Source organism: Streptomyces gilvus (assembly GCF_022513565.1).
Lineage (GTDB): Bacteria > Actinomycetota > Actinomycetes > Streptomycetales > Streptomycetaceae > Streptomyces > Streptomyces gilvus.
Window position 1 is genome coordinate 57,672 of sequence record NZ_JAKWBE010000003.1, and the last position, 356,625, is coordinate 414,296.

The 356,625-nt window shown below is 70.7% G+C and carries 304 protein-coding genes, 6 tRNA genes, 1 other RNA gene and 2 pseudogenes (1 of these 313 cut by a window edge); 147 read left to right on the plus strand and 166 right to left on the minus strand.

Translation table 11 applies throughout. The features are described from left to right. The 4 genes in view from iolD to iolC are tightly spaced (at most 7 nt apart) and all read right to left on the minus strand, a layout consistent with a single transcriptional unit that may run on beyond the window. Positions 1-1,124, minus strand: partial view of a 3D-(3,5/4)-trihydroxycyclohexane-1,2-dione acylhydrolase (decyclizing) gene (gene iolD / locus MKW14_RS06745; protein ID WP_240859764.1) — the 5' portion only. The gene continues 754 nt to the left of window position 1, outside the view; the window shows 1,124 of its 1,878 coding nt (coding positions 1-1,124); the start codon lies at positions 1,122-1,124; the stop codon falls past the left edge of the window. Continuing rightward, the gene (gene iolB / locus MKW14_RS06750) at positions 1,121-1,936 is read right to left on the minus strand and encodes a 5-deoxy-glucuronate isomerase (protein WP_240859766.1); all 816 of its coding nucleotides are present in this window, start codon (positions 1,934-1,936) and stop codon (positions 1,121-1,123) included. The genes iolD and iolB overlap by 4 nt, the downstream gene beginning before the upstream one ends. 7 nt (positions 1,937-1,943) lie before the next feature. Continuing rightward, a complete protein-coding gene (locus MKW14_RS06755) occupies positions 1,944-2,825 on the minus strand; it encodes a Cgl0159 family (beta/alpha)8-fold protein (RefSeq protein WP_240859768.1) in 882 nt (293 codons plus the stop codon). Beyond that, positions 2,822-3,772, minus strand: a complete 951-nt coding sequence (iolC, locus tag MKW14_RS06760; protein WP_240859769.1) for a 5-dehydro-2-deoxygluconokinase — start codon at positions 3,770-3,772, stop codon at positions 2,822-2,824. Before iolC ends, MKW14_RS06755 begins: the two co-directional genes overlap by 4 nt. A 124-nt stretch (positions 3,773-3,896) precedes the next feature. Between iolC and MKW14_RS06765 the strand changes: the two genes are divergently transcribed. The 3 genes from MKW14_RS06765 (at position 3,897) to MKW14_RS06775 (ending at position 6,521) form a co-directional block, all read left to right on the plus strand. Then, the gene (locus MKW14_RS06765) at positions 3,897-4,814 is read left to right on the plus strand and encodes a sugar phosphate isomerase/epimerase family protein (RefSeq protein ID WP_240859770.1); all 918 of its coding nucleotides are present in this window, start codon (positions 3,897-3,899) and stop codon (positions 4,812-4,814) included. A 261-nt stretch (positions 4,815-5,075) separates the two neighbouring features. Further along, the gene (locus tag MKW14_RS06770) at positions 5,076-5,924 is read left to right on the plus strand and encodes a helix-turn-helix domain-containing protein (RefSeq protein ID WP_240860441.1); all 849 of its coding nucleotides are present in this window, start codon (positions 5,076-5,078) and stop codon (positions 5,922-5,924) included. A gap of 396 nt (positions 5,925-6,320) precedes the next feature. Beyond that, the gene (locus MKW14_RS06775; protein WP_208784039.1) at positions 6,321-6,521 is read left to right on the plus strand and encodes a helix-turn-helix transcriptional regulator; all 201 of its coding nucleotides are present in this window, start codon (positions 6,321-6,323) and stop codon (positions 6,519-6,521) included. Between the two features lie 88 nt (positions 6,522-6,609). Here MKW14_RS06775 and MKW14_RS06780 read toward each other — a convergent pair whose 3' ends face one another. Continuing rightward, complete coding sequence (locus MKW14_RS06780) at positions 6,610-7,653, minus strand: zinc-dependent alcohol dehydrogenase family protein (protein ID WP_240859771.1); 1,044 nt, start codon at positions 7,651-7,653, stop codon at positions 6,610-6,612. Next, entirely contained in the window at positions 7,622-9,898 is a 2,277-nt protein-coding gene (locus tag MKW14_RS06785) for an MMPL family transporter (protein ID WP_240859773.1), read from the minus strand. Before MKW14_RS06785 ends, MKW14_RS06780 begins: the two co-directional genes overlap by 32 nt. Before the next feature lie 131 nt (positions 9,899-10,029). Between MKW14_RS06785 and MKW14_RS06790 the strand changes: the two genes are divergently transcribed. The 3 genes from MKW14_RS06790 to MKW14_RS06800 all read left to right on the plus strand — a co-directional run bounded on the left by MKW14_RS06790 (position 10,030) and on the right by MKW14_RS06800 (position 13,360). After that, positions 10,030-10,698, plus strand: coding sequence for a TetR/AcrR family transcriptional regulator (locus MKW14_RS06790; protein WP_240859775.1), 669 nt, complete (start codon positions 10,030-10,032; stop codon positions 10,696-10,698). A gap of 72 nt (positions 10,699-10,770) precedes the next feature. Continuing rightward, positions 10,771-11,010, plus strand: a complete 240-nt coding sequence (locus MKW14_RS06795; RefSeq protein WP_240859777.1) for a heavy-metal-associated domain-containing protein — start codon at positions 10,771-10,773, stop codon at positions 11,008-11,010. A gap of 94 nt (positions 11,011-11,104) precedes the next feature. After that, the gene (locus MKW14_RS06800) at positions 11,105-13,360 is read left to right on the plus strand and encodes a heavy metal translocating P-type ATPase (protein ID WP_240859780.1); all 2,256 of its coding nucleotides are present in this window, start codon (positions 11,105-11,107) and stop codon (positions 13,358-13,360) included. 723 nt (positions 13,361-14,083) lie between these two features. Here MKW14_RS06800 and MKW14_RS06805 read toward each other — a convergent pair. The 7 genes from MKW14_RS06805 to MKW14_RS06835 all read right to left on the minus strand — a co-directional run bounded on the left by MKW14_RS06805 (position 14,084) and on the right by MKW14_RS06835 (position 21,806). Further along, positions 14,084-15,373: a citrate synthase gene (locus tag MKW14_RS06805; protein ID WP_240859782.1), complete on the minus strand. Its 1,290-nt coding sequence runs from the start codon at positions 15,371-15,373 to the stop codon at positions 14,084-14,086. A 179-nt stretch (positions 15,374-15,552) separates the two neighbouring features. Continuing rightward, positions 15,553-17,823 (minus strand): SF1B family DNA helicase RecD2, encoded by a 2,271-nt coding sequence (gene recD2 / locus MKW14_RS06810; protein ID WP_240859784.1) that lies wholly within the window; start codon positions 17,821-17,823, stop codon positions 15,553-15,555. Further along, entirely contained in the window at positions 17,792-18,796 is a 1,005-nt protein-coding gene (locus MKW14_RS06815) for a sugar kinase (RefSeq protein ID WP_240859786.1), read from the minus strand. Before MKW14_RS06815 ends, recD2 begins: the two co-directional genes overlap by 32 nt. After that, complete coding sequence (locus tag MKW14_RS06820; protein WP_240860444.1) at positions 18,793-19,563, minus strand: amino acid ABC transporter ATP-binding protein; 771 nt, start codon at positions 19,561-19,563, stop codon at positions 18,793-18,795. Before MKW14_RS06820 ends, MKW14_RS06815 begins: the two co-directional genes overlap by 4 nt. Beyond that, positions 19,563-20,213 carry an amino acid ABC transporter permease gene (locus MKW14_RS06825; RefSeq protein ID WP_240859790.1) on the minus strand — a complete coding sequence of 217 codons (651 nt, stop codon included), beginning with the start codon at positions 20,211-20,213 and terminating at the stop codon, positions 19,563-19,565. The genes MKW14_RS06820 and MKW14_RS06825 overlap by 1 nt, the downstream gene beginning before the upstream one ends. 1 nt (position 20,214) lies before the next feature. Further along, the gene (locus tag MKW14_RS06830) at positions 20,215-20,958 is read right to left on the minus strand and encodes an amino acid ABC transporter permease (RefSeq protein ID WP_240859791.1); all 744 of its coding nucleotides are present in this window, start codon (positions 20,956-20,958) and stop codon (positions 20,215-20,217) included. Positions 20,959-21,008: 50 nt separating this feature from the next. After that, positions 21,009-21,806, minus strand: a complete 798-nt coding sequence (locus tag MKW14_RS06835) for an ABC transporter substrate-binding protein (RefSeq protein ID WP_240859792.1) — start codon at positions 21,804-21,806, stop codon at positions 21,009-21,011. A gap of 249 nt (positions 21,807-22,055) precedes the next feature. Between MKW14_RS06835 and MKW14_RS06840 the strand changes: the two genes are divergently transcribed. After that, the gene (locus tag MKW14_RS06840) at positions 22,056-22,871 is read left to right on the plus strand and encodes an IclR family transcriptional regulator (protein ID WP_240859793.1); all 816 of its coding nucleotides are present in this window, start codon (positions 22,056-22,058) and stop codon (positions 22,869-22,871) included. Positions 22,872-22,877: 6 nt separating this feature from the next. On the opposite strand, the gene MKW14_RS06845 is transcribed toward MKW14_RS06840, so the two are convergent. From MKW14_RS06845 to MKW14_RS06860, 4 genes are all read right to left on the minus strand, one after another. Further along, the gene (locus MKW14_RS06845) at positions 22,878-23,093 is read right to left on the minus strand and encodes a DUF397 domain-containing protein (protein WP_276618699.1); all 216 of its coding nucleotides are present in this window, start codon (positions 23,091-23,093) and stop codon (positions 22,878-22,880) included. 73 nt (positions 23,094-23,166) lie between these two features. After that, positions 23,167-23,367, minus strand: coding sequence for a DUF397 domain-containing protein (locus tag MKW14_RS06850; RefSeq protein ID WP_240859798.1), 201 nt, complete (start codon positions 23,365-23,367; stop codon positions 23,167-23,169). A gap of 124 nt (positions 23,368-23,491) precedes the next feature. Further along, positions 23,492-23,683 (minus strand): DUF397 domain-containing protein, encoded by a 192-nt coding sequence (locus MKW14_RS06855; protein ID WP_240859800.1) that lies wholly within the window; start codon positions 23,681-23,683, stop codon positions 23,492-23,494. Positions 23,684-23,691: 8 nt separating this feature from the next. Continuing rightward, positions 23,692-24,528: a helix-turn-helix domain-containing protein gene (locus tag MKW14_RS06860; protein ID WP_240859801.1), complete on the minus strand. Its 837-nt coding sequence runs from the start codon at positions 24,526-24,528 to the stop codon at positions 23,692-23,694. A 201-nt stretch (positions 24,529-24,729) separates the two neighbouring features. Between MKW14_RS06860 and MKW14_RS06865 the strand changes: the two genes are divergently transcribed. From MKW14_RS06865 to rbsD, 8 genes are all read left to right on the plus strand, one after another. Then, positions 24,730-25,167 carry an ATP-binding protein gene (locus tag MKW14_RS06865; protein WP_240859803.1) on the plus strand — a complete coding sequence of 146 codons (438 nt, stop codon included), beginning with the start codon at positions 24,730-24,732 and terminating at the stop codon, positions 25,165-25,167. 495 nt (positions 25,168-25,662) lie between these two features. Next, entirely contained in the window at positions 25,663-27,486 is a 1,824-nt protein-coding gene (locus MKW14_RS06870) for a reverse transcriptase/maturase family protein (protein ID WP_240859805.1), read from the plus strand. Between the two features lie 127 nt (positions 27,487-27,613). After that, positions 27,614-28,528 (plus strand): hypothetical protein, encoded by a 915-nt coding sequence (locus MKW14_RS06875; protein ID WP_240859807.1) that lies wholly within the window; start codon positions 27,614-27,616, stop codon positions 28,526-28,528. A gap of 226 nt (positions 28,529-28,754) precedes the next feature. Next, positions 28,755-29,783 (plus strand): LacI family DNA-binding transcriptional regulator, encoded by a 1,029-nt coding sequence (locus MKW14_RS06880; protein WP_240859810.1) that lies wholly within the window; start codon positions 28,755-28,757, stop codon positions 29,781-29,783. Then, on the plus strand, positions 29,780-31,300 hold the full coding sequence (locus MKW14_RS06885) for a sugar ABC transporter ATP-binding protein (protein WP_240859813.1): 1,521 nt from the start codon (positions 29,780-29,782) through the stop codon (positions 31,298-31,300). The genes MKW14_RS06880 and MKW14_RS06885 overlap by 4 nt, the downstream gene beginning before the upstream one ends. Then, positions 31,290-33,239, plus strand: coding sequence for an ABC transporter permease/substrate-binding protein (locus MKW14_RS06890; protein ID WP_240859814.1), 1,950 nt, complete (start codon positions 31,290-31,292; stop codon positions 33,237-33,239). Before MKW14_RS06885 ends, MKW14_RS06890 begins: the two co-directional genes overlap by 11 nt. 94 nt (positions 33,240-33,333) lie before the next feature. After that, positions 33,334-34,236, plus strand: coding sequence for a ribokinase (locus MKW14_RS06895; RefSeq protein ID WP_240859815.1), 903 nt, complete (start codon positions 33,334-33,336; stop codon positions 34,234-34,236). Next, positions 34,233-34,622, plus strand: coding sequence for a D-ribose pyranase (rbsD, locus tag MKW14_RS06900; RefSeq protein WP_240859816.1), 390 nt, complete (start codon positions 34,233-34,235; stop codon positions 34,620-34,622). The genes MKW14_RS06895 and rbsD overlap by 4 nt, the downstream gene beginning before the upstream one ends. A 320-nt stretch (positions 34,623-34,942) precedes the next feature. On the opposite strand, the gene MKW14_RS06905 is transcribed toward rbsD, so the two are convergent. From MKW14_RS06905 to MKW14_RS06915, 3 genes are read right to left on the minus strand one after another with little or no spacing between them, the layout of a single operon-like run. Then, positions 34,943-35,773, minus strand: a complete 831-nt coding sequence (locus MKW14_RS06905) for a sugar phosphate isomerase/epimerase family protein (RefSeq protein WP_240859817.1) — start codon at positions 35,771-35,773, stop codon at positions 34,943-34,945. Then, the gene (locus MKW14_RS06910) at positions 35,770-36,921 is read right to left on the minus strand and encodes a dihydrodipicolinate synthase family protein (RefSeq protein ID WP_240859818.1); all 1,152 of its coding nucleotides are present in this window, start codon (positions 36,919-36,921) and stop codon (positions 35,770-35,772) included. Before MKW14_RS06910 ends, MKW14_RS06905 begins: the two co-directional genes overlap by 4 nt. Continuing rightward, positions 36,918-38,069, minus strand: coding sequence for a Gfo/Idh/MocA family protein (locus MKW14_RS06915; protein ID WP_240859819.1), 1,152 nt, complete (start codon positions 38,067-38,069; stop codon positions 36,918-36,920). The genes MKW14_RS06910 and MKW14_RS06915 overlap by 4 nt, the downstream gene beginning before the upstream one ends. A 268-nt stretch (positions 38,070-38,337) precedes the next feature. On the opposite strand from MKW14_RS06915, the gene MKW14_RS06920 reads away from it, so the two are divergent. Next, entirely contained in the window at positions 38,338-39,384 is a 1,047-nt protein-coding gene (locus MKW14_RS06920; RefSeq protein WP_240859820.1) for a LacI family DNA-binding transcriptional regulator, read from the plus strand. A 246-nt stretch (positions 39,385-39,630) separates the two neighbouring features. Here the strand turns inward: MKW14_RS06920 and MKW14_RS06925 are convergent, their stop codons facing one another. After that, complete coding sequence (locus tag MKW14_RS06925) at positions 39,631-40,830, minus strand: serine/threonine-protein kinase (RefSeq protein WP_240859822.1); 1,200 nt, start codon at positions 40,828-40,830, stop codon at positions 39,631-39,633. Next, entirely contained in the window at positions 40,794-42,542 is a 1,749-nt protein-coding gene (locus tag MKW14_RS06930; RefSeq protein ID WP_240859824.1) for a hypothetical protein, read from the minus strand. The genes MKW14_RS06925 and MKW14_RS06930 overlap by 37 nt, the downstream gene beginning before the upstream one ends. A gap of 152 nt (positions 42,543-42,694) precedes the next feature. Between MKW14_RS06930 and MKW14_RS06935 the strand changes: the two genes are divergently transcribed. Beyond that, complete coding sequence (locus MKW14_RS06935) at positions 42,695-44,578, plus strand: P-loop ATPase, Sll1717 family (protein ID WP_240859826.1); 1,884 nt, start codon at positions 42,695-42,697, stop codon at positions 44,576-44,578. A gap of 87 nt (positions 44,579-44,665) precedes the next feature. Here the strand turns inward: MKW14_RS06935 and MKW14_RS41225 are convergent, their stop codons facing one another. Together MKW14_RS41225 and MKW14_RS06945 are read right to left on the minus strand one after the other, a co-directional pair. Then, entirely contained in the window at positions 44,666-46,171 is a 1,506-nt protein-coding gene (locus tag MKW14_RS41225) for a serine/threonine-protein kinase (RefSeq protein WP_240859828.1), read from the minus strand. Positions 46,172-46,174: 3 nt separating this feature from the next. Beyond that, entirely contained in the window at positions 46,175-46,372 is a 198-nt protein-coding gene (locus MKW14_RS06945; protein WP_240859832.1) for a type II toxin-antitoxin system prevent-host-death family antitoxin, read from the minus strand. A 324-nt stretch (positions 46,373-46,696) separates the two neighbouring features. On the opposite strand from MKW14_RS06945, the gene MKW14_RS06950 reads away from it, so the two are divergent. From MKW14_RS06950 to MKW14_RS06960, 3 genes are all read left to right on the plus strand, one after another. Beyond that, a complete protein-coding gene (locus MKW14_RS06950; RefSeq protein WP_240859834.1) occupies positions 46,697-47,104 on the plus strand; it encodes a transposase domain-containing protein in 408 nt (135 codons plus the stop codon). Between the two features lie 254 nt (positions 47,105-47,358). Continuing rightward, positions 47,359-48,159, plus strand: coding sequence for a sugar phosphate isomerase/epimerase family protein (locus MKW14_RS06955; RefSeq protein WP_240859836.1), 801 nt, complete (start codon positions 47,359-47,361; stop codon positions 48,157-48,159). A 128-nt stretch (positions 48,160-48,287) separates the two neighbouring features. Further along, entirely contained in the window at positions 48,288-49,529 is a 1,242-nt protein-coding gene (locus tag MKW14_RS06960) for an MFS transporter (protein WP_240860445.1), read from the plus strand. On the opposite strand, the gene MKW14_RS06965 is transcribed toward MKW14_RS06960, so the two are convergent. From MKW14_RS06965 to aroA, 3 genes are all read right to left on the minus strand, one after another. Then, a complete protein-coding gene (locus MKW14_RS06965) occupies positions 49,510-50,091 on the minus strand; it encodes an RBBP9/YdeN family alpha/beta hydrolase (RefSeq protein WP_240859837.1) in 582 nt (193 codons plus the stop codon). The genes MKW14_RS06960 and MKW14_RS06965 overlap by 20 nt on opposite strands. Before the next feature lie 491 nt (positions 50,092-50,582). Next, a complete protein-coding gene (locus tag MKW14_RS06970) occupies positions 50,583-51,224 on the minus strand; it encodes a GNAT family N-acetyltransferase (RefSeq protein WP_240859838.1) in 642 nt (213 codons plus the stop codon). A gap of 72 nt (positions 51,225-51,296) precedes the next feature. Further along, the gene (gene aroA / locus MKW14_RS06975) at positions 51,297-52,541 is read right to left on the minus strand and encodes a 3-phosphoshikimate 1-carboxyvinyltransferase (protein WP_240859839.1); all 1,245 of its coding nucleotides are present in this window, start codon (positions 52,539-52,541) and stop codon (positions 51,297-51,299) included. A gap of 588 nt (positions 52,542-53,129) precedes the next feature. Between aroA and MKW14_RS06980 the strand changes: the two genes are divergently transcribed. After that, positions 53,130-53,765 carry a hypothetical protein gene (locus MKW14_RS06980; RefSeq protein ID WP_240859840.1) on the plus strand — a complete coding sequence of 212 codons (636 nt, stop codon included), beginning with the start codon at positions 53,130-53,132 and terminating at the stop codon, positions 53,763-53,765. Between the two features lie 25 nt (positions 53,766-53,790). Here MKW14_RS06980 and MKW14_RS06985 read toward each other — a convergent pair whose 3' ends face one another. The 5 genes from MKW14_RS06985 to MKW14_RS07005 form a co-directional block, all read right to left on the minus strand. Next, positions 53,791-55,254: a S28 family serine protease gene (locus MKW14_RS06985; RefSeq protein WP_240859841.1), complete on the minus strand. Its 1,464-nt coding sequence runs from the start codon at positions 55,252-55,254 to the stop codon at positions 53,791-53,793. Positions 55,255-55,353: 99 nt separating this feature from the next. Beyond that, positions 55,354-55,743, minus strand: a complete 390-nt coding sequence (locus MKW14_RS06990) for a hypothetical protein (RefSeq protein ID WP_240859842.1) — start codon at positions 55,741-55,743, stop codon at positions 55,354-55,356. A gap of 122 nt (positions 55,744-55,865) precedes the next feature. Continuing rightward, positions 55,866-59,585, minus strand: a complete 3,720-nt coding sequence (locus MKW14_RS06995; RefSeq protein ID WP_240859849.1) for an ABC transporter ATP-binding protein — start codon at positions 59,583-59,585, stop codon at positions 55,866-55,868. An 87-nt stretch (positions 59,586-59,672) separates the two neighbouring features. Then, positions 59,673-60,698 carry an esterase-like activity of phytase family protein gene (locus MKW14_RS07000; RefSeq protein ID WP_240859851.1) on the minus strand — a complete coding sequence of 342 codons (1,026 nt, stop codon included), beginning with the start codon at positions 60,696-60,698 and terminating at the stop codon, positions 59,673-59,675. Between the two features lie 48 nt (positions 60,699-60,746). Continuing rightward, positions 60,747-61,607: a serine hydrolase gene (locus MKW14_RS07005; protein WP_240859852.1), complete on the minus strand. Its 861-nt coding sequence runs from the start codon at positions 61,605-61,607 to the stop codon at positions 60,747-60,749. 154 nt (positions 61,608-61,761) lie between these two features. Between MKW14_RS07005 and MKW14_RS07010 the strand changes: the two genes are divergently transcribed. Together MKW14_RS07010 and MKW14_RS07015 are read left to right on the plus strand one after the other, a co-directional pair. After that, entirely contained in the window at positions 61,762-64,029 is a 2,268-nt protein-coding gene (locus tag MKW14_RS07010; RefSeq protein WP_240859853.1) for an ArnT family glycosyltransferase, read from the plus strand. Between the two features lie 150 nt (positions 64,030-64,179). Next, a complete protein-coding gene (locus MKW14_RS07015; RefSeq protein ID WP_240859857.1) occupies positions 64,180-64,986 on the plus strand; it encodes an endonuclease I family protein in 807 nt (268 codons plus the stop codon). Positions 64,987-65,040: 54 nt separating this feature from the next. On the opposite strand, the gene MKW14_RS41230 is transcribed toward MKW14_RS07015, so the two are convergent. From MKW14_RS41230 to MKW14_RS07070, 11 genes are all read right to left on the minus strand, one after another. Further along, positions 65,041-65,226: a YgjP-like metallopeptidase domain-containing protein gene (locus tag MKW14_RS41230; protein WP_308314586.1), complete on the minus strand. Its 186-nt coding sequence runs from the start codon at positions 65,224-65,226 to the stop codon at positions 65,041-65,043. Further along, positions 65,153-65,863, minus strand: coding sequence for a hypothetical protein (locus tag MKW14_RS07025; RefSeq protein ID WP_240859859.1), 711 nt, complete (start codon positions 65,861-65,863; stop codon positions 65,153-65,155). The genes MKW14_RS41230 and MKW14_RS07025 overlap by 74 nt, the downstream gene beginning before the upstream one ends. Beyond that, complete coding sequence (locus MKW14_RS07030) at positions 65,860-66,366, minus strand: SUKH-3 domain-containing protein (RefSeq protein WP_240859864.1); 507 nt, start codon at positions 66,364-66,366, stop codon at positions 65,860-65,862. The genes MKW14_RS07025 and MKW14_RS07030 overlap by 4 nt, the downstream gene beginning before the upstream one ends. Before the next feature lie 133 nt (positions 66,367-66,499). Further along, entirely contained in the window at positions 66,500-66,796 is a 297-nt protein-coding gene (locus MKW14_RS07035) for a S1 RNA-binding domain-containing protein (protein ID WP_240859865.1), read from the minus strand. Between the two features lie 21 nt (positions 66,797-66,817). Continuing rightward, on the minus strand, positions 66,818-67,114 hold the full coding sequence (locus MKW14_RS07040; protein WP_240859866.1) for a DUF3349 domain-containing protein: 297 nt from the start codon (positions 67,112-67,114) through the stop codon (positions 66,818-66,820). Between the two features lie 90 nt (positions 67,115-67,204). Continuing rightward, the gene (locus MKW14_RS07045; protein ID WP_240859867.1) at positions 67,205-67,450 is read right to left on the minus strand and encodes a hypothetical protein; all 246 of its coding nucleotides are present in this window, start codon (positions 67,448-67,450) and stop codon (positions 67,205-67,207) included. Positions 67,451-67,518: 68 nt separating this feature from the next. Further along, the gene (locus tag MKW14_RS07050) at positions 67,519-73,893 is read right to left on the minus strand and encodes an RHS repeat domain-containing protein (protein ID WP_240859870.1); all 6,375 of its coding nucleotides are present in this window, start codon (positions 73,891-73,893) and stop codon (positions 67,519-67,521) included. Positions 73,894-73,980: 87 nt separating this feature from the next. Further along, complete coding sequence (locus MKW14_RS07055; protein ID WP_240859873.1) at positions 73,981-76,866, minus strand: LamG-like jellyroll fold domain-containing protein; 2,886 nt, start codon at positions 76,864-76,866, stop codon at positions 73,981-73,983. Between the two features lie 123 nt (positions 76,867-76,989). After that, the gene (locus tag MKW14_RS07060; RefSeq protein ID WP_240859875.1) at positions 76,990-78,672 is read right to left on the minus strand and encodes a thiamine pyrophosphate-binding protein; all 1,683 of its coding nucleotides are present in this window, start codon (positions 78,670-78,672) and stop codon (positions 76,990-76,992) included. Continuing rightward, the gene (gene speB / locus MKW14_RS07065; RefSeq protein ID WP_240859877.1) at positions 78,669-79,637 is read right to left on the minus strand and encodes an agmatinase; all 969 of its coding nucleotides are present in this window, start codon (positions 79,635-79,637) and stop codon (positions 78,669-78,671) included. The genes MKW14_RS07060 and speB overlap by 4 nt, the downstream gene beginning before the upstream one ends. 244 nt (positions 79,638-79,881) lie before the next feature. After that, the gene (locus MKW14_RS07070) at positions 79,882-80,034 is read right to left on the minus strand and encodes a YlcI/YnfO family protein (protein ID WP_240859878.1); all 153 of its coding nucleotides are present in this window, start codon (positions 80,032-80,034) and stop codon (positions 79,882-79,884) included. 43 nt (positions 80,035-80,077) lie between these two features. Here MKW14_RS07070 and MKW14_RS07075 point away from each other — a divergent pair, with 43 nt between their 5' ends. Next, a complete protein-coding gene (locus MKW14_RS07075) occupies positions 80,078-80,191 on the plus strand; it encodes a helix-turn-helix domain-containing protein (protein ID WP_276618813.1) in 114 nt (37 codons plus the stop codon). A 177-nt stretch (positions 80,192-80,368) separates the two neighbouring features. Next, positions 80,369-81,157 (plus strand): phosphatase, encoded by a 789-nt coding sequence (locus tag MKW14_RS07080; protein WP_240859879.1) that lies wholly within the window; start codon positions 80,369-80,371, stop codon positions 81,155-81,157. Between the two features lie 16 nt (positions 81,158-81,173). Here the strand turns inward: MKW14_RS07080 and MKW14_RS07085 are convergent, their stop codons facing one another. The 4 genes from MKW14_RS07085 to MKW14_RS07100 all read right to left on the minus strand — a co-directional run bounded on the left by MKW14_RS07085 (position 81,174) and on the right by MKW14_RS07100 (position 84,356). Next, positions 81,174-82,040, minus strand: coding sequence for an acyl-CoA thioesterase (locus tag MKW14_RS07085; protein WP_240859880.1), 867 nt, complete (start codon positions 82,038-82,040; stop codon positions 81,174-81,176). 35 nt (positions 82,041-82,075) lie between these two features. Then, complete coding sequence (locus tag MKW14_RS07090) at positions 82,076-83,233, minus strand: acyl-CoA dehydrogenase family protein (protein ID WP_240860455.1); 1,158 nt, start codon at positions 83,231-83,233, stop codon at positions 82,076-82,078. Positions 83,234-83,342: 109 nt separating this feature from the next. Next, on the minus strand, positions 83,343-83,669 hold the full coding sequence (locus MKW14_RS07095) for an SCO4225 family membrane protein (protein ID WP_240859881.1): 327 nt from the start codon (positions 83,667-83,669) through the stop codon (positions 83,343-83,345). A 90-nt stretch (positions 83,670-83,759) separates the two neighbouring features. After that, complete coding sequence (locus MKW14_RS07100; RefSeq protein ID WP_240859884.1) at positions 83,760-84,356, minus strand: SACE_7040 family transcriptional regulator; 597 nt, start codon at positions 84,354-84,356, stop codon at positions 83,760-83,762. Positions 84,357-84,452: 96 nt separating this feature from the next. Between MKW14_RS07100 and MKW14_RS07105 the strand changes: the two genes are divergently transcribed. From MKW14_RS07105 to MKW14_RS07155, 11 genes are all read left to right on the plus strand, one after another. Then, positions 84,453-86,069 (plus strand): carboxyl transferase domain-containing protein, encoded by a 1,617-nt coding sequence (locus tag MKW14_RS07105; protein WP_240859886.1) that lies wholly within the window; start codon positions 84,453-84,455, stop codon positions 86,067-86,069. Between the two features lie 14 nt (positions 86,070-86,083). Beyond that, a complete protein-coding gene (locus MKW14_RS07110) occupies positions 86,084-88,042 on the plus strand; it encodes an acetyl/propionyl/methylcrotonyl-CoA carboxylase subunit alpha (protein ID WP_240859888.1) in 1,959 nt (652 codons plus the stop codon). Continuing rightward, a complete protein-coding gene (locus tag MKW14_RS07115; protein WP_240859889.1) occupies positions 88,039-88,971 on the plus strand; it encodes a hydroxymethylglutaryl-CoA lyase in 933 nt (310 codons plus the stop codon). The genes MKW14_RS07110 and MKW14_RS07115 overlap by 4 nt, the downstream gene beginning before the upstream one ends. An 8-nt stretch (positions 88,972-88,979) precedes the next feature. Further along, entirely contained in the window at positions 88,980-90,140 is a 1,161-nt protein-coding gene (locus MKW14_RS07120) for an acyl-CoA dehydrogenase family protein (RefSeq protein WP_240859891.1), read from the plus strand. 112 nt (positions 90,141-90,252) lie between these two features. Further along, positions 90,253-91,302: an ABC transporter substrate-binding protein gene (locus MKW14_RS07125; RefSeq protein WP_240859893.1), complete on the plus strand. Its 1,050-nt coding sequence runs from the start codon at positions 90,253-90,255 to the stop codon at positions 91,300-91,302. A 1-nt stretch (position 91,303) separates the two neighbouring features. Beyond that, the gene (locus MKW14_RS07130; RefSeq protein ID WP_240859896.1) at positions 91,304-92,170 is read left to right on the plus strand and encodes a siderophore-interacting protein; all 867 of its coding nucleotides are present in this window, start codon (positions 91,304-91,306) and stop codon (positions 92,168-92,170) included. A 130-nt stretch (positions 92,171-92,300) separates the two neighbouring features. After that, a complete protein-coding gene (gene desA / locus MKW14_RS07135; RefSeq protein ID WP_240859907.1) occupies positions 92,301-93,743 on the plus strand; it encodes a lysine decarboxylase DesA in 1,443 nt (480 codons plus the stop codon). Continuing rightward, the gene (locus tag MKW14_RS07140; protein WP_240859908.1) at positions 93,727-95,004 is read left to right on the plus strand and encodes a lysine N(6)-hydroxylase/L-ornithine N(5)-oxygenase family protein; all 1,278 of its coding nucleotides are present in this window, start codon (positions 93,727-93,729) and stop codon (positions 95,002-95,004) included. The genes desA and MKW14_RS07140 overlap by 17 nt, the downstream gene beginning before the upstream one ends. Next, positions 95,001-95,543: a GNAT family N-acetyltransferase gene (locus MKW14_RS07145; RefSeq protein WP_240859910.1), complete on the plus strand. Its 543-nt coding sequence runs from the start codon at positions 95,001-95,003 to the stop codon at positions 95,541-95,543. Before MKW14_RS07140 ends, MKW14_RS07145 begins: the two co-directional genes overlap by 4 nt. Continuing rightward, on the plus strand, positions 95,540-97,309 hold the full coding sequence (locus MKW14_RS07150) for an IucA/IucC family protein (RefSeq protein ID WP_240859913.1): 1,770 nt from the start codon (positions 95,540-95,542) through the stop codon (positions 97,307-97,309). The genes MKW14_RS07145 and MKW14_RS07150 overlap by 4 nt, the downstream gene beginning before the upstream one ends. A 334-nt stretch (positions 97,310-97,643) precedes the next feature. Continuing rightward, the gene (locus tag MKW14_RS07155; RefSeq protein ID WP_240859915.1) at positions 97,644-98,525 is read left to right on the plus strand and encodes a DUF4429 domain-containing protein; all 882 of its coding nucleotides are present in this window, start codon (positions 97,644-97,646) and stop codon (positions 98,523-98,525) included. 68 nt (positions 98,526-98,593) lie between these two features. Here the strand turns inward: MKW14_RS07155 and MKW14_RS07160 are convergent, their stop codons facing one another. Continuing rightward, the gene (locus tag MKW14_RS07160; protein ID WP_240859917.1) at positions 98,594-100,156 is read right to left on the minus strand and encodes a purple acid phosphatase family protein; all 1,563 of its coding nucleotides are present in this window, start codon (positions 100,154-100,156) and stop codon (positions 98,594-98,596) included. A gap of 175 nt (positions 100,157-100,331) precedes the next feature. On the opposite strand from MKW14_RS07160, the gene MKW14_RS07165 reads away from it, so the two are divergent. Both MKW14_RS07165 and glmS read left to right on the plus strand, forming a co-directional pair. Next, entirely contained in the window at positions 100,332-100,589 is a 258-nt protein-coding gene (locus tag MKW14_RS07165; RefSeq protein ID WP_133040768.1) for a hypothetical protein, read from the plus strand. 13 nt (positions 100,590-100,602) lie between these two features. Continuing rightward, positions 100,603-102,420: a glutamine--fructose-6-phosphate transaminase (isomerizing) gene (glmS, locus tag MKW14_RS07170; protein ID WP_240859919.1), complete on the plus strand. Its 1,818-nt coding sequence runs from the start codon at positions 100,603-100,605 to the stop codon at positions 102,418-102,420. 174 nt (positions 102,421-102,594) lie between these two features. Here the strand turns inward: glmS and MKW14_RS07175 are convergent, their stop codons facing one another. Together MKW14_RS07175 and MKW14_RS07180 are read right to left on the minus strand one after the other, a co-directional pair. Further along, positions 102,595-103,161 (minus strand): GPR1/FUN34/YaaH family transporter, encoded by a 567-nt coding sequence (locus MKW14_RS07175; protein ID WP_240859920.1) that lies wholly within the window; start codon positions 103,159-103,161, stop codon positions 102,595-102,597. A gap of 151 nt (positions 103,162-103,312) precedes the next feature. After that, a complete protein-coding gene (locus MKW14_RS07180; protein ID WP_240859923.1) occupies positions 103,313-103,840 on the minus strand; it encodes a universal stress protein in 528 nt (175 codons plus the stop codon). Between the two features lie 309 nt (positions 103,841-104,149). Between MKW14_RS07180 and MKW14_RS07185 the strand changes: the two genes are divergently transcribed. The 10 genes from MKW14_RS07185 to MKW14_RS07230 all read left to right on the plus strand — a co-directional run bounded on the left by MKW14_RS07185 (position 104,150) and on the right by MKW14_RS07230 (position 113,415). Then, positions 104,150-104,482, plus strand: coding sequence for a hypothetical protein (locus MKW14_RS07185; RefSeq protein ID WP_240859924.1), 333 nt, complete (start codon positions 104,150-104,152; stop codon positions 104,480-104,482). A 378-nt stretch (positions 104,483-104,860) separates the two neighbouring features. Beyond that, positions 104,861-106,099: a helix-turn-helix domain-containing protein gene (locus MKW14_RS07190; protein ID WP_240859927.1), complete on the plus strand. Its 1,239-nt coding sequence runs from the start codon at positions 104,861-104,863 to the stop codon at positions 106,097-106,099. Positions 106,100-106,220: 121 nt separating this feature from the next. After that, complete coding sequence (gene orn, locus MKW14_RS07195; protein WP_240859928.1) at positions 106,221-106,823, plus strand: oligoribonuclease; 603 nt, start codon at positions 106,221-106,223, stop codon at positions 106,821-106,823. A 116-nt stretch (positions 106,824-106,939) separates the two neighbouring features. Next, a tRNA-His gene (locus tag MKW14_RS07200) sits at positions 106,940-107,015 on the plus strand. Between the two features lie 387 nt (positions 107,016-107,402). Then, positions 107,403-108,734, plus strand: a complete 1,332-nt coding sequence (gene glnT, locus MKW14_RS07205; RefSeq protein WP_240859930.1) for a type III glutamate--ammonia ligase — start codon at positions 107,403-107,405, stop codon at positions 108,732-108,734. An 81-nt stretch (positions 108,735-108,815) separates the two neighbouring features. After that, positions 108,816-109,727: a class II glutamine amidotransferase domain-containing protein gene (locus MKW14_RS07210; protein ID WP_240859932.1), complete on the plus strand. Its 912-nt coding sequence runs from the start codon at positions 108,816-108,818 to the stop codon at positions 109,725-109,727. Beyond that, the gene (locus MKW14_RS07215) at positions 109,724-110,416 is read left to right on the plus strand and encodes a glutamate synthase (RefSeq protein ID WP_240859934.1); all 693 of its coding nucleotides are present in this window, start codon (positions 109,724-109,726) and stop codon (positions 110,414-110,416) included. Before MKW14_RS07210 ends, MKW14_RS07215 begins: the two co-directional genes overlap by 4 nt. Positions 110,417-110,427: 11 nt before the next feature. Further along, entirely contained in the window at positions 110,428-111,771 is a 1,344-nt protein-coding gene (locus tag MKW14_RS07220) for an FMN-binding glutamate synthase family protein (protein ID WP_240859935.1), read from the plus strand. Further along, a complete protein-coding gene (locus MKW14_RS07225) occupies positions 111,771-112,949 on the plus strand; it encodes an NAD(P)/FAD-dependent oxidoreductase (protein WP_240859938.1) in 1,179 nt (392 codons plus the stop codon). The genes MKW14_RS07220 and MKW14_RS07225 overlap by 1 nt, the downstream gene beginning before the upstream one ends. A gap of 1 nt (position 112,950) precedes the next feature. Further along, a complete protein-coding gene (locus MKW14_RS07230) occupies positions 112,951-113,415 on the plus strand; it encodes a HutD/Ves family protein (RefSeq protein WP_240859939.1) in 465 nt (154 codons plus the stop codon). A 140-nt stretch (positions 113,416-113,555) separates the two neighbouring features. Here the strand turns inward: MKW14_RS07230 and MKW14_RS07235 are convergent, their stop codons facing one another. After that, positions 113,556-114,206 (minus strand): helix-turn-helix domain-containing protein, encoded by a 651-nt coding sequence (locus tag MKW14_RS07235; protein WP_240859941.1) that lies wholly within the window; start codon positions 114,204-114,206, stop codon positions 113,556-113,558. Positions 114,207-114,515: 309 nt separating this feature from the next. Here MKW14_RS07235 and MKW14_RS07240 point away from each other — a divergent pair, with 309 nt between their 5' ends. Continuing rightward, on the plus strand, positions 114,516-115,817 hold the full coding sequence (locus MKW14_RS07240; RefSeq protein WP_240859943.1) for an ammonium transporter: 1,302 nt from the start codon (positions 114,516-114,518) through the stop codon (positions 115,815-115,817). A 33-nt stretch (positions 115,818-115,850) separates the two neighbouring features. Here MKW14_RS07240 and MKW14_RS07245 read toward each other — a convergent pair whose 3' ends face one another. From MKW14_RS07245 to MKW14_RS07255, 3 genes are all read right to left on the minus strand, one after another. Continuing rightward, positions 115,851-116,519 carry a GntR family transcriptional regulator gene (locus tag MKW14_RS07245; RefSeq protein ID WP_240859945.1) on the minus strand — a complete coding sequence of 223 codons (669 nt, stop codon included), beginning with the start codon at positions 116,517-116,519 and terminating at the stop codon, positions 115,851-115,853. A 98-nt stretch (positions 116,520-116,617) separates the two neighbouring features. After that, positions 116,618-117,121 carry a flavin reductase family protein gene (locus MKW14_RS07250; protein WP_240859947.1) on the minus strand — a complete coding sequence of 168 codons (504 nt, stop codon included), beginning with the start codon at positions 117,119-117,121 and terminating at the stop codon, positions 116,618-116,620. A 26-nt stretch (positions 117,122-117,147) separates the two neighbouring features. After that, the gene (locus MKW14_RS07255; RefSeq protein ID WP_240859949.1) at positions 117,148-117,573 is read right to left on the minus strand and encodes an ester cyclase; all 426 of its coding nucleotides are present in this window, start codon (positions 117,571-117,573) and stop codon (positions 117,148-117,150) included. A gap of 206 nt (positions 117,574-117,779) precedes the next feature. Here MKW14_RS07255 and MKW14_RS07260 point away from each other — a divergent pair, with 206 nt between their 5' ends. The 8 genes from MKW14_RS07260 to MKW14_RS07295 all read left to right on the plus strand — a co-directional run bounded on the left by MKW14_RS07260 (position 117,780) and on the right by MKW14_RS07295 (position 124,919). After that, positions 117,780-118,589, plus strand: a complete 810-nt coding sequence (locus MKW14_RS07260) for an amino acid synthesis family protein (protein ID WP_240859950.1) — start codon at positions 117,780-117,782, stop codon at positions 118,587-118,589. Next, entirely contained in the window at positions 118,586-119,137 is a 552-nt protein-coding gene (locus MKW14_RS07265) for an amino acid synthesis family protein (RefSeq protein WP_240859952.1), read from the plus strand. Before MKW14_RS07260 ends, MKW14_RS07265 begins: the two co-directional genes overlap by 4 nt. Positions 119,138-119,143: 6 nt before the next feature. Next, a complete protein-coding gene (locus MKW14_RS07270) occupies positions 119,144-119,875 on the plus strand; it encodes an alpha/beta fold hydrolase (RefSeq protein ID WP_240859954.1) in 732 nt (243 codons plus the stop codon). Continuing rightward, a complete protein-coding gene (locus tag MKW14_RS07275) occupies positions 119,868-121,355 on the plus strand; it encodes an aldehyde dehydrogenase (RefSeq protein WP_240859955.1) in 1,488 nt (495 codons plus the stop codon). Before MKW14_RS07270 ends, MKW14_RS07275 begins: the two co-directional genes overlap by 8 nt. 1 nt (position 121,356) lies before the next feature. Next, on the plus strand, positions 121,357-121,575 hold the full coding sequence (locus MKW14_RS07280; RefSeq protein ID WP_240859957.1) for a tautomerase family protein: 219 nt from the start codon (positions 121,357-121,359) through the stop codon (positions 121,573-121,575). Continuing rightward, a complete protein-coding gene (locus MKW14_RS07285; protein WP_240859959.1) occupies positions 121,572-122,615 on the plus strand; it encodes an LLM class flavin-dependent oxidoreductase in 1,044 nt (347 codons plus the stop codon). Before MKW14_RS07280 ends, MKW14_RS07285 begins: the two co-directional genes overlap by 4 nt. 224 nt (positions 122,616-122,839) lie before the next feature. After that, the gene (locus tag MKW14_RS07290) at positions 122,840-124,267 is read left to right on the plus strand and encodes a purine-cytosine permease family protein (protein WP_240859960.1); all 1,428 of its coding nucleotides are present in this window, start codon (positions 122,840-122,842) and stop codon (positions 124,265-124,267) included. A gap of 130 nt (positions 124,268-124,397) precedes the next feature. Beyond that, positions 124,398-124,919 carry a GNAT family N-acetyltransferase gene (locus MKW14_RS07295; protein WP_240859962.1) on the plus strand — a complete coding sequence of 174 codons (522 nt, stop codon included), beginning with the start codon at positions 124,398-124,400 and terminating at the stop codon, positions 124,917-124,919. A gap of 15 nt (positions 124,920-124,934) precedes the next feature. Here MKW14_RS07295 and MKW14_RS07300 read toward each other — a convergent pair whose 3' ends face one another. After that, positions 124,935-125,993: a LacI family DNA-binding transcriptional regulator gene (locus tag MKW14_RS07300; protein ID WP_240859964.1), complete on the minus strand. Its 1,059-nt coding sequence runs from the start codon at positions 125,991-125,993 to the stop codon at positions 124,935-124,937. Between the two features lie 341 nt (positions 125,994-126,334). Here MKW14_RS07300 and MKW14_RS07305 point away from each other — a divergent pair, with 341 nt between their 5' ends. The 5 genes from MKW14_RS07305 to MKW14_RS07325 all read left to right on the plus strand — a co-directional run bounded on the left by MKW14_RS07305 (position 126,335) and on the right by MKW14_RS07325 (position 132,023). Further along, a complete protein-coding gene (locus MKW14_RS07305; protein WP_240859966.1) occupies positions 126,335-127,660 on the plus strand; it encodes an ABC transporter substrate-binding protein in 1,326 nt (441 codons plus the stop codon). 5 nt (positions 127,661-127,665) lie between these two features. Further along, entirely contained in the window at positions 127,666-128,676 is a 1,011-nt protein-coding gene (locus tag MKW14_RS07310) for a carbohydrate ABC transporter permease (RefSeq protein ID WP_240859968.1), read from the plus strand. An 11-nt stretch (positions 128,677-128,687) separates the two neighbouring features. Beyond that, entirely contained in the window at positions 128,688-129,593 is a 906-nt protein-coding gene (locus MKW14_RS07315) for a carbohydrate ABC transporter permease (RefSeq protein ID WP_240859969.1), read from the plus strand. Positions 129,594-129,699: 106 nt separating this feature from the next. Next, positions 129,700-131,139: a GH1 family beta-glucosidase gene (locus MKW14_RS07320; RefSeq protein ID WP_240859971.1), complete on the plus strand. Its 1,440-nt coding sequence runs from the start codon at positions 129,700-129,702 to the stop codon at positions 131,137-131,139. A 164-nt stretch (positions 131,140-131,303) separates the two neighbouring features. After that, complete coding sequence (locus MKW14_RS07325) at positions 131,304-132,023, plus strand: hypothetical protein (protein ID WP_240859973.1); 720 nt, start codon at positions 131,304-131,306, stop codon at positions 132,021-132,023. Positions 132,024-132,173: 150 nt separating this feature from the next. Here the strand turns inward: MKW14_RS07325 and MKW14_RS07330 are convergent, their stop codons facing one another. The 3 genes from MKW14_RS07330 to MKW14_RS07340 form a co-directional block, all read right to left on the minus strand. After that, positions 132,174-133,640: a glycoside hydrolase family 18 protein gene (locus MKW14_RS07330; protein ID WP_240859975.1), complete on the minus strand. Its 1,467-nt coding sequence runs from the start codon at positions 133,638-133,640 to the stop codon at positions 132,174-132,176. A gap of 109 nt (positions 133,641-133,749) precedes the next feature. After that, positions 133,750-135,156: a sensor histidine kinase gene (locus MKW14_RS07335; RefSeq protein WP_240859977.1), complete on the minus strand. Its 1,407-nt coding sequence runs from the start codon at positions 135,154-135,156 to the stop codon at positions 133,750-133,752. Continuing rightward, a complete protein-coding gene (locus MKW14_RS07340) occupies positions 135,153-135,857 on the minus strand; it encodes a response regulator transcription factor (protein WP_240859979.1) in 705 nt (234 codons plus the stop codon). The genes MKW14_RS07335 and MKW14_RS07340 overlap by 4 nt, the downstream gene beginning before the upstream one ends. A gap of 98 nt (positions 135,858-135,955) precedes the next feature. Between MKW14_RS07340 and MKW14_RS07345 the strand changes: the two genes are divergently transcribed. Beyond that, positions 135,956-136,474 (plus strand): hypothetical protein, encoded by a 519-nt coding sequence (locus tag MKW14_RS07345; protein ID WP_240859981.1) that lies wholly within the window; start codon positions 135,956-135,958, stop codon positions 136,472-136,474. 21 nt (positions 136,475-136,495) lie between these two features. Here the strand turns inward: MKW14_RS07345 and MKW14_RS07350 are convergent, their stop codons facing one another. Further along, positions 136,496-137,365, minus strand: a complete 870-nt coding sequence (locus MKW14_RS07350) for a spermidine synthase (protein ID WP_240859983.1) — start codon at positions 137,363-137,365, stop codon at positions 136,496-136,498. Positions 137,366-137,443: 78 nt separating this feature from the next. Continuing rightward, on the minus strand, positions 137,444-137,848 hold the full coding sequence (locus tag MKW14_RS07355) for a hypothetical protein (protein WP_374116546.1): 405 nt from the start codon (positions 137,846-137,848) through the stop codon (positions 137,444-137,446). 299 nt (positions 137,849-138,147) lie between these two features. Here MKW14_RS07355 and MKW14_RS07360 point away from each other — a divergent pair, with 299 nt between their 5' ends. Next, positions 138,148-139,593, plus strand: a complete 1,446-nt coding sequence (locus MKW14_RS07360; protein ID WP_240859986.1) for an NsdA family TPR-like regulatory protein — start codon at positions 138,148-138,150, stop codon at positions 139,591-139,593. A 243-nt stretch (positions 139,594-139,836) separates the two neighbouring features. Here MKW14_RS07360 and MKW14_RS07365 read toward each other — a convergent pair whose 3' ends face one another. Continuing rightward, the gene (locus tag MKW14_RS07365; protein WP_240859988.1) at positions 139,837-140,433 is read right to left on the minus strand and encodes a histidine phosphatase family protein; all 597 of its coding nucleotides are present in this window, start codon (positions 140,431-140,433) and stop codon (positions 139,837-139,839) included. A 195-nt stretch (positions 140,434-140,628) separates the two neighbouring features. On the opposite strand from MKW14_RS07365, the gene MKW14_RS07370 reads away from it, so the two are divergent. From MKW14_RS07370 to MKW14_RS07400, 7 genes are all read left to right on the plus strand, one after another. Continuing rightward, entirely contained in the window at positions 140,629-141,576 is a 948-nt protein-coding gene (locus MKW14_RS07370; protein WP_240859990.1) for a phosphatase PAP2 family protein, read from the plus strand. Further along, a complete protein-coding gene (locus tag MKW14_RS07375; protein WP_240859992.1) occupies positions 141,527-142,678 on the plus strand; it encodes a hypothetical protein in 1,152 nt (383 codons plus the stop codon). The genes MKW14_RS07370 and MKW14_RS07375 overlap by 50 nt, the downstream gene beginning before the upstream one ends. Then, positions 142,669-144,270: an amino acid adenylation domain-containing protein gene (locus MKW14_RS07380; protein WP_240859994.1), complete on the plus strand. Its 1,602-nt coding sequence runs from the start codon at positions 142,669-142,671 to the stop codon at positions 144,268-144,270. The genes MKW14_RS07375 and MKW14_RS07380 overlap by 10 nt, the downstream gene beginning before the upstream one ends. Then, positions 144,267-145,601: an AAA family ATPase gene (locus MKW14_RS07385; protein ID WP_240859997.1), complete on the plus strand. Its 1,335-nt coding sequence runs from the start codon at positions 144,267-144,269 to the stop codon at positions 145,599-145,601. The genes MKW14_RS07380 and MKW14_RS07385 overlap by 4 nt, the downstream gene beginning before the upstream one ends. A gap of 330 nt (positions 145,602-145,931) precedes the next feature. Next, the gene (locus MKW14_RS07390) at positions 145,932-146,297 is read left to right on the plus strand and encodes a DUF8844 domain-containing protein (protein ID WP_240859999.1); all 366 of its coding nucleotides are present in this window, start codon (positions 145,932-145,934) and stop codon (positions 146,295-146,297) included. A gap of 145 nt (positions 146,298-146,442) precedes the next feature. Continuing rightward, complete coding sequence (locus MKW14_RS07395; protein WP_240860001.1) at positions 146,443-147,030, plus strand: bifunctional DNA primase/polymerase; 588 nt, start codon at positions 146,443-146,445, stop codon at positions 147,028-147,030. Next, positions 147,021-147,094, plus strand: a tRNA-Lys gene (locus tag MKW14_RS07400). Before MKW14_RS07395 ends, MKW14_RS07400 begins: the two co-directional genes overlap by 10 nt. 100 nt (positions 147,095-147,194) lie before the next feature. Here MKW14_RS07400 and MKW14_RS07405 read toward each other — a convergent pair. After that, the gene (locus tag MKW14_RS07405; RefSeq protein ID WP_240860003.1) at positions 147,195-148,532 is read right to left on the minus strand and encodes a M6 family metalloprotease domain-containing protein; all 1,338 of its coding nucleotides are present in this window, start codon (positions 148,530-148,532) and stop codon (positions 147,195-147,197) included. A 283-nt stretch (positions 148,533-148,815) separates the two neighbouring features. Here MKW14_RS07405 and MKW14_RS07410 point away from each other — a divergent pair, with 283 nt between their 5' ends. Beyond that, positions 148,816-150,621 (plus strand): putative bifunctional diguanylate cyclase/phosphodiesterase, encoded by a 1,806-nt coding sequence (locus MKW14_RS07410; protein ID WP_240860005.1) that lies wholly within the window; start codon positions 148,816-148,818, stop codon positions 150,619-150,621. On the opposite strand, the gene MKW14_RS07415 is transcribed toward MKW14_RS07410, so the two are convergent. The 3 genes from MKW14_RS07415 to MKW14_RS07425 all read right to left on the minus strand — a co-directional run bounded on the left by MKW14_RS07415 (position 150,594) and on the right by MKW14_RS07425 (position 153,520). Continuing rightward, the gene (locus MKW14_RS07415; protein WP_240860009.1) at positions 150,594-151,688 is read right to left on the minus strand and encodes an LLM class flavin-dependent oxidoreductase; all 1,095 of its coding nucleotides are present in this window, start codon (positions 151,686-151,688) and stop codon (positions 150,594-150,596) included. The two genes, MKW14_RS07410 and MKW14_RS07415, sit on opposite strands and share 28 nt — an antisense overlap. Positions 151,689-151,994: 306 nt before the next feature. After that, entirely contained in the window at positions 151,995-152,726 is a 732-nt protein-coding gene (locus MKW14_RS07420) for a maleate cis-trans isomerase family protein (RefSeq protein WP_240860011.1), read from the minus strand. Continuing rightward, the gene (locus MKW14_RS07425) at positions 152,723-153,520 is read right to left on the minus strand and encodes a maleate cis-trans isomerase family protein (protein WP_240860457.1); all 798 of its coding nucleotides are present in this window, start codon (positions 153,518-153,520) and stop codon (positions 152,723-152,725) included. Before MKW14_RS07425 ends, MKW14_RS07420 begins: the two co-directional genes overlap by 4 nt. Before the next feature lie 142 nt (positions 153,521-153,662). Here MKW14_RS07425 and MKW14_RS07430 point away from each other — a divergent pair, with 142 nt between their 5' ends. Continuing rightward, on the plus strand, positions 153,663-154,610 hold the full coding sequence (locus MKW14_RS07430; protein WP_240860013.1) for a D-2-hydroxyacid dehydrogenase: 948 nt from the start codon (positions 153,663-153,665) through the stop codon (positions 154,608-154,610). A gap of 22 nt (positions 154,611-154,632) precedes the next feature. Next, a complete protein-coding gene (locus MKW14_RS07435) occupies positions 154,633-156,015 on the plus strand; it encodes an amidase (protein WP_240860015.1) in 1,383 nt (460 codons plus the stop codon). On the opposite strand, the gene MKW14_RS07440 is transcribed toward MKW14_RS07435, so the two are convergent. Beyond that, the gene (locus tag MKW14_RS07440; RefSeq protein WP_165954980.1) at positions 155,996-156,490 is read right to left on the minus strand and encodes a DUF3830 family protein; all 495 of its coding nucleotides are present in this window, start codon (positions 156,488-156,490) and stop codon (positions 155,996-155,998) included. The two genes, MKW14_RS07435 and MKW14_RS07440, sit on opposite strands and share 20 nt — an antisense overlap. A 47-nt stretch (positions 156,491-156,537) precedes the next feature. Between MKW14_RS07440 and ehuB the strand changes: the two genes are divergently transcribed. From ehuB to MKW14_RS07470, 6 genes are all read left to right on the plus strand, one after another. Beyond that, complete coding sequence (gene ehuB / locus MKW14_RS07445) at positions 156,538-157,461, plus strand: ectoine/hydroxyectoine ABC transporter substrate-binding protein EhuB (RefSeq protein WP_240860017.1); 924 nt, start codon at positions 156,538-156,540, stop codon at positions 157,459-157,461. Continuing rightward, positions 157,458-158,183 carry an ectoine/hydroxyectoine ABC transporter permease subunit EhuC gene (ehuC, locus tag MKW14_RS07450; RefSeq protein ID WP_240860024.1) on the plus strand — a complete coding sequence of 242 codons (726 nt, stop codon included), beginning with the start codon at positions 157,458-157,460 and terminating at the stop codon, positions 158,181-158,183. The genes ehuB and ehuC overlap by 4 nt, the downstream gene beginning before the upstream one ends. After that, positions 158,180-158,830, plus strand: a complete 651-nt coding sequence (ehuD, locus tag MKW14_RS07455) for an ectoine/hydroxyectoine ABC transporter permease subunit EhuD (protein WP_240860030.1) — start codon at positions 158,180-158,182, stop codon at positions 158,828-158,830. The genes ehuC and ehuD overlap by 4 nt, the downstream gene beginning before the upstream one ends. Before the next feature lie 10 nt (positions 158,831-158,840). Continuing rightward, positions 158,841-159,617, plus strand: a complete 777-nt coding sequence (gene ehuA, locus MKW14_RS07460; RefSeq protein WP_240860040.1) for an ectoine/hydroxyectoine ABC transporter ATP-binding protein EhuA — start codon at positions 158,841-158,843, stop codon at positions 159,615-159,617. Positions 159,618-159,827: 210 nt separating this feature from the next. After that, a complete protein-coding gene (locus MKW14_RS07465) occupies positions 159,828-160,586 on the plus strand; it encodes an IclR family transcriptional regulator (RefSeq protein ID WP_240860042.1) in 759 nt (252 codons plus the stop codon). Between the two features lie 87 nt (positions 160,587-160,673). Continuing rightward, positions 160,674-160,747 (plus strand) — tRNA-Lys (locus MKW14_RS07470). Between the two features lie 105 nt (positions 160,748-160,852). On the opposite strand, the gene MKW14_RS07475 is transcribed toward MKW14_RS07470, so the two are convergent. The 5 genes from MKW14_RS07475 to MKW14_RS07495 form a co-directional block, all read right to left on the minus strand. Continuing rightward, positions 160,853-162,472, minus strand: a complete 1,620-nt coding sequence (locus MKW14_RS07475; RefSeq protein WP_240860043.1) for an AMP-binding protein — start codon at positions 162,470-162,472, stop codon at positions 160,853-160,855. 40 nt (positions 162,473-162,512) lie between these two features. After that, positions 162,513-162,974, minus strand: a complete 462-nt coding sequence (locus tag MKW14_RS07480; RefSeq protein WP_240860046.1) for a DUF3592 domain-containing protein — start codon at positions 162,972-162,974, stop codon at positions 162,513-162,515. Between the two features lie 88 nt (positions 162,975-163,062). Further along, the gene (locus MKW14_RS07485; RefSeq protein ID WP_240860052.1) at positions 163,063-163,668 is read right to left on the minus strand and encodes a lytic polysaccharide monooxygenase auxiliary activity family 9 protein; all 606 of its coding nucleotides are present in this window, start codon (positions 163,666-163,668) and stop codon (positions 163,063-163,065) included. A gap of 132 nt (positions 163,669-163,800) precedes the next feature. Beyond that, positions 163,801-164,913, minus strand: coding sequence for an SPFH domain-containing protein (locus tag MKW14_RS07490; protein ID WP_240860060.1), 1,113 nt, complete (start codon positions 164,911-164,913; stop codon positions 163,801-163,803). 80 nt (positions 164,914-164,993) lie between these two features. After that, positions 164,994-166,385: a peptidoglycan-binding protein gene (locus MKW14_RS07495; protein ID WP_240860067.1), complete on the minus strand. Its 1,392-nt coding sequence runs from the start codon at positions 166,383-166,385 to the stop codon at positions 164,994-164,996. Positions 166,386-166,571: 186 nt separating this feature from the next. Between MKW14_RS07495 and MKW14_RS07500 the strand changes: the two genes are divergently transcribed. From MKW14_RS07500 to glxA, 3 genes are all read left to right on the plus strand, one after another. Beyond that, positions 166,572-166,645, plus strand: a tRNA-Lys gene (locus tag MKW14_RS07500). Between the two features lie 636 nt (positions 166,646-167,281). Continuing rightward, the gene (locus tag MKW14_RS07505) at positions 167,282-169,252 is read left to right on the plus strand and encodes a glycosyltransferase family 2 protein (RefSeq protein WP_240860069.1); all 1,971 of its coding nucleotides are present in this window, start codon (positions 167,282-167,284) and stop codon (positions 169,250-169,252) included. Next, positions 169,249-171,186, plus strand: a complete 1,938-nt coding sequence (glxA, locus tag MKW14_RS07510) for a radical copper oxidase GlxA (RefSeq protein ID WP_240860071.1) — start codon at positions 169,249-169,251, stop codon at positions 171,184-171,186. The genes MKW14_RS07505 and glxA overlap by 4 nt, the downstream gene beginning before the upstream one ends. A 6-nt stretch (positions 171,187-171,192) precedes the next feature. Here the strand turns inward: glxA and MKW14_RS07515 are convergent, their stop codons facing one another. The 7 genes from MKW14_RS07515 to MKW14_RS07545 all read right to left on the minus strand — a co-directional run bounded on the left by MKW14_RS07515 (position 171,193) and on the right by MKW14_RS07545 (position 178,404). Then, positions 171,193-172,191 (minus strand): glycoside hydrolase family 6 protein, encoded by a 999-nt coding sequence (locus MKW14_RS07515; protein WP_240860073.1) that lies wholly within the window; start codon positions 172,189-172,191, stop codon positions 171,193-171,195. A 401-nt stretch (positions 172,192-172,592) separates the two neighbouring features. Then, positions 172,593-174,161 carry an LPXTG cell wall anchor domain-containing protein gene (locus MKW14_RS07520; protein WP_240860075.1) on the minus strand — a complete coding sequence of 523 codons (1,569 nt, stop codon included), beginning with the start codon at positions 174,159-174,161 and terminating at the stop codon, positions 172,593-172,595. Positions 174,162-174,260: 99 nt separating this feature from the next. Then, a complete protein-coding gene (locus MKW14_RS07525; RefSeq protein ID WP_240860077.1) occupies positions 174,261-174,926 on the minus strand; it encodes a class F sortase in 666 nt (221 codons plus the stop codon). Between the two features lie 2 nt (positions 174,927-174,928). Then, complete coding sequence (locus tag MKW14_RS07530; protein WP_240860079.1) at positions 174,929-175,468, minus strand: hypothetical protein; 540 nt, start codon at positions 175,466-175,468, stop codon at positions 174,929-174,931. Between the two features lie 93 nt (positions 175,469-175,561). Then, entirely contained in the window at positions 175,562-176,341 is a 780-nt protein-coding gene (locus MKW14_RS07535) for an HAD-IIA family hydrolase (RefSeq protein ID WP_240860081.1), read from the minus strand. Between the two features lie 86 nt (positions 176,342-176,427). Then, entirely contained in the window at positions 176,428-177,183 is a 756-nt protein-coding gene (locus tag MKW14_RS07540) for a hypothetical protein (protein ID WP_240860082.1), read from the minus strand. Between the two features lie 132 nt (positions 177,184-177,315). Continuing rightward, on the minus strand, positions 177,316-178,404 hold the full coding sequence (locus MKW14_RS07545) for an ROK family transcriptional regulator (protein ID WP_240860084.1): 1,089 nt from the start codon (positions 178,402-178,404) through the stop codon (positions 177,316-177,318). Positions 178,405-178,460: 56 nt separating this feature from the next. Between MKW14_RS07545 and MKW14_RS07550 the strand changes: the two genes are divergently transcribed. Together MKW14_RS07550 and MKW14_RS07555 are read left to right on the plus strand one after the other, a co-directional pair. Beyond that, a complete protein-coding gene (locus MKW14_RS07550) occupies positions 178,461-179,537 on the plus strand; it encodes a Gfo/Idh/MocA family protein (protein ID WP_240860091.1) in 1,077 nt (358 codons plus the stop codon). After that, a complete protein-coding gene (locus MKW14_RS07555; protein ID WP_240860093.1) occupies positions 179,534-180,037 on the plus strand; it encodes a heme-degrading domain-containing protein in 504 nt (167 codons plus the stop codon). The genes MKW14_RS07550 and MKW14_RS07555 overlap by 4 nt, the downstream gene beginning before the upstream one ends. A gap of 203 nt (positions 180,038-180,240) precedes the next feature. Here the strand turns inward: MKW14_RS07555 and MKW14_RS07560 are convergent, their stop codons facing one another. Further along, positions 180,241-181,098 carry a fumarylacetoacetate hydrolase family protein gene (locus MKW14_RS07560; protein ID WP_240860095.1) on the minus strand — a complete coding sequence of 286 codons (858 nt, stop codon included), beginning with the start codon at positions 181,096-181,098 and terminating at the stop codon, positions 180,241-180,243. Between the two features lie 322 nt (positions 181,099-181,420). Continuing rightward, positions 181,421-182,230, minus strand: a complete 810-nt coding sequence (locus tag MKW14_RS07565; protein WP_240860097.1) for a class E sortase — start codon at positions 182,228-182,230, stop codon at positions 181,421-181,423. A 268-nt stretch (positions 182,231-182,498) separates the two neighbouring features. Between MKW14_RS07565 and MKW14_RS07570 the strand changes: the two genes are divergently transcribed. The 3 genes from MKW14_RS07570 (at position 182,499) to MKW14_RS07580 (ending at position 186,402) form a co-directional block, all read left to right on the plus strand. Continuing rightward, positions 182,499-183,971 (plus strand): glycoside hydrolase, encoded by a 1,473-nt coding sequence (locus MKW14_RS07570; protein WP_240860098.1) that lies wholly within the window; start codon positions 182,499-182,501, stop codon positions 183,969-183,971. A 144-nt stretch (positions 183,972-184,115) separates the two neighbouring features. Then, the gene (locus MKW14_RS07575; RefSeq protein WP_240860100.1) at positions 184,116-185,264 is read left to right on the plus strand and encodes an MFS transporter; all 1,149 of its coding nucleotides are present in this window, start codon (positions 184,116-184,118) and stop codon (positions 185,262-185,264) included. A 127-nt stretch (positions 185,265-185,391) separates the two neighbouring features. Then, a complete protein-coding gene (locus tag MKW14_RS07580; RefSeq protein ID WP_240860102.1) occupies positions 185,392-186,402 on the plus strand; it encodes an SEC-C metal-binding domain-containing protein in 1,011 nt (336 codons plus the stop codon). A 37-nt stretch (positions 186,403-186,439) separates the two neighbouring features. On the opposite strand, the gene MKW14_RS07585 is transcribed toward MKW14_RS07580, so the two are convergent. Continuing rightward, positions 186,440-187,594, minus strand: coding sequence for an HNH endonuclease signature motif containing protein (locus MKW14_RS07585; protein WP_240860460.1), 1,155 nt, complete (start codon positions 187,592-187,594; stop codon positions 186,440-186,442). An 843-nt stretch (positions 187,595-188,437) separates the two neighbouring features. On the opposite strand from MKW14_RS07585, the gene MKW14_RS07590 reads away from it, so the two are divergent. Further along, positions 188,438-191,578: a DEAD/DEAH box helicase gene (locus MKW14_RS07590; RefSeq protein ID WP_240860104.1), complete on the plus strand. Its 3,141-nt coding sequence runs from the start codon at positions 188,438-188,440 to the stop codon at positions 191,576-191,578. Between the two features lie 60 nt (positions 191,579-191,638). Here MKW14_RS07590 and MKW14_RS07595 read toward each other — a convergent pair whose 3' ends face one another. Beyond that, the gene (locus MKW14_RS07595) at positions 191,639-192,256 is read right to left on the minus strand and encodes a HEPN domain-containing protein (RefSeq protein ID WP_240860106.1); all 618 of its coding nucleotides are present in this window, start codon (positions 192,254-192,256) and stop codon (positions 191,639-191,641) included. A gap of 9 nt (positions 192,257-192,265) precedes the next feature. Beyond that, on the minus strand, positions 192,266-193,477 hold the full coding sequence (locus tag MKW14_RS07600; RefSeq protein ID WP_240860108.1) for a DUF262 domain-containing protein: 1,212 nt from the start codon (positions 193,475-193,477) through the stop codon (positions 192,266-192,268). Between the two features lie 294 nt (positions 193,478-193,771). Between MKW14_RS07600 and MKW14_RS07605 the strand changes: the two genes are divergently transcribed. After that, complete coding sequence (locus MKW14_RS07605; protein WP_240860110.1) at positions 193,772-194,434, plus strand: HAD family hydrolase; 663 nt, start codon at positions 193,772-193,774, stop codon at positions 194,432-194,434. Here the strand turns inward: MKW14_RS07605 and MKW14_RS07610 are convergent. Continuing rightward, the gene (locus tag MKW14_RS07610) at positions 194,415-195,689 is read right to left on the minus strand and encodes an NsdA family TPR-like regulatory protein (RefSeq protein ID WP_240860117.1); all 1,275 of its coding nucleotides are present in this window, start codon (positions 195,687-195,689) and stop codon (positions 194,415-194,417) included. The genes MKW14_RS07605 and MKW14_RS07610 overlap by 20 nt on opposite strands. Before the next feature lie 187 nt (positions 195,690-195,876). Here MKW14_RS07610 and MKW14_RS07615 point away from each other — a divergent pair, with 187 nt between their 5' ends. From MKW14_RS07615 to MKW14_RS07635, 5 genes are all read left to right on the plus strand, one after another. After that, positions 195,877-196,413, plus strand: coding sequence for a hypothetical protein (locus MKW14_RS07615; protein WP_240860120.1), 537 nt, complete (start codon positions 195,877-195,879; stop codon positions 196,411-196,413). A 114-nt stretch (positions 196,414-196,527) separates the two neighbouring features. Next, positions 196,528-196,752 (plus strand): DUF397 domain-containing protein, encoded by a 225-nt coding sequence (locus MKW14_RS07620; RefSeq protein ID WP_240860122.1) that lies wholly within the window; start codon positions 196,528-196,530, stop codon positions 196,750-196,752. 88 nt (positions 196,753-196,840) lie between these two features. After that, positions 196,841-197,308, plus strand: coding sequence for a hypothetical protein (locus tag MKW14_RS07625; RefSeq protein ID WP_240860124.1), 468 nt, complete (start codon positions 196,841-196,843; stop codon positions 197,306-197,308). Between the two features lie 56 nt (positions 197,309-197,364). Further along, complete coding sequence (locus MKW14_RS07630; protein ID WP_240860127.1) at positions 197,365-197,676, plus strand: DUF6247 family protein; 312 nt, start codon at positions 197,365-197,367, stop codon at positions 197,674-197,676. Positions 197,677-197,954: 278 nt separating this feature from the next. Continuing rightward, positions 197,955-198,566, plus strand: coding sequence for a hypothetical protein (locus tag MKW14_RS07635; RefSeq protein ID WP_240860130.1), 612 nt, complete (start codon positions 197,955-197,957; stop codon positions 198,564-198,566). A gap of 52 nt (positions 198,567-198,618) precedes the next feature. Here the strand turns inward: MKW14_RS07635 and MKW14_RS07640 are convergent, their stop codons facing one another. Further along, complete coding sequence (locus tag MKW14_RS07640) at positions 198,619-199,221, minus strand: nitroreductase family protein (RefSeq protein ID WP_240860133.1); 603 nt, start codon at positions 199,219-199,221, stop codon at positions 198,619-198,621. A gap of 67 nt (positions 199,222-199,288) precedes the next feature. Then, positions 199,289-199,720 carry a MarR family winged helix-turn-helix transcriptional regulator gene (locus tag MKW14_RS07645; RefSeq protein WP_240860135.1) on the minus strand — a complete coding sequence of 144 codons (432 nt, stop codon included), beginning with the start codon at positions 199,718-199,720 and terminating at the stop codon, positions 199,289-199,291. 63 nt (positions 199,721-199,783) lie between these two features. Between MKW14_RS07645 and MKW14_RS07650 the strand changes: the two genes are divergently transcribed. Further along, complete coding sequence (locus tag MKW14_RS07650; RefSeq protein WP_240860139.1) at positions 199,784-200,599, plus strand: alpha/beta fold hydrolase; 816 nt, start codon at positions 199,784-199,786, stop codon at positions 200,597-200,599. 25 nt (positions 200,600-200,624) lie between these two features. On the opposite strand, the gene MKW14_RS07655 is transcribed toward MKW14_RS07650, so the two are convergent. Together MKW14_RS07655 and MKW14_RS07660 are read right to left on the minus strand one after the other, a co-directional pair. Continuing rightward, positions 200,625-201,074 (minus strand): DUF2267 domain-containing protein, encoded by a 450-nt coding sequence (locus MKW14_RS07655; protein WP_240860141.1) that lies wholly within the window; start codon positions 201,072-201,074, stop codon positions 200,625-200,627. 134 nt (positions 201,075-201,208) lie between these two features. Continuing rightward, positions 201,209-201,631, minus strand: coding sequence for an Hsp20/alpha crystallin family protein (locus MKW14_RS07660; RefSeq protein ID WP_240860462.1), 423 nt, complete (start codon positions 201,629-201,631; stop codon positions 201,209-201,211). Positions 201,632-201,800: 169 nt separating this feature from the next. On the opposite strand from MKW14_RS07660, the gene MKW14_RS07665 reads away from it, so the two are divergent. Both MKW14_RS07665 and MKW14_RS07670 read left to right on the plus strand, forming a co-directional pair. Further along, the gene (locus MKW14_RS07665) at positions 201,801-202,103 is read left to right on the plus strand and encodes a hypothetical protein (protein ID WP_240860143.1); all 303 of its coding nucleotides are present in this window, start codon (positions 201,801-201,803) and stop codon (positions 202,101-202,103) included. A gap of 52 nt (positions 202,104-202,155) precedes the next feature. Continuing rightward, positions 202,156-203,604: an alginate lyase family protein gene (locus MKW14_RS07670; RefSeq protein ID WP_240860145.1), complete on the plus strand. Its 1,449-nt coding sequence runs from the start codon at positions 202,156-202,158 to the stop codon at positions 203,602-203,604. 176 nt (positions 203,605-203,780) lie between these two features. On the opposite strand, the gene MKW14_RS07675 is transcribed toward MKW14_RS07670, so the two are convergent. Continuing rightward, the gene (locus MKW14_RS07675; protein ID WP_240860146.1) at positions 203,781-205,295 is read right to left on the minus strand and encodes an MFS transporter; all 1,515 of its coding nucleotides are present in this window, start codon (positions 205,293-205,295) and stop codon (positions 203,781-203,783) included. Between the two features lie 219 nt (positions 205,296-205,514). Beyond that, positions 205,515-206,984 (minus strand): DUF445 domain-containing protein, encoded by a 1,470-nt coding sequence (locus MKW14_RS07680; RefSeq protein WP_240860148.1) that lies wholly within the window; start codon positions 206,982-206,984, stop codon positions 205,515-205,517. A gap of 145 nt (positions 206,985-207,129) precedes the next feature. Between MKW14_RS07680 and MKW14_RS07685 the strand changes: the two genes are divergently transcribed. Beyond that, positions 207,130-208,464 (plus strand): SGNH/GDSL hydrolase family protein, encoded by a 1,335-nt coding sequence (locus MKW14_RS07685; RefSeq protein ID WP_240860150.1) that lies wholly within the window; start codon positions 207,130-207,132, stop codon positions 208,462-208,464. A 4-nt stretch (positions 208,465-208,468) separates the two neighbouring features. Here MKW14_RS07685 and MKW14_RS07690 read toward each other — a convergent pair whose 3' ends face one another. From MKW14_RS07690 to MKW14_RS07705, 4 genes are all read right to left on the minus strand, one after another. Continuing rightward, positions 208,469-209,302, minus strand: coding sequence for a DUF1707 SHOCT-like domain-containing protein (locus MKW14_RS07690; RefSeq protein ID WP_240860152.1), 834 nt, complete (start codon positions 209,300-209,302; stop codon positions 208,469-208,471). A gap of 118 nt (positions 209,303-209,420) precedes the next feature. Then, the gene (locus tag MKW14_RS07695) at positions 209,421-210,392 is read right to left on the minus strand and encodes an ABC transporter ATP-binding protein (RefSeq protein WP_240860464.1); all 972 of its coding nucleotides are present in this window, start codon (positions 210,390-210,392) and stop codon (positions 209,421-209,423) included. A gap of 130 nt (positions 210,393-210,522) precedes the next feature. Then, complete coding sequence (locus MKW14_RS07700) at positions 210,523-211,323, minus strand: ABC transporter permease (RefSeq protein ID WP_240860466.1); 801 nt, start codon at positions 211,321-211,323, stop codon at positions 210,523-210,525. 28 nt (positions 211,324-211,351) lie between these two features. Then, positions 211,352-212,152, minus strand: coding sequence for an ABC transporter permease (locus MKW14_RS07705; protein WP_240860160.1), 801 nt, complete (start codon positions 212,150-212,152; stop codon positions 211,352-211,354). 992 nt (positions 212,153-213,144) lie between these two features. Here MKW14_RS07705 and MKW14_RS07710 point away from each other — a divergent pair. Further along, positions 213,145-215,727, plus strand: a complete 2,583-nt coding sequence (locus tag MKW14_RS07710) for a transglycosylase domain-containing protein (protein WP_374116547.1) — start codon at positions 213,145-213,147, stop codon at positions 215,725-215,727. 106 nt (positions 215,728-215,833) lie between these two features. On the opposite strand, the gene MKW14_RS07715 is transcribed toward MKW14_RS07710, so the two are convergent. Further along, positions 215,834-216,136, minus strand: coding sequence for a GroES family chaperonin (locus tag MKW14_RS07715; RefSeq protein WP_244373722.1), 303 nt, complete (start codon positions 216,134-216,136; stop codon positions 215,834-215,836). A gap of 73 nt (positions 216,137-216,209) precedes the next feature. Beyond that, a complete protein-coding gene (locus MKW14_RS07720) occupies positions 216,210-216,539 on the minus strand; it encodes a DUF3618 domain-containing protein (protein WP_133046336.1) in 330 nt (109 codons plus the stop codon). 105 nt (positions 216,540-216,644) lie between these two features. Here MKW14_RS07720 and bcp point away from each other — a divergent pair, with 105 nt between their 5' ends. The 3 genes from bcp (at position 216,645) to MKW14_RS07735 (ending at position 218,391) form a co-directional block, all read left to right on the plus strand. Beyond that, on the plus strand, positions 216,645-217,112 hold the full coding sequence (gene bcp / locus MKW14_RS07725; protein ID WP_240860170.1) for a thioredoxin-dependent thiol peroxidase: 468 nt from the start codon (positions 216,645-216,647) through the stop codon (positions 217,110-217,112). A gap of 267 nt (positions 217,113-217,379) precedes the next feature. Then, positions 217,380-218,252, plus strand: a complete 873-nt coding sequence (locus MKW14_RS07730) for an HNH endonuclease signature motif containing protein (protein ID WP_240860173.1) — start codon at positions 217,380-217,382, stop codon at positions 218,250-218,252. Between the two features lie 54 nt (positions 218,253-218,306). Further along, positions 218,307-218,391, plus strand: a tRNA-Leu gene (locus MKW14_RS07735). A 45-nt stretch (positions 218,392-218,436) separates the two neighbouring features. On the opposite strand, the gene rdgB is transcribed toward MKW14_RS07735, so the two are convergent. From rdgB to MKW14_RS07755, 4 genes are all read right to left on the minus strand, one after another. Continuing rightward, complete coding sequence (rdgB, locus tag MKW14_RS07740; protein WP_240860181.1) at positions 218,437-219,039, minus strand: RdgB/HAM1 family non-canonical purine NTP pyrophosphatase; 603 nt, start codon at positions 219,037-219,039, stop codon at positions 218,437-218,439. A gap of 34 nt (positions 219,040-219,073) precedes the next feature. Further along, entirely contained in the window at positions 219,074-219,481 is a 408-nt protein-coding gene (locus MKW14_RS07745) for a hypothetical protein (RefSeq protein WP_240860183.1), read from the minus strand. Between the two features lie 142 nt (positions 219,482-219,623). Further along, entirely contained in the window at positions 219,624-220,361 is a 738-nt protein-coding gene (gene rph, locus MKW14_RS07750; RefSeq protein ID WP_240860184.1) for a ribonuclease PH, read from the minus strand. A gap of 72 nt (positions 220,362-220,433) precedes the next feature. Next, on the minus strand, positions 220,434-220,667 hold the full coding sequence (locus MKW14_RS07755; protein WP_109498534.1) for a PTS sugar transporter subunit IIB: 234 nt from the start codon (positions 220,665-220,667) through the stop codon (positions 220,434-220,436). Between the two features lie 215 nt (positions 220,668-220,882). On the opposite strand from MKW14_RS07755, the gene MKW14_RS07760 reads away from it, so the two are divergent. Next, positions 220,883-222,136 (plus strand): PTS transporter subunit EIIC, encoded by a 1,254-nt coding sequence (locus MKW14_RS07760; RefSeq protein WP_240860186.1) that lies wholly within the window; start codon positions 220,883-220,885, stop codon positions 222,134-222,136. Positions 222,137-222,205: 69 nt separating this feature from the next. Here MKW14_RS07760 and MKW14_RS07765 read toward each other — a convergent pair whose 3' ends face one another. Then, positions 222,206-222,958 (minus strand): MBL fold metallo-hydrolase, encoded by a 753-nt coding sequence (locus MKW14_RS07765; protein WP_240860188.1) that lies wholly within the window; start codon positions 222,956-222,958, stop codon positions 222,206-222,208. Positions 222,959-223,170: 212 nt separating this feature from the next. Here MKW14_RS07765 and MKW14_RS07770 point away from each other — a divergent pair, with 212 nt between their 5' ends. Then, positions 223,171-223,623, plus strand: coding sequence for a type II toxin-antitoxin system PemK/MazF family toxin (locus tag MKW14_RS07770; RefSeq protein WP_240860190.1), 453 nt, complete (start codon positions 223,171-223,173; stop codon positions 223,621-223,623). Between the two features lie 7 nt (positions 223,624-223,630). Here MKW14_RS07770 and MKW14_RS07775 read toward each other — a convergent pair whose 3' ends face one another. From MKW14_RS07775 to clpS, 7 genes are all read right to left on the minus strand, one after another. After that, a complete protein-coding gene (locus tag MKW14_RS07775) occupies positions 223,631-224,581 on the minus strand; it encodes a PLP-dependent cysteine synthase family protein (RefSeq protein ID WP_240860192.1) in 951 nt (316 codons plus the stop codon). Between the two features lie 6 nt (positions 224,582-224,587). Beyond that, positions 224,588-224,866 (minus strand): MoaD/ThiS family protein, encoded by a 279-nt coding sequence (locus tag MKW14_RS07780; RefSeq protein ID WP_240860194.1) that lies wholly within the window; start codon positions 224,864-224,866, stop codon positions 224,588-224,590. A 109-nt stretch (positions 224,867-224,975) separates the two neighbouring features. Beyond that, positions 224,976-225,071 carry a putative leader peptide gene (locus tag MKW14_RS41510; RefSeq protein WP_374116544.1) on the minus strand — a complete coding sequence of 32 codons (96 nt, stop codon included), beginning with the start codon at positions 225,069-225,071 and terminating at the stop codon, positions 224,976-224,978. A 97-nt stretch (positions 225,072-225,168) separates the two neighbouring features. Next, entirely contained in the window at positions 225,169-225,591 is a 423-nt protein-coding gene (locus MKW14_RS07785; protein WP_240860196.1) for a M67 family metallopeptidase, read from the minus strand. Between the two features lie 70 nt (positions 225,592-225,661). After that, positions 225,662-227,089 (minus strand): amino acid permease, encoded by a 1,428-nt coding sequence (locus tag MKW14_RS07790; RefSeq protein ID WP_240860198.1) that lies wholly within the window; start codon positions 227,087-227,089, stop codon positions 225,662-225,664. Positions 227,090-227,424: 335 nt separating this feature from the next. Further along, the gene (locus tag MKW14_RS07795) at positions 227,425-228,027 is read right to left on the minus strand and encodes a DUF2017 domain-containing protein (protein WP_240860200.1); all 603 of its coding nucleotides are present in this window, start codon (positions 228,025-228,027) and stop codon (positions 227,425-227,427) included. Positions 228,028-228,068: 41 nt separating this feature from the next. Next, positions 228,069-228,386 carry an ATP-dependent Clp protease adapter ClpS gene (gene clpS / locus MKW14_RS07800; RefSeq protein WP_240860202.1) on the minus strand — a complete coding sequence of 106 codons (318 nt, stop codon included), beginning with the start codon at positions 228,384-228,386 and terminating at the stop codon, positions 228,069-228,071. A 139-nt stretch (positions 228,387-228,525) separates the two neighbouring features. Between clpS and MKW14_RS07805 the strand changes: the two genes are divergently transcribed. Both MKW14_RS07805 and MKW14_RS07810 read left to right on the plus strand, forming a co-directional pair. Further along, positions 228,526-229,872 (plus strand): nicotinate phosphoribosyltransferase, encoded by a 1,347-nt coding sequence (locus MKW14_RS07805; RefSeq protein WP_240860211.1) that lies wholly within the window; start codon positions 228,526-228,528, stop codon positions 229,870-229,872. Between the two features lie 73 nt (positions 229,873-229,945). Beyond that, positions 229,946-230,536, plus strand: coding sequence for an isochorismatase family protein (locus MKW14_RS07810; RefSeq protein ID WP_240860213.1), 591 nt, complete (start codon positions 229,946-229,948; stop codon positions 230,534-230,536). Positions 230,537-230,566: 30 nt separating this feature from the next. Here MKW14_RS07810 and MKW14_RS07815 read toward each other — a convergent pair whose 3' ends face one another. After that, positions 230,567-230,896: a hypothetical protein gene (locus MKW14_RS07815; RefSeq protein WP_240860215.1), complete on the minus strand. Its 330-nt coding sequence runs from the start codon at positions 230,894-230,896 to the stop codon at positions 230,567-230,569. Positions 230,897-231,030: 134 nt separating this feature from the next. Next, entirely contained in the window at positions 231,031-233,385 is a 2,355-nt protein-coding gene (locus MKW14_RS07820) for an immune inhibitor A domain-containing protein (protein WP_240860217.1), read from the minus strand. A 424-nt stretch (positions 233,386-233,809) separates the two neighbouring features. On the opposite strand from MKW14_RS07820, the gene MKW14_RS07825 reads away from it, so the two are divergent. Continuing rightward, positions 233,810-234,070: a hypothetical protein gene (locus MKW14_RS07825; RefSeq protein ID WP_240860219.1), complete on the plus strand. Its 261-nt coding sequence runs from the start codon at positions 233,810-233,812 to the stop codon at positions 234,068-234,070. 55 nt (positions 234,071-234,125) lie between these two features. On the opposite strand, the gene MKW14_RS07830 is transcribed toward MKW14_RS07825, so the two are convergent. Next, positions 234,126-234,824 (minus strand): RDD family protein, encoded by a 699-nt coding sequence (locus MKW14_RS07830; protein WP_240860220.1) that lies wholly within the window; start codon positions 234,822-234,824, stop codon positions 234,126-234,128. Positions 234,825-234,913: 89 nt separating this feature from the next. After that, positions 234,914-236,686: an RDD family protein gene (locus tag MKW14_RS07835; protein ID WP_240860222.1), complete on the minus strand. Its 1,773-nt coding sequence runs from the start codon at positions 236,684-236,686 to the stop codon at positions 234,914-234,916. Between the two features lie 304 nt (positions 236,687-236,990). On the opposite strand from MKW14_RS07835, the gene MKW14_RS07840 reads away from it, so the two are divergent. Continuing rightward, positions 236,991-237,404, plus strand: a complete 414-nt coding sequence (locus MKW14_RS07840) for an SsgA family sporulation/cell division regulator (RefSeq protein WP_240860224.1) — start codon at positions 236,991-236,993, stop codon at positions 237,402-237,404. A 17-nt stretch (positions 237,405-237,421) separates the two neighbouring features. Here MKW14_RS07840 and MKW14_RS07845 read toward each other — a convergent pair whose 3' ends face one another. Beyond that, positions 237,422-238,828: an FAD-binding oxidoreductase gene (locus MKW14_RS07845; RefSeq protein WP_240860228.1), complete on the minus strand. Its 1,407-nt coding sequence runs from the start codon at positions 238,826-238,828 to the stop codon at positions 237,422-237,424. Between the two features lie 92 nt (positions 238,829-238,920). Here MKW14_RS07845 and MKW14_RS07850 point away from each other — a divergent pair, with 92 nt between their 5' ends. Next, positions 238,921-240,342: a tetratricopeptide repeat protein gene (locus MKW14_RS07850; protein WP_240860229.1), complete on the plus strand. Its 1,422-nt coding sequence runs from the start codon at positions 238,921-238,923 to the stop codon at positions 240,340-240,342. Here MKW14_RS07850 and MKW14_RS07855 read toward each other — a convergent pair. Further along, entirely contained in the window at positions 240,339-241,208 is an 870-nt protein-coding gene (locus MKW14_RS07855) for a phage baseplate protein (RefSeq protein WP_240860231.1), read from the minus strand. The two genes, MKW14_RS07850 and MKW14_RS07855, sit on opposite strands and share 4 nt — an antisense overlap. A gap of 89 nt (positions 241,209-241,297) precedes the next feature. Continuing rightward, positions 241,298-242,443: a 4-hydroxyphenylpyruvate dioxygenase gene (hppD, locus tag MKW14_RS07860; RefSeq protein ID WP_240860233.1), complete on the minus strand. Its 1,146-nt coding sequence runs from the start codon at positions 242,441-242,443 to the stop codon at positions 241,298-241,300. Positions 242,444-242,569: 126 nt separating this feature from the next. On the opposite strand from hppD, the gene MKW14_RS07865 reads away from it, so the two are divergent. From MKW14_RS07865 to MKW14_RS07875, 3 genes are all read left to right on the plus strand, one after another. Further along, the gene (locus MKW14_RS07865; protein WP_240860235.1) at positions 242,570-243,049 is read left to right on the plus strand and encodes an Lrp/AsnC family transcriptional regulator; all 480 of its coding nucleotides are present in this window, start codon (positions 242,570-242,572) and stop codon (positions 243,047-243,049) included. 113 nt (positions 243,050-243,162) lie between these two features. After that, positions 243,163-243,750, plus strand: coding sequence for an ArsR/SmtB family transcription factor (locus tag MKW14_RS07870; RefSeq protein ID WP_240860237.1), 588 nt, complete (start codon positions 243,163-243,165; stop codon positions 243,748-243,750). Between the two features lie 14 nt (positions 243,751-243,764). Continuing rightward, positions 243,765-243,950: a hypothetical protein gene (locus tag MKW14_RS07875; protein WP_240860240.1), complete on the plus strand. Its 186-nt coding sequence runs from the start codon at positions 243,765-243,767 to the stop codon at positions 243,948-243,950. Positions 243,951-243,965: 15 nt separating this feature from the next. On the opposite strand, the gene MKW14_RS07880 is transcribed toward MKW14_RS07875, so the two are convergent. The 3 genes from MKW14_RS07880 to MKW14_RS07890 are packed head-to-tail and all read right to left on the minus strand — an operon-like array spanning position 243,966 to position 246,699. Beyond that, a complete protein-coding gene (locus MKW14_RS07880; RefSeq protein ID WP_240860243.1) occupies positions 243,966-244,757 on the minus strand; it encodes a YlbL family protein in 792 nt (263 codons plus the stop codon). A 53-nt stretch (positions 244,758-244,810) separates the two neighbouring features. Further along, the gene (gene menC, locus MKW14_RS07885) at positions 244,811-245,920 is read right to left on the minus strand and encodes an o-succinylbenzoate synthase (protein ID WP_240860245.1); all 1,110 of its coding nucleotides are present in this window, start codon (positions 245,918-245,920) and stop codon (positions 244,811-244,813) included. Next, entirely contained in the window at positions 245,917-246,699 is a 783-nt protein-coding gene (locus MKW14_RS07890) for a chorismate synthase (protein WP_240860247.1), read from the minus strand. Before MKW14_RS07890 ends, menC begins: the two co-directional genes overlap by 4 nt. Before the next feature lie 119 nt (positions 246,700-246,818). Here MKW14_RS07890 and MKW14_RS07895 point away from each other — a divergent pair, with 119 nt between their 5' ends. Next, on the plus strand, positions 246,819-248,363 hold the full coding sequence (locus MKW14_RS07895; RefSeq protein ID WP_240860250.1) for a PucR family transcriptional regulator: 1,545 nt from the start codon (positions 246,819-246,821) through the stop codon (positions 248,361-248,363). Positions 248,364-248,563: 200 nt separating this feature from the next. Here the strand turns inward: MKW14_RS07895 and MKW14_RS07900 are convergent, their stop codons facing one another. The 3 genes from MKW14_RS07900 to MKW14_RS07910 form a co-directional block, all read right to left on the minus strand. Further along, positions 248,564-249,205 (minus strand): IclR family transcriptional regulator, encoded by a 642-nt coding sequence (locus MKW14_RS07900; RefSeq protein ID WP_133046296.1) that lies wholly within the window; start codon positions 249,203-249,205, stop codon positions 248,564-248,566. 303 nt (positions 249,206-249,508) lie between these two features. Beyond that, positions 249,509-251,299 carry a DEAD/DEAH box helicase gene (locus tag MKW14_RS07905; protein WP_240860252.1) on the minus strand — a complete coding sequence of 597 codons (1,791 nt, stop codon included), beginning with the start codon at positions 251,297-251,299 and terminating at the stop codon, positions 249,509-249,511. A 181-nt stretch (positions 251,300-251,480) separates the two neighbouring features. Further along, the gene (locus MKW14_RS07910) at positions 251,481-252,932 is read right to left on the minus strand and encodes an MFS transporter (RefSeq protein ID WP_240860254.1); all 1,452 of its coding nucleotides are present in this window, start codon (positions 252,930-252,932) and stop codon (positions 251,481-251,483) included. A 171-nt stretch (positions 252,933-253,103) separates the two neighbouring features. On the opposite strand from MKW14_RS07910, the gene MKW14_RS07915 reads away from it, so the two are divergent. Further along, positions 253,104-253,175: transfer RNA gene (locus tag MKW14_RS07915), tRNA-Cys, on the plus strand. Between the two features lie 17 nt (positions 253,176-253,192). On the opposite strand, the gene MKW14_RS07920 is transcribed toward MKW14_RS07915, so the two are convergent. From MKW14_RS07920 to MKW14_RS07955, 8 genes are all read right to left on the minus strand, one after another. Continuing rightward, a complete protein-coding gene (locus MKW14_RS07920) occupies positions 253,193-254,362 on the minus strand; it encodes an SUKH-4 family immunity protein (RefSeq protein ID WP_240860256.1) in 1,170 nt (389 codons plus the stop codon). Between the two features lie 168 nt (positions 254,363-254,530). Then, positions 254,531-255,058 (minus strand): AAA family ATPase, encoded by a 528-nt coding sequence (locus MKW14_RS07925; protein ID WP_240860258.1) that lies wholly within the window; start codon positions 255,056-255,058, stop codon positions 254,531-254,533. A gap of 11 nt (positions 255,059-255,069) precedes the next feature. Beyond that, positions 255,070-257,379, minus strand: a complete 2,310-nt coding sequence (locus MKW14_RS07930) for a xanthine dehydrogenase family protein molybdopterin-binding subunit (RefSeq protein WP_240860267.1) — start codon at positions 257,377-257,379, stop codon at positions 255,070-255,072. After that, on the minus strand, positions 257,376-259,412 hold the full coding sequence (locus MKW14_RS07935; protein WP_240860269.1) for a 2Fe-2S iron-sulfur cluster-binding protein: 2,037 nt from the start codon (positions 259,410-259,412) through the stop codon (positions 257,376-257,378). Before MKW14_RS07935 ends, MKW14_RS07930 begins: the two co-directional genes overlap by 4 nt. Continuing rightward, positions 259,409-260,302: an FAD binding domain-containing protein gene (locus MKW14_RS07940; RefSeq protein WP_240860271.1), complete on the minus strand. Its 894-nt coding sequence runs from the start codon at positions 260,300-260,302 to the stop codon at positions 259,409-259,411. The genes MKW14_RS07935 and MKW14_RS07940 overlap by 4 nt, the downstream gene beginning before the upstream one ends. 260 nt (positions 260,303-260,562) lie before the next feature. Next, positions 260,563-262,188 carry a beta-N-acetylhexosaminidase gene (locus tag MKW14_RS07945; protein WP_240860273.1) on the minus strand — a complete coding sequence of 542 codons (1,626 nt, stop codon included), beginning with the start codon at positions 262,186-262,188 and terminating at the stop codon, positions 260,563-260,565. Positions 262,189-262,418: 230 nt separating this feature from the next. After that, on the minus strand, positions 262,419-262,700 hold the full coding sequence (locus MKW14_RS07950) for a DUF3039 domain-containing protein (protein WP_133046286.1): 282 nt from the start codon (positions 262,698-262,700) through the stop codon (positions 262,419-262,421). A 29-nt stretch (positions 262,701-262,729) separates the two neighbouring features. After that, positions 262,730-263,302, minus strand: coding sequence for a YqgE/AlgH family protein (locus MKW14_RS07955; RefSeq protein ID WP_240860274.1), 573 nt, complete (start codon positions 263,300-263,302; stop codon positions 262,730-262,732). A 310-nt stretch (positions 263,303-263,612) separates the two neighbouring features. Between MKW14_RS07955 and murA the strand changes: the two genes are divergently transcribed. Beyond that, positions 263,613-264,953 carry a UDP-N-acetylglucosamine 1-carboxyvinyltransferase gene (gene murA / locus MKW14_RS07960; RefSeq protein WP_240860275.1) on the plus strand — a complete coding sequence of 447 codons (1,341 nt, stop codon included), beginning with the start codon at positions 263,613-263,615 and terminating at the stop codon, positions 264,951-264,953. A 207-nt stretch (positions 264,954-265,160) separates the two neighbouring features. On the opposite strand, the gene MKW14_RS07965 is transcribed toward murA, so the two are convergent. The 6 genes from MKW14_RS07965 to MKW14_RS07990 all read right to left on the minus strand — a co-directional run bounded on the left by MKW14_RS07965 (position 265,161) and on the right by MKW14_RS07990 (position 272,744). Continuing rightward, complete coding sequence (locus MKW14_RS07965) at positions 265,161-265,442, minus strand: HU family DNA-binding protein (protein ID WP_006139383.1); 282 nt, start codon at positions 265,440-265,442, stop codon at positions 265,161-265,163. 371 nt (positions 265,443-265,813) lie between these two features. Then, on the minus strand, positions 265,814-267,229 hold the full coding sequence (locus MKW14_RS07970) for an NAD-dependent malic enzyme (RefSeq protein WP_240860277.1): 1,416 nt from the start codon (positions 267,227-267,229) through the stop codon (positions 265,814-265,816). A gap of 297 nt (positions 267,230-267,526) precedes the next feature. After that, entirely contained in the window at positions 267,527-270,379 is a 2,853-nt protein-coding gene (locus tag MKW14_RS07975; RefSeq protein WP_240860279.1) for a HelD family protein, read from the minus strand. Between the two features lie 104 nt (positions 270,380-270,483). Beyond that, positions 270,484-271,248 (minus strand): anti-sigma factor family protein, encoded by a 765-nt coding sequence (locus MKW14_RS07980; protein ID WP_240860281.1) that lies wholly within the window; start codon positions 271,246-271,248, stop codon positions 270,484-270,486. Positions 271,249-271,295: 47 nt separating this feature from the next. Next, entirely contained in the window at positions 271,296-271,817 is a 522-nt protein-coding gene (locus MKW14_RS07985) for a sigma-70 family RNA polymerase sigma factor (RefSeq protein ID WP_010039908.1), read from the minus strand. 330 nt (positions 271,818-272,147) lie between these two features. Next, positions 272,148-272,744 carry a CGNR zinc finger domain-containing protein gene (locus tag MKW14_RS07990; RefSeq protein ID WP_240860283.1) on the minus strand — a complete coding sequence of 199 codons (597 nt, stop codon included), beginning with the start codon at positions 272,742-272,744 and terminating at the stop codon, positions 272,148-272,150. A 94-nt stretch (positions 272,745-272,838) separates the two neighbouring features. Here MKW14_RS07990 and MKW14_RS07995 point away from each other — a divergent pair, with 94 nt between their 5' ends. Beyond that, a complete protein-coding gene (locus MKW14_RS07995; protein WP_240860292.1) occupies positions 272,839-273,234 on the plus strand; it encodes an anthrone oxygenase family protein in 396 nt (131 codons plus the stop codon). On the opposite strand, the gene MKW14_RS08000 is transcribed toward MKW14_RS07995, so the two are convergent. The 7 genes from MKW14_RS08000 to MKW14_RS08030 form a co-directional block, all read right to left on the minus strand. Further along, the gene (locus tag MKW14_RS08000) at positions 273,173-274,333 is read right to left on the minus strand and encodes a uroporphyrinogen-III synthase (protein WP_240860293.1); all 1,161 of its coding nucleotides are present in this window, start codon (positions 274,331-274,333) and stop codon (positions 273,173-273,175) included. The genes MKW14_RS07995 and MKW14_RS08000 overlap by 62 nt on opposite strands. A 116-nt stretch (positions 274,334-274,449) precedes the next feature. After that, complete coding sequence (locus MKW14_RS08005) at positions 274,450-275,826, minus strand: nitrate/nitrite transporter (protein ID WP_240860295.1); 1,377 nt, start codon at positions 275,824-275,826, stop codon at positions 274,450-274,452. A 165-nt stretch (positions 275,827-275,991) separates the two neighbouring features. Beyond that, positions 275,992-276,615 carry a Uma2 family endonuclease gene (locus tag MKW14_RS08010; RefSeq protein WP_240860297.1) on the minus strand — a complete coding sequence of 208 codons (624 nt, stop codon included), beginning with the start codon at positions 276,613-276,615 and terminating at the stop codon, positions 275,992-275,994. A gap of 70 nt (positions 276,616-276,685) precedes the next feature. After that, complete coding sequence (locus MKW14_RS08015; protein WP_240860299.1) at positions 276,686-277,897, minus strand: acyltransferase family protein; 1,212 nt, start codon at positions 277,895-277,897, stop codon at positions 276,686-276,688. Further along, complete coding sequence (locus MKW14_RS08020; RefSeq protein WP_240860301.1) at positions 277,894-280,110, minus strand: bifunctional polysaccharide deacetylase/glycosyltransferase family 2 protein; 2,217 nt, start codon at positions 280,108-280,110, stop codon at positions 277,894-277,896. Before MKW14_RS08020 ends, MKW14_RS08015 begins: the two co-directional genes overlap by 4 nt. Beyond that, complete coding sequence (locus MKW14_RS08025) at positions 280,110-280,928, minus strand: hypothetical protein (protein ID WP_240860302.1); 819 nt, start codon at positions 280,926-280,928, stop codon at positions 280,110-280,112. Before MKW14_RS08025 ends, MKW14_RS08020 begins: the two co-directional genes overlap by 1 nt. A gap of 288 nt (positions 280,929-281,216) precedes the next feature. Next, positions 281,217-282,188 carry a LysR family transcriptional regulator gene (locus tag MKW14_RS08030; RefSeq protein ID WP_240860305.1) on the minus strand — a complete coding sequence of 324 codons (972 nt, stop codon included), beginning with the start codon at positions 282,186-282,188 and terminating at the stop codon, positions 281,217-281,219. A gap of 84 nt (positions 282,189-282,272) precedes the next feature. Between MKW14_RS08030 and MKW14_RS08035 the strand changes: the two genes are divergently transcribed. The 7 genes from MKW14_RS08035 (at position 282,273) to MKW14_RS08065 (ending at position 292,965) form a co-directional block, all read left to right on the plus strand. Further along, positions 282,273-283,562 (plus strand): MFS transporter, encoded by a 1,290-nt coding sequence (locus MKW14_RS08035; protein ID WP_240860306.1) that lies wholly within the window; start codon positions 282,273-282,275, stop codon positions 283,560-283,562. Between the two features lie 101 nt (positions 283,563-283,663). After that, positions 283,664-284,959, plus strand: coding sequence for an ABC transporter substrate-binding protein (locus MKW14_RS08040; protein WP_240860308.1), 1,296 nt, complete (start codon positions 283,664-283,666; stop codon positions 284,957-284,959). Next, on the plus strand, positions 284,956-285,915 hold the full coding sequence (locus MKW14_RS08045; protein ID WP_240860311.1) for a carbohydrate ABC transporter permease: 960 nt from the start codon (positions 284,956-284,958) through the stop codon (positions 285,913-285,915). Before MKW14_RS08040 ends, MKW14_RS08045 begins: the two co-directional genes overlap by 4 nt. After that, entirely contained in the window at positions 285,912-286,736 is an 825-nt protein-coding gene (locus MKW14_RS08050) for a carbohydrate ABC transporter permease (RefSeq protein WP_240860313.1), read from the plus strand. Before MKW14_RS08045 ends, MKW14_RS08050 begins: the two co-directional genes overlap by 4 nt. A 10-nt stretch (positions 286,737-286,746) precedes the next feature. Beyond that, positions 286,747-288,996 carry an alpha-xylosidase gene (gene yicI / locus MKW14_RS08055; RefSeq protein ID WP_374116545.1) on the plus strand — a complete coding sequence of 750 codons (2,250 nt, stop codon included), beginning with the start codon at positions 286,747-286,749 and terminating at the stop codon, positions 288,994-288,996. After that, complete coding sequence (locus tag MKW14_RS08060; protein WP_240860315.1) at positions 288,996-290,003, plus strand: LacI family DNA-binding transcriptional regulator; 1,008 nt, start codon at positions 288,996-288,998, stop codon at positions 290,001-290,003. Before yicI ends, MKW14_RS08060 begins: the two co-directional genes overlap by 1 nt. Before the next feature lie 52 nt (positions 290,004-290,055). Then, positions 290,056-292,965, plus strand: a complete 2,910-nt coding sequence (locus MKW14_RS08065; RefSeq protein WP_240860323.1) for a glycoside hydrolase family 3 protein — start codon at positions 290,056-290,058, stop codon at positions 292,963-292,965. A 55-nt stretch (positions 292,966-293,020) separates the two neighbouring features. Here MKW14_RS08065 and ssrA read toward each other — a convergent pair. The 5 genes from ssrA to ftsE form a co-directional block, all read right to left on the minus strand. Continuing rightward, positions 293,021-293,415: a transfer-messenger RNA gene (gene ssrA / locus MKW14_RS08070) on the minus strand. 103 nt (positions 293,416-293,518) lie between these two features. After that, complete coding sequence (gene smpB, locus MKW14_RS08075) at positions 293,519-294,061, minus strand: SsrA-binding protein SmpB (protein ID WP_240860475.1); 543 nt, start codon at positions 294,059-294,061, stop codon at positions 293,519-293,521. 104 nt (positions 294,062-294,165) lie between these two features. Further along, positions 294,166-295,353, minus strand: a complete 1,188-nt coding sequence (locus tag MKW14_RS08080) for a S41 family peptidase (protein ID WP_240860324.1) — start codon at positions 295,351-295,353, stop codon at positions 294,166-294,168. 68 nt (positions 295,354-295,421) lie between these two features. Continuing rightward, positions 295,422-296,339 carry a permease-like cell division protein FtsX gene (gene ftsX / locus MKW14_RS08085; RefSeq protein WP_240860333.1) on the minus strand — a complete coding sequence of 306 codons (918 nt, stop codon included), beginning with the start codon at positions 296,337-296,339 and terminating at the stop codon, positions 295,422-295,424. A gap of 36 nt (positions 296,340-296,375) precedes the next feature. After that, a complete protein-coding gene (gene ftsE, locus MKW14_RS08090) occupies positions 296,376-297,065 on the minus strand; it encodes a cell division ATP-binding protein FtsE (protein WP_030943440.1) in 690 nt (229 codons plus the stop codon). A 235-nt stretch (positions 297,066-297,300) separates the two neighbouring features. Between ftsE and MKW14_RS08095 the strand changes: the two genes are divergently transcribed. Continuing rightward, positions 297,301-297,492 carry a hypothetical protein gene (locus MKW14_RS08095; protein WP_208781413.1) on the plus strand — a complete coding sequence of 64 codons (192 nt, stop codon included), beginning with the start codon at positions 297,301-297,303 and terminating at the stop codon, positions 297,490-297,492. Positions 297,493-297,587: 95 nt separating this feature from the next. Here MKW14_RS08095 and MKW14_RS08100 read toward each other — a convergent pair whose 3' ends face one another. The 4 genes from MKW14_RS08100 to MKW14_RS08115 all read right to left on the minus strand — a co-directional run bounded on the left by MKW14_RS08100 (position 297,588) and on the right by MKW14_RS08115 (position 302,716). Then, the gene (locus MKW14_RS08100; protein ID WP_240860335.1) at positions 297,588-298,208 is read right to left on the minus strand and encodes a hypothetical protein; all 621 of its coding nucleotides are present in this window, start codon (positions 298,206-298,208) and stop codon (positions 297,588-297,590) included. Positions 298,209-298,500: 292 nt separating this feature from the next. Further along, positions 298,501-299,607 carry a peptide chain release factor 2 gene (gene prfB, locus MKW14_RS08105; protein ID WP_240860337.1) on the minus strand — a complete coding sequence of 369 codons (1,107 nt, stop codon included), beginning with the start codon at positions 299,605-299,607 and terminating at the stop codon, positions 298,501-298,503. 76 nt (positions 299,608-299,683) lie between these two features. Beyond that, positions 299,684-300,919 carry a serine/threonine-protein kinase gene (locus MKW14_RS08110; RefSeq protein ID WP_276618727.1) on the minus strand — a complete coding sequence of 412 codons (1,236 nt, stop codon included), beginning with the start codon at positions 300,917-300,919 and terminating at the stop codon, positions 299,684-299,686. 120 nt (positions 300,920-301,039) lie between these two features. Further along, positions 301,040-302,716: a serine/threonine-protein kinase gene (locus MKW14_RS08115; RefSeq protein ID WP_240860339.1), complete on the minus strand. Its 1,677-nt coding sequence runs from the start codon at positions 302,714-302,716 to the stop codon at positions 301,040-301,042. 432 nt (positions 302,717-303,148) lie between these two features. Between MKW14_RS08115 and MKW14_RS08120 the strand changes: the two genes are divergently transcribed. From MKW14_RS08120 to MKW14_RS08150, 7 genes are all read left to right on the plus strand, one after another. Next, positions 303,149-307,378 carry an FHA domain-containing protein gene (locus tag MKW14_RS08120; protein ID WP_240860353.1) on the plus strand — a complete coding sequence of 1,410 codons (4,230 nt, stop codon included), beginning with the start codon at positions 303,149-303,151 and terminating at the stop codon, positions 307,376-307,378. A gap of 176 nt (positions 307,379-307,554) precedes the next feature. Then, complete coding sequence (locus MKW14_RS08125; RefSeq protein WP_240860355.1) at positions 307,555-308,937, plus strand: ABC transporter substrate-binding protein; 1,383 nt, start codon at positions 307,555-307,557, stop codon at positions 308,935-308,937. A gap of 10 nt (positions 308,938-308,947) precedes the next feature. Next, positions 308,948-310,300 carry a carbohydrate ABC transporter permease gene (locus MKW14_RS08130; RefSeq protein ID WP_240860357.1) on the plus strand — a complete coding sequence of 451 codons (1,353 nt, stop codon included), beginning with the start codon at positions 308,948-308,950 and terminating at the stop codon, positions 310,298-310,300. Further along, positions 310,297-311,178, plus strand: coding sequence for a carbohydrate ABC transporter permease (locus MKW14_RS08135; RefSeq protein ID WP_240860359.1), 882 nt, complete (start codon positions 310,297-310,299; stop codon positions 311,176-311,178). The genes MKW14_RS08130 and MKW14_RS08135 overlap by 4 nt, the downstream gene beginning before the upstream one ends. 145 nt (positions 311,179-311,323) lie before the next feature. Continuing rightward, complete coding sequence (locus MKW14_RS08140; RefSeq protein WP_240860361.1) at positions 311,324-313,507, plus strand: bifunctional glycosyltransferase/CDP-glycerol:glycerophosphate glycerophosphotransferase; 2,184 nt, start codon at positions 311,324-311,326, stop codon at positions 313,505-313,507. A gap of 134 nt (positions 313,508-313,641) precedes the next feature. Further along, positions 313,642-315,840, plus strand: a complete 2,199-nt coding sequence (locus MKW14_RS08145; protein WP_240860362.1) for a bifunctional glycosyltransferase/CDP-glycerol:glycerophosphate glycerophosphotransferase — start codon at positions 313,642-313,644, stop codon at positions 315,838-315,840. A 5-nt stretch (positions 315,841-315,845) separates the two neighbouring features. Then, positions 315,846-318,077, plus strand: a complete 2,232-nt coding sequence (locus tag MKW14_RS08150) for a bifunctional glycosyltransferase/CDP-glycerol:glycerophosphate glycerophosphotransferase (protein WP_240860364.1) — start codon at positions 315,846-315,848, stop codon at positions 318,075-318,077. A 79-nt stretch (positions 318,078-318,156) separates the two neighbouring features. Here the strand turns inward: MKW14_RS08150 and MKW14_RS08155 are convergent, their stop codons facing one another. Then, positions 318,157-318,570, minus strand: coding sequence for an organic hydroperoxide resistance protein (locus MKW14_RS08155; protein WP_133046253.1), 414 nt, complete (start codon positions 318,568-318,570; stop codon positions 318,157-318,159). Between the two features lie 125 nt (positions 318,571-318,695). On the opposite strand from MKW14_RS08155, the gene MKW14_RS08160 reads away from it, so the two are divergent. Beyond that, positions 318,696-319,169, plus strand: a complete 474-nt coding sequence (locus MKW14_RS08160) for a MarR family winged helix-turn-helix transcriptional regulator (protein WP_240860366.1) — start codon at positions 318,696-318,698, stop codon at positions 319,167-319,169. A gap of 1,178 nt (positions 319,170-320,347) precedes the next feature. Here the strand turns inward: MKW14_RS08160 and MKW14_RS41235 are convergent. After that, a pseudogene (locus MKW14_RS41235) lies at positions 320,348-320,926 on the minus strand (glycosyltransferase family 39 protein); the annotation flags it as partial. A 164-nt stretch (positions 320,927-321,090) separates the two neighbouring features. On the opposite strand from MKW14_RS41235, the gene MKW14_RS08170 reads away from it, so the two are divergent. The 3 genes from MKW14_RS08170 to MKW14_RS08180 all read left to right on the plus strand — a co-directional run bounded on the left by MKW14_RS08170 (position 321,091) and on the right by MKW14_RS08180 (position 324,393). Next, a complete protein-coding gene (locus MKW14_RS08170) occupies positions 321,091-322,359 on the plus strand; it encodes a glycosyltransferase 87 family protein (RefSeq protein ID WP_240860367.1) in 1,269 nt (422 codons plus the stop codon). 90 nt (positions 322,360-322,449) lie between these two features. Then, positions 322,450-323,430, plus strand: a complete 981-nt coding sequence (gene galE / locus MKW14_RS08175; protein WP_240860369.1) for a UDP-glucose 4-epimerase GalE — start codon at positions 322,450-322,452, stop codon at positions 323,428-323,430. Between the two features lie 9 nt (positions 323,431-323,439). After that, positions 323,440-324,393 (plus strand): ADP-ribosylglycohydrolase family protein, encoded by a 954-nt coding sequence (locus MKW14_RS08180; RefSeq protein WP_240860370.1) that lies wholly within the window; start codon positions 323,440-323,442, stop codon positions 324,391-324,393. Here the strand turns inward: MKW14_RS08180 and MKW14_RS08185 are convergent. Together MKW14_RS08185 and MKW14_RS08190 are read right to left on the minus strand one after the other, a co-directional pair. After that, positions 324,390-325,033 (minus strand): annotated as a pseudogene (locus tag MKW14_RS08185) (response regulator). The gene MKW14_RS08180 and the pseudogene MKW14_RS08185 sit on opposite strands and share 4 nt — an antisense overlap. 84 nt (positions 325,034-325,117) lie before the next feature. Further along, the gene (locus MKW14_RS08190) at positions 325,118-325,756 is read right to left on the minus strand and encodes a TetR/AcrR family transcriptional regulator (protein ID WP_240860372.1); all 639 of its coding nucleotides are present in this window, start codon (positions 325,754-325,756) and stop codon (positions 325,118-325,120) included. A gap of 460 nt (positions 325,757-326,216) precedes the next feature. On the opposite strand from MKW14_RS08190, the gene MKW14_RS08195 reads away from it, so the two are divergent. Both MKW14_RS08195 and MKW14_RS08200 read left to right on the plus strand, forming a co-directional pair. Next, the gene (locus tag MKW14_RS08195) at positions 326,217-327,131 is read left to right on the plus strand and encodes an ABC transporter permease (protein WP_240860479.1); all 915 of its coding nucleotides are present in this window, start codon (positions 326,217-326,219) and stop codon (positions 327,129-327,131) included. Further along, complete coding sequence (locus MKW14_RS08200; protein ID WP_240860373.1) at positions 327,124-327,930, plus strand: ABC transporter ATP-binding protein; 807 nt, start codon at positions 327,124-327,126, stop codon at positions 327,928-327,930. The genes MKW14_RS08195 and MKW14_RS08200 overlap by 8 nt, the downstream gene beginning before the upstream one ends. 95 nt (positions 327,931-328,025) lie before the next feature. Here the strand turns inward: MKW14_RS08200 and MKW14_RS08205 are convergent, their stop codons facing one another. After that, positions 328,026-332,981, minus strand: coding sequence for an NAD-glutamate dehydrogenase (locus tag MKW14_RS08205; RefSeq protein WP_240860375.1), 4,956 nt, complete (start codon positions 332,979-332,981; stop codon positions 328,026-328,028). Between the two features lie 484 nt (positions 332,982-333,465). On the opposite strand from MKW14_RS08205, the gene MKW14_RS08210 reads away from it, so the two are divergent. Then, positions 333,466-334,032, plus strand: a complete 567-nt coding sequence (locus tag MKW14_RS08210; RefSeq protein ID WP_240860377.1) for a DJ-1/PfpI family protein — start codon at positions 333,466-333,468, stop codon at positions 334,030-334,032. A 27-nt stretch (positions 334,033-334,059) separates the two neighbouring features. Here the strand turns inward: MKW14_RS08210 and MKW14_RS08215 are convergent, their stop codons facing one another. Then, positions 334,060-334,725 carry an HAD family hydrolase gene (locus MKW14_RS08215; protein WP_240860379.1) on the minus strand — a complete coding sequence of 222 codons (666 nt, stop codon included), beginning with the start codon at positions 334,723-334,725 and terminating at the stop codon, positions 334,060-334,062. A 588-nt stretch (positions 334,726-335,313) separates the two neighbouring features. Further along, complete coding sequence (locus MKW14_RS08220; protein ID WP_240860381.1) at positions 335,314-335,829, minus strand: DUF6912 family protein; 516 nt, start codon at positions 335,827-335,829, stop codon at positions 335,314-335,316. Positions 335,830-336,147: 318 nt separating this feature from the next. Between MKW14_RS08220 and MKW14_RS08225 the strand changes: the two genes are divergently transcribed. After that, a complete protein-coding gene (locus MKW14_RS08225; RefSeq protein ID WP_240860481.1) occupies positions 336,148-336,912 on the plus strand; it encodes an Rv3235 family protein in 765 nt (254 codons plus the stop codon). Between the two features lie 84 nt (positions 336,913-336,996). On the opposite strand, the gene secA is transcribed toward MKW14_RS08225, so the two are convergent. Beyond that, the gene (gene secA / locus MKW14_RS08230) at positions 336,997-339,810 is read right to left on the minus strand and encodes a preprotein translocase subunit SecA (protein ID WP_240860389.1); all 2,814 of its coding nucleotides are present in this window, start codon (positions 339,808-339,810) and stop codon (positions 336,997-336,999) included. Positions 339,811-340,113: 303 nt separating this feature from the next. Here secA and MKW14_RS08235 point away from each other — a divergent pair, with 303 nt between their 5' ends. Together MKW14_RS08235 and MKW14_RS08240 are read left to right on the plus strand one after the other, a co-directional pair. Beyond that, positions 340,114-340,695 carry a GNAT family N-acetyltransferase gene (locus tag MKW14_RS08235; RefSeq protein ID WP_240860391.1) on the plus strand — a complete coding sequence of 194 codons (582 nt, stop codon included), beginning with the start codon at positions 340,114-340,116 and terminating at the stop codon, positions 340,693-340,695. 85 nt (positions 340,696-340,780) lie between these two features. Further along, positions 340,781-341,980: a winged helix-turn-helix domain-containing protein gene (locus tag MKW14_RS08240; RefSeq protein ID WP_240860393.1), complete on the plus strand. Its 1,200-nt coding sequence runs from the start codon at positions 340,781-340,783 to the stop codon at positions 341,978-341,980. A gap of 19 nt (positions 341,981-341,999) precedes the next feature. Here the strand turns inward: MKW14_RS08240 and MKW14_RS08245 are convergent, their stop codons facing one another. From MKW14_RS08245 to mtnA, 7 genes are all read right to left on the minus strand, one after another. Then, the gene (locus MKW14_RS08245; RefSeq protein ID WP_240860394.1) at positions 342,000-342,746 is read right to left on the minus strand and encodes a response regulator; all 747 of its coding nucleotides are present in this window, start codon (positions 342,744-342,746) and stop codon (positions 342,000-342,002) included. A gap of 206 nt (positions 342,747-342,952) precedes the next feature. Next, positions 342,953-343,645: a ribosome hibernation-promoting factor, HPF/YfiA family gene (gene hpf / locus MKW14_RS08250; RefSeq protein ID WP_240860396.1), complete on the minus strand. Its 693-nt coding sequence runs from the start codon at positions 343,643-343,645 to the stop codon at positions 342,953-342,955. A 311-nt stretch (positions 343,646-343,956) separates the two neighbouring features. Then, on the minus strand, positions 343,957-344,814 hold the full coding sequence (locus MKW14_RS08255; RefSeq protein ID WP_240860397.1) for a ComF family protein: 858 nt from the start codon (positions 344,812-344,814) through the stop codon (positions 343,957-343,959). Positions 344,815-344,924: 110 nt separating this feature from the next. Then, positions 344,925-346,733: an LpqB family beta-propeller domain-containing protein gene (locus MKW14_RS08260; RefSeq protein ID WP_240860399.1), complete on the minus strand. Its 1,809-nt coding sequence runs from the start codon at positions 346,731-346,733 to the stop codon at positions 344,925-344,927. Beyond that, positions 346,723-348,786 (minus strand): MtrAB system histidine kinase MtrB, encoded by a 2,064-nt coding sequence (mtrB, locus tag MKW14_RS08265; RefSeq protein WP_240860409.1) that lies wholly within the window; start codon positions 348,784-348,786, stop codon positions 346,723-346,725. The genes MKW14_RS08260 and mtrB overlap by 11 nt, the downstream gene beginning before the upstream one ends. A gap of 1 nt (position 348,787) precedes the next feature. Further along, positions 348,788-349,477 (minus strand): two-component system response regulator MtrA, encoded by a 690-nt coding sequence (gene mtrA, locus MKW14_RS08270; protein WP_187283109.1) that lies wholly within the window; start codon positions 349,475-349,477, stop codon positions 348,788-348,790. A 202-nt stretch (positions 349,478-349,679) separates the two neighbouring features. After that, complete coding sequence (gene mtnA / locus MKW14_RS08275; protein ID WP_240860411.1) at positions 349,680-350,828, minus strand: S-methyl-5-thioribose-1-phosphate isomerase; 1,149 nt, start codon at positions 350,826-350,828, stop codon at positions 349,680-349,682. A 140-nt stretch (positions 350,829-350,968) separates the two neighbouring features. Here mtnA and MKW14_RS08280 point away from each other — a divergent pair, with 140 nt between their 5' ends. Genes MKW14_RS08280 through MKW14_RS08300 form a run of 5 tightly spaced genes read left to right on the plus strand, consistent with a single transcriptional unit; the run spans position 350,969 to position 356,582 of the window. Continuing rightward, on the plus strand, positions 350,969-352,303 hold the full coding sequence (locus MKW14_RS08280) for a DUF7847 domain-containing protein (protein ID WP_240860413.1): 1,335 nt from the start codon (positions 350,969-350,971) through the stop codon (positions 352,301-352,303). A gap of 4 nt (positions 352,304-352,307) precedes the next feature. After that, entirely contained in the window at positions 352,308-353,090 is a 783-nt protein-coding gene (locus MKW14_RS08285) for a DUF4129 domain-containing protein (RefSeq protein ID WP_240860422.1), read from the plus strand. Beyond that, on the plus strand, positions 353,087-354,283 hold the full coding sequence (locus tag MKW14_RS08290) for a DUF4350 domain-containing protein (protein ID WP_240860424.1): 1,197 nt from the start codon (positions 353,087-353,089) through the stop codon (positions 354,281-354,283). The genes MKW14_RS08285 and MKW14_RS08290 overlap by 4 nt, the downstream gene beginning before the upstream one ends. Beyond that, positions 354,283-355,272 (plus strand): AAA family ATPase, encoded by a 990-nt coding sequence (locus MKW14_RS08295; protein WP_240860483.1) that lies wholly within the window; start codon positions 354,283-354,285, stop codon positions 355,270-355,272. The genes MKW14_RS08290 and MKW14_RS08295 overlap by 1 nt, the downstream gene beginning before the upstream one ends. Then, positions 355,272-356,582, plus strand: a complete 1,311-nt coding sequence (locus MKW14_RS08300; protein ID WP_240860426.1) for a DUF58 domain-containing protein — start codon at positions 355,272-355,274, stop codon at positions 356,580-356,582. The genes MKW14_RS08295 and MKW14_RS08300 overlap by 1 nt, the downstream gene beginning before the upstream one ends. The last annotated feature ends 43 nt before the right edge of the window (positions 356,583-356,625 follow it).

Sequence of the window (356,625 nt, forward strand, 5' to 3'; positions counted from 1 at the left end):
TTGTCCTCGGTGTACTCGGCGACGTAGGAGGCGGCGACCCGGTGGTCGTGGATCTCCAGGGCCTGGGTCAGCTCCTCCAGGCCGCTGCGGGCGTCCGCGACCAGCGGCAGTCCGGCGAGCTTGTGGCCGTCGAAGGGCGCGATGTTGAGGTTGAGGAAGCGGACGCCCTCGCCGCCGAAGAGGGTGCCGGAGGCGGTGGTGAAGTCGGTGTAGCGGGTGCCGACGCCGATCACCAGGTCGGCGGTGCGGGCGAGTTCGTTGGCGGTGGCCGTGCCCGTGTGGCCGATCCCGCCCACGTCCTGGGGACGGTCGTACCGCAGGGAGCCCTTGCCGGCCTGGGTGGAGGCGACCGGTATGCCGGTGCTCTCCGCGAACTCCGCGAGCGCTTCCTCGGCCCGGCTGTGGTGGACACCGCCGCCGGCCACGACGAGGGGCCGGCGCGCGGACCTGATCGCCCGGACCGCTTCGGCGAGTTCGGTCGGATCGGCACCGGGACGTCGTACGGCCCAGGTCCGCTCGGCGAAGAACTCCTCGGGCCAGTCGTGGGCCTCGGCCTGGACGTCCTGCGGGAGGGCGAGGGTGACGGCGCCGGTCTCGACGGGGTCGCTGAGCACCCGCATGGCGTTGAGGGCCGACGGGATCAGGGCTTCCGGCCGGGTGATCCGGTCGAAGTACCTCGACACCGGGCGCAGGCTGTCGTTGACCGACACATCGCCCGCGTACGGCACTTCGAGCTGCTGGAGGACCGGGTCGGCGGGGCGGGTGGCGAAGACGTCGCCCGGCAGCAGCAGGACCGGGAGGTGGTTGATCGTCGCGAGGGCGGCGCCGGTGACGAGGTTGGTGGCGCCGGGGCCGATGGACGTCGTCACCGCGTGGGTGGACAGCCGGCCCGATTGACGCGCGTAGCCCACGGCCGCGTGCACCATGGCCTGTTCGTTGCGGCCCTGGTGGTACGGCATCTCGTCGCGGTGTTCGAGGAGCGCCTGGCCGATGCCCGCCACGTTGCCGTGGCCGAAGATGCCCCAGGTGGCGCCGATCAACCGCCGTCGCTCGCCGTCGCGTTCGGTGTACTGGGCGGACAGGAAGCGGACCAGCGCCTGTGCCACGGTCAGCCGGATCGTCATCGGTACCCCTCCGTGTGGTCCGGGTGGAAGCAGATCCGCCACTCCCGTGTCTCACCCGGTCCCGCCATGACGTTGAGGTAGTACATGTCGTGGCCGGGCTGGGCGATGGACGGGCCGTGCCATCCGTCGGGGACGAGGACGGCGTCGCCGGAGCGGAGCTCGGCGAGGACGTCGGATCCGCCCTCACGGGAGGGAGATACGCGCTGATAGCCGAAACCGTTCGGGCCGGCGATCTCGAAGTAGTAGATCTCCTCCAACTCCGCTTCCACGCCGGGCCGGTGCTCGTCGTGCTTGTGCGGTGGGTACGAGGACCAGTTGCCGCCGGGAGTGATCACCTCGACGGCGATGAGCTTGTCGCAGTCGAAGGCGTCGGCTGAGGCGAAGTTGCGGACGTGCCGCAACTGCGTGCCGCTGCCGCGCTCTTCGACGGGGACCTCCGGCGCGGGGCCGTAGCGGGCGGGGAGTCGTCGCTCGCACTTCGCTCCTGCCAGGGCGAAGCGGCCTCCCGCGCCGGAGGCGATCTGGACCCGGGCGTCACGGGGAACGTAGGCGAAGTCGCTGGCCGACTCGAAAACGCTTGCCCTGCCCAGGAGTTGGAACTGCTCATCCGCCGTTTGCACCGTACATCCGCCTTCCAGCGGAAGCACGATCCACTCGCTGTCACCGGTGGTGAACGTGTGTGTACCGCCCGGCGCCAGCTCCACGATCCGCAGGCTGCAGTACTCCCAGCCGGCACGCTTGGGATCGACGTCGAACGCGTAGTCGGCGTCGCCGGTGGCGCCCCGCGGAATGTACAGCCCGTCGCTGCTCATACGGCCCTCACAGCAGTCCTACGGCGGTGTCCACGGCGGCGGCCACATCGCCGTCCGCGGGGTACAGCAGCGAACGGCCGACCACCAGCCCCCGTACGGTGGGCAGTTGGAGGGCGCCGCGCCACTTCTCGTACGCCCCGTCCTGGTCGTCGCCGACCTCGCCGCCCAGCAGCACGGCGGGCAGCGTGGACGTCTGCATGACCTCGGCCATGTCGTCGGGGTTCTCGGTGACCGGCAGCTTCAGCCAGGTGTAGGCGGAGGTCCCGCCGAGGCCGGAGGCGATGGCGATGGACCTGGTGACGGCCTCGGCGGACAGGTCGTTGCGCAGCCGGCCCTCGTCGGTGCGGCGGCTGATGAACGGCTCGACGAACACGGGGAGCCGGCGGGCCGCCATGGCGTCGATGGCGCGGGCGGTGGACTCCAGTGTGGTCAGGGAGCCGGGGTCGTCGTAGTCGATGCGCAGGAGCAGCTTGCCCGCGTCGAAGTTCAGCCGCTCGATGTCCTCGGGGCGATGGCCGGTGAAGCGGTCGTCGAGCTCGAAGCCGGCGCCCTGCAGGCCGCCGCGGTTCATCGAGCCCATGACGACCTTGCCCTCCAGCGCGCCGAGCAGCAGCAGGTCGTCCAGGATGTCGGCGGTCGCGAGGACTCCGTCCACGCCGGGCCGGGAGAGCGCCAGGCACAGACGTTCGAGGAGGTCGGCGCGGTTGGCCATGGCGAACCTGCGCTCCCCCACCCCGAGCGCGCCCCGGGCCGGGTGGTCGGCGGCCACGATCATCAGACGGCCGCTCTCCCCCACCAGCCCCCTCCGGGTACGGCGGGCGGCGGCCTCGGCGATCGCCTCGGGGCGGTGGGTGCGCAGACGGACCAGCTCCGTCACGTCGACGGTCACAGGACGGCTCCCGCGGTGAGCGCGGCCTCGATCTCGGCCGGGGTCGGCATGGCGGAGGAGCACTCCAGACGGGAGGCGACGATCGCGCCGGCCGCGTTGGCGTGCCGCATGATCGTCTCCAGGTCCCAGCCCTCCAGCAGCCCGTTGCAGAGCGAGCCGCCGAACGCGTCACCGGCGCCGAGTCCGTTGAGGACCGTGACCGGGAGGGGCGGGACCTCGGCGGACTCGCCCTTGCTGTTGACGGCGAGGACGCCCTTGGGGCCCTGCTTGACGACCGCCAGCTCCACACCGGCGTCCAGCAGCGCCTGCGCGGCGGCCCGCGGTTCGCGCACGCCGGTCGCGACCTCCACCTCGTCCAGGTTGCCGACCGCGACGGTGGTGTGACGCAGGGCCTCCTGGTAGAAGGGGCGCGCGGAGGCGGGGTCCGTCCAGAACATGGGGCGCCAGTCGAGGTCGAAGACCGTCGTACCGGCCTTGGCCCGGTGGGCAAGCGCCGCGAGCGTCGCCGTACGGCTGGGCTCCTCGCTCAGGCCCGTGCCGGTCACCCAGAAGACGCGCGCCTCGTGGATGGCGTCGAGGTCCAGCTCATGGGCGTCGATCTCGAGGTCGGGCGCCTTGGGCTGCCGGTAGAAGTACAGCGGGAAGTCGTCCGGCGGGAAGATCTCGCAGAACGTGACCGGCGTGGGCAGGCCCGGGACCGGGGTGACCCAGCGGTCGTCGACGCCGAAGCCCTGAAGGGCCTCGTGCAGATAGGTACCGAACGGGTCGTCGCCGGTGCGGGTGATCACCGCGGTGTTCCGGCCCAGGCGGGCGGCGGCCACCGCGACGTTCGTCGCCGAGCCGCCGAGGAACTTGCCGAAGCTCGTCACCTGCGGCAGCGGTACGCCGGTCTGGAGCGGATACAGGTCCACACCGATCCGCCCCATGGTGATCAGGTCGTACGCCATCGGCTTCCCTTCGTTGCGGCTCTCTCCGCGTTTGTAGCCCCGGACGAGGAGCCCTGTCAACATTTTGTCCAGACATACGGACGAGACCTTGACAGCGCTTACCGGTCCCCGGAAGCTGACCGGCATGAGTTCCCTGTCACCCCAGTCCTCACTGTCCCGCATCCGGATCGGATCGGCGCCCGACTCCTGGGGCGTCTGGTTCCCGGACGACCCCAAGCAGGTTCCGTGGCAGCGGTTCCTCGACGAGGTGGCGGACTCCGGCTACGAGTGGATCGAGCTGGGCCCGTACGGGTACCTGCCGACCGACCCCGCGGTCCTCACCGAGGAGACCGCACGGCGTGGCCTGAAGGTGTCCGCCGGAACCGTGTTCACGGGCCTGCACCACGGCGAGTCGGTGTGGGACAAGACCTGGGCGCACGTCGCGGACAACGCGGTGCTCGCGCAGGCCATGGGGGCGTCCCACCTGGTGGTCATCCCGTCCTTCTGGCGGGACGACAAGACCGGCGAGGTGCTGGAGTCCGACACGCTGACGGCCGAGCAGTGGCGCAATCTGACCACGCTGACCGAGCGGCTGGGCCGTGAGGTGCGGGAGCGGTACGGGCTGCAGATCGTGGTGCACCCCCATGCCGACACGCACATCGACAGCGAGGAGAACGTGGAGCGGTTCCTGTACGGGACCGACTCCTCGCTGGTCTCGCTGTGCCTGGACACCGGGCACTACGCGTACTGCGGCGGCGACAGCGTGAAGCTGATCGAGACGTACGGGGAGCGGATCGGGTACCTGCATCTGAAGCAGGTGGATCCGGAGATCCTGGCGGACGTACGGGCGAAGGGGACGCCGTTCGGGCCGGCCGTGGCGCAGGGCGTCATGTGCGAACCGCCTGCCGGTGTGCCTGCGTTGGGGCCGGTGCTGGAGGCTGCGCAGAAGCTGGACGTCGACCTGTTCGCGATCGTCGAGCAGGACATGTACCCGTGCGATCCGGACAAGCCGCTGCCGATCGCTCAGCGGACCCGGGCGTTTTTGAGGTCTTGCGGGGCGTAAGGGTACGTAGGGGCGCCTACTCGTCTGCCGGGAACGCTTCGTGAGCGGGTGCGGCTTCGTTGTGGCTTGTCGCGCCCACGCGGCGGAGCCGCACATTGATACTGTTCCGCGCCCCTTGGGGGGTTGCAGCATGGTGGGATGACGAGTGCCGTGCAATCTCGGTCCGGACGCGGGCCCGGGGGAACCTGGGAGACCGTGCTGGCTCGGCCGCATCCGGCGTTGCGGCCCGGGGTGATCAGTTATCGCGGGCTGAAGCTGGCCCTGGACCGGCCTCGGCGGCGGCTGGAGGTGCCGATCGGGGCCGCGACCCTGTTGCTCGGGTTCGACGCGTCCGTGCGGATCACCCGGGCCGGGCGGCCGACGTCCACGCTCGTGTCGGTGTACTGCGGGCCCACGACCACGCCGGCCGTCGGCGAGCACGGCGGGCGGTTGTCGGGGATCGAGGTGCTGCTGACGCCCTGGGCGGCGTTCACGCTGTTCGGGACCCCGCAGTACGAGCTGACGGACCGTACCGTCGATCCCGACGAGCTGCCGCATGTGCTGGGCACGCGCGCGGTGGGCGACCGGCGCAACACCGTCGGTGAACTGGCCGCCGCACTGGCCTCGTTGCCGACCTGGGAGGCCCGGTTCCGGCTGCTGGACGACGTCTTCGTCCGCTGGTCGCGGGCGGGGACGCCGAGTTCGGCGCGGGTGGTGCGGGCCTGGTCGGAGCTGGTGCGGACGGGCGGTGCGATGCCGGTACGGGACCTGGCCGACGACGTGGGCTGGAGCGTACGGCAGTTGGAGAACCGTTTCCGGGAGCAGATCGGGCTCGGGCCCAAGGTCGCGGCGCGGGTGCTGCGCCTGCAGCGGGCGCGGCGGCTGCTGGCGCAGGGGCGCGGGCAGGCGGAGACGGCGGCGATCTGCGGGTTCTACGACCAGGCCCATCTCAGCGGCGAGTTCAGGGCGATGACCGGGTGCACACCGCGTGAGTTCACGACGGCCCGGGCACTGCCGCCGGTGTCGCAGCCCGGGGTGCCGACGGCCGACCGGATGACCGGCGAGGCGACGAGTCTGTTGCTGACGTCGGCCCGCAGTTCGGTTTTTTCCAAGACCGGCAGGGTCCGCTGACTGCACGCTGATCGTCCGGCGGCCGGTCCTCGGGGGGAGATCACCGCCGACGGCACCCGCACAGGGGAAGCGGGGGAGCCGGTGGGCCGGGCCCGGCGCAGCGGACCCGGCCCACCCTGCGCCGACCGCTCGCACGCGGCATGGAAAACCCCGTGAAGTCAACGCGCCGCGCCCGTGAGGCCGCGTATGCCTTTGCGGCACTCGTGTCACAAACACCCCCCTCGTGTCACACATGTCACGGGTTCGCGGGTCCCGCGTCACACCCCGAGCACAGGCCCTGACCCGTCCCGAGCCGTGTCGTTCACGGGTCACAGGTTTGTGATCGCCAGCGCAGCGCCCGGCTCCCCCGACGGCCGCCCCCGGCCGCTCCGTGGTGCGCGCAGGGAGGTGCACCTCATGACCGACCGACGGCTCTGGTCGTACAAGGAGATCGCGGCGCACATCAAGGTGCAGCCGGACACCGTGCGTTCGTACCGCAAGCACGGGCTGCTGCCCCCGCCGGACCACGTCGAGGGCGGCAAGCCCTTCTGGTACGCCGACACGGTCCGCGCCTGGGTCGCCTCCCGCCCCGGCAACCGGGGCCGCAAGGAAGCCTGACCACCCCTTGGGCACCACGCGGGCACCACCCGGGCCCCGCCACCCCCCGTGCGGCACACCGTGCTTCCCGGCCGGCAAGGAGCCGCGCTCAGCTCCACGGTTCGATGACCGTCACCCCCGCTCCCGGTGCCGTCCCCATCGCCGTCAGGGCGGCCGGGGTCGCGTCCAGGCCGATGGTGGAGGTGACCAGGAGGTCGGGCCGAAGGACGCCCGCGCGGACCAGTTCCAGCATCGGCGGGTAGGTGTGCGCGGCCATGCCGTGGCTGCCGAGGAGTTCCAGTTCCAGGGCGATGGCGCGGGCCATGGGGACCGGGGTCGTGCCGTCCGGGGAGGGCAGCAGGCCCACCTGGACGTGGCGTCCGCGGCGGCGCAGGCCGTTCACCGACGCCGCGCAGGTCGCCGGCGAGCCGAGGGCGTCCAGGGAGAGGTGTGCGCCGCCGCCGGTCAGGTCGCGGATCGCCGCCGCCGTGTCCGGCACGCGCGTGGCGTCCACCACGTCCGCCGCCCCGAACTTCCGCGCCAGGTCCAGCGCCGCCGGTGACACGTCGACGGCGACCACCCGGGCGCCGGATGCCGCCGCGATCATCACCGCGGACAGCCCCACGCCACCGCAGCCGTGCACCGCGACCCACTCCCCCGCGGCGACCCGGCCCTGCTGCACCACCGCCCGGAACGCCGTCGCGAACCGGCAGCCGAGCGCTGCCGCCGTGGCGAACGACAGCTCCCGCGGCACGGCCACCAGGTTCACGTCCGCGTGGTCCAGCGCCACGTACTGGGCGAAGGAGCCCCAGTGCGTGAAGCCGGGCTGGGTCTGCCGCTCGCAGACCTGCTGGTCGCCCGCCGCGCATGCGCCGCAGGTTCCGCAGGCGCACACGAAGGGGACGGTGACACGGTCGCCGGGGCGCCAGTTGCTCACGCGGGCGCCGACGGACTCGACGACGCCGGCGAGTTCATGGCCCGGGACGTGCGGGAGGGTGATGTCCGGGTCGTGGCCCTGCCAGCCGTGCCAGTCGCTGCGGCAGAGGCCGGTGGCTTCCACGCGGACGGTCACTCCGTGGGGCGCCGGGTGGGGGTCGGGGACTTCACGCACCTCCGGGGGTTCACCGTATTGCTCGAAGACCACCGCTCGCATCTGCCATCCCCTCGCCGTCGTTCTCTGCGGGTCCATCGTGGCTGGTCGCACCGTTACCCGCGCCCCTGGGGGGCGCGCTCGGAGCACCCTCGCTCAGGCCGAACCGTGCGTGGAGCCTCCGCAGTGGCTTCGGCGCCCACCAAGTGGCGGCCCCCGTCAGTCTCATCACCGCCGGTACCAGCAGGCTGCGGACGATCATCGCGTCCATCAGGACCGCCAGTGCGATGCCGAGGCCGAGCATCTTGGTGTTGGTGACGCGGGAGGTGCCGATGGCCACCATCACCACGGCCAGGATCACCGCCGCCGCCGTGATCAAGCCGCCGGTGCGCTGCAGGCCGTGGCGGACCGCCGCGTTGTGGTCGCCCGTTCTGTCGTACTCCTCCTTGATGCGGGAGAGCAGGAAGACGCCGTAGTCCATGGAGAGGCCGAAGGCCACGCAGAACATCAGGACCGGGAGGGTCGTCTCGATGGAGCCGGGGCTGGTGAAGCCGAGCAGGCCCGAGAGGTGGCCGTCCTGGAAGACCCAGACCACCGCGCCGAACATCGCCGTCAGGCTGAGCGCGTTGAGCAGCACGGCCTGGACGGGTATCAGCACGCTGCCGGTCAGGAGGAAGACCAGGAGCAGGGTGACGACCGCGATGACGGCGGCGGCCCATGGCAGGCGCTCGGCTATGGCGTGCTTGGAGTCGACCAGTACGGCCGCCGTGCCGGTCACCTTGGTGGCGAACGGGGCGTCCGCGGCACGTACCTGACCGACCAGACGCTGGGCCGTGTCGTCCACGGCCTCGCCCTTCGGCAGCACCGTGAAGTACGCGGAGTCGCCCCTCACCAGCGGGCCGTCCACCCGCAGCACACCGGGAAGACCGGCGATCCGGTCCTTGTACGCGGCGTACTGCGCTTTCGTCGCCCTGCCTTCCGCGAGCACTTCCAGGCCGCCTCCGGGGTTGCCGGGGAAGCCGTCGCGGATGTGCTGCTGGACGATGTGCGACTCGGCGGTCGAGGGGAGCTGGCGGTCGTCCGCGGTGCCGAACTTCACGCCGAGGAAGGGCAGTCCGAGCAGGACCAGCACGGCCGTCGTCGCCAGGGCGAAGAACGGCGCCCGGCGCATCACCAGGGCCGCCGTGCGCGCCCAGGCGGTGCCCTCCTCGCCGGAGGTCCTGGCCGGGCGTCCGCGCCGGAACACCGTGCGCAGGTCGAGGGAGTTGACGCGGTGGCCGAGCAGCAGGAGGGCCGCCGGGAGCAGGATCAGGGCGGCCGCAGCGGCCAGCAGGACCACCGCCATCCCGGCGTAGGCGAAGGACCGCAGGAAGTACTGCGGGAAGACCAGCATCGCGGCGAGGGAGACGGCGACCGTGAGGGCCGAGAAGAGGACCGTGCGGCCGGCGGTGCGCAGGGTGGTGGCGACGGCCGTGGGCGGCTCGGCCCCGGTGGACAGTTCCTCCCGGAAGCGGCGGACGATGAACAGGGCGTAGTCGATGGCGAGGCCCAGGCCGAGGGCCGTGGTGAGGTTCAGGGCGAAGACGGAGACGTCCGTGAACTCCGTCAGGCCGCGCAGCACCGCGTTCGTGCCGAGGATCGCCACGATGCCGATGCCCAGCGGCAGCAGCGCCGCGATCGCCGAGCCGAAGACCATCACCAGCAGCACGAGCGTGACCGGCAGGGCGATCATCTCGGCGCGGGCGAGGTCCTCCTTGATGATCGTCTGCATCTCGCCGCGCACCGCGACCATGCCGCCGACCTTGACCTGGACCGGGCCGTGCGTGCCGCGGTAGTGGGGCGCCATGCGCTCCAGGGTGTCGCTCGCCGTCTTCTCGTCGCCGCTGATGTGCGCGGCGATCAGCGCCTCGTGACCGTCCTCGGATCGCAGCGCGGGTGACTTGGTCTGCCAGTACGAGCCGACGCCGATGACGCCCTTCTCGGCGGCGAGGCGGGTGGCGAGGCGCTGTGCCTCGGCGGCGACGGCGGGGGCGTCCACCGAGGCGCCGCCCGAGTCGACAAGGAGCAGGAGGTTGGGCTGGGAGTCCGGGAACTCGCGCTCCAGGGCCTTGGTCGCATAGGTCGACTGGGCGGCCGGGTCCTCCCAGCCGCCGCTGCCCAGCCGGTCGGCGACCCCGCTGCCGGCGAGCACGGCGAGGGCGGTGATCACCAACGCGACCAGCAGTGACAGCCGCGGTCGGGCGGTCACGAACCGGGTCCACCCGCCGGGCCGGGGTGGACTGCTGGGTTCGTTGTCGACTTCGGTCATGGTGCGGTGTCCCCTTCACCGTGGAAACCGTAAACTGACAAACACGAGAGATCGCTCGCATTTGATCCACCCCCAGAATGCGAGCGACCGCTCGTGTTTGTCAATCGTGTTCGGAGAGCTGGGGATAACGCGTGCCCGACAACCAGCAGAAGGAGCAGCCGCGCCGCCGTCAGGCCCGCGGGGAGCGCCGGGTGGCCCAGCTCCTCGAAGCGGCTGCGACCGTGTTCGTCACGACCGGCTACACGGCGGCCAGCACCAACGCCATCGCCCGCGAGGCCGGCGTCTCGCCCGGCACGCTCTACCAGTTCTTCCCGAACAAGGAAGCGATCGCGATCGAGCTGGGCGACCGGCTGATGCACGAGATGCGGGAGACCTACGGCGAGGCGCTCGCCCCGATAGACCCGGCGACCCCACTGGAGCAGGCGGTCGGCGCCGCCGTCGACCGGTTCATCGCGTTCAACTGCGACCACCCGGTCTTCTTCGCGCTGATGCACGGCCCGGACGTGCCCGGCCGGATCGCCGAGGAGCACGACGTGCTGCACGCGACCCTGCTCGGACGGATCGAGGGACTGCTCGGCAGCTTCCTGCCCGACGCCCCCGCCGCCGATCTCACCCGCACCGCGCAGGTCTGCTTCGGGATGTACAAGGCGGGGCTCGAGCTGGTCCTGGCCCACGAGGGCGCCGAGCGCGACGCGTACACCCGGGAGATCAAGAACGTCCTGATCCGCTATCTCGAGCCACTGGTGGGCGACCGGCTGGGCCGAACCGCGGGCGGCTCCTCGTCGATTCATACCCCCTAGGGGTATAGTGTGAGTGGTAGGGGCCCCACCGTGGGTCCCGCAGGCCCCACACGCCTCGACGAGGAGAACGACATGACCGCACAGTCCGACACCCAGGGTTCCGTCACCACCGTCTACAAGGTGAGCGGGATGAGCTGCGGACACTGCGAGGGCTCCGTCTCCAGCGAGATCTCGGAGCTCCCCGGTGTCACCTCGGTCAAGGCCGTCGCCTCGGCCGGCGAGGTCACCGTCGTCTCCGCGGCCCCGCTCGACGAGGCCGCGGTGCGCGCCGCGGTGGACGAGGCCGGTTTCGAGCTCGTCGGCCAGGCCTGAGCGGCCGCCCCTTACCGTTCTGTTCTCCGACCGGGCCGCGCCGACCAGCTGATACTGGCTCCGCGTGGTCCGGTCCGATGTCTGGAGTCCGGACATGACCAGTACGCCCACCGAGACACCCCCGGCCGACGCGGCGGAGGTCGAGCTGCTGATCGGCGGCATGACCTGCGCCTCCTGCGCGGCCCGCGTCGAGAAGAAGCTCAACCGCATGGACGGGGTCACCGCCACGGTGAACTTCGCGACGGAGAAGGCCAAGGTCAGCTATCCCGCCGGCATCCAGGTCGCCGACCTGATCGCCACCGTCGTCAAGACCGGCTACACCGCCGAGGAGCCCGCGCCGCCGCAGCCCGTCGAGCCCGTCGAGCCAGTCGAGGGGGAGCCGCAGGCCGCCGAGGACGATCCCGAACTCGCCTCCCTGCGTCAGCGCCTCACCGTCTCCGCCCTGCTCGCGGCCCCTGTCGTCGCGCTGTCGATGATCCCCGCCCTGCAGTTCGACAACTGGCAGTGGCTGGCGCTCACCCTCGCCGCCCCCGTCGTCGTCTGGGGCGGTCTGCCCTTCCACCGGGCCGCCTGGACGAACCTCCGGCACGGCGCCGCGACCATGGACACGCTGGTCGCGGTGGGCACGCTGGCGGCGTTCGGCTGGTCCCTGTGGGCGCTGTTCTTCGACGACGCGGGCATGACCGGCATGCACGACGAGTTCCGGTTCAGCGTCTCGCGCACCGACGGAGCCTCCACGATCTACCTGGAGGTGGCCGCCGGAGTCGTCGCGCTCATCCTGCTGGGCCGCTATCTGGAGGCCCGCGCCAAGCGGCGCTCGGGGGCCGCGCTCAGGGCGCTGATGGAACTGGGCGCCAAGGACGTGTCCGTGCTGCGCGACGGGCGCGAGGTGCGCGTCCCGGTGTCCCGGCTGGCCGTGGGGGATCGTTTCGTCGTACGCCCCGGGGAGAAGATCGCGACCGACGGCACCGTCGTCGAGGGCGCCTCCGCGGTGGACGCGTCCATGCTGACCGGAGAATCCGTGCCGGTGGACGTCGGCGTCGGCGACACGGTCACCGGGGCCACGGTCAACGCCGGCGGACGGCTGGTCGTCGAGGCCACGCGCGTGGGCGCGGACACCCAGCTCGCGCGGATGGCGCGGCTGGTGGAGGACGCGCAGAACGGCAAGGCTCAGGTGCAGCGGCTCGCCGACCGGATCTCGGCGGTCTTCGTGCCAGCCGTCATCCTCATCGCCCTCGTCACCTTCGGGACCTGGCTCGGCGTCACCGGCGACACCGCCGCCGCGTTCACGGCGGCCGTCGCGGTCCTGATCATCGCCTGCCCGTGCGCGCTGGGCCTGGCCACTCCGACCGCGCTGATGGTCGGCACGGGGCGTGGCGCCCAGCTCGGCATCCTGATCAAGGGCCCCGAGGTGCTGGAGTCCACGCGCCGCGTCGACACGGTCGTGCTCGACAAGACCGGCACGGTCACCACGGGCCGGATGACCCTCCAGGAGGTGTACGCCGCCGACGGCACCGACGAGAAGGAGGTGCTGCGACTGGCGGGCGCCGTCGAGCACGCCTCCGAGCACCCGGTCGCCCGCGCCGTCGCCACGGGCGCCGAGGAGCGGCTCGGACGGCTGCCGGAGGTCGACGGCTTCGAGAACGTGCCGGGCCGGGGCGTCCGCGGCCGTGTGGACGGCCGTGACGTGGCCGTGGGGCGCCTCCACGACGCCCTGCCGCCGGAGCTGGCCCGCGCCCGGGACGAGGCCGAGAGGGGCGGTCGTACGGCCGTCGTGGTCGGCTGGGACGGGGTGGCACGTGGTGTCGTGGCCGTCGCCGACGCGGTGAAGCCGACCAGCGCCGAGGCGGTGCGCGGGCTGCGCGCGCTGGGCCTGACGCCGGTGCTGCTGACCGGGGACAACCGGACGGTGGCCGAGGCGGTGGCCCGGGAGGTCGGGATCGAGCAGGTGATCGCGGAGGTCCTGCCCGAGGACAAGGTGGCCGCCGTACACCGGCTGCAGGACGAGGGACGGGTCGTCGCGATGGTCGGCGACGGCGTCAACGACGCGGCCGCGCTCGCCGCCGCCGATCTGGGCCTGGCGATGGGCACCGGGACGGACGCGGCGATCGAGGCGGGCGACCTGACGCTGGTGCGCGGTGATCTGCGGGTGGCCGCGGACGCGATCCGGCTGTCGCGCAGGACGCTGTCCACGATCAAGGGAAACCTCGTATGGGCGTTCGGGTACAACGTCGCCGCGCTGCCGCTGGCCGCCGCGGGGCTGCTGAACCCGATGATCGCCGGGGCCGCGATGGCCTTCTCATCCGTCTTCGTGGTCACCAACAGTCTCAGATTGCGGACGTTCCACTGAACTCCGGCCAAGTTACTGCCGGTTACGGGCACCTGAAGTAAGAGCACCCCTAGAGTCCGGCGCTGGGCTCACATAAGCTCTTCACAAGGCTCGCGCATCATCCTTACGCTGGGGTCCCGATCAACGCGTCGGGGCTCTTGCGTATCAAACGGACAAATGCAAGAGACGCAGATCACAGTGATGTGAACGTAACCATCGAAGGGGTTCGAAGGTCTAAGTTGGCGATGTCGGAGAGCGTCTTGGGGGGCGCGAACCGGCATCTGGAGTCGTCTTGGGGGACTTCTCCAGAGATGCGTTGCCGGGGCACGTACTTCGGGAAGCTTTGAGCGGCCCTCCCGAGCGTGCGTTGTCCCGGCAGACCGCACACATCACCCATGAGTACGACGAGTTTTGCTCGTTCTGCTCAACCGCAGTACCAGCAGTACCGAAAGAACAGCGAATTCAGGCGCTGGTCTCTCAGGCGCCCGGCCGGATCCCGTGGGGGGAATCCGCACCGGGACATGGGAAGGCGCCCTGGTCGTCGGCCCGTGGGGGGACCGCCGCCAGGGCGCCTTCCGCTTTTTGCTTCACCTACTGAGGTACGCCCGGTGCAACAGCCCAGGGGCGCGGGACTGTATCGATGTGCGACTCCGCCGCGTGGGCGGCGACCGACCACAGCCGGCCCGCAGCCGCCCACGCTCCTTCAGTACCGAGCTCCTGGGCGATCGGCGCCCGCCGGAGGCGTCAGCGCTCCTCGACCGGGACGAAGTCCCGCTCGACGACACCCGTGTAGATCTGCCGCGGACGCCCGATACGCGAACCCGGCTCCTTGATCATCTCGTGCCACTGGGCGATCCAGCCCGGCAGCCGGCCGAGGGCGAACAGGACCGTGAACATCTCGGTCGGGAAGCCCATCGCCCGGTAGATCAGACCGGTGTAGAAGTCCACGTTCGGGTAGAGGCTGCGCGAGACGAAGTAGTCGTCGGAGAGCGCGTGCTCCTCCAGCTTCAGCGCGATGTCCAGCAGCTCGTCGGACTTGCCGAGGGCCGAGAGGACGTCGTGCGCGGCGGCCTTGATGATCTTCGCGCGCGGGTCGAAGTTCTTGTAGACCCGGTGGCCGAAGCCCATCAGACGGACGCCGTCCTCCTTGTTCTTCACCTTGCGGATGAAGGAGTCCACATCGCCGCCGCCCGCCTGGATGCCCTCGAGCATCTCCAGCACCGACTGGTTGGCGCCGCCGTGCAGCGGGCCCCACAGGGCGTTGATGCCGGCCGAGATGGAGGCGAACATGTTGGCCTGCGAGGAGCCGACCAGCCGGACCGTGGAGGTCGAACAGTTCTGCTCGTGGTCCGCGTGCAGGATCAGCAGCTTGTCGAGGGCCGAGACCACGACCGGGTCGAGGTCGTACTCCTGCGCCGGCACCGAGAAGGTCATCCGCAGGAAGTTCTCGACGTAGCCGAGGTCGTTGCGCGGGTAGACGAACGGGTGACCGATCGACTTCTTGTAGGCGTACGCGGCGATCGTCGGAAGCTTGGCGAGCAGGCGGATCGTCGAGAGGTTGCGCTGCTTCTCGTCGAAGGGGTTGTGGCTGTCCTGGTAGAACGTGGACAGCGCGGACACCACCGAGGACAGCATCGCCATCGGGTGGGCGTCGCGCGGGAAGCCCCGGTAGAAGTTCTTGACGTCCTCGTGCAGCAGCGTGTGCTGGGTGATCTCGTTCTTGAACGAGGTGAGCTCGTCGACGGTGGGCAGCTCGCCGTTGATCAGCAGGTAGGCGACCTCCAGGAAGGTGGAGCGCTCGGCCAGCTGCTCGATCGGGTAGCCGCGGTACCGCAGGATGCCCGCCTCGCCGTCGAGGTAGGTGACGGCGGATTTATAGGCGGCGGTGTTGCCGTAGCCGCTGTCCAGGGTGACCAGCCCGGTCTGGGCGCGGAGCTTCCCGATGTCGAAGCCCTTGTCGCCGACGGTGCTGTCGATCACCGGGTAGGTGTACTCGCCGTCGCCGTACCGCAGTACTACAGAGTTGTCGCTCACGTCTTCCCTCACCGACGTAGTGCCTCATCTTCGAGGTTGCCCTGACTGTCTCTACCTTCCCCCAATTGGCTCAGGAGAGTGCACTCGGGGTCGACCATCGGGCCTATCGACGGCACTGAGTGCCGCCAACTTGCCCATCCTGCCCCCTGTCTTCCCGATCCGGAAGTGCTCTGTGACCTTCACGACTCATTTGATCGATCATTTTTCGAGATGAGCCTGAAGTCCAGCGCCGTACAGCGCCGGCCCGCCGACACCGTGCGCACCGCCTGACCGATCGCCTTGCGCGAACCGACCAGCACCACCAGCTTCTTGGCCCGGGTGACCGCCGTGTAGAGCAGGTTCCGCTGGAGCATCATCCAGGCTCCGGTGGTGACCGGGATCACCACGGCGGGGTATTCACTCCCCTGCGAGCGGTGAATGGTCACCGCGTACGCGTGGGCCAGCTCGTCCAGCTCGTCGAACTCGTACGGCACCTCCTCGTCCTCGTCCGTGAGCACCGTCAGGCGCTGGTCGACCGGGTCGAGCGAGGTGACCACGCCCACGGTGCCGTTGAAGACACCGTTCTCCCCCTTCTCGTAATTGTTGCGAATCTGGGTGACCTTGTCGCCGACCCGGAAGACCCGGCCGCCGAACCTCTTCTCCGGCAGGTCCGGCCGGCCCGGGGTGATGGCCTGCTGGAGCAGTCCGTTGAGCGTGCCGGCGCCGGCCGGCCCGCGGTGCATCGGCGCGAGGACCTGCACGTCCCGGCGCGGGTCCAGCCCGAACCTGGCCGGGATGCGGCGCGCGGCCACGTCCACGGTGAGCCGGCCGGCCTCCTCCGTGTCGTCCTCGACGAAGAGGAAGAAGTCCTTCATGCCGTCGGTGACCGGATGCTGCCCGGAGTTGATCCGGTGCGCGTTGGTCACCACGCCGGACTGCTGGGCCTGCCGGAACACGCGCGTGAGGCGCACGGCGGGGATCGGGCTGTCCTCGGCGAGCAGGTCCCGCAGCACCTCGCCGGCGCCGACGCTGGGCAGCTGGTCGACGTCCCCGACGAAGAGCAGATGGGCGCCGGGCGGTACGGCCTTGACCAGCTTGTTGGCGAGCAGCAGGTCCAGCATCGACGCCTCGTCGACCACCACCAGGTCGGCCTGGAGCGGCCGGTCCTTGTCGTAGGCCGCGTCGCCGCCGGGCTTGAGCTCCAGCAGGCGGTGCACGGTGGACGCCTCGGCGCCGGTCAGCTCGGCCAGGCGCTTGGCGGCGCGTCCGGTGGGGGCGGCCAGGACGACCCTCGCCTTCTTCGCGCGCGCCAGCTCCACGACCGAGCGGACCGTGAAGGACTTTCCGCAGCCGGGGCCGCCGGTCAGCACGGCGACCTTCTCGGTCAGCGCCAGCTTGACGGCCGCCTCCTGCTCGGGCGCGAGATCGGCTCCCGTGCGGCCCTTCAGCCAGGCCAGCGCCTTGTCCCAGGCCACGTCCCGGAAGCCGGGCATCCGGTCCTCGTCGGTGCGCAGGAGCCGCAACAGCTGGGCGGACAGGGAGAGTTCGGCGCGGTGGAAGGGGACGAGGTAGATCGCGGTGACCTTCTCGCCGTGCTCCCCGGGCACCTTCTCCCGTACGACACCGGGGTCCCCGCCGTCCTCGGGCACCTCCGCCAGTTCCGCGAGGCACTCGATGACGAGCCCGGTGTCGACCTGCAGCAGCTTCACCGCGTCGGCGATCAGCCGCTCCTCGGGGAGGTAGCAGTTGCCCTGGTCGGTGGCCTGCGAGAGCGCGTACTGCAGGCCGGCCTTGACCCGCTCCGGGCTGTCGTGCGGTATGCCGACGGACTGGGCGATCTTGTCGGCGGTCAGGAAGCCGATGCCCCAGACGTCGGCCGCGAGGCGGTAGGGCTGGTTCTTGACCACGGAGATCGAGGCGTCGCCGTACTTCTTGTAGATGCGCACGGCGATGGACGTGGACACCTCCACCGTCTGCAGGAAGAGCATGACCTCCTTGATCGCCTTCTGCTCCTCCCAGGCATCGGCGATCTTCTTCGTGCGCTTGGGGCCGAGGCCCGGGACCTCGATCAGCCGCTTGGGCTCCTCCTCGATGATCTTCAGGGTGTCCAGCCCGAAGTGCTGGGTGATGCGGTCGGCGAAGACCGGTCCGATGCCCTTGACCAGGCCGGATCCGAGATAGCGCCGGATGCCCTGGACGGTGGCCGGCAGCAGTGTCGTGTAGTTCTCGACGGTGAACTGCTTGCCGTATTGAGGGTGCGAGCCCCAGCGTCCCTCCATTCGCAGGGACTCCCCCACCTGGGCGCCGAGCAGCGCGCCGACGACCGTCAGGAGGTCGCCGGCGCCTCTGCCGGTGTCGACCCGGGCGACCGTGTAGCCGTTCTCCTCGTTGGCGTACGTGATCCGCTCCAGCACGCCTTCGAGCACGGCGAGCCGCCGTTCACCCGTGGGGTTCTCCGCCTGTTGAGCCATGATCCGACGGTACCGGTGCGGTCCGACACCCGGGAGTGAGAAGGACGGCCGGGACGTCCTCCCGGGTGGCCAGGGCCGCCGCCGCGGCCAGGTGGCCCAGGCGCAGGCCGGCCTCGGGGGTGCGGCCTTCGAGGAGGGCCGCCAGATAACCGGCGGCGAAGGCGTCACCGGCGCCCACGCGTTCGACGATCCGGGCGGCCGGGGCGGGGACGAAGGCCTCGGTGCCGTCGGCGCCGTACGCCGTCGCGCCGTACCCGGCGTCCTTGACCACGAGGGTCCCGCCGGGGCCGAGCAGGTCGCGGACGGCCGCGGGGGTGCGGGTACCCCACAGCGACTCGGCCTCGTCGCGGCCGACGAACACCAGGTCGGCGGCGCGGGCCAGTCCGAGGAGCACGGGGGCCGCGTCCTGCGGGCGGTCCCGCCACAGGGACGGGCGGTGGTTGACGTCGAAGGAGACGAGCGGGCCGGGGACGGCCCTGCGGACGACGAGACGGTCGACCAGTTCGGCGCAGCTGTCCGAGAGGGCGGCGGTGATGCCGGAGAGGTGCAGGACCCGGGCCCGGTGCAGGAACGGCTGGGCGGCCAGGGTGGGGTCCATGGCGGAGGCCGCCGAGCCGCGGCGGTAGTAGTGGACGCCGGTTCCGTCGGGGCGGGGGTCCTTGAAGTAGACGCCGGTCGGCCGCTCGGGGTCGGTCCGGGCGGCGGAGACGTCCACGCCCCGGTCGGCCAGTTCGTCGAGGACGCGCCGGCCGAGCGGATCGTCGCCGACCCTGCCGAGCCAGGCCGCCCGGTGCCCGAGGGCGGTCAGCGCGCAGGCCACGTTGGACTCGGCGCCGCCGACGGAGAGGGCGAGGGTGGTCTGGTGGGCGAGGGGGCGGGCGGCGTCGGCGGGACCGAGGACGGCCATGGTCTCGCCGATGCAGACGACCTCGGTGGCGGATCCCGTGGGGGCCGGCGTGTCAGCGCCCCTCACGTGTCCAGGACCCGGTGCAGGAACTGCTGGGTGCGCTGCTCGGCCGGGTTGCCGAACACCTGCTCCGGCGGCCCCTGTTCGAGGACCACACCGCCGTCCATGAAGACGACGCGGTCGGCGGTGTCCTTGGCGAAGCGCATCTCGTGGGTGACGACCACCATGGTCATGCCGTCCTCGGCGAGGGAGCGCATGACTCCGGTGACCTCGCCGACAAGTTCGGGGTCGAGGGCGGAGGTCGGCTCGTCGAAGAACATGATCGCGGGGTCCATGGCGAGCGCGCGGGCGATGGCGACGCGCTGCTGCTGACCGCCGGAGAGCTGGGCGGGATAGGCGTCGGCCTTCTCGGACAGCCCGACCCGCTTCAGCGCCGCGTGGCCGCGCTCCTCGGCCTCCGCACGCGACAGCTTGCGCACCTTCAGCAGGGCGAGGGTGACGTTGCCGAGGGCCGTCTTGTGCGGGAAGAGGTTGAACTGCTGGAAGACCATGCCCACATGGCCGAAGATCTCGGGGGCGCGCTTGCGGTCGTGCAGCGGTACGCCGTTCACCCACACGTCGCCGCTGTCGGCGCGCTCCAGGTCGCACATGATGCGCAGCAGGGTGGACTTGCCGGAGCCACTGGCGCCGATGAGGACGACGACCTCGCCGGGTTCCACGTCGACGTCGACGCCCTTGAGGACCTCCAGGTCGCCGAAGCGCTTGTGCACACCGGACAGGGCGATGCGGGCTGGGGCCACCGCCTGCTGCTGCGCGGCGGGATCGGTGATCATCATGCGGTGACGGCCTTTCGTTCCATGTGCCGCACGAGCCGCGACAGCGGGTAGCAGATGACGAAGTAGAGGACGGCGACGGCGATGTAGGAGGTCGCCGGGTCGCCCACGCGGTCGATGACGGCCTGGCCCTGGCGGACCAGTTCGACGTAGCCGATGACGACGGCGATGGAGGTGTCCTTGATCAGCGAGAGGTACTGGCCGACCAGCGGCGGCAGCACGATCGCGCGGGTCTGGGGCAGTACGACGCTCAGGAACGTCCGCCCCCGGCCGAGGCCCAGCACCCGCGCCGCCTCCCACTGGCCGCGCGGCACCGCCTCGATGCCGGCCCGGAAGATCTCGGCGATGTAGGCGCCCTGGTAGAGGGTGAGGGCGAGCAGGGCGGCCCCGAAGATGGTGATGCCGAAGCCGCTCAGGTAGGCGGCGCCGAAGTAGATGAACAGCATCTGGATGAGCAGCGGGGTGCCGCGGAAGACCTCCAGATAGCCGCGGGCGAGCTGGGCCAGCACCGGAACACGGCTGGTGCGGATCGCGGCGACGACCAGGCCGAGGAGCGTGCCGGTGGCGATCGCGGCGAGCGAGAGCTGCACGGTGGACCACAGCCCGGAGAGGTACAGCTCGCGGTTGGACCAGATCAGGGACCAGTCCATCTCAGGCCTCCTTGGGGGCGGGCCGTACGGCACGGGCGGGCAGCAGACGTCGTACGGCGCTCAGCGGACGCGGCCGGGCGGCGGGCCGCAGCGGCGGCTTGAACGCGACGCGCCCGATGAGCCCCGCCACCAGGACCACCGCGTTGGTGAGGACCAGGTAGAGGATCGCGGCGATGCCGAAGACCTGGACGGTCAGCAGGGTGCGGGAGTTGATGACCATGGAGGTGCCGGTCAGTTCGGGCACCGAGATGGCGGACAGCAGGGACGAGCCGAGGATGATCTGCACCAGCTGGTTGACGACGGCCGGGTAGACGTTGCGCAGCGCCTGCGGGAGCACGACGTGCGCGAAGGTGCGGACCGGGCTCAGGGCGAGCACCCGGGCGGCCTCGCGCTGGCCGCGCGGGACGGCCTGGATGCCGGCGCGGAAGATCTCGGTGAGGTACGCGCCGACGTTCACGCCGAGGGCGAGCACGCCCGCCTGCACCGGGCTCAGCCGGAGCCCCGCCGAGGGAAGCGCGAAGTAGGCGACGAACATCTGAAGCAGCACAGGAGTGTTGCGGATGACCTCGACATACACGGCGGCGGGCGCGCGCAGCACGACGAGACGGGAACCTCGGGCGAGCGCGCCGAGCAGACCGAGGGCGAAGGCGAGTACGAAGGCTTCCAGCGACAGCCGCAGGGACAGCCAGGCGGCGTCCAGATAGGTGGGCCAGTCCCGGAGGGCGTAGCTCCAGTCGACGAACATGGGACTCCTCCCGGGGTGGCGGGGACAACCCCCCGCCACCCCGCCGGGACTCAGTAGGACGGGTTGAGCGGGTAGGGGCGGCTGACGCCGAACCACTTCTTGTAGAGGTCGGCGGCCTGCCCGGAGGTGTTGAACTCCCGCAGCCAGGTGTTGACCCACTGCAGCCAGGTGGCGTCGCCGAGCGGGACGCCGATGCCGTTGTACTCCAGCGGTACGACGGACTCCTTGGTGACCTTCAGCGAGGGGTCCTGCTTGGCCTGGTAGTTGAGGAAGTTGGAGTCCTCGACCATCGCGTCGGCCTGGCCCTGCTTCACCGCGAGGACGGCGGCGGAGGAGGTGTCGTACTCCTGGATCTTCGCCTTGGGGTTGCCTGCCTTGACCGCGTCGCCGTTGGTGGAGCCCTTGGTGACGGCGACCGTCTTGCCGGTGAGGTCCTTGAGGGTGTCGATGCCGCTGGACTTCTTCACCAGCAGCACCTCGCCCGCGACGATGTACGGGTCGCTGAAGGCGACCTGCTTCGCCCGCTCGGCGGTGGTCGTGAAGTTGCAGACCACCGCGTCGACCTTCTTGGTCTGCAGGTTCGGGATGCGGTTGGCGGAGGTGGTGTCGACGATGTGCACCTTGACGCCGAGCGCGGTGGCCATCGCGGTGGCCACGTCCACGTCGAAGCCCTGCGGCTTGTTGTTCTTGTCCGTCGAGCCGAACGGCGGGAACGTCAGGCAGCTGGCGACGTTGAGGGTGCCGCGCTTGATGACGTCCTGGAGCGTCGAGGACTGCGAGCCGGAGGCCGAGCCGCCGGTGCCTGCGGAGGCGGAGGTGCAGGCGGAGAGGGATGCGACGGCAGTCACACCGATACAAATCGCCATCAGGTTGCGGGTACCGTGACGAAATCTCATCACATGCGTTCCCTTCCGGGAGGGTGCGAGGGGAGGCGGAGGGCGGGGGCTGGGGAGCCGAAAGCTGAAGAGTGTCCTGCAATGCAAAACGGCGTTTCGCATTGCGTTGGCGAGAAGTTAGCCCGGACCCTCGGGGCCGTCAACGGTGGATTTCAATATGTAACATTCAGTTTTGCAATGCAGTACGGTAAGGTGCGCCGCGTGACCCCAGACGACACCCCGGACACCACTCCCGAACCCCGCCGCAACTCCTCGTCCTCCCTGCGGCGGGCGCTGAGCATCCTGATGTACCTGGCCGAGGACGACGGCCATCCCCACGGCACGTCCCTCACGGACCTCGCGACCGGCCTCCAGCTGAGCAAGAGCACGGTGTTGCGGTTGTTGGCCCCCCTGCGGGACACCCGCCTGGTCGACCAGGACCCGGAGAACGGCCACTACCGCCTCGGCCCGCAGAACGCCCTGCTCGGCCAGGTGTACCTGGAGCGGCTGGACATCCGGCGCACGGCGTCACCCCTGCTGCACCGGCTCGCCCAGGACGCGCGCGAGGCCGTGCACCTGGTCAGCTTCGACCCGCCGGAGATCGTCTACATCGACAAGGTGGAGAGCCCGCAGGCGGTACGCATGCACTCCCGCGTGGGCGGACGCCAGCCGGCGTACTGCACGGCGACCGGCAAGGCGTTCCTCGCCCACGCGGCCGACGAGGTCCTGGACACGGTGATCGCGGCCGGCCTTCCCGCCCGCACGCCGGCCACCATCACGACCCCGGAGGACCTCCGCGCCGACCTCGCCCTGATCCGCGAGCGCGGCTACGCCATCGACGACGTGGAGAACGAACTCGACATCCGCTGCGTGGCCGCGCCGGCCTTCAACCACGCGGGCGCGGTCGTCACCGCGATCAGCATCTCGGGCCCCGCGTCCCGGGTGACCCACGAACGGCTCCCGGAGATCGGACACCGGGTGACGGAGACGGCGCGCGAGCTGACGGAACTGCTGGGCGGGGTCGCCCCGGCGTCCTGACTCCCGTCAGGGGCAGGGGGGTTGGCGCTTCTTCAGGGCGTCGAGGAAGGTGGCGAAGGCGGGGGTGGGGAAGGCGAGGGTGGCTCGGGCGGGGGTTTTGGAGTCTCGGACGGCGGTGTGGGTGGGGGTGGTGGCTATCTCCACGCACTCGTTGCCGTCGCCGGGGCCCGAGTAGGACGACTTCCGCCAGTTTTCGGGGGTGGTCACGGGGTGCCTCACCATTCCTTGCCCAGACTGTGGATGAAGTCGCGAGCTTACGGAGCTGCTGGGGCGCGCTCCGGCGTCCTGACTCCCGTCAGGGACAGGGGTGTTGGCGCTTCTTCACGGCGTCGAGGAAGGCGGTGAAGGTGGGGGTTGGGAATGTGAGGGTGGCTCGGGCGGGGGTTTTGGAGTCTCGGACGGCGGTGTGGGTGGGGGTGGTGGCTATCTCCACGCAGTTGTTGCCGTCGCCGCCGCCGGAGTAGGACGACTTCCGCCAGTTTTCGGGGGTGGTCACGGGGTGCCTCACCATTCCTTGCCCAGACTGTGGATGAAGTCGCGGGATCGCTCGGGGTCGAGGGACGCCGCTTGGCACGCGAGCTTACGGAGCTGCTGGGGGGGCTCCGACGTCTTGACGCCCGTCAGGGGCAGGGGGGTTGGCGCTTCTTCAGGGCGTCGAGGAAGGTGGCGAAGGCGGGGGTGGGGAAGGTGAGGGTGGCTCGGGCGGGGGTTTTGGAGTCTCGGACGGCGGTGTGGGTCGCGGAGTTCGCTATCTCCACGCATGCGTTGCCGTCGTCGGGGCCCGAGTAGGACGACTTCCGCCAGTTGTCCATGGGATGCCTCACAGCTCTTTCGCCAGCCGGTGGATGAAGTCACGCGACCGCTCGGAGTCGAGTGACACAGCCTCCACTTTACGGAAGCGCGTTCGAAAGGCGCCAAGCTGTGCCTCTGAGTCGATGAAGGCCGAGCCATGGGGCACGTCACGGACGACAGTGTCGAGTTTGGGCAGGGGGCCACCGACGTGCGTCATGGTGCTGGCCGCCCTGCCGAAACCGTCCAGGTCGAACGGGATGACGCGCACGGTGATGTGGTCGGCTTCGGAGAGTTCCGCGAGTTTCATGAGTTGGGCTCGGCTGGCGGCCCGGTCGCTGACCCTGATGCGCAAGGCACACTCGTGGATCACCAACTCGTACGGGATGGTGAACTGCTGACGTCGCAGCCGATGCCGTAGGCGCAACTCAAGCTCATCGCCGGTGAGTTCCGGAACTCTGGCGGAGAAGACACCACGTGCGTAGCCCTCCGTCTGGAGGAGGCCCGGCACGTACAGGATCGCCACCTCGCGCATGAATGCGGCGTGGTGCTCCAACTCGGCGAGATCCAGAAACGACGTGGGCAGCAGGCCTCGGTACTCCTCCCACCAACCGCGTGTCCGGTCAGTGGCCATCGCGACCAAGGCGTCAATGAACTCGTCATCCGTGCAGGCGTAGTGGGACGCCAGACGCCGCAGCCGCTGCTCACTCACGCCAGACAGTCCCGCCTCGATCTGACTGATCTGGACATTGCTCACGCCGAGTAGCTTGGCGGCCTCTCGGGCAGTCAGGCCGGCCGCATCGCGGAGCCTTCGCAGCTCCGTTGCCAGGCGCAGCTGGCGTGCCGTCGGTTCGCGCCTGGTGCTCATGGCCGCTCCTTGCTCCAACACGCCTGTCGGCGCGACTCGTTCGGGGTCAGATTACGCGACCGGCTTGCTCAACCGAAACTTTCAGGTCTACCGTCAGTGACGCAACGCACACACTGCGGAAGTGCACCGCTCCGCCTTGCCATGTCCTGACGGTCGCGGCGATGCCACCGCCAACCCCCACCTACGTACCGGAGTTGACGCATGCCCGAAAACGCGCCGGAGCCCTGGGAGTACTGCCTCTCCATCCCCAACGACCCCCGCGCCGTCACCGTCAGTCGCCGCACCCTCCGGCTCATCCTCACCGCGCACGGGCTGATCGGCCTCGTCGACGTCGCCGAACTGCTCGCCACCGAGCTGATCACCAACGCCGTACGGCACACGAAGGGGCCGGCCGCGTTGCGCGTGCGCTGGGCGCCGCCGGGCACGCTGCGGATCGGCGCGTGGGACGCGGATCCCGAACCGCCGGAGCCGCCGGTGCCGTTGGCGCGGCTGGATGAGGCGGAGGCGGGGCGAGGACTGGTGCTGGTCCGGGCCTGCGCGGACGTATGGGGCTGGCATCCGCTGTCGCGGCACGGCAACCGGGGCAAGTACGTGTGGTGCCAGTGCGCCCTGGAGGCGTCTGAATGTATCCCCGGCTGAGTCGGGAGGGATTTGGAGGATATCCCTGGGTCCAATGACTTACCCGAAGTCGAAAGGCGGAGGGGACCGTAGCATGTCAGGAAAGCGGTGACCGGGTCCAGGTATCAGGGACGGTGCGTCGCGAGACCCGCGCGACATGGCGAAAGCTGGATTGCCTGAACCCCAATCTCCAGTCGACTAAAAGACAGGTCCGCCGGAAAGATACCTGATGCCGGCGCCGCTCTCTGTACGGGCTACTTTGCACGGCCCGTGCAACTCCAGGGGGCGGAGCGATTCCCAGTGAGGGAATTCAAGGAGATGAGTGGGGCGCCTAAATCGCGCTAGAACGTACATTCAGATGAAACAGGGGATCACCTAAAGGGCGCGAGCCCCATGGTGACGGAGTGCCCGTAGTAGTCGCAGGAGTAACGACCTGCCAAGGGGTCCGGGAAAACCGGAAACAGGGCGAAGGGGCACAGGTGATATTGGGATCAAAGAGACCGGGAGGTATGCGAAATGCAGAACGCCGAAGCGGTGCTTGAGATCCTCCGTGAACGCGGCAGGCGAAACCTGCCATGCAATGAGCTGTATCGACAGATGTTCAACCCGCAGTTGTATCTGATGGCCCACGGACGCATCTACTCCAACCAGGGGGCGATGACGCCCGGGGCCTCAGGGGAAACCGCAGACGGCATGTCGCTGGACAAGATCGAACGCATCATCGATGCGCTACGTCACGAGCGTTTTCGATTCGAGCCGGTGCAGCGGACCTACATCCCGAAAAAGAACGGGAAGAGGAGACCGCTGGGCCTGCCGTCATGGACGGACAAACTGGTCGGCGAGGTGATGCGCCTCCTGCTGGAGGCGTACTACGAGCCGCAGTTCTCCGATCGCTCCCACGGCTTCCGTCCCGACCGAGGCTGCCACTCGGCACTACGCGAAGTGGCAGTGGTGTGGACAGGGACAACCTGGTTCATCGAGGGGGACATCTCCCGGTGTTTCGACTCGCTTGACCATCAGGTGATGCTCGGAATCCTGGGTGAAAGAATCCACGACAACCGGTTCCTGCGACTCGTGCAGAACATGCTCCGAGCCGGATACCTAGAAGACTGGACGTGGAACGCCACACTCAGTGGCGCACCGCAAGGTGGGGTTCTCTCACCCATCCTGTCCAATATCTATCTGCACAAGCTGGACACCTTCGTCGAAACAGTCCTCATGCCGGAATACACCCGTGGAAAGCTCAGGGCGAGGAACCCTGAGTACCGCGAGGTCGAAGCGGCTATCCAGCGGGCACGCAGGCGCGGAGACCGTGCCGAAGTGCGCGCTCTGCGCAAGCGGCTGCACAGCCTCCCGAGTCAGGACATGCACGACCCGGGATATCGCCGCCTGCGCTATGTGAGATACGCCGACGACACCCTCATCGGGTTCACCGGACCGAAGGCCGAAGCCGAGGAAATCAAACAGCGCCTGACTCAGTTCCTGCGAGACGATCTCAAGCTGGAACTGTCACAGGAGAAAACACTGATCACCCACGCCGGAACCGGCAGGGCAAGATTCCTCGGATACGAAATCGCGATCCACAAGAACGACAGCAGGGCAGAACGGAGATCAGGCCGCAGGCGCCAACGCCGGTCGGTCAACGGCACCGTTGAACTGCGCGTTCCGAAGGACGTGATCAAGGCCAAATGCGCCCCGTACCTGAAACGCGGAAAACCCGCGCGGCAGACCTCGATGCTCAACTACGACGACTACACCATCGTCAGCATCTACGGCGCCAGGTACCGCGGAATCGTTCAGTACTACCTGCTCGCCGGTGACGTCTTCCGACTGAGCCGGTTGCACTGGGTCATGCAGTCCTCGCTGCTGTGCTCCCTGGCGAACAAGCATCGCTCGACCATGTCGAAGATGGCCCGCAAGTACAAGGTCACCATCGACACCCCGGCCGGGCCTCGCAAGTGTCTCCAGGCCAGCATCACCCGCGCCCCGAGCAGGAAACCGCTGATCGCACAGTTCGGTGGCATTCCCCTCAAACGGCAGAAGTCCGCAGTCCTGAAGGACCGCGACCCTGCCCACAGTCCCCCTCGTCGGCGCGAGTTGACCAGGCGGCTGCTGGCAGGCTTCTGCGAACTCTGCGGACAGACCGAGAAAATCCAGGTCCACCAGATCCGCAAGCTCGCAGACCTCGACCGGCTCGGGCAGGAACAACCCAACTGGGCAGCCCTCATGGCCAGGAAACGACGCAAGACACTCGTGGTCTGCTCAACCTGCCACGACGGCATCCACGTTGGACGCGAAGCCGCAGCTCACGGCAGTCACTGGAGAGCCCGTTGCGATTAACGTCGCACGACGGGTTCGGGAGGAGGCCGCTGGGAAAAGGGGCAGCTCCGCTGCCTCCTCGCCCGGCGGCCCACCTCACACTTGCGGCGGCCTAGCTCGTTGATCACCGCGATGGAAAGGAGAGCTGATGGTCGGCTCGTCGCATGAGGCGCTGCACCGGATCTTCCAGAAGGATCCGACGCTCCTGACGAAGGCATTACAGAAGGTGCTGCACGTACCGTTCCCGGAGCCGCGGGAGATCGCCGCGCTGAACGTGGACCTCACCGAGATCGAACCGGTCGAGCGCCGCGTGGACACCCTGCTGCGGGCGGAGACGGACGAGGGCACGTACCTGCTGGTGGTCGAGTCGCAGGGGAAGGTGGACGAGCGCAAACGGGGCAGTTGGCCGTACTACCTCAGTTACCTGTACGAGAAGTACCGCTGCGAGCCCGTGCTCATCGTCACCACGCAGAGCAGTACGACGGCCAAGTGGGCGTCCAGGCCGATCCGGTTCGGCTTCCGTGGCTGGCACTCGATGACGGTACGGCCCCTGGTGCTGGGCCCGGACAACGTGCCGTTGATCACGAACGGACGACAGGCCGAGAAGGACGTACCCCTTGCGGTGCTCTCGGCGATGACACACGGCCGTGGCCCGCAGGCTCCGGCCATACTGGAATCCCTGGCCGCTGCGCTGCGGACCATCGACCCGGACAGTGCCGCAGTTTTCGTGCAGTTCGTCGACTCGTGCCTGGCCGACCCCCAGGCAAAGCTGATGTGGAGGGACCTGATGACGGCGATCCAGTACTTCTGGCGACACCCGCTGGCGGAGCAGGTGCGTGAGGAAGGGCGGGAACAAGGCCGCGAAGAAGGCCTGGAACAGGGCCGGGCTGAAACCAGGGCCCAGATGGTCCTCCGGATCCTGGAATGGCGCGAGCTCCCCGTGTCCGATGACGTACGCCGGCGCGTCGAATCCTGCACCGACCCGAAGCAGCTGGAGACCTGGGCGAAGCGAGCCCTGCATGTCAAGAACCCGTCGGAGCTGTTCGCGCCGAGTAGCGAGTAGCCGCCCTGGGGGACGGCGGTCAGGCTCGAGTACGCGTGGTCGTGTGCTCGATCTCGGCCGCCCCCCTCCCCCGGTCCCCATGCCGTCACCTCTCCCAGACTCCATCACGATCCGGTCTCGGGGGCTTGCGCCCCTGGCGTGTAATCGATTCCAATCCTCCTTGCACGCAGTCGTGTAATCGATTCCATGCATCCACGAGGAGCGTCCACAAGGAGGTGGAGCGGCGATGGCGAGCATCAAGGACGTCGCTGCCGAGGCGGGGGTGTCCGTCGCCACGGTCTCGCGCGTCCTGAACGACCATCCGTCGGTCAGTGCCGACGCACGCGCACGCGTGCTGGCCGCCGTCGAGGCGCTGGGCTACCGCCCGAACGCCGTCGCCCGTTCCCTGCGCACCGACCAGACCCACACGCTCGGCCTGGTCATCAGCGACGTGATGAACCCCTACTTCACCGAACTGGCCCGCGCCGTCGAGGAGGAGGCCCGCGCGCTCGGCTACAGCGTGATCATCGGCAACGCCGACGAGCGGCCCGAGCTGCAGGATCATCATGTGCGGACCCTGCTCGACCGGCGGATCGACGGGCTGCTCGTCTCCCCCACCGACGGCGGGTCCCCGCTCATGCTGGAGGCCGCGCGCGCGGGGACGCCGATGGTGTTCGTCGACCGGTGGATCCCGGGCGTCGACGTGCCGGTGGTGCGCTCCGACGGCCGGGCGGCGGTGCGGGACCTCGTGGCGCATCTGCACGGGATCGGGCACCGGCGGCTCGCGATCATCGCGGGTCCGGCGGCCACCACCACCGGCCGGGAGCGCGTGGAGGCCTTCCGGGAGGCGCTCGCCGAGTACGGTCTCGGGCTGCCGGAGGCCTACATCGGACAGGGCGACTTCCAGGCCGACAGCGGGCGGCGGGTCACCGAGGGCTTCCTGGACCTGCCCGAGCCTCCGCAGGTCGTCTTCGCGGCCGACAACCTGATGGCGCTCGGCGCCCTGGACGCCGTACGCGCGCGTGGGCTGCGCGTTCCGGACGACCTCGCACTGGCCGCGTTCGACGACATCCCCTGGTTCGTCCACACCGCCCCGCCCGTCACCGCGATCGCCCAGCCGACCGGTGAGCTGGGCCGGGCCGCCGTCCGCGCGCTCGTGGACCGCATCGAGGGGCGGCCCCCGCGGTCCGTCACCCTCGCCGCCCGTCTCGTCGTACGCCGCTCGTGCGGCGAGAACCCCGACGGGAATCCCGCAACGAACAGGAGCCAGACGTGAGCAACCCGGACGAGTTGCTGCGCATCGAGGGCATACGGAAGACCTTCCCCGGCGTGGTCGCGCTCGACGGCGTCGACTTCGACCTGCGCCGGGGCGAGGTCCACGTACTGCTCGGCGAGAACGGCGCCGGCAAGAGCACGCTCATCAAGATGCTGTCGGGCGCCTACCACCCGGACGAGGGCCGCGTCCTGGTGGACGGCGAGGAGGTGCACATCCGCGGGGCGCAGGACGCCGAGCGGCTGGGCATCGCCACCATCTACCAGGAGTTCAACCTGGTCCCCGACCTCACGGTCGCCGAGAACATCTTCCTGGGGCGGCAGCCGCGCCGGCTCGGGATGATCGACCGGAAGCGGATGGAAGCCGACGCCGAGGTGCTGCTGCGGCGCGTCGGAGTGAACGTCTCGCCACGCGCGCGCGTGCGTGAACTCGGCATCGCGCGGCTGCAGATGGTCGAGATCGCGAAGGCGCTGAGCCTGAACGCGCGCGTGCTGATCATGGACGAGCCGACCGCCGTGCTCACCTCGGAGGAGGTCGAGAAGCTCTTCGCGATCGTGCGCACCCTGCGCGAGGACGGCGTCGGGATCGTCTTCATCACCCACCACCTGGAGGAGATCGCCGCGCTGGGCGACCGGGTGACCGTCATCCGCGACGGGAAGTCGGTCGGCCAGGTCCCCGCCACCACCCCCGAGGACGAGCTCGTACGGCTCATGGTGGGCCGTTCCATCGAGCAGCAGTACCCGCGTGAAGTGCCCGAGCAGGGTGCCGCGTTGCTCACCGTCGAGGGGCTGACCCGGGACGGCGTCTTCCACGACGTCACCTTCGAGGTGCACGCCGGTGAGGTCGTCGGCATCGCGGGGCTCGTGGGAGCCGGCCGTACGGAGGTCGTACGGGCCGTGTTCGGGGCCGATCCCTACGACGAGGGGGCCGTGAAGGTCTCCGGGGCCGCCGTGAAGAGGCATGACGTCAACGCGGCCATGGCGGCCGGGATCGGGCTCGTGCCGGAGGACCGCAAGGGGCAGGGGCTCGTCCTGGACGCCTCCGTCGAGGAGAACCTGGGCCTGGTGACGATGCGGACCGCCACGCGCGCGGGGCTCGTCGACCTCAGGGGGCAGCACGCGGCGGCCGAGCGGATCGCCGGGCAGCTGGGCGTGCGGATGGCCGGACTCGGGCAGCACGTACGGACGTTGTCCGGCGGCAACCAGCAGAAGGTCGTCATCGGCAAGTGGCTGCTCGCCGACACCAGGGTGCTGATCCTCGACGAGCCGACGCGCGGCATCGACGTCGGCGCCAAGGTCGAGATCTACCAGCTGATCAACGAACTGACGGCCGCCGGGGCCGCCGTACTGATGATCTCCAGCGACCTCCCGGAGGTGCTCGGCATGAGCGACCGGGTGCTGGTGATGGCCCAGGGCCGGATCGCGGGCGAGCTCGCGCGCGGCGAGGCCACGCAGGACGCCGTGATGGCGCTCGCCGTATCCACTCCCACCACCGAAACGGAGGCCAGCCGTGGCCACTGACACGCTCAAGAGCCGTGCGGGCGCCGGTGGCGCCACGGGCGGGCTGCGCCGGCTGCTGCTCGACAACGGCGCGCTGACCGCGCTGATCGTCCTCGTCATCGCCCTGTCGGCGCTCTCCGGGGACTTCCTGACCACCGACAACCTGCTGAACGTGGGCGTCCAGGCGGCCGTGACGGCCGTCCTCGCCTTCGGCGTCACCTTCGTGATCGTCTCGGCGGGCATCGACCTGTCGGTCGGCTCGGTGGCCGCCCTCTCCGCCACCGTCCTCGCCTGGAGCGCCACCTCGCACGGGGTGCCGGTCGCCTTGGCGGTCGTGCTGTCGGTCGCCACCGGCATCGTCGCGGGCCTGGTCAACGGCTTCCTGACCGCGTACGGCAAGCTGCCGCCGTTCATCGCGACGCTCGCCATGCTGTCGGTGGCCCGCGGTCTGTCGCTGGTGATCTCCGAGGGCTCCCCGATCCCCTTCCCGGGCTCGGTCTCGCACCTCGGCGACACGCTCGGCGGCTGGCTGCCGGTGCCCGTGCTGGTCATGGTGGTGATGGGGCTGATCGCGGCCTTCGTGCTGGGACGGACGTACATCGGCCGCTCCATGTACGCGATCGGCGGCAACGAGGAGGCGGCCCGGCTGTCCGGTCTGCGGGTGAAGCGGCAGAAGCTCGCGATCTACGCGTTCTCCGGGCTGTTCGCGGCCGTCGCGGGCATCGTGCTCGCCGCCCGGCTGTCCTCCGCGCAGCCGCAGGCCGCCGACGGCTACGAGCTGGACGCGATCGCCGCGGTCGTCATCGGCGGCGCCTCGCTCGCGGGCGGCACCGGCAAGGCGTCCGGCACGCTGATCGGCGCGCTGATCCTGGCGGTGCTCAGGAACGGCCTGAACCTGCTCAACGTCTCCGCGTTCTGGCAGCAGGTCGTCATCGGCGTCGTGATCGCGCTGGCGGTGCTCCTGGACACGCTGCGGCGCAAGGCGGGTGCGACCCCGGTGGCCGCCGGTGCGGGCGGCAACAAGGCGAAGCAGGCGGGGACTTACGCGCTCGCGGCGGTCGTCACCGTGGCGCTGGTCGGCGCGACCTCCTTCCTGCACGGCGGCGGATCGTCCTCCGCCACCCCGAAGATGGGCCTGTCCCTGTCCACCCTCAACAACCCCTTCTTCGTGCAGATCCGCTCCGGCGCCCAGGCCGAGGCGAAGCGGCTGGGCGTGGACCTGACCGTCACCGACGCGCAGAACGACGCCTCCCAGCAGGCCAACCAGCTGCAGAACTTCACCAGTTCGAACCTCGGGGCGATCATCGTCAACCCGGTGGACTCCGACGCCGCGAGCAACTCCGTGAAGGCCGCCGACAAGGCGAGGATCCCGGTCATCGCGGTCGACCGCGGGGTCAACAAGGCGGCCGTGGACGCCCTCGTGGCCTCCGACAACGTCAAGGGCGGCGAGCTGGCCGCGCGGACCATCGCCGAGAAGCTGGGCGGCACGGGGAAGATCGTGATCCTGCAGGGGCAGGCGGGCACGTCGGCGGCCCGGGAGCGCGCGGCGGGCTTCGCCGCCGGGCTCAAGGCCTACCCCGGCATCCAGGTCGTCGCCCAGCAGCCCGCCGACTTCGACCGCACCAAGGGCCTCGACGTGATGTCGAACCTGCTGCAGGCCCACCCCGACGTGCAGGGCGTCATCGCCGCCAACGACGAGATGGCCCTCGGCGCGATCAAGGCGCTGGGCGCCAAGGCCGGGAAGTCGGTCCAGGTCGTCGGATTCGACGGCACCCCGGACGGCCTGAAGGCGGTCCAGGGGGGCACGCTGTACGCGTCCGTGGCGCAGCAGCCCTCACAACTTGGCAGGATCGCCGTGGACAACGCGCTGAAGGCGCTGCAGGGCAAGAAGGTCGAGGAGACGGTGAAGGTGCCGGTGAAGGTGGTCACCCAGCAGAACGTGGCCGGCTTCAGCGGCTGACGGCCGCCGGCGGCCGGCACAGGGGAACGGCGGGCGGTCAGGGGCCCCCGCCCCGGGGCACTCATCTGGGTCACTCATCTGGGGAGTTCTATTCATGTACGACTACGACCTGCTGGTCGTGGGTTCGGCCAACGCCGACCTCGTGATCGGCGTCGAACGGCGGCCGGGGGCGGGCGAGACGGTGCTCGGCTCCGACCTGGCCGTCCATCCGGGAGGCAAGGGCGCCAACCAGGCCGTCGCGGCGGCCCGGCTCGGCGCGCGCACGGCGCTGCTGGCCCGGGTCGGGGACGACGCCCACGGCCGGCTGCTGCTGGACTCGCAGCGGGCGGCCGGCGTGGACACCGTGGGGGTGCTGGTGGGCGGGGCGCCGACGGGGGTCGCGCTGATCACCGTCGACCCGTCCGGGGACAACAGCATCGTGGTGTCGCCGGGGGCGAACGGGAAGCTCGTGCCGGGGGACGTCAAGGCCGCCGCGTGTCTCTTCCAGGCCTCGCGGGTGGTCTCGGCGCAGTTGGAGATCCCGCTGGAGACGGTCGTGGAGGTCGTGCGCGGTCTGACTCCCGAGAACCGTTTTGTGCTGAACCCGTCGCCGCCGCGGCCGCTGCCGGCCGAGGTGATGGCGGCCTGCGATCCGCTGATCGTCAACGAGCACGAGGCGCGGGTGATCCTCGGCGAGGCGTGCGTGTCCGACCGGCCGGAGGACTGGGCGCGGCTGCTGCTCGCCAAGGGGCCCCGGTCGGTGGTGGTCACCCTGGGCGCGGAAGGAGCCCTGGTCGCGTCCTCGGCGGGGGTCGCCCGGGTGCCGTCGGTGAAGGTCGACGCGGTGGACACGACGGGTGCGGGCGACGCGTTCACGGCGGCGCTGGCGTTCCGGCTCGGGTCGGGCGCGTCGCTCGCGGAGGCCGCCGAGTACGCGGCCCGGGTCGGGGCGGCCGCTGTCACCAAGGAGGGCGCGCAGGTGTCCTTCCCCACCGCCGAGGAGGTCGACGCGCTGTGAAGAAGGCAGGGATCCTGAACCGGCATCTCTCCGGTGCGATCGCCGAGCTGGGGCACGGGGACGGGGTGCTGGTGTGCGACGCGGGCATGCCGATACCGAGGGGGCCGCAGGTCGTCGACCTGGCCTTCCGCGCCGGGGTGCCGTCCTTCGCGGTGGTGCTGGACGGGCTGCTGGCGGAGCTGGTGGTGGAGGGCGCCACGGCGGCGAAGGAGGTCCAGGGCGCCAATCCGGCGGTGTCGGCGCTGCTGGAGGGCGAGTTCCCGGAGCTGGAACTGGTCCCGCACGAGCGGCTGAAGGAACTGTCGGCGCAGGCCCGCCTGGTGGTCCGCACGGGCGAGGCACGGCCGTACGCGAACGTGCTGCTGAGGTGCGGGGTGTTCTTCTAGCCGCCCGGCCGCCGCGGCGGACAAATTCGAGGGGGCCCGATCCGTCGACCGGGCCCCCTCGGCTTTTCCCCTCCTGCATCAGAACCCCCGCGATCCCCCCAGATCCCCCTCCAGCGGTCCTGACACCAAGTACGACCCGCGAGGTCAGGGAAGGGTTGTACGGTCCGCGGGAGTTTTTTTCCGCGGACCGTTCGCGGAGGGCCGGATCACATTCTGAGCGAACCTCTGTACGACGCGACCGCCCGCGCCGCCCGGACATGACATGGCTCCGCCCCGCAACCGATCGACGCTCGGTGCGGGGCGGAGGCGTGCGCCGGGGGTCAGGCGGTGTGTTCCACGAAGCGGCGGGCGGTCTCGGCGAGCACCTCGCGGCCGTCGCGGGCCCACAGGTCGTCGTTGAAGAGCTCGACCTCGATGGGGCCGGTGTACCCGGCCGCCTCCACGTACCCCTGCCACTGACGCATGTCGATCGAGCCGTCCCCGATCTGACCGCGGCCGTTGAGGACGCCGGCCGGCAGCGGGGTGGTCCAGTCGGCGAGCTGGAAGGTGTGGATACGGCCGCCCGCGCCGGCCCGGGCGATCTGCGCGGGCGCGTTGTCGTCCCACCAGATGTGGTAGGTGTCCACCGTGACGCCCACCTGGTGCGCCGGGAAGCGCTCCGCGATGTCGAGCGCCTGGGCGAGGGTGGAGACGACGCAGCGGTCGGAGGCGTACATCGGGTGCAGCGGTTCGATGGCCAGCCGGACCCCATGCTGCTCGGCGTACGGCCCCAGTTCCCCGAGCGCGTCGGCGATGCGCTCGCGGGCGCCGTGCAGGTCCTTGGAGCCGGCCGGCAGACCGCCCGACACCAGGACCAGCACCTCGGTGCCGAGTGTGGCCGCCTCGTCGATCGCCCGCCGGTTGTCGGCGAGGGCGGCGGCCCGTTCGGCCGGGTCGATCGCGGTGAAGAAGCCGCCGCGGCACAGCGTGGTGACGGTCAGACCCGCGTCGCGGACCAGCTTGGCCGTCGCCTCGACGCCGTACGACTGGACGGGTTCGCGCCACAGGCCCACGCCCGGGACGCCCAACTCCCGGCAGGCGTCGACCAGTTCCGGCATCGACAGCTGCTTGACCGTCATCTGGTTGATGGAGAAGCGCGTCAGGTCGGTCACCGGTCCACCCCGTACAGCGACAGCAGGTTCCGCATCCGCTCCTCCGCCAGCTTCGGGTCCGGGAACAGGCCCAGACCGTCGGCGAGTTCGTAGGCGCGGGCGAAGTGCGGGAGAGAGCGCGCCGACTGGAGGCCGCCCACCATGGTGAAGTGGGACTGGTGGCCCGCCAGCCAGGCCAGGAAGACCACTCCCGTCTTGTAGAAACGGGTCGGCGTCTGGAACAGATGGCGGGACAACTCGACCGTGGGATCGAGGAGTTCACGGAAGCCGACAACGTTGCCGGTGTCCAGCACCCGTACCGCCTCGGCCGCCAGCGGACCCAGTGGGTCGAAGATGCCGAGCAGCGCGTGGCTGAAGCCCTGCTCGTCGCCGGCGATCAGCTCGGGGTAGTTGAAGTCGTCGCCCGTGTAGCAGCGGACCCCGTCGGGGAGGCGGCGGCGCAGCTCCACCTCGCGCCGCGCGTCCAGCAGCGAGACCTTGATGCCGTCGACCTTGTCGGGGTGGGCGGCGATGACCTCGAGGAAGGTGTCGGTGGCCGCGTCCAGGTCGGACGAGCCCCAGTAGCCCTCCAGCGCCGGGTCGAACATGGGGCCCAGCCAGTGCAGCACCACCGGCTCGGCGGCCTGGCGCAGCAGATGGCCGTAGACCTCCAGATAGTCCTCGGGGCCGGACGCGGCGGCGGCGAGGGCGCGGGAGGCCATCAGGATCGCCTGCGCGCCGGACTCCTCCACGAGGGCCAGCTGCTCCTCGTAGGCCGCCCGGACCTCCACGAGAGACCCGGCGGTGATCTGGTCGGTGCCGACGCCGCAGGCGATCCGGCCGCCGACCGCCTTGGCCTCGGCGGCGCTGCGGCGGATCAGCTCTGCCGCGCCCGCCCAGTCCAGGCCCATCCCGCGCTGGGCGGTGTCCATCGCCTCGGCGACACCGAGCCCGTGCGACCACAGGTGCCGGCGGAAGGCGAGGGTGGCGTCCCAGTCGACGGCGGCCGGGGAGTCGGGGGTGACGTCGGCGTAGGGGTCGGCCACGACGTGCGCGGCCGAGAAGACCGTACGCGAGGCGAGGGGGGCGCCCGGGGTGAGGGCGAGGGGTTCGGTGCGGGGCTCGTAGGCCCGCAACCCGCCCTGGGCGTCGGGGAGATGGATGGTCACAGCGTGATCTCCGGTACGTCCAGACGGGCGCCCTCGGCCGAGGACCTCAGGCCCAGCTCGGCGAGCTGGACGCCGCGGGCGCCGGCGAGGAGGTCCCAGTGGTAGTCGGCGCCGGTGTAGACGTGCTTGAGGAACAGCTCCCACTGGGCCTTGAAGCCGTTGTCGAAGTCCTCGTTGTCGGGCACTTCCTGCCACTGGTCGCGGAAGGAGTAGGTGGCCGGGATGTCGGGGTTCCACACCGGCTTGGGGGTCAGACTGCGGTGCTGGACGCGGCAGTTGCGCAGGCCGGCGACCGCCGAGCCCTCGGTGCCGTCGACCTGGAACTCGACCAGTTCGTCGCGGTTGACGCGGACGGCCCAGGAGGAGTTGATCTGCGCGATCGCGCCGCCGTCGAGCTCGAAGATGCCGTACGCGGCGTCGTCGGCCGTCGCGTCGTAGGGCTTGCCGTTCTCGTCCCAGCGCTGCGGGACGTGGGTGGCGGTGAGGGCCTGGACGGACTTCACCCGGCCGAACAGCTCGTGCAGCACGTACTCCCAGTGCGGGAACATGTCGACGACGATGCCGCCGCCGTCCTCCGCGCGGTAGTTCCAGGAGGGGCGCTGGGCGGTCTGCCAGTCGCCCTCGAAGACCCAGTAGCCGAACTCGCCGCGCACGGACAGGATCCGGCCGAAGAAGCCGCCGTCGATCAGGCGCTTGAGCTTGAGCAGGCCGGGGAGGAAGAGCTTGTCCTGGACCACGCCGTGCTTGATGCCCGCGTCCTTGGCCAGGCGGGCCAGCTCCAGGGCGCCCTCCAGACCGGTCGCCGTCGGCTTCTCGGTGTAGATGTGCTTGCCCGCGGCGATCGCCTTCCTGATCGCCTCCTCGCGGGCGGAGGTCACCTGCGCGTCGAAGTAGATGTCGACCGTCGGGTCGGCGAGGACCTCGTCGACGTCCGTGGAGACGTGCTCGAGGCCGTGCTGCTCGGCGAGCGCGCGCAGGGCGTGCTCGCGGCGGCCGACCAGGATCGGTTCCGGCCACAGCACGGTGCCGTCGCCGAGGTCGAGGCCGCCCTGTTCGCGGATGGCCAGGATGGAGCGGACCAGGTGCTGGCGGTAGCCCATGCGTCCGGTCACGCCGTTCATGGCGATGCGCACCGTCTTGCGTGTCACGTCATTCCCTTCGTACGCGGGGTCTGCGCCGCGTACGCCCTGTCTCCTACTGGTGAGCGTCACAGCAAGCGCTTTCTATACGGTAAAACGCTAGCCTCTGATCGTGGTCTGGACAAGACCGTGACGCAGTCGAGTTGTTCGAGGGGGCGAACAACTCGGAGCCTGACCCGTAAGGTCTGCTCGAAAACATTCGGAACCATGGCCGCCCGTGGCCTGTCTACGAGCACGTATGTGGACGTACGAAGATGCGCGACCGGAGGACGACGAGATGACGGTGACCCTGGCGGACGTGGCGGCGCGCGCGCAGGTCTCGCCCGCGACGGTGTCGCGCGTGCTGAACGGGAACTATCCCGTGGCGGCATCGACCCGCGAGCGGGTGCTGAAGGCGGTCGACGAGCTGGACTACGTACTCAACGGTCCGGCGAGCGCGCTCGCGGCGGCCACCTCCGACCTGGTCGGCATCCTGGTCAACGACATCGCGGACCCGTTCTTCGGGATCATGGCGAGCGCGATCCAGTCGGAGATCGGCGGGCCGGGGGGCCGGGCGGGCGGTGAGCGGCTGGCCGTGGTCTGCAACACCGGGGGGTCGCCGGAGCGGGAGCTGACGTATCTGACGCTGCTGCAGCGGCAGCGGGCGGCGGCCGTGGTGCTGACCGGTGGGGCCGTGGAGAACGAGCCGCACGCGGCGGCGGTGGCGGCGAAGCTGACGAAGCTGACGGACGCGGGGACGCGGGTGGTGCTGTGCGGGCGGCCGCCGGCGCCGGACACCGGGGCGATCGCGCTGACCTTCGACAACCGCGGGGGCGGGCAGCGGCTGACCGAGCATCTGATCGGGCTCGGGCACCGGCGGCTCGGCTACATCGCGGGTCCGGAGGAGCGGACGACGACCCGGCACCGGCTGGAGGGCCACCGGGCCGCGCTGGCCGCCGCCGGGATCGAGGAGGACCCGCGCTGGACGGTGTGGGGCCGCTACGACCGGCAGGCCGGTTACGAGGCGACGCTGGAGCTGCTGCGGCGCGATCCGTCGCTTACGGCGGTGGTCGCCGCGAACGACTCCGTCGCGCTGGGGGCGTGTGCGGCGCTGCGGGAGTCGGGGCTGCGGATCCCGGAGGACGTCTCGGTCGCCGGCTTCGACGACCTGCCGTTCAGCGTGGACGCCGTGCCCGCCCTGACGACGGTCCGCCTGCCGCTGGCGGAGGCGGGCGCGCGGGCGGGGCGCATCGCGATGGGCCGCGAGGAGCCGCCGCCCGGGGGGATCGCGACGGTTGGGGGGGAGCTGATGGTGCGGGGGTCTTCTGGGGGGCCTCGGGGATGACCATGACCTTGCGTACACGCAAGAGCTCGCACAGATAGGCGGTGCGGGGAGCCCGGCAGGGGCACCGGTGTCCGTGATCACGGAGACCTGTCCCGCCTTCCTGCCGGGGCTCCCCGCACCGCCTATCTGCGCGAGCTACAAGTCACTGGCGTCACCGCGGCCGTCGGTCCGGAATCGCCCGGCCGAAACAGCGTTCGCGGGTACTCACCCAGCCTTCGACCGCGTCAATAGGAGACCCCCACCCGGTCACGACGGCGATGCGATCCACCGGGCCATGGCATCGAAGGCATCCAGGGCTCGAGGATCGCCAGGGCCGAAGTAGCGCTTGCAGTCTTCTCCGAGATTTTCGAAGCGGTCGGCCGCGCCGCGGGAGTCCCCCGACCTGCCCGTCAGTTCCGCGAGCTCGAAGCGCGCTTCGACCACGGAGGGGTGACTCTCCGGATTCCGGAGCCGCAACTCCCGAATACGCCGCTCCAACTCCTGGATCCGCTCGACGTAGTCCGTGTTGACATGGAACGCGTCGGCTGGCACCAACGGTCCCGAACCGTCGGCACCGGCGACGGGGGTGTGTTCGACTTGCCGGATACGGCGGATCACGGCGCGTGCGTGCTGCGGCCTGTGCTCAGGCTTCTTCGCCAGCAGGTTCATGACGAGTTCGCTGAGCTTCTCAGGGACGCCCCGGCGGACCTTGGGCGGCGGTACGGGCATGCGGCGCAGATGCATCGCGCCGATGGACAGGATGTCACCGTCACGGCTGCTGAACGGCGGGTTCCCGGTCAGCATCTCGTACATGACACAGCCGAGTGAGTAGAGGTCACTGAGGTGGTCGCCGGGCTGGTTGTCCCACCGTTCGGGAGCCGCGTACTGCCAGGTGGCACCCGCACCGGCACCGCGGGTCTCGGACATGTCGAGGAGCCGGGCCAGCCCGAAGTCGACGATCTTCGCGTTGCCCCGCTCGTTGATCATGATGTTGGCGGGCTTGATGTCCCTGTGCACGACCTCGACGTCGCTCGCGTCCGCGAGCCCCTCGCAGACCTGTACCGACCATCGCACGGTCTGTTCCAGCGTCAAGGAAACCCCCTCTCCCATGTACGTGGCCAGAGAGTTTCCATCGACGTAGTCCATCACCAGGTAGACCTGCCCCGCGTCCTCGCCTCGGTCCCGGATCGCGACGACATAAGGGCTGTCGATCCGCGCCATCGACTGCCACTCCTTCTCGAATCGAGCATGCATGTCTTCGGTCAGCGCCGGTCTGCGGTTGCGCTGCCGTATGCGGTGCATGTCGAGTAGCTTGATCGCGACGGGCTTGTCGAGAGTCCTGTCCAGAGCGAGCCAGACGTGTCCCATACCACCGTTGCCCAAACAACGGTCCAGGACGTAACGGCCGTCTCCGAGAACGCGCCCGCTTCTCATGACTCGACCTCCCTGTCCCGGTTGGGGCGCCACTCGGTCAGGGTCTGAGCCGACGCCAGTCCGTGCCGCCAGTCCGCCAGCAGGTCCTCCAGCTCGTGCGCGGCCTGTTGGAGCACGTACCAGGCGTGGGCCTGCTGCTTGTCACCAGCCGTGCGCCGGTTGTGCTTGCGCAACGGTACGTGCGCCACTCCGCCCAGGGCCATGGTCGTGAACAGCACCGCCAGTACCAGGAACAGCACGGATGTGCTGTCGCTCGGATACCACACGTTGGCGGCCATGCACCCCAGGGCGAGAGCGGCGGATGCCATGGTGAGCGTCCAGGACGGCACGATCGACTCGATCTGCTCACGGGTCTGCTGTTCCACATGCCGTGCCAGCTCGTCCGCAGCCCCGGCCGCGTCGAAGGTCGCGGCGGAAGCCGTGGAGTACTCGCAGGTCCAGTCCCCGTACGAAAGGGTCACCACGGCCGGCAACAGCGACCGGGACGTCTGGGCCATCGAGGCAGCGGTCGCGCGCACGCTTTCCCAGACGCAGTCCAGGGCCAGTCTTCGTGCGGGCACTCCGAGCTGGAGCAGCTCCGGCTGGAACACGGCGCGCTCCAGCAACGTGGCGAAATCGAGCCGCTCGATGTCCTGCTGGGACTCGTCGGCCGCAGCCGCGGCGGCCTCCACGTCTCCTCCGTGCTTGATCAGCGCCCGTAACCGCGCCATGCGTTCCTGGAGTTCCGCCTCGTCCGGTTCGAGCTGGTCGATCAGGTGGTCCAGCGCGCTGTCCGCGTAGCGGCCCTGGCGAGCGGGAGTGTCGTCGACCGTGGGGAAGGATTCAAGAAAATTTAGGGTGCCCTTAAGCGCGGTGGCGGTCCGCCAGCCCGTCTCCAGTGCGGGCCACTCCATCCCCGTCAGCTCTTGGAGGGCAGCAAATCGACGGCCGCCGGAGGAGTCCCGGCCGAACTCCATCAGGCGAGCCGCCCACGGGGCCAGGTGAGGACTCGGCGCTGGCGCGGGCACCGTCTGGAACGCTGTGCCGTCCTCGCGGAACCAGCGCGCCATGGCTTCACGGGCGTAGGTGTATGCGTCGTATCCGAGTTCGGCGTTGGCTATGGCTTCGAGCACCACCGTGAACTCGGGCCCGAGGTCGTCACGATTGAGGGAGTTGAGATAGCGGTCCATCCAGCCCGCTGCCTCGCTCAGTTCGCCCAGGCGCGAACAGGTCAGGGCGAAGAACAGTTTGGCCTTGGCCGAGTCGAGCCATACCGCGTGTGCGGTCGCCCGGGAAGCCTGTGTCGATTCGCCGTTGTGCCGGGCGGCCACCGACATTATCGCCGGAGCGAGCCAGTACGCCGTTTCGAGAAGGAACTGCTCCCTGACGCAGGCTTCGATCGTGTCCCGGTCGATCAGCCCGCTGGTCACCGCCTGGGCTGTCAAGGTGTGCGTGAGACCACGGGCCAGGCTGCGGACCCGCTCGCGCTGAGCGAAGTCCGCCTTCCACTCAACGGTCAGCTGAGTCAGCTCTGCCTGTGCGTTGACGACGAGCTGGTCCCTGCCATAGCGCTCGACGAAGTCGTCCAGCACCTCGTGGCTCGCCGTCACCGTGTCCTTCACCGCCTGCACCGCGGAGCCCACCTGAGCGAGCGTTGCCGCCATGTGGTCGTGCATCTGGCGCAGTACCTGCAACTCGACGTGCAGCGTCGTCATGTCCGTACGCAGCGGCTCCAGTAACTCGTCGAGATCCGGCTGTTCGCTCATGGCGCCCCCGAAGTCATACGGATCACAGAAGGCCGTTCTCAAGACAGTTCACCACCAACCTCCCTACCCTTCCTGACAAGTTGGCAATTCATGCACCGTCGAGTTCACGCGCTGTCGAGGGGGAGGGCGTCATGCCGCAAGGAGCAAGTCCGGTGAGCCGTCTGTTCTTCGGCCGGGACGATGCCGAGCACGACATGGCTGACGGCTTGTTGGGTGGAGTCTTTCTGCACACCTACGCCTACCGGGAGGCACTCTCCGGCCGCAAATCCCTGATCATCGGCCGTAAGGGGGCGGGCAAGAGCGCGATCTGTCGGCAACTGGGGGCCGCCGACGGCCATCCAGGCATCGCGGTTCTGATCACCCCTGACGACACCGCCGGCGACGAGATCCGACGGTTCGAACTCCAGGGAGTCTCGGGTGACACCGCCAAGTCCCTGATCTGGCGGTACGTCTTCGCCGTACATGCGGCGCGGCATCTGTGCGACCACGCGCGCGCGGCGCACGGCTGGCGTGCACGCTCATCCGTGAAGGCGCTGCGCGATTTCCTGGAGGCGAACGACGAGGCGGGCGAGGAGCGTCTCTACGACCGGCTCCGTCGTGGAGCCCGCGGACTGCAGTCGGCGAACCTCTCGCTCAAGGCGTTCGGCTTTGAGGCCGGGCTGGGTCTGAACGGGGCATCGGAAGGCGCTCGCGCCAGTCGTCAGCTGGAGGTCCTGGAGAGTGGTGTGGCAGCTGCCTTCCATGAGTTGGGATGCACAGCGTCACATCCTCCCCTGCTCCTGCTGGTCGACCAGATCGAGCAGGTCTGGACCATGGATCCGGACAGCCACGCCCTGGTCACCGGGCTGCTGTTGGCGAGCAAACAGGTCACGAGTCAGTACGGCGGCGCCGCACGCTGCACGCTCTTCCTCCGAGCGGACATCTACGACACGCTCAACTTCGGCGACGCCGACAAGTTCCACAGCGACGAGCTGCGCATCTCCTGGAGCCGGGAGGAACTGGCCCGACTTGCCCTGAGCAGGGCGGCGGCCTCTCTCCAGGTGCCGGAACTCTCCCCAGAGCATCTCTGGGGAGAGGTGTTCCCGGCGATGGTGTCCGGCGAAGAGATGCCCGGCTACCTGTTCGAGCGAGCGCTTCCGCGCCCGCGGGACGTGATCCAATTCCTCAACGCGTGCCGAGACGCCGCCGACCAGCGTGGCAGCGAGTACATCACCGAGCAGGACGTCCACAGCGCCACCAAGCAGTTCTCCGACTGGAAACTCACGGATCTGGCAAGGGAGTACGCGGTCACCCATCCCTTCCTGAGCCAACTCTTCCTGCTGTTCGACAACCACGGCTACGTGACGATGCGACCGGCACTCGCATCACGGTTCGAGCCCCACCGGGAACGACTGCAGCAGGAGTTCGCCGACTACGCCGACGGCCTCACCGCCCAGGGAGTGGCGGAGGTCCTCTTCTCGATCGGCTTCCTGGGCGTCAGGAGAGGTCACAAGGTCGTGTACTCCCACGGCTCGCAGATGCCCCCGCAGCCCGGCGAGGACGAGTTCCACGTGCACCCGTGTTTCCGGCCCGCGCTGGGCGGTCTCGGAGCGGTGGAGATGGCCGGATACAGCCCGAATCGGATCAGCGGCGGAAACCACCAGCGTCAGATTGGGCAGGGGCGGGATGTATCACTGGGCGTCAGCCGCGATGTGCGGTTGCTGGACGATGTCAGCCGGGCCTGCGAGCGGCTGCTTCGCCAGCTGATGCGGGCAGGTTTGCAGGACGACATACACAATGAGGTGCGGGCTCAGCTCGGCCATGTCCTGGACGACGCCCGCCGAACCCGGGAGATCATGCGCGGCGGCATCACCGTCGACGTGACACAACACGTCCTCGCCGCCTCCAGCTTTTTCGGCCGCCTGGCCATGGAACTCGGCGAGCAGGGCATGCGAGAGGAACCGATCACCCGTCGTCTGGAGGACGAAGCCCGCGCGCTGATCCGGGCCGCTGGGGGCGCCACGGGCGGAGGCGGCGGATCGGACTCCTCACCCTGACCTGCTCGGGCCTGGGAGGTCCGGGTTCATTGGACGAGGGCCGATCCTGTCATCAAACGTTCGTTTACCGACAGGCGGTAAGAAGGGTCACCAGGCTCCTTTTGTTTCCAGCGAGTGTCTGGTGTGGGCTGCGATCACGTTCTTAAGATCTACTCGGCGGGGTCCAGGCAGGGGACCCAGCAAGCAGATGGGTACCCAGTCCTCTCGTTTGGGCGGTTCCGGCCCGCGGCAGACGTCCGGCAGAGCAGCTTGGATTGGCCATCCGGCTGGACGGTACAGGGCCACAGGCGTCTTGGGCTTCGGATTGTGCAGACGAATGTGGAGGGCATCCAGATGGTGTTCGTATACGGTCTGGTCAGTGCGTCTGACGGCGACCTGCGCGACCGCGCTCCACGGGATGTGCTGACGGCCGGAAGCATCGGTGGCAGTGATGCCCTCTGTGTCAACACGCAGTGTTCGGGCGCGCAGCCGCCTCCTCAGTAGCCAGCGCACGCCAATGCCGTCGCCTTCGTCTACGGCCCCCGTGACCATCAGGAAGGTGAGGCCGAGCATCACATTCTGCGCGGTGCCGTGCGAGCGCAGGCCGACGAAACCGAAGATGAAAATCAGCGCGACCCACACGAGCAGCGGGCCGACTCTTTCCTCGTGCTCGCTGAACTCCTGTGGATGCTCATCTCCAGTCCAGGACTCTTCGAAGGTCGGTGCTGGCCGCTCTTCCGCTTCGGTCGGTGGCTGTGGCGGTGGGATCTGCTTCTTTCGAGTCTTCCGCTTGTTCTTACCGGTGCGTACTGAGTCGAGGAGAGCAAGAGCCTCGGTGACTGTGGGGCGGTCTTTGGGGTCTTTGGCGAGCAGCCCACGCAGCAGGGGTGCCAGTCGTTTTGCGTGACGGGGCGGCGGGGGCGCGTCGTGGGCGACAGCCGCCATGGTGGCGGGGTAGGAGTTGCGCCGGAAGGGGGAGACGCCTTCGACCGCGTGGTACAGGGTCGCACCGAGAGAGAACAGGTCGCCGACCGGGGTGCCCGGGTCCCCCTTGAGGCGTTCGGGGGCCATGTACTCCAGAGAGCCGACGACTGACCCGTCCGTGGTGAGGCGGGTGTCGGCGGCGTGTGTGGCGATGCCGAAGTCGGTCAGCATGATCTGGCCGTCGGTAGCGAGCATGACGTTCGCGGGCTTGACATCGCGGTGTACGACGCCGGCTTGGTGCGCTGCGTCCAGGGCCTTGAGGAGGGCGTCGGCGAGTTCGACCGTTTCTGAAACCGGCAGCCGACCTTTACGCAGCCGCTCTTCCAGGGAGCTGCCCTTGATCAGCTGCATGACGATCCAGGGTCTGCCGTCCTCGGTGGCAACGTCATAGACGGGGACGATGCCGGGATGGTGGCGCAGCCGGGCGGCGTTACGTGCTTCCCGTTCCGCGTAGGTGAGGCGTTTTGCCTGTTCGATGGGGTCCGCAGTGGTGGGAAGGCGAACTTCCTTGACGACTACGTCAGCGCGAAGGACGTCGTCGCGAGCTTCCCATACCCGGCCGAAGCCCCCTTCGGCGAGCGGTCGGATGAGCCGGTAACGGCCTGCGATGAGGGGTTGTGTACTCGGCACGCTTCAGTCCTGTCCTGCGACCATGTGTCCGGCAGCGTCACGGATGACCCCCTCGGGCCCCGTTTGACCCGACAATGGCATAAGAGCGGCAATGGCCCTGCCGTGATCGGTAAGGATGAGCGGCTCACGGGTGGCGGCTACACGCCGGGCGAGATCGCCAAGAATGGGCCGTGCACGGGTGATCGAGAACTCCTCAGTCATACAGCTAGTTTGATGAAGTGTCACTCCGATCGGAAGAGGCGGAACGCCTTCCGGTAGGTGGTCTCGGGCTGAGGTGAGGCGTCTGTTCAGCTCGACGCGCGCTGTACCGGTGCCCGACTCAGTCCTCGCGGCCGTCGTCTTCCACGTCTAGTGCCAAGTCCGTGAAGTTATGGATCGGGTGGGGTTGTCCAGGGGTCTTGAGGTGCGGTTTCGGCGGACGTGGGGAGCGGAGCCCCGGTAGAACTGGCAGTCGACCAAGACAAGCCGTTCACAGGACCGGAGGCTCCGCTGTCCGAACAGTGTGCCATCACGCGTACCGTCACGGTGGCCGGAGGCCGGTTTGCGCCCGGTCACCTCGGTGAACTCACCCAGCTGGTGCCCTTCGAGATGGTCGATGCGGCGCTGAGTGCGACCAGGACGGTGCAGTCGCGGCTGCGGGATCTGCCCTCCCGGGTCGTGGTGTACCTGGTCCTGGCCGGGTGCCTGTTCCCGGAGGCCGGCTGTCCGGGAGTGTGGCGCAAGCTCACGGGAGCCCTGGCCGGGCTGCCGGTGGTCTCGCCGTCGGCGAGTGCGCTGGCCCAGGCCCGCCGCCGCGTCGGCAGCAGACCGCTGCGGCGGCTGTTCGACCTGCTGCGGGGCCCGGCCGCGACCGCGCACGGGCCAGGGATCCGCTGGCACGGCCTGCTGGTGGCCGCACTCGAGGGGTGGCGGAGCCGGGCGGGAGCAGGGTAGCTGCCGGGCCTCGGGAGTGCCGGAGCCGGGTAGTCGTCGGGCCTCGGGAGTGGCGGGGGCCGGGTAGCTGTGGGGCGGCCTCAGGAGTGCGTGGGGGCTCGAGCGCGCGGGGCGGTGGCTGGGGCTGTGCGGGGTGGGGGTGGTCGGTGGGAGTGGTCGGTGGGGGTGAGAGGTGCGGGCCGGTGGGTAGGTGGGCGGCAGGGGTCGGGCACGGTGCCTGGACCTTTAACGCACATCGAGTGACAGTAGGGATCATGCGACTGGCGTTCTCCACCCTCGGCGTCCCCGGCCTGCCCATCCCGGACGTGGTCCGGCTCGCGGCCACCCACGGCTACCACGGCGTCGAACTGCGCGCCCATCCGGAGGAGCCGGTCCATCCCGGCATCGGCCCCGACGAACGGGCCGACGTGGCCGCCGAGTTCAAGGCGGGCGGCATCGAGATCCTGGGGCTCGCGGGCTACGCGCGGGTCGCCGCGCCCGGCGACGACGGACCCGTGATCGAGGAGGTGCGCCGCCTCCTCGACCTCGCCCACGACGTCGGCGCCCCCTACGTCCGCGTCTTCCCGGGCGCCGACCCCGAGCAGACCCACGAGCGCGCCGACGCCATCGCCGCCCGGCGGCTCGGTACGGCCGCGGAGCACGCCGCTGACCTCGGCGTCCGCATCCTGCTGGAGACGCACGACTCGCACCGCACCGGCGCCGACGCGATCCGCGTCCTCGGTCTGGTCGGCCACCGGTACGTCGGCTCCCTCTGGGACGTCATGCACACCTGGCTCGGCGGTGAGCAGCCCTCGGAGACGTACGCCGCCCTCTCCCCCTACCTCGGCTACGTCCAGGTCAAGGACATCGCCTCCGCCGAGGACAAGACCCCGCTCGGGCTCGGCGCGGGCGTCCTGCCGCTCACCGAGTGCGTGGACGTCCTGTCCCGGCACGGCTGGGACGGCTGGCTGTGCTGGGAGTACGAGAAGCGGTGGTACGACGAGGCCGCGCCGCTCGAGGACCTGTTGGGCGCCGGCCGCGAGCACCTGGCCCGGCTGCTCAACGAATCGGCGTGAGCGCAACCGCCTGACGCCCGCCTGACGCCCGCCGGGCGCCCGCGTAATTCGCTGGCCGCGGCCGGGGGCCGCTGGCTAGGGTCCCCGCCGTGCCCCAGCCCGCCCCCGCGCGACCCCGTCATGCCCTCCTGAGCATCGGCCGTACGTTCCTCGACGTCCGGCCGTTGCGGACCTCCCCTGCCTTCCGACGGCTGCTGCTCGGGCGCACGGTGTCCTCGTTGGGCGGGTTCATGACCGTCGTGACCGTCATGTACCAGGTGTGGGACATGACCCACAGCTCGGTGTGGACCGGCGCGGTGGGGCTGGCGCAGGCGGTGCCGCTCGTCACGGTCGGGCTGCTCGCGGGGGCGTGGGTGGACCGGGCCGACCGGCGCCGGGTGTTCCTGCTGAGCACGGTCGGCTCGGCGGTCTGCGCCGTGCTGCTGGCCGTGCAGGGCTTCACCGGGCACGTTCCGGCGGCCGTGGTGCTCGCGCTGGTGGCGGTGCAGACGTCGTTCGCGGCGGTCGGCGCCCCCGCCTCGGGCGTGTTCCTGCCGCGGCTGCTGCCCAGGGACCAGGTGGGCGCCGGGCTCGCCCTCCAGCAGGTCACCGGCCAGTCGATGATGCTGCTCGGGCCGGCCGTGGCGGGCGTCGTCCTCGGCTGGTGGGGTGTGGGCGTCTGCTATCTGCTCGACGCGCTCAGCTTCGGCATGGCCTTCTACGGCGCCTACGGCCTCCCCGCGCTGCCGCCCGAGGGCGGGAAGTCCCGGCCCGGACTGCACGGCGTCCTCGACGGGCTGCGTTTCCTCACCGGCCACCGGGTGGTGCGCGGCGCGCTGCTGACGGACCTCGCGGCGACCGTCCTGTCCATGCCGGTGAGCCTGTTCCCGCTGGTCGACGCGGAGCGTTTCGGCGGCAACCCGCGCACCCTCGGCCTGTTCCTGTCCGCGCTCGCGGTGGGCGGGGTCACCGCGACCGCCCTGTCCGGCCCGGTGACCCGGCTGGCCCGTCCCGGTCCGGTGATGCTGTGCGCCTCCGGCACCTGGGGCGCGGCGCTCGCGCTGTTCGGTCTGACCACCAGCGCCTGGGCGGGGCTCGGGACGCTGGTGCTCGCGGGGGCGGCGGACGCGGTGGCCGTGCTCTCCCGCGCCACGATCGTGCAGACCCGTACGCCGGACGCGCTGCTGGGCCGGGTCACGGCGGCCGAGACGATCGTCGGTCAGGCGGGGCCCCAGATCGGCAACCTCCGCGCGGGTCTCGTGGCCGCCCGCACCTCGGCCACGACCGCCCTGTTCACCGGTGGCCTGATGTGCGTGCTGGCCGTGCTGGCGGTGGCCGTGAGAACACCCGAGTTGCGGGACGGCGGCGCGGTCACACCGGACGGACGGTGAACTTCGCCGTCGGGTCCAGGCACCACTCCAGTACGGCCGGCCAGGAACCGTATCCCGCGTCCAGGTCCAGGTGGGCGGCGCCCGGCAGGAGGTCCGTCGGGATGCCGAGCGGGTCGCCGTACGCCTCCCGCGCCCCTTCGGGGCAGTACGGGTCGTCGTCCCCGGCGACCAGACGGGTGGGGGTGGGAAGGGCGCAGTCCAGGGCGGGCGGGGTGAATTCGGCGACCTCGGGATACCGGGCGAGGACGGACGCGGACGGCGGCGCCACCAGCAGCACCCGGTCGGCGGCGCCGTCCGTCACGATCCCGCGCGCGACGGCGTGCAGCCACAGCACGGCGGAGGCGCTGTGGGCGAGCACGACCCTGTCCTCGCCGTCCATCTCGCCCAGATACCGGCCCAGTTCCGACAGCCACACCTCCAGGCTCGGGTCGTCGGGATCCGGGAGCTGGGGGTAGGTGACACGGTGCCCGAGCCCGTCGAGCCGGTCGGCGAGCCAGTGCTGCCAGTGGGCGGCCGGCCGGTGGTTCTGCCAGCCGTGGAGGATCAGGAAGTGCGAGGTCATGGAGATCATGCTGACCGAGGACCGGGGCAGGGGTCCAGCGAGACCCCGGAGCCGGCCTGCCGAGCGAGGAGTGGGGCAGGGGGCCCGAGGCCCGGGGCCGGGTAGCTAACCGAGGACGGGCAGGGACCCGAGGCCCGGGGCCGGGTAGCTGACCGACGACCAGGGCGGGAATCCCGCCAGACCGCGGGACCAGCTCGCTGACCGGCGACCAGGGCAAGAGCCCAGCCACACCCCGAGACCGGCCCACTGACCGACGACCAGGGCAAGAGCCCAGCCACACCCCGGGACCAGCCCACTGACCGACGACCAGGGCAAGAGCCCAGCCACACCCCGGAACCAGCCCACTGACCGACGACCAGGGCAAGAGCCCAGCCACACCCCGGAACCAGCCCACTGACCGACGACCAGGGCAGGAATCCCGCCACACCCCCGAATCGCCTAGCTCGCCGACGGCCGGGGGCACGGGCCCACCCCAGGTCCAGTGCCGGCTATCAAGCGCCCCCGACGGTCCGGGTCACGAAGCGGGCGACCCGCGTTTCCAGGCGGTCGCGGCATTCCGGCCACTCCGGTGCGGTGATCGAGAAGATCGCGGAGTCGCGCAGACGTCCCTCCTCGCCCGGGGCCCAGGAGCGCGACCAGTTGCGCAGGACGCCCTCGAAACGTGCCCCGACGCTCTGGATCGCGGCGCGGGAGCGCTCGTTGCGGGCGTCGGTCTTGAGGTCGACCCGGGACACGCCCCACTCCTCGAAGGCGTGCCGGAACAGCAGGAGTTTGGCCTCGGCGTTGACGCCGGTGCCCTGCGCGCCCGCGCCGAGCCAGGTGAACCCGACCTCCACGGCGTCGAGCCGGTCCTCCGCCCGCCAGCAGCGCGGCTCCCAGTACGACGTGGCGCCCACCGCGCGCCCCGTGGCCAGGGAGATCTGCGCGTACGGCGCCAGCCGTCCCGTGGCCGCCCGCGCCAGTTGGGCGTCGATGTAGTCCCCCACCTCGTGGGCCCGGGGCACCCAGGTGAAGTCGTAGGTGCCGCGCTCCTCCTCGACGGCCACCGCGAGATCGGCCGCGTGCCGGTGCTCCAACGGCTCCAGACGCACCAACGCGCCCTCCAGCACCGGCCCTTCCAACAGGTAACCCACTCGGTGACATCCCTTCAGAGCAGACAGCCGATCAGCACGGTCGGAACAGGTGCGCGTGACCGAGTCCGAACCTCACCGCTCATCCCCCAGCACGCTCCTCAACTCCGCGAACGCCTCGTGGAAGCCGGGGAAAGTCTTCCGTACGCAGGCCGGGTCGTCGAACGAAATACCCGGCGTGCGCAGGGCGGTCACCGCGAAGGACATCACGATGCGGTGGTCGCCGTACGTCCTGATCTCAGCCCCCGTGGGCGTGCCGGGGCGGATCTCGATCCAGTCCGGGCCCGTCTCGACGGCGATCCCGAGCCGCCGCAGGTTCTCCGCGCAGGCCTCCAGCCGGTCGCACTCCTTCACCCGGGTGTTCGCCACGTCCTCGATGCGGACCGGGCCGGAGGCGAAGGGGGCGATGGCGGCCAGGGTCGGCATGGTGTCGGAGATGTCGCGCATGTTCACCGTCAGGCCGCGCAGTTCGCCCGTGCCCCGGACGGTCGTGGCGTCCGCCCCCACCGACACCTCCGCGCCCATCCGCCGCAGGACCTCGACGAACCCCAGGTCGCCCTGGAGCGCGCCCCGTCCCAGCCCCGGCGCGGTCACCTCCGCGCCCGGGGTCACCGCGGCCGCCGCGAAGAAGTAGCTCGCGGTGGAGGCGTCGGGCTCGATCGCGTAGGTCGTGGCGCGGTAGCCGCCCGGCGGGACGACGAAGACGTTCCCCTCCCGGCCCACCTCCGCCCCGAACGCCCGCATCATCGCGATCGTGATGTCCACGTACGGCGCGGAGACCAGGTCGGTCACGTGGATGCGCAGGCCCTTGCGGGTCAGCGGGCCGAGCAGGAGGAGCGCGGTCAGGTACTGCGAGGACTGGCCGGCGTCCAGGGTGACGTCCCCGCCCTCGACCCCGGCCGCCCGTACGGTCAGCGGGTGGTGGCCCTCCGCCTCCTCGTGCCGCAGGTCCACGCCGAGGTCGCGCAGGGCGCGGGTGAGCGGGAGCAGGGGGCGGCGGCGCATCTGGGGGGAGGCGTCGAAGCGGTAGGTGCCCCGGCCCGCCGCGGCCAGCGTCGGCAGGAAGCGGGCGGTGGTCGCGCCGTCCCGGCAGTACACGTCCGCCTCGCTCACCGCCGGGCCCTGCGGGCGGCCGTCCACCTGCCAGGCGTCGGGTGTGCGGCCGACGCGGTGGCCGAGCCGTACCAGGCCCTCGGCGAAGCCCTCGGTGTCGTCCGAGCGGAGCGGGCGCACGAGGGTGGTGACACCGTCGGCCGCCGCCGCGAGGAAGAGGGCGCGGGCGGTGATGGACTTGGAACCGGGGATGGTGACTACGGGCATGACTCATGATCGACCGCACGGGGGCCGCTGCGCCCGCACGTCCACGGGATGGACCACTTCCCGTCGCCCGCCGGTCACCGACGGCACGGGGCGAGCGGCCCGTCGTCCGGCGGTCGCAGGGGCCGTACGTCTTTGGCAGGAGCGGCCGCCCGGGGTGACGGCTCACCGGTCCCGCCGGCCCCACCGGCACCGACTTCCGGGAATCGCCGGGAAGGGGGGAACCCCGCCCGAATACGGTTCGTCCAACCCGCAAGTTGCCGGATGAGTCTCCGCCGTGCGGTGTCGGCCCTCGCTGCTGGCTGCGATCGCTGACCTACCCTCTCCGCCGTACTGCGGCCGGCAGCACAGCCGCCATCGGCGCGCCCCCCTCCAACAGCGCCGATGGCGGCCCCTTTCCGGAGAACCCTTTCGGCAGCAGCTGTACCCCGTCGGTCACGGACTGACGTACTAGAAGGGGCGTAGAGCGCATACGACGCACAACAGGCGTACACCCCCCAACAGGACCAATACCTCCCGCGCGTCTGGCGTGACCAGCCTGTGAGGGTCACGCTGGACGGGGGTGCGTGGGGAGGCGCCCGGGGGGACGCGATGGGTGAGAGATGGTCGGTGGGGGTGGTCTGTGCTCCGCTGGTGCTGGTCGCCGCGCTGCTGACCGGCTGCCAGGCGCTGTCGTCCGCGTCCGGTGAGGACGCCGGGCCCGGTGTCACACCGGCGGCGGCCTCGACGCGGCCCTCCGGATACGGGGCGGTGTTCCTCGGGGTCGACGAGTGCAGTTCCTTCGGCACGACGAGCTTCACCGAGGTGCCGTGCACCAGTGAGCGGGCGGCGGCGCGGGTGGTCGCGCGCCACGACGGCACGGTGGCCGACGGTCCGCTGTGCCCGGCGACCACGGACTTCGTGCTGCACATCAGCGCGCAGAGCCCGTCGTCCGACGAGGACGGCGACGGTTCGGTGCCACAGGGCTACGCCTGTATGCGCAACCTGGAGCCCCCGCACCCCGGTGATCCGGGCGGCGGGGGCGGACCGCGCACCATCGTCGGCGACTGCGTCTACGGCTCCGGCAGCGGGCAGGTCCGGGAAACCAGGTGCGACGGCGGCGGCGCGAACAAGCCGCAGTACAAGGTGGTGAGGGCGGTCGCCAGGCGGGCGTCGTGTCCCGCGTCGACGGCGCTCTACGTCCACCTCGACGGCCGTGAACCGGTGGGCTGCGCCCGGCGCGTCTGACCGACGGCCGGGCGCGGCGCGGGAGTCACGGACGCAGCGCGGGCTCGCGCTCCACGTCCCGCACGTCCAGCTTCCGGTCGAACCGGGCCAGCGGCTCGGCGGCCGGCGTCTCGTCCGCCACCCCCGCCCAGTCCAGGATCCGCTCCGTCGCCAGGGCCTTCTGGTCCGGGACCAGACCGGCGACGTTCGCCCCGTGGTTGAGGCCCGGCGCGGTGAGGACGTACGCGTCCTTCGCGCCCTTGCCGACGCGGAAGCGCTCCGCTCCCCACGGGTCGTTCTGGCCGTACACGAAGAGCATGTGGTGGGCGTGGTGGCGCACCCAGGTGTCGACGTCCCGCATGGCCCCCGGCTGGAAACGCATCGGGATCGACCGCGGCACGAAGTTCCGCGGGGGCTGGTAGCCGTAGCGGACGTACTTCTTCTCGATGTACGGGAAGTGGATCGTCGGCGCGCCCAGCTGGGTGCCGGCCTGGTAGTAGTACGGCGTGTACGGCTCCAGGCCCTGGTCGGTGTAGAAGGAGAACCCGGAGATGGTGTCGACGGAGTCCCAGATGGCCTGGTCGGTGGCGTGTGCGGCGTCCGCCGGGATCGTGGCGCAGTCGGAGAGCAGGCTGTACTGCCAGAAGCCCCAGACGTAGTCGAGGACGACGGCCTCGTAGGCGCGGTCCAGGCTGCCGATGGTCTTGAACGTGTAGCCGTTCTCGGCCGCGTACGCCGCGTACTTCTTCTCCAGCGGCTCCCGGCGCACCAGCGCCTCGCGCTGCACGGCGTTCAGCCGGTCGCGGCACTCCTTGGTGCCGACGCCCGCGAAGAAGCGGTCGTAGGCGGAGTCCTCGTCGTTGACGACGTCGTTCGGGGCGACGTAGGCCACCACGCCGTCCATGTCGCGCGGATAGAAGCGCTCGTAGTAGGTGGCGGTCATGCCGCCCTTCGAACCGCCCGTGGAGATCCACCTCTTGGGGTAGACCGACTTCAGGGCCCCGAAGACGCGGTGCTGGTCGCTCGCCGCCTGCCAGATGTCCAGCTTGGACCAGTCGGCCGGGTTCGGCCGGGACGGGGTGAAGAAGCGGTACTCCATGGAGACCTGGTTGCCGTCCACGATCTGGGTCGGCTCGCGGCGGCTCGGGGTGGTGGAGACGTTGTAGCCGCCGGTGTAGAAGACGGTCGGGCGGTCGACTCCCTTGTGCAGCACGGTGATTCGCTGCTGGAAGGTGCCCTTGGACGGATGCCGGTGGTCGACCGGCTGGGTGTAGTCGAGGACGAAGAAGCGGTAGCCGGGGTACGGCTTCTCCTCGATCAGGCTCATGCCCGGGATGGCTAGCAGCCGGTCCTCGATGTCGGTCGCCGCTGTCGTCCCGTTGGCCGTCGGCGATGGGGGTCCCCCCGCTCGAGCGAAGTCGAGAGTGGGGGAGGCGGTGGCCGCTCCCGTCGTGCTCAACGTGCCTATGAGCACGGCGAACGCGAGCAGCCATCTGAGCGCCTTGCGCATGCACCCTCCCCTGTGAGTACAGATGTCCGCCGGACGCTAGCGGCGCAACGGGCGGACGCACCAGGGGAGTTCAAGAAATACTTGTGAGTTTCCCGTGACTCAGCAAAGGATCCAGCCGGAGCTCACGGAGCCGCCCTCCACCGAGCCCTTGATCCGCACGCACCGGTGTCCGGCGTGCACGGTGACCGGTCCGGCGTGGTGGCTGTACTGACCGCTGTCGACGACCGGGCGGTTGCCGCGGGCCTGCACACTGACCGACATGGAGCGCTTGACGGTGGAGGCGTGCTTCGGGAACGTCACGGCGCAGACGTAGCCGTTGGCCTTGTAGACGTGCACGACACCGGTGGAGAACGTCAGGTCCCGCACCTTGCGCCCGGAGCAGTACGGGTCGGCGTGCGCGTTGCCCGACGCGGCGAGCGCGAGCGCCCCGGACGCGGTCAACGCGGCCATGCCGAGCGCGATCCGGCGCCGTATCGCACCAGAGTCCACTGTCGTCCCTCCCCTACGACCGACTATGAGCGTACGGGTGTACGGACGCCGAACGTATGTCGGATGGTTGCACGACCGTCAGGGAACCGACAGCGAACCAACAGCGAACAGACAGCGCGGCCTCACCGCGTGACCCCGACCGCCTCCCCCGCGTCCGGCTCCCCGACAAAGGTCCGCCACAACTCGGCGTACCGCCCGTCCCGCGCCAGCAACTCCTCGTGCGTACCGTCCTCCAGGACCTGACCGCGATCCATCACGACCACCCGGTCCGCTCGGGCTGCCGTGGTGAGGCGGTGGGCTACGACGAGGGTGGTGCGGCGGCCGGCGAGGCGGTCGGTGGCTCGGTTGACCTGGGCCTCCGTGGCCAGGTCGAGTGCGGCGGTGGCCTCGTCGAGGAGCAGGATGTCGGGGTCGACGAGTTCCGCGCGGGCCAGCGCGATCAACTGCCGTTGGCCGGCGGAGAGGTTGCGGCCGCGCTCGGCGACCTCGTGGAGGTAGCCGCCGTCGAGGGTGGCGATCATCTCGTGCGCGCCGACCGCCCGCGCCGCCGCCTCGACCTCGGCGTCCGTCGCCTCGGGGCGGCCGTAGGCGATGGCGTCGCGGACGGTGCCCTGGAAGAGGTACGCCTCCTGCGGGACGACACCGAGCCGGTGGCGGTAGGAGGTGATGTCCAGGGCCCGCAGGTCGGTGCCGTCGACCGTCACCCGGCCGCCGGTGGGGTCGTAGAACCGCGCCACCAGCTTCACCAGGGTCGACTTGCCGGCGCCGGTCTCGCCGACGAACGCGACCGTCTGGCCCTCCGGAATCGTCAACTCGACGCCGGACAGGGCCTCTTCGTCGTCCCCGTAGGCGAAGTGCACGTCCTCGAAGGCGATGTCGCCGCGCAGGGAGAGGACTTCGAGGGGTTCGTCGGCGGCCTGGGTGGAGGTCGGCTCGCGCAGCAGCTCCTGGATGCGGCCGAGCGAGACCGTGGCCTGCTGGTAGCCGTCGAAGACCTGGGAGAGCTGCTGGACCGGCGCGAAGAACAGGTCGATGTAGAGCAGGTAGGCGACCAGCGCCCCGGTGGTGAGGGTGGCGTCGTCGATCCGGCCCGCACCCGCGATCAGCACCGCGGCCGCGGCCACCGACGACAGCAGCTGCACGAACGGGAAGTAGATCGAGATCAGCCACTGCCCCCGCACCCTCGCCCTGCGGTAGCTGTCGCTGAGCTCCGTGAACCGCGCCCCGCCGTCCCGCTCGCGCGAGAAGGCCTGCACGATCCGCAGCCCGGAGACCGACTCCTGGAGGTCTGCGTTCACCAACGACACACGCTCACGGGCGAGTTCGTACGCCTTCACGCTCGCCCGGCGGAAGAAGTACGTGGCGACGACCAGCGGCGGCAGGGTGGCGAAGACGACCAGCGCGAGCTGGACGTCGATCACCAGCAGGACGACCAGGATGCCGAAGAAGGTGACGACGGAGACGAACGCGGTGACCAGCCCGGTCTGCAGGAACGTGGACAGCGCGTCCACGTCGGTCGTCATCCGGGTCATGATCCGGCCGGTCAGCTCCCGCTCGTAGTAGTCGAGGCCGAGCCGCTGCAGCTGGGCGAAGATCTTCAGCCGCAGCGAGTACAGGACCCGTTCGCCGGTGCGGCCGGTCATCCGGGTCTCCCCGACCTGCGCCGCCCACTGCGCGACGACCGCGAGCAGCCCGAGCAGCGAGGCCGACCAGACCGCGCCGAGGGCCAGGGCGTTGACGCCCTTGTCGATGCCGTGCCGGATCAGCACCGGCAGCAGCAGGCCCATCCCGGCGTCGACGGCGACGAGCCCGAGGCTGATCAGCAGGGGCGCTCCGAAGCCACGCAGCAGCCTGCGCAGTCCGTAGGAGTCCTCGGGCATGACCGCCCGCGCCTCGTCGATGTCCGGGGTGTCGGTCGCCGGGGGCAGCGCCTCGACCTGGGCGAGGAGTTCCGGGGTGGCCGGCATCCCGGACAGCGCGTGGTCCTTGGGCTCCCGGTCGCCGGTCCACAGCCGCGGGGTCACCCCGCGCTCGGCGTCGAACTCGGCGTCCAGCTCGTCGCGCACGGAGGTGTCCTCGGCGGGCTGGGCGGGCCGGCTGTGGCCGGGCGAGACACCGCCGAGCTCGTCGGGGTCGGTGAGCAGCCGGCGGTAGAGCGCGGACCGCTCCTGCAGCTCCTCGTGCGTGCCGAGGTCGGCGAGGCGTCCGCCGTCGAGGACGGCGATGCGGTCGGCGAGGTTGAGGGTGGAGCGGCGGTGCGCGATGAGCAGGGTCGTACGGCCCCGCATGACGTGCTTGAGCGCTTCGTGGATCTCGTGCTCGACGCGGGCGTCCACGGCGGAGGTGGCGTCGTCGAGGACGAGGAGCCGTGGGTCGGTGAGGATCGCGCGGGCGAGGGCGACGCGCTGGCGCTGGCCGCCGGAGAGGGTCAGGCCGTGCTCGCCGACCTTGGTGCCGTAGCCCTCGGGCAGCTCCCTGATGAAACGGTCCGCCTGGGCGGCGCGGGCGGCGGCCTCGACCTCCTCGTCGGTGGCGTCCGGACGGCCGTAGGCGATGTTGTCGCGGACGGTGTCGGAGAAGAGGAAGGAGTCCTCGGGGACCAGCCCGATCGCGGCCCTGAGCGAGTCGAAGGTCAGCTCGCGGACGTCGTGCCCGCCGATCAGGACGGCGCCGTGCGTGACGTCGTAGAAGCGCGGCAGGAGCAGGGAGACGGTGGACTTGCCGGAGCCGGAGGAGCCGACGACCGCGAGGGTCTCCCCCGGGCGGATCTCGAAGCTCAGCCCTTCCAGGACGGGCCGCTCGTGGTCGTAGCCGAAGGAGACGTCGTCGAACTCGACGGTCGCGGGCGCGTCGGCGGGCAGCTCCTTCGTGCCCTCCGTCATGGTCGGCCGGGTGTCAATCAGCTCCAGGACGCGCTCGGTGCCGGCGCGGGCCTGCTGTCCGACGGTGAGGACGAAGGCCAGCATGCGGACCGGGCCGACGAGCTGGGCGAGGTAGGTGGAGAAGGCGACGAAGGTACCGAGGGTGATGTGGCCGCGCACGGCGAGCCAGCCGCCGAGCGCCAGCATGGCGACCTGGCCGAGGGCGGGGACGGCCTGGAGGGCGGGGGTGTACGTGCTGTTCAGCCGTACGGTCCGCAGCCGCCCGGCGAACAGCCGCCGCCCGACCTCCCTGAGCTTCCCGGTCTCCTGCTCCTCCTGCCCGAACCCCTTCACCACGCGTACGCCGCTGACGGCTCCGTCGACCACGCCGGCCACGGCGGCGGCCTGGGCCTGCGCGTACCAGGTGGCGGGGTGCAGCTTGGAGCGGCTGCGCTTGGCGATCCACCACAGGGCCGGGGCGACGGCGAGCGCGACGAGGGTGAGCGGCAGCGACAGCCAGGCCATGATGACCAGGGAGATCACGAAGAGCAGGACGTTCCCGATGGTCATGGGGAGCATGAAGAGCAGGCCCTGGATGAGCTGGAGGTCGCTGGTGGCCCGCCCCACGACCTGCCCGGTGGACAGCTCGTCCTGCCTTCGCCCGTCGAGCCGGGTGATCGTCTCGAACATCTCGGTCCGCAGGTCGTGCTGCACGTCGAGGGCGAGACGGCCGCCGTAGTAGCGGCGGACGTAGGTGGCGACGTAGACGAGGACGGCGGCACCGACCAGCGCCCCGGCCCAGGGGGCCATGCCCCGGCTGTGATCGCCGATCACGTCGTCGATGATCACCTTGGTGACGAGGGGGACGAGCGCGGTGACGGCCATGCCCGCCAGGGAGGACCCCAGGGCCAGCACGACGTCCTTCGGATACCGCCACGCGTATCCGGCCAGTCGCCGTGCCCATCCCCGTTGCTCGCTCACGCGGGTGCCCTCCGATCGTCCTGATCTGCCGGAAGGCACCAACACGTGAGGAAGCGGATTTCATCCCTCCGTAACAGAAGGGTGAGGTCAGACGCGCACCCTCAGGTAGTAGAACCGCGTGACCTGCGCCGCGTTCTGGTTGTCGTCGCTGACCAGCAGCACCTTCAGGCGATCACCCGCACGGCCGGTCACGGCCATCCCCTCGATGTTGTCGAGGAGCGGGTTCGGCTGGGGCTGCTTCGCGGTGGCGCCGAGGGACGGGCAGTCGGCGATGTCGGCGAGGAGGGTCTTCCCGATCAGCCGCACCCCCTTCTGCCCCGTGAGGTTCTCGATGCCGCTGGTGTCCGTCGCGTGGCGGGGGTCGGCCAGGTAGAGGCGGACGGTGTTGCCGACGCCGGCGGTGAAGCCGCGCTCCAGGACGAGGAGCCGGCCGTCGGGGGTGGCCTGGACCTCGGGGACGCCCAGGCCCGCGTCGATGCGGTAGGCGTACTGGGCGGCGAGACGGAAGTGGTCGCCCTTGCTCCGGGTCCAGGTCTGGAAGCGGACGATGTCGGTGGAGTCGCCGGAGATCGCGTTCTCCATGGAGGCGAGCAGGGTGCGGCCGCCGGGCAGGAGGGTCAGGCCCTCGAAGGTCTGGTTGGCCGTGGCGCGGCCGGCGGGGGCGACGAGGAGAAAGGACGGGACCGGGAGCCGGTCGAGGATCCTGCCGTCCACGCTGTAGCGGCGGATCGACGGCTCGGTCTCCGAGGTGATCAGGCGGGTGCCGTCCCGGTCGACGACGAGGCCCTCGCTGTCCAGCGCGGCCCCTTTCTCATCGGCGAGCCGGACGACCCGCTGCGGGGCGAGCGTCCTCGCGTCCAGGTCGAAGAGGGAGGAGCGGTCCTCCAGGGCGGCGATCGAGCCGTCCTTGTCCACCACGAGCGCGGAGAAGTTGCCGACGAACGTGCCGTCGTACGTCGTCTTGTCCAGCGCGTCGGAGAAGCGGTCGACGGAGACGGACGGTGAACAGGCGTTGCCGGCCCGCGGGGTGGCCGGGGCGGGCCCGGCGGCGGTCAGCGTGGTGGCCGCCGCCAGGGCCGCGGTGACGGTCGCGAGTACGGTTCTCAGGCGCATGCGCGCCACCGTAGGCGCATCCGGTGACGCGCGGGAGACGCGCGGGCGTCAACTCGCCGCCAGGTCCTTGTGGATGACCTTGGCGACGCCCTGGATGGTGGAGATGCCGTAGTTCATGGTGCTGTTGCCCCAGGTGAGCACCGTGATCATGTAGTCGTGGCCGCGGCCGTTGAAGGTGCCGACGCTGTGCACCCGCCAGCCGTGCGTGGAGCGCTGCAGCCAGCCGTTCTTGACGTGCCAGGAGACGCCGGACGGGAGGCCGTAGGGCGTGCCCCAGCGCTGCGAGGAGATGACCTGGCCCATCAGCTTCAGGATGTACGCACGGGAGTTGTCGCTGAGCACGGCGTTCTTCGCGGTGATCAGCTTGAGCAGCTTCTGCTCGTCGGTGACGTTGATCTGGGTCAGACCCCAGTAGCCGTTGGCGCCGGGGACGGTCTTCGTCATGCCGGCGGCGCTCAGGAAGCCCTTGATCTTCGTCAGGCCCAGCTGCTTCCACAGCTTGCTGGTCGCGTTGTTGTCCGACTTGGTGATCATGGCCTTGGCCAACGAGGTCTCGGTGTCGGTGAGATACCGGTTGTGCTTCTTCGCGTCCCACAGCAGCGTGGCGAGGACGGTCACCTTGACGACACTGGCGGAGTCGTAGGAGGAGGTGGCCCGCAGCGAGCACGTGGTGTTGGTGGAGCGGTCGTAGAGCCCGACCGCGACGGTGCCCCGACGCCCGGCGAGCGCGGTGGTGATGTCCTTCTGGAGCTTGGTGGCCAGGCCCGCCCTGCCGGACGTGCAGCTGACGGTGGGTGTCGTGGCGGCCGCGGCGGGCGAGGCGGCGGCCACGCCGGGTATGAGCACACCGAGCCCGAGGGCCCCCGTGGCGAGCGCTCTCGCGCGTCTGGTGGATCTCCCATGATTCATGCCCCTGTTGACGCTCGAAAACGTCCGAAAGGTTGTACGCGGCTGCCCCGTTGGGCAAAGACTGCCCAAGGCGTTACCGCCCCCTTGGCCGATTCACAGCCCGCGGCCAGCTTCGGCACAGCCCGCACCCACGCCCCCTCTGCACGATGCCCGGGTGACATCTGCCACCGATCCGCACCCCCACACCGAGCCCGTGTCCGCCGACTGGCCGCCGCCCGCCCCGCCGGCGGCGCCCCCGGACCGGGCACCGCGCTGGTCGCTGCCCGCCCTGATCGCGATCCTGGTCCTGGCGGCGGTCCTTTACGCCTGGAACCTGTCCGGGTCCAGCATGAACACCTTCTACAGCGGTGCCATCTGGGCCGGCACGAAGAGCTGGAAGGCCTGGTTCTTCGGCTCGCTGGACCCCGGCAACTTCCTGACCGTCGACAAACCGCCGTTCGCGACGATGGTCATGAGCCTGTCCTGCCGCCTCTTCGGCTTCGGCACCTGGCAGATGATGGCGCCTCAGATCCTGGCGGCCCTGGCCACGATCTGGATCCTGCACTCCACCGTGAAGCGGGTGTGGGGCCACGGCGCGGCGACCGTCGCCGCGCTGGTGCTGGCGCTGACCCCGATCACCGTCGCCATCAACCGCGACAACAACCCCGACACCCTCCTGGTGTTCCTCATGGTCGCGGGCGCGGCCCTCGCCTTCCGCGCCACCCGTGACGACAGGCTGCTGCCGCTGCTCGGCGCGGCGGCCTGCTTCGGTCTCGCCTTCAACACCAAGCTGCTCGCGGGCTGGATCGCCCTCCCCGCCGTCTTCGCGCTCTACCTGTACGCGTCGAGGGCGCGCTGGGCGAAGCGGATCGTCAACCTGCTGCTCGCGGCGGTCGTCCTGGCCGTCTCCAGCTTCTGGTGGGCCCTCGCGGTGTCCCTGGTCCCGGCCTCCGACCGGCCCTACATCGGCGGCTCCACGGACGGCTCCGCCTGGGACCTGATCATGGGCTACGACGGTCTCGGCCGGATCTTCGGCGGCGAGGGCAACGGCGGGGGCGGCGGGGGCGGGGGCGGCGGCTTCTCCGGCTCCTCGGGCCTCGGCCGGATGTTCAACGACATCCTCGGCGGCCAGATCTCCTGGCTGCTGCCGTTCTCCGCGATCGCCCTGGTCGGCGGGCTGGTGCTGTGCGGGCGCGCCCCGCGCACCGACCTCAGGCGGATGGCGCTGGTGCTGTGGGGCGGCTGGACGCTGCTGCACTACGTGATCTTCGCGACCGCCCAGGGCACCATGCACCCCTACTACACCACCGCGCTCGCCCCGGGCATCGCGGCGCTGTGCGGCGGCGGTGGCGTGATGCTGCTGGACGCCTTCCGCCGCGACCGGCGCTGGGTGTGGGTCCTCCCGGCCGCCTTCGGCGTCACCGGCGTCTGGGCCATCGTGCTGCTGCGCCGCGCCTCCGGCTGGAACACCTGGCTGTGGCCGACGATCGGCGTCCTGACGGTGGCCGGCGTCGTGGGCATGCTGGTCTTCCGCTCCGGCAACCGGACCCGGCTGCTCGTGGCCTCGCTGGCGGCAGCTGTGGTCGCGGCACTGGCGGGCCCGACGGCGTACGCCGCGTCGCCTGCCTTCGGCTCCTCGGGCGGCATGATGGGCGGCACGAACCCGACGGCCGGCCCCTCCACGGGCGGTGGCATGGGCGGCCCCGGCGGCATGCGCGGCGGGAGCGGCTTCCCGGGCGGCGGCGAGATGCCGGGCGGCGGCAACCAGGCCGGCGGTGACGCGCAGGGCGGCTTCCCGGGCGGACAGCGGGGCCAGAACGGTGAGGTGCCAGGCGGCGGGCAGATGACGCCGGGCGGCGGAAACGGCGAACTGCCCCAGGCGGGCGGCACGGGCCAGGCACCGGGCGGCAGCGGTACGGCGGACGGTACGGCACCTGGGGGTACGGCTTCGGGCGGCACGGCTTCGGGCGGCACCGGCGAGAGCGGCGGTACGGCGGGCCAGCGTGGCGGCTTCGGCGGCGGCTCGGGCGGCGGGCCCGGTGGTATGGGCGGCGCGGACAGCGAGCTGATCTCGTACCTGAAGAAGCACCAGGACGGCGCCAAGTGGCTGCTCGCGGTCTCCAACTCGCAGAGCGCCGCGCAGATCGAGCTCAGCGCCCGGGAACCGGTCATCTCCATGTGGGGCTTCACCGGCTCCGACAACGCGATGACGGTGGCCAAGCTGAAGGAACTGGTGAAGAAGGGCGAGCTGCACTACATCCAGATCGGCAGCGGCGGCATGGGCGGCCCCGGCGGCGGCAACACCCTCAGCACGCAGGTGTCCACCTGGGTGAAGCAGCACGGCACGGCGGTGAAGGCGAGCGCGTACAGCAAGAGTTCGGCCTCCACGTCGAGCTCGAGCACCGCGTCGCTCTACCGCCTGGATCCGTCCGACGTCAGCTGACGCAGACCAGCCCCGAACGGCTCCCGACCCCATGGTCGGGAGCCGTTTTTTACTTCCCCTTTTAACGTCCCGTTCATCGACAAGACCTCATGTTCATGTCACCCTCCCTCTTGCCGCCTCCATTCAACCCGCGTAGATGGGACAACCTTTATGCCGGTGACACGCGTACGGCGATGGAAGTCGGTGGCGTTGGCCACCGCCGCCGTGATGGTGGGCCTCGCGGCCCCGGCGCTGACGGCCACCCCGGCCGCCGCCACGACGACCGCGTACGACTCGACGTACTACAAGAACGCGATCGGCAAGACGGGCACGAGTCTGAAGTCGTCCCTGCACACGATCATCAGCTCGGGCGTGACGAAGCTGTCGTACTCGGCGCTGTGGGACGCCCTGAAGAAGACCGACCAGGACCCGAACAACAGCAGCAACGTGATCCTGCTGTACTCGGGCATCTCCCGCAGCAAGTCCCTCAACGGCGGTGACAGCGGCGACTGGAACCGCGAGCACGTGTGGGCGGTCTCGCACGGCGACCTCACCACCTCGACCGGCCCCGGCACCGATCTGCACCACATCCGCCCGGAGGACGTGGCGGTCAACGGCAAGCGCGGCAACCTCGACTTCGACGAGGGCGGCTCCACGTTCACCAACAGCGGTGGCAGCAAGGTCGACTCGGACTCCTTCGAGCCGCGCGACGCCGTCAAGGGCGACGTGGCCCGCATGATCCTCTACATGGCCGTCCGCTACGAGGGCGACGACGGCTTCGCCAACCTGGAGCCCGACGACAAGGTGGGCAACGGCTCCACCCCCTACATCGGCAAGCTCTCGGTCCTCAAGCAGTGGAACGACGAGGACCCGCCGAGCGCCTTCGAGGAGAACCGCAACCAGGTCATCTACGACACCTACCAGCACAACCGGAACCCGTTCATCGACCACCCGGAGTGGGTCGACGCGATCTGGTAGGCGTTGCCGCCGCCGCACTCCCCTTGTTCTCATGGGGAGTGCAGCCCGACCGGCCTACCGAATCTCGCCCATCCAGAAGTCCTCTCGGTGTCCTGCCAACTTCACGTGGGCCAGTTCGTGAGCGATGACGTAGTCGATCAGATGCATGGGCAGTTGGTCCGGGCCGTCAGACCAGGGGTGGGCGGTCGGGGTCGTACAAATCCGCGCCCGAGGCGAACAACACCCCCAGCCCCTCGGCATGGACGACTGTCCGTTCCGAGGGATAAACGGGATGGGCGCCGACGATCTCGATGAGTTCCCCGGCATCCGCGCCCTGATCGGCCACATCAATCGGGTCCGCGAGGTCCAGCCCGGGTGCAGGCAGGTCCAGCACCAGGCTGCTGAGGCGGGAGGGCGGCACGTACGGCCTCTTGTAGCCGATCACCATTCCCGGGTCGAACGGGCACAGACCCCGCAACGCGGCCACGGTGAGGGCCGGCACCTTCGCCCATCGCGGATCGGCCGACCGCATCGTGATACAGAGCTCGCGGACCGGCGCCTGCCCCTTCGCCCGCCGGAACGGTGACAGGCCGTAGGTGAAACCGGTCACGAACCCGCGCTCGGGCACGCACGAGCACACCAGGGCGAAGACGCGCCCGTCACCGGGCACACGCGGTGGAACCTCCTCGACTTCCGGCTCCGCGTCGAACCTCGTCTTCAACCGCTCCATGAAACGCCCGAGCCGCTCGGGGCCGTCTGGGGGCACCACCTGGCCCTCACCTCTCCTCATGCGAACCGAGCACCAGCAGCACTCCGGGAAGGACTCCGGCTCTCGTCGGCGCTGCACGAGGCTCCCCACCAGGCCCATCTCGACCTCGGTCACCTCACCGTCGGTCACTGTTCCATCGCTCTCACTGCGCCGTCAGTCCAGCCGCTCAGGACGGACTCTGTCGACCAGATGCACCAACGCTTCCTCCGGGCTCCCACCATAGAGGGCGAGAAACGCATCGTAGGCGCCGTACGTCCGGCCCCCCCCTCGGCGACGAGGAGCACAAGAGGACCGGAAGCCGCCGTGCCCACGGGCGTCAGCTTCTCTCCCGTTCGCTGCTCATATCTCCTCAGCTTTTCGCCGTTGACGATGCGACTCGCGCGCTCGGCGTTCAGTTCGCAGCTGTGCGTCCCCGGATCGAGCGGATGGCGCGGGTAGTCGAAGCGAGTTCCGTTGAATTCCTCGACGAAACGCAGTGCCGTCGGCGAGCAGTGAATTCCCAGCTCATCCCATACATCCATGACATGTCGAATGTCCGCTTCGGAGGCCACCCACCGGGCGTCCTCCGCCAGGATGCCCGACAGCTTCTCCGGCAGTCCTGCCTCGCGAGGGCCATCCGGCCGATCCGCCACCCGTGCCGCCCCCTCCCTGAATTTTCCTCCACCGGCCGCACGACGGGAACGGCGGATTCGAGCTACCACTGACACGGCAATCGCCGGGGAGCTCGTCGTACATGCTCCCCGGCGATCGCCGTTGTCCGGAAGGTCAGGAGGAGAGACCTCGCTGCTCCTCGAGCCTGCGCAGGCGTTCCGCGACCGGTACCTGCCCCGGGGGCCTCAGGATGAACTTGTTCTTCATCTCGTCGAAGACACTCAGATAGCAGGACACACGGTCTCCCACCTCGTAGTTGTCGTCGTCGTCGATGTAGAGGACATCGATGAGGCCGTCCCGTGACAGGCCCAGGTCCACGATGACGCCCCAGCGGAAGACGGCCACGACCTCGCCTTCGACGAGGTGACCCATGAGACGCAGGTCGGCCGCTTTCACTTCGGAGTCGGTCATGGTCTCGGGCTCCTCAAACTCTCAGCTCTCGTCGTCTTCCAGGTACCAGCCGCGCTCGACCATGCGCTGCTTCAGTTGCTCGACCTGCCGAGCAGACGGTTGCCGGATGGACAGGGCTGCCGCGGCCTGGTTGCGCACCACATGCCGGTCGAGGCCGAAGGCCGCCTCCACCACCACGCCGAGGTTCCGCTCGCACAACAGGTCGGAGAGGATCACGAGCAAGGGACCGTAGTCCGCGTCGCCCTCCGGGATGCCGGCGGGGAACACCAGCCGCAACTGGTCGACCACTTCGGCGAGATGAGGTTCCATGTCTGGCATTTCGCTGATCATTTTCACAGAGGCCGGCTGGGCGGGATGCAGCCCGGGGCCCTCCCCGACTTCCGGGAAGGGCCCCGGTCCCCGCCGGCACTACTCGAGACGCACGATGTCCTCGGGCAGCGCGTAGCGGTAGCCGCCGGTCAGTACGTCGTGCTCGAAGACCAGGACGTACTCCTTGTCCTCGTCCAGCCCGCACCTGTCGCAGGGCTCCTGGTAGCCGATGACCTCCACCAGCTCTTTGCCCGGCGTTCCCTTGTCATTGCCTCCCCACCTCATGCGTTCGCCGATGCGGTAGGTGTCCAGGTCGGCGTTGCCGAAGTGGAACTGAAGCGTCATGGGCCCCTCGTTGCCGCATTGTGGACACGGGTGCAGCCGCGGCACGACGGCCAGGTTGTACAGACCCACTAGTACCTCTCGTTCGGATAGCCAAGCCGCTCGATCTTCTTGTAGAACTGCTGGTCGTTGGTCATCAGTGGTATCCCGTCCTGCATGGCCGAGTCGAGAACCTCCGCGTCACCCGGTTTGATCTTCATCGGGTTCTTCTTGGTTCCGAACGAGGCCACCGTGTCCTGGATGTTCTTGACCCCCTCCGAGGTGTGAGCCGGTCCGATACGGCCGCCTCGCTCGCCCAGCCACTGCATCACCTCGGCGTGCGGGATCGACTTGATCTCGGAGAGCGACATGGGCGAGATCACCGGAGCCCGACCGGCGAGTGCCACGTCGACGTCTGCCTTCTTGCCCTGCTTCAGCGCGCTGATCACGACGTTGGTGTCCACTGCCACCTCGGCCTTCTTGATCTTCTTCGTGCCCGCGCTCGTGTCCGCCTTGGTGGCGTCACCCGAGTCGGACTTCTTCTCCGCACCGTCGCCCTTCTTGCCCCCGGACTCCCCCTTCTTGGCGTCGGGAGCGTCCTTGGCCTTGGCCGGCGGAGCGGGTTCGGGCTTGGGCTTCGGCTTGGGAGTCGTGGGCGGAGTGACGTTGTCGACCGACTTCGCGGCGTCCTTGACCTTGTCCGCGGCCTTCACGGTGTCTGTGGCGGTGTCGACGGCATCGACAGCCTTGTTGACGTACTTCGCGCCCTTGGCCACGCTCGCGCCATAGCCCACGATCGGGATCGCGGAGGCGTAGGACAGGCCTGCGTCGACGTAGTTGCCCTCGGCCGTGTACCAGAGGCCGTTGAGCAGGTCGGCGGGCTCACCGAAGCCAGGCACCAGGCCCGCGACGTCCAGCGCGCCGTGACCGATCGGGCTGATCCAGGACTCGCCCCACCACAGACCGGTCGGGTCAGGGAAGGACAGCGGATTGTTGCGACCGTACGTGTAGGCGTTCAGATGTTGCGGATCGGAGAGGTCCAGCAACGGGTCCACCGACACGAAGCGGCCACCGACCGGGTCGTACTCGCGGGCGCCGAGATGGATCAGCCCCGTGCTCGCGTCCGCGGTACCTCCGACGAACGACTTGTCGCCCGGCCATGCGCCCGCAGCTGGCTTGGTGCCACGCACCTCACCGAAGGGCAGGGTGCGTCGCTGGACCATTGCCGAGTCGGAGGCCCTGACGGCGAGTTCGGCCGTGCCGTTCTGACCGCCGATCAGCCAGGTGACACCCGCCGCCGTCCGCACCGCGACACGCTGGCCGCCGTGGGAGTAGTAGCGGGTCCCGGCCAGGGTGTTCTTCGCGGTGTCGAGCCGGATCTCCTGAGCACCGAGGTAGAGGGTGACGGCGCCCTTTTCCTTGCGGAGCAGTCGGTCACCGTTCGCGTCGTAGACGAAGGACGTCCGGTCGGAGTCGGCGAGCGTGCCGTTGACGTACGGCGTGACAGCCGTGAGGTGGTCCTCGTCGTCCCAGTCCAGCTTCTGGTCGAGTCCTGGCGAGAACGCCGTCGCCTGCTTGGTGCGACGGGTGGTGTTGCCCACCTCGTCGTACTCGTAGGACTGGGTGGCCGTGTCCTGCGAGCCGGAAGCGATCGTCTCGGCGGACTTCAGGGCGTGGGTGTGTGCCGCGCCCGTGCCACCCGGGGTGTACGTCGTGGTCTGCGCGACGGCGGCCGCGCCCGTCGTGCCGGTTGCATGACGGGTCTCACCTGTACGGTTGCCCGCCGTGTCGTACTCGTAGGAGTGCCAGTACGCTGCCGGACCGCCGATCGTCGCCTCCCCTGCGCTCGCGGCGCAGGTGGTCGCGGTCTGCGTCCACGCTTCGGTCAGCCGGCGCAGGTAGTCGTACGTGAAGCACTGGACGTCGGCCGGTTTCCCTTCCGGAGTGTCCGCGATTTTCTTGATGTTGCCGGCTGCGTCGTACCCGTAGGAGATGTCCGAGTCGGGGGTCTTGACGATCTCCCGGTCGATGCGGGCGTGCTCCAGGCGCCGGGTGCCCTCCTCGTAGGTGTTGGTGAGCCACGTGTACTTGTCGGAACTGGCGGTACCGAGCGTGAGCTGGAGGAGTTCGCCGTAGTTGGAGTATCGGGTCTCGCGGGCGTAGTCGGTGGTGTCGCCCAGAGTGAAGGACGGCAGGCCGGTGGCCGTGTAGCCCGTGGTGACGGTCTCCGCGGGCAGGTCACCGGCGGCCGGCAGGTCGACGGCGTCGACCGCGCCGTCCGGCTTGTAGGAGGCTGTGGTGGTGTAGGTGCCGGCCAGCTTCCCCTCGACGGCGGGGATGGTCACCGATGTCTTCGTCGGCCGCCCGGCCGCGTCATATGCGTCGACCGACGAGGTGTAGCCGTTGCCGCCTGCCCACTTGGTGGCAGAGGCCAGTCGACCCTTGCCGTTGGGAACGGTGGCACTGTCGTACTCCCAGGTCGTCAGCTTGGTGTCGCCGCTGTAGAGCGAGCGCTGGCGGCCGAGCTTGTCGTAGTTGTAGGAAAGGGTGATACCTCGGTCGTTCCTCACCGTCTTGAGCTGGTCGAGGTCGTTGTACGTCATGTGGGAGGTGCCGGAGTCCGGGTCCTTGGCCAGGATCTGGCGGCCGCGGACGTCGTACTCGTATGACCAGACGTTGCCGGCCTCGTCTTTCACCTCCGTCATGCGGCCGGCCCGGTCGTAGGAGTAGCGCGTGGTGTCCGCGTCACCGGTGGGCGAGTCCGCTTTGAACTGCAGGAACTTGGTGGTCTGTCCCTGCGCGTTGGTGTACGTCGCGGAGGCGGTGTCACCGGCCGGCGGGTCGACCCTGGTGTGGTCTCCGTGGTAGGTGACCTTCGTGCGCGACTTCTCGGTGCCCGCGACCCTGAGAACGGCGTCCGTGGGCCGCCCCGCCCCGTCGTACACGGTCTCCGTCTCCCGAGGCGTCCCCTCGGAAGCGTCCGCCACTCCCACGAACGTCGTGCCCACGGCCGCCGAGTTGTAGAACGGGCCGATCTCCTTGACGGCCAGGCCACGGGAGTCGTACTCGGTGGTGGTCACGACACGGCCGGAGTTGGCGGCCGGGGTCTGGGACTGGCGCTCACGCAGCAGGCCGTCGCTCAGCTGATGGCTCGTGGCCACCGAGCCGTTCGGCAACAGGGACTTGGTGGTGGTGACGACCGGGCCGTTGTTGCGGACCAGGTAGGCGTACTCCAGGCTCGGGGTGTCCGAGGCCTTCGCGCGGCCCGGGAGCCAGACCTTCAGCAGTCGGCCGAGGGCGTCGTACTGCAGGTCGGTGCGCTGCTTGTTGGCGTCGACCGTGGCGGTGACCAGACCCCAGCGGGGGTCGACCATGGACGTCGTCGAGTTGCCTGCCGGGTCGGTGACCTTCATGCCGGTCACCGGGCCGCCGGTCGTCGGCGTGTACGCCGTCTTCGTCGGGTTGCCCTGCTGGTCGGCGGACTCGGTCACCCGGCCGTGGATGTCGTACTTCGCGGTCGAGGTGGTGACGTACTGCGGGGTGCCGTCCGTCGCGTAACCCTTGACCTTCTCGCTGCGGACCACGTCGCCCTTGGTGGGCGTGGTGCCGTAGGTGTCGGGGTCGTCGTACCAGGTACGGACGTCGCTGATCGCCTCGCCCTTGAAGGACGGCGGACCGTCGTCGCACGCCACCGGCACGACCGTCACCCGCTTCAGCAGCGTCAGCAGGTTCGCGTCGGTGTTGCGGTTGTACGTGTTCGTCGTGCAGGTGTCGTCGTCCGGGTCGGACAGGTCACCCGAGTCCGAGGAGCGCTCCAGCATGCCGTAGGAGTCGTAGAAGTGCTCGATGGCGGCGCGGCGGACCTTGCCGTCGTCCAGGGCGGTGCGGGTCTTCGTCGACTTCACGGCCGCGTACGTCGCCTCGTCGGCGCCCTCCGTCGCCGTCGGGGCCGACTTCCAGGGCGTGCTGACCGTCCCGGAGATCTCGTCGGCGCCGTTGAACGTGCGCTGTTCCAGCTGGAAGCCCTGGTGGCGGGCGTCGTCGCGGACCTTGGTGCCGTCGGAGGCAGTGACCGAGACCGACCTGGTGCCGCCGGACTCCTTCTCCCGGTCGCCGTCCATGCCCTGGAGGTAGGTGGTCTCGGTGCGCAGCTGCTTGCTGTCCGCGTCACCCGTCTTCACGGTCACCTTGCGGAAGCCGCGCCACTGGTTCCAGGTCTTCTTCTTGGTCTTGACGAGCTCGCTGTCGTCGAAGGCCCAGGCGGCGCCCGAGTAGTCGTAGGACGTGACCTTGTTGGGACCGGTGACCGTCACCTCGTCCTCGACGACCGTGTCGACGACGAACTTGTGGAACCAGTCCTCCTTCTCCCCGACCGTGCCCTCCTTCGACCAGAAGGACGGCATGCAGCGCTTGGTGTTGGTCTCGGGGGTGGGGAGGTTGGACGGCGTGCAGTCGGTCGGCTTGTAGTTGACCGAGATGGTGCCGCCGGTCTCCGACTGGATTGCGCGGATGCGCCACTTGTACATCGGCAGGCGGTCATCGGCGCCCGTGTCCACGCGGTTGGCGTCCTGGCGCTCGTAGAAGGTGACCTTCGGGAGCTTGTTCGCGCCGTCCTTGCCGGAGTGCGTGATGGACTCCAGCCAGAGGGACGGGGAGTGGGTGGTGTCGGCGCTCTGGTACTTGTGCGCCAGCTCCCACTCGTCCACGTCCGTGTAGGTCTTGCCGTCGGAGCCCAGAACCTGGGTGGTGACCTTCGTCAGGCGCTTGCGGGTGAAGAAGGTCGGGGACCACTGGTTCTTGCACTCGGTGTCGGAGGTGCAGATCTGCTCGAACGGCACGTCCGGCCAGCGCTTGGCGGTGGACTCCTTCAGGTCGCCGGGCTCGCAGTCGGCGGCCGCGCCGGTGCAGCGCTCGGCGGTGGTGAAGACGACCTGGGCGGGCGCGGCTGTGGCGTTCTCCTTGCCTTCCTGCTCGCCGTACTCGACGCGCTTGAGGTAGCCGCCGCGGTCGTAGGAGACGACCTTGTCGCCGCGCACGGTGTCGTACTTGTTGGTCTCGGTGCCGTAGTAGTACGTCATCGTGTTGCCGTGCACGTCGACGACGTAGTCGAGGTTCCAGCGCCAGGACTGCTGGCAGCGGGACTCCTTGAAGGTGTCCTTGTGGCAGGGCTCGTCCTTGTCGTCGCCGAAGACCGGGACCTCCCAGGAGGAGCCCGTGTACTCGGTGTCGGCGGCCTCGCGCTTGCCCTTGCCGAAGTAGTAGCGGGTGCCGTCGGTGGTGGTGACGACCCAGTATTCGCCGTTGTCGTCGGCGTTGAAGCCGCCGGTCCTGCGCTCGATCGTGGTGCCGTCGTCCTGCTTCAGACGCCACTCGTTCGCCGACTTCTTGACCAGCTCACCCGCCCGGCCGCCGAAGTTCATGGTGGCGTTGTCGGAGTGCCAGCACAGGTCGTACTTCTGCGAGCCGGCCTCGTCGTGGCCGTCCTCGGTGCAGGAGCGGTAGGACCGCTCGATGTACCCGGCGCTGAGGTCGAAGCCCTCGCCGACCCAGGACGTCTGGTTGTTGCTGGAGGCCGTACGGCCGTCCGTGGACGCCGAGTTGTAGGCCAGGCCCAGCTGCGGCGACGGGCCCGCGATCGCGGGCGGGACCCGCAGCGGGTACTGCCAGGTGAACGCACCCGTCTGGGCCGCCACCTGCCAGGACGCCGAGGGCGCGAGGGAGGTCGCGGTGTAGGAGCCGGAGCCGCCGGAGGGGGCGGCGGAGACCGCGAGCAGCGGGGCCGCAGCGCCGATGCCGGCGGGGACGTTGGCGGTGAGTTTCCGGGCGCGGACGTCGTTGCTGGTGCTGAGGGGGGTGACGCCCTGACAGGCGGCCGCCTTCGGTGTGGTCCGCGCGCAGGCGGGCAGCTGGACCAGCCGCAGCCGCTGCGCCCAGTCACCGCCGTAGGCCTGGGCGAAGGAGGCGTAGTCGACCTGTACTGCCACCTTGCCGGGCGCTGCGGTCTTGCGGCCGTCCGCGCGCGTGACCTTCAGGAGCAGGCCGTCGATGCCCGCCTTGCGGGCGGCGGCGTGACCGAGCAGGTCGACCTTGGCCCGGGTCGGGGAAGTCGCCTTCGCCGAGCGGGAGTTGGGGGCGGCCAGGCGGACGGGCAGACCGCCCGCGCGGATGCCGCTACGCGCGCCGGATCCGTCGAGGGCGACGGTGGCGCTGCCCGGCTTCGGCCAGGACGCCTTCGGGGCACGTGAACTGCCGTACCCCGCAAGGTGCTTGAGCGGGGTGACCTGGCCGCCCTCCTCCACCACGGGGGTGGAGGGCACGTCCTGGGTCTTGGGGCGGCGCTGCTCGCGGGCGTCGTCGTCGCCGAGTGCGGGGGCCGCCTGGAGCAGGGTCAGGGTCAGGGCCGCGGACACCGCCGCGGCCAGGTGTTTCGCCCACTTATGGGCGTGATGTCTCCGTGTCGAGCGCATACGCGCTCCCCTCCCGTGTGATGTGGGGTGCCCGGGCGTGGGTGGATGTCCGACGCCCGGGGCGAAGCAGGCCGTGGTCAGCGGCCGCTAGTCGTTCGCCAGCCGGTAGATCTCCGCGCCGGACAGCAGCCCGGGCACCAGCCGTACGTCGTCGATGTCGCCGGCGAAGAAGTCGTGCCACTCGCCGTCGTAGAGGGCGCGTCCGACGTTGAGGCCCTTGGTGGCGTTCCAGACGTCGGTGACGGTGGCGGCGCCCTGTTCCTCGCCGTCGACGTAGAGCGTGAACTTCCGGGCCGCGGGGTCGTACGTCCCCGCCAGGTGGGTCCACTTGCCCACGACCGGTGGCCGCTCGCTGCTCGCCATGGCGCGGACCAGGTCGGTGGAGCCCGCCGTGTCGGAGACGTGCCGGCCGAAGATCCAGCGCTTGTAGTACGTCGAGTAGTAGAGCGCGAACCCGTTGCCGTGGGCGCCTGCCTGGCTGACCACCGCGATGTTGGTGTTCAGCGAGGTCGGCCGCACCCACGCCGAGACGGTGAACGCCTGTCCCGTGTGGACGGCGGAGGCGGCGGTGGCGTAGTCGCTGCTGCCGTTGAAGCGCAGGGCCTTGTCGCCGGGCTCGGTGGCGGAGTGGTTGCCCGCGACCCAGTCGGCGCCCTTGACGGTGAGGTCGCGGTCGTGGCCGGAGGTGTCGGGGGCGGTGGCGCCGGAGGTCTGGTCGAGGCCGTAGACGGCGGCGGCGCAGGTGTCGGCGAGGGCGTCGGGGCAGGCACGGTCCGCGGTGAACACGTACTTCTCCAACGGGCCGCGGTTGCCCGCCTGGTCGACGCTGCGGACGTAGAGGACGTTCGGCCCGAAGGTGGAGGTCGGCACCTCGATGCTCGCGTCACCGCCGAGGCTCGCGGGTGTGGCCTTGCGGCCGGGGGTGTCGCTGCCGAGGTCCCACTCGTAGTACTCGACGTCGTTCTTGAAGACCGGGTCGGAGTTGCCGTTCGCGGAGAGGGTGAAGTGCCGCCTGGCGCCCACCGGGAGGTCGGCCTCGCCGTCCGCCGGTTTCGCCAGCGGCTTGGTGTCGGGCCGTTCGGTGTCCACCACGAACTCGCACCAGTCGGACCAGTCCGAGTAGCCGGAGTCCTTCAGCTTGCCGGTGGAGCCGTCGTAGAGCTGGGCGTGCCACTTGTAGCCGTGGCCGTGGGTGAGCTCCCTGACGGGGATGTTCTTCTCGAAGACGCCCTCGTTCTGCGGACCGTCCTTGCCCTCGTAGACCATGGGCCGGCCGTCGACCTGGTCCCAGACGCGGAAGGTGGCGGTGAGGTTCTGGCCGGTGCCGTCGCTGTAGGAGTCGGCGTCGGTGCCGTTGACCGCCATGGTCGGGGTGTCGTCACGGATCCACGGGCGCTTGGTGTTGTCCGTGGTGCAGGTCTTCTCCTCCGGGTTGGTCAGCCGCTCGTTGTACGGCTTGCCCGGGGTGGTGTTGTACGTGACCACGAGCTTGGCGTTGTCGCCGCGGAACCGCTTCCAGGAGTTGGCGTCGTCCTCGTCGGCGGCCCGCAGCGAGAAGGCGATGGGGTCCTCGGCCTTGGCCTTCTTGCGGACGGTGGCGGTGAGGTTCTCGTTGCTCTCGTCCGGGTTGTCCTGGAAGTCGACCCAGCTGGGCGGCGCGTCGGGGCTGCAGCTGTCGCCGCGGCCGTAGGCCACCGTGCGGTCGACCATCAGGTCGCCGTCCTTGGGCTTGTTGTTCCAGTTGGTGGCGGAGTCGACCCCGCCCTCGGCCACCGCGTGCAGGTTGACGGTGCTCTTCTGGCAGGAGAAGGAGAAGGTCTCGTAGACCTCGAAGACCGCCTTGGAGATCGTGCGGTTCTTCCACCCGGAGGTGTCGAACTGGAAGTACATGCGGTTGGTGTAGGGCGAGGAACTGCACACGTAGTACGTGCCGCCGATCGACGCGTACGAACAGCGCCCGACGCCCTCGTCCTTCTTGAACTTGTGGAACTCGGTGCTCGGGTGGGCGCTGGAGACGTACAGCCACTCGCTCTTGGACATGCCGGCCTCCGGGTCGAGGTAGACCGGGAAGTCGGTGTCGGCGGCGGCCAGGACGGAAGCGTCGGGCTCGACGGTGACGGCGGACGCGGTCACGTCCAGGCCCATGTCGGCGACCTTCGCGGCGGCGTCGGGCGCGGCCTCGACCGGGGCGCCGGAGCCGGAGGCCGGCACGGCGTCCGCCGGGACCTCCTCGGCGGCGGTGGCCGAGTCCCACATCTTGGGCGCCTGCCCGCCGAAGAGCCGCTCACCGGAGGCGTCGACGGCCTGCAGCCCGCCGGCCGGACCGGCGGTCAGATCGAGGCCCTCGGACCGTACGGGCAGCCGCAGCCTGGCCAGCTCCGGATTGTGCGCGGCCTCCGGCGTCTTCACCTTCAGGACGTACGAGTACCCGGTCACCGTGGCGCTCGCCAGCAGGTCGACGCCCGGCAGCACCTCGCGGTACTCGGCGGTGTCACCGTCCAGGACCGGCTCCGGCAACGGCCTGGGCCAGCGCAGGGTGAACGACCTGCCCTCGTCGCCCAGGGTGATCAGATCGGTCGAACCGCCGCCCGCGAAGGCCAGGTCGACGACCGCGGCCTTCGGGCCCACGGTGCCGTCGGCCCGCCGCTCCAGCGTGGCGTCGGCCTTCTCCCAGCCGCCGTCGGCGCGCCGCACCCGCTGCGGCTGGACACTGGTCTCACTGGTGAAGCTGCCGTCCGGGTTGGCGAAGACGAGCTCGTCCTCGGTACGGCGCTGAACGATCTCCACCGGTTCCCCGGTGTCGGCGGCCAGCTCGAACGCGGCCGCCTCGGCCGAAGCCGACGCCGGCGGCGTGCTGCCGGCCGCACCGGCCGGACTGGTGACGGCGGGCAACGCGCCCAGGACCACGGCGCCGCCGAGCAGCACGCCGAGCGTCCGGGCAGCACGAAGCCGCCGGAACCAAGGGTTGGTCATGCCCTTGTCTCCCCCCGGGCTCTCCCCAGAGCCCGCTATGAAATTGATGTGCCCATGCTGTGCAGCAGGGACGGGGGAAACCTATGGGACTTCCTTTACCGAATCAAGGGCGTTTCAGGAGAATTACAGATGCGTCGCCGCGAACATCCGCAGCACCGCCGGGAGTACGACCACCGACGGGCCCGGTGCCCCGAGGGCCTTCGTCAGGTCGGATTCGAGGGTCTCCGGGGTCGTGCGGATGCCCGGGACGCCGAAGGACTCGGCGAGGGAGACGTAGTCGGGGCGGGTCAGTTCCGTCGCCGTCGCCTGGCCGAAGGCGTCCGTCATGTACTCGCGGAGGATGCCGTAGCCGCCGTCGTCGACGATCAGCCAGGTGACGTTCAGGTCGTACTGGCGGGCGGTCGCCAGCTCGGCGACGGAGTACAGGGCTCCGCCGTCGCCGGAGACCGCGAGGACCGGGGTCGTCGGATCGGCGGCCGCCGCGCCCAGGGCAGCGGGGAAGCCGTAGCCGAGGCCGCCGGCGCCCTGCGCTGAGTGCATGCGGTTGGGCCCCTTGGCGTCGAAGGCCGACCAGGCCCAGTACGCCAGGATCGTCATGTCCCAGAAGGACGGGGAGTCGGCGGGGAGCGCCCTGCGGATCGACGCCAACACGTCCTGCTCCAGGGTGAGTTCCTGGGCCGCGATACGGTCGGCGACCTGCGCCAGGACCGCGCGGACCCGCTCGGGCGCCCCGGTGTCCTCCCTCGGGGACACCGTCTCCAGCAACGCCTGCAGCGCGAGGCGCGCGTCCGCGTGGATGCCCAGCGCCGGGTGGTTGGACTCGAGCTTGCCGAGGTCCGCCTCGATCTGGATCAGCCGGCCACGGGGCTTGAACGTGTGGTAGTTGGAGGAGAGTTCACCGAGGCCGGACCCGACCACCAGCACGACGTCGGCGTCCTCCAGGAAGTCCGTGGTGTGCCGGTCCTCGATCCAGGACTGGAGGGACAGGGGGTGCGTCCACGGGAACGCGCCCTTGCCGCCGGGAGTCGTGACGACCGGCGCCTGAAGCGTCTCGGCGAGCCGCCTGAGCTTGCCGGAGGCGTCCGCGCGGACGACTCCCCCGCCCGCGATGATCGCCGGGCGCAGCGCGTTGGACAGCAAGTCGGCCGCCACGGCGGTGAGTTCGGGGCGCGGGGGCAGGTCGTCCGGGGTCGCGTCCACCGCCGTGACCACCGGGACGGGCGTCTCGGCCAGCAGCACGTCCTGCGGGATCTCCACCCACACCGGGCCGTGCGGGGCCGTCAGCGCCGACTTCCAGGCCGCCGCGATCGCGGACGGGATCTGGGACTGGGTGCGCACGGTGTGGACGGACTTGACCACGCCCCGGAACGAGGCCGCCTGGTCCGGGAGTTCGTGCAGGTAGCCATGGCGGCCGCCGCCGAGCCCCGCCGTCGGGACCTGGCTGCTGATCGCCAGTACGGGCGCCGAGGCCGCGGCCGCCTCCTGGAGCGCGGCGAGGGAGGTCAGCGCGCCCGGTCCCGTCGACAGCAGCAGCGGGGCCGCCTCGCCGGTGATCCGGCCGTACGCGTCCGCCGCGAACCCCGCGTTGTTCTCCACCCGCAGACCGATGTACCGCAGGTCGGAGCGGCGCAGCGCGTCGAACATGCCGAGCGCGTGCTGGCCGGGCAGCCCGAAGACGGTCGTCGCGCCGAGCCCGGCCAGCGTCTCCACGACCAGGTCCCCGCCGTTGCGGCCGGGGGGAGGGTTGAGCGCGGCCTCCGTCTGGGCGGGCGTCGGGCGGAGTTCCAGGTCGTGGTCGTGGGTCACTTCGCGCGGGCCTCGGCAATCTGGCGGGTCATGATCGTGGTCAGTTCGTACGCCGTGTGGGACGCGGCCACCGACGTGATCTCCGCGTGATCGTACGCCGGGGCCACCTCGACGACGTCGGCGGAGACCAGCCGGCAGGAGGCCAGGCCGCGCAGGATCTCCAGCAGCTCGCGGGAGGTCATGCCGCCCGCCTCGGGGGTGCCGGTGCCGGGCGCGTGGGCCGGGTCCAGGCAGTCGATGTCGATGGAGACGTAGAGGGGGCGGTCGCCGATGCGCTGCCGCAGCTGGTCGGCGACCTCGTCGGCGCCACGGCGGTAGACGTCCGCCGAGGTGACGATGCCGAAGCCCATCTTCTCGTCGTCGGTGAGGTCCTGCTTGCCGTACAGCGGGCCGCGGATGCCGACGTGGGAGAGCGCCGAGGTGTCGAGGATGCCCTCCTCCACCGCCCGGCGGAACGGCGTGCCGTGCGTGTACTCGGCGCCGAAGTACGTGTCCCAGGTGTCGAGATGGGCGTCGAAGTGCAGCAGCGCGACCGGGCCGTGCTGCTTCGCGACGGACCTCAGCAGCGGCAGCGCGATGGTGTGGTCGCCGCCGAGGGTCATCAACCGGGCGCCGGTGCCGAGGAGTTCGTCGGCGGCGGCCTCGATCGTCTCGACGGCCTCGTTGATGTTGAACGGGTTCACCGCGATGTCCCCGCCGTCCGCGACCTGGGCGAGGGCGAACGGGGACGCGTCCTGCGCCGGGTTGTAGGGCCGCAGCAGCCGGGACGCCTCGCGGATCGCGTTGCCGCCGAAGCGGGCGCCCGGCCGGTAGGAGACACCCGAGTCGAACGGCACCCCGACCACGGCGACATCGGTACGCCCGACCTCGTCGAGGCGGGGCAGCCGGGCGAAGGTGGCGGGCCCGGCGTACCGCGGAACACGGGAGGAGTCGACGGGGCCGCGGGGCGTCTCGTTGCTGCTCATGGGGTAATGCCTTCTTTCCTACGCTTCATCGCGTATGTACGACTCTACTGGGACCCCGGGCTAGTTCGAATAAAGATTCGATGTCTCGGCGGTCGCGTCCACCGCATCCGCCCGCACCGCAAACAGCCGGCCCCTGTGAAAGTAGACAGACGGAAAGCGGCCGAGAATTAGACGTTTTGTACAGCACGGCGCGACAGAGTGAAGGAAACGTCCACGACGCCTGGCACACCCAGGGGTGCCTGAATCACCGCTGAGCGCCATTCGGCTCCTCGTCGGCCTGGACGGCGCGTCGCACAACGGCGACCAGCCAGGAGTTCAGGGAACGGTCGTCCGCTTCGGCCGCATCCCGAGCCTTTTCGTGGAGATCGTCAGGGAGTCTGAGATTCACATGCTTCATGGTCCCATTCTTGAGCTAGATTGGGACCATGTCCAGGTTCCGCATGTACCCGACGTCGCAGCAGGAGCAGCAAATGCTCACGCACTGCACGCACGCCCGGTATGTGTGGAATCTCGCCGTCGAGCAGCACTCTCACCAGCCGTTCGAGCGCCCGTGAACCTCAACCCACGTGGGTTGGAATCCCTCTTTTTTGAAAGAGAGGGAGGATGTCAATGGGCGCACACCTCGGATAAGTGGATAGGTACGACGGCTCACCGACCCTGAGTACGTGACCCATGTCCCAGCGTGCGGGACACCAGGGACCGGCGCGGGCGGCTGCCTCACAATGGGACACATGCCGATACCCGGGACTCCCAGCCGCGCCGAGCTCGTCGACCACCTCGTCAGGACCCGTATCGCGGGCGACGTCGCGACGCCCCGCGAGAACAATCTCAGCCACTACCGCAGGCTGGCGAACGGCGACCGCCACTACTGGCTCGGTCTGGAGCTCGGCGACCGCTGGAGCGACGAGCAGGACGTGCTCGCGGTGATGGCGGAGCGGGTCGGCGTGAACGACGACCCCGAGTACCGGTACGGCCAGGACACCATCGACCCCGAGCTGACGGTGGCCGCGCTGGAGCGGCTGGCGGGGCGGCTGCGCAAGGCGGCCGAGGGGCAGCAGCGGGTTCTGTTCGCCACCGGCCACCCGGGCGGCCTGCTCGACGTGCACCGCGCCACGGCCAACGCCCTGCGCACCGCCGGCTGCGAGATCGTCGTCATCCCGGAGGGGCTGCAGACGGACGAGGGGTACGTCATGCAGTTCGCGGACGTGGCGGTGCTGGAGCACGGCGCCTCGCTGTGGCACACGCACTCGCCGGAACCGATGAAGGCGATCCTCACGGCGCTGGAGCGGGAGGGCCGCCCGCTGCCCGACCTGGTGGTCGCCGACCACGGCTGGGCGGGGTACGCGGGACAGCACGGGGTCGACTCGGTCGGCTACGCCGACTCCAACGACCCCGCCCTCTTCCTCGGCGAGTCGGAGGGAACCCTGCAGGTCACGGTCCCCCTCGACGACCACGTGGTCAGCCCCCGGCACTACGACCCGATGACCGCCTACCTGCTGGCGGAGGCGGGCCTGGTCTGACGGCCCGCCGTCGTCGTCATCGGGGGACCCGGACCACGCCCTCCTGGATCACCGAGATCGCCAGCCGCCCGTCCTGGGTGTAGATGCGGGCCTGCCCGAGGCCCCGGCCGCCGTACGACGAGGAGGACTCCTGGTCGTACAGGAGCCACTCGTCGGCGCGGAACGGGCGGTGGAACCACATGGCGTGGTCAAGGGAGGCCCCCACCACGTCACCCACCCCCCAGCCGCCGCGGCCGTGCGCGAGCAGGACCGAGTCGAGCAGGGTCATGTCGGAGACATAGGTGGCGAGGACGACATGGAGGAGCGGGTCGTCGTCGAGCTTGCCGTTGGTGCGGAACCAGACCTGGGAGTGCGGCTCGCGCGGCTCGCCGTACTTCCCGTACGGCGGCTCCTCGACGTAGCGCAGGTCGATGGCCTCCCGCGCCTCGATGAACTTCTCCACGACGCCCGGGTCGAGGTGGTCGTAGCCGCGCAGCCGCTCCTGCGACGTGGGCAGGGTGACCGGGTCGGGCGCGGACGGCATCGGGGCCTGGTGGTCGAGGCCGTCCTCGTACGTCTGGAAGGACGCCGACAGGGAGAAGATCGGCCGGCCGTGCTGGACAGCGACCACCCGGCGGGTGGTGAAGGAGCGGCCGTCGCGGATGCGCTCGACGGTGTAGACGATGGGCGCGCCCGGGTCGCCGGCCCGCAGGAAGTACGCGTGCAGGGAGTGGGCGTGCCGGTCCGCGGGGACCGTGCGCCCACAGGCGACCAGCGCCTGGGCCGCGACCTGCCCGCCGAAGACGCGCGGGACGACGGCGGACCGGGACTGGCCGCGGAAGATGTCCTCCTCGATCTGCTCGAGGTCGAGCAGATCGAGGAGGTCCTGGAGTGCCTCGTTCATGGCACCTTTTCTACGGGCCGGTAATTGCGGGGGCCTTACAGGCCCATGTCCTTCGCGATGATCGTCTTCATGATCTCGCTGGTACCGCCGTAGATGCGGTTGACGCGGTTGTCCGCGTACAGGCGGGCGATCGGGTACTCGTTCATGAAGCCGTAGCCGCCGTGCAGCTGGAGGCAGCGGTCGATGACGCGGTGCGCGACCTCGGTGCAGAACAGCTTGGCGCTGGCGGCCTCGGCCGGGGTGAGCTCACCGGCGTCGAGGGCCTCCAGGGCACGGTCGACGACGGCCTCGGCGGCGTCCACCTCGGCCTGGCAGGCGGCCAGTTCGAACTTGGTGTTCTGGAAGGAGGCGACCGGCTTGCCGAAGACGGTGCGCTCCTGGACGTACTGCTTGGCGAACCGGACGGCGGCCTTGGCCTGCGCGTAGGCGCCGAAGGCGATGCCCCAGCGCTCGGAGGCGAGGTTGTGGCCGAGGTAGTAGAAGCCCTTGTTCTCCTCGCCAAGCAGGTCCTCGACCGGGACCTTGACGTCGACGAACGCCAGCTCGGCGGTGTCGGAGGTCTTCAGGCCGAGCTTGTCGAGCTTGCGGCCGACGGAGTAGCCCTCGGACTTGGTGTCGACGGCGAACAGGGAGATGCCGAAGCGGCGGTCCTCGGCGGTGGGCGCCGAGGTGCGGGCGCAGACGATGACGCGGTCGGCGTGCACGCCACCGGTGATGAAGGTCTTGGCGCCGTTGAGGACGTAGTGCGTGCCGTCCTCGGAGAGCTTGGCGGTGGTCTTCATGCCCGCGAGGTCGGAGCCGGTGCCCGGCTCGGTCATCGCGAGGGCCCACATCTCCTCGCCGGTGACGAACTTCGGCAGGTAGCGCTTCTTCTGCTCGTCGGTGGCGAGCATCTTGATGTACGGCAGGCCGAGCAGCACGTGCACGCCGGAGCCGCCGAACTGGACGCCCGCGCGCGCGGTCTCCTCGTACATCACGGCCTCGAACTTGTACGAGTCGATGCCGGCGCCGCCGTACTCCTCGTCGACGCGGATGCCGAAGACGCCGAGCTCGGCGAGCTGGTAGTAGAAGTCGCGCGGCGCCTGGCCGGCCGCGAACCACTCGTCGTAGACCGGGACGACCTCGGCCTCGATGAAGGCCCGGAGGGTCTCCCGGAACGCCTCGTGATCCTCGTTGAACACCGTACGGCGCACCGCCGCCACCTCCAGCTGGCTCAAGGGTCCATGTCTAAGCGCTTGCTCAGACCATAAAGGTACCGGCGAGTACGTTCACCCGTCCAGGGGAGTCGGACCGTAACGCTCGTCACGCCGTCGCGGAGGAACGGAGGCGGCGCACCAGGGCGCCCAGGAAGGCGGCGTTCGCGAGGGCGGAGACGGCGACGACCGCCACGTAGGCCGCGCCGAAGGCCCAGCCGTCCACGCCCTCCGGGGTCAGCAGGAGCACCAGGCTCTCCGGCGCGGTCAGGATCATGGGCACGACGGCGGACATCGAGGCGTCCGCATGGGACACGAACAGGGTGTCGACGCCGACGAAGACCAGCGTGACGGCCACGACGGCCAGGTAGGTCCGGGAGATCCAGTTGTCCAGGGAGTGGCGGAACAGGTCCATGGGAGAGCCCTTCGCAGTCATGGTCGGGTCGACTGCTCCACGATCACCCGCCGGCGGGTCGCCCGGCATGAGTACGACGACTCATCCGCCCCTGGGGACGCGGACGCACCGTCACTGGGTACCGGCCGCCGCGAACGCCCCCCGCGCCATCCGGTGCAGCAGCCGCGCGGTCGCGCCCCGGCCCGGCAGGGAGCCCGGGCGGCCCAGGTGCGGGGTGGAGTTGAGCAGCCCGAAGACCGAGTGCACGGCCGAGCGGGCGGCCGGCTCCGCGAGCCCCGGGTAGACCTCGCGCAGCACCTCCACCCACAGCTCCACGTACTGCCGCTGGAGCTGGCGGACCAGCTTGCGGTCGCTGTCCCGGAGGCGGTCCAGCTCGCGGTCGTGCAGGGTGATCAGGGGGCGGTCGTCGAGCGCGAAGTCGATGTGCCCCTCGATGAGCGAGTCGAGGACCGCCTCCGAGGCCACCCCGTCGGCCTCTTGCAGCCGCCGTTTCGCCCCCGTCAGGAGCTGTCCGCTGATGCCGACAAGCAGCTCGGCGAGCATCGCGTCCTTGCCCGCGAAGTGACGGTAGAGGCCGGGGCCGCTGATGCCGACGGCGGCGCCTATCTCGTCGACCCCGACCCCGTGGAAACCGCGCTCGGCGAACAGCCGCGCGGCCTCCTTGAGGATCTGCTCGCGGCGGGTGGGGGCGTCGGTTCTGGTGGCCATGGAGGCAATTCTAGACAGGGAAGTTAGCGGTCGTTAACCTGGAGGAAATGGTTAACGCTCATTAACAGTCGATCACTGGGTGAGGGGACCGCAAGGATGCACGAGGCACCGGAGCTCCACAGCGCGGCCGACCCCGCGTCGGAGGCCTGGCGGGCCAACGAGGAGGCGCACCGGGCGCTCGCCGAGGAGCTGCGCGGCAAGCTGGCCGCGGCCCGGCTCGGCGGCGGCGAGAAGGCGCGGGCGCGGCACACCGCGCGCGGCAAGCTGCTGCCGCGCGACCGGGTGGACACGCTCCTCGATGCGGGTTCGCCGTTCCTGGAGCTGGCTCCCCTGGCCGCCGACGGGATGTACGAGGGGGCGGCCCCGGCGGCCGGTGTGATCGCGGGGATCGGGCGGGTGAGCGGGCGCGCGTGCGTGGTCGTCGCCAATGACGCCACCGTCAAGGGCGGCACGTACTACCCGATGACGGTGAAGAAGCATCTGCGCGCCCAGGAGGTGGCCCTGGAGAACCGGCTGCCGTGCGTGTACCTGGTCGACTCCGGGGGCGCCTTCCTGCCGATGCAGGACGAGGTGTTCCCGGACCGTGAGCACTTCGGGCGGATCTTCTACAACCAGGCGCGGATGTCCGGCGCCGGGATCCCGCAGATCGCGGCGGTCCTCGGCTCGTGCACGGCGGGCGGGGCGTACGTCCCGGCGATGAGCGACGAGGCCGTGATCGTGCGCGACCAGGGCACCATCTTCCTGGGCGGCCCGCCCCTGGTGAAGGCGGCCACCGGCGAGGTCGTCACGGCGGAGGAGCTGGGCGGCGGCGAGGTCCACTCCCGCATCTCCGGTGTGACGGACCACCTGGCCGAGGACGACGCGCACGCGCTGCGGATCGTCCGGAACATCGTCGCGACGCTCCCCGCGCGCGGGCCCCTGCCCTGGGAGGTCGTGCCGTCCGTCGAGCCCAAGGTCGACCCCTACGGCCTCTACGGCGCCGTCCCCGTGGATCCCCGCACCCCGTACGACGTCCGCGAGATCATCGCGCGCGTGGTCGACGGTTCGCGGTTCGCGGAGTTCAAGGCGGAGTTCGGGCAGACCCTGGTGACCGGCTTCGCCCGGATCCACGGCCACCCGGTCGGGATCGTCGCCAACAACGGCATCCTGTTCTCCGAGTCCGCGCAGAAGGGCGCCCACTTCATCGAGCTGTGCGACCAGCGGGGCATCCCGCTGCTGTTCCTGCAGAACATCTCCGGCTTCATGGTCGGCAGGGACTACGAGGCGGGCGGCATCGCCAAGCACGGCGCCAAGATGGTGACGGCGGTGGCCTGCACGCGCGTGCCGAAGCTGACGGTCGTCGTCGGCGGCTCGTACGGCGCGGGCAACTACTCGATGTGCGGCCGGGCCTACTCCCCCCGCTTCCTGTGGATGTGGCCCGGCGCCAAGATCTCCGTCATGGGCGGCGAACAGGCCTCCTCCGTCCTCGCCACGGTCAAGCGGGACCAGCTGGAGGCGCGCGGCGAGGAGTGGCCGGCGGAGGAGGAAGAGGCGTTCAAGGCGCCGATCCGGCAGCAGTACGAGCGTCAGGGCAACGCCTACTACGCCACCGCCCGCCTCTGGGACGACGGCGTGATCGACCCGCTGGAGACCCGGCAGGTGCTGGGCCTCGCGCTGACCGCCTGTGCCAACGCGCCCCTGGGTGACCCCCAGTTCGGCGTCTTCCGGATGTGACGGGGAGGGAACCCATGTTCGACACGGTGCTGGTGGCCAACCGGGGCGAGATCGCCGTCCGGGTGATCCGGACGCTCCGCTCGCTGGGCGTGCGCTCGGTGGCCGTCTTCTCCGACGCGGACGCCGACGCACGGCACGTCCGGGAGGCCGACACGGCGGTACGGCTCGGCCCGGCGCCGGCCGCCGAGAGCTATCTGTCCGTCGAGCGCCTGCTGGAGGCCGCCGCCCGCGGCGGCGCGCAGGCGGTGCATCCGGGATACGGCTTCCTCGCGGAGAACGCGGCCTTCGCGCGCGCGTGCGCCGACGCGGGGCTGGTCTTCATCGGACCGCCCGCCGAGGCCATCGCCCTCATGGGCGACAAGATCCGCGCCAAGGAGACCGTACGGGCGGCCGGAGTGCCGGTCGTCCCCGGCGGACGCGACCCCGAACTGGCCGAGGCGGCCCGCGCGTTGGGGGCGCCCGTGCTGCTCAAGCCGTCGGCCGGCGGTGGCGGCAAGGGCATGCGGCTGGTGCGGGACCTCGCCGTGCTGGACGAGGAGATCGCCGCCGCCCGCCGTGAGGCACGGACCTCCTTCGGCGACGACACGCTGCTCGTGGAGCGGTGGGTGGACCGGCCCCGGCACATCGAGATCCAGGTGCTGGCCGACGGTCACGGGAACGTCGTCCACCTCGGTGAGCGCGAGTGCTCGCTGCAGCGCCGGCACCAGAAGGTCGTCGAGGAGGCGCCGAGTGTGCTGCTCGACGAGGAGACCCGGGCGGCGATGGGCGAGGCGGCCGTCCAGGCGGCCCGCTCCTGCGGCTACCGGGGCGCGGGCACGGTGGAGTTCATCGTGCCGGGCGGCACTGTGCCTGCCGGGGGGACACCCCCCGAACCCCCCGTCTCGTCGTTCTACTTCATGGAGATGAACACCCGCCTCCAGGTGGAGCACCCGGTCACCGAACTGGTCACGGGCCTGGATCTGGTGGAGTGGCAGCTGCGGGTGGCGGCGGGTGAGCGGCTGGCCTTCGGGCAGGACGACATCGCGCTGACCGGGCATGCGATCGAGGCCCGCGTGTGCGCCGAGGACCCGGCGCGCGGCTTCCTCCCCACCGGGGGCACGGTGCTCAGGCTGGCCGAGCCCCAGGGCGACGGGGTCCGCACCGACTCCGGGCTCAGTGAGGGCACGGAGGTCGGCTCGCTGTACGACCCGATGCTGTCCAAGGTGATCGCGTACGGGCCGGACCGCGAGACCGCCCTGCGCAAGCTGCGGTCCGCGCTCGCCGGGACGGTCACGCTGGGCGTGCAGACCAACGCGGGATTCGTGCGGCGGCTGCTCGCGCATCCGGCGGTGGTGGCGGGCGAGTTGGACACCGGGCTGGTGGAGCGCGTGGTGGACGACCTGGTCGCCACGGACGTGCCGGAGGAGGTGTACGAGGCCGCCGCCGCCGTACGTCTTCAGGCGCTGAGGCCGCGCGGGGAGGGCTGGACGGACCCCTTCTCGGTGCCGAGCGGCTGGCGGCTCGGCGGTACGCCCAAGCCTGTCGCCTTCCACCTGCGCGTCCAGGACCCCGTCGCGTACGTGCCGCGCGGCACCCACACCGTCACCGACGACACCGTCACCGTGACCCTCGACGGCGTCCGGCACACCTTCCACCGGGCCGGCGAGTGGCTCGGCCGGGACGGCGACGCCTGGCAGGTGCGCGACCACGACCCGGTCGCCGCGTCCCTCACGCGCGCGGCGCACGCGGGCGCCGACTCGCTGACCGCGCCGATGCCGGGGACGGTGACGGTCGTGAAGGTGGCCGTCGGGGACGAGGTGAGCGCCGGTCAGAGCCTGCTGGTGGTGGAGGCGATGAAGATGGAGCACGTCATCTCCGCCCCGCACGCCGGCACGGTCGCCGCACTGGACGTCACGCCGGGCACGACGGTCGCCATGGACCAGGTGCTCGCGGTCATCACCCCGCTGGAGAACTCGGCAGAGGAGGCGAAGTGACGCTCCCCATGGTCGTACCGGCCCAGGACCTGCCCCCACGGGTGCGGATCCACGAGGTCGGCGCGCGGGACGGGCTGCAGAACGAGAAGTCGACGGTGCCGACGGAGGTGAAGGCGGAGTTCGTGCGCCGACTGGCCGACGCGGGACTGACGACGATCGAGGCCACCAGCTTCGTGCACCCCAAATGGGTGCCCCAACTCGCGGACGCCGAGCAGCTGTTCCCGCAGATCTCCGGCCTGCCCGTGGACCTGCCGGTGCTCGTGCCGAACGAGCGCGGCCTGGACCGCGCCCTCGCGCTCGGCGCCCGCCGGGTCGCCGTCTTCGCCAGTGCCACCGAGTCCTTCGCCAAGGCCAACCTCAACCGCACGGTGGACGAGGCGCTGGCGATGTTCGAGCCGGTGGTGGGGCGGGCGAAGGCCGAGGGCGGGCACGTCCGCGGCTATCTCTCCATGTGCTTCGGCGACCCGTGGGAGGGGGCGGTGCCGGTCGCCCAGGTCGTACGGGTGTGCCGGGCGCTGGTCGACATGGGGTGCGACGAGCTGAGCCTCGGCGACACGATCGGCGTGGCCACCCCGGGGCACGTGGTGGCCCTGCTGACCGAGCTGAACGAGGCCGGCGTGCCCACCGCCTCCCTCGGCGTGCACTTCCACGACACCTACGGCCAGGCCCTCGCCAACACCCTGGCCGCGCTGCGGCACGGCGTCACCACCGTCGACGCCTCCGCCGGCGGGCTCGGCGGCTGCCCGTACGCCAAGTCCGCCACCGGCAACCTCGCCACCGAAGACCTCGTGTGGATGCTGCGGGGTCTCGGCATCGACACCGGAGTCGACCTCGGCCGCCTCGTCGCCACCAGCGTGTGGATGGCCGACCACCTGGGCCGACCCAGCCCGTCCCGCACCGTCCGCGCCCTCTCCCACCAGGAGCAGTGATCACAGCCATGGACTACCGACTCTCCCCCGAGCTGGAGGAACTCCGGCGCACCGTCGAGGAGTTCGCGCACGAGGTGGTGGCGCCCAAGATCGGCGACTTCTACGAGCGGCACGAGTTCCCGTACGAGATCGTCCGCGAGATGGGCCGCATGGGCCTGTTCGGGCTGCCGTTCCCGGAGGAGTACGGCGGCATGGGCGGCGACTATCTGGCGCTGGGCGTGGCCCTGGAGGAGCTGGCCCGCGTCGACTCGTCGGTCGCCATCACGCTGGAGGCCGGAGTCTCACTGGGCGCGATGCCGCTGCACCTGTTCGGCACGGAGGCGCAGAAGCGGGAGTGGCTGCCCCGCCTCTGCTCGGGCGAGATCCTCGGCGCCTTCGGCCTCACGGAGCCGGACGGCGGCAGCGACGCCGGGGCCACCCGTACGACGGCCCGCCTCGACGAGGCGACGGACGAGTGGGTGATCAACGGCACCAAGTGCTTCATCACCAACTCCGGTACGGACATCACGGCGTTGGTCACGGTCACGGCGGTCACCGGCCGCAAGCCGGACGGCAGGCCGCTCATCTCCTCGATCATCGTCCCCTCCGGCACCCCCGGCTTCACGGTCGCGGCGCCGTACTCGAAGGTCGGCTGGAACGCCTCCGACACACGGGAGCTGTCCTTCTCCGACGTCCGGGTCCCGGCCGCGAACCTGCTGGGCGAACAGGGCCGCGGCTACGCCCAGTTCCTGCGCATCCTGGACGAGGGCCGCATCGCGATCGCCGCCCTCGGCACCGGGCTCGCGCAGGGCTGCGTGGACGAGTCGGTGAAGTACGCCAAGGAGCGGCACGCGTTCGGGCGGCCGATCGGCGCCAACCAGGCGATCCAGTTCAAGATCGCCGACATGGAGATGAAGGCCCACACGGCCCGTCTCGCCTGGCGGGACGCGGCCGCCCGTCTGGTGTCCGGCGCGCCCTTCAAGAAGGAGGCGGCGCTGGCGAAGCTGTACTCCTCGACGGTCGCGGTGGACAACGCCCGTGACGCCACCCAGATCCACGGCGGCTACGGCTTCATGAACGAGTACCCGGTGGCCCGGATGTGGCGCGACTCCAAGATCCTCGAGATCGGCGAGGGCACCAGCGAGGTCCAACGGATGCTGATCGCACGGGAGTTGGGGCTCGCGGGGTAGCGGGCGGCCGGGAGGCGGAGCGGACCGCCCTCTGGACATCAGATGAGGTTAGGCTAACCTCACTTAGACGTGTCCGGCGGGCGTTCCGCCCCGTTCGAAAGCAGCCATACCCATGCCTTCTGCCCGTGCCACCCATCCGACCCGACGCGGCATCCTGGCCGCGGGCGGCGCCCTCGGCCTCGGGGCCGCGCTCGCCGCCTGCGGGGACGAGAAGGCGAAAAGCAGTGGCTCCGGCGACGCGACGGCGGCCGCCGAGACCGGCCCCTGGTCGTTCAAGGACGACCGCGGCGAGACTGCGAAGGCCGACAAGGTCCCCTCGGACATCGTGGCGTTCGTCGGCGTCGCCGCCGCGCTGTACGACTACGGCATCCAGGCCAAGGGCGTCTTCGGCCCCACGACGACCAAGGACGGCAAGGCCGACGTCCAGGCCGGCGACATGGACGTCAGCAAGGTCACCGTGCTGGGCAACGAGTGGGGCCAGTTCAACATCGAGAAGTACGCGGCCCTCCGGCCCGACGTCCTGATCTCCACGATGTTCGACGACGCCGGCACGCTCTGGTACGTCCCGGACGAGTCCAAGAAGAAGATCCTCGCCGTAGGGGCGCCCAGCGTCGGCATCTCCGTCTACGACCGCCAACTGACCGAGCCGCTCCAGCGCATGCTCGCGCTCGCCAAGTCCCTTGGCGCGGACACCGCCTCCAGCAAGGTGACCGAGGCGAAGAAGCGGTTCGAGGACGCGGCGGCCCGGCTGCGCGCGGCCGCCAAGGCGAAGCCCGGCATCAAGGTGCTGGCCGGGTCCGCGAGCCAGGACCTCTTCTACGTCTCCGGCTCCAACCTCTCCATCGACCTGGAGTACTTCAAGGCCCTCGGCGTGGACTTCGTCGAGCCCTCCGAGAAGGCCAAGGCGAAGGGCGGCGGCTGGTACGAGTCGCTGAGCTGGGAGAACGTCGACAAGTACCCGGCGGACATCATCATGATGGACAACCGGACCTCCGCCATCCAGCCCGCCGACATCACCGAGGCGACCTGGAAGAAGCTGCCCGCCGTCCAGGCCGGCCAGGTCATCGCCCGCAACCCCGAGCCGATCCTCTCCTACGACAAGTGCGTCCCGTTGCTCACGAGCCTCGCCGAGGCCATCGAGAAGGCGAAGAAGGTCAGCTGACATGACTACGGCCGTGGCCGCCCCGTTCCGTTTCTTCCCCTTGCAGGTCGTACGGACGAGGCGGCTCGGCCCGTCCCTGGTCCGGGTCACCTTCGCCGGTGACGACCTGCGGTACTTCCTCTCGGAGGGACGCGACCAGTCGCTGTCCCTCTTCCTCCCCCACCCCGGGCAGAGCGAGCCCGCCATCCCCTACCAGCTGGGGGACGGCTGGTGGCAGGCGTGGCGTGAACTCCCGGACGACGTACGGGCGGTGATGCGCTCGTACACCCTGCGGAGCCTGCGCCGCGATCCCGACGAGATCGACGTCGACTTCGTGCTGCACACCCCGGCCGGGCCCGCGTCCGCCTGGGCCGCGCGCGCCGCCGCCGGTGACCGCGTCGTGCTGCTCGGCCCGGCGGTCGCGGACAACCGCGCGATCCGCTTCCGCCCGCCCGAGGACACCGACCTGACGCTGATCTGGGGCGACGAGACCGCCCTGCCCGCCGTGTCGGCGATCCTCGAGTCCCTGCCGGCCGGCGCCCGCGCCCGCGTCTGGCTGGAGGTGCGCGACGCCGGGAACATCCAGGACCTGGCGACCGAGGCGGACGCGGAGATCACCTGGCTGGTCCGGGACACGGACGGCGTCGAGGTCCCCCACTGCCCCAAGGGCGTGGGAGGTGCCCCCACCCCCATGGCCCTCGACGCCCTGCGCGCCGCTCGACTCCCCGCCGCCGAACGGCCGTACGTGTGGATCGCGGGCGAGTCGGGGTGCGTGAAGCAGCTGCGCCGGCACTTCGTCGGGGAACGCGGGATCGACCGCCGGCGGGTCACCTTCGTCGGTTACTGGCGCCAGGGCCTGAGCGAGGAGCAACTGCGCGAGCGGGAGTGACGGCGGTCACGGAAGGGGCAGGATTAAGGGATGTGAACTTAGGTTAGGCTAACCTAAGTTTGACCTTGAAGTCGTGACCCCACCGCCTTCACCCACCCCGCACGGACCGTCCCCACCGGAGGACCCCCACATGCGCTCGCACCTGCTCAATGACCTGACCGCGGAGCACTACCGCCGCTCCGTGACCGAAGGAGTAGAGCGGGTGGCGGCCAAACTCGCCACCACCGACCGTCCGTTCACCGGTGTCACCGTCGACGCCCTCGCGCCCCGGATCGACGCCATCGACCTGGACCGGCCGCTGAGCGACACCGGCCTGGCCCTGGACGAGCTGGAGGACGTCTACCTCCGCGACGCGGTCTACTTCCACCACCCCCGCTACCTCGCCCACCTCAACTGCCCGGTCGTCATCCCGGCCGTGCTCGGCGAGGCCGTCCTGTCGGCCGTCAACTCCTCCCTCGACACCTGGGACCAGTCGGCCGGCGGCACCCTCATCGAACGCAGGCTCATCGACTGGACCGCCGAACGCATCGGCCTCGGCACGGCCGCCGACGGCGTGTTCACCTCCGGCGGCACCCAGTCCAACCTCCAGGCGCTGCTGCTGGCGAGGGAGGAGGCCAAGGGCGACTCCCTGGCCAAGCTGCGGATCTTCGCCTCCGAGGTCAGCCACTTCAGCGTGCAGAAGTCGGCGAAACTGCTCGGCCTCGGCGAGGAGTCGGTGGTCAGCGTCCCGGTCGACCACGACAAGCGCCTGCAGACCGTCGCCCTCGCCCGCGAGCTGGAGCGCTGCCGCCGCGACGGCCTTGTCCCCATGGCCGTCGTCGCCACCGCCGGCACCACCGACTTCGGCTCCATCGACCCGCTGCCCGAGATCGCCGAGCTGTGCGCCCAGTACGGCACCTGGCTCCACGTCGACGCTGCCTACGGCTGCGGACTGCTCGCCTCCCTGAAGTACCGGGACCGCCTCGCCGGCATCGAGCGCGCCGACTCCGTCACCGTCGACTACCACAAGTCCTTCTTCCAGCCGGTGAGTTCCTCCGCCGTGCTGGTGCGGGACGCGTCGACCCTGCGCCACGCCACCTACCACGCCGAGTACCTCAACCCCCACCGGATGGTGCGGGAACGCATCCCCAACCAGGTCGACAAGTCCCTGCAGACCACCCGCCGCTTCGACGCCCTCAAGCTGTGGATGACCCTGAGGGTCATGGGCGCCGACGGCATCGGCGAACTCTTCGACGAGGTCTGCGATCTGGCGGAGGAGGGCTGGCAGTGCCTCGCGGCCGACCCCCGCTTCGACGTCGTCGTCCGCCCGAGCCTGTCCACCCTGGTCTTCCGCTACATCCCCGCCGCCGTCACCGACCCCGCCGAGATCGACCGCGCCAACCTCCACGCCCGCAAGGCCCTGTTCGCCTCTGGGGACGCGGTGGTCGCGGGCACCAAGGTGGGCGGCCGCCACTACCTGAAGTTCACCCTGCTCAACCCCGAGACACAGGCGTCCGACATCGCCGCCGTCCTCGACCTGATCGCCGGCCACGCCGAGCAGTACCTGGGAGAGTCCCTTGACCGCGCTTGCTGAAACCGCCCCGCGCACCCACGACTTCGTGGGCATCGGCCTCGGCCCCTTCAACCTGGGCCTGGCCTGTCTGACCGAGCCCGTCGCCGAACTCGACGGCGTCTTCCTGGAGTCGAAGCCCGACTTCGAGTGGCACGCGGGCATGTTCCTGGACGGCGCCCACCTCCAGACGCCCTTCATGTCGGACCTGGTCACCCTCGCCGACCCGACCTCCCCGTACTCCTTCCTCAACTACCTCAAGGAGAAGGGGCGGCTGTACTCGTTCTACATCCGGGAGAACTTCTACCCGCTGCGGGTCGAGTACGACGACTACTGCCGCTGGGCCGCGAGCAAGCTGAGCAGCGTCCGCTTCGACACGACCGTGAGCGAGGTGACGTACGAGGACGGCCACTACCTCGTGCGCACGAAGACCGGCGGCAGCTTCCGCGCGCGCCATCTGGTCCTCGGCACGGGCACCTCACCGCACCACCCCGAGGCCGTGCGCGGACTGGGCGGCGACTTCATCCACAACTCCCGCTACGTCCAGCACAGAAGCGAGCTGGTGAAGAAGGAGTCGATCACGATCGTCGGCTCGGGCCAGTCCGCCGCCGAGATCTACCACGACCTGCTCAGCGAGATCGACGTCCACGGCTACCGGCTGAACTGGGTGACGCGCTCCCCCCGCTTCTTCCCTCTCGAATACACCAAACTCACGCTGGAGATGACCTCCCCGGAGTACGTCGACTACTACCACCGGCTGCCGGAGGCCACCCGCTACCGGCTCACCGAGCAGCAGAAGGGCCTGTTCAAGGGCATCGACGGCGATCTGATCAACGACATCTTCGACCTGCTCTACCAGAAGAACCTCGGCGGCCCGGTCCCCACCCGTCTGCTCACCAACTCCTGCCTGACCGGCGCCCGTTGGGAGGACGGCACCTACACCCTCGCCTTCCGTCAGGAGGAGCAGGAGAAGGACTTCGAGATCGAGTCGGAGGGTCTGGTCCTGGCGACCGGCTACCGCTACACCGAGCCGGAGTTCCTGGCCCCGATCAGGGACCGCCTGCGCTACGACTCGCACGGCAACTTCGACGTCGCCCGCAACTACGCCATCGACGTCACGGGCCGGGGCGTCTTCCTGCAGAACGCCGGCGTCCACACCCACAGCATCACCAGCCCCGACCTGGGCATGGGCGCCTACCGCAACAGCTACATCATCCGTGAGCTGCTCGGCGCCGAGTACTACCCGGTCGAGAAGACGATCGCGTTCCAGGAGTTCGCCGCATGAACACCCAGACAGCCGCCTTCACCTTCCGCCCCCTCGACCCCCTCAAGGACGCCGAACTGCTCCACCCCTGGGTCACCCACCCCAAGGCCGCGTTCTGGATGATGCAGGACGCCAGGCTGGAGGACGTCGAGCGCGCCTACATGGACATCGCGGCCGACGAGCACCACCACGCGCTGCTCGGCCTGGACCGGGCCGGCGAACCGGCCTTCCTGATGGAGAAGTACGACCCCGCCCACCGCGAACTCGTCGGACTGTACGAGCCGTTGCCCGGAGACATCGGCATGCACTTCCTCACCCCGCCGACCGACACGCCCGTGCACGGCTTCACCCGCGCCGTCATCACCGCCGTCATGGCGCACCTCTTCGAGGACCCGGCGGTCGACCGCGTCGTCGTCGAGCCGGACGTCTCCAACACGGCCGTCCACGCGCTCAACGCGGCCGTCGGGTTCGTGCCCGAGCGGGAGATACAGAAGCCGGAGAAGAACGCGTTGCTGAGCTTCTGCACCCGCGAGCAGTTCGAGAAGGCGGTGCTCGTATGACCCTCGCCGACGCCGTCGCCCACCTCTCCCCCGAGCGCTGGGCGCAGGCCAACCGCCTGCTGCTGCGCAAGGCGCTCGCCGAGTTCGCGCACGAGCGGCTGATCACGCCGGAGCGGGACGGGGACGCGTACGTCGTCCGCAGCGACGACGGCCTCACCCGCTACCGCTTCACCGCCACCCGCCGCGCCCTCGACCACTGGCAGGTCGACGCCGGCTCCATCACCCGGCACCGGGACGGCGGTGAACTCCCGCTCGCCGCCCTGGACTTCTTCATCGAGCTGAAGGACTCCCTCGGCCTGAGCGACGAGATCCTGCCGGTCTACCTGGAGGAGATCTCCTCCACCCTCTCCGGCACCTGCTACAAGCTCACCAAACCGCGGATCCCGGTCGCCGAGCTGGCCCGCTCCGGCTTCCAGGCGATCGAGACCGGCATGACCGAGGGCCACCCCTGCTTCGTCGCCAACAACGGCCGGCTCGGCTTCGGCGTCCACGAGTACCTGTCGTACGCGCCCGAGACCGCGAACCCGGTTCGGCTCGTCTGGCTGGCGGCCCACCGCTCGCGCGCCGCGTTCACGGCGGGCGTCGGGATCGAGTACGAGTCCTTCGTACGGGACGAGCTGGGCGCGGCGACCGTCGAGCGCTTCGAGGGCGTCCTGCGCGACCAGGGCCTCGACCCGGCGGACTATCTCCTCATCCCCGTGCACCCGTGGCAGTGGTGGAACAAGCTCACCGTCACCTTCGCCGCCGAGGTCGCCCGCCGCCACCTGGTGTGCCTCGGCGAGGGCGATGACGAGTACCTGGCCCAGCAGTCCATCCGGACCTTCTTCAACACCTCCCACCCCGAGAAGCACTATGTGAAGACCGCCCTGTCGGTCCTCAACATGGGCTTCATGCGCGGTCTTTCGGCCGCGTACATGGAGGCGACCCCGGCCATCAACGACTGGCTGGCCCAGCTGATCGAGGGCGACCCGGTGCTCAAGTCGACCGGGCTGAGCATCATCCGCGAGCGGGCCGCCGTCGGCTACCGGCACCTGGAGTACGAGAAGGCGACCGACCGCTACTCGCCGTACCGCAAGATGCTCGCGGCGCTGTGGCGGGAGAGCCCGGTGGCCTCCCTCCGGGACGGCGAGTCCCTCGCGACCATGGCCTGTCTCCTCCACGTCGACCACGAGGGCGCCGGTTTCGCGGGCGCGCTGATCGAGCGGTCGGCTCTCGCGCCGACGGAGTGGCTGCGGCGCTATCTGCGGGCGTACTACACCCCGCTGCTGCACAGCTTCTACGCCTACGACCTGGTCTACATGCCGCACGGCGAGAACGTGATCCTCGTCCTGAAGGACGGGATCGTGCAGCGCGCGATCTACAAGGACATAGCCGAGGAGATCGCGGTGATGGACCCGGACGCGGTGCTGCCGCCGACGGTCGAGCGGCTGCGGGTCGACGTCCCCGAGGACAAGAAGCTCCTCTCTGTCTTCACGGACGTCTTCGACTGCTTCTTCCGCTTCCTCGCGGCCGGCCTCGCCACCGAGGGGATCCTGGAGGAGGACGACTTCTGGCGGACGGTCGCGGAGGTCACCCGCGAGTACCAGGAGTCGGTGCCGGAACTCGCCGAGAAGTTCGAGCGGTACGACCTGTTCGCCCCCGAGTTCGCCCTGTCCTGCCTCAACCGGCTCCAGCTGCGCGACAACCGGCAGATGGTGGACCTCGCCGACCCCTCCGGCGCGCTCCAGCTCGTCGGCAACCTCAAGAACCCGATCGCCGGGTTCTGACCGGGACCGGACGGGCACCCCGGAGTACGGTCCTCCGGGGTGCCCGTCCACACATCCGAACAAATGGCCCCCCAGTTCCTTGAGGTGGATGCGGCCCACACCTCGCAGCGCTGTCCGCGCTGTGGCCACACCGAGCGGGCCGACCGGCCCGACCCGCGTGGGTATTCGTCACCATGGCCGTCCTGCCACCGACCTGACCGGACGGCGGGAGATGCGACCCGTGACCGCCCTGTCGTAGGGGGCAGTCGGGAGCGCGACAAGGCGCGGACGAACGAGTGCGAGCTCGGCCCTTCGCCGCCGAGAAGGTGACCCAGAAGGATGGCACGATGGCGTAGTGGCGGAAATCATCCAGAAGGACGGTACCTGGGCCTTCGACGGCGACGCCCTGCGGCTGACTCCCGGACGGGACCGCAACGTCAGTCTGCTGCGCCGCACACTGGGTGAACTCGTCGTCCCCCTGGGCGCGTTGGCCGGGATCTCGTTCGAGCAGGGCAAGAAGTCGGGGCGGCTCAGACTCCGGCTGCGCGACGGCGCCGACCCGCTGCTGCACGCCTCCGGCGGCCGCCTCACCGAGCCCAACGACCCCTACCAACTCCTCGTCGAGTCCGACCGCTACGGCGTCGCCGAGTACTTCACGGACGAGGTGCGCAGCGCCCTGCTGCTGGACGAGGTCCCCGCCGACCCGGTGAACGAGTATCTGCTGCCGGGCCCGTCCGTGCCGCTGTCGGTGTCCGCCGGGGACGGCACGGCGAGCTTCGACGGCGAGCGCGTACGACTGGAGTGGAACTGGAAGACGGAGGACGCCAAGGCCGCCGCCGGCAACCGCGTCCTGGCCCTCGGGGACGTCCTCGCCGTGGAGTGGCAGCCCGCGGTGGGCCTGGAGAACGGGCATCTGCGGTTCTCCGTGCGCGGCGGACAGACGAAGGCGCCGGCCAAGTACGACCCCAACTCGGTGGAGCTGTGGGGCTTCAAGAAGGACCCGCTGATGGCGCTGGTCGCGGCGGCCGTGCAGGCCCGGCTGCCGCATCCGTCGGCGGCGGCCGTGCCGGACGCACCGCCCGCGCAGCCCAAGCGGCTCGGGCCCGCCGAGGAGCGCGAGCACGACCACGACGCGCTGCTGCGGCGGCTGCGGGAACTCGGCGAGCTGCACCGCACCGGGGTGCTCACGGACGAGGAGTTCCAGATGGCCAAACAGGCGATCCTCAAGCGCATGTAGCGCGACGAGGACCGCCTGCCGGGTGTGCGCCCCGCCTTCCGGGCACACGGACTGCCGTGTGTCGGGCCCTACTTGGCCCGGCGTGCCACCGTGAAGTGGTCGATGCGGTCGCCGGTCTCGGCGATGCCCGACACCTTCAGCCTGGCGTAGCGCCCCTTCGACGCGGGCTCGACGTCCACGCGCAGGAAGGAGTAGTTGAGGTAGCGCACCCGGGACCAGGCGACGGTCTCGTTGACCTTGCCGTCCTTGGTGTTGACGAAGGAGGCGACCGAGTCGACCTCGTTCAGGTGGCCCTCGTAGGAGTCCGGCGCGGTGAACGCGTACAGGCTGCGGCCGGCCGCGCCCGCCGTCACGTAGACGACGCCCTCGGTCTCGGGGTACGCGGTCTCGCCGATCGGGAGCTTCTTGACGACCTTGTTGCCCTTGATCACGTCGGTGCGCTCGTACTGGTGGTTGTGGCCGTTGATGACCAGGTCCACCGTGTACTTCTCGAACAGCGGCACCCACTCCTGGCGCACGCCCCCCTCCGAGGCGTGCGCGGTGGAGGTGCAGTAGGCGCAGTGGTGGAAGAACACGACGATGAAGTCGATGTCCTTCGACGCCCGGAACTTCTTCAGCTGCGCCTCGAACCATGTGGTCTGGGTGCCGCCGGAGATGCCGAGGTTGGCCGGGATCTCGAAGGAGACGTCGTTCGGGTCCAGCGAGATGACCGCGGTGTTGCCGTAGACGAAGGAGTAGACGCCCGGCAGGTGCGCCTTGTCCGGCCCGTTGTCGGGGAGCGTGAAGCGGGCCTCCTCGCCGCCGTAACCGTTGGGCGAGTACCAGGCCTCCATGTCGTGGTTGCCGTAACTCACCATCCACGGAACGGACTTGGCGACCGACTCGGTCTGCGCGAGGAACTGGTCCCAGACGCGGGAGTCGAAGCCGGTGTCGGCGGACTTGCCCTGGCCGGCCGGGTCGGCGTAGGCGATGTCGCCGGCGTGCAGGTGGAAGGAGGGGTTCTGGCCGAGGATCAGGCTGTCGTTGGCCAGGCCGTGGTAGCTGACGCCCTGGTCGCCGAAGGCCGTGAAGGTGAACGGCTTGCTGCGGTCGGGGGCGGTGGTGAAGGTGCCCAGGGTGCCGAGCAGGTGCGGCTCGGCCGGGTCGAAGCCCTGGTGGCCGACGCCGTAGTAGTAGGTGCGGCCCGGGCGCAGGTGGGTGAGCTTGGCGTGCACGTAGTACTGCGTGTGGTCGCCGCTCGCGCCGACGCCGGCCGGGGTGTAGAGGGTGCGGATCTCGGCTTCGATCTTGCGGGAGAGGTCCCACGGGTGGGCGCCGACGCGGATGAAGGGCTTCTTCACCGCGACCGGGACCTGCCAGGAGACGGTCATCTCGGTGCTCGCGTCGTTGCCGAACGCGAGGTGCCGGCCGAACGGGGCGACGAGCGAGCCGTCGACGTACTCGGTCTGTGGGTGGCTCTGTGTGGGCGTGGCGGCCTGGGCGACCGCACCCGGCACGAACGCGCCACCGGCGACGGCGCCGATCGTGACGGCTCCGCCTCTCATCAGGTTGCGCCGCGAGAATCTCGCGCGCAGGTACTCGTGCTGCTCGGCCATGCTCATGCGCTCGGCCAGCTGCTCCGGTACTCCCATACGAGGTATGTCCATGACGACTGAAACTCGTCCACACGAGCAACGGCCCACCAGACCCCGGATGGACAGATCGCAAACAGAGGTTCATGGGAACACCAAAGAACGCCTACAGCCGCTTGCCCGATATCGGGCAGGATTCTTGCGAAACTCTCTTTTGTCCCTCAGGATCTACCGGGTGCACGACGAACTTGTCGATCATCTGACGCGGTCCACGCCCCTGAGCCGGGGCGAGGCGCTGCGGGTGATCCAGGACGTGCTCGCCTACTTCGACGAGACGACCACCGAGTACGTCCGTCGCCGCCACCGCGAGCTGCAGGCCCAGGGCCTGGTGAACGCGGAGATCTTCGAACGGATCGAGGCGGACCTGAAATACCGGGCGGTAGCGCCGCCGGAGCTTACGCTCAGGCAGTTGCGCCGCATCGTCTACGGCTGAGGGACTCATCTGTATGTGCGGAATCGTCGGATACATCGGGAAGCGTGATGTGGCTCCCCTCCTGCTGGAGGGCCTGCAGCGCCTCGAATACCGCGGCTACGACTCGGCGGGCATCGTGGTCACCTCCCCGAAGGCCGCCGGTCTGCGGATGGTCAAGGCCAAGGGCCGCGTACGCGACCTGGAGGCGAAGGTCCCGGCCCGCTTCAAGGGCACCACCGGCATCGCCCACACCCGCTGGGCCACCCACGGCGCCCCCTCCGACGTCAACGCCCACCCGCACCTGGACGCGGAGAACAAGGTCGCCGTCGTCCACAACGGCATCATCGACAACGCCTCCGACCTGCGCCGCAAGCTGGAGGCGGACGGCGTGGAGTTCCTCTCCGAGACCGACACCGAGGTCCTCACCCACCTCATCGCCCGCTCCCAGGCCGAGACCCTGGAGGAGAAGGTCCGCGAGACCCTCCGGGTCATCGAGGGCACGTACGGCATCGCCGTGCTGCACGCCGACTTCCCCGACCGCATCGTGGTGGCGCGCAACGGCTCCCCGGTCGTCCTCGGCGTCGGCGAGAAGGAGATGTTCGTCGCCTCCGACATCGCCGCCCTCGTCGCCCACACGCGGCAGATAGTGACCCTCGACGACGGCGAGATGGCCACCCTCAAGGCCGACGACTTCCGCACCTACACCACCGAGGGCACCCGTACGACGTCCGAGCCGACCACCGTGGAGTGGGAGGCGGCCTCCTACGACATGGGCGGCCACGACACGTACATGCACAAGGAGATCCACGAGCAGGCCGAGGCGGTCGACCGCGTCCTGCGCGGCCGCATCGACGACCGCTTCTCCACCGTGCACCTCGGCGGCCTCAACCTGGACGCCCGCGAGGCCCGGCAGATCCGCCGGGTGAAGATCCTCGGCTGCGGCACCAGCTACCACGCGGGCATGATCGGCGCCCAGATGATCGAGGAGCTGGCCCGCATCCCCGCCGATGCAGAGCCGGCCTCGGAGTTCCGCTACCGCAACGCGGTGGTGGACCCCGACACCCTGTACGTGGCCGTCTCCCAGTCCGGTGAGACCTACGACGTCCTCGCCGCCGTCCAGGAGCTCAAGCGCAAGGGCGCCCGGGTCTTCGGCATCGTCAACGTGGTCGGCTCGGCGATCGCCCGCGAGGCGGACGCGGGCATCTACGTCCACGCGGGCCCCGAGGTCTGCGTCGTCTCGACGAAGTGCTTCACCAACACCACGGTCGCCTTCGCCCTGCTCGCCCTGCACCTGGGCCGCACCCGCGACCTCTCGGTCCGCGACGGCAAGCGCATCATCGAGGGCCTGCGCAAGCTGCCCGCGCAGATCACCGAGGTCCTGAAGCAGGAGGCGGAGATCAAGAAGCTGGCCGAGCAGTACGCCGACGCCCGCTCGATGCTCTTCATCGGCCGGGTCCGCGGCTATCCGGTGGCCCGCGAGGCCTCCCTGAAGCTCAAGGAGGTCTCCTACATCCACGCGGAGGCCTACCCCGCCTCCGAGCTCAAGCACGGCCCCCTGGCCCTGATCGAACCGGCCCTCCCCACGGTCGCGATCGTCCCCGACGACGACCTCCTGGAGAAGAACCGCGCCGCGATGGAGGAGATCAAGGCCCGCAGCGGCAGGATCCTGGCGGTGGCCCACCAGCACCAGGAGAAGGCCGACGAGACGATCGTCGTCCCGAAGAACGAGGACGAACTGGACCCCATCCTGATGGGCATCCCCCTCCAACTCCTCGCCTACCACACGGCACTTGCCCTCGGCCGCGACATCGACAAGCCGAGGAACCTCGCAAAGTCGGTGACGGTTGAGTAGAGGCCCTTGTCTTCAGGGGCGCGGGGCTGTGTCGATATGCGGCTCCGCCGCGTGGGCGCGAGCAACCCCCACCCGCCCGTAGAGGCCGAACAACGAGGACGGACCCCACGTGAAGCCACCAACCACGGGGGGTCCGTCCATATCACCGGGGAGCCCAACCCCCGGCCGGCGCAGCTAACCGGTGGCCGTCACACCCCGGCCCGCAGCGCGTCGCGGAAGCACCGTCGGCCAGTGCGCGAGCGCGGCGGTCGCCGCGTACCAGGCAACGGCCCCCGCCGCCACGGCGAACCAGCCGCCGACCTTCGTGAGTGAACCGCTCGTCGCGAACTGCGCGATGGCGAGCAGCACGAGGGAGACGAAGAACAACCCGTAGGAGCCCTGGTCGAGTTGGTCCCCGCCCGCGAGGGTCAGGGTCAGGGTGACGAGGGCGAACAGCAGCAGGAACAGCCCTGCCGCGTGGGCGGACATCGCGTTGCCGGCCGTGACGGCCCAGGTGAACCACAGGGCGCCGAGCGCCGAGTAGGCCGTACCTGTCACCGCGTCACGGTCGCGGAAGGCGAACAGACCGGCGACGAACAGCGCGACGCCGCCTACATAGTGGGCCAGTGACACCGCGTCAGCGGCCGAGACCCCGTTGATCACGTCGGTGTGTCCGAGGCCGAACGCCAACAGGGTGATTCCCAGGGCGAGTCGGCCGACCACGGTGGTGGTCGCGCTCCCGGCGGAGACGTCTTTGTCCACGGCGGGCTCCCTTCGTGCATGTGCAGTTGTGCGGTGATCCGTATATGCCCTTCACAAGGGCACAAACACCTCTACGCACGAGTAGTTTCTGGCTGCCCACAGGGAGTTGACGGTGAGTCGGGAGACCGGGCCGGATGAACCGGACCGGGACTCAGGGAATGACGATGACGGGCCGCTTCGCCCGCTTGGCGAGCCGCCCCGCGACGGAGCCGAAGATGCGTCCCACGATGCCGTGCGTCGATCCGACGACGATCGCGTCGGCCTCGTACTCCCGCCCGACCTCTTCGAGTTCATGGCAGATGTCGCCGCCGCGCTCGACCAGGATCCAGGGCACCTCGGCCAGATAGTCGGCGCAGGCGAGCTCGAGTCCGAGCACCTCGGTGCGGTGGTCGGGCACGTCCACGAAGACCGGCGGCTCGCAGCCGGCCCACACCGTGGTGGGCAGCCGGTTGGCGACATGGACGATGATCAGGCCCGAGCCGGAGCGATGGGCCATGCCGATGGCGTAGGCGAGAGCACGCTCACTGGACGTGGAGCCGTCGAAACCGACGACCACGCCGTGCTTGAAGGCGGGATCGCAGGAATGACGTGGCTCGTCCGCCGCCAGGGGCTCGGCCGCCGTGGGGTCGGCGACGGGCCGCTTGCGGTCCCTGGGTTCGAAGAATTCGTGACCGGCCATGGCTGTCTCGGCGTTTTGATCCTTTATGGGAGGGACGACAGTGTGCGGCGGAGCTGTGTCCGGGAATCATCTTTCCCGCCCCATACCCCCAAGGGTACGGCGCCACGCCTCCTTAGCCCAGATCCCGCCCACGGTGCGTGGGGGTTCCAGGGAGCATGCACGAGGGGACGCCCGTAACGCAATGGTTGCTGCGCTGTACAGGCGGTTCGCACAGGATTCAGCTACCCGGCGGCCGGCCGGGGCGGGCGTACAGTGACCGACCGGTCGAACACGCGTTGAACCCGCTGACCCACGTCCCAGGGAGCACGCATGTCCGCACCGCACCGCACCCCCGACCCTCCCCGCGCGGCCGACCCGCCCCAGGACACCGCGACCGACGTCGTCCGCTGGGCGGTCTTCTCCTGCGTCCTGGTCCCCGTGGTCCTCCTCTGGTACGGCACCTCGCTCGCCGGCGCCGCGGGCACCGCCCTCGGCCTCGCCGCCGTCACCGCCGTGTGCCGGGTGCTGCTGCGCCAGTCGGAGCGGGGCGCGGCACGCCTGCTCACCGACGAGCGGGCGCAGGGTCGGGGCCGTCGGCAGCGGACCGGAACGGGGGCGCACAGAGGCGCTCGTCACACCGGTGGAAATACACCGGTCGGCTGACCGGTTTCCGCGCACGCGCCCGGCGCTTTTCAGCCAACTTCCCACGACCGCGTGTCGCCACCCGGCACCACCCCCCAACCCCCGTTCGACCTGCACATACAGGGGGTACGGGCCCCCGCGCACCCTATGTGGATTGGCCACCGCGACAAGGCGCACTTCCCTGCACGGCCCACGAGTGCAACGCTTCGTGATCGAATGCTTCACGCCAAGTTGCCATGTCGACAATGTGCCGGTTCCCGAACTGGGTCACCCCGGCACCACGGGACACAGTAGATTCGATCTTGACGTCTTACGGCGGGGGACTCGTGCAGGACCGAGGGGAAACGTGCAGGAGCGACACAACCGAGGAGCCGCGACCACCGAGGGGGGCTTAGCAGTATGAGCCACGACTCCACTGCCGCGCCGGAAGCCGCGGCCCGGAAGCTTTCCGGGCGACGCCGCAAGGAGATCGTCGCGGTGCTGCTGTTCAGCGGCGGCCCCATCTTCGAGAGTTCCATTCCGCTGTCGGTGTTCGGGATTGACCGCCAGGACGCCGGCGTGCCGCGCTACCGCCTGTTGGTGGCGGCCGGCGAGGAAGGCCCGCTGCGGACCACAGGGGGCCTGGAACTCACCGCGCCACATGGCCTGGAGGCGATCTCACGCGCCGGGACGGTCGTCGTACCGGCCTGGCGTTCGATCACCTCCCCGCCGCCGGAGGAGGCGCTCGACGCACTGCGCCGGGCGCACGAGGAAGGCGCCCGCATCGTCGGGCTGTGCACCGGCGCCTTCGTCCTGGCCGCGGCGGGCCTGCTGGACGGCCGCCCCGCGACGACGCACTGGATGTACGCACCGACGCTGGCCAAGCGCTATCCGTCGGTGCACGTGGATCCGAGGGAACTCTTCGTCGACGACGGAGACGTGCTGACGTCCGCCGGCACGGCGGCCGGAATCGACCTCTGCCTCCACATCGTGCGCACCGACCACGGCAACGAGGCGGCCGGCGCCCTGGCCCGCCGTCTCGTCGTCCCGCCACGCCGGACGGGAGGCCAGGAGCGCTACCTGGACCGCTCTTTACCAGAGGAGATCGGCGCCGACCCGCTCGCCGAGGTCGTCGCCTGGGCGCTGGAGCACCTGCACGAGCAGTTCGACGTCGAGACGCTGGCGGCCCGCGCGTACATGAGCCGCCGCACCTTCGACCGCCGCTTCCGCTCGCTGACGGGCAGCGCCCCGCTGCAGTGGCTGATCACCCAGCGGGTGCTGCAGGCGCAGCGTCTGCTGGAGACGTCCGACTACTCGGTCGACGAGGTCGCGGGCCGCTGCGGCTTCCGTTCGCCGGTGGCCCTGCGCGGCCACTTCCGCCGTCAGCTGGGCTCGTCGCCGGCGGCGTACCGCGCCGCGTACCGGGCCCGCCGCCCCCAGGGCGACAAGCCGGCGGACGTGGAACCGACACCGGGTCCCGCGGCCCCGGGTCCGACCCTCCACCCGGAGGGCCCGGTCCCGCTGCAGAGCCGCCGCACGGCGGCGAGCGCGGTGGGCGCGGGGCCGTCCCTGTCGACGGCGAGCGCCTCCGCGGACAACGGCCGCGAGGCCTACATGGCGGGCCGCGCGAGCGTGCCGGGCCAGCGCAGCGGGACCTGACCTAGGAACGCCGGGCGGACTCCAGCCCGTCCGGCGTCCGGGGCCCCGGGTGCGCCGACCCCGGTGCGCCGACCCCGGCACCGGTCATCCCAAAAGCGAGCGCCCGCTTTAGGGTGGTCGCATGAACGATCGCATGGTGTGGATCGACTGCGAGATGACCGGCCTCTCGCTGTCCGACGACGCGCTCATCGAGGTGGCCGCCCTCGTCACCGACTCCGAGCTGAACGTACTCGGCGAGGGAGTCGACATCGTCATCCGGCCGCCGGACCAGGCGCTGGAGACGATGCCGGAGGTGGTGCGTCAGATGCACACCGCGTCCGGGCTGCTCGCCGAGCTTCCCGGCGGCACGACCCTGGCGGACGCCGAGGACCAGGTCCTCACCTATGTCCGCGAACACGTCAAGGAGCCCGGCAAGGCGCCCCTGTGCGGCAACTCGGTCGGCACCGACCGCGGTTTCCTCCTGCGCGACATGCCGACCCTGGAGGACTACCTCCACTACCGCATCGTCGACGTGTCGTCGATCAAGGAGCTGGCCCGCCGCTGGTACCCGCGCGCCTACTTCAACAGTCCCGAGAAGAACGGCAACCACCGCGCCCTCGCCGACATCCGCGAGTCGATCGCCGAGCTCCGCTACTACCGCGAGGCGATCTTCGTACCCCAGCCCGGCCCCGACTCCGACACCGCGAAGACGATCGCGGCGAAGCACGTCCTGCCTGCTCAGTAGCCGTCCCCGGGGTCCCGGGAGGGCCCCCGCGAAAGCCGTGCGCGAGCACCCCTTCGGACCCTGTACACTTTTTCTCGGCCGGTCGGGGAAACCACAGATCTCAACCGCTGGTCGTGGTGGGTGTAGCTCAGCTGGTAGAGCACCTGGTTGTGGTCCAGGATGTCGCGGGTTCGAGTCCCGTCACTCACCCCACGAGAACAGGCCCCATGGCCTGCGGAAACGCAGGCCATGGGGCCTGTCTTACGTTTGGCCACGGCCGAACTACCGTCGTCCAGCCGCCGACGATTCGAGTCGTCCGGGAAGAAGCGGCACCATCAGCACGTCCCCGACGAACTTCCAGGTAAGTGACCCGGGAACCTCCTCGCCGTTCCTCGCGAACCACCCGGGGGCAACAGCGCGACACGCCGCCGCGACGTGCATCAACCGGGCGATCAGCTGCGATCAGTTGCGATCAGAAAGGCCAGATCCGAGGCCCGCGAGATCCAGACCTAACTGCTCCGAAACGGCGCCGAAACACCCCCTGTGTCTACTCAGCGGAGACGCTGATTCATTTCAGTGAACCTGACCTCGGGAGCCATCATGACGGACAACCTCGATCTGGCCGCCCTCTGTGAGGCCAGCGGCACCAAGTTCCTCCTGGCGCTCTTCGTCGACCTCAACGGCAAGCCGTGTGCCAAGCTCGTGCCTGTCGAGGCTGTCGACGAGCTGGCGACGGAGGGCGTCGGCTTCGCCGGGTACGCCGTCGGCGCGATCGGGCAGGAGCCCAAGGACCCCGACCTGATGGCGATCCCGGACGTCGCCTCCTTCACGCCCGTCCCGTTCGTCAAGGAAGGCCTGGCGATCGTCCACTGCGACCCCCACGTGGAGGGCGAGCCGTGGCCCTTCGCTCCCCGCGTGATCCTCAAGCAGGTCGTCGCCAAGGCGGCCGCCGCCGGCTTCGCGCCCTACGCCGGCGCCGAGGTGGAGTACTTCCTCCTCAAGCGCGACGCGGCGGGCGCCCTGGTCCCGGCGGACAGCGACGACGTCGCGGCCCAGCCGTGCTACGACGCGCGTGGCGTCACCCGGATGTACGACCACCTGACCTCGATCAGCACCGCGATGAACCAGCTCGGCTGGGGCAACTACGCCAACGACCACGAGGACGGCAACGGCCAGTTCGAGCAGAACTTCCGGTACGCCGACGCCCTGACGACGGCCGACCGAGTCGTCACCCTCCGCTACCTGCTGAGCGTGCTCGCCCAGGAGCGGGGCATGATCGCGACCTTCATGCCGAAGCCGTTCGCCCACCGCACCGGCTCCGGCCTCCACCTCCACCTCTCCCTGCGCGACACCGCGACCGGCACCCCGGTCTTCCCGGCGAGCAGCGAGGGCGCCGAGGACTCGGTCGGTCTGGGGCTGTCGAAGACGGCGTACTCCTTCGTCGCCGGCATCCTGGAGCACGCGACCGCGCTGCAGGCGGTCATCGCGCCGACGGTCAACTCCTACAAGCGGACCGGCGCGGTCGCCTCCAGTGCGAGCGGTGCGACCTGGGCGCCCACACTGCCGACCTACGGCGGCAACGACCGGACCCACTACGTGCGCATCCCGGACAACCAGCGCATCGAGCTGCGCGGCGGCGACGGCTCGGCCAATCCGTATCTCGCCATCGCCGCGGCCGTGGACGCCGGCCTCGACGGCATCGCCGGCGGCCTCTCCCTCGGCGAGGTCGGCACCGGTCCCGAGACGCCCTTCCCGCTGACGCTGCTGCACGCCGTCGAGGCCTTCGAGGCCGACGACGTCGTCAAGGGAACCCTCGACGTCGCGGGCCCGGGGGTCGCCGACTACTTCGCGAGCCTGAAGAAGGACGAGTTCTTCGCCTACCACGCGGCCGTCTCCGGCTGGGAGCACGACCGCTACCTCACCGCCTTCTGAGCCGCCCTCTGAGCCGCCCTCTGAGCCGCCTTCTGAGGCGCCCTCTGATGTGCCGTCACCCTCGAGAAAGGGACGCAACACATGTGTGGAATCGTCGGGTTGCACCTGCGCAGCCCCGAGCTCTACTCCCGGCTCGGTGAGCTCCTCACCGGGATGCTGTGCGAGATGGAGGACCGCGGCGCGGACTCGGCGGGCATCGCCGTCTACGGCAACGAGGACTGGTCGCCGCGCGGCAAAGGCTCGGTCTCACTGATCGACATCGACGTGACCGCCGAGACGGTCGCGGCGGCGCTCGGCGCCGAAAGCGGCACCGAGGTGACGGCCATCACCGTCGACAACGTGGTGCTCGCCAACGCCGACGTCGACTCGGAGGCGCTGATGGCCGCCGCGAAGAAGGCCTACCCGCACGTCCTCATCGGCGGCTTCGGCGAGGACCTCGCCGTCCTCAAGGGCGTCGGCGCCCCCCGGGCGCTGGCCGAGAGCTGGGGCCTGGCGAAGGCGCGGGGCTGGCAGGGCGTGGGCCACACCCGGATGGCGACCGAGTCGGCGGTCACGTCGTCGGGCGCGCACCCCTACGCCGTGGGCCCGGGCGAGTGCCTGGTGCACAACGGCTCCTTCTCCAACCACGCCACGATCCGCCGCGACCTGCGGGCCGCCGGCGTCGAGTTCGACTCCGAGAACGACACCGAGGTCGGCGCCCGCTTCGTCGCGCACCGACTCGCGGACGGCAAGGGCGTCGACGAGGCACTCACCGACCTGACCCGGACCTTCGACGGTTTCTACACCCTGCTGGTCTCCAACCGCGACAGCTTCGCGGTCGTCCGCGACGCCATCGCCTGCAAGCCGGCCGTCATCGCCGAGACCGACGACTGGGTGGCGATGGCGTCGGAGTACCGGGCCCTCGCCCACCTGCCCGGCGTCGAGAACGCCCGGATCTGGGAGCCCGAGCCCGAGGTCATCTACCACTGGAACCGTCAGGAGGTGTCGGCATGAGCTCCGCCGACGAGGCAGTGCCCGCGTTCGACCTGAGCACCACGCCCCTGCGCGAGGTCAACCAGGCACTGCACGCCGCGGGCCTGGAGGGTGAGTACGTGATCGAGAACCCGCGCGGCGCCCACAACGTCGCCGTCGGCCTCGACGCGCCGGTCAAGGTCACCGTCAACGGGCATCTCGGCTACTACGCCGCCGGCATGAACCAGCAGGCCGAGGTCGTCATCAACGGCAACGCCGGCACCGGCCTGGCCGAGAACATGATGAGCGGCACCGTCCATGTCACGGGCTCGGCCTCACAGTCGGCCGGGGCCACAGGGCGTGGCGGTCTGCTGGTCATCGACGGCGACGCCGGCGCCCGCTGCGGCATCTCGATGAAGGGCATCGACATCGTCGTCGGCGGCGACGTCGGGCACATGAGCGCGTTCATGGCGCAGAAGGGCCGCCTGGTGGTCCGCGGGGACGCGGGGGACGCGCTCGGCGACTCGCTCTACGAGGCCCGCATCTACCTGCGCGGCACCGCCAAGTCGCTCGGGGCCGACTGCGTCGAGAAGGAGTTGCGGCCCGAGCACCTTCAGGAGCTGGCGGGCCTGCTCAAGGCGGCCGGCTTCGAGGACGACGACCCGGCGTCGTACAAGCGCTACGGCTCGGCCCGCACTCTCTACCACTTCACCCACGAGAACGAGTACTGAGGCAGGATCCGATGACCCTCACCTCCGACGACCGGGCCCGGCTGGGCCTGCGCGAGTCCGCGACCTTCGACCGGGCCACCATCGCCGCGATCCAGCGTGCCGCCGAGACCGGCATCTACGACATCCGCGGCTGGGGCGCCAAACGCGCCCTGCCCCACTTCGACGACCTGCTCTTCCTGGGCGCCTCGGTGTCGCGCTACCCGCTGGAGGGCTACCGCGAGCGGTGCGGCACCGACGTGGTGCTGGGCGCGCGCAATGCCAAGTACCCCCTCCACCTCGACATCCCGGTGACGATCGCCGGGATGAGCTTCGGGGCGCTCGGAGCCAACGCCAAGGAGGCCCTCGGCCGCGCGGCCTCGGCCACCGGCACCTCCACCACCACCGGCGACGGCGGCATGACCCCGGAGGAGCGCGGCCACTCCAAGACGCTGGTGTACCAGTACCTGCCCAACCGCTACGGCATGAACCCGGACGACCTGCGCCGTGCCGACGCCATCGAGATCGTCCTCGGCCAGGGCGCCAAGCCGGGCGGCGGCGGCATGCTGCTCGGCCAGAAGGTCTCCGAGCGGGTCGCGGGCATGCGGGACCTGCCCGCCGGCATCGACCAGCGCTCGGCCTCGCGCCACCCCGACTGGACCGGCCCGGACGACCTCACCATCAAGATCAACGAGATCCGGGAGATCACCGACTGGGAGAAGCCGGTCTACGTCAAGGTCGGCGCCTCGCGCACCTACTACGACGTCAAGCTCGCCGTGCACGCCGGCGCGGACGTCGTGGTGGTGGACGGCATGCAGGGCGGCACCGCCGCCACCCAGGACGTCTTCATCGAGCACGTCGGCATCCCGACCCTCGCCGCCGTTCCGCAGGCGGTGCAGGCGCTCCAGGAACTCGGCGTCCACAAGAAGCCGGACGGCGTCCAGCTCATCGTCTCCGGCGGGATCCGCTCCGGCGCCGACGTCGCCAAGGCGCTCGCCCTCGGCGCCGACGCGGTCGCCATCGGCACCGCCGCCCTCATCGCGCTGGGCGACAACGACCCGAAGTACGCCGCCGAGTACGAGAAGCTCGGCTCGGCGGCCGGGTTCTACGACCAGTTCCAGGCGGGCCAGGACCCCGCGGGCATCACCACCCAGGACCCGGAGCTGCAACAGCGGCTCGACCCGGTCGAGGGCGGCCGCCGGGTCGCCAACTACCTGCGGGTGCTCACCATGGAGGCCCAGACGATCGCCCGCGCCTGCGGCAAGGCCCACGTCACCCACCTGGAGCCCGAGGACATGGTCGCCGTCTCCATCGAGGCGGCCGCCATGGCGCGCGTCCCGCTCGCCGGTACCTCCTGGATCCCGGGAGCGGGGCTGTGATGGCGACGAAGGCAGTGGTCGTCGGCGGCGGCCTGATCGGACTCTCGATCGCCCGGGCACTGACCGAGCGCGGACTCACCGACGTGCTCGTCCTGGAGCGGCACCAGCTCGCCGGCGGCGGCACCGGCAAGTCCAGCGGGATCGTCCGCGCGCACTACGGCGTGCCCTCGATCGCCGCGATGGCGTGGCGGAGCCTGCCCGTCTTCGAGGAACTCGGCGACCGGGTCGGCTTCCGCCAGGTCGGCTACACCGTCATCGTCGGCGAGGAGAACGCCGAGCCGCTCAGGGCCAACACCGCCATGCACCAGGGCCTCGGCATCGACGTCGACCTGATCGACAACGACCGGCTGGCCGGGCTGTGGCCGATGATGGAGGTCGGCGACGTCGCGCTGGCGGCGTACGAACCGCGTGGCGGGTTCGCGGACGCCACCCAACTCGCCCTGCACTACGGGCAGGTGGCCCGCGAGCACGGCGCCCGCATCCGGCAGAACACCCCCGTCGCCCGCATCCTCACCGCGGGCGACAAGGTGACGGGCGTGGAGCTCGACGGCGGCGAGGTGATCGACGCCGATCTGGTCGTCGTCGCCTCGGGCTGGTGGTCGGCGAAGCTGCTCGCCGGCCTCGGGATCGACTTCCCCGTGGAGGCCTACCGCTCGGAGCTCCTCATCGTCGACGCCGGCGAGCCGCTGCCGAACCTCCCGGTCGTCTCCGACCTGGTGAGCCTGCAGTACTGCCGGCTGGAGGGCGCGGGCCAGTTCCTCGTCGGCAACAGCGACCACGCCGACTTCCAGAAGAAGTTCGTCGACCCCGACAACTACTCCAACATCGCCGGCGAGGCCAGTATCGAGAAGTACGCGGAGAAGGTGATGCACCGCTTCCCCGGCTTCCCCGAGCCGTCGGTCACCCACACCTACGCCGGCGTGTACGACGTCCCGCCGGACTGGAACCCCGTGATCGCCCCGGTCTCAGGTGTCGACGGCCTGATCCTCTCCGCCGGCTTCGCCGGCCATGGCTTCAAGATCAGCCCGGCCGTGGGCGACCTCGTCGCCGACCTGGTGTTCGAGGGCGACAGCACCGACCCCGACATCCCCGCCTCGGACTTCCGCCTCGAACGGTTCGCCGAGGGCAAACCGCTGAGCAGCCTGCACCCCTATGTCGGTGCCGGCGAGATGCGGTGACGTGACCGAGGTGCTCGACCCCTCCCGGGTGGCCCCGACCCCCTGGCGCAACGGTGCCGGAGCCACCAGGGAGCTCGCGAGCGGGACCGACGCGTCCGGCCGGGTCCTGTGGCGCATCAGCGTGGCCGATCTCGACCGCGACGCGCCGTTCTCGGCGTTCCCGGGGCTCGATCGCCTCTTCGTCGCGCTCGGCCCCCTGCGGCTGACGGTCGACGGTCGGCAGCAGCGGCTCACGGCCGGCGACCAGGCGCGGTTCACCGGCGAGGCACCGGTCACGGTGGCCCTCGACACGCCCACCCGGGCACTCAACGTGATGACGCGACGGGGCGCGTGCCGGGCGGAGGTGATCCTCCGGCCGACGGCCGCCCCTCGCCTCCCGGCCGACGCCACCGCCCTGACCGTCCTGACCGTCCTGCTGGACGAGCGGGCCGCCGACGTACGACTCCTCAAGGAACCCGATGACTGACACCGTTTCCTCCCTGCTGGCCGCTCCGCCGGTGAGACGCCAGGCGCAGCCCGAGGGCGGGCGTGGAGTGCCGGGGCATACGGCCGGGGCGAGCCCGAGCACTGCTTCAACACCCGCGATGCGACCGGAAGATGAGGCCGTCAGGAGGTGGCGTCGGGGAAAGCGATCACGGAGAGGAAGCGGATCGGCAGGTCCACCAGTTCGACGGGGCCGTGGGCTCCCTCGCCGTCGAGGATCAGGGTGTCGCCCGGCTTGAGGCGGTGAACACTGCGTCCGTGGCCGTAGTCCATCGCGCCTTCCAGCATGTAGATGAACTCGGTGCCGGGGTGCTGGAAGAGTGGGTAGGTCTGGCTCTTCGCGGTGAGAGTCACGAGCAGGCACTCGAGGCGCTTGTGCTCACCGCGAAGGGACCCGAGGAGCTTGTAGTCGTGCCCCACCTGGCTGCCGTTCCGGACGATCGGTGTGCCTCGCCCGGCCTTCACATAGGAGGCCGGGCGCTCGGCGTCAGCTCCGCGGAACAGTGAGGTCACCGGAATGTCGAGGCCTTTGGCCAGCAGGGAGAGCGTGCTGAGGCTGCACGAGGTCTGGGCATTCTCGATCTTGGAAAGCATCGCTTTGGAGATACCGACCTTGGCCGCCAGGTCGGTGACCGAAAGCCCGCGCTGATGGCGCAGTTCACGCACGTTGCGGGCGATCGCCGCCTCGAGCTCGAGCGTCTCGATCGGCTCGTCGGCATGGCGGTCGCGTGCCGTGCCGATGTTGCGCAGCAGCGCGTTCGCGTCTTCTCCCATGCGTACACCCTAACGTCACAGCGTCCACTGCCAGTGACCGCGGCCCAGCCGGCTCGTACCGGAACGGGAGCCGCGCCCACTGCGGTTGGCCCCACGCCTGTCGGGGCGATGGCCGCCGGCCTGGCCACGGCGCGGGTCGAGCCGCATCGCCGGTTCAGGCCGGACCGGACGGCCCAGGCAGAAACTCGCGCTTAATTCGGCGCTTGAGCGTCCGTAACACCCGGACTGTCTACTGCAGTGAAACCTCGTTTCCTTCCATGGGTCCCCGCTGTCCGCGGGACCCACCGATCCACTCAGCGGAGCGTGCGCATGGACACCGGAAGTACCGCCTGGATGCTCGCGAGCACGGCACTCGTCTGTCTGATGGTGCCGGGGCTGGCCCTCTTCTACGGCGGGATGGTCGCCGCGAAGAGTGTCCTGAACATGATCATGATGACATTCGGAGCCGTCTCCCTCGTCGGCTGCATCTGGGTCGTCTACGGCTTCTCGGCCTCCTTCGGCGACTCGATCGGCGGCGCCGGACTGCTCGGTGACGTCACCGAGTACTTCGGTCTGAGCGGTGTGATGAAGGACGACCCGAAGGCGGTCATCCCGCTTTCGGTGTTCGCCGCCTTCCAGGCCCTGTTCGCGGCCCTGACCGCCGCCCTGATCTGCGGGGCGATCTCGGACCGCATCAAGTTCGGCGCCTGGATGGCGTTCACCGGGATCTGGGTGACCCTGGTCTATCTGCCGGTCGCCCACTGGGTGTTCGCCTTCGACGGCAAGGGCGTCGTCGGCGGCTGGATCGTCAACAGACTCGGCGCCATCGACTACGCCGGCGGCACGGCCGTCCACATCAACTCCGGCGCCGCGGCACTGGCGGTCATCCTCGTCCTCGGCAAGCGCATCGGCTGGAAGAAGGACGGAGGTGCGGAACGGCCCCACAACCTGCCCCTGGTGATGCTCGGCGCGGGCCTGCTGTGGTTCGGCTGGTTCGGCTTCAACGGCGGTTCCGCGCTCACCTCGTCCAACGCGGCCTCCGTCGTCGTCCTCAACACCTTCACCGCGACCTGCTCGGCGATGCTCGGCTGGCTCCTCGTCGAGAAGCTCCGCGACGGCCACGCCACGAGCCTGGGCGCCGCGTCGGGCGCGATCGCCGGACTGGTCGCCATCACCCCGTCCTGCGGGGCGGTGTCCCCGGTCGGCGCGCTCGCCCTCGGCGCGATCGGCGGTGCGGTCTGCGCGCTCGCCGTCGGCCTGAAGTACAGGTTCGGCTACGACGACTCCCTGGACGTGGTCGGCATCCACCTCGTCGGCGGCATCACCGGAACCCTGCTGGTCGGTGTCCTGGCCACCTCGGACGCCCCCAACGGCGTCGACGGCCTGCTCTACGGCGGCGGCTTCTCCCTGCTGGGCAAGCAGGCCGTGGGCGCCTTCGCAGTCCTGCTGTACTCCTTCGCGGTCACCTGGCTCATCGCCAAGGCCCTGGACAGGACGATGGGGCTGCGGGTGCGGCCCGAGGCCGAGGAGGGCGGCGTCGACGTCCATCTGCACGCCGAGAGCGCCTACGACCTCCTCCACCCCGTGGCCACCGGTTCGGCGCCCGCCGTCTCCTCGTCTCCGACGCCGTAGGAAAGTACGCGCCGCGGACACACTCGAGCGCCGTCAACCGCCACCTGTTCGCACCCCGTCGGTTCCGTCCCCGACGGGCAGGCCCGCCAGCAGAGCGCGCCGGCTGGCCCTGACATGCTCACGCATGACGCGCTCGGCGCTGTCGCCGTCCTTTTCCAGGATCAGTTCCAGGACGAGGTGGTGCTCACGGTCGGACTGGATGGCGCGGCCCGGCTGGCTCAGCGAGGTGTTCACCAGCCGGGCGTACGCGAGCTGGTTCATCAGGATCCGGTAGTGGGCCTGCAGCTTGCTGTTGTCGGAGCCGACTATGAGCAGGTCGTGGAACTCCTGGACCAGCTTCGCGTACCGTTCCCGGTCGTCCTGCCCCACCGCCTCGTCGGCCTCCCGGAGATTTCGCTCGAGCGAGTCGATCTCCGGGACGCGGCCGCGCTGGGCGAGGAGGCGTGCGGCCGCGCCTTCGATGAGTTCCTTCATCTCGAAGAGTTCCGTGATCTCCCGGCGGGACGGGGTGGTGACGAACGTCCCGACGCGGGGCCGGATCTCGACGAGCCCTTCGGTCTGCAGCTGCTTGAGGGCTTCGCGCACCGGCGTACGGCTCACACCGAACTCGTGCGCGAGGACGGTCTCCGAGAGAGAGGCTCCGGGTTCGACGTCACCGTTGATGATGCGCCTGCGCATCTCGGCGATCACCGTGGCCTGCATCGATCCTCCCCCAGCCGTCGGCCTGGGGGACCCCCACTTCGGTTCGCTCTCCGCGCGATTCACCGAATGCTCCTCCCTCTCCCCTACTGCCCACAGGATCATCCCAGAGACGTGAGTGCCCCGCCGTCGAAGAACTTGCCCGCGCTGTACACCATCGGGTGGAGCCCGGTGACCGCGGCGTGCACCACTCGGCAGACGAAGATCGTGTGCGTGCTCGCCCGGAGCCGTTCGCGGATCCGCACCTCCATCTGCGCGCTGCTCCGAGCGATCAGCGGGCTGCCGAACGGACCGCTCTCCCAGTCCAGGTCCTCGAACTTGTCAGCGGCTTTGCTCGCGAACGTGCCGACGACGTCGAGCTGGTCGCTGGACAGGATGTTGATCGCGAGGTGATCCGCCCGGAACAGACAGTCATGCGTGGACGAGGTGTGCTGGACGCACACCATCACCGTGGGAGGGTCGAGCGAGATGCTCGAGAACGCGTTGACGGCCAGCCCTCTGGGGGTCTCTCCATCCATCGCGGTCACGACCGTGACACCGGTGACGAACTGCCGGTTCACCTGCTTCATCACGTCGATGTCGGGGGTGGAGGCAAGCGTGGCCATGGGGTCGCTCCTTGTCATCTCGATCGTCAGTCCTGTCCCACGCTGATGATGCCCAGCGCCGCGAGCAGGGCCCGTGGATCCCATGTCACGTGCTCCTCGGCGATCCGGTCCCCCTCGAAGCGGGCGAAGGTGGCGCCGCTGATGTCGACGCGCCGCATGGTGGGTGGGACACCGAGGAAGGAATTCATGTGTGTTCCGCTGCTGTGCCAGCGGATCGCGGCCCTGTCGCCTTCGATCACGATGTCGTCGATGACGGTGGTCAGGTCCGGGAACGCCGCACGTGTGGAGACGATCGCCGCCTTGAAGGCGTCCAGGTTCTGCGGGTGCGGGTCTGTCCCCTGGCGCAGGTAGGCCGGGTTCAGCAGCGCGTCGAGTGCGTCGACGTCGCCCTGCCCCCAAGCCTCGGCCCATACCTTCTCGATTCGTTCCCTGCGGGCGTCGGTGTGCGTCATCTCTTCTCCCTTCACAGTGCCGGCCTTCTGGAGAATGCGGTCCGTCCACGGGCGCGAACAGGAGTGCCCGGGCCCTGCCGGAGGCGGCCGGAAAGGCCGCGGGAGCGGAACCGTTCGCGTCCCCTCCGCCGCGCCCTCGGCCACGGAATCCCCTGGTCCACAAGGGTGAGCCCGACCCCAAGTTGGTATACAAGAAGCAGTAAGGCATGCCACAGCGGGAGCGTCAAGGGCTCAGCGGCTCCGCACCACGCAACATCCCCGCTGATCGCCAGAATATGCAGTTCAAGCGCGACTTCATCGGCGTCGCCCCCGGAGTCCGGAAGGCGTGCGAAGGGCCTTCGGACAGGACCCTTGACCGGTTTGCACGCACATGCTTATCGTCCTGTGCCATGCAAGAGGGCTTGGAACAACCTGACGAGAGCATCGGCCTGCGCAAGCTCACGCTCTACCGTGACGTCGTCCTGACCGAGGCGGGCGAGGCGCCCGCGCGCCCCGCGTGGCGAGCCAGCGTCGCCGCGGTCATCCGGAATCCATGGCGGGGTGCCGGTCCTTCGGCCGACCTGTCCACGGAGCAGGCGCGGATCGCTCCGGTACTCGCGAAACTGCTGACCGACCGGCTCATCGCCGCCATGGGTGGTGCGCACGAGATCGAGGCGTTCGGCAAGGCCGCCATCGTCGGCACAGCCGGCGAGATCGAGCACGCCGGGGCACTCATCCACACCCCGTACTTCGGCAACCTGGTGAGAGAGTTCCTCCAGGGCGAATCCATCATCTGCTTCGCCGACACACGCGCCGAGGCCGGAGAGACACTCGTCGTCCCCCTCTGGCACAAAACACATGCCGCGACACGCAGCCACTACCAGACCATCAGCGCCCGCGTGCCCGACGCACCGCGTGCGGACGAGATCGTCGTCATCGCAGCCGCGTCGACGGGGCCGCGACCGCACCCCCGTATCGGGGACCGCATGACCGACCCCGTCGTCACCACCGAAACCCTGGAGGTTGTCCCCTCATGAGCGTCCGCAAGATCGTGACCGTCGTCGAAGAGATCCACGCCGAGGGCGGTCGCGCGGTCCATCGTCCCGCCCGGATCGCCGTCGTCGCAGCGGTGATCGAGAACCCCTGGGCCGGTCAGGGCTTCGTCGAGGATCTGGGCCCCGGCATCGAGGCGAACGCCTCCGACCTCGGCGCGCTGCTGGCCCCAGCGGTCCTGGACGCCCTCGGTGAGCCCGCGGAGGCATACGGCAAGGCCGCCATCGTCGGTCTGGACGGCGAGATCGAGCACGGTTCGGGGCTGATCCACACGCTCAGGTTCGGCGACCACTTCCGCAAGGCGGCCAATGCCACCACCCTGCTGCCGGCGGTCGAGAAGCGCGGGCCGGCCGGTGTGGTCTTCGACATCCCGCTGAAGCACATCACCGACGCCACGATCCGTTCGCACCACCAGAGCTTCGAGGTCCGGATCAGCGACGCCCCGCACCCGAACGAGATCGTCATCGCACTCGCCGCCGCCGCTCAGGGCCGCCCCCAGCAGCGCCTGGCGCCGCTCACGACCGAACAGTAGGTGCTCATGAGCAAGCCGACGGTGGTCCTGCTGCACGGCGTCGGACTCGACCACACCATGTGGGAGCCCACCGCCGCACTCCTGGCCGACCGCTTCACCGTGATCACCCCCGACCTGCCGGGCCACGGCTCCCGCCCGCCGGTGCGCGACGGAGTGACGCTCGGGGACCTGGCCGACGGGGTGGCCGGTGAGATCCCGGCCGGCTCGCACCTGGTCGGATTCTCACTGGGGGCGCTGGTCGCCCAGCACCTGGCACTGCACCGCCCCGAGCTGGTGGCCACCCTGACCTCGGTCAGCTCGGTGTGCGAGCGCACGGCCGAGGAACGGGCCTCAGTCGTCGACCGGCTGCGCACCGCGGAAACCGACTTCTCGGCGAGTGCGGCCGCGTCCCTGAAGCGGTGGTACGACGGCACGGACGTCGACGCCGACCGGGTCGCCCGCACGGAAGCCACGCTGCTCGCAGGCGACGTCGGTTCCTTCCTCGGCTGCTATCGCGTGTTCGCCACGGCGGACGCGGAACTCGGGCCGGACCTGGGCCACATCGCCGTACCCGCACTGGCGGTGACGGGGGAGAACGACCCGGGCTCCACCCCCGAGATGACCCGGCGGCTCGCCGCGGCGCTTCCCGACTGCCGGGTGGTGGTCGTCCCCGGGGCGCGTCACATGCTGCCCGTCGAGCGTCCCCAGGCTCTCGTCGACTCCCTCACCGCCTTCCTCGGAGAGTGCGCACATGTCTGACCTCACCACATTGCGGCACCTCATCGGCGGGGAGCCGGTGGAGCCCGCGTCCGGCGAGTACTTCGAGAGCACCAACCCGGCCACCCGCGAGGTCCTCTACCGGGCGGCGCGCGGCGACGCCGCCGACGTCGACCGGGCGGTCGCCGCCGCGCGGAGCGCCTTCGAGGACCCGCGGTGGCGCGACCTCAGCCAGACGCGCCGGGGCCATCTGCTGCGCCGCCTCGGTGAGTTGATCGCCGAGAACGCCGAGGAGCTGGCCCGGGCGGAGACGCTGGACAACGGCAAGCTGCTGCGCGAGATGCGGGGGCAGCTGGCCACCCTGCCGGAGTACTACCACTACTACGCGGGGCTCGCCGACAAGATCCACGGCGACTTCATCCCCACCTCCGACCGCCAGGTGCTGAACTACACGGCCCGGGAGCCGCTGGGCGTCGTCGGAGCGATCACGCCCTGGAACTCCCCGCTGACGCTGACCAGCAGCAAACTGGCCCCGGCTCTCTGCGCCGGCAACACCGTCGTGATCAAGCCCTCCGAGTACACCTCGGCGACCATCGTCAGGCTCGCCGAGCTGGCCCTGGAGGCGGGCTTCCCGCCGGGCGCGGTCAACGTCGTCACCGGGTTCGGGGCCGAGGCGGGACAGGCCCTGGTCGACCACCGCGACCTGGCGAAGATCTCCTTCACCGGCTCCACCGCCACCGGGGCCCGTATCGCGGCGGCGACCGCGAGCCGGTTCATCGGCTCCACGCTCGAACTCGGCGGAAAGTCCCCCAACATCGTCTTCGAGGACGCGAACATCGCGAACGCGGCGATGGGCGTCGTGGCCGGCATCTTCGCCGCCGCCGGGCAGACCTGCATCGCGGGCAGCCGGGTCTTCGCCCATCGGTCGGTCTACGACGAACTCCTGGAGCGGGTCGCCGAGCGCGCCAAGACCATCCGCATCGGCGACCCCCTGGACGCGCAGACCGAGTTGGGGCCGCTGGCCTTCGCCGACCAGCGCGACAAGGTGGCGGGCTACGTCGATCTCGGGCGCGAGGAGGGGGCCCGGGTGCTGACCGGCGGGCGGCCCACCGACGGCGGGCTCGGCGGGTACTTCTACGAACCCACCATCCTCGTGGACGTCGACAACGGCATGCGCGTCGTCCGTGAGGAGATCTTCGGTCCCGTGCTGGCCGTCATGCCGTTCGACACCGAGGAGGAGGTCGTCCGGCTGGCCAACGACACCGACTACGGACTCGCGGCCGGTGTCTGGACGACCAACCTCGCCCGGGCGCACCGGATGGCGGGGCGGCTGGACGCCGGGACCGTCTGGGTCAACACCTACCGGGCCATGTCCCCCATGTCACCGCGGCAGGGGTTCAAGACCAGCGGCGTCGGCGTCGAGCACGGCACCGAGACCATCAAGGAGTACACCCGCCTCAAGAGCGTGTGGATCAACACCAGCGATGAGCCCGTGGCCGACCCGTTCACCATGCGGAGCTGACATGCCACAGGTAGCCATCACCCTCGCTGAAGGCCGCACCCCGGAACAGATCCGGGCCCTGCTGCACGAAGTGCACGCCGCGGTCCTGCGCACCACGAACACCAAGCCCGAGTACATCCGTGTCGTCGTCCACGAGGTGCCCCGGTCGCACTGGGCCACCGGCGACGTGACCCTCACCGAGATGGACGCCACCGCATCAGGCAAGGAGCAGCAGTCATGAGGTTTTCGTTGTTCGTGCACATGGAGCGCTGGGACGAGGAGGTCAGCCACCGCCAACTCTTCGAGAATCTCACCGAGTTGACGCTGATGGCCGAGGCCGGCGGGTTCAGCACCGTGTGGATCGGCGAGCACCACTCGATGGAGTACACCATCTCCCCGAGCCCCATCCCGCTCCTCGCCCACCTGGCCGCGCAGACCTCGACGATCCGGCTCGGCGCCGGGACGATCGTCGCCCCGTTCTGGAACCCGATCCGCGCCGCCGGTGAGTGCGCGCTGCTCGACGTCATCAGCAACGGCCGGATGGAGGTGGGGCTCGCCCGGGGCGCGTACCAGTGCGAGTTCGACCGGCTGGCGGGCGGGCTGTCGGCCCGCGAGGGCGGGAAGCACCTGCGCGAACTCGTGCCCGCGGTCCGGGCGCTGTGGCAGGGCGACTACGCCCACGACGGCGAGATCTGGCAGTTCCCGACGTCGACCAGCGTGCCCAAGCCGGTGCAGCAGCCCACCCCGCCCATGTGGATCGCCGCCCGCGACCCCGACTCCCACGACTTCGCCGTCGCCCAGGGCTGCAACGTCATGGTCACCCCGCTGATGAAGGGGGACGAGGAAGTCGTCGACCTGAAGCGGAAGTTCGACACCGCGGTGGCCAACCACCCCGAGGTGGAGCGCCCCGAGCTGATGGTGCTGCGGCACACCCACGTCCACTCCCCCGACGAGCCCGACGGGTGGCGCCCTGCCGCGGAGGCGATCAACCGGTTCTACCGGACCTTCGACGCCTGGTTCGGCAACCAGACCACCCCACGGAACGGGTTCCTCGACCCCAGCCCGGAGTCGAAGTTCGAAGGCCGCCCCGAGTTCGCGCCTGAGGCGCTGCACAAGACGGCGATGATCGGCACCCCCGCCGAAGTGATCGAACGGCTGCGCGCCTACCAGGAACTCGGCGTCGACGAGTACAGCTTCTGGATCGACACCAGCCTGTCGCACGAGGAGAAGCGCACGTCGCTGGAGCTGTTCATCAAGGAAGTCGTGCCGGCGTTCCAGTAGGCCGGCGCTTGTCCGGGCGGAGTCGTCGCAGGCCTCGCCCGACCGCACCCCGGATGCGGCGACCGGATCGCCTCCGCCCGCCATACGACCTCGGCCCGCGGGTGAACGTCGCCCGAGTGTCCGTCCGAGATCTCACGGATGGCCCCGGCCATGGTGAGTCCCCACAGCCCCCACGCCCCCACGCCCCATGTAGCAGTCTCCTTTCCTCGCCCCAGGAGCACGCCATGTCCCATGATGCCTCGGCGCCGGTGTACGGCAGCGCGGTCACCAAGGTCGAACCCTTCGGTGTCGACCACATCCCCGACAACGAGCGGCACGGCAAGCCCAGTTCACAGTTCTTCGTCTGGTTCGCGGCCGGCCTCAACTTCCCCATCATCCTGCTCGGCTTCAGCGCCGCCTGGTTCGGGCTGGGCTTCGGCGCGGCCGTGGCGGCCATCGTGATCGGCGCGGCGCTCGGCTCGCTGCTGATGGCCGTGATGTCCCGGATGGGCGTCCGGCTCGGGGTGCCGCAGCAGATCCAGGCGCGCGGCCCGCTCGGCTTCTTCGGCAACTTCCTGCCCGTGGCATACATCAACGTCTTCGCCGGAGTCGGCTGGGCGGCGGTCACGGTCATCCTGGGCGGCAAGGCGTTCGCGGAGCTGACGCATCTGCCGTACTGGCTGTGCGCGGCCGTGCTCACGGCCGTCGAGCTGGTGGTGTCGATCTACGGCTACAACATGATCAACTACCTCCAGAGGGTGCTCACCTACGTCCTGACCCCGCTGTTCCTGCTGATCACCGTGGTCGCCGTGGTGCGCGGCGGCAGCTTCTTCCACGCCGACCCGCACGCGTCCGGATACATCGGCTCCACCGGCGGCTGGATCACCTTCGGCGGCTGGTTCCTCTCCTTCCTCGTCGCCTGGGCCCCCTTCGCCTCCGACTACTCCCGCTATCTCCCCGACACCCCCGAGGTCGTCAGCCGCACCGCCTGGTACACCGGCCTCGGCAACTTCGTCACCATCTGCTGGCTCGGCATCCTCGGCGTGGTCGTCGGCGGCAGCGCCACCAGCTCCGACTCCATCACCGCGCTGCACCAACTGGCCGGACCCTTCGCGATCCCCGCCCTGCTCGCCGTCGGCCTGTCCGCCCTCGCGCAGAACTTCCTCAACGTCTACGGCGGCGCGATCTCCGTCCAGACGCTGAAGATCCCGGTCTCCCGCTCCCAGGCGGTCACCGTCATCTGCCTGCTGGCCTACGCGATCAGCCTGTGGGGCGAGTCCGGTACGGAGGCCAAGTTCAAGGTGTTCCTGAACCTCACCGCGTACTTCATCGCCCCGTTCGCGGCTGTGCTGCTGCTCGACTTCTACCTGGGCGGCCGCTCCGACCCGTCCCGGATCCAGGAGTTGTACGACCGCCGCCGGGTGCTGGACTGGGGCTTCGTCGCCTGGGCCGGCGGGGTCGCCGCCTCCGTCCCGTTCTGGCAGTCCAGCTTCTACACCGGGCCGGTCTCGAAGGCGTACCCGGGGGCGGGCGACCTGAGCATGTTCGTCGCGGCCGGAGCGGGAGCGGTGCTGTACCTGCTGACCTACCGGCTGAAGCCGCTGTGGGTGCGGGGGCGGGCCGGCGGTTCCCCTGACCTGAACGCCAGCGAACCGTCCACCATCGTCTCCTGACGGCGATCCGGGCCGGGTTCCACTCCCTACGGGGCGGAGCCCGGCCCTTCGCGCTGTGCGGGCGCGCCGCCGAACCACCAGGACCTTCCTACGCCGAGCCGCCCCCGACCAGCCCCACTACCCTCCCGCCATGACCGAGCGGCCCCCGCGGGTAAAACCCGAGCCCTTCCGCACCCCACGCCTCGACGCCGTCCCCCTCTCCGTGGAACACGCCGCCGAGATGGCCGTCGTACTGTCCGACCCGGCGCTGCACGCCTTCATCGGCGGCGCCCCCGCCTCCCCCGACGCCCTCCGTGCCCGCTACGAACGGCTGGTCACCGGCTGTCCCGACCCGGCCGTGTCCTGGTGCAACTGGGTGCTGCGGCTGCGGGAGGAGGCGCGGCTGGTGGGAACCGTGCAGGCCACGGTCGTGGGGGCCGTCGCGGAGATCGCCTGGGTGGTCGGGACCCCGTGGCAGGGGCGGGGCCTGGCCTCCGAGGCCACCCGCGGGCTCGTGTCCCTGCTGGTCGAGCAGACGTGCGTGCGGACGGTCATCGCCCACGTCCATCCCGCGCACCGGGCGTCGGAGTCCGTCGCCCGGGCCGCCGGGCTCGAGCCGACGGAGGTGGAGCGGGACGGTGAGCGGAGGTGGCGGCTGGAGCTGCCCGGTTGATCGGGGGCAGGCCTTTCAGGACGACGCCCGTGTCACCAGTTCCGTCGCCAGGACCACCTGCCGGCGCTCCAGCCCGCGTGACACCGCCGGGCGGCGGTCGGCGACCTCCTCCAGGAGGAGGTCGATCATGCGTCGGCCCATCTCCTCGATGGGCTGGCGGACACTGGTGAGGGGCGGGTCCATGTGGCGGGCGATGGCGGAGTCGTCGTAGCCGACGAGGGCCACGTCGTCGGGGATGCGGCGGCCCTTCTCGCGCAGCACCTGGCGGGCGCCCGCCGCCATGACGTCGGAGCCGGCGAAGACCGCGTCCAGGTCGGGGCTGCGGGCGAGCAGCTCGGTCATCGCGCGGCGGCCGCCCTCCTCGGTGAAGTCGCCGGCCTCGATGAGGCGCTCGTCCACCTCGTGGCCGGCGTCGCGCAGGGCGTCGCGGTAGCCGTCGACGCGCCGCTGGGCGCCGTAGACGTCGAGGCGGCCGGTGATGTGGGCGATCCTGCCGCGGCCCCTGGCCAGCAGGTGCTCGGCGGCCGAGCGGCCGCCGCCGTAGTTGTCGGAGTCGACCGAGGTGAGGGTCTCCGCGGCCGAGCGGGGACCGCTGATCACGGCCGGGATCTCCAGCTGGGCCAGCAGGTCGGGCAGGGGGTCGTCGGCGTGCACGGAGACCAGCAGGACGCCGTCCACCCGATGGGCGGCGAGGTACTGGGCCAGGCGCCTGCGCTCGCGGTCGTTGCCCGCGAAGATCAGGAGCAACTGCATCTCCGTCTCGGAGAGTTCGGCGCCGACGCCCTTGAGCATGTCGGAGAAGTACGGCTCCGAGAAGAACCGGGTCTCCGGCTCGGGGACGACCAGCGCGATCGCGTCCGTGCGGTTGGCGGCGAGGGCCCGGGCCGCGGTGTTGGGGACGTAACCGAGTTCGGCGACCGCCGCCTCCACGGCCGCGCGGGTGGCGTCGCTGACCCGGGGGGAGCCGTTGATCACGCGGGAGACCGTGCCGCGGCCGACACCGGCCCGCGCGGCGACCTCCTCGAGGGTGGGCCGGCCCCCGCTCCGGCTCCGCGCTCCGTGGCCTGTTGCCATTGGCTCCGCCTCCCATGGACCTACGTTGGCCTGGAATCTAACAGCCCCGTGAGCAGTGACGACCGCCCCCGGGCGCCCCGGCGGCGCGCCGGGGGCCCCAGGTCACGGACCCCGCGATTCCACTTAACGTCCCGATAACTGAACGCATGACTCCGCGTCCGCTCCCTTGACACCCCCGCCTCGACCCGCGAACCTTCAACACATCACTTGTGGGAGCGCTCCCACAGTACCTGACACATACACATCCCGCACGTTCCCCGCCCGAGCCGCAGCGAGCACGAACGGGCCCAACCAATGCAGTTGGCCGGGGGGTCGGCACGTCAGGGCAACAGGAGGACGCAATGCGAGCACGTACCCGGACCGTCCGCAAGGCGGTGGTCCTCGCGGCCGTCGCGACGCTGGGCGCGGGGCTGCTGGCCGGCTGTGCCGACGACAACGGTGGCAAGTCGGACTCGTCGAACGGTGGCGGTAGCAAGGGCAAGACCACCATCACGCTGGGCCTCTTCGGCACCCAGGGCTTCAAGGAGGCCGGTCTCTACACCGAGTACGAGAAGCTCCACCCGAACATCAAGATCCAGGAGAACGTGGTCGAGCGCAACGAGGTCTACTACCCGGCCCTCGTCAACCACCTCACCACCAACAGCGGTCTGCAGGACATCCAGGCCATCGAAGTCGGCAACATCGCCGAGGCCACCCAGACCTTCGCGAGCAAGTTCGTGGACTTCTCCAAGGTCGCCGGCGTGAACAAGAGCGACTGGCTGGACTGGAAGTGGCAGCAGGCCACCACCAAGGACGGCCAGACGATAGGCCTCGGCACCGACATCGGCCCGATGGCGATCTGCTACCGCAAGGACCTCTTCCAGCAGGCCGGGCTGCCCACCGACCGCGAGAAGGTCGGCCAGCTGTGGGCGGGCGACTGGAGCAAGCTCGTCACGGCCGGTGAGTCGTACAAGAAGAAGGCCCCCAAGGGCACCTACTTCATGGACTCCCCCGGCGGTCTGCTCAACGCGATCATCAGCAGCAACCAGGACAAGTTCTACGACTCCTCCGGCAAGGTCATCTACAAGTCGAACCCGGCGATCAAGAGCTCCTTCGACCTGACCGCGAAGGCCGCCGCGGAAGGGCTGACGCAGCCGCAGACGCAGTTCCAGCCCGCCTGGAACTCCACCATCGCCAACAGCAAGTTCGCCGCGATCGCCTGCCCGCCGTGGATGCTCGGCTACCTCAAGGGCCAGTCGAAGCCCGACGCGGCCGGCAAGTGGGACGTGGCCGCCGCGCCGAAGGCCGGCAACTGGGGCGGCACCTTCCTGGCCGTGCCCAAGAGCGGCAAGAACGTCACCGAGGCCGAGAAGCTGGCCCAGTGGCTGACCGCGCCCGCCCAGCTGGCGAAGCTGTTCAGCGTGCAGGGCAGCTTCCCGAGCACCCCGGGCTCGTACACCCTGCCCCTCGTGACGGACGCGAAGAACGCGATGACCGGTGACTCGCCGATCGGCAAGATCTTCGCCGACGCCGCCAAGTCGATCCCGACCCAGGTGATCGGCCCGAAGGACCAGATCGTGCAGCAGGGTCTGACGGACAACGGCGTCATCCTGGTCACCAAGGGCAAGTCGGCGGCCGAGGCGTGGGCCACCGCCACCAAGACCATCGACAACAACCTGGAGAAGTGACCGGCATGGCCACCCGGCACGACATCGCCGCGCCCCCCGCGAAGGAGGGGGGCGCGGCCCCGGCCCGCCCGCCCGCCGCACCCACGGAGGCGGAGCGGCGGCGCCGCGCCCGTCTCTCGCGGCGCTGGCAGCGGGACCTCAAGTGGAGCCCGTACGGGTTCATCTCCCCGTTCTTCCTGCTCTTCGTCGCCTTCGGCCTGTTCCCGCTGATCTACACGGCGTGGGCCTCGCTGCACACCGTGGAGCTGACGGCACCGAACGACATGCAGTGGGCGGGGCTGCACAACTACACGCGGATCTTCGACGACGAGTTCTTCTGGAACGCGGCGCGCAACACGCTGACCATCGGCATCATCTCGACGGTTCCGCAGCTGGCGATGGCGATGGGCCTCGCGCACATCCTCAACTACAAGCTGCGCGCCTCGACCTTCTACCGGGTCATCATGCTCGCGCCCTACGCGACCTCGATCGCCGCGGCCTCCCTCGTCTTCGTCCTGCTGTTCGGCCGCGACTACGGCATGATCAACTGGGCGCTCCACTACGTGGGCGTCGGCAAGATCGACTGGCAGAACGACAAGTGGCCCTCGCAGATCGCGGTCTCGACCATCATCATCTGGCGCTGGACCGGCTACAACGCGCTGATCTACCTGGCGGCGATGCAGGCGATCCCGACCGAGCTGTACGAGTCGGCGGCCCTGGACGGCGCCAGCCGCTGGCGGCAGTTCGTCCACGTGACGCTGCCCCAGCTGCGCCCGACGATCCTGTTCACCTGTGTCGTGTCGACCATCGGAGCGAGCCAGGTGTTCGGCGAGCCGCTGATCTTCGACGCCAACAAGGGGGCGTCCGGCGGTGCGGAGCACCAGTTCCAGACGCTCGGTCTGTATCTGTACGAGCAGGGCTGGGTCAACATGCACCTGGGCCGGGCCTCGGCGATCGCCTGGACGATGTTCCTGATCCTCATCGTGATCGGGATCGTCAACTACGTCATCTCGCGCCGGCTGCGCGCCAGTAGTTAGGAGTACCGGCCGTGACGACGACACTGACGACACCCGTGGGCAGCGCCCCGACGGAGTCCCGCCGCACCCGCCGTTCCAAGGCCAGGCGGGCGGGCGGCACCCTGCACGCGGGCCCGGTCGCCTACGCCATCCTGATCCTCTTCTCCATCGGTTCGCTCTTCCCGCTGGTGTGGACGGCGATCGCCGCCTCCCGCAACAACAACCGGCTGGCGCAGACCCCGCCGCCGTTCTGGTTCGGCGGGAACCTCTTCCACAACATGAACGTCGCCTGGAACGAGGCCAACCTGGGCAAGGCGTTCATCAACACGACCATCGTGGCGGGCACTTCGGCCCTGACCGTCGTCTTCCTGTCCACGATCGCCGGGTTCGCCTTCGCCAAGCTGCGCTTCAAAGGGCGCAACATCCTGATGCTGATGGTGATCGGCACGATGATGGTGCCGCCACAGCTGAGCGTCATCCCGCTGTACATGATGGTCGCCAAGCTGAACTGGGCCGACCAGCTGCAGGCGGTCATCTTCCCGTCCCTGGTGAGCGCGTTCGGCGTGTTCTTCATGCGGCAGTACCTGCTCCAGGCGCTGCCGGACGAGCTGATCGAGGCGGCGCGGGTGGACGGCGCGAGCAGCTGGCGGGTGGTCTGGCACATCGTGTTCCCGGCGGCGCGTCCCGCGATGGCCGTCCTGGGCATGCTGATGTTCGTGCAGTCCTGGAACGACTTCCTGTGGCCGTTCCTGGTCCTCACCCAGAACGGCAACCCGACCGTGCAGGTCGCCCTGGCGGGCCTGGGCCGCGGCTACACGCCGGACCAGTCCCTGATCATGGGGGGCGCGCTGCTGGGCACGCTGCCGCTGCTGCTGGTCTTCGCGATCTTCGGCAAGCAGATCGTAGGCGGCATCATGCAGGGTGCGGTCAAGGGCTGAGCCCTTACGACAGTTCCGTCCCAGGGGCCGGGTCAGCGCCGCCTCGGCCCCCACCCCCACTCCTTCCGACTCTTCGGTCTCGACGACCACTTATGGGAGCGCTTCCATGACTGACTCCGTACACCCGGCCACCCCGGTGACCTTTCCTCCCGGCTTCCTGTGGGGCGCCGCGACCTCCGCGTACCAGATCGAGGGGGCGGTGCGGGAGGACGGTCGTACGCCGTCGATCTGGGACACCTTCAGTCACACGCCCGGGAAGACAGCGGGCGGTGAGCACGGTGACATCGCTGTCGACCACTACCACCGCTACCGCGAGGACGTGGCGATGATGGCCGACCTGGGCCTGTCCGCCTACCGCTTCTCGATCTCCTGGTCGCGGGTGCAGCCCACGGGACGCGGGCCCGCCGTGCAGGTGGGCCTGGACTTCTACCGCCGGCTGGTGGACGAGCTGCTGGAGCACGGCATCAAACCGGCCGTCACCCTCTACCACTGGGACCTGCCGCAGGAGCTGGAGGACGCGGGCGGCTGGCCCGAGCGCGACACCGCGCTCCGGTTCGCCGAGTACGCGCAGATCGTCGGCGAGGCGCTGGGCGACCGGGTGGAGCAGTGGATCACCCTCAACGAGCCCTGGTGCAGCGCCTTCCTGGGCTACGGCTCCGGCGTGCACGCCCCCGGCCGCACCGAACCGGAGGCCACACTGCGCGCCGCGCACCACCTCAACCTGGCGCACGGCCTGGGCACGTTGGCGCTGCGCTCGGCCATGCCCGCCCGCAACTCGGTGGCCATCAGCCTCAACTCCTCGGTGGTCAGGCCGCTTTCGCCGCAGGACCCGGCGGACCTCGCGGCGGTGCGGAAGATCGACGACCTGGCCAACGGGATCTTCCACGGGCCGATCCTGCACGGGGCGTACCCCGAGACTCTGTTCGCGGCGACCTCGTCGGTCACCGACTGGTCGTACGTCCAGGACGGCGACGTGCGGACCGCCAACCAGCCGCTGGACGCGCTGGGCCTCAACTACTACACGCCGACGCTGGTCTCGGCCGCCGAGGGCCCGGTGAACGGTCCGCGCACCGACGGCCACGGCGCGAGCGAGCACTCCCCGTGGCCGGGCGCGGACGACGTCGCCTTCCACCAGACGCCGGGCGAGCGCACGGAGATGGGCTGGACGATCGACCCCACCGGCCTGCACGAGCTGATCATGCGCTACACCCGGGAGGCCCCCGGCCTGCCGCTCTACATCACCGAGAACGGCGCCGCCTACGACGACAAGCCCGACCCCGACGGCCGCGTGCACGATCCGGAGCGCATCGCCTACCTCCACGGCCACCTCTCCGCTGTGCGCCGCGCCATCACCGACGGCGCCGACGTGCGCGGCTACTACCTGTGGTCCCTGATGGACAACTTCGAGTGGGCGTACGGCTACGAGAAGCGGTTCGGCGCGGTGTACGTCGACTACGCCTCCCTCGCCCGTACGCCGAAGTCGAGCGCCCACTGGTACGGCCAGGCGGCGCGGACGGGCACCCTGCCGCCGGCGACGTCCGACTGAGCCCACGGGGGCGCCGGGGGACGGGACGCGGCACGTCGAGGGGGCGTGCCGCGTCCCGCGTGGTTCACAGGGGCCGCCCAGAGGGGGCGCAGCCGCCTCTCAGGACCAGGGCGTTCGATCGGTCGAGCAGGGTGAGTCGGCCCTGCGGGACGACGGAGGACGTCATGGGATTCATCTCGCTCCTGCTGCCGCTGCTGCTGATCGGCGCGGCGGTGGCGTTCGCCACCCGGCGACGGCCGGACGGACCGGGACCAGGATCGGGACCGGTACCGGGCCCCGGACCGGGGCACGTGCGGCAGTCGTACGACATCAGCGCCGACGCCGGTGCCGAGGCGCACCGCTGGGTCGAACTGCTCGGCGGGAGCCTGTCGACGCTGGACGCGGGCGGGAACACGGCCGCCCGGCAGGCGCTCGCGGACGCGGGCGAACGGCACCGGGCGGCGCAGGGACAGCTCGCCACCGCCTACTCCCCCGCCCAGTACGCGCTGGTCACGCAGACCGCCGTGGAGGGCCTGCACCACGTCCGGGTCGCCCGCACCGCGCTGGGCCTCGACCCGGGCCCCGCGCTGCCGACCTCCGGCCTGACCGGCGGCCAGGTCACGGTCGGCGACCAGACCCACACCGCCTCGGCCCGGCCGGGTGCGGCGAACCCGTACTACTACCCCGGCGGTGTGGTCGCCGGCCGCAGTGTGCCCGGCGGCTGGTACAGCACGCCGTGGTGGAAGACGGCCCTGGTGGCGAGCGCGGCGGGCGTCGGCGGGATGCTGCTCGCGGACGCGATCCTCGACGGACTCGACCACCCGCACGGCCCGGGCCCGGGCGGCCCGGGCGGCGGGGCCGGGTTCGGGTTCGGGGACTTCGGGGGCGGGCCGGGGGCCTTTTGAGGCGGGCCCTTGAGGAACGCGCACTTTGGGCTGGGTGGCCTTTGAGGCGGGTGGCCCTGAGAGGGGTGGCCTGGTGACGCGGGTGGGTGCGCCCCGGCCGGGTGGTGGGGGAAGGCCGGCCGGGGCGCGTCGGCCCCCGTTCCTCGGTGGTCAGTTGAAGGCGCCGAACGCCTTCGAGAAGGCGGACTTGTCCTGGGTGATCGAGCTGCAGGTGGCGTCCGCGGTGGGCTTGGGGCCGCCGGCGCACTGCTGGTCGCGGGTGGCCGACCACATGGACAGCCAGCCCAGGCCCTTGGACTTGGCGAAGTTCACCAGCTGGGTGGCGTCGTCGACCTTGAAGACCTCGGCGGAGACGTCGTTGACGCCGATCATCGGGGTGACGGCGACCGTCTTCCAGGCGGCCGCGTCGGACAGCCCCAGCACGCTCTTGACCTGGGCCTGCGTGGCGGTGGCCGCCTGCTCGGCGTAGGTGCCCATGTCGCCGTTGTAGGAGGCGCCGTAGTCCATCGCCATGATGTTGACGGCGGAGATCCTCACCCCGTTGGACTTGGCGTCGGACAGCAGGTTCACGCCGTCCTGGGTGAGACCCTCCGGCATGACCGGGAGGGTGAAGGAGACGTCGAGACCGGGGTGTTGGGCCTGGAGCTTGGCTATGGCCTTCGCCCGGTTGGTGTTGGCCGTCGTGTTGGGCAGCGCGCCGCCCTCCACGTCGAAGTCGACCTTGGTCAGCTTGTACGCGTCGACGACCTTGCCGTACGCCGCCGCCAGCGCGTCCGCCGAGGAGCAGGTCGTCGCGAGTTCCGAGCCGGAGGCGCCGCCGAAGGAGACCCGGACGTCACCGCCCTTGGCGCGGAGCGCCCCGATCTGCGAGGCCACACCGTCGCTGCCGAGGTCCGTTACCCCGCCCCACTTCGGTGTGCAGCCGCCGCCGTCGGTGACGAAGGCCAGGTTGTAGTTCTTCACGCCGGTCGCGTCGGCGCTGGCGAGCAGGTCGAAGGCGGGGTAGAGGGACGTGTCGACGTAGGGCGCGAATCCGGCGCTCGCGGTGGTGCCGGTACCGGTGCCGGTGCTCTGGGTGGGGGTCGGCGTGGGGGTGGGGGTCGCCGGCTGTGTGGGAGCGGAGGTCGGAGTGGAGGTCGGGGTCGGCGTCGGCGACTGTGTCGGGCGGCCGCTCGGCTCCGGTGTCGCACCGCCGTCCGTGGAACAGGAGGCGCCGTCGATACGGCAACCGCCCGGATCGCCACTGCCGTTGACCACGAAGCCGACGGTGACCGACTTGCCGGCCGCGAGGCCGTCGGTGTCCCACTTGGCGGGCGTCACGGTGACGTGCTGACCGCTGACGCTCGACTCGGCGTTCCAGAGGGAGCTGAGCCGGGCGCCCGACGGCAGGTCGAACTCCAGCTTCCAGGTCTTCTCGGTGCTGCCGCTGTTGTTCGTCACGACGTACTGCGCGGTGTAACCCGTCGACCAGTCACTGGTCTTCGTGTACGCGGCGCCGACACCGGCCGCCTGCGCGGTACCGGTGAGCAGGATCGCGCCGCCGCCCACCACGGCCGCGGCGACGGCTCCGCCGATCGCCTTGTTCCTGCCACTGACCTTGCGCCGGTGCGTACTCATGCGCGTGCCTGCCTTCGCTCTTCACGGGGTGGGGTGCGGCAGCACGCTAGCGATCCGGAAACGGGCAAAGCGCCTGATCCGGACGGGGGTTGAGGATCTTAGGGTGCGCTTAAGGAAGGGATCGGGGACGGTTAAAGGTAGAGACCAATTTCCGCTGCCGACGCCGGCGCACCGACCGGTGCCCCCGCCCGCCCGGCGTCCGCTCGCGCCCGTCCAGCTGGATCCAGATCCGCACCTCGGTCCCGCCCAGCACGGACGACCCGATCCGCACATCGCCGCCGGTCGACTCGGCGAGCCGCCGCACGATGTCCAGCCCGAGCCCGGTCGAGCCGTCGCTGCCCGAACCCCGGCCGCGCGCCATCGCCGTCTCGGGATCGGATATGCCCGGACCCGCGTCGGAGACGAGCACGATCACCGCGTCCTCGCCGTTGTGCAGGTCGACGGCGAAGGCCGTGCCCTCGGCGGTGTGCCGGAAGACATTGCCGAGCAGGGCGTCCAGCGCCGCCGCGAGGTCCGCACGGGCCACGGGTATCCGCACCGGCCGGTCGGCGCCGGCCACCCGCCATTTGCGGCCCTCGTCCTCGGCCAGCGCCGACCAGAACGCCATCCGCTCCCGCACCACCTCCGCCGCGTCGCACCCGGCGCCGGGCCCGGCGGCCGCGGTCTGCGGCTTGGCGTCCCGGGCGGTACGGATGATGGTGTCGACCTCCCGCTCCAGCTGCGCGACCGCGGCCCGCGTCTGCTCGGCGGCCGGCCCGTCCCCGAGCGAGGCCGCGTTCAGCCGCAGCACGGTCAGCGGGGTGCGCAGCCGGTGGGACAGATCCGCCGCCAACTCCCTCTCGTTCGCCAGCAGTTGTACGACCTGGTCGGCCATGGAGTTGAACGCGACGGCCGCCAGCCGCAGTTCGTTCGGCCCCTCCTCCGGCACCCTCGCCCCGAGCTTCCCCTCCCCCAGTTCGTGCGCGCCCTCGACCAGCCGCTGGGCGGGCTGCACCATCCGCACCCCCAGCCGGTCGGCGACCGCGACCGAGCCCACGATCAGCGCGACGCCGACCCCGGCGAGCACCGCCCAGGCCGTACCGACGCCGTTGGTGACCTCGGACTCGGGGACGTACACCTCCACGACCGCGATGGCGCCGGAGCTGAGCGCGACCGGCTGGAGCAGCGTGGAGCCGCCCGGCACCTCGGTGGTGGACGCCCGCCCCAGTCTGCGCACGGTCGCGATGTCCTCGTCGGCCGCGCGCCGTCTGCCGATGTCCACGGCCGCCTGACCGCCGGCCGCCGGTATGTGCACGGCCATCCCGGAGGCGGAGCCGGCCGAGGCGACGACCCGCTCCAACTGGTCGCGCTCGGTGGTGATGGACAGCGCCGGGGCGACGGCGGCCGCCTGCCGTTCGGCGTTGGAGAACGCGCGGTCGCGGGCCATCTCCTTGATGACGAGCCCGAGCGGCACCGCGAAGGCGACCACGACCATGGCGGTGACCGCCAGACAGACCTTGACCAGTGCCCATCTCATCGCGGCGCCTCCCCACCGGGCGGCTCCAGCTTCACGCCGACCCCGCGCAGGGTGTGCAGATAGCGGGGCCGCGCCGCCGTCTCGCCCAACTTCCGCCGCAGCCAGGAGAGATGGACGTCGATGGTCTGGTCGTCGCCGTACGACTGCTGCCACACCTCGGCGAGCAGCTCCTTGCGGGGGACGACCACCCCGGGGCGGCCGGCCAGGAAGGCGAGCAGGTCGAACTCGCGCCGGGTGAGGTCGAGCCGCGCACCGTCCAGCTCGGCCTGTCGGCGCAGCGGGTCGACCGTGAGGCCGCCGACGCGGAGGACGGTGGAGGGCGGGACGTCGCCGGGGGCTGTGCGGGAGCGCCGTAGCACCGCGGACATCCGCGCGGACAGGTGCTCCACCGAGAACGGCTTGGTCAGGTAGTCGTCCGCGCCCGCGTTCAGCAGGCGGACGATCTCCGTCTCGTCGTCCCGCGCGGTGGCGATGATCACCGGCACGTCGGTGATCCCGCGCAGCATCTTCAGGGCCTCGGACCCGTCCAGGTCGGGCAGGCCGAGGTCGAGGATGACCACGTCGAAGCGGAAATGGGCGACCTCGCGCAGCGCCTCCAGCGCCGTCCCCACACTGCGCACGGTGTGCGCGGCATCGGTCAGGTGCCGGATCAGCGCCGAACGTACGAACTGGTCGTCCTCGACCACGAGCACACTTGCCATGCGCGGCACCGTACGCCATGCGGACGGGCCGCACCGGGGCCTGTGGATAACTCCGAGCGTGTGCGGCCGGTGGGGCGGGTGAGGCAGTATGACCGGCGATGCGCAGAGGACTCGTACACGTACTGGCTTGGTCGCTCGCCACGGGCGCGGCGGTCACGCTGTCGTGGTGGGGTGTCCACACGGTCATGGCGGGCACGGCGTACGACCCGCCCCGCGCCCTGCCGGTCAGGGCGGCCGGCCCGACCACGCAGGAGGCGAAGCCGCTGGCCACGTCGACGCCCCGGCCGTCCCCCTCGCCGTCTTCACCATCGAGGAGCCGGCCGGGCAGCCCGTCCGCGACGCCGACGCCGAGCGTCTCGAGGACGCCGGTCGCCAAGCCGTCGCCGACCACCTCCGGGACGGTGCGGAGTTACGACACCGACGGCGGACGGGTGGTGTTCGACCTCGGCGCCGCCTCGGCGACGCTCGTGATGGCGACCCCGGACACCGGCTGGTCGATGCAGACGTGGAAGACGGACACCTGGATCCGGGTGGAGTTCACCTCGGGCACCGACAAGGTCTCGGTGATCTGCACCTGGCACGACGGGCCGCCGCACGTGGACGTCGGCAACTACTAAGGCCCTGGGGCCCGCGCGGCGCTAGCGGAACACCGACGGCGGTGGTGCGGGGGACGCGGTCGCCGCGGCGTCCGTGACCGGGCTCGCGCCGCCCGTGAAGTCCCGCAGCGCCCGGCCGTGTTCGAGGCGCCCGGGGTGCGGGTCGGAGGCGGCCCGGCGGGTGAGTTCGGCGACCGGCAGCGGGGTGTCGGAGGCGACCAGGACGGCGTTGCCGAAGCGTTTGCCGCGCAGCACGGTGGGATCGGCGACCAGGGCGAGTTCGGAGAAGCGGGCGGCCGCGGTGGCGATCTGGCCGCGCAGATGGGCCAGCGGCGGTCCGTCGGCGAGGTTCGCGGCGTAGACACCGCCCGGCTTGAGGACCCGTCGGACCTCGTCGAGGAACTCCGTGGAGGTCAGATGGGCGGGGGTGCGGGCGCCGCTGAAGACATCGGCGATGACCAGGTCGGCCCAGCCGTCCAGGACCTTGGCGAGCCCCTCGCGGGCGTCCGTGGCACGCACCCGTATGCGGGCGCCGGGGTCCAACGGCAGCTGTCGGCGCACCAGTTGGACGAGGGCCGCGTCGCGCTCGACGACCTGCTGGGTGGAGCGGGGGCGGGTCGCGGCGACGTACCGGGCGAGGGTGAGGGCGCCCCCGCCCAGGTGCACGGCGTGCACGGGACGGCCGGGCGGCGCGGCGAGGTCGATGACGTGGCCGAGGCGGCGCTGGTACTCGAAGGAGAGGTGCGCGGGGTCGTCCAGGTCGACGTGCGACTGCGGCGCCCCGTCGATCAGCAGCGTCCAGGCACGCGCGCGCTCCCGGTCGGGTATCAACTCGGCGAGCCCACCGTCGACCGCCTCGACGACGGCTTCGGCACCACCGCCGCCCCGCCGGCCGTTCCTGGACCTACCCATGCCCCCATTATCGACGGCCGGACAACGCCCTGCCCGCCCGGGCCCAGGTCAACGGCGCGGAAGACGGCCACGTCCGCCTCACTGGCAGCTGTCCGCCGCCTCGATGGTCCGGGCCGCCTCGCCCAGGGCCGCGCGCAGGACCGTCGGGTCGGTCGCGAGGTCGCCGCCGCCGGGGGGCAGCAGCCAGTCGGAGCCCTCGACGGGCGGCTCGGGGTTCAGGGCGAGGCCGCGGCCGTCGGTCTCCGTGCAGGTGCTGCCCGGCACGTCCCAGGCGGCGGCCGTGCCGGGCGGGACCAGGAAGCCGAGGGTGGCGCCGCCGTCGTGCAGTACGGGGCCGACCGCCTCGCAGGCGCCCCGGCGCAGGATGTCGACGGCCTCCAGCCCCTGCCGGGCCGGCACGGTGACGAGGTCGCAGGAGCCCCCCGGCGGGGGTGGCGCGCTGTGCTCCGGAGTCGGTGCGTGCCCCGCCGTCGTCGGCGGCATCGTCGTCTGCATCCCGGCCTCCACCACGGAACCCCTCCTTGAACGAAGCGGGTCGGGAGACGGGCGGCTCCCGGTCCGCAGTGCTCAACGCACGCGCGCGTCAACGGAAACGGCGGAAGTCCGCCGCAAAGGATGGCAGTTCATGGCAGATCCGGTATGAGATATCCGGTTTGTAGCCAAACCCTGCGTGGCGGGTCCGACACAGCAGGTACGTTCTTGCCCGCCGGAAACGGGGAGTCACTTGAACAACTCACCGCAATTCCGGCATGGTTCGACGGTTCGCACGAGAGGACCCGGCCATGGCGTCGTCAGAGCTGACCTCGTCCCAGCCCACCCGGCCACCCAGGCCGAACCTGGCCTTCCGCCGACTGCGCGGCGGGCGCTCACCGGCCGAGTTCGCCGCCGCGGTACGAAGGGCGGCCCGCGAGATCGGGGAGCGGGTCAGCTGTGACGCGCGCTATGTGGGCCGGGTCGAGGCGGGCGAGATCCGCTGCCCCAACTACGCGTACGAACGGGTGTTCCTGCACATGTTCCCCGGCCGCACGCTCACCGACCTCGGCTTCGCGCCCCGCTCGTCCGTCCGCGGACGCCGGGCGCACGCCGCCGAGGACGCGCCCCCCGTCCACCTGACGGGCGGGGGGCGCGGTCCCGATGAGACCGAGGGGGCGTACGAGCCGTATGAGACACCGCACCCGCAGGACCCCGAGATGTACGACGATGACGAGGAGAGCGACGTGCTGCGTCGCGCATTCATGACCGGGGGCGCCACCGTGGCCGCCGCCTCGCTGGGCCCCATCGGGCTCGCCTTCGACGCCGCGGCCGCGGGACGCCCCGTGCGCCGGCCCGGGGCGAGCGACGCGTACGCGCTCGAGGAGGCCGTACGCAGAATCCGGCTGCTCGACGACCGGCACGGCGCGGACGGGCTCTACCGGCGCGCGTCCCAGCCGTTGCGCGCCGCCTACGCGCTCCTCGACGCCGGCGCGACCCGGCAGACGACCGCCGAGCGGCTGCACTCGGGCGCCGGTGAACTCGCCATCTCGGTGGGCTGGCTGGCGCACGACTCCGGGCGGTTCGACGACGCCCGCTCGCACTACGCGGAGGCGCTCGCGACCGCCCGGATGACCGGCGACGACGCCCTGGAGGCGCACGCGTTCTGCAACACGGCGTTCCTCGCGCGGGACGCCGGACGCCCGCGCGAGGCGGTGCGGGCGGCGCAGGCCGCGCAACGCGTGGGGCGTTCGCTGGGCTCGCCCCGGCTGATGTCGCTGCTCGCGCTGCGCGAGGCGGGCGGCTGGGCGGGCCTCGCCGACCGCACCGCCTGCGAGCAGTCGCTGGCCCGGGCGCAGGCCCTCTACGAGCGGGGCCCCTCGGAGGCCGACCCCGAGTGGATGAGCTTCTACGGCGAGGCCGAGCTGGAGGGCCTGGAGGCGCAGTGCTGGTCGACGCTGGGCGACTGGTCGCGCGCGTCCCGCCACGCCCGGCGTGCCGCGCAGCTGCAGGACCCGCACTTCACCCGCAACATCGCCCTCTACACGGCGGAACTCGCGGACGACCTGGCGCGGGGCGGGCGGCCCGACGAGGCCGCGGCGGCGGGCATGCGGGTGCTGGACCTGCTGGACCAGGTCCAGTCGTCCCGCATCCAGACGATGCTGGCGGGCACCGCACGCGTACTGCTGCCACACCGCCGGGCGTCGGGCGTCTCGGCGTTCCTGGAACGCCACGCGTCGTCCCCACGGCCGACCTGACCCACCCGGCCACCGCCCACGCCACCCGGGCAGCGTCTGAGCCACCCGGCCACCGCCCACGCCACCTGGGCAGCGTCTGAGCCACCCCGCACCGCCTGAGCCACCCGGGTGCGCAGCGCCTGAGCTACCGGCACCGTCTCTGAGCCACCCGGCCCCGCCCGAGAACCCACCGCACCGCCCGCGCCGCCGGCCCTCTGCCCGCGCCACCCTCGCATCGCCCGAGCCCCCGGCCCACCGCACGAGCTAGCCGGCCAGGTGCCCCAGGTCGTTCCAGCTCTCGATGGCCGGTTCGCCGTAGGCCCAGCCGAGGACGGAGAGCGAGGTCGGGTTCAGGCGGATGCGGGCCGCGAAGTCGAGTGGCAGGCCCAGCCAGCGGGCGCCGATCGAGCGCAGGATGTGGCCGTGCGCGAAGACCAGTACGTCCCGGTCCGCCGAGCGCGCCCACTGGACCACCTCGTCGGCGCGGGCGGTCACGCCGGCCAGGGACTCGCCGTCCGGGACGCCGTCGCGCCAGATCAGCCAGCCCGGGCGGACGTCCTGGATCTCCTCCGGTGTCATCCCCTCGTACGCCCCGTAGTCCCACTCCAGCAGCGCGTCCCAGTGGGCCGCCCGCTCCCCGAACCCGGCGAGTTCGCACGTCTCACGCGCGCGTGCCAGCGGGCTGGTGCGCACCTCGACACCGGGCAGGGCGTCGAAGGGCGCTCGGTGCAGACGCTCGCCGAGCAGCTTGGCGCCGCGCCGGCCCTCCTCCAGGAGGGGCACGTCGGTCCTGCCGGTGTGCTTGCCGGACAGCGACCACTCGGTCTGTCCGTGCCGGGCCAGCAGGATGCGCGGTGCCATGAGGAGGAGACCCTTCCGAGTTATTCGCAGGCGGAACCCCTCCATCATCGCGCACGCTGTCCTGGGGCAACCCGACGGTCGCTCTCTGCGTCTATGAGGGCCGGGGGCGCTCCACGGGGGCCCGCACGTACGCCGTAAAGTGGCACGACCCGCGACCACGGGACGCCGCGCGAGAACGAAGGGGGAGGCGATCGGATGCCGAAGACCGAGACGACACCTGGCACCGAGGCTGCAGCCCCGCACACCCGTCTGCGCTGGTGGACCGAACTGCCGCTGATCCTGCTGGTGTACGCCTGCTACTCGGCCGGCCGGCTCCTCGCCCGCGGTGACACCTCCAGCGCCGTCGACCATGGTCTGGCGATCCTGCGCGTCGAGAAGTTCCTGCACATCAACGCCGAGCACCCGCTCAACCGGCTCTTCACGCGCGAGGCGTGGCTCGGCGTCCCGGCGGACTTCTGGTACGCCTCGCTGCACTACCTGGTCACCCCGGCCATCCTGATCTGGCTGTTCCGCTCGCGCGCGGCGCACTACCGGGCGGCGCGCACCTGGCTGATGACGTCCACCTTCATGGGCCTGATCGGCTTCACCCTGCTGCCGACGTGTCCGCCCCGTCTCCTCTCGGCGGGCCACGGGTTCGTGGACACGATGGCCCAGTACAGCTCGTACGGCTGGTGGGGCGGTGCCGCCAGCGCCCCGAAGGGTCTCGGCGGCATGACCAACCAGTACGCGGCCATGCCGAGTCTGCACGTGGGCTGGGCGCTGTGGTGCGGGGTCATGCTGTGGAAGTACGGCAGGACGCGTACGACACGGGTCCTCGCCGTCGCCTACCCGCTGCTGACGACGATCGTGGTCATGGGCACCGCGAACCACTACTTCCTGGACGCGGTCGCGGGCGCCTGCGTGATGGGCGTCGGGCTGTTCCTGACGCCGTACGTGCTGCGGGGCGTGGACGCGCTGAAGGCGCGGCTGCCGCTCACCGCAGGGCGCTCTCGCGTCGCAGGTTCCTCAATTGTCAGTGGCGGATGCCAGACTTCCGCGGGTGAGCGAATTCCACGGCAGCGCGAGTCGCGGTTCGGAAGCGGAGCCGAGCCTGGTGCCTCTCCCTCGGACGCGGGGGAAGGCGCTGCGGCAGCGGCTCGCTGAGCTGCGCGGTCCCGACGTCCCCGCCAAGGCGCTGGACGCCCGTGCCCTGGCCGCCCTCGCCGCCAACCCGGGCTGCAAGCGGCGTGCCATCCTGGACGGCGCCGGGGTGAACAAGGCGACGCTGGCGAGCTCGCTGGGCTCCCCGTCGGTGTTCGGGCAGTCGCAGTTCGCCTTCACCCGCGGCAACGCGTTCGAGGCGAAGGTCAAGGCGGACGGCGGCGCGGAACTGCTGCGGCTGGCGCACGAGAAGCTGGACCGCACCGCCGAACCGCCCACCGGGGCGCAGGCGCCCGACCTCACCGCGGCCGGCCCCGAGGGCCGCACGGCCCGTACGGCGCTGGCACTGCGCGAGGCCTCCGCCGGGCCGGGCGGCTGGACGCTCCTCGACCACCCGCTGCTCGCCCTCGACGTCGCCGGCTCCCCCGCCTTCCTGGAGCCGGACGCGGTGGTCGTCCACCCCGACGGCAGCTGGACGGTCGTCGAGATCAAGTCCTTCCCGATGCTGGACGGCTCCGCGGACCCGGCGAAGGTCGGCGCGGCGGCCCGGCAGGCGGCGGTGTACGTCCTGGCCCTGGAGGAGGTCGCCGCGCGTCTGGACCCGGCTCCGGTGGTACGGCAGCGCGTCCTGCTCGTCTGCCCGAAGGACTTCTCCAACCTCCCCACCGCCTCCGCCGTCGACGTCCGCAAGCAGCGCGCCGTCACCGCCCGCCAGCTGGCCCGGCTCACCCGCGTCGAGGACATCGCCGACACGCTCCCGGCGGGCACGTGCTTCTCCCCCGACCTGCCCCCCGAGGAGCTGACGGCGGCCGTCGAGTCGGTCCCGGCGACCTACGCGCCCGAGTGCCTCTCCGCGTGCGAACTGGCCTTCCACTGCCGCGCCCGCTCCCGCGAGGCGGGCGCGGTCACCTCCCTGGGCCGCTCGGTCCGCGCCGAACTCGGCGGCCTGACGACCGTCGAGGAGGTGTGGTCGGCGGCCCAGGGAACGGCCGGCGACCCGACGGACCCCGCCGTGGCAGCGCTGCGAAGGGCCGCCCACCTGCGCGCCGAGGCGCTGGAAGGCACGGCGCCGCGAGCACGGACCGGAGAGTCACCATGTCCCTGATCTCCACGCTCAGCCGGCTGGAAGCCGTCCGGACCGGCCGGGCGCAGCCCGCCGCCACCGTCCGGCACCGGCATCTGGCCGACCGCCCGCTCGTCTTCGTGCCGTTGACCACCGCCGGTGAGGCCGGTGCCCCGCTGGGCGCGCTCGTCGGCACCGAGCGGGACGCGCCCCGGCTGCTCGTCGTACCGCAGCCCCGCGACCGGGACCTGCGGTTCGCGTTCCTGGCCGAACTGGCGGACGCCGTGCTGCCGTACATCGACGCCCACGCCGAGGACGTGGAAGCGGCCGAGCGGACCGAGACCGACCCGGAGACCGGCAAGCGGGTCAAGGTCGAGGTCGAACTGTGCGCCGACGCCCCGCAGTTGATCGTCCCCAGCCGCGCCGGCATCGACTTCGTACGGCTGCTCGGCCGCTCCATGCGCTTCCGTCGTACGGCGGAGCAGGACCCGGAGACCCCGTACCCGGCGCCCCCGCGCGTGCCGCTGCTCGGCCGGTGGCTGACCCACTTCGGGGAGCGCGCCCGCGTCCCCGGCTCCTCCCTGCTGCTGGCCATGACCGACGTGCTGTCCCGGCACTGGGCTACCGGCCAGTCCAACCTGGAGGACCAGCATCTGGGCGCCCTGCTCGCCTGGATCGCCCCGCCCGAGGGCATGTCGGGAGCCGAGGCGGCGCTGCACGCCGAGCTGGCCCGCGGCCCCCGTGACCAGCTGCTGTGCCCGCCCGCGGGCCCGGCCACCGACCCCGCCTTCGACAACAAGCTCCTCGCCCCGGCCATCGAGCGCTACGACCGCGCGCGGACCGCCCTCGCCGCCGCCGAGGACGGTCTGGAGGCCGACGACCGGCTCGGCGAACTCACCGCCGCGGAGCGGGAGATCCGTGACCTGATCGCGGGCGTCACCCGGCCCACGTGGGACCGCGTGTGGGACGGCCTCGACCTGCTCCGCTCCCTCCCCGAGGGCGCACACGTCGAGGAGCGGTGGACGCGCGACCGCTGGTCGTTCACCGCCCACCGCGACCGTGTCACGGCCGGCGAGCCTCCGCAGCCGCGCCGCGACGACGCGGTCACCGCCGCGAACAAGCTCGCCTCGCGCGAGCGGGAGCAGGCCCGGCTGGAGGCGCAGGAGGCCCTCGACGATCCGCTGGTGATGGCGGGCCGACGGCTGGCAGGGGAGGCGTTCGCGGGCGAGGTCACGGAGGTCGTGATGGCGTACAGCGAGAGCAAGCGGCCGAGCCCCCGCCCGCTGGTGACGATCCGCACCGACGACCGGCCGCACCTGGGTGAGCGGGCCAAGGCGTACCGCTCGCTGGACGGCAAGCCGCAGTCGGCCGAGTTCGTCGGATCCGAGGAGTCCGAGGACGGCGGCACGCTCGTGGTGCTGCGCGTGCTCGACAAGATGGGCCGCGGGAAGGAGCCGGAGCCGGGCTCGGTCCCGGAGAAGGGCGACCGGCTCTGCTTCACCCTCTTCGAGCACGAGCAGCGCGGCGGCCCCAAGCTGCCCGACCCGGAGCAGACGCCGTGGACGCACGGCGGACCGCCCGGTGAGCCCATGGCCGAGCCGGCCGATCCCCTGACCGCGGAGGACGTCCTGTGACCACCGTTCTCGACCCCGGGGCGGCGGCCGCCGAGGCCACCGACGCGATCCTCCACGACACCCTGCACGGCAGTCACCGGGGCGTGGTCGTCGACTCCCCGCCGGGCGCCGGCAAGTCCACGCTGGTCGTCCGCGCGGCGCTCGAACTGGCCGACGCGGGGCGCCCGTTGATGATCGTCGCGCAGACGAACGCGCAGGTCGACGACCTCGTCGTCCGGCTCGCCGAGAAGAGCCCGCAGCTTCCGGTCGGCCGGCTGCACAGCAGTGACGCCGACCCGTACGACAAGGCGCTGGACGAGCTGCCGCACGTGCGCAAGTCGGCGAAGGCGGCCGATCTGGCGGGGCTCCCGGTGGTGATCTCCACCGCCGCGAAGTGGGCGCATGTGAAGGCCGACGAGCCCTGGCGGCACGCGATCGTCGACGAGGCGTACCAGATGCGCTCGGACTCGCTGCTCGCGGTGGCTGGGCTGTTCGAGCGGGCGCTGTTCGTGGGCGATCCGGGTCAGCTGGACCCCTTCTCGATCGTGGGCAGCGAGCAGTGGGCGGGGCTGTCGTACGACCCCTCGGCCTCCGCCGTGACCACTCTCCTGGCCCACAACCCGGAACTTCCCCAGCACCGCCTGCCGGTCTCCTGGCGGCTCCCGGCCTCCGCGGCCCCTCTGGTCTCGGACGCCTTCTACCCGTACACGCCCTTCCGCAGCGGCACGGACCACGACGACCGCCGTCTCTCCTTCGCCGTTCCCTCGGACGGCTCAGGCCCCGACCGGGTGATCGACGCGGCTGCCGAGTCGGGCTGGGGCCTGCTGGAGCTGCCCGCGCGGCACACCCCGCGCACGGACCCGGAGGCGGTGCGGGCGGTGGCGACGGTGGTACGACGGCTGCTGGACCGGGAGGGCGCGGCGACGTCGGAACGCTCACCGGCCCCCGCCCCCCTCACCGCCGGCCGCATCGCCGTCGGCACGGCCCACCGCGACCAGGCGGCGGCCGTCCGGGCGGCCCTGGCGGAGCTGGGCGTCGCGGGCGTCACCGTGGACACGGCGAACCGGCTGCAGGGCATGGAGTTCGACGTCACGGTGATCCTGCACCCGCTCTCCGGCCGCCCCGACGCCACCGCCTTCCACCTGGAGACGGGCCGCCTGTGCGTCCTGACCTCCCGCCACCGCCACGCCTGCATCGTCGTCTGCCGAGCCGGCGTCGACGCCCTGCTGGACGACTACCCGTCCACGGAACCGGTCCAACTGGGAACGCTGGTGAAGTTCCCGGACGGCTGGGAGGCGAACCACGCGGTGCTGGCCCGGCTGGCGCAACACCGGGTGAACTGGCAGCCCTGACCAGCCATGCGGCGCCATCCGGACAAGCGATCAGCGCAGCACCCCCACCCACCGGACGGAGACCGGCCCGCCGCCGGAGGCGGCCAATGGATACAGCCCCGGACGGCTGGGAGGCGAACCACGCGGTGCTGGCCCGGCTGGCGCAACACCGGGTGAACTGGCAGCCCTGACCAGCCATGCGGCTTCCTGCCTGTGCGGCTCCGGAACATCGGGGCGTCCGGCGGGCTTGATACCGGCCGGAGGAATCCGTGCCCTCTTGCGTGGGCGCGGGACAATGGACGGTGGCCCGTGTACTGGAGGGTCTTCCGTGACGTACGAGGAGGAGAAGACATGGCGGAGCAGACGCCGCGTCGGAACGAACCGCGGCTGCGCCCCGCGCCCCTGCTCTTCAAGCCCGCCGAGGCGGCCGCCGATCCGGAGCACTTCTTCGACCTGGAGTCCATCGACGACCCCCGCGCCCTGCTGGCCCGCTCGACCGAGCTGGCGCAGGCGTTCCGCGCGGCGGCCGACCGGGCCGTGGAGTTCCAGGCGATGGCGGCCGCGCAGCTCGCCGACCCGCGCCGCTTCGACCGGCTGACGCCGGCGGACATCGCGGAGCGGGCCGAGTGGACCGAGGACTACGCCAAGAAGATGGTCGAGTTCGGCCGGGACCTGATGCGCGGGGTCGAGGGCGCCGGGTCCGCCGACCCCGTCTGAGCAGCCCCCGAGCGGGCGGTCTGAACACGGGACACTTCGGATTGGCATATGCCAGGCGGGCAAGATACCCGCTCCCGCCCGCCGCTGTCCCGGTTTCCGGCAACCCTCGGAAACCGTGCGTTCACAGCCGGTAGACATGTCCTCCATGAGCAGTGAACGCATCGACCCGTTCTCCGACGGCCTCGACGCCTGCCGGGTCACCCCGGACGGAGCCGCCTGGCTCGCCTCCGCCGGAACGTATCCGCGCAGCACGCTCGCCCTCTGGGAGGAGCGCCCCGACGCCCCGGTGGTCCTGGCCTGCGGCTCCGTCTTCGACGTCGTCAACGCGCCCGCGGTCTTCGGGCGCCGGATGGTCGACCGGCTGTGGGACGAGGGGCCGGGCTCCGGCCCCGTGGCGGCCTTCCGGGGTCGCATGCTGCTGTTCGCCGCGCCGGGCACGGCCCAGCGGCTGCCGTCGCTGCTGGGCTGGGAGGAGTTCGGCCGTACGGGCGCGATCCCGCCGCTGCTGTGTCACGGCCTCGGCGACGCGGTGACCGTACCGGCCCCGCTGGCCTCCGCCGCCGCCTCGGCCTCCCGCTGGCTGGTCGCCCCGGACACCCGCCGCCCCTGGCTCCCGGGCCCCGAAATCGTGCTCTGGGCTGCGGTAAGGGCGGCACGAGCGGCCGTCCGGATATCGATTTCGTCCTCTCCGGATCAGGATGCTAAGGTCTACGACGTCAGCAGGCGCCGCTAGCTCAGTTGGTTAGAGCAGCTGACTCTTAATCAGCGGGTCCGGGGTTCGAGTCCCTGGCGGCGCACAGACAGCAAGGCCCTCCGCAGCAGCGGAGGGCCTTTTGCGTTGCCGCACATCGCACAAGGCCGCATCTCACAAGGCCACACATCCCACAAAGCCGCACATCACACAGCCGCACCCGCCCCACCCGTCGTGATCTTCACCGTCCACGCCCCCGTGACCGTCCGCCCCTCCACCTGGACGCGCACCTTGCTGCCCGGGACCGTGAAGGTCTCGCCGAGGGCGACCGGGGCGTCGGCGAGGGGTGGATAGACGGAGTTCTCCCAGCAGGCCTCGGTGTGGGGGTGGGCGTCGATCACCCGGATGGGCCCGTCGCCGGAGGGGGCGCCGCTGCGGACGCGGTAGACGAGGATGCCGGAGCGGCAGGCCGTCGTGTCGTTGCCGACCGGCTCACGCGCCTCGAAGGCGAGCACGCTGTCGGGACCGGTGCGCAGGACCGCGAGCTTGGTGCCCCGCCCGAGCCCGAAGGCGGGCGGGGCAGCGGCTCCCGTGACCGGCGGTACCGGCGCCGCGTCCAGCGGCTCCAGCGTCAGCAGGGTGGTGCCGGACTCCCGTACGCACACCACCTGCCGCGGCTCCAGCCACCCCAGCTTCCACTTGTGCCAGCCGAACAGGTCCGGGGACAGCCCGAACTGGCTGCCCATCAGGTCCCAGTCGCCGACGTACGTGTCCCAGTCGCCCTTGCCGTCGACCGGCCGGTGGTAGAGGTCCGGCAGGTCGAAGACGTGGCCGGTCTCGTGGGCGAGGACCAGCCGGTCCGGCGGATGCTTCTCGAAGACCGTGACGACGCGGCGGATGTCCCGGCCGTCCGCCCGCAGCGGGACGTCCAGGTTGACGACCTTCGTGGCGTCCGAGTCAACGCCGGGCGCGTCCGGGTCGGCGACGAAGTAGACGACGTCGTAGCGGGAGAAGTCGACGCGCGGGTCGGCGACGGCGAGCGCGTCGCGCAGATAGGCGGCGCGGTGCTCGGGGTTCCAGTCGCGTCGTATGGCGTAGGCGGTCGCCGGGTGCGGCATCCGGATCCACCGTTCGAGTGGGTGCGGGCGCAGGGTGAATTTGCCGTAGGAGGCACGCTCGTAGAAGCGGGTGGTGGCCGGGAAGTGGTCGGCGGTCAGCTGGGCGGGCGTGGTGCGCGGGCGCGAGCCGGGGAACGACAGGAAGACCATGACCGCGTCCAGCGCGCGGGTGGGGCGCGGGTAGTCGGCGTTCCAGGTGTCGAGGCCCTCGGAGTGGTGGGCCTCGGTGCGCTGCAGGGCGCACGGCACCGAGGAGAAGGGCTCGGCGACCGTAGCCCCGGTGATCAGGGAGGTCGCGGCGAGCGCGGACAGGGTGGTGCACACGGCGGCGGTGCTGCGCAGTCGGGGGCCCCGGAATCCCTTGGGGGGAGCCATGAAGGGGAACTGACGCGGCACGGGGACCTCCGGGAGCGGTACACGGGACACCGCACCCAGCCTGTGCACGTTTGTCGTACTACGCCCTGTTCGCCTGCCCCAGACGAGTGAGCCGGCCGACGGATCCTCAGATCCGACACCCCCGAATCGCTCACGGAACGTCACAAGTGGTCTCAGCAGCCATGAACCCGTCCAGCTGCGGGCAGAAACGATCTGTCAGAAGTGCCACTGGATCCGGGACACTGGACAGTGGCTGGAAGGCCCTTGGGTCTGCCTCTATGATCGGCACACTTTCCTGCACGGACAGAGATCGAGTGCACTGCGGGAGCTAGCGGTGAGCGGAACGTCCGAAGGGCCGGCGCCCGCGGCAGACCTCGACCGGGGCGCCGTAACAGAGAGTGACAGCATCTATCGGTCCGTCTTCAGGACCGCGTCCGTCGCCATGGCGGTCGTCGATCGCGAGGGCCTGGTGGTCGTCGCCAACGACGGGTTCGGCGCGCTGCTCGGCAGCCCGCCGGACGCGCTGACCGGCAAGGTCGCCGCCGATCTGGTGGACCTGGCCTCCGACGCCCGTACCTGGCACGCCTACCGCGAGGTGCTGCGCGGCCGCGAGGCCCGGCTGCGCTGCACCCGGCGCATGAAACACCCCGACGGCCAGTCCGTCTGGGTGCAGGTCACGGTCGCCCCGCTGCCGGGCCGCGGGGACGGCGTGCTGCTGTCCGTCACCGACATCAGCGCCCAGCGTGAACTCCAGGGCAGACTGCGGCACTTGCAGATGCACGACCCGGTGACCCGGCTGCCCAACCGCACCCTGTTCTTCGAGCGGCTGACGGCCGCGCTGGAGGCGGGGTCGTACGAGGAGAGCGGCACCGGGCGGATCGGCCTGTGCTATCTGGACCTGGACGGCTTCAAGGCCATCAACGACACCCTCGGCCACCGTATCGGCGACCGGCTGCTGGCCGCCGTCGCCGAACGGCTGACGCGGTGCGCCGACGAGGCCGGGTACGCCAGAGTGAGCGCGCCGCTGGTGGCCAGACTCGGCGGCGACGAATTCGCCCTGCTGGTCGAGGACTCGACGGGCACCGAGCAGCTCGCCGACCTCGCCGAGTCCGTCCTGAAGGCGGTCCAGGCGCCCTTCGACCTCGCCGGTCAGCGGCTGTCGGTGTCGGCCTCGATCGGGGTCATCGAGCGGCACGCGGCCGGCACCACCCCGACCGCCCTGATGCAGGCGGCCGACACCACCCTCTACTGGGCCAAGGCCGACGGCAAGGCCCGCTGGACACTGTTCGACCCGGAGCGCAACGCCCACCGCATGACCCGTCAGGCCCTCGCCTCCCATCTGCGCCCCGCCATCGAGCGCGGTGAGTTCGTGCTGGAGTACCAGCCGCTGGTGGGCATGGCGGACGGACGGGTCAACGGCGTGGAGGCGCTGGTCCGTTGGAACCACCCGCAGTTCGGTGTCCTGACGCCGAATCGGTTCATCGGACTGGCCGAGGAGGACGGCTCGATCGTGCCGCTCGGCCTGTGGGTGCTGCGTACGGCCTGCCGCCAGGCCCGGCGCTGGCAGCTCGACCACCCCGAGGACCCGCCGCTGTTCGTCAGCGTCAACGTGGCCGTCCGCCAGGTCTGGGACTCCGACCTGGTGGCGGAGGTCGCCCAGACCCTCGCGGAGACGGGCCTGGCACCGGGGCTGCTGCAGCTGGAGCTGACCGAGTCGGCGGTGATGGGCTCCGCGGGGCGCCCGCTGCAGGCCCTGCAGGCGCTCAGCGACATGGGCGTCCGCATCGCCATCGACGACTTCGGCACCGGCTACTCCAACCTGGCCTATCTCAGCCGGCTTCCGGTGTCCGTGCTGAAGCTGGACGGTTCCTTCGTCCGCGGCTTCCAGTACGAGGGCGACAAGGAGGGGACGGTGGCGCCCAACCCGGCCGACGAGGTCGTCGTCGAGGCGATGGTCCAACTCGCCCACCGGCTGGGCCTGACGGTCACCGCGGAGTGCGTGGAGACCTCGGCGCAGGCGACCCGGCTGCGCCGCATCGGCTGCGACACCGGCCAGGGCTGGCTGTACTCGCGGCCGGTGTCGCCCGAGCGGATCGGCGAGTTGATGGGGACTCAGGCCGAGGCGGTCGGCAACCCGTAGGCGTCCGCGATGAGTTCGTAGGAGCGCAGGCGCACCTCGCCGCGGTGGGTGTGCGAGGTGAGCATCAACTCGTCGGCGCCGGTGCGCTTGTGCAGGGCGTCCAGACCGGCGACGACCTCCTCGGCCGTGCCGTGCTCGATGTTGGAGGTCCAGGAGGCGACGAACTCCTCCTCGTACGGGCTGAACTCGTGCTTCTCCGCCTCGTCCGGGTCGGGGAACAGGCCCGGCCGGCCGGTGCGCAGCCGGATCATGTTCAGGGCCATCGCGCGGGTCTGGCGGCGGGCCTCGCGCGGGTCGTCCGTGGCGAGGACGGAGACGCCGATGAGGGCGTAGGGCTCGTCCAGGACGTCGGAGGGGCGGAAGGACTCCCGGTACAGCTCCAGGGCCGGGACGGTGTTCTGCGCGGAGAAGTGGTGCGCGAAGGCGAAGGGCAGGCCGAGGACGCCGGCCAGGCGGGCGCTGAAGCCGGAGGAGCCGAGGAGCCAGACCGGCGGCCGGTGCGGGGACTGGACGCCGCCGGGGGACGTGGCCTGTACGGGGCCGGGCACGGCGTGGATGCGGCGGTAGGGGTGGCCGTCGGGGAAGTCGTCGTCCAGGAAGCGGGTCAGCTCGGCGAGCTGCTCGGGGAAGTCGTCGGCGCCCTCGTTGAGGCGGTCGGTGCGGCGCAGGGCGGCGGCGGTGGCGCCGTCGGTGCCGGGGGCGCGGCCCAGGCCCAGGTCGACGCGGCCCGGCGCCAGGGCCTCCAGGGTGCCGAACTGCTCGGCGATCACCAGGGGCGCGTGGTTGGGGAGCATCACGCCGCCGGAGCCGAGACGGATGCGGTCGGTGTGGGCGGCGAGGTGGGCGAGGATCACGGCCGGCGAGGAGGAGGCCACGCCCGGCATGGAGTGGTGCTCGGCGACCCAGTAGCGGTGGAAGCCGCGGGACTCGGCGTACCGGGACAGCTCGACGCTGGTGCGCAGAGCGTCGGTGGCGGTACTGCCCGCGCCGACGGTGACCAGGTCCAGTACGGAGAGGGGGACGGGGGCGGTGCCCTGTACGGTGCCCCGGATCTCGTCTGCCGTCACGGTGGGTGCCTCCTGTTGGTGCGACGCGGTATGCCCAGGGGACTAACAGGAGGCGGTCTCCGCTTATTCCCGCGATCCCGACGTCCGGCGCCCGGCGATCGGCGCTCGGCGCTCGGCGCCCGGCGCTCGGCGCTCGGCGCTCGGCGCCCGGCGATCGGCGCTCGGCGCTCGGCGAGGGCGCTCGGACCCGCACGAGCGGGGCCGTCCGTCACCCGACAATCGGCGAGGGCACTCGGACCCGCACGAGCGGGGCCATCCGTCACCCGACAATCGGCGAGGGCGCTCGGACCCGCACGAGCGGGGCGCTCAGACCTGCACCAGCGGCTCCCTGGTGAACAGCGCCCCCATCATCGGCGCGTTCACCCGGCGCTCCGCCAGCCGCAGGCCCTCCCAGACCGTGACCTGGTTGGCGGTGAGGACCGGCTTGCCCAGCTCCTTCTCCAGGGCCGGGATGTGGGCCGCCGTGTGCAGGGCGGTGTCCGGCAGGAGCAGGGCCTCGGCGTCCGGGGTGTCGGCGTCGCGGGCCAGCAGCCCGATCTCCGCCTCGTCCCAGGTGGCGACCTCGGCGGCGGTGACGATGCCGGCGCCCCGGACGGAGGTGACCTCCACACCACCCGCGCGCAGGAAGTCCGCGAAGAGCTCCGCGACGTCCTCGGGGTAGGTCGCGCCGACGGCCACCTTGCGCACGCCCAGCTCGCGCAGCGCGTGCACGAAGGCGAAGGACGTGGAGGAGGCCGGCATCCCGGCCGTGACGGCGAGGGTGCGCACCTGGTCGTGGGCGCCCTCCCAGCCGTACACGAAGCTGCCGCTGGTGCACGCCCAGACCACCGACTCGGCGCCCGCCATGCGCAGTTCGTCGACGCCCGCGGCCAGCCGCTCGGCCGAGCCCATCTCCCGCAGGGCGTCCACCCGGTGGGCGTCCGTACCGATGTCGGTGTGGACGACGTCGAGGCGGATGTCGCTGCCGAGCAGCTGCTCGATGCGCGGGTAGTCGTCCTCGGCGGAGTGCCCCGGGTAGAGGAATCCGAGTGCGGTCATGACCTGCCTTCCTGCTGCTGTTCACCGTCCGGGAGTTCCGGCACCACGGGACCGGAGCGCGCCGCCGGATCGATCAGCGCCTGATACGGCCCCACCGCCCGGGTACCCATTCGGGCCAGCGCCGCCCACATGGTCACCTGGTTGGCCGAGATGACCGGGATGCGCAGTTCGGCCTCCAGCTGCGGGATGACGTCGTAGGTCGGCAGGTTGGTGCAGCTGATGAAGAGCACGTCGGCGGCGCGCCGGACCGCCCGGTGCGCCATGGCGACGACGTCGCGGTACGGCACCTTCCAGATGTGCCGGGTCAGCCCCATGTACGCGCACCCGGTGACCTCGGCCCCCGCCTCGGCGACGTACTCCTCCAGGGCGCGGGTGACGGACTCGGTGTACGGCGTGACCAGCGCGACCCGCCGCGCGCCGAGCGCCGCCAGGGCCTGAAGCAGCGCGCCCGAGGTGGTGACCGAGGGGACCGCTCCGGCCCGGGTCATCGCCGCGCACATCGCCCGCTCCCCGGCGATCCCGCCGACGAAACTGCCGGAGGTGCAGGCGTAGGCGACGACCTCGGGGGTGATCGCGGTGAGGGTGCGCACCGCGTCGTCCAGCGTCTGGTGCTCGCTGACCAGCCGGGCGAGGTCGAGGCTGACCTCGACCGGCACGAAGGGCGTGCGGGTGAGGTGCAGCGACACCTCGTCGGGGACCCAGCGCCACAGCTCGCGGTCCAGGGCGAAGTCGAACGGGGCGACGACTCCGACACCGCGCTGCGGCCGGGGACCACCCAGGAAGGACACGTCCATGACGGCCACCGCCCTCACTGTGAGAAAGGGGTGAGCAACGGACCGTACGTACGCCCGTGTTGACGAAGGTAGGTTCGGGTGCGAGCGTGGTCAAACCTCGCATGTCAGACGGCCGCCCCGCTCCGGAATCGAGTCCTCGCGCATGACCGTCCCCACCGTCCTGGTCCTGGACGCCGATCCCCTCCCCCGCCTCGGGCGCCTCACGGGCCGCGCCCGTGTGGAGCACGCCGACGCCTCGACGCTGGCCGAGCGGCTGCCGCACGCGGACGTGCTGCTGGTCTGGGACTTCACGTCCCGGGCGGTGCCGGCCGCGTGGCCGGGCGACGGGCCGCGGCCGCGCTGGGTGCACACGGCGAGCGCGGGCGTGGACCATCTGATGTGTCCGGAGCTCGCCGCCTCGGACACCGTGGTGACCAACGCGCGGGGTGTCTTCGACCAGCCGATCGCCGAGTACGTCGCCGCCCTCGTCCTCGCCATGGCCAAGGACCTGCCGAGGACGCTGGAGCTGCAGCGGGAGCGGACCTGGCGGCACCGGGAGAGCCAGCGGGTCGCGGGCACGCGGGCGTGCGTGGTGGGGTCCGGGCCGATCGGCCGGACGATCGCCCGCACGCTCAAGGCGCTCGACATCTCCACCGCGCTGGTCGGGCGCACCCCGCACACCGGCATCCACGGCCCCGAGGACCTGGACCGGCTGATCGCCCGCGCCGACTGGGTGATCGCGGCCGCCCCGCTGACCGAGCAGACGCGGGGCATGTTCGACGCCCGCCGCTTCGACGTCATGCAGCCCTCGGCCCGCTTCATCAACATCGGGCGCGGCGGCCTGGTCGTCGAAGGGGCCCTCGCGGACGCCCTCGCCAAGCGCTGGATCGCGGGCGCCGCCCTGGACGTCTTCGAGCACGAACCCCTCACCCCCGACAGCCCGTTGTGGCGGGCCCCGGGCCTGATCGTGTCCCCGCACATGAGCGGCGACACGGTCGGCTGGCGCGACCAGCTCGGCGCGCAGTTCGTCGAGTTGTACGAGCGCTGGGAGACCGGCCGGCCCCTGCTGAACGTGGTCGACAAGCAGCGGGGGTATGTACCCGGACGCTGAACAGCCGAGCGATGGAGGGCAGATGACGGACCTCGACCTCACCGAACTGACCGCCGCACGACTCGTCGAGGGGTACCGCAAGGGCGAGTTCAGCCCGGAGGAGGCCACGCGGGCCGTGCTGGAGCGGGCCGAGCGGATCCAGCCGGAGGTCAACGCCTTCGTACGGCTGCTGGGGGACGAGGCGCTCGCCCAGGCGCGGGAGTCGACGGGGCGGTGGCGGCGGGGCGAGCCGAAGGGACTGGTGGACGGGGTCCCCACGACCGTCAAGGACATCATCCTGCTGAAGGGCGCACCGACCCTCAAGGGCTCCAAGGCCATCTCGGAGCAGGGGAGTTGGGACGAGGACGCCCCGTCCGTGGCCCGGCTGCGGGAGCACGGAGCCGTCTTCATCGGCAAGACCACGACCCCCGAGTTCGGCTGGAAGGGCGTCACGGACTCACCGCTGTCCGGCGTCACCCGCAACCCGCACGACCCGTCCCGTACCGCCGGCGGCTCCAGCGGCGGCGCTGCGGCCGCCGTGGCCCTCGGCGCCGGGCCCCTCGCGCTCGGCACGGACGGCGGGGGCAGTGTCCGTATCCCGGCCGCGTTCTGCGGGATCTTCGCGCTGAAGCCGACGTACGGCCGCATCCCGCTGTATCCGGCGAGCGCCTTCGGCACGCTGGCGCACGTGGGGCCGATGACCCGGGACGCGGCGGACGCGGCGCTGCTGCTCGACGTGATCGGCGTGCCGGACAGCCGTGACTGGTCGGCGCTGGGGCCGGCGCCGGGGTCGTTCACGGCGGGGCTGGCGGGCGGGGTGCGGGGGCTGCGGGTGGCGTACTCGCCGTCCCTGGGCGGGCAGGTGGCCGTACAGCCCGCCGTGGCCGCCGCGGTGCGCCGGGCGGTGGAGCGGCTGGCGGAACTCGGCGCGTACGTCACCGAGGCGGACCCGGACTTCGCCGACCCGGTGGACGCCTTCCACACCCTGTGGTTCTCCGGCGCGGCCCGGGTCACCCAGCAGCTGTCGCCGCGGCAGCGGGAGGCGCTCGACCCCGGGCTGAAGGAGATCCGGGCGGCCGGCGCGCGCTTCTCCGCGCTCGACTACCTCGCCGCGGTGGACGTCCGCATGGAGCTCGGCCGCCGGATGGGCCGCTTCCACGACTCCTACGACCTGCTGGTCACCCCGACGCTCCCGATCACCGCGTTCGAGGCGGGCGTCGAGGCGCCGAAGGGGTCGGGGCACCGGCGCTGGACGGGCTGGACGCCGTTCACCTACCCCTTCAACATGACCCAGCAGCCGGCGGCGACCGTCCCCGTCGGCACCGACGGCGACGGCCTCCCGGTCGGGCTGCAGCTGGTGGCGGCCCGGCACCGGGACGACCTGGTGCTGCGGGCCGCCCACGCGCTCATGTCCGGCGGAAGCTGAGCGTCTCCCCCGCCGCGCCCGAGCGCCACAGGTCGTTGCAGCCCTCGGCCATCGCCTCCAGGCCCTCCACGACCTGGCCCCAGACGATGCCGGGGACCCAGCCGACGTCGGCGTTGATCAGCAGGTTGTTGCGTTCGTAGAAGAGGGCGAGATCGACGACCGTGGTGCCCGCGCGGACCTCGCGGTCGTAGCCGTAGGCCTTCGTGCCGAGTTCCGTCCCGGCGAAGGAGAAATAGCAGAGATCTCCCGGAATGGGGGTTACTGTCGGATTTTCCAGGGGTGGTTCGGATGTCGCGAACGGAGGGAACAGGGCGTAGATCTCGTTGCGCGCGTATTTCGCGTGGTAGACGTCACCCGCCAACGGCAGGGCGTCCCACACCGCCGCACAGGTGAGGGGGGCACGGTCGTCCAGCAGTTTTGCCGTGCAGGTGATTCCGCGTTTGACCAGCGAGACTTCCAGGAAACGGTCGGCCATGACATCCATGGTGCATACATCGCATGCCTTCGGGTAGCCGCGCCGCCATGGCTCCACCTTTTGGGTACGAGAACGACAGAGACACCCCCGGGACCACACGCCGGTCGCTGCTCGCGGGGGTGGCGGCGCTCGGCACACTGGGGGCCGCGGGCTGCAGCCGCGTGGCCACCGCGTCCACCGTCGAGGGCGGTGACCTGCTCGAACGGCTGCGCGCCGCCGGTGTGGTGCGGCTGGGAATCGCGGGTGAGATCCCCTTCGGATACATCGACAAGAACGGCGAGCTGACCGGTGAGGCGCCGGAGCTGGCCAAAGTCATATTCAAGCGCCTGGGCATCGACAAGGTGCAGCCCGTGCCCACCGAGTTCGGCTCGCTGATTCCCGGTCTGAATTCCCAGCAGTTCGATGTCGTGGCGGCCGGGATGTACGTCAATCCCGAGCGCTGCCAGCAGGTGATCTTCGCGGATCCCGACTATCAGATGCTCGATTCCTTCATCGTCCGCAAGGGAAATCCAAAAGGTCTTCACACCTACAAGGACGTCGTCGCGAAGAAGGCCAGGTTCGCCACCGGCACCGGTTATGCGGAGATCCAGTACGCCGTCGACGCCGGATACAAGCAGAGCGACATCCTGATCGTCCCGGACCAGGTCGCGGGCCTGAACGCCGTCGAGGCCGGACGCGTGGACGTCTTCGCCGGCACGGCGCTCACCACCCGCGCGGTGGTGAAGAAGTCCGCCAAGGCCGAGGCCACCAAGGCCTTCGCGCCGCTCGTGGACGGCAAGCCGCACGTCGACGGCGGCGCCTTCGCGTTCCGGCCGACCGAGACCCGGCTGCGGGACGCCTTCAACGTGGAGCTGCGCAAGCTGAAGAAGAGCGGCGAACTCTTCCGCGTCCTGCGGCCCTTCGGCTTCACGCAGGACGAGATGACCGACCTGACCGCCAAGGAGCTGTGCGGGGGAGGCAAGAGCGGATGACCACCGGACTGTGGGAACTCGTACTCAAGGGCATCTGGACCACCGTCCAGCTGCTGGTCCTCAGCAGCCTGCTGGCGGCGGCCGTCTCCTTCGTCGTCGGCGTCGCGCGCACCCACCGGCTGTGGATCGTCCGCTTCCTCGCGGGCTTCTACACCGAGGTCTTCCGCGGCACCTCGGCCCTCGTCATGATCTTCTGGGTCTTCTTCGTGCTGCCCCCGGCCTTCGGCTGGCAGCTGGTGCCGATGTGGGCGGGCACCCTCGCGCTCGGCCTGACCTACGGCGCGTACGGCTCGGAGATCGTGCGCGGCGCGCTCGGCGCGGTCGACCCGGCGCAGAAGGAGGGCGGGATCGCGCTCAGCTTCACGCCCTGGCAGCGCCTGCGGCTGATCCTGCTGCCGCAGGCGGTGCCGGAGATGATCCCGCCGTTCTCCAACCTGCTGATCGAACTGCTCAAGGGCACCGCGCTGGTGTCGGTCATGGGCATGGGCGATCTGACGTTCAGCGCCAACCTGGTGCGGCTCGCGCTGCAGCAGAGCGCGGAGATCTACACGTACGTCCTGCTCATCTACTTCGTGATCGCGTTCCTGCTCACCCGGGTCATGCGGGGCCTGGAGAAGAAGCTGAAGGCGGGGGTCGGCAAGGCGCCCGAGCGCAAGGTGACGGCTCCCGAGCCCGTGGGCGCGGGCGTCGGTGTCGGAGGCGTCGGAGGGGGTGCGTCATGACGTGGGACTGGAACGCCGTGAGCGAGTTCATGCCGCACTTCTGGGACGGTGTGCTCGTCACCCTGCAGGCCCTCGCGCTGGGTTCGCTGATCGCGTTCGCGCTGGGCCTGGTGTGGGCGCTGCTGATGCGGACGCCGACGCGCTGGGTGCGCTGGCCGGTCGGTGTCGTCACCGAGTTCGTGCGCAACACCCCGCTGCTGGTGCAGCTGTTCTTCCTCTTCTACGTGATGCCCGAGTGGGGCCTGACGATGTCCGCGCTGACCACCGGCGTCATCGGCATCGGGCTGCACTACTCGACGTACACCATGCAGGTCTACCGCGCCGGCATCGAGGCCGTGCCGGCCGGCCAGTGGGAGGCCGCGACGGCGCTGAACCTGCCGCGGCTGCGGACCTGGCAGGTGGTGATCCTGCCGCAGGCCATCCGCCGGGTGGTGCCGGCCCTCGGCAACTACGTCATCGCGATGCTCAAGGACACGCCGATGCTGATGGCGATCACCGTGCTGGAGATGCTCGGCCAGGCGCGGCTCTTCTCCCAGCAGCACTTCCAGTTCACCGAGCCCCTCACGGTGATCGGCGTGGCCTTCATCGTCATTTCCTATCTGGCCTCCCTTCTTCTGCGAGCCCTGGAGCGACGCCTTGTCCACTGACGCCCCCCTCATGAACGAACCCGACGCCCACGCGAACCCGCCGGTGGACGGCAGCGAGCTGATCCGGCTCGAGCAGGTCACCAAGCGGTTCGGCGACAACACGGTCCTGGACCGGCTGGACTTCTCCGTCGACTCCGGCAAGCACGTCACCCTGATCGGCCCGTCCGGCTCCGGCAAGACGACGATCCTGCGGCTGCTGATGACGCTGACCAAGCCCGACGAGGGCACGATCACCGTCGACGGTCAGCGGCTGTTCCCGGCGCCCGAGAAGCAGGTCCGCGAGGTCCGCAAGAAGATCGGGATGGTGTTCCAGCAGTTCAACCTGTTCCCGAACATGACCGTGCTGCGCAATGTCACCGAGGCGCCGGTGACCGTGCTCGGCATGTCGAAGGACGAGGCCGAGCAGCGGGCCCGGGAGCTGCTGGACCTGGTGGGCCTCGCCGACAAGGCCGGCTCCCGCCCCACCCAGCTCTCCGGCGGCCAGCAGCAGCGGGTGGCGATCGCCCGGGCGCTGGCGATGCGCCCGCGGGTGCTGCTGCTGGACGAGGTGACCTCGGCGCTCGACCCGGAGCTGGTGGCCGGCGTGCTGGACGTGCTGCGGGACATCGCCCGCACCACCGACATCACCATGCTCTGTGTGACCCACGAGATGAACTTCGCCCGGGACATCTCCGACCAGGTGCTGATGTTCGACTCCGGCCGGGTCATCGAGTCGGGGCCGCCGGAGAAGATCTTCAGTGAGCCGGAACAGGACCGGACGCGGGAATTTCTGAGCGCGGTGCTCTGACGTCGGAAGGTGAACACGGTTCAACCTCCGAGGTCCGGGGCGCGGGTCATGTCCTTGGCATATGCCAGAGTGCCTGCGCCCCTGCTGAGCGCCGTGCGTGGGCCCCGTTTTCTCGTCAACAACCGCTCACAACAAGCTTCTTGGCCGTTATCGTGGTAGTGATTCGCTGACCGGATTACGGCCCAGTAGTGAACGAGCGCAGGGGGAACCGTGGCGCTGAAGCACGAGCCGACCGCGCCGTACCACTCGGCCCAGGACGCCCTGCGCGTCCTGGAGACGGTGGCGCGGCACACCACCGGAATCACCGACGAACGAATCGCCCGGCACACCGACCTCGACCCGGAGCGGCTGACCACCCTCCTGCGGATGCTGCGCCGCGAGGGCTACGTCGAGCAGATCGCCGACGGCGCCTACGTCACCGGCGACGCCCTCACCCGCCTCAGCTCCGCCGAGGGCCATGAGCAGGCACTGCGCGACAAGCTCCAGCGCACCCTGGACCGGCTGCGCGACTCGGTCGGCGCGGCGGTGTACCTCAGCCGCTACGTCGACGGCGAGGTGCGGGTCTCCCAGTACGCGGACGGGCCCACGACCCCCGTCGTCAACGAGTGGGTCGACTTCCGCTCCTGCGCCCACGCCACCGCGATCGGCAAGAGCCTGCTCGGCCAGCTCGACGTCAACGGCCGCCGCGACCATCTGTCCCGGCACAAGATGGCGCGGCTGACCTCGCGCACCATCACCAGCGACAAGCTCCTGCTGCGCCGCCTGGAGTCCCAGCCGCCGAGCGTGCCCCACCTGGACCTCCAGGAGTACGCGATCGGCACGGTCTGCGCCGCCGTACCGATCACCGCCGGCTCCACGGTCGGCTGCCTGGCCCTGTCGCTGCCCCTCCAGGACGCCCACCGCCTGCGCCGGGCCGCGGACGCCCTGAACCGGAACGCGGCACCAGTACTGCTCTCCCTCGCCATCTGAGGGTGGTCGGAAGCACCCCTTCGGACCAGGTAGTATTTTCTTCGTCGTCACCGGCGGGAAACACTTCGAGCCGGTGGCGAGAGTCATGCGCCGCTAGCTCAGTTGGTTAGAGCAGCTGACTCTTAATCAGCGGGTCCGGGGTTCGAGTCCCTGGCGGCGCACGATGTCGATGGCGAGGCGTGTTCGCGGAAAGCGCGAACCACCTCGCCATCGCCGTTTCTGCGCGGCTTCGCCGCGCTCGGTGGGGGCTCCGCCACCCACCCCCATCAAGAGGGGCCCCTCGTGGGAGCGAGGGGCCCTTCGGCGTCCTCCGGGGTCAGCGGGCGGTACGTCCGCTCCCCCGGTGGCCGCCACCAGACCGGGTCACCGCAGCGGACCCCCTCCTTCCGCAGCCGTGCCCGGTGGATCTTGTTGGTCGCCGTGACCGGCATCCGCTCCACCACCCGCACGAACCGGGGCGCCATCTTCGTGCCGAGGTCGGGCTGCGCGGCCAGGAAGCCGGCGAACCCGGCCGGCTCGAAGGACCCCGCGATCGTCGCCATCACCTGGTCCCCGGTCACCGGATCCGGCACCGCGTACACGGCGACGGCGTCCGCGCCCGGGTACCGGGCGAGGATGTTCTCGATCATCGCGGCGGCCAGGTTCTCCCCGTCGACGCGGATCCGGTCGTCCGTGCGGCCGGCGAAGTAGAGGTAGCCGTCGGCGTCCCGGTAGAAGAGGTCGCCGGTCCAGTACGCACCGTCCCGCCGCCGCTCGGCCTCCGCGCCCGGATTGCGCCAGTACCCCTCGAAGGGGTTCCGCGCCCGGTTGACCAGCTCCCCTATCGCCGCGTCCCCGTTCAGCAGCCGCCCCGCCGCGTCGAACACGGCCGGCGCCCGCTCCCGCCCCGTCTGCGGATCGAGTACGACGAGACCGGGCGCCGCCTTCCCCACCGCCCCGTCGGGCGTCCCCGGCGACCACTGGATCGCGGCCCCGCCCTCCGAGGAGCCGTACCCCTCCACCAGCCGCACCCCGAACCGCCGCCGGAAGGCCGCCGCGTCCACCGCCCCCGCCTCGGTGCCGAAGCCGAGCCGCAGCGGGTTGTCCACGTCGTCGGCACGCTCCTCGGTCGCCAGGATGTACTGCACGGCCCGGCCGACATAGGTGAAGTACGTCGCCCCGAACCTCCGTACGTCCGCCAGGAACCCGGACGCCGAGAACCGCCGCCTCAGCGCCACCCCGGCCCCGGCCGCCAGCGCGGGCGCCCAGTCGGCGATCACCGCGTTGCCGTGGAACATCGGCATGCAGACGTAGTGCACGTCCTCGCGCCGCACCCCGAACTGCCCGACCAGCGAGGCCCCGGCGGCGGCCAGCCGGCCCTGAGAGCAGATCGCCGCCTTCGGGGCACCTGTCGAACCCGAGGTGAAGTACAGCAGCAGCCGGTCACCGGGCCTGGCCCGGGAGGCGTCCGGCACGGCGCCCGCGTAGGGCGCGAGCAGGTCGGCGTACTCCGGGGTGTCGGTCAACAGCAGCCGTACGCCGGGCAGTTCGAGGTCCTTGAGGAGCGGGAGGTGGGTGTGGCCCGTGACCAGGAGACGGCACTCGGTGTGCAGGATGTCCCGGGCCAGTTCGGGGCCGCGGCGGGTGGGGTTGATCCCGGCGACGGCCGCTCCCGCGAGGGCCGCCGCGCTCAACCACAGCGGATATTCGGGGGTGTTGTCGAGCAGCACGCCCACGTGCGGCTCCGCGCCGGGCGGCAGGAGGTCGGTCAGCAGGGCCGCACGGGCGGCGGCGCCGGCGGCCACCTCATGATGGGTGAGCACCTGGTCCTCGAACCACAGCCCCGGACGGTGGTCCCCCCACCGCCCGGCCACCAACTCCGCGACCGTGCGCCTCCTGGAGTCCATGGAGCTGCACAGTAATTGACGGCTCGTCAGATGTGGAGCGCTACGGCATGACTTCGTCGATGACGCCGAATCCCAGATGCACGCTGACCATGAACATGACACAGAAGGCGATGAACACACCGAAGAAGGCCAGCAGACAGCCCTGTTCCGCCACGAGCCGCCCGGGCTGCGGCGGCTTCGCCGTGGCCCGCTCCGGATGCTCCGCCGCATAGCGCACCATGACGACGTCACCGGTGACGACCGTCCTCGGCCCGTTGCTCTCCTCGAAGCGGACGGGACGGCCCTCGCGGGTCGTGAACTCGTAGACGTGGTGCAGTGTCGTGCTCACGGAGGTCTCACCGCCCCCGCTGGTCGTGGTGTACGTGTTCAGGCACCGCGCCTCGGCGGTGAGCCCGCTGTTCCAGGCGCTGCTGATGTGCCGGGCGCGGCGGAGCAGTCTGACCAGGGCGGTGACCGCGAAGGCGATCATGAGCCCGGGCAGGAGGTAGAAGAACGCTTCCATGGCATCCCCCGAGGTCGTACGCCGACCCCGTTCGGCCGGCGTGGGAGGAACCTACCCACACCGGCCCGGCCACGGGCTCAAGAAACCCTCAGAACGTGACGTCCGAGCAGGCGTAGAACGCGTTGCCCGTGTCCGCGATCGTCCAGACGGCGACGATCACATGGTGGCCGCTGAGCCCGGACGGCAGGGTGCCGCTGTGGGAGAGCGTGGCCGGTGGGCGCCGGCCGTCGTAGGGGACGGTGAGGAAGGGGGTGGTGTCGAGGTCGGAGCGGGCCAGGCCGTGGTTCTGGTTCCAGCCCTGCCGGGTGACGTAGTACGTGAAGTCGGTCGTGGCGTGCATGGCCGTGAACTGCCAGCGGAAGGTGTAGCTCTGGCCGCCCGTCACCCGGGTGGTGGGCCAGGCGCCGCCGGAGGGGGTCTTCGGCTTGTCGAGCTGGGCGAAGCGGGCGTTGCCGCCGGAACAGATGGCACCGTCGGCGGGCCCCGCGGCCGGGAAGCCCTTGGGACCCTCGACGCTCTGCGGCTCGTACTGGATGTCGCCGCAGTTCGCCACCGTGCCGTTGGCGCAGAGCTTCTGCCTGCTGATGGGGAGGTCGGTGTAGCCGTGGCCGCTCGCGCTGCCGGCCGAGAGCACGAAGGCCCCGGCCGTGGTGAGCCCGAGCGCGGCGGCGTACCACTTGGTCTTTCCGCGCATGCTGCCGCTCCTGGAGACGTGGGGGAAGTTCCGTGAGGCGTGCAGGTCTAGACCAAGTCCCAGATTATTGCCGTACCTTGGGCATGTCCATACCAATGCTCGGTCGGTTGCGCTCTCTTCCCCGCGGGCCGTTCACGGCCCCTGGTCCCCGCGCCCCGCGCAGAACGCCACCGTCAGGTCCTTCACCAGCGCCTTGCGTTCGTAGTCGTCCAGCTCCACCAGCCCCCGCACGGTCAGCCGGGTCACCGTGTCCTCGACCGAGTCGACGACCGAGGCGAGCATCCCGGCCCGCTGCCGGGCGTCCAGCGCGGCGATCCGGCGGCGGTTCATCGCGGCGGCGACCTCGGGCGCGTACTCGGTGCGCACCGGCCGGACGGAGAACACCTCGAGCCCGACCGGTGCCGCGTCCGCCGCGACCAGCCGGGTCAGCGCGTCCCCGGCCGCCTCGGCCGAGTCCCGCGTGTCGCCCGGCAGTTCCACCGGCACCCGCGCGAGCCCCGCCTCCACGCACTCGCGCAGATAGGTCTCATGGTCCTCGACGCCCAGCACGGCCCGCGCGGTGTCCCGCACCCGCCACACCACCAGCACGGCCACCCTGAGCGCGACCCCGTTCCCGTCGGCCGCCGGCATCGGCTCGCTCCTCCAGTGCCTCAGCCGTACGTCCACCCGGCGGCGCAGCAGCAGCGGGTTGACCCACATCAGCCCGGTCCGCCGGACCGTCCCCCGGTACCGCCCGAACAGCCCGAGCACCCAGGCCCGTCCGGTCCGCCCCCGGGCCAGCCCGCCGAAACCGAACAGCGCGAGAGCACCGGCTCCCGCACAGGCGGCCCACTCGACGGGACCGAGCCCCGCCCCCGCGTGCGCCGGAAGCCGCAGCGCCTCCACCGCGAGCGGCGGCACGACCCCCGCCCACCAGGAGGTCACCGCGCACCCGGCCGCCCCGCACGCCCCCGCGAGCACCCCCACCACCCCGGGCAGCACCCTCGCCCGCCGCTCGACCAGCTCGGGGTCGACCCGCGCCGCGGGAGGGGCCTTCGCCGGGACGGGACGCCGCAGCCGCGGCTGCTCGCCGGTGCCCTGCCGACGGCCGACGACCGCCGGTCTGGCCGGGACCGGCGCCGGATCCGGGTCGTCGCGGAAGAGCAGATGGACGGGGATCTCCATGGTCGACTCGTTCTGGATGAGCCGGCCGGGTCTGGCCGGTCCCTCGGACTCGGGTGTCGGTGAAGTGGTCGTCGTACTCATGCGTGCCTCCAGCCTCCGCGCCAGATGCGTCATGACGGTGAATGGGTCGATCGATCGCCGTACGAACGGAACCGGTTGCCCTACGAGAAGAGCCGCCGCCAGGTCTCCGGTCCCGGATAGCCGTCCGCCGCGCCGCCCCGCCAGCCCTGGGCGCGCTGGAAGGCCTCGACGTTACGGCGGTCCGCCTCGCCCCAGCGCGGACCCGGACCGGTCGTGTAGTACTTGCCGAACCCTTTCTTCACCAGCTGCCGGCCGAGCTGGGTGACGTACTTGTTGTCCGCCCCGGGCCGGAACAGCCCGCGCCCGGGATAACCCGGCACGCCGTGGGAGGCGGGCGCCCCGGGTGCGCCGGCCGCCCCGCCGGTCACCGTCGCCGCCGGGATGTCCTTGCCCCTGCCTGTCACCAGCAGGTCCCAGGTCCGGGGTCCCGGCAGTCCGTCGGCGTCCGCGCCCGTCCAGCCCTGGGCCAGCTGGAAGGCCACGGTGGCCCGTAGATCCGCCTCCGACCAGCGCGGCCCCGGACCGGTGGCGTAGAACCGTGCGCCACCGCGCGCCACGAGCAGCTGCCCCAGCCGGGTGACGTACGCGTTGTCCGAGCCCGGCCCGAAGAACGCCGCCCCGGGAAACGCCGTGGCGCCCGCCCCGGCGGCCGGCGTACTCGGCGTGCTCGGTGTGCTGGGCGTGCTCGGCGTACTGGATGGGCTCGGCGGGCTCTTCGTCGGGCCCGCCGCGTCCGCCTCGAGCCCCTTGTAGCGGTAGGGCACGTACTGGTCCGAGTGGCTCCAGTAGGCGTACGGCGTCGCCTGGCGGCGGGCACCAGGGGGCGTCTCCTCGTAGGCGATGTAGTAGGTGTGGGTGTAGTCCGTCCAGCCGCCGAAAACAACGACGTGCGAGCCTTTCTCGGGGTCGGCGGGATTGTGGAACAGCAGAATGTCGCCGGGCTGCAGATCTTCCTTGGAAATCCGCACCCCGTACTTGTCGAGGCTGCCGGTCCATTCGTTCCCGGGCAGTCCCCAGGCCATGGAGACGAAGCCCGAGCAGTCCTGCCGGTAACCGTCCGTCCAGTAGTCGTCCATGCTGTACGGCACCTCGGCGGCGACCCAGGTCTTGGCCCGGTTGATGATCTCCGTACGGGTGGTGGTGGGCACCCGTACGGCGCTCTGCGGGTGCGCGGGCCGGCCCCCGGGGCCGTGCAGGGGGGCCCTGCTCCCCTGCGGGGTCTGGGGTTCGTCACCTGCGGGGACGCCGGGACCGGAGGGGCCTGCGGGCACGCGTTCAGCCGCGAGCGCCGGTGCCGCGTGGCCGGCGGCGAGGGCTGCGGAGGCGGCGGCGACGATCACGAAGGGGCGGGCGGCCGGATGCCGGGCCGTCGGCGCCGGCGTCGAGTGCCGCAGGGCCGCGCGCCGGTGGGCGCAGCCGGGGCAGTCGCAGTCGCTCGCCGGATCGAATTCCTCGAATACCGGAGTCTCCATGCGATTCCCCTCACACCCGGGACAGAAATGACCGCGTTCGTGCACATCGACCAGTTTCACAACTGTCTTCCCGACGCGCATTCTGACGGTCCGAATGACGTACGGCCCTTCGCGCACCCCCGCCCGGCCCCGAACGGGGTGGTCGGGAGCACCCTCCGGGGTCCGGTAGAGTTACGACGTCAGCAGGCGCCGCTAGCTCAGTTGGTTAGAGCAGCTGACTCTTAATCAGCGGGTCCGGGGTTCGAGTCCCTGGCGGCGCACGATGTCGATGGCGAGGCGTGTTCGCGGAAAGCGCGAACCACCTCGCCATCGTCGTGTCCGCGCGGCTTCGCCGCGCGCGGTGGGGGCTCCGCCATCCACACCCCCCTTTCCCCCGGCACTCCGGCGGCCGGAGTCGAGAAGCCCGCGCAGCACAGCCGCACGCACAGGCAGCCCCCCTCGTTCGATCGAGGGGGGCTGTCGGCCGTTCGGCCCCCTTCGCCGCGCACCGGGTCCTGGAGAGCACTTCGGCACCATCCGCGCCCGTCTGTCCACAACAGGTCCACAAGACCCCCACACGCGTCTCAATGAACGCGTATGACCGGTAAACACCGCGTTTCGCGTCTTGCGATCATGATGAACGCCGTAGAACCCTGTGTCCAAGATGCTGCGGGTACGCGGCAGTTGGGGGAGTAGTAAGCGTTTGCCGGATCTGCGGGGATAGGGGGCCCCGCGCACGAGCGGATGCCGAGGGGGGCATCATGCAACCGGAAGGCCGCCGTTCCATGTCCTGAGTGTGGAGAGTGTGGTGACTGCGGCCAGCCACCGTTGCGCCTGCGAAGGTCGAGGGGGACCGCCGGCAGGCGTGAGGACAACCGACACAACACGCGGTGACCTGCGTGTGGGGGGAATGACTCATGACGTCGACGCCGACGGGCGCCCGGCACAACTTCGACCCGTCAGAAACCACACAGCTGCGCGTTCCTTCGCAAAGGAACAGCCACACCGGCCAGTTCCGCCGGATCAAGAGAACACTGCCCAGATACGACTACGAGCACTACAGCAGGCTGGCCGGCCCCCTCACCCAGCCCGACCCCGACAAGCCCTACAAGGTGCGGTACCGCTCACTGCTCTCGCAGGAGCCGCACCGGATCCGCGCCGCCCTGATGCTGGGCGCCGCGCCGCTGCTGTCGCTGGTCCTGCTCGCCTGGCTGCTGCAGCCCGAGCACTGGACCGAACGCGCGTACCCCGCCTTCTCCTTCCTGCCGGCGCTGGACGTCGTGATGCTGGTCTCGATCGGTCTGATCGAGTTCTTCCGCTGCATGAACGTGCTGTCCAACGCCCACGCCACCCTGGTCGCCCGCGACCCCGTCCCGGTGGTGCCCGAGACCGGCACGAGGGTCGCCTTCATCACCACGTACGTGCCCGGCAAGGAACCGCTGGAGATGGTGACCAGGACCCTGGAGGCGGCGGTGCGGCTGCGCCACCGGGGCCTGCTCCACGTCTGGCTGCTCGACGAGGGCGACGACGACGAGGTGAAGGCGGTCTGCGCGCGTCTGGGCGTGCACCACTTCTCCCGCAAGGGCGTCGAGCAGTGGAACCAGAAGAAGGGCCCGTTCCGCGCGCGGACCAAGCACGGCAACTACAACTCCTGGCTCCAGGCGCACGGTGACGCCTACGACTACTTCGCCTCGGTCGACACCGACCACGTGCCGCTGCCCAACTACCTGGAGCGGATGCTCGGCTTCTTCCGCGACCCGGACGTCGGCTTCGTCATCGGCCCGCAGGTGTACGGCAACTACGACAACCCCATCACCAAGGCGGCGGAGTCCCAGCAGTTCCTCTTCCACGCCCTCATCCAGCGCGCCGGGAACTTCTACGGCGCCCCGATGTTCGTGGGTACGTCGAACGCCGTAAGGATCAGCGCGCTCAAGCAGATCGGCGGTCTGTACGACTCGATCACCGAGGACATGGCGACCGGCTTCGAGATCCACCGCCACAAGAACCCGGCGACGGGCCGGAAGTGGAAGTCGGTCTACACCCCGGACGTGCTCGCCGTCGGTGAGGGCCCGGCGGCCTGGACGGACTTCTTCACCCAGCAGCTGCGCTGGTCGCGGGGGACGTACGAGACGATCCTCAAGCAGTACTGGAAGGGCTGGTTCTCCCTGCCTCCGGGCAAGCTCTTCAACTACACCATGATGATCGTCTTCTACCCGATGTCGGCCCTCAACTGGATCCTGGCAGCGCTGAGTTGCGCGCTGTTCCTGGGCCTGGGCGCCTCGGGTGTGAACATCGACCCGACCGTGTGGCTGATGCTGTACGGCAACGCCTCCGCGCTGCAGATCGGCCTGTACGTGTGGAACCGCCGGCACAACGTCTCCCCGCACGAGCCGGAGGGCTCCGGCGGTGTGGCGGGCATGGCGATGTCCGCGCTGTCGGCGCCCATTTACGCGCGCTCGCTGATGGACGCCGTGCTGCGCCGCAAGTCCAGGTTCGTGGTGACGCCCAAGGGCGACTCGGCCAGCCCGGACACCCTGCTGGGAACCTTCCGCGTCCACCTGTTCTTCATCCTGGTCTTCGGCGGTTCGATCGCCGCCGGTCTCACCCTGCAGCACTCGCACCCCGCGATGATCGTCTGGGCGTCCTTCGCCCTGCTGATCACCGCGTCGCCGATCTTCGCCTGGCGGTACCAGCTGCTCCGGGCGAGGCGGCAGCCGGCCGCGCCGACGCAGGAGCAGGCCGAGCCGCGAGCGCTGCCGGAGCGGCAGACGCCGCGGCACGGCACCGGGCAGAAGCCCGACTGGGCTGCCCCGCAGGGAGGTTCGGACCTGGGCGACGACCAGACGATGCAGATCGCACTCGGTGGATTCGGGGGACGTAAGGAATGAACGACCGTGCAGGCCGCCGCCGCGCCCGTCGGCTCGCGATCGGGACGGTGGTGGTGCTCGCGCTGGCCGGGATGAACGGGCCTTGGCTGTACCGCTTCGGCACCGAGAAGTACCACCAGTACCAGATCAACAGACCCGAGTACAAAGCGGACAACGGGCACTGGCAGATCGTCGAGTTCCCGAAGGAGTACCGCCAGGACACCATCCACGCGGCGCTGCTGCGGACCGGCAAGGTGCTGCTGATCGCCGGGTCGGGCAACAACCAGGACAACTTCAACGCGAAGAAGTTCGACACCCGGATCTGGGACCCGGTGAAGGGCACGATCAAGAAGATCCCCACGCCCAAGGACCTGTTCTGCACCGGGCACACCCAGTTGGCCAACGGCAACCTGCTGATCGCGGGCGGCACCAAGCGCTACGAGAAGCTGAAGGGGGACGTCACCAAGGCCGGCGGGCTGATGGTGGTGCACAACGAGAACCCGGACAAGCCCATGACGCTGCCCGCGGGGACCGTGTTCACCGGCAAGGAGAACGGCAAGACCTTCGTCTCCAAGGACCCGGTGCTGGTGCCGCGCGCGAAGAAGGTCTTCGACCCGAAGACCGGCAGGTTCCTGCGCAACGACCCCGGGCTCGGCCGGATCTACGTCGAGGCGAGGCTCAGCGGCACCAAGTACGAGACCGGCACCCAGGACAACTACACGATCCAGGGCCTGACCGGCGCCGACGCCCGCAACACCTACGGCATGGCGCAGAAACTCGCCCTGGACAAGAAGGACTTCCAGGGCATCCGGGACGCCTTCGAGTTCGATCCGGTCGCCGAGAAGTACATCAAGGTCGACCCGATGAACGAAGCCCGCTGGTACCCGACGCTCACCACCCTGAGCGACGGCAAGATCCTCAGCGTCTCCGGGCTCGACGACATCGGTCAGCTGGTCCCGGGCAAGAACGAGATCTTCGACCCGGCGAGCAAGAAGTGGACGTACACCAAGAAGATCCGCCAGTTCCCGACCTACCCGGCGCTGTTCCTCATGCAGAACGGGAAGATCTTCTACTCCGGGTCCAACGCGGGCTACGGGCCGGACAACGTCGGGCGCGACCCGGGCATCTGGGACGTGGACACCAACCAGTTCACCAAGCTGCCCGGGCTCAGCGACGCCAACAAGATGGAGACGTCCGGGACGGTTCTGCTGCCGCCCGCGCAGAACGAGAAGTTCATGGTGATCGGCGGCGGCGGGGTCGGCGAGTCCAAGCTGTCCAGCGACAAGACCCGGCTGATCGACCTCAAGGCCAAGAACCCGCACTTCGTGGACGGGCCACCGCTGGAGAAGGGCACGCGCTATCCGCAGTCCTCGATCCTGCCGGACGACACGGTGCTGGTGTCCGGCGGCTCTGAGGACTACCGGGGGCGCAGCGACTCCAACATCCTCCAGGCGCGGATCTACCACCCGGACACCAACTCCTTCGACCGGGTGGCGGATCCGCTGGTCGGGCGGAACTACCACTCCGGGTCGATCCTGTTGCCGGACGGGCGGGTGATGTTCTTCGGGTCCGACTCGCTGTACGGCGACAAGGCCAACACCAAGCCGGGCACGTTCGAGCAGCGGATCGAGATCTACACGCCGCCGTACCTGTACCGGGACTCACGGCCGTCGCTGTCCGGGGGTCCGCAGACCATCGCGCGCGGCGGGACGGGGACGTTCACGTCTCCGCAGGCCTCCGCGATCAAGAAGGTACGGCTGATCCGGCCGAGCGCGTCGACCCACGTCACGGACGTCGACCAGCGGTCGGTCGCGCTGGACTTCACGACCTCCGGGAACCGGATCACGGTGACCGTGCCGAAGAACCGGAACCTGGTGACGTCCGGCTGGTACATGCTGTTCGTCGACGACGACCAGGGGACGCCGTCGAAGGCACAGTGGGTCAAGGTGCCGTAGCCACGGCTACGTGCCCGCCTTGGCGAGGGCGAGTGCGTAACTCGCCCACCACTGGCCCGCCTTCGGGCCCCCCTTGCAGGTGCCGTCCGACTCCCCCGGGCGCTTGACCCAGACGTACGCGTCCACCAGGTCGTCCGCCGTCCTGGTGGTCGGGGTCTCGCCCAGCGCCCGGCCCGGGGGGTTGCACCAGCGCTCGGCGGGGTCGCCGCCCGTGTAGGGGCCGTTGCCGTTGCGGCTGGTGTCGATGACGAAGTGCTTGCCGCCGACCTTGGCGGAGAGCTGCTTGCCGTAGGCGATGGAGTCCTGGGTGGAGTAGAAGTTGGAGACGTTGACGGCGAAGCCGTCGGCCTGGGCGATGCCCGCGCGGGTGAGGGGCTGGAAGATCTGGTCGGGGTGGCCCCAGCCGGCGTTGCCCGCGTCCAGGTAGACCTTGGTGGACTTCAGCGACTTCAGCTTGCCGATCGCGTAGGTGAGCAGGCTGTAGCGCTCCTCCTGGAACTGGCCCTGGGTGCAGCCGTCCACCAGGTGCAGCACGGCGTCCGGTTCGAGGACGACCATCGCCGCGCGGTCTTCGATGCCGGCGGCCACCGCGTCGATCCAGGCGCGGTAGGCGTCGCCGTCGGAGGCGCCGCCCTGGGAGTACTGGCCGCAGTCGCGGTGCGGGATGTTGTAGAGGACGAGCAGGGCCGTGCGGCCCGCCTTGTCGGCGGCCTCGGTGAAGCCCCGGGCCTCCTGCTCGGGGTTCTCCGGGCCGATCCACTCGCCGGTCGGCTGCTCGGCGATCTTGCGGATCAGCTCGGCGTCGGCGTCCTTGCCGGACTTCGCGTACGCCTTCACCTGCCGGGCCGCGTTGCTGTCCGGGTTGACCCAGAACGGGTCGCGCTCCTTGGGCTGTTGGGTGATCGTCGCGCCGGCCTTGCCGTCGTCGCCGCCCGAGGAGGAGCACCCCGCGACCAGCAGTACCGCCCCCAGCGCGGCCGCACAGGCCCCCCTGCTGCCGTACATCCAACTCCCCCTTGGGTGCAACGGTCCTGGGGTCAATCCTGACATACGACCCGAGCCGCCCACGAGGCCGTCCCGGCCTTGTCGGCGAGCTGTTACACCCGCAAGGAGCCGGCAGCCCCTCGCGACGGCGCGAGTCACCAGGACGTATGACGGAAAGCCACCGCACGGGGACTTGGCGTCATTCATCCCCTGGGCTGCGGCGCTCATCCGTTCTAGAGTCTTCTCAGATGGCCCGAGCCCCCGGTCGGCGGTGCACCACCGCGGCCCTCGAACCTCCCGCGCCGGCGCCGGGTCACTCCCGCAGCCCGAGCGCGCGCGGTTGAGGACCAGCCCGGTCGGCGGCTTCGGGGGGAGCGGGCCGCCGACCGGGCCGGGTGCCGGGATTCCGGCCGGTTCCGTGGTCAGGCCCTGCGGCGCCTGACGACGAACACCAGACCGCCACCGAGCAGCAGCGCGCCCGCGCCCACCGCGGCGGCGACGGGCAGCACGCCGCTGCTGCCGGTGCTGGCGAGGGCGCCGGTCGCGGCCGTGTCGGCGACCGTCTGGGTGGTGACGTCGTTGCCGCCGGCGCTGTCGTCGCCGCCCGAGGTGGTGGCGGACGCGGAGGGCGAGGCGGAGGCGTCGCTGCCGGCGCCCTTGACCTTGACGGTGACGGCCGCGGTGTCGTTGGCGTGGTTGTGGTCGAACGTCATGACGTTGCCGTACGCGGTCATCGCCTTGACCTCACCGGTGGTGGTCTTCGCACCCTTGCGGATCTCCAGGCCGAAGTGGAAGGTACGGGAGTCCCCGACGGCGAAGGCGTTGTCGTGGGGATCGCAGACGTACTGCGGTGCCCCCGGCGTCTGTTCGCCGGTGCCCGCCTGCGCGTCCTCGCGCCACACGCTGCACTCCTTGGGGATCTCCACCGCCTTGGTGCCGGTCGGAACGGTGAACAGCAGCGCCGGCTGGTCGTCGCTGAGGTTGTAATGCACCCAGCCCGGGCCCTCGTTGCTCAGCGAGATGTCGACGGGGACCACGTCACCCGGCGCGCCCTTGGCCTTGTCGCCGCCGGCCACCATGTCGGCGGTGTTGTCGACGGTGATCACCTGACGGCCGGTCCTCTGTCCGCCGGGGGTCGCCGTGCCGTCCTCCACCAGGGAGAGCTTGTTGTCGCCCGACGGCCCCACGGTGGCGTCACCGGGCGAGGCCAGGACGTCGTCCTGGAAGTACTCGAACAACGCCTGGCTGCCGACGTCCAGCTTGACCGGCTGCTGGAGCCGGTAGCGCTTGCCCGGCTCCAGCACCGTGTCGAAGGTGCACAGCGCCTGTTGGGTGGCCTGGTAGTCGGGGTCCTTGACCGTGGAGTAGACGCAGTTGGAGTAGCGGTCCGCGTAGGAGAGTCCGGGGGTGGTGCGCATCTGCAGCTGGGCGCCGTGGGCGGGCAGCGAGCCCGTGTTGCTGATGGTGACCGGGTTCTCGATCGTGGAGCCGGGCTTGTCGCCCTTCCGGTCGGTCAGTTTGTTGACCGTCAACTCCACGTTGCCCGCGGTCACTTCGACGTCCGTGGAGACCACGGTCCCGTTCGACGACGTGCCGCTCAGGGTCACCGTGCCCTTGGTTCCGAGCGGGGTGCCGGGCTTCGCTCCCAGGTCCAGGATGTAGCCCGCGTTGCTGCCCTCCTTGACGTCGGCGATCGTGGACCAGGTGTAGGTGTCGACCGACTTCCCGTCGGCCGTGACCCAGTCCTTGACCTTGCTGAAGTCCGCCTTGATGGTGACGTCCTTCGCGGCTCCGGGACCGTCGTTGAACAGGGTCCAGCCGATCTGCGGCGGGTCCTGAACCGGGATGGGAATCCCGATGTCGTCGCTGCGCACCGCGATGTGCACCACCGGCCCGTCCGCGGCCTGCGCGGACGTGGCGGGCAGCCATGCGGCGACGGCGGCCGCGAAGGCGGCCAGTACCGCCCCCGCCCTGCGCTGACGGTTGATCATCCGTGTCCCTCCCCACGGGACGCCTCTCGTCCCGCCACCCTTCAGACACCCCAGGGACGCCAAGGGTTGTCCAGGAGTTCGAGCCGCCGCCCGCCCGTTCTACAGACCGCTGCCCGTCAGGTACGCCGACACCACCACGTTCGCCGTGTAGCTGCCCCTGGCCCGGTCGAAGCTGCCGCCGCAGGTGATCAGCCGCAGCTCGGCCCGCCCCGACTGCCGCTGCCCGTAGGCCTGCTGGGCGTCGAAGCCGTCGCGGGCGATGACCCGCACGTCGTCGACGGTGAACTCGGCGACCTTGCCGTCGTCCCGGATCACCCGGATCGTCTCGCCGGGCCTCATCGCGCTGAGCCGGTAGAAGACAGCGGGCCGGGTCCGGGTGTCGACGTGCCCGACCATCAGCGCGGTGCCGGCCGCCCCGGGTCTGGCCCCGGCCGCGTACCACCCGACCACGCCCGCCTGGTCGAAGGGCGGCGGATCGACCGCCCCCTGCGCGTCCAGGCCCCGCGCCACCACCGGCGCCTGCACCCGCAGGTCGGGAATGTCCAGCCGCTGGGGCAGCGCATCGCCCAACGGCCGTACGGCGGGCGGGAGTTCCGCGTCCGGCGGGCGTCCGACCGCCGCCATGTCGCCGGTGGCCGGCGCGGATATGCCCTGCCGCAGGTCGGTCATGTCCCGCCCCCAGAGCCACAGCCCGAGCAGCAGGACCGCCCAGGCCGCCCCTGTGAGCAGCCGGCCCGAGCCGGAGGAACGCTCCTGTTCGGACATGGTCAGCCCGTTCCCCGTCTCCGGCGCCCGCTGAGCACGGCGACGGCGGCAGCGGCGGCCCCGGCCAGCAGCAGGCCGGTCACCGCGTGTGCCGTACCGGGCCCGGTCGCGTGGGCGTCGGTGTCGGCGAGGTGCGCGGTGCCGCCACCGCCGGCGGGCACGGGGGCGACCGGCGAGGAGGGGGAGGTGGGAGTCGCCGGCCGGCCCGTGCCCTGGGCGACGGTGATCGTGCCCTTGCGCTCGGAGGTGCCGCAGGTGATCGTCACGTCGTAGGTGCCCACGGTGAGGGACGAGCGGATGCGGGTCTCGCCGACGAGGGCGCCGTCCGTGACGGCCAGCCGGGCGTCCGCGACGAACGCGGCGGAGACGGCCGTGGCGGTCTTCTCGGCGCAGTCGGCGACCCGCAGGGCGACATCGCTGCCGGGCGCCGGGGAGGCCGGGGAGACCGACCAGCCCCCGTCCTGCGCGTGCGCCGCCGGGGCGAAGGAGACGACCGCCGCCGCCACCGCCGCCGCACAGAGAGTGATTCTTACTGAACCCATCGTGAACCTCCAGACACCTGGAGACTCCCCCGGGCGGCGGGGCCCCGCATCCGCAGCGGGGCCCGTGCTGCTCCGAACGGGTGGCGACGGGTTTCAGACCCGGTCGACGAGATCCGCGATCGAGTCCACGACCTTGGACGGCCGGTAGGGGAAGTCCTCGATCTGCCCCGGCCGGGTCAGCCCGGTGAGCACCAGGAACGTCTGCATCCCGGCCTCCATGCCGGCCAGCACGTCGGTGTCCATGCGGTCGCCGATCATCGCGCTGGTCTCGGAGTGGGCGCCGATCGCGTTGAGCCCGGTGCGCATCATCAGCGGGTTGGGCTTGCCCGCGAAGTACGGCCTCTTGCCGGTCGCCTTGGTGATGAGCGCGGCGACGGCGCCCGTGGCGGGCAGCGGCCCCTCGGTGGAGGGGCCGGTCTCGTCGGGGTTGGTGGCGATGAAGCGGGCGCCGTCCTGGATGAGCCGTACGGCCTTGGTCATGGCCTCGAAGGAGTACGTGCGGGTCTCGCCGAGGACCACGTAGTCGGGCTCGTGGTCGGTCAGGACGTACCCGATGTCGTGCAGGGCGGTGGTCAGGCCGGCCTCGCCGATGACGTACGCCGAGCCGCCCGGCCGCTGGTCGTCCAGGAACTGGGCGGTGGCCAGGGCCGAGGTCCAGATGGACTCGACCGGCACGTCCAGGCCCATGCGCCGCAGGCGGGCGTGCAGGTCGCGCGGGGTGTAGATGGAGTTGTTGGTCAGCACCAGGAAGGGCCGGCCGGACTCGCGCAGCTTCTTCAGGAAGGCGTCGGCGCCGGGGATCGGTACGCCCTCGTGGATGAGCACACCGTCCATGTCGGTGAGCCACGACTCGATGGGCCTGCGTTCTGCCATGTGCGCGTTCTCCTGCCGTACGCCCGTGCGCGGTGCTGCCTGGCCCCCCAGCCTAGACATTGGCCGGATCTTGGGGAACGGCCGTCTCAGCGCCGCCTTCCGGGCCTGCGGGCCAGCAGCAGCCCGCCGCCGGTGACGAGGAGGACGACGGTGACGGCGGCGAGGACGGCGCCGGGGGTGCCGAGGCCGGTGCGGGCGAGTTCGTCGGCGAAGGGCAGGTCCGGGACGGGGCCCGGCGAGGCGGAGGGGCTGGACGGGCCGGGGCTGGAGGCGTCCGGGGCGCCCTGCTCGACGCGGAAGCGGTAGGCGCCGGACTGGCCGACCCAGTCGCCGTCGGCCTCGTGCCGCTGGACGACGGCCGCGTTGACCGTGACGCCGTTCGGGACGGCGTCGGAAGCGAGGGCGAGGCGCACCTTGACGCTGACGGTCCGGTGCGGGCCGACGGTGAAGCCGGGCAGGCCGTCGTCGAAGGCGCCGACGAGTTCGTCCTCGTCGGTCCGCACGAAACGGACGGGGTGCGGGTGGCTGTCGTCGTGCGTGTCGTAGAAGTCCAGGCGGGGCTGGTCCGGCCTCAGGGCCCGCTTGTCGTCGACGAGCACGACGACGGGGTGGATGGCCGCGCAGGTCCGGGTGGTGGTGTTGGTGAGGTCCAGGTACCAGGTGCCGTAACCGCCGCCGGCCTCGTAGGTGTCGGGGCCGCCGCGGATGCGGGAGGTGAGGGGGAAGCGGCCGCCGTCGGAGCAGCTCGGGACGGGGGCGGCGGACGCGGGGGTCGTGGCGGGGAGGAGGAGGGCGGCTGCTGCTAGGCAGAGGGACAGGGGCGTGTGCAGTCGCATGAACACATGACCATGCCGGGTGCGGGCGGCGGTTTCGGAGTGCCGCTCCGTACGGCGCCCCCGATCCCCTCGATCGGCCGAGACGGGGGCTGGCGGCTCGGCGGCTCCGACGGCTCCGACGGCTCCGACGGCTCCAGCTCAGCCTTCCGCCCGTCCGAACAGCGGCGCCAGCAACAGCTGCGCCGCGCCCTCGGCGACCTCGCCGGAGGCGAGCCGCACCGGCACCGGCTCCTCGCCGCCGCGCCGGGCCCGCTCCTGGAGGACGGCGGCGACGCCCCGTACGAAGGCCTCGGGGGCGGCGGCGACGGTTCGGCCGCCCAGCAGGACGACGTCCACGTCGAGCAGCGCGACCAGGTTGCCGGCCCCGACGCCGAGCACCCGGGCCGCCTCGGCGAGGTCACCTCGGGCCACGGCGTCGAGACACAGCACCTCGACACAGCCCCGGTTGCCGCAGCCGCACAGCGGTCCGTCGAGCCGGACCACCTGGTGCCCGAACTCCCCGGCGCCGGTACGGGCCCCGCGGTGGACGGCGCCGCCGATCACCAGCCCGGCCCCCAGTCCCGTACTCAGATGCAGATACGCGAACGATCCGCGCTCCCCGGCGACGGCGAGCCCCAGCGCGGCGGCATTGGTGTCCTTGTCGACGACGACCGGCGCCCCGAGCCGCCCGGCGAGTGCGTCCCGCAGGGGGAAGCCGTCCCACTCGGGGAACCCGGTGACCCGGTGCAGGACTCCACGGGCGTGATCGAGGGGGCCGGGGAGGGCGACGCCGACGCCGAGGAGGGAGCGGGGCAGGGGTCCGGGGGAACGTACGCCCGTCAACGCCCCCACCTCCCGGGCCACCGCCCGCACCACCGCCTCCGCCCCCACCCCGAAGTCCAGCGCGGCCCGCCGCTCCGCCACCACGGCCCCCGTCAGGTCGACCAGCACCGCCCGCAGCTCATCCCGGTCCAGATGCACCCCGACCGCGTGCCCGGCCTCCGGCACCAGTCGCAGCACCGTCCGCGGTTTGCCGCCCGTCGAGGCGCGGTGCCCCGCCTCGGCCACCAGACCGTCGGCCCGCAGCCGCGCGGTGATCTTGCTGACGGCCTGCGGGGTGAGCCCGGTCCGCTCGGCGAGTTCGAGCCGGCTGATGCCGTCCGCGTCGGCGGTGCGCAGCAGGTCGAGGACGAGGGCGGCGTTGTGGCTGCGCAGGGCGAGAAGGTTCACCCCTCCGTTCAGGTTCACGCCTCCATTGTCTTCACCCCTTGCGCTTTGGCAACAGCGTTGCGAAAGTGGGGGGCATGACTGGTACGACTGCCACTCCGCGCCGCGTCGGCCTCGTCGGCTACGGGCTCGCGGGCTCCGTCTTCCACGCCCCGCTGATCGCCGCCACCGAGGGCCTCGTCCTCGACACGGTGGTCACCTCCAACCCGGAGCGGCAGGAGCAGGCCCGCGCCCAGCTCCCGGACGTGCGCCTCGCGGCGACCCCCGACGAGATGTTCGCGCGGTCCGCCGAGCTGGACCTGATCGTCATCGCCTCGCCGAACAGGACGCACGTACCGCTGGCGGCCACCGCGCTCAAGGCCGGCCTCCCGGTCGTCGTCGACAAGCCGATCGCCGGCACCGCGGCCGAGGCCCGCGAGCTCGCCGCGCTCGCCGAGGAACACGGCCTGCTCCTCTCGGTCTTCCAGAACCGCCGCTGGGACAACGACTTCCTCACCCTCCGACGGCTGCTCGACGAGGGCGAGTTGGGGGACGTGTGGCGGTTCGAGTCCCGGTTCGAGCGGTGGCGGCCGCAGCTCAAGGGCGGCTGGCGGGAGTCCGGCGACCCCGCGGAGATCGGAGGTCTGCTGTACGACCTCGGCAGCCATGTCGTCGACCAGGCCCTGACCCTCTTCGGCCCCGTCACCGCCGTCTACGCCGAGTCGGACGTCCGCCGCCCCGGCGCCGAGGCCGACGACGACACCTTCATCGCCCTCACCCACGCCGGCGGCGTCCGCTCGCACCTCTACGTCTCCGTCACCACCGCCCAGCTCGGCCCGCGCTTCAGGGTGCTGGGCACCAAGGCGGGGTACGTCAAGTACGGCCTCGACCCCCAGGAGGCGGCCCTGCGCGAGGGCGAGCGCCCGGGTCCGGACTGGGGGCGGGAGCCCGAGTCGGCGTGGGGCCGGGTCGGCTCCGGGGAGTCCCCGGCGACCGGCGGCGGCACTCCCGTACCGACCCTCCCCGGCGACTACCCCGCGTACTATGCGGCCGTGACCAGGGCCCTCGACGGCGACGGCGCCAATCCGGTGACCGTCGCGGAGGCGGCCGCCGCGCTCGACGTGCTCGAGGCGGCCCGCCGTTCGGCCCGCGACGGAGTGGTGGTGAAGCTGTGACGCACAACACCGAGCTGACCCCGAAGTTCCAGCCGGAGCTCACCCCGCCGCTCGAGGAACTGGAGGCCCAGGAACGGCGCCTGGTCTTCCGGCAGTTCACCCACGAGGACGCCTGGGCCCTCGGCTCCCTGCTCGTCGAACTGGCCCGGGAGCGCCAGGCCCCGGTCGCCATCGACATCCACCGGGCCGGCCAGCAGCTCTTCCACGCCGCCCTGCCCGGCTCCACCCCCGACAACGACGCCTGGATCACCCGCAAGCGCCGGGTCGTCGAGCGCTACGGTTCCGCGTCCTACCTGGTCGGCGCCCGTTTCCGCGCCAAGGGCACGACCTTCGAGGAATCCTCCCGCCTCGACCCGGACGAGTACGCGGCGCACGGCGGCTCCTTCCCGATCACCGTCGAGGGCGTCGGCGTGATCGGCGCGGTGACGGTGAGCGGACTGCCGCAGCTGCAGGACCACCGGCTGGTGGTGGAGGCGCTGGAGGAGTTCCTCAAGCACTGACGCCCGCACGGGGAAGCAAGCTCGCTGACCAGTACCGCCGCCCGTACTCCGAGCTGGTCACCTGTCTCGACGTCCTCGACGAGGCGGGCGTCCCCAACCTCTCAGGGCAATACACCTGGCGAAGCGCCCCAAAGGGGCACGGGGAACTGCGCGACAAGCCACAACGAACCCGCACCCGCCGCCGTCGCGCAGCTCCCGCCCCCTCAGGCGTTCTTCAATTCCTGCCGCTGCCGCCCAAGCCCAGAAATCTCCAGCTCAACCACATCCCCGCCCCGCAAGAACGGCTTGGGCTCGGGCTGCCCCAACGCCACCCCCGCCGGCGTACCGGTATTGATGACATCCCCGGGATACAGCGTCATGAACTGACTGACGTACCGCACGACCTCCCCCACGGGAAAGATCTGCTCCGCCGTCGTCCCGTCCTGCTTCAACTCCCCGTTGACCCACAGCTTCAAGGACAGCGCCTGCGGATCCGGCACCTCGTCCGCCGTCACCAGCCACGGCCCCAGCGGGTTGAACGTCTCGCAGTTCTTCCCCTTGTCCCAGGTCCCGCCCCGCTCGATCTGGAACTCCCGCTCGGACACGTCGTGCGCGACGGCGTACCCGCCGACATGCGCGAGCCCCTCCTCCGCGGACTCCAGATACCGGGCCGTACGTCCGATGACGACCGCGAGTTCGACTTCCCAGTCGGTCTTCACCGACCCCCGGGGAACCAGCACCGTGTCGTTCGGTCCGACCACCGTGTCCGCCGCCTTGAAGAAGATGACGGGCTCGGTGGGCGGCTCGGCCCCGGTCTCGCGGGCGTGGTCGTGGTAGTTGAGGCCGATGCAGACGATCTTGCCGATCCGCCCGAGCGGCGGGCCGACCCGCAGCCCCGTCGCGTCGAGAACCGGCAGGTCACCGGCGTCGCCCGCGGAGCGAATCCGCGCGAGTGCCACGTCGTCGGCGAGCACCGTCCCGTCGATGTCGGCCACGAGACCCGACAGGTCCCGCAGCACCCCCTCGGCATCGAGCAGTGCGGGCGTCTCCGCTCCCGCCGTACCGACTCGCAGCAGCTTCATGGTCACAGTCTCCCTCGATCGCGGGCGCCCGCCGATGAGTGCAGCCATCGGAGGACTGGTCGATCCTCCAAGCTCAGCGTGCGGTATGCAATACCCGGTTCACGTACTGGACCGCAGCCCCCGTCACCGGTACAGCACGGCCCGCTCCACCGCGCTCCACGCCGTACTGGTGACGACGTACAGCGCGGCCGCCAGCGGCACCACGGCCACGGTGAAGAGCGTGGCAAAGGACATGAACGGCACCGCCCTGGTCACCGCCCCCAGCCCCGGCACCCGAGTAGTCCTTGCCCGCGCGGCTGGACTCCGCGCGCCGGTCCACGGTTCAGCCCCTCGGCCGCATCGACACCAGCTTCCCCCACACCACCATCCGGTACCGGGACGTGAACTCCGGTGTGCACGTCGTCAGCGTGATGTAGTAGCCGGGTTGGCTGTAGCCGTAGCCCGGCCTGACGACCGAGCGCGGAATCGGCCGGATGACCCCGGAGTCCCGCGCCGAGGTCTGCGGCAGGGTCTTGTCGACCGAGTACGTGTACGTCGCATCGCGCGTCTCCACCTCCACCACGTCCTTGATCCGCAGGTGGTTGAGGTAGCGGAACGGCTCGCCGTGCGTGTTGCGGTGCCCGGCGAGGGCGAAGTTGCCCGCCTGGCCCGGCTGGGCGGTGCCGCGGTAGTGGCCGACGTACCCCTTGTTCAGCACGGCCTGCTTGCCGACGCCCTCGGCGACGGGGACGCGCAGTCCGAGCCGGGGGATGATCAGCACGGCGTACGCCTGGGACCAGGAGGGGCTCGACTGCCGTACGGCGGTGGCCCGTCGCCCCGTACCACCGCCCCCGCCGTCCGAGCCGCCGCCCGAGCCGTCGTACGACCGCGGGACCGCCGGCGTCGCGCCCGCACCCGACCCGCCGCCATCCCCCTGCGCGCCGCCCCCGTCCTTCCCCCACTCCCGTTCCAGCGCCTCCACCTTGCGCTCGGCGCCGCGCCTGGCCTCTCGATTGGTCCACCACAGCTGGTGGACGACGAGGAGCAGCAGCACCACCCCGACGGTGACGAGGAGTTCGGCCCCGCTCCACAGCGCGCGCCGGCGCCGGGCCGAGCGGCGCCGGGTGCTGTGCTGCACGACGGGAACGCGCATCCGCAGACCTCCTCGCGCCGCCTCCACGGCAGAACCCCCGCACCGGGCCGCCCGCACCATAAGGGGCCGTTCCCCAACTCACCAGCCACACACACTGTTCGGTACTTCGTACATTGGTTTTAGAAAGGGCTGGCGTAGCTCTCGACAACCCCACCGGTCACACCTGATGCTTCGTGCTGGCACCAACGGGACAGGCCACACGCCGGGCCCCGCCGACCGGTTCAGGGACCGGTGCGCCCAGGCCCGTGAGCGAAGCGGAGTAGCAGCCATGATCAGACGCAGAACCCTGCTGGCCGCAGCCGGCGGCACCCTCCTCGGCAGCGCCCTCGCGACCGGCACCGCACGCGCGGACGCCACGATCAGCGTCAGCCCGGGAACGTCGTACGGCACCTGGGAGGGCTGGGGCACCTCGCTGGCCTGGTGGGCGAACGTCTTCGGCGGCCGGGACGACTTCGCCGACATCTTCTTCACCACCAAGTCGACGATGTACAACGGCACTTCGCTCCCCGGCCTCGGCCTGAACATCGCCCGCTACAACCTGGGCGCCAGCAGCTGGAACAGCGTCGGCGGCACGACCATGGTCGCCTCCCCCAACATCCCCGCCTTCAAGCAGATCGAGGGCTACTGGCAGGACTGGAACAACGAGGACCCCACCTCCTCCGCCTGGAAGTGGACCGCGGACGCCACCCAGCGCGCGATGCTGACGAAGGCGGTGGCCCGCGGCGCGACCACCGAGCTGTTCGCCAACTCCCCCATGTGGTGGATGTGTCTGAACCACAACCCGTCCGGCGCCTCCGACGGCGGCAACAACCTCCAGTCCTGGAACTATCGCCAGCACGCCTCCCACCTCGCCGCGGTCGCCCTCTACGCCAAGAACAACTGGGGCGTGAACTTCGCGACCGTCGAGGCCTTCAACGAGCCCAGCTCCAGCTGGTGGACGGCGACCGGCACGCAGGAGGGCTGCCACATCGACTCGACCGTCCAGTCCGCCGTACTGCCGTACCTGCGCAGCGAGTTGGACAAGCGGGGCCTGACCGGCACCAAAATCTCCGCGTCCGACGAGACGAGTTACGACCTCGCCCGCACCACCTGGAACTCCTTCAGCTCCACCACGAAGGGGTACGTGGACCGCGTCAACGTCCATGGCTACCAGGGCTCCGGCGGCCGCCGCGACCTGCTCTACACGGACGTGGTCACCACGGCGGGCAAGGCCCTGTGGAACTCCGAGACCGGCGACAACGACGGCACCGGCTACACCCTCGCCTTCAACCTCCTCTACGACTTCCGCTGGCTGCACCCCACCGCCTGGGTCTACTGGCAGGTCATGGACCCGTCCACCAACTGGGCGATGATCGCGTACGACGCGAACACCCTGCAGGCGGGCGCGGTGCAGACGAAGTACTACACGATGGCCCAGTTCAGCCGGCACATCCGCCCCGGCATGAAGATCCTCGACACGGGCGTGAGCAACGCGGTGGCCGCCTACGACTCCTCCGCCAGACGCCTGGTGATCGTCGCCCTCAACACCTCGACCTCCGCCCAGACCCTGACCTTCAACCTCTCCAACTTCACGACGGTGAGCGGCGGTTCGGGTGGTCTGGTGCCGCGTTGGAACACGGTGACGACGGGCGGCGACCTCTACAAGTCGTACTCCGACACCTACCTGAGCGGAAAGACGGTCGCCGTCCCCTTCGCGGCGAAGGCGGTGCAGACCCTGCAGATAGACGGGGTGGTGATCTGACTGGGAAGGCCCACTTCCCGCCGCGCGGGACGCGGTCCGGGTCCCCGCCCCGGACCGCGTCCCGGGACCGGACCCGCCACCGGAGCCGGCCCCGGTCTCGCCGCGCTCGCGCTGGGCGGCTTCGGCATCGGCCTGACCGAGTTCGTGATCGCCGGCCTGCTCCCCCAGGTCGGCCGCGACCTCGGTGTGTCCGAGGCCACCGCGGGCCAGCTGATCTCCGGATACGCCCTCGCGGTGGCCGTCGGCGCGATCGCGCTCACCGCCCTCACCGCCGGCCTCCACCGCAAGGCGGTCCTGATCGGCCTGGTGGCCCTGTTCGTCGCCGGCAACCTGCTCTGCGCCGTGGCCCCGGACTACCCGGTGATGCTCCTGGGCCGCGTGGTGGCCGCCCTCTGCCACGGCACGTTCTTCGGCATCGGCTCCCTGGTGGCCCGCCGCATGGTCCCACCCGAGCGGGCCTCCCGAGCCGTCGCGGTGATGTTCGCCGGCCTGACCGTCGCGAACGTCCTCGGCGTCCCCTTCGGCGCCCTGATCGGCGAACGCTGGGGCTGGCGCGCGACCTTCTGGGCGATCACAGGGACAGGCCTGCTGGCCCTGACCGCCATAACCGTCCTGGTCCCCGCCGCCGCGGGCACGATCCCGCCCACCAGAACGGGCCTCCGCACGGACCTCCGCGCCTTCCGCTCGACCCAGGTCTGGCTGACCCTGACCGCCACCGCCCTCGGCTACGGCGGCATGTTCGGCGCGTTCAGCTACCTCACGTACACCTTCACCGAGGTCACCGGCTTCGCCGACACCGACATCCCCTGGCTGCTCGTGGTCTACGGCGCCGGACTGGTCGCCGGCAACATGGCCGGCGGCCGCGGCGCCGACCGCAACCGCGACCGCACCCTCATCGTCAGCCTGACCGCCCTGACCGCGACCCTCACGGCCTTCGGCCTCCTGGCCGACAGCAAGCCGGCCGCCGTCACCCTGGTCTTCCTCCTCGGCGTCTTCGGCTTCGCCCCGGTCCCCGGCATGATCACCCGCGTCACCGACCAGGCCCACGGCGTCCCCCTGGCCGCCGGCGCCAACGTCTCCGCCTCCAACATCGGCAACGCCCTCGGCGCCTGGCTCGGCGGCCTCGCGATCAGCGCGGGCCTCGGCTACCGCGCCCCCCTCTACGTGGGCGCCGCGATCGTCCTCACGGCGGTGGCGGTGATGACGTACGCGACCCGCACGACGACCACCCGAGAGACCACCCACACCGACGCACCCGGCGAGCCGTCGCTCCCCCAGGCGAGAACGAAGTGACCCACCCCCGCCCCCGCCCCCGCCCCCCTTCTCCCGGACCGACCTGCGCACATCTCACCGTCTCCCTCCCCCGCCTCCTCCCCGCCCCTCTCCGCCTCCGTAGGCCATCGGCAGTACGGTGTCGTCCATGCGCCCCGACACGCCCGCCGAGAACGTCGACCACACCGCCGAAGCGGCACGCCTAGAGCGGACCGCCGGCCTGTACCCCGAGGACGCCGAAGCCCTGCTCCTGCAGGCCGCGGCCCACCTGGAACTCGCCGGCGACCGCCCCGCCGCGACCGCGCTCTACGACCGCCTGCTCTCCTCCCGGACCGGTCTGGAGAACCCGTATCTGGTACGGGCCCTGAAGGCCTCCAACCTCTGGGAGTACGGCCACGAGGCCGAGGCCCGCGCCATCATCACCGGCGTCCGCGCGGCGGCCCCCCGCGACCCGGCCCCCTGGGTGATCGTCGCGGAGGCCCTGGAGGCCCACGACGAGCTGGAGGCGGCCCAGGAGACGTTCACGGAGGGAGCGCGCCTGCTCCTGACCGACGTACCGGAGCCCCCGTACTCCACACACCCTCTGTTGTTCGGCCGCCACCGGGTCCGCCGTATGCTCGGCGTCCCCCACGACGACTGGGACCGCCTGGCCGACACCCTCCACTCCTCCTCGGTCTCCCTGGACGAACTCCACGACCCGAAACGCGTCTGGTCCCTCGGCTCGGACAACCCGGCGGAACTGGAGGCGGAGATCTCCCGCCTGCGCGCCGAACTGGGCACCTACCGCGAGGCCCTGTCCCGCCCGTTCCCGGTGGCGGTCCTGCACTGGCCCAAGGACGAACTGGCGGAACTCCTGGACGCGTACCCGACCCTGACCACGGAGTACCCCTCCCACGAGGAGCACCTGACGACGATAGAGGCGTCCCTGAGGGAACTCTCCACCTCCGGCACCCCGAACCTCGGCATCGTCACAGGAACGGTCCCCTCCTACGAGGCCTTCGCAGCCTCCGAGGCCACGTCCCCGTCAGACCCCGAACTCCTCCCCCAGTACGCAACGACCCTGGCGGCCCGGGGCCGGGCTGTGGAGTGGCCGCCGCAGCGGGGGGCGGCTTGTTGGTGCGGTTCGGGACAGCCGTACGAAACCTGCCACGGAGCATGACGCCCACCCCAACGCCCCCGCTCGGTCATCGCTCTCGTCACTCGCGATAGACGGGCGGGGCGTTGGTGTATCTGTGCCCGGTCGGCGCGGTCCACTCCGCAACACCGCCGTGCGGATCCCTCCGCACCTTCCACCCCGGATGATGGGTCTTGAGCCGATGATGCCGTCGGCACAGGGGCTGCAGATTCTCCGGCACCGTCTGTCCGCCCCTCTCCGGATGCCGATGATCGAACGGCCGGACATGGTCCAGATCGCAACGGTGTGCAGGCATCCGGCAGCTGGGAAAGGCGCAGTACTGATCCCGGGCAATGACATGCCTGGCCGTCTCGGCGGTCGGCCGATAGCTGGTCGGATCGGTCTTCACGAGCAGCCCGGTCTCAGGCTCTGTGATCAACCGCCGCCACACAGTGCCCGGAGCAAAGGCGAGCTCCCGCGCCTGCGATCCGCCGATCGGCCCGTACCCCTTCAACTCCCCGGGCCCATCCCCGGCCCCCACCAACACATCAAGGGGAACGGTCACCTGCACCACAACCCCCGAACGCCCACCCCCCGAACCGTCCACCGCCCCAGGCTGATTGACCACCAGATCAAACAAGGCATCGGCCCGCTTCTGATCGATGGACCGCCCGTCGTCGGCATAGCTCCCAGCACGCCGGTCCACGGCCTGCTCCATCAACACGGTCTGCTGCGCGGGCAGGACGGCCCCGAACAAGGCCATCCCGTCCTCCCGCGGATAGTGCTCCACCCTCCGCTCCCGCACCCCCCGCCGATGCCGCAGCTCGGCCCCCTCGGGATCGGCCCGCAGAACCTCCCGCCGCAGAGCAGCCCGAGTCCGCCCGACAGGCAGCCCAGGCATCTTGCCGACCATGACAGCCTCGACCCGCCCGGCCGCGTCGTCGTCGACCACCTCCAACTGCTCGGCGACGACATGCGCCTGCATATAGGAGATCTCCCCACTCCGCAGCAACCCGACGGTGGCCTCATGCCGCCCTGCCAACAAGCCGGCGATCCTCAATCGCTGCGCCGCAGTCTGATGAGCAAGCCCCAGCGCACAAGCGACCTCTTCCACGGCCCCGTCCCATGAGACGGCGAAGACATCGCTCAGATCGCCCCCGGCCTCCGGAACCTTCCCCTCCGGAACCTCGGCGAGCGCGCCGATGGCGGCCAACACCTCAACCTGCTTGGCCTGCACCCACGCCAAGTGCCGCTCCAACACCACCAACGCATCAATCCGCCCCCGAGCCGACAGCTGCCCAACATCAAGCCCATCGAGCAACCCAGCGCTATCAGCGGAGGGGACAAGCTCCCGCAGCGACGCGACCCAGTCATCCAGAGGCCCGCAGAGCAAAAGTTCCCCACGAGGCAGACCACCGGGGAAGCCCCCAGAACCAGCCCCACCCACCCCAACCTCAGCCACGAACCCCCCTCTCCCGAACCCCTCCACGAACACCCCTGGCCCCGATCCCACCCGGGCTACCCACACCCCATTATCCGTCACACAGAGTGACAACACCAGGTCGATGCCACCCCAAGAATGCGCGAACCCCAACAAACCGAACACACGCCCACCGGCACCGCCCCCCGCCCCGACCACCGCCCCCACCCCAGGGCAAGCCGCCGAGCCAGACCGGCGTGCCCCCACCCAGCGACCGCGCCCCAACCCCGACCAACAGGCCAACCCACCGCACCTATCCCCACCTGGCCCCCGCTTTCCCCAGGCCGCCCGCTCGCTTCTCCCCCGTGATTCCGCGGCCCGGGTCAAGGGTCGGCCGCAGGCCGATCGCCAAAGGCGACGCGACCGCAGGGAGCGCCCTTGAGGCGGGCCGCGGAATCACGACACTGATAAAGAAGCGGGCGGCCTACGGCCACACCCATCAGGCGAGGCTTGGAAGTTCTCCCTCTAGCTCACGGCAGCTTCCAAGTCCGCTGGCCTGCGACGATCACTTTTCAAGCAGAAACGCTCCGATTGTCAGTACCTGCTGTTAGAACTGATCCATACCGAGTCGAGAGATCAAACGAGGGATCAGGAGCAGTCGTGGCCGAACCCGGGGACCTGGCCCAACCCGTCGTGGGCGTCTACGAAAAGCTCATCACGCAGGATCTACTGGACAGGATCGAGAGACTCGAAGCTGCCGGGTGGAAGGCCATCGACGCTGAGGTCAGCGCAGAGTCCACCCCGCACGTACTGGCGCGGCACATCGGCGAGGCCGTGGGACGGCGACTCGCTCAACTGCCGCACAAGAGGCAGGTCGCCGTCGCCAACCAGATCATGGAGTCGTTGGCCGCAACTGTGCCCGACGACGATGGCGAGACGGACGCCATCGCCGAAGGCCCGCGTCAGCTGCTCGCCCTCGCCGAACAGGAGGCCCCCGGCGTCTATGCGGTCCGTCCCCTTACTCCCCTCTCCGAGACCGCGCTGATCACCAACGCCCCAGACGACCCCAACCTGGGAGCCGAGCTGCGGGCGGAGTTGGCAACGGCCGATCACATCGACCTGCTGTGCGCATTCGTGAAATGGCATGGGATACGGGTACTTGAAGACTCACTCCGCGCGGCCAAGAAGCGTCAGGTTCCGATCCGGATCATCACGACCACGTACATCGGGGCCACCGACAGAAACGCCTTGGATCGTCTGGTCCGCGAGTTCGACGCCCAGGTGAAGGTCAACTACGAGATCCGATCGACTCGTCTGCACGCAAAAGCCTGGCTGTTCCGCCGCGAGACCGGCTTCAACACGGCCTATGTCGGCAGTTCCAACCTGTCCAAGGCCGCGCTCCTCGACGGTCTGGAGTGGAACGTACGCCTGTCTTCTGTCGCCACGCCGAGAGTGCTCGACAAGTTTGAGGCGACGTTCGACGCCTATTGGAATGACCCGGCCTTCGAGTCGTACGACCCCGACGAGGACGGGGAGCGCCTCACCGAAGCGCTTGCCCGGGCGGGAGGCAAGGGACCAGGCGACGACTTCAAGATCAACCTATCCGGCCTCGAGGTGCAACCGTTCCCGCACCAACGAGACATGCTGGAACGCCTCCGCGTCGAACGCGAGATCCGCGGCCATCACGAGAACCTTCTGGTCGCGGCCACCGGCACGGGTAAGACCGTCATGGCCGCCCTGGACTACCGCAGCCAGCACGACCGGCGTGGCGGGGAGCTTCCTCGGCTCCTGTTCGTCGCGCACCGTAAGGAGATCCTGAAACAGTCACTGCGTACCTACCAAGAGGTGCTCGCCGACGCTTCGTTCGGCGAACTCCTCCACAACGGCCAGGAACCCCGCGACTGGAGCCACGTCTTCGCCAGCGTCCAGTCCCTCAACCTCCAAAGGCTGGAGCAGCTCGCTCCCGACCACTTCGACGTCATCGTCATCGACGAGTTCCACCACGCCACGGCTAGCACCTACCGTCGGGTACTCCAGCACTTCAAGCCGGCGGAACTGCTCGCCCTCACCGCAACCCCGGAGAGGATGGACGGGCTCAATGTGCAGGACGAGTTCTTCAAGGGCCGCATCGCCGCGGAAATGCGGCTGTGGGAAGCCCTGGAAGCTGACCTGTTGTGCCCCTTCCACTACTTCGGAATCCCCGATGGCACGGATTTGACCCGGTTGAAGTGGCGCTCGGGCAACTACGACCGAGACGAACTCGAGAACGTCTACACGGCCGATGACGGACAGGCTCTCATCGTTCTGAAGCAGGTCAAGGACAAGATCTCCCATCCTGCCGCCATGCAAGCCCTGGGTTTCTGTGTAACCAAGAAGCACGCCCACTTCATGGCGAAGCAATTCAACAAGGCCGGGCTCCGGGCGGCAGCCCTCGACAGCGACTCTTCCTCCTCGGAGCGCGTTCAGGCACTGGACGACCTCAAGAATGGCAAGATCCAAGTCATCTTCTCCGTCGACCTGTTCAACGAGGGCCTGGACATCCCCGACGTCGACACTCTGCTGCTCCTTCGCCCGACGAACAGCGCGACCGTATTCCTCCAGCAACTGGGACGCGGCCTGCGACGTACATGGAACAAACCCGTGCTGACGGTGCTGGACTTCATCGGTCAACACCGGGCGGAGTTCCGCTTCGAGGAGCAGTTCCGAGCCCTAACGAACCTGTCCCGCAACCGTCTGGTCGACAGCATCAAGCGGGACTTCCCGCAGCTTCCCTCCGGCTGCCAGATCATCTTGGAGGGCAAGTCCAAGGACTTGGTCCTCGACAACATCCGAACTCAGCTCAACGCCACCATCAACACGCTGGCGAAAGAGGTCAGGGACTACAGCACGCCCAAACTGGACACCTACCTGCGCGAGAGCAGGCGCGACATCAAGGAGCTCTACAAGAGCGACAACTCTTGGACCAAGGTCCTGCGTAAGGCGGGCCTCATCAAGGAGGCCCCGTTGCCAGGCGAGGAGGACCTCCTAAAGCGAGTCCACGCCTTCCTACATGTGGATGACCGGGATCGAGCAGATTCCTACCTGCGCCTCCTCGCAGAAGACGCACCCGACTACGACTCCCTCTCCCCGACCGAGCAGGCATACGCCCGCATGCTCTTCTTCAACCTGTGGGACAAAGCGGGCGGATTCTCCAGCTACCGCGAGGGCCTCGCGTCCCTTCGCGCCCAGCACTTGGTCCGTGACGAGCTACGCCAGGTCCTGACATACGTCCTCGACCGCACCGATCACTATCCTCTCCGCCTGGACGGGCCGCTCGGGCACCTCCCGCTGAAGATCCACAGCGCGTACAACCGCTCTGAGGTTCTATCAGCGCTCGGGGTAGCCCGATTGGGCGGACAGATGCCCGGAGTGTTCGCACAGGGGGTGACCTGGGTGGAGGAGATCAACACAGACGCGTTGCTGATCACCTTGGAAAAGAACGAGCGGGACTTCTCTCCCAGCGTCCGTTACAAGGACTATGCGATCAGCCCCACCCGCTTCCACTGGGAGTCGCAGAGCACCACCCCCGCCACGTCCAGGACGGGCCTGCGCTACCAACACCACGTCGAGCAGGGCAGCCATGTCCTGCTGTTCCTGCGTCGCTACAAATCCAACGCAATCGGCAAGTCCGAACCCTGGATTTTCCTGGGGCCGGCGACCTATGTGAAGCACACGGGCAGCAAGCCGATGGCCATCACATGGGAGTTGCATCACGAACTTCCGGCGGATGTGTGGACCTACTCGACCATCGCTGCCAGTTAATCTATCTCCGCTACAGAGTCACCATAATGCATGTGCCCTCACTCACGACTTTCAGACCGGCTATTTGTTTTCCATTAGGACATCGAGGTCGCGAAAACCATCCAACACCACATTCACCGTCTTGAGCTCATTCTGCGGATCAGGCTTGACTTGCATTTTTGCGCCTTTGTGGGCTGCGTCACCACGAGCCGTCGCCCAAGTTTCGGTCGCACTAAGCCAACCAGAGTCAATATCCGTATCTTGCAGGCCGATTGGCAGGAGCAAGCGAAGGAGATTCTTCTCCTTTATTCCATGGTTCTGTTTTCGAGCATAGCGATGCATATCAGCCTGAGCACTCTCTATGCGCGCTTCCAGGGTCGGATATTTCGCTGGTCTGGCTGCTGCGTCACTTAGTGACTCAGGTATAGCCGCAGGAGATTCCCTGTACGCTACGACGGCTAACAGACTAACAGCGATTGAGCCACTTACCTTCCAACCAGAAACGGCCTGATCAACCACTTCAATCACACGGTCTTCAATAAAGGACTCAAACTCTGCATGCGCAAGGACTCTAAAGGCGCGCGTCTGCTCGTAGACAAGGTCGTTATAATCGCCTGTGGGGTCAAACTCCTGCGGCAGGAAATTTCGTCGAAGTTCCCCGATTCGCCTCTCCAGCTCTTCGAATCGTGAAGAAACCATTTGATTCCCCTAAGGAACGAGGCGATTGTCGCGCAGTTCAGGTACGCGCAATTGCGTCTCCACTGCTTCACTGAGAGCTTCGCCCCAAAGAGACAGGCGGCGATGAGTAGCTAGTGGAGTCTTCGTTGTTGTCTGGATCGACTCGACAAACCGTTGATTGGTGTCGCAGAGTTCACGGAAAGCACGTTCGACCTCTGCCGCGCGAGAGAGGGCTTTGACTCGAACACCCTCTTCCGAGAAATAGTAAGTCATCACATCGAAAACAGCCCGATTAAAGCGCCCCTCATACTTACCGCCCGCCCAACGATAAAAGGCGTTATCACCAAAAACCTTGAACGTTGCCTCGATAGCCCGATTGCAGTTTCCCCCCACCTGCTTAATGCGAACTTCTTCCTTCTCCCATTGTGCATTCAGGAGATTTACGGTATCGTCAAGAAACTTCTTTAGGTTGCCGGTATATTCATCCAGGGTGAACTGGAATCCGAAATATCGCAACAAAACTTCCACGTCGCGCATTCGAAAGTCTGGCTTGTCAATCCGCAAAGCCGCTCGCAACCATTCACTTTCGGACGCACAGTCGTCAAGGAAATCCGTGAAAGGGCCCGGATGTAGAGCCTGACGAAGCTCTTGGGGTGAAAGCTTGACGCTCCCTGTATTGAGTCGCAGGAAGACCAGGTTGAGGAAATCTTCATTGGGCCAACGGCGCACTACAACGGTTCGAATTGTCTCATTTAGGAGCGAGTTTAGATCGTCAACATAACTGTCATCGCTCTCCATTTTTCGCAACGTGGCGAGCCGCAAATCGTCACGAACTTCGAGGCCCGTGAGCGAGAACCCTTTGAAATCCTCCTCCTCTGCTGATGCCGCAAAGGATGAGCCCGCCGCGAACTGCCGGAGAGCCAGAAGTCGCTGCTTTCCATCCAGTACAATGAACTTTCCGCGCCGGTTCTTATCTTCCGCCAAAACAATCTGGGGAATCGGCAAGCCGAGGATCAGCGATTCGATGAACCGACTCTTTCTCGGCTTGTTCCATGCATCTCGGCGCTGAAACCGCGGGTTGAGCTGGATATTACCTCGCCGCAATTGGCTAAGGATTGTTTCGGCTGTCCAGTCCGTATCCGTAACAACGGCCCGCGTAACCTCCTCAGAGGTTACCGACGCTGTGGTGTCCTCTTCTTCACCATCCACGTCGTCCCAGTCGGGCACGTCATTGCTCGCCACGTTGCTCAGCACCTCTCACACGACGGTCCAAGGGGCTTCAAGCCTCCCTCAACTCACCTAGTTTCGCAGATTAGTTCGCTGATGGGTACGGTCAGCGAGATCTTGATCGCAGTTGGTGTTCCGTAGAGATCGGGGCAGTGTGCACAGGGAGTCCCTGACACCACGGGCTGGACGCAGGGTCAGCACAGCCGCTGTCGTCCTTCGATCGATCAGGAAAACCAACGCCCCAGCCCGGCTCAGGTTCGCACCGCCGGCCACAACGACGTCCAACGCCCTGCCCGATACCCTGCCCCCATGATTCGCGCAGTGGTCTTCGACGTCGGTGAATGCCTCGTGGACGAGACTCGGGAGTACGGCACCTGGGCCGACTGGTTGGGGATCCCGCGGCACACCTTCCACGCGATGTTCGGGGCCGTCATCGCGCAGGGGCGGGACTACAGGGAGACCTTCCAGGAGTTCCGCCCGGGGTTCGACCTCTACGAGGAGCGGGAGAAGAGGGCGGCGGCGGGACAGCCAGAGTCGTTCGGGGAAGCGGATCTCTATGCTGACGTCCGCCCGGCTCTCGCGGCACTTCGCGCCAACGGGCTGTGGCTCGGGATCGCAGGCAACCAGACCGTACGAGCCGGGCAGATTCTCCGGACGTTGTTCTCCGATGACGTCGACCTGATCGGCACGTCCGACGACTGGGGGGCCAGTAAGCCCGATCCCGAGTTCTTCAAGCGGGTCGCCGACGCCGTGCCCTTCGACACCGACGAGATCCTCTATGTCGGCGATCGATGCGACAACGACATCCGACCGGCACGGGAGGCCGGTATGCACACCGCGCTCGTGCGCCGCGGGCCTTGGGCGACCATCCAGTGGAACAGCTCCGAGGCGACGGAGCTGCCGACCTTGCGAGTGCGGAGTCTGCTCGAACTACCGGAGCTCGTCCGCGAGTTCAACGACTCAGCACACTGAGGGTCGTCGACCAGTCGTACAGGCGATCGTCCAGGTCACGGACGCAACGCTCGTGCTGATAAGGGACGAGCGCGCGACGGACTTCTCGTACGCGGTCCATACCGGTGGCGTACCAAGTGACGGCCAGTTGATCGAGCGCCTGGCCGGCGTACTCGCAGGCCTGCTCCGGGTTTCCTGACGCGGCCTCGACGGCGGCCAGATCGCCGTACACGACAGTGCGCTGTTTGTCCTCGCCCGGCGCCATTGCCTCAAGTGCGCCCAACAGGCTCTCGCGTGCCTGCGGGAGGTGCCCCGCGATCAACTGCGTGTTTCCCTTGAACGCGGCCAGACGTGCGGGAGAAAACCAGTCCATCCATTCTGGCGAGGAATGCTCATTGCCGGAACAGAGGACGTCTTCGGCGTGCCCGATCAAGTTCAGTGCGGTCCGGGTGTTGCCGCATCGGGTCTCACACTCGGCCTCGACGGCGTCCAACCATGCGAGGAACTCCGCCGACGCGGGTGCGCGGCGCGCGTACGTGCGTGCTGCGATCATTCGTTCCAGGGCCGCTTCGCGGTCACCGACCCAGCCGGGCAGAAAGGCCATGTGGGCGATGACCCCCGCGCCGAGGAGGGAGTCGTCGGCCTCACCGGCTGCCTGCAGAGCCAGGAGGAGCGTGTTGCTCGCCGTGCTCGGTTCACGCAGGTCGAAGAACTCGATGCGCCCCGCCAACAGGTAGGTCTCCGCCAACGCCGCCGCGATCGTCAAGCGAGTGGAGCCCGTCGTCTCCGGGAGCAGCGCGCAGCCCAATGTCGCGTGTGCGACGACAGCGGGGTGCAACTTGGTCGGTGCCACGGACCAGTAAAGCCGACGGTGGGAACGGGTCACGGCCTCGAAATCCGCACCCGCTGTGGAGGGTTGGGACACAGCGAGCGCCCGACCGGAGGCCACTGTCAGTCCCAGGGTGACGGATCCGCCAGCGATCAGGCTGCGCCGCGTCTGGTCGGGCTTCGGGCCGTCGGTGCCCCACGGGGGCGTGAATCCGAGCGCCTCCATGTTCTGGCCGAGGAGATGTACGAGCACCCGCTGGCAGTCCGGCTGGGGCCAAGGAGGATTGTCCGACTCCCAGCGCCTGACCTGCCGTGCTCCAACAGACAGCCCTCTTATACCCATCTGCTGTGCGCTCTTGGTGAGTGCGTCCGCCAAGTCCTGCTGCGAGTTGTAGCCCGCGGCCACACGGGCGGCCTTGAGTCGGACGTTGCCTGTCGGGCGAGGCACGGGACACCTCCGGGATGGCTACTTCGAGGGTCCCACACTACGCCCGCTCTTGAGCAACGTACCACTCCTGAGACGTTAAATAGGCCCTCTACAAGTCCTTTCAGAGGCCGCTAGAAGTCCTAGAAGGGGCGGGCTTGAAGGGGGACGCTGTGTGTCCTACCCGACCACGAGACGACAGGGGCGGCCCGTGTGGACACAGCAAGCGTTGGACAGGGCGATTGCCGAATGGCTCGTTGGAGCACATCCGGTACCTGAGCGGGCGTGGGCCGAGTGGACGACGCAGGGCGTCGCACTGCTGCCGCTCGGACAGCGGTTCGCCGCGGTGCGCATGCCGTCCGTCGTGGTTCACGCAGCCGTTTCGTCAAGCGAGCGTGATGAAGTGGCAGTGGCTCTGGGGCGGTTGCTCGGCGGCTCGATCATCTACGATCGCCGCGTTTCCGGGGGCACGTACTATGCCCTGATCCAGCCGCACGCCGGGCTCGTCTGGGCGTATGCCGAGGTCGCGACCTGTATCGGCACCGGCACCTACCTGGGCGTGCCGCGACTCGACCGACAGCAGCCTCCCGGCACCTACTGGGTCATCCCGCCGCGCTACGAGGGTGACCTGTGCGCGCCTCGGGACATCGTCGATCTGATCAAGGCCGGGCGGTCGCGATGCGAAGAGCAGGCTGAGCCCTCGCCACGACAGCAACCCATGTACGTCCGCGCGCCGCGTGCCGTCTGAGCCCACGCTCCGTGCCGTGCGGCCTGTCTCCTGCGCGCGGCATCCACGAACTCCCGCCCGGATGGGCGGCGGCGGTCAGGCACGGCCGCGACAGATCGCCAGGAAGGTGCAGCAATGCTGGACGGAACCAGTCTGTACGAGCTCGACATCACCAGCGTCTCCTTCGTGAAGGCGTGCGGCGGCCCCTGCACCGAAGGGTGCGTGACCCTCGCCCGAATTGGTGAGAACGCCTGGGCCCTGGGCGACAGCAAGCGGCCGGATGCCGAGCCGTTGCGGTTCACGACGGAGGAGTTGGACGCGGCCGGCATCGATCCGGCGAAGTTCGGGGTGTCCGTCTGAGCGACGGTCTCCTTGCAACCGGTTCCGGTCCCGGCGTGGCACCGGGACCGGTCCCCCCGACACCCTCCACACCGGACAGGGGTGACTGGTGCACCATCACGGCTATCTCTGGGCAGGCCCGAAGGAGCGCTTCGACGAGGAGGGGCTACGGCGTCCACCGCATCCCGATCCCCCCGGGGTCGGCAGCAAGCCGGAGCTCGTTCAGCGCTACCGCGAGGTGGCAGCCGGGTTCCCGACCATCGATCTCCCGCCGCTGGAACCGGCCTACTGGCTCGTCAAGCCGGGTTCGTTGGTGCGCGGTACCTGGGACCATCCCAAGGAAGCCGTCGGTTGGCTCGGGGAACGGTTGGCCGAGTACACGCACCGGTTCGCCTTCGAGGAGGCTCGCGATGTCGGACGTATGGCCGCATGTCTCAACTCCGCTTTCGAAAGGCTCGCATGGGGTGGCGACGTAACGCTGGGCTTCTATCTCGAACGGCCGTCGTTTCTGTCTCTGGCGGTGGTGACCTGCTCTCCAAACCGTTCGAGGCCCGAACTGGGTTGTCCGGTCCAGTAGTCAAAGCGCGCGCCGAGCGACGGAAGAGATCGCGTGCCCGAAGGGCACACAGCCGGATGACCAACACGATCACCCAGACCGAGAGCGCACAGCCCGCAGCGGCACCCAGGTCTGCGGCGCCGCTGGAGACCATCGGTGATCTTCGAGCCGCGCTTCGGTCGGGGCTTGGCTTCCCGGGCGGCCGGGAGGCCTTCGAAGCAGATCTGCAGCATGCGTTGGAGGCGTCCTCGGACACGGACCTCGACGCTGTCGTCGCGGTGATCGTCGACTACCGGGGCAGGATTCGCCTCTACCAGGACCCCGAATTCGACATCGCTGTGGAGGAGGGCGTCGACCTCGCGGCACGCCTGAAGCAGGGGGAAGCCTAGGCCGCCGCAAGGAAAGGCAGGCCGGCCCTCCTCAACCCCGCCGACATCGCTCAGCTCCAGCACCGCTACCGACATGAGAGCCCTGCCGTGCGCGGCGCCGAATGCTGGTTTCCCGTCTGCTGCGGGCTTAACCTGCGGCCATGTGGGGGCAGGGATCTTCGTGGGGCAAGAACAGGGCGTCTCTCGCAGTGCAACGTCGTCGGCTCGACCGGCAAGTGCGTCGTACCCGGCGAAGGCAGCCGCCGTCCCCGGTGGAGCCTCGGTCCGCCCGTCGCCGCGTGCGGCTCGGGCTGGGGATCGTGGGCGCGGTGTGGGCGACAGTCGTCCTCGCGGACGCGGGACTCATCCGAACCCATGTGTTGAAGGGGACGGACACCGGAATCGCCACGGCGGCCGGATTCGTCGCCGGCGTGCTGACGTACCTGATCTGGCTCGGAGATGCGGTCACGCCGCACGTCTCCACCGTCGAGGGGCGACAACTCGTCTCTGCCCGCACGATCACCGGCGTCCGCACGATCGAGCTGGACGCTCTGGCCAGTGTCCGACGATTCGCTGCGATGGGCCGATACGGCGTCACAATCGATGAGTTGCGCCTGAAGGACCGGCACGGGCTTCGCTTGACGATCGGCCATGACACACGGGCGGAGCGCGCCATACGCCGCGCCGTCATGAGGGCGGATGCCCAACCGTTCGACGCATCGGTGAAAGTGACCAGGCACGCCCGCAGCCGCCTGGGCTTGGAGCCGCACTCGTCCGTTCCCGGTTCTGTGCATTTGTTCTTCGGCGTGTGGGTCATGCTTGCAGCGCTCCTGCTGCCTGCGCTGGGCAGCTACACGATCGCCTGTTTCCTGGCGGGGACCAGCGCGTGGAGTTCGGCATCAGGTCATTGACCGCAACGACACCGACGGGGCGCATCGCCCTGACAATCGACAACCCGCCGCACTACGCATGCCTCCCCCACCGCCCCCGATGCACCACCTCCCCCACCCCCCTCCGCCGCTCCACAACCCGGCCGCTCTGCGCCGGGACGTCAGCCGCGCGGTAGCCCACCGTGATGCCCCCGATGGGGTCGTACTCCTCCGGGACCCCGAACTCCTTCCGGAACGGGGTCAGATGCTCGGGCATGATGCCGAAGAAGCAGGCGCCCAGGCCCTCGTCGACGGCGGTCAGGAGCATGAGGAGGGCTGCCATGCCGGTGTCGATGTACCAGTACGGGGCCGGCCAGCGGGCCTCTGCGCGGTCCTGCCAGCCCTTGTCGGGCTCGGCGTAGCGTTCGAGGTAGGCGGCCTTGTGGGCGAGGGGGACGACGACCAGCGGGGCGTTCTGCATGGTGGGGGTCTTCTCGACGCGGGTCGGGACGTGCGGCCAGAAGCGGGCGCGGTCGGCCGGGTCGGTCAGGGCGAGGAAGGCCCAGCCCTGGGAGAAGCCGGCGGAGGGGGCGCGGAGGGCGGAGGCGAGGACGCGTTCGATGACGTCCGGGGGCAGGGGCTTGTCGGAGTAGTGGCGGATCATGCGGCGGCGACGTACGACCTCGGAGAACTCCATGGGGATTGCCTGCCACAGCCGCCGGGAGCGGAAACGGCGGCCGCCGGTCCGATGCGGCTCCTTCCGGTCAGCCTTCGGACGGCTCACCCCCGTCGCCGTTCAGGCGCCGGAGCAGCCCCAGCAGCGCGGCCCGCTCGCCCTCCCCCAACCCCTCGAAGCACTCCGCCAGCACTCGGTCCGCCACCTCGTGTCCGGCCGCGAGTACGCGCTCCCCCTCTGCCGTCAGGTGATGTTCGATACGGCGGCCGTGGCCGGGGCGGCGGTCGACCAGGCCCTGGGACGCCAGGCGCCCGACGAGGCCCCCGAAGGCCTGCTCGGTCTGGAACGTCGTCGCGGCCAGCTCACGTGCCGAGGCACCCGGCGTACGGCTGACGGCGCGCAACGCGTCCCATTGCGCCAGGGTCGTACCGACCGCCGTCAACGCGGTGTCCAGTGAGCGGTGTTGGCGGTACTGGGCCTGCTTGATCGTCTGGCCGAGGAGTTGCAGGTCAACGTTCATGGGGCAAGCCTACTCCAGAAACTAAGCTTCCTTATATAAGGATCCTTAGTTACACTCGTCGGCATGACCTCAGAGACCAGCACCTCAGACACGGCCACCTCAGACACCGCGATCCTCACCATCGCCGAAGCAGGCCCCGCCCTCGGAACCGGCGTCCGCCCCGTCCTGATCCTCCACGGCGGCGGAGGCCCGCTGACCGTCGCCCCCATCGCCCGGCACCTGTCCGAGGCCGCCGCCCACACCCTCACCCCCGTACACCCGGGCTGGGACGGCACCCCCCGCCCCGACTGGTGCACCGGTGTCGACGACCTCGCGCTCCTCTACCTGCACCTGCTGGAGGACCGCGGACTGGAGGACGTGCTGGTCGTCGGCTCCTCCCTCGGCGGGTGGATCGCCGCCGAGATGGCCGTACGGGACACCGCGCGCCGTATCACCGGACTGGTACTGATCGACGCGGTGGGCGTGTACGTCGAGGACGAACCGATCGCCGACTACTTCGCCCTCGACCCCCGCGCCGCCGCCGACCTCTCCTGGCACGACCCGGACCGCTACTACATCGACCCGGCCCAGCTCCCCGCCGACCAACTCACCACCCGCCAGGCCAACATGGCGACCATGCGTGCCCTCGCCGGCGCCCCCTACATGCACGACCCCAAGCTGCTGCGGCGCCTGGCCCGGGTCCGGCAGCCCGCGCTGCTCGTCTGGGGCGAGAGCGACCGGATCGTCACCCCGGCCTACGGCGCCGCCTACGCGGCCGCCTTCGCCGACGCCCGCCTGGAGATCGTCCCCAAGGCCGGCCACCTCCCCCAGCTTGAGCAGCCGAAGGCGACGTTCGACCTGATCGACGCCCATTTGCGACGGACGGCGGCGGCTGTCTGACGACGCCGAGGATCCGTCGATGGGGTCAGTTGATGTGATGGGTCAGTTCCGCCCGGCCGAACAACAACGCGTAACCGGGCGGGAGTTGTCGCAGGACGCGGTCCACCAGGTCGTCGCCGGCGAACTTCGGCAGGACCGACAGGACCGAGCTGACGTCCCAGCGGGCCGTGGCCGGGGTGGCGCCCTCGACGCGGGCCGCCACCGAGTCGACGAACTCCTGGGCGGTCAGGGGGCGGGTGGCCGGGATCTGGGCGGCGATCAGCCGGGCCGCCGCTTCGGGCAGGGCGCGGGCGAGGTCGACGCGCTCGTCGCCGACGACGTGGCCGCCGAGGGCGGACAGGACGATCCGGGTGACCCGTTCCGCCTCCGTTCGGGTCGGGTACTGGCCCAGGTCCCGTACCTTGTCGATCAGTTCGCTCCATGCGGTGTCGGTCCGCTGGGCCTCGATCGTGCTGGGCGCCGTCGTCACGGTCATGGGCGGGCTTCTCCTCCAGTGCGCGCGGGGTCGTAGCCGCGTCCCGCAGACGGCCGGTGTGGCACGGACTGCGGGACGCGACGGCTGAACCGGTTACTGCCGATTACTGCTGGTTACTGCCGACTACTGCCGGATTACTTGCCGATCTGCTTGTGGTCGCGACCGCCCGAGATCTGGATGCGGCGCGGCTTGGCCTGTTCGGCCACGGGGATGCGCAGGGTGAGCACGCCGGCTTCGTACGAGGCGTCGATGCGGTCCGTGTCGAGGGTCTCGCCGAGGAAGAGCTGACGGGTGAAGGAGCCCGTGGGCCGCTCGGCGACGATCAGCTCGGCGCTCTCGGGGGCGGGGCTGCGACGCTCGGCGCGGACGTTGAGGACGTTGCGCTCGACGTCCAGCTCGATCGTCTCGGGGTCGATGCCGGGGAGGTCGAAGTGGACGATGAAGTCGTCACCGGACCGATAGGCGTCCATCGGCATCGCGACGGGGCGGGCGTTGGAGCCGAGGACCTGCTGCGCGAGTCGGTCGAATTCGCGGAACGGGTCGGTACGCATGAGCATCACGGGTCACTCCTCTCTTACGGGGCTGAGGTGCGATGCCCTACGGCTTCTTATATAGCTCGAAGGAGGAAACTTGACAAGCCTCGACTCAGGTACGAGAGCCGGCCCAGGTGGGGGTTAGCCTCAGGGATCTCGGGGGGCGTATCAGTCAAAGCGGCAGGAGGCAGACATGGCCGGGGTTCCCAGCGCGGTGGTCGCGGCGGGCGGGCTGGTAGGCGGGTACGGGGTGGCCCGCTGGACGAAGAAGCGGCAGCTGGGCGGGGCCGTACTGGCCCTCGCCGGTGCCGCGGCGGCGCAGCAGTGGCGGCAACGGGCGGGCAGGAAGGCGGCGGGGGCACTGACCGCCGCGTACGTCGCCGGGTTCGCGGGATCGCATCCGCTGGCGAAGAAGGTGGGCGCGTGGCCGGCGGTGTTCGGCGTGGCGGGTGCCGTGGCACTGGCGTCGTGGGCGGTGGCGGACCGGCAGCGGTAGAGGCGCGGGCGGAGTTTTCGTTATCGGTTTCGCGTGCGCCCGTCTCCGAGGCATGCACGCGACACGAGAGATCAGCCGCCGCACCCTGCTGAAGGCCACCGGCGCCGCGGCCGGGGCGGCCGGTATCGCCACGGCCACCGCCGCCCCCGCCTCCGCGGCCGCCGGCTACGCGCACCCCGGGCTCCTCCACACCGGCGCGGACCTGGCCCGTATGGCGGCGAAGGTCAAGGCCGGGGCGGCGCCCTACACCGCCGGGTACGCGAAGCTGACCGCCAACCGGCACGCGCAGAGCGGCTGGAGCGCGAACCCGCAGGCGACGGTGTACCGGGGCGCGGGCTCCCCGCAGAACTACACCATCCTCTACAACGACATCCACGCCGCCTACCAGAACGCCCTGCGCTACCACGTGAGCGGCGACAGCGCGCACGCCGACACGGCGGTGGCGATCCTCAACGCCTGGTCCTCGAAGCTCACTTCACTCCAGGGCTCGGCCGACCGCTTCCTCGCCGCGGGCCTCTACGGCTACCAGTTCGCCAACGCGGCCGAACTGGTCCGCGACCACGCCGACTTCGACCTCGGCCGCTTCCAGCACATGCTCACCAAGGTCTTCGCAGCGCTCAGCGAGGACTTCCTTCTCCACCACAACAACGCGGTCGTCACGAACTACTGGACCAACTGGGACCTCACCGCCATGGCCTGCGTCCTGGCCACCGGCATCTTCTGCGACGACAGGGCCCAAGTCGCCCGCGCCGTCGACTACTTCAAGCACGGCGACGGACTCGGCTCGATCAGACACGCGATCCCCGTCGTGTACGACAACGGGCTCGGCGAATGGCTCGAGGCGGGCCGTGACCAGGGCCACGCCCTCCTCGGGGTCGGGCTCATGGGCACGATCTGCGAGATGGCGTGGAACCAGGGCATCGACCTGTACGGCTACGACGACAGCCGGTTCCTCAAGGGCGCGCAGTACGTGGCGAAGTGGAGCCTGGGCGGACAGGTGTCGTACACCGCGAACACCCGGCGCAAGGGGGCGATCGGCGGCTGGTCCGGCACGGAGACGGCCACGGCGGCGGCGGGCGTCGACCCGAACATGCGGCGGCCCATCTGGGCGATGATCGCGAACCACTACACGAAGCGGCGGGGTATGTCGGCGACGTACCTCACCCAGATCGCCGCGAAGACGGCCCCCGAGGGCGGGGGCGGCGACTACGGCCCCAACAGCGGGGGGTACGACCAACTGGGCTTCGGCACCCTGGCATACACCCGGGACCGCTCAACGAGCCCTACGGCATCACCGACCCCGGCCGCGGCGGCGGCCACGACACCATCACCGTCGACGTCGGCCACAGCCAAGAGCACCCCCGCCTCGCCCAACGACCTTGCGGCCACGGGGTCGGGGGACGTGATCGGTTGGACGGCGGCGGCGGGAGTCACGGCGATCGCCGGCGGCCTGCTCTTCCTGCGCCGCCGGGACAGGATCCGACGCGACGGCGCCGAATAGAACCGCGAGCCACAGTGCACGGGCGGTGTGACGCAACCCGGCGCAACGGGGCACCGCCCGCGCCCACCCGTGCCGCCACCCCGCGGCACGCCCCGCGGGGTGGCGGGGGTGTCGCGAACGCGCAGGCGTGGTTGCGCCGCAGGCATGGCAACCACGCCAACCACCCGCGCCTGCGCCTACGCCGTCGCCGTCCCCGGCTGCTCGCGCCGGGACCGCGTCCGTGACGAGACCGCCGACGCCGCCGCCGCGGTGAGCGGCTTCGCGATGTCCTCCAGGGACCGCCGCTCCGCCCGCACCGCCAGGAACGCCGCCACCAGCCCCGCCGCGCACATCAACGCCGCGCCGATCTGGAACGCCAGCACCGTGTCGCCGACCTTCCCCGTCCCCGTGAGGTCCGCGAACAGCAGCGGCCCGCTGATACCACCGGCCGCCGTACCCAGCGCGTAGAAGAACGCGATCGACATCGCCCGCGTCTCCATCGGGAACACCTCGGACACCGTCAGGTACGCACTCGACGCCCCGGCCGACGCGAAGAACAGCACCACACACCAGCACGCCGTCATCGTCGTCGCGTTCAACGACCCCCGGTCGAACAACCACGCCGTACCGAACAGCAACAGCCCCGACAGCAGATACGTACCGGAGATCATCACCCGCCGCCCGACCGTGTCGAACAGCTTCCCCAGCAGCAGCGGCCCGCAGAAGTTGCCCACCGCGATGACCGCGAAGTAGTACCCCGTGTCCCCGGTCGGCACGTCGAAGAACGTCGTCAGGATCGCCCCGAACCCGAACGTGATCGCGTTGTACAGGAACGCCTGCCCGATGAACAGCGAGAACCCCAGGATCGACCGCCGCCGGTAGTCCGCGAACAGCGTCCGCGCAATCTCGACGAACGAGACACTCCGCCGCTGATGGATCGTGATCTCGCCCTCGGGCCGGTCCAGCGCCCGCCCCTTCTCCGTCTCGACCCGTTCCTCGATCGAGGTGACGATCTCCTCGGCCTCCTGGTCCCTGCCATGGATCAGCAGCCACCGCGGACTCTCCGGAACATGCCGTCGTACGAGAAGGATCACCAGCGCCAGCACCGCACCCAGCGCGAACGTCAGCCGCCACCCCACGTCCTTGGGCAGCAGATCCGTGTTCAGCGCGACGATCGACAGCAGCGACCCGCCGACCGCGCCCAGCCAGAAGCTGCCGTTGATGATCAGGTCCACGCGCCCGCGGTAGTTCGCCGGGATCAGCTCGTCGATCGCGGAGTTGATCGCCGCGTACTCACCGCCGATGCCGAAACCGGTCAGGAAACGGAACGTGAAGAACCACCAGCTGGAGAACGACACCGCGGTCAGCGCGGTCGCCGCGAGATACACCGCCAGGGTGATCATGAACAGCTTCTTGCGGCCCCATTTGTCCGTCAGCCGCCCCCAGAACAGGGCACCGACACACGCACCCGCCACATACAGCGCGGCGGCGACGCCGGTGATCTCACCGGAAGTGATCGGCAGCCCGCTCCCGGACTCCGACAGACGGCTCGCGATGTTGCCGACGACCGTGACCTCCAGGCCGTCGAGGATCCACACGGTCCCGAGACCGACGACGATCGTCCAGTGCCAGCGTGACCAGGGCAGCCGGTCCAGGCGGGCAGGGATAGTGGTGGTCACGGTGCGGCCGGTCTCGGCCTGCGCGGTGGTCATGGGCTCCCTCCTCAGTGCTCCCTCTTCGTCGAGAGGAACCCGATGCGAGTGCCCGCTGTCACCGGCCTTACGCCGACAGCGACCACCCCTGAGCCCGCACCACCCGGGACACCCTCGCCCCCACCACCCGGGACGACGTCAAGCCCCCACCCACCCGAGACGACGTCAAGCCCCCACCCACCCCAGACAACGTCAAGCCCCCACCACCCCCAGACAACGTCAAGCCCCCACCACCCGGGACAACGTGAAGATCAGCAACCCCGCCAACGACCCCACCACCGTGCCGTTGATCCGGATGAACTGCAGATCCCGCCCGATGTGCGCCTCGATCTTCCGCGTGGTGTGCTCGGCGTCCCACCCGGCCACGGTGTCCGTGATGAGCGAGGTGATCTCCTTGCGGTAGGTGGTGACGACGTACACGGCCGCCCCCTCCACCCACCCGTCGACCTTCCCCTGCACCTTGGCATCGACGGCCATCCGCGCCCCCAGCGACAGCAGGGACGCCCGCACCCGCAGCCGCAGCTCACTGCGCTCGTCCTCGGCCGCGGCGACGATCATCGAGCGTACGGCCGTCCACGCGGAGGCGATCAGGTCCTGCACCTCGCCCCGCCCCAGCACCTCCCCCTTCAGCCGCTCGACCCGCGCCCGCGTGTCCGTGTCGGACTGCAGGTCGGAGGCGAAGTCGGACAGGAACCGGTCCAGTGCCCCACGCGCCGGATGCGACGGCATGTCCCGCATCTCGGTGACGAAGCGCAGCAGCTCCTTGTAGACCCGCTCGCCGACCTTCCTGTCGACGAACCGCGGTGTCCACCCCGGCGCCCCGCCCTGCACGGCGTCCATGATCTCGGTGTCGTGCCAGACGAGCCAGTCGTGGGCCCGGGTGACGACGAGGTCGACGACCCGCCGGTGCCCCCCGTCGGCGACGACCTTCTCCAGCATCTTCCCGATGCCGGGCGCGATCTCCTGCGCGTCGGCCCGCCGCGTGATCGCCTCCCCGACCACCGCCTGGACGTCCGAGTCCCGCAGCACGGTCAGCGCGCCCCGCAGCGCGGCCGACAGTTCCGCGGTCACCCGGTCCGCGTGCTCGGGGTCGGCGAGCCACGCGCCCAGCCGGCTGCCGATGCCTACGGCGCGCAACCGTTGCCGTACGACGTCCTCGGAGAGGAAGTTCTCGCCGACGAACTCACCCAGGGAGACCCCCAGCTGGTCCTTCTTCGTCGGGATGATCGCGGTGTGCGGGATGGGCAGGCCCAGCGGGTGGCGGAACAGCGCCGTGACCGCGAACCAGTCGGCGAGCGCGCCCACCATGCCGGCCTCGGAGGCGGCGGCGACATACGCGGCCCACGCACCGGCGCCGGAGTTGTCCGCCCACTTGGCGAGGACGTACACCACGGCCACGAACAGCAGCAGCCCGGTCGCCGTGAGCTTCATCCGGCGCACCCCGCGCTGCCGCTCCTCGTCGGCGGCGGTGAAGGTGTTCATGGCGCGGGCGGCCGTACCAGGACCGGCGGGACCACCGGAACCGGCGCGACCGGCCCGACCGCCGGACGGGACCGACCGAGCACCGCCGGTCGAGACCGACCGAGTTCCGTCGGACGAGACCGACCGAGCGTCCTCTCCGCGCTCCGTCTGCTCTATCGGCTCCACCGCACCACCCGGCCCCGATTCATCCACTTTCGCACGTTCCATCCATCCACCCGTTCGTGATCCCCTGCACACATTGTCCCTTCCTGACCGACTCCCGGAACGGACGGAGAGTTCCCGGCGTCTGCCATCATTGGGATGATCACTTCGGAGCCTCGGGCTCCCATTTGTCCGAGGAGACACGCACCGCATGACCAAGCGTCATGGTTATGCCCTGCTTTCCGCGATCGTCGCCCTGATCGTGGGCCTTTCGGCCGCCATATACGTCGGTGCCGGCGCCGACGACGGAAGCATCGGCACCGCCGCTCTCGGCAAGAACGGCGCCCCGCACAACCCCGCCGCCCCCGCCTCCACCGGCGTCTGGGTCGGCGCCTGGTCCGCCTCGCCGGCGGGCGCCGAGCCCGGCACGGAGACCGAGGGGCTGGCGGGCCGTTCGGTCCGCAACGTCGTCCACACGAGCGTCGGCGGTACGAGTGCCCGCATCACGCTGTCCAACCTCTACGGCCGGTCGGCGCTGACCATCACGCACGCGTCGATCGCCGTGGCCGTCACCTCCGACAGCGCGGCGGCGAACGGCGAGAGCATGCGACGGCTGACGTTCGGCGGCAGCACGACGGTCGTCGTCCCGGCCGGTCGCCAGGTGCTCAGCGACGTGGTGCGGATCCTCGTCCCGCAGGGCGGCGACGTCCTGGTCACCACGTACTCGCCCACCGCGTCGGGCCCGGTCACCTACCATCCGCGCGCCCGCCAGATCTCGTACGTGGCGGACGGCGACCTCACCGAGGACACGTCCGGCGCCCCCTACACCGTGCAGACGCCGTACTGGCGCTACCTCACCGCGCTGGACGTGCTCAGCAACGACGCGCACGGCACACTGGTCGCGTTCGGTGACTCGCTCACCGACGGGATCACCTCCACGCTGGGCGCCAACCACCGCTGGCCGGACGTCCTGTCGCAGCGGCTGCGCACGGCGCTGCGGTCCGGCCATGACGTGCCGCGCTACAGCGTGGTCAACGAGGGCATCAGCGGCAACCAGGTCCTCGCGAGCGGGCTCGGCCGTCCCGCCGACAACCAGAGCGGCTTCGGCCGGTTCTCCCGGGACGTGCTCTCCCGTACGAACGTCAGGGTCGTCGTGATCGACCTGGGCGTCAACGACATCCTGCGCAACCGCCGCCTCGCCGACCCGGACAAGGTCGTCGCCGGTCTGCGCACGTTGGTCGGCCAGGCACACGCCCACGGCATCAGGGTCGTCGGCGCGACGCTGATGCCCTTCCAGGGCCACCGCGGCTACAGCGCGGCCCGTGAGGAGGTGCGGGAGGAGATCAACGCCGAGATCCGCTCGGGGCGGGTGTACGACACCGTGGTCGACTTCGACAAGGTCCTGCGGGACCCGTACAACCCGCGCAGGCTCAGCTCCGACTACGACTCCGGCGACCATCTGCACCCCAGCGACCGGGGCTACGAGCGGATGGCGGACGCGATCGACCTCACGTCCCTGAAGGGCTCCCCGTCGGCACGGCTCTGACCGCTCACCAGTCGTCGTGACGGCGCCGGTCCCGCCGCTCCCGGTGCCGTTCGCGGCGCTCCTCATGCCGTTCCCGGCGCTCCTCGCGCAGGTCGCGGCGCCACTCGCGGTGCTCCTCCAGCATCCGCAGATGGTCGCCGTACCCGTCGTCCAGGGCCCGCCCCTCCTTGTGCTCCAGCTTCTGCCGGCGGCGCTCCTCCTTGAGGCGGCGGCGTTCCTCGCGGGTCAGTTTGCGCTCGACGCCGACGCCGCCCCAGAAGGCGAACCCGGTGATGATCACGCGCGGGGCGCCGGGCTCGGCCGGTACGCCCTCCTCGCGGTGGTCGAACCCGCCCATGATCCCGATGCCGCGCACGACGACCTCGACGCCGGGCGGCACGATGACGTTCACCCCGCCCATGATCGCGACGCAGTTGATCTCGACCTCGCGGTCCGCGAAGTTCGCCTCGCGCAGGTCGAGTTCGCCGCCGCCCATGAGGGTGAAGCAGTTGAACCGCCGGGGCACGGTCCAGCGACCCCGGCGCTCGAACCCGGACATCACGGCGACGGCCCACGACGAGGACCCCTCGCCGCCGACGATCCGGCCCGCCCAACTCCCGCTCGACTCGGGCTCCTTGGTCAGCGACACGGGGGGCGGGGTGACTCCGGCGACCGGCAGGTCACGGGTGATCGGCGTCAGTTCGCCGTACGTCCGCGCCTTGTACGTGGCCTCCAGCCGCTCCTCGAACTCCTCCATGTCGAGACGGCCCTCGGCGAGGGCATCCCGCAGGACCTCGGCGACTCGTTCACGGTCGGCGTCGGATGCGCGAAGTTCCGGGACTGGGGCGTCTTCGGTCATGGCAGCAGCCTACGAGTTCCCCCGACGGGAGGCTATGAGACTGCTTCACCGGGGCGGAAGGTTACGAGACCGCTTCCCCGGGGGGGAAGGTTACGAGACCGCTTGCCCCCGCGGGAGGCTACGAGACCGCTTGCCCGGCCGCGCCGGACGCCTCGCCCGCGTACATCCTGGCGATCACCGCCTCGATGTCCGGCTCCCGCACCGACAGGTCCACCAGCGGATACTCCGCCGCGACCCGCGCCACCAGCGCCGCCGCCGACTCGGCCGCCGGGAACGCCAGCCACTGCCGAGGGCCCTCCACCCGTACCACCCGCGCGGGCGCCATCTCGATCGGCGGCAGCTCCCGTTCCAGGTCGACCACCAGGGTCCGTTCGCTCTCGCCGACCTCGTGCAGCCCGGTGAGCGGGCCGTCGTACATCAGCCGTCCGTGGTCGATGACCATCACGCGCGAGCACAACTGCTCGATGTCCTGCAGGTCGTGGGTGGTCAGCAGGACGGTCGTGCCGCGCTCGGCGTTCAACTCCCGCAGGAATCCACGCACCTTGGCCTTGGAGATGACGTCGAGTCCGATGGTCGGCTCGTCGAGGTAGAGCACCTCGGGGTCGTGCAGCAGGGCCGCCGCGATGTCGCCGCGCATCCGCTGGCCCAGTGACAGCTGCCGTACCGGCACGTCCAACAGGTCGCCGAGTTCGAGGAGTTCGACGCAGCGGTCGAGGTTCTCGCGGTAACGGGCTTCGGGGATGCGGTACATGCGGTGCATCAGCCGGTACGAGTCGATCAGCGGCAGGTCCCACCACAGCGTCGTACGCTGCCCGAACACCACGCCGATGCGGTGGGCGAGGCGGGTGCGCTCACGGGAGGGGTCGATGCCTGCGACCCGCAGCCGGCCGCCGCTCGGGGTGAGGATGCCGGTCAGCATCTTGATCGTCGTGGACTTCCCGGCGCCGTTCGGCCCGATGTAGCCGACCATCTCACCGCGCGCCACGGTGAAGGAGATCGAGTCGACGGCACGGACCTCGCGCCGCTCCCGTTTCATGAAACCGGTCTTCTTGCGCACGTCGAAGACCTTCTCGACGCGGTCGAGTTCGATGAAGTGATCGGTGTGATGATCGGTGCGGTTACCGGTAACTTCCTCGGTGACGTCCTCGGTGACGTCCTCTGTGACCTGCTCGGTGACGTGATCGTCCACAGTCCTCAACAGTCCTTACCAGTACCAGTCGTCAACTTCCCGTACTCCGATACGACCTGAGCCCCGCCCGCCACGCCAGCCCCGCGAGCGCGCAGCACGCCCCCGCCACCAGCGGCGGCGCGAACGCCACCCAGCTCGGCAGACCCAGCGGGATCGGCCGCCCCAGCACATAGGCGGCCGGGATCCAGGTGACGAAGGCCAGCGGCAGCAGGAAGGTCACCCCGCGCACCAGCTCCCGCCCGAACACCGTCGGCGGGTACTGCAGCAACGTCGCGCCGCCGTAGGTGAACGCGTTCTGCACCTCGGAGGCGTCCTGCGCCACGAACTGGAAGGCCGCGCCCGCCACGAACACCGCGCAGAAGATCGCCGCGCCGCTCAGCACGGCCACCGGCATCAGCAGCAGCCTCAGCGGCGTCCAGTGGATGTCGACGGCCGTCAGCGCGTACCCGAGGACCAGCGAGCCCTGCGTGATCCGCCCGAGCCGGCGCAGCGCGAAGCGGTCGGCGGCGACCTGGGCAAGTACCGGCGCCGGACGGACCAGCAGCGTGTCCAGGGTGCCGTCGCGCACCCGCTGTCCGAGCCGCTCCATCGAGCCGATCGCCAGGTCCGCGAGCCCGAACGCGACGCTCGACAGGCCGTAGAGGAAGGCCACTTCGGGCAGCGGCCAGCCGCCGAGCGCGTCGATCCGCGAGAACATCAGCAGGATCGCGACGAAGTCGAGCGCGGTCACCGCGAAGTTGGCGAACGTCGTCATCGCGAAGGACGCGCGGTAGGCCATCGTGGAGCGGATCCACATCGCGCCGATCAGCCGGTAGGCCCGCAGCCCCTCCATCAGGCGGCCACTTGTCGCCGCTCCCGCCTCAGCCACCCTGAACGACCACCCTCCGTGTCGCCACCGACTGCACCAGCCGCCCCGCCGCCAGCAGCGCCACCGCCCACGCCCCCTGGAAGGCGAAGGTGCCCCACGGGTCGGCCGCTCCCAGCAGCAGGTCGGCCGGTTTCTGCAGCAGCGACGACCACGGCAGATCCCGTACGACGTCGCCGAGCGTCCCCGGAAACACGTTGAGCGGCAGCATCATGCCGGAGCAGAAGAACCCCGCGAGCATGGTCATGTGGGTCATGCCGGTGCCGTCCATGAACCAGAACGTGAGCAGCGCGACGAGATAGCGGATACCGAAACTGACCACGGTCGCCAGCAGAAGGGAGACGATGAACGCCGCCCAGGTCGCCGGGTCGTGAGGCAGCGCCACCTTGAAGAGCAGCGCGCCGAACGCGAACGGGATCACTCCCCGGCCCAGCAGCTGGAACAGCGTGCGACCCAAGTCGGCGGCCATCCACCACAGTTGGAGGTCTGCGGGCCGGTAGAGGTCGATCGCGATGTCGCCCGTGCGGATGCGCTCCATCAGCTCGGACTCGACACCGCTGCCGCCGATCGCGAGCGCGGCGAAGATCGCCTGTCCCAACCACACATAGGTGACGGCCTGCGCCTGGTCATACCCTCCAAGGTGTGGCTTCTCGTCCCACAGGGCGAGGTACGTGTACACCAGGATCAGGCCGAAGACGGTGTTGGTGAACACCCCCGCCGCAGTGGCCGCCCGATACGTCGCGTACCTTCTGAATCCGCCCGCAGCGACGGCGACGTACAACCGTCCCGAGCCCACGCCACAGCCCTCCTCAGCCCGCCCGGCACCGAAGCGCAGGAGCCTACTGCCCTGGCAGTGACGCACGCCACGCATTTTCCGGGCCGGAAGCGTGCCGTGGTCCGGGAACGGAACGCTTGGTGCGAGAGTCTTCAACAGGGGGCGCAGAAGGCGTAAGAGGACGTACGGGAACGTACGACGCGAAACAGGAGTCCGAGCAACACATGAGCGACGAGCCGCAGCAGCCGAACCAGGCCTCGGCACCGAGTGACCCGCCGCAGGGCACCGAACAGCCGGGGGCGGCAAGGTCGACCGACACTCCCGGGCCTTCGGATGGGCCGGGTGGTGCGGTGACACCAGGCGCAGTTGATGATGTTGCGGCTGGTGGGGTGACTGAGGGTTCTGCGGCTGAGGGTTCCCCTGCCACCGGAGCCGGTGAGCGTTCCGGAGCTGCCGCGACGGCGGATCGGGAGGGAGACAAAGCTGAGCGGGCCGACGCGGCTGAGCGGGCCGGCGCGGGCGAGCGGGTCGGAGCAGACCGGCAGGCCGGTGCGGCTGAGCGGGCCGGCGCGGGCGAGCGGGCCAAGGCAAGCGAGCAGACCGGAGCAGACCGGCAGGCCGGTGCGGCCACACGGGAACGGGGTTCCGGTGAGGCCGGTGTGTCCGGCCGGTCCGAGGTGTCCGGCAGGTCGTCCTCGTCCGGGGTGGACGCCGTCGAGGCCCCCACGGAGTCTTTGCAGCGGCCGGAGACGCCGGACGCGTCCGCTCGCCCCAAGTTGACCGACTCCCCCACCCAGCGTCTGGCACCCGTGCGCGCCGAAGACGCTGATCGCCCCGGGGGGGCAGGCCGGCCCGGGGCAGCCTCAGGCGCGGGGTCCCGTACTCCCGGCGCACCCACCCCACCTCAGGCGTCCGGCACCCCGGCCTCCACCCCGGCGCCCGGCACCCCGGCCAAGTCCCCGGCGTCCGGCGCGTCCCCCCGCACCCCCCTCACCGATTCCCCCACCCAGCGTCTGGCTCCCGTGACGCCCCCGTCGAAGAGGACGGCGACTCCTGGCGCGCGGCTCACCGGGTCCCCGCAGGGCGCCGCGTCCGCCGCCGCTGCGGCCGCCGCGGCTGCTGCTGCCGCGGGCGGTGCGGCTGCCGTGGCGGGGGCCGCGGGCGGTGGTGCCGGCGGGGCCGGTGGTGGTGCCGGGGCAGCGGGTACCGCTGCTGCCGGGGCCGCGGGCGGCGGTGTCGCGGCCCCTGGCGGGAAGAAGGGGAAGCGGCCCAAGCGGACCGGGTGGCGGCGGATCATTCCGACGTGGCGGATGGTGCTCGGCACCTTCGTCGTCGGCGTGCTGCTGCTGGTCGGCCTGTTCTTCCTCGGGTACTCGCTCGTGAAGATCCCGCCCGCCAACGCCCTCGCGATGAAGCAGGCCAACGTCTACCTCTACGCCGACGGCTCCCAGATCGCCCGCGACGGCGAGGTCAACCGGGAGAGCGTGACCCTCGCCCAGGTCTCCAAGGACGCCCAGCACGCCGTCCTGGCCGCCGAGGACCGCGACTTCTACACCGAGTCCGCCGTCGACCCCAAGGCGATGCTGCGCGCCGGCTGGAACACCGCGACCGGCAAGGGCAAGCAGTCGGGTTCGACGATCACCCAGCAGTACGTGAAGAACTACTACCTGGCGCAGGAGCAGACCGTCACCCGCAAGGTGAAGGAGTTCTTCATCTCCATCAAGCTGGACCGCGAGAAGTCCAAGGACGAGATCCTCGAGGGCTACCTCAACACCAGCTACTTCGGCCGCAACGCCTACGGCATCCAGGCCGCCGCCCAGGCCTACTACGGCCTGGACTCCACCGACCTCGACCCGGCCCGCGCCGCCTACCTCGCCGCGCTCGTCAACGCGCCCAGCGAGTACGACGTCGTGGCACACCCGGAGAACAAGGCGTCGGCCGTGGCCCGCTGGAACTACGTCCTGGACGGCATGGTCAAGAAGGGCTGGCTGACCGAGTCGAAGCGGGCGACCCTCAAGTTCCCGATGCCGAAGGAGCAGACCCTCTCCACCGGCATGTCCGGCCAGCGCGGCTACATCGTCAAGGCCGTGGAGAGCTACCTCGCCGAGAACAAGATCGTCAGCTCCGACCGGCTCGCGGCCGGCGGCTACCGCATCACCACCACCCTGGACAAGAACAAGCAGAACGCCTTCGTCAAGGCCGTCAACAACCAGGTGATCGACCACCTCGACAAGAAGAACCGCAAGGTCGACAACTACGTCCGGGCCGGCGGCGCCTCCGTCGACCCGAAGACCGGCAAGGTCGTCGCGATGTACGGCGGCATCGACTACGTCAAGCAGTACACGAACGGCGCGACCCGCGGCGACTTCCAGGTCGGCTCCACCTTCAAGCCCTTCGTGTTCACCTCGGCCGTCCAGAACCACTCCCAGACGCAGGGCGGCGAGATGATCACGCCCAACACCTACTACGACGGCACCAACAAGCGCCCCGTACAGGGCTGGGCCGGCGGAAGCTACGCCCCCGCGAACGAGGACGACGTCTCCTACGGCAACATCACCGTGCGCACCGCCACCGACAAGTCCGTCAACGCGGTGTACGCGCAGATGGCCGTGGACGTCGGCCCGACGAAGGTGAAGCAGACGGCGGTCGACCTGGGCATCCCCGCCGACACGCCCGACCTGACCGCGACCCCGTCCATCGCGCTCGGCGTGAACACCGCCAGCGTCCTCGAGATGGCGGAGGCCTACGCGACGCTCGCGAACCACGGCGAGCGGCACACGTACACGATCATCGCGTCGATCACCAGGAACGGCGAGAAGGTGGAGCTGCCGAAGGACACCACCACCCAGGCCGTCAGCCGGGAGGCCGCCGACACGACGACCTCGATCCTGCAGAGCGTGGTCGAGAACGGCACCGCCACCGCCGCGCAGGACGCCGGCCGCCCCGCCGCGGGCAAGACCGGTACCGCGGAGGACGACAAGGCGGCCTGGTTCGCCGGCTACACCCCCGACCTGGCGACGGTCGTCTCCGTGATGGGCCAGGATCCGGTGACCGCCCAGCACAAGTCGCTGTACGGCGCGATGGGGCTGCAGCGCGTCAACGGCGGTGGCCCGCCGGCGCAGATCTGGGCGCAGTACACCAAGGCGGCGCTGAAGGGGCAGTCGGCGAGCGACTTCGACCTGCAGCTGATGGCGGGCGCCGACGAGACCCAGGCCCCGCCCCAGTCGACGGCCCCCGGCACCGGCGGCCAGGGCAACGGCGGTACGACCACCACGGGCGGCCAGACCGACCAGGGCCCGACCCAGGGGCAGACCAACGGCGGCACGACGACGACCGGCGGGACGCCCACGACGGGCGGCACGACGACCACCGGCGGCACCACCGGCGACACGACGGGCGGCGGCACGACGACGGGCACGACCAACGGCGGCACCACGACGGGCACGACGAACGGCGGTACGACGACCGGCACCACGGGAGGCGACACCGCCGGCACGAACGGGAGCACCAACGGCGGCACGAACGGAGCGGACACCGGAGGCACGACCACCGGCACGGCGGCGGGCTTCCAGTCGACCAGCCGCAGACAGTCGTGACGCCTCACTGACCAAAGGAACGACAAAAAGGGCTGGTGACAGTGGTCACCAGCCCTTTTTGTCGTCCTTGAAACCCGTACTCGAACCGCTGACCGCTGACCGCTGATCAGAGATAGAGGCCCGTCGTGTCCTCGGAGCCCTCGAAGCGGTCCGCGGCCACGGCGTGCAGGTCGCGTTCGCGCATGAGCACGTACGCCACACCCCGTACCTCGACCTCGGCGCGGTCCTCGGGGTCGTACAGGACGCGGTCGCCCGGCTCCACCGTGCGGACGTTCTGGCCGACGGCGACGACCTCGGCCCACGCCAGCCGCCGCCCCACCGCCGCGGTGGCGGGGATCAGGATGCCCCCGCCGGACCGCCGCTCACCCTCACCGGTCTCCTGCTTGACCAGCACCCGGTCGTGCAGCATCCGGATGGGCAGCTTGTCGTGGGTGCTCTGCTGGTTTCTGTTGGCGCTCACGTCCCGAACCTACAGCTCTCCGTCAGCTCTTGCGCCGTCGGGTGCCGAGAGCGAGCAGCCCCACCAGGCCCACGGCGACCAGGGCGACCGGCACGATCCGCTCCAGCCGGGGCGCGCCCTCCTCGTCCACGAACCGGGCCCTGACGTCGGTGACGGCCTTGTTGACGCCGACGTACGCCCGGCCCAGCGTGTGATCGATGTTGGACACGACCTTGGCCTTGGCGTCACCGACGATGGTCTTCGGGTGCACACGCACCCCGATCTCGTCGAGGGTCTCGGCCAGCACTACGCGGCGGGCTTTGATGTCCGCCTCGATCTGCGCCGGGGTTCTGGTGTCCGACGTGTCCGCCACCGTGGGGCCTCCGAAGTCAGCCGATGCCTTGTTGTCGCTTGTTCTGGACAGTCTGTCAGCTCCGCGCGCCGCCGCACTGTCAGGACCCCCGGTTACGCTGTTCCGATGAGCGAGCGACTCCAGCCCGGGGACGTGGCCCCCGACTTCACCCTCCCCGACGCCGACGGCAACGACGTCTCCCTGTCGGCCCACAAGGGCCGCAAGGTCATCGTCTACTTCTACCCGGCGGCCCTCACCCCGGGCTGCACCAAGCAGGCCTGCGACTTCACGGACAACCTCGACGTCCTGGCCGGCGCCGGCTACGACGTCATCGGCATCTCCCCGGACGCCCCGGAGAAGCTGGCGAAGTTCCGCGAGAAGGAGTCCCTGAAGGTCACGCTGGCGGCCGACCCGGACAAGAAGGTCACCGAGTCCTACGGCGCCTACGGCGAGAAGAAGAACTACGGCAAGACCTACATGGGCGTCATCCGCTCCACGATCGTCGTCGACGAGGAGGGCAAGGTCGAACGGGCCCTCTACAACGTCCGAGCCACAGGCCACGTAGCCAAGATCATCAAGGACCTGGGCATCTGAAGGTCCGTCTCTGCTGCTTTAGCGGCCCGCACCGGGATGCCCTGGTGCGGGCCGCTTCACGTTTCGGGCGTGACTGTCCGATGAGCTGTTCGTTACTCCGTACGAGCCGCGAACGCGCGGCCGGGACGGAGGGGACTCATGGGGGCCAGTTCGTACACCAAGGAGCGGCTCACACAGGCTGTCTCCGAGTCCCGCAACTGGGCCGACCTGATGCGACGGCTTGGCCTCCGTACAAGTGGAGGGCAACGACGAGTACTGCAGGAGAACGTGGCGAAGCACGGGCTCGACACGAGCCACTTCGTGAAGCGCAGTCCATGGCGCAAGTACCCGGACTCCGCCATCACAGAAGCCGCCGCCTCGTCCTCCTCGCTGCGCGAAGTAGCCCTGAAGCTGGGTGCCATCCCGGCGACCGGCACCCTGTCGCACATTCGTCGCCGCATTCACGCGGCAGGCATCGACATCAGTCACTTCCCTGGCATCAACCGGCCCGAACTGGACCTTCCCTTCACCATTGAAGAACTCAAGGCAGCCGCAGCAGCAGCGACCAGCGTGCGGGGGGTGGCACGCACCCTGGGCGTACCGGACGACAGCCGCTCGCGGGCGACCCTGAGCCGCATGCTGCGAGACCGAGGCATCGACACCGGACACTTCTCGCACCGACGCGTACCGATTCCCGAGAACAGGCTCCGCGAAGTCGTCGAGTACGCCACGAGCTACGCCGACGTAATGCGCGACCTCGGCTTGACTGTGAACAACACCAATCACCGGCGCGTTCGACGGGTGGTATCTCGACTCGGCCTGGACACCAGCCACTTCAAGCGCAAGACGTGGGCACAGCCGGAGCGCCCGGCCCCCGAGCCCATCTCACACCGGGTACTGATCGTGCTGCCCTCGGACGCCGGACGGACGAACAGATCTCAGCTCCATCGGGCTCTGGCCGAGATCGGCGTGCCGTACACATGCGAGACCTGCGGCAACACGGGCGAGTGGCTGGGTCGGCCCATCACTTTGCAGATCGACCACATCAACGGCGACTGGCGCGACAACCGTCGGGAGAATCTGCGATACCTCTGCCCCAACTGTCACGCGTTGACGGAGACGTGGTGCCGTCAGAAGGCGAGGGATCCCCTCGTCGCGTAACGCCCTCTACCCGTACACTGAACGCTGCCGGTCGAGTACGATGACCGTTTTTGAGCGGCCGTGATGGAATTTGGCAGTCATGCTGGGTTTAGGTCCCAGTGGGTTCACACCCGTGTGGGTTCGAGTCCCACCGGCCGCACTCGCACACAGGGGCCGTCCAGCCGGACGGCCCCTCTCCTGTGCCTCAGCCCAGCAGTTCCCGCACCACCGGCACCAGCGCCCGGAACGCCTTGCCCCTGTGGCTGATCGCGTTCTTTTCTTCCGGGGTCAGTTGGGCACAGGTTCGCGAGTCGCCCTCCGGCTGGAGGATGGGGTCGTAGCCGAAGCCGTTCGTGCCGGTCGGGGTGTGGCGGAGGGAGCCGCGGAGGTGGCCTTCGACGACGCGTTCCGTGCCGTCGGGGAGGGCCAGGGCCGCCGCGCAGGCGAAGTGGGCCGCGCGGTGGGTGTCGTCGATGTCGGCGAGCTGGGCCAGGAGGAGGTCCAGGTTGGCCTTGTCGTCGCCGTGCCGGCCGGACCAGCGGGCCGAGAAGATGCCGGGGGCGCCGCCCAGGACGTCGACGCAGAGGCCGGAGTCGTCGGCGACGGCGGGCAGGCCGGTGGCGCGGGCGAGGGCGTGGGCCTTGAGGAGGGCGTTCTCGGCGAAGGTCACGCCGGTTTCCTTGACGTCGGGGACGTCGGGGTAGGCGTCCGCGCCGACCAGTTCGTGGGGCAGGCCTGCGTCGGCGAGGATCGCCCTGAGTTCGGTGATCTTTCCGGCGTTGCGGGTGGCGAGGATCAAGCGCGTCATGCCGTTCAGTATCCCGGTCCCCGGCCGGCGCCCGTCACGACGTACAGACCTTGGTGAGTTCGCCCGCCGCGTCGGTGACGGGGGTGACGTCGGGTGTGTTGTCGCCGTTCTTCACGGCCGTACGGACGTTGTCCACGGCCTTGCCGAGGTCGTCGACCGCCTTGTTGACGTCGACGTTGTCGGTCTTGTCGCCGATCTTGTCGAGGTTCTTGTCGATGGAGGCGAGGGACTGGTCGAGCTGGGTGGGGTCGCTGCCCGCGTTCTCGACGGCCTGCTGGAGCGCGGTGACGCTGTCGGCGATGGTGTCGGCGGTCTGGACGCAGTCGATGGCCTTGTCGACGGCGTCGCAGCCGGTGGCGAGGCCGGTCGTCAGGCCGAGGGCGGCCAGCGCGGCGAGGGTGGTGGCGGTACGGCGACTGCGGCGGCCTCGGCTCGCGGCCATGACGGTGTGTCCTCCCTGTCCCAGGCCCCGGTGAGGCCCCCGTGGTCGGGCGCACGGTGGTGTGCCGTGCGCCCGCACTTGTAGGGACGCCGGGGCGGGCGGCGCGGGTTGCCCCGGCCGCCCGCCCTTCTTGGTGCGCCCTTTACTTTTCGAGGACGCTGTCGAGCGCCTTGTGCTGGAGGACAGCGAGTTCCGCGCAGCCGGTGACGGCCAGGTCGAGGAGGGTGTTGAGCTCCTCGCGGGCGAAGGGCTCGGCCTCGGCGGTGCCCTGGACCTCGACGAAGCGGCCGTCGCCGGTGCAGACGACGTTCATGTCGGTGTCGGCCCGTACGTCCTCCTCGTAGCGGAGGTCGAGGAGCGGGACGCCGCCGACGATGCCGACGGAGACCGCGGAGACGGTTCCGGTGAGGGGCTGGCGGCCGGGCTTGACGAGCTTCCTGCCCTGCGCCCAGGCGACGGCGTCGGCGAGGGCGACGTAGGCGCCGGTGATGGCGGCGGTGCGGGTGCCGCCGTCGGCCTGGAGGACGTCGCAGTCGAGGACGACGGTGTTCTCGCCGAGTGCCTTGTAGTCGATGACGGCGCGCAGGGAGCGGCCGATGAGGCGGGAGATCTCGTGGGTGCGGCCGCCGATCTTGCCGCGGACGGACTCGCGGTCGCCGCGGGTGTTGGTGGCGCGGGGCAGCATGGAGTACTCGGCAGTGACCCAGCCCTCGCCGCTGCCCTTGCGCCAGCGCGGGACGCCCTCGGTGAAGGAGGCGGTGCACAGCACCTTGGTGTCGCCGAAGGAGACGAGGACGGAGCCCTCGGCGTGCTTGCTCCAGCCGCGTTCGATGGTGATCGGGCGGAGTTGTTCAGGGGTGCGGCCGTCGATTCGAGACATGCCGCTGAGCCTAGCCGCCCATGCGGAAGGGGCTCCTCCCGCGTCGGAAGGAGCCCCTCACAAGGGTGGGGTTCACATCATGTCTTCGATCTCCGCCGCGATCGGGTCGGCGTCGGTGCCGATGACGACCTGGATCGCGGTGCCCATCTTGACGACGCCGTGGGCGCCGGCGGCCTTCAGGGCGGCCTCGTCGACCAGCGAGGCGTCGTTGACCTCGGTGCGCAGGCGGGTGATGCAGCCCTCGACCTCTTCGATGTTGTCGATGCCGCCGAGTCCGGCGACGATCTTCTCAGCCTTGCTGGCCATGTCGGTCTCCTCACGCACGTCACAGCTTCCCAATCCTCGGGACTGGTCTACACCACCTGCCGGGCGGTCGCCAACTGGCCGTCCTGCGCCGCGAAGGCGTAGCAGAAAGTAGCCCGACCGTCACGTGAATCGCGGGTTCCTTACGCCACCTTCATCGTGCTACAACAGGTCTACACCACTGAGTGGTGTAGACCACCACCCGATGGAGGAAGTCTATGAGCACCGCCACCGCGCCCCCGGCGGCCCCCGCGAAGAAGCGGGGATCAGGCCTGTTCCAGGGCCTGCAGAAGGTTGGTCGCAGCCTGCAGCTCCCGATCGCCGTGTTGCCGGCGGCGGGCATCATGGTCCGGCTCGGACAGGACGACATCTTCGGCAAGGACGGCCTGGGCTGGGACAAGGTCGCCGCGGTGTTCAACGCCGCAGGCGGTGCCATCACCGGCAGCCTGCCGATGCTGTTCTGCATAGGCGTGGCGATCGGCTTCGCCAAGAAGTCCGACGGCTCCACCGCCCTCGCCGCCCTGGTCGGCTTCCTTGTCTACAGCAAGGTGATCGAAGCGTTCCCGCTGACCGAGGAGCACATCGAGAAGGGCCAGATCGTCGCGGCCACGTACAACAACCCCGGTGTGCTGGGCGGCATCATCATGGGTCTGCTGTCGGCGGTGATGTGGCAGAAGTTCCACCGCACCAAACTGGTGGACTGGCTCGGCTTCTTCAACGGCCGCCGCCTGGTGCCGATCCTGATGGCCTTCGTCGGCACCCTCGTCGGTGTCTTCTTCAGCCTGGTCTGGGAGCCCATCGGCAACGGCATCACCAGCTTCGGCGAATGGATGACCGGCCTCGGCTCCTTCGGCGCGGCCCTCTTCGGCCTGGTCAACCGTGGGCTCATCCCCATCGGCATGCACCAGTTCGTGAACACCGTGGCGTGGTTCCAGCTCGGCTCCTTCAAAGACGCGACGGGGCAGGTCTTCAACGGTGACTACAACCGCTTCCTGCACGGCGACCCGACAGCCGGTATGTTCATGTCCGGCTTCTTCCCGATCATGATGTTCGGCCTTCCTGCCGCCGCCCTCGCCATGGCGCACTGTGCTCGCCCCGAGCGCCGCAAGGCCGTGATGGGCATGATGGTCTCGCTCGCGCTCACCTCGTTCGTGACGGGTGTGACCGAGCCCATCGAGTTCTCGTTCATGTTCATCGCCCCGCTCCTGTACGTGATCCACGCCGTGCTGACCGCGGTGTCGATGGCCGTCACCTGGGGGCTGGGCGTGCACGCCGGCTTCAACTTCTCGGCCGGCTTCCTCGACTACGCGCTCAACTGGAACCTCGCCACCAAACCCTGGCTGATCATCCCCATCGGTCTCGTCTTCGGCGCGATCTACTACTTCGTCTTCCGCTTCGCCATCACCAAGTGGAACCTCCCCACCCCGGGCCGCGAGCCCGAGGAGGAGGTCGAGGAGCTCACCACGGCGTGAAAACCCGCACCAGGCAGGGAAAGGCCCCGGTACCGAGAAGGTGCCGGGGCTTTCGTCGTGCCGTGGGGGTCAGATCTCGTACGACAGGCTTGGGGCCGCCAGGTCGACCGGGCCGTCGAAGACCGTGCGGGCGTCGGTCAGGTTGACCTGCGGGTCGGTCCACGGGGGGATGTGGGTGAGGACCAGGCGGCGGGCGCCCGCGCGGGCCGCCGTCTCACCCGCCTCGCGGCCGTTGAGGTGCAGGTCGGGGATGTTCTCCTTGCCGTGCGTGAAGGCGGCCTCGCACAGGAACAGGTCGGCGTCGCGGGCGAGTTCGTCCAGGGCGGGGGTGACGCCCGTGTCGCCGGAGTACGTCAGGACCCTCCCGCCGTGCTCGACGCGGATGCCGTACGCCTCCACGGGATGGGCCACGCGCTCCGTGTGCACCGTGAACGGGCCGATCTCGAACGTGGACGGCTTGACCGTGTGGAAGTCGAAGACCTCGCTCATGGAGGAGGCGGTGGGGGTGTCCGCGTAGGCGGTGGTGAGGCGGTGTTCGGTGCCCTCGGGGCCGTAGACCGGGATCGGGTCGCAGCGGCCGCCGTCGTGGCGGTAGTAGCGCGCGACGAAGTACGCGCACATGTCGATGCAGTGGTCGGCGTGCAGATGGCTGAGGAAGATCGCGTCGAGGTCGTAGAGACCGCAGTGGCGCTGCAGCTCGCCGAGGGCACCGTTGCCCATGTCGAGAAGCAGCCGGAAGCCGTCGGCCTCGACGAGGTAGCTCGAGCAGGCCGATTCCGCGGACGGGAACGACCCCGAGCAGCCGACGACGGTGAGCTTCATGAAACAGAAACCTCCGCTGGCGGGACTTTTCTGGGAAGGAGACGGGGGTCGTGCGGTCCGTCGAGCGTAAGGCGCAAAACCCCTTGTCGCTCCTCCACCAGGGGCTGTTGTGGGCGAACTCACCTGTGGTGTCACCGGTTCGGCTGGAAGCGGGGCGGGTGAGGCGCGAGAGAGGGCGCGCAGCGGAACGCGCGCCCCGGTACCGTCTTCGTATGGACACGTCATGGTGGCTGGCGCTCGCCGCGGTGGTACTGCTCGCGCTGGTCGCCACGCTCGTCGACGGATGGGGGCGGGGTCGGCGGCCCTCGGGACGGCGGTCCCGGCCGCCGGGACGGCCGGGCGGGCGGAGGGAATCACGGCCGCGGCCCGCGGAGATCTGGTGGGCCAACGTGCCGTTCGAGGACGGGCCGGGCCGCAAGGACCGGCCCTGTCTGGTGCTGGTGGTGCACGGGGAGCGGGCGACCGTCGCGAAGATCACCAGCAGGTACCGCGACGAGCGGGCCGGGGTGATCCCGCTGCCGCCCGGTGCCGTCGGCGATGCGCGCGGGCGGGCCAGCTTCCTGGAGACCGCCGAGTTGCGCGAGGTGCCGGTGTGGGAGTTCCGGCGCCGGGTGGGTGTGGTGGACCCGGTCCTGTGGGACCAGGTCCGTCACCTGGCTACCTGAGGCGGCCCTACGCCCAGAGCTGGCCGTGCAGGGTCTCGATCGCTTCCTCCGTCGTCGCCGCCGTGTAGACGCCGGTCGAGAGGTACTTCCAGCCGCCGTCCGCCACGACGAACACGATGTCGGCGGACTCGCCGGCCTTGAGGGCCTTCTTGCCGACGCCGATCGCCGCGTGCAGCGCCGCGCCCGTGGAGACGCCCGCGAAGATGCCCTCCTGCTGCAGGAGTTCACGGGTGCGGGTGACGGCGTCGGCGGAGCCGACGGAGAAGCGGGTGGTCAGCACGGAGGCGTCGTACAGCTCGGGTACGAAGCCCTCGTCGAGGTTGCGCAGGCCGTACACCAGGTCGTCGTAGCGCGGTTCGGCGGCGACGATCCGGACGTCCGGCTTGTTCTCGCGCAGGTAGCGGCCGACGCCCATCAGGGTGCCCGTGGTGCCGAGGCCGGCCACGAAGTGGGTGATGGAGGGGAGGTCGGCGAGGATCTCGGGGCCGGTGGTGGCGTAGTGGGCGCCGGCGTTGTCCGGGTTGCCGTACTGGTACAGCATCACCCAGTCGGGATGCTCGGCGGAGAGCTCCTTGGCGACGCGCACGGCGGTGTTGGAGCCGCCCGCGGCCGGGGAGGAGATGATCTCGGCGCCCCACATGCCGAGCAGGTCCCGGCGCTCCTGGGAGGTGTTCTCGGGCATCACGCACACCATGCGGTAGCCCTTGAGCTTGGCGGCCATGGCGAGGGAGATGCCGGTGTTGCCGCTGGTCGGCTCGAGGATCGTGCAGCCCGGTGTGAGGCGGCCGTCCTTCTCCGCCTGCTCGACCATGTGCAGGGCGGGACGGTCCTTGACCGAGCCGGTGGGGTTGCGGTCCTCCAGCTTGGCCCAGATGCGGACGTCGGCGGACGGCGACAGCCGCGGCAGGCGCACCAGGGGGGTGTTGCCGACCGCGGCCAACGGGGAGTCGTAGCGCATCGAGGATCAGGCCATGCCGCCGGCCACGGCCGGCAGGATCGTCACGTTGTCGCCGTCGGCGACCTTGGTGTTGATGCCGTCGAGGAAGCGGACGTCCTCGTCGTTGAGGTAGACGTTGACGAAGCGGCGCAGTTCACCGCCGTCCACGATGCGGGCCTGGATGCCCGTGTGGCGGGTCTCGAGGTCGGCGAAGAGTTCGGCGAGGGTGTCCCCGGTGCCGTCCACCGCCTTCTGGCCGTCGGTGTAGGTGCGGAGGATGGTGGGGATGCGGACCTCGATGGCCATGGTTGCGGGCTCCTGTCGGAAGGTGTCGGATCGGTGGGCGCGCGGCGGCGCGAAGTGCGGGTGGTGCTCCGGGTGCCGCGGCTCACGGCCGTACGGCGGCAGGGCAGCGTCAACAGATGGCGCTGTTCAGCCTGCACAGGTCGACGTGCAGCCGCGCCACGAGCAGCACGCTCGGCGCCTTGATGCTCACGTCGTTCAGAACCATGGGCTCATCGTATCGATTCCCGGTCGCCGGTCCGGAGTGTGATTCCGCATGGTGGATGAATTCTGTCCGAACTGCGAGATCAGTCCGAACTGCGAGATCAGTACGCCTCCACGACCGTGACCTCCTCCTCCGTGACCTCGCCTCCCACGATGCGGTACGAGCGGAACTGGAAGTCGCCGAGGCCGTCGGTGTCCGCCGTGGAGACCAGGACGTAGTGGGCGCCGGGTTCGTTGGCGTAGGAGATGTCAGTGCGGGAGGGGTAGGCCTCGGTGGCGGTGTGGGAGTGGTAGATCACCACCGGCTCCTCGTCGCGGTCGTCCATCTCGCGGTAGAGCTTGAGCAGGTCGCCGGAGTCGAACTCGTAGAACGTGGGCGACATGGCCGCGTTGAGCATCGGGATGAAGCGCTCGGGGCGGTCGGATCCGGCCGGGCCCGCGACGACGCCGCACGCCTCGTCGGGGTGGTCCTTGCGCGCGTGCGCGACGATCTGGTCGACGAGGGCCTGGGTGATGGTCAGCATGCTCGCCAGGATAAGCAGGAGGGCCGCTCCGTACCGAGGGGCGGTACGGAGCGGCCCACATGGCGGACGGTCAGCCGACCTTCTCCAGCTCGGGCTCGCGGCGCCGGGTGACCTCGGGGTTGCGGGTCCTCAGCACCGCCCACCCGATGCCCAGTGCCGCGGCCCAGCCCGCCATCACGTACAGGCAGACGCGGGAGTCGGCGTCGTAGGCGATCAGGCCGGTGACGAAGAGCAGGAACACGATGGCGATCCAGCTGCACACCGCGCCGCCCGGCGCCGGGAAGGAGGACGCGGGCAGGCGGCCGGCGACGACCGCGCGGCGGTAGAGGACGTGGCTGATCAGGATCATCAGCCAGGTCCAGATGCCGGCCGCGGTGGCCACCGAGGTGACGTAGCCGAACGCCTTCTCCGGAACGACGTAGTTGAGGACCACGCCGATGCCCATGAAGAGGACCGAGACGGTGATGCCGAGCGCCGGCGTCTTGGTCGCGGACAGCTTCCGGAAGCCCTTGGGCGCCTCGCCGTTGTCGGCCAGGGTGCGCAGCATGCGGCCGGTGGAGTACATGCCGGAGTTGCAGGAGGACAGGGCCGCGGTGAGGACGACGAAGTTGACGATGCCGGCGCCGGCCGGGATGCCGATCTTCGCGAAGGCGGCGACGAACGGGGAGACGCCCGGGGCGAACTCCGTCCACTTCACGACGCACAGGATGACGGTGAGCGCGCCGACGTAGAAGAGGGCGATGCGCCAGGGGAGGGTGTTGATCGCCTTGGGGAGGGTCTTCTCGGGGTTCTCGGACTCGCCGGCCGTGACGCCGACCAGCTCGACCGCGAGGTAGGCGAACATGACGCCCTGCAGGGTCATCAGGGACGAGCCGATGCCCTTGGGGAAGAAGCCGTCGAACTGCCAGAGGTTGGAGACCGCGGCGGTGTCACCGGCGGAGCTGAAGCCGAAGGTGAGGACGCCGAGGCCGATCACGATCATGCCGATCAGTGCGGTGACCTTGACCATCGAGAACCAGAACTCGAGCTCGCCGAAGACCTTCACGGAGATCAGGTTGACCCCGAAGAGGATCACCAGGAAGACCAGGGCGGTCACCCACTGGGGGATGGCAGGGAACCAGTAGTTGACGTAGATCGCGGCGGCCGTCAGCTCGGCCATGCCGGTGACGACCCACATCAGCCAGTACGTCCAGCCGGTGAAGTAGCCGAAGAACGGGCCGAGGAACTCGCGGGAGTACTCCGCGAAGGAGCCCGAGACCGGGCGGTACAGGAGCAGTTCGCCGAGCGCGCGCATGATGAAGAAGACGATGGCGCCGGCGAGGGCGTACATCAGGATGAGGCTGGGGCCGGCCTTGGCGATGTTCGCCCCGGCTCCCAGGAAGAGGCCGACGCCGATGGCGCCGCCGATCGCGATCATCTGGACCTGGCGGCTGCCGAGTCCGCGCTCGTACCCCTCTTCGGAGGCCTGCTCCGAGGTGTCGACCTGAGCGGAGGTCATGTGTGGTGCGCCTTTCTCCATGTCCCGGCCCGGGCCTCTCGTCGGCCGCGGACCGGATCTCGATCCCCCCGGACTGAAATGGAGCGGTTGCCTGGCCGGCGGTCGCCGGCTCGGTGGCGCACCCGGCGCACATGGGTGGTGTTCGCCGGGCGGTCGTGAAGATTTATCACGGCCGCGTCGCTGATCACCTGGGGTGGAAGTGGCGCACGCCACAGGGAGAAGCGGACAAAGAACGCCCGGCGAGGACATTCGTGACGGTCACGGTGACATGATCGTTATCCGGATTTGAGCGTCCTCTGAGCGAACACGAAACCGTCACATATCGCCATGGAGGGTCAGGGCAGGAGGGTGTTGACGAGGGTCTCCTGGAGCCCGCCCAGCCACAGATAGGCCATCACCATGGGCTTACGGGGGTCCTCGTCCGGGAGCCGGTAGAGGACGTCGGTGTCGTCCTCGTCGCTGATCTCCAGGCGGGAGCCGATCGCCAGGCGCAGGTCGTTGAGGGAGCCCAGCCACTGCCGGGACTGCTCGGGCGACAGCTTGAGCACCGCGCCGCCGTCGGCGCCCGGGGTGAGCGCGTCGAGGGTGCGGATGACCGCTAGCGCGTTGTCGCGCTTGCCGGCGCGCAGGTCGTTCTCGGTGTAGCGGCGGAACTCGGCGGAGTACGCCTGCGCCTCCTGCGCCTCCTGGGTTCCCGAGGTGCCCTCGGGGTCGCAGTAGGCGTCCGGGAAGAGCCGCTTGAGCACCGGGTCCTTGGGCGGCTCGCTCGGCCCCTCGGCGAACAGTTCGGCGAGCGGGTCGTCGGGCTTGTCCTCGCCGGGTCCGGGGCCGATGAGTTCCAGCAACTGGACGGCGAGCGACCGGATGATGGAGATCTCGACGTCGTCGAGCGCGACGGCCGCACCGCCGCCGGGGAGCGGTTCGAAGTGTCCTGGCATGGAGGATGTTCGCTACTTCCGGTGCTGCGCGCGGGAGGGGGTCATTTCCGGTCCTGCTGGAGGGTGGCCCACAGGCCGTAGCCGTGCATGGCCTGCACGTCGCGTTCCATTTCCTCGCGGGTACCGCTGGAGACGACCGCCCGGCCCTTGTGGTGGACATCGAGCATGAGCTTGGTGGCCTTGTCCTTGGTGTACCCGAAGTACGTCTGGAAGACGTACGTCACATAGCTCATGAGGTTGACCGGGTCGTTGTGGACGATGGTGACCCAGGGGACGTCCGGCTCGGGTACGGCGAAGACCTCCTCCGCCGACTCGGTGCGTTCGATCTCTACGGGAGCGGGTGACGTCACAAGGCCCATGCTGCCACGGCCTCCACAAATCGTCACACTGACGCAAAGGGGTGTAGCATCTGTCGCCATGCTGCATACACCGGGGGACAACCCCCGGACCCCCGGCCGACCTGGGGGCGCCCGAAGAGTCATACCTAGGAGAGCTTTCGTGGATGTAGCGGACCTTGGGCTGCCGGTGGACGTTCCCTCGACGGCGCTCTTCACGGACCAGTACGAGCTGACGATGCTGCAGGCCGCGCTGAAGGGCGGTACCGCCGAGCGGCGCAGTGTCTTCGAGGTCTTCACCCGGCGGCTGCCGGACGGGCGCCGCTACGGCGTCGTCGCGGGCACCGGTCGTGTCCTGGACGCGGTGGAGAACTTCCGCTTCGACGCGGGCGTCCTCGGCTTCCTGCGCGAGCGGAACATCGTCGACGAGGCGACCCTGGAGTGGCTCGCCGGATACCGGTTCAGCGGCGACGTGTGGGGCTACCCCGAGGGCGAGGTGTACTTCCCCGGGTCGCCGATCATGCGCGTGGAGGGGTCCTTCGCCGAGTGCGTGCTGCTGGAGACGGTGATCCTCTCCATCCTCAACCACGACTCGGCGATCGCGGCGGCCGCCTCCCGCATGTCCTCCGCCGCCGGGGAGCGCCCGCTGATCGAGATGGGCGCCCGCCGCACCCACGAACTGGCCGCCGTCGCCGCCTCCCGGGCCGCCTACGTCGGCGGCTTCGCCTCCACCTCCGACCTCGCGGCCGGCTTCCGCTACAACATCCCCACCGTCGGCACCTCCGCGCACGCCTTCACCCTGCTCCACGACCACGAGCGGGACGCCTTCCGCGCCCAGGTGGACTCGCTGGGCCGGGGCACCACCCTGCTGGTGGACACCTACGACGTCGCCGAGGCCGTACGGCTGGCCGTCGAGGTCGCCGGGCCCGAGCTGGGCGCCGTGCGCATCGACTCCGGCGACCTGCTGCTGGTCGCGCACCGGGTGCGGCAGCAGCTGGACGAGCTGGGCGCGCGGGACACGAAGATCATCGTGACCTCGGACCTGGACGAGTACGCCATCGCCTCGCTGGCGGTGGCGCCCGTGGACGCGTACGGCGTCGGTACGCAGCTGGTGACCGGGTCCGGGCATCCGACCTGCTCGATGGTGTACAAGCTGGTCGCCCGCGCCGAGTCCGCCGACCCGAGGGCGCCGCTGGTGCCGGTGGCGAAGAAGTCCAGCGGCGGCAAGACGTCCGTCGGGGGTCGCAAGTGGGCCGCGCGGCGCCTCGACGCGGACGGGGTGGCGGAGGCGGAGGTCGTCGGCACGGGGGCGGTCCCGCCGGAGCTCGCGGACCGTCAGCTGCTCGTCGAGCTGATCAAGGGCGGTGACGTCGTGGCCCGCGAGCCCCTGGACGTCGTACGCGACCGCCACACGGCCGCCCGGGCCAACCTCCCCCTGTCGGCGACCCAGTTGTCGCGCGGGGAAGCCGTCCTTCCGACGGAGTACGTGCAGGGGCGCTCGGGTAGCTAAGACAGGTGCGCCCTCCCGTTGCGTCGTCCGAGTCTCTAGGCTCGTAACCCACACAAGTCGAAGGACACCCACCATGCGCCGCGCCTTGATCGTCGTAGACGTGCAGAACGACTTCTGCGAGGGGGGCAGCCTCGCCGTGGCCGGGGGTGCCGATGTGGCCGCCGCCGTGACCGAGCTGATCGGACAGGCGGGCGGCTCCGGATACCAGCATGTGGCGGCCACCCGGGACCACCACATCGCGCCCGGCGGACACTTCGCCGACAACCCCGACTTCGTGCACTCCTGGCCGGCGCACTGTGTCGCCGGCACGGAGGGGGTCGGCTTCCACCCGAACTTCGCCCCCGCCGTCGCCTCCGGCGCGATCGACGCCGTCTTCGACAAGGGGGCGTACTCGGCGGCCTACAGCGGTTTCGAGGGTGCCGACGAGAGCGGGACCAAGCTCGGCGACTGGCTGCGCTCGCGCGGGGTCGCCGAGGTGGACGTGGTCGGCATCGCCACCGACCACTGCGTGCGCGCCACCGCGCTGGACGCCGCGCGGGAGGGGTTCCGCACCCAGGTGCTGCTGGACCTGACCGCCGGGGTCGCCGCGGAGAGCACGGAGCGGGCGATCGAGGAGCTGCGCGAGGCGGGCGTGGAGCTGAGCGGGAAGCCGGTCGTGGCGTAGGTCACAGGGCCCGACAGACCGATCGGGTGGTCACGCCGAGGCCGCCGGGCTGCGCAGCAGCGCCCTGATCGGGTGCCACAGTTCGGTCACGCTGACACCGTTGTCCGGGGCCGTTCGCCATATCAGCCCGTCGGGGTGGTGCAGGACGGCGGTGATCTCGTCCGGGGTCGGCGGGGCCGCGTTGCCCCGCAGGTAGACCGCGCGCATGCCGAGGTTGCGCAGCCTGGTCAGGGCGCGCGCCCGGTTGCGGGCGTGGACGAGGACACGGACGGAGCCCGTGCCGTGGGCGGTGGGTCTGGGCAGGTTCAGCGCCACCACCACGCTGCCGGTCGGCAGCTTGCAGAAACCTCCTGCGGCCATGCAGGTCACACCCCCGTGGGCGTCGGCGTCGATGGGACTGTCAATAAGAGAAGCACAGGACGCACCTAAACACGATCGGCGGCGACCCGCCAGGGGGTCACCGCCGATACGCTTCTGACCTGCGGAAATGCTGACTACTTCGTCGCGGGGCCGACCTGGAGGGAGATCGTCGAGCCGTCCAGGGCCTCCCGGACGATCTTGATCTTGGTGTTGGTGTCAGTGATCTTGACACCGCCGGTCGGGTTCGACGGGTCGTAGTAGCTGTTCGTGCGGTCGTTGAAGACCGGCACCCCGAAGGACCACTTGATCTTGGTCGCCACGTCCGCGTTGTGCAGCGTGATGCCGTCCGTCGGGTACAGGCTGAACGGCGAGTCGTAGGACTGGACGCGGTTGCGCATCAGCGTGCCGTCGGACCACTTCAGCGCCTTCGGGTGGGAGTCGACCGGCAGGATCAGACCGGTGCCCTGGTGGACGCTGGTGTTGTTGTCCGCCTGCGAGGTGTCCCACTTCCAGATCAACAGGCCGTTCTGGTACGGGTAGTGCTCCACCCAGTCCGGACGGGTCGTCGAGAAGCCGAAGTTGTACGGGCCGACCTTCAGGACCTTGTCGTACGACACGTACTGGCGGTTCTCGGCGATGTAGTACTGCTTGTAGTCCTTGGTGAAGGACGCGCCGACGCGGGAGAAGCCGCTCGCGGTCCAAGCCGCGTCCGCCGCCTCGGCGTTGTCGGAGAAGACGGCCGTGCCGTCCGCGGTGACCGTGATCTCGTCGGCCGCGAAGCCCTTGAGCGCGACGCCGCCGTCGGTCTGGTAGCGGAAGCGCAGCTGGATCTTCTGGCCGGCGTAGGCGTCCAGCGGGTAGGCGAGCTTCTTGTACGCGTCGACCGTGCCGGTGAGCGCCGGCTTGTCGCTGCCGTCGCGCGGGATGGCCTGGCCGTCCGCCGTGCCGTCCAGGGCGGTCCAGTTGGCGCCGCCGTCGGTGGAGACCTCGGCGTACAGGTAGTCGTAGCCCGACTCGATGTCGTACCAGCCGTCGAGCGTCAGGGCCGCCGACTTCCTGCCGGTCAGGTCGACGTCACGGGTCAGCGTGTTCTTGAGGTTGTCGCCGCTGCCGCTCCACCACTGGGTCGAGCCCTGGGCCGGGGTGACGATCTCGGTGGTGACCGCCTTGTCCGGCAGGGTGACCACGAGGGCCTGCTTGTTCTTGGTGTTGTACTCGGCGACGCCCAGCTTGTGCGAGGACTTCGTGCCCGCCTTGGCGACGTCGTAGTTCAGCCAGCCCAGCTGCAGCTTGTCCCAGGCGTTCATGTCGCCCGGCAGATCGCCGATGGCCTGCTTGCCGGTGCCGAGCCAGGAGCCGGAGGACATCAGGGTCCAGAAACCGGTGGAGTTGTCGCCGCCGTTGGTGTCGTACTCGTCCGGCAGACCGAGATCGTGGCCGTACTCGTGGGCGTAGACGCCGAGTCCGCCGTTCTCCGGCTGCATCGTGTAGTCGCCGACCCAGACGCCGGTGTCGCCGACCTGGGTGCCGCCGAGCCTGTTGTTCGCGGGGCCCGTCGCGCCGGCGTCGGTGCCGAAGGCGTACCAGCGGTGCGCCCAGATGGCGTCGGTGCCCTGGGCGCCGCCGCCCGCGGACTCGTCCTCGCCGGCGTGCACGATCTGGAAGTGGTCGACGTAGCCGTCGGGCTCGTTGAAGTCGCCGTCGCCGTCGTAGTCGTAGCGGTCCCACTGGTCGTACTGGGCGAGGTCCGCCTTGATGTCGGCATCCGACTTGCCGGCCGCCTTCTGGTCGGCGACCCAGGCGTTCAGGCCGTCGCGCACCAGGTTCCAGACGCTGGAGCAGGTCGTCGAGCCGCAGGCGTTGTTGCCGTAACGGGCCTCGTTGTAGGGGACCTTGACCCAGTCGGTGACCTCGCCGTCGACCGAGTAGCGGCCCGAGGACTGCTTCTCGTAGTACTTCTTCAGCGACTCGGTGTTCCTGCCGGTGCCGAAGTAGAGGTCCTGGAAGTGCTTCTGGTTGTAGTCCGCCTGCCAGGCCGTGGAGTTGTCCTTGGTGCGGTCCGGCTGGGCGATCTGGTTGTGCAGCGGGCCGGCCGTGCCGCCGTAGCGGGGGTCGCTCTGGTCCCCGAACTCCACCAGGATGGTGAAGATCTTGTCGGTCTTCTCCCGGCCGAGTTCGACGTACTTGCTGTCGCCCTTCTTGCTCTTGAGCTGGACGACCCGCGAACCGTCGCGGTCTTTGACCTGGCTCTTGCCGGATATGACCTGGTCGAGCGCCTCCCTGCGCTGGGCGTCCTGCGTCTTGGAGAGCGGACCGTCGAGGTCGTGCTCCTTCATGCTGCCGACCGCCGCCGGGTCATGGCGGTCCACGGTGGCGGACTTGGCGCTGTCGGCGGCCTGCGCCACTGCGAACGTCGAGAACGTGGCGGTGGCCGCGGCCACCGCGACTCCGACCGCCGCCGCCCTGAACGTCCAGGATCTTTGCGTCACTTGAGGTCCTCGTGGTCAAGGTGGTAAGTGAAGTGACGCAATTCGACTAGAAGTTGTTAAGAAAAAACAGACCTTGACTCGTGCATAACAATTGCACTATGCGGGAGCCAAAATCCGCTTACCGGACACCCGGGACACTGCGGCGATCACTGAGGCGATCTCGAGGCGATCACCATGGCGATCGCTGTGGCGATCCTCGAGCCCGCACCTGTCTGCTGGTCGAACGGGCGCGCGAGTTCGTCCATGTGATGGACGGTATGACTCCGTGCGCCCCCTGTGCACCGGCCGTGTCGGTTAGGTCACGCTTACTGTTCGTTCCGCTCGGGCACACACGCGATTAGAGTCGATTGGCGGCACGCCTCAGAACCGGCGGAAAGCCAGGCCGACACCCCAGTGGACCCCCACTTCCGAGGACACGATTGCCATGCCTCGTCCGACTGCCGCACAGCTCGCCTACGGATCCTGCACCGTGATCTTCTCGACGCTCGCCATGCTGCTGCTGTCACAGACGAGTTCGGGCGTGGGGATCGCCGTCATCGCCGCCGCGGCGCTCGCGCTCGGGCTGCTGGTCGCCCTGACGGTGCCGCTGCCCAGGTCCCGGGTCGTCGCCGCGCACCGGCCGGCCGCCGAACAGGCCGAAGAGCCCGTGCCGGTCGCGGCGACGGGCTCCTCGACGTCGGTGTGACGTACGGCGGTCGGCATTCGGCGGCCGTGGTGCCTCTACCGGCCGCCTGCCCAGCTCAGTTGGTGCTGACCACCACCGTCTTCGCCGCCTTGTCGTGCAGGCCCTGCTTGTAGGGCCGGTCGAAGTAGCTCCAGCCGCCCGAGATCGCGGTCCAGATGCACGCGCAGCAGAACGCGAACGGGATCCACAGCACGGCGGCCCGGGCCAGGTTGCTCTGGACGGACGGGGTGGCGCCGTTGTCGAGGTTCGCCACCCGCATGTTGAGCCACTTCTTGCCGAGCGTCTGGCCCGACTTGCTGATCATCACGGTGTCGTAGGCGATGTAGAGGACGGCCGCGACCAGGGACTGCGCGAAGGACTTGCCGTACTCGACCTTGTCACCGGTCACCGTGTACGCGTGGAACGGCCAGCTGACCAGCCAGACGACGATGCCGACGAGGATCAGGTCGATGATCCGCGCGAGCGTGCGCTTGCCGCTGTCGGCGAGCGGGGGCATGCCGGCGAGGGGGTCGCCGGGGTGCGGGGCGCCACCGCCGTAGGGCGGCTGCTGGCCGTACGGGGGTGGCTGTTGGCCGTAGGGCGGGGGTTGTTGACCGTAGGGCGGCTGCTGCTGGCCGTACGGCGGGGGTTGGGGGGAGTCGTAGGGGGAGCCCGAGCCCGCTCCCGGCGTTCCGGGCGCTCCGGGCGGGGGCTGCTTCCTGAACGGGTCGTCGTCCGGCGGCTGCGCGCCGGAGCCGGGGGGTTCGCTGCTCATGGCCCGAGTGGACCGCGAACCCCGCGGCTTTGCATCCGGCGAACGGCCGTCCGGAGTACGAAATCAGCTGCGCCGTACGGCGTAGCCGGTCATCCGGCGACGAACGTACGGGCCGCCTTGTCGTGCCAGCACTGGTGCCAGGGGCGGTCGAACAGGCACCACAGGACGCCGACGAATCCGATCACGAGGACGCCGGGGACGCTGTAGACGAGCCAGCGGCGCAGGGCGGCGCCGAAGGCGGGCGGCTCGTGCGCCTCGATGTCGCGGACCTCCAGGCCGAGCAGCCGCTTTCCCAGGGTGCGGCCCCAGCGGGCGGTGGGCAGGGCCTCGTAGAGGACGCCGAAGACGAGCAGGACGGCGAGGACGATGCCGAGGTAGACGGAGGTCGTGCCGTCCAGGAGCCAGACGGTGACGGTCCGGCCGCTGAGCTTGGCCGCGTCGATCTTGTCGTTGACGTGGTCGATCGCCTTGGCGCCGAGGGGAACGGCGGCGACGGCGGTGACGGCGCCGATGACGAGGTTGTCGACGATCCGCGCGAGCAGCCGCTTGCCGAGCGGGGCGGGGCGGGCGGCCGCCTGACGCCGGGCGGCGGCCTGGAACACGTCCTCGACGGGCGGCTTCCAGGGCACGACGGGCTGCTCGTCCTCGGACCCCCCGGCCAGCCGATGCACCTGCTGCGCCCAGGACGACTGGCCCCCGCCGGGACCGCTCGTCATGGGGGCGGCCGCGGCAGCCTGGTCGGCTCCGGGCCGGCCGACGGGCGCGGGCTGGGCGGCGCCCGGCTGCTGCGGGACCGCGGGAGCGGGCTGCTGGGGGCCGGAGAGGGCGGTCGGCCCGGCGGCCGCGGCCCGCTCGGCAGCGGCCTTGCCCGCACCGAACCCGGGGCCACTGGGAGCGGCGGGTACGGCGGGAGCGGGGGCGGCAGAAGCGCCGGCCGAGGACGACGGCCCGAACGCGGGGCCACCGGTACGGGCGTCTCCGGCGACGCCGGGCGCCCCCGTGCCCCCCGCCTGCGCCCCGCCCTGCTGCCCCGTGCGCGGGGAGACGGCGCGGAAGGTCATGGTGCCCTCGTCGGCGCTGGGGCCGGCGGGGTGCGGGATGCCCGGAGCGGAGCCGCCGCTGCCGGTCGCGGCGCCTGCGGGACGAGGCGCGCCGGGACCACCGGCGGCGCCATCGACACCGCTCGCGGTCCCCGCGCCCTCCGCGCGAGCCATGCCTGGACCGGCGGCGGCCGAGGCCTGCGGGCCGCCCGCTCCCCAACCACCGGCACCCGAACCGCCGCCCGAAGGCGTCGAACCCCCGGCGCCCCCGCCCCCGGCACCCGGAGCCGCCGAGCCCGCGACCCCACGGTCACCCGCTCCCCCGACACCCGGGCCGCCCTGAGCTCCCGAGCCGCCGTGAGGCCCCGCCGCTCCCCCGCCCGCCATCGGTCGGCGGAAGACGAAGGTGCCGTCGGAGTGGATGTCCGAGGACGCGTCGTCCGTCGGGGGGATCGTCGCTGTGCCGTCCGTGCTGGTGGTCGGGTGGGGGACGCGGGGGTCGGCGCCCCAGGAGACACGGTGGTCGTCGCCGAAGCCGGACTGGTGGGCGCGGTCGGCGCCCCAGGCCGGGGCCGGGCCACTGCCGGACGGGGAAGGGGACGGAGCGGGCTCGGGGTCCTCGTCGAAGAAGTGGGGGCCGGTTTCCTCCACCGACGAGCCGGCGGGCGGGGACAGGGGCTCGCCGGCCGTCGGCGCCGGGCGGCTGGTGCCCGGTACCCAGGAGGCGCCGTTCCAGTACCTGACGTAGCCGGGGATGGACGGGTCCGGGTAGTAGCCCTCGCGGGGCCTGTCGTCACCGGGGGCCGGGGTTGGGGCGCTCATGTCCGTCGTCCCGTATCTGCTCGGGGGTGGGTATGGGGGGCTCCACATCTATCAGACCGACGCAACCCTCACCGCCAGTCCCGTACTACCCACCCCTTTCCGGGGAACCTCGCGCACCCGCTCCACATGTTCGGCGTGTTCGGCGTGTTCGGCGTGTTCGGCGTGTTCGGAGCGTTCCGAGTGTTCGGGGTGTTCCGAAAAAGTTCTCGCAACCCGCGTAATGGCCGCGCCCCCTTCCGGCTCTCCACCTGTACGGGCCCACCGCGGGGCCCCGTACACCTGCCCGAGAGAGGAACCGCACGCCATGCACTACACCGTGGTGGAACGAGAGCTGGAGCTGAGACTGGTCCTGTCACCGGCGCGCAGCATCCCGGTCCCGGCCCGGCTGAGCTACCGCACCGACGACCCGTACGCCGTCCATGTCGTCTTCCACACCAACTCCGAGCACCCCGTGCACTGGACGTTCTCCCGTGATCTGCTGGTGGAGGGGGTGTTCCGGCCGTGCGGGCACGGGGACGTGCGGGTGTGGCCGACGAAGGCGGAGGGCCGCAGCGTCGTGCTGGTGGCGCTGAGTTCGCCGGACGGGGACGCCCTGCTGGAGGCGCCGGCGGCGCAGGTGTCGGCCTGGCTGGAGCGGACGCTGCGCGCGGTGCCGCCGGGGACCGAGGGCGAGCAGCTGGGGATCGACGAGGCGCTCGACCAGTTGCTCGCCCGGTGAGGGCACCCGCGCGCGGGTCAGAACAGCTTGCCGGGGTTGAGGATGCCCAGCGGGTCGAAGACCTGCTTGATCTGCCGCTGCATCTCCACGCCGACTGGGCCGATCTCGCGCGCCAGCCACTCCTTCTTCAGTACGCCCACGCCGTGCTCGCCGGTGATGGTGCCGCCGAGCTGGAGGCCGAGGGCCATGATCTCGTCGAAGGACTCGCGGGCGCGCCGGGAGGCGTCGGGGTCGGCCGCGTCGAAGCAGACGGTGGGGTGCGTGTTGCCGTCGCCGGCGTGCGCGACGACCCCGATGGTCAGGTCGTACTTCTCGGCGATCGCCTCGACGCCCTCCAGCATCTCGCCGAGCCGGGAGCGGGGCACGCACACGTCGTCGATCATCGTCGTGCCGGCGACCGCCTCCAGCGCGGTCAGCGAGAGCCGCCGAGCCTGCAGGAGGAGTTCGGACTCGGCGAGGTCGTCGGCGGGGACGACCTGGGTGGCGCCGGCGGCCTCGCACAGGGCGCCGAGCGCGGCGAGGTCGGCGGCCGGGTCAGGGGTGTCGAAGGCGGCCAGGAGGAGGGCCTCGGTGGTCTCCGGCAGGCCCATGTGCGCCAGGTCGTTGACCGCCTTGACGGTCGTACGGTCCATGAGTTCGAGGAGCGAGGGGACGTGGCCGCCGGCCATGATCCGGCAGACGGCGTCGCAGGCGGCGGCCGCGGAGGCGAACTCGGCGGCCAGCACCAGCTGTTGGGGCGGCTGGGGGCGCAGGGCGAGGATCGCCTTGACGACGATGCCCAGGGAGCCCTCGGAGCCGACGAACAGGCGGGTGAGGTCGTAGCCGGCGACGCCCTTCGCGGTGCGGCGGCCGGTGGACATCAGGCGGCCGTCGGCGAGGACGACGTCCAGGCCGAGGACGTACTCGGCGGTGACCCCGTACTTCACGCAGCACAGGCCGCCGGACGCGGTGCCGATGTTGCCGCCGATCGTGCACATCTCCCAGCTGGAGGGGTCCGGCGGGTAGTAGAGGCCGTGTTCGCCGACCGCGCGGGAGAGGGCCGCGTTGACGACCCCCGGTTCGACGACGGCGATCCGGTCGACGGGGTTGATCTCGAGGATGCGGTCCATTTTGGTCAGGGAGAGGACGATGCAGTTCTCGGAGGCGTTGGCGCCGCCGGACAGGCCGGTGCGGGCTCCCTGCGGGACGACCGGGACACGTAGTTCGGTGGCGATGCGCATGACGTGCTGGACCTGCTCGGCGGTGCGCGGCAGGACGACCACCGCGGGGATGCCGGCCGGGCAGAAGCTGGCCATGTCGTTGGCGTAGGACGCCGTGATGTCGGGGTCGGTCAGGACGGCCTCGGCGGGCAGACCGGTCAGGAGCCGGTCGACGAGGTTTCCGGTGGCTGCGTCGGAGGGCGCTTCGATACGGCTCATGATCACAGCGTCGCACCCGGGGCCATCGGTGTGAACCCCGTCCACGGCACTGGAGGGATGCCGGGACGCGCTCGTCGTACTGACGCACAGTGAGCGCCATGGAGACGCAAGAGGAGGGCCGGCGGCCAGGGGCCGGGCGCCGGATGCTGATCGCCGTCGTGGCGGGGTGTGCCGTGCTCGGCGGGGGGCTGGCGTTGTGGCCGTGGGAGCGGCCGGACGCGCACCGGCCCGTCGCACCGGCGCCGGGGGCCCAGGCGCTCACCGCCGTCACCACGGGCGTCCCGGCGGGTCTTCCCGAGCTGGCGGCGCTGATCGGGGGGCGCCAGGCGCGGGTGCGGGCCCGGCCGGCGGACGCGGTGTCGTGGGCGGTGCTGGGGAGCGCCTATGTGGAGCGGGGGCGGCGGACGGCGGACGCGGCGGACTATCCGCGGGCCGAGCAGGCGCTGGAGACCTCGCTGCGGGTGCGGCCGAGCGGGAACGCCGAGGCGCTGGCCGGGATGGCGGCGCTGGCGAACGCCCGGCACGACTTCCCGTCCGCGCGGATGTGGGGCGAGGCGGCGCTGAGGCCGGCGCCGAAGCGGTGGACGACGTACCCGCTGCTGATCGACGCCTACACCGGGCTCGGCGACCACAACGCGGCGAAGCGGACCCTGGACCGGCTGCTGGAGCTGCGGACGGGGCCGGCCGTGCAGGCGCGGGCGGCGGCGGTCTACCGCGACCGGGGCTGGCGCGAGGACGCGGCGGCCGCCCTCACCGACGCGGCGGCCGCGGCCCGCTCCCCCGCCGAGCGGGCCCAGTGGCTGGAGCGGACCGGACAGCTGGCCTTCGAACGCGGTGACCTCCAGGACGCGCTGCGGCACTTCCAGGAGGCCGTCCGGGTCGACCCGGACCAGCGGGCCGCGCAGGCCGGGCAGGGGCGGACGCTGGCCGCGATGGGCAGGACGACGGAGGCGCTGAGCGCGTACCAGGTGGCGCTGGAGAAGCAGCCGTGCCCGCAGTACGCCCTGGAACTGGGCGAGTTGTACGAGTCGCTGGGGCTGGGGCAGGCGGCCCGGGCGGAGTACGACCAGGTGCGGGCGCTGGTGCGCAGGGACCGGTCGGGGGGCGTGGACGACGAGCTGGTGCTCGGGGTGATGGAGACCGACCACGGGGACCCGGCGACGGCCGTACGGCGGCTGCGGGCCGAGTACGCGCGGCAGCCGGGGATCGCCGTGGCCGACGCGCTGGGCTGGGCGCTGCACCGGACCGGTGACGACAAGGAGGCGCTGCGGTACGCGACGGTGGCGACGGACAAGGCGCACGGCGGTGGGGTGCGCAGTGCGCTGTACGCGTACCACCGGGGCATGATCGAGCGGGCGCTGGGGCAGAACGGGTCGGCGCGGCTGGATCTGACGGAGGCGCTGCGGATCAACCCGTACTTCTCGCCGCTGGACGTCCCGGTGGCGCGGTCGGCGTTGGCGGCCCTGGGTGAGCCGCCGGACGAGCCGGTGCCCACCGCCCGGGCCACCCCGCAGAGTTAGGAGGACGGCTCGCTGTCGTCCTTGACGTAGATCGAGAAACGGCGCGATCCGAGCTGTCCGGAGGCGAGGCCGATGTACAGCTTCGGGTCGGCGCCGCCGCGCAGGCCGAGGCCCTCCGGTTCGCGGTAGGTGAGCGAGTACCCGGCCTGGGTGCGCATCCGCTGGAGGAGTTTCCCGGAGTGGATGTCCAGGCAGGAGAGATAGGCGTTGCCGTGTTTCGCGGGCGGGTTGGTGACGTCGTCGTAAGCGGTTCCGGCCAGTTGGTAGACGTGGTCGCCGTGCAGGGCGTACCCCTGGAAGGCGATGTCGGGGTCGGGATGCAGTCCGGTCTGCGCGAAGTCGGCGAGCGGGTCGTCGTACTTCTTCGCGAGGAACACGTCGAGGTCCCAGACCCGGTAGCGGGGCAGGCCCTTCATGCGGTGGCGGACGGCGATGCGCTTCGACGTCATGCACACGGAGGGCTGGTTGCTGGTGGAGCCGGCTATCGGCTTGAGTATCTCGACGTCCGCGTTGGTGCGGGTGGCCCGGTCCGCGAAGCGGAAGCGGGTGACGCCGCGGCCGTAACCGCCCCTGGCGTCGCACTCGGTCCAGATCCAGGCGGTGCCGTCGGCGTCGTTCTGCACGCCCATGCTGACGCCGTGCCCGAAGCCCTTGAGGTACATGTACCCGAGCCGGTTGCCCTGGTAGTCCAGCCGGTTGAGGCAGAGATCGCCGGCCTCGTGGCCGGTGGCGGTGATCTGCAGGACGTACAGGTGTTTGTTGTGCTCGTCGAAGGCGAACGACTGCAGGACCGTCGGCTCCTTGAGTGTGGCCTTCTTGGACAGCCAACTCTTCGACGGGACCGCCAGGTTGACGCGTGTGGGCACCTTGCTCCCTCAAGTCCTGTGGGCACCCCCTCGGCACCCGCAGGACTTGAGAGTGTCAACCGGCGTTCACCGGTTGCAAGGTTTCGGGTTCACAGGTTTCCGCGCTTGGCCTGCTCCCGCTCGATCGCCTCGAAGAGGGCCTTGAAGTTGCCCTTTCCGAAGCCCATCGAGCCGTGCCGCTCGATGATCTCGAAGAAGACGGTCGGCCGGTCCTGGACCGGCTTGGTGAAGATCTGCAGCAGATAGCCGTCCTCGTCGCGGTCGGCGAGGATCTTCAGCTCGCGCAGGGTGTCCACCGGCACGCGGGTGTCGCCGACCCACTCGCCGAGGGTGTCGTAGTACGAGTCGGGGGTGTCGAGGAACTGCACACCGGCCGCGCGCATGGTCCGTACCGTCCGGACGATGTCGTTGGTGTTCAGCGCGATGTGCTGGACGCCGGCGCCGCCGTAGAACTCCAGGTACTCGTCGATCTGGGACTTCTTCTTGGCGACGGCGGGCTCGTTGATCGGGAACTTGACCTTGAGCGTGCCGTCGGCCACCACCTTCGACATCAGCGCGCTGTACTCGGTCGCGATGTCGTCGCCCACGAACTCCTTCATGTTCGTGAAGCCCATGACCTTGTTGTAGAAGCCCACCCACTCGTTCATCCGGCCGAGTTCGACGTTGCCGACGCAGTGGTCGATGGCCTGGAAGGTGCGCTGGGCGGGCGGCTCGACGATCGGGGCGGCGGCCACGAAGCCCGGGAGGTAGGGGCCGTCGTAGCCCGTGCGCTCGACCAGGGTGTGGCGGGTCTCGCCGTAGGTGGCGATCGCGGCGAGGACGACCGTGCCGTGCTCGTCCTTGAGCTCGTACGGCTCGGCGACGCTCTTCGCGCCGTGCTCGAGCGCGTAGGCGTACGCGGCGCGGGCGTCCGGGACCTCGATGGCGAGGTCGACGACGCCGTCGCCGTGCTCGGCCACGTGCTGGGCGAGGAAGTGGCCCCAGGTGGTGGCGGGCTTGATGACCGAGGTGAACACGAAGCGGGCGGAGCCGTTCTCCAGGACGTAGCTCGCGGTCTCGCGGCTGCCGTTCTCCGGTCCGGAGTAGGCGACCAGCCGCATGCCGAAGGCGGTGGAGTAGTAGTGCGCCGCCTGCTTGGCGTTGCCTACGGCGAAGACGACCGCGTCCATTCCCTTGACCGGGAAGGGGTCGGCCTGCCGGGCGGTGTCGGGAGTGTGGTGTGTGGTCTGCGTCATATGCGCAGCGTGGACCGTGCGGGCAAGGTGCGCAATAGTTCGCGTAATCGCTGGACAATGTGTTCAGTACGGGGCCCCGGTTGGCGGCTCTTCTGTACAGGATGACCACCGGCTGAGGAGGCTGCTGTGGCGATCGACGGACTGGACGGCCGGATCATCGTGCTGCTGGCGCGGGAGCCGCGGATCGGGGTGCTGGAGATGTCCCGGCGGCTGGGGGTGGCGCGCGGGACCGTGCAGGCGCGGCTGGACCGGCTCCAGTCGAACGGAGTCATCCGCGGCTTCGGTCCTCAGGTGGACCCGGCGGCCCTCGGCTACCCCGTCACCGCCTTCGCCACGCTGCAGATCCGCCAGGGCCAGGGCGCCGACGTACGGGCGCACTTGGCGACCGTGCCGGAGGTGCTGGAACTGCACACCACCACTGGCAGCGGGGACATGCTGTGCCGGCTGGTGGCCCGCTCGAACGCGGATCTCCAGCGGGTGATCGACCGGGTCGTCGGTATCGACGGGATCGTCCGGGCCGCCACCGCGATCGTGATGGAGAACCCCGTCCCGTTGCGGATCATCCCGCTGGTGGAGCAGGCGGCACTGGACGAGGAGGGTGCCTGACCGACCGGCGGGGGTGAGCGCGGGGCGGGGCGGGGACTTGCGGCGCGGGGACTGCGGGAAGAGTTACAAAGAAGGCGTTGCAAAGGACCCTTTGCAACGCTACCTTTGCATGTATGGCCGAGCAGCCCGAAGAACGCCGTATCCACACTCTCGACGCCCGCTCCCTGCGCGGGCTGGCCCACCCCCTGCGCATGCAGCTGCTGGACGCACTGCGCTTCGGCGGTCCGGCCACCGCTTCCCAACTCGCCGAGAGACTGGGCGAGTCGAGCGGAGCCACCAGCTACCACCTGCGTCAACTCGCGGCGCACGGTTTCGTGGAGGACGACCCCGAGCGGGGCAAGGGGCGGGAGCGGTGGTGGCGGGCCGCCGTCCAGGGGCTCGCCTTCGACGACAGCCTCCTCACCGATGCCAACCCCGCCGTGCGCGGAGCCGCCGACACCTATCTCCACGAGGTCGCCACCGCCCAGGGCCGGGAACTGGCGACCTGGATCGGCACCCGCCAGGACTGGTCCGAGGAGTGGAACAAGCGGTGGGACATGAGCAGCATGACCCTCCGCCTCACCCCCGACCTGACCCGTGAACTCGTCGAGAAGATGCACGCCCTCGTCGAGAGCTACCGCGATCTGCCCGCCACCGAGGACGACCCGCAGGCGGAGACGATCCGCGTGCAGACGCGCGCCTTCCCCCTGACCACGGACTGAGAGGCCTGCCCGCCATGCACCCGGAAACCCACCTCACCCTCCACCACGCCCGAGCCGCCGAGCTCCGCGCCGAGGCCGCCGCCCATCGGCTCGCGACGCAGGGCAGGGTCCCGCTCGATCTGCGCACCCGGCTGGGCTGGACCCTCGTCGACGTCGGGCTTCGGCTGGTGTCCGCGAAGCGGCCGGTGCTGGTCGGCTAGGGGCTCTCCCAGGTTCTAGCAGCTCGGTACGGAGTGCTTGCCGTTCTCCAGTGCCACCAGGGAGTCGACGGCGCCCTTGAGCGTCGTCACCGGGACCAGGCGCAGCCCCTTCGGCAGTTCCGACTTGGCGTCGCCGCACTCGTCCTTCGGCACCAGGAACACCGTCGCCCCGTCCCGCCGCGCGGCCTGCGTCTTCAGCGCCACGCCGCCCACCGCGCCGACCTTCCCGTCGGCGCTGATGGTCCCGGTGCCGGCGACGGTACGGCCCCCGGTCAGATCGCCCCCGCTGCCGTTGCCGTCGAGCTTGTCGATGATGCCCAGGGTGAACAGCAGCCCCGCGCTCGGGCCGCCCACGTCGGCGAGTTTGAGGGTGACCTTGACGTCCTTGGCGTTGAGGTCGAGGTACTTCAGGGCCGCCTGTGTCGCCGCGTCCTGCGACTCCTTCATCTGCGCGGTGTTGTGCTGTTGGATCTCCTTCGTGCTCTGCCCGCTCGGATAGACCGAGTCGCGCGGCATCACGGCCTGGTCCGTGGCGAACCAGGCGGAGAGCACGTCCCCGAGGGAGACCCGGGTGTCCGGGTTGGTCGCCTCGATGGTCGTCATCCGCAGCTGCCCGCTGGTCTGCCGGGTCTTGGCACCGGAGATCGTGATGACCGGCGTGCCCTGGTTGTCCCCGAGGACGTTCGCCGTCATCCCGGGCTGCGCCAGTGAGAACGGCAGCGGCGCGAACACGGCCGTGGCGATCAGCGCCACGACGGGCGCGGCGCAGACGGCGAGGGCCTGGGGGCGTGTGAGGCGAGAGAGCACGGGATCAATCTAACGTGACGGTGACTTCCGGCCAGGCGTCGGTCGGGCGACGGTCAGCTCACGTACAAGTCTCGCCGCTCCCGCGTGAAGCGCCGCAGTGCGTCGGGCAGCGGTTCGATACCGATCCCGGGGGCGGTCGGGACAGGGAGGTGGCCGTCCTGGAGGACGAAGGGCTCGGTGATGTCCTCGGCGAAGTAGCGGGAGGAGGCCGAGGTGTCGCCGGGGAGGGTGAAGCCGGGGAGGGCGGCCAGGGCGAGGTTGGGGGCGCGGCCGACGCCCGTCTCCAGCATGCCGCCGCACCACACGGGGACACCGTGCGCGTGCGCCACGTCGTGGATGCGGCGGGCCTCCAGGTAGCCGCCCACCCGCGCGGGCTTGATGTTGACGACCCGGCACGCCTCCATCGCGATCGCGGAGGCGGTGTCACGGGCGTTGTGGAGGGACTCGTCGAGGCAGACACGGGTCGTGAGGCGCCGCTGGAGCTGTGCGTGGGCGTGGAGGTTGTTCTCCTCCAGCGGCTCCTCGATCAGCAGCAGCCCGAACTCGTCCAGCCGCCTGAGGTGCTCGGCGTCCGCGAGCGTGTAGGCCGTGTTGGCGTCGACCTGGAGGGGCAGGGCGTCCCCGAAGCGGTCGCGCACCGCCCGTACCGGCTCCACGTCCCAGCCCGGCTCGATCTTCAGCTTGATGCGGACGTACCCCTCGGCGAGGTAGTGCTCGACGTCGTCCAGCAGCTGGGGGACCGAGTCCTTGATGCCGACGGAGACGCCGGCGGGGACCCGGTCGCGGACGGCTCCGAGGTAGGTGGCGAGGGACATGCCGTACGACCGCAGCTCCGCGTCGAGGACCGCGGTCTCCAGTGCCGCCTTCGCCAGCTCGTGGCCCTTGGTCTTCGCCACGGCGGGGGCCAGCGCGGCCGTGGTGAGGTGAGGGAGGGCGGTGGCGCGCGGCAGCAGGAAGTCCCGCAGCACGATCTCCGCGCCGGCCACGAACTCGGAGCAGTACCGCGGCTCGGGGTCGGCGGCGAACTCCGACCAGCCCTCGGCCTCGTCCGTGACGACGTGCAGCAGGAAGGTGTCCTTGGTGGTCATCGTGCCGAAGGAGGTGCGGAAGGGGGAGACCAGGGGGATCGCGACATGGACGATCTCGACGCGTTCGAGCTTCATTCGGTGGAGTCCTTCCGGGGCGTCCGGGTGAGCGTGTACCAGCCGTCGCGGGACATCCCGGTGGCCGTGAACCCCTGCGCGAAGGCCTCCGTGAACACCTCGCGGACGGCGTGCCGCCAGCGCAGGGCGAGGCGGGGGTCGGCGGAGCGCAGCTTGACCACGTCGTCCGGGACGCGGCACCAGACGTGCCGGTCGGCGCGGTCGCGCCGGGCCAGCGTCCCGCCGTCGGGGGCCGTGTGCGTGGCGGGCGCCGTCTCTCGGTCGCCGGTCTCGTCCGGTGTCCGCGGCCGGGCGAGTTCCCAGGTGACGGTGAGCCGGTCGCTCTCGTCGCCGTCGTTCACGCCGTCGGCCATGGGGCCGTAGAAGTCGACGAGGTACTCGGTGCCGGTGGCGCCCAGTTTGACGAGGTTGAAGCGGGCGTTGCGGCCGATCAGCGGGTCGAAGGTCCAGCGCATGGTGCGCGCGCCGAGGTCCAGCGCCCAGGCCCGCTGGGCCTGCTTCACGTGGTACCCGAGACCCTGGTCGGCGGCGGCGACCAGCGAGTACGTGGCCCGGTCCGGCCCGAACACGGCGGCGGACGCCCCGGCGAGCCGGGTCCCGTCGTAGGCGGCGTGCACGGCGCCGCCCGCGTGGACGAGGCTGCGCAGCACCTCGGCCGGATAGGGCGGGGAGCTGCGCGGGGTCTGCCACACGTCGCTGAAGTGGTCGGCGACGGCGGTGAGGCCGGCGACGTCGTGGACGGTGCGGATGGTCACTCCGGGCGGGCGGTCGAGCGTCATGCGACGAGTCTCGTCGGCGGGTGCGGCCCGCACATTGTGCGAGCGGACAAGGCGCGCGTACGTTCGTTTCCGGATCGGCCAACGGTTCGCCCGTTCACCACCGGCCCCAGGAGGAACCCATGGACGCCTGCACGCTCGGCGACCTCCTGGACGTCATCGGCGGACCCTCCGTCCGCCTGCACACCGCCCCCGCCGGACTCACCGTCCCGGTCACCGAGGCGCTGCTGTACGACGCCCACGCCCCGCAGCCGCACGCTCCGGGCGCGCTGCTCCTGGCGGTCGGCGTGCGCGCGGCCGCGGCCGGGCCGCTGGTCCGCGTCGCCGCACGGGCAGGGATGACCGGGCTCGTCGTACGCGGCCCGGACGGCCCGGTCGGGGAGGCCGAGACGCACGGCGTGGCGCTGCTGTCGGTCGGCGAGGACGCGGCCTGGCACCAGGTGCACCTGCTGCTGTCCTCGGCGATCGGCGCCGCCCGGCCCACGCCGTCGGCCGGCGGTCTCGGTGACCTGTTCGCGCTGGCGGACGCCGTCGCGGCGGCGACCGGCGGGGCGACGGCCGTGGAGGACCCGCGCCGACGGATACTCGCCTACTCCACCGTGCCCGGGCAGCCGGTCGACGAGGACCGCCGGCAGGGCATCCTCGGCCTGTGGGTCCCGGACGGCGCGGCCGACACCGAGCAGTACCGGGCGCTGTTCGCCGCGCCGGGCCCGCTGCGGCTGCCCGCGTTGCGCGACGGTGACCTGCCCCGTCTCGCGGTCGCCGTGCGCGCGGGCGGCGAGACGCTGGGCTCGGTCTGGGTGGTCGACGACGGCACGCTCGCACCCGACGCCGAGGAGACCCTGTCGCAGGGCGCGTCCACGGCGGCGCTGCTCCTGCTGCGGGCCCGGGCGGCGCAGGAACTGGCCCGCCACCACAACAGCGACCTGCTGCGCCGACTGCTCGACGGCACGGCGGACGCGGCTTCAGCCGCGCAGCGCCTGGGCCTCGACGGGCCGATGCGGGTCGCCGCGTTCGCCCTCGACGCCGCGAGCCTGCCGGACGCCGAGCAGACCGCCCTGCGCCTGCTGGACGTCGTACGGCTGCAGTGCGAGGCGCGTTACGGGCGGCACGCGTGTGTGCCGGCCGACGGGGTGGTGTACGCGGTGCTGCCGGGGCCCGGGGCGCGCCACAAGCGGCTGGCCGAGGACATCGTGGCGCGGGCGGGGCAGGCGCTTCGGGTGTCGGTGCGGGCGGGGCTGGGGGACGTGGTGGCGGGGCCGGCGGAGCTCGCGGGGTCGCGTCGGGACGCCGAGCTGGTGCTGCGGGTGCTCGGGCCGGAGCTGCCGGTGGCCACGCTGGACGAGGTGCGTGCGCGGGTGACGCTGCTGCGGCTCGCGGAAGTGCTGGGCGAGCGGCGGGAGTTGAGCGAGGGCGCGTGGCGGCGGGTGCTGGCGCACGACGCGGAGCACGGCACCGACTACGCGCACACGCTGGTCAGTTGGTTCGACGCGGGCTGCGACATGGCGGGGGCGGCGAAGGTGCTCGCCGTGCATCCCAACACCTGCCGCTACCGTCTGAGGCAGGCGCAGCGGCACGTCGGGATCGACCTCGACGACCCCGACGAACGGCTGGTCCTGTGGCTTCAGTTGAGGACCCTGGCGGGACTCACGACAGCCACGCCCTGAGCCGTTCCGGGGGCGCGGTTCGGCGCGGGGCTTCGGCGGTCCTTGGAGGACGCGGTTCAACGCATGGCCTCGGTGGTACCCGACAGCGCCGTTCACCATGGGGCTTGGGTGGCCTCGGGTGACGTGGGTCAGCGCAGGGCTTCGGCGACCTCCGGGGGCGCGGTTCGGCGCGGGGCTTGGCGGCCCCCGGGTGGCGTGCGTCAGCGGAGGGCTTCGGCGACCTCTCGGGCCGCGTCGACGACCCGGGGGCCGACCCGTTCCGGGACCGCGTCGGCCAGCATCACGACGCCGACGCTGCCCTCGACGCCCGTGACCCCGAGCAGCGGGGCCGCCGCTCCGCTCGCGCCGGCCTCCAGCTCCCCGTGGGTCAGCGTGTACCCGGGCTCCCCCACGGGCTTGGCCCGCGCGGAGAGGATCGCCCGGCCGGCGGCGCCCCGGTCGAGGGGGTGCCGGAAGCCCGCCCGGTAGGCCACGTGGTAGTCCGTCCAGGTCGGCTCCACGACGGCGACGGCCAGTGCGTCCGCCCCGTCCACCAGCGTCAGATGCGCGGTCGCCCCTATGTCCTCGGCGAGCGAGCGCAGCGCCGGCAGCGCGGCCTCGCGCACCAGCGGATGCACCTGCCGCCCGAGCCGCAGCACGCCGAGTCCGACCCGGGCGCGGCCGCCCAAGTCGCGCCGTACGAGCGCGTGTTGTTCGAGCGTGGCGAGCAGCCGGTACACAACGGTCCGGTTGACGCCCAGTTTGTTGGAAAGCTCGGTGACGGTCAGCCCATGGTCCGTGTCGGCCAGCAGCTTGAGGACACGCAGTCCTCGGTCGAGCGTCTGAGAGGTCTCCGCGGTCACGACGCCCACTCCTCCAAGTGGTGAGGTCGACGGCCTCCGCGCGACGATGCGTCACCGAGTCCCGTCAGTGACGCGCAACAGAGGCCGCCGATCGGCCGGCGGTCCGGCCGATACCGGACCGCGTCGCTTCACGGCTGCGCTCCGCGGCGGCGCTGCCACGGGGCGTGTGCGTAGCGGGACATTAGCGGTGCGGGTTCGCTGAGCGGAAGTCTCCGTCCAGAATCCGGGCACCGGCCGGGACGGACTACCTCTGTTTGTCCTGGTATGGACGGTGCGCCACCGCGTCCCCGCGGGCCACCCGCGTCACTTCATGCGGGTCGCCCACTCCTGCACCTTGGCGATCCGTTGCCGCAGCTGACCGGCCGTGGCCTCGGCGCTCGGCGGACCGCCGCACGTGCGCCGCAGCTCGGTGTGGATGACACCGTGCGGTTTGCCGCTCTGGTGGACGTACGCGCTGACCATGGTGTTGAGCTGCTTGCGCAGCTCCATCATCTCCTTGTGCGAGACCACGGGCCGCCGCTCCGCGGGCAGCTCCAGCAGATCGGCCTCGGCGTCCGGCTTCTTGCGGCTGTGCGCGATCTGCCGCGCCTGCCGCTTCTGCAGCAGCAACTGCACCTGGTCGGGTTCGAGGAGTCCCGGGATGCCGAGGTAGTCCTGCTCCTCCTCGCTGCCCGGGTGGGCCTGCATGCCGAACTCGGCGCCGTCGTACAGCACCCGGTCGAAGACGGCCTCGGACTCCAGCGCCTCGAAGGCGAACTGCTCCTGCTCGCCGGTGTCCTCGTCCTGCTCCTTGTTCGCCTCCTCCATCTCCTTCTCGGACTCGGCGTACGGGTCCTCCTCGCCCTCCTTCTTCGGCTTGTCGAGGGCGTGGTCCCGCTCGACCTCCATCTCGTTGGCGAAGGTGAGCAGGTCCGGGACGGTCGGCAGGAAGACGGAGGCGGTCTCGCCGCGGCGGCGTGAGCGCACGAAACGGCCGACGGCCTGGGCGAAGAACAGCGGGGTGGAGATGGTGGTGGCGTACACCCCGACCGCGAGCCGCGGCACGTCGACGCCCTCGGACACCATCCGTACGGCGACCATCCACCGGTCGTCGCTCTGGCTGAAGTCGTCGATCCTCTTCGAGGCACCGGCGTCGTCGGACAGCACGAGGGTCGCCCTGCTGCCGGTGATCTCGCGGATGAGCTTGGCGTAGGCGCGGGCGGAGTCCTGGTCGGAGGCGATGACGAGGGCACCGGCGTCCGGGATGCCCTTCCTGACCTCGGTCAGCCGCTGGTCGGCGGCGCGCAGCACGCTGGGCATCCACTCGCCGCGCGGATCCAGGGCCGTACGCCACGCCTGGCTGATCGCGTCCTTGGTCATGGGCTCGCCGAGCCGCGCGGCGATCTCGTCGCCGGCCTTGGTCCGCCAGCGCATGTTGCCGCTGTAGGAGAGGAAGATGACGGGCCGCACGACGTGGTCGGCGAGGGCGTTGCCGTAACCGTAGGTGTAGTCGGCGGCCGAGCGCCGGATGCCGTCGTTCCCCTCCTCGTACGTGACGAAGGGGATCGGGTTGGTGTCGGACCGGAAGGGCGTACCGGTGAGCGCGAGACGGCGGGTGGCCGGCTCGAAGGCCTCCAGACAGGCCTCGCCCCACGACTTCGAGTCACCGGCGTGGTGGATCTCGTCGAGGATGACCAGGGTCTTGCGCTGCTCGACGCGGTTGCGGTGCAGCATGGGCCGCACGCCGACGCCGGCGTAGGTGACCGCGACCCCGTGGTAGTCCTTGCCGAGCGGGCCCGCGCTGTACTCGGGGTCCAGCTTGATCCCTATCCGCGCCGCCGCTTCCGCCCACTGCTTCTTCAGGTGCTCGGTCGGCGCGACCACGGTCACCTGCTGCACGACGTGGTGGTGCAGCAGCCAGGAGGCGAGCGTCAGCGCGAAGGTCGTCTTGCCGGCGCCGGGGGTGGCGACGGCGAGGAAGTCACGCGGCTGCTCCTGGACGTACTTCTCCAACGCCCCCTGCTGCCAGGCACGCAGCTTGCTGGCGGTGCCCCAGGGGGCGCGGCCGGGGAAGGCGGGAGAGAGGTGGTGGGAGCTGGCGGCGGTGGTAGTCACGGTCTCCGTGGGTGGGGTCGGGCGGCTCGGTTTGCGTGGGTTGAGGTGGGGCTCGGCTAGGTATGACAACCGGGCCACCCTACCGGCGGCCCCCTCCTGTCCATGCGCGTACCGGGCCGGGTCGCCCATGGGTGGGACCGAGGTCACAGTCGGCGCGGAAGGCTGCTCACAGCCCCCTCCGTCACCGCGTGGCGTGCCCGGCGGCCCGCACCCGCGTCGCCACCCACGCGCCCACCAGCGCCATCGCGGCCATCGGCAGGAACACGGCGGCGAAGGCGGCCGGATGGTGTCCCGCGCCGGAGGCCGCGGCCGCGGTCGCCGTGTGGGACACGGCCCCGCCGCCCAGCGCCGCGAAGGCCGCGCCGCCCGCCGCCAGCATGACGACGTTGGACAGGCCGTCCGAGATCTGCAGCGCGGCGGAGTTGGCGCCGGCCTCCTCGGGGGCGGACAGCTGGAGCAGCAGCACGCTGGTGGAGGCGATCACCAGGCCCATCCCGAAACACCCGAACGCCCAGGCGACCGCCACGGTCCAGGCGGGCACGGAGTCGACCAGCACGCTCGGGGCGGCGGCGATGGCGGCGGCCACCAGCACCATCCCCACCACCATCAGCCGTTCCCGGTACGGCTGGACGCGCGCCCGCGACTGCACCCAGGACCCCAGCGCCCAGGTCACCCCGCCCGCCGCGAGGGAGAACCCGGCGAGCGTCGGCGACAGGCCGCGCTGGGTGACCAGCATCAGCGGCACGAAGGACTCGGCCGCGATGAACGACCCCGCCGCGACCCCGCGCAGCAGCACCACCGACGGCAGCCCGCGCACCGCGCGGTACGTGCCGCGCGGGAGCAGTCCCCGTACGGCCGGCACGAGCAGTGCGGTGCCCGCGAGGGCGGGGAGGAGGGAGAGCGGGCGCAGGTCCTGGGCGGCGTACTGCAGGAAGCCGGCGCCGAGGGAGATGGCGAGCGCGAGTCGGATGCGCCGCCGGTCGACGGAGGCGTCCGCGCGGCCGTCGACCGGGCCGGCGGCCCGGCGCCGTATCTGCGGCAGCGCGATCGCCAGCGGGAAGACGACGAGCACCGGGATCCCGAGGAACACCCAGCGCCACCCGAGGTGTTCGGTCACCGCGCCCGCGGCCAGCGGGCCCACCACGGACGGTACGACCCAGCTCGCGGCGAAGGCCGCCATGATCGCGGGCCGCAACCGCTCCGGATAGGCCCGCCCGACGACGACGTAGAGGGCGACGATCACCAGCCCGCCGCCGAGCCCCTGCACGGCCCGCCCGAGGACGAACACCCACATGACCCCGGCGGTCCCGGCCACCACCAGCCCGGCGGCGAACGCGCCGATCCCGGTCGTCAGCGCCCCGACCGGCCCCCGCCGGTCCGACCACTGCCCGGCGAGCACCATCCCGAACAGGCTGGTCGTGAAGTATCCCGAGAACGCGAACGCGTACAGCCCGACCCCGTCCAACTCCCGCGCGGCGACGGGCATCGCGGTCCCCACGGCGGTCGCCTCGAAGGCGATGAACAGCACGACGGACACGATCCCGACACTGAGCGCCCGGTAGGCCCGCCCCAGCACGCTGTCACCAGCGGTTCCCTCTACGACTACGGCATCACGCGGCTCCAGGACGGTCATGCCCGCCAGCGTAAGGTCCACAACCCCCATTGACCCCTGTCGAGGGTCCCGTCCGCCCTGCGACCTTGGTCGTAGTCCCCTTTCATGAACGGCGTATGTCAGTCCCGTTGCGGCACCCCGCTTCCCCTTGAGCCCCGCACCCACCCCGCCCTACGGTCATCTCAACGACACGGCCGTGTGCCCGAGTGGTTCAGGGACTCGCCTGCAAAGCGAGTTACGCGGGTTCGATTCCCGCCACGGCCTCTTAGCGGAGCGCCCGGTCAGAGGACCCCGCCTGGTTCGTCCTGGAAGGCCCGGGTCCAGTAGTGCCAGTCGGCCGCGGTCGCCGTGGCGGTGGCCGTCGGGTCGATCGACGTGAGGACCTGGAGCATGGTGGCGGCCAGTTGGTCGTAGGCCTCGGTGGACAGCTCGTGGGAGAGCGCCCGGTCGATGGTGCGCTCGCGGTGGTGCAGCCACAGGGTGAAGGCCAGGGTGGAGACGTCCGTGTTGAGCGGGTAGAGCCTCGCCTCGGGCTCGCTCCAGTTCAGGACCTCGCCCGTGGCGCCGTCCACCACCAGGCTGTTGTCCTCGACCAGGTGACCGAGGCGTATCAAGTGGTCGGCCCTGGCCGGGAGTTCGAAGGGGGACGCGGTGCCGGGGCGGTCGTCGGCCGCGTATTCGGACAGGGTCTGGAGGGGGACCTCGGTGTCCAGGTGGAACAGGACCGTCCGCTCCGGCAGGCCCGTCTCGCGCAGGAAGCGGCGGGTCGGCTCATGGGTGAGGGTCGACGGGAAGTCGACGTCCTCGTAGCGGGCCACGCGCCCGTGCCCGAACTCCTCGTCCAGGAGGCGGGCGGGGACGTCCAGGGTGAGGCCGGAGTCCGTGCCGGGGCCTGCCGCGAGGGCGAGGGGGCGGATGAGCGCCGCGGCCTTCCAGTACGGCGGGACCCGGCCGTCCGTGTCCTCCTCGAACAGGGCCAGCAGCCGGCGGGAGGCCTCGGCCGCGGCCTTGGTGCCGTGGCGGCCCGCGTAGGACGCGAACTGGCCGCGCAGGTCGGCCAGTTCCTCGGTCACCGTCGCGAACCGCACCAGCGCCTCCAGCGAGGGCGCCAGCGGGCGGCTGTCCATCAGCTCGAAGAGGTACGCGGTGCTGATCTCGCCGGTGCCGCCGTCGAGGAGGATCGACTCCGGGTCCATGCCGGCCGGGGCGAGGAGCTCGCCTATCACCAGCTGGTCCCGCAGCTCCACCGGGAGGTCGGGGTCGTCGGCGTCGGTGGACTGGGCCACCGTGCGCAGGCCGCGCCTGTTCAGGGCCGTGAAGGTCAACAGGGCGCTGTCGGAAGGGAGTCCGGGGCCCGTCAGCCGGTGCCGCGTCGGCGCGTGCGTGACGTACGGATCGAGTTGGTCCTCGGTGAGTCTGATCACCCCGACGGCGGTGTCGGTCCTGCTCATTGCTTCCCCCGCGTGTGCTGCATCACATGAACTTCGTCGCGTGTGGGCTCGGCTGCCGACCGTCACACACCGGCCGCCACACACCAGCCGTCACCCACTGCCCAGAACACTACGCCCCGCCACTGACAACGCCCTGGAATTACCTCGGGCCGACACATCCCAGGACGCTCAGCGCACCCTCGCCCGTTCCCGCCCCGCGAGAATCGCCTCCACCGTCTCCCCCACGCTCAGCGTCGTGGTGTCCAGCCACAGCCCGAGCCTCGGCGTCGGCCCGCGCAGCACCCCGTCCAACTCCGCCACCGTCCAGGCCCCGTACCCCGTCTTCGCCCGCCCGGCCTCCCGCGCCGTGACCGTCTCGGGGCTCGGCGCCAGGACGACGAGGTACAGGGGGCGGGTGCGGAACAGGTCGACGTACGCGGTCAGGTGCTCCCCGAGGACGACGTCCTGCACCACCACCGTGAAACCGGCCTCCGCGTACGCGTCCGCCGTGTTCGCCGACAGGCGGTGGCGCAGGCGGAGTTGGGTCTCGGCCTCGGTGCCGGCGGTCGGGGTGCAGTCCTCGCGGCCGGAGACGATCATGCGGCGGAAGGTGTCGCCACGCACGTGTGCAGCGCGCGGCAAGCGTTCCGCGAGCGCCTGGGAGACCGTCGACTTGCCGGACGCCATGACTCCCGTGACGACGACCACGCCTCGCACCGCGCGCGGCCCTACTGTCCCGTCACCACCGCCGCCTGCGGGCGGATCGGCAGGCGGTTGACGGGGCGGCCGGTCGCCGCGCGCACCGCGGAGGCGATGGCCGCCGGGGACGTCACCACCGGTACCGCGCTGACCGCCTTCGCGCCGAAGGGGGCCACCACGTCGCGTTCCTCGACGAGTTTGACGATCCGGACGTCGGGGGCGTCCAGGGCCGTCGGCAGCGCGTAGCCCGTCAGGTCGGGGTGGCGGATCACCCCGCGCGCGGAGCGCAGGTTCTCCGTGAGCGCGATGCCGACGCCCTGGGTGACACCGGCCTCGATCCGGGCGGCGAGCTGGGCGGGGTTGAGGACACGGCCCACGTCCTGGGCGAGCGCCAGCTCCACGACCCGTACCGACCCGAGTTCGATGTCGACGTCGACGACCGCGCGGATCGCGCAGAAGGCCATGCCCACGAAGGCGTCGCCCTGGCCGTGCTCGTCGAGCGGTTCGGTCGGGTGCGGGCGGCACTGGGCCGTGGCCCACAGCTCCTTGCCGTCCATCGCCTCGGTGACGGTGGTGGACAGCACACCGTCGTACGAAGTGATCTTGCCGTCGGTGATCTGCAGCAGCTCGGTCGACATGCCGAACTTGTGCGCGAGGGGCTGGAGGAGCTGGGTGCGGACCATCTTGGCCGCGCGTTCGACCGCGCCTCCGGAGACCCAGGTGTGGCGGCCGCGGCAGCTGGCGCCGGCGGGCGGCTGGTCGGTGTCGACGGGCGCCACGTGCACCTCGTCGATGCCGAGCGTCTCCTGGACGATCTGCCGGGCGAGCGTGGTGAAGCCCTGACCGGTCTCCACGGCCGCGCAGAGCACGGTCGCCACGCCGTCCTGGACCTTCACGGTCGCCGTGGACACCTCGTCGGCGCCCTCCGTGCCGAGCATGTGCACCATGCCCAGGCCGTAGCCCACGCCCCGGCGCACCGCGCCCGGTTCGCCCGCCCCCTCGGGGCCGCCGGGCAGCAGCCACTCGTCCTCGGGGGTGTCCTTGGGAAGGGCGGGGAGGGGGAAGTCCCGTACCGCCTGCAGGAGTTCGGCGACCGGCGCCGGGCAGGTGACGGTCTGGCCGGTCGGGAGCACGTCCCCGGTGGCCAGGACGTTGCGCAGGCGGAGTTCGGCCGGGTCGACGCCGAGTCTCTTCGCCAGCTTGTCCATCTGCGCCTCGTAGGCGGCGCACACCTGCATGGCGCCCTCGCCGCGCACATGGCCGGAGGGCGGGTTGTTGGTGCGGACGGCCCAGCCCTCGATGAAGGCGTTGGGGACGACGTAGGGGCCGCAGGCGAAGCCCACGGCGGCGGCCAGGGACTCGGAGGAGGTGTCGGCGTACGCGCCCGCGTCGAGCAGGATCTGCGCCTCGACCTTGACCAGCTTGCCCTCGGCGTCGGCGTGGTGCCGGTAGCGCAGGAGGGTGGGGTGGCGGTGGGCGTGGCCGAGGAAGGACTCCTCGCGCGTGGCGGTGAGCTTGACCGGGCAGCCGGTCTTCAGCGCCAGCAGGCCGAGCGGGAGTTGGAAGCCCTGGTCCTCGCGGTCGGCGGTGGCGCCGGGGACTCCGGTGACGACGATCTTGACGCGCTCGGGCTCCAGGCCGTAGCAGGCGGCGGCCGTGTCGCGGTCGGTGTGCGGGTCGGTGGAGGCCAGGTACAGCTCCACGCCGCCGTCGGGGCGCGGGACGGCGAGGCCGGCCTCGGCGCCGATGGGGGCGGGGTCCTGGCGGCCGATGCGGTACAGGCCCTCGACGACGATCTCGCCGACCGCGTCCGGGTCGCCGTGGCGCAGCGGGATGTGCCGGATCAGGTTGCCGTCGGGGTGCAGCGGCTCGGCCTCGAAGGCCTGCTCGGGGTCGGTGACCGGGTCCAGGACCTCGTACTCGACCATGATGGCCGCGGCGGCCATGCGGGCGGTGTCGGGGTGGTCGGCGGCGACGGCGGCGATGGGCTCGCCGTGGTGGCGCACGACCTCGGAGGCGAAGACCGGGCGGTCGGCCGTGCCGCGCCCGTGGCGGGCGGAACCCGGCACGTCCTCGTGGGTGACGACGGCCCGGACGCCGGGCATCTCGCGCGCGTGGGAGGTGTCGATGGACACGATGCGCGCGTGCGCGTGCGGGGAGCGCAGGACGGCCGCCCACAGCAGGCCCTCGGCCCACAGGTCGGCCGCGTACGGGAACGTGCCCTCGGTCTTGGCGCGGGCGTCGGCGGCCGGCAGGGAGACGCCGAGGCCGTGCGGCAGCGGCTCGGGGGCGGGTGCTGCCTCCGCGGTGGTGGTCGCGGTGGCGGCTTCGTTGCTCACGCCTGGCCTCCGTCCTGTCCGTACACCTGGTCGTGCGGCCCGGAGCGTCCCGGGTTCATGGCCCCGGGTGACTCGAACGCCGACGGGTTGACACCGCCGGCACCCGGGCCCGCCTGGTGAGGGATACGCGCCTCGTCGCCGTCGTGTTCGGCGGCCTCGGCGGCGGCGTGCGCCTCGCGTTCGGCGACGACGTCCTTGACGGCCTCCACGACGCCCCGGTAGCCGGAGCAGCGGCACAGGTTGCCGCACAGGGCCTGACGCGTCTCCAGTTCGGTGGGCGCCGGGTTGCCCTCGAGGAGGTCGTGCACGGTCATCGCCATGCCGGGCACGCAGAAGCCGCACTGCACCGCGCCGCACCGGGCGAGCGCGCGCTGCACGTCCGAGGGCTGGCCGTCCTCGGCGAGGCCCTCGACGGTCCGCACCTCACTGCCGGCGGCGGTCACGGCGGGCACGAGACAGGAGGCCACGAGCCGCCCGTCGACCTGCACGTTGCACGCCCCGCACTCGCCCTGCGAGCAGCCGTCCTTGGCGCCGGCCAACCCCAGCCGCTCACGCAGCACGTACAGCAGCGACTCGCCGATCCAGGCGTCGGACACGGGCCGTTCGACCCCGTTGACGCGCAGGACGTAGGAGGCGAGGGGGTGTTCCTCGGCGAGGGGCAGCGGGGACGGCTCCTCGGCCTGGTCGGCCTGGTCGGCCTGGTCGGCCTGGTCCGGCTGGTCGGCCTGGTCCGGCTGGTCGGCCTGACCCATGGGTGCCGTACCGGCGTGGGTGGCGCCGGGGTCGTCGGCGGTCGCGGCGTCGCTCGCCTCGCCCGAAGCCCCCACTCCCGCCACGGCGTCCACCGCCCTGGCGGCCTCCACGGCCCCTTCAGCGGCCTCCGCGGCCCCCTGGGCCCCCTCGGCCACCCCGACGGCCTCACCGGCGCTCTGAGCGGCCTGTGAGGCGGCTACGGCGGCATCGGCGGCGGACTCGTAGGGGTCACCGGAATCGGCGAGGTGGGCCGGGGCGGAGCCACCGGAGGTGTGGTCGGCGGCGTGCGGCCCGGTGGCGTGGGCGGTCCGGTCCCCGGCGATGTGTGCGTGCTCATCGCTTCCGGCGGCGTGGGCGCGGGCGTCGGGGTGCCCGGCGTTGCCCGGCGGGCGCTCGTCCGTCCCGCCGTCGTGCTCAGGGGCGTGGCCCGGGGTCCCGGCCGGGTGTGGCTGCCCGGCGTACTCGGCCGTCGGTGACGGGGTGCCGTGCGGCTGCTCGGGGTCGTGGGCGAGCCCGGACGTGAACTCCGGCCGGTCCACCCCCTCCGGTGCCGCCCCGCCCGGCTGGGCGCCGGTTCGCGGTGAGGACTGCTCGTGTGCGGGGCCGTCCTGCTGGTCGTACCCGGTCCCGGTCCGCGCGTCCTGCGCCCGGCCGGGGAGCGTCCCCGTCGACGACTCGTGGGGGCGGCCGGCGCCGTCCTCGGCGGCCGGTGCCTCCGGCTGGTCCCAGGGGCGGCCCGCCGCCTCCGTCGCCCAGGGGGCCGGTGCGCCTCCCGGGAGCGTCGCCGGGGGCGTGCCGCCCCACTGCTGGACCAGGGACGACGTGGTGAACTCGCCCGATTCGTCCGGGAGGTCGCCGCCGGCCACCGGGATCGACCACTGGCCGGTCACGTCGTGACCCGGCGCGGAGGTGGGCGTGTGTCCCGTCGGCTGCGGATCCTCGTAGGTCCACTGCTGCGTGGAGGCGGGGTTGTACGTGAAGCGGTCGTCGCCCCCGGTGGGCGCGGCGGCGTTGGGGTCGGGCCACTGGGAGCCGTCGGCGGGGGCGCCCCACGGGCCGGCCGCCCCCTGGTCGGTTCCCGGGCCGGGCGTTATCTGCGGGGGCACGTACCCGTGCCCGGGCGCGGCCAGCGGGCTGTCGGAGGCGGCCAGCAGCGCGTCGATGCCGCCCTCGGGGAGCTTCACGAAGGCGGTGGCGCCGTCGTCGTAGTCGCCCTGGGGCAGCGGGTCCCAGCGGCCCCCGCTCCTGGGCGTGCCCTCTCCGTGCTGGTCGTCGGTCACGACAGCGCCCTCCCCAGTGCTCGTCGGGCCAGCGCGGCGACGGTGCGCCGCAGGTGCAGTACGGCGGGCGGAAGCGGCTGGACGGTGCCGTCCGCCTCGGGAACGGGGTCGGGGATGCAGGCCGCGGCGACGTACTCCCCGAAGGCGTGCAGCGCCTCGGGGACGATCGTGCGGTTGTTGTCCCAGTCGATGAGCCGGGCGACCCACTGCTCGGCGTCCAGCGGACGCAGCGGCATCGGCGCTATGGCACCGACGGCGCACCGCACCCCGCGCCGGGCGGGATCGAGGACGAGCGCCACGGAGGCCACCGCGCGGCCCGGTCCGGTGCGTCCCGTGGCCTTCAGGAAGACCTGCGGCGCGTGCAGCAGCGGTACGCGCACGTACCCGATGAGTTCGCCGCCGCGCAGCATGTCGACGCCGGCCAGCAGATGCGACACCGGGATCTCCCGGCGGGCTCCGCCCTGGCCCGCGATGATCAGCGTCGCCTCCAGGGCGGCCAGCACCGGCAGCGCGTCCCCGGTGGGCGCGGCCGAGGCGATGTTGCCGCCCAGGGTGCCCGCGTTGCGGATGTGCGGCGGGCCCGCGGCGCGCGCGGCTGCGGCGAGCGCGGGGATGAGCGCCGCGAAGTCGGGGCGGCCCATACGCGCGTGCGTGAGGCCCGCGCCGAGCAGGGCGTGCCCGTCGAGGTACTGCCAGCCGCGGATCTCGCTGATCCGGCCGAGGCCGACCAGCGCGGCGGGCCTGAGCTGCCCGGAGTTGACGGCGGCCATGAGGTCGGTGCCGCCCGCCACGGGGACGGCGGCGGGCACGGCGGTGAGCGCCGCCACGGCCTCGTCAAGGCTCGTGGGCAGCGCGACGGCCTGCGCCGCCTGCGGTGCGTGCGTGGTCAAACCGGCTGCCCCTTCCCGCTGCCCCACCTGGTCCCACCTGTGTTGCCGTACGGTACGTGCTGACAGGGCGGACGTGGCAACTCTGGCACATCTTCGAGGCACCCGAAGACGGGGGTCCGCTAGGCGGCATTCGCCCCTCTCATCAGGGAGATGGTCCGTTTTCGCACGCCATCACCGCTGCGCGCGAATTGGCACTCTTCGGTGATGCTTGCGACGTTTTTCCACAACCTGTTCGGGACGCCCGGCCGCCCGTTCGTGAGCTACCTGTTCGGGGGCGTGCCCTCGATCGGGCGGCCGAGGACTCCGGGGCGCCGCTGCCACGGACGGGGCCCGGCGGGTGGCCGGTAGGCGACGCCCAGGGCGTCGAGTCGCCGGCAGTGGGCGCTCATCCGGCGCTCGAAGCCGGCGAAATCCCGTTCCCGGGAGGCCGGCAGGGAACTCCACGCCACCTCGGCGAAGGCGGCGAGGCGCGGGAAGGTCTGGTAGTCCACGCGCCCGGCGTCCTCCATCACCTCGGTCCACACGTTGGCCTGCGCGCCGAGGACGTGCCGGGCCTGTTCCGGCGTCAACTCCGGTGGAACGGGCTCGAAGCGGTAGACGTCCTCCAGGGTGAGGACGTACCCGATCGGGACCGGCTCGTCGGCGCCCGGCGCCTGCCGGTGGTCCAGGTACACGTACTGCTCGGGGCACATGACGACGTCGTGGCCGGCCCGCGCGGCGGCGACCCCGCCGGCGTAACCGCGCCACGAGGACACGGCCGCGCCCGGGGCGAGGCCGCCCTCCAGGATCTCGTCCCAGCCGATGAGCCTGCGCCCGCGCGCGCTGAGCCAGGTGTCGAAGTGGCCGATGAACCACGCCTGCAGACCGTCCTCGTCCCTGACGCCGAGTTCCGCGATGCGGGCCTGCGCGGTGGGCGATCGCCGCCACTGGTCCTTGAGGCATTCGTCACCCCCGACGTGGATGAACTCCGAGGGGAAGAGGTCGAGGAGTTCCTCGAACACCCCCTCGTAGAAACGGAGGGTGGTGTCAGTGGGGGCCAGTACGTTGGGAGAGATCCCCCAGGTGTCCCAGACGGAGAGGGAAGTGGTGTCGATGACATCCGTGTTGCCGAGTTCCGGGTACGCGGCGATGGCGGCCTGCGAGTGTCCCGGCACGTCGATTTCGGGGACGACGGTGATATGCCGCTCGGCGGCGAAGGCGACGATCTCGCGGATGTCGTCCTGGGTGTAGAAGCCACCGTGCGGCTTCTCGTCCCACAGCTCGGAGGCGCGGTGACCGGTTTTCGTGCGTGCCCGCCAGGAGCCGACCTCGGTGAGCCGGGGATGTCTTTCGATCTCGACGCGCCAGCCCTGGTCGTCCGTCAGATGGAAGTGGAAGACGTTGAGTTTGTGCGCCGCCATGAGGTCGAGGTGGCGCAGGACGCCTTCCTTCGGCATGAAGTGCCGGGCGACGTCGAGCATGAGTCCGCGCCAGCCGAAGCTCGGGGAGTCCTCGATCCGGACCAGGGGCAGCCGCCACGTCCGGCCGGGCAGCGGGGCACGCCGGAAGGCGTCCGGGCCGAGCAGCTGACGTAGCGTCTGGGCGCCCCAGAACAGGCCGGCGGGGCCGCCTCCCACGAGGTGCGCGCCGGTGGGGAGGACGTCGAGACGGTAGCCCTCCGCGCCCAGCTCCCCGGTCACCGCCGGGTCGACGGACAGGCGCAGGACGTCGTCGCCGTCCCCGTCGGCGGGAGGGAGCGGCAGGCCGGTGGCGGCGCCGAGCGTGCCGCGCAGCCAGCGTGCCGTGCCGTCCGCGCCCTTTCCGACGGACAGTCCGGTCCGCGGGCCGAGTTCCCAGAAACCTGGACCGTGCCGGTGCGTACGGACGGGCTCCGGAATCACATCCATCACGTCACTCCTCAGAAAACACCCTGCGAACAGGGAGCCGTTCACGCCGGGATGAGGGAAAACCGGAATTGCGTCACATCGGTCACGGCGGGGAATTCACAGAAAGAATCTCCGGAATGCGCGTTGCAACATGTGCAATGCTTGTTTCGCTCCGCGCAACATCATACGAAGGCCCCCGGGGCGCGCCGAACGGCGCCCCGGGGGCCTCGCGAGCCTCGGGCGTTACGGGCTTACTTGTCGCCCTTGTCCTTGTCACCGCCGCCGGCGCCCATGGAGTCGTAGATCTCCTTGCACATCGGACAGACGGGGTACTTCTTCGGGTCGCGGCCCGGTACCCACACCTTGCCGCACAGCGCCACGACGGGGGTGCCGTCGAGGGCGCTCGCCATGATCTTGTCCTTCTGGACGTAGTGGGCGAAGCGCTCGTGGTCGCCGTCGCCGTGGGACACCTGTGGCGTCGGCTCTACGAGGGTCCCCGTACCAGTCCCGCGCTCGGGCTCAAGAGTGCTCATATCGCCAAGGGTACTGAAGCTCACACGCATCAGTTGAGCGAAGGGTCGTCCGGGTACGTGGCCACCATCGCCAGCTCGTTGCGCTGACGGCGCAGCACCTCGCGCCAGAGTCTCTCCGGGGACGGCGAGGAGACGTCCCCAGGCTCCGACTCGACGACGTACCAGGCGCCCTCGACCAGCTCGTCCTCCAGCTGGCCGGGGCCCCAGCCCGCGTACCCGGCGAAGATCCGCAGGGAGCCGACGGCCGAGGCGAGCAGCTCCGGCGGGGCCTCCAGATCGACCAGTCCGATCGCGCCGTGCACCCGGCGCCAGCCCAGCGGCGCCCCGTCGACGGACGAGCCGCCGGGGATGACGGCGACTCCGAGCGCCGAGTCGAGGGAGACCGGGCCGCCCTGGAAGACGACCCCGGGCTCGCCGGCGAGGTCCGCCCAGCCCTCCAGGATGTCGCCGACGTCCACCGGGGTCGGACGGTTGAGGACGACACCGAGGGAGCCCTCCTCGTCGTGGTCGAGAAGGAGCACCACCGCACGGTCGAAGTTCGGGTCCGCCAGGGCGGGCGTTGCCACGAGCAACCGCCCTGTGAGCGAGGACACCTCGGTCATGCCAGACATGATCCCGCATCTTCCCCGGGCGTGGGGAGGCAATCGCGGTAAGGAGGGGGAATGCAGCTTGAATCGGGGGCGTGGCCTGGTAAGGCCTCGGTTGAGGGTGGTGGTGGGAGACGGGCGGGCGGACAGAGGCATTGCGCGGGCGCACAGGACGGGCGGTGACCCCATGTGCCCGGCGGTGAACGGGCCGTGTTGTGACAGAGCTATGACGTAGCTGGGCGGTACTTGGGCTTACAGAAGGGGGGTGGGCGGCGATTACCCTTTCCCTTCTGGCCCCTGCCCCACTCATCGGAACGCGAGATACATGACCGTCAACGACGATGTCCTGCTTGTCCACGGCGGAACCCCGCTGGAGGGCGAGATCCGTGTCCGCGGTGCGAAGAACCTCGTACCGAAGGCCATGGTCGCCGCCCTGCTGGGCAGCTCGCCGAGTCGACTGCGCAACGTTCCGGACATCCGTGACGTGCGTGTCGTACGCGGTCTGCTGCAACTGCACGGGGTGACGGTCCGCCCGGGTGAGGAGCCCGGCGAGCTGGTGATGGACCCGTCGCATGTCGAGAGCGCGAACGTCGCTGACATCGATGCCCACGCGGGTTCGTCCCGTATCCCGATCCTCTTCTGCGGCCCGCTGCTGCACCGTCTCGGCCACGCCTTCATCCCCGGGCTCGGCGGCTGCGACATCGGCGGCCGGCCCATCGACTTCCACTTCGAGGTGCTGCGGCAGTTCGGCGCGCGGATCGAGAAGCGCGCGGACGGGCAGTACCTGGAGGCTCCGCAGCGGCTGCGCGGCACGAAGATCCGGCTGCCGTACCCGTCCGTCGGCGCGACCGAGCAGGTGCTGCTGACGGCCGTCCTCGCGGAGGGCGTGACGGAACTCTCGAACGCGGCCGTGGAGCCGGAGATCGAGGACCTGATCTGCGTCCTGCAGAAGATGGGCGCCATCATCGCGATGGACACCGACCGCACCATCCGCATCACCGGTGTCGACCAGCTCGGCGGCTACACCCACCGGGCGCTCCCGGACCGGCTGGAGGCCGCGTCCTGGGCGTCGGCGGCGCTGGCGACCGAGGGCGACATCTACGTCCGCGGCGCGCAGCAGCGCTCGATGATGACCTTCCTGAACACCTACCGGAAGGTGGGCGGCGCCTTCGAGATCGACGACGAGGGCATCCGTTTCTGGCACCCCGGCGGCCAGTTGAAGTCGATCGCCCTCGAGACGGACGTGCACCCGGGCTTCCAGACGGACTGGCAGCAGCCGCTCGTCGTGGCCCTCACGCAGGCCACCGGCCTGTCCATCATCCACGAGACGGTGTACGAGTCCCGGCTCGGCTTCACCTCCGCGCTCAACCAGATGGGCGCGCACATCCAGCTCTACCGCGAGTGCCTGGGCGGCTCCGACTGCCGCTTCGGCCAGCGCAACTTCCTGCACTCGGCCGTCGTCTCCGGCCCGACCAAGCTCCAGGGCGCGGACCTGGTCATCCCCGACCTCCGCGGCGGCTTCTCCTACCTCATCGCCGCCCTCGCCGCCCAGGGCACGTCCCGCGTCCACGGCATCGACCTGATCAACCGCGGCTACGAGAACTTCATGGAGAAGCTCGTGGAACTGGGAGCAAAGGTCGAACTCCCGGGCAAGGCCCTCGGATAACACCGGATAACACCGGACAACACCAGTCGCACCAACGCCTATGGGGCGGTCGCCCGGACTCGGGTGACCGCCCCATAGGCGTTGGTGCAGCGCGCCCCTCAGGGGCGCGGGGCCTTGTCGATTCGCGGCTGCGCCGCGCGGGCGCGACCAGCCACGACGCACCGGCAGCCGCCGACGACGCTGAACCGGCACGATGCGAAGGCGCCCTTAGTTGCCCTTGGCCGCTTCCTTCAGCTTGCTGCCCGCGGAGACCTTGACGCTGTAACCGGCCGGGATCTGGATCGGGTCGCCGGTCTGCGGGTTGCGCGCGGTGCGAGCGGCACGGTGGGTGCGCTCGAAGGTCAGGAAGCCGGGGATGGTGACCTTCTCGTCGCCCTTGGCGACGATCTCGCCGACGGTCTCGGCGAACGCGGCCAGAACGGCGTCGGCGTCCTTGCGGGTCACCTCGGCGCGGTCGGCCAGCGCGGCCACCAGCTCACTGCGGTTCATGTTGTTACTCCCGTGTTCTTCTTGCCGTTGGGGTGTGCCACGCGGCAGAGCCGATATTGGCACAGCGAAGCCGATGCGCTCGCGCCCAGGGACGCATCCTGCCCCTACCTGCGACGGGAAAGCCAATCCGGCACCCGTTGGAGTCGTGAGTACACCCTAGGGGGTCACACGAAACGCGGGCCGAGGAGGCGCGAGCGTGGCCGCCACCCTAGAGGGTGGCGAGAGGCGCCCGGTTCCGCGACTCGCCGGTGCGGCACGTCGTGGTGATGCTCACAGCCAGGCCACAGTACGACAGGCCCGCCGAGCCCGACAGGCCCGCCCCCATACCGCGGCAGGCCCGCCCGGCACCGTACGCCAGGTCCAGGACTGGTCTAGGACGACGTGCCCGCCGCCTTCGCCGCCTCCCGCACCGCACCGGCCACCGCGCCCGCGACCTTGTCGTTGAAGACGCTCGGGATGATGTAGTTCGGGTTGAGCTCGTCCCCGGTCACCACGTCGGCCAGCGCGCTCGCGGCGGCCAGCATCATCTCCGTGTTGACGGTGCGGGACTGCGCGTCCAGCAGACCGCGGAAGACGCCCGGGAAGACCAGCACGTTGTTGATCTGGTTCGGGAAGTCGGAGCGGCCGGTGGCCACGACGGCCGCCGTCTGCCGGGCGATCGCGGGGTCGACCTCGGGGTCCGGGTTCGCGAGCGCGAACACGATGGCGCCCTCGGCCATGGCGGCCACATCGGCCCCGTCCAGCACGTTCGGGGCGGAGACGCCGATGAACACGTCGGCTCCGCGAACGGCTTCCTTCAGGGTGCCGGTCAGGCCCTCGGGGTTGGTGTTGTCGGCGATCCAGCGCAGTGGCGAGTCCGCGGGAGCCTCCCGCAGGTCCTCGCGCCCGGCGTGCACGACCCCGCGGATGTCGGCGACGACGGCGTTCTTCACGCCGGCCGCGAGCAGCAGCTTGAGGATGGCCGTACCGGCAGCGCCGGCGCCGGACATGACGACCCGGATGTTCTCAATCGCCTTGCCCGTGCAGCGAAGTGCGTTCTTCAGGGCGGCCAGGACGACGATCGCGGTGCCGTGCTGGTCGTCGTGGAAGACGGGGATGTCGAGGGCCTCGCGCAGCCGCGCCTCGATCTCGAAGCAGCGGGGGGCGGAGATGTCCTCGAGGTTGATGCCGGCGAACCCGGGAGCGATCGCCTTGACGATCTCGACGATCGCGTCGGTGTCCTGGGTGTCGAGGCACAGCGGCCAGGCGTCGATGCCGGCGAAGCGCTTGAAGAGGGCCGCCTTGCCCTCCATGACCGGGAGGGCGGCCTTGGGGCCGATGTTGCCGAGGCCCAGCACGGCGGAGCCGTCCGTCACGACCGCAACGGAGTTGCGCTTGATGGTCAGACGGCGGGCGTCCTCGGGGTTCTCGGCGATCGCCATGCAGACGCGGGCCACGCCCGGCGTGTAGACCATGGACAGGTCGTCACGGTTGCGGATGGGGTGCTTCGACGCCATCTCGATCTTGCCGCCGAGGTGCATCAGGAACGTACGGTCGGAGACCTTGCCGAGGGTCACGCCCTCGATGCCGCGCAGCTTCTCGACGATCTCGTCGGCGTGGCTGGTGGAGGTGGCGGCGATGGTGACGTCGATGCGGAGCTTCTCGTGACCGGAGGCGGTGACGTCGAGGCCGGTCACCGAGCCTCCGGAGGACTCCACAGCGGTGGTGAGCTGCGAGACGGCGGTTCCGCTCGCGGGCACCTCCAGCCGGACCGTCATCGAGTAGGAGACGCTGGGCGCCGTTGCCATGGCCGACTTCCTCTTTCAACTCTGACGCTGGTATGCCGTCCGATGGTCGCACCTACTGCCGGGTAGGCGTTAGCCGCCCCGGATTGCGATCGTTTTGTTCGCAACAAAAGAGGTCCGCGCCTGCTCGGCGCGGACCTCTTCGACGTCAGTGACACCGACCCGCCATGCTCGCCTCGCGGCAAGTGGTCCCTCTCAGGGACGAAGGTTGGGCCCGGGGGCTTGGATCGGGCCGGTGTCGCATCCAGGCTAACAAACGGATCCCGTCAGGCCATTCCCGTCACGAGAGTTCATCTCCTTCTAATCTCTGAGCAGGTCCGGCACCCCGGCCGCGTCCGGCTGGTCGCGCTCCCCCGACACGACCGTCAGCTGCTGGGTCGCCCGGGTGAGGGCCACATACAGCACGCGCAGTCCGGCCGGGGACTCGTCCGCGATCTCCGCCGGGGAGACGACGACCGTGGCGTCGTACTCCAGGCCCTTCGCCTCCAGGCTGCCGAGCGCCACCACCCGGTCGCCGAGTCCGGCGAGCCAGCGGGCCGCCTCCTCGCGCCGCTGCATGGCGACGACGACGCCGACGGTGCCGTCGACGAGGTCGAGGAGACGGGCGGCCTCGGCGCGGACGGTCTGCGCGAGGGAGTCGCGTACGACGGTGAAGCGCGGTTGTACGCCGGTGGAGCGGACCGCCGAGGGGGACTCGGCGCCCGGCATGGCGAGGGCGAGGACCCTGGACGCGAGTTCCGCGATCTCGGCGGGGTTGCGGTAGTTGACGGTGAGCTGGAAGCGGCGGCGCGGGCGGGTGCCGAGGGCCTCGTCGCGGGCCTCGGCCGCCTCGTCGGGGTCGGACCAGGAGGACTGCGCGGGGTCGCCGACGACCGTCCAGGTGGCGTGCCGGCCGCGGCGGCCGACCATCCGCCACTGCATGGGGGTGAGGTCCTGGGCCTCGTCGACGATGACGTGGGCGTACTCGGTGCGCTCCTGCGCGAGCCGCTCGGCGCGCTCGCGCTGCGACTCCTCGCGCACCGGCATCAGCTCCTCCAGGCCGGTCAGCTGGTCCAGCGGGTCCAGCTCGCGCTTCTTCCGGGGGCGGGCGGGCACGCCGAGGATGGACTGCAGCTCGTCGAGCAGGGCGATGTCGTGCACGGTCAGGCCGTCGCGGCGCAGCGAGCGGGCGACGCGGCGGATTTCGCCGGGGTTGAGGATCCGGCGGGCCCAGCGGCCCAGCCGGCGCTCGTCGGCCATCGCCGCCAGCACGGCCCGCGGGGTCAGTTCGGGCCACCAGGCGTCGAGGAACTCGGTGAAGGAGTCCTCGGTGGTGATGTCCTCGTCGAAGGAGGAGCGCAGTTCGGCGGCGAGCTCGGGGTCGGTGTGCCGGGTGCCGGCCCCGGACTGCTCCCAGAGGGCGTCGAGGAGCAGCTTGCGGGCACGGGGCCGCAGCAGGTTCACGGGCGCGGTGCCGCCGAGGGCGGTACGGCGGATCCGTTCCAGCGCGTCCGCCTCCAGCTCCAGCCGCCGCCCGAACGCGACGACACGCAGCCGGCTGGGCGGCCCGCCGGGCGCGGACGCGGGCACGTCGAAGCCACCGTCGTCACCAAAGGCAAGCTGCCCCGCACGCTCCACCCCAGCACCACCGGAGCCGAGCCGCCCCCCACGCTCCACCCCAGCACCACCGGAGCCGAGCCGCCCCACACGCTCCACCCCAGCGTCACCGGAGGCAAGCTGCCCAGGACGGTCAGCCCCGGAGCCACCGAAGCCACCAGAGCCACCGGAGCCAGGCCGCCCCGCACCATCCGCCCCGGCCTCACTGGAGCCAAGCTGCCCCACACCGTCGGCCCCAGCACCACCAGAGCCAGGCCGCCCCGCACCATCCGCCCCAGCACCACCGGAGCCAGGCCGCCCCGCACCATCCGCCCCGGCCTCACCGGAGCCAAGCTGCCCCACACCGTCGGCCCCAGCACCACCAGAGCCAGGCCGCCCCACACCATCCGCCCCAGCACCACCGGAGCCAGCCCGCCCCACACCATCCGCCCCGGCCTCACCGGGGCCGGATCGCACGGCCCCCTTGACCGCCGCGGCCGCGGCGCCCACTGCGGGCCCGCCGCCCGGTCCCAGCTCCAGTGCGCCCCGCGCCGCCTTTCGCAGGACCTTGAGCATGCGGTACGAGCCCTTGGCTCTGGCGGTGGACGGGGAGTCGTACAGCGTGGCCTCCGCGCCGTCGACCAGGGAGCCGATCGCGCGGATGGCGACCTGGCCCTCCTCGCCGAGGGAGGGCAGGACGCCCTCGGTGTAGGCGACCAGCAGGGGGGTCGGGGAGACGATGAGGATGCCGCCCGCGTAACGGCGCCGGTCCTGGTAGAGGAGGTAGGCGGCGCGGTGCAGGGCGACGGCGGTCTTGCCGGTGCCGGGGCCGCCCTCGACGTAGGTCACCGAGGCGGCGGGGGCGCGGATGACCAGGTCCTGCTCGGCCTGGATGGAGGCGACGATGTCCCGCATGGTGTGGCCGCGGGCCTGGCCGAGCGCGGCCATCAGGGCGCCGTCGCCGATGACGGGCAGTTCCCGGCCGTCGAGGCGGGCCTTGAGCTCGGGGCGCATCAGGTCGTCCTCGACGCCGAGGACGCGGCGGCCCTTGGAGCGGATGACCCGGCGCCGTACGACCCGGCCGGGGTCGACCGGGGTGGAGCGGTAGAAGGGGGCGGCCGCGGGCGCCCGCCAGTCGATGACCAGGGGCGCGTACTCGGCGTCGAGGACACCGATCCGCCCGATGTGCAGCGTCTCGGCGATGTCGGCCGTGCCGTCCTCGCGGACGGCGCCCTCGGCGGGTTCCACGGCGGTGTACGCGCCGTCCGGCCCCTTCTTGCCGTCCTTGCCGGGCAGCAGGTCGATCCGTCCGAAGAGGAAGTCCTCGAACTCGTTGTTCAGCCGGCTGAGATGGATGCCGGCCCGGAAGACCTGGGCGTCGCGCTCGGCGAGCGCCCCGGGCGTGCCGACCTGGCCGCGCTTGGCCGCGTCGTTCATCAGGAACTCGGCCTCGTGGATCTTCTCCTCGAGCCGCCGGTAGACCCGGTCCAGGTGTTCCTGTTCGACGCTGATCTCTCGGTCCCGTACGGAGTCGTGATCCGAGCCGACCGCGGTTTCCTGCTGAGCCTGAGCGGCCACCGGGCCCCCTTCTGACGTGCTGGGCAGCCGTCAACCGTACGCGAAGGGGGCCCGTCAAAGCTACGTGGCGGCGCGCGTCGGTCCCCCGAGGGGACCGACGACTGCTACGCGTCGACCTGGACGAGCTTCTTGCCGTCGAAGGTCATGACCTCGAAGTGGTCGATCTCGTTGGGCTGGAAGGCCGCGCCGCCCTGCGCGTACAGGGGCTGCTTCGCCTCCTCGACCTTGGCGTTCTGGATGCCGTAGCCCCACTTGGGGACCGACCAGGAGGACATGGTCTCGCGCTCGCCGTTCTTGCCGACGGCGATGAGCGAGCACTTCAGCGGTCCCTTGACGTTGCTGAGTTCGACGACGCCCCAGGTGCCCCAGTCCTTCTTCTCCATGGCCACGGTCGCCTGGACCTTGGTGGAGGAGTCGGTCGCCGACACCTTGTCGGAGATCTGGCCGAAGGCCGACTTGGCGCCGGCCGCCAGCGGGGTGGCGTTGGTGCCGCCCGAGCTGCCGCCGCCGTTCGCGGCCATCACCGCGAGCGGACCGCCGATGATCAGCGCGGCCGCGGCCGCGACCAGGTAGAAGCCCTTGCGGCGCTTCACCGCCCGGCGCTCTGCGACCTCGTCGACCAGCTTCTCCGCGAGCCGTGGGCTGGGCCGTGCGGAGAGAGACTCGCCGATCGCGGGCGTGCCGGTCCCCGGCAGGTCCGCGAGCGCCGCCAGCATGGGTTCCATCCCCGCCAGCTCGTCGAGCTGCTGGGCGCACCACTCGCAGGTGGCGAGATGCGCCTCGAAGGCGGTCGCCTCGGCGTCGTCCAGGATGCCGAGGGCGTAGGCACCGACCGTTTCGTGCTCGCTCGGGCCCGGAGATCCCATCATGGGGCCAGACATACCCGAACCACCCGTTCCGAATCCCCCGTAAACACTCATGCCGTCACCCCCCGCTCCTCCAGAGCCAGCTTCATCGACCGCAGGGCGTAGAACACCCGGGACCGCACCGTTCCGCTGGGAATGCCCAGCGTCTCGGCCGCCTCATTGACGGTACGCCCCTTGAAGTACGTCTCGACGAGCACCTCCCGGTGGGCCGGGGTCAGGTCGTCGAGCGCGTCGGACAACGTCATCAGCCACAGCGCCTTGTCGATCTCGTCCTCCGCGGGGATGACCTCCAGCGGCGACGGATCGACCTCCTGCGGCCGGGCCTGCCGGCTGCGGTGGCCGTCGATGACGATGCGGCGCGCGACCGTCACCAGCCAGGGGCGTACCGATCCGGTCGCTCGATTGAGCTGGCCGGCGTTCTTCCAGGCACGGATGAGCGTTTCCTGGACCACGTCCTCGGCGCGCTGCCGGTCTCCGGCGACCAGGCGCAGTACATAAGCAAGGAGAGGTCCGGCGTGCTCCCGGTACAGGGCACGCATCAGCTCCTCATCAGGTTCCGAGGGCTGGGACATGCGATGTCGGGCCCTCGATCCACGTTCATTGGCCACGACGGAATCCTTGCGCACGCCCACCTCCGATGTCCGGGGGTTCCCCCAGTCGGTCGCTCGTGCACAGGTACGGATGTGGTCTCCGCCATGTTCAAAGCGGTACGACAGTTTTCTTCGGGGTGTCGTGATGAGTGGGACATGAGAGCACATTCCCACCCCGCGATCTTTACATTTCCGCCACATCGGCAAGATCGAGCCGACTTCCCGGAGCGGGCCGGAGGCAAACGGGATGTTGTCGAAATCACTTCGACACCAGAATGCCCCGCACCTGACACACGGCGCATTTCCGGACAGTCAGGCTCGGGTGAGAGCCACCCTCCGACGGTGCCGGGCCACCCGTTCGCGGTTCCCACAGACCTCACTGGAGCACCAGCGCCTCCTGCGTCCCCGGGACGAATCGACGTAGAAGATCGGGCAGTTGTCCCCCTCGCACTGCCGCAGCCCCGCCCGCGCGACCGGGTCGGTGAGCAGTTCCACGGCGTCCCGGGCGATCGCGCCTAGCAGCGCCGCGCACTCCGGCGGCCCGTCCAACTCCCTGACCAGCACGCCGTCCTCGCCGCGCACGGCACGCGGGGCCGGCGGCGCGGTCCTGGCGATCTCGTTCACGCGCACGAGCGCGAGGTCGTACGACGACCTGGGTACGGGGGTGAGCGCGCCGCGCACCAACTGGCCGATCCGGTCCCGCAGTTCCCGGAAGCCGACCAGCCAGCCCGGGTCGGCGTGCGCCAGTGACGTGCCCGGCGGCACGAGTCCCGCGCCCACGATCCAGGTGCACAGCACCTCGACCGAGTCGAACCGTTCCTCGGGATGCGTCGTCGCCAGGAGGTCCAGGCAGATCCGCCCGGCGTCGAAGCGCAGCTCGTGAGGGACCGTGACCGTACCCAGTGCCATGTGCCTGTCACCGCCTGGGGCTGGGGTGGAGAACCGTTCCCCTTACAGTGCCCGCCCGCCCGCGCGGCCGGAACCCCTCGTGCCGGTGAGGTGGTTGGACGAGCGCGTATTCGACGACGTGATCCAGAACCCGGTGTTCTTCCTCTCCTTCGTGGGCGCGCTGCTGCTGACGGCGGTGTCGGCGTGGCAGCTGCGCGGACAGCCGTACCGCTGGTGGGTGTGGGCGGCCCTGGCCGCCCACACCGCCGGATTCCTGACGACCATGGCCTTCAACATCCCGCTCAACGACGGCCTTTGCCGCATGACCGGCCCGGGCGCGGCCCGGGAGCACTTCGAGCACGCGTGGGTGGCGTGGAACGCGGTGCGGGCGGTGCTGTCGGCGGTGGCGCCGGGCTGCCTGGCGCGGGCGCTGGTGCTGTACGGGGCGCTCAGACGTCCGCGTACTTGGCGTCGGCCGCCGGGTCCAGGGCCAGCCGGTAACCCCTCTTGACCACCGTCTGGATCAGCTTCGGCGCCCCCAGTGCCGTCCGCAGCCGGGCCATCGCCGTCTCCACCGCGTGCTCGTCGCGCCCGGCACCGGGCAGGGCACGCAGCAGCTCCGAGCGGGCCACCACCCACCCCGGCCGCCGGGACAGCGCCCGCAGCAGCGACATCCCCGCGGGCGGCACCGGCCTCAGCTCCCCGTCGACGAGCACCGCGTGCCCCCGGATCTCCACCCGGTGCCCGGCGATCGGCAGGGCGCGCGCCCGGCCCGGCAGCTCCTGGCACAGCAGTTGCACCAGCGGCCCGAGCCGGAACCGCTCGGGCTGGACGGTGTCGACGCCCCGCGCCTGCAGCGGCAGAGCGGTGACCGGCCCGACGCAGGCGGGCAGTACGTCGTGGTGGAGGGCCGCGATCAGCTCCGGCAGCAGCCCCCGCTCCTCGGCCCGGTTCAGCAGGGACGCCGCGGCCGGCGCGCTGGTGAAGGTGATCGCGTCCAGGCCGCGCGAGACGGCCGCGTCCAGCAGCCGGTCCATCGGGCCGATGTCCTCCGGCGGCATCCACCGGTACACGGGCACCCCGACGACCTCGCCGCCCGCGGCCCGCAGCGCCTCCACGAACCCGGGCAGCGGCTCACCGTGCAGCTGTACGGCGATCCGGCGTCCGTCGACGCCCTCCTCCAGCAGCCGGTCCAGCACCTCGGCCATGGACTCGCTCGACGGCGACCAGTCCTCGGTGAGCCCGGCGGCCCGTATCGCGCCCTTGACCTTGGGTCCGCGCGCCAGCAGCTCCACCGCGCGCAGCCGCTCCAGCAGCGGCTCTCCGAGCCCCCATCCCTCGGCGGCCTCGACCCAGCCCCGGAAGCCGATGGCGGTCGTGGCCACGACCACGTCCGGCGCCTGGTCGATCAGGTCCTTCGTCGCCGCCAGCAGTTCGCTGTCGTCGGCGAGCGGCACGATGCGCAGGGCTGGCGCGTGCAGGACGGCGGCTCCCCGTCGCTGCAGCAGGGCGCCCAGTTCGTCGGCCCGGCGCGCGGCCGTGACACCCACGGTGAATCCCGCGAGTGGGCCGTGCTGACCGGGCTGCGGTCGCTGCTGTTCGTCGTACATGGCTCTCGTCCCGAACTCGAGTCGTCGTACATGAGGTACGGCGGTACCTGCATGCCGAACGAGCCTGTCAACGGTGCGTGACAGGCTCGGTTCGGCTTTATGTCGCCGGTGTTACGTCACACCTCGGCATAGCTGAGCTGCGGCTTCGCCTCTGAGGCGGCTGTGGCCGCGGTGGCGGCGGCCGGCCGGCGAAGGTATACGGCCCAGGTGACCGCGAAACAGAGAGCGTAGTAGGCGAGGAAGGCGACGAACGCGCCGGTGCCGGAGCCGTAGGACAGGAAGGACTGCCGGAAGGCCATGTTGATGCCGACGCCGCCGAGGGCGCCCACCGCGCCGATGAGGCCCATCGAGGCACCGGAGAGCCGGCGCCCGTACTTGACCGCGTCCTCGCCCTGAAGGCCCTTGGAGAGGGCCTTGGCCTGGAAGATGCCGGGGATCATCTTGAAGGTCGACCCGTTGCCGAGACCGGTGAGCGCGAACAGGACGACGAACGCGGTGACGAACAGGGGGAGCGACTTCTGCATGCTGGCCAGGACCAGGACGGCGGTGGCGACGGCCATCGCGATGTAGTTGTAGAGGGTGATCTTCGCGCCGCCGTACTTGTCGGCGAGCCAGCCGCCCACGGGACGCACCAGCGAGCCGAGCAGCGGGCCCATGAAGGTGAGGTAGGTGGCCTGCAGCGGCGTACGGCCGAACTGGTTGGTCAGCACCTGGCCGAAGGCGAAGCTGTAGCCGATGAAGGAGCCGAACGTCCCGATGTAGAGGACGGACATGATCCAGGTGTGGGCGTCCCTGGCGGCGTCCTTGGCGGCTCCGGTGTCGTTCTTCACGTTCTCGATGTTGTCCATGAAGAGCGCGGCGAGGACCGCGGCGACGACGATGAGCGGGATGTAGATCCCCAGCAGCACGCGCGGGCCGCCGCTGGCACCGATGACGGCGAGCGCCACCAGCTGGATCGCCGCGACCCCGATGTTGCCGCCGCCCGCGTTGAGGCCGAGCGCCCAGCCCTTCTTCCTGAGCGGGAAGAAGGCGTTGATGTTGGTCATCGAGGAGGCGAAGTTGCCGCCGCCGATGCCGGCGAGCAGGCCGATCCAGAGGAAGGTGTCGAAGGACGTCCCGGGCTTCATCACCGAGAAGGCGGCGACGCTCGGGACGAGCAGGAGACTGGCCGAGATGACCGTCCAGTTCCGGCCGCCGAAGATCGCGACGGCGAAGGTGTAGGGGACGCGGACGACGGCGCCGACGAGCGTGACCATCGACGTCAGCAGGAACTTGTCGGCCGGGGTCAGCCCGTACTCCGGCCCCATGAAGAGCACCAGCACGGACCACAGGGTCCAGATCGAGAACCCGATGTGCTCGGAGAGCACGGAGAAGAGGAGGTTGCGCTTGGCGATCTTCTCTCCGGTCTCGTTCCAGAAGGTCTCGTCCTCGGGATCCCACTGCTGGATCCAGCGGCCTCCCCTGCTGGCGGGGGCTGTACCAGTGGCTGTCATGACGCCTCCACGGTGCTCCGGGGCTCGGTGGTACTGGGGGTGATGAGCGGTGTCGATTCCCGAAGGTAGAAAGGCGTCGTTTCCGGTCTGTGGCACTGGGTGACCGCAAGGGAACGTTGCTCTCACCCGGCCCGGACGGGGGATGAGAGGTTCCGACCTCACACGTTACGAACGGCTCCCGGAGCGGGGACGTCCCTGGGTGAGGTCGATGTCGATCTCGAAGGGCAGGGAGACCTTGAGGCGGTCGTGGAAGATGCCGGTGAGACCGTAGGAGCCGGTGGCCGGGTCGAGTTCGTAGACGTAGACGACCGGCAGCCCTTTGTCGTCGTCCTGCTCGACCCGCCAGAAGTGGGGCACGCCGGCGGCCGCGTACTTGCGGGGCTTCACCTCGCGGTCGCGTTCCCGGGAGTCGGCGGAGACGACTTCCACGGCGAGGAGGATGTCCTCGGGGTTGTAGGAGGTCTGATTCGGACCGGTGTTCGCCTCCAGCGGGAAGACCATGATGTCCGGCTCCGGCCGGTTCTTCGTGTCCAGCCTGACCGTCATCTCCCGCATGACGTCCAGGTGGTCCGGCGCCTGTTCCAGGAGGCTGTTCTCCAGCAGACGCATGCACCGGGCATGGAACGCGGTCTGTGGACTCATGAAGACGAGACTCCCGTCGATCAACTCCGTGTGGGGCGGGAGGCCCGGAATCCGGTCGAGGTCGTCCGCGGTCCAGCCTTCGGCCGGCGGAATCGGCCAGCGGTACGCCGGCTCGTCGTCCGGCCGGTCGTCGCATACGGCGCTCATCGGTGCTCCCATGGGACGGAGTCTCGGCTGTGGAGTCAGCGTACCCAGGGGGAATGACAGGGGGGTCACCTCAACGAGTGATCCGCCGGGCTCCCCCCTTGCGCCTCCCGTCCGGCCACAGTCGGGGGCTGCGTCTGGCCGCCAGGTCCTCGATCCAGCCGAACATGAGGATCGCCAGGGCGATCAGGGGCCAGACGAGGACGAACATCCAGAGGGTGGAGGTCGCGTCCAGGATCGACGACGCTCTGTCGCTCTCCATGAAGGGAAGGTCGTACGCCTGGTCGATGATCGGGACCGTCGCCATGATCAGGAGGTTGTGCCAGAGGTAGATGGTGACGGCCCTGTTGTTGGAGAGGGTCACCAGCCTGTCCCAGCGGGCGAGGCGGCCCGGCAACTCCTGCCAGGACGGGGAGTACTGGAGCAGGATGACGACGAACCCGAGCGACCAGGTCGCCTGGGCGAGCGGGATGTCGTTCAGGTCCCAGCCGTCCTCGCCCAGGTGGCCCGACGCCCACCACAGCCCGAACGCCATCACCAGCGCCGAGCCGGAGACGGCGAGGTAACGGGGGACGCGCCGCAGCAGCCCCTCGTGGTGGGCGAAGCCCAGGACCCAGCAGGCGCCGTACGTCCCGAAGTCGGTGATCGCGTTGCCCGTCTCGCCGGGGATCGTGACGAGGCCCGTGCCGACGACCGCCGTCAGGGCGAGGGGGGCGAGCAGCGTCGGCCACGGCGCGCGGCGGAAGGCCCACAGCAGCAGCGGGGACGCGATCACGAACCACAGATAGGCGCGGAGGTACCACAGCGGTCCCGCCGCCTGGTCGGCCCAGGTCGGATCCAGCAGGCCCCCGTCGGTGCCGAGGTGCCACGGGTAGGGCGGGGCGCCGACCGGGACGACGTAGTCGAGGACGTCGAGGACTCCCCAGGTGCCGCCGTTGTCGGGGTCCTTCAGCGGGTTCCAGCCGTCGGCGAACATCATGGCCAGCACCACGGCGCTGAAGGCCCACAGTGGCGGAAGGAGGCGGCGGATGCGGCCGCGGATCACGCTGAGCGCCGGGCGGCTGAGCGACCGTGCCATCAGTGAGCCGGCGAGCGCGAACATCACGCCCATGGAGGGGAAGAGGATCGACAGCCACGCCCAGCCGAAGAGGTGGTAGACGACCACCCGGACCAGGGCGACAGAGCGCAGGAGGTCCAGGTAGCGGTCGCGGCCCGGTCCTGTCGGCGTGGCGGCGGGCGCCGGTTCCGGCCGTTGCGGGACGTCGGTCGTGCGTCCGTGCGTCATGCCACAGGCCTCCGGTCACTGCTGCTCGTGTCAGTGCTGCTGGTCCGGCTTCGTTGGCGCGGCACCGGTCCGCCCGGCGCCTCCACGACCCCCGTGCGGCGCAGCTTCTGCCAGCGCAGACGGCCGCCGGTGAGGGCCGTGATCCAGGACTGGAGCAGCACCACGTACATGAGCTGGCGGTAGAGGATCTGCTGGAGGGGGAGCGAGATCAGATGGGTCATGCGTTCCTTGTCGAGGCGGAAGGCGTACGCCGCGCAGGTCGCCTGGATCGCCAGCACCCCGAGCCAGGCCAGGATCGTCTTCTCGGTCGGGCCGAACACGACGCCGTAGAGGAGGAAGACGTCGATCAGGGGGGCGAGCAGCGGGGCCACCACCATGAACAGGGACACCAGCGGCAGGCCCACCCGGCCGAAGCGGCCCGAGGGTCCCCGCTCCACGAGGGCGCGGCGGTGCTTCCAGATCGCCTGCATGGTGCCGTACGACCAGCGGTAGCGCTGCGACCACAGCTGCTGAACCGTCTCCGGCGCCTCCGTCCAGGCGCGCGCCCTCTCGGCGTAGACGACCCGCCAGCCGTCGCGGTGCATGGCCATCGTGATGTCGGTGTCCTCGGCGAGGGTGTCGTCGCTCATTCCGCCGACCCGCTCCAGCGCCGAGCGGCGGAAGGCCCCCACGGCCCCCGGGATCGTCGGCATGCAGCGCAGGACGTCGTACATACGGCGGTCGAGGTTGAAGCCCATCACGTACTCGATGTGCTGCCAGGCGCCGATCAGCGAGTCCCGGTTGCCGACCTTGGCGTTGCCGGCGACGGCGCCCACGCGCGGGTCGCCGAAGGGCTGCACCAGCTCGCGGACGGTGGACGGTTCGAAGACGGTGTCGCCGTCCATCATCACGACGATGTCGTGGCGGGCGTTGGCGAGGCCCCGGTTGAGGGCGGCGGGCTTGCCCGCGTTCAGCTGCCGCACGACCCGGACGTTCGGCAGGCCCATGGCCTCGACGATCCTGGCGGTGCCGTCGGCGGAGCCGTCGTCGACGACGATCACCTCGATGGGGTGCTCGCTCGCCATCAGGGAACGGACCGTGTTCTCGATGCACTTGGCCTCGTTGTACGCGGGCACGAGCACCGACACCGGTTCGGTGACCGGCGCTCCCCAGCTGAAGCCGCGCCTGCGGACCCGGCGGGCGTGCGCGCCGGACAGCAGCAGCATCAGCGCGAAGCGGCCGATGACGAGCGCGCCGATCACCGCGAGGCCGGCCACCATCACGCCGGTGATGTCGTCGGAGGCCCGGACGAGGAGGATCCACGCCCGGCCCTTCCACAGCTCGGCGCCGGTGACCGGGGTGAGCGCGCTGGGCGCGTCCAGCGCCTCGGTGAGGTTGTCGAACCGGTAGCCCCTGGCCTGCATCTCGGGCAGGAACCGGTCGAGGGCCCGCACCGTCTGGTGGCGGTCGCCGCCGGAGTCGTGCATCAGGACGACGGCGCCCTTGCCGCCGCGCGGGGTGGCGTTGCGGATGATCGTGGAGACGCCGGGCTTGCGCCAGTCCTCGCTGTCGGTGTTGTTGACGACCGTGAGGTAGCCCTTGGTGCCGATGTACCGCGTGACCGGCCAGGACCGGTCGTCCATGGCGTCGGCGAAGGAGGAGTACGGCGGGCGGAAGAGCGAGCTGCGGATGCCGGCGGCGCCCGCGAGGGCCAGCTGGTTCTGGGACAGCTCCCAGTCGATGCGCTTCTTCGACTGGTAGGAGAGGTCGGGGTGGTTGAAGGTGTGCAGGCCGACCTCGTGGCCCTCCGCCACCATCCTGCGGACCAGCTCCGGGTAGCGGGAGGTCATGGTGCCGGTGACGAAGAAGACCGCGTGCGCGTGGTGCTTCTTCAGCACGTCGAGGACCTTCGGGGTCCAGGTGGGATCGGGGCCGTCGTCGAAGGTGAGGACGAGGCGGTGGTCGGGCACGCTCAGGCTGGTGGTGCGGCCGTTGCGGGTGTCGATGACCGGGCCGCCGTCGAGGATCCTCTCCGGGACCTCGCCGGTGGCGGCCTCGGGCCGGATGCGGTGGTCGGCGAGGATCTCGCTGTGGACGTAGCCGCGCAGCATCAGCATCGCCACGAGCGCGACGAGGACGAGCAGCGGCAGCAGCAGTCGCAGGGGCAGGCGGCGGCGCCGCAGGCCGTCGGTGGTGGCGGGGGCGGCCTGCCGGCGGGTGGTGCGGGAAGCCATCAGAGGGTGTGCTCCGGGGACGTCGGGGCGGGCGGGGCGGCCCGGTCGCCGGCGACGGGGCGGGGAGCGCTCGGTCCGTCGGCGACCGTGCCGGGGGCGGGGCCCGACGGGGGCGCGGACGGGGAACCGGTGCCGGCGCTGGGGCTCGGGTCGGGCGAGTTGGACGGGGGCGGGCTGGTGGAGGCCGACGGACTGGAGTTGCCGAGGCCGCTTCCCGGTTGGGTGGGCGACTTGGTGGGCTTCGGCGTGGGGTCGGCGGACGTGGCCGGCGCCGACGGGTCGGCGGAGGCTCCGGGCACGGTGACGCGCGCTCCGGGCGACGGGGTGGTGCCGTCGCTCGCGGCCGGTGTGGCGCCCGGTGCGACGCCGGCGGTGCCGGCGGGCCGGGCCGGGTCCGAGGGCGCGGGGGAGGTGTCGACCTGGCCGGCCGGCTTGTCGTCCTGCTGGCCGGGCACCGGCAGCCAGGGCGCGTCGGAGCTGCCGGAGAGCAGGGTGACGACGATGACGACGGCGTAGACCGCGCAGGCGATGCCGACGGCGATGCCCAGTCGGCGGAAGGTGCGGCTGCGGCGGCCCGACTCGTCCACGAACACCGGTCCGTCGGAGGGGTCGGCGGCAGCGCCCGGCGCGGGCTCGGCCTTCCCCGGGCTCGGGTCCTGCCGCAGACCGGCCCCGTCCAGCTGGACGGTCACCTCGTGCGGGTCATGGGTGTGCTCCGGGTCGGCCGACGCCGTCCAGGGGTCGCGGGGAGCCGCGGGGCCTCTGCGGAAGGCGTCGAAGCCGTCCGGCGGGTTTCCGCCATGACCGGCACCGAGCACTTCGTTTCGTCCGGTGGCCGGAAACGACTGGGTTCTGTTCGTTTCCGCTAAGTTTCCGGTCGCCGAGAGAGCATCGCCCCCTGATGGCGGTTCGGGCCATTCCGGTTGGGCGTCTTCCCGCCACTTTTTCACGCGCACGCACATCCCCCACGAAACTGTTCCGGGCGCGCACACGACACCGAGCACTCGCCGCAGAACCCGGCCCCCACCGGGATCTTGCGCCCCCCTTACCACTACGTGCTCGGTCCACGAATGTAGCGCAGAAGAAGGATCCGTGTGCGCCGTGTGTCAGTTGTGGGTCCGCGCCAGGTCCAGATCCATGGCCGGAATCCATCCATCGACCGGCCGCCGCAGCCACCCCTCGGCGGCCGACAACTCCAGCGCGGCCCGCCGAAGCGCGTCGAATCCCGGGTGCACCAGGCCCTTCCGCCACACAAGTGACACCGGCGACAAAGGCACCGGGTCGATCAAGGGCCGCAGCACGGTCCTCGGCATGGCCGGAAAGTCCACCACGGCGAGGATCGGGTTGCGCATCTTGGCCATGATCCGCTCGAACTCCTCGTCGCCGACGGCCAGCGGCGCCGGCGGGGCGACGGCTATCCCCCGTCCGTCGAACAGCCGGCGCGCGAGGTCCGTCCACTCCGGGGTGCGGGGGTTTCCGGCGCCCGCGTACACGGTCTCGCCGGCCAGCTCGGCCAGCGGCACCGCCTGCAGCGGGGCCAGCCGGTGGTCCTCGGGCAGGACGACGGCCATCGGCTCGTACCGCACGAGCAGGTGCTCCAGGCCGCCCCGCAGGGCCGGGTCCAGGCCCGCGAACCGACCGAAGGACGCGTCCAGCCGCCCGGCGAGCAGCTCGTGGGCCGCGCCGGTCAGACCGCTCTCGTACCGGGCCATCAGCTCGTGCTCGGGGGCGAGTTCACGCGCCCGGTGCAACACCCGGCGGCCGGTGACCAGGCCGGGCGAGTTGAGGTCGACCAGCAGCGGACGGGTCTGTCCGAAGGCGCCGAGCAGCTCGTCCTGCGCCTCGAGCACCCGGCGTGCGTACGGCAGCAGCCGCTCGCCGTCGGGCGTGGGCGTCACCTGCCGGGTGCTGCGCACGAACAGCTCGGTCCCGAGCTCCCGCTCCAGCCGCCGCACATCCCGGCTGAGCGCCTGCTGGGCGACGTAGAGCCGGGCGGCGGCCCGGGTGAAGTGCAGCTCCTCGGCGACGGCGACGAAGGCGCGCAGGAGACGGGGGTCGAGGTGGCGGGGTGCGGGCATCCGGCGAATTTACAACGGGAGTGCGTGGATCAAGGAGAAGCAGGTGTTGGACCGGGCGATCACTCCGGGGCGACCGTGAGGGACATGCCCCGACCGACCAGGACAGAACCGCTGTTCACCGTCACCGCCGACACCCTCGTCGCCGTCGACTTCGGCCCGCGTGGGCGGGAGCGGCCGCCCGGCCCCTACCGCCGTCTCTTCGCCGTTCCCGGCGCCCGCGCCTTCACCCTCGGGAACCTGCTGGCCCGGCTCCCGAGCGGCATGTTCAGTCTGAGCGCGGTGATGATGATCGCCGGGGCGCGCGGCTCGTACGCCCTCGCCGGGGCCGTCACCGCGACCGGGCTCGCGGCGACCGGGCTGGTCGCCCCCTGGATCGCCCGGCTCGTGGACCGGCACGGGCAGGCCCGGGTCGCCGTACCGGCCACGGCGGTCGCCGTCCTCGGCTTGCTCGCGCTGCTGCTGTGCGTGCACTACGACGCCCCCGCCTGGACCCTCTTCGCCGCCTACGCCGCCACCGCGACGACCCCGAACACCGGCGGCATGTCCCGCGCCCGCTGGGCCCATCTGCTGGGCGACGACGAGCGGGCCCTGCACACCGCGAACTCCTTCGAACAGGCCGCGGACGAGCTGTGCTACATGCTGGGCCCGGTGCTGGCGGCCTTCCTGTGCGGGACGTTCTTCCCGGAGGCGGGCACGCTGACCGGGGCGGTGCTGCTGCTGACCGGCATCCTGCTGTTCGCCGCGCAGCGCTCGACCGAGCCGCCCGTGCGTCGCCGCACCCCCTCCGGGTCGCCCCTGCGGGCCCCCGGGATGCCCCCGCTGCTGGCCGTCTGTCTCGCGACGGGCGCGGTGTTCGGCTCGATGGAGGTCGTCACGATCGCGTTCGCGGACGCGCAGGGGCACCGGTCGGCGGCGGGCGTGGCCCTCGGGCTGCAGGCGGCCGGATCGTGCGCGGCGGGGCTGCTGTTCGGGGCGCTCGGGCCGGCCGGGCCCACCGGCCGGCGTCTGACGTGGTGCGTCGCCGCGATGACGGCCCTGCTGACCCTGCCGCTGCTCGCCGCCTGGCTCACCGGCTCGCTCGTCCTCCTCGCGGGCGCGCTCCTGATCGCCGGCATGGCGACCGCCCCGACGATGGTCACCACCATGACGCTGGTCCAGCGGCGCACCCCCGAGGGCCGGCTCAACGAGGGCATGACCCTCGCGGTGACCGGACTGCTCGGCGGGATCGCCTGCGGCTCGGCGACCGGCGGCTGGCTGGTGGACCACCTGTCCGCGACGGGCGCCTACGGAGCACCGGTGACGGCGGCCGCGCTCGCGCTGTTGCTCTCCCTCGCCGCACGTACTCCGAACAGCGATTCACGTCAGATGCGTTGACGCGCTCACAGCCCGCACCTACCGTCCTCCGTCGAAGCGCTTCGACGCCTGGCATCGAAACGATTCGACGACTACCCATCCGACTCCTGCGGAGGCACGGGATGTTGACGGCACGAAGGCGTGTGACGGCGGTCGCGGCCGCGCTCCTCAGCGGGGCGCTGCTGCTGACCGCCTGCGGCGGCTCGGACAGCGGCTCCTCCGACGCCAAGACGCTCAAGCTCTGGCACTACGAGGGCCCCGACAGCGCGATGGGCGTGGCCTGGAACGAGGCGATCAAGGAGTTCGAGGCCAAACACCCGGGCGTGAAGGTGAAGTTCGAGGAGAAGGGCTTCGAACAGATCCAGAAGACCGCGCCCATGATCCTCAACTCCTCGGACGCGCCCGACCTCATGGAGTACAACAAGGGCAACGCGACCGCGGGCCAGCTGTCGAAACAGGGGCTGCTGACGGACCTGTCGGCGGAGGTCACCAAGCGCGGCTGGGACAAGCTGCTCAGCCCGGGCGTGGCCACGACCAGCAAGTACGACAGCAACGGCGTCATGGGCTCCGGCAAGTGGTACGGCGTGCCCAACTACGCCGAGTACACGATGGTCTACTACAACAAGGACCTGTTCAAGAAGTACTCGATCGCCGAGCCCAAGACGTTCGACGAACTCACGGCCGCCATGGACGCCTTCGTGAAGAAGGGCGTCACCCCGCTCGCCAACTCCGGTGCCGAGTACATGGCCCAGCAGTACCTCTACCAGCTCGCCCTGTCCAAGGCCGACCGCTCCTGGGTCGACAAGTACGAGCTGTACAAGGGCAGGACGGACTTCCACGACGCGGCCTGGACGTACGGCGCGACCACCTTCGCCGACTGGGTGAAGAAGGGCTACATCAGCAAGAAGTCGACCAGCACCAAGGCCGAGGACGCGGGCGTCTCCTGGATCCAGGGCAAGGCGCCGATCCTGTTCTCCGGCAGCTGGTGGTACGGCCGCTTCCAGTCGGAGGCCAAGTTCGACTGGGACACCACCCTGTGGCCGGGCTCGAACCTGACCCTGGGCTCGGGCGGGAACCTCTGGGTGGTCCCGAAGAACGCCAAGAACAAGGACCTGGCCTACGACTTCATCGACATCACCATGTCGAAGAAGATCCAGAACCTGCTCGGCAACAAGGGCGGCATCCCGGTCGCCGCCGACGCAAGCGCCATCACGGACCCCAAGTCGAAGCAGCTCATCGACAACTTCAACACGGTGAGCAAGCGTGACGGCCTCGCCTTCTACCCGGACTGGCCGGTCAACGGCTTCTACGACACCCTCGTCTCCGAGACCCAGAAGCTGATCACCGGCAACGAGAAACCGGACGCCTACCTCTCCGACCTCCAGCAGGCGTACGACAAGGGCGTGCCGCAGCAATGACGGTCACCGTCGAACGGGGTGCGCGGGCCGTCGGCAAGGATCCGCACACCGGCCCGCGCCGCCCCCGTACCCGCGACTCCTACGCCCTGTTCCTGCTGCCCGGTGTCCTCGCCTTCACGGCGATCATCATCGTCCCGTTCCTGATGAACACGGGCGTGAGCTTCACCGAGTGGCAGGGCATCGGCAGCCCGAAGTGGACCGGCCTCGCCAACTACCGTGAGCTGCTGGACGATTCGGAGTTCTGGGCGTCCTTCCGGCACAGCCTGTTCATGGTCGTCGCCATGGCCGCCGTACCGACGGTGCTCGGTCTGGTCCTGGCGGCCGCCCTGTTCGACTACATCGGCAAGCACTTCGGGTCGAAGTGGGCCGCGGTGCTGCGGGCCTGCTTCTACCTCCCGCAGGTGCTGCCGATCGCGGTCGCCGGCATCGTGTGGAGCTGGATCCTCGCGCCGGACAACGGCTCCCTCAACGAGCTGCTGAAGGCCGTGGGGCTGGGCTCCTGGCAGCAGGACTGGCTCGGCGACCCCGACATCGCGCTCTACAGCGTCATGGGCGTGATGGTGTGGGTGCAGATCGGCTTCCCGCTGGTGGTCTTCATGGCCGGACTCCAGCGCGTGGACCCGCAGTTGTACGAGGCGGCCGAGCTGGACGGGGCCGGCTGGTGGCGGCGGTTCTGGCACATCACGCTGCCGCAGATCCGGCCCGAGATCTACGTCGTCCTGACCTGGTGCACGATCGCCGCGCTCAAGGTGTTCGGCGCGGTGTACGTGCTGACCAAGGGCGGGCCGGGCGGGGCCACGGACGTGCCGTCCTACTTCTCCTTCACCACGTTCTTCGAGAAGACGCAGGTCGGCTACGGTGCCGCGATCTCCACGGTCCTCACCGTGATCATCCTGGCCCTCTCCCTGATCCTGCTCAGACTCCAGACCCGCAGCGAGGAGGGGAACCGCGCATGACCACCGCCCTGCGCCGCTACCCGGTGCTGATCGCCCTGTGCATCGCGGCCCTCTTCATGGTCGTCCCGTTCCTGATCGTCGCCGTCAACGCGGTCAAGTCCCCGGCCGAGTACTCCGAGCACGGCCCGCTGAGCCTGCCCCAGGGCCTCTACCTGGACGGCCTCAAGGACTTCTGGCAGCGCGTCGACTACGGGCAGAAGCTGTTCAACTCGGTCCTGATCAGCGGCTCGGTGGCCGTCCTGGCCGCCGTCCTGTCCGTCCTCAACGCGTACGCGATCGGCATCGGCCGGATCAGGGGACGCACCTGGGTCCTTGCCTTCTTCGTGCTGGCCAACATGCTGCCGCAGGAGGCGCTGGTCTACCCGCTCTACTACCTGAGCAAGCAGGTGGGCCTGTACGACACCAGGCTGAGCGTGATCATCGTCTTCACGGTGATCCAGGCCGCCTTCGGCACATACCTGCTCTCCTCCGTCCTGGGCCAGTTCCCGCGCGAGATCATCGAGGCGGCCCGGATCGACGGCGCCAACAAGTGGCAGGTGCTGTGGCGGATCGTCGTCCCGGTCAGCCGGCCGACGATCGGCGTGCTGCTGGTCTTCTTCTTCATCTGGACCTGGAACGAGTTCCTGCTCCCCCTGGTCATGCTGATCTCCAACGACAACCAGACGGTGTCGGTGGCGCTCGGCGTCCTCCAGGGCCAGCGCCTGATGGACGCCACGATGACCAACGCGGCCGCCCTGCTCGGCGTCCTTCCCGCGATCGTGTTCTTCCTCGTCTTCCAGCGGACCCTCACCCGCGGCATCGCCGTGGGTGCCGTCAAGTAAGGACCCCCACGTGAAGTTCACCGATGGTTACTGGCTGCTGCGCGAGGGCGTCACCGCGGCTCACCCCGTCGAGGTCCTCGACGTCACCGCCACCGACGATTCGCTGGAGATCCACGCGCCGACGCAGCCCATCCGCCACCGCGGCGACCTGCTGAAGGGACCGGTCGTGACGATCAGCGCGCACACGCCGATGCCGGACGTCATCGGCGTCACCTTCACCCACTTCGAGGGCGAGCAGCCGCGCGGCCCCGAGTTCGAGCTGCAGGGCGCGGAGTTCAGCCCGCAGGTCTCCTACGACGAGGAGCACGCGACGCTGACCTCCGGCGCGCTGTCGGTCCGGGTGGCCCGCACCGGCACCTGGCACGTCGACTTCCTCGCCCAGGGCCGCACGCTGACCTCCAGCGGCCCCAAGGGCATCGGCATCATGCGGGACGCCTCGGGCGCGCACTATCTGCGCGAGCAGCTCAACCTGGGTGTGGGGACGAGCGTGTACGGCCTCGGTGAGCGGTTCGGCCCGCTGGTGAAGAACGGCCAGGTCGTCGACATCTGGAACGCGGACGGCGGCACGGCGACCGAACAGGCCTACAAGAACGTCCCGTTCTATCTGACGGACGCGGGCTACGGCGTCTTCGTCGACCATCCCGGGAAGGTCAGCTTCGAGGTCGGCTCGGAGGCGGTGTCCCGGGTCCAGTTCAGCGCGGAGACGCAGGAGCTGACGTACTACGTCGTCTACGGGCCGAGCCCGAAGGAGATCCTGCGCAAGTACACGGCCCTCACCGGGCGTCCGGCACTCCCGCCCGCCTGGTCCTTCGGTCTGTGGCTGTCGACGTCGTTCACGACCTCCTACGACGAGGAGACGGTGACCTCGTTCATCGAGGGCATGCGGGAGCGTGAACTGCCCCTGTCGGTCTTCCACTTCGACTGTTTCTGGATGCGCGAGTTCAACTGGTGCGACTTCCAGTGGGACCCGCGGGTCTTCCCCGATCCCGAGGGCATGCTGACCCGGCTCAAGGACCGGGGACTGCACATCAGCGTGTGGATCAACCCCTACATCGCCCAGCGCTCCCCGCTGTTCGCGGAGGGCAAGGCGCTCGGACACCTGCTGAAGCGGCCGGACGGAAGCGTCTGGCAGTGGGACATGTGGCAGCCGGGCATGGCGCTGGTCGACTTCACCAGTCCGGCCGCCCGCGACTGGTACGCGGCGAAGCTGGAGGCGCTGCTCGCGCAGGGCGTCGACTGCTTCAAGACCGACTTCGGCGAACGGGTCCCGCTCGACGTGGCCTGGTCCGACGGCTCGGACCCGGAGCGGATGCACAACTACTACACGTACCTCTACAACCGCACCGTCTTCGACGTGCTGCGCAAGCACCGCGGCGAGGGCGAGGCGGTGGTCTTCGGCCGCTCGGCGACCGCCGGCAGCCAGAAGTTCCCGGTGCACTGGGGCGGCGACTGCGAGGCGACGTACGAGTCGATGGCGGAGTCGCTGCGCGGCGGGCTGTCGCTGGGGCTCTCGGGCTTCGGGTACTGGAGCCATGACATCGGCGGCTTCGAGGGCACGCCGACGCCCGAACTGTTCAAGCGCTGGCTGGCGTTCGGCCTGCTGTCCTCGCACAGCCGGCTGCACGGCAGCTCCTCCTACCGGGTCCCGTGGCTCTTCGACGAGGAGTCCGTGGACGTGCTGCGGGAGTTCACCCGGCTGAAGCTGAGCCTGATGCCGTACCTCTACGAGGCCGCGCGCACCGCGCACGCAGAGGGGGTGCCGGTGATGCGGGCGATGGTGCTGGAGTTCCCGGGCGATCCCGGGTGCGCGCATCTGGAGCGGCAGTACATGCTCGGCCCGGACCTGCTGGTGGCGCCGGTGTTCAGCGACGAGGGGGACGTGAGCTACTACGTGCCCGAGGGTACCTGGACCCACTTCCTGAGCGGCCGGACGGTGACCGGGCCGCGCTGGGTGCGCGAGCGGCACGGGTTCCTGAGCGTGCCGCTGCTGGTCCGGCCGGGGGCGGTGATCCCGGTGGGGGCGGTGAGCGACCGGCCCGACTACGACCACGCCGACGGGGTCACCCTGCGGGCGTTCGGCCTGGAGCGGGGCGCGCAGGTGACGGTGGCGGTCGGCGAGGTCAGCTTCACCGTCGTCCGCGAAGGGGACACCCTGCGGGCCTCGTGCGGTGATCCGGTGGCGCCGTGGAGCCTGGCCGCCGGGGAGCGGACGGCGGCGGCCAAGGCGGGGACCGGCTTTCTCTCCCTGGAGCTGGGCTGATGGTGAAGATCACCGATGTGGCACGGCACGCCGGGGTCTCCCCCAGCACCGTCTCCTACGCGCTCAGCGGCAAGCGGCCCATCTCCGAGGAGACCCGGCAGCGGGTCGAGGCGGCCATCCGCGAGCTGGGCTACCGCCCGCACGCGGGCGCCCGCGCCCTGGCCAGCAGTCGCTCCAACGTCCTGGCACTCGTCGTGCCCTTACGGGCCGGCATCCACGTCCCGGTCGTCATGCAGTTCGCGGTGTCCGTGGTGACCACCGCCCGCCGCTACGACCACGACGTGCTGCTGCTCACCCAGGAGGAGGGCGAGGACGGGCTGCGCCGGGTGGCGGACACGGCGCTGGTGGACGCGCTGATCGTGATGGACGTCCAACTGCACGATCCCCGGCTGCCGTTGCTGCGCTCACTGGAGCGGCCGTCGGTGATGATCGGGTTCCCGTCCGACGCGGACGGGCTGACCTGCATCGACCTCGACTTCAAGGCGGCCGGCGAGGCGTGCGTGGAGCATCTGGCGCGGCTGGGCCACCGGGTGGTGGCGCTGGTGGGGTCGCCGCCGGAGGTATACGTCCGGCAGACCGCGTTCGCCCAGCGGGTCGTCCAGGGCTTCACCGCGGCCGCCGACCGCAGCGGCCTGTCCTCCTCCGTCCACCCCTGCGAGGCCACGCCCGCCGGGGCCCGGCTGGTCGCCGAGCAACTGCTGCGCGAGCAGCCCGCGTTGACGGGGGTCGTCGTCCACAACGAGCCGATCCTGGAGCCGCTGATCGACGCCTTCGAGCAGCTCGGGCTCCGGGTCCCCGGCGACCTCTCGGTCACCGCGATCTGCCCCGACGAACTCGCCGAGTCCGTCCGCGTCCCCGTCACCTCCGTCGCCCTGCCCTCCGCCGAGGTGGGCGAACGGGCCGTGCAGCTGCTGATGAAGAAGCTGGGCGGAAGTGCCGTACCCGAGGCGACGCTGCTGCCGCCCCGGATGACGGAGCGGGCGAGCACGGCACCGCGCGACGCCTGATCCCCGCCCGGTCAACGCCCTTGTGCAAGGCCCTACGCGAAGGAGCCGTGACATGAAAGGCAACAGAAGCAGACCCAGAACGACCGTCCTGGTCGCCCTCGCCCTCGTCGCGGGCCTGGGCGCCACCGTCCCCGCCCACGCCGACGACACCGCCCACCCCTTCCGCGATCCGGACCTCCCGGTCTCCAAACGCGTCGACGACCTGCTCTCCCGCCTCACGCTCGACGAGAAGATCTCCCTCCTCCACCAGTACGAGCCGGCCATCCCCCGCCTCGGCATCCAGTCCTTCCGCACCGGCACCGAGGCCCTGCACGGGGTGGCCTGGCTCGGCAAGGCGACCGTGTTCCCGCAGGCGGTCGGGCTGGCGTCCACCTGGGACCCGGCCCTGATCCGGCAGATCGGCTCGGCGGTCGGCGACGAGGCACGCGGCTTCCAGCAGACCCGCCCGGCCGGCTGGGGGCTGAACCTCTGGGCGCCCGTGGTCAACCTGCTGCGCGACCCGCGCTGGGGCCGCAACGAGGAGGGCTACTCCGAGGACCCGTACCTCACCGGCGCGATCTCGACGGCGTACGGCACGGGCCTGACCGGCGGGGACCCCGACCACCTCAAGACGGCCCCGACCATCAAGCACTTCCTCGCCAACAACAACGAGGTCCACCGCGACACCACCTCCTCCGAGCTGCGCCCGCGCGTGCTGAAGGAGTACGACGAGCAGGCCTTCAAGCCGGCGATCGAGGCGGACGCGGCGACGGGCGTGATGTCCTCCTACAACCTCGTCAACGGCCGCCCGAACACGGTGAACCCGGCCCTCGACGACACCGTCCGCACCTGGACCTCGCAGCGGCTGCTCAACGTGACCGACGCCTACGCGCCCGGCAACCTGGTCGGCAGCCAGAAGTACTACGGCACCCAGACGGAGGCCGACGCGGCCGCCCTGAAGGCGGGCATCGACAGTTTCACCGACAACGACACCGACTCCGGGCCGACGACGACCGCGATCAAGTCGGCCCTGTCGTCCGGCCTGTTGAAGGAGTCGGACGTCGACAAGGCCGCCGGTGACGTGCTGAGCGTCCGGGTGCGGCTCGGCGAGTTCGACCCGGGCGGCGGCAGGTACGGCTCCATCGACGCGTCCGTCATCGACAGCCCGGCCCACCGCGCGCTGGCCCGCAAGGCGGCGACCGAGGCCGCGGTGCTGCTGAAGAACCAGAAGGGCGCGCTGCCGCTCAGCAGGTCCGCGAAGGACGTGGCCGTGGTCGGCCCGCTCGCCGACACCCTCTACACGGACTGGTACTCGGGCACGCTGCCCTACGCCGTCACCCCGAAGGACGGCATCGCGGCCAAGCTCGGCACGTCCGTCGCGAGCAGCGAGGGCGTGGACCGGATCGCGCTGAAGGACACGGCGACCGGGAAGTACGTGACCGCGGGCACGGGGGACGCGGGCGCGGCCCTGAAGGAGACGGACGCGTCCGGCGCGGCCTCCCAGTTCGACGTCTTCGACTGGGGCTCGGGGATCGTCACCCTGCGCTCGGCCGCCAACGGCAGGTACGTCGGCTACAACTGGTCGAACTTCGTCAACGACCAGACGCAGCCTGGCGGCTGGTTCGTGCAGCAGCAGTTCAAGCTGGAGCGGCAGGACGACGGCACGTACCTCCTGCGCTACGCCGGCTACGAGACCCAGGAGTCCTGGTGGACCAACCCGGTCTACCTCGGCCCGACAGGCGCGGACGGCACGCTGGGCCTGGTGGCGAAGGACCAGGCCGCCCACTACACCAAGGACGTCGTCCGCAGCGGTGTGGACGAGGCCGTCGCCGCCGTGAAGGGCAGGGACACCGCGGTGGTCGTGGTCGGCTCCGACCCGTCGATCAACGGCCGCGAGGCCCACGACCGCACCGACATGGGCCTGGCGCCCGCACAGGAAGCCCTGGTCAGGGCGGTGCACCGGGCCAACCCGCACACGGTCGTGATCGTCGAGAACAGCTACCCGACCACCCTCGGCAGCCTCCAGAAGGAGGTCCCCGCGCTCCTGTGGACCACCCACGCGGGCCAGGAGACGGGCAACGCGCTGGCCGACCTCCTCTACGGCGACGCCAACCCGTCGGGCCGTCTGACCCAGACCTGGTACCGGTCCGAGTCCGACCTCCCCTCCATCCTCGACTACGACATCATCAAGTCCGACCGCACCTACCAGTACTTCAAGGGCAGCCCCCTCTACCCCTTCGGCTACGGCCTGTCGTACACGGACTTCCGCTACGGCGGCCTGAAGCGCGTGGACGGCGGTTACCAGGTGGCGATCACCAACACGGGCAGCCGGACGGGCACGGAGACCGCCCAGCTGTACGTCCACCAGCGCGTCTCCCGTGACCAGCAGCCGCTGAAGCAGCTCAAGGCCTTCGCGCGGGTCACGCTGAAGCCGGGCGAGACCCGGACGGTGAAGCTGACGGTGGCGCCGTCGGACCTCGCGCACTGGGACGTCACCCGCTCCAAGTGGGTGGTGGAGAGCGGCACTTACGACGTCCTGGTCGGCTCCTCGTCCTCCGACGTCCGCGCGCGCACGTCCTGGGCGGTGCACGGCGAGACCATCCCGCCCCGGGACCTGTCCCGGACGACCCGCGCCGAGAACTTCGACGACTACTCGGGGATCTCGCTCGTCGACGAGTCCAGGGCGAGCGGTACGGCGGTGGCCGCGACCGCCGACGGCGCCTGGCTGAAGTTCGCGGACACGCGAGGGGGCAAGGGTGCGGGCGGGTTCACCGCACGCGTCGCCGGCTCGGCCGGGACGGTCGAGGTCCGGCTGGGCTCCCCCACCGGTCCCCTCGCCGGCACCGCCCGCTTCGCGGGCACGTCGTCGCCGTACGACTACACCACGGTGACGGCGAAGGTGTCGACGGCGGCGAAGGGCCGTACCGACGTGTATCTGGTGCTGTCGAAGGGCGTACGCCTGTCGACCTTCGACCTGTCCTGACGCATGACGAAGGCCCCGGCGCTCTGCGGCGCCGGGGCCTTGGTCCACATGGGACGAGTGGAGATGGCGGGAATCGAACCCGCGTCCAACGGTGCGGAATCAGGGCTTCTCCGTGTGCAGTTCGCTGTGATTTTCTCGGCCCCGGCGATCACGCGAACAAGTCGCCGACGGGCCCAGTCACTGTTTGGTTTCCCTCTTCACCCCGTGACCGGGATCAAGGTTTAGTCCCCTAGCTGATGCCAGGATCCGGGTCGGGAACACCCCCGGGCTGACACTCCCCTTAAGGAGCTATTCGATCACTACCTGATCAGGCAGCGAGAGCGAAGAGCTCGGGAGAATCGCTCTTGGAATTGGCGATTATTTGTTTCGGCCTGTGGTTTACGAGATCATGGCCGCTTCCTCGACACGCTTCCCCTGCTTCGACAGCCGCTGTCGAAACCGATCATCCCCATGTGTTGTTTTCAATGCTCACACCGGGTTCAGCCGGTGTTGGTGCCATCGTACGTGACCAACGCGGCCCGGTGCCACCGTATTCCCGCCGGGGCGGGCGGCGTCAGGCGCCCCGCTGCCTGCGCTTGGCCGCCGCGATCGCGCGGTCCGACTCCCGGCGGTCCTGCTGCTCGCGCAACGTCTGGCGCTTGTCGTACTCCTTCTTGCCTCGCGCGAGCGCGATCTCCGCCTTCGCCCGGCCGTCCTTGAAGTACAGGGCGAGGGGCACGATCGTGTGACCCGTCTCGTCCGCCTTGACCGCCAGCTTGTCGATCTCCTCGCGGTGCAGCAGCAGCTTGCGCTTGCGGCGCGCGGAGTGGTTGGTCCAGGTGCCCTGGGCGTACTCGGGGATGTGGGCGTTGTGCAGCCATGCCTCGCCCCCGTCGACCTGGACGAAGCCGTCCACCAGCGAGGCGCGGCCCTGGCGCAGCGACTTGACCTCGGTGCCGGTCAGGACGAGCCCGGCCTCGTAGGTGTCGATGATCGCGTAGTCGTGCCGGGCCTTCTTGTTCTGCGCGACGATCTTGCGCTTGCCGCCCTTCTCGCCGTCCTTGGCCTTGGCGGCCGCCCCGCCCTGCTTGGGCTGGGACTCCTTGGGTACGTACATTCCCTTGCTCATAGTGCCGTCCATTTTCGCACTACACGGGGGTGGGAGGGCCAGTCCTTATCCGGAGGTCCTGGTGAGCCCGGACCGGTCACGGGCGGGTGCCCTCAGTCGTCGCCCAGTCCGCTCAGCACCGTCTCGGCCCGCTGGACGGCGGTGGGGCCGTCGGCCTGGTCGACCTCGAGGTCCGGGGTGATGCCCCGGCCGTCGACACTGCGGCCGGAGGGGGTGCGGTAGTGCCCGACGGTCAGTTCGGCGACGGACCCGCCGGGCAGCCGGCTCGGCATCTGCACCGAGCCCTTGCCGAAGGTGCGCGAGCCCACGACGACCGCGCGCCCGCGGTCCTGCAGGGCTCCCGTGAGCATTTCGGCCGCGCTCATCGTGCCGCCGTCGACGAGCGCGACCAGGGGTCTGGTGGTGTCGCCGCCGGGGTCGGCGTGCAGGGCCTGCTGCTCGCCGTCGACGTCGTAGGTGGCGACGAGTCCCCCGTCGAGGAAGGCGGAGGCGGTGGTGACGGCCTCGGTGACCAGGCCGCCGGAGTTGCCGCGCAGGTCCAGGATGATGCCGGCGCCGGCCGGGGCGCGGCGGACCGCGTCGCGGACGTCCTCGCCGACGCCCTTGGTGAACGCGGAGATCTTGATGACGGTGATCCCGCCGGCGAGTTCCCGGACGGTGACCGAGTCCGTGGACAGCCGGGCCCGGCGCAGCGTCTCGCTCCACGCGTGCGTGCCGCGCTGCAGGCCGAGCCGCACCTCGCTGCCGGCGGCGGCGTCCGTGGCGTCGCCGCGCAGCAGGGAGACGACCTCCGTCACCGGCTGCCCGTCGACCTGCCGGCCGTCGACGCTGCGCAGCCGGTCGCCGTCGCGGATGCCGGCGGCCGCCGCGGGCGATCCGGGGGCCACCCTGGTCACCTCGATCCGGCCGTCCCGCTCCCGCCGGGCCCACAGGCCGACCCCGGTGTACCGGCCGTCGAGTGCCTCCTCGAACTCCTGGTACTCGCCCTGGGAGTAGACGGCGCCCCAGCGGTCCCCGCTGCGGCTGACGGCCCGCTCGGCGGCCTCCATGGGGGACTTGCCGTCCGCGAGGGCCTCCTGGGCGGCCCTGGCCACGTCCTCGTGACGGCCGGCGGCCAGGGCGGTGCGGGCCGCGTCGGACGCCGAGTTCCGGTCGGCCGGGTCGAGTTCGGGGAACGAGCCGGTCGCCGCGCCGGCCACCAGCACGCTCGCGAAGACCAATGTCAGGGCGGCCCCGCGGCGGATGCGGCGGGGCTGGCAGAACAGGTCGCGGCCTGACATGCCGGTGAGTCTAGGACAACGCAAGAGGGCCGCAGGGGCTGTTGCCCGTACGGCCCTCTTGGCATGTGTCACACCTTCAGGTACTTGCGCAGCGCGAAGAACGCGGCCAGCGCGGGCATCAGCAGGCTGGTCGCGAGGATGAGCGGCAGCTTGGTCAGGACGGCGTCCCAGCCGATGAAGTTGATCAGGTTCAGCTTGTGGGACAGGTCCAGGCCGTGGTCGATGATGAAGTACCGCGCGATCACCAGGAACCCGCAGGCGACCGTCCCGCCGATCAGGCCGGCGACCGCGGCCTCCGCGATGAACGGCGCCTGGATGTAGAACCCGGAGGCGCCGACCAGCCGCATGATGCCCGTCTCACGCCGACGGCTGAACGCGGAGACGCGCACGGTGTTGACGATCAGCATCAGCGCGACCACCAGCATCAGCGCCATCACCGCCCGCGCGGCCCAGTTCATGCCGTTGAGCAGCCCGAAGAGGTTGTCCAGGATGCCCTTCTGGTCCTGCACCGACTGCACACCGTCACGCCCGTTGAAGGCGGAGGCGATGACCTGGTACTTCTGCGGGTCCTTCAGCTTGATGCGGTACGACTCCTGCATCTGGTCCGGCGTGAGCGAGCTGGCCAGCGGGGAGTCGCCGAACTGCTGCTTGTAGTGCTTGTACGCCGCGTCCTGCGACTCGTAGGTGACCTTCTGGACGACGTCCATCTTCTGCAGGTCGGCGAGGATCGACTTCTTCTGGTCGTCCGTGACCGCGCCCTTGGCGCAGTTGGGGTCGGACTCGGCGTCGGACTTGTTGCAGAGGAAGATCGAGACGTTGACCTTGTCGTACCAGTAGCCCTTCATCGTGGTGACCTGGTCGCTCATCAGGAGCGACCCGCCGAACAGGGCGAGCGACAGGGCGACGGAGACGATGACGGCGAACGTCATCGTCAGGTTGCGGCGGAGACCCACACCGATCTCCGACAGTACGAACTGGGCGCGCATGGCGTCTTCTTCGGGCCTTTCCGGGGACGGTCGCGGTCAGTGCTGGTAGCCGTAGACGCCGCGTGCCTGGTCGCGGACGAGGCGGCCCTTCTCCAGCTCGATGACGCGCTTGCGCATCTGGTCCACGATGTTCTGGTCGTGCGTGGCCATCACGACGGTCGTACCGGTCCGGTTGATCCGGTCCAGCAGCTTCATGATGCCGACGGAGGTCTGCGGGTCGAGGTTGCCGGTGGGCTCGTCGGCGATGAGCAGCTTGGGGCGGTTGACGAAGGCGCGCGCGATGGCCACGCGCTGCTGCTCACCACCGGAGAGCTCGCCGGGCATCCGGTCCTCCTTGCCGCCGAGCCCGACGAGGTCGAGCACCTGGGGCACGGACTTGCGGATCTCGCCCTTCGACTTCCCGATGACCTCCTGCGCGAAGGCGACGTTCTCCGCCACCGTCTTGTTCGGCAGGAGCCGGAAGTCCTGGAACACCGTCCCCAGCTGGCGGCGCATCTGCGGCACCTTCCAGTTGGAGAGGCGCGCGAGGTCCTTGCCCAGGACGTGCACCTGGCCGTGGCTGCACCGCTCCTCGCGGAGGATCAGCCGCAGGAAGGTGGACTTTCCGGAGCCGGAGGACCCCACGAGGAACACGAACTCGCCCTTCTCCACTTCCAGGGACACATCCCTGAGTGCGGGGCGGGTCTGCTTGGGGTAGACCTTGGAGACGTTGTCGAATCGGATCACGGATGCACCACGGGTAGCCGGGGGTAGATGAGCGTGACCATACGCGACCCGGGTGGGCGACCGCAGGCACAGGACGGGTTACGCCGGGGTTGTGCGCTTTGTGCCGGCCCCCGGACTGCCCCCGGGGGGCGACCCCCGCGCACCGGTCGGGTGAACCTGGCACAGTAGAGAAGGGAACGTTCTGGGACCGACGGACGTTCTCATCGTGGAACCGTTGGGCTAGGAGGGCGAGCGCATGACGTACGACCGGCTGGTGTGCGCGAACTGCGCGGCGCCCGTGAGCGAGGGCCGGTGCCCCGTGTGCCGCGCGAACCGCGAGCGGCTGCAGCAGGAGAACTTCTTGGCGGGACTGAACCCCGTGGCGCTGATCGCGCTGGTCGCGGCGCTGATCGCCGCCGTGGCGCTGCTGGCGCACCAGACCGCCTAGGGCGGTCCCCGAGACCGACAGGGCCCGGAGCGTGAGTGACGCTCCGGGCCCTTCGTCATGCAGCGCGCACACGGTCCGTGCGCGTACGGCTACCGTCAGGCAGCGGCTCCGCCGCGGCCGCCCATCAGGCGGGGCAGCACACGGAAGCCGATGCCGCCGACGATCATCGTGGCCGCGCCGACCACCAGGAACGCGGTCTGGCCGGCACCGGTCTCGGCGAGCTGCGCGCCCTGCGCCGAGGTGTTGGACGAGGTGGCCGAACCGGTGTCGGTGAGGGCGGAGGAGCCCTCCTCCTGGGCGGAGGTGCCGGAGCCGCCGTCGGGGTCGGTGTTGCTGTTGCCGCCGCCGTTGTTGCCACCGCCGTTGTTGCCGGTGCCGCTGCCGTCGGTGGGCGTCGACGTCACGGGGTCACTGGGATCCGTCGGGTCCCCGGTGGGCTCGGTCGGGTCGGTCGGAGCCTCGGTGGTCGGCGGGGCCGGCGTCGTGGGGTCCGGCGGCAGCTCGGTGGGCGCGGTGGTGGTCGGCGGCTCGGTGGTCGGCGGGGCCGGAGTGTCGTCGCCCGTGCCGGTGTTGACGTTCACGGCGACACCGCTGCTGTCCACGCTCGCGGTGAGGTCCAGCGCGGAAGCGGCACCCGCGGCGGTCAGCGACGCTCCGGCCGCGATCACGACACCGGCGGCTATCCGCGCGGCGCGGATCCGCGTCTTCTTGGTCATAAGGTTGCTACCCCCAGTAGCTCATCGTCGTCGAGGCGGCGCTCGGGGGCCGTGATCGACGGGGGGTGGCAGGCTTGCGCGTTCCCCCGGTTCACATGCGCCCCAGAGATACGCATGCCACGCTCAACCCTTCCCATTTTTCAAGGCAACGTCAAGGCCGTTGCGCGCGCAATGTCCAGTTGCACGTCTTTTACTGGGAGTTGGAACCTGTGAGTGTGATGTAAAACCCAGGCAAACGACAACTGCCGCCCGGTGGACGGCAGTTGTCGTGTCGACAAAGCAATTGGGGGAGTTACTTCTCCTGCTGCTTGCGCCAGCGAATTCCGGCCTCGAGGAACCCGTCGATCTCACCGTTGAAAACGGCCTCCGGGTTGCCGACCTCGTACTCCGTGCGCAGGTCCTTGACCATCTGGTACGGGTGCAGCACGTAGGACCGCATCTGATTGCCCCAGGAGTTGCCGCCGTCGCCCTTGAGGGCGTCCATCTTGGCCTGCTCCTCCTGCCGGCGCCGCTCGAGCAGCTTGGCCTGCAGGACGTTCATCGCGGTGGCCTTGTTCTGGATCTGCGACCGCTCGTTCTGGCAGGAGACGACGATGCCGGTCGGGAGGTGCGTGATGCGCACCGCGGAGTCGGTGGTGTTCACGCCCTGGCCGCCGGGGCCGGAGGAGCGGTACACGTCGATCCGCAGTTCGCTCTCGTCGATCTCGACGTGGTCGGACTGCTCGACGACGGGCAGCACCTCCACGCCCGCGAAGGAGGTCTGGCGGCGCCCCTGGTTGTCGAAGGGCGAGATGCGCACCAGCCGGTGTGTGCCCTGCTCGACGGAGAGGGTCCCGTAGGCGTACGGCACCTGCACGGCGAAGGTGGTCGACTTGATGCCGGCCTCTTCCGCGTACGAGGTCTCGATCAGCTCGGTCTTGTAGCCTTTCTGCTCCGCCCAGCGCAGGTACATCCGCTGCAGCTTCTCGGCGAAGTCGGCGGCGTCGACGCCGCCGGCCTCGGCGCGGATGTTGACGAGCGCCTCACGGGAGTCGTACTCGCCGCTCAGAAGCGTGCGGACCTCCATCTCGTCCAGCGCCTTCTTGACGGCGGCGAGCTCGGACTCGGCCTCGGCGCGGGTGTCCGGGTCGTCCTCCTCCTCGGCCATCTCGAACAGCACGGCGAGATCGTCGATCCGGCCGCGCAGCGCGTCCGCCTTCCTGACCTCGGCCTGGAGGTGGGACAGCTTGCTGGTGATCTTCTGCGCCTCGTCCGGGTTGTCCCACAGGGACGGCGCGGCCGCCTGCTCCTCGAGCACGGCGATGTCTGCCCTCAGCTTGTCGAGGTCCAGAACGGCCTCGATCGACTCCATGGTCGAGGAGAGGGACTTGAGCTCTTCGGATACATCGACGACTGCCACGCCTCCAGCCTAACGGCTGTGGCAACCGACCTTCGCCGTGCCGCGGGCCCGACCGGTGACCTGCGCTTTCGCGGGGTCAGGGGGAAGCGGGCGCCGAATGCCTCGTGTCCTGCGGTGACGCGCCCGCGTCGTCACCCGACGTCGCGAGCCAGGTGCCGACCCCGGCCGCCGCGGCCAGCACCACCGCCGCCGCCGCCAGCACCAGCCGGCGGCGCCGGGTCACGGCCCGGTGCCGCGCCGACCCCGGCCGGGGCGCCCCCGCGGCCCGCGGCACCCGCGCCGTGCCCCGCGCACCGCCCGCCAGCTCGTCCGGCGCCGGCACCCGCATCGACGTGTGGGTGTCCCGGTTGGAGTCCGCCGGCTTCGCGCCCGGCACCAGCGGCACCGCGCCCCGCCGCCGCACCGGCTCCCCTGCCGGCACGGTCTGCGCCTCCTCGGCCTCCTCCGCCGGCTCCACGTCCGGCTCGTCCACGTCCAGCGGCGGCATCCCCGCGACCAGGGGCAGCAGCTCCCGCAGCCGTACGCCCAGCTCGGAGGCGCGCAGCCGGGAGGCGGGGGCCTTGGCCAGGCACTGGACGAGGAGCTGCCACAGCTCGTCGGGGATGCCGGGCAGCGGCGCCACCGTCTCCGTCACGTGCCGCCGGAGCACGGCGCCCGGATGGCCACCCCCGAACGGTGTGAAGCCCGCCAGCAGCTCGTACAGCACGGTCGCGAGGGCGTAGATGTCCACCGCGGCCCGCGGCGGCAGCCCCTCCACGATCTCCGGCGCCAGGTAGTCCGGCGTACCGATGATCTTCGTGGCCCGGGTGCGGCGCGGCGAGTCGATCAGCTTGGCGACGCCGAAGTCCGTCAGCAACGCCGGGTGCGCGCCGCCGGGGCCGAGCGGGCCCCGCATGTCCAGGAGGATGTTCTCGGGCTTGACGTCCCGGTGCACGACCCCGGCCGCGTGGGCGGCGGCGAGCCCGTCGGCCACGTCCGCGACGATCGCCACCGCCGCCTCCGGCGCGAGCCGCCGGTCACGGTCGAGGCGGGTGCGCAGGTCGGTGCCGCGCACCAGGTCCATGACCAGCGCCAGGTCGTTGCCGTCGACGACGAGGTCACGGACGGAGACGACGTTCGGATGCTCCAGGCCCAGCAGCGCCGTGCGCTCCTGTACGAAGCGGCCGACGAGTTCCTGGTCGGACGCGAGATCCTCGCGCAGCAGCTTGATGGCGACGGGCCCCTCCGGCCCCTCGCCCAGCCACACCGTGCCGGCGCTGCCCCGCCCCAGGATCTGGTTCGCGGTGTACCGGCTGCCGATCTTCCGTCCCAAGACTGCTCCTACTGACGCGTGTTGTCGCCAAAGCTACGCGTCCGAGGGGCCGACCTTCACCGTGGAGACGGAAATCACCCGCCAGGTGTCGACAAATCCCCAAACCAGCGGTCGGGTCGATCAGTTGCCGCTGCCACCGCTTCCGGACGAACCGCCCAGATCGCCGATCCAGCCGCTGACGTTGTCGTACCAGTGCTTGAGCTCCGAGAAGTAGCCCCGGCCCGTGCCGATCCAGTCCTGCAGCGGGGTCAGCTCCCAGACCAGCCAGCCCGCGACGAACAGGATGACGACCATGAACAGACAGCCCTTGAGGCAGCCGAGCCCGGGGATCTTCATCCGGTTGGGGCTGGGCTGACGCGGCTGCCGGGGCTCGCGGACCGGCCGCTGCGGCTCGGGCGCGGGCGCGTACCGCTGCGGCTGCTGGTGCTGCGGCGGCGCGTACTGCTGGGGCTGTTGCTGCTGCGGGTGGCCGTACCCCTGCTGCCCGCGCGGGGCGCGCTGCGGCGGGCGCTGCTGCTGGGGGCGCGGCGGCGGCTGCTGCGGGCGGGCGACCTGGCGCTGGGGGCGGCGGCGCAGCGGGTCCTCGTTCGGGTCGAGGTACTGCACCTGCGTCTGCTCGTTGCGGTCGCGGGCGGCGCGCAGCTGGGTCTGCCAGGGGTGCGGCTGCTCGGGCTGCTGTCCCGGCTGCCCCGGGGGCATGGGCGGCATGACGGCGGTCGGGTCCGCGGCCCCGGTGTTCGGGAGTACGGCGGTGGGGTCCGCGGCGCCGACGGAGCCGGGGCGTCCGGTGGTCGGCAGGACGTTGGTCGCGGCGTTCGGGTCGTAGGCGCCCGCGCCGTGCGGCAGGACCTGGGTGGGGTCGGCGGAGCCGGCGACGGCGGCGGGCTGCGGGTCGGGGGCGAGCAGGGCGCCCACGCCCTCGGCGGCGGCGATCTGCGCGGAGTTCGCGTGCACGCCGATGCCCTCGGCGACCACGCGCAGGGCCCGGGCGAGGTTCTCGGCGCCGGGCCGTTCGTCCGGGTTCTTGCGCAGACAGCGCTCGATGACCGTCCACAGCGGGTCCGGGACGGTGGAGGGGCGGCGGGGCTCGGCGCTCAGGTGCTGGTGCAGGACCTCGAGCGCCGTCTGGCCGGAGAACGGGGGACGGCCGGTGACCAGCTCGTACAGCAGGATCCCGGCGCCGTAGATGTCCACCGCGGAGGTCTGCGGGCGGCCCTCGGCGGACTCCGGCGCGACGTACGCGGGCGTGCCGACGAACTCGTGGGTGCGGGTCAGCCCCGGGGAGTCGGCCAGGCGCGCGATGCCGAAGTCGGTGAGCATCGGGTGCATCTGGCCGCCGTTCTGCGCGAGCAGCACGTTGGCGGGCTTCAGGTCGCGGTGGACGACGCCGTCGGCGTGGCTGGCGGCGAGCGCGTCGGCGATCTGGGCGGTGAGCAGGGCGGCGCCGACGGGGCTGAAGGGGCCGCTCTCGCGCAGGTAGCGGTGCAGGTCGGGGCCGTCGACGAGGTCCATGACGAGGGCCAGCAGATCGCCCTCGACCACCAGGTCGCGCACCCGGACGATGTTGGGGTGGGTCAGCCGCAGCAGGACGGAGCGCTCGCGGAGGAACCGCATCACGATGTCCGGGTCGCTCGCCAGTTCCTCCTTGAGGACCTTGATCGCGACCGTCTCGCCGGGCTGGCCGGCCACGGCGGCCTCGGCCCCCGCGGTCTCCCGCTGGCGGGCTCGCCAGACGGTCCCGGTGGCGCCGCGTCCGAGCGGCTCCTCCAGGAGGTACTTGCTGCCTACCGGCCGCACGTCATGCGCTCCCTGTCGCTCGCCTGCTGTTCCGACCCACTGTAGTGCCGCCGCGCCGGGCGGCATCCTGTCCGCTTTCCGTGCCTCTTCCGTCGTCGCTTCCGGTGCCACTTACGTACCGGTTCCCGTCCCCGTTCGAAGGAAAGACGCTCGACCCGGTCGGCCGGTTGCCGCGGGCCGGACGTGACCGATCTCAACTGATCACCCGCGCATCACTGGTCAGGCACTTTTGGGGGCAGAGCTGACCAATCAAGATCACTTGGGACCGGGGCATGGGCGTGTTGTCAGTGGCAGGTGCGAGGATGCCCTGTGTACTGGCCGACGTGCTCGTGTGGGGTGGGGCTCGTGTTGGGGTGGGGGGTGGGAGCGTCCGATGGGTCTCCCCGAGTCCGCGTCCGCGCCGCGCCCGCGCAGAAGGGATCGCTGACGGCGATGCAGATCCGGCTGACCGTCGTGGACCCGCTGGGCCCGCCCGACCGGGCGCGGGGCCGCGCCGCGAGCTGCGACGTGCTGGTCACCGCACCGGCCGGCACCGCCCTGGCGGCGGTCGCCTCCGCGCTGGCCTCGGCGGTCTCCGGGGACGCCGCCGCGGGCGGCTCCGTCGTGCTGTACGCCGACGGGGAGCGCCTCGACGACCGGCGCTGCACGCTGGGCGAGCCCCCGCTGATCGACGGCGCGGTGCTGGCGCTGGGCGCGCCCGCCGAGCCCGAGCCGCACCCCGAGCTGGACGAGGCCCCGACCCAGCTGCACGTGGTCGCGGGCCCGGACGCGGGCGGTGTCCATCTGCTGCACGGCGGCGAGATCCGCATCGGCCGCTCCGCCGACGCCGACGTCCCCCTCGACGACCCGGACGTCTCCCGCGTCCACTGCGCCGTGACGGTGACCGCCGACGGCCGCGTCTCGGTCGCCGACCTCGGCTCCACCAACGGCACGACCCTGAACGGCGGCCGGGTGACCACACGCCCGGTGCCCTTCACCCCGGGCGCGCTGCTCAGGATCGGCGAGTCGGCCCTGCGCCTGGCACCGGCGGGCGGACCGGGCGCCCGGGTGGCCACGACACCGGACGGCGAGGGGTGCGTACGGGTTCCCTCCGGGGGCGAGGCGGACGGCACGGGACGGGCGGGGTACGGCACGGGGCGGGGCGGGGGCGCCGCGGTGGACTTGGGTGGTGTGGCACAGGGCGATGGCGCGGGCGGCGTAGGGGGGGCGCCGGCGGTACCGCACGCACGCGTGGCGGACGGGGGCGGCACGGCCACTCCGTCGCGCGGGGTGCGCGCGGGGACCGGTGAACCCGTGGTGCCGGGGCAGGGCGGGGCGCCGGGGATCGAGACGACGGGCGCGGGCTCGGGGGCGAGCCACGCGGGGCAGTACGGCACAGGGGAAACGCAGGCGGGAGAGCACAGGGTCGACGACAGCCACGCTGGGCAGTTCGGGGCGGACGACGGCCGGGCGGGGCGGCAGTACGACACCGGCGACACGCACGCGGGGCGGTTCGGGGCGGCTGCGTGGGACGCGGGTGCCGGGGTGCACGGCCCGGCGGGTGACGCTGGAACGTCCGGCACGCGCCCACGGAGCGGTGGCGGTGCCGACGAGCCGTCAGGCACCGGCACGCGCGGTGGCGTCGGCGAACCGACCGGCATGCGCCCGCTGGGCGGAAGCGAGGAACCGTCGGGTAGGCGCCCGCGAGGCGGAGGTGACGAACCGTCCGGCACGCGCCGAGGCGGCGGCGCCGAGGACTCGCCCCGCGCGCGCTCGCGTGGCGGCGTCGATGACCTCTCCCGCACCGCCCGCCCGCACGGCGATGCCGATGACCCGTCCCGCACCGGCCCCCGTGCCGGCGTCGGCGAGGCGCGCCTGGCCACGGACCCCGGCGCGGAGCCCCTGCGCGCGGGCCGCCCCGAGGGTGCCCCCCGAGCCGACGGCACCCCCCCGACCGCCCGCCGCAAGGGCACTCCCCTCCGGGGCACCGACATCCCGCAGGGGGTGCGCAAGCGCGGGGGGCTGTCGGCGTGGGCCCGGCGGCTGGCCGGGAGCCGTGCAGAGCAGGCGGTGCCCGAGCAGGCGTACGACGACGACAGCGCGCGCCCCGTCACCCCCGACGGGCCCGCCCCGGTCGCCGTCGGCCCCCAGGCTCCGGAGACCTGGCCGGACCCGGCGGCCGTGCTGCTGACGGCGCTCGGGCCGGGACCCCGGCTGTGGGAGCGCGGCCCCGCCCACCCCGAGGCGCTCACCGTGCGGCTCGGCACGGCGGACCGGGCCGCGCCCGACGGCTCCGGACTGCTGCCCGCCGTACCGGTGACGGCGGATCTGCGCGAGGTCGGCGCCCTGGGCCTGGCCGGCCCCCGCACCCGCCTTGCGGGGCTGGCCCGCGCGGTGGTGGCCCAGCTGGCCGCGCTGCACTCCCCGCAGACCCTGGAGATCGTCCTGATCAGCGCGGACCGCGCCCGCCCCCTGGAGGAACGCACCGCCGAGTGGTCCTGGGTGGGCTGGCTCCCCCATCTCCGCCCCGGCCACGGCCAGGACTGCCGTCTTCTGCTCGCGTACGACCGCGAACAGGCCACGGCCCGCACCGACGAACTCCTGCGCCGGCTGGACGACCAGCTCGCGGACGGGAGTCACGCCCCGCTGCGTCCGTCCCGGCAGGCACCCGTCCACCGGCCCTCCTGGGCACGTACCGACGACGAGGACGGCGACGCCTTCGCCGGGCCGTACACCGTGGTCGTGGTGGACGGCGACCCCGGGGGCGCCACGGTGCGCGAGGCGGTGGCACGGCTCGCCCTGCGCGGCCCCGAGGCCGGTATCCACGTCGTCTGTCTCGCGGAGACGGCACCCGCGTCACCCGCGTCGCCGGTCACCGACACGTACGAGGCGGCCTGCGCCGTCGCCCCGACGTTCCGTGAGTGCGGAGCGGTGGCCCTGCTCAGCGGCGACGTGGCCACGGCACTGCGGCTGATGCGGGTGGCCAGGAGCGCGGCGGCGACGGGGGCCGGGAGGGGAACGGGGACGGGGACGGGCGAGGCGGCCACGGCCGCGGGAGCACGCGCCGGCTCGACGCCCTCCGCAGACCGCCTCATCACCGCCGACGCCACGGCCGCCTCAGGCGCGGGCTCCGGAACCTCAGCCACCGGCCCAGGCACGAGGGCCGGAACCTCGGCCACCGGCTCACCCACAGGACCCGACATCTCGGCCACCGGCCCGGGCGCCGGCTCCGCAGCCCCCGCTCCCGGGGCCGACACGGCGGCCCAGAGCCGCAGCACGGGCAGCGCCACCTCAGCCGCCGCCGGCACAGGCACCACCGCGCCCCCCGCCACCGGCAACCCCCGCACCTCCCCCACCCCCGCGCCTCACTCCCCCGAACCGACCCCCGTCCGCCCCTCCCACACCGGCCCCATATCCCCCGGCACCGTCGCCGCCGTGGACGCGGTCTCGCTCGCGTGGGCCGAGCGGTTCGCGCGGGCCCTGGCGCCGTTGCGGCCGGACGGTTCCGGGGTCGAGCGGGACACGCGCGTGTCCGTGCCGTTGCCCCAGTCGGCGCGGCTGCTGGACGAGTTGGGACTGGCGAGGGCCACCCCGGCGTCCCTCATGGCGCGCTGGGCCGACGCGGCGGACGACCCGCACACGCTCGGCGGACGGGCCTGGGCCGTGCTCGGCGCCGGACCGCGCGGCCCGGTCTCGGTGGACCTCGCGGCCGACGGACCGCACCTGCTGATCGAGGGCCCGGCGGCCAGCGGCCGTACCGAGCTGCTGCGGGCCGTCGTCGCGTCGCTGGCCGCCGCCGAGCGCCCCGACCGGCTCGGCGTCGTCCTGATCGACGGTCAGGGGGACGGTCTGCGGGTGTGTACCGACCTCCCGCACGTGACGACCCATCTGACCGCCAACGACCCCGTCCGCATGCGGGAGTTCGCCCAGTCGTTGAGCGCGGAGCTGAAGCGCCGCGCGGAGCTGCTCGGCCGCTCCGACTTCGCCGAGTGGCACACGGGCCGCGAGCTGTCGGGCCGCATGGTGGCCCAGCGCGGCACACCGTCCCGCGGCACACCGTCCCGCGGCGTCGCGCCCGGCGCCACCGGCGCGGCCGACCTCGACACCCCGCCCAGCGCGACGATGCGGCTGCGCCCCGGCGCGGCCCGTCGGCAGACGGAGGCCGCGCCGCCGCTGCCCCGTCTCGTCGTGGTCGTGGACGACCTGGACGCCCTGGTCTCCCCCGCCCTCGGCTCCCCGGGCCGACCCGCCGCGGGCTCGGTGATACGCGCCCTGGAGGCGGTGGCCAGGGAGGGCGAGCGGCTCGGCGTGCACCTGGTCGCCGCGGCCGGGCCCGGCGGCCGTACCGCGGAATCGGAGCCGGCCCGCCGGGCCACCCTGCGCGTCACCCTCGAAGCCCCGGAGTCGGGCCCGGACGACCCCGCTCCCGGGCGAGGCCGGCTGACCTGGTCCGACGGGCGCGCGCTGCCCTTCCAGGGCGGCCGGGTCACGGGCCGCATCCCCCGCACGGCGACCCAGCGCCCGACGGTCGTCCCCCTGGACTGGCCCCGCATGGGCGACCCCCCGACCCGTCGCCCCGTACGGGAACTGGGCAACGGCCCGACGGACCTGGCCCTCCTCGCCAGCGCGCTGGAGCGGGCGGCCCGGGAGGTCTCGGCGACGGAGGTCCCCTCGCTCCTGTGACCCGTCGGGTCCGTCCGGGCCCGCCTGCACGCGAACCCCTGACCCCTGGTCACGACGCGGTCACGATCCCCCGGTTGACACATGACGCGGTCTTGCCGCCCTCAACCCCGCGGCGTAGACCGGATCGCACGGGACAGCGCTCGACGTTCGACGACGAACGAAGAACGGGGCAATTGATGCGCAGGACGAGCACCAGGAACCGGAAACGCAGGACCGTCGCGGTCACGGCCGCCCTCCTCGCGGCAGCGCTCTCGCTGGCCGCCTGCGGAGGCAGCGACAACAAGAACGGCGGCTCGGGCGGCAGTTCGCCGAGTGCGAGCGGCGGTGGCAGCGGCCTGAAACTCCCCAAACTCAACGGCCAGACGCTGGAGGTCGCCGCCGTCTGGACCGGTGCCGAGCAGGACAACTTCATGAAGGTCATGGACGAGTTCAAGAAGCGCACCGGCGCCAAGATCGACTTCGTGCCGACGGGCAACAACACGTCCACGTTCCTCGGTACGAAGATCCAGGGCGGTCAGCCGCCGGACGTCGCGTTCCTGCCCCAGGTCGGCGTGTTGCACCAGTTCGCGGACAAGGGCTGGCTCAAGCCGCTCGGCGCGGACGCCAAGGCCCAGCTGACGAAGAACTTCTCCAAGGGCTGGGTCGACCTCGGCGCCTGGAAGGGCACCCAGTACGGCGTCTACGCGAAGGCCGCCAACAAGTCGCTGGTCTGGTACAACACCAAGGCCTTCGACGCGGCCGGCATCAAGGACACCCCGAAGACCTGGAAGGACTTCCTGACCACCGCGCAGACGCTGTCCGACGCCGGGTCCCCGGCGGTCTCGATCGGCGGCGCGGACGGCTGGACGCTCACCGACTGGTTCGAGAACGTCTACCTCTCGCAGGCGGGTCCGGAGAAGTACGACCAGCTGGCCGCCCACAAGATCAAGTGGACGGATCCCTCGGTCAAGGACGCCCTGACCACGCTGGCCCAGCTGTGGGGCAAGAACGACCTGATCGCGGGCGGCACCAAGGGCGCGCTGAACACGGAGTTCCCGAAGTCGGTCACGCAGACCTTCTCCGGCGACACCCCGGCCGCGATGGTCTTCGAGGGCGACTTCGTCGCGGCGAACATCAACGGCGACACCAAGGCGAAGCTGGGCACGGACGCGAAGGTGTTCCCGTTCCCGGCGGTCGGCTCGCAGCCCCCCGTGGTCAGCGGCGGCGACGTGGCGGTGGCGCTGAAGGGCGGCCAGGGCGCGCAGGCGCTGCTGACGTTCCTGGCGTCGACGGACGCGGCGCAGATCTGGGCGGCGCAGGGCGGCATCCTCTCCCCCAACAAGGAGATGGACATGTCCAGTTACAAGGACGCCATCACCAGGCAGATCGCCCAGCAGCTGCTCGCCGCCGGTGACAGCTTCCGCTTCGACATGTCCGACCAGGCCCCGGCGGCGTTCGGCGGCACGGCCGGCATCGGCGAGTGGAAGGACCTGCAGGACTTCCTGCGCGACCCGAAGAACATCGCGGGCACCCAGCAGAAGCTGGAGGCCGACGCCGCCAAGGCGTACGGCGCCGGCTGACGGTCCGGCCATGACGTCTGTGGCGAAAGCGACGGGGGGCGCCGGCGCACTGCCGACGCCCGCCGCCAAACCGCGCAAGAGCGTCACGGGGACACGGCTGTGGGTGGCGGTGCTGTTCCTGCTGCCCGCGTTCGTGCTGCTCGGGGCGCTCGTGGTCTACCCCATCGGGTACTCGGTCTGGCGCAGTCTCTACGGCGCCGGCGGCTCGGACTTCGTCGGGTTGAAGAACTACGGCGACATCTTCAGCGACAGCCGCACCCTGACCGCCGTACGCAACACGGCCATCTGGGTGGCGGTCGCACCGGCCGTCGTCACCGCGCTCGGGCTGATCTTCGCGGTGATGACCGAACGGGTGCGCTGGGGAACGGCGTTCAAGCTGATCGTCTTCATGCCGATGGCGATCTCGATGCTCGCGGCCGGGATCATCTTCCGGCTCGTCTACGAGCAGGACCCCAGCCTGGGCGCGGCGAACGCGGTCGCGAAGTCGATCCACGACACGTTCGTGTCGTCGTCGGTCTATCCCGACGCCCGGCCGAACGCGACGGCGAGCGATCTCAAGCCGTCCGGCGGCGGCTCGTTCACCACGACCAAGACGGTGCACGCGGGCACGCCGGTGATGCTGCCGCTGGTCGGCATCGCGCCCAACCGGCTCCCCGGCAACCCGGAGAACGCGAAGGCGGCGAGCGGCAGCGGGATCACCGGCACCGTCTGGCTGGACTTCAAGCTGGGCGGCGGCGGCACCAAGGGCAAGGTCGACCCCGGTGAGAAGGCGCTGAAGGGCGTCAAGGTGGAGGCCGTGAAGGACGGCAAGGTGGTCGCCTCCGCCAAGAGCGGCGCGGACGGCACCTTCACCCTGCCGGCGAAGGCCGAGGGAGCCCAGGTGCGGCTGCCCGCCTCGAACTTCTCCGCGCCCTACAGCGGCATCGACTGGCTCGGCCCGACGCTGGTCACGCCGGCGATCATCGGGGCGTACGTGTGGATGTGGGCGGGCTTCGCGATGGTGCTGATCGCGGCGGGCCTCGCCGGCGTCGACCGCAACCTGCTGGAGGCGGCCCGGGTCGACGGGGCCAACGAGTGGCAGGTGTTCCGGCGGGTGACGGTGCCGCTGCTCGCGCCGGTCCTGGTCGTCGTCCTGGTCACGCTGATGATCAACGTGATGAAGGTCTTCGACCTGGTCTACATCATCGCCCCGCAGCCCAGTCAGGACGATGCCAACGTCCTCGCGCTGCAGCTGTTCCTGTCGTCGTTCGGCGGCGGCGGAAACGAGGGCGTGGGCAGCGCGATCGGCGTGATCCTGCTGCTGCTGGTGCTGCCGGTGATGTGGGTCAACATCCGGCGTCTGCGAAGGGAGAGGCAACGGTGACCGCCCTCGATTCGACCGTGCGCGCCAAGCGCTCCTTCGCCGCGCGGGTGGCGAGCGGCGCCGCGGGCGGGGTGCTGCGGGTCTTCCTGATCGTGGTCGCCGTGTTCTGGCTGGTGCCCACCTTCGGGCTGCTGGTCTCCTCCTTCCGCGACCCGACCGACATCGCGACCTCGGGCTGGTGGAAGGTGTTCACCGCGCCCAGCCAGCTGACCGCCAAGAGCTACCAGTCGCTGCTGGAGAAGGACGCGATCACGCACGCGCTGTTCAACACCGTGTGGATCACGGTCCCGGCGACGCTGCTGGTGGTGCTGCTGGGCGCGATGGCCGGGTACGCGTTCGCCTGGATGGACTTCAAGGGCCGCGACTGGTGGTTCCTGGTCGTGGTCGCGCTGCTCGTGGTCCCCGTCCAGGTCGCCCTGATCCCGCTCGCCGACCTCTTCGGCAAGATCGGGATCTTCGGCGACATCATCGGCGTGGTCCTCTTCCACGTCGGCTTCGGACTGCCGTTCGCCATCTTCCTGTTGCGCAACTTCTTCGCGGAGATCCCCCGTGAACTCCTGGAAGCGGCACGACTGGACGGCGCCGGCGAGACCCGGCTGTTCCTCACCGTCGTCCTCCCGCTGGGCGCCCCCGCGATCGCCTCGCTGGGCATCTTCCAGTTCCTGTGGGTGTGGAACGACATGCTGGTCGCGCTCGTCTTCTCCAACTCGGAGTCGCAGCCGCTGACCGTCGCGCTCCAGCAGCAGGTACGGCAGTTCGGCAACAACATCGACGTGCTGGCGCCCGGCGCGTTCATCTCGATGGTGATCCCGCTGATCGTGTTCTTCGCGTTCCAGCGGCAGTTCGTCTCCGGGGTCATGGCGGGCGCCGTCAAGTAGCCCCGACGCAACCCCCGAGGCAACGGAAACGGGGGACGTCGTTCACCCGGTGTCCCCCGTATGCCGTAGTAAACCGTAACCAAATCACTCCATCGGCCGTTCCCGGGCAAGGTCCTACCGCCCGCTGCGACCCATGGATGTCCCCTTGCCCAGGTTCAGTGTCATCGTCCCCGTGTACAAGGTTCAGGCGTATCTGCACGCATGCCTGGAGTCGGTGCTGTCGCAGTCGTGTGCGGATCTGGAGCTGATCGCCGTCGACGACTGCTCGCCGGACGGATCGGGCGCGATCATCGACGAGTTCGCGGCCCGCGACCCACGGGTGCGGGCCCTGCACCTGGCGGAGAACCAGGGGCTCGGCCGCGCCCGCAACGCCGGTCTGGCGCAGGCCCGCGGCGACTACCTGGTCTTCCTGGACGGGGACGACACCCTCACCCCGCACGCCCTGCGGATGATCGCCGACCGGCTGAAGGAGACGGGCGAGCCGGACGTCCTGGTCTACGACTACGCGCGCACCTTCTGCACCGGCGAGACCCTCCGCAACCAGGCCGCGGCGCAGCTCACCGAGCAGGGCCCGGCGCCCTTCCGCCTGGAGGACCGCCCCGGCCTGCTGAACCTGCTGATGGTGGCCTGGAACAAGGCGTACCGGCGGGAGTTCGTCGAGCGCGAGGCCCTGGCCTTCCCGCCCGGCTTCTACGAGGACACCCCGTGGACGTTCCCGGCCCTGATGGCGGCGGGTTCGCTGGCGACGCTGGACCGGGTGTGCGTGCACTACCGCCAGCGCCGGCAGGGCAGCATCCTCGGCACGACGAGCCGCAGCCACTTCGACGTCTTCGAGCAGTACGACCGGGTCTTCGCGTACGTCGACGGCCGCCCCGAACTCGACCGCTGGCGGCCGGTGTTGTTCCGCCGCATGGTCGACCACCTGGCCGTCGTCTTCACCCGGCCTGGCCGGCTGCCGCGCGGCGCCCGCGCCGAGTTCCTGCGCAAGGCCCGCGCGTACTACCGCCGTTACCGCGTCCCCGGCGCCCGCCTCACCCCGCGCCACACCCTGATCCGCTGGGGCCTGCACCGCACGTACCGCACCCTGCGGGCGGCCTCCGCCCTGCACCGCACCGTGCTCAAGCGCACCACCCGCCTGCTCCGGTCCCTGCGCACGACGGCCCTGCGCGTCCACTACCGGGTCCAGCGCTGTCTGCCGCTGCGCGCCGACCGCGCCGTGTTCACCGCGTCCGACGGCCGCGGCGGCAACCCCGGCGCACTGGAGGACGCGTTCCGTGCCGTCGTCCCGCACATCCGCACCACCTGGCTCGGCGGCCCGGACACGGCCGCCCACTGGACGGCCCTGGCCCGCTCCAAGTACCTCGTCGCCGACACCGCGCTCGACCCCCGCCTGGTCAAGCGCCCCGGCCAGGTCCTGATCCGGGCCCACCAGGGCACCCCGATCGGCCACGTGGGCCTCGACCTCCTGGAACGCCCGGCCGCGGCCCGGGACACGGACTTCGGGCGGCTCCTCGACGACGTCGACACGTGGGACCACGTGCTGTCCGCCAACCGCCACTCCACCCTCACCTGGGAGCGCGTCTTCCCGGGCGCCTACACCACCCTGGAACTCGGCTCGCCGCGCAACGACGTGTTCCAGAAGGCGACTTCGGCCGACGTGACCCGGCTGCGCGAGTCCCTGGGCATCCCCCCCGACTCGGTCGCGCTGCTGTACGCCCCGGCTCCCCGCGTCTACCGCCGCACCCAGTGCTCCCCCCTCGACCTGGACCGGGTCCTGCGCCGTCTGGGCCCCCGCCACGTCGTCCTGGCCCGCACCGACGGGCCCGTCCCGCCGCACGGCCGGATCATCGACGTCAGCGGCCATCCGAGTATCGAGTCCCTCTGCCTCGCCTCGGACGTCCTGGTCACCGACTACGCGCCCCTGATGGTCGACTACGCCAACCTCGACCGCCCGATCGTGCTCCACCTCGACGACTGGGAGGCGTACGAGGCGGCCCGCGGCATCTATGTCGACCTGCGCGCCTTCCCGCCGGGCGCGGTCGCCCGCAACGAGGACGAGCTGATCGACATCTTCGTCACCGGCCACTGGCGCGGCTCCCGCTCCGCCCAGCTGCGCTCCGTCTTCCGCGAGCGTTTCTGCCCGTACGACGACGGTCGCGCCGCCGAGCGGGTCGTACGCCATGTCGTCCTGGGCGAGCGGGGGCTGCCGCCGGTGATCCCGCTGGAGCGGCGCCACCCGGTGCCCTCGGCGGCAGCGGGCCCGGCACGCTCCCCGCAGGCCACCGTGCCGCAGCCGGCCGGTTCCCTGACCGTCACCGACAGCCTCTGAACACCGTTCTCACACCGGGGAGTTCCATGCCCTCCAGCCCGTCACGGCCCACCCCGAGCCGGCCGTCCACCTGGCGCCCGGCGGGGCGCCCGGGACGCTGACGCACCCGCACGACCATCGAGAGAAAGAGCAGAATGCCCCGCTTCAGCATCATCGTCCCCTCCCACGGCGTGGCAGGCCGCCTGTCCCAGGCGCTGGACTCGGTCCTCGCGCAGTCCCACGGCGACTTCGAGCTGATCCCGGTCTGCGACGGCCCCGACGCGCCCGCGGCGGAGCTCGTCGCCGGGTACGCCGAGCGGGACTCCCGGGTGAGCCCGGTGCACTCGCCGCCGGCGGACGGTCTGGCCGGGGCGCGCAACACCGGGATGCGGGCGGCGACCGGCGCGTATCTGCTGTTCCTCGACGGCGACGACACCCTCGTCCCGGGCGCGCTGGCGGCGCTGGACGCACGGCTGACGGAGACCGGTGACGTGGACGTCCTGTACGCCGAGCACGAGCGGGTGCCGTGGTGGGAGGGCGAGGCGACCAACCCGTGCGCGCTGCTGCTGCCGAAGACCCCGGCGGGCGCCTTCTGCCCCGACCAGGTGCCCCAGTTGACCGGCGTGCAGCTGCCGGCGTGGAGCGCGGCCTACCGCAGGTCCTTCCTCACCGGGCACCGGCTCGGCTTCCCCGACAGCCACTACACCGACGTCGGCTTCGGCGCCCTGGTGGCGCTGCGGGCCGAGAAGGCGGCGGTGCTGCGCGAGGTCGTCGTACGCCATCTGGTGCGCCGGCAGGGCAGCCGGCTGAACCTGCCGGGCCCGCACCACGCGCAACTCCTCGACCAGGTCGAGCTGGTGCTCACCCGCGCCGCCGAACTGGGGCTGCACGAGGAGCGGTTGGTGCCGCTGTTCGACCACCTCTTCGCCACCGTCCTGAAGACGGCCACCCATCCGGGCCGGCTCACCTCCGGCCGCCGCGCCTTCTTCCGGCGGGCGGGCGGGCTCTACCGCCACCACCGCCCGGCCGGCTTCCGTCCCCCGGGCGGGAGTCTCGGCGTCCAGCACCGGCTGCTGGCGAGCGGGGCGTACCCGGCCTTCTGCGCCCTGCGCGGCGTCAACCGGTCGGCCACGCGGGCCGTGGAGGCCCTGCCCCGCCCCCGCGGCCTGCGCACCCGGCTCCGCTACGCCCGCGCCCTGCGCCGCCCCCTCGACCCCCACCTCGCGGTGTACTGCGCCTACTGGGGCCGCGGCTACGCCTGCAACCCGGCCGCGATCCACGCCAAGGCCCGCGAACTCGCCCCGCACCTCCGGGCGGTGTTCCTCGTCGAGCCGGACCAGGCGCACACCGTGCCGGAGGACGTCGAGTACGCGGTCATCGGCAGCGCGAAGTACTGGGACGTCCTCGCCCGCGCAAAGTACCTGGTCAACAACGCCAACTTCGCGGACGCGGTCGTCAAACGCCCCGGCAGTGTGCACCTGTCGACCCAGCACGGCACCCCGCTGAAGAAGATGGGCGTCGACCAGGCGACGTACCCCGTGGTGGCCGCCGCCACCGGCAGCTTCACCAAGCTGCTGGAGCGGGTGGACCGCTGGGACTACAACCTCACCTCCAACCGCCACTCCACCCAGATGTGGGAGCGGGCCTTCCCGGCCGCGCACGAGACGCTGGAGTACGGCTATCCGCGCAACGACGTCTACTACACGGCGACCGCGGACGACGTGGCCCGCGTCCGGCGGGAGCTGGGGATCCCCGAGGGCAGCACGGCCGTGCTGTACGCGCCCACGCACCGGGACTACCACACCGGTTTCGAGACCGGCCTGGACCTGGAGGCCTTCTGCGAGGAGGCCGGCGAGGACGTCGTCGTGCTGCTGCGCGCCCACTACTTCTACGACCGGGGCCGGGCGCACAGCACCGGCCGGATCATCGACGTGACCGGGCACCGCTCCTCCGAGGACGTGTGCCTGGCCGCGGACGCGCTGATCACCGACTACTCCTCGATCATGTTCGACTACGCCAACCTGGACCGCCCGATCGTCGTGTACGCGGACGACTGGGACGTCTACCGGGAGACCCGGGGCGTCTACTTCGACCTGATGGAACATCCGCCGGGACCGGTGGCCCGGACGCCGCAGGAGCTGGCGGGCGTCTTCCGCGACGGATCCTGGGCGGGCGCCGAGTCCGCCGCCGCGCGGGCCGCCTTCCGGGAGCGGTTCTGCGAGTTCGACGACGGGCGGGCCGCCGAGCGGGTGGTGCGCCGGGTGCTGCTGGGCGAGCCGCCGGAGGCGATCCCGCCCGTGATCCCGCTCGCCGAACGGACCCCGGCCCCGCTCCCCGCCCTCGTGAGGAACTGACACCCGTGCCCCGCTTCAGCATCATCGTCCCCGTCTTCAAGGTGCAGGGCTACCTGCGTGAGTGCATCGACTCGGTGCTCGGACAGTCCTGCCCCGACCTGGAGTTGATCGCCGTCGACGACCGCTCCCCCGACGACTGCGGCGCGATCCTCGACGAGTACGCGTCCCGCGACGACCGGGTGCGCGTGCTGCACCTGCCCGAGAACGTGGGGCTGGGGCGGGCGCGCAACGCCGGCCTCGCGCAGGCCCGCGGGGACTATGTCCTCTTCCTCGACAGCGACGACTTCTACACCCCCGGCCTGCTGGCCGCCGTCGCCGACCGGCTGAGAAGCGCCGAGGACCCGGACATCCTGGTCTTCGACCACGTCCGCACCCACTGGTGGGGGCGGGGCGGCCCCAGCGACTCCTCCACCCTGCTGGCCCGCGCCGGCCAGGACGTCTTCGACCTGCGCACCAGCCCCGAGTACGTCCATCTGTTCCTGGTCGCCTGGAACAAGGCGTACCGGCGGGACTTCTTCCAGGGGCACGGCCTCCAGTACGCGCCGGGTCTGTACGAGGACGCGCCGGTCACCTACCGCTCGATGGTGCTGGCCGAGCGCATCGCGTGCCTGAACCGGATCGGCGTGGAGTACCGGCAGCGGCGCCAGGGGGCGATCACCCGGACGCCGGGGCGCCGGCACTTCGACATCTTCCCGCAGTACGAGGGCCTGTTCGCGTTCCTGGAGGGGCGCGACGACCTCGTCTGGGCGCGGCCCCTGCTCTTCGAACGGGCCCTGGACCACATGCTGTTCGTGATCGCCCGCGAGGACCGGGTCACCCCCTCCGACCGGGCCGCCTTCCACCGCGAGATGCGCGCCTTCCACCGCCGTCACCGCCCCGAGGGCTTCGTCCCGCCGGCCGGTCCGCGTGGTACGGAGATGCGGCTGCTGGCGAGGGCGCCGTACGCCTCGTACGCGGCCCTGAGCGGTGCGCGGGGTCTGCGCGGGATCGCCGGGGCGGGCAAACGACGCGCGGCGCAGCGGCTGTCGGCCGCCGCCCAACGCGCCTGGTACACCGCCGGGTCGAGGCTTCCGCTCGATCCGCGTCTCGTCGTGTACTCCTCCTCCCATCACGCGGGCGTGAGCGGTGACCCGGCCGCGATCCACGCCAAGGCCCGGCAGATCGCGCCGGAGTTGCGCGGGGTGTGGGTGGTGCGGGAGGACGCGCTGGACACGGTGCCGGAGGGAGTGGACTACGTGGTGCCGGGCTCGCGGCGCTACCAGTCGGTGCTGGCGCGGGCGACGTACTGGGTGAACAACGTCAACTGGCCCGGCGCGCTGGTCAAACGGCCCGGTCAGGTCCACATCCAGACCCATCAGGGCACCCCGCTCAAGTACATGGGCGCCGACCTGCTGGACAAGCCCGGCGCCCGGCACGGCTTCAGCGTGCCGAGGATGCTGCACCGCGCCGACCGCTGGGACCTCAGCCTGGTCGCCAACCGGCACTCCGAGCTGGTGTGGGAGCGGGCGTACCCCTGCCACTTCACCTCGGCGCGGACGGGCAGCCCGCGCAACGACGTGCTGGTCACCGGTGACGCGGCGCGGGCCGCGGCCGTCCGCGCGCGGCTCGGCGTCCCCGCCGGCCACACCGTCGTGCTCTACGCCCCGACCCGCCGCGACTACTGCCGGGGCGGCCACGTCGACCGCGTCGACCTGGCGCGTTTCGCCGCGGACCTCGGCACGGGCCACACCCTCGTCGTCCGTCTGCACCCGACCCTCGCGACCGGCACGGCACGCGGGTTCGGCCTGGCCGACCTGCACGGGCGAGGTGTCCTGGTCGACGCGACCGACGAACCGCACGTCGAGGATCTGATGCTGGCCTCGGACGTGCTGGTCACCGACTACTCTGCGCTGATGTTCGACTACGCCAATCTGGACCGGCCGATCGTGGTCCACGCCGACGACTGGGGCGCGTACGCGGCGAGCCGGGGCGCCTACTTCGACATCACCGCCCAGTCGCCGGGCCATGTCTCCCGTTCCTACCGGGAGTTGGCTTGGCTGTTCGCGTCCGGCACCTGGAAGGACGAGGAGTCGGCGGCGCTGCGGACCGGGTTCCGGGATCGGTTCTGCGAGTACGACGACGGGCGGGCCGCCGAGCGGGTCGTACGGACGCTGATCCTCGGCGAGGAGATGGCCGCGCCGGGGACGTCCGCCGCGATCCCGGCGCCCGCCGCCGGCCGGGCCCCCTCGATGAGGTGACGGCTACAGCGCGGCCCGGGCGCGCGACAGCGCGGACGCCGGTGCAGGGACGTCCGCGCCGTCTGCCTTCAGGCGGCTCCTACTCGATGACGAGGTCGACCTCGATGTTGCCGCGGGTGGCGTTGGAGTACGGGCACACCTGGTGGGCGGTCTCGACCAGCTTGCGGCCGGTCTCCTGGTCCACGGTGTCCGGCAGCTCCACGCGCAGCGTCACCTTCAGACCGAAGCCCTCGCCCTGCTTGCCTATGCCGACCTCGGCGGTGACGGCGGCGTCGCTGACGTCCACCTTGGCCTGGCGGCCCACGAGACCGAGGGCGCTGCCGAAGCAGGCGGCGTAACCGGCGGCGAACAGCTGCTCCGGGTTGGTGCCCTCACCGTTGCCGCCCAGCTCCACCGGCGGCGCCAGCTTCACGTCGATCTTGCCGTCGTTCGTGAAGGCCCGGCCGTCCCTGCCGTGGGTGGCGGTGGCGACCGCGGTGTAGAGCGCGTCCATGGGAAACCATCCCTTTCGAGTCGTTCGTGTTCCGGCGGCTCTTCCACGGCCGCCGCACGACGACAAGTAGAGCACACAATTCGATTGCGCACAACTAAATAGCTCGCAAGAGCTATCCTGGAGGCATGAGTACGACGCCCACCACCGACTGGCTCCGCCTGGACCAGCAGATCTGCTTCTCCCTGAACGCCGCGTCGCGCGCCTTCGGCGGCGTCTACCGCGTGGTCCTCAAGGACCTCGGGCTCACCTATCCGCAGTACCTGGTGATGCTCGTGCTGTGGGAGCACGGTGACCTGCCGGTCAAGAAGCTCGGCGAGCACCTGCGCCTCGACTCCGGCACGCTCTCCCCGCTGCTCAAGCGGCTGGAGGCGGCGGGTCTCGTCCGCCGTGAGCGCAGCGCCCGCGACGAACGCTCGGTGGAGGTACGGCTCACCGAGGAGGGCACGGCGATGCGCGAGCGCGCCCTTCAGGTGCCGCGCCGCATCGCCACCGCGACGGGCCTCGACGTCGACGAGATCCGCGCGCTGCGGGCCCGCCTGGACGACCTCACGACCGCGCTGGACGCGGCCGTGGCGGAGGAGATGGGAGCAGGCCGGTAGGAGCCGCGAGCCCGTTCATCGGCGCGAGCCGTGTCGTCCGAGCACGGCGGACGTACAGCCGGAGGCTCACACGGCCGCTGCGGTACTGCCACCGGGGCGTGAACTGCTCCGCCAGAGCGGCGAGCTTGGCCCGCTCGACCGGACTGCGCGGAGCGGAGCCGTGGCGGAGGAGGTGGGAGCAGGCCGGTAGGAGCCGCGAGCCCGTTCATCGGCGCGAGCCGTGTCGGCCGAGTACGGCGGACGTACAGCCGGAGGGTCACACGGCCGCTGCGGTACTGCCACCGGGGCGTGAACTGCTCCGCCAGAGCGGCGAGCTTGGCCCGCTCGACCGGACTGCGCGGAGCGGGCCGCCGCGACCCCAGCACCCGCCCGTCCCCGACGACCCACACCCGGTCGACCCCGGCCAGCCGCGCCGACAGCTCGCGCACCCCGACCTCCTCGCCGCTCAACGTCCCCGACCGCGGCCCCGACTCCCGCAACGCGATGTCCCGGGCCCTGCCGAACCCGCCCGGATAGGCCGACTCCGCGATCCGCCAGAACGCCGGCACGAACAGCACGGGGTCGCCGGGCCGGATGTCACGGGCGGCGAGCCCGGAGACTGCGGCGAGGTTCTCGGGCCGGTGCGCGGGGGAACGGTCGTGGCGGTAGAGGGGGAGGTCGTGCGCGGCGACGAGCGCGACAGCGAGGACGCCGGTGAGGGTGAGGAGGGGCGCGCGGGGCAGCGGGCAGCGAGGGACGGGGCCGGGGCGGGCCAGGAACCGCCCGTACGGACCGCGCCGAAGGCCGGTTCCCTCGCTCAGGTCCTCCCGTGGGGAGGGGAAGCCGGGCACGCGACGACCCGGCAGCAAGCGGGACAGGGCCCCGGCCAGCCACTCACCCCCCGCCGCCACCAGCAACGGCGCCCCCGCGAAGGCGTACAGCACATACCGTTCGTGATACAGCGGCTGCACCTGGGAGGCCGTCATCAGCAGGGTCGGCGGCAGTACCAGCAGCGGAACCGCCACCCGCGCGACCCGGGGTACTCCGAGCCCGGCCGCCGCGAGCAGCACTGACGTCCGGAACACCACCCCCGTGGGCCCGGCCGCGACCGCTCTCACGAGGGCGTCGGCCTCCTCCCAGTCCGGCGCCACGAGCCACCCCACCTGCCCGGCCTGTCCATGGGACACCCACACCAGCGGCGCCAGAACGACCGCCACCACCCCCACCGCGCGCCCCCACCCCGCCCACACCCGCCCCGGCGCCCGCGCCAGCAGCAACGTCACGGCGTGCGCGCACACGACCAGCACCGCCATTTCGTGCAGCAGACAGGTGACGGCGAGGACTGCGCCGTAGCCGGCCCAGACCCGCCCCGACCGGCCCTCGAGTCCCGTGACCAGCAGCAGCGTCGCCCCCAGGACGCCCGCCGAGACGATCGCGTAGGACCGCCCTTCCTGCGCGTAGTGGCCGATCAGCGGGGTGACGGCGTAGAGCAGGCCGGACCACAGGCCCACGCGCGGACCGGCCAGCCGCAGGCCCAGCGCACCCACCAGCCCCGCGCTCACCGCCGCCCCGCACACCGACGGCAGCCGCAGCGCGACCTCGTCGGGCCGGACGGCGAGAACGACGTGCAGGACGAGGTAGTAGAGCCCGTGCACCGCGTCCACCGAATGGAGCATCCGCCAGATCTGCCCCACCGTGCGCCGGCCGACGAGGAAGGTGACCGCCTCGTCGCCCCACATACCGCCCCGGTCGAGCCGCCACAGCCCGATCCCGAGCATCACGGCCGCGGGCACCGCCACGGCCAGGACCTCGGGACGCGCCAGTCGGCGCCCCGTGTTCTTACCGTCCCCACGCCTGATATTGGGCTGTTGGCGAGCTCTTACCGACGATTGACGGTGTATCAGCACGTCCACTCCGCTCGCCCGGCTTACGATCCGCCGTGATGAACGCGGAGCCGACCTCAAAGACACGACGTCCTCTTCTCGCCCTCGCGGCCGGCTGGCTCGCCACCCGCGCCGCGATGCTGTGGCTGCTCGCGCTGGGCGGTGTGCCGCTGCTCGGCCACGGCTCGGTCGCCCGGGAGGTGTGGCGGCTGTACCACCACTGGTACGGCGTCCTGGCGCACGGCAGCTTCCCCGTCCACGACCCGCTCTGGCAGTACCCGCCGGGCGCCGGCGCGGTCCTGCTCTCGCCCGCGCTGCTGCCGGGCCTGACGTACTTCCAGGCGTTCGTCGCGCTCACCCTCGCCTGCGACGCGACGATCACCGTGGCGCTGACGATCGCGGGCGCCCGCGGCCACCGCAGCCTCCTCGGCGCGGCGGTGTGGGTGGCCGGCCTCCCCCTCCTGCTGCAGACGCCGCTCGCGCGCTACGACGTCCAGGTGACCGCCCTCGCCGTCCTCTCCCTGCTGGCGTTGCCGCGCTCCACGCGCGCGTGCGGGGCGTTCGCGGCACTGGGCGCCCTGGTGAAGGTGTGGCCGGCGCTGGTGCTCCTCGGCACGCCGAGGGGCCGTATGACGCGCTCGGCGTGGGCGTGGGCCCTGGCCACCGGGACCGTCGCCCTGGGCGTGCTGGCGGCCCTGTTCGCCAACCCCTTCGGGTTCCTGCGCGAGCAGGGCGGGCGGGGTGTGCAGATCGAGTCGCTGGGCGGCACGGTGCTCTCCTTCGCCGTGCACGCCGGCTGGCCGGGGAGGGTGCGCTACCAGTACGGCGCCATGGAGTTCACCGGCCCGTACGTCCGCACGGTCGCCCACGTCTCCCTCGCGCTCACCGCGGTCGCCTTCGCGCTGCTGCTGCTGTGGCGGCTGCGGGCCCGGCGCTGGACACCGGCCACGCCCTACGACGCGGCGCTGAGCGCGGTGCTGCTGTTCACCGTCACCAGCCGGGTGATCAGCCCGCAGTACATGATCTGGCTGGTGGGGCTGGCCGCCGTCTGCCTGACCTCGCGGCACACCGTGCAGCGGCCGGTCGCCGCGCTGGTCCTGGCGGCGACCGCGGTCAGCGCCGTCGAGTTCCCGGTCCTGTACGGCCAGGTCATGGCCTGCACCTGGACGGGCTGCGCCCTGATGCTCGTACGCAACGGGCTGCTCGCGGCGGCCGCCGTGCTGTCCTTCGTCCGGCTGTGGCGCTCCACCTCGCCCGCGCCGCCCCTGCCGCGCGCGCCCCGCCGCTCCCCGGACGCCCGCGGAGCCACCCAGGCCGTCCCGGCGTGAGGTGGGGCCTGCTTCACTGATACCGGACGCGCACCTGCACGCCTCGACCGACTTCGACCGACTTCGACCGACTGAGGGGACGGCCCGCACATGACCTGGCTGATCACCGGCGGCGCCGGTTACATCGGGGCGCACGTCGTGCGCGCGATGACCGGTGCGGGCGAACGGACGGTCGTGTACGACGACCTGTCGACGGGCCTCGGGGAACGGGTGCCGGACGGGGTGCCGCTGGTGGTGGGGTCGACGCTGGACGGCGAGCGGGTAGCCCGCGCCCTCGCGGACCACTGGATCACCGGGGTGGTCCATCTGGCGGCGAAGAAGCAGGTGGGCGAGTCGGTGGAGCTGCCCCTGCACTACTACCGGGAGAACGTCGAGGGCCTGCGCGTCCTGCTGGAGGCCGTCACGGCGGCCGGTGTCCCGTCGTTCGTGTTCTCCTCCTCGGCGGCGGTGTACGGCATGCCGGACGTGGAGCTGGTGACGGAGGAGACGCCGTGCGTGCCGATGTCGCCCTACGGCGAGACGAAGCTGGCGGGCGAGTGGCTGGTCCGGGCCACGGGCCGCGCCACGGGACTGTCCACCGCGTCCCTGCGCTACTTCAACGTGGCGGGCGCCGCCACCCCGGAGCTCGCCGACACCGGCGTCTTCAACCTGATCCCCATGGTCTTCGAGAAGCTGACCGAGAACGCGCCGCCGCGCATCTTCGGCGACGACTACCCGACCCCCGACGGCACCTGCGTACGCGACTACATCCACGTGGTGGACCTGGCCGAGGCCCATGTGGCGGCGGCCCGCGCCCTGCGAGCCTCGCCCGGCCGCGACCTCACCCTCAACATCGGCCGCGGCGAGGGCGTCTCGGTCCGCGAGATGATCGACCGCATCAACGCCGTCACCGGCCACGACCGCCCCCCGACGGTCACCCCCCGCCGCCCCGGCGACCCGGCCCGCGTCGTCGCCTCCGCCGACCGCGCCACCACAGAACTCGCCTGGAAGGCCAGACACGACGTCCAGGGCATGATCACATCGGCGTGGGAGGGCTGGCTACGCCTCCATCCGGAGGCGGCCCGCCACTAGGCTGCGCCGATGCCCAGCCACATCGACCGCGCCCTCGGCGCCGTCCTCGGCTCCGCCGTGGGCGACGCCCTCGGCGCCCCCTTCGAGTTCGGCCCCGAGGGCGCCTTCTCCGCCCGCTTCCCCGACCCGGGGGCGGGCGGCGAGATGTGCGGGGGTGGCGGCTGGGACCCCGGTGAGGCGACGGACGACACACAGATGGCCGTGCTGCTGGGTGAGTCCCTGGTGGAGCGCGGCGACCTGGACCTCCCGGACGTCTTCGCCCGCTTCCGGCGCTGGGCGGCCGCCGACCCGAAGGACATCGGCCTCCAGACGGAGGCGGTCCTGACCAGCGGCGACCCCTGGGACCTGGCGGCGGCACTGCACTTCCAGACGAGCCAACGCGCGGCCGGGAACGGCGCGTTGATGCGGGCCTCGACCTCCGCGGTGCATTTCGCCGCGGCGGGCCGGGAGACCACCATGGACGCCGCCCGCCGCATCGCCGCCCTCACCCACGGGGACCGCGCCGCCTGGGAGGGCACGGCCGTCTTCCACGAACTGGTGCGCGGGGCCCTGAACGGGGGTGATCTCCTCGCCGCCCTCCCGGACACGCTCGCCGCCGTCCACCCCGACCACCGCGAGCGGTACGCGACCGTCCTGGCCGCCGACTGGCATCCGGACCTTGCGACCGAGTTCAACGGCGCCGTCTGGCCGTGCCTCGCCTCCGCCGTCTGGGCGCTGCGGACCACCACCTCGTACGAGACCGCCGTGCGCGCCGCGATCGACCTCGGCGGTGACACGGACACCGTCGCCGCCGTCACCGGCGGCCTCGCAGGAGCCGTGTACGGGGTGGGGGCGATTCCCGAGCGGTGGGTGTCGGTGCTGCACGTGCCGTTGCCGGGGTTCGGCGGCCGGGTGCTGCGTGCGGCCGAACTCGCCGGACTGGCGCGGCGGTTGCTCGGTCGGGAGCGGGGAGGCGCGACCTAGCGGTTGTTCAGGTACGCCAGTACGGCGAGTACCCGGCGGTGGCCGCTGTCGCTCGGGGGCAGGCCCAGTTTCAGGAAGACGTTGCCGATGTGTTTGTGGACGGCGCGTTCCGTGACGACGAGGGTCCGCGCGATGGTGGCGTTGTCGTGGCCCTCGGCCATCAGGGCCAGGACCTCGCGTTCGCGCGGGGTGAGGGAGTCGAGGGGGAGTCCTTGCGTCGGGTGAGGAGTTCGGTGACGACCTCGGGGTCGAGAGCCGTGCCCCCGGCCGCGACCCGCTCCAGCGCGTCGAGGAACTCGTCCACCCGGCCGACCCGGTCCTTGAGCAGATAACCGAGCCCGCTCGCCCCGCCGGTGAGCAGTTCGGCGGCGTACGACTCCTCGACGTACTGGGAGAGCACCAGGACGGGAAGTCCGGGAATCTCGGCCCGTGCCGCCAGCGCGGCGCGCAGCCCCTCGTCCCGGAAGGCGGGCGGCATACGGACGTCCAGCACGGCCGCGTCGGGCCGGTGCTCCAGCAGCGCGGGCAGGATCTCCGGGCCGGTGGCGGCGACCGCCACGACCTCGTGCCCCGCGGAGGTCAGCAACAGGACGAGCCCCTCCCGCAGCAGGGCGTTGTCCTCGGCGATCACGACTCTCACGGCAGTTCCGCCTCGACTCCGGTCACCGCGCGCGGCGACGACTTCCGGCGACCGGCGACCGGCGACCGGGCCACCGCAGCTTACTCACAGCGCCTTGATCGCCTCGGCGGTGGCCCGGGCGAGCGCCCCGAGGTAGCCCTTGGGCAGCTTCGGGCTGCGGATCACCACCGAACGCCAGTACAGCGGCCCGGAGATCAGGTCGAGCGCCAGCTCGTCGTCGTGCCCGGCCCGGATCTCGCCGCGCTGCTCCGCCGCCACGAGGATCTTGCTCGCCACGCCCTCCTGCCCGTCCCGCAGCGCCTTCTGCACGGCCTCGGCCATGTCGGGGTTGCGGGCCGCCTCCGCCTGGAGGTCGGGCAGGATCTGCGAGGCCAGCGGGTGCCGCAGGGCGCGCGAGGTCACCTCGTAGAGCAGCCGCAGATCGTCCTCCAGGGAGCCCGTGTCCGGGGCCGGCAGGCCCTGCACCGCGAGGGCGGAGACGATGTCGAGGACCAGGTGCAGCTTGGAGCGCCAGCGGCGGTAGACCGCGGTCTTGCCGACGCCCGCCCGGCGCGCGATCCCCTCGATGGACATGCGCGCGTAGCCGACGGACGCGAGCTCCTCGAAGACGGCCGCCCGGATGGCCTCCGTGACGTCCTCACGGAGCACGGCCGCCCCTGCTGGGGTCCGGCGGCGCGGACGCGTCTGAGGCTCCTCGGCGTTCGTCGTCATGCGGACCAGCATAGGGCGTTGCGACGATACGGTCCCGTCCCCACGCGGAACGTGGCGACGACACGGTCCCGGTCCCACGCGGCACGTCACGACGGCACGGTTCCGTCACCGCGCAGAGCGTCACGACGGAACGGTCCCGTCCCACCGGACCATGTCCGCCGCCCGCCCGGTACCCGCCTGCGCGAGATGCGTCACAACGAAACGGTAACGGCCCCACACTGGTCGTCACGACGATACGGTTGCGTCCCGACGGACTCCGTGACGACGAAACGGTTGCGTCCCGACGGAGTACGTGACGACGAAACGGTTGCGTTCCGACGCCGAAACGGCCTACGCTCACGTTGCGACGATACGGCCCCGTCCCGACGTAAGAAAACGTGAAGAGATGCGTAAGGAAACGCCGGGCAACGTGACCGTGCCGGCCGACGGGCCGGACGCCGCACACCCCTCCCCCCGAGTGAAAGCAGCGGATGTGAGCCAGGTCCTCGACACACCGCCCCCGACGCCGGTCCCGGCCGACGACGACCTCGCGGCCCTCGCCGCCCGCCACGGCCTCTCGGTCAGCGGCGCCCGCCCCTCCCTGCCGGAGTACGTCCGGCAGCTGTGGGCCCGGCGCCACTTCATCGCCGCCTTCGCCACCGCCAAGCTCACCGCCCAGTACAGCGAGGCGAAGCTCGGCCAGATCTGGCAGGTGATGACCCCGCTGCTGAACGCGGCGGTCTACTACTTCATCTTCGGCGTGCTGCTGAACACCAAGCGCGGTGTGCCGGACTACATCCCGTTCCTGGTCACCGGCGTGTTCATCTGGACGTTCACGCAGAGCTCGATCATGGCGGGCACCCGCGCCATCTCCGGCAACCTCGGCCTGGTGCGGGCCCTGCACTTCCCGCGGGCCGCGCTGCCGATCTCCTTCGCCCTGCAGCAGCTGCAGCAGTTGCTGTTCTCGATGGCCGCCCTGGTCGTCATCCTGCTCGGCTTCGGCGTTCCGGTCTCCTTCTCCTGGCTGCTCGCGATCCCGGCCCTGGTGCTGCAGTTCACCTTCAACACCGGCGTCGCGCTGATCATGGCGCGGATGGGCGCCAAGACCCCCGACATCGCCCAGCTGATGCCGTTCGTGCTGCGCACCTGGATGTACGTCTCCGGCGTGATGTGGAGCATCACCCGGCTGACCAAGGGCGACCACCTGCCCCACTGGGTGACGCTCGCGCTGGAGACCAACCCGGCGGCCGTCTACATCGACCTCATGCGCTTCGCGCTGATCGACAGCTTCCACGCCAAGCAGTTGCCCCCGCACGTGTGGGCGGCGGCCACCGGCTGGGCCCTGCTCGCCGGCGTGGCCGGCTTCGTCTACTTCTGGAAGGCTGAGGAGATGTACGGCCGTGGCTGAGTACACCGACGAGCGCGTCCCCACCGTCGTCTGCGACGGCGTCGACATCATCTACCGGGTCAACGGCACCGGCGCCGGCCGGGGCTCCGCGACCGCCGCCCTCAACCGCATGCTGCGCCGTCAGCAGACCGAGAAGGCGGCCGGCGTGCGCACGGTGCACGCCGTGAAGAACGTGTCCTTCGTCGCGTACAAGGGCGAGGCCGTCGGCCTGATCGGCACCAACGGCTCCGGCAAGTCGACCCTGCTGAAGGCGGTCGCCGGCCTGCTGCCGGTGGAGAACGGCCACATCTACACCGACGGCCAGCCCTCCCTGCTCGGCGTCAACGCCGCCCTGATGGGCGACCTGACCGGCGAGAAGAACGTCTACCTCGGCGGCCTCGCGATGGGCATGTCCCGCGAGGAGGTCAAGGAGCGCTACCAGGACATCGTCGAGTTCTCCGGCATCAACGAGAAGGGCGACTTCATCACCCTGCCGATGCGCACCTACTCCTCCGGCATGGGCGCCCGACTGCGCTTCTCCATCGCCGCCGCCAAGGACCACGACGTCCTCCTCATCGACGAGGCGCTGGCCACCGGCGACCGCTCCTTCCAGAAGCGCTCCGAGGAACGCATCCGCGAACTGCGCCAGCAGGCGGGCACGGTGTTCCTGGTCAGCCACAACAACAAGTCCATCCGCGACACCTGCGAGCGGGTGCTGTGGCTGGAGCGCGGCGAGCTGCGCATGGACGGACCGACGGAAGAGGTCATGGAGGCCTACGAGGAGTTCACCGGCGGGGCGGACAAGCCGAAGGCCGCCTGAACACCGCCGAACACGAGCGAGGGCGCCCCGGGCCGGTCAGGCTCGGGGCGCCCTCGCTTTCGTGTCCGCGATGAATGCGTACCCGCCGGTACCCGCTACGAGTGCGTGCGCAGCAGGGTGCGCATCGTGCGCATCGCCACCGACAGGTTGGCGAGGTCGAACGTCTCCGAGCCCTGGATCTCCTCCAGGGTCGTGCGCGCCCGGCCGAGGATCGCCGCGTTCTTCTCCTGCCAGGTCTTGAAGCGCTGTTCGGGCGTCGAGGTGCCGTTGCCCACCGCCAGCACGTCCGCGGTCAGTGCCGCGTGGGCCGCGTAGAGGTCCTCGCGGATGGAGGCGCGGGCCATGGACTGCCAGCGGTCGGCGCGGGGCAGCTCGATGATGCGGTCCATGAGCTGGGTGATGTGCAGCCGGTCGGCGAGGTCGTAGTAGACCTCGGCGACGTCCAGCGGCTCCTTGCCCATGCGGTCGGCGACCGAGACGATGTCGAGCGCCGGGAAGGCGGAGGAGAACCCGGCCACGCGCGTGGCGAGTTCGTCCGGGACGCCGGCGCCGGTCAGCTCGTCGTAGATCTGCTGCCACCACTCGAGGTCCGCGCCGCGCAGCAGCTTCGGCAGCTGCAGCCAGACCTGCTCGACGCGCTCGGAGAAGAAGTCGACGGTCTCGGCGAGCTGCACCGGCTGCGGCCGGTTGTTGAGCAGCCACCGCGTGCCGCGCTCGACCAGGCGCCGCGAGTGCAGCCGGATCCGGGTCTGCACGGCGGCCTCGACCTGGTTGTCCAGGGCCTCCACCGCGTCCCACACGGGCGCCGAGCGGAAGATCGCGCGGGCCACGGTCTGCGCCCGGACGATCTCCTCCAGCGACGCCCCGGTCTCCTCGCGCAGCCGGTGCAGATACGTCGTACCGCCCGTGTTGACCGTGTCGTTGACCAGGACGGTCGTGACGATCTCCCGGCGCAGCGGGTGGTTGTCCATGTACTGCGGGAACTGCTCGCGCAGCGCCGTCGGGAAGTAGGCGTGCAGCAGACCGCGCAGGTGGGTGTCGTCGGGGAGGGTGGTGTGCAGCAGCTCGTCGGCGACCGTGATCTTCGTGTACGCCAGCAGGACGGCCGTCTCCGGACCGGTCAGGCCCTGGCCCTGGCCCAGCCGCTCGCGGATCTGGCGGTCGGTGGGCAGGAACTCCAGCGCCCGGTCGAGGTGGCCCTCGCGCACCAGGTGCCGCATGAAGCGCTGCTGGGCGTGGAGCATGTCCTTGGACTGGGCGAGCGCGTTGGCGATCGCGGTGTTCTGCGCGTAGTTGTTGCGCAGGACCAGCGCGCCGACCTCGTCGGTCATCTCCGCGAGCAGCTTGTTGCGCTGCTTGACGGTCATGTCACCGTCCGCGACCAGGCCGTTGAGCAGGATCTTGATGTTCACCTCGTGGTCGGAGGTGTCCACGCCCGCGCTGTTGTCGATGGCATCGGTGTTGATCTTGCCGCCGTGCAGCGCGAACTCGATCCGGCCGAGCTGGGTCAGGCCCAGGTTGCCGCCCTCGCCGACGACCCGGACGCGCAGGTCGGCGCCGTCGACGCGGATCGGGTCGTTGGCCTTGTCGCCGACGTCGGCGTGCGACTCGGTGCTGGCCTTCACATAGGTGCCGATGCCGCCGTTCCACAGCAGGTCCACCGGCGCCCGCAGGATCGCCTTCATCAGGTCCGCCGGCGTCATCTTGGCGATCTTGTCCTCGATGCCGAGGGCCTCGCGGATGTGCGCGTTCAGCGGGATCGCCTTGGCGGTACGGGGGAACACCCCGCCGCCCGCCGAGATGAGCTCGGTGTTGTAGTCCGCCCAGCTGGAACGGGGCAGCTCGAAGATGCGGCGGCGCTCGGCGTAGGAGGTGGCCGCGTCCGGGTGGGGGTCGATGAAGATGTGCCGGTGGTCGAAGGCGGCGACCAGGCGGATGTGCTCGCTCAGCAGCATGCCGTTGCCGAACACGTCACCCGACATGTCGCCGATGCCGACGACCGTGAAGTCCTCGCTCTGCGTGTCCACGCCCAGCTCGCGGAAGTGCCGCTTGACGGACTCCCAGGCGCCGCGCGCGGTGATGCCCATGCCCTTGTGGTCGTAGCCCGCGCTGCCGCCGGAGGCGAAGGCGTCACCGAGCCAGAAGTTGTACGACTCGGCGACCTCGTTGGCGATGTCCGAGAAGGTCGCGGTGCCCTTGTCGGCGGCGACGACCAGATAGGTGTCGTCCTCGTCGTGCCGGACGACGTCCTGCGGGGGCACGACCTCGCCCGCGACCATGTTGTCGGTGATGTCGAGCAGCGCCGAGATGAACGTCTTGTAGCTGGCGATGCCCTCGGCCAGCCACGCGTCCCGGTCCGCCGCCGGGTCCGGGAGCTGCTTGGCGACGAAGCCGCCCTTGGCGCCCACCGGCACGATGACGGTGTTCTTCACCATCTGCGCCTTCACCAGGCCGAGGATCTCGGTACGGAAGTCCTCACGCCGGTCGGACCAGCGCAGGCCACCGCGCGCGACCTTGCCGAAGCGCAGGTGCACGCCCTCCACGCGCGGGGAGTACACCCAGATCTCGAACGCCGGGCGCGGCGCGGGCAGGTCGGGGATCGCCTGCGGGTCGAACTTCATGGAGACGTAGTCGTGCGGCCTGCCGCCCGCGGCCTCCTGGAAGAAGTTCGTGCGCAGGGTCGCCTTGATGACGGTCAGGAACGACCGGAGGATGCGGTCCTCGTCGAGGCTCGCCACCTGGTCGAGGGCCGCGTCGACCTCTTCGAGGAGGGCGTCGACGATCTCGCGGCCCGCGCGCTGGCGGTCCGGCGACATCCGCGCCTCGAACAGGGAGACCAGCAGCCGCGTGGTGTGGACGTTGTTGCGGAGGGTGTCCTCCATGTAGTCCTGCGAGAAGGTGGAGCCCGCCTGCCGCAGGTACTTGGCGTACGCGCGCAGCACCATCGCCTGCCGCCAGGTCAGCCCGGCGCTCAGCACGAGGGAGTTGAAGCCGTCGTTCTCCGCCTTGCCGGTCCAGGTGGCGGCGAAGGCCTCCTGGAAGCGCTCACGGCCGTCGTCGCCGTAGTCGCCGCCGGTCTTCGAGGTGGGCATGCGCAGCCCGAAGTCGTAGATCCAGGCGATGGAACGGTCCGCGCACCGCAGCTCGTACGGCCGCTCGTCCGTGACCTCGACGCCGAGCCGGCTGAGGACCGGCAGCACCGCGGAGAGGGAGACCGCGTCGCCCTTGCGGTAGATCTTGAAGCGGCGCTCCTCGGGGGAGGCGCCCACCGGCTCGTAGAGGCTGAGGGAGAAGTCCTTGCCGTCCTGCTGCTGGGTCTCGCTGAGCTGTTCCAGGTGGACGAGGTCGGCGACCGCGGCACGCGGCGTGTGGTCGGCCTTGTAGCCCTCGGCGAAGGCGTTGTTGTAGCGGCGCAGCAGCTCGGCGGTCCGCTCCTCGCCGAGTTCGGCGTTCAGCGCCTCGGCGAAGGCGTCGGCCCAGGAGCGGGCGGCCTCCACCAGACGCGCCTCGATGCGCTCCTTGTCGGCGTCGGACAGCTCGGGCAGCTCGGTGCCCTGCGGGACGCGGACCACGAAGTGCAGCCGGGACAGGATCGACTCGGTGTTCCAGGCCGTGAAGTCGACGCTGATACCGCCCAGTTCCTCCTTGAGGATGTCGATGATCCTCAGGCGGACGCCCGTCGTGTAGCGGTCGCGGGGCAGGTAGACGAGGGCGGAGTAGTAGCGGCCGTACTCGTCCTGGCGCAGGTAGAGCCTCAGGCGCCGGCGCTCCTGCAGGTACAGGACGGAGGTGGCGATGGACTCCAGCTCGTCGGCCGGGGTCTGGAAGAGCTCGTCGCGCGGGTAGGTCTCCAGGATCTGCAGCAGGTCACGCCCGTCATGGCTGTTGGGCGAGAAGCCGGCGCGCTCCAGGACCTCGTCCACCTTGCGGCGGATGACCGGAACCCGGCGCACCGATTCGGTGTACGCGGCGGAGGAGAACAGCCCCAGGAAGCGGCGCTCGCCGATCACGTTGCCGTCCGCGTCGAACTTCTTGACGCCGATGTAGTCCAGGTACGACGGCCGGTGCACGGTGGCACGGCTGTTGGCCTTGGTCAGCACCAGCAGGTTGTGCTCGCGCGCCTTGGCCCGGGCGTCGGCGGGCAGCCGCTCGAAGGACGGGGAGACCGGGTGGCCCTCCTCGCCGGCGTGGTGCGGGTCGGATCGCAGTATGCCGAGGCCGGTGCCGGGGACGGCGGCCAGGGTGTCGTCGTCGCGCAGCTGGTACTCGCGGTAGCCGAGGAAGGTGAAGTGGTCGGCCGCCAGCCAGCGCAACAGCTCGCGGGCCTCCTCGATCTCCAGGTCGCGCAGATCGGGGGCGACCGGCTCCTTGGGCAGCTCGTCGGCCATGCGCAGCGCCGCGTCGCGCATCTTGTCCCAGTCCTCGACGGCCTCGCGGACGTCGGACAGCACCCGCAGCAGGTCGACGGTGATCTGCTTCAGGTCGCCGCGGTCGGTCTCGCGGTCGGTCTCGACGTGGATCCAGGACTCGAGGTGCGCGTCGTGCGGCAGGTCGCCGCCCGCGTGCGCGGGCAGCACCTCGATGAGCTTGCCGGTGAGGTCGCGGCGGACCACGATCTGCGGGTGGATCACGACGTGGATGCCGCGTCCCTGCCGGGTGAGCTCGTTGGTCACGGAGTCGACTAGGAAGGGCATGTCGTCGGTGACGACCTCGACCACGGAGTGGCTGCACGTCCAGCCGTTCTCCTCCACGGTCGGGGTGTGCACCCGCACGCTGGCCGTGCCCTGAGGGCGGTTCTCGGCCAGTCGGTAGTGCGAGAGCGCGGCTCCGAAGACGTCGACCGGGTCGCGGCCGGTGAGGTCCTCCGGGGCGGTGTGCAGGTAGTAGCGCTGGAGGAACGCGAGCACGGACTCCTGGTCCGGGGTCTCCGGGGTGTCGGGTGTGCCCTCGTCCGCCGTCCCGGTCGGTAGGCCCCCGACCGGGCTGTTCTCAGCTACCCGAGCGGCCCTCTCCAGCAGCTCGGCCTTGGCTTCGTCCAGCTTGGTCTGCATTGTCCTCTGGCTCCTGTCGCGCGCCGTTGCGTGACGTAGAAGGAAGTACGGTCTCTTCCCCAGCGGCTCGACGCCACGGCCCGGGTTCTCCGGTCTGCTCCGACGCTATGCCGCAGGGTGAGATGAGCGGGGGGTTATCAGCCATTCTCGACGCGCCCACGGGATGTGACATCGCTCTCCGCGACGCCGGTTTCCGGGGTGTGTACGGCCTCCTGGGGGCCCGTGCGGCCCCGTCCCGCCCGCGAGGACCAGCGACCGCCGCCCGGTCACGGAGATGTTCCGTGCTCTCCGGGCGCAGGGCAGGGGCAGCAGTGCCCCCGCGAGCTATCGCGCTGATCACGCCACCAAGGCTATCGCTCCTGACAGGGGCCACGTCATGAGCCGTATGTGTACAAAACCAGGGGTGGAAGTTTGACATTCTGCACAGCGACCAACCTCCGCGCGCCCCCTTGGCAAGCGCGCCCGGCGGAGGCACGTTGCCGACATGACAGCCAAAATCCTCATCGTCACCGGCGACGCGGCGGAGTCCCTGGAGGTCCTCTACCCCTACCAGCGGCTGCGCGAGGAGGGCTACGAGGTCCATGTCGCCGCTCCTTCCCGCAAGACACTGCGCTTCGTCGTCCACGACTTCGAACCCGGCTTCGACACCTACACCGAGAAGCCCGGCTACACCTGGCCCGCCGACCTCGCCTTCGCCGACGTCGAACCGGGCCAGTACGCCGCCCTCGTCATCCCCGGCGGCCGGGCCCCCGAGTACCTGCGCAACGACCCCGAGCTGCGCAAGATCCTCAAGTCCTTCTTCGACGCCGACAAACCGGTCGCCCAGATCTGCCACGGTCCCCTCCTCACCGCCTCCATCGACAGCCTGCGCGGCCGCCGGGTCACGGCGTATCCCGCGCTGGAGCCCGACATGCAGGCCGCCGGAGCGACCTTCCAGGACACCGAGGCGGTCGTCGACGGCACCCTGGTCTCGTCCCGGGCGTGGCCGGACCATCCGGCATGGATGCGGGAGTTCCTCACGGTGCTGCGGGCCAAGGCGCCGGTGACGTAGGTGCCGGTCACGTAGCCGGCCGGGCGCTCACGCGGCGAGGCGCTCGGCCTCCATGACCGCCTCCGCCAGCGTGTCCACCACCGGCACGCCGGCCTCCTCCAGGCTGGCGCGGCTGTGCGACCCCCCGGTGTACAGCACGGCCCGGGCTCCCACGTGCCGTGCGGCCACCGCGTCGTCGGCGGCGTCCCCGATGACGACCGTCCGGGCCGGATCCACCGTGGCGAGCGAGGCGAGGTGGCGCACCATGTGCTCCGCCTTGCTCCCCCCGGAGGGTCCGGTGCGGCCGTCGACGCGTATGAAGTGCGCCTCGATCCCGAAGCCCCGCACCAGCGGCACGAGGTCCTCGTGTCCGTACATGCTGAGGATCGACTGGCTGCGTCCCGCCGACCGCCATCCGGCGAGCAGCTCCGTCGCCCCCTCGGTCAGCGCGCACCGGCCGCGGTGCTCGCTGTAGTACCGGTGGAAGGTCAGGTCCATGAGCTCCCACTCGGCGTCCGTCGGCAGCCGCCCGAGCAGCCGCTCGTAGAACTTCGGCACCGGGACGCAGTACAGCGTCCGGTACTGCTCGATCGTGATCGGCGCCAGCCCCAGCTCGGCGAACGCCGCGTTCGTCGCCCCGATGATCGCGTCGTTGTCGTGGAACAGCGTCCCGTTCCAGTCCCACACGATGTGCGCCCCTGCGTTCTTCCCCATGCCCAAAACGTACCCGCCGCCTCTGACAATCAAGAGAACGGCGGGTCGACCGGGGTGCGCTGAGGCAGTCGACCGGGGTGCGCCGAGGCAGTCGACCGGGGTGTGCCGAGGCGGTCGACCGGGGTGTGCCGAGGCAGTCGACCGGGGTGTGCCGAGGCGGTCGACCGGCGCGTGCAGAGGGCGGTCGACTGGGGCGAGCCGACGGCGGCCGAACGGGGCCAGCCAAGGCGGTCAACCGGGGTGTCCAGTGGACAGTCGACCAGGGCGGGCCGACGACGATCGACCGAGGCGAACCGACAGCGGTGGACCGGGGCCAGCCAAGGCGGCCAACCGGGGTGTCCAGTGGACAGTCGACCAGGGCGGGCCGACGACGATCGACCGAGGCGAACCGACAGCGGTGGACCGGGGCCAGCCAAGGCGGCCAACCGGGGTGTCCGGTGGACAGTCGACCAGGGCGGGCCGACGACGATCGACCGAGGCGAACCGACAGCGGTGGACCGGGGCCAGCCGAGGCGGCCAACCGAGGCGGGCCGTCGGCGGTCGAGCGGGGTGTGCTGACGGCTATCGATCGGAGCGGGCAGAGGGAGTTCAGTCCGCGAGGCCCACCAGGTTCGGGACCTCCTGCGTGGCGTACCAGAGCAGTTCGTGGTCCTCGGCCCCGTCCACCACGAACTGGGCGTCGTCGTCACCACGGTCCGCCGCCTCCAGCGCCTCGGCCGCCGCCGCCACGTCCGTCTCCGCGTCGTCGAGGTCGACGTGCACGGCGGCCGCCTTGGCCAACGGTACGGCCTGGCTGACGCGGACCTCGCCGAGCGCGGCAGGGTCGAGTCCGCGGTCCGGGTCGGCCCAGGCCGCGCCGTCGGGCACGTCGACGGCGACCACGACCCGGCGCCGGGGAGCCCCGGCGTCGGCGGCGAGCAGACGCAGCGAGGCGAGGGCGGCGCGGTTCAGCGCCGCGTACTCCAGTTCCTCGATGTCGTCGGAGAGGTACCACTCGCGCAGCGCGGGGGTGACGGCGTAGGCGACGAGCGGCCCGGCCCCCAGCTCTCCCGTCTTGTACGCCTCGGCGAGACCGGGGAGGGTCAGGGGGACGTAGACGCGCATGTCTGGCCGCTTTCGTGATCGAGGGCTCCGCTGGACAGGGCCTTCAGGATACGTGCGGGCGTCCCCTTTCGAGTCCCCGGTGATGACGCCGAGGCCGTCAACCCCGGGCCCATAATTCACCCTCGACCCCCGCGTGAACTCGGGCTTACAACCCCCTAGATCACCCTGATAGGTGAACCTTCCGGCCGCTCCGACCCGATCTGCCGCTTCCTTGCTGCCGCCATCGCGTTCCGTACAAGATCCGTGACAGGAAGTTACCGCCCGGTACCACCGCTCGACCGGGCGCTCATGGACACGCTCATGGAAACGGGGACACCCATGCACAAGGTCATGACCAGGGCAGCGCAGAGCCGGCCGGGGTCTCGCCCACCGGGCCGCCATGACACGCGTCGCCCGGGCGGCGCACCGCCGCGCACCCCGGGCGGAGCCTCGGCCGGGACCGCCCCGGGAGGTGGCCGCCCGCCCGGCTCCCACGCCTCCGGGCGGCCGGGCGCCACGCGTCCCACAGACAGCCGCCCCGCGTCAGCTCCAGCCCCGACTTCGATCCCGGCTTCGGCTTCGGCTTCGGCGAGGAAGGCGCCCACCGGGCTCGCCCGAGTGGCAACCGCACCGTCGGACACCACCACGCCGGACACCACCACGCCGGACTTCGCACAGTCCGGCACCACCCCGGACTTCTCCACATCGCCGGACACGGCACACGCGATGCCGGCACCGCCGGTTCGGCGGGCCGTCCCGCAGCCCCGCCCCACCGACGTCTTCGCCGACCGTCTGCTCGCCGTCCTGAGCGGGCAGCGGCCCGTCCACTGGATGCTCCGCCACACCGCGGGCCGTGCCTACGACGAACTGGCCCTGCTCGCCGAACGCGGGCCCCTGCGCGCCCGTGGCACCCGCCCCGTCGTCCGCGACATCGGCTACTGCGTCCCGCGCCCCGGCGCCATCGAGGCGTTCGCCCGGATCGGCGCCGGGGAGCAACTGCGCGCCATGGCCTTCCGCCTGGAGCAGGGCCGCGATCTGCGCTGGCGCTGCACGGCCGTGGAGCTGGGCGGCCCCCGCCCCGCGCGTGCCGCCAACGACGACTAGGCGACCGTACGCGACAGGGCCGGGTCATCCCGCGGATGACCCGGCCCTCGAGCCGCTACGACGCCTCGCGCGCCGTCGCCGCCGTCACTTCTTGCGGCGACGCCCGCCCCGCGCCTGCTTGCGGCGCTCCGCGCGCGTGAGGCCGTCGGCCTCCGAGCGCACCGGCTCCTCGTCGCCGACGAAGTCGCCTTCGACGGTGCCGCCTTCGCCGTCCACGGTCGGCGCGGAGAAGTGCAGGTTCCGTCGCTGCGGCGCGTCCAGCCCCTTCGCGCGGATCTCCGGACGCACGCCCGCCTGGGCCGGCACCGCGTCCTGCTTCTCCATGTCGACCGGAGCGGCGTCCTCGACCGGGACCTCCTCGACCTGCTGCTCGACCTGGACCTCCAGGTTGAACAGGTAGCCGACGGACTCCTCCTTGATGCCCTCCATCATCGCGGTGAACATGTCGAAGCCCTCGCGCTGGTACTCGACCAGCGGGTCCTTCTGCGCCATCGCGCGCAGGCCGATGCCCTCCTGGAGGTAGTCCATCTCGTAGAGGTGCTCGCGCCACTTGCGGTCCAGGACCGACAGCACGACCCGGCGCTCCAGCTCACGCATGATCTCGGAGCCGAGCTGCGCCTCCCGCGCCTCGTACTGCTCGCGGATGTCGTCCTTGATGGACTCGGAGATGAACTCGGCGGTCAGACCGGCCCGGTCACCGGCGGCCTCCTCCAGCTCCTCCACCGTGATCCGCACCGGGTAGAGCTGCTTGAAGGCGCCCCACAGCCGGTCGAGGTCCCAGTCCTCCGGGAAGCCCTCCGCGGTCTCCGCGGCCACGTACGCGTCGATCGTGTCGTCCATGAAGTGGCCGACCTGCTCCTGCAGGTCCTCGCCCTCCAGGACGCGGCGCCGCTCGCCGTAGATGACCTCACGCTGGCGGTTGAGGACCTCGTCGTACTTCAGGACGTTCTTACGGGTCTCGAAGTTCTGCTGCTCGACCTGCGACTGGGCGGACGCGATCGCGCGCGTGACCATCTTGTTCTCGATCGGCACGTCGTCCGGGACGTTCGCCATCGACATCACGCGCTCGACCATCTGGGCCTTGAACAGCCGCATCAGGTCGTCACCGAGGGACAGGTAGAAGCGGGACTCGCCGGGGTCGCCCTGACGGCCGGAACGACCGCGCAGCTGGTTGTCGATACGGCGCGACTCGTGCCGCTCGGTGCCCAGCACGTACAGCCCGCCGAGATCCTCGACCTCTTCCTTCTCGGCCTTGACCGCCTGCTCGGCCCGCTCCAGGGCCGCGGGCAGGAACTGGGCCCACTCCTCGATGTGCTCCTCCGGGTCGAGGCCGCGCTGGCGCAGCTCCGCCTCGGCGAGGTCCTCGGGGTTGCCGCCGAGCTTGATGTCCGTACCGCGGCCGGCCATGTTGGTGGCCACCGTGACGGCGCCCTTGCGGCCGGCCTGGGCGACGATCGTCGCCTCCCGGTCGTGCTGCTTTGCGTTCAGCACCTCGTGCTGGATGCCGCGCTTGGACAGCTGCTGCGAGAGGTACTCGGACTTCTCGACCGACGTCGTACCGACGAGGATCGGCTGGCCCTTCTCGTGCTTCTCGGCGATGTCGTCGACGACCGCCTCGAACTTCGCGACCTCGGTGCGGTAGATGAGGTCCGACTGGTCCATGCGGATCATCGGCTTGTTGGTCGGGATCGGGACCACGCCGAGCTTGTAGATCTGGTGGAACTCGGCGGCCTCGGTCATCGCCGTACCGGTCATGCCGGAGAGCTTCTTGTAGAGGCGGAAGAAGTTCTGCAGGGTGATCGTGGCGAGCGTCTGGTTCTCGTCCTTGATGTCCACCCCTTCCTTCGCCTCGATCGCCTGGTGCATGCCCTCGTTGTAGCGGCGGCCGGCGAGGATACGGCCGGTGTGCTCGTCGACGATCATGACCTCGCCGTCGATGACGACGTAGTCCTTGTCCTTCTTGAAGAGCTCCTTGGCCTTGATGGCGTTGTTCAGGTAGCCCACCAGAGGCGTGTTCACCGACTCGTACAGGTTGTCGATGCCCAGCCAGTCCTCGACCTTGGTGACACCGGACTCGTGGATGGCGACCGTGCGCTTCTTCTCGTCGACGTCGTAGTCGCCGGTCTCCTCGACGCCCTTGAGCGGGTTGCCGGCCTCGCCGCGCTTGAGGCGCAGCACCAGCTTGGCGAAGTCGCCGTACCACTTGGTGGCCTGGTCGGCGGGGCCGGAGATGATCAGCGGCGTACGGGCCTCGTCGACCAGGATGGAGTCGACCTCGTCGACGATGGCGAAGTTGTGCCCGCGCTGGACGAGTTCGTCCTTGGACCACGCCATGTTGTCGCGCAGGTAGTCGAAGCCGAACTCGTTGTTCGTGCCGTACGTGATGTCGCACTCGTACTGCTCACGGCGCTGGGCCGGCGTCATGTTGGAGAGGATGCAGCCGACGCTCAGGCCCAGGAACTTGTGGACGCGGCCCATCATCTCGGAGTCGCGCTCGGCCAGGTAGTCGTTGACCGTGATGAGGTGGACGCCGTCACCGGAGAGCGCGTTCAGATACGCGGGCAGGGTGCCGACCAGGGTCTTGCCCTCACCGGTCTTCATCTCGGCCACATAGCCGAGGTGCAGGGCCGCACCGCCCATCAGCTGCACGTCGTAGTGCCGCTGGCCGAGGACGCGCTTGGCGGCCTCGCGCACGGTGGCGAACGCCTCGGGCAGCAGGTCGTCCAGGCTCTCGCCGTCGGCGTAGCGCTGCTTGTACTCATCGGTGAGGGCCCGCAGCTCGGCGTCGGAGAGGTCGACGAAGTCCTCTTCGATGGAGTTGACCTGGTCCGCGATGCGGTGCAGCTTGCGCAGGATCTTGCCTTCGCCTGCACGCATGATCTTCGAGAGGACGGACACGGGGGTTGGTCTCCTTGCCGGTCGGGCCTGGGACAGTCGGTTTCCATTTGACTTACTGAGCAACGGCCATCGTATGCGAGGACCGGCCCCGGTCGGGAGGCCTGCTGTGACGACGACCTTTCAGCACTCGGCGCACCGCCTCAAATCTTCTTCAAAGCGGCCAATGGACGGGTTCACAGAGAACAACGGACGGACCCCGCGGATGGTGCCGGATCCCGCCGACGAATTGCGCGAATTGTGATCACCCGCTCACGCTCGGCAAAAAGATGGCGTCCCCCACCGGGCCCCGAGCAGAATCAGCCGATGGAACCCGTGACGCTCACCACCGCCCGTCTGCTGCTGCGCACGGTCGGCCCGCAGGACACCGACGCGGTGCACGCCGCCGCCCAGGACCCCGACATCCAGCGCTGGACCACCATCCCCTCCCCCTACCTGCCCGAGCACGCGCGCAGCTTCACACAGGAGATCGTCCCCGAGGGCTGGGCCAACGGCTCGATGCTCACCTTCGGCCTCTTCCTCCCCGAAGGGGAGGACCTGGTGGGCATGCTCGGCCTGACCATGCGTTCGCTGAGCACCGCCGAGATCGGGTTCTGGGCCGCCAAGGAGCACCGCGGCAACGGCTACGTCACCGAGGGCACCGTCGAGGTCTGCCGCTGGGCGTTCACCCACCTGTCGGTCGACCGCGTGGAATGGCGCGCGGAGGTCGGCAACAGACCCTCCCGCGCGGTGGCCGAGCGCGCCGGGTTCGTCATCGAGGGCACCCTGCGCTCCGCGATCACCCACGGAGGCGTACGCCGTGACGCCTGGGTGGGCGCCCTGCTGCCCTCGGACCTGGGGCTGCCGTCGACGGCACCGTACCTGCCGGCGCGGGTACAACCCGAGTAGCCCACGCCGAGCCCGATCCCGGGCAACCGTCGACGGATCCCCAGCTCAGCCGCAGCTGTCAGTCCCGCCCCCTATCGTGCGAACCATGACGACCCCGCGCCCCACCACCGACCTCTCGGCAGACGAGGCCCGCCGCATCGCCCTGCGCGCCCAGGGCCTGCTCGGCGCGCCCGACCGCAAGGCAGGCGTCCGCGGCATCCTCCGCCACCTCGGCGCGGTCCAGCTGGACACCATCTCGGTCCTCGCCCGCTCCCACGAACTCATCCCGTACGCCCGCCTGGGCGCGGTGGGCCGCAGAACCGTCGAGGACGCCTACTGGAACACCGCAGCTACCGGCGAACCCCACGCCTTCGAGTACTGGTCGCACGCCGCGTGCATCCTCCCCGTCGAGGAGTGGCCCCACTTCGCCTTCCGCCGCCGCGCCTACCGGTCCCGCCCGCACTGGAACCACGAACTCCCCGACGGCGCCTACGACCAGGTCGTCAAACAGCTCCGCGCCGAAGGCCCCCTCACCGCCACCGAGTTGGGCGGCGCCAAGCGCACCAGCGAGTGGTGGGACTGGTCCGGCGCGAAGGTCGCCGTGGAGCGGGCCCTGATGTACGGCGAGGTGGTGTGCGTGCAACGCCGCGGCTGGAAGCGGGTGTACGACCTGGCCGAGCGGGCGATCCCGGAGCCGCTGCTGCACGACGAGCTGGACGACACGGAGTGCCTGCGCCGCCTGGTCCGCCTGGCCGGCCAGTCCCTGGGCGTCGGCACACGCGCGGACATCGCCGACTACCACCGCCTCAAGGGCGAGCAGGTCGACGCGATCATCGCCGACTCCGGCCTGGTCCCGGTCACGGTCGAGGGCTGGGGCAAGTCGGCCTGGGCCGACCCGGCGGCCTTGGAGACACCTCCGCGCGGCCGCCACCGCACCACCCTGCTGTCGCCCTTCGACTCCCTCGTCTGGGAGCGGGCGCGCACGGAGCGGATCTTCGGCTTCACACACCGCCTGGAGGCCTACGTCCCCAAAACGAAGCGGGTGTACGGGTACTTCGCGATGCCCGTCCTGGCCGGAGGCCGGCTCGTCGGCCGCGTCGACCCCGCCCGCGAAGGGGCCACGCTGATCGCACGACAAGTCACCCTGGACGGGCCCAAGGTGGTCCCGGCCGTCGCGGAAGCACTGGTGGAGGCGGCCAGTTGGGTGGGCTGCACGAGCGTACGCGTGGAGCGGGTGGAGGCCCCGGAACTGCACGAGCCGCTCACCAAGGAGGTCACCCGGGCCCTCATCGCCGCCCTGCGCTGAACCGGGCCGAGCGGGCCCCTCAGCGGATCTCGAGGATCTTCTCCCGCATCGCGTACACCACCGCCTCCATCCTGGAGTGCAGCTGCAGCTTCTCCAGGATGTTGCGCACATGGTTCTTCACGGTGTTCTCGGAGATGAACAACTCCTTGGCGATGTCCCGGTTGTTCATGCCCGTGGCGACGAGCTTGAGGACCTCCAGCTCACGGTCCGTCAGCCGCGGCGCGGGCACCAGCCGGCGCTCGTCGGTGCGCTGGATCATCGACTTGAACTCGGTGAGCAGCTTCGACGCCATGGAGGGACTGATCTGCGACTGCCCGTCGGCGACCGCGCGAATGGCCGTGGCCACCTCGTCCGTCGAGATCTCCTTCAGAAGATAACCGGTCGCACCCGCCTTGATCGCGTCGTAGAGGTCGGCCTCCTCGTCGCTGATCGTCAGCATGATGATCTTGGCGCTGGGGGCGACCTCCTTGATGGAGGTGCACGCCTCGATCCCGCCCCGCTTGGGCATCCGCACATCCATCAGGACGATGTCGGGCAGCAGGTCGGCGGCCTTGTCGACGGCCTCCGCACCGTCCCCGGCCTCGCCCACGACCTGGATGTCCTCCTCGGCCGCGAGCACGATCTCCAGACCACGGCGGAAGAGAGCGTGGTCGTCCACGACCAGGACTCTGATCGGTTCCTTGCGTGGAGAGCCCGCGTCCGGGCTCACGCCGACGACGCCGCCGTCGGCATCCTCGTCACGCATCGGTCCGAAGCTGTCCGCCATCGTTCCTCCCCCTGAAGGCTGTGGCCTGTGGTGCTGTGCCATCCGCCAACCCAAGGCAACGGCCCACCGGTTGAGCCGCTGAGGCCATGATTCCATGCCCGGGCGACAACGCGGTGACAGAGCGGGACGCGAAGTGGTCGCACACCGGTGCCCCTGGGGGCGCACAGGCGCTCCAGGGGCACCGGCACAATTGTCAACCGCGCGGGTCAGCCACCCAGCGTGCCACCGGGCGCGGGAGACTGCGCCTGGGCGACCATCGGGTCCGTGCTGAGGTGGATGACGCCGTAGTCGTACGCGTGCCGCCGGTAGACGACACTCGGTTCCTTCGTCTCGGAGTCGACGAACAGATAGAAGTCGTGGCCGACCAGCTCCATCTCGTAGAGGGCCTGGTCGAGCGTCATCGGGGAGGCGACGTGGGTCTTCTCGCGGACGACGAGGGGGCCTTCGCCCTTCACTTCCAGCGAGCCGATCTTCTTGGTGGGTACGCCGTCGGTGTCTTCCTCGTGGACGGCCTCGCCGTTCCCGTTGAGCGTCGCCGCGCCAGGGACGTGGTCGGGGACCTCGGCCGCCGAGATCCGGCGCGCGCCACGGCGCGAGAACCGCTTGTCGTGCTGCTTGCGCAGCCGGGCGTCCAGCTTCTCCGCCGCCAGGTCGAGCGCCGCGTACGGATCGCTGGCCGCCGCCTCCGCCCTGATCACCGGACCGCGGGAGCGAAGCGTGATCTCCACTCGGTCGCAACGGTCGGCTTGTCGGGGGTTGGGCTCCTTGGACACCTCGACGTCGAGGCTGATCACCTTGCCATCGAGCTTCTGGATCTTCTCCAGCTTCAGCTTCTCGGCCACGTGCTTGCGGAACCGCTCGGGCACCTCGGTCTTGCGGCCCTTGACGACGATGTCCACGCAGAACTCCGTTCCCGGATCGCTCCGCCTCACTGCGGAGCGTCTCCCTTTTGCACCAGGCTCCGGTGATCTCCGGAACCTACGGACTCGGTGACGTCCACCTCCTCCCCCGCGGGCAAGATCTCCACTCCACCAGCGCGGGTGATAGTGGAAAACCCGCGCCACGGCACTCGGGTACGTGAGGCGTGGCCTGCGCCTTTCCTCACAACCGAACATATCTCGCCCGGACGGATGTCGTCACCCTCTACCGCGGCGTACCTCCGTTCAGGTGAATTGCCCCTGTCATAACCTGCAACGATGCAAGTGCACAGTCAGTTCCGGTTTATTTCGAAAGAGTCCGGCGACGCCGCGACCACAGCCGCGCAGATCAGATGACAGGCGCTGCTCGCACCCGCCATTCCCGGCCCGTCGCGCATAAGGTCGGCCTCTTCCTCCACCGGTCCGGTGATCCGTTCCCCTCTGCTTTCCCGAGCAGCCGCCGGATACACGGCCCGAGCCATATCACCGCAAGATTCCGGCCCGGGCGAATCCCGGTACCCACGCGCCGCCCGCGCCGCCTCAGCCAATGACGCCCCGGTTGTCATCAGGTCGTCGACGAGCACGACCCGACCGCCCCGAAGCAGTCGCCCACCGCCCGGTACCACGCCGAGCGCGCCCGCCAGATTCTCCAGCCGCTGCCGGGAGTCGAGCCCCGCCTGATCCGCCACCGCCCGCCGCTGACGCAGCACGGCGACGACTCGCGCCGGAACCCCGCCCCGCCGCAGCTCCCCGGCCGCGGCGAGCGCGATCCGCCTGGCCGGATCATGCCCCCGAGCCCGTACGGCCCGCCGAGCCGACGGCACGGGGACGAGCAGCAGGGGTTGATCATTGCGCGTCTCCCGCAGCCCCGCCCGCACGGCCCCCGCCAGAGCCCTGCCCAGCGGTGTCGCGAGGGACAGCGCGCCCCGCTCCTTGTGGGCCAGCAGCACGGCCCGTACCTCGTCCGCGTACCGGGCCGCCGCGTGCACCACCGGCAGACCGGGCGGTTCCGGTACCGGGCGCACCCGGCTCGGTGCCGCCCCGCTCAGAGCCGCACGGCACTTCGGGCAGAGCACCGTGCGTGGCCTCCCGCAGCCGCCGCACTCGGTCGGCAGCACCAGGTCGGTGAGGTCCTGCCACCACCCCCGCATGCGCACACTGTGCCAACACCCGAGCCGCCCCACCACCCCTGTGGACAACCAGGCGGCCGCCCCGTCAGGTCCCCCTGGTCAGAAGCGGCCGCCCTCGAAGCCCTGGCGGACTACCCCGGATAAACCGGCGCCTTCCCGTCCGAGACGACCTTCTGCCACTGTCCTCCGGACCCCAGCCGCACGATCCCGTCGTCCGAGTACGCCGCCATCGGCAACCCTTCGGACTCGGTCGCCGTGATCTCCTTGACCCCGGTGAGCGCGGCGGGCGTCGGCCCGTCCGGTGTGGAGCCGTCGACCTGGACGTATCGCATCGTCTGCACACCGCCCTGCTCGCGCCCGACCACCACGAGCCGGCTGTCCCCGGCCCAGGACATGGCCGTGACGTCCTCCAACTCCGGTGTCGCGGAACGCAGTTCCAGCACCGAAACAGTCGGCGTGCCCTTGTCGCCGCTCCGTTCTATCCGCCCGATGAGCAGGGACTTCTCCTTGCCCTTGGCCACCACGAGCGCGATCCGCACACCGTCGGCGGCGACCCGCACCTCCTCGATCTGCCCGTTCAGGTCCGGTGTCCTCACCACGAGCGGGTGCCCCTTGCCCTGCTGCAGCAGGAGCAGCCGGGGGCCGGCGGGGTCGCGGTCGGCGATCCAGAGGTCGCCCTGCGAGTCCCAGCTGGGGGCCGTGAACCGGGTCTGCTCGGTCTTGCCGTGGCTGATCACCACAGGGTTTCCGAGGGAGCCGCCCGACACCAGCGAGGAGACGTACAGCTCCCTGCCGTCGGCGGCGACTGCGGCCGCCATGCTCTCGTCACGCGACACGGCCACCGACGTCAGCGCCTTGGCGCCCTCGCCCAGTGCCCCGGGCACGGGCTCGGCGCTGGTGCTGGGGCTGCCCGCCGCTATCCGCACCAGCCTGTCCTTGGCGTCGATGAAGTACAGGTAGCCGGTGTGCGCGGTGGAGGCCAGCGTGGCGACCGTGGCGGTCCGGTCCTCGCGCAGCGTGCACAGCCGCCGGTCTCCCGACCGCAGCTCGACCTGCTCGATGGCCGTGGTGAGGTTCTGCAGCGTGAACAGCAGCTGCGTCGCCATCTGCTCGCACTGGGCCGTCCCGACGCGGGCGGCGCTCGCGTTGAGCGGCACGGTGAGGTTGTTCTGGTCGTCGGGCGCGAGCGAGGTGACGCCCTTGCCCAGCGCCGTACCGGTGGGAAAACTCGTCCGCACCTCGGGGTCGAGCCAGTTCGTGGGACCGTTCAGCAGCGAGCGCACCGTCTGCGTCATGGGATCGACGCGTCGGCGCACGTACACGGGGTCGGCGACGGCCGCGGGTGCCCCCGAGGTCGCTGCGGAGGCGAAGTAGTACTTGTTGACGGACATGTAGTTGCGCTGGAAGTCCGACTTCCCCATGACGACGCCCTGCGGCAGCCGGTCGATGCGCCACTGCCCGGCCTTGTCCCGCGCGAGATGGATCAGCGCGTTGTAGGAGCCGCTGTCGGGCTCGTACGACTGCTGCCCGTCCACCTTGGCGACCCTGGTGCCGGTCAGGGTGAAGGAGAGGTTGTCCTTGGCGTCCGAACGGTCCTGGCCGGTGCCCGGCCCGTTGTCGAGGATCGTGGTGGACAGGCCCGGGTTCCACGCCTGGGAGGCGGCGCTGGTCAGATACTGCCGCGCCGTCGAGTAGTTCGGGTCGTCGCTGGTCAGCGCCTCCAGGAAGCCCGAGACGATCTCGGGGGGCTGCGCGTTCTTCTGCGGCGGCATGGCGAAGACCCGCACCTGCGTGTCCTGCCGCGGCGTGGAGTCGACGCCGCGCAGATCCCCGCTGTCGGGCATCGAGGCGCACCCGGCCAGCAGGACGACGCCGCAGACGCCGTACACCGCCGCGCGCACCGGTCGGCGCCGGGCGCCCCCCTCACGGTCAGCGCCCACGCGATGCCTCCCCATGCCTCGGCGAGTCCTCCGGTCCGGTGTCCGTCCGGCCCGGGCTCTCGCTGCGTGCCCCTTCCCCCGGGGGTGTCTCGTCCTGTCGCCGCGTGCCCGAGGCGGGCCGGGGCACGACACGCGCGCCGTTGCCGGGCAGCGCGGTCGGGTCGGCCGTGGGCGTGGCGCCGTTCAGCCGCGGGGCGATCGCGGGTATCTGGTCCCCGGCCGGCTGCACGGGCACGGTGGCCGTCTTGTCGCCGCCGCGCGGCAGGCCGGCGTCGTTGAGTCCGCGGTTGCGGCGCGAGTCCTTGGGTTCGAGCGGTATCGGCGAGCCGCGCAGCGGCTCGTCTGCGGTCCTGGGCAGCGTCAGCCGGAACTGCGAGCCACCGCCCGGCTCGCCCCAGGCCTGCAGCCAGCCGCCGTGCAGCCGTGCGTCCTCCAGGGCGATGGACAGCCCGAGGCCCGTGCCGCCGGTGGTACGCGCGCGAGCCGGGTCCGCCCGCCAGAAGCGGCTGAACACGCGCGTGGCCTCACCGGGCTTGAGTCCGACGCCGTAGTCGCGCACCGCGACCGCGACGGCCCCGCCCGCCGCGGCGAGCTTGACGACGACGTCCTTGCCCTCGCCGTGCTCCACGGCGTTGACGACGAGGTTGCGCAGCACGCGCTCCACGCGGCGTGCGTCCGCTTCGGCGATGACGGGCTGCTGGTCGCCCCGTACGCGTATGTGTGTGCCCTTGCGCTCGGCGAGCGGTTCGGCTCCGCTGACGACCCGCCGTACGACCTCCCTGAGGTCTATCGGCTCCGCCTCCAGCGCCGCCGCGCCCGCGTCGAACCGGCTGATCTCCAGCAGGTCGGCGAGCAGCGACTCGAACCGGTCGAGCTGGTCGGCGAGCAGTTCCGCGGACCGTGCGGTCACCGGATCGAAGTCCTCGCGCGCCTCGTGGATGACGTCCGCGGCCATCCGTACGGTCGTCAGCGGCGTCCGCAGTTCGTGCGAGACGTCGGAGACGAACCGCCGCTGCATCCGCGAGAGGTCCTCCAGCTGCTGGATCTTCAGCTGGAGGTTCTGCGCCATCTTGTTGAAGGCCTCGCCGAGCCGCGCGATGTCGTCCTCGCCGGTGACCTTCATCCGCTCCTGCAGCTTGCCCGCGGACAGCCGTTCGGCGATCCCGGCCGCCATCCGCACGGGTGTGACGACCTGCCGCACCACCAGCCAGGCGATCGCCCCGAGGAGTACGACGACGAAGAGCCCGGCGGTCGCCAGCGTGCCCTTGACCAGGCTCAGCGACTTCTCCTCCTGCGTGAGCGGGAAGAGGTAGTAGAGCTGGTACGGGTTGCCGGTGGGGTCGTTGATCTGCTTGCCGATGACCAGCGCGGGCTGGGACTCCTTGTCGCTGTCCTTGTAGATGATCCGCGTGTAGCTCTGCGCGGCCGTCTGGACCGCGTTGATGCGGGCGCGCAGGTCGTCGGGGACGCTGGCCGTCGGGTCGAGCTGGCCGGAGGCGCGCGGGCCGCGTCCTCCGCCGCTGTTGTTGTCCCCGGCGGGCAGCGTCACCACGTCGAAGGCGCCCTGGCCACCGCTGGAGAGGGATTCGACGAGGTCGCTCATCCAGGAGGTGAGGTTCTGCGACTGCCGTCCGTCCGGCGACTGGGCGGTGTCGGCGGTACCGGCCTCCGCCTCGTCGGCCTTCTGCTTGGCCACGGCGAATCCGCCGGTGGCCTGGCTCTGGGAGGCCTTCACCTTGGCGTCCAGCAGTCCGTTGCGCACCTGGCCGATGACGACGAAGCCGAGCAGCAGCACGACGCCCAGCGACATCAGCAGTGTGGTGGCGACGACCTTGAGCTGGATGTTGCGCCGCCACAGCCGCATGACGGGCAGCAGCGGGCGGCGCACCCAGCGCATGAAAAGCCGCAGCACGGGGCTGCCCTGGACTCCGCCCTGCAGCAGCCCGCCCTCCAGCAGGCGCTGCCAGCGGGAGCCGGCCGGTTTCCGGCCGACAGGCCGCCCCGCGCGGGCCCCGGTCGGCCCGGACGCCGTGGCGGCACTGTCACCGGACATGTCAGCTCGGCCCTGCCTTGTACCCGACGCCACGGACGGTCACCACGATCTCCGGACGCTCCGGGTCCTTCTCCACCTTGGAACGCAGGCGCTGCACATGGACGTTGACCAGGCGGGTGTCGGCCGCGTGCCGGTAACCCCACACCTGCTCCAGCAGCACCTCACGCGTGAACACCTGCCAGGGCTTGCGCGCGAGGGCCACCAGCAGGTCGAACTCCAACGGCGTCAGCGCGATCGACTGCCCGTCGCGCTTCACCGAGTGGCCCGCCACGTCGATGACCAGGTCCCCGATGGCCAGTTGCTCGGGCGCCGGCTCCTCCGACCGCCTCAGCCGCGCCCGGATCCGCGCGACGAGCTCCTTCGGCTTGAACGGCTTCACGATGTAGTCGTCGGCTCCGGACTCCAGCCCTACGACGACGTCCACGGTGTCGCTCTTCGCCGTGAGCATCACGATCGGCACACCCGACTCGGCCCGGATCAACCGGCACACCTCGATGCCGTCCCGGCCGGGCAGCATCAGGTCGAGCAGCACCAGATCGGGCTTGGCCTCCCGGAACGCGGCCAGCGCCTTGTCGCCGTCGGCTACGAAAGACGGCTCAAACCCTTCACCACGCAGCACGATGCCGAGCATCTCGGCAAGTGCGGTGTCGTCGTCGACGACAAGGACTCGTCCCTTCATAAACGACATCATCCCATTCTCATAACGGTGGCGAAGGTGCAGGTGAGCAGGGTCACTGGCCCGTGACGATAGTCGTACTCGGCCGTCACTGTCTGCCCCTGTCCGCCGACGTCGGCGCCGACAACGGATCTCAGCTACCCAGGGTAGGCGCACGCCGACCATCCGGTCGGCCCGGCCGAACGGCGCGAACCGTCCCACACCCTCCGCAACCGTGTCAGGGCGCCGTCACGGGCCGCGACCTGGCGCACAGCTCCGCGAGGGCCTCCGCCGTCACCGGCGAGACGGTGCCCTCCTCCGTGACGATCGCGGTCACCAGCTCCGGAGGCGTCACATCGAACGCCGGGTTGTAGGCCTGCGTCCCCAACGGCGCCACCGGGACCCCGCCCCCGGCCTCCACGCCCACCACCGGCACCTGCGGCGCCACGATCTCGGTCACCTCGTGCCCGGGACGCTGCTCGACCTCGATGGACGCCCCGTCCGGGGTGTCCTGGTCCACCGTCGTCACCGGCGCCACCACGATGAACGGCACGTGGTGGTACCGCGCGAGCACGGCCAGCGGATAGCTGCCCACCTTGTTCGCCACCGACCCGTCGGCCGCGATCCGGTCCGCCCCGATCAGCACCGCGTCCACCTCACCGGCCGCGAAGAGCGAGCCCGCCGCGTTGTCCGTGAGCAGGGTGTACGCCATCCCGCTGCGCGCCGCCTCGTACGCCGTGAGGCGCGCGCCCTGCAGCAGGGGACGCGTCTCGTCCACCCACAGCCGCCGCAGCCGCCCCGCCCGGTGCGCCGCGAGCGCCACCGCGAACGCGGTCCCCTCACCGCCCGACACGAGCGACCCGGTGTTGCAGTGCGTGAGGATCCGGTGCCCGCCGCCGGGCAGCAGCTCGTCGAGCAGCGCCAGCCCCCGCTCAGCCATCCGGGCGCTGGCCTCGGCGTCCTCCTGGTGCAGCTGCCGCGCCGCGGCCAGCGCCGCCGCGGCGGCCCGTTGTCCCTCGCCGCTCCTGGCGCACTCGGCCTGGTAGGCGGCCTGTGCCCGGCGCACGCCGACGGAGAGGTTCACCGCGGTGGGCCGGGCGCCCGCCAGCGCGGCCGCGGCGTCGTCCACGTCGAAGCCGCGGGCGGCGGCGAGCGCGACGCCGTACGCCCCCGCGATCCCGAGCAGCGGCGCCCCGCGCACGGCGAGCGAACGGATCGCCTCCACCAGCGCGGGCGCGTCCGTGCAGACCAGTTCGACCTCCTCGGCCGGCAGCCTCGTCTGATCCAGTAGGACCAGTACGGGCCCCTCGGGTGGTTCCTCCCAGCGGATCGCCGGGATCTCGGTCGGCCTGCTGTCCTCGCCGGATTGCGCGTGCTGATCAGCCATGCGATCAGTCTGCCCCTTATCCGGCGGACAATTGAAGGTGTGCAGCCCCTACCGCGGCCGGTACCTCCGCCAGCACCCCATGGCACGATGGCTGCCAACCTGCCGCCGCGACCGCGGACGGGCACCGTGAAGGAGCGACGATGAACGACACTCCGGGCTGGGCCTCGCCCGGATCTGCCCCGTCCGACGGGCAGGAGACCGGCGAGTCCGGCACTCCGCGTCCCGGCGCCGCACAACCCGCCGACCAGCCGGGCACGGACGCGCAGGAGCCAGGCGTGAAGTGGTCCAAGGACCAGCCGCCCGCCGGCCAGTGGTCCGCACCCACCGGTCCCGCGAGCCCCGGCCAGACCCCGCCTCCTCCACCGCCCGGCCCGGGCTGGGGCGGCACCCCTCCCGGCGGCCCGGGCGGCCCCGGTGCGCCCGGCGGCCGGGGCGGCTACGGCGGTCCCTACGGCGGCTGGGGCGGCGGCGCCTGGGGTGGTCCCCCGCCCGCGGCCAAGCCCGGCGTGATCCCGCTGCGCCCGCTCGGCGTGGGCGAGATCCTCGACGGCGCCGTCTCCACCATGCGCACCTACTGGCGCACGGTCCTCGGCATCTCGCTGACCGTCGCCGTCGTCACGGAGATCGTCGTCGTCCTCCTCCAGGGCCTCGTCCTGAACAACCGGGAGACCGCTGAAACCCTCAGCGACCCCAGCGCCAGCCTCTCCGAGGTCACCCGCGCCATGGGCGACACCATGCTCAACACCAGCGTCGTGTTCCTGGTCTCCCTCATCGGCACGATCACCGCGACCGCCCTGCTGACGACGGTCACCAGCCGCGCCGTGCTCGGCCGGCCGGTCACCGCGGCCGAGGCCTGGCGCGACGCCCGCCCGCAGGTGCCCAGACTGTTCGGCCTGATCTTCCTGCTGCTGCTCATCGCGGCCGGCGTCGTCCTCGGCGGCGCGCTGCCCGGCATCCTCGTCGCCGTCGCCGGCTCGGGCAGCGCGGGAGCCGCGCTCGCCGTCCTCGGCAGCCTCGCCGCCGGGATCGTCGCCCTGTGGCTGATGATCCGCTTCTCGCTCGCCTCGCCCGCGCTCATGCTGGAGAAGCAGGGCATCGTCAAGTCGATGAGCCGCTCCGTGAAGCTGGTCCGCGGCTCCTGGTGGCGGGTCTTCGGCATCCAGCTGCTCGCCACGATCATCGCGAACATCGTCGCGTCGATCGTGGTCATCCCGTTCACCTTCATCGCCGCCGCGTTCGGCAGCGACGGCATCGTCAACTTCTTCAACAGCGGGGGCGCCGACGCCGGCTGGACCTTCCTCATCATCAGCGGGATCGGCGCGGTGATCGGCTCCATGATCACGTTCCCGATCACGGCCGGTGTCACGGTCCTGCTCTACATCGACCAGCGCATCCGCCGCGAGGCCCTCGACCTCGACCTGGCCCGCGCCGCCGGCGTCCAGGGATACGGCACCGACACCGGCGCGGGGAGCTGATGCGGTGAGCCTGACGGGGGGCGTTCTCACAGCGGTACCGGCACTGCCGCGCGCCGCCGAAGCGGCCGTACGGACCCTGCTGCGCGCCGGCGACACATCCCTGCTGTCGCTGGCACGCTCCGGTGACGAACCGCCGGTGACCATTCCGCGCGATCCCGCACGCGAGGCGGCTCGCCGCGAGCTGTCCAAGCGCATGTACCACGAGAACGACCCCAGCCTGTTCCAGCGCGCCCTGAACGCCTTCTGGGACTGGGTCGACAAACTCTTCGGCACCGCCGCCACCGCGACCCCGGGAGGCACACTCGGCCTCATCGTCGTGATCGTGGCCGTCCTCGCCGTCCTCGGGGCGCTGTGGTGGCGCCTGGGCAGTCCGCGCCGCCAACCCACCTCTTCCGCCGCCCTGTTCGACGACCGCCCCCGCAGCGCCGCCGAACACCGCGCGGCCGCCGAGGCGCAGGCCGCCCAAGGCCACTGGAACCAGGCCGTCCAGGAACGGATGCGCGCCATCGTCCGCTCGCTCGAGGAACGCGCACTCCTCGACGTCCGCCCCGGCCGCACCGCGGACGAGGCCGCCGCCGAAGCGGGCACCGCACTGCCCTCCCACACGAACCGACTGCGCGCCGCCGCCCGCGACTTCGACGACGTCACATACGGCGGCCGAAGGGCGAGCGAGATGTCGTACCACCGCATCGCCGAACTCGACCGCGACCTCGAACGCACCAAACCCCAGCTCGCGAACAGCATCCCCAGCACGGCCCGCAACGGCCGCCAGGGAGCCGCCGGATGACCACCGAGGCCACGCTCCCGTCCACCTCGGCCTCGCCCACCGCCCGTCAGGTGTGGACCCGCGCGCGAGGAATCGCCCTCGCCCTGGTCGTCCTGCTGACCGCGGCCGTCGTCATCGCCGTGGTGCGCTCCGACACCCGGCACGGCGAACTCGACCCGCGCTCCGTCGACCCCTACGGCAGCCGCGCCGTCGCCGAACTCCTCGCCGACCGAGGCGTCTCCACGCGCGTGGTCACCACCCTGGACGAAGCCCGCGCCGCAGCCGGCCCCCGGACCACTCTCCTGGTCGCCGTCCCCGACCTCCTGACGCCCCGTCAACAGGCCAGGCTGCACTCCACGATCGCCGAGTCCGGCGGACGCACCGTCCTGATCGCCCCCGGCAGCTCGTCCGTCGACAAACTCGCCCCCGGTGTCACCGCCGACCCCGCCACCAGCTTCGACTCGACGCTCGCCCCCGACTGCACGCTGCCCGCCGCCCAGCGCGCGGGAAGCGCCGACACCGGCGGCATCCGCTACACCACCACGCACCTCGACGCCGACAAGTGCTACCCCAGCGAACGCCTGGCCACCCTGCTGCGCATCCCGCAGACCTCCGGGAGCGGCGACACCGTCGTCCTGGGCGCACCCGACATCCTCTTCAACAACCGGCTCGACAAGCAGGGCAACGCCTCGCTCGCCCTCCAACTCCTCGGCTCCCGCCCCCATCTGGTCTGGTACCTCCCCTCGCTCTCCGACGCCTCCGCCACCGACGACGGCGGCAAAAAGGGCTTCCTCGACCTGCTGCCCTCGGGCTGGCTCTGGGGCACACTGCAGCTCTTCATCGCGGCCGGCCTCGCCGCCCTGTGGCGGGCACGCCGACTCGGCCCCCTGGTGCCCGAAAAACTCCCCGTGGCGATCCGCGCCTCCGAAACCGTCGAAGGCCGCGCCCGCCTCTACCGCAAGGCGAACGCCCGCGACCGCGCGGCCGCCGCTCTTCGCTCCACCACCCGCACCCGACTCGCCCCCCTCGTAGGCGTCCCCGTCACCCAGGCGCACGCGCCCGAGACCCTGCTCCCCGCCCTGTCCACCCACCTCCGCGGCGACGGACAGACCCTGCACTCCCTCCTCTTCGGCCCGCCGCCCAGCGACGACGCGGCCCTCATCGCCCTCGCCGACCAACTCGACGCCCTCGAAAGAGAGGTACGCCGTCCATGATGGACCCGACCACTGACAACGCCGGGATCACCGGGGACCCGGGCAAGGCCCGCGCCTCCCTGGAGGCCCTGCGCGCCGAGATCGCCAAAGCCGTGGTCGGCCAGGACCCCGCCGTGACCGGCCTCGTCGTCGCCCTCCTGTGCCGCGGACACGTGCTACTGGAAGGAGTCCCCGGGGTCGCCAAAACGTTGCTCGTCCGCGCCCTCGCATCCGCACTCGAACTGACGACCAAACGCGTCCAGTTCACCCCCGACCTCATGCCGAGCGACGTCACCGGCTCCCTCGTCTACGACGCCCGCACCGCCGAGTTCTCCTTCCAGCCCGGCCCGGTCTTCACCAACCTCCTCCTCGCGGACGAGATCAACCGCACCCCGCCCAAGACCCAGTCCTCCCTCCTGGAGGCCATGGAGGAACGCCAGGTCACGGTCGACGGCACCCCACGCCCGCTCCCCGACCCGTTCCTGGTCGCCGCGACCCAGAACCCGGTCGAGTACGAGGGCACCTACCCCCTCCCCGAAGCCCAACTCGACCGCTTCCTCCTCAAACTGACCATCCCTCTGCCCTCCCGCCAGGACGAGATCGACGTCCTCACCCGCCACGCCGAAGGCTTCAACCCGCGTGACCTGCGCGCCGCCGGCGTACGCCCCGTCGCCGGCCCCGCCGACCTGGAAGCCGCCCGCGCCGCCGTCGCCAAGACCACGGTCTCCCCCGAGATCACCGCCTACGTCGTCGACATCTGCCGCGCCACCCGCGAGTCCCCGTCCCTCACCCTCGGCGTCTCCCCCCGCGGCGCGACGGCCCTCCTGGCCACCTCACGCGCGTGGGCATGGCTCACCGGCCGCGACTACGTCATCCCCGACGACGTCAAAGCCCTCGCTCTCCCCACCCTCCGCCACCGCGTACAACTCCGCCCGGAGGCCGAGATGGAGGGCGTGACGGCCGACTCCGTCATCAACGCCATCCTCGCCCACGTCCCCGTCCCCCGCTGATGGCCTTCACCGGACGCGCCGCGCTCCTCGCGGCCCTCGGCTCCCTCCCCGTCGGCATCTGGGACCCCGGTTGGACGGGCATCCTCGCCGTCAACGCCCCCCTGGCGGTGGCCTGCGCCTGCGACTTCGCCCTCGCGGCCCCGGTACGACGCCTCGGCCTGACCCGCTCCGGCGACACGTCCGTACGCCTGGGCGAGACCGCCGACGTCACCCTCACGGTCACCAACCCGTCCCGTCGCCTCCTCAGAGCCCGCCTGCGCGACGCCTGGCCCCCCAGCAGCTGGGAGCCCGGCACCGAGGTGGAGGCCTCACGCCACCGCCTCACCGTCCCACCGGGCGAACGCCGACGCCTCACCACCCGCCTGCGCCCGACCCGCCGAGGCGACCGCCAGGCCGACCGGGTCACCATCCGCTCGTACGGCCCCCTCGGCCTGTTCGCCCGCCAAGGCAGCCACAAGGTCCCCTGGACAGTACGCGTCCTGCCCCCCTTCACCAGCCGCAAGCACCTCCCGTCCAAACTCGCCCGGCTGCGCGAACTCGACGGCCGCACCAGCGTGCTCATCCGCGGCGAGGGCACTGAATTCGACAGCCTGCGCGAGTACGTCCCCGGCGACGACACCCGCTCCATCGACTGGCGCGCCACAGCCCGCCAGTCCACCGTCGCCGTACGCACCTGGCGCCCCGAACGCGACCGCCACATCCTCGTCGTCCTCGACACCGGCCGCACCGCCGCGGGCCGCGTGGGCGACGCCCCCCGCCTCGACGCCTCCATGGACGCGGCCCTGCTCCTGGCAGCCCTCGCCTCCCGCGCCGGCGACCGCGTGGACCTCCTCGCCTACGACCGCCGAGTACGCGCGATGGTCCAGGGCCGCACCGCCCGCGACGTGCTCCCCTCCCTGGTCAACGCGATGGCGACACTCGAACCCGAACTGGTCGAACTGGACGCACGAGGCCTGACGGCCACCGCCCTGCGTACGGCCCCCCGCCGCTCCCTGATCGTCCTGCTCACCAGCCTCGACACGGCCCCCGTCGAGGAGGGCCTGCTCCCGGTCCTCTCCCAACTCACCCAGCGCCACACGGTTCTCGTGGCCTCGGTGGCAGATCCGTACATCGCCCGCATGGCGAAGGCCCGCGGAAACACCGATGCGGTGTACGAGGCCGCAGCCGCGGCCCAGGCCCAGAGCGAACGCCACCGCACGGCGGAACAACTCCGCCGACACGGGGTTACGGTCGTCGACGAGACGCCGGATGAACTGGCGCCGGCGTTGGCGGACGCGTACCTGGCTCTCAAGACGGCGGGCCGGCTGTAGCGGGAGGAGTGGCCCCAGGACGCAGAAAACCCCCGGACCGGTG

Coding starts and splice junctions, on each gene's coding strand:
- iolB (WP_240859766.1), bottom strand. CDS start 1,936: ATGAGCAGCGACGGGCTGTACATTCCGCGGGGCGCCACCGGCGACGCC.
- iolC (WP_240859769.1), bottom strand. CDS start 3,772: ATGGCGTACGACCTGATCACCATGGGGCGGATCGGTGTGGACCTGTAT.
- MKW14_RS06765 (WP_240859770.1), top strand. CDS start 3,897: ATGAGTTCCCTGTCACCCCAGTCCTCACTGTCCCGCATCCGGATCGGA.
- MKW14_RS06775 (WP_208784039.1), top strand. CDS start 6,321: ATGACCGACCGACGGCTCTGGTCGTACAAGGAGATCGCGGCGCACATC.
- MKW14_RS06780 (WP_240859771.1), bottom strand. CDS start 7,653: ATGCGAGCGGTGGTCTTCGAGCAATACGGTGAACCCCCGGAGGTGCGT.
- MKW14_RS06785 (WP_240859773.1), bottom strand. CDS start 9,898: ATGACCGAAGTCGACAACGAACCCAGCAGTCCACCCCGGCCCGGCGGG.
- MKW14_RS06795 (WP_240859777.1), top strand. CDS start 10,771: ATGACCGCACAGTCCGACACCCAGGGTTCCGTCACCACCGTCTACAAG.
- MKW14_RS06800 (WP_240859780.1), top strand. CDS start 11,105: ATGACCAGTACGCCCACCGAGACACCCCCGGCCGACGCGGCGGAGGTC.
- recD2 (WP_240859784.1), bottom strand. CDS start 17,823: ATGGCTCAACAGGCGGAGAACCCCACGGGTGAACGGCGGCTCGCCGTG.
- MKW14_RS06820 (WP_240860444.1), bottom strand. CDS start 19,563: ATGATCACCGATCCCGCCGCGCAGCAGCAGGCGGTGGCCCCAGCCCGC.
- MKW14_RS06825 (WP_240859790.1), bottom strand. CDS start 20,213: ATGGACTGGTCCCTGATCTGGTCCAACCGCGAGCTGTACCTCTCCGGG.
- MKW14_RS06830 (WP_240859791.1), bottom strand. CDS start 20,958: ATGTTCGTCGACTGGAGCTACGCCCTCCGGGACTGGCCCACCTATCTG.
- MKW14_RS06845 (WP_276618699.1), bottom strand. CDS start 23,093: ATGGTGAGGCACCCCGTGACCACCCCCGAAAACTGGCGGAAGTCGTCC.
- MKW14_RS06855 (WP_240859800.1), bottom strand. CDS start 23,683: ATGGACAACTGGCGGAAGTCGTCCTACTCGGGCCCCGACGACGGCAAC.
- MKW14_RS06860 (WP_240859801.1), bottom strand. CDS start 24,528: ATGAGCACCAGGCGCGAACCGACGGCACGCCAGCTGCGCCTGGCAACG.
- MKW14_RS06865 (WP_240859803.1), top strand. CDS start 24,730: ATGCCCGAAAACGCGCCGGAGCCCTGGGAGTACTGCCTCTCCATCCCC.
- MKW14_RS06870 (WP_240859805.1), top strand. CDS start 25,663: ATGCAGAACGCCGAAGCGGTGCTTGAGATCCTCCGTGAACGCGGCAGG.
- MKW14_RS06875 (WP_240859807.1), top strand. CDS start 27,614: ATGGTCGGCTCGTCGCATGAGGCGCTGCACCGGATCTTCCAGAAGGAT.
- MKW14_RS06880 (WP_240859810.1), top strand. CDS start 28,755: ATGGCGAGCATCAAGGACGTCGCTGCCGAGGCGGGGGTGTCCGTCGCC.
- MKW14_RS06895 (WP_240859815.1), top strand. CDS start 33,334: ATGTACGACTACGACCTGCTGGTCGTGGGTTCGGCCAACGCCGACCTC.
- MKW14_RS06920 (WP_240859820.1), top strand. CDS start 38,338: ATGACGGTGACCCTGGCGGACGTGGCGGCGCGCGCGCAGGTCTCGCCC.
- MKW14_RS06930 (WP_240859824.1), bottom strand. CDS start 42,542: ATGAGCGAACAGCCGGATCTCGACGAGTTACTGGAGCCGCTGCGTACG.
- MKW14_RS06945 (WP_240859832.1), bottom strand. CDS start 46,372: ATGACTGAGGAGTTCTCGATCACCCGTGCACGGCCCATTCTTGGCGAT.
- MKW14_RS06955 (WP_240859836.1), top strand. CDS start 47,359: ATGCGACTGGCGTTCTCCACCCTCGGCGTCCCCGGCCTGCCCATCCCG.
- MKW14_RS06965 (WP_240859837.1), bottom strand. CDS start 50,091: ATGACCTCGCACTTCCTGATCCTCCACGGCTGGCAGAACCACCGGCCG.
- aroA (WP_240859839.1), bottom strand. CDS start 52,541: ATGCCCGTAGTCACCATCCCCGGTTCCAAGTCCATCACCGCCCGCGCC.
- MKW14_RS06980 (WP_240859840.1), top strand. CDS start 53,130: ATGGGTGAGAGATGGTCGGTGGGGGTGGTCTGTGCTCCGCTGGTGCTG.
- MKW14_RS06985 (WP_240859841.1), bottom strand. CDS start 55,254: ATGCGCAAGGCGCTCAGATGGCTGCTCGCGTTCGCCGTGCTCATAGGC.
- MKW14_RS07000 (WP_240859851.1), bottom strand. CDS start 60,698: ATGCGCCTGAGAACCGTACTCGCGACCGTCACCGCGGCCCTGGCGGCG.
- MKW14_RS07005 (WP_240859852.1), bottom strand. CDS start 61,607: ATGAATCATGGGAGATCCACCAGACGCGCGAGAGCGCTCGCCACGGGG.
- MKW14_RS07015 (WP_240859857.1), top strand. CDS start 64,180: ATGCCGGTGACACGCGTACGGCGATGGAAGTCGGTGGCGTTGGCCACC.
- MKW14_RS41230 (WP_308314586.1), bottom strand. CDS start 65,226: ATGCCGAGGGGCTGGGGGTGTTGTTCGCCTCGGGCGCGGATTTGTACG.
- MKW14_RS07035 (WP_240859865.1), bottom strand. CDS start 66,796: ATGACCGACTCCGAAGTGAAAGCGGCCGACCTGCGTCTCATGGGTCAC.
- MKW14_RS07040 (WP_240859866.1), bottom strand. CDS start 67,114: ATGCCAGACATGGAACCTCATCTCGCCGAAGTGGTCGACCAGTTGCGG.
- MKW14_RS07045 (WP_240859867.1), bottom strand. CDS start 67,450: ATGACGCTTCAGTTCCACTTCGGCAACGCCGACCTGGACACCTACCGC.
- MKW14_RS07050 (WP_240859870.1), bottom strand. CDS start 73,893: ATGCGCTCGACACGGAGACATCACGCCCATAAGTGGGCGAAACACCTG.
- MKW14_RS07055 (WP_240859873.1), bottom strand. CDS start 76,866: ATGACCAACCCTTGGTTCCGGCGGCTTCGTGCTGCCCGGACGCTCGGC.
- speB (WP_240859877.1), bottom strand. CDS start 79,637: ATGAGCAGCAACGAGACGCCCCGCGGCCCCGTCGACTCCTCCCGTGTT.
- MKW14_RS07070 (WP_240859878.1), bottom strand. CDS start 80,034: ATGAAGCATGTGAATCTCAGACTCCCTGACGATCTCCACGAAAAGGCT.
- MKW14_RS07075 (WP_276618813.1), top strand. CDS start 80,078: ATGTACCCGACGTCGCAGCAGGAGCAGCAAATGCTCACGCACTGCACG.
- MKW14_RS07080 (WP_240859879.1), top strand. CDS start 80,369: ATGCCGATACCCGGGACTCCCAGCCGCGCCGAGCTCGTCGACCACCTC.
- MKW14_RS07085 (WP_240859880.1), bottom strand. CDS start 82,040: ATGAACGAGGCACTCCAGGACCTCCTCGATCTGCTCGACCTCGAGCAG.
- MKW14_RS07095 (WP_240859881.1), bottom strand. CDS start 83,669: ATGACTGCGAAGGGCTCTCCCATGGACCTGTTCCGCCACTCCCTGGAC.
- MKW14_RS07100 (WP_240859884.1), bottom strand. CDS start 84,356: ATGGCCACCAGAACCGACGCCCCCACCCGCCGCGAGCAGATCCTCAAG.
- MKW14_RS07105 (WP_240859886.1), top strand. CDS start 84,453: ATGCACGAGGCACCGGAGCTCCACAGCGCGGCCGACCCCGCGTCGGAG.
- MKW14_RS07110 (WP_240859888.1), top strand. CDS start 86,084: ATGTTCGACACGGTGCTGGTGGCCAACCGGGGCGAGATCGCCGTCCGG.
- MKW14_RS07120 (WP_240859891.1), top strand. CDS start 88,980: ATGGACTACCGACTCTCCCCCGAGCTGGAGGAACTCCGGCGCACCGTC.
- MKW14_RS07125 (WP_240859893.1), top strand. CDS start 90,253: ATGCCTTCTGCCCGTGCCACCCATCCGACCCGACGCGGCATCCTGGCC.
- MKW14_RS07130 (WP_240859896.1), top strand. CDS start 91,304: ATGACTACGGCCGTGGCCGCCCCGTTCCGTTTCTTCCCCTTGCAGGTC.
- desA (WP_240859907.1), top strand. CDS start 92,301: ATGCGCTCGCACCTGCTCAATGACCTGACCGCGGAGCACTACCGCCGC.
- MKW14_RS07145 (WP_240859910.1), top strand. CDS start 95,001: ATGAACACCCAGACAGCCGCCTTCACCTTCCGCCCCCTCGACCCCCTC.
- MKW14_RS07150 (WP_240859913.1), top strand. CDS start 95,540: ATGACCCTCGCCGACGCCGTCGCCCACCTCTCCCCCGAGCGCTGGGCG.
- MKW14_RS07160 (WP_240859917.1), bottom strand. CDS start 100,156: ATGGGAGTACCGGAGCAGCTGGCCGAGCGCATGAGCATGGCCGAGCAG.
- glmS (WP_240859919.1), top strand. CDS start 100,603: ATGTGCGGAATCGTCGGATACATCGGGAAGCGTGATGTGGCTCCCCTC.
- MKW14_RS07180 (WP_240859923.1), bottom strand. CDS start 103,840: ATGGCCGGTCACGAATTCTTCGAACCCAGGGACCGCAAGCGGCCCGTC.
- MKW14_RS07185 (WP_240859924.1), top strand. CDS start 104,150: ATGTCCGCACCGCACCGCACCCCCGACCCTCCCCGCGCGGCCGACCCG.
- MKW14_RS07190 (WP_240859927.1), top strand. CDS start 104,861: ATGAGCCACGACTCCACTGCCGCGCCGGAAGCCGCGGCCCGGAAGCTT.
- orn (WP_240859928.1), top strand. CDS start 106,221: ATGAACGATCGCATGGTGTGGATCGACTGCGAGATGACCGGCCTCTCG.
- glnT (WP_240859930.1), top strand. CDS start 107,403: ATGACGGACAACCTCGATCTGGCCGCCCTCTGTGAGGCCAGCGGCACC.
- MKW14_RS07210 (WP_240859932.1), top strand. CDS start 108,816: ATGTGTGGAATCGTCGGGTTGCACCTGCGCAGCCCCGAGCTCTACTCC.
- MKW14_RS07215 (WP_240859934.1), top strand. CDS start 109,724: ATGAGCTCCGCCGACGAGGCAGTGCCCGCGTTCGACCTGAGCACCACG.
- MKW14_RS07220 (WP_240859935.1), top strand. CDS start 110,428: ATGACCCTCACCTCCGACGACCGGGCCCGGCTGGGCCTGCGCGAGTCC.
- MKW14_RS07225 (WP_240859938.1), top strand. CDS start 111,771: ATGGCGACGAAGGCAGTGGTCGTCGGCGGCGGCCTGATCGGACTCTCG.
- MKW14_RS07235 (WP_240859941.1), bottom strand. CDS start 114,206: ATGGGAGAAGACGCGAACGCGCTGCTGCGCAACATCGGCACGGCACGC.
- MKW14_RS07240 (WP_240859943.1), top strand. CDS start 114,516: ATGGACACCGGAAGTACCGCCTGGATGCTCGCGAGCACGGCACTCGTC.
- MKW14_RS07245 (WP_240859945.1), bottom strand. CDS start 116,519: ATGCAGGCCACGGTGATCGCCGAGATGCGCAGGCGCATCATCAACGGT.
- MKW14_RS07250 (WP_240859947.1), bottom strand. CDS start 117,121: ATGGCCACGCTTGCCTCCACCCCCGACATCGACGTGATGAAGCAGGTG.
- MKW14_RS07255 (WP_240859949.1), bottom strand. CDS start 117,573: ATGACGCACACCGACGCCCGCAGGGAACGAATCGAGAAGGTATGGGCC.
- MKW14_RS07260 (WP_240859950.1), top strand. CDS start 117,780: ATGCCACAGCGGGAGCGTCAAGGGCTCAGCGGCTCCGCACCACGCAAC.
- MKW14_RS07265 (WP_240859952.1), top strand. CDS start 118,586: ATGAGCGTCCGCAAGATCGTGACCGTCGTCGAAGAGATCCACGCCGAG.
- MKW14_RS07270 (WP_240859954.1), top strand. CDS start 119,144: ATGAGCAAGCCGACGGTGGTCCTGCTGCACGGCGTCGGACTCGACCAC.
- MKW14_RS07275 (WP_240859955.1), top strand. CDS start 119,868: ATGTCTGACCTCACCACATTGCGGCACCTCATCGGCGGGGAGCCGGTG.
- MKW14_RS07280 (WP_240859957.1), top strand. CDS start 121,357: ATGCCACAGGTAGCCATCACCCTCGCTGAAGGCCGCACCCCGGAACAG.
- MKW14_RS07285 (WP_240859959.1), top strand. CDS start 121,572: ATGAGGTTTTCGTTGTTCGTGCACATGGAGCGCTGGGACGAGGAGGTC.
- MKW14_RS07290 (WP_240859960.1), top strand. CDS start 122,840: ATGTCCCATGATGCCTCGGCGCCGGTGTACGGCAGCGCGGTCACCAAG.
- MKW14_RS07295 (WP_240859962.1), top strand. CDS start 124,398: ATGACCGAGCGGCCCCCGCGGGTAAAACCCGAGCCCTTCCGCACCCCA.
- MKW14_RS07300 (WP_240859964.1), bottom strand. CDS start 125,993: ATGGCAACAGGCCACGGAGCGCGGAGCCGGAGCGGGGGCCGGCCCACC.
- MKW14_RS07305 (WP_240859966.1), top strand. CDS start 126,335: ATGCGAGCACGTACCCGGACCGTCCGCAAGGCGGTGGTCCTCGCGGCC.
- MKW14_RS07310 (WP_240859968.1), top strand. CDS start 127,666: ATGGCCACCCGGCACGACATCGCCGCGCCCCCCGCGAAGGAGGGGGGC.
- MKW14_RS07320 (WP_240859971.1), top strand. CDS start 129,700: ATGACTGACTCCGTACACCCGGCCACCCCGGTGACCTTTCCTCCCGGC.
- MKW14_RS07325 (WP_240859973.1), top strand. CDS start 131,304: ATGGGATTCATCTCGCTCCTGCTGCCGCTGCTGCTGATCGGCGCGGCG.
- MKW14_RS07330 (WP_240859975.1), bottom strand. CDS start 133,640: ATGAGTACGCACCGGCGCAAGGTCAGTGGCAGGAACAAGGCGATCGGC.
- MKW14_RS07335 (WP_240859977.1), bottom strand. CDS start 135,156: ATGAGATGGGCACTGGTCAAGGTCTGTCTGGCGGTCACCGCCATGGTC.
- MKW14_RS07340 (WP_240859979.1), bottom strand. CDS start 135,857: ATGGCAAGTGTGCTCGTGGTCGAGGACGACCAGTTCGTACGTTCGGCG.
- MKW14_RS07345 (WP_240859981.1), top strand. CDS start 135,956: ATGCGCAGAGGACTCGTACACGTACTGGCTTGGTCGCTCGCCACGGGC.
- MKW14_RS07350 (WP_240859983.1), bottom strand. CDS start 137,365: ATGGGTAGGTCCAGGAACGGCCGGCGGGGCGGCGGTGGTGCCGAAGCC.
- MKW14_RS07355 (WP_374116546.1), bottom strand. CDS start 137,848: ATGCCGCCGACGACGGCGGGGCACGCACCGACTCCGGAGCACAGCGCG.
- MKW14_RS07360 (WP_240859986.1), top strand. CDS start 138,148: ATGGCGTCGTCAGAGCTGACCTCGTCCCAGCCCACCCGGCCACCCAGG.
- MKW14_RS07365 (WP_240859988.1), bottom strand. CDS start 140,433: ATGGCACCGCGCATCCTGCTGGCCCGGCACGGACAGACCGAGTGGTCG.
- MKW14_RS07370 (WP_240859990.1), top strand. CDS start 140,629: ATGCCGAAGACCGAGACGACACCTGGCACCGAGGCTGCAGCCCCGCAC.
- MKW14_RS07380 (WP_240859994.1), top strand. CDS start 142,669: ATGTCCCTGATCTCCACGCTCAGCCGGCTGGAAGCCGTCCGGACCGGC.
- MKW14_RS07390 (WP_240859999.1), top strand. CDS start 145,932: ATGGCGGAGCAGACGCCGCGTCGGAACGAACCGCGGCTGCGCCCCGCG.
- MKW14_RS07395 (WP_240860001.1), top strand. CDS start 146,443: ATGAGCAGTGAACGCATCGACCCGTTCTCCGACGGCCTCGACGCCTGC.
- MKW14_RS07420 (WP_240860011.1), bottom strand. CDS start 152,726: ATGACCGCACTCGGATTCCTCTACCCGGGGCACTCCGCCGAGGACGAC.
- MKW14_RS07425 (WP_240860457.1), bottom strand. CDS start 153,520: ATGGACGTGTCCTTCCTGGGTGGTCCCCGGCCGCAGCGCGGTGTCGGA.
- MKW14_RS07430 (WP_240860013.1), top strand. CDS start 153,663: ATGACCGTCCCCACCGTCCTGGTCCTGGACGCCGATCCCCTCCCCCGC.
- MKW14_RS07435 (WP_240860015.1), top strand. CDS start 154,633: ATGACGGACCTCGACCTCACCGAACTGACCGCCGCACGACTCGTCGAG.
- MKW14_RS07440 (WP_165954980.1), bottom strand. CDS start 156,490: ATGGCCGACCGTTTCCTGGAAGTCTCGCTGGTCAAACGCGGAATCACC.
- ehuB (WP_240860017.1), top strand. CDS start 156,538: ATGGCTCCACCTTTTGGGTACGAGAACGACAGAGACACCCCCGGGACC.
- ehuC (WP_240860024.1), top strand. CDS start 157,458: ATGACCACCGGACTGTGGGAACTCGTACTCAAGGGCATCTGGACCACC.
- ehuD (WP_240860030.1), top strand. CDS start 158,180: ATGACGTGGGACTGGAACGCCGTGAGCGAGTTCATGCCGCACTTCTGG.
- ehuA (WP_240860040.1), top strand. CDS start 158,841: ATGAACGAACCCGACGCCCACGCGAACCCGCCGGTGGACGGCAGCGAG.
- MKW14_RS07475 (WP_240860043.1), bottom strand. CDS start 162,472: ATGGACTCCAGGAGGCGCACGGTCGCGGAGTTGGTGGCCGGGCGGTGG.
- MKW14_RS07480 (WP_240860046.1), bottom strand. CDS start 162,974: ATGGAAGCGTTCTTCTACCTCCTGCCCGGGCTCATGATCGCCTTCGCG.
- MKW14_RS07485 (WP_240860052.1), bottom strand. CDS start 163,668: ATGCGCGGAAAGACCAAGTGGTACGCCGCCGCGCTCGGGCTCACCACG.
- MKW14_RS07490 (WP_240860060.1), bottom strand. CDS start 164,913: ATGAGTACGACGACCACTTCACCGACACCCGAGTCCGAGGGACCGGCC.
- MKW14_RS07495 (WP_240860067.1), bottom strand. CDS start 166,385: ATGGAGACTCCGGTATTCGAGGAATTCGATCCGGCGAGCGACTGCGAC.
- MKW14_RS07505 (WP_240860069.1), top strand. CDS start 167,282: ATGACGTCGACGCCGACGGGCGCCCGGCACAACTTCGACCCGTCAGAA.
- glxA (WP_240860071.1), top strand. CDS start 169,249: ATGAACGACCGTGCAGGCCGCCGCCGCGCCCGTCGGCTCGCGATCGGG.
- MKW14_RS07515 (WP_240860073.1), bottom strand. CDS start 172,191: ATGTACGGCAGCAGGGGGGCCTGTGCGGCCGCGCTGGGGGCGGTACTG.
- MKW14_RS07520 (WP_240860075.1), bottom strand. CDS start 174,161: ATGATCAACCGTCAGCGCAGGGCGGGGGCGGTACTGGCCGCCTTCGCG.
- MKW14_RS07525 (WP_240860077.1), bottom strand. CDS start 174,926: ATGTCCGAACAGGAGCGTTCCTCCGGCTCGGGCCGGCTGCTCACAGGG.
- MKW14_RS07530 (WP_240860079.1), bottom strand. CDS start 175,468: ATGGGTTCAGTAAGAATCACTCTCTGTGCGGCGGCGGTGGCGGCGGCG.
- MKW14_RS07535 (WP_240860081.1), bottom strand. CDS start 176,341: ATGGCAGAACGCAGGCCCATCGAGTCGTGGCTCACCGACATGGACGGT.
- MKW14_RS07550 (WP_240860091.1), top strand. CDS start 178,461: ATGACTGGTACGACTGCCACTCCGCGCCGCGTCGGCCTCGTCGGCTAC.
- MKW14_RS07560 (WP_240860095.1), bottom strand. CDS start 181,098: ATGAAGCTGCTGCGAGTCGGTACGGCGGGAGCGGAGACGCCCGCACTG.
- MKW14_RS07565 (WP_240860097.1), bottom strand. CDS start 182,230: ATGCGCGTTCCCGTCGTGCAGCACAGCACCCGGCGCCGCTCGGCCCGG.
- MKW14_RS07570 (WP_240860098.1), top strand. CDS start 182,499: ATGATCAGACGCAGAACCCTGCTGGCCGCAGCCGGCGGCACCCTCCTC.
- MKW14_RS07580 (WP_240860102.1), top strand. CDS start 185,392: ATGCGCCCCGACACGCCCGCCGAGAACGTCGACCACACCGCCGAAGCG.
- MKW14_RS07595 (WP_240860106.1), bottom strand. CDS start 192,256: ATGGTTTCTTCACGATTCGAAGAGCTGGAGAGGCGAATCGGGGAACTT.
- MKW14_RS07605 (WP_240860110.1), top strand. CDS start 193,772: ATGATTCGCGCAGTGGTCTTCGACGTCGGTGAATGCCTCGTGGACGAG.
- MKW14_RS07620 (WP_240860122.1), top strand. CDS start 196,528: ATGCTGGACGGAACCAGTCTGTACGAGCTCGACATCACCAGCGTCTCC.
- MKW14_RS07630 (WP_240860127.1), top strand. CDS start 197,365: ATGACCAACACGATCACCCAGACCGAGAGCGCACAGCCCGCAGCGGCA.
- MKW14_RS07640 (WP_240860133.1), bottom strand. CDS start 199,221: ATGGAGTTCTCCGAGGTCGTACGTCGCCGCCGCATGATCCGCCACTAC.
- MKW14_RS07645 (WP_240860135.1), bottom strand. CDS start 199,720: ATGAACGTTGACCTGCAACTCCTCGGCCAGACGATCAAGCAGGCCCAG.
- MKW14_RS07650 (WP_240860139.1), top strand. CDS start 199,784: ATGACCTCAGAGACCAGCACCTCAGACACGGCCACCTCAGACACCGCG.
- MKW14_RS07655 (WP_240860141.1), bottom strand. CDS start 201,074: ATGACCGTGACGACGGCGCCCAGCACGATCGAGGCCCAGCGGACCGAC.
- MKW14_RS07660 (WP_240860462.1), bottom strand. CDS start 201,631: ATGCTCATGCGTACCGACCCGTTCCGCGAATTCGACCGACTCGCGCAG.
- MKW14_RS07665 (WP_240860143.1), top strand. CDS start 201,801: ATGGCCGGGGTTCCCAGCGCGGTGGTCGCGGCGGGCGGGCTGGTAGGC.
- MKW14_RS07670 (WP_240860145.1), top strand. CDS start 202,156: ATGCACGCGACACGAGAGATCAGCCGCCGCACCCTGCTGAAGGCCACC.
- MKW14_RS07675 (WP_240860146.1), bottom strand. CDS start 205,295: ATGACCACCGCGCAGGCCGAGACCGGCCGCACCGTGACCACCACTATC.
- MKW14_RS07680 (WP_240860148.1), bottom strand. CDS start 206,984: ATGGAACGTGCGAAAGTGGATGAATCGGGGCCGGGTGGTGCGGTGGAG.
- MKW14_RS07685 (WP_240860150.1), top strand. CDS start 207,130: ATGACCAAGCGTCATGGTTATGCCCTGCTTTCCGCGATCGTCGCCCTG.
- MKW14_RS07690 (WP_240860152.1), bottom strand. CDS start 209,302: ATGACCGAAGACGCCCCAGTCCCGGAACTTCGCGCATCCGACGCCGAC.
- MKW14_RS07700 (WP_240860466.1), bottom strand. CDS start 211,323: ATGGAGGGGCTGCGGGCCTACCGGCTGATCGGCGCGATGTGGATCCGC.
- MKW14_RS07715 (WP_244373722.1), bottom strand. CDS start 216,136: ATGCTGCACGACCGGGTGCTGGTCAAGCAGGAGACCGGTGAGGGTGAG.
- bcp (WP_240860170.1), top strand. CDS start 216,645: ATGAGCGAGCGACTCCAGCCCGGGGACGTGGCCCCCGACTTCACCCTC.
- rdgB (WP_240860181.1), bottom strand. CDS start 219,039: ATGACGCGCTTGATCCTCGCCACCCGCAACGCCGGAAAGATCACCGAA.
- MKW14_RS07745 (WP_240860183.1), bottom strand. CDS start 219,481: ATGGCCGCGAGCCGAGGCCGCCGCAGTCGCCGTACCGCCACCACCCTC.
- rph (WP_240860184.1), bottom strand. CDS start 220,361: ATGTCTCGAATCGACGGCCGCACCCCTGAACAACTCCGCCCGATCACC.
- MKW14_RS07755 (WP_109498534.1), bottom strand. CDS start 220,667: ATGGCCAGCAAGGCTGAGAAGATCGTCGCCGGACTCGGCGGCATCGAC.
- MKW14_RS07760 (WP_240860186.1), top strand. CDS start 220,883: ATGAGCACCGCCACCGCGCCCCCGGCGGCCCCCGCGAAGAAGCGGGGA.
- MKW14_RS07765 (WP_240860188.1), bottom strand. CDS start 222,958: ATGAAGCTCACCGTCGTCGGCTGCTCGGGGTCGTTCCCGTCCGCGGAA.
- MKW14_RS07770 (WP_240860190.1), top strand. CDS start 223,171: ATGGACACGTCATGGTGGCTGGCGCTCGCCGCGGTGGTACTGCTCGCG.
- MKW14_RS07775 (WP_240860192.1), bottom strand. CDS start 224,581: ATGCGCTACGACTCCCCGTTGGCCGCGGTCGGCAACACCCCCCTGGTG.
- MKW14_RS07780 (WP_240860194.1), bottom strand. CDS start 224,866: ATGGCCATCGAGGTCCGCATCCCCACCATCCTCCGCACCTACACCGAC.
- MKW14_RS41510 (WP_374116544.1), bottom strand. CDS start 225,071: ATGGTTCTGAACGACGTGAGCATCAAGGCGCCGAGCGTGCTGCTCGTG.
- MKW14_RS07785 (WP_240860196.1), bottom strand. CDS start 225,591: ATGCTGACCATCACCCAGGCCCTCGTCGACCAGATCGTCGCGCACGCG.
- MKW14_RS07790 (WP_240860198.1), bottom strand. CDS start 227,089: ATGACCTCCGCTCAGGTCGACACCTCGGAGCAGGCCTCCGAAGAGGGG.
- MKW14_RS07795 (WP_240860200.1), bottom strand. CDS start 228,027: ATGCCAGGACACTTCGAACCGCTCCCCGGCGGCGGTGCGGCCGTCGCG.
- clpS (WP_240860202.1), bottom strand. CDS start 228,386: ATGGGCCTTGTGACGTCACCCGCTCCCGTAGAGATCGAACGCACCGAG.
- MKW14_RS07810 (WP_240860213.1), top strand. CDS start 229,946: ATGCGCCGCGCCTTGATCGTCGTAGACGTGCAGAACGACTTCTGCGAG.
- MKW14_RS07815 (WP_240860215.1), bottom strand. CDS start 230,896: ATGGCCGCAGGAGGTTTCTGCAAGCTGCCGACCGGCAGCGTGGTGGTG.
- MKW14_RS07825 (WP_240860219.1), top strand. CDS start 233,810: ATGCCTCGTCCGACTGCCGCACAGCTCGCCTACGGATCCTGCACCGTG.
- MKW14_RS07830 (WP_240860220.1), bottom strand. CDS start 234,824: ATGAGCAGCGAACCCCCCGGCTCCGGCGCGCAGCCGCCGGACGACGAC.
- MKW14_RS07835 (WP_240860222.1), bottom strand. CDS start 236,686: ATGAGCGCCCCAACCCCGGCCCCCGGTGACGACAGGCCCCGCGAGGGC.
- MKW14_RS07840 (WP_240860224.1), top strand. CDS start 236,991: ATGCACTACACCGTGGTGGAACGAGAGCTGGAGCTGAGACTGGTCCTG.
- MKW14_RS07850 (WP_240860229.1), top strand. CDS start 238,921: ATGGAGACGCAAGAGGAGGGCCGGCGGCCAGGGGCCGGGCGCCGGATG.
- hppD (WP_240860233.1), bottom strand. CDS start 242,443: ATGACGCAGACCACACACCACACTCCCGACACCGCCCGGCAGGCCGAC.
- MKW14_RS07870 (WP_240860237.1), top strand. CDS start 243,163: ATGGCCGAGCAGCCCGAAGAACGCCGTATCCACACTCTCGACGCCCGC.
- MKW14_RS07875 (WP_240860240.1), top strand. CDS start 243,765: ATGCACCCGGAAACCCACCTCACCCTCCACCACGCCCGAGCCGCCGAG.
- menC (WP_240860245.1), bottom strand. CDS start 245,920: ATGAAGCTCGAACGCGTCGAGATCGTCCATGTCGCGATCCCCCTGGTC.
- MKW14_RS07890 (WP_240860247.1), bottom strand. CDS start 246,699: ATGACGCTCGACCGCCCGCCCGGAGTGACCATCCGCACCGTCCACGAC.
- MKW14_RS07895 (WP_240860250.1), top strand. CDS start 246,819: ATGGACGCCTGCACGCTCGGCGACCTCCTGGACGTCATCGGCGGACCC.
- MKW14_RS07910 (WP_240860254.1), bottom strand. CDS start 252,932: ATGACCGTCCTGGAGCCGCGTGATGCCGTAGTCGTAGAGGGAACCGCT.
- MKW14_RS07920 (WP_240860256.1), bottom strand. CDS start 254,362: ATGAGCAGGACCGACACCGCCGTCGGGGTGATCAGACTCACCGAGGAC.
- MKW14_RS07945 (WP_240860273.1), bottom strand. CDS start 262,188: ATGGATGTGATTCCGGAGCCCGTCCGTACGCACCGGCACGGTCCAGGT.
- MKW14_RS07950 (WP_133046286.1), bottom strand. CDS start 262,700: ATGAGCACTCTTGAGCCCGAGCGCGGGACTGGTACGGGGACCCTCGTA.
- MKW14_RS07955 (WP_240860274.1), bottom strand. CDS start 263,302: ATGACCGAGGTGTCCTCGCTCACAGGGCGGTTGCTCGTGGCAACGCCC.
- murA (WP_240860275.1), top strand. CDS start 263,613: ATGACCGTCAACGACGATGTCCTGCTTGTCCACGGCGGAACCCCGCTG.
- MKW14_RS07965 (WP_006139383.1), bottom strand. CDS start 265,442: ATGAACCGCAGTGAGCTGGTGGCCGCGCTGGCCGACCGCGCCGAGGTG.
- MKW14_RS07970 (WP_240860277.1), bottom strand. CDS start 267,229: ATGGCAACGGCGCCCAGCGTCTCCTACTCGATGACGGTCCGGCTGGAG.
- MKW14_RS07980 (WP_240860281.1), bottom strand. CDS start 271,248: ATGATGGGATCTCCGGGCCCGAGCGAGCACGAAACGGTCGGTGCCTAC.
- MKW14_RS07985 (WP_010039908.1), bottom strand. CDS start 271,817: ATGTCCCAGCCCTCGGAACCTGATGAGGAGCTGATGCGTGCCCTGTAC.
- MKW14_RS07990 (WP_240860283.1), bottom strand. CDS start 272,744: ATGGCACTGGGTACGGTCACGGTCCCTCACGAGCTGCGCTTCGACGCC.
- MKW14_RS08000 (WP_240860293.1), bottom strand. CDS start 274,333: ATGTACGACGAACAGCAGCGACCGCAGCCCGGTCAGCACGGCCCACTC.
- MKW14_RS08005 (WP_240860295.1), bottom strand. CDS start 275,826: ATGACAGCCACTGGTACAGCCCCCGCCAGCAGGGGAGGCCGCTGGATC.
- MKW14_RS08010 (WP_240860297.1), bottom strand. CDS start 276,615: ATGAGCGCCGTATGCGACGACCGGCCGGACGACGAGCCGGCGTACCGC.
- MKW14_RS08015 (WP_240860299.1), bottom strand. CDS start 277,897: ATGACGCACGGACGCACGACCGACGTCCCGCAACGGCCGGAACCGGCG.
- MKW14_RS08020 (WP_240860301.1), bottom strand. CDS start 280,110: ATGGCTTCCCGCACCACCCGCCGGCAGGCCGCCCCCGCCACCACCGAC.
- MKW14_RS08030 (WP_240860305.1), bottom strand. CDS start 282,188: ATGCCCGCACCCCGCCACCTCGACCCCCGTCTCCTGCGCGCCTTCGTC.
- MKW14_RS08035 (WP_240860306.1), top strand. CDS start 282,273: ATGCCCCGACCGACCAGGACAGAACCGCTGTTCACCGTCACCGCCGAC.
- MKW14_RS08040 (WP_240860308.1), top strand. CDS start 283,664: ATGTTGACGGCACGAAGGCGTGTGACGGCGGTCGCGGCCGCGCTCCTC.
- MKW14_RS08045 (WP_240860311.1), top strand. CDS start 284,956: ATGACGGTCACCGTCGAACGGGGTGCGCGGGCCGTCGGCAAGGATCCG.
- MKW14_RS08050 (WP_240860313.1), top strand. CDS start 285,912: ATGACCACCGCCCTGCGCCGCTACCCGGTGCTGATCGCCCTGTGCATC.
- MKW14_RS08060 (WP_240860315.1), top strand. CDS start 288,996: ATGGTGAAGATCACCGATGTGGCACGGCACGCCGGGGTCTCCCCCAGC.
- MKW14_RS08065 (WP_240860323.1), top strand. CDS start 290,056: ATGAAAGGCAACAGAAGCAGACCCAGAACGACCGTCCTGGTCGCCCTC.
- smpB (WP_240860475.1), bottom strand. CDS start 294,061: ATGTACGTACCCAAGGAGTCCCAGCCCAAGCAGGGCGGGGCGGCCGCC.
- MKW14_RS08080 (WP_240860324.1), bottom strand. CDS start 295,353: ATGTCAGGCCGCGACCTGTTCTGCCAGCCCCGCCGCATCCGCCGCGGG.
- ftsX (WP_240860333.1), bottom strand. CDS start 296,339: ATGCGCGCCCAGTTCGTACTGTCGGAGATCGGTGTGGGTCTCCGCCGC.
- MKW14_RS08095 (WP_208781413.1), top strand. CDS start 297,301: ATGACGTACGACCGGCTGGTGTGCGCGAACTGCGCGGCGCCCGTGAGC.
- MKW14_RS08100 (WP_240860335.1), bottom strand. CDS start 298,208: ATGACCAAGAAGACGCGGATCCGCGCCGCGCGGATAGCCGCCGGTGTC.
- MKW14_RS08120 (WP_240860353.1), top strand. CDS start 303,149: ATGCAGATCCGGCTGACCGTCGTGGACCCGCTGGGCCCGCCCGACCGG.
- MKW14_RS08125 (WP_240860355.1), top strand. CDS start 307,555: ATGCGCAGGACGAGCACCAGGAACCGGAAACGCAGGACCGTCGCGGTC.
- MKW14_RS08130 (WP_240860357.1), top strand. CDS start 308,948: ATGACGTCTGTGGCGAAAGCGACGGGGGGCGCCGGCGCACTGCCGACG.
- MKW14_RS08145 (WP_240860362.1), top strand. CDS start 313,642: ATGCCCCGCTTCAGCATCATCGTCCCCTCCCACGGCGTGGCAGGCCGC.
- MKW14_RS08155 (WP_133046253.1), bottom strand. CDS start 318,570: ATGGACGCGCTCTACACCGCGGTCGCCACCGCCACCCACGGCAGGGAC.
- MKW14_RS08160 (WP_240860366.1), top strand. CDS start 318,696: ATGAGTACGACGCCCACCACCGACTGGCTCCGCCTGGACCAGCAGATC.
- MKW14_RS08170 (WP_240860367.1), top strand. CDS start 321,091: ATGAACGCGGAGCCGACCTCAAAGACACGACGTCCTCTTCTCGCCCTC.
- galE (WP_240860369.1), top strand. CDS start 322,450: ATGACCTGGCTGATCACCGGCGGCGCCGGTTACATCGGGGCGCACGTC.
- MKW14_RS08180 (WP_240860370.1), top strand. CDS start 323,440: ATGCCCAGCCACATCGACCGCGCCCTCGGCGCCGTCCTCGGCTCCGCC.
- MKW14_RS08190 (WP_240860372.1), bottom strand. CDS start 325,756: ATGCTGGTCCGCATGACGACGAACGCCGAGGAGCCTCAGACGCGTCCG.
- MKW14_RS08205 (WP_240860375.1), bottom strand. CDS start 332,981: ATGCAGACCAAGCTGGACGAAGCCAAGGCCGAGCTGCTGGAGAGGGCC.
- MKW14_RS08210 (WP_240860377.1), top strand. CDS start 333,466: ATGACAGCCAAAATCCTCATCGTCACCGGCGACGCGGCGGAGTCCCTG.
- MKW14_RS08215 (WP_240860379.1), bottom strand. CDS start 334,725: ATGGGGAAGAACGCAGGGGCGCACATCGTGTGGGACTGGAACGGGACG.
- MKW14_RS08220 (WP_240860381.1), bottom strand. CDS start 335,829: ATGCGCGTCTACGTCCCCCTGACCCTCCCCGGTCTCGCCGAGGCGTAC.
- MKW14_RS08225 (WP_240860481.1), top strand. CDS start 336,148: ATGCACAAGGTCATGACCAGGGCAGCGCAGAGCCGGCCGGGGTCTCGC.
- MKW14_RS08235 (WP_240860391.1), top strand. CDS start 340,114: ATGGAACCCGTGACGCTCACCACCGCCCGTCTGCTGCTGCGCACGGTC.
- MKW14_RS08240 (WP_240860393.1), top strand. CDS start 340,781: ATGACGACCCCGCGCCCCACCACCGACCTCTCGGCAGACGAGGCCCGC.
- MKW14_RS08245 (WP_240860394.1), bottom strand. CDS start 342,746: ATGGCGGACAGCTTCGGACCGATGCGTGACGAGGATGCCGACGGCGGC.
- MKW14_RS08255 (WP_240860397.1), bottom strand. CDS start 344,814: ATGCGGGGGTGGTGGCAGGACCTCACCGACCTGGTGCTGCCGACCGAG.
- mtrB (WP_240860409.1), bottom strand. CDS start 348,786: ATGTCCGGTGACAGTGCCGCCACGGCGTCCGGGCCGACCGGGGCCCGC.
- mtrA (WP_187283109.1), bottom strand. CDS start 349,477: ATGATGTCGTTTATGAAGGGACGAGTCCTTGTCGTCGACGACGACACC.
- mtnA (WP_240860411.1), bottom strand. CDS start 350,828: ATGGCTGATCAGCACGCGCAATCCGGCGAGGACAGCAGGCCGACCGAG.
- MKW14_RS08280 (WP_240860413.1), top strand. CDS start 350,969: ATGAACGACACTCCGGGCTGGGCCTCGCCCGGATCTGCCCCGTCCGAC.
- MKW14_RS08290 (WP_240860424.1), top strand. CDS start 353,087: ATGACCACCGAGGCCACGCTCCCGTCCACCTCGGCCTCGCCCACCGCC.
- MKW14_RS08295 (WP_240860483.1), top strand. CDS start 354,283: ATGGACCCGACCACTGACAACGCCGGGATCACCGGGGACCCGGGCAAG.
- MKW14_RS08300 (WP_240860426.1), top strand. CDS start 355,272: ATGGCCTTCACCGGACGCGCCGCGCTCCTCGCGGCCCTCGGCTCCCTC.